Origin of the sequence: uncultured Erythrobacter sp. (assembly GCF_947502395.1) — a bacterium.
Taxonomy (GTDB): domain Bacteria; phylum Pseudomonadota; class Alphaproteobacteria; order Sphingomonadales; family Sphingomonadaceae; genus Erythrobacter.
Map to the genome: position 1 here is coordinate 394,919 of NZ_CANMZM010000002.1, position 455,057 is coordinate 849,975.

General features: G+C 57.2%; 449 protein-coding genes, 5 tRNA genes and 3 pseudogenes (1 of these 457 cut by a window edge). 238 read left to right on the forward strand and 219 right to left on the reverse strand.

Annotation, left to right across the window (positions count from 1 at the left end; all coding sequences use genetic code 11):
• Positions 1-95: 95 nt before the first annotated feature.
• Positions 96-170 (reverse strand) — tRNA-Gly (locus Q0778_RS08175).
• A gap of 242 nt (positions 171-412) precedes the next feature.
• Between Q0778_RS08175 and Q0778_RS08180 the strand changes: the two genes are divergently transcribed.
• From Q0778_RS08180 to Q0778_RS08195, 4 genes are all read left to right on the forward strand, one after another.
• Positions 413-1,339, forward strand: a complete 927-nt coding sequence (locus Q0778_RS08180; protein WP_298336134.1) for a tetratricopeptide repeat protein — start codon at positions 413-415, stop codon at positions 1,337-1,339.
• 9 nt (positions 1,340-1,348) lie between these two features.
• Positions 1,349-1,960, forward strand: a complete 612-nt coding sequence (locus tag Q0778_RS08185; protein WP_298335355.1) for an LON peptidase substrate-binding domain-containing protein — start codon at positions 1,349-1,351, stop codon at positions 1,958-1,960.
• A gap of 73 nt (positions 1,961-2,033) precedes the next feature.
• A complete protein-coding gene (locus tag Q0778_RS08190) occupies positions 2,034-2,678 on the forward strand; it encodes a TetR/AcrR family transcriptional regulator (protein ID WP_298335357.1) in 645 nt (214 codons plus the stop codon).
• Positions 2,675-3,100 (forward strand): MAPEG family protein, encoded by a 426-nt coding sequence (locus Q0778_RS08195; protein ID WP_298335359.1) that lies wholly within the window; start codon positions 2,675-2,677, stop codon positions 3,098-3,100. The genes Q0778_RS08190 and Q0778_RS08195 overlap by 4 nt, the downstream gene beginning before the upstream one ends.
• Here Q0778_RS08195 and Q0778_RS08200 read toward each other — a convergent pair.
• From Q0778_RS08200 to argB, 5 genes are all read right to left on the reverse strand, one after another.
• Positions 3,097-3,726 carry a MarC family protein gene (locus tag Q0778_RS08200; protein ID WP_298307297.1) on the reverse strand — a complete coding sequence of 210 codons (630 nt, stop codon included), beginning with the start codon at positions 3,724-3,726 and terminating at the stop codon, positions 3,097-3,099. The genes Q0778_RS08195 and Q0778_RS08200 overlap by 4 nt on opposite strands.
• Before the next feature lie 33 nt (positions 3,727-3,759).
• A complete protein-coding gene (locus Q0778_RS08205) occupies positions 3,760-4,527 on the reverse strand; it encodes a hypothetical protein (RefSeq protein ID WP_298335361.1) in 768 nt (255 codons plus the stop codon).
• 26 nt (positions 4,528-4,553) lie between these two features.
• Positions 4,554-5,447, reverse strand: a complete 894-nt coding sequence (gene folD / locus Q0778_RS08210; RefSeq protein WP_298335363.1) for a bifunctional methylenetetrahydrofolate dehydrogenase/methenyltetrahydrofolate cyclohydrolase FolD — start codon at positions 5,445-5,447, stop codon at positions 4,554-4,556.
• Positions 5,444-5,737: a YggT family protein gene (locus tag Q0778_RS08215; RefSeq protein ID WP_298307290.1), complete on the reverse strand. Its 294-nt coding sequence runs from the start codon at positions 5,735-5,737 to the stop codon at positions 5,444-5,446. The genes folD and Q0778_RS08215 overlap by 4 nt, the downstream gene beginning before the upstream one ends.
• 140 nt (positions 5,738-5,877) lie before the next feature.
• Positions 5,878-6,783, reverse strand: a complete 906-nt coding sequence (gene argB, locus Q0778_RS08220) for an acetylglutamate kinase (RefSeq protein ID WP_298308218.1) — start codon at positions 6,781-6,783, stop codon at positions 5,878-5,880.
• Positions 6,784-7,013: 230 nt separating this feature from the next.
• On the opposite strand from argB, the gene Q0778_RS08225 reads away from it, so the two are divergent.
• The 3 genes from Q0778_RS08225 (at position 7,014) to Q0778_RS08235 (ending at position 8,520) form a co-directional block, all read left to right on the forward strand.
• Complete coding sequence (locus Q0778_RS08225) at positions 7,014-7,355, forward strand: DUF2282 domain-containing protein (protein ID WP_298307287.1); 342 nt, start codon at positions 7,014-7,016, stop codon at positions 7,353-7,355.
• Between the two features lie 134 nt (positions 7,356-7,489).
• Positions 7,490-8,056, forward strand: a complete 567-nt coding sequence (locus Q0778_RS08230; RefSeq protein WP_298307285.1) for a hypothetical protein — start codon at positions 7,490-7,492, stop codon at positions 8,054-8,056.
• Between the two features lie 83 nt (positions 8,057-8,139).
• Positions 8,140-8,520 (forward strand): hypothetical protein, encoded by a 381-nt coding sequence (locus Q0778_RS08235; RefSeq protein ID WP_298307283.1) that lies wholly within the window; start codon positions 8,140-8,142, stop codon positions 8,518-8,520.
• Between the two features lie 234 nt (positions 8,521-8,754).
• On the opposite strand, the gene Q0778_RS08240 is transcribed toward Q0778_RS08235, so the two are convergent.
• A complete protein-coding gene (locus tag Q0778_RS08240) occupies positions 8,755-9,309 on the reverse strand; it encodes a DUF4440 domain-containing protein (protein ID WP_298335366.1) in 555 nt (184 codons plus the stop codon).
• A 155-nt stretch (positions 9,310-9,464) separates the two neighbouring features.
• Between Q0778_RS08240 and Q0778_RS08245 the strand changes: the two genes are divergently transcribed.
• Together Q0778_RS08245 and Q0778_RS08250 are read left to right on the forward strand one after the other, a co-directional pair.
• Positions 9,465-10,139, forward strand: a complete 675-nt coding sequence (locus Q0778_RS08245) for a hypothetical protein (RefSeq protein ID WP_298335368.1) — start codon at positions 9,465-9,467, stop codon at positions 10,137-10,139.
• 17 nt (positions 10,140-10,156) lie between these two features.
• Complete coding sequence (locus Q0778_RS08250) at positions 10,157-10,711, forward strand: hypothetical protein (RefSeq protein WP_298335370.1); 555 nt, start codon at positions 10,157-10,159, stop codon at positions 10,709-10,711.
• A 22-nt stretch (positions 10,712-10,733) separates the two neighbouring features.
• Here the strand turns inward: Q0778_RS08250 and Q0778_RS08255 are convergent, their stop codons facing one another.
• The 3 genes from Q0778_RS08255 to Q0778_RS08265 form a co-directional block, all read right to left on the reverse strand.
• On the reverse strand, positions 10,734-10,988 hold the full coding sequence (locus tag Q0778_RS08255) for a DUF465 domain-containing protein (RefSeq protein WP_298335372.1): 255 nt from the start codon (positions 10,986-10,988) through the stop codon (positions 10,734-10,736).
• A 281-nt stretch (positions 10,989-11,269) separates the two neighbouring features.
• A complete protein-coding gene (locus Q0778_RS08260) occupies positions 11,270-11,518 on the reverse strand; it encodes a DUF1294 domain-containing protein (protein WP_298335374.1) in 249 nt (82 codons plus the stop codon).
• Between the two features lie 70 nt (positions 11,519-11,588).
• Positions 11,589-11,762 (reverse strand): hypothetical protein, encoded by a 174-nt coding sequence (locus Q0778_RS08265; protein WP_298335376.1) that lies wholly within the window; start codon positions 11,760-11,762, stop codon positions 11,589-11,591.
• Between the two features lie 119 nt (positions 11,763-11,881).
• Here Q0778_RS08265 and Q0778_RS08270 point away from each other — a divergent pair, with 119 nt between their 5' ends.
• Positions 11,882-12,238 carry a DUF559 domain-containing protein gene (locus tag Q0778_RS08270; protein WP_298335378.1) on the forward strand — a complete coding sequence of 119 codons (357 nt, stop codon included), beginning with the start codon at positions 11,882-11,884 and terminating at the stop codon, positions 12,236-12,238.
• A gap of 472 nt (positions 12,239-12,710) precedes the next feature.
• Here the strand turns inward: Q0778_RS08270 and Q0778_RS08275 are convergent, their stop codons facing one another.
• The 4 genes from Q0778_RS08275 to Q0778_RS08290 all read right to left on the reverse strand — a co-directional run bounded on the left by Q0778_RS08275 (position 12,711) and on the right by Q0778_RS08290 (position 17,890).
• Entirely contained in the window at positions 12,711-13,892 is a 1,182-nt protein-coding gene (locus tag Q0778_RS08275; protein WP_298335380.1) for an XRE family transcriptional regulator, read from the reverse strand.
• Positions 13,893-13,898: 6 nt separating this feature from the next.
• On the reverse strand, positions 13,899-14,591 hold the full coding sequence (locus Q0778_RS08280) for a hypothetical protein (RefSeq protein WP_298335382.1): 693 nt from the start codon (positions 14,589-14,591) through the stop codon (positions 13,899-13,901).
• Between the two features lie 61 nt (positions 14,592-14,652).
• Complete coding sequence (locus Q0778_RS08285) at positions 14,653-15,693, reverse strand: ribonucleotide-diphosphate reductase subunit beta (protein WP_298335384.1); 1,041 nt, start codon at positions 15,691-15,693, stop codon at positions 14,653-14,655.
• Positions 15,694-15,877: 184 nt separating this feature from the next.
• Complete coding sequence (locus tag Q0778_RS08290) at positions 15,878-17,890, reverse strand: prolyl oligopeptidase family serine peptidase (protein ID WP_298335386.1); 2,013 nt, start codon at positions 17,888-17,890, stop codon at positions 15,878-15,880.
• 142 nt (positions 17,891-18,032) lie between these two features.
• Between Q0778_RS08290 and Q0778_RS08295 the strand changes: the two genes are divergently transcribed.
• Positions 18,033-18,764 carry an AraC family transcriptional regulator gene (locus tag Q0778_RS08295; RefSeq protein ID WP_298335388.1) on the forward strand — a complete coding sequence of 244 codons (732 nt, stop codon included), beginning with the start codon at positions 18,033-18,035 and terminating at the stop codon, positions 18,762-18,764.
• A 161-nt stretch (positions 18,765-18,925) separates the two neighbouring features.
• Here the strand turns inward: Q0778_RS08295 and Q0778_RS08300 are convergent, their stop codons facing one another.
• The 4 genes from Q0778_RS08300 to Q0778_RS08315 form a co-directional block, all read right to left on the reverse strand.
• Positions 18,926-19,213, reverse strand: coding sequence for a hypothetical protein (locus Q0778_RS08300; protein ID WP_298307243.1), 288 nt, complete (start codon positions 19,211-19,213; stop codon positions 18,926-18,928).
• Positions 19,214-19,235: 22 nt separating this feature from the next.
• Positions 19,236-19,421: a hypothetical protein gene (locus Q0778_RS08305; RefSeq protein WP_298307241.1), complete on the reverse strand. Its 186-nt coding sequence runs from the start codon at positions 19,419-19,421 to the stop codon at positions 19,236-19,238.
• Between the two features lie 61 nt (positions 19,422-19,482).
• Complete coding sequence (locus Q0778_RS08310; protein WP_298335390.1) at positions 19,483-19,842, reverse strand: PilZ domain-containing protein; 360 nt, start codon at positions 19,840-19,842, stop codon at positions 19,483-19,485.
• 527 nt (positions 19,843-20,369) lie between these two features.
• Positions 20,370-22,367: a ribonucleoside-diphosphate reductase subunit alpha gene (locus tag Q0778_RS08315; protein WP_298335392.1), complete on the reverse strand. Its 1,998-nt coding sequence runs from the start codon at positions 22,365-22,367 to the stop codon at positions 20,370-20,372.
• A gap of 603 nt (positions 22,368-22,970) precedes the next feature.
• Here Q0778_RS08315 and nrtS point away from each other — a divergent pair.
• Positions 22,971-23,231, forward strand: coding sequence for a nitrate/nitrite transporter NrtS (gene nrtS, locus Q0778_RS08320; RefSeq protein WP_298335394.1), 261 nt, complete (start codon positions 22,971-22,973; stop codon positions 23,229-23,231).
• Here the strand turns inward: nrtS and Q0778_RS08325 are convergent.
• Complete coding sequence (locus tag Q0778_RS08325) at positions 23,228-24,142, reverse strand: alpha/beta hydrolase (RefSeq protein ID WP_298335396.1); 915 nt, start codon at positions 24,140-24,142, stop codon at positions 23,228-23,230. The two genes, nrtS and Q0778_RS08325, sit on opposite strands and share 4 nt — an antisense overlap.
• A 257-nt stretch (positions 24,143-24,399) precedes the next feature.
• Here Q0778_RS08325 and Q0778_RS08330 point away from each other — a divergent pair, with 257 nt between their 5' ends.
• Entirely contained in the window at positions 24,400-24,558 is a 159-nt protein-coding gene (locus Q0778_RS08330) for a hypothetical protein (RefSeq protein ID WP_298307226.1), read from the forward strand.
• Between the two features lie 39 nt (positions 24,559-24,597).
• Here Q0778_RS08330 and Q0778_RS08335 read toward each other — a convergent pair whose 3' ends face one another.
• From Q0778_RS08335 to Q0778_RS08350, 4 genes are all read right to left on the reverse strand, one after another.
• On the reverse strand, positions 24,598-25,548 hold the full coding sequence (locus Q0778_RS08335) for a TraB/GumN family protein (RefSeq protein ID WP_298335398.1): 951 nt from the start codon (positions 25,546-25,548) through the stop codon (positions 24,598-24,600).
• A 183-nt stretch (positions 25,549-25,731) separates the two neighbouring features.
• Positions 25,732-27,345 carry an L-aspartate oxidase gene (nadB, locus tag Q0778_RS08340; RefSeq protein ID WP_298335400.1) on the reverse strand — a complete coding sequence of 538 codons (1,614 nt, stop codon included), beginning with the start codon at positions 27,343-27,345 and terminating at the stop codon, positions 25,732-25,734.
• A 74-nt stretch (positions 27,346-27,419) separates the two neighbouring features.
• Positions 27,420-28,421 carry an MBL fold metallo-hydrolase gene (locus Q0778_RS08345; protein ID WP_298335402.1) on the reverse strand — a complete coding sequence of 334 codons (1,002 nt, stop codon included), beginning with the start codon at positions 28,419-28,421 and terminating at the stop codon, positions 27,420-27,422.
• Between the two features lie 292 nt (positions 28,422-28,713).
• Positions 28,714-29,667 carry an ABC transporter ATP-binding protein gene (locus Q0778_RS08350; RefSeq protein WP_298335404.1) on the reverse strand — a complete coding sequence of 318 codons (954 nt, stop codon included), beginning with the start codon at positions 29,665-29,667 and terminating at the stop codon, positions 28,714-28,716.
• 154 nt (positions 29,668-29,821) lie between these two features.
• Between Q0778_RS08350 and Q0778_RS08355 the strand changes: the two genes are divergently transcribed.
• The 4 genes from Q0778_RS08355 (at position 29,822) to Q0778_RS08370 (ending at position 31,916) form a co-directional block, all read left to right on the forward strand.
• Positions 29,822-30,361: a DUF4402 domain-containing protein gene (locus Q0778_RS08355; RefSeq protein ID WP_298307209.1), complete on the forward strand. Its 540-nt coding sequence runs from the start codon at positions 29,822-29,824 to the stop codon at positions 30,359-30,361.
• 87 nt (positions 30,362-30,448) lie between these two features.
• A complete protein-coding gene (locus Q0778_RS08360) occupies positions 30,449-30,721 on the forward strand; it encodes a zinc-finger domain-containing protein (RefSeq protein WP_298308216.1) in 273 nt (90 codons plus the stop codon).
• Between the two features lie 66 nt (positions 30,722-30,787).
• Complete coding sequence (locus tag Q0778_RS08365; RefSeq protein ID WP_298307206.1) at positions 30,788-31,333, forward strand: DUF4402 domain-containing protein; 546 nt, start codon at positions 30,788-30,790, stop codon at positions 31,331-31,333.
• Between the two features lie 118 nt (positions 31,334-31,451).
• Positions 31,452-31,916, forward strand: coding sequence for a hypothetical protein (locus Q0778_RS08370; protein WP_298307203.1), 465 nt, complete (start codon positions 31,452-31,454; stop codon positions 31,914-31,916).
• Between the two features lie 9 nt (positions 31,917-31,925).
• Here Q0778_RS08370 and Q0778_RS08375 read toward each other — a convergent pair whose 3' ends face one another.
• Positions 31,926-32,438: a hypothetical protein gene (locus Q0778_RS08375; protein WP_298335406.1), complete on the reverse strand. Its 513-nt coding sequence runs from the start codon at positions 32,436-32,438 to the stop codon at positions 31,926-31,928.
• 161 nt (positions 32,439-32,599) lie between these two features.
• Positions 32,600-33,574 (reverse strand): nitronate monooxygenase family protein, encoded by a 975-nt coding sequence (locus Q0778_RS08380; protein WP_298307200.1) that lies wholly within the window; start codon positions 33,572-33,574, stop codon positions 32,600-32,602.
• Between the two features lie 175 nt (positions 33,575-33,749).
• On the opposite strand from Q0778_RS08380, the gene Q0778_RS08385 reads away from it, so the two are divergent.
• Together Q0778_RS08385 and gloA are read left to right on the forward strand one after the other, a co-directional pair.
• Positions 33,750-34,715 (forward strand): oxidoreductase, encoded by a 966-nt coding sequence (locus tag Q0778_RS08385; RefSeq protein ID WP_298335408.1) that lies wholly within the window; start codon positions 33,750-33,752, stop codon positions 34,713-34,715.
• Positions 34,716-34,752: 37 nt separating this feature from the next.
• Positions 34,753-35,241 carry a lactoylglutathione lyase gene (gene gloA, locus Q0778_RS08390; protein WP_298307194.1) on the forward strand — a complete coding sequence of 163 codons (489 nt, stop codon included), beginning with the start codon at positions 34,753-34,755 and terminating at the stop codon, positions 35,239-35,241.
• Here gloA and Q0778_RS08395 read toward each other — a convergent pair.
• The 5 genes from Q0778_RS08395 to Q0778_RS08415 form a co-directional block, all read right to left on the reverse strand.
• Complete coding sequence (locus tag Q0778_RS08395) at positions 35,238-35,963, reverse strand: endonuclease III (protein WP_298335410.1); 726 nt, start codon at positions 35,961-35,963, stop codon at positions 35,238-35,240. The two genes, gloA and Q0778_RS08395, sit on opposite strands and share 4 nt — an antisense overlap.
• Entirely contained in the window at positions 35,926-36,369 is a 444-nt protein-coding gene (locus Q0778_RS08400) for a hypothetical protein (protein ID WP_298335412.1), read from the reverse strand. Before Q0778_RS08400 ends, Q0778_RS08395 begins: the two co-directional genes overlap by 38 nt.
• 3 nt (positions 36,370-36,372) lie before the next feature.
• Positions 36,373-36,990, reverse strand: a complete 618-nt coding sequence (locus tag Q0778_RS08405; protein WP_298335413.1) for a YceI family protein — start codon at positions 36,988-36,990, stop codon at positions 36,373-36,375.
• A gap of 124 nt (positions 36,991-37,114) precedes the next feature.
• Positions 37,115-38,689, reverse strand: coding sequence for a glutamine-hydrolyzing GMP synthase (guaA, locus tag Q0778_RS08410; RefSeq protein ID WP_298307183.1), 1,575 nt, complete (start codon positions 38,687-38,689; stop codon positions 37,115-37,117).
• A 1,166-nt stretch (positions 38,690-39,855) separates the two neighbouring features.
• Positions 39,856-41,424, reverse strand: coding sequence for a class I adenylate-forming enzyme family protein (locus tag Q0778_RS08415; RefSeq protein WP_298335415.1), 1,569 nt, complete (start codon positions 41,422-41,424; stop codon positions 39,856-39,858).
• Positions 41,425-41,586: 162 nt separating this feature from the next.
• On the opposite strand from Q0778_RS08415, the gene gyrB reads away from it, so the two are divergent.
• The 4 genes from gyrB to Q0778_RS08435 all read left to right on the forward strand — a co-directional run bounded on the left by gyrB (position 41,587) and on the right by Q0778_RS08435 (position 47,085).
• Complete coding sequence (gyrB, locus tag Q0778_RS08420; RefSeq protein ID WP_298335417.1) at positions 41,587-44,133, forward strand: DNA topoisomerase (ATP-hydrolyzing) subunit B; 2,547 nt, start codon at positions 41,587-41,589, stop codon at positions 44,131-44,133.
• A gap of 55 nt (positions 44,134-44,188) precedes the next feature.
• Positions 44,189-45,013 (forward strand): FkbM family methyltransferase, encoded by an 825-nt coding sequence (locus Q0778_RS08425; protein ID WP_366519531.1) that lies wholly within the window; start codon positions 44,189-44,191, stop codon positions 45,011-45,013.
• 77 nt (positions 45,014-45,090) lie between these two features.
• Positions 45,091-46,290, forward strand: coding sequence for an AI-2E family transporter (locus Q0778_RS08430; RefSeq protein WP_298307169.1), 1,200 nt, complete (start codon positions 45,091-45,093; stop codon positions 46,288-46,290).
• A gap of 3 nt (positions 46,291-46,293) precedes the next feature.
• Positions 46,294-47,085, forward strand: a complete 792-nt coding sequence (locus Q0778_RS08435) for a M50 family metallopeptidase (protein WP_298307166.1) — start codon at positions 46,294-46,296, stop codon at positions 47,083-47,085.
• Positions 47,086-47,091: 6 nt separating this feature from the next.
• Here Q0778_RS08435 and Q0778_RS08440 read toward each other — a convergent pair whose 3' ends face one another.
• The 8 genes from Q0778_RS08440 to Q0778_RS08475 all read right to left on the reverse strand — a co-directional run bounded on the left by Q0778_RS08440 (position 47,092) and on the right by Q0778_RS08475 (position 53,053).
• Entirely contained in the window at positions 47,092-47,733 is a 642-nt protein-coding gene (locus tag Q0778_RS08440) for a hypothetical protein (protein ID WP_298307163.1), read from the reverse strand.
• Positions 47,734-47,844: 111 nt separating this feature from the next.
• The gene (locus tag Q0778_RS08445) at positions 47,845-48,474 is read right to left on the reverse strand and encodes a lysophospholipid acyltransferase family protein (protein ID WP_298307161.1); all 630 of its coding nucleotides are present in this window, start codon (positions 48,472-48,474) and stop codon (positions 47,845-47,847) included.
• A 410-nt stretch (positions 48,475-48,884) separates the two neighbouring features.
• The gene (locus Q0778_RS08450; RefSeq protein WP_298307159.1) at positions 48,885-50,492 is read right to left on the reverse strand and encodes a carboxyl transferase domain-containing protein; all 1,608 of its coding nucleotides are present in this window, start codon (positions 50,490-50,492) and stop codon (positions 48,885-48,887) included.
• Positions 50,489-50,851 carry a hypothetical protein gene (locus Q0778_RS08455; protein ID WP_298335421.1) on the reverse strand — a complete coding sequence of 121 codons (363 nt, stop codon included), beginning with the start codon at positions 50,849-50,851 and terminating at the stop codon, positions 50,489-50,491. Before Q0778_RS08455 ends, Q0778_RS08450 begins: the two co-directional genes overlap by 4 nt.
• Positions 50,851-51,210: a hypothetical protein gene (locus tag Q0778_RS08460; protein ID WP_298335424.1), complete on the reverse strand. Its 360-nt coding sequence runs from the start codon at positions 51,208-51,210 to the stop codon at positions 50,851-50,853. The genes Q0778_RS08455 and Q0778_RS08460 overlap by 1 nt, the downstream gene beginning before the upstream one ends.
• A 12-nt stretch (positions 51,211-51,222) precedes the next feature.
• Positions 51,223-51,534, reverse strand: a complete 312-nt coding sequence (locus tag Q0778_RS08465; RefSeq protein ID WP_298335425.1) for a DUF1330 domain-containing protein — start codon at positions 51,532-51,534, stop codon at positions 51,223-51,225.
• Entirely contained in the window at positions 51,534-51,887 is a 354-nt protein-coding gene (locus Q0778_RS08470) for a hypothetical protein (RefSeq protein WP_298335427.1), read from the reverse strand. The genes Q0778_RS08465 and Q0778_RS08470 overlap by 1 nt, the downstream gene beginning before the upstream one ends.
• Positions 51,884-53,053, reverse strand: a complete 1,170-nt coding sequence (locus Q0778_RS08475) for an isovaleryl-CoA dehydrogenase (protein WP_298335429.1) — start codon at positions 53,051-53,053, stop codon at positions 51,884-51,886. Before Q0778_RS08475 ends, Q0778_RS08470 begins: the two co-directional genes overlap by 4 nt.
• Before the next feature lie 141 nt (positions 53,054-53,194).
• On the opposite strand from Q0778_RS08475, the gene Q0778_RS08480 reads away from it, so the two are divergent.
• From Q0778_RS08480 to Q0778_RS08490, 3 genes are all read left to right on the forward strand, one after another.
• Positions 53,195-53,677, forward strand: a complete 483-nt coding sequence (locus Q0778_RS08480) for a hypothetical protein (protein ID WP_298335431.1) — start codon at positions 53,195-53,197, stop codon at positions 53,675-53,677.
• A gap of 107 nt (positions 53,678-53,784) precedes the next feature.
• On the forward strand, positions 53,785-54,510 hold the full coding sequence (locus tag Q0778_RS08485; protein ID WP_298307133.1) for an ATP-binding cassette domain-containing protein: 726 nt from the start codon (positions 53,785-53,787) through the stop codon (positions 54,508-54,510).
• On the forward strand, positions 54,507-56,045 hold the full coding sequence (locus Q0778_RS08490; RefSeq protein WP_298307129.1) for an ABC transporter permease/substrate-binding protein: 1,539 nt from the start codon (positions 54,507-54,509) through the stop codon (positions 56,043-56,045). The genes Q0778_RS08485 and Q0778_RS08490 overlap by 4 nt, the downstream gene beginning before the upstream one ends.
• On the opposite strand, the gene Q0778_RS08495 is transcribed toward Q0778_RS08490, so the two are convergent.
• Genes Q0778_RS08495 through lgt form a run of 3 tightly spaced genes read right to left on the reverse strand, consistent with a single transcriptional unit; the run spans position 56,042 to position 59,261 of the window.
• Entirely contained in the window at positions 56,042-56,473 is a 432-nt protein-coding gene (locus Q0778_RS08495) for a DUF2147 domain-containing protein (RefSeq protein ID WP_298335433.1), read from the reverse strand. The genes Q0778_RS08490 and Q0778_RS08495 overlap by 4 nt on opposite strands.
• A 56-nt stretch (positions 56,474-56,529) precedes the next feature.
• Positions 56,530-58,449: an SAM-dependent methyltransferase gene (locus Q0778_RS16345; RefSeq protein WP_366519532.1), complete on the reverse strand. Its 1,920-nt coding sequence runs from the start codon at positions 58,447-58,449 to the stop codon at positions 56,530-56,532.
• On the reverse strand, positions 58,350-59,261 hold the full coding sequence (lgt, locus tag Q0778_RS08505) for a prolipoprotein diacylglyceryl transferase (RefSeq protein ID WP_298336137.1): 912 nt from the start codon (positions 59,259-59,261) through the stop codon (positions 58,350-58,352). Before lgt ends, Q0778_RS16345 begins: the two co-directional genes overlap by 100 nt.
• A gap of 245 nt (positions 59,262-59,506) precedes the next feature.
• Between lgt and Q0778_RS08510 the strand changes: the two genes are divergently transcribed.
• The 3 genes from Q0778_RS08510 (at position 59,507) to Q0778_RS08520 (ending at position 66,880) form a co-directional block, all read left to right on the forward strand.
• On the forward strand, positions 59,507-61,225 hold the full coding sequence (locus Q0778_RS08510; protein WP_298335435.1) for a class I adenylate-forming enzyme family protein: 1,719 nt from the start codon (positions 59,507-59,509) through the stop codon (positions 61,223-61,225).
• Positions 61,226-61,258: 33 nt separating this feature from the next.
• Positions 61,259-64,033, forward strand: a complete 2,775-nt coding sequence (locus Q0778_RS08515) for a [protein-PII] uridylyltransferase (protein WP_298335437.1) — start codon at positions 61,259-61,261, stop codon at positions 64,031-64,033.
• Positions 64,034-64,159: 126 nt separating this feature from the next.
• The gene (locus tag Q0778_RS08520; protein WP_298335439.1) at positions 64,160-66,880 is read left to right on the forward strand and encodes a TonB-dependent receptor; all 2,721 of its coding nucleotides are present in this window, start codon (positions 64,160-64,162) and stop codon (positions 66,878-66,880) included.
• Between the two features lie 62 nt (positions 66,881-66,942).
• Here the strand turns inward: Q0778_RS08520 and Q0778_RS08525 are convergent, their stop codons facing one another.
• Complete coding sequence (locus Q0778_RS08525) at positions 66,943-67,398, reverse strand: hypothetical protein (protein WP_298335441.1); 456 nt, start codon at positions 67,396-67,398, stop codon at positions 66,943-66,945.
• Positions 67,395-68,060, reverse strand: a complete 666-nt coding sequence (locus tag Q0778_RS08530; RefSeq protein WP_298307105.1) for a YggS family pyridoxal phosphate-dependent enzyme — start codon at positions 68,058-68,060, stop codon at positions 67,395-67,397. The genes Q0778_RS08525 and Q0778_RS08530 overlap by 4 nt, the downstream gene beginning before the upstream one ends.
• A 23-nt stretch (positions 68,061-68,083) precedes the next feature.
• On the opposite strand from Q0778_RS08530, the gene Q0778_RS08535 reads away from it, so the two are divergent.
• From Q0778_RS08535 to Q0778_RS08555, 5 genes are all read left to right on the forward strand, one after another.
• Entirely contained in the window at positions 68,084-68,620 is a 537-nt protein-coding gene (locus tag Q0778_RS08535) for a thiamine phosphate synthase (protein ID WP_298335443.1), read from the forward strand.
• Between the two features lie 75 nt (positions 68,621-68,695).
• Entirely contained in the window at positions 68,696-71,101 is a 2,406-nt protein-coding gene (locus Q0778_RS08540) for a DNA translocase FtsK (protein ID WP_298335445.1), read from the forward strand.
• 12 nt (positions 71,102-71,113) lie between these two features.
• On the forward strand, positions 71,114-72,517 hold the full coding sequence (locus Q0778_RS08545; RefSeq protein ID WP_298335447.1) for an MmgE/PrpD family protein: 1,404 nt from the start codon (positions 71,114-71,116) through the stop codon (positions 72,515-72,517).
• 20 nt (positions 72,518-72,537) lie between these two features.
• Complete coding sequence (locus Q0778_RS08550; protein ID WP_298335449.1) at positions 72,538-73,356, forward strand: nucleotidyltransferase family protein; 819 nt, start codon at positions 72,538-72,540, stop codon at positions 73,354-73,356.
• 176 nt (positions 73,357-73,532) lie between these two features.
• The gene (locus Q0778_RS08555) at positions 73,533-75,311 is read left to right on the forward strand and encodes a diguanylate cyclase (protein WP_298335451.1); all 1,779 of its coding nucleotides are present in this window, start codon (positions 73,533-73,535) and stop codon (positions 75,309-75,311) included.
• A gap of 23 nt (positions 75,312-75,334) precedes the next feature.
• Here Q0778_RS08555 and Q0778_RS08560 read toward each other — a convergent pair whose 3' ends face one another.
• Together Q0778_RS08560 and Q0778_RS08565 are read right to left on the reverse strand one after the other, a co-directional pair.
• Positions 75,335-75,730, reverse strand: a complete 396-nt coding sequence (locus Q0778_RS08560) for an acyl-CoA thioesterase (protein WP_298307081.1) — start codon at positions 75,728-75,730, stop codon at positions 75,335-75,337.
• Complete coding sequence (locus tag Q0778_RS08565; protein WP_298335453.1) at positions 75,727-77,907, reverse strand: S9 family peptidase; 2,181 nt, start codon at positions 77,905-77,907, stop codon at positions 75,727-75,729. Before Q0778_RS08565 ends, Q0778_RS08560 begins: the two co-directional genes overlap by 4 nt.
• Positions 77,908-78,072: 165 nt before the next feature.
• Between Q0778_RS08565 and Q0778_RS08570 the strand changes: the two genes are divergently transcribed.
• From Q0778_RS08570 to Q0778_RS08595, 6 genes are all read left to right on the forward strand, one after another.
• Positions 78,073-79,887: an aminopeptidase P family protein gene (locus tag Q0778_RS08570; protein ID WP_298335455.1), complete on the forward strand. Its 1,815-nt coding sequence runs from the start codon at positions 78,073-78,075 to the stop codon at positions 79,885-79,887.
• An 87-nt stretch (positions 79,888-79,974) separates the two neighbouring features.
• Positions 79,975-80,361 (forward strand): VOC family protein, encoded by a 387-nt coding sequence (locus Q0778_RS08575; protein WP_298307072.1) that lies wholly within the window; start codon positions 79,975-79,977, stop codon positions 80,359-80,361.
• A gap of 10 nt (positions 80,362-80,371) precedes the next feature.
• Positions 80,372-80,767 carry a cupin gene (locus Q0778_RS08580; protein ID WP_298335457.1) on the forward strand — a complete coding sequence of 132 codons (396 nt, stop codon included), beginning with the start codon at positions 80,372-80,374 and terminating at the stop codon, positions 80,765-80,767.
• A gap of 287 nt (positions 80,768-81,054) precedes the next feature.
• The gene (locus Q0778_RS08585; protein WP_298335459.1) at positions 81,055-81,708 is read left to right on the forward strand and encodes an EF-hand domain-containing protein; all 654 of its coding nucleotides are present in this window, start codon (positions 81,055-81,057) and stop codon (positions 81,706-81,708) included.
• 146 nt (positions 81,709-81,854) lie between these two features.
• Positions 81,855-82,598 carry a response regulator transcription factor gene (locus Q0778_RS08590; protein ID WP_298335461.1) on the forward strand — a complete coding sequence of 248 codons (744 nt, stop codon included), beginning with the start codon at positions 81,855-81,857 and terminating at the stop codon, positions 82,596-82,598.
• The gene (locus tag Q0778_RS08595; RefSeq protein ID WP_298335463.1) at positions 82,595-84,046 is read left to right on the forward strand and encodes an ATP-binding protein; all 1,452 of its coding nucleotides are present in this window, start codon (positions 82,595-82,597) and stop codon (positions 84,044-84,046) included. The genes Q0778_RS08590 and Q0778_RS08595 overlap by 4 nt, the downstream gene beginning before the upstream one ends.
• On the opposite strand, the gene Q0778_RS08600 is transcribed toward Q0778_RS08595, so the two are convergent.
• The gene (locus Q0778_RS08600; RefSeq protein WP_298335465.1) at positions 84,029-85,216 is read right to left on the reverse strand and encodes a serine hydrolase; all 1,188 of its coding nucleotides are present in this window, start codon (positions 85,214-85,216) and stop codon (positions 84,029-84,031) included. The genes Q0778_RS08595 and Q0778_RS08600 overlap by 18 nt on opposite strands.
• 15 nt (positions 85,217-85,231) lie before the next feature.
• Positions 85,232-86,809 (reverse strand): helicase HerA-like domain-containing protein, encoded by a 1,578-nt coding sequence (locus tag Q0778_RS08605; protein ID WP_298307056.1) that lies wholly within the window; start codon positions 86,807-86,809, stop codon positions 85,232-85,234.
• A gap of 154 nt (positions 86,810-86,963) precedes the next feature.
• Here Q0778_RS08605 and pabB point away from each other — a divergent pair, with 154 nt between their 5' ends.
• The 8 genes from pabB (at position 86,964) to Q0778_RS08645 (ending at position 93,752) form a co-directional block, all read left to right on the forward strand.
• Positions 86,964-88,787 (forward strand): aminodeoxychorismate synthase component I, encoded by a 1,824-nt coding sequence (gene pabB, locus Q0778_RS08610; protein ID WP_298335467.1) that lies wholly within the window; start codon positions 86,964-86,966, stop codon positions 88,785-88,787.
• Between the two features lie 46 nt (positions 88,788-88,833).
• On the forward strand, positions 88,834-89,538 hold the full coding sequence (locus Q0778_RS08615) for an RluA family pseudouridine synthase (RefSeq protein ID WP_298335469.1): 705 nt from the start codon (positions 88,834-88,836) through the stop codon (positions 89,536-89,538).
• A complete protein-coding gene (gene arfB, locus Q0778_RS08620; RefSeq protein WP_298307047.1) occupies positions 89,531-89,947 on the forward strand; it encodes an alternative ribosome rescue aminoacyl-tRNA hydrolase ArfB in 417 nt (138 codons plus the stop codon). Before Q0778_RS08615 ends, arfB begins: the two co-directional genes overlap by 8 nt.
• 143 nt (positions 89,948-90,090) lie before the next feature.
• Complete coding sequence (rpmG, locus tag Q0778_RS08625) at positions 90,091-90,258, forward strand: 50S ribosomal protein L33 (protein WP_298307044.1); 168 nt, start codon at positions 90,091-90,093, stop codon at positions 90,256-90,258.
• An 85-nt stretch (positions 90,259-90,343) separates the two neighbouring features.
• Positions 90,344-91,024, forward strand: coding sequence for an outer membrane lipoprotein carrier protein LolA (locus Q0778_RS08630; protein WP_298335471.1), 681 nt, complete (start codon positions 90,344-90,346; stop codon positions 91,022-91,024).
• A 302-nt stretch (positions 91,025-91,326) separates the two neighbouring features.
• Positions 91,327-92,130 (forward strand): exodeoxyribonuclease III, encoded by an 804-nt coding sequence (locus Q0778_RS08635; protein WP_298335473.1) that lies wholly within the window; start codon positions 91,327-91,329, stop codon positions 92,128-92,130.
• A 9-nt stretch (positions 92,131-92,139) separates the two neighbouring features.
• The gene (gene ribA / locus Q0778_RS08640; protein WP_298335475.1) at positions 92,140-93,240 is read left to right on the forward strand and encodes a GTP cyclohydrolase II; all 1,101 of its coding nucleotides are present in this window, start codon (positions 92,140-92,142) and stop codon (positions 93,238-93,240) included.
• On the forward strand, positions 93,237-93,752 hold the full coding sequence (locus Q0778_RS08645) for an N-acetyltransferase (protein WP_298307034.1): 516 nt from the start codon (positions 93,237-93,239) through the stop codon (positions 93,750-93,752). Before ribA ends, Q0778_RS08645 begins: the two co-directional genes overlap by 4 nt.
• Here the strand turns inward: Q0778_RS08645 and Q0778_RS08650 are convergent.
• A complete protein-coding gene (locus Q0778_RS08650) occupies positions 93,749-94,669 on the reverse strand; it encodes a right-handed parallel beta-helix repeat-containing protein (protein ID WP_298308208.1) in 921 nt (306 codons plus the stop codon). The two genes, Q0778_RS08645 and Q0778_RS08650, sit on opposite strands and share 4 nt — an antisense overlap.
• 239 nt (positions 94,670-94,908) lie before the next feature.
• On the opposite strand from Q0778_RS08650, the gene Q0778_RS08655 reads away from it, so the two are divergent.
• From Q0778_RS08655 to Q0778_RS08680, 6 genes are all read left to right on the forward strand, one after another.
• On the forward strand, positions 94,909-95,256 hold the full coding sequence (locus tag Q0778_RS08655; RefSeq protein ID WP_298335477.1) for a hypothetical protein: 348 nt from the start codon (positions 94,909-94,911) through the stop codon (positions 95,254-95,256).
• 3 nt (positions 95,257-95,259) lie between these two features.
• Positions 95,260-95,484 carry a hypothetical protein gene (locus Q0778_RS08660; RefSeq protein ID WP_298307029.1) on the forward strand — a complete coding sequence of 75 codons (225 nt, stop codon included), beginning with the start codon at positions 95,260-95,262 and terminating at the stop codon, positions 95,482-95,484.
• Positions 95,481-96,680, forward strand: a complete 1,200-nt coding sequence (locus tag Q0778_RS08665; protein ID WP_298335480.1) for an acyl-CoA dehydrogenase family protein — start codon at positions 95,481-95,483, stop codon at positions 96,678-96,680. The genes Q0778_RS08660 and Q0778_RS08665 overlap by 4 nt, the downstream gene beginning before the upstream one ends.
• A gap of 106 nt (positions 96,681-96,786) precedes the next feature.
• Positions 96,787-98,049 (forward strand): CoA transferase, encoded by a 1,263-nt coding sequence (locus Q0778_RS08670; protein WP_298307024.1) that lies wholly within the window; start codon positions 96,787-96,789, stop codon positions 98,047-98,049.
• Positions 98,050-98,061: 12 nt separating this feature from the next.
• Positions 98,062-99,288, forward strand: coding sequence for an acetyl-CoA C-acetyltransferase (locus Q0778_RS08675; RefSeq protein ID WP_298335482.1), 1,227 nt, complete (start codon positions 98,062-98,064; stop codon positions 99,286-99,288).
• Complete coding sequence (locus tag Q0778_RS08680) at positions 99,285-100,133, forward strand: MaoC family dehydratase N-terminal domain-containing protein (protein ID WP_298335484.1); 849 nt, start codon at positions 99,285-99,287, stop codon at positions 100,131-100,133. The genes Q0778_RS08675 and Q0778_RS08680 overlap by 4 nt, the downstream gene beginning before the upstream one ends.
• On the opposite strand, the gene Q0778_RS08685 is transcribed toward Q0778_RS08680, so the two are convergent.
• Genes Q0778_RS08685 through ppk2 form a run of 3 tightly spaced genes read right to left on the reverse strand, consistent with a single transcriptional unit; the run spans position 100,130 to position 102,119 of the window.
• A complete protein-coding gene (locus Q0778_RS08685) occupies positions 100,130-100,342 on the reverse strand; it encodes a toxin-antitoxin system HicB family antitoxin (RefSeq protein WP_298307013.1) in 213 nt (70 codons plus the stop codon). The two genes, Q0778_RS08680 and Q0778_RS08685, sit on opposite strands and share 4 nt — an antisense overlap.
• A gap of 24 nt (positions 100,343-100,366) precedes the next feature.
• Entirely contained in the window at positions 100,367-101,284 is a 918-nt protein-coding gene (locus Q0778_RS08690; RefSeq protein WP_298335487.1) for an SPFH domain-containing protein, read from the reverse strand.
• A 58-nt stretch (positions 101,285-101,342) separates the two neighbouring features.
• Positions 101,343-102,119, reverse strand: a complete 777-nt coding sequence (gene ppk2 / locus Q0778_RS08695; protein WP_298335489.1) for a polyphosphate kinase 2 — start codon at positions 102,117-102,119, stop codon at positions 101,343-101,345.
• Positions 102,120-102,176: 57 nt separating this feature from the next.
• On the opposite strand from ppk2, the gene phhA reads away from it, so the two are divergent.
• Positions 102,177-103,115 carry a phenylalanine 4-monooxygenase gene (gene phhA / locus Q0778_RS08700; protein ID WP_298307004.1) on the forward strand — a complete coding sequence of 313 codons (939 nt, stop codon included), beginning with the start codon at positions 102,177-102,179 and terminating at the stop codon, positions 103,113-103,115.
• Here the strand turns inward: phhA and Q0778_RS08705 are convergent.
• The 4 genes from Q0778_RS08705 to Q0778_RS08720 all read right to left on the reverse strand — a co-directional run bounded on the left by Q0778_RS08705 (position 103,112) and on the right by Q0778_RS08720 (position 108,339).
• A complete protein-coding gene (locus tag Q0778_RS08705; protein WP_298307001.1) occupies positions 103,112-103,363 on the reverse strand; it encodes a hypothetical protein in 252 nt (83 codons plus the stop codon). The genes phhA and Q0778_RS08705 overlap by 4 nt on opposite strands.
• A gap of 2 nt (positions 103,364-103,365) precedes the next feature.
• Positions 103,366-104,223, reverse strand: coding sequence for an undecaprenyl-diphosphate phosphatase (locus tag Q0778_RS08710; RefSeq protein WP_298335491.1), 858 nt, complete (start codon positions 104,221-104,223; stop codon positions 103,366-103,368).
• Positions 104,224-104,287: 64 nt separating this feature from the next.
• Complete coding sequence (locus Q0778_RS08715; protein ID WP_298335493.1) at positions 104,288-106,477, reverse strand: M13 family metallopeptidase; 2,190 nt, start codon at positions 106,475-106,477, stop codon at positions 104,288-104,290.
• A gap of 131 nt (positions 106,478-106,608) precedes the next feature.
• The gene (locus tag Q0778_RS08720) at positions 106,609-108,339 is read right to left on the reverse strand and encodes an ABC transporter transmembrane domain-containing protein (protein WP_298336139.1); all 1,731 of its coding nucleotides are present in this window, start codon (positions 108,337-108,339) and stop codon (positions 106,609-106,611) included.
• Positions 108,340-108,654: 315 nt separating this feature from the next.
• Here Q0778_RS08720 and phaZ point away from each other — a divergent pair, with 315 nt between their 5' ends.
• From phaZ to Q0778_RS08735, 3 genes are all read left to right on the forward strand, one after another.
• Entirely contained in the window at positions 108,655-109,890 is a 1,236-nt protein-coding gene (gene phaZ / locus Q0778_RS08725) for a polyhydroxyalkanoate depolymerase (protein WP_298306992.1), read from the forward strand.
• Positions 109,887-110,894, forward strand: coding sequence for a nitronate monooxygenase (locus Q0778_RS08730; RefSeq protein ID WP_298335495.1), 1,008 nt, complete (start codon positions 109,887-109,889; stop codon positions 110,892-110,894). Before phaZ ends, Q0778_RS08730 begins: the two co-directional genes overlap by 4 nt.
• Positions 110,895-111,036: 142 nt before the next feature.
• Positions 111,037-111,423 carry a hypothetical protein gene (locus Q0778_RS08735; RefSeq protein WP_298335497.1) on the forward strand — a complete coding sequence of 129 codons (387 nt, stop codon included), beginning with the start codon at positions 111,037-111,039 and terminating at the stop codon, positions 111,421-111,423.
• Position 111,424: 1 nt separating this feature from the next.
• On the opposite strand, the gene sthA is transcribed toward Q0778_RS08735, so the two are convergent.
• From sthA to Q0778_RS08780, 9 genes are all read right to left on the reverse strand, one after another.
• Positions 111,425-112,879 (reverse strand): Si-specific NAD(P)(+) transhydrogenase, encoded by a 1,455-nt coding sequence (sthA, locus tag Q0778_RS08740; RefSeq protein ID WP_298335499.1) that lies wholly within the window; start codon positions 112,877-112,879, stop codon positions 111,425-111,427.
• A gap of 45 nt (positions 112,880-112,924) precedes the next feature.
• Positions 112,925-113,530, reverse strand: coding sequence for a DUF4126 domain-containing protein (locus Q0778_RS08745; RefSeq protein WP_298335501.1), 606 nt, complete (start codon positions 113,528-113,530; stop codon positions 112,925-112,927).
• A 63-nt stretch (positions 113,531-113,593) separates the two neighbouring features.
• Positions 113,594-114,133: a hypothetical protein gene (locus Q0778_RS08750; protein ID WP_298306975.1), complete on the reverse strand. Its 540-nt coding sequence runs from the start codon at positions 114,131-114,133 to the stop codon at positions 113,594-113,596.
• On the reverse strand, positions 114,130-114,666 hold the full coding sequence (locus Q0778_RS08755) for a hypothetical protein (RefSeq protein WP_298306972.1): 537 nt from the start codon (positions 114,664-114,666) through the stop codon (positions 114,130-114,132). Before Q0778_RS08755 ends, Q0778_RS08750 begins: the two co-directional genes overlap by 4 nt.
• Positions 114,663-115,268, reverse strand: coding sequence for a hypothetical protein (locus Q0778_RS08760; protein WP_298306970.1), 606 nt, complete (start codon positions 115,266-115,268; stop codon positions 114,663-114,665). Before Q0778_RS08760 ends, Q0778_RS08755 begins: the two co-directional genes overlap by 4 nt.
• Positions 115,269-115,412: 144 nt before the next feature.
• A complete protein-coding gene (locus tag Q0778_RS08765; RefSeq protein ID WP_298306967.1) occupies positions 115,413-116,594 on the reverse strand; it encodes an acetyl-CoA C-acyltransferase in 1,182 nt (393 codons plus the stop codon).
• A gap of 112 nt (positions 116,595-116,706) precedes the next feature.
• A complete protein-coding gene (locus Q0778_RS08770; RefSeq protein ID WP_298306964.1) occupies positions 116,707-117,156 on the reverse strand; it encodes a MaoC family dehydratase in 450 nt (149 codons plus the stop codon).
• 138 nt (positions 117,157-117,294) lie between these two features.
• The gene (locus Q0778_RS08775; RefSeq protein WP_298306961.1) at positions 117,295-118,713 is read right to left on the reverse strand and encodes a putative O-glycosylation ligase, exosortase A system-associated; all 1,419 of its coding nucleotides are present in this window, start codon (positions 118,711-118,713) and stop codon (positions 117,295-117,297) included.
• Positions 118,710-118,928, reverse strand: coding sequence for a hypothetical protein (locus tag Q0778_RS08780; RefSeq protein ID WP_298306959.1), 219 nt, complete (start codon positions 118,926-118,928; stop codon positions 118,710-118,712). Before Q0778_RS08780 ends, Q0778_RS08775 begins: the two co-directional genes overlap by 4 nt.
• A 65-nt stretch (positions 118,929-118,993) precedes the next feature.
• Between Q0778_RS08780 and Q0778_RS08785 the strand changes: the two genes are divergently transcribed.
• The 6 genes from Q0778_RS08785 (at position 118,994) to Q0778_RS08810 (ending at position 130,137) form a co-directional block, all read left to right on the forward strand.
• Complete coding sequence (locus Q0778_RS08785; protein WP_298335503.1) at positions 118,994-120,259, forward strand: TIGR04063 family PEP-CTERM/XrtA system glycosyltransferase; 1,266 nt, start codon at positions 118,994-118,996, stop codon at positions 120,257-120,259.
• A gap of 46 nt (positions 120,260-120,305) precedes the next feature.
• The gene (locus tag Q0778_RS08790; RefSeq protein ID WP_298335505.1) at positions 120,306-121,541 is read left to right on the forward strand and encodes a hypothetical protein; all 1,236 of its coding nucleotides are present in this window, start codon (positions 120,306-120,308) and stop codon (positions 121,539-121,541) included.
• A 245-nt stretch (positions 121,542-121,786) separates the two neighbouring features.
• Positions 121,787-126,439: a glutamate synthase large subunit gene (gene gltB, locus Q0778_RS08795; protein ID WP_298335507.1), complete on the forward strand. Its 4,653-nt coding sequence runs from the start codon at positions 121,787-121,789 to the stop codon at positions 126,437-126,439.
• Between the two features lie 26 nt (positions 126,440-126,465).
• The gene (locus tag Q0778_RS08800) at positions 126,466-127,917 is read left to right on the forward strand and encodes a glutamate synthase subunit beta (RefSeq protein ID WP_298306943.1); all 1,452 of its coding nucleotides are present in this window, start codon (positions 126,466-126,468) and stop codon (positions 127,915-127,917) included.
• Between the two features lie 245 nt (positions 127,918-128,162).
• Positions 128,163-129,398 carry a carbohydrate porin gene (locus tag Q0778_RS08805; RefSeq protein WP_298335509.1) on the forward strand — a complete coding sequence of 412 codons (1,236 nt, stop codon included), beginning with the start codon at positions 128,163-128,165 and terminating at the stop codon, positions 129,396-129,398.
• 43 nt (positions 129,399-129,441) lie between these two features.
• Positions 129,442-130,137: a hypothetical protein gene (locus Q0778_RS08810; protein WP_298335511.1), complete on the forward strand. Its 696-nt coding sequence runs from the start codon at positions 129,442-129,444 to the stop codon at positions 130,135-130,137.
• A 1-nt stretch (position 130,138) separates the two neighbouring features.
• Here the strand turns inward: Q0778_RS08810 and Q0778_RS08815 are convergent, their stop codons facing one another.
• Both Q0778_RS08815 and ung read right to left on the reverse strand, forming a co-directional pair.
• The gene (locus Q0778_RS08815) at positions 130,139-130,465 is read right to left on the reverse strand and encodes a TraR/DksA C4-type zinc finger protein (protein ID WP_298306935.1); all 327 of its coding nucleotides are present in this window, start codon (positions 130,463-130,465) and stop codon (positions 130,139-130,141) included.
• Positions 130,462-131,148, reverse strand: coding sequence for a uracil-DNA glycosylase (gene ung / locus Q0778_RS08820; protein WP_298335513.1), 687 nt, complete (start codon positions 131,146-131,148; stop codon positions 130,462-130,464). Before ung ends, Q0778_RS08815 begins: the two co-directional genes overlap by 4 nt.
• 102 nt (positions 131,149-131,250) lie before the next feature.
• On the opposite strand from ung, the gene Q0778_RS08825 reads away from it, so the two are divergent.
• Genes Q0778_RS08825 through Q0778_RS08835 form a run of 3 tightly spaced genes read left to right on the forward strand, consistent with a single transcriptional unit; the run spans position 131,251 to position 133,124 of the window.
• On the forward strand, positions 131,251-131,886 hold the full coding sequence (locus Q0778_RS08825) for a ribonuclease D (protein ID WP_298335514.1): 636 nt from the start codon (positions 131,251-131,253) through the stop codon (positions 131,884-131,886).
• Between the two features lie 12 nt (positions 131,887-131,898).
• A complete protein-coding gene (lptC, locus tag Q0778_RS08830) occupies positions 131,899-132,564 on the forward strand; it encodes an LPS export ABC transporter periplasmic protein LptC (protein ID WP_298335516.1) in 666 nt (221 codons plus the stop codon).
• Between the two features lie 11 nt (positions 132,565-132,575).
• Complete coding sequence (locus Q0778_RS08835) at positions 132,576-133,124, forward strand: LptA/OstA family protein (protein ID WP_366519533.1); 549 nt, start codon at positions 132,576-132,578, stop codon at positions 133,122-133,124.
• A gap of 35 nt (positions 133,125-133,159) precedes the next feature.
• Here Q0778_RS08835 and Q0778_RS08840 read toward each other — a convergent pair whose 3' ends face one another.
• The 5 genes from Q0778_RS08840 to Q0778_RS08860 all read right to left on the reverse strand — a co-directional run bounded on the left by Q0778_RS08840 (position 133,160) and on the right by Q0778_RS08860 (position 139,281).
• Complete coding sequence (locus tag Q0778_RS08840; protein WP_298335518.1) at positions 133,160-134,563, reverse strand: sugar transferase; 1,404 nt, start codon at positions 134,561-134,563, stop codon at positions 133,160-133,162.
• A gap of 118 nt (positions 134,564-134,681) precedes the next feature.
• The gene (gene holA / locus Q0778_RS08845; RefSeq protein WP_298335520.1) at positions 134,682-135,719 is read right to left on the reverse strand and encodes a DNA polymerase III subunit delta; all 1,038 of its coding nucleotides are present in this window, start codon (positions 135,717-135,719) and stop codon (positions 134,682-134,684) included.
• Positions 135,716-136,231 carry an LPS assembly lipoprotein LptE gene (gene lptE / locus Q0778_RS08850; protein WP_298306914.1) on the reverse strand — a complete coding sequence of 172 codons (516 nt, stop codon included), beginning with the start codon at positions 136,229-136,231 and terminating at the stop codon, positions 135,716-135,718. The genes holA and lptE overlap by 4 nt, the downstream gene beginning before the upstream one ends.
• Positions 136,231-138,738: a leucine--tRNA ligase gene (leuS, locus tag Q0778_RS08855; protein WP_298335522.1), complete on the reverse strand. Its 2,508-nt coding sequence runs from the start codon at positions 138,736-138,738 to the stop codon at positions 136,231-136,233. The genes lptE and leuS overlap by 1 nt, the downstream gene beginning before the upstream one ends.
• 102 nt (positions 138,739-138,840) lie before the next feature.
• Positions 138,841-139,281 (reverse strand): DUF3576 domain-containing protein, encoded by a 441-nt coding sequence (locus tag Q0778_RS08860; protein ID WP_298308202.1) that lies wholly within the window; start codon positions 139,279-139,281, stop codon positions 138,841-138,843.
• Positions 139,282-139,691: 410 nt separating this feature from the next.
• Between Q0778_RS08860 and Q0778_RS08865 the strand changes: the two genes are divergently transcribed.
• From Q0778_RS08865 to Q0778_RS08885, 5 genes are all read left to right on the forward strand, one after another.
• The gene (locus Q0778_RS08865) at positions 139,692-140,498 is read left to right on the forward strand and encodes a hypothetical protein (protein WP_298335524.1); all 807 of its coding nucleotides are present in this window, start codon (positions 139,692-139,694) and stop codon (positions 140,496-140,498) included.
• Positions 140,499-140,613: 115 nt separating this feature from the next.
• The gene (phbB, locus tag Q0778_RS08870) at positions 140,614-141,336 is read left to right on the forward strand and encodes an acetoacetyl-CoA reductase (protein ID WP_298306904.1); all 723 of its coding nucleotides are present in this window, start codon (positions 140,614-140,616) and stop codon (positions 141,334-141,336) included.
• 23 nt (positions 141,337-141,359) lie between these two features.
• Positions 141,360-141,755 (forward strand): RidA family protein, encoded by a 396-nt coding sequence (locus Q0778_RS08875; RefSeq protein ID WP_298306901.1) that lies wholly within the window; start codon positions 141,360-141,362, stop codon positions 141,753-141,755.
• Positions 141,756-141,825: 70 nt separating this feature from the next.
• Complete coding sequence (locus Q0778_RS08880; RefSeq protein WP_298335526.1) at positions 141,826-142,659, forward strand: EamA family transporter; 834 nt, start codon at positions 141,826-141,828, stop codon at positions 142,657-142,659.
• 142 nt (positions 142,660-142,801) lie between these two features.
• A complete protein-coding gene (locus tag Q0778_RS08885) occupies positions 142,802-143,446 on the forward strand; it encodes a PilZ domain-containing protein (RefSeq protein WP_298335527.1) in 645 nt (214 codons plus the stop codon).
• 27 nt (positions 143,447-143,473) lie between these two features.
• Here the strand turns inward: Q0778_RS08885 and Q0778_RS08890 are convergent, their stop codons facing one another.
• Complete coding sequence (locus Q0778_RS08890; RefSeq protein ID WP_298335528.1) at positions 143,474-144,235, reverse strand: DUF4019 domain-containing protein; 762 nt, start codon at positions 144,233-144,235, stop codon at positions 143,474-143,476.
• Positions 144,236-144,367: 132 nt separating this feature from the next.
• Here Q0778_RS08890 and Q0778_RS08895 point away from each other — a divergent pair, with 132 nt between their 5' ends.
• Genes Q0778_RS08895 through Q0778_RS08905 form a run of 3 tightly spaced genes read left to right on the forward strand, consistent with a single transcriptional unit; the run spans position 144,368 to position 145,226 of the window.
• Positions 144,368-144,577 carry a TIGR03643 family protein gene (locus Q0778_RS08895; protein ID WP_298335530.1) on the forward strand — a complete coding sequence of 70 codons (210 nt, stop codon included), beginning with the start codon at positions 144,368-144,370 and terminating at the stop codon, positions 144,575-144,577.
• Positions 144,574-144,813, forward strand: coding sequence for a ribbon-helix-helix domain-containing protein (locus Q0778_RS08900; RefSeq protein WP_298306883.1), 240 nt, complete (start codon positions 144,574-144,576; stop codon positions 144,811-144,813). Before Q0778_RS08895 ends, Q0778_RS08900 begins: the two co-directional genes overlap by 4 nt.
• Positions 144,813-145,226, forward strand: coding sequence for a GNAT family acetyltransferase (locus Q0778_RS08905; protein WP_298335532.1), 414 nt, complete (start codon positions 144,813-144,815; stop codon positions 145,224-145,226). Before Q0778_RS08900 ends, Q0778_RS08905 begins: the two co-directional genes overlap by 1 nt.
• A 9-nt stretch (positions 145,227-145,235) precedes the next feature.
• Here the strand turns inward: Q0778_RS08905 and murA are convergent, their stop codons facing one another.
• A complete protein-coding gene (gene murA / locus Q0778_RS08910) occupies positions 145,236-146,519 on the reverse strand; it encodes a UDP-N-acetylglucosamine 1-carboxyvinyltransferase (protein WP_298306877.1) in 1,284 nt (427 codons plus the stop codon).
• Positions 146,520-146,647: 128 nt separating this feature from the next.
• Between murA and galU the strand changes: the two genes are divergently transcribed.
• Positions 146,648-147,526: a UTP--glucose-1-phosphate uridylyltransferase GalU gene (gene galU / locus Q0778_RS08915; protein WP_298335535.1), complete on the forward strand. Its 879-nt coding sequence runs from the start codon at positions 146,648-146,650 to the stop codon at positions 147,524-147,526.
• A 103-nt stretch (positions 147,527-147,629) separates the two neighbouring features.
• On the opposite strand, the gene Q0778_RS16350 is transcribed toward galU, so the two are convergent.
• Positions 147,630-147,956: a winged helix-turn-helix transcriptional regulator gene (locus Q0778_RS16350; RefSeq protein WP_366519534.1), complete on the reverse strand. Its 327-nt coding sequence runs from the start codon at positions 147,954-147,956 to the stop codon at positions 147,630-147,632.
• Between the two features lie 212 nt (positions 147,957-148,168).
• On the opposite strand from Q0778_RS16350, the gene Q0778_RS08920 reads away from it, so the two are divergent.
• A complete protein-coding gene (locus tag Q0778_RS08920) occupies positions 148,169-148,579 on the forward strand; it encodes a carboxymuconolactone decarboxylase family protein (RefSeq protein ID WP_298335536.1) in 411 nt (136 codons plus the stop codon).
• 131 nt (positions 148,580-148,710) lie between these two features.
• Here Q0778_RS08920 and Q0778_RS08925 read toward each other — a convergent pair whose 3' ends face one another.
• From Q0778_RS08925 to glnE, 8 genes are all read right to left on the reverse strand, one after another.
• A complete protein-coding gene (locus Q0778_RS08925; RefSeq protein ID WP_298306868.1) occupies positions 148,711-150,450 on the reverse strand; it encodes a flotillin domain-containing protein in 1,740 nt (579 codons plus the stop codon).
• Positions 150,451-150,569: 119 nt separating this feature from the next.
• Entirely contained in the window at positions 150,570-151,214 is a 645-nt protein-coding gene (locus Q0778_RS08930) for an OB-fold-containig protein (protein WP_298335537.1), read from the reverse strand.
• 454 nt (positions 151,215-151,668) lie between these two features.
• Positions 151,669-152,958 (reverse strand): cytochrome P450, encoded by a 1,290-nt coding sequence (locus Q0778_RS08935; protein ID WP_298306862.1) that lies wholly within the window; start codon positions 152,956-152,958, stop codon positions 151,669-151,671.
• Positions 152,959-152,961: 3 nt separating this feature from the next.
• Positions 152,962-154,494, reverse strand: coding sequence for an acyl-CoA synthetase (locus tag Q0778_RS08940; RefSeq protein WP_298336143.1), 1,533 nt, complete (start codon positions 154,492-154,494; stop codon positions 152,962-152,964).
• Between the two features lie 282 nt (positions 154,495-154,776).
• Positions 154,777-155,511, reverse strand: a complete 735-nt coding sequence (locus Q0778_RS08945; RefSeq protein WP_298335539.1) for a M23 family metallopeptidase — start codon at positions 155,509-155,511, stop codon at positions 154,777-154,779.
• A 158-nt stretch (positions 155,512-155,669) separates the two neighbouring features.
• A complete protein-coding gene (locus Q0778_RS08950) occupies positions 155,670-156,461 on the reverse strand; it encodes a ferritin-like domain-containing protein (RefSeq protein ID WP_298335541.1) in 792 nt (263 codons plus the stop codon).
• A 6-nt stretch (positions 156,462-156,467) separates the two neighbouring features.
• On the reverse strand, positions 156,468-156,941 hold the full coding sequence (locus tag Q0778_RS08955) for a peroxiredoxin (protein ID WP_298335543.1): 474 nt from the start codon (positions 156,939-156,941) through the stop codon (positions 156,468-156,470).
• Between the two features lie 3 nt (positions 156,942-156,944).
• Entirely contained in the window at positions 156,945-159,668 is a 2,724-nt protein-coding gene (gene glnE / locus Q0778_RS08960; RefSeq protein ID WP_298335545.1) for a bifunctional [glutamate--ammonia ligase]-adenylyl-L-tyrosine phosphorylase/[glutamate--ammonia-ligase] adenylyltransferase, read from the reverse strand.
• A 110-nt stretch (positions 159,669-159,778) separates the two neighbouring features.
• On the opposite strand from glnE, the gene Q0778_RS08965 reads away from it, so the two are divergent.
• Positions 159,779-160,744 carry an agmatine deiminase family protein gene (locus Q0778_RS08965; protein WP_298335546.1) on the forward strand — a complete coding sequence of 322 codons (966 nt, stop codon included), beginning with the start codon at positions 159,779-159,781 and terminating at the stop codon, positions 160,742-160,744.
• Positions 160,745-161,009: 265 nt separating this feature from the next.
• Positions 161,010-161,756: a thioredoxin family protein gene (locus Q0778_RS08970; protein WP_298335547.1), complete on the forward strand. Its 747-nt coding sequence runs from the start codon at positions 161,010-161,012 to the stop codon at positions 161,754-161,756.
• Here the strand turns inward: Q0778_RS08970 and Q0778_RS08975 are convergent.
• Together Q0778_RS08975 and thrS are read right to left on the reverse strand one after the other, a co-directional pair.
• Positions 161,753-162,496, reverse strand: coding sequence for a sulfite exporter TauE/SafE family protein (locus Q0778_RS08975; RefSeq protein WP_298335549.1), 744 nt, complete (start codon positions 162,494-162,496; stop codon positions 161,753-161,755). The two genes, Q0778_RS08970 and Q0778_RS08975, sit on opposite strands and share 4 nt — an antisense overlap.
• Before the next feature lie 3 nt (positions 162,497-162,499).
• A complete protein-coding gene (gene thrS, locus Q0778_RS08980; protein WP_298335551.1) occupies positions 162,500-164,485 on the reverse strand; it encodes a threonine--tRNA ligase in 1,986 nt (661 codons plus the stop codon).
• Between the two features lie 307 nt (positions 164,486-164,792).
• Between thrS and Q0778_RS08985 the strand changes: the two genes are divergently transcribed.
• From Q0778_RS08985 to Q0778_RS08995, 3 genes are read left to right on the forward strand one after another with little or no spacing between them, the layout of a single operon-like run.
• Positions 164,793-164,969, forward strand: a complete 177-nt coding sequence (locus Q0778_RS08985) for a hypothetical protein (protein ID WP_298335553.1) — start codon at positions 164,793-164,795, stop codon at positions 164,967-164,969.
• Complete coding sequence (locus Q0778_RS08990) at positions 164,966-165,613, forward strand: hypothetical protein (protein WP_298306829.1); 648 nt, start codon at positions 164,966-164,968, stop codon at positions 165,611-165,613. The genes Q0778_RS08985 and Q0778_RS08990 overlap by 4 nt, the downstream gene beginning before the upstream one ends.
• On the forward strand, positions 165,610-165,801 hold the full coding sequence (locus Q0778_RS08995; RefSeq protein WP_298306826.1) for a helix-turn-helix transcriptional regulator: 192 nt from the start codon (positions 165,610-165,612) through the stop codon (positions 165,799-165,801). The genes Q0778_RS08990 and Q0778_RS08995 overlap by 4 nt, the downstream gene beginning before the upstream one ends.
• A 3-nt stretch (positions 165,802-165,804) precedes the next feature.
• Here the strand turns inward: Q0778_RS08995 and Q0778_RS09000 are convergent, their stop codons facing one another.
• The gene (locus Q0778_RS09000; protein WP_298335555.1) at positions 165,805-167,454 is read right to left on the reverse strand and encodes an alkaline phosphatase D family protein; all 1,650 of its coding nucleotides are present in this window, start codon (positions 167,452-167,454) and stop codon (positions 165,805-165,807) included.
• Between the two features lie 80 nt (positions 167,455-167,534).
• Here Q0778_RS09000 and Q0778_RS09005 point away from each other — a divergent pair, with 80 nt between their 5' ends.
• The 6 genes from Q0778_RS09005 to Q0778_RS09030 all read left to right on the forward strand — a co-directional run bounded on the left by Q0778_RS09005 (position 167,535) and on the right by Q0778_RS09030 (position 177,444).
• Positions 167,535-168,266, forward strand: coding sequence for an alpha/beta hydrolase (locus Q0778_RS09005; protein ID WP_298335557.1), 732 nt, complete (start codon positions 167,535-167,537; stop codon positions 168,264-168,266).
• A 15-nt stretch (positions 168,267-168,281) separates the two neighbouring features.
• A complete protein-coding gene (locus Q0778_RS09010; protein WP_298306818.1) occupies positions 168,282-169,121 on the forward strand; it encodes a hypothetical protein in 840 nt (279 codons plus the stop codon).
• Positions 169,122-169,136: 15 nt separating this feature from the next.
• Positions 169,137-170,129 carry an LLM class flavin-dependent oxidoreductase gene (locus Q0778_RS09015; protein WP_298306814.1) on the forward strand — a complete coding sequence of 331 codons (993 nt, stop codon included), beginning with the start codon at positions 169,137-169,139 and terminating at the stop codon, positions 170,127-170,129.
• A gap of 144 nt (positions 170,130-170,273) precedes the next feature.
• Positions 170,274-174,947, forward strand: coding sequence for an NAD-glutamate dehydrogenase domain-containing protein (locus tag Q0778_RS09020; protein ID WP_298335560.1), 4,674 nt, complete (start codon positions 170,274-170,276; stop codon positions 174,945-174,947).
• A 69-nt stretch (positions 174,948-175,016) separates the two neighbouring features.
• The gene (locus tag Q0778_RS09025; protein ID WP_298335562.1) at positions 175,017-176,267 is read left to right on the forward strand and encodes an FAD-dependent oxidoreductase; all 1,251 of its coding nucleotides are present in this window, start codon (positions 175,017-175,019) and stop codon (positions 176,265-176,267) included.
• A gap of 37 nt (positions 176,268-176,304) precedes the next feature.
• Positions 176,305-177,444, forward strand: coding sequence for a CoA transferase (locus Q0778_RS09030; protein WP_298335564.1), 1,140 nt, complete (start codon positions 176,305-176,307; stop codon positions 177,442-177,444).
• Here Q0778_RS09030 and queG read toward each other — a convergent pair.
• Positions 177,441-178,502: a tRNA epoxyqueuosine(34) reductase QueG gene (gene queG / locus Q0778_RS09035; RefSeq protein ID WP_298335566.1), complete on the reverse strand. Its 1,062-nt coding sequence runs from the start codon at positions 178,500-178,502 to the stop codon at positions 177,441-177,443. The two genes, Q0778_RS09030 and queG, sit on opposite strands and share 4 nt — an antisense overlap.
• A 70-nt stretch (positions 178,503-178,572) precedes the next feature.
• Here queG and Q0778_RS09040 point away from each other — a divergent pair, with 70 nt between their 5' ends.
• From Q0778_RS09040 to msrB, 4 genes are all read left to right on the forward strand, one after another.
• A complete protein-coding gene (locus Q0778_RS09040; RefSeq protein WP_298336146.1) occupies positions 178,573-179,559 on the forward strand; it encodes an ATP-binding cassette domain-containing protein in 987 nt (328 codons plus the stop codon).
• Positions 179,556-180,851 (forward strand): ABC transporter permease, encoded by a 1,296-nt coding sequence (locus Q0778_RS09045; protein ID WP_298335568.1) that lies wholly within the window; start codon positions 179,556-179,558, stop codon positions 180,849-180,851. Before Q0778_RS09040 ends, Q0778_RS09045 begins: the two co-directional genes overlap by 4 nt.
• 105 nt (positions 180,852-180,956) lie before the next feature.
• Complete coding sequence (locus Q0778_RS09050; RefSeq protein ID WP_298306789.1) at positions 180,957-182,306, forward strand: cytochrome P450; 1,350 nt, start codon at positions 180,957-180,959, stop codon at positions 182,304-182,306.
• A gap of 84 nt (positions 182,307-182,390) precedes the next feature.
• Positions 182,391-182,897 carry a peptide-methionine (R)-S-oxide reductase MsrB gene (msrB, locus tag Q0778_RS09055; protein ID WP_298335570.1) on the forward strand — a complete coding sequence of 169 codons (507 nt, stop codon included), beginning with the start codon at positions 182,391-182,393 and terminating at the stop codon, positions 182,895-182,897.
• Positions 182,898-182,909: 12 nt separating this feature from the next.
• Here msrB and Q0778_RS09060 read toward each other — a convergent pair whose 3' ends face one another.
• The 7 genes from Q0778_RS09060 to Q0778_RS09090 form a co-directional block, all read right to left on the reverse strand.
• Complete coding sequence (locus Q0778_RS09060; RefSeq protein ID WP_298335571.1) at positions 182,910-184,706, reverse strand: hypothetical protein; 1,797 nt, start codon at positions 184,704-184,706, stop codon at positions 182,910-182,912.
• Complete coding sequence (locus Q0778_RS09065; protein ID WP_298306780.1) at positions 184,703-185,140, reverse strand: GtrA family protein; 438 nt, start codon at positions 185,138-185,140, stop codon at positions 184,703-184,705. Before Q0778_RS09065 ends, Q0778_RS09060 begins: the two co-directional genes overlap by 4 nt.
• The gene (locus Q0778_RS09070; RefSeq protein WP_298306777.1) at positions 185,140-186,765 is read right to left on the reverse strand and encodes an NAD(P)/FAD-dependent oxidoreductase; all 1,626 of its coding nucleotides are present in this window, start codon (positions 186,763-186,765) and stop codon (positions 185,140-185,142) included. Before Q0778_RS09070 ends, Q0778_RS09065 begins: the two co-directional genes overlap by 1 nt.
• Positions 186,766-186,901: 136 nt before the next feature.
• A complete protein-coding gene (locus Q0778_RS09075; protein ID WP_298335573.1) occupies positions 186,902-187,597 on the reverse strand; it encodes a PilZ domain-containing protein in 696 nt (231 codons plus the stop codon).
• A gap of 169 nt (positions 187,598-187,766) precedes the next feature.
• Positions 187,767-187,853: transfer RNA gene (locus Q0778_RS09080), tRNA-Leu, on the reverse strand.
• Positions 187,854-187,939: 86 nt separating this feature from the next.
• Entirely contained in the window at positions 187,940-188,221 is a 282-nt protein-coding gene (locus tag Q0778_RS09085; protein ID WP_298306771.1) for an integration host factor subunit beta, read from the reverse strand.
• 217 nt (positions 188,222-188,438) lie between these two features.
• A complete protein-coding gene (locus Q0778_RS09090) occupies positions 188,439-188,777 on the reverse strand; it encodes a GntR family transcriptional regulator (RefSeq protein ID WP_298306768.1) in 339 nt (112 codons plus the stop codon).
• A gap of 193 nt (positions 188,778-188,970) precedes the next feature.
• On the opposite strand from Q0778_RS09090, the gene Q0778_RS09095 reads away from it, so the two are divergent.
• Entirely contained in the window at positions 188,971-190,614 is a 1,644-nt protein-coding gene (locus Q0778_RS09095; protein WP_298335575.1) for a peptide MFS transporter, read from the forward strand.
• 77 nt (positions 190,615-190,691) lie between these two features.
• On the forward strand, positions 190,692-191,225 hold the full coding sequence (locus tag Q0778_RS09100; protein ID WP_298335577.1) for an FKBP-type peptidyl-prolyl cis-trans isomerase: 534 nt from the start codon (positions 190,692-190,694) through the stop codon (positions 191,223-191,225).
• A gap of 3 nt (positions 191,226-191,228) precedes the next feature.
• On the opposite strand, the gene Q0778_RS09105 is transcribed toward Q0778_RS09100, so the two are convergent.
• Positions 191,229-191,576 (reverse strand): helix-turn-helix domain-containing protein, encoded by a 348-nt coding sequence (locus tag Q0778_RS09105; protein WP_298335579.1) that lies wholly within the window; start codon positions 191,574-191,576, stop codon positions 191,229-191,231.
• Between the two features lie 78 nt (positions 191,577-191,654).
• Here Q0778_RS09105 and Q0778_RS09110 point away from each other — a divergent pair, with 78 nt between their 5' ends.
• Both Q0778_RS09110 and Q0778_RS09115 read left to right on the forward strand, forming a co-directional pair.
• Complete coding sequence (locus Q0778_RS09110) at positions 191,655-192,104, forward strand: PaaI family thioesterase (RefSeq protein ID WP_298335581.1); 450 nt, start codon at positions 191,655-191,657, stop codon at positions 192,102-192,104.
• Positions 192,105-192,137: 33 nt separating this feature from the next.
• The gene (locus Q0778_RS09115) at positions 192,138-192,812 is read left to right on the forward strand and encodes an NnrU family protein (protein WP_298335583.1); all 675 of its coding nucleotides are present in this window, start codon (positions 192,138-192,140) and stop codon (positions 192,810-192,812) included.
• Between the two features lie 3 nt (positions 192,813-192,815).
• Here the strand turns inward: Q0778_RS09115 and Q0778_RS09120 are convergent, their stop codons facing one another.
• Complete coding sequence (locus Q0778_RS09120; protein ID WP_298335585.1) at positions 192,816-193,637, reverse strand: alpha/beta hydrolase; 822 nt, start codon at positions 193,635-193,637, stop codon at positions 192,816-192,818.
• 3 nt (positions 193,638-193,640) lie between these two features.
• Positions 193,641-194,438, reverse strand: a complete 798-nt coding sequence (locus tag Q0778_RS09125) for a crotonase/enoyl-CoA hydratase family protein (RefSeq protein WP_298335587.1) — start codon at positions 194,436-194,438, stop codon at positions 193,641-193,643.
• Between the two features lie 120 nt (positions 194,439-194,558).
• On the opposite strand from Q0778_RS09125, the gene Q0778_RS09130 reads away from it, so the two are divergent.
• Positions 194,559-195,644 (forward strand): VacJ family lipoprotein, encoded by a 1,086-nt coding sequence (locus tag Q0778_RS09130; protein WP_298335589.1) that lies wholly within the window; start codon positions 194,559-194,561, stop codon positions 195,642-195,644.
• A 31-nt stretch (positions 195,645-195,675) separates the two neighbouring features.
• On the opposite strand, the gene dxs is transcribed toward Q0778_RS09130, so the two are convergent.
• The 7 genes from dxs to rpe form a co-directional block, all read right to left on the reverse strand.
• Positions 195,676-197,601, reverse strand: coding sequence for a 1-deoxy-D-xylulose-5-phosphate synthase (dxs, locus tag Q0778_RS09135; protein WP_298306743.1), 1,926 nt, complete (start codon positions 197,599-197,601; stop codon positions 195,676-195,678).
• Positions 197,602-197,743: 142 nt separating this feature from the next.
• Positions 197,744-198,211, reverse strand: coding sequence for a transcriptional repressor (locus Q0778_RS09140; protein ID WP_298306740.1), 468 nt, complete (start codon positions 198,209-198,211; stop codon positions 197,744-197,746).
• A gap of 64 nt (positions 198,212-198,275) precedes the next feature.
• The gene (gene msrA / locus Q0778_RS09145) at positions 198,276-198,902 is read right to left on the reverse strand and encodes a peptide-methionine (S)-S-oxide reductase MsrA (RefSeq protein WP_298308197.1); all 627 of its coding nucleotides are present in this window, start codon (positions 198,900-198,902) and stop codon (positions 198,276-198,278) included.
• Positions 198,903-198,964: 62 nt separating this feature from the next.
• Positions 198,965-199,156, reverse strand: coding sequence for a hypothetical protein (locus tag Q0778_RS09150; protein WP_298306736.1), 192 nt, complete (start codon positions 199,154-199,156; stop codon positions 198,965-198,967).
• A 214-nt stretch (positions 199,157-199,370) separates the two neighbouring features.
• Positions 199,371-200,993 (reverse strand): bifunctional phosphoribosylaminoimidazolecarboxamide formyltransferase/IMP cyclohydrolase, encoded by a 1,623-nt coding sequence (gene purH / locus Q0778_RS09155; RefSeq protein ID WP_298335592.1) that lies wholly within the window; start codon positions 200,991-200,993, stop codon positions 199,371-199,373.
• A 21-nt stretch (positions 200,994-201,014) separates the two neighbouring features.
• Positions 201,015-202,970, reverse strand: a complete 1,956-nt coding sequence (locus tag Q0778_RS09160; protein WP_298335594.1) for a heparinase II/III family protein — start codon at positions 202,968-202,970, stop codon at positions 201,015-201,017.
• The gene (gene rpe / locus Q0778_RS09165) at positions 202,970-203,632 is read right to left on the reverse strand and encodes a ribulose-phosphate 3-epimerase (protein ID WP_298306727.1); all 663 of its coding nucleotides are present in this window, start codon (positions 203,630-203,632) and stop codon (positions 202,970-202,972) included. The genes Q0778_RS09160 and rpe overlap by 1 nt, the downstream gene beginning before the upstream one ends.
• 286 nt (positions 203,633-203,918) lie before the next feature.
• Here rpe and Q0778_RS09170 point away from each other — a divergent pair, with 286 nt between their 5' ends.
• A complete protein-coding gene (locus Q0778_RS09170) occupies positions 203,919-204,434 on the forward strand; it encodes a DUF2141 domain-containing protein (RefSeq protein ID WP_298335596.1) in 516 nt (171 codons plus the stop codon).
• On the opposite strand, the gene Q0778_RS09175 is transcribed toward Q0778_RS09170, so the two are convergent.
• On the reverse strand, positions 204,431-205,342 hold the full coding sequence (locus Q0778_RS09175; RefSeq protein ID WP_298335598.1) for a hypothetical protein: 912 nt from the start codon (positions 205,340-205,342) through the stop codon (positions 204,431-204,433). The genes Q0778_RS09170 and Q0778_RS09175 overlap by 4 nt on opposite strands.
• An 18-nt stretch (positions 205,343-205,360) precedes the next feature.
• Positions 205,361-206,503: an acylglycerol kinase family protein gene (locus tag Q0778_RS09180; RefSeq protein ID WP_298335600.1), complete on the reverse strand. Its 1,143-nt coding sequence runs from the start codon at positions 206,501-206,503 to the stop codon at positions 205,361-205,363.
• Between the two features lie 366 nt (positions 206,504-206,869).
• Between Q0778_RS09180 and Q0778_RS09185 the strand changes: the two genes are divergently transcribed.
• Together Q0778_RS09185 and Q0778_RS09190 are read left to right on the forward strand one after the other, a co-directional pair.
• On the forward strand, positions 206,870-208,138 hold the full coding sequence (locus tag Q0778_RS09185; RefSeq protein WP_298335602.1) for a tyrosine-type recombinase/integrase: 1,269 nt from the start codon (positions 206,870-206,872) through the stop codon (positions 208,136-208,138).
• 160 nt (positions 208,139-208,298) lie between these two features.
• Complete coding sequence (locus Q0778_RS09190; protein ID WP_298335604.1) at positions 208,299-209,219, forward strand: Abi family protein; 921 nt, start codon at positions 208,299-208,301, stop codon at positions 209,217-209,219.
• A gap of 49 nt (positions 209,220-209,268) precedes the next feature.
• Here the strand turns inward: Q0778_RS09190 and Q0778_RS09195 are convergent, their stop codons facing one another.
• A complete protein-coding gene (locus Q0778_RS09195; protein WP_298335606.1) occupies positions 209,269-212,742 on the reverse strand; it encodes a DNA methyltransferase in 3,474 nt (1,157 codons plus the stop codon).
• A gap of 49 nt (positions 212,743-212,791) precedes the next feature.
• Positions 212,792-213,685 carry a zincin-like metallopeptidase domain-containing protein gene (locus Q0778_RS09200; RefSeq protein ID WP_298335608.1) on the reverse strand — a complete coding sequence of 298 codons (894 nt, stop codon included), beginning with the start codon at positions 213,683-213,685 and terminating at the stop codon, positions 212,792-212,794.
• Between Q0778_RS09200 and Q0778_RS09205 the strand changes: the two genes are divergently transcribed.
• Positions 213,684-213,908 (forward strand): hypothetical protein, encoded by a 225-nt coding sequence (locus Q0778_RS09205; RefSeq protein ID WP_298335610.1) that lies wholly within the window; start codon positions 213,684-213,686, stop codon positions 213,906-213,908. The genes Q0778_RS09200 and Q0778_RS09205 overlap by 2 nt on opposite strands.
• Here the strand turns inward: Q0778_RS09205 and mobF are convergent, their stop codons facing one another.
• The 10 genes from mobF to Q0778_RS09255 form a co-directional block, all read right to left on the reverse strand.
• Positions 213,909-216,656, reverse strand: coding sequence for a MobF family relaxase (mobF, locus tag Q0778_RS09210; protein WP_298335612.1), 2,748 nt, complete (start codon positions 216,654-216,656; stop codon positions 213,909-213,911).
• Positions 216,656-218,509, reverse strand: a complete 1,854-nt coding sequence (locus tag Q0778_RS09215; protein WP_298335615.1) for a type IV secretion system DNA-binding domain-containing protein — start codon at positions 218,507-218,509, stop codon at positions 216,656-216,658. Before Q0778_RS09215 ends, mobF begins: the two co-directional genes overlap by 1 nt.
• A complete protein-coding gene (locus Q0778_RS09220) occupies positions 218,506-218,877 on the reverse strand; it encodes a hypothetical protein (RefSeq protein WP_298335617.1) in 372 nt (123 codons plus the stop codon). The genes Q0778_RS09215 and Q0778_RS09220 overlap by 4 nt, the downstream gene beginning before the upstream one ends.
• Before the next feature lie 207 nt (positions 218,878-219,084).
• Positions 219,085-219,597, reverse strand: coding sequence for a hypothetical protein (locus tag Q0778_RS09225; protein WP_298335619.1), 513 nt, complete (start codon positions 219,595-219,597; stop codon positions 219,085-219,087).
• A 42-nt stretch (positions 219,598-219,639) separates the two neighbouring features.
• On the reverse strand, positions 219,640-219,831 hold the full coding sequence (locus Q0778_RS09230) for an AlpA family phage regulatory protein (RefSeq protein ID WP_298335622.1): 192 nt from the start codon (positions 219,829-219,831) through the stop codon (positions 219,640-219,642).
• A gap of 431 nt (positions 219,832-220,262) precedes the next feature.
• Positions 220,263-220,640, reverse strand: a complete 378-nt coding sequence (locus Q0778_RS09235) for a hypothetical protein (protein WP_298335624.1) — start codon at positions 220,638-220,640, stop codon at positions 220,263-220,265.
• Positions 220,641-220,697: 57 nt separating this feature from the next.
• The gene (locus Q0778_RS09240; protein ID WP_298335626.1) at positions 220,698-221,411 is read right to left on the reverse strand and encodes a hypothetical protein; all 714 of its coding nucleotides are present in this window, start codon (positions 221,409-221,411) and stop codon (positions 220,698-220,700) included.
• Positions 221,412-221,487: 76 nt separating this feature from the next.
• Positions 221,488-226,266 carry an NACHT domain-containing protein gene (locus tag Q0778_RS09245; RefSeq protein ID WP_298335628.1) on the reverse strand — a complete coding sequence of 1,593 codons (4,779 nt, stop codon included), beginning with the start codon at positions 226,264-226,266 and terminating at the stop codon, positions 221,488-221,490.
• Positions 226,259-227,167, reverse strand: coding sequence for a nucleotidyl transferase AbiEii/AbiGii toxin family protein (locus tag Q0778_RS09250; RefSeq protein ID WP_298335630.1), 909 nt, complete (start codon positions 227,165-227,167; stop codon positions 226,259-226,261). The genes Q0778_RS09245 and Q0778_RS09250 overlap by 8 nt, the downstream gene beginning before the upstream one ends.
• A complete protein-coding gene (locus tag Q0778_RS09255) occupies positions 227,161-228,009 on the reverse strand; it encodes a type IV toxin-antitoxin system AbiEi family antitoxin (protein WP_298335632.1) in 849 nt (282 codons plus the stop codon). Before Q0778_RS09255 ends, Q0778_RS09250 begins: the two co-directional genes overlap by 7 nt.
• 256 nt (positions 228,010-228,265) lie before the next feature.
• Between Q0778_RS09255 and Q0778_RS09260 the strand changes: the two genes are divergently transcribed.
• Together Q0778_RS09260 and Q0778_RS09265 are read left to right on the forward strand one after the other, a co-directional pair.
• Positions 228,266-232,159 (forward strand): hypothetical protein, encoded by a 3,894-nt coding sequence (locus Q0778_RS09260; protein ID WP_298335634.1) that lies wholly within the window; start codon positions 228,266-228,268, stop codon positions 232,157-232,159.
• Positions 232,160-232,576: 417 nt separating this feature from the next.
• On the forward strand, positions 232,577-233,749 hold the full coding sequence (locus Q0778_RS09265; RefSeq protein WP_298335636.1) for a serine hydrolase: 1,173 nt from the start codon (positions 232,577-232,579) through the stop codon (positions 233,747-233,749).
• Positions 233,750-234,148: 399 nt separating this feature from the next.
• Here the strand turns inward: Q0778_RS09265 and Q0778_RS09270 are convergent.
• Positions 234,149-234,225 (reverse strand) — tRNA-Arg (locus tag Q0778_RS09270).
• Between the two features lie 233 nt (positions 234,226-234,458).
• Here Q0778_RS09270 and Q0778_RS09275 point away from each other — a divergent pair.
• The 16 genes and pseudogenes from Q0778_RS09275 to Q0778_RS09345 all read left to right on the forward strand — a co-directional run bounded on the left by Q0778_RS09275 (position 234,459) and on the right by Q0778_RS09345 (position 248,030).
• Complete coding sequence (locus tag Q0778_RS09275) at positions 234,459-234,836, forward strand: hypothetical protein (RefSeq protein ID WP_298306715.1); 378 nt, start codon at positions 234,459-234,461, stop codon at positions 234,834-234,836.
• A 47-nt stretch (positions 234,837-234,883) separates the two neighbouring features.
• Complete coding sequence (locus Q0778_RS09280; RefSeq protein WP_298335638.1) at positions 234,884-235,393, forward strand: MmcB family DNA repair protein; 510 nt, start codon at positions 234,884-234,886, stop codon at positions 235,391-235,393.
• Positions 235,394-235,459: 66 nt separating this feature from the next.
• Entirely contained in the window at positions 235,460-236,224 is a 765-nt protein-coding gene (locus Q0778_RS09285; protein WP_298335640.1) for a sterol desaturase family protein, read from the forward strand.
• Positions 236,225-236,244: 20 nt separating this feature from the next.
• Positions 236,245-236,658, forward strand: coding sequence for a DUF2141 domain-containing protein (locus Q0778_RS09290; protein ID WP_298306707.1), 414 nt, complete (start codon positions 236,245-236,247; stop codon positions 236,656-236,658).
• 133 nt (positions 236,659-236,791) lie between these two features.
• Positions 236,792-237,346, forward strand: a pseudogene (locus Q0778_RS09295) (PAS domain-containing protein); the annotation flags it as partial.
• 1,187 nt (positions 237,347-238,533) lie between these two features.
• Positions 238,534-238,614 (forward strand): annotated as a pseudogene (locus Q0778_RS16355) (hypothetical protein); the annotation flags it as partial.
• Positions 238,615-238,764: 150 nt separating this feature from the next.
• Positions 238,765-239,709 carry an alpha/beta hydrolase gene (locus Q0778_RS09300; protein ID WP_298335642.1) on the forward strand — a complete coding sequence of 315 codons (945 nt, stop codon included), beginning with the start codon at positions 238,765-238,767 and terminating at the stop codon, positions 239,707-239,709.
• 46 nt (positions 239,710-239,755) lie between these two features.
• Positions 239,756-241,123 (forward strand): M48 family metalloprotease, encoded by a 1,368-nt coding sequence (locus Q0778_RS09305; RefSeq protein ID WP_298306703.1) that lies wholly within the window; start codon positions 239,756-239,758, stop codon positions 241,121-241,123.
• A gap of 10 nt (positions 241,124-241,133) precedes the next feature.
• Positions 241,134-241,883: a DsbA family protein gene (locus Q0778_RS09310; RefSeq protein WP_298335644.1), complete on the forward strand. Its 750-nt coding sequence runs from the start codon at positions 241,134-241,136 to the stop codon at positions 241,881-241,883.
• Positions 241,884-242,906, forward strand: a complete 1,023-nt coding sequence (locus Q0778_RS09315; protein WP_298335645.1) for a hypothetical protein — start codon at positions 241,884-241,886, stop codon at positions 242,904-242,906.
• Positions 242,907-243,008: 102 nt separating this feature from the next.
• Positions 243,009-244,247 carry a histidine kinase gene (locus Q0778_RS09320; protein WP_298336147.1) on the forward strand — a complete coding sequence of 413 codons (1,239 nt, stop codon included), beginning with the start codon at positions 243,009-243,011 and terminating at the stop codon, positions 244,245-244,247.
• Between the two features lies 1 nt (position 244,248).
• Positions 244,249-245,049 (forward strand): LytTR family DNA-binding domain-containing protein, encoded by an 801-nt coding sequence (locus tag Q0778_RS09325; RefSeq protein WP_298306693.1) that lies wholly within the window; start codon positions 244,249-244,251, stop codon positions 245,047-245,049.
• Positions 245,050-245,167: 118 nt separating this feature from the next.
• Positions 245,168-246,034, forward strand: coding sequence for a carboxylating nicotinate-nucleotide diphosphorylase (nadC, locus tag Q0778_RS09330; RefSeq protein WP_298335647.1), 867 nt, complete (start codon positions 245,168-245,170; stop codon positions 246,032-246,034).
• Positions 246,031-246,474: a hypothetical protein gene (locus Q0778_RS09335; RefSeq protein WP_298306687.1), complete on the forward strand. Its 444-nt coding sequence runs from the start codon at positions 246,031-246,033 to the stop codon at positions 246,472-246,474. The genes nadC and Q0778_RS09335 overlap by 4 nt, the downstream gene beginning before the upstream one ends.
• A complete protein-coding gene (locus Q0778_RS09340; protein ID WP_298306684.1) occupies positions 246,461-247,177 on the forward strand; it encodes a ribonuclease T in 717 nt (238 codons plus the stop codon). Before Q0778_RS09335 ends, Q0778_RS09340 begins: the two co-directional genes overlap by 14 nt.
• A gap of 85 nt (positions 247,178-247,262) precedes the next feature.
• Positions 247,263-248,030: an STAS/SEC14 domain-containing protein gene (locus tag Q0778_RS09345; RefSeq protein WP_298335649.1), complete on the forward strand. Its 768-nt coding sequence runs from the start codon at positions 247,263-247,265 to the stop codon at positions 248,028-248,030.
• 38 nt (positions 248,031-248,068) lie between these two features.
• Here Q0778_RS09345 and Q0778_RS09350 read toward each other — a convergent pair whose 3' ends face one another.
• Positions 248,069-249,097 carry an SMP-30/gluconolactonase/LRE family protein gene (locus Q0778_RS09350; protein WP_298335651.1) on the reverse strand — a complete coding sequence of 343 codons (1,029 nt, stop codon included), beginning with the start codon at positions 249,095-249,097 and terminating at the stop codon, positions 248,069-248,071.
• A 3-nt stretch (positions 249,098-249,100) separates the two neighbouring features.
• A complete protein-coding gene (locus Q0778_RS09355) occupies positions 249,101-249,556 on the reverse strand; it encodes a nucleoside deaminase (protein WP_298335653.1) in 456 nt (151 codons plus the stop codon).
• 149 nt (positions 249,557-249,705) lie between these two features.
• Between Q0778_RS09355 and rpmB the strand changes: the two genes are divergently transcribed.
• The gene (gene rpmB, locus Q0778_RS09360) at positions 249,706-249,993 is read left to right on the forward strand and encodes a 50S ribosomal protein L28 (RefSeq protein WP_034960532.1); all 288 of its coding nucleotides are present in this window, start codon (positions 249,706-249,708) and stop codon (positions 249,991-249,993) included.
• 139 nt (positions 249,994-250,132) lie between these two features.
• On the opposite strand, the gene Q0778_RS09365 is transcribed toward rpmB, so the two are convergent.
• From Q0778_RS09365 to xseA, 4 genes are read right to left on the reverse strand one after another with little or no spacing between them, the layout of a single operon-like run.
• A complete protein-coding gene (locus tag Q0778_RS09365) occupies positions 250,133-251,128 on the reverse strand; it encodes an esterase-like activity of phytase family protein (RefSeq protein WP_298335655.1) in 996 nt (331 codons plus the stop codon).
• 1 nt (position 251,129) lies between these two features.
• Positions 251,130-252,065: a M23 family metallopeptidase gene (locus Q0778_RS09370; protein ID WP_298335657.1), complete on the reverse strand. Its 936-nt coding sequence runs from the start codon at positions 252,063-252,065 to the stop codon at positions 251,130-251,132.
• 21 nt (positions 252,066-252,086) lie between these two features.
• A complete protein-coding gene (locus tag Q0778_RS09375; RefSeq protein ID WP_298306653.1) occupies positions 252,087-252,290 on the reverse strand; it encodes a DUF2093 domain-containing protein in 204 nt (67 codons plus the stop codon).
• Between the two features lie 23 nt (positions 252,291-252,313).
• Positions 252,314-253,816, reverse strand: coding sequence for an exodeoxyribonuclease VII large subunit (gene xseA, locus Q0778_RS09380; protein ID WP_298335659.1), 1,503 nt, complete (start codon positions 253,814-253,816; stop codon positions 252,314-252,316).
• On the opposite strand from xseA, the gene purD reads away from it, so the two are divergent.
• The 3 genes from purD (at position 253,815) to Q0778_RS09395 (ending at position 256,623) form a co-directional block, all read left to right on the forward strand.
• Positions 253,815-255,089, forward strand: coding sequence for a phosphoribosylamine--glycine ligase (purD, locus tag Q0778_RS09385; protein WP_298335661.1), 1,275 nt, complete (start codon positions 253,815-253,817; stop codon positions 255,087-255,089). The genes xseA and purD overlap by 2 nt on opposite strands.
• Positions 255,090-255,157: 68 nt before the next feature.
• Positions 255,158-256,183, forward strand: a complete 1,026-nt coding sequence (gene rhuM, locus Q0778_RS09390) for a RhuM family protein (RefSeq protein WP_298335663.1) — start codon at positions 255,158-255,160, stop codon at positions 256,181-256,183.
• Positions 256,184-256,260: 77 nt separating this feature from the next.
• Entirely contained in the window at positions 256,261-256,623 is a 363-nt protein-coding gene (locus Q0778_RS09395) for a hypothetical protein (protein ID WP_298335665.1), read from the forward strand.
• A gap of 178 nt (positions 256,624-256,801) precedes the next feature.
• Here Q0778_RS09395 and Q0778_RS09400 read toward each other — a convergent pair whose 3' ends face one another.
• The gene (locus Q0778_RS09400; protein WP_298335667.1) at positions 256,802-257,815 is read right to left on the reverse strand and encodes an adenosine kinase; all 1,014 of its coding nucleotides are present in this window, start codon (positions 257,813-257,815) and stop codon (positions 256,802-256,804) included.
• 95 nt (positions 257,816-257,910) lie between these two features.
• Between Q0778_RS09400 and Q0778_RS09405 the strand changes: the two genes are divergently transcribed.
• From Q0778_RS09405 to Q0778_RS09415, 3 genes are all read left to right on the forward strand, one after another.
• Positions 257,911-258,648, forward strand: coding sequence for an EI24 domain-containing protein (locus Q0778_RS09405; protein WP_298335669.1), 738 nt, complete (start codon positions 257,911-257,913; stop codon positions 258,646-258,648).
• A 163-nt stretch (positions 258,649-258,811) separates the two neighbouring features.
• Positions 258,812-259,042: a hypothetical protein gene (locus tag Q0778_RS09410; protein WP_298306627.1), complete on the forward strand. Its 231-nt coding sequence runs from the start codon at positions 258,812-258,814 to the stop codon at positions 259,040-259,042.
• 70 nt (positions 259,043-259,112) lie between these two features.
• Positions 259,113-260,087 carry a hypothetical protein gene (locus Q0778_RS09415; RefSeq protein ID WP_298306624.1) on the forward strand — a complete coding sequence of 325 codons (975 nt, stop codon included), beginning with the start codon at positions 259,113-259,115 and terminating at the stop codon, positions 260,085-260,087.
• A gap of 46 nt (positions 260,088-260,133) precedes the next feature.
• Here the strand turns inward: Q0778_RS09415 and Q0778_RS09420 are convergent, their stop codons facing one another.
• From Q0778_RS09420 to Q0778_RS09475, 12 genes are all read right to left on the reverse strand, one after another.
• Positions 260,134-260,490 carry an iron-sulfur cluster assembly accessory protein gene (locus tag Q0778_RS09420; protein ID WP_298306621.1) on the reverse strand — a complete coding sequence of 119 codons (357 nt, stop codon included), beginning with the start codon at positions 260,488-260,490 and terminating at the stop codon, positions 260,134-260,136.
• A complete protein-coding gene (locus tag Q0778_RS09425; protein WP_298306618.1) occupies positions 260,490-260,951 on the reverse strand; it encodes an SUF system Fe-S cluster assembly protein in 462 nt (153 codons plus the stop codon). The genes Q0778_RS09420 and Q0778_RS09425 overlap by 1 nt, the downstream gene beginning before the upstream one ends.
• A 6-nt stretch (positions 260,952-260,957) precedes the next feature.
• A complete protein-coding gene (locus Q0778_RS09430) occupies positions 260,958-262,184 on the reverse strand; it encodes a cysteine desulfurase (protein WP_298335672.1) in 1,227 nt (408 codons plus the stop codon).
• The gene (locus tag Q0778_RS09435) at positions 262,181-262,939 is read right to left on the reverse strand and encodes a SufD family Fe-S cluster assembly protein (protein WP_298335674.1); all 759 of its coding nucleotides are present in this window, start codon (positions 262,937-262,939) and stop codon (positions 262,181-262,183) included. Before Q0778_RS09435 ends, Q0778_RS09430 begins: the two co-directional genes overlap by 4 nt.
• Positions 262,936-263,241 (reverse strand): hypothetical protein, encoded by a 306-nt coding sequence (locus tag Q0778_RS09440; RefSeq protein ID WP_298306610.1) that lies wholly within the window; start codon positions 263,239-263,241, stop codon positions 262,936-262,938. The genes Q0778_RS09435 and Q0778_RS09440 overlap by 4 nt, the downstream gene beginning before the upstream one ends.
• Entirely contained in the window at positions 263,238-264,002 is a 765-nt protein-coding gene (sufC, locus tag Q0778_RS09445) for a Fe-S cluster assembly ATPase SufC (RefSeq protein ID WP_298335677.1), read from the reverse strand. Before sufC ends, Q0778_RS09440 begins: the two co-directional genes overlap by 4 nt.
• A 138-nt stretch (positions 264,003-264,140) precedes the next feature.
• A complete protein-coding gene (locus Q0778_RS09450) occupies positions 264,141-264,701 on the reverse strand; it encodes a DUF559 domain-containing protein (RefSeq protein WP_298335679.1) in 561 nt (186 codons plus the stop codon).
• Position 264,702: 1 nt separating this feature from the next.
• Positions 264,703-264,969 carry a hypothetical protein gene (locus tag Q0778_RS09455; RefSeq protein ID WP_298335681.1) on the reverse strand — a complete coding sequence of 89 codons (267 nt, stop codon included), beginning with the start codon at positions 264,967-264,969 and terminating at the stop codon, positions 264,703-264,705.
• Positions 264,969-266,474, reverse strand: coding sequence for a Fe-S cluster assembly protein SufB (gene sufB, locus Q0778_RS09460; RefSeq protein ID WP_298335684.1), 1,506 nt, complete (start codon positions 266,472-266,474; stop codon positions 264,969-264,971). Before sufB ends, Q0778_RS09455 begins: the two co-directional genes overlap by 1 nt.
• Positions 266,471-266,905 carry an SUF system Fe-S cluster assembly regulator gene (locus Q0778_RS09465; RefSeq protein WP_298306596.1) on the reverse strand — a complete coding sequence of 145 codons (435 nt, stop codon included), beginning with the start codon at positions 266,903-266,905 and terminating at the stop codon, positions 266,471-266,473. The genes sufB and Q0778_RS09465 overlap by 4 nt, the downstream gene beginning before the upstream one ends.
• Before the next feature lie 146 nt (positions 266,906-267,051).
• Positions 267,052-268,092, reverse strand: coding sequence for a helix-turn-helix domain-containing protein (locus Q0778_RS09470; protein WP_298335687.1), 1,041 nt, complete (start codon positions 268,090-268,092; stop codon positions 267,052-267,054).
• A 143-nt stretch (positions 268,093-268,235) separates the two neighbouring features.
• Positions 268,236-269,162, reverse strand: coding sequence for a helix-turn-helix domain-containing protein (locus tag Q0778_RS09475; RefSeq protein ID WP_298306589.1), 927 nt, complete (start codon positions 269,160-269,162; stop codon positions 268,236-268,238).
• A gap of 294 nt (positions 269,163-269,456) precedes the next feature.
• Here Q0778_RS09475 and Q0778_RS09480 point away from each other — a divergent pair, with 294 nt between their 5' ends.
• The 4 genes from Q0778_RS09480 (at position 269,457) to Q0778_RS09495 (ending at position 274,665) form a co-directional block, all read left to right on the forward strand.
• Complete coding sequence (locus tag Q0778_RS09480) at positions 269,457-270,524, forward strand: quinone-dependent dihydroorotate dehydrogenase (RefSeq protein WP_298306586.1); 1,068 nt, start codon at positions 269,457-269,459, stop codon at positions 270,522-270,524.
• 11 nt (positions 270,525-270,535) lie between these two features.
• Entirely contained in the window at positions 270,536-272,293 is a 1,758-nt protein-coding gene (ggt, locus tag Q0778_RS09485; protein WP_298335689.1) for a gamma-glutamyltransferase, read from the forward strand.
• Positions 272,294-272,436: 143 nt separating this feature from the next.
• Entirely contained in the window at positions 272,437-274,266 is a 1,830-nt protein-coding gene (locus tag Q0778_RS09490; RefSeq protein WP_298336150.1) for a long-chain fatty acid--CoA ligase, read from the forward strand.
• Between the two features lie 24 nt (positions 274,267-274,290).
• A complete protein-coding gene (locus Q0778_RS09495) occupies positions 274,291-274,665 on the forward strand; it encodes a hypothetical protein (protein ID WP_298335691.1) in 375 nt (124 codons plus the stop codon).
• Between the two features lie 18 nt (positions 274,666-274,683).
• Here Q0778_RS09495 and Q0778_RS09500 read toward each other — a convergent pair whose 3' ends face one another.
• From Q0778_RS09500 to thiS, 4 genes are all read right to left on the reverse strand, one after another.
• Positions 274,684-274,818, reverse strand: a complete 135-nt coding sequence (locus Q0778_RS09500; protein WP_366519535.1) for a hypothetical protein — start codon at positions 274,816-274,818, stop codon at positions 274,684-274,686.
• A gap of 92 nt (positions 274,819-274,910) precedes the next feature.
• Entirely contained in the window at positions 274,911-276,851 is a 1,941-nt protein-coding gene (locus tag Q0778_RS09505) for a tetratricopeptide repeat protein (protein ID WP_298335693.1), read from the reverse strand.
• A 329-nt stretch (positions 276,852-277,180) separates the two neighbouring features.
• Positions 277,181-277,711 carry a hypothetical protein gene (locus Q0778_RS09510; protein WP_298306574.1) on the reverse strand — a complete coding sequence of 177 codons (531 nt, stop codon included), beginning with the start codon at positions 277,709-277,711 and terminating at the stop codon, positions 277,181-277,183.
• Between the two features lie 98 nt (positions 277,712-277,809).
• Entirely contained in the window at positions 277,810-278,790 is a 981-nt protein-coding gene (gene thiS / locus Q0778_RS09515; RefSeq protein ID WP_298335695.1) for a sulfur carrier protein ThiS, read from the reverse strand.
• 130 nt (positions 278,791-278,920) lie between these two features.
• On the opposite strand from thiS, the gene Q0778_RS09520 reads away from it, so the two are divergent.
• The 4 genes from Q0778_RS09520 (at position 278,921) to rpsI (ending at position 281,509) form a co-directional block, all read left to right on the forward strand.
• Positions 278,921-279,982: a COX15/CtaA family protein gene (locus tag Q0778_RS09520; protein ID WP_298335697.1), complete on the forward strand. Its 1,062-nt coding sequence runs from the start codon at positions 278,921-278,923 to the stop codon at positions 279,980-279,982.
• Positions 279,979-280,305, forward strand: coding sequence for a divalent-cation tolerance protein CutA (gene cutA, locus Q0778_RS09525; RefSeq protein ID WP_298335699.1), 327 nt, complete (start codon positions 279,979-279,981; stop codon positions 280,303-280,305). Before Q0778_RS09520 ends, cutA begins: the two co-directional genes overlap by 4 nt.
• Before the next feature lie 182 nt (positions 280,306-280,487).
• Positions 280,488-280,967, forward strand: coding sequence for a 50S ribosomal protein L13 (gene rplM, locus Q0778_RS09530; RefSeq protein ID WP_298306561.1), 480 nt, complete (start codon positions 280,488-280,490; stop codon positions 280,965-280,967).
• Positions 280,967-281,509 carry a 30S ribosomal protein S9 gene (rpsI, locus tag Q0778_RS09535; RefSeq protein ID WP_298335701.1) on the forward strand — a complete coding sequence of 181 codons (543 nt, stop codon included), beginning with the start codon at positions 280,967-280,969 and terminating at the stop codon, positions 281,507-281,509. Before rplM ends, rpsI begins: the two co-directional genes overlap by 1 nt.
• Before the next feature lie 82 nt (positions 281,510-281,591).
• Here rpsI and Q0778_RS09540 read toward each other — a convergent pair whose 3' ends face one another.
• The 3 genes from Q0778_RS09540 to Q0778_RS09550 all read right to left on the reverse strand — a co-directional run bounded on the left by Q0778_RS09540 (position 281,592) and on the right by Q0778_RS09550 (position 282,878).
• Positions 281,592-281,789 carry a hypothetical protein gene (locus tag Q0778_RS09540; protein WP_298306554.1) on the reverse strand — a complete coding sequence of 66 codons (198 nt, stop codon included), beginning with the start codon at positions 281,787-281,789 and terminating at the stop codon, positions 281,592-281,594.
• 128 nt (positions 281,790-281,917) lie between these two features.
• The gene (locus Q0778_RS09545; RefSeq protein WP_298306549.1) at positions 281,918-282,667 is read right to left on the reverse strand and encodes a metallophosphoesterase; all 750 of its coding nucleotides are present in this window, start codon (positions 282,665-282,667) and stop codon (positions 281,918-281,920) included.
• Between the two features lie 76 nt (positions 282,668-282,743).
• The gene (locus Q0778_RS09550; protein WP_298335703.1) at positions 282,744-282,878 is read right to left on the reverse strand and encodes a hypothetical protein; all 135 of its coding nucleotides are present in this window, start codon (positions 282,876-282,878) and stop codon (positions 282,744-282,746) included.
• Between the two features lie 365 nt (positions 282,879-283,243).
• On the opposite strand from Q0778_RS09550, the gene Q0778_RS09555 reads away from it, so the two are divergent.
• Positions 283,244-283,552 (forward strand): UrcA family protein, encoded by a 309-nt coding sequence (locus Q0778_RS09555; protein WP_298306546.1) that lies wholly within the window; start codon positions 283,244-283,246, stop codon positions 283,550-283,552.
• A gap of 105 nt (positions 283,553-283,657) precedes the next feature.
• Here the strand turns inward: Q0778_RS09555 and Q0778_RS09560 are convergent, their stop codons facing one another.
• The 3 genes from Q0778_RS09560 to fumC form a co-directional block, all read right to left on the reverse strand.
• Positions 283,658-284,431 (reverse strand): LytTR family DNA-binding domain-containing protein, encoded by a 774-nt coding sequence (locus Q0778_RS09560; protein ID WP_298306544.1) that lies wholly within the window; start codon positions 284,429-284,431, stop codon positions 283,658-283,660.
• A 3-nt stretch (positions 284,432-284,434) separates the two neighbouring features.
• Positions 284,435-285,682: a histidine kinase gene (locus Q0778_RS09565; RefSeq protein WP_298335705.1), complete on the reverse strand. Its 1,248-nt coding sequence runs from the start codon at positions 285,680-285,682 to the stop codon at positions 284,435-284,437.
• Positions 285,683-285,811: 129 nt separating this feature from the next.
• A complete protein-coding gene (gene fumC / locus Q0778_RS09570) occupies positions 285,812-287,272 on the reverse strand; it encodes a class II fumarate hydratase (protein ID WP_298335707.1) in 1,461 nt (486 codons plus the stop codon).
• Positions 287,273-287,489: 217 nt separating this feature from the next.
• Here fumC and Q0778_RS09575 point away from each other — a divergent pair, with 217 nt between their 5' ends.
• Genes Q0778_RS09575 through Q0778_RS09585 form a run of 3 tightly spaced genes read left to right on the forward strand, consistent with a single transcriptional unit; the run spans position 287,490 to position 290,091 of the window.
• On the forward strand, positions 287,490-288,089 hold the full coding sequence (locus Q0778_RS09575; RefSeq protein ID WP_298335709.1) for a protein-L-isoaspartate O-methyltransferase: 600 nt from the start codon (positions 287,490-287,492) through the stop codon (positions 288,087-288,089).
• Positions 288,090-288,115: 26 nt separating this feature from the next.
• Positions 288,116-289,576, forward strand: coding sequence for a TolC family outer membrane protein (locus Q0778_RS09580; RefSeq protein ID WP_298336152.1), 1,461 nt, complete (start codon positions 288,116-288,118; stop codon positions 289,574-289,576).
• Between the two features lie 41 nt (positions 289,577-289,617).
• Complete coding sequence (locus Q0778_RS09585; protein WP_298306529.1) at positions 289,618-290,091, forward strand: DUF2497 domain-containing protein; 474 nt, start codon at positions 289,618-289,620, stop codon at positions 290,089-290,091.
• A gap of 30 nt (positions 290,092-290,121) precedes the next feature.
• Here the strand turns inward: Q0778_RS09585 and Q0778_RS09590 are convergent, their stop codons facing one another.
• Entirely contained in the window at positions 290,122-290,436 is a 315-nt protein-coding gene (locus tag Q0778_RS09590; protein WP_298306526.1) for a hypothetical protein, read from the reverse strand.
• Positions 290,437-290,571: 135 nt separating this feature from the next.
• Here Q0778_RS09590 and Q0778_RS09595 point away from each other — a divergent pair, with 135 nt between their 5' ends.
• The 3 genes from Q0778_RS09595 to xth are packed head-to-tail and all read left to right on the forward strand — an operon-like array spanning position 290,572 to position 292,240.
• Positions 290,572-291,003, forward strand: coding sequence for a CBS domain-containing protein (locus tag Q0778_RS09595; RefSeq protein ID WP_298306523.1), 432 nt, complete (start codon positions 290,572-290,574; stop codon positions 291,001-291,003).
• A 50-nt stretch (positions 291,004-291,053) separates the two neighbouring features.
• Positions 291,054-291,383, forward strand: coding sequence for an iron-sulfur cluster insertion protein ErpA (gene erpA, locus Q0778_RS09600; RefSeq protein ID WP_298306520.1), 330 nt, complete (start codon positions 291,054-291,056; stop codon positions 291,381-291,383).
• A 50-nt stretch (positions 291,384-291,433) separates the two neighbouring features.
• Positions 291,434-292,240 carry an exodeoxyribonuclease III gene (gene xth / locus Q0778_RS09605; protein ID WP_298335711.1) on the forward strand — a complete coding sequence of 269 codons (807 nt, stop codon included), beginning with the start codon at positions 291,434-291,436 and terminating at the stop codon, positions 292,238-292,240.
• Positions 292,241-292,308: 68 nt separating this feature from the next.
• Here xth and Q0778_RS09610 read toward each other — a convergent pair whose 3' ends face one another.
• The 10 genes from Q0778_RS09610 to Q0778_RS09655 all read right to left on the reverse strand — a co-directional run bounded on the left by Q0778_RS09610 (position 292,309) and on the right by Q0778_RS09655 (position 298,873).
• Entirely contained in the window at positions 292,309-292,992 is a 684-nt protein-coding gene (locus Q0778_RS09610; RefSeq protein ID WP_298306514.1) for a cell wall hydrolase, read from the reverse strand.
• Between the two features lie 210 nt (positions 292,993-293,202).
• Positions 293,203-293,538: a DUF1491 family protein gene (locus tag Q0778_RS09615; protein ID WP_298306511.1), complete on the reverse strand. Its 336-nt coding sequence runs from the start codon at positions 293,536-293,538 to the stop codon at positions 293,203-293,205.
• Between the two features lie 9 nt (positions 293,539-293,547).
• Positions 293,548-294,003, reverse strand: coding sequence for a PaaI family thioesterase (locus tag Q0778_RS09620; protein ID WP_298306508.1), 456 nt, complete (start codon positions 294,001-294,003; stop codon positions 293,548-293,550).
• Positions 293,993-294,457: a PTS sugar transporter subunit IIA gene (locus tag Q0778_RS09625; RefSeq protein ID WP_298306503.1), complete on the reverse strand. Its 465-nt coding sequence runs from the start codon at positions 294,455-294,457 to the stop codon at positions 293,993-293,995. The genes Q0778_RS09620 and Q0778_RS09625 overlap by 11 nt, the downstream gene beginning before the upstream one ends.
• 165 nt (positions 294,458-294,622) lie before the next feature.
• Entirely contained in the window at positions 294,623-295,186 is a 564-nt protein-coding gene (gene raiA, locus Q0778_RS09630) for a ribosome-associated translation inhibitor RaiA (RefSeq protein WP_298306500.1), read from the reverse strand.
• Positions 295,187-295,248: 62 nt separating this feature from the next.
• Complete coding sequence (dnaQ, locus tag Q0778_RS09635; RefSeq protein ID WP_298306497.1) at positions 295,249-295,956, reverse strand: DNA polymerase III subunit epsilon; 708 nt, start codon at positions 295,954-295,956, stop codon at positions 295,249-295,251.
• 40 nt (positions 295,957-295,996) lie between these two features.
• Positions 295,997-296,593 (reverse strand): dephospho-CoA kinase, encoded by a 597-nt coding sequence (gene coaE / locus Q0778_RS09640; RefSeq protein WP_298335713.1) that lies wholly within the window; start codon positions 296,591-296,593, stop codon positions 295,997-295,999.
• The gene (locus Q0778_RS09645) at positions 296,590-297,444 is read right to left on the reverse strand and encodes a shikimate dehydrogenase (protein ID WP_298335715.1); all 855 of its coding nucleotides are present in this window, start codon (positions 297,442-297,444) and stop codon (positions 296,590-296,592) included. The genes coaE and Q0778_RS09645 overlap by 4 nt, the downstream gene beginning before the upstream one ends.
• The gene (locus Q0778_RS09650) at positions 297,441-298,031 is read right to left on the reverse strand and encodes a Maf family nucleotide pyrophosphatase (RefSeq protein ID WP_298306489.1); all 591 of its coding nucleotides are present in this window, start codon (positions 298,029-298,031) and stop codon (positions 297,441-297,443) included. The genes Q0778_RS09645 and Q0778_RS09650 overlap by 4 nt, the downstream gene beginning before the upstream one ends.
• Positions 298,028-298,873, reverse strand: coding sequence for a pyruvate, water dikinase regulatory protein (locus Q0778_RS09655; RefSeq protein ID WP_298306486.1), 846 nt, complete (start codon positions 298,871-298,873; stop codon positions 298,028-298,030). Before Q0778_RS09655 ends, Q0778_RS09650 begins: the two co-directional genes overlap by 4 nt.
• 332 nt (positions 298,874-299,205) lie before the next feature.
• On the opposite strand from Q0778_RS09655, the gene hemE reads away from it, so the two are divergent.
• The 4 genes from hemE (at position 299,206) to Q0778_RS09675 (ending at position 302,628) form a co-directional block, all read left to right on the forward strand.
• The gene (hemE, locus tag Q0778_RS09660; protein WP_298335718.1) at positions 299,206-300,222 is read left to right on the forward strand and encodes a uroporphyrinogen decarboxylase; all 1,017 of its coding nucleotides are present in this window, start codon (positions 299,206-299,208) and stop codon (positions 300,220-300,222) included.
• A 5-nt stretch (positions 300,223-300,227) separates the two neighbouring features.
• Complete coding sequence (locus Q0778_RS09665) at positions 300,228-300,680, forward strand: CopD family protein (RefSeq protein ID WP_298306479.1); 453 nt, start codon at positions 300,228-300,230, stop codon at positions 300,678-300,680.
• Between the two features lie 259 nt (positions 300,681-300,939).
• A complete protein-coding gene (rho, locus tag Q0778_RS09670; protein WP_298306476.1) occupies positions 300,940-302,205 on the forward strand; it encodes a transcription termination factor Rho in 1,266 nt (421 codons plus the stop codon).
• Positions 302,206-302,235: 30 nt separating this feature from the next.
• Positions 302,236-302,628 (forward strand): BLUF domain-containing protein, encoded by a 393-nt coding sequence (locus Q0778_RS09675; protein WP_298335720.1) that lies wholly within the window; start codon positions 302,236-302,238, stop codon positions 302,626-302,628.
• 22 nt (positions 302,629-302,650) lie between these two features.
• On the opposite strand, the gene Q0778_RS09680 is transcribed toward Q0778_RS09675, so the two are convergent.
• Positions 302,651-303,055, reverse strand: coding sequence for a nuclear transport factor 2 family protein (locus tag Q0778_RS09680; RefSeq protein WP_298335722.1), 405 nt, complete (start codon positions 303,053-303,055; stop codon positions 302,651-302,653).
• A 114-nt stretch (positions 303,056-303,169) separates the two neighbouring features.
• On the opposite strand from Q0778_RS09680, the gene Q0778_RS09685 reads away from it, so the two are divergent.
• The 9 genes from Q0778_RS09685 (at position 303,170) to Q0778_RS09725 (ending at position 313,827) form a co-directional block, all read left to right on the forward strand.
• Entirely contained in the window at positions 303,170-303,436 is a 267-nt protein-coding gene (locus Q0778_RS09685; RefSeq protein WP_298306467.1) for a DUF6489 family protein, read from the forward strand.
• A gap of 30 nt (positions 303,437-303,466) precedes the next feature.
• Positions 303,467-304,753 (forward strand): tRNA uridine-5-carboxymethylaminomethyl(34) synthesis GTPase MnmE, encoded by a 1,287-nt coding sequence (mnmE, locus tag Q0778_RS09690; protein WP_298335723.1) that lies wholly within the window; start codon positions 303,467-303,469, stop codon positions 304,751-304,753.
• Positions 304,754-304,832: 79 nt separating this feature from the next.
• The gene (mnmG, locus tag Q0778_RS09695) at positions 304,833-306,686 is read left to right on the forward strand and encodes a tRNA uridine-5-carboxymethylaminomethyl(34) synthesis enzyme MnmG (protein ID WP_298335725.1); all 1,854 of its coding nucleotides are present in this window, start codon (positions 304,833-304,835) and stop codon (positions 306,684-306,686) included.
• Entirely contained in the window at positions 306,683-307,324 is a 642-nt protein-coding gene (gene rsmG / locus Q0778_RS09700) for a 16S rRNA (guanine(527)-N(7))-methyltransferase RsmG (protein WP_298306458.1), read from the forward strand. The genes mnmG and rsmG overlap by 4 nt, the downstream gene beginning before the upstream one ends.
• A gap of 54 nt (positions 307,325-307,378) precedes the next feature.
• Positions 307,379-308,158 carry an AAA family ATPase gene (locus tag Q0778_RS09705; protein WP_298306456.1) on the forward strand — a complete coding sequence of 260 codons (780 nt, stop codon included), beginning with the start codon at positions 307,379-307,381 and terminating at the stop codon, positions 308,156-308,158.
• On the forward strand, positions 308,155-309,168 hold the full coding sequence (locus Q0778_RS09710; RefSeq protein ID WP_298306454.1) for a ParB/RepB/Spo0J family partition protein: 1,014 nt from the start codon (positions 308,155-308,157) through the stop codon (positions 309,166-309,168). Before Q0778_RS09705 ends, Q0778_RS09710 begins: the two co-directional genes overlap by 4 nt.
• Positions 309,169-309,423: 255 nt before the next feature.
• Complete coding sequence (locus Q0778_RS09715) at positions 309,424-309,972, forward strand: DUF4402 domain-containing protein (RefSeq protein ID WP_298306452.1); 549 nt, start codon at positions 309,424-309,426, stop codon at positions 309,970-309,972.
• 217 nt (positions 309,973-310,189) lie between these two features.
• Positions 310,190-311,026, forward strand: coding sequence for a molecular chaperone (locus Q0778_RS09720; RefSeq protein WP_298335727.1), 837 nt, complete (start codon positions 310,190-310,192; stop codon positions 311,024-311,026).
• Between the two features lie 41 nt (positions 311,027-311,067).
• Complete coding sequence (locus tag Q0778_RS09725; RefSeq protein WP_298306448.1) at positions 311,068-313,827, forward strand: carboxypeptidase-like regulatory domain-containing protein; 2,760 nt, start codon at positions 311,068-311,070, stop codon at positions 313,825-313,827.
• Between the two features lie 6 nt (positions 313,828-313,833).
• Here the strand turns inward: Q0778_RS09725 and Q0778_RS09730 are convergent, their stop codons facing one another.
• On the reverse strand, positions 313,834-314,799 hold the full coding sequence (locus Q0778_RS09730; protein ID WP_298335729.1) for a hypothetical protein: 966 nt from the start codon (positions 314,797-314,799) through the stop codon (positions 313,834-313,836).
• Positions 314,800-314,962: 163 nt separating this feature from the next.
• Positions 314,963-315,460, reverse strand: coding sequence for a GAF domain-containing protein (locus Q0778_RS09735; RefSeq protein ID WP_298335731.1), 498 nt, complete (start codon positions 315,458-315,460; stop codon positions 314,963-314,965).
• 83 nt (positions 315,461-315,543) lie between these two features.
• Here Q0778_RS09735 and Q0778_RS09740 point away from each other — a divergent pair, with 83 nt between their 5' ends.
• Positions 315,544-317,040 (forward strand): PQQ-dependent sugar dehydrogenase, encoded by a 1,497-nt coding sequence (locus Q0778_RS09740; RefSeq protein WP_298335733.1) that lies wholly within the window; start codon positions 315,544-315,546, stop codon positions 317,038-317,040.
• Between the two features lie 7 nt (positions 317,041-317,047).
• On the opposite strand, the gene Q0778_RS09745 is transcribed toward Q0778_RS09740, so the two are convergent.
• Together Q0778_RS09745 and Q0778_RS09750 are read right to left on the reverse strand one after the other, a co-directional pair.
• Positions 317,048-317,869: a DUF815 domain-containing protein gene (locus Q0778_RS09745; protein WP_298306434.1), complete on the reverse strand. Its 822-nt coding sequence runs from the start codon at positions 317,867-317,869 to the stop codon at positions 317,048-317,050.
• 10 nt (positions 317,870-317,879) lie between these two features.
• Positions 317,880-319,622 (reverse strand): acyl-CoA dehydrogenase, encoded by a 1,743-nt coding sequence (locus Q0778_RS09750; RefSeq protein WP_298335734.1) that lies wholly within the window; start codon positions 319,620-319,622, stop codon positions 317,880-317,882.
• An 84-nt stretch (positions 319,623-319,706) separates the two neighbouring features.
• Here Q0778_RS09750 and Q0778_RS09755 point away from each other — a divergent pair, with 84 nt between their 5' ends.
• Entirely contained in the window at positions 319,707-320,654 is a 948-nt protein-coding gene (locus tag Q0778_RS09755; RefSeq protein WP_298335736.1) for an L-threonylcarbamoyladenylate synthase, read from the forward strand.
• Between the two features lies 1 nt (position 320,655).
• Here Q0778_RS09755 and Q0778_RS09760 read toward each other — a convergent pair whose 3' ends face one another.
• From Q0778_RS09760 to Q0778_RS09785, 6 genes are all read right to left on the reverse strand, one after another.
• Positions 320,656-320,988 carry a hypothetical protein gene (locus Q0778_RS09760; RefSeq protein ID WP_298306425.1) on the reverse strand — a complete coding sequence of 111 codons (333 nt, stop codon included), beginning with the start codon at positions 320,986-320,988 and terminating at the stop codon, positions 320,656-320,658.
• Between the two features lie 85 nt (positions 320,989-321,073).
• Positions 321,074-321,868 carry a head GIN domain-containing protein gene (locus Q0778_RS09765; protein ID WP_298335738.1) on the reverse strand — a complete coding sequence of 265 codons (795 nt, stop codon included), beginning with the start codon at positions 321,866-321,868 and terminating at the stop codon, positions 321,074-321,076.
• Positions 321,869-322,012: 144 nt separating this feature from the next.
• A complete protein-coding gene (locus Q0778_RS09770) occupies positions 322,013-322,546 on the reverse strand; it encodes a CarD family transcriptional regulator (protein ID WP_298306419.1) in 534 nt (177 codons plus the stop codon).
• A gap of 301 nt (positions 322,547-322,847) precedes the next feature.
• The gene (gene fdxA, locus Q0778_RS09775; protein WP_298306417.1) at positions 322,848-323,186 is read right to left on the reverse strand and encodes a ferredoxin FdxA; all 339 of its coding nucleotides are present in this window, start codon (positions 323,184-323,186) and stop codon (positions 322,848-322,850) included.
• Between the two features lie 83 nt (positions 323,187-323,269).
• Positions 323,270-323,575 (reverse strand): S4 domain-containing protein, encoded by a 306-nt coding sequence (locus Q0778_RS09780; RefSeq protein WP_298306414.1) that lies wholly within the window; start codon positions 323,573-323,575, stop codon positions 323,270-323,272.
• A 7-nt stretch (positions 323,576-323,582) separates the two neighbouring features.
• Positions 323,583-326,321, reverse strand: a complete 2,739-nt coding sequence (locus tag Q0778_RS09785; protein ID WP_298335740.1) for a helicase-related protein — start codon at positions 326,319-326,321, stop codon at positions 323,583-323,585.
• A 354-nt stretch (positions 326,322-326,675) separates the two neighbouring features.
• Between Q0778_RS09785 and Q0778_RS09790 the strand changes: the two genes are divergently transcribed.
• From Q0778_RS09790 to Q0778_RS09815, 6 genes are all read left to right on the forward strand, one after another.
• Positions 326,676-328,406, forward strand: a complete 1,731-nt coding sequence (locus Q0778_RS09790) for a M23 family metallopeptidase (protein ID WP_298335742.1) — start codon at positions 326,676-326,678, stop codon at positions 328,404-328,406.
• Between the two features lie 75 nt (positions 328,407-328,481).
• The gene (gene hemB / locus Q0778_RS09795; protein WP_298335745.1) at positions 328,482-329,477 is read left to right on the forward strand and encodes a porphobilinogen synthase; all 996 of its coding nucleotides are present in this window, start codon (positions 328,482-328,484) and stop codon (positions 329,475-329,477) included.
• A complete protein-coding gene (locus tag Q0778_RS09800) occupies positions 329,470-330,039 on the forward strand; it encodes a GNAT family N-acetyltransferase (RefSeq protein WP_298335746.1) in 570 nt (189 codons plus the stop codon). The genes hemB and Q0778_RS09800 overlap by 8 nt, the downstream gene beginning before the upstream one ends.
• Before the next feature lie 4 nt (positions 330,040-330,043).
• Positions 330,044-330,598, forward strand: coding sequence for a GNAT family N-acetyltransferase (locus Q0778_RS09805; RefSeq protein ID WP_298335748.1), 555 nt, complete (start codon positions 330,044-330,046; stop codon positions 330,596-330,598).
• Positions 330,595-331,179, forward strand: coding sequence for a gamma carbonic anhydrase family protein (locus tag Q0778_RS09810; RefSeq protein WP_298306398.1), 585 nt, complete (start codon positions 330,595-330,597; stop codon positions 331,177-331,179). The genes Q0778_RS09805 and Q0778_RS09810 overlap by 4 nt, the downstream gene beginning before the upstream one ends.
• Positions 331,176-331,568 (forward strand): VOC family protein, encoded by a 393-nt coding sequence (locus Q0778_RS09815; RefSeq protein ID WP_298306395.1) that lies wholly within the window; start codon positions 331,176-331,178, stop codon positions 331,566-331,568. The genes Q0778_RS09810 and Q0778_RS09815 overlap by 4 nt, the downstream gene beginning before the upstream one ends.
• On the opposite strand, the gene Q0778_RS09820 is transcribed toward Q0778_RS09815, so the two are convergent.
• On the reverse strand, positions 331,565-332,092 hold the full coding sequence (locus Q0778_RS09820; protein ID WP_298306393.1) for a DUF1993 domain-containing protein: 528 nt from the start codon (positions 332,090-332,092) through the stop codon (positions 331,565-331,567). The genes Q0778_RS09815 and Q0778_RS09820 overlap by 4 nt on opposite strands.
• A gap of 53 nt (positions 332,093-332,145) precedes the next feature.
• Positions 332,146-333,741, reverse strand: coding sequence for a cisplatin damage response ATP-dependent DNA ligase (locus Q0778_RS09825; protein ID WP_298335750.1), 1,596 nt, complete (start codon positions 333,739-333,741; stop codon positions 332,146-332,148).
• A gap of 98 nt (positions 333,742-333,839) precedes the next feature.
• Between Q0778_RS09825 and Q0778_RS09830 the strand changes: the two genes are divergently transcribed.
• Positions 333,840-334,136 (forward strand): hypothetical protein, encoded by a 297-nt coding sequence (locus tag Q0778_RS09830; RefSeq protein WP_298306387.1) that lies wholly within the window; start codon positions 333,840-333,842, stop codon positions 334,134-334,136.
• Positions 334,137-334,161: 25 nt separating this feature from the next.
• Here Q0778_RS09830 and Q0778_RS09835 read toward each other — a convergent pair whose 3' ends face one another.
• The 4 genes from Q0778_RS09835 to Q0778_RS09850 form a co-directional block, all read right to left on the reverse strand.
• Positions 334,162-335,166, reverse strand: coding sequence for a ligase-associated DNA damage response exonuclease (locus Q0778_RS09835; RefSeq protein ID WP_298335752.1), 1,005 nt, complete (start codon positions 335,164-335,166; stop codon positions 334,162-334,164).
• 37 nt (positions 335,167-335,203) lie between these two features.
• A complete protein-coding gene (locus Q0778_RS09840) occupies positions 335,204-337,282 on the reverse strand; it encodes a S9 family peptidase (RefSeq protein WP_298335754.1) in 2,079 nt (692 codons plus the stop codon).
• Between the two features lie 70 nt (positions 337,283-337,352).
• Entirely contained in the window at positions 337,353-339,749 is a 2,397-nt protein-coding gene (clpA, locus tag Q0778_RS09845; protein ID WP_298306377.1) for an ATP-dependent Clp protease ATP-binding subunit ClpA, read from the reverse strand.
• A 119-nt stretch (positions 339,750-339,868) separates the two neighbouring features.
• The gene (locus Q0778_RS09850; protein WP_298306374.1) at positions 339,869-340,072 is read right to left on the reverse strand and encodes a DUF1192 family protein; all 204 of its coding nucleotides are present in this window, start codon (positions 340,070-340,072) and stop codon (positions 339,869-339,871) included.
• 142 nt (positions 340,073-340,214) lie between these two features.
• On the opposite strand from Q0778_RS09850, the gene Q0778_RS09855 reads away from it, so the two are divergent.
• The 4 genes from Q0778_RS09855 to Q0778_RS09870 all read left to right on the forward strand — a co-directional run bounded on the left by Q0778_RS09855 (position 340,215) and on the right by Q0778_RS09870 (position 344,927).
• Complete coding sequence (locus Q0778_RS09855) at positions 340,215-341,219, forward strand: NAD(P)H-quinone oxidoreductase (protein WP_298335756.1); 1,005 nt, start codon at positions 340,215-340,217, stop codon at positions 341,217-341,219.
• Entirely contained in the window at positions 341,216-342,178 is a 963-nt protein-coding gene (locus Q0778_RS09860) for a glutathione S-transferase (protein WP_366519536.1), read from the forward strand. The genes Q0778_RS09855 and Q0778_RS09860 overlap by 4 nt, the downstream gene beginning before the upstream one ends.
• A gap of 129 nt (positions 342,179-342,307) precedes the next feature.
• Positions 342,308-343,141 carry a DUF1013 domain-containing protein gene (locus Q0778_RS09865; RefSeq protein ID WP_298306369.1) on the forward strand — a complete coding sequence of 278 codons (834 nt, stop codon included), beginning with the start codon at positions 342,308-342,310 and terminating at the stop codon, positions 343,139-343,141.
• Positions 343,142-343,265: 124 nt separating this feature from the next.
• Positions 343,266-344,927 (forward strand): long-chain fatty acid--CoA ligase, encoded by a 1,662-nt coding sequence (locus Q0778_RS09870; RefSeq protein WP_298335758.1) that lies wholly within the window; start codon positions 343,266-343,268, stop codon positions 344,925-344,927.
• Positions 344,928-344,996: 69 nt separating this feature from the next.
• On the opposite strand, the gene Q0778_RS09875 is transcribed toward Q0778_RS09870, so the two are convergent.
• Both Q0778_RS09875 and Q0778_RS09880 read right to left on the reverse strand, forming a co-directional pair.
• On the reverse strand, positions 344,997-345,413 hold the full coding sequence (locus tag Q0778_RS09875) for a polymer-forming cytoskeletal protein (RefSeq protein ID WP_298306363.1): 417 nt from the start codon (positions 345,411-345,413) through the stop codon (positions 344,997-344,999).
• A gap of 22 nt (positions 345,414-345,435) precedes the next feature.
• Positions 345,436-346,623, reverse strand: coding sequence for a peptidoglycan DD-metalloendopeptidase family protein (locus Q0778_RS09880; RefSeq protein ID WP_366519537.1), 1,188 nt, complete (start codon positions 346,621-346,623; stop codon positions 345,436-345,438).
• Positions 346,624-346,995: 372 nt separating this feature from the next.
• On the opposite strand from Q0778_RS09880, the gene Q0778_RS09885 reads away from it, so the two are divergent.
• The 9 genes from Q0778_RS09885 (at position 346,996) to Q0778_RS09925 (ending at position 354,792) form a co-directional block, all read left to right on the forward strand.
• Positions 346,996-348,276 carry a glutamate-5-semialdehyde dehydrogenase gene (locus Q0778_RS09885; protein WP_298335760.1) on the forward strand — a complete coding sequence of 427 codons (1,281 nt, stop codon included), beginning with the start codon at positions 346,996-346,998 and terminating at the stop codon, positions 348,274-348,276.
• A gap of 1 nt (position 348,277) precedes the next feature.
• Positions 348,278-348,934, forward strand: a complete 657-nt coding sequence (locus tag Q0778_RS09890) for a nicotinate-nucleotide adenylyltransferase (protein WP_298335762.1) — start codon at positions 348,278-348,280, stop codon at positions 348,932-348,934.
• 162 nt (positions 348,935-349,096) lie between these two features.
• The gene (gene rsfS / locus Q0778_RS09895) at positions 349,097-349,471 is read left to right on the forward strand and encodes a ribosome silencing factor (protein WP_298336158.1); all 375 of its coding nucleotides are present in this window, start codon (positions 349,097-349,099) and stop codon (positions 349,469-349,471) included.
• A 294-nt stretch (positions 349,472-349,765) separates the two neighbouring features.
• On the forward strand, positions 349,766-350,188 hold the full coding sequence (locus tag Q0778_RS09900) for a 23S rRNA (pseudouridine(1915)-N(3))-methyltransferase RlmH (protein WP_298335764.1): 423 nt from the start codon (positions 349,766-349,768) through the stop codon (positions 350,186-350,188).
• Between the two features lie 5 nt (positions 350,189-350,193).
• On the forward strand, positions 350,194-351,423 hold the full coding sequence (locus tag Q0778_RS09905) for a peptidoglycan DD-metalloendopeptidase family protein (protein WP_298335765.1): 1,230 nt from the start codon (positions 350,194-350,196) through the stop codon (positions 351,421-351,423).
• Between the two features lie 138 nt (positions 351,424-351,561).
• Entirely contained in the window at positions 351,562-352,980 is a 1,419-nt protein-coding gene (locus Q0778_RS09910; protein WP_298335767.1) for a S41 family peptidase, read from the forward strand.
• Between the two features lie 32 nt (positions 352,981-353,012).
• On the forward strand, positions 353,013-353,465 hold the full coding sequence (locus Q0778_RS09915; protein ID WP_298306347.1) for a disulfide bond formation protein B: 453 nt from the start codon (positions 353,013-353,015) through the stop codon (positions 353,463-353,465).
• Between the two features lie 34 nt (positions 353,466-353,499).
• Positions 353,500-354,021 (forward strand): demethoxyubiquinone hydroxylase family protein, encoded by a 522-nt coding sequence (locus Q0778_RS09920; RefSeq protein ID WP_298335769.1) that lies wholly within the window; start codon positions 353,500-353,502, stop codon positions 354,019-354,021.
• Positions 354,022-354,201: 180 nt separating this feature from the next.
• Positions 354,202-354,792, forward strand: a complete 591-nt coding sequence (locus Q0778_RS09925; protein ID WP_298335771.1) for a hypothetical protein — start codon at positions 354,202-354,204, stop codon at positions 354,790-354,792.
• Here the strand turns inward: Q0778_RS09925 and Q0778_RS09930 are convergent.
• The 4 genes from Q0778_RS09930 to Q0778_RS09945 all read right to left on the reverse strand — a co-directional run bounded on the left by Q0778_RS09930 (position 354,789) and on the right by Q0778_RS09945 (position 358,703).
• Entirely contained in the window at positions 354,789-355,802 is a 1,014-nt protein-coding gene (locus Q0778_RS09930; protein WP_298335774.1) for an SDR family NAD(P)-dependent oxidoreductase, read from the reverse strand. The genes Q0778_RS09925 and Q0778_RS09930 overlap by 4 nt on opposite strands.
• Before the next feature lie 14 nt (positions 355,803-355,816).
• The gene (gene fabI / locus Q0778_RS09935) at positions 355,817-356,623 is read right to left on the reverse strand and encodes an enoyl-ACP reductase FabI (protein WP_298335776.1); all 807 of its coding nucleotides are present in this window, start codon (positions 356,621-356,623) and stop codon (positions 355,817-355,819) included.
• Positions 356,620-357,618: a YihY/virulence factor BrkB family protein gene (locus Q0778_RS09940; protein ID WP_298335778.1), complete on the reverse strand. Its 999-nt coding sequence runs from the start codon at positions 357,616-357,618 to the stop codon at positions 356,620-356,622. The genes fabI and Q0778_RS09940 overlap by 4 nt, the downstream gene beginning before the upstream one ends.
• A 92-nt stretch (positions 357,619-357,710) precedes the next feature.
• On the reverse strand, positions 357,711-358,703 hold the full coding sequence (locus tag Q0778_RS09945) for a DnaJ C-terminal domain-containing protein (protein ID WP_298306326.1): 993 nt from the start codon (positions 358,701-358,703) through the stop codon (positions 357,711-357,713).
• 229 nt (positions 358,704-358,932) lie between these two features.
• On the opposite strand from Q0778_RS09945, the gene pdxH reads away from it, so the two are divergent.
• Both pdxH and Q0778_RS09955 read left to right on the forward strand, forming a co-directional pair.
• Positions 358,933-359,589 (forward strand): pyridoxamine 5'-phosphate oxidase, encoded by a 657-nt coding sequence (gene pdxH / locus Q0778_RS09950; RefSeq protein WP_298335780.1) that lies wholly within the window; start codon positions 358,933-358,935, stop codon positions 359,587-359,589.
• Positions 359,586-360,407 (forward strand): PhzF family phenazine biosynthesis protein, encoded by an 822-nt coding sequence (locus Q0778_RS09955; RefSeq protein ID WP_298306318.1) that lies wholly within the window; start codon positions 359,586-359,588, stop codon positions 360,405-360,407. The genes pdxH and Q0778_RS09955 overlap by 4 nt, the downstream gene beginning before the upstream one ends.
• Here Q0778_RS09955 and Q0778_RS09960 read toward each other — a convergent pair whose 3' ends face one another.
• Entirely contained in the window at positions 360,408-361,544 is a 1,137-nt protein-coding gene (locus Q0778_RS09960) for a serine hydrolase (RefSeq protein ID WP_298306315.1), read from the reverse strand.
• Between the two features lie 34 nt (positions 361,545-361,578).
• Here Q0778_RS09960 and Q0778_RS09965 point away from each other — a divergent pair, with 34 nt between their 5' ends.
• Positions 361,579-361,929 carry a hypothetical protein gene (locus tag Q0778_RS09965; RefSeq protein ID WP_298335782.1) on the forward strand — a complete coding sequence of 117 codons (351 nt, stop codon included), beginning with the start codon at positions 361,579-361,581 and terminating at the stop codon, positions 361,927-361,929.
• Here Q0778_RS09965 and mnmA read toward each other — a convergent pair.
• Positions 361,926-363,098 carry a tRNA 2-thiouridine(34) synthase MnmA gene (mnmA, locus tag Q0778_RS09970; RefSeq protein ID WP_298306309.1) on the reverse strand — a complete coding sequence of 391 codons (1,173 nt, stop codon included), beginning with the start codon at positions 363,096-363,098 and terminating at the stop codon, positions 361,926-361,928. The two genes, Q0778_RS09965 and mnmA, sit on opposite strands and share 4 nt — an antisense overlap.
• Before the next feature lie 291 nt (positions 363,099-363,389).
• Between mnmA and Q0778_RS09975 the strand changes: the two genes are divergently transcribed.
• The 8 genes from Q0778_RS09975 to Q0778_RS10010 all read left to right on the forward strand — a co-directional run bounded on the left by Q0778_RS09975 (position 363,390) and on the right by Q0778_RS10010 (position 371,979).
• The gene (locus Q0778_RS09975) at positions 363,390-363,713 is read left to right on the forward strand and encodes a hypothetical protein (protein WP_298306305.1); all 324 of its coding nucleotides are present in this window, start codon (positions 363,390-363,392) and stop codon (positions 363,711-363,713) included.
• On the forward strand, positions 363,710-364,009 hold the full coding sequence (locus Q0778_RS09980) for a DUF1153 domain-containing protein (RefSeq protein ID WP_298335784.1): 300 nt from the start codon (positions 363,710-363,712) through the stop codon (positions 364,007-364,009). Before Q0778_RS09975 ends, Q0778_RS09980 begins: the two co-directional genes overlap by 4 nt.
• 146 nt (positions 364,010-364,155) lie before the next feature.
• On the forward strand, positions 364,156-364,425 hold the full coding sequence (locus Q0778_RS09985; protein WP_298335786.1) for a GlsB/YeaQ/YmgE family stress response membrane protein: 270 nt from the start codon (positions 364,156-364,158) through the stop codon (positions 364,423-364,425).
• A gap of 264 nt (positions 364,426-364,689) precedes the next feature.
• The gene (locus Q0778_RS09990; protein WP_298335788.1) at positions 364,690-365,883 is read left to right on the forward strand and encodes an efflux RND transporter periplasmic adaptor subunit; all 1,194 of its coding nucleotides are present in this window, start codon (positions 364,690-364,692) and stop codon (positions 365,881-365,883) included.
• Between the two features lie 84 nt (positions 365,884-365,967).
• Positions 365,968-369,468 (forward strand): efflux RND transporter permease subunit, encoded by a 3,501-nt coding sequence (locus tag Q0778_RS09995; RefSeq protein WP_298306292.1) that lies wholly within the window; start codon positions 365,968-365,970, stop codon positions 369,466-369,468.
• A 76-nt stretch (positions 369,469-369,544) separates the two neighbouring features.
• The gene (locus Q0778_RS10000; protein ID WP_298335790.1) at positions 369,545-370,837 is read left to right on the forward strand and encodes a DUF445 domain-containing protein; all 1,293 of its coding nucleotides are present in this window, start codon (positions 369,545-369,547) and stop codon (positions 370,835-370,837) included.
• Between the two features lie 102 nt (positions 370,838-370,939).
• Positions 370,940-371,581: a DUF433 domain-containing protein gene (locus Q0778_RS10005; RefSeq protein ID WP_298335792.1), complete on the forward strand. Its 642-nt coding sequence runs from the start codon at positions 370,940-370,942 to the stop codon at positions 371,579-371,581.
• 14 nt (positions 371,582-371,595) lie between these two features.
• Entirely contained in the window at positions 371,596-371,979 is a 384-nt protein-coding gene (locus Q0778_RS10010; protein WP_298336160.1) for a DUF5615 family PIN-like protein, read from the forward strand.
• A gap of 78 nt (positions 371,980-372,057) precedes the next feature.
• Here the strand turns inward: Q0778_RS10010 and Q0778_RS10015 are convergent, their stop codons facing one another.
• Together Q0778_RS10015 and Q0778_RS10020 are read right to left on the reverse strand one after the other, a co-directional pair.
• Positions 372,058-372,990 (reverse strand): electron transfer flavoprotein subunit alpha/FixB family protein, encoded by a 933-nt coding sequence (locus Q0778_RS10015; RefSeq protein ID WP_298306286.1) that lies wholly within the window; start codon positions 372,988-372,990, stop codon positions 372,058-372,060.
• Positions 372,991-373,022: 32 nt separating this feature from the next.
• Positions 373,023-373,769 carry an electron transfer flavoprotein subunit beta/FixA family protein gene (locus tag Q0778_RS10020; protein WP_298335794.1) on the reverse strand — a complete coding sequence of 249 codons (747 nt, stop codon included), beginning with the start codon at positions 373,767-373,769 and terminating at the stop codon, positions 373,023-373,025.
• 265 nt (positions 373,770-374,034) lie between these two features.
• On the opposite strand from Q0778_RS10020, the gene Q0778_RS10025 reads away from it, so the two are divergent.
• On the forward strand, positions 374,035-374,556 hold the full coding sequence (locus Q0778_RS10025; protein WP_298335796.1) for a DUF6265 family protein: 522 nt from the start codon (positions 374,035-374,037) through the stop codon (positions 374,554-374,556).
• Here the strand turns inward: Q0778_RS10025 and Q0778_RS10030 are convergent.
• Positions 374,553-374,930 (reverse strand): GFA family protein, encoded by a 378-nt coding sequence (locus Q0778_RS10030; protein ID WP_298336162.1) that lies wholly within the window; start codon positions 374,928-374,930, stop codon positions 374,553-374,555. The two genes, Q0778_RS10025 and Q0778_RS10030, sit on opposite strands and share 4 nt — an antisense overlap.
• 81 nt (positions 374,931-375,011) lie before the next feature.
• A complete protein-coding gene (gene sucC / locus Q0778_RS10035) occupies positions 375,012-376,226 on the reverse strand; it encodes an ADP-forming succinate--CoA ligase subunit beta (RefSeq protein WP_298335798.1) in 1,215 nt (404 codons plus the stop codon).
• Positions 376,227-376,354: 128 nt separating this feature from the next.
• On the opposite strand from sucC, the gene Q0778_RS10040 reads away from it, so the two are divergent.
• Positions 376,355-377,140, forward strand: a complete 786-nt coding sequence (locus Q0778_RS10040) for a 3'(2'),5'-bisphosphate nucleotidase CysQ (protein WP_298306274.1) — start codon at positions 376,355-376,357, stop codon at positions 377,138-377,140.
• A gap of 46 nt (positions 377,141-377,186) precedes the next feature.
• Here the strand turns inward: Q0778_RS10040 and Q0778_RS10045 are convergent, their stop codons facing one another.
• On the reverse strand, positions 377,187-377,882 hold the full coding sequence (locus Q0778_RS10045) for an OmpA family protein (protein WP_298335800.1): 696 nt from the start codon (positions 377,880-377,882) through the stop codon (positions 377,187-377,189).
• Positions 377,883-378,087: 205 nt separating this feature from the next.
• Here Q0778_RS10045 and Q0778_RS10050 point away from each other — a divergent pair, with 205 nt between their 5' ends.
• Positions 378,088-379,389, forward strand: coding sequence for a hemolysin family protein (locus tag Q0778_RS10050; RefSeq protein ID WP_298335804.1), 1,302 nt, complete (start codon positions 378,088-378,090; stop codon positions 379,387-379,389).
• Between the two features lie 36 nt (positions 379,390-379,425).
• Here the strand turns inward: Q0778_RS10050 and Q0778_RS10055 are convergent, their stop codons facing one another.
• The 10 genes from Q0778_RS10055 to Q0778_RS10100 form a co-directional block, all read right to left on the reverse strand.
• A complete protein-coding gene (locus Q0778_RS10055; RefSeq protein WP_298306264.1) occupies positions 379,426-379,836 on the reverse strand; it encodes a DUF3035 domain-containing protein in 411 nt (136 codons plus the stop codon).
• Positions 379,836-380,378, reverse strand: a complete 543-nt coding sequence (lspA, locus tag Q0778_RS10060) for a signal peptidase II (protein WP_298306261.1) — start codon at positions 380,376-380,378, stop codon at positions 379,836-379,838. The genes Q0778_RS10055 and lspA overlap by 1 nt, the downstream gene beginning before the upstream one ends.
• Positions 380,375-383,425: an isoleucine--tRNA ligase gene (gene ileS, locus Q0778_RS10065; RefSeq protein ID WP_298335806.1), complete on the reverse strand. Its 3,051-nt coding sequence runs from the start codon at positions 383,423-383,425 to the stop codon at positions 380,375-380,377. The genes lspA and ileS overlap by 4 nt, the downstream gene beginning before the upstream one ends.
• Before the next feature lie 41 nt (positions 383,426-383,466).
• Positions 383,467-384,519: a glycerophosphodiester phosphodiesterase family protein gene (locus Q0778_RS10070; RefSeq protein ID WP_298335808.1), complete on the reverse strand. Its 1,053-nt coding sequence runs from the start codon at positions 384,517-384,519 to the stop codon at positions 383,467-383,469.
• Positions 384,516-385,442, reverse strand: a complete 927-nt coding sequence (locus tag Q0778_RS10075; RefSeq protein ID WP_298335810.1) for a bifunctional riboflavin kinase/FAD synthetase — start codon at positions 385,440-385,442, stop codon at positions 384,516-384,518. The genes Q0778_RS10070 and Q0778_RS10075 overlap by 4 nt, the downstream gene beginning before the upstream one ends.
• Positions 385,442-385,951 carry a dihydrofolate reductase gene (locus Q0778_RS10080; RefSeq protein WP_298306252.1) on the reverse strand — a complete coding sequence of 170 codons (510 nt, stop codon included), beginning with the start codon at positions 385,949-385,951 and terminating at the stop codon, positions 385,442-385,444. Before Q0778_RS10080 ends, Q0778_RS10075 begins: the two co-directional genes overlap by 1 nt.
• A 5-nt stretch (positions 385,952-385,956) precedes the next feature.
• Positions 385,957-387,027, reverse strand: a complete 1,071-nt coding sequence (locus Q0778_RS10085; protein WP_298335812.1) for a 5-(carboxyamino)imidazole ribonucleotide synthase — start codon at positions 387,025-387,027, stop codon at positions 385,957-385,959.
• A 96-nt stretch (positions 387,028-387,123) separates the two neighbouring features.
• Positions 387,124-387,606 (reverse strand): 5-(carboxyamino)imidazole ribonucleotide mutase, encoded by a 483-nt coding sequence (purE, locus tag Q0778_RS10090; RefSeq protein WP_298335814.1) that lies wholly within the window; start codon positions 387,604-387,606, stop codon positions 387,124-387,126.
• Positions 387,606-388,292 (reverse strand): 2,3-diphosphoglycerate-dependent phosphoglycerate mutase, encoded by a 687-nt coding sequence (gene gpmA / locus Q0778_RS10095; RefSeq protein WP_298306242.1) that lies wholly within the window; start codon positions 388,290-388,292, stop codon positions 387,606-387,608. The genes purE and gpmA overlap by 1 nt, the downstream gene beginning before the upstream one ends.
• A 51-nt stretch (positions 388,293-388,343) precedes the next feature.
• Complete coding sequence (locus Q0778_RS10100) at positions 388,344-388,490, reverse strand: hypothetical protein (RefSeq protein WP_298306239.1); 147 nt, start codon at positions 388,488-388,490, stop codon at positions 388,344-388,346.
• A gap of 120 nt (positions 388,491-388,610) precedes the next feature.
• On the opposite strand from Q0778_RS10100, the gene Q0778_RS10105 reads away from it, so the two are divergent.
• The 3 genes and pseudogenes from Q0778_RS10105 (at position 388,611) to Q0778_RS10110 (ending at position 389,945) form a co-directional block, all read left to right on the forward strand.
• Positions 388,611-388,685 (forward strand) — tRNA-Thr (locus Q0778_RS10105).
• Between the two features lie 706 nt (positions 388,686-389,391).
• Positions 389,392-389,745: pseudogene (locus Q0778_RS16360) on the forward strand (alpha/beta fold hydrolase); the annotation flags it as partial.
• Between the two features lie 8 nt (positions 389,746-389,753).
• Positions 389,754-389,945, forward strand: a complete 192-nt coding sequence (locus tag Q0778_RS10110; RefSeq protein ID WP_298306232.1) for a hypothetical protein — start codon at positions 389,754-389,756, stop codon at positions 389,943-389,945.
• Positions 389,946-389,974: 29 nt separating this feature from the next.
• Here Q0778_RS10110 and Q0778_RS10115 read toward each other — a convergent pair.
• Positions 389,975-390,756 (reverse strand): IS5 family transposase gene (locus tag Q0778_RS10115; RefSeq protein ID WP_298335816.1). Its coding sequence is split into 2 segments (ribosomal slippage): positions 389,975-390,432 and positions 390,432-390,756, totalling 783 coding nucleotides; the frame shifts between segments, so codons are not numbered across the junction.
• Between the two features lie 136 nt (positions 390,757-390,892).
• Between Q0778_RS10115 and Q0778_RS10120 the strand changes: the two genes are divergently transcribed.
• The 4 genes from Q0778_RS10120 (at position 390,893) to Q0778_RS10135 (ending at position 395,749) form a co-directional block, all read left to right on the forward strand.
• Positions 390,893-391,447: a hypothetical protein gene (locus tag Q0778_RS10120; RefSeq protein WP_298306226.1), complete on the forward strand. Its 555-nt coding sequence runs from the start codon at positions 390,893-390,895 to the stop codon at positions 391,445-391,447.
• A 219-nt stretch (positions 391,448-391,666) separates the two neighbouring features.
• The gene (locus Q0778_RS10125; protein WP_298335818.1) at positions 391,667-392,317 is read left to right on the forward strand and encodes a fimbria/pilus periplasmic chaperone; all 651 of its coding nucleotides are present in this window, start codon (positions 391,667-391,669) and stop codon (positions 392,315-392,317) included.
• A gap of 76 nt (positions 392,318-392,393) precedes the next feature.
• On the forward strand, positions 392,394-394,853 hold the full coding sequence (locus Q0778_RS10130; protein ID WP_298306220.1) for a hypothetical protein: 2,460 nt from the start codon (positions 392,394-392,396) through the stop codon (positions 394,851-394,853).
• Complete coding sequence (locus tag Q0778_RS10135) at positions 394,850-395,749, forward strand: hypothetical protein (RefSeq protein WP_298335820.1); 900 nt, start codon at positions 394,850-394,852, stop codon at positions 395,747-395,749. The genes Q0778_RS10130 and Q0778_RS10135 overlap by 4 nt, the downstream gene beginning before the upstream one ends.
• On the opposite strand, the gene Q0778_RS10140 is transcribed toward Q0778_RS10135, so the two are convergent.
• Positions 395,746-396,150 carry a hypothetical protein gene (locus tag Q0778_RS10140; RefSeq protein WP_298335822.1) on the reverse strand — a complete coding sequence of 135 codons (405 nt, stop codon included), beginning with the start codon at positions 396,148-396,150 and terminating at the stop codon, positions 395,746-395,748. The genes Q0778_RS10135 and Q0778_RS10140 overlap by 4 nt on opposite strands.
• 506 nt (positions 396,151-396,656) lie before the next feature.
• On the opposite strand from Q0778_RS10140, the gene Q0778_RS10145 reads away from it, so the two are divergent.
• From Q0778_RS10145 to Q0778_RS10155, 3 genes are all read left to right on the forward strand, one after another.
• Positions 396,657-397,796 (forward strand): acyl-CoA dehydrogenase family protein, encoded by a 1,140-nt coding sequence (locus tag Q0778_RS10145; RefSeq protein ID WP_298306213.1) that lies wholly within the window; start codon positions 396,657-396,659, stop codon positions 397,794-397,796.
• A gap of 105 nt (positions 397,797-397,901) precedes the next feature.
• Positions 397,902-398,657: a PH domain-containing protein gene (locus Q0778_RS10150; protein WP_298335824.1), complete on the forward strand. Its 756-nt coding sequence runs from the start codon at positions 397,902-397,904 to the stop codon at positions 398,655-398,657.
• Entirely contained in the window at positions 398,654-400,237 is a 1,584-nt protein-coding gene (locus Q0778_RS10155; protein WP_298335826.1) for a PH domain-containing protein, read from the forward strand. Before Q0778_RS10150 ends, Q0778_RS10155 begins: the two co-directional genes overlap by 4 nt.
• On the opposite strand, the gene Q0778_RS10160 is transcribed toward Q0778_RS10155, so the two are convergent.
• Positions 400,234-400,527, reverse strand: a complete 294-nt coding sequence (locus Q0778_RS10160; protein ID WP_298306204.1) for a GNAT family N-acetyltransferase — start codon at positions 400,525-400,527, stop codon at positions 400,234-400,236. The two genes, Q0778_RS10155 and Q0778_RS10160, sit on opposite strands and share 4 nt — an antisense overlap.
• Positions 400,528-400,577: 50 nt before the next feature.
• Between Q0778_RS10160 and Q0778_RS10165 the strand changes: the two genes are divergently transcribed.
• Both Q0778_RS10165 and Q0778_RS10170 read left to right on the forward strand, forming a co-directional pair.
• Positions 400,578-401,585, forward strand: a complete 1,008-nt coding sequence (locus Q0778_RS10165; protein WP_298306201.1) for a beta-eliminating lyase-related protein — start codon at positions 400,578-400,580, stop codon at positions 401,583-401,585.
• Positions 401,586-401,595: 10 nt separating this feature from the next.
• Positions 401,596-402,516: a DMT family transporter gene (locus Q0778_RS10170; protein WP_298306198.1), complete on the forward strand. Its 921-nt coding sequence runs from the start codon at positions 401,596-401,598 to the stop codon at positions 402,514-402,516.
• Here Q0778_RS10170 and Q0778_RS10175 read toward each other — a convergent pair.
• On the reverse strand, positions 402,499-403,293 hold the full coding sequence (locus Q0778_RS10175; protein WP_298335828.1) for an SDR family NAD(P)-dependent oxidoreductase: 795 nt from the start codon (positions 403,291-403,293) through the stop codon (positions 402,499-402,501). The genes Q0778_RS10170 and Q0778_RS10175 overlap by 18 nt on opposite strands.
• Positions 403,294-403,346: 53 nt before the next feature.
• Here Q0778_RS10175 and pepN point away from each other — a divergent pair, with 53 nt between their 5' ends.
• The 8 genes from pepN to Q0778_RS10215 all read left to right on the forward strand — a co-directional run bounded on the left by pepN (position 403,347) and on the right by Q0778_RS10215 (position 412,969).
• Positions 403,347-405,989, forward strand: coding sequence for an aminopeptidase N (gene pepN, locus Q0778_RS10180; RefSeq protein WP_298335830.1), 2,643 nt, complete (start codon positions 403,347-403,349; stop codon positions 405,987-405,989).
• On the forward strand, positions 405,982-406,776 hold the full coding sequence (pgeF, locus tag Q0778_RS10185; protein ID WP_298335832.1) for a peptidoglycan editing factor PgeF: 795 nt from the start codon (positions 405,982-405,984) through the stop codon (positions 406,774-406,776). The genes pepN and pgeF overlap by 8 nt, the downstream gene beginning before the upstream one ends.
• 235 nt (positions 406,777-407,011) lie before the next feature.
• Positions 407,012-407,566: a ubiquinol-cytochrome c reductase iron-sulfur subunit gene (gene petA / locus Q0778_RS10190; protein ID WP_298335834.1), complete on the forward strand. Its 555-nt coding sequence runs from the start codon at positions 407,012-407,014 to the stop codon at positions 407,564-407,566.
• Positions 407,567-407,623: 57 nt separating this feature from the next.
• Positions 407,624-408,934 (forward strand): cytochrome b/b6, encoded by a 1,311-nt coding sequence (locus tag Q0778_RS10195; RefSeq protein WP_298306183.1) that lies wholly within the window; start codon positions 407,624-407,626, stop codon positions 408,932-408,934.
• A gap of 38 nt (positions 408,935-408,972) precedes the next feature.
• Positions 408,973-409,836, forward strand: a complete 864-nt coding sequence (locus Q0778_RS10200; RefSeq protein ID WP_298306179.1) for a cytochrome c1 — start codon at positions 408,973-408,975, stop codon at positions 409,834-409,836.
• Positions 409,837-409,951: 115 nt separating this feature from the next.
• A complete protein-coding gene (locus Q0778_RS10205; protein WP_298308159.1) occupies positions 409,952-410,488 on the forward strand; it encodes an adenine phosphoribosyltransferase in 537 nt (178 codons plus the stop codon).
• 46 nt (positions 410,489-410,534) lie between these two features.
• A complete protein-coding gene (locus Q0778_RS10210) occupies positions 410,535-412,358 on the forward strand; it encodes a sodium:proton antiporter (protein WP_298308155.1) in 1,824 nt (607 codons plus the stop codon).
• Positions 412,355-412,969, forward strand: a complete 615-nt coding sequence (locus Q0778_RS10215) for an OmpA family protein (protein ID WP_298306176.1) — start codon at positions 412,355-412,357, stop codon at positions 412,967-412,969. Before Q0778_RS10210 ends, Q0778_RS10215 begins: the two co-directional genes overlap by 4 nt.
• On the opposite strand, the gene Q0778_RS10220 is transcribed toward Q0778_RS10215, so the two are convergent.
• From Q0778_RS10220 to panC, 6 genes are all read right to left on the reverse strand, one after another.
• A complete protein-coding gene (locus Q0778_RS10220; protein WP_298306173.1) occupies positions 412,946-413,695 on the reverse strand; it encodes a 3'(2'),5'-bisphosphate nucleotidase CysQ in 750 nt (249 codons plus the stop codon). The genes Q0778_RS10215 and Q0778_RS10220 overlap by 24 nt on opposite strands.
• Positions 413,692-415,608 carry a sulfate adenylyltransferase subunit CysN gene (gene cysN, locus Q0778_RS10225; protein ID WP_298335836.1) on the reverse strand — a complete coding sequence of 639 codons (1,917 nt, stop codon included), beginning with the start codon at positions 415,606-415,608 and terminating at the stop codon, positions 413,692-413,694. The genes Q0778_RS10220 and cysN overlap by 4 nt, the downstream gene beginning before the upstream one ends.
• Positions 415,608-416,519, reverse strand: coding sequence for a sulfate adenylyltransferase subunit CysD (gene cysD, locus Q0778_RS10230; RefSeq protein ID WP_298335838.1), 912 nt, complete (start codon positions 416,517-416,519; stop codon positions 415,608-415,610). Before cysD ends, cysN begins: the two co-directional genes overlap by 1 nt.
• A gap of 65 nt (positions 416,520-416,584) precedes the next feature.
• Positions 416,585-416,658 (reverse strand) — tRNA-Gly (locus Q0778_RS10235).
• Positions 416,659-416,701: 43 nt separating this feature from the next.
• Positions 416,702-417,742 (reverse strand): DUF475 domain-containing protein, encoded by a 1,041-nt coding sequence (locus tag Q0778_RS10240; RefSeq protein ID WP_298306164.1) that lies wholly within the window; start codon positions 417,740-417,742, stop codon positions 416,702-416,704.
• 25 nt (positions 417,743-417,767) lie between these two features.
• The gene (gene panC / locus Q0778_RS10245) at positions 417,768-418,625 is read right to left on the reverse strand and encodes a pantoate--beta-alanine ligase (RefSeq protein ID WP_298336164.1); all 858 of its coding nucleotides are present in this window, start codon (positions 418,623-418,625) and stop codon (positions 417,768-417,770) included.
• Between the two features lie 143 nt (positions 418,626-418,768).
• On the opposite strand from panC, the gene Q0778_RS10250 reads away from it, so the two are divergent.
• The 5 genes from Q0778_RS10250 to Q0778_RS10270 all read left to right on the forward strand — a co-directional run bounded on the left by Q0778_RS10250 (position 418,769) and on the right by Q0778_RS10270 (position 424,846).
• Complete coding sequence (locus tag Q0778_RS10250) at positions 418,769-419,593, forward strand: division plane positioning ATPase MipZ (protein WP_298336166.1); 825 nt, start codon at positions 418,769-418,771, stop codon at positions 419,591-419,593.
• A 3-nt stretch (positions 419,594-419,596) separates the two neighbouring features.
• Positions 419,597-419,929, forward strand: a complete 333-nt coding sequence (locus Q0778_RS10255; RefSeq protein ID WP_298306153.1) for a molecular chaperone DnaJ — start codon at positions 419,597-419,599, stop codon at positions 419,927-419,929.
• 107 nt (positions 419,930-420,036) lie between these two features.
• Complete coding sequence (gene pgmG, locus Q0778_RS10260) at positions 420,037-421,473, forward strand: phosphoglucomutase/phosphomannomutase PgmG (RefSeq protein WP_298335840.1); 1,437 nt, start codon at positions 420,037-420,039, stop codon at positions 421,471-421,473.
• Positions 421,474-421,502: 29 nt separating this feature from the next.
• Positions 421,503-422,369, forward strand: coding sequence for a DUF2059 domain-containing protein (locus tag Q0778_RS10265; RefSeq protein WP_298335842.1), 867 nt, complete (start codon positions 421,503-421,505; stop codon positions 422,367-422,369).
• The gene (locus tag Q0778_RS10270; RefSeq protein ID WP_298335844.1) at positions 422,366-424,846 is read left to right on the forward strand and encodes a ligase-associated DNA damage response DEXH box helicase; all 2,481 of its coding nucleotides are present in this window, start codon (positions 422,366-422,368) and stop codon (positions 424,844-424,846) included. Before Q0778_RS10265 ends, Q0778_RS10270 begins: the two co-directional genes overlap by 4 nt.
• 6 nt (positions 424,847-424,852) lie before the next feature.
• On the opposite strand, the gene Q0778_RS10275 is transcribed toward Q0778_RS10270, so the two are convergent.
• The 5 genes from Q0778_RS10275 to Q0778_RS10295 all read right to left on the reverse strand — a co-directional run bounded on the left by Q0778_RS10275 (position 424,853) and on the right by Q0778_RS10295 (position 428,084).
• Positions 424,853-425,275, reverse strand: coding sequence for a biopolymer transporter ExbD (locus tag Q0778_RS10275; RefSeq protein WP_298335846.1), 423 nt, complete (start codon positions 425,273-425,275; stop codon positions 424,853-424,855).
• A 176-nt stretch (positions 425,276-425,451) separates the two neighbouring features.
• A complete protein-coding gene (locus tag Q0778_RS10280) occupies positions 425,452-425,889 on the reverse strand; it encodes a biopolymer transporter ExbD (protein ID WP_298306138.1) in 438 nt (145 codons plus the stop codon).
• Positions 425,890-425,914: 25 nt separating this feature from the next.
• Positions 425,915-426,448 (reverse strand): biopolymer transporter ExbD, encoded by a 534-nt coding sequence (locus tag Q0778_RS10285; RefSeq protein WP_298306135.1) that lies wholly within the window; start codon positions 426,446-426,448, stop codon positions 425,915-425,917.
• A 127-nt stretch (positions 426,449-426,575) separates the two neighbouring features.
• Positions 426,576-427,349: a MotA/TolQ/ExbB proton channel family protein gene (locus tag Q0778_RS10290; protein ID WP_298306131.1), complete on the reverse strand. Its 774-nt coding sequence runs from the start codon at positions 427,347-427,349 to the stop codon at positions 426,576-426,578.
• Between the two features lie 72 nt (positions 427,350-427,421).
• Positions 427,422-428,084, reverse strand: coding sequence for an energy transducer TonB (locus tag Q0778_RS10295; RefSeq protein WP_298306128.1), 663 nt, complete (start codon positions 428,082-428,084; stop codon positions 427,422-427,424).
• 432 nt (positions 428,085-428,516) lie between these two features.
• On the opposite strand from Q0778_RS10295, the gene Q0778_RS10300 reads away from it, so the two are divergent.
• Together Q0778_RS10300 and Q0778_RS10305 are read left to right on the forward strand one after the other, a co-directional pair.
• Entirely contained in the window at positions 428,517-429,416 is a 900-nt protein-coding gene (locus Q0778_RS10300; RefSeq protein ID WP_298306126.1) for a hypothetical protein, read from the forward strand.
• Positions 429,417-429,501: 85 nt separating this feature from the next.
• Positions 429,502-430,827 (forward strand): homoserine dehydrogenase, encoded by a 1,326-nt coding sequence (locus Q0778_RS10305; protein WP_298335848.1) that lies wholly within the window; start codon positions 429,502-429,504, stop codon positions 430,825-430,827.
• Here Q0778_RS10305 and Q0778_RS10310 read toward each other — a convergent pair.
• Both Q0778_RS10310 and Q0778_RS10315 read right to left on the reverse strand, forming a co-directional pair.
• Positions 430,787-431,275 carry a hypothetical protein gene (locus Q0778_RS10310; RefSeq protein ID WP_298335850.1) on the reverse strand — a complete coding sequence of 163 codons (489 nt, stop codon included), beginning with the start codon at positions 431,273-431,275 and terminating at the stop codon, positions 430,787-430,789. The genes Q0778_RS10305 and Q0778_RS10310 overlap by 41 nt on opposite strands.
• A gap of 40 nt (positions 431,276-431,315) precedes the next feature.
• Positions 431,316-431,948 (reverse strand): hypothetical protein, encoded by a 633-nt coding sequence (locus Q0778_RS10315; RefSeq protein ID WP_298335852.1) that lies wholly within the window; start codon positions 431,946-431,948, stop codon positions 431,316-431,318.
• A 94-nt stretch (positions 431,949-432,042) separates the two neighbouring features.
• On the opposite strand from Q0778_RS10315, the gene glpX reads away from it, so the two are divergent.
• The 19 genes from glpX (at position 432,043) to Q0778_RS10410 (ending at position 449,974) form a co-directional block, all read left to right on the forward strand.
• Complete coding sequence (gene glpX / locus Q0778_RS10320) at positions 432,043-433,119, forward strand: class II fructose-bisphosphatase (protein ID WP_298335854.1); 1,077 nt, start codon at positions 432,043-432,045, stop codon at positions 433,117-433,119.
• Positions 433,120-433,122: 3 nt separating this feature from the next.
• Positions 433,123-433,644: a hypothetical protein gene (locus Q0778_RS10325; RefSeq protein WP_298335856.1), complete on the forward strand. Its 522-nt coding sequence runs from the start codon at positions 433,123-433,125 to the stop codon at positions 433,642-433,644.
• Positions 433,645-433,732: 88 nt separating this feature from the next.
• Complete coding sequence (locus Q0778_RS10330) at positions 433,733-434,566, forward strand: hypothetical protein (RefSeq protein WP_298335857.1); 834 nt, start codon at positions 433,733-433,735, stop codon at positions 434,564-434,566.
• 90 nt (positions 434,567-434,656) lie between these two features.
• Positions 434,657-435,322, forward strand: a complete 666-nt coding sequence (locus Q0778_RS10335) for a hypothetical protein (protein WP_298335859.1) — start codon at positions 434,657-434,659, stop codon at positions 435,320-435,322.
• 140 nt (positions 435,323-435,462) lie between these two features.
• Positions 435,463-436,398 carry a ribose-phosphate pyrophosphokinase gene (locus Q0778_RS10340; protein WP_298306096.1) on the forward strand — a complete coding sequence of 312 codons (936 nt, stop codon included), beginning with the start codon at positions 435,463-435,465 and terminating at the stop codon, positions 436,396-436,398.
• Positions 436,399-436,518: 120 nt separating this feature from the next.
• Positions 436,519-436,914, forward strand: coding sequence for a ribose-phosphate pyrophosphokinase (locus Q0778_RS10345; protein WP_298306092.1), 396 nt, complete (start codon positions 436,519-436,521; stop codon positions 436,912-436,914).
• A gap of 81 nt (positions 436,915-436,995) precedes the next feature.
• Complete coding sequence (locus Q0778_RS10350; RefSeq protein ID WP_298335861.1) at positions 436,996-437,826, forward strand: inositol monophosphatase family protein; 831 nt, start codon at positions 436,996-436,998, stop codon at positions 437,824-437,826.
• A 19-nt stretch (positions 437,827-437,845) separates the two neighbouring features.
• The gene (locus Q0778_RS10355) at positions 437,846-438,625 is read left to right on the forward strand and encodes a hypothetical protein (RefSeq protein ID WP_298335863.1); all 780 of its coding nucleotides are present in this window, start codon (positions 437,846-437,848) and stop codon (positions 438,623-438,625) included.
• On the forward strand, positions 438,618-439,067 hold the full coding sequence (locus Q0778_RS10360; RefSeq protein ID WP_298306082.1) for a gamma-glutamylcyclotransferase family protein: 450 nt from the start codon (positions 438,618-438,620) through the stop codon (positions 439,065-439,067). The genes Q0778_RS10355 and Q0778_RS10360 overlap by 8 nt, the downstream gene beginning before the upstream one ends.
• A 293-nt stretch (positions 439,068-439,360) precedes the next feature.
• A complete protein-coding gene (gene rpmI, locus Q0778_RS10365) occupies positions 439,361-439,564 on the forward strand; it encodes a 50S ribosomal protein L35 (protein WP_298306078.1) in 204 nt (67 codons plus the stop codon).
• Positions 439,565-439,587: 23 nt separating this feature from the next.
• On the forward strand, positions 439,588-439,947 hold the full coding sequence (gene rplT, locus Q0778_RS10370; RefSeq protein ID WP_298306075.1) for a 50S ribosomal protein L20: 360 nt from the start codon (positions 439,588-439,590) through the stop codon (positions 439,945-439,947).
• A gap of 162 nt (positions 439,948-440,109) precedes the next feature.
• Positions 440,110-441,054: an AraC family transcriptional regulator gene (locus Q0778_RS10375; RefSeq protein WP_298335865.1), complete on the forward strand. Its 945-nt coding sequence runs from the start codon at positions 440,110-440,112 to the stop codon at positions 441,052-441,054.
• Positions 441,055-441,511: 457 nt separating this feature from the next.
• Positions 441,512-442,660: a phenylalanine--tRNA ligase subunit alpha gene (pheS, locus tag Q0778_RS10380; protein WP_298335867.1), complete on the forward strand. Its 1,149-nt coding sequence runs from the start codon at positions 441,512-441,514 to the stop codon at positions 442,658-442,660.
• Positions 442,657-445,035: a phenylalanine--tRNA ligase subunit beta gene (pheT, locus tag Q0778_RS10385; protein WP_298335869.1), complete on the forward strand. Its 2,379-nt coding sequence runs from the start codon at positions 442,657-442,659 to the stop codon at positions 445,033-445,035. The genes pheS and pheT overlap by 4 nt, the downstream gene beginning before the upstream one ends.
• A gap of 20 nt (positions 445,036-445,055) precedes the next feature.
• Positions 445,056-446,576, forward strand: a complete 1,521-nt coding sequence (locus Q0778_RS10390) for a peptide chain release factor 3 (protein ID WP_298306059.1) — start codon at positions 445,056-445,058, stop codon at positions 446,574-446,576.
• A gap of 36 nt (positions 446,577-446,612) precedes the next feature.
• Positions 446,613-447,482 carry an alpha/beta hydrolase gene (locus tag Q0778_RS10395; protein ID WP_298335871.1) on the forward strand — a complete coding sequence of 290 codons (870 nt, stop codon included), beginning with the start codon at positions 446,613-446,615 and terminating at the stop codon, positions 447,480-447,482.
• A gap of 18 nt (positions 447,483-447,500) precedes the next feature.
• A complete protein-coding gene (locus Q0778_RS10400) occupies positions 447,501-448,073 on the forward strand; it encodes a pyridoxamine 5'-phosphate oxidase family protein (protein WP_298335873.1) in 573 nt (190 codons plus the stop codon).
• Positions 448,074-448,294: 221 nt separating this feature from the next.
• Positions 448,295-448,633 carry a P-II family nitrogen regulator gene (locus Q0778_RS10405; RefSeq protein ID WP_298306045.1) on the forward strand — a complete coding sequence of 113 codons (339 nt, stop codon included), beginning with the start codon at positions 448,295-448,297 and terminating at the stop codon, positions 448,631-448,633.
• Positions 448,634-448,651: 18 nt separating this feature from the next.
• On the forward strand, positions 448,652-449,974 hold the full coding sequence (locus Q0778_RS10410; protein WP_298306037.1) for an ammonium transporter: 1,323 nt from the start codon (positions 448,652-448,654) through the stop codon (positions 449,972-449,974).
• 144 nt (positions 449,975-450,118) lie between these two features.
• Here Q0778_RS10410 and Q0778_RS10415 read toward each other — a convergent pair whose 3' ends face one another.
• The 4 genes from Q0778_RS10415 to Q0778_RS10430 are packed head-to-tail and all read right to left on the reverse strand — an operon-like array spanning position 450,119 to position 453,580.
• Positions 450,119-451,708 carry a GMC family oxidoreductase N-terminal domain-containing protein gene (locus tag Q0778_RS10415; protein WP_298335874.1) on the reverse strand — a complete coding sequence of 530 codons (1,590 nt, stop codon included), beginning with the start codon at positions 451,706-451,708 and terminating at the stop codon, positions 450,119-450,121.
• Between the two features lie 10 nt (positions 451,709-451,718).
• Positions 451,719-452,705: a sterol desaturase family protein gene (locus Q0778_RS10420; protein WP_298306030.1), complete on the reverse strand. Its 987-nt coding sequence runs from the start codon at positions 452,703-452,705 to the stop codon at positions 451,719-451,721.
• An 11-nt stretch (positions 452,706-452,716) separates the two neighbouring features.
• Positions 452,717-453,115 carry a hypothetical protein gene (locus Q0778_RS10425; RefSeq protein ID WP_298306027.1) on the reverse strand — a complete coding sequence of 133 codons (399 nt, stop codon included), beginning with the start codon at positions 453,113-453,115 and terminating at the stop codon, positions 452,717-452,719.
• 33 nt (positions 453,116-453,148) lie between these two features.
• Positions 453,149-453,580 carry a TIGR01244 family sulfur transferase gene (locus Q0778_RS10430; RefSeq protein ID WP_298306024.1) on the reverse strand — a complete coding sequence of 144 codons (432 nt, stop codon included), beginning with the start codon at positions 453,578-453,580 and terminating at the stop codon, positions 453,149-453,151.
• Between the two features lie 301 nt (positions 453,581-453,881).
• Between Q0778_RS10430 and Q0778_RS10435 the strand changes: the two genes are divergently transcribed.
• Both Q0778_RS10435 and Q0778_RS10440 read left to right on the forward strand, forming a co-directional pair.
• Positions 453,882-454,655, forward strand: coding sequence for a cold-shock protein (locus Q0778_RS10435; RefSeq protein ID WP_298335875.1), 774 nt, complete (start codon positions 453,882-453,884; stop codon positions 454,653-454,655).
• A 124-nt stretch (positions 454,656-454,779) separates the two neighbouring features.
• Positions 454,780-455,057: the start of an aspartate aminotransferase family protein gene (locus tag Q0778_RS10440; protein WP_298335877.1), read on the forward strand. It continues 922 nt past the right edge of the window; the window shows 278 of its 1,200 coding nt (coding positions 1-278); its start codon is at positions 454,780-454,782; the stop codon falls past the right edge of the window.

A 455,057-nucleotide genomic window follows, 5' to 3' on the forward strand; every position in this document is an offset into this window, starting at 1 on the left:
GGCGTCGCGGAACGTTTGGAGTATGCGGCATAAAAGACACGCTTTACGCCGCGAAACGGCGATGGCGCGAATCTCTGACAATTCTGGATGGATAATGGAGCGGGCGAGGCGATTCGAACGCCCGACCCCAACCTTGGCAAGGTTGTGCTCTACCCCTGAGCTACGCCCGCTCACTGACGCCTTCACAGAGCAGCTGAAACAGCACATCTCTGTCGGGGAGGCGGCGCGATTAGCAGCGAGTGAGAAACCCTGCAACCCTAAAAGACGCAAAAAAACATCTCTTATTCGCGCGCACCCGCTAGCCAGCAGGGATTGCAAGCTTCACAAGGCCGCAAAACGTCCCACATTAGGGGCAAGAACCATTTGGAGCCGCGCCGCGGCACAAGAAGACAGGAGCATACCTTTGGCCAGCATGGGTCTGAACATCGAAGAGCAAAAGGCAGTTGATCGTTTCCGCAAGGAGGTGGTTGAGCCAAGCATGACCAAGCTGGTCATAGTCGACTTCTGGGCGGAATGGTGCGGGCCGTGCAAGGCGCTGACCCCGGTGATCGAGAAAGTCGCTGCGGACTATGCGGAAAAAGGCGTGGTGCTCGCCAAAATCAATGTCGATGAAGAACAATTCATTGCTGGTCAGTTCCAGGTGAAGTCGATCCCGACGGTCTATGCTCTGTATCAGGGCCAGCCCGTGGCCGATCTCACCAGTGCGCGGACTGAAAGCCAGCTGAGCCAGATGCTCGACCAATTGCTGGAGAAATTGCCGATTGAGGCGGGTGCAACAAATGGCGAGGCTACAGGCCCCTCAACGGAAGAGCTCGCTCAGTTTCTTGCGATGGGTGAAGCCGCTTTGAACGAAGGTGATGCTCAGCGCGCCGCCAGCATCTTTGCGCAAGTCGCCGAGTTTGCTGGAGACAATGCGAACGCTCATGCAGGCCTTATCAAATCGATGATCGCGCTCGGGCAGACCGAGGAAGCGGGGCAGGTTCTGGCTGCGATAGAAGCTGATCCCAAACTTGCTACCGATCCCGCGATTGCGGCGGCGAAGAGCGCATTGGAGCTCGCGGCGAGTTCAGTCGATGATGGTGAGCTTGCAGGACTTCGTCAGACAGCCAGGGCCAATCCAGAGGATATGGACGCACTGCTCGCATTTGCCGATGCGGCCTTTGCCGCTGGCGCGCGCGACGATGCCGCAGACACTTTGCTCGCTATGGTCGAAAAGGACCGCGAGTGGAATGAGGGCGCAGCGCGAGAGAAGCTGCTCAAGATATTCGAAGCGACTGGCCTCGAAGACGAGTGGGTTGTGACTACACGCCGCCGCCTGTCCAAGATCCTCTTTGGATAACCCACTGCAATGTCCACCCGCCTATCGATTTTCCCCTTGAGCGGAGCGGTGCTGTTCCCCGGACTGCAATTGCCGCTGCACATATTTGAGCCGCGCTACCGCGCTCTGGTCGGCGATGCTCTTGTCCGGGACCGGCGCATTGGAATGATCCAGCCTCAGCGCGCCGTCGATGGCGCGCCGCTCTACTCGATTGGCTGTGTCGGACGGATCGGTGAGATTGAGGCAATGGATGACGGGCGTTACAATCTCATCCTTGAAGGTCAGTCGCGTTTCAAAGTCTTGCATGAGATGGACGTGGCGACAGCATTCCGTCAGGTGGAAGCCAAGATGATTGAAGACAATGAGAGCGAAACGCTGAGCTTTGCCCAGCGCGGCGGCTTCGAGCGTGAGGCTCGTGAGTTTGCCGATGCGCAAGGCTATAGCGTCGATTGGGATTCGGTAGAGCGGCTAGATGATATGTCGCTGATCAATGGGGTGTCGCAAATTGCGCCGTTTGACCCAGCTTCGAAACAGGCCCTGCTTGAAGCCAACTCATTGACCGAACGATGCGAGCTTCTGGTTCAGTTGATGCAGTTTTTCGGTCGGAGCGACGGCACAGACGAGATCACGACGCTGCAATAGTCCGTGGATTGTGCGACGAATTGTCGCAGGATGATCGTAGGCACTCAGGTCAAAAGTAACTATACGGTTACTTATGAACAGCCCTGCCACTCTTACCAAAGGCGAACGCACCCGCGCGCACATTGTCGCGACCGCTGCCAGCCTTTTCTGGCGGCGCAATTTTCATGGTGTCTCGGTTGATGAGGTCGCGCAGGCCGCCAAGGTCAACAAGGCGACCGTCTATCGCTATTTCGCAGACAAGAACGACATCGCCCTCGCGGTGGCGCGCTTTAACGGCGAGATGTCATTGGACCTCGTGTTTGCCGGGAGTTTCGCCGAGTTCAGTGCGCCGCAAGACCGGCTTGCAGCGATTTACCGGCAGGCGCACTGCGCACATGCTCAAACTGCAACTGAGAACGGCGACATATATGGCTGCCCAATAGTCGGACTGGCGTTGGAACTTGGCCAGGAGATCCCCAAGATTCGCGAAGAGGCTAACCGCATCTTTGCCCAAGTAGAAGAGATGCTGACCCGGATCGCGCGCGATGCATATGAACTACGAGGGACCAAAGCAGACCCGGCCTCGCTTGGGCGAACACTGACGCAATTGCTCCACGGTGCCTTTGCCTCAGCTCGCCTCGCATCAGACCCACAGCTCATTCTTGATGCAGGGAATGCCTCGCTTACGCTGATCGGGTTCCCAGACACACCCATCCTTGAAACGGAGCTAACGCAATGACTAATCTGCCACTCTACGCCGCTATGCTTGGCGCGTTTTTGATTGTCTTACAGGTGGCCTTGATGCTGAGAGTGGGGCTTCATCGATCCAAAGGGCAATTCATCGGCATTGGCGATGATCGTGACCTTGAGCGCAAAGTGCGCCGCCACGGCAATCTGGCGGAGAATTCCGGGCTGTTTCTGGTGGTGATCGCTCTGTTTGAGATGATCGTTGGCCAGACGACCTATGTTGCTGCGGTGTGTATTGTCTTTGCCATCGCACGCATTCTTCACGCGGCCGGCTTTTCATCGCTTGCAGGGTCACATGGCGATGATCTGACAGGCGCGCGTAAGGCCTTTGCTGGGATGCGAGCGATGGGGGCCTTTGGCACCCTAGGGGTGGCCTTTGCCCTAGCCTGGGGGATTGGCTCCAGCATCGCCTAAGCGATGCCGAAATTGCCCTTGATCCCGTCGATCACATACTGCGCGGCCAAAGCGGCTAGAAGCACGCCAAGAAGCCGTGTGATCACCGCCTCGACCTTGTCACCAAGCAGCCGGATCAAGGGGCCAGCCGCCACAAGAGCGAGCGCCGTGATAAAGAGCACTGAACCAAGAGCAGCAAACACTTCGATGGTTTCAGCCGTTGTCTCGGCCTCGTTCATAAGGAGCATGATGGCAGCAATCGCGCCAGGCCCTGCGAGCATAGGCATTGCCATTGGAAAGACCGATACGTCTTCAACCTCAGGGTCAGCATTGACCTTATCAGCGCGTTCTTCGCGGCGTTTGGTGCGCTTCTCAAACACCATTTCAAAGGCGATCCAAAAGAGCATTAATCCGCCTGCGATCCGGAAGCTGTCGAGCTGAATATGCAGCGCGCCAAGCAGTGCCTCGCCGAAGAAGGCGAATATGACGAGGATGACAGCTCCGATAAACGTCGCGCGTAGGGCCATATTGCGCGCTTGCGCCGGGCTAGCCTCTTTGGTGAGGCCAGCATAAATCGGCGCACAGCCGGGAGGATCAATCACCACAAACAGGGTGACAAAGGCAGAGATGAAAAGTTCGGGGAGCATACAGCGTCTTTTAAGAGATTTCTTTGGCCCTCATCACTCTTCAGGTGCAGATGCAAGCGTTTGTTCGATGGCCGTTACCCATTGGCCCTCGAAGTAATAGTCCGCCTTTACATATTTGAGATTGCCCTCAAGGTGCTCCCAACGCCAACGCAAAGTGCCATCTCGGGAGACTTGTATCGCTGATGCGCCACCGCCTCCAGCGGGAATCGCAGGCGCCGCCGGCACATTTTCTCCAGCGCGCGGGCACGTCGCAATAAGGCCTTCGACCAGGTCAAAGGCTGTCACCACGATATCACCATCTTCGAAGTCCGGTCGTGGTGGTGGCTGTGGATCATCGAGCCCGGCTGCGTCGTAGGTCCATTTATACGTGCCATCGGCCTGGCGCACCCATGTGGTGACATAGTTACCAACCTTGCCTTCACCATCGACAAAGCGCCCTTGACTTAGAGCCAGCGAACCGTCGCAGCTTTTCACAACCACGCGCGGGCCCCACTGCGTTTCTATGCCTGCCTCCGCAAGGCCCTGCGCAATCGCCTCGATTGGGACCACACCATCGCGAAGGTGCATCTGAGCGCCCGGCGCGGCAAAGGCCAAGGCAGCCTCAGCAAAACTCTGCTCCTGGGCAGCCCTCGCATAGGCAATCTCAGTCGAGACAATCGCGCTTGGCTGCGCTTTGCCGGGTGCCTTGGCGAGCACGCGCTCTATGACCTTATTTGAGGGGCCGCGCGGGGCACCGCTAGCGCACGCCGCGAGTGAAAGCGTCAGAGTGGAGACGAGGCCGATAGTAAGTGCACACTTCATGAAACCCTCTTTCGATCGACCTTGGCTTAGATGCCTTCTGGCACGGCAAGTCCGGCATTGCGATGCGCGGCCACCAAAGTGTTGCGCAAAAGGACCGCAATTGTCATCGGCCCAACCCCGCCCGGTACAGGCGTGATCGCGCCGGCGACTTCGCTTGCCTCATCAAAGGCGACATCGCCCACAAGCTTGCCCTTTTCCTTACCCGGTTCAGGCGGAAGGCGGTTGATACCCACATCGATGACGGTCGCGCCGGGCTTGAGCCAGTCCTTACCAATCATATTCGGCCGCCCGACTGCCGCAACCACGATGTCTGCGCGCTTAACAACGGCCGCCAAATCCTTGGTCCGGCTGTGTGCGATAGTGACGGTGGCGTTGGCATCTAGCAGCAATTGCGCCATTGGCTTGCCGACAATATTGGAGCGACCAATGACGACCGCTTCGAGGCCGGAGAGATCGCCGAGCCGGTCGGTCAGGAGCATCATGCAACCAAGGGGCGTACAAGGCACGAATCCCGATTGCCCGACGCTGAGGCGCCCCGCATTGATCACATGGAAGCCATCGACATCTTTGTCGGGGCTGATCGAGGCAATGATAGAGTGCTCGTCGAGATGATCTGGTAGCGGAAGCTGAACGAGAATACCGTCAATATTCTCGTCTGCGTTGAGTTTGTCGACCAGGGCGAGCAGAGCGTCTGCGCTGGTATCCGCGGGCAGGCGGTGTTCAAAGCTTTCCATACCGGCGGCGACAGTCGCCTTACCTTTGGAACCGACATATACTTGGCTCGCGGGATCCTCGCCCACAAGCACCACCGCCAATCCGGGTTTGCGGCCTGCCTTGCTCGCAAAGTCGAGCGCATGCGATCCGACGCGCTCGCGCAATGCCGCTGCAAACGCCTTGCCGTCTATCCTTGTCGCGGTCATGCGGCGACCAAGATGTTTCGCAGGACAATCAGCACGATCTGAGCACCAACGATCACCACAAGAGGCGAAAGGTCCAGAGCGCCCGTCTGCGGCATAATGTTCCTGATCGGCCTAAGAACCGGATCGAGCACACGATTGATCGATTCATACACCTGCATCAAAAACTGGTTCGACGTGTTCACCACGTTGAAGGCGAAAAGCAGCCCGATCACGAACTGAATGATGATGAGCATCACGAAGACGCTCACCAGCAGCTCGACGATTTGATAAATTGCAACAAGTCCTTGCATGATTTTTCTTGGTACCTTTTTCTAGGACTCACCGGCGAAGCAAGCGAAGCCCTGTTGAGTCCCTCTTTAGGCGTATTACCCGACTAATACGCCCTTTTCCAGTCTTGGATAATGTGTCGCCACAGTCCGTAGCCTGTGCATCACGCTCGCACCAGCGTGCCCGCACCACTCGCGGTGAAGAACTCAAGCAACATTGCATGGGGGACGCGACCATCGAGCACAACCGCAGCCTCACAGCCAGAATTGACAGCAGTAACGCAAGTCTCAAGCTTGGGCACCATACCACCCTTCACGACACCTTCCTCCTTGAGGCGGGCGATATCAGCGGGATTTAGGTCGGACATAAGCTCACCATCCGCGTCCATGACGCCCGGAACGTCTGTCAAAAGGAACAAGCGCGCTGCCCCCAGCGCCGCAGCAATGGCCCCTGCCATTGTGTCTGCGTTGATATTGTAAGTTGCGCCATCGGCTCCACCCGCAATGGGCGCGATGACGGGGATCATCCCTGCTGCAACTGCGGTATCGATCACAGAAGTGTCGACTTGGGCGGGCTCACCCACAAAACCCAAGTCCACAACGCGCTCTATCAGGCTTTCCGGGTCTTTGGTTGTGCGCGTGACTTTGCGCGCAGAAACAAGGCCGCCATCCTTACCTGAGAGGCCCAATGCCTTGCCCCCAGCATTACTAAGCCAGCCAACCAGTTCCTTGTTAATCGCACCGGATAGGACCATCTCTGCAATTTTGGCAGTCGCCTCATCCGTCACGCGAAGGCCGTCCACAAATGTACTCTCGACCCCAAGGCGTGACAGCATATCGCCAATTTGTGGTCCCCCACCATGAACAACCACCGGATTGATCCCGACAGCCTTCAAGAGCACGATATCCTCTGCAAAATCGCGCGCGGCCTGCGGTTCACCCATGGCATGCCCGCCATATTTCACCACAAAGGTGCGTCCTGCGTAGCGTTGAAAGTACGGAAGTGCCTCAATCAACACTTCAGCCTTGGCAAGAACCGGGGAAGAAGAGTCCTTGTGCAAATTCGCCATCGTCATTTCTCGCTGCTTTGCTGCGGCTTGAAGCCTGCTTTCAGGGGCGCTTAGCGGGTAAGATCGCACTAGGAAAGCAATCGATGAAGCGGTGGATTGAAACGGTCAACGCAAGCACATTGCAAACTTTGCTCTTTTCTTTGTAACCGAATGCTGTTTCCATCCGAATCGACGATAGACACGAGTTTACGTTTCGCACAAAGACTCTGCGAATTTGATGGAGGAAGACTATGAATACCGCACGTTTTAAAGGCTCAATCGCTCTGGCTGCAGCCGCTGGCCTTGCCGCTGCTTGCTCAGGTGGTGCCGAAGCACCTGCTGAAGAAGCCGCTGCAACCACAGAAGCAGAAGCTCTGGCTGATGCCGGTGCTGGCGAAAAAGAGAAGTGCTTTGGCATCTCGCTGGCGGGCCAGAATGACTGCGCCGCTGGCCCAGGTACAAGCTGTGCTGGTACCTCGACCATCGATTATCAGGGCAATGCGTGGACATATGTCGATGCCAACTCATGCGAATCGACAGAGCGTCCTGACGGCACTTTTGGATCGCTCGAAGAAACAACCAATGTAGGCTAATCGCCGGCATCTTTTGTTTTCAGAAGGCCGCTCGGTTTATGCCGGGCGGCCTTCTTTTTGACCGCAGCGGTCATGCGTCCGCGAACATGGCGGGCCCTTTCTTTGAATTCGAACCCTGCTAATCTGAGCACCCCATGCCCAGACCACCGGTTCGCCCCCGCTTTCGCCGTCCGCCCAGACGCCGCGCCTCAGCGCGCGCCGGGCTTTTCAATTGGTGGCTTATGTGGCGCGTGCCAGCGCTCGCGCTAGTGGTGATGCTGGTTTGGTGGATTGTGGCGCGGCCCATCGCGCAGGAGCAAGGCTGGGTCGAGGTCAACACCAGCTTTGCCCACTGCGGAGAGGGCCCTCGCCAATCAGGGTGTGTTATCGACGGCGACACTGTTCTGGTAAGTGACGGCGCTGCTCAGCGCCGCATCCGCTTCACCGGTTTTGATGCTCCTGAACTCGAAGGCGCGTGTGAAGGCGAGTACTCGCTCGCGCAGAGGGCGAAGGTCAGACTGCACGAATGGCTGGACGACGGCCCGTTTGAATGGAACGGGGCGGATAACCCTCCGCGCGATCAATATGGCCGCGAATTGCGCGCCGCCCGCCGCACCAAGTCTGATGGCACGCGCGAACTCCTTGCCGATGTGATGATTTCAAGCGGGCTCGCCTTTGAGCGTGGCTGGGGTGAGGCACCGCGCGATTGGTGCGAACAATAGGCCGTTCCCAACGAAGGGCTTGCTCACTAGCACGCAAAGCGTAGACTACGCCTAGAATTCACGGCCATCGAGGGGGATCAGACATGACCGAACCAGTTAAATCCGACACAGGACGTGAAGTAGGACCAAGCAATGGTTTCGACTTCAATCAGCCCACCATCATCTCGCTGTGCTTTCTTGCCAGCTTTATCACCGGCATCACCGGCCTTGTCGGCATCGTCCTTGCCCATGTTTGGCAGGGAGAAAGTCAGGAGAGCTGGGCGGCTTCGCATTTCACCTATCTTATCCGCACTTTCTGGTTCGGCTTCCTCGGCTTTCTCGTCGCGGGCGTCCTGTCGTTCGTTTTGATCGGTCTGCTCATCATGCCGCTTATCGCGGTATGGGTGGGTGTGCGCAGCGTTCTGAGCCTGATCAAGGCCCAGCGTAAGGAACCGATGCCTGACCCGAGCACTCTGCTGTTCTGATCATCGCCAATCGGTGAGAGCGAAAGCTTGCTCGCATTGACCTGGATCACGGTCACCACAACCGCCCAAGAAAAGAAATTTTGAGGCACTTGCGACACTGTCCAAAGGCAAAACCTTTGGACAGTTTTTCGGCGGTTAAAGCAGTTGAGCGGTCAGGGAATCCGCGGACGGCATAGCGGCGCTTTTAGCTTGCTCATTAAGATGTAGGAAAGCGCAGCGTCAGATCAAAAGATCCTAGCCCTCCGGCGGGTAGCTGCGCGCAGCGCCGTGGTCGATGCTAATCGTCTCTTGCATAATGAAGCGCTCGTTCGCACCATCCCAGCGCCAGACATTGATGAAAGCCGCGCCGCCAGTCATCACCCAGGTTGGCCCGCCCGGATCTCCCTCTCCGTAATGGCCCGCGGGTCTTTGGCGAAGTTCGTGGAATGTGTGCTCCCCTCGGTGCAGCATTCCCCAATCGCCCAACCGCGTGATTTCATCCGTGCCGGGCACCAGCATGCGGCGGTTGCTATAACCTGCATTGCGGCCGCCTTCCTCGCGCGCCTTGCAATCCTCCGCAATCATCGCAGTGAAGTCATCTCCATTGGTCGCTACCAATCCGCCCTGATCGTGCACCATGCGAAAATCGTCTGCGATCCGAGCGCGCACTTCGCCTGCATCACACCCTTCAAACGCGTACCAGAACATCTCCGCATCGCGCGCTGCGACGCGCTCCCTGGCCTCAGCTGGCTCAGGCATGGGAGCGGCTGTGACTGTTTGAGCAAGAAGCAGTACAATGGCGGTGAACATAATCGACCCTCTATATGTGTATTGCCGCCTTAATACACACAAGCACCAAGGTCGCAAACGAAAAACAAGAGTTGGCCGCCCTCAACGAAACAGCACGCGGGATTGCCGATCTGCGGTGCAGGACAGCGCTGCATTTTATCGCTAGTCTCCTCCGCATGACACGCACCCTCGCCCTTATCACGCTCGCCCCCATTGCCATCCTCACCGCCTGCGGGACGGAGCCCATTGTGCCGCCTGAGCCCGATCCGCAGGATATGTTCTGGGAGGCACTCTCGAGCCATTGCGGAAAGGCCTATGCTGGCACATTGGTGAGCTCGGACACGGCGGATGTCGATTTCCAAGGCGCTGAGATGGTTATGCATGTTTCCGAGTGTTCGGATGATCGCATTGCGGTGCCCTTCCATGTGTCGATGGACGGCGAGTGGGATCGCTCACGCACCTGGCTTATCACCCGCACCGCCGTACCGCATATGAGCGGTCAGGGAGAAACCCCGCTGGGCCTGCGGCTCAAACACGATCACCGGCATGAAGATGGCGAACCCGATGCGGTCACAATGTATGGTGGGGATACGGCCGATGAGGGGACAGGGCGCGAGCAGACCTTCCCGGTTGATGACTTCAGCGTGGAAATGTTTGAACGCGAAGGGCTCGGGGCGTCAGTCACCAATGTCTGGACCGTGGAGGTAGACACCGCAGGAAACGAAGGGGCGACATTCGCCTATCAGCTCCAGCGCAGGGTTGAAACCGGCGCGCCTGAGGATCGCTTTTTCCGGGTCGAGTTTGACCTGAGCGAGGAGGTGAAAGCGCCTCCGCCTGCTTGGGGTTGGTAGGAAGGCGAATAGCCGCAATGGCGCAAGTGAGCGAAGTCCCTGTTCGCGAAGTCCCTGTTCGCGAAGTCCTTGTGCCGAAGGACAGCCTGCTCGCTGGCTTTGGCAATGACAGCGATTATCGCGATTGCTTTATCCGCGACGTTTCCGGCGGCATGAACCTCGAGCGGTATCTCGAACGCTTCTATTGCAGCCGCGCCTTCTTGCCCGAGCGCCTGATCCTGAAGGCACTGGGCAAGCCAGCCTCAAGCGCTGATGCCCGCGCGTTGGCGGCAGGCGAGACGGATCGCTTTGGCGTGTGGCAGGTGGTCGAGCGGCGCGAAGCGCGCTCAAGCAGCGAAGCGGTAGTGCACTCAAGAAGCGAGGCTCTGTTGGAATCCAAGCCCACCGGCACCGCGAGCTGGTTCGCGATCGAGGCCATAGACGTTGGACAATCGTCCTCAAGCAGCGGAGCGATAGGACAAAAAACACGCCTCTACTTTGGATCATGGGTCGGCTCGATCAACGAGTCCGGCTGGAACGCCCTGCTAAGGCCGCACCTCTGGTATTCGCGAGAATTGCTCGCCGCAGTTTGAGGGGCGACCTTGCAGGCCAATATCAAACCGCCTCGCGCGCTTTGCTGACGATATCGGTGATTTGGTCGAGCAGCGAGAGGCGCTGTTTCTTAAGCGTTTCAAACCGCTCATCGCTCGCCGCTTCGGTTTCCGCCTCGATCCGGTGCACCTGCCGGTTCACCTCATGATACTCCTCCGCAAGGCGCGCAAAATGACCACCACTGCCCTTAAGGTGAGGGATAAGCTCACGGTCGCGCTTGAAGATGGCGGTGAGTGCGTTGGGTGTGTGCTGTGACATTAAGGCTAATCTCCCTTGAGGTTGTGACGAGGGATTATGACCGGTTTGCCGGTAGGAAATTGATCTGGATCAAAGCCATGAAAACAAGTGCGAAAAAGGAAATTTTGAGACACTTGAGACAGTGTCCAAGGGCAAAAACTTCTTTTGCGGCAAATTGGCCGTTTGAAAGGGACAAAAGGCAGGAGATAGAGGGGCGCGTCATGCCATAGAGTTTAGCGTCCGAGGCACGCTGTAGGAAAGGTGCAGGGCATGGGTCCAAGTCGGTGGAGTCAGGAGAAGGGTCAAAAACTCAAGAAAAGAAAAATGGCCACGAACACCGCAGCGCACAATTGAAACATCGCAATCATGTGGAGCTGGTTGCTGAATGGCTGTTTACGGGTTTTGTGCCTGAACAATGCCCGTCCGGCATAGGCACCCACAATGCCCCCCAAAAACGCTAGATTGAGCAAGGCCGCCTCGGAAATTCGCCGCGACTGATTCTCGGCAAGCATCTTGTCGATGCCGAAAGCGGCAAAGGCGGCAAAGTTCATGGCAATCAGAGCCACAGCGATATTGGCCGGTTCGAACAGCCATTGGGATGTGTTCATGACCAAGCGGCCCTCACCAGAAGAAAATCAGGATGAACGCCGCAAGTGGCAGTGTCGCCATTAAAGGCAAGAACCACCCGCTATCGATCAGTCGCTGGCTCTGCGGCAGTTTCAACCCGCCTTCGGTCCATTCAACCTCGGCAATCTTTCGCGGCCTGCTTGTGTCGAGCTTCTGACAGTCACCCATGCACAAGAGTTAGCCGAGAATGCTAAGCGAATGGTGAAGAGCGACGAACCTCTTCTATAAGCGCGCTCGCTAGTCGCAACGGGGTGGGCAAATCCAAACCATTGCGCCAATATCCGCCAATGCCCAATTGGCACCCCAGAAACACAAGCCGCGCCCGCATCTTACGCTGCGAAGCAACCCCTGCCGAGCGCACCTTGTGGGAGCACCTCTCCTGCAGCCAACAAGGCGCAAAGTTCAGCCGCCAGATGCCGGTCGGGCGTTATTATGCCGATTTCCTGTGCCGTGAGCTGAAACTCGTGATCGAACTCGACGGTCACAGCCACGATGTTGCGCCCGAAAGGGATGCGGTCCGCGAAAAGTGGATATGGACCGAAGGCTACACCGTGCTGCGCTTCACGAACGCCGAGGTGCATGAGAACATCGAAGGCGTAGTCACTGCCATCCGCCTGAAAATCGAAGAAATGCGCTCCCAATGAAAACCTTCCCGCTTGCGGGAGGGTCGGAAGACTTGGCAGCTTGCTGCTTAGTCGCACGGGGTGGGCCGTTCCTGTCGCAGCAGGGTACCCCCCTCACCCCTACCGCCCGCGGGAGGGGCAGCGAAGCTTAGCGAACGCAAGTGAGCTTAGCTGCAGCGGGGTGGGCACCCGCTACCGTTCGACACTTTCCCAAAGTCTCCGACCAAGCCAAGCCCACCCCTAACCCCTCCCGCTTGCGGGAGGGGGATTAGAGGGCACCAAACTTCTCACCTCCCGGGTGTTGTGGGGCGGGGTTTGAAATTGGGCTTTTCGCCAGAGGCAGCGATGCCCATGACCTCGCCAAACCCCTCAACAGTGGTCGCCTGCCTGACTTTGAGTTCCATTGATGTCCCCCCTTGTGGTGGGAAATGTAGCGTGCGGGGGAGCGGGCGGTCCAGTCTCGAGTATGGATGGGAGCGAGACGATTAGGGAATCAATCGTTCGCAGCTGATTTAACTGAATCCAAGTTCCTTACCAACTTCAACCGAGGTTTTGGCCTTGTCGCTAAAGCGAAAGTCCCTTCACTAACACCTGCTAGTGAGCTCAAATCATCAGGCAGCAGGCCGACGTCCCTTAGAAACTTCCGCAGTTCTGCCAGACCATCCTCAGCGATCATTGCGATCGCCGAAGCGAGATTTACAGGCTCCTCAAAATCTATTTGATTGTCATGCGGTTCGTTACCTCGCCATTTTCGGTAGCTGTAATACTTCCAGAGATTCTTGCTTTCCGTTTGGTCGATCAGGTTTAGTGACCGAAGACGCATAAGCATGGCCGCGATTGAAACCTTCCAAATCGGCTTCAGATTTGCCAGCGAATCCAATGATGTGTCCCTGACCGAGTGAGCGAAAGAGCTGGACGGCATAAGAAACGCAGCTGCAAACGCCATCGCTTGGTCCTCAATCAACTGCCAATCTTCAATCAACTGCCTATCCGAAACATTGCGGTGCAAAATGATATGGCCAAGCTCATGCGCGGCATCGAACCGACGCCGCACTCCGGTTTCCTTGTCCTTTGCAAGAAGAATAACTGGACGATCGTCGAACCACCTCGAAACGCCATCGAGCTTCTTTGAGACTAAATAGTCATCTGCGACGATAACCCCGGCGTTCTCGATAACCGTCAGGACATCGTCAATTGGTCCATCTCCAAGGCCCCAATAGTCGCGAACCTGATCGGCAATGCTGTCGATTCTGTCCATCGAGAGAGTCTTATAGCTATTACTCTCTTCGATTTGGGGAATGTCCACATATGGGAACTCGATATGCTGCGCTGCAGCTTCGTAAATATCGTGCGCAAAAACTAGCTTAGCCGCCGTTTTGTCTCGAGCACTTTTTAGCTCTGAGCGAAGTGAACGAAAAAAGGATGCGGAACCATCCGAGACTAAGCCCTTGAAAAACCAAGTAGGGTCCACACGCAGCGATTGAGACAATCGCGCCAAGTCTTCCTCGTCCGGCTTATGAGAATACTCCGCGCTTTCCCACTTCGTAATAATAGCTGGACTGCGGCCAATTTTCGCCGCCAATTCAACTTTCTTCAACCCCCTCGCACTTCTGGCTATGGAGAGGCGCAACGGATTAAAGCCGCTGCTGGCGACATTGGTCCCAATCTCTTGCATAGGTCGTTAACCTTCGCTGCCTGGCTTCTTTTTCCGGCGAAGCGGTTTTCTCTCGACAGTTTTCTTGGCTGGCCGCTTGGCGAGTGAAAGCCGCTCGCGCAACATCCCGATAATCTCATCGAAGCTACGCACGTAAAAGACGTCAGACAGGTCTGAGGAAGGCACCCAAAAACCCAAAAATGCTGGTTTAGTGGGCGTTGTCCAATCGTACTGAGCTACAACAAGGCCTCCAAGTGAGCCGTCCGGTATCAAAGCTTCTGGTTTGTCGTCGCGGGTAAATAGGTCATTCTGCGGATCAATCACTGCATTCCGACGACAGAGATCCTGTACATATTTGGACTTAGACCGAAGCGACTTTCCAGCCCCCCGATACTTGGCTTCCACCACACCAATTGTTGCGGAGAAGCCGCCTAGCCGAACAACTGGGAAGCTCCAAGTGGCAGGCTCAGTCCACCTTGTGACACAATCAATTCCTGCATCTGACGCAGCAGATTCTAGGGCTTTATGGTAATGATGACGACGAGACGTTCCGCGTGCCTGCTTGGCCGTTGGGTCTTTAGAATCCTCTAAAACCCGGGCGGCCTTCGGGAACGCATCAGTCATGCGCTCTTCGAGGCGCATAAAAAGCGTGAGTAGCCGCTCTAAATCTTCTGAGCGAACTACAAGGTCAAAAGGGTCAATATAGTGTCGATGCGGCATCAAAATCTCCAACTCGGAAACATCATATATTTCCAATTTGGAAATTTCAACACAAATTTTCCTACTCCGCCGCTTCGAACATATCCGGATCGCTGGTCTCAGGCGCTTCTTCGTTTGCTGCTTTCGCTTTCTGGCGGTTGTCAAATGACGACCACACGTCGTTCCAGTCGCCCTTGGTCGCGCCTTTCGAATACTCGGTTGCGCGCGCTTCGAAGAAGTTGGCGTGTTCTACACCGTTCAACAGCGGGCTGAGCCATGGGAGGGGGTGCTCGTCGATCATGTAAATCGGCTGAAGCTTCAATTGGCCCAGACGCCAGTCGGCGATGTAGCGGATGTATTTCTTGATGTCCTTCGCCGTCATGCCCTCAACCGGGCCCATCTCAAACGCCAGATCAATAAATGCATCTTCGAGGCGCACCGTCTTTTGACAGATGTCGATGATGTCTTCCTTCACCGCCTTGGTCAGGCAGTCACGCTCTTCGCAGAAGGTGTGGAACATCTTGATGATGCCTTCGCAGTGCAGCGTCTCATCGCGCACCGACCAGCTGACGATCTGGCCCATGCCCTTCATCTTGTTGAAGCGCGGGAAGTTCATCAGCATGGCGAAGCTCGCGAACAGCTGAAGCCCTTCGGTAAAGCCGCCGAACATGGCGAGCGTGCGGGCGATGTCCTCGTCGGTGTCGACGCTGAACTGGTGCATGTAATTGTGCTTGTCGGCCATTTCCTCATATTCGAGGAAGGCGCTGTATTCACTCTCAGGCATGCCGATGGTGTCAAGCAGGTGAGAATACGCCGCGATGTGCACCGTCTCCATATTGGAGAAGGCGGCGAGCATCATTTTGATCTCAGTGGGTTTAAACACGCGACCATATTTGTCGTGGTAGCAATCCTGCACCTCGACATCGGCCTGCGTGAAGAAACGGAAGATTTGCGTGAGCAGATTGCGCTCATGCTCAGTGATGTTCTGCGCCCAATCGCGGCAATCTTCGCCCAAAGGCACTTCTTCGGGCATCCAGTGGATCTGTTGCTGGCGTTTCCAGAACTCATAAGCCCAGGGATATTCGAACGGCTTGTAGGTGTTACGGGCTTCGAGCAACGACATCTTGTGGTTCCCTGTTTCTGAGTTGGCCAACCTATATAGGTGAACGAAGTACGAACTGACAGGCAAGCAGGTATGATTCGGTGGGGATAAACCGTGCAAATTCTGAGTCGGACCGAATCCCCTTTGGGCGCAGTATAGCAGAAACGAGTTCGCGTTAGGCTGGTAACACGTCAGCCTGTTCGCCTCACTCAAGAAGGTGTTTCTGATAAAAAAGGACGCGAGCCATAAAGTGGAAATCTCGATTTTCCTTCTTGGCGAAGCCATGGCCTTCGTTACCTGCAATGAGGTACCAAGGAGCACCGCCGTTTGCGCGAATGGCGTCTACGATCTGCGTGGCCTCGGAAGCGGGGACGCGGGGATCATTAGCTCCGGTCGAAACGAACATCGGGATTCCGATTTCGTCGGCGCGCGTTAGCGGGCTGATCTCGATGAGCTTGCGGCGCTGTTCCGGATCGCGCTCGTCGCCGAACTCGACGCGCCGCTCATCGCGTCGATAATCCTTCGTATTCTCCAGAAAGGTCACGAAGCTCGAGATGCCGACAAAGCAATCTGCCCCTCGCAATTTGTCGCCAAAGGCTATCGCCGCCGCGTAGCACATATAGCCACCATACGAACCGCCGGTAACGGCCATGCGGGTTCCATCGATATCCGGATCCTGCTCCAGCTTCTCGAAAAACACGCCCAGATCGCGAACTGCGTCTTCCCTCTTGAACGGACCATCGTCGAGAGCGGTGAACCTCTTGCCATAGCCCGTTGATCCGCGAACATTCGGGAACATCGCAGCGATCCCCATTTCATTGATCAAGTAGTTGTAACGCCCGAGAAACCCCGCAAACGCCTGATATTCAGGCCCGCCATGTACATCGACTATCACCGGTCGCGGGCCGGGGAAGCGTGACGGATCGGGACGGTAGATAAACCCCGACATTCTTTCGCCATCGAAGCTCTCGATCTCAATCAGATCCGGAAGCGCGTTTCGCTGCGGATCGAGCCCGCCCTGCTCGCTATATGTCCATCGCTTCACCTCCAACGTCTCGGGATCAACGCTGTAAACGTCCGTCGCGGACTGATTAGAGTTGAACGAGAACCCGATCTCTCCCCAAGGGGCGATCTCTATCCCACCTATAAGACCGGGAGGCAGATCCACCTCCCTGATCGCTGCGGTCGCGGTGTCATACAATTTGAGCTTGGTCTGGCCGCCAGCATTAATCACATATGCGATAAAGGAACCGTCCGGTGCGATACTAAAGTCGGCGATGTCCCATGGTTCGGCAATGATGGGGTCGAAGACTCCTCGATCGGGATCGAATACACCCAAGCGTTTGAATTGCGATCTCTCATCAGACGATGCCCACAGTCGGCCATCGGGCGCATAGGTCAACCCACTGAATGAAACCGGTTCACCCTCTCTCGAGATAAGGCGTTCTTCGCCCGTCGCAACATCGATGAGATACAGCTCCATGTCGGTGACCGAAATCTCGCGCCGAACAAGCGCATGCTTCCCGTCGGGAGTAAAATCTAGGACAAGCCAGCCTCCGCCTTCGCGCTCAGCGAGCATACGCGCGCTCTTTGGATTGCGCGGATCCATAATGTAGAGATCGGTGTCACGCCCGTTACGCTTGGTAGATCGAAACGCAACGTGACTGCCGTCATCTGTCCACGCGCTAAATCCGTTGCGGCTGACTCCGTCGGTAAGCAATCGCAATCGCCCATCGGCTAAACTGAAAATCTGGTAGTTCTCGTTTCCGCCAATATCCTTGTGAAGCAGCAGCACATTGCCCGTGCCTGGAGAATACGAGCCATTTCCGATCGGCTCTTCGGCGAAGCTGATCTGTCTCCGGGCGCCTCCCGGTCGATCAACGACGTGCAATTGTGTCGTGTTACCAAATCGTGTGGCGATCAGGATTGAACGATCGACGGGATGCCATCCTTGAAAACTGGCCGTTCGATATTCGCCATAAGGAGCAATGTTCGCTGCCAGCTCGGCAGGCACGATCGGAACCCCCTCAATCGATATCGCTGCGGGTTTGGCGACAGCATCGTTATCTGTATCGTCCTGTGCCATTGCAACGCCGGGAAGCGACATGAGGACCAAAGAGGCGATCGCCATCCTAAGAGGCATAAAGGGCCTTCCACCTGTGGCATTGCCGGTCTGATCACAGTAGGCACTGCTCGTCTCACAAAGCGATGCGGTCATTGAATTACCCCCTATTAACTTGTCACCTGGACCGACCGTTTGCAGGTGCAAAAAGCCGCAGTTTGCGAGCACGTTAGACATATTCCGCGAGACTCGCTTGAAGGTATTTGATCTTGTTCAATTGCCCACATTGCGGCAAAGAATGGCCAAGATGCATCGTTCGGTCTTTGATCTATCACCGCGAAAAACCCTGATACATGAGGCAGGCGAAAGGCATTCCCGCCATTCGCATGCGGACGGTTTTATGGCGCTTGTTCTGAGCGGATCCTACGAGGAGATTGGTGATACAGGGAGCTGGGCCGTCGCACCCGGGGACGTCATCGTTCACTCACCTTTCGAGGCACACTACAATGGCATTGGGACGCGCGGCGCAGAAGTGCTTCTGATGCCAATTCAGAGCTTCAGGAAACACGCCCTTCTTGCGCTTGACGATCCCGACGAGGCGGTCAGACTGTCCCAGAAGAGCCCAGAAGTGGCGGCCGCCTATGTGCTTAAGAACGCGAGGAATAGAGCATCAAATGTTCGAGACTGGCCAGATCTCTTGGCCCAAGCGATCCGCGAGGAACCTGATCTTCAGATTACCCAATGGGCATTGGGAATTGGTCTTGACCCCGCTGTCGTAAGCCGAGGCTTTCGCAGACATTTCGATTGCTCACCCTCGCAATACCGCCTCAAATCAAGGGTAAGAGCCGCCCTACCCGCCATTGCGAGCAATGAAGGCACCCTTGGCGATATCGCGCATGACTGCGGGTTCTCTGACCAAGCGCATTTCAGTCGCGCCATTCGATCAGCTACCGGATTGTCTCCAACCGGCCTGAGAGCATTCTTCGAAGAGCGCGCTCATAAATGCATGGGGACGACACACACAGCGTAGAGCCTTCGGCCTGCTCCTTTTCACTGATCGACGTCTCTACCGTGTAGCGGCAAACAGACTGCTCTCGGTAACAGGAAACCATGCTTCAGCGCGATCGACCGGGTTGGGTGGGCTTTTACGCGCTCTATTGGAGCGTCACGGGATTCTAGGGTCGGGGGCCGTTAGTCTCGGCGTTTCTTCGATCCGAAGAAGCTTCCGCCGCCCAAAACGGTTACTCCCAGGAAGAAGCCGAAATCATACCAGCCGCCATTATTGGGCACGGAATAGACAGCGATATCAGGGCTGAAGAGCGATCCGATAAAGCTCCAGGGAAAAATAAACCCGTGCCACAACCCCCAAAGGAAGCCGGGGGTTTCTGGGTCTGTACTGACCCCTGCATCGATCTGGCTCGCGCAGGCTGAAACGGCGAGGGCGAGAGTTACGGCGATAAGGATACGGCGGGTTTTCATAGAACTTACATTCGTTGGCAATTCACATACTGGCAGCAGCTATGACCGCGAGCCACATAAAGGGAAGCACAATCCCACCAACCACCATGTGAAGTCGCCCGGCGTTTGCGGCATGGCCCTCCGGTCCGCGCGAAAGGCGCGCACCATTGATGATGAAGCCCAGCAACATGATCGTGCCTACAATCCCAATCCAGATTTCTGGTGCCATCAGCCTCTCCTCTCCCGTCATGGGGAAGAGTGCCATATTTTGGTGGCGAGTGCGAGAGGCCTCAGCAGAAGCGCTGCGGCGTCATGTCCTTCACATCGTCAAAGGCATCGCTGGAACTCGCCAAAGGAGCATTGGGAATATGGCTGGTCTGGAAAGAATTGAACTGAGCCTCTGACAGCGGCTGTAGAAAGTTGACGCCCGCCTCGCCGTCCTTGATCCATTTCACGACAGCGCGATGTGGCCCAGTGCTTCCAACGAAAATCTGCAAGGGTGCACCAGGGGCCATTTTCTTCGACGAGAGTTCGAAGCGGCATCCACCTGGCGACAAATCACGCAAGGTCACATCCTGGGGCTCGCCCAAACCCGTGGAATACCTGCCGTGCAGAGTGATCAGTTTGCGGTTTATTTGCCGTGTGCGCATGGGCGAGTGTTTGACAGAACAAGCTTACAAAGGGGTAAACTATGTCTCGGCGCGCCTGCCTTTTAGGTCATCTCGTGGCGCGCAAAGAAAAACCCCCGCGCGGGCATAGGCTCGGCGGGGGTGTAGAAGCTTGGTGCGAAGTTAACCTAAGTTATTGTTTCGGGTTCTATCCGGGTTTGAGACAGGTGTCTTTATGCCCTTCACTTCGCGAACGTGATAGTTCGCATAATTGCCGAGCTCAATTTCCCGCACAAAACCTGCACGGGTCATTTCTTGGCCTGTGAAGTTATCGCGAAACCGGGTGTTTCGACCGCTCGCGGTTTCGTTAGTTGCAGATACTCGTTTTGGCATAGATCAATCCTTTAAATTTCTGAGGGATTGACTGACACCACGGTTTCTAACACTGTGGATTTTGCAAGGCAGCCGCCCCTCGGGTGGTTTGTCAGAGGCCCGGCCCCAGCTTCAATGGGTCCGGGCCTCAGCTTTTTCCGGCTAGTTTTTCCGGAAACTCATTGTTCTTTCTCCAATCACTGGCAGCTCAGGCATTCCTCATAGTCGGTCTGCTCGGCGCTAAGCTCAAACTTCGCTGCATCCGCGGTGTTGTCCGCTTCCACGCCGCCGGCAAAGCCAGCGCGCTGGACCGATTTTGAGCGGAGATAATAGAGCGACTTGATGCCTTTCTCCCACGCCTGGAAGTGGAGCATCATGAGGTCCCACTTATCGACATCCGCCGGGATGAAGAGGTTTAGCGACTGCGCCTGATCGATGTACGGGCTGCGATCGGCTGCGAATTCGAGCAGCCAACGCTGATCGATTTCGAAGCTGGTTTTGAAGCTCGCCTTTTCCTCTTCGCTGAGGAAATCGAGATGCTGAACGCTGCCGCCCTTCTCAAGGATCGAGTTCCACACATTGGTGGAATTCTTGCTCTTCTTATCGAGCAGTTTCTCCAAATATGGGTTCTTGACGATGAAGCTGCCTGAGAGCGTTTTGTGGGTGTAGATGTTTGCCGGGATCGGTTCGATACAGGCACTGGTCCCGCCACAAATGATCGAGATCGACGCGGTCGGCGCAATTGCCATCTTGCAAGAGAAGCGCTCCATCGCGCCCATGTCAGCCGCATCCGGGCAGGGGCCGCGCTCTTGCGCAAGCAGCATCGAGGCTTCCGAAGCCTTCGCTTGGATGTGCTTGAACATTTTGAGGTTCATGGCCTTGGCCATTGCGCTCTCAAATCCAAGACCCTTTTGCTGCAAGAATGAGTGGAAGCCCATGACGCCGAGGCCGACCGAACGCTCGCGCTCAGCTGAGTAGCGCGCGCGCTCCATTTCACTGGGAGCGCGGTCGATGTAGTCCTGAAGAACGTTGTCCAGGAAGCGCATCACGTCTTCGATAAACTGCTTGTCGCCGTTCCACTCATCCCACTTTTCAAGGTTGAGCGAGGAAAGGCAGCACACCGCCGTGCGGTCATTGCCAAGGTGGTCAACCCCGGTGGGCAAAGTGATTTCCGAACACAGGTTCGAAGTAGAAACCTTGAGGCCCAGATCGCGGTGGTGCTTGGGCATCATGCGGTTCACCGTGTCGTTGAACACGATGTACGGCTCGCCCGTTGCAAGGCGGGTTTCCACCAGCTTCTGGAACAGCGAACGCGCATCAACAGAACCGCGCACTTCGCCGGTCTTGGGCGATTTGAGCTCAAACTCAGCGCCCTCACGCACCGCTTCCATGAACTCATCGGTGAGCAGAACGCCGTGGTGGAGGTTCAGAGCCTTGCGGTTGAAGTCGCCCGAAGGCTTACGGATTTCGAGGAATTCCTCAATTTCCGGGTGTGAAATGTCGAGATAACAGGCCGCAGAGCCGCGACGCAGGGATCCTTGGGAGATTGCCAGAGTAAGCGAATCCATCACGCGCACGAACGGAATGATGCCACTGGTTTTGCCGTTCAGACCCACTGGCTCACCAATGCCGCGTACATTGCCCCAATAGGTGCCAATGCCGCCGCCTTTGGAAGCGAGCCAGACATTCTCATTCCAAGTTCCGACGATCCCGTCCAGACTGTCTGAAACCGAATTCAGATAGCAGGAGATCGGCAGGCCGCGGCTGGTGCCGCCGTTTGAAAGGACCGGCGTTGCGGGCATGAACCACAGGTTCGAGATATAGTCATAAAGACGCTGCGCATGCTCGCCGTCATCGGCGTAAGCATCAGCCACGCGCGCGAAGAGGTCCTGATACTTCTCGCCGGGAAGCAGGTAGCGGTCGGTCAACGTTTCTTTGCCGAACTCAGTGAGGTTGGCATCGCGGCTCTCATCAATCTGCACGTCGAAACGGCGATCGTTGACCTTCTTGCTGTCGTCAGCAGCGGACTTTGCAGCAGTCGCCATAGCATTGCCTAGCGCTTCAGCACTTTTCTCTGCGATCAGGGCATCACTGCCTTTATCGGCTTTTTCCATTGTCACAGCTTTTTGCGCCTTTTCTTCAGTGCCATCCACTTCTGCGTCGCTCAGCACTTCGTCACCCGATTTGAATTCCATTATCGCCCCATCTTCACTCACTTCGAATCGGGCGGATGCTTCTCATACAGGAAAAGCTCCAATGTTCCGATTCTGTTCCGCACCTATCCGTCGACAGCTTTTACCCAATCTATCCGCAAGGGATGCACAGGATTGCCCGCCGTTCAGTCCACACGGCCATGAAAATGCACCCTCATTTCAGCGAATCCCTTCCCCTATCGCCCTTCGACAGCCTGCCTGAGGGACGAGAAGTCACACTATAATTTGGGGGTCCACTCCGAACCGAACCACCAGATGATGAATCAACGGGTGGAATCGGTCAACGGTCAATTAACTATGAAATCGCACCAAAACCGATCAGAACCTTATGCTGCAGTGCAGCGACGCGTGCTCAAAGCTTGAGTCGTGAGTTGCGCAAGCCCCAAATTGAATCTGTGAAGAAAAATTTGGTGATTGAATCATGTGAATCAATCCTTGAATCTTTTGTAAAAGGGCTTGCAAGAATGTTGCGTGCTTTGACGGCGGATGATGGAGGGCTGATTGACCGGATTGATCGCGTTCGCAGACCCAGTATGGCAAGAAGTTGGAAGCGGAACGACAGCCAAAGCAAAGTGAGGAAACTTCGTGATCAACCGCGCAGCGCTCAGCCAATGTGTTGATGCACCCGTCCTGAAAAGATCGTTGGTCGTGTCCGCCATTGTTGGCACGATTCTATGCGCGATCAATCAGGGTGATGCGATCCTCGCAGGAGAAATGCCGGTGATCTGGAAGGTGATCCTCACCTATATCGTGCCTTTTTGCGTGGCGACCTATGGCGCTTACAGCGCCTGCGTTGCTCACTCAAAGATGATGCAAGGCAAACGCGAAGTCACACCAAGCGATTAAGCAGGCTCAGGAGCCTTTACGCTAACTGAGCGGGCGTGTTCCGCTACGTGCTGTGCCAATGGCTCGATCAGTTCGAGCGGCAAATCATGCCCCCATCCTGGGAAAGTGACCAGCTTCGCGCCTGGGATATGCTGGGCAGTGTCTTCACCTCCGGCAAGCTTCACCAGCGGATCATCCTCGCCATGGAGCACCAAGGTTGGAGCACTCACACCCGCAAGGCGCGAGCGACGACAGCCATCATCGATGATTGCGGCCAATTGGCGCGGCAGACCTGCGGGATAGATGCTGCGGCGGACCATTCTCAAGGTCCTCTCCCGATTGCGCTCAACATCGATCGGATAGCCCGGCGAGCCGATATTGCGCGCGATGTTAAGGCCGTGCGCGATCAGGTCCTCTTCTTCGAGCGATTTTGGCGGTGCAACCAGTGCTTCCATCGCGTTCTTGTCCGCCATCGGAAGCGAGCCATTGCCCGTTGTCGACATGATTGATGTCAGCGAGTGAAGGCGATCAGGATGATTGATGGCGACGAGTTGCGCAATCATCCCACCCATGCTCGCACCGACAATATGAGCCTTGTCAATCTTAAGTGCGCTCAAAAGGCCAACGGCATCATTCGCCATGGCCTCAAGCGAGTAGGGCACTTTGGCTGGCCAGCCGATTTTCTGCCTGATGATCTGCCACGCAGGTTTGGGTGCCTTTGCACCTTCAAACTTCTGGCTGAGGCCAATGTCGCGGTTGTCAAAGCGGACCACACGGAAGCTATGCCCCACCAACGCCTCAATCAGCTCATCAGGCCACAAAATCATCTGTGCGCCCAACCCCATAATCAACAGGATCGTCTCATGCGAGGGGTCGCCGTTGTCCTCGTAGAAAAGCTCGATCCCGGTGTTGGGAGTGGTGATTGTGGGCATAGAAGATTCAGTCCCTTGAATAGAATGAGGTGACCTAACAACCAGACAAGCTGTGGAAGAGCAAGTGTGGTTCTCACGCCATGGCGATTCAAACCGATTTCCGTCTCCGCGATCGACCGGTCTCAGAGCTCAACTGCTCGTGAAGAGGCTTGGAAGTAGTGCCCTTTGGCTAGCTCAGGAGGAGTATTCAAAAAACCTGATTTCGTCAGTTATTTGGGCTGCGGTGAATAGCTTGCACCACAAAGAGGAGAACTGAAATGAAAGACCTGACCAACAAGGAAACGAGCGAAGTATCCGGCGGTATCATCGGACTGGTTATTGCCTATATCGCTGAAAAAACCGGCGGGAACGAGCGTGCTAAGGAATTCCGCGAGAAGACCGGTGACAGCATGTTCGGCAGCGGTAATATGAAATAAACTCAACTTGGTGGGGCGCGCTTTTTGTGCGCCCCACCTTCATCCAGCAGGGCGCCAGTCGGGACCGCCTATAAGAAAATCCTGCGCTTCAAGCTGGTCGAGCACACCATCGGGCTCGGCCAGAACGCGCAAAGGCACAACCGCAAGCGTCACACCGGTTTGCTCAGACGCGTCAGAAATCATGCTGATCCATTGGCCGCGAATTTCATCGCCCAGTTCATCATCGGCCCACGGCCAACAACGGCTCAGAGCGATTTCAAGCGGATTGTCCATAACCGCCGGAATATCGAAGCTGCGCCAATCATCGCCGCGCTTTTCAATGATGGGTTGACCCGCCTCAGTCGCATCCATCGCCGCTTCGAGGCACGGGATGTGGCTTTCAGGCGGGGCCTCGGCGAGATTATCGAGCAAGTCTTCGCCACGGAACCGCTCTGGCCGGGTGATCGGCACATCGGCGCGGTTCGCCGCCTTCTTGACGATATCGGTTGCGTCTTTCGTAGTGTCATCATCGAAATCAAGTCGCCGCGCAAGCAGATCAAAGCTCGTCATCAGGAAGGAGCGGCGATCGTAGTCGATGTCATACTCGGCCTCGAGCGCCGCCAGCCGGGCGCGTTGGGCGGCGCTTAGATACTCCCCTGCCACGGTCTTGTCGGGCAGTTTGGTGAATCGCCCCCCGCGAAAAATCAGGCGGAAAAAATCACCAGGCGAGAATTTGGGCGCTGCGCGAATAATCACACGGTCCGCCTCTTTGGTCGCCTCTTCCAGTCGGTCGGGGAACCACGGGGTGGACTTGGGCACAGCGCGGATCTCTCCCACGAGGATGACGGTGCCGCTGTCTGTATCAATCGTCCACATAGGCGCGCCAGAACGCTGCGCGGTGACGACGATTGCATTTTGGGGCGTTGGCTCTTGGGCAAAGGCAGAAACCGCCGATAGGCCGAAGAGAACAGCGCACGCGAATTGCCAGGCAGGAAGCTGTCTGATCATCATCGGTTGAGCGCTACGGCACGCATCCTGACTGCCTCCTGTACGATCGGGCGGACTAGTGCATCTGTGCGATTTCTTGCCCGATTAAAAGTCCGTAACCCAAAGGCTCCGTGTTCCTGCATAGGGTCGCAGGAGAGCGGCAGCGGTGACGCGAAGACTGCTGCCGCTCTTCCCCCCAAATTTGACCTAAGGCACCAGCACCGTATCCCTGACCGAAGTTTTTAGTTCGGGGTAATCAAGTGTGTAATGCAGGCCCCGGCTCTCTTTGCGGCGTAGCGCGGATTGCACGATCAGCTCGGCTGATTGAAGCAGGTTTCTGAGTTCGATCAGGTCAGTCGTCACAACAAAGCTGCCGTAATACTCCTCCACCTCTTGGCGAAGGAGGGCAATACGATTGGCGGCGCGTTCCAGCCTTTTTGTGGTGCGCACAATGCCGACATAGTTCCACATAAAGCGGCGGATTTCGGTCCAGTTTTGCTTGATCACCACCTGCTCGTCCGAATCCGACACGCGGCTTTCATCCCATGGGAGGATGGTGGGTGGGTCCGGCAATTGGTCCCACATGGTGAGGATGTCAGAGGCGGCAGCCTCTCCAAACACAAAACACTCCAACAGCGAGTTTGAGGCCAAGCGGTTCGCGCCGTGAAGGCCGCTTTCGGTGCATTCGCCCGCTGCCCAAAGGCCCGGCAAGTCGGTGCGCGCAAACAGGTCCACCACAATGCCGCCGCAGGTATAGTGCTGCGCCGGAACGACCGGAATCGGCTCCTTGGTCATATCAATGCCAAGGCCCATCAGCTTGTCATGGATCGTCGGGAAATGCCCCTTCACAAATTCAGGCGGCTGGTGACTGATATCGAGATGGACGTAGTCCAGGCCAAAGCGCTTAATCTGATCATCGATCGCGCGCGCCACCACATCACGCGGAGCCAGCTCCATCCGCTCGGCATCATATTCGGTCATAAAGCGATGGCCGGACTCAGGGTGCTTGAGATGCCCACCCTCACCGCGGACCGCTTCTGTGATGAGGAAGTTCTTGACCTCCAGATTGTAGAGGCAGGTCGGGTGGAACTGCATCATCTCCATATTGGAAACGCGCGCACCGGCCCGCCAAGCCATGGCGATACCATCTCCGGTCGCGCCGCGCGGAGCGGTGGAGAATTGATAGACCCGGCCAGCGCCGCCAGCCGCCATAATCGTTGCCCGTGCCACATGGCGTTCTACCCGTCCGGTCTCTTCGTTGAGCGCATAAACGCCCCAGACATGGCCAGCGCCGGAGAAGTCCTCACGGTTGCGGTCGGTGATAAGGTCAATCGCGGTGCGCCCCCCGAGCATGGTGATGTTGGGGTTCGCCTCAGCCGCTTTGAGCAAGGCCGATTGCACCGCCCATCCGGTCGCATCATCGACATGGACGATCCGGCGGTGCGAATGTCCACCTTCTCGCGTGAGGTGAAGATCACCTGAGTCCTTGTTGAAAGGAACACCAAGCTCAACCAGTCGATCAATGCTTTCCGGGGCGCGCTCGATCACAAACTCAACCGCCTCACGGTCGTTGAGGCCTGCGCCCGCAACCATCGTATCGCGCACATGGTTCTCAAACGTATCGCCAGCATCGAGCACAGCGGCAATCCCGCCTTGTGCCCAGGCGGTCGACCCACCGGTAAGCGAACCCTTTGCCAGCACCAAGACGCGTTTGTTGGTTGCCAGCTCTAGCGCAGCTGTGAGGCCAGCGGCCCCTGATCCAATGATGATAACGTCATAGGCGCTGCCTTGCGCGCCGCTCATATCAGATTGATTGGCCATAGTGCGCTGCCATGGCGCGAAGGCTTTGCTGTGGCAAGACTTTGACCGTCGTTTCGCCTGTCTCGAAGCGCCGCCTAAAACGCGAAGCAATCGAGATCGTCAGCAACGCTGACCGGCCCTTCATAGTTCTCTGCAATGGCAGCCAGATTGTCATCAATACGGCTAAGGCTGCGCTCCATATTATGGGTCAGGACCAGGCGAAGCGGCGCAAGCTTTGCCGCGAGATCGCCAATTTCTGAGGGGGTGCGGTGCAATCCGCGCGGCTGCCCCTCCTCTCCATTGATGACATGGTGTGCAAACAGGATCGAAGGTGCCGTCCCAGCCAGAGCTTCTGCAAAACCCTCGCTCAGGAAACTCTGATCACCGGTAATGGTAATGCTCTTTCCATCCACCTCAATCACATATCCGAGCGCGGGCACCGGGCCATGATGGACCGGTAGAGCGCTGACTGAATAATCGGGAGATACGGCAACATCCTGAGCTGGACCCGCGCCTTCCGGAGACATGGCATCGCGCGCTTCAATAAGAGGTTTGTTCTCGGTCCCATCAAGGTAGCCACCATTGTAGGCAAAGGCACCGCTCTGTTTCGACAACAAACGCTCTAGGAAGGTCGAGGTCGCTGGGAAGCGCGGCGCCGCTCCCGGACCGAAAATGACAAGCGGCTCAGTCCGACCCTCAAACCCGCCCGAATTAAGCACATCGATCAAATCACCTGCGTGATCGGCGTGTAGGTGGGTTAGGAGGATTGCCTCGAGTGTCTCAATCTTCCCTCCAGCCTCAGCAAAGCGCAGGAAACTCCCCGAGCCGGCATCAATCAGCAGTCGCGGCTCGCCATCAATCCATAACAGATAGGAGGTCGCAGCGCGCCCCGGCACGCCGCCTTCCGCAATCGGGCCGCCACTTCCCAGAACTTGAAGCGCTGCCCCATCGGTGGGGCAGTCCATAGGCTGCTCTGCTCGGGGGTAGGCCTGTTCAGCGCCTGCATTTGTCACGTCCACCTCAGCTGTCTCGTGCGAACTGCAAGCTGAAGCTGTGAGCGCAACGGCAACGGCTAGGGAAACTCTCTTACTAAGCAATGCTCCCTCCCAGTGTTCCGGCTCGGCATTGCCAAGTTTTAATGCCGGTGCGCCCGTCTGGTTCGCTAAACCTACAGCTCCGGGTTTCAGAGAAGAAGAGCTGTTCCATGTCATTGATCTCATTTGTGCATTGCCAGTTTGGATTTCATACACCCAACCGGCGCCAGGTTCATTGGGACGGCCGCAGTTTTCATGGGACTTGCAAACACTGTGATGCAAGGCTTGAGCACGTTTCACGCCGCAATTGGCGTGAGCCAAAGGTCCAAGCGAGTCGCGGCCTGATGCGATAGAGCTAGGATCCGCCCGATCCTGTCAATTGTACAAAGACATCCTCCAAATCAGCTTCGCGCGTGGTCACATCTTCGACTGTGAGGCCCTGCCCCTGAAGTATACCGAGCACTTGGCCCGCGTTCATTTCATCCTTGTCATAGGTTATCTCAACCCCGCGCTCGCCTACTAGCTCAGCTTTGCGAAAAGCTGCGTGCGCAGGCGCGCTTTGCAAATCTTCGGACACTGTCACCGCGACAATTTTCTCGCGCGCCATATCGACAAGCTCACGCGTGGGTTTGTGGGCGATCAACTCACCATGGTTGATGATCGCGATTTGGTCGCACAGCTCCTCAGCCTCTTCGAGATAGTGTGTTGTCAGCACGATGGTGACGCCTTCCCGGTTCAGTTCGGTCACCAAGTCCCAGAGTTGGCGGCGCAGTTCGACATCGACCCCAGCCGTGGGCTCATCGAGGACAAGGATAGGTGGCGAATGCACCATGGCTTTCGCCACCAGAAGCCGCCGCTTCATGCCGCCCGACAGCGTGCGGGCATAGGCGTTGCGCTTGTCTGCAAGACGCACCGCTTCGAGCAATTCCTCGCTGCGTCGATCCTTGGGGCCGATACCGTAAAAGCCGCCTTGGTTTTCGAGCACTTCGAACGGGGTAAAGAAGGGATCAAACACGATCTCCTGGGGTACGATCCCAATTGCGCGGCTGGCGTTGCGGCGATGCTGATCGATATCAAAGCCCCAGATCTCCGCCGAGCCGGAAGTCTTGTTAACGAGGCCGGCAAGAATGTTGATCAAGGTCGATTTACCAGCGCCATTGGGCCCGAGTAGTCCGAAAATCGAACCCTCGGGCACATCAAAGCTCACACCTTTAAGCGCGAGTTTCCCCTCCGCATCACCGCCTGTTGCGCCTTTGGGCGGGGCATAGCGTTTTACGATATTGTCGATGCGAATGGCTGGCGCGGTCATGAGGATACGCCATAAAGATGGCGCGCATAGACGCAAGTGCGCCCAAATATGAAGAGCCCATTAAGTTTGTTTGATCAGCATCTGCACACATCCGCCATGTAGCGGGGAAAGCGTGGAACACTGCGCAAAACACTATTCATGGCACTCGGGTGCTATGGTCCGCTTCATGGTCATGGCGATGGTGGCTGCGCTATGGTTAGCCTCAGCAGCTGCATATGCTCAATCGACGACAAGCGTCGATGCGCGCACAACTCTCGTTGACCCGCTGTCTCTTGCGAAACTTTCAGATATGGACTTCGGAGATCTGATCGTGACGACCGGTGGGACGGTTGTGCTTTCTGCTGATCCCGTTCCCACATGCACTACGTCAGGGGGAGTAACCCACACCCAAGAATGTCAGCCTGCAACCTTTGCTGGATTGGGCCAGGCAGGGCAGCGGGTGCGCATTCGGCGCCCGATCGGACGGACCATCACGCTGACCGGTCCAGGCACAGACATGACTGTGACAGACATCACAATTGACGGCGGCGCGACACTCAACCCGGTCAATTCCAATCCCAATTTTGAGCGCTTCACGATCAATACGTTCGATGGCACTTTCATCTTTCGCGTGGGTGGCACGCTCAATGTCAATGCCAATCAGCAGCCCGGTGTTTATACTGGCACATTCGATATTCGACTGGACTATCAATAGCCGCTTGCCGAGCCACATAGCCATTCTCGAGCTTAACCTGGTTGAAATTGGCCCTCGCTCGGATTAACCGGTTGAGCCATGACCAATCTGGTACCTGAAATCATCAAAGTCGAAACCCGCCGCGTAAGCTGCGACGGGGCAAGCTCTATCCGCGGCGGCAAAGGGTATCGCCCGGCAGCCCTTGGTCATCCGCGCGTCTTTATGGAAATCGATGAGCATGGCTATGTCGATTGCGGCTATTGCGACCGGCGCTTTGTCTTGCGCGGCGGCGCTGCCGACACGCCCGGCATTGAATTGAAGCCCGATATTGCCGCTGGATCGGACCCCGGATTTGCCAAATCCAGCGGCTCAGACGCCTAAAAGTTCAACCTAATTTAAGTCTTTCGCCTTAATGGTCAGCCCCAAGAAACGGGTTAGCCATCATCCATGATTGAACTAAGAAAATTGGTCGCGCTGCTTGGCGCATTTCTCAGCATTTGGGCGGTGCCATCGACCGCGATTGCACAGCAGACTGAGCAAGCCGATGCACGGGTCTTCCTTGTCACGCCTCTCAGCTTTGTTAAGCAACTCGATCTCGATTTCGGCCAGATCATCCCGAGCGACACCGCGGGTGTTGTGGTGATGGATTCTGCGGGGAACATCTTTACCGGAGGCGGCGTCACCCAGGTTGAGGGGACCCAGCAGCCCGCGCGTTTCGCTGGTTTTGGCCAATTTAACCAAACCGTGCTGATCAACGTGAATGCCACCTCCTATATTCTGACTCGCAATGGCGGGACGGAGACCATGCTGATGGACACGCTCCTGATCGGTAGCCAGCCCCCGATCATCATCAACACCAATCCGCGTCGGTTCCGCATCGCTAATCCGGCCGGCTTCTTCTTCTTCACCATTGCGGGGCGCCTGCAGGTGCCCGCGAATGCCGTGCCGGGCGTTTACGAAGGTGAGTTTACAGTTACGCTCGAATACGAGTGATTGTGCGCCAGTTCGCCGTAAATCACGGCGAACCCCTCCTTGTGATATACAAGTCATCGGTCAGCTAAGGTTAAGCGAGACACTCGCACCTTGATCATTTGGCTTGAAGGAGATTGTTATGATTCGCACACCCAGCTTCACCCTTTCTTCGAAATTCACAGCCACAGGAGCCGCCGTGATTGCCGCGCTCGCTCTGCTTGGCGCTGCGCCAGCCACCGCTGAAGATAGCGAAGAGCCCGCGAAGGAACTGACAAAAGGCGAAGAGAAGCTTGCGCGTCTGCTTGAAGGCCGCGTTGCCGGAGAGCCGCAGGATTGCATTCGCGACTTCTCCAACAATCGCATCACGACGATTGACGACACCGCGTATGTGTATGGTCGCGGACGGACTATCTATGTTCAGCGCACCCGCGATCCAAATCACATCGATCGCGACGACATCCTTCTTGTCCGCCGATTTGGCGGGACACATTTGTGCCACACCGATTTCATTACCACCGTCGACCGGTATTCTGGCTTTTTCAGCGGCGGCGTCCAGTTTGACCGGTTTATCCCTTATACAAGGGCAGAAGAAGAAGACCTGTAATTAGTTAGGTCATTTGGCCAAAACTAAGCCCAAGCCTCCCGATTGAGTCGATACAATCGATGAAGTGGTTTGCGGTTGCTTCGTCGATTTGGCCGTAAGATCGTTGCCTTCCATCACTGGGTTCGCAGCGGCCGTTCGAGCGAGGGTGGTTGCACCTGATCTTAGCGCGAATTCCGCTTCTTGCCCGTGTCCATTTGCGATGAGCAAGTCTTCGAGTTCAATGAACACTTCGCAATCTTCCCAAAGCTTGGCTTGTTCGCGGATTGCATCTGCTTGGGCCCTGACAGCCTCCAATGGGGGCATGCCATCGAAAATGTGAGCGCGCGAATTCAGTTTCGTCTGCGAATTGAGGCGCTTTACTGCACCGGGCTCAGAGGAATGGGGTGGGTCAGCGGGCACAGATGCGATTGGATTGATACATGAATTCGCGGAGCCACGTGAGCGCCTCCCCGCAAACCAGCCGATGCAAGCCGTCACAACGAGCGAGATCAGCCAAGCGCTAACAATCGTGATAAGAGCCACAATCCAGCCTCCCACCCGGCCGATGTGTGGCTCAGGTGAAGGCGGCGTACCGTAAAATGGCCCAAGGCGAATCCGGGCTGCTACGTAGTAGCCCGCTACGGGCTGTGGCTAATTGTGGATAGCAGCGCGAAGTGCACTCATTCCTCGACGACTCGGCCAGGCTAGGCCGCTTGCATCCCATTCATGCGCGCCAGAATCGCCTCAGCATCGCTCATGATACCGTCGATTAACTCCTGGCAGGTCGGGATATCGTTGATGAGGCCGGCCACCATGCCGCAGCTCCACGCGCCTTTGTCCATGTCGCCTTCCTGCATGATCGATGGGTAAACCCCTGCGACCTCTGGCAGAATGTCTTGAATGGTAAGAGCATCACCTAGCTCTTTTTCCTTTTCGAGAAGACGCTCAACCCCAGCATTATTGAGCACACGCTCCGTGTTACGAAGCGGGCGCATCACAAGACGGGTGTCGAGTTCGGAGGCAGCGACGATCGCCTGCTTCACATTCTCGTGAACCGGTGCTTCTTTGGTTGCGATAAAGCGAGTGCCCATGTTCATGCCCTGTGCTCCCATGGCAAGCGATGCTACGAGGCTGCGCCCATCGGCCATTCCGCCTGAGGACACAAAGGGTATCTCCAACTCGTCCGCGGCCCGCGGCAACAGGATGAAGTTGGGCACGTCGTCTTCGCCCGGATGTCCACCGCATTCAAAGCCATCAACGCTCACCGCATCGCAGCCGATTGCCTGCGCTTTCAAGGAGTGGCGCACGCTGGTGCACTTGTGGATCACTTTGATCCCTGCATCCTTCAAAGGCGGGAGAAGCTCGGATGGATTGCGCCCGGCTGTCTCAACCACTTTGACACCGCCCTCGATCACGGCCTTCACAATGCCGGGATAATCGGGCGGAGTAAGGGTTGGTAGAATGGTGATATTCACACCAAAGGGCTTATCCGTCATATCCTTGCAACGCGCGATCTCATTGGCGAGGTCCTGCGGCGTTTTTTGAGTGAGGCCGGTGATGATGCCGAGGCCGCCAGCGTTCGAAACAGCCGCCGCCATTTCCGCGAAGCCGACATAGTGCATGCCGCCCTGAATAATCGGATGCTCAATGCCGAACATTTCGGTGATGGCGGTTTTCATGGGGCTTTTCCTCTCATCTGATTTCAATTTGAGAGGGAACCAAGCCTAATATGCGCGCGCGCGCAAGTGTGCGTTTCATGGCCAGTAATTCATTTGCACGAAGCCTCTGCGAGCCGTAGCGTCAGCCACAGAGCTGCGCGAATGTGTGCAGCTTTCCAAAAGTTGAAAGAGCCAAATGCCCTCACCCCAGACTCCAATCGATTCGCCCTTTGGCTATCGCTCAACCGCGCGCGACGTGGTCGCTAATATCGACCTGACAAGCAAAACCGTGCTTGTAACGGGCGGCTATTCGGGGATTGGGACAGAGACTGTGCGCGCTTTGGCGGGAGCCGGCGCAAATGTGATCGTCGGCGCGCGGCGTCCGGATCAGGCGAAAGAAATACTGGCCGAGGTAGAAGGCGCGACCACAGTTCTGCCAATGGATTTGTCGGAGCCTGCATCCATCGATGCCTTCGCCAAAACGGTGAATGAGCAGGTCGATGCTCTAGACATTCTCATCAACAATGCAGCCATCATGGCGAGCCCCTTGGCCCGCGATGCGCGCGGGTATGAGATGCAGTTTGCGACAAATCACCTGGGCCATTTCCAGCTAACCGCCCGTCTTTGGCCGATGCTGAAAGCGGCGGGTAAGGCGCGGGTTGTCTGCCTTTCTTCCATTGGCCACCGCTTGAACGGCCTCGATCTGGACGACCTCAATTGGGAGAGCCGCGAGTATGAAAAATGGCCTGCCTATGGCGCAGCCAAGAGCGCCAATGCGCTGTTTGCGCTCCAATTGGACAAGTTTGGAGAGCCCGATGGCATCCGCGCCTTCGCCGTTCACCCCGGCGGGATTGCCACCCCGCTCCAACGCCACCTAACGATGGATGAGCAAAAAGCGATGGGTTGGTATGATGACGAAGGAAACACCCATGAGACGTTCAAATCAACAGAGGAAGGCGCTTCAACCACCGTGTGGTGCGCTGTCTCTCCGCTGCTTGAAGGCGTGGGCGGAGTGTACTGCGAGAATTGCAATATCGCCGAAGCGGTAGGCGACAAACCGCACTTGGCATCAGGCGTCTATCCACACGTGCGTGATGAAGGCACTGCAGAGGCTCTCTGGCACAAGTCTGAAGAGTTAACAGGTGTGACCTTCAAGGGCTAAGCGCCGCTCCCCCTCCACAACGATCAAGGACTACAGAATGACCGCCAACCCCCACGGCTTTACCCTCAATCACACCATGCTGCGCATCAAGGACCCCGATGCAAGCCTTGCGTTTTACTGCGGTGTTCTGGGGATGACGCTGCTGCGCAAGGTCGACATCGAAATGGGCGAGTTTTCGCTCTACTTCCTTGGCTTTACGGACAATGAGGACGAAGTGCCGAGCGATCCCAAAGAGGCCATGCAATATGTCTTCTCTCGCCAAGGTGTGCTGGAACTCACCCACAATTGGGGCACCGAAGAAGAAGAAGGCACGGTCTATCACGACGGTAACGCAGAGCCGCGCGGCTTTGGGCATATCGCCTTGGACGTGCCAGACTTCGAGGCGGCGATAACCCATTTCGATACGCACAATGTCGAATACCAGAAACGCCCCGAAGACGGCGCGATGAAGCACATCGCCTTTATCAAGGACCCCGATGGCTATTGGGTCGAAATCTTGAGCGCCAATATGATGGCGGGGCTTTAGGCGAGCCCCGTCTGGCAATTGTCGCGAACAGGGCACCCATCGCACTGGGCCGCGCGTGGTCGACAAAACATCTGGCCCAGTTTTTTGAGCAGCAAGTGGTGTTCATCCATGTCTGCCGCTGACCACTCAGTTGGCAGGATCGGCATAAGCGCGTCATAGGTCTTCGCGGTATCAGCCTTAGCCGGCACCACACCCATGCGCTGCATGATCCTGCGGTGATGCCCGTCAATCACCATGGCTTTGCGGTCAAAAGTGCTCGCGTTCATCACTCCAGCTGAATTCTTGCGCGCCACACCGGGCAGGCGTTCGAGCCACGCCATCGCCTCTTCGGTGTCGCAATTGGAAAGGTGGCGAAGATCAACGCCTCCGCATTCGGCAATGACTGTCTGAAGGCACGCTTTGAGCCTTTTGGCCGCGACGGAAGGGAAGCTCTGGCGCTGAAGCCTATCTTCCAGTTCGCCTTCCGAAACCTCGGCAACCGCCTCCCATGAGCCGAACTCAGTAAGCAAACCATCGGTCGAGGCATTGGATGCAGCCGTTTTGGTTTGTGCCCCGATCACACCATGGACCAGCACCCATTCCGGGCTCCGGCGTTTGTCTGGCGGGCGGACAATCCGGCCAAATCGTGCAATCAAAGCCTTTTGCGTGCGCCGCAATATCCCCGTGCGTGGGTCAGTTCCAAGGTCAAGCTGCACGGCGGTGTGCTGGGAACCAGCCCGCATGTCCGAAATAGCCGCCGACTGCACCAGCAATAGCTAGCATGCCAAGCGATACGGGAGCGGATGACAAAGGTCCCGCTTCCTCAATCCCTATGAGCCCGATTCCCATCAAAACGAAACCGAAGACCAAGACGATCGCAACGCTGCCGAGGATTGAGAGGCTTCGTGCTCCGCTCCCTTTATGGACAAGAAATGCCCCCAAGAAGCAGAAGAGCAGCGCGAATACTGGGAGTGTGAAAAGAAGGAACGCCCCCTCAAACAAAAGCCATGCCCAGCCTTGCAAGCCTGTTGCGGAATCGAAGGTTGCAGCCACTCGCCACAAACCAAAAACCAGCGCTGTCGTGACGCAGGCAAGCGCGGAACCTGCGCCGACTCGTTTCGAAGGTGTGATGTCCTCAGGCTTGGCCAAGGCTTAGCGTTCGAAAGCGATGCTGAAAGTCACCGGCACAGCGGGCGTGATCGACTCGAGCCCGGCAAGCTCTTGTAATTGCGCCAATTCATCGCCCAGCTCAAACCGGCCTGCATCCAGAATGACGGGTTTGTCAGTCACGGCGATCACCCGATCAGCGCCGGCACGCGTAACGCTGACGTCGGCTTGGAAGGGCGCTTCCACACCGGTGAGCGACAAGGTGCCATCAAGCGTGGTGTCGAGGCTTTCGCCTACACCCAGAGCTTCAAAAGCGGCCGGATCGACTTGCGCGCTCACAGTTGCGATGGGATTGTTAGCGACGGCGAAGAAGATGTCGCGCATCCGCTCATCGCGAATGTCAACGCCGGTCGAGACTGACGCAAGGTCAATCTCAATCGTGGCTGAGCCTTCGGCGGTCACAGTGCCCGTGACGCTCTCAAACGTGTTGGCCTCTGCGATCTCACCCTGCTTGATCGAAACATAAGAGAGCTCAGATGCCTCGCTGTCGACGGTCCATAATCCACTGGTGAGCGCGGCTGGCTCTGCGGGGGCTTGGGAGCAAGCAGCAATTGCAAAGGTAGCGGCGGCGATGAAGCCAGCGTTTAGGTGTGAGCGAGGCATACAATGGTCCTTCATATCCGTTGATTCAAAGAATGAACTAGCAACAATTGGCTGGAGGCGGCAACGCAGTTTCAGACACAGTATGGCGAAGACATTCGAATGCAGCAGGCAAAGCGCTGACGGGTCACTCCCACTCAATCGTTCCGGGCGGCTTCGAAGTGTAGTCATAGACCACGCGGTTGATGCCCTGCACCTCATTGACGATACGAGTTGCAACTTGCGTCAGGAAGGCGGCGTCAAACGGATAGACATCCGCCGTCATGCCATCGGTGCTGGTCACGGCGCGAAGGCCGCAGACGCTGTCATAGGTGCGGCCATCACCCATCACGCCAACGGTCTTAACCGGGAGAAGGACCGCGAAAGCCTGCCAGATCGCATCGTAGAGACCGGCATTGCGGATCTCTTCGAGGTAGATCGCATCGGCCTTGCGCAGGATATCACAGCGTTCTTTGGTTACCTCGCCGGGGATACGGATTGCGAGACCCGGGCCGGGGAAGGGATGACGCCCAACAAACGCTTCGGGAAGGCCAAGCTCGCGACCCAGATCGCGCACCTCGTCTTTGAAGAGCTCGCGAAGGGGTTCGACCAGCTCCATATTCATGCGCTCTGGTAGACCGCCAACATTGTGGTGACTCTTGATCGTCACTGAAGGCCCCCCGGTGAAGCTGACACTCTCGATCACATCGGGATAGAGCGTTCCTTGGGCGAGGAAATCTGCCCCACCGACTTTCTTCGCTTCGGCTTCGAACAGGTCGATGAAGGCCCCACCAATGAACTTGCGCTTTTTCTCCGGGTCAGTGACACCAGAAAGCCCTGCCAAGAACGTCTCCTCGGCATCCACGGCGATAAGCGGGATGTTGTAGTGGTCGCGGAACAAGGTGACAACTTGCTCGGTCTCATTGAGGCGCATCAACCCATGGTCGACATAGACGCAGGTCAGTTGGTCGCCGATCGCTTCGTGGATTAGAACCGCAGCAACCGCTGAATCAACGCCGCCGGAGAGCCCGCAAATCACCCGGCCAGAGCCGACTTGTGCGCGAATCTCTTCGATCTTGGTCTTGCGGAACTCGGCCATGGTCCAATCGCCTTTGAGCCCGCAGACGTGGCGCACAAAATTGGCGAGTAGCTTACCTCCATCGGGCGTGTGGACCACTTCAGGGTGGAACTGGGTGCCATAGAATCTGCGCTCATCGTCCGCGATCACCGCGAATGGCGCGCCATCAGAAGTCGCAACAATCTCAAAGCCTGGCGCAAATTCAGTGACCTTATCACCATGGCTCATCCAGACTTGGTGGCGCTCCCCTTCTTGCCAGAGGCCGTCAAAAAGCGCGCAGTCTTTGGTGACCGTCAGGTATGCTCGGCCAAACTCGCCACCCTCACCGGTTTCGTGCCCGGGACGCACTTGCCCTCCCAACTGGTGGCTCATCACCTGTTGGCCATAACAAATGCCGAGGATTGGCACGCCAGCTTCGAATAGGCTCTGGGGCGCGCGCGGTGAGTTGTCGTCGCAGACGCTGGCGGGCCCGCCCGAGAGGATAATGCCTTTAGGCTTGAGCCGCCGGAATGCCTCTTCGGCCATACTGAAAGGGGCGATTTCTGAATAGACACCCGCTTCGCGCACGCGTCGCGCGATAAGCTGGGTCACTTGGCTGCCGAAATCGACGATCAGGATCGAATCTGGGTGTTGCTCTGCTTGCATGGCGCGGCGTTACGGCAGCGCGGCGCTGGCTGTCCAGCGGGCTGTGCGCGCAAGCCCCAGACTATCGACAATGCGGTTCTCAATCGCGCGTCAGCTGTCGCTTGCGCAAAAGGGCTTTAGGTGCCCCAAGAGTCTCGACGTTTTTTGCATACCTACATTGCAATTGTGCGGCGCGGCATAGCTCCAGGTGAAAGAGGCGGACTTCGCGAGGCAAAGTCTCTCTTACCGCCGCTAAACAGATGCTTTCCGAGCTTGGGACCAGCTGCCAATCAACTCTCCCTCCCGCCAGTGTGGAGAGCGTTCTCCACTCTGCTCCTGACCCGGAAGATGCATCAAGCACCTGAAATACAGAGATTTCGAGCAACTCAAGGCAGCTATCCCGAGCAGAATACTATTCCGCTTCGCGCAAGGAAGCATGACCAAGCGAGGTTTGTGTTGCATTTCTTGCAATATATTTGCGAAATTTGTCATTTGTGTTTCATGCTATCGAACCTCATTTGTTGTGCAGCGCAACAGAGCCAACCTCTTCTCTCTCCAAATTGGCTCTGTGCTGCTGATGGATCGATTGCCCCTCAATGCGGATCCATCAAACTGCTCGCCGCGAGGTGGCAGCCGACTATAGAGCGCGTCTTGCGACGGGCCCGGTGACTTCCAGCGCCCGGCTCATCAGGCCCAAGACCCTCTTGAAAGCGTTCCCCAACGCTGCGGCTGCTTCGTTCTCGGTCGATGGTGACTTGGTGGCGCCTCCCCCAAAGGTGCCGGGATCGCAGGTCAACCAGTCGACGAGCAATTCGCCTCGCTGCAGAGCAGCTAGCGAGACGCGGTCACCACTCTCTCCCTCTCCCAATGGTGGCCGCGTCTCAAAACCTGGCGCCCCGCCTCTAATGTCGCGCGCTCTGTTCGGAAAAGGCTATCACTGAGAATAGGTTTTACAATCGATGTCAGGGTTATAATGTTTCGTGTGACGCACTATATATTACTCAAAGGCGGGTCCCTCTCCCTAACCCCCGCCGAAGGAAAATGTCATGCGTAACTTCGCACAAAGCACGCTCGCAATGGTCTTCGCACTCGCCCTCAGCGGTGCGACTTTAAACGCACTAATCGTGTAATTCTCCAAATCGCCGGGTCGCTTGTCTCAAGAGAGTGCCCCGGCGCTTGGCGCATTATCACAAGGTCGCTCCAGCAATTTTTGCGGCAGCGATCTCGCGCAATTCACTCTTCAAGAGTTTGCCGATATGGCTCCGCGGCATTTCATCAATGGCATAAAGCGCCGACAGGCGCTGAGTCTTGCCCAGTCTCGCATTAACGCTTTCAAGGATCGCTTGCGGTTCGCGCGCATTCTCTCCCAAAACAACAAAGCCCACCGGGGTCTCGCCCCAAGCCCTTGAGGCAATCCCGACAACCGCGGCTTCGACCACGTCGTCCTCCTTCTCAAGCTCAGCTTCAAGGTCACTTGGATAGATATTGAAGCCGCCCGAGATGATCATGTCTTTAGCCCGGCCGACAAGCTCGACAAATCCGTCTTCATCAACTCGGCCGATGTCGCCCATACGCATCCAGGCGCCGCCTTCAGCGTCGACATATTGTGCTTCATTAGTCTTGTCAGGGCGGTTCTTATAGCCGCTCATCATGGTTTGAGAGCGACCGATGAGATTGCCCGGAGTGCCGGGGGGAACTTCATTGTCCTCGTCATCCAACACCTTCATCTCGCTTCCGGGAGCAGGCCGTCCAACGGTGTGAAGCTTATCGGGAAATTCGTGTGCTTGAAGCAGGCACACAACACCGCCTTCCGTCATGGAATAGATTTCAACCAATCCGCCCGGCATCCGGCTCAAAACCTCGCGCTTCAGCTCAGGTGAAAACGGCGCGGAGGTGCAATATTTGAGGATGAGGGACGACAGATCATACTCATCAAAACCGGGGTAATCCATCAATCTCTGATATTGGACCGGCACCAACATGGTAAGCGTGGTCTTGTCTTCTTGCGCATGTCCAAGCCAGCGTCCGCAATCAAACTTGCCCATAACCCGCATCGTGCCTCCGGCAAGAAGTGCAGGCAAGAAACCCACCATCGTCGTGTTTGAATAGAGCGGCGTTGAGGTAAGCGTGCGCACCGGCAAGCCGGCTTCGAGATAGGAAACCGCGGTGGAAGCAAACTGCAGCCAACGCATCTGGTGCGAATGGACGATGCCTTTGGGAATGCCTGTCGTGCCCGAGGAATAAATGATATTGAACGGATCGCTTGGGGCCGGCTCAAAAGCGGGGGCGAGGCTTCCGTGGGGAGCCATCCATGTGTCGATATCCTCCAACGGCACGCGGATCATTTCCGACATGAAGTCAGGGCCGAGCTCCGCCGCTTTGCCTGCATCTATAAACAAATGCCGGGCACCCGAATCCTTCGCCATGCCCTTAAGCTGCTCTGGAGAGGCGCTGGTGGTGAGCGGGGCTGCCACACCCCCAGCCCGTACAGTGGCGAGGAAGACGAGCGCATAATTGACCGTGCTCGTGCCAAGAATTGCGACCGCTTGTCCACGCTCAAGCCCTGTCTCCACCAGCCGCGCCGCAAGCCGTTCAACCTCTCCGATCAACTCGGCCCAAGCGACATCCCGCGTGTCGTCAATCATTGCAATCGCATCGGGTTGCGCCTGGGACCACATCCGCAAAATGTCTGCAAAGGAGCCAAAAGGCTTGGTGAGGGCAGCGGAAATTCCCGATTTGGCGTGATCTGAAATCATGAGGTCAGACCATAAGGCTCGACGGGAAATCGGCAAGAGAACTTAATCGGAGCACGGCCTCATAAGCATATGACTTAGGGTGCCCGCGCGAGGTCGTGGAAAAGCCCGCGTCAAAGGATGCCGCAGCTTGGGTTTCGTGGGGACAACGCCTATATATTTGGCATGGCAGAAAACTCAGAAAACGAGCCGCAAAATCCATCCCAACCCGAAAAGCAAAAGGGTGACTATGGCGCTGATTCTATTAAGGTTCTTAAGGGCCTTGATGCGGTGCGGAAACGCCCCGGCATGTATATCGGAGACACCGATGATGGCTCAGGCCTTCACCATATGGTTTTTGAGGTTTCCGATAACGCAATCGATGAGGCGCTAGCGGGTCACTGCGACCTCGTTCTGATTGAGCTCAACCCTGATGGGTCAGTTTCGGTGGAAGACAATGGCCGGGGCATTCCGGTGGGCATGCACAAGGAAGAGGGCGTGTCTGCAGCTGAGGTCATTATGACGCAGCTTCATGCTGGCGGTAAGTTCGAAAACACGTCCGATGACAACGCTTATAAGGTCTCTGGCGGCTTGCATGGGGTGGGTGTTTCGGTGGTGAATGCCCTTTCCGAATGGCTGGAGCTTATGATCTGGCGCGATGGCAAAGAGCATTGGATGCGTTTTGAGCACGGCGATGCGGTGGGTTCGCTTGAGATCAAGGGCGATGCGCCCAAGGTCGATCAAAACCCAGATGACAATGGCTTTAAAAAAGGCACACGGGTCACCTTCCACCACTCAAACGACACGTTCAAAAACGTGACCGAATACGATTTCGACAAGCTAGAGCATCGCTATCGCGAGCTGGCCTTCCTCAACTCGGGTGTGCGCATTCTCTTACGCGATCTCCGTCATGAAGAGCCGATCGAGCATGATCTCTATTATGAGGGCGGAATTGCCGCCTTCGTCAAATATCTTGACCGCAATAAAGACGCGCTGATCCCTGAACCGATCTCTGTCTCAGCGGAGAAAGAAGGCATCGGCATCGACGTCGCTCTGGAATGGAACGACAGCTATTACGAAAACGTCCTGTGCTTCACCAACAACATCCCTCAGCGCGATGGCGGCACACACCTAGCCGCCTTCCGTGCAGCCCTGACCAGCACGCTCAACAATTATGCAGAGCGCTCTGGCATGTTGGGTAAAGCGAAGGTTTCGCTTTCGGGTGAAGACATGCGTGAAGGGCTTACCGCGATTGTCAGCGTGAAGCTGCCTGACCCCAAATTCTCCTCACAAACCAAGGACAAACTGGTTTCTTCAGAGGTTCGCCAACCGCTCCAATCGCTGATGGGCGAGAAGATGAATGAATGGCTGGAAGAAAACCCCAATGAAGCCAAAGCCATAATCCAGAAAATTATCGATGCGGCTGCTGCGCGTGAAGCGGCAAAACGCGCCCGTGAGATGAGCCGCAAAGGTGCGATGAGTGTCGCTTCGCTGCCCGGCAAACTCTCCGATTGCCGTGAGCGTGATGCGACGAAAGCTGAAATCTTTCTGGTCGAGGGTGATTCTGCGGGCGGCTCAGCCAAAGGCGGGCGCGACAGCCAGTATCAGGCGATCCTTCCGCTCAAGGGTAAGATTTTGAATGTCGAGCGCGCGCGCTTTGACCGGATTATCTCCTCAAAGGAAGTCGGCACGCTGATCCAGGCTATGGGCACTGGCATTCGCGATGAATTCGACCTTGAAAAGCTCCGCTATCACAAGATCGTGATCATGACCGACGCTGACGTCGACGGGGCGCATATCCGCACGCTGCTGTTGACGTTCTTCCATCGTCAAATGCCTGAAATCATCAAAGCGGGGCACCTCTACATTGCTCAGCCGCCTTTGTTCAAAGTGGCAAAGGGCAAAAGTGAGGTTTATGTAAAGGATCAAGGCGCACTCGACCGCTATCTGGTGGATGCAGGCCTTCAGGGACGCCTGCTCGAAACCGCGGGTGGAGCGCGTTCTGGCGAGGACCTTCGCGCCCTCGTCGATGGATCTTTGCGCCTCAAGAACATGATGGCCTTTGTCCCGCGTCGCTATGACACCGCGATCATTGAACAAATGGCGCTGTCCGGTGCGCTTGATCCGAGCTTGAGCGATGCGGACCGGTCCGCAGCCCTCGAAAACACTGCCACCAAGCTTGAGGCCGGCGATCAGGACGCGCGTTGGAGTGTCCGGATCCTCGAAAGCGGCACAGTGCAGTTCTCGCGTCTGTGGCGAGGGGTCACCGATGTGCACGAAATTGAAGGGCGCTTCCTCACCAGCACTGAGGCGCATAAGCTCCATTCGATCGCCGCGGATCAGTCCGATGCTTACGAGCAGCCTGTTCGCCTCGTCAAAGCTGGCGATGCCTCCGAGCAAGAGGCCGCCACAGCCGGTGAAGAGGATACGGAAGAAGACACCGCAATTCTCGCCGAAGATGCCATCTCCCGACCTAGCCAATTGCTAGAAGCCGTGCTGGCAGCGGGTCGCAAAGGTCTCTCGATCAGCCGCTACAAGGGTCTTGGCGAGATGAACCCCGAACAGCTTTGGGAAACCACGCTCGATCCTGAAAATCGGGTGCTCTTGCAGGTCAAAGTCGAAGACGCTGATGTCACCGACGAGATCTTCACCAGACTGATGGGTGATGTCGTCGAACCACGCCGCGAATTCATTCAGGACAATGCTTTGAGCGTTGCCAATCTGGATGTCTGATTGATTCGGGCATAGCGTCGTTACGGCATAAGCAGGTGCAATCAAGGCACACTACATGAAGCACGCATTTAAACTTTCAAAGCTCGGAGCCTTGCGGCGCGGTCGTAATCAGTCGCAAATCCGCGCGGCATGCCAGAACGCTTATCTCGGAGATCACACGTCACTGGCGAGAGTTTTGGGGAGGTACAAAATGTACCTCGACACCCGAGATGTCGCCTTTACTCCCCACATGCTCTCCGACGGCTATTGGGAAATGGCCCACACCGAGGTGATGGCCAAGCTGCTAAAAGAAGGCATGAAAGCCGTCGATTTGGGCGCCAATTTGGGCTATTTTACGATGCTGATGTCAGACTGCGTTGGCCAGCGGGGAGCGGTGCATGCATTTGAGCCCAACCCCCATATCGCGAAACTTCTACGCAACTCGGCGGAAGTGAATGGCTTTGCTCAACGCACGACAGTTCATGAAATGGCTTTAAGCGATAAAGACGGCGAATTGGACTTTTACATCGACCCGACGCGGCCCATGAACGCAACCCTGACGCCAATGCAGGATCACGATATTGTCAAAGTTCCCACCTGCCGCTTCGATGATATCGTCGAGCTGGAGGATTGCGATTTTATCAAGATTGATGTCGAAGGAGCTGAGCAGGCTGTCTGGGCGGGCATGGCAAGGCGGCTTGCCAATCCGCGGCCCCTTACGGTGATTCTCGAATTTACTGGCGATCGGTATCCCGATGCCGGGGCCTTTCTTGATGTGATTGAACAGCAGGGATTCTCGCTGAGTTTTATCCATTCATGGCGCGGCATAGTGCCTACGACGAGAAGCGAGATTCTGGCCAGACCAGGCAACGTTGATCAGCTTTTGGTCCTCCGCAAATAGCGAAGATGCACAACATGTCCTAGCTTTGGCCTACCAGCCCTTGATGTTTGGCGCGTTTGCCCCGACATCTTGGTGATATGTCAGAAGCTGAACCCAACGATACAACTACGCTTGAGCATTGGAGCTTTCTCCTTGTCTTGGCCGCAGTTTCCATTCTGCTGGTGTGGGTCACCTGGCCGTTTGTAGGTCCATTGATGTGGGCCACCTTGGCCGCGATCATGTTCCAGCCGCTCTACAAATGGTCCGTAAAGAGAACGCGCGGAAGGCGGAACTGGGCCGCGGCCCTTTCGTTAGCCATCATCTTTGTTGCTGTGCTTCTGCCGGCGCTCTGGATCGGATCGATGGTTGCAAATGAGGCGATCAAGCTTGTCAACACATTGCAGGCAAACCCGCCCAATATCGGAGCCTGGGTTGACGAAACTTACGCCATGTTACCAGCAGATGTGCAGCGATTTGCGGCGGAGAATGGGTTTTCAGACTTCTCCGCCATACAGGAGCGCTTACAGGGAATTCTGGGCGAAAGCGCCGGGCTGATTGCTCAACAAGCGCTTTCAATTGGGAGTGGCGCACTCGGCTTCGTTTTAAGCTTCACAATCGGGCTCTATGTTCTCTTCTTTTTGCTCAGAGATGGGTCGCGCATCGGTGAGACGATCCTTCATTCGTCGCCGATTGAGCGCGAGATTGCAGACCGCCTCTCTGACCGTTTCCTGGGCGTAGTCCGCGCGGTGATCAAAGGCTCTGGCGTGGTCGGCATTGTCCAGGGAACACTGGGCGGGATCATGCTCGCGCTCGCTGGCGTTCCCTCCGCCCTGCTGCTCGGCGTGGTTATGGCTATCCTGGCCTTGATCCCCGCAGTGGGCACTGCCCTTGTCTGGGCACCAGCAGGGATCTGGCTGATCCTTGCAGGCGATGTATGGCAGGGCGTATTCGTGCTGGGCGCTGGCTTCATCATCATTTCGAGCGTCGACAATGTCCTGCGCCCAGTGCTCGTAGGCCGAGACACTGGCATCCCTGATTGGATCATCCTGGTCACGACTTTGGGCGGTATTTCGCTCGCAGGCTTTTCCGGCATCGTTCTGGGGCCATTGGTCGCCGGGCTGTTCCTTGCCAGTTGGTCGATCTTTCAAGAGCAGCGCGCCGAAGATGAGGAAGCCGCTGCGCGCTATCGCATGAAGGTCGGCCCTGACGGGAAAGCACGCTCGGATGAAGAGTTGGAGGCGATTGAGCGACTGTCGGACCCGAGCGATGAACGCGAGCCACAGTTGGCGAAAGGATAAGCCATGCGCTCGATGGTCACACCGGGGAGCCAGGCCGAGGAAGTCGGCCGCCTGATCCTTGCCGGGTTCATTGTCATCGCACTGCCCTCGCTGCCATTTGGTTCCTACCTAGTTTATCCCTTCGCCATCCTCACCACTTGGTTTCACGAGATGGGCCACGGCCTTACAGCCTTGGCGATGGGTCAGAGCTTTGATCGCCTGCTGATATACGCCAATGGATCTGGCCTTGCTGAGAGCCGTGTGGCTACCGATGCTTCCCCATTCTTGCGCGCAGCGATTGCTGCGGGTGGACCGCTTGCTCCCACTTTCTTCGGCGCCGGATTGATCGTCGCAAGCGCCCACCAGCGCGCATGGCGACCGGTCTTGTGGGGCACATCGATTGCCATATTTGCGTCTGTTATCCTCTATGTGCGGACAACTGTGGGGTTTGCGGTTTTACCGCTGATCGCACTGGCGCTTGCATTGATCGCATGGAAAGCGTCGCCGGGCATCAATCGCTTCACCCTCCAATTTCTGGGCGTTTTAGGCGCGATGAGTATGCTCAGCGACTATCGCTATTTCTTCACTGAGCAGGTGGTGATCGACGGCAAGCCCATTCTTTCCGACACCGGCCAAATCGAAGCGGCCCTGTGGTTTCCGCATTGGTTTTGGGCAGCGCTGATCCTACTGATCTCAGCTACAATGGTCGGCGCGAGCCTCAAATACGCACTTTCGGATCGGCGGCGAATTGGCGCGATTCCCAAACGCCCCGCCAATGTGTTGCAATTCAAGCGGACGTCTGACCGCGATCACTAACGAGTGTTAGGTGGCGGCAATGCGAATGGTGTTCACACCCTTTGCGCCATCGCCGACTTCCGCCGACAGACCAATGAAGATCGTATCGATGATCCGTGCCAACTTATCCTCGTTTAGCTTGTCACCAAGGTGGATCAAGGCATCGGGGATCATATAGTTGGATAGCATCTGATTGATGAGCGAAAGGGCCTCATCAATTTCGAGTCCAGCCAAATAGCCGTCCGCCTGTGCCTGAACGATAATCTCGCACAGATAGTGGTCGGCAAGGTCAACATAAGAGCGCACACGTTCAAAATTGGCCGCCCCCATCTCGCACAGCATGGTGAAATTCTCAGGGTCGTTGCGGAATCTCGCACGCGAGATCACAAAGCGGCGGCTGATAAACTCATAGAGCTTGCGGTTGGAAGGCAGGTCACTTGCGACAACCTCTTCCATGACCGTCATATGTTCAGCAAGCCAAACTGCGGCAATGGCATCGAACAGGTCGTCATAGTCTTCAAAGACCCACTCAAACCGGCTGCGCGAAAGGCCGCTTTCGGTGTGTGCCGTGTTGAAACTGATCTCAGTCCCGCGCTCTCGCACCAGATCAAGCACCATGCTCGCGATGCGGGTGCGTTCTTGGTTTCGGGTTTCTTCGCTCAAAGGCATGGCTAGCGGGGCCCTCCTGCTTTGGGCCTACATAGGAGCACCGAGGCCAGCCTTAAAGGGATTTCATCACAAAAATGGTGCGACGCAAAATCGCACTAAGGAACGCAGCTTCTAAAACTCGTTCTTGCCAGCGACGATATCTTTGGCCTGTTGTTCCAGCACTTTGTAGCGGTCGAGATCGGGAATCTTTGAGCGGAACCACTCGGCGATTTTGAGCAGATCCTCGCCATAATTGCCCGAAGGCATCATGGGCTGGCTAAATCCGATGGTGCGTTTTTCATTGTCCGCATAGGCAAGGACGATGGGGACACCCGCAGCCTTGGCGATGTTGTAGAATCCTGACTTCCACTTACCGTCTGAATTGCGTGTGCCTTCACAAGCGATGACGAGGTTGAGCTCTGACCGAGCCGCATACTCGTCTTTGAGTTGCTGGATGGTCCCACCCGCTGCGCGTCGATCAACCGAAATCCCGCCCATATCGAGCATGAAATTGCGCATCATGCCTTTGAACAGGGTGTGTTTGCCCATGAAGTTGGGTTGGACTTTCTCTTCCTTGGTCGCGCCTGCGAAGAAGACGAAGTCCCAGTTCGAGGTATGCGGCGCTCCGGCGATGACGCACTTCTTTACGTCCGTTGGAAAGCGCTCAACCACCCGCCAACGCATGAGGCGATAGAATATCAGAATGATCCGGTTCACGACGCGCGACAACAGCGTGACATTGCGGGTTTCGTTATGTTTCAAACGGGTTGTCCTCTTCTCTCTCGTAGAACTGACTAGCAGTTACGTGAGGGAATGCGAGAGGGATTTAGTCCGAGGGTGTGAGCGCTACCTCCCTCCACCCGTCATCCTGAACTTGTTTCAGGATCCATTTTACAATCAGACTCAGAGTTCTGCCGCTGGCATGGGCCCTGAACCAAGTTCAGGGTGACGATAATGGTATTAGCTGCCAGGGATGCACTGCGTATCAGGCCGTTTTGCTGGCCCATATATTATGCCCGGTGGTCCTGGCTTCTCACTCTCAATTCGATTCAGTTCGTCACGACATGCTTGCTCGCGATCAGCTTCTGATCTTGCTCTGAATCGGGAACGTCGCAAGCCGACGAGAACATCAAAATCGGTGCTATCAAGATGCCCTTCTTCATGTTCATCCCCTACATCCTAAACACACCAAACGCAGGCCGCTCCGCAATAGGAGCCTCCAGCGTCGTAGCAAAAGCCAGCCCAAGCACATCGCGTGTCTGCGCTGGGTCAATCACCCCATCATCCCACAGCCTTGCGGTGGCGTAGTAGGGGTTGCCTTCGTCCTCGTACTTCTGGCGGATTGGGGCTTTGAACTTTTCGGCCTCCTCCTCGCTCCATTTGTCGGCGTCGCGGTGGACGGTGGCCAGCACGGAAGCGGCTTGCTCTCCACCCATCACTGAGATGCGCGCATTGGGCCAGGTGAAGAGGAAGCGCGGGGAGTAGGCTCTGCCCGCCATGCCGTAATTGCCTGCACCAAAGCTGCCGCCGATGACCACGGTGATTTTGGGCACGGTGGCGGTGGCAACGGCGGTCACAAGCTTTGCGCCATGCTTGGCAATGCCCTCTGCCTCATACTTGCCGCCGACCATAAAGCCACTGATGTTTTGGAGGAAAAGGAGCGGGATGCGCCGCTGGCATGCGAGCTCGATAAAGTGCGCGCCTTTTTGTGCGCTTTCGGAGAACAGCACGCCATTGTTGGCGATAATGCCGACCGGCATCCCCCAGATATGCGCAAAGCCGCAAACCAGTGTCGAGCCGTAATGCGCCTTGAATTCGTGGAACTCGCTGCCATCCACCAGCCGCGCAATCACCTCCTTCACATCGTAAGGCGCGCGCACATCATCGGGCACAATCGCATAAAGATCGTCGGCATCAAACTTGGGCGGGCGGGGGTCTTTGAGGGCTATGTCCTTGGCAGCGCCCGTGTTCGCGCCCAAATGCGAGACGATATCGCGCACAATGGTGAGCGCGTGTTCGTCATTCTCAGCGAGGTGATCGACCACGCCGGATTTCTTCGCATGAAGGTCGCCGCCGCCAAGGTCCTCAGCGCTGATTTCCTCACCCGTTGCCGCCTTCACCAGTGGAGGGCCTGCGAGGAAGATCGTGCCTTGGTTGCGCACAATCACCGTCTCATCGGACATGGCTGGAACGTAAGCACCGCCAGCCGTGCAAGAGCCCATCACGCAAGCAATCTGCGGAATGCCAGCGGCGGACATATTCGCCTGATTGAAGAAGATGCGCCCAAAGTGATCACGGTCGGGGAAGACCTCGGCCTGATGGGGCAGGTTCGCCCCGCCTGAGTCCACCAGATAGATGCATGGCAAGCGGTTCTCCATCGCGATCTCTTGCGCGCGAAGGTGCTTCTTCACCGTCATCGGGTAGTAGGTGCCACCTTTAACCGTCGCATCATTGCAAACGATCATCACCTGACGCCCCGACACACGCCCGATGCCGCAAATGATAGAGGCCGCGTTTACATCGCCCTCATACATGCCATTGGCGGCAAGCTGGCCGATTTCGAGGAAGGGCGAACCCGGATCAAGCAGCCGCTCCACCCGTTCCCTTGGCAGCAATTTGCCCCGCGACACATGGCGATGACGGCTACGCTCTGGCCCGCCGAGCGACGCCTTGGCGACAGCTTTGCGTAGGTCGTTTGCTAGCGATTTGTTGTACTCAGCCCGCGCCTTTGCCTCAGGTGCTTCAGCGTCGAGTTTGGTGGTGAGAACAGGTGCGGTCATCGATAAGCCCCAATAATGGCGAGAACCCCCGTGATCCCCATTGGGATCCAGCCGGGATGTTTGAAATGCGAAGTTGCGATATCGGCGATGCCCAGTGCGATCCAGAACATTCCAACCAAAACTATCAACGCGCGCGGTGTATCAGGCCAAACCAAGACTGCAGCGGACAGAACCATGAATGCCGACAGAGCGTGCCACAAATAGCCAAGCAAAGCGGGCGCAATTTCCATGTCAGGATGCGGATTGCCCCGGGCAAGGATAGGGCCCAGCACCGAGCTTGCACCGCCCACCGAATGGGCGATCGCCACCAAGATCATAATTGCGGCCGACAGCCAAAGCCAAATCGAAGTGCCATACATCACCCTTCTCCCTCTGCTGCTCGGGAATGCTCCCAAGCGGCGAAGAAGACAAATGCAGCGAAGGCACATTGAAGGCTGAGCGAGAAGAGGAAATCCTCATAGCCGATCAGGTAGGTGTAGCCGTTTACTAGCACGTTCGATGCGATGATGGCGACGCCAAGCCACACCCCCAAGCGCTCGCGCGCCCAGATCAGGACAGCGGCAAGCGGATCAAGGAAGGTCAGAGAAGTCCAATAGATATTCCACGGCAACGGCCGGAAATCATAGGGTAGCCAGCCGCCATGAAACAGATCAAGGCAATGGGTGATCGTCCCGATGACAAAGCCCGCGGTCCAGATGATTTTAGCAATCGTTGGCATCAGGCCACCTGGCTAAGCCCCCGGTACATCGCCCGGTTCCAAGCCTTCGACGATAATCGCCTCAGCCGTGCTGCCCGCTTCGCGGAATTTGCTGATTTCCTGATATTCGGGCGAGGTTAGCCAGGCGAAAAGCTTTGGCTTGTCAGGGAATTCCATAAGGACGCTACGAGTGGCTTTCCACTCGCCCGCGACCACTTGCGGCTCTTCATCGACACTGAGCATTTTGCCTTCGAACTTTTCGAAGATGTCCATAAAGCGCTCTTCATATTTGTCATATTGCGAGCGGTCATGAATGGTCATGCGGCTGATCATGTAAACGGGCATTAAGGCGCTTCTCCCACGAGGATGAGTATTCCGATAAGTGACAATAGAAAGCCGCCCGGGTGCTTGGCCTTAAGCATCACGAGATTGGCGATTCCCAAGATAAGCCACAAACCGCCGGTCGCCCATATCAAGATCGCGGGCGTCTTTGGCAGTGCGACAATCAGCGCGGTCAGCAAAAAGAACCCGGTCGACGAATGCCAGCCAAAGCGGGTGATCCCTTGCGTCATGGGCTCTTGAATAAACGGATCATCCACCGCGAGCGTTGGAGTGATCAGCTTCTTCTCTCCCAAAACCGAGTGGAAGACGGAGGCAAATAGGATCAGCCCCACTGCAATGATGTGGAGCCAGCTCAACCGCCAGCCCCGATGAGCTCGCGCCCGATCAACATCCGGCGGATCTCATTGGTGCCTGCGCCAATATCGAGCAGTTTCGCATCGCGCATATAGCGTTCAACCGGCCAATCGGTGGTGTAGCCTGCGCCGCCCAATGCCTGCACGCTTTCCGCCGCAACCTTGAACGAGTTCTCGCTCGCGTAAAGGATTGCGCCTGCGGCATCGAAGCGGGTAGTTTGGTTCGCGTCACACGCCTTGGCCACGGCATAGACATAAGCACGCGCGGTTTGCAGCGCGACATACATGTCGGCGATTTTGCCCTGCATCAGCTGGAATGAGCCGATGGGTTTGCCAAATTGCTTACGCTCGCGAACGTAAGGAATGACCGTGTCGAGGCATGCCTGCATGATGCCGATGGAAAGCCCAGCGAGCACAACGCGCTCGTAATCAAGCCCGCTCATCAACACGCCCACGCCGCCATTGACCGGGCCCATGATGTTTTCCTCGGGCACTTCGCAATTGTCGAAGACAAGCTCTGCGGTGGGGCTGCCGCGCATGCCGACTTTCTCGATCTTTTGGCCGATGGAGAAACCGGGCATGTCTTTCTCAATCAGGAACGCCGTGATCCCGCGCGAACCTGCGTGGCCGTCGGTTTTGGCATAGACAACCAAAGTGTCGGCCTCGCTCGCATTGGTGATCCAGAACTTGGTCCCGTTGAGGATATATCCGCCTTGGACGGCATCGGCCTTCAACTTCATCGAAACCACGTCCGAGCCCGCGCCTGCCTCCGACATGGCGAGACTCCCCACATGCTCACCGCTGATGAGTTTGGGCAGGTATTTTGCCTTCTGCTCAGGATTGGCCCAGCGACGGATTTGGTTGATGCAAAGGTTGGAGTGCGCACCGTAAGAAAGCGACAAAGAGGCGCTCGCCCGCGCCACTTCTTCAACCGCGATCACATGCTCGATATAGCCAAGGCCAAGCCCGCCATCTTCTTCATCGACGGTGATGCCGTGCATGCCAAGGTCGCCCATCGCCCTCCACACTTCCTCGCGCGGGAAATGGTCTTCGCGGTCAATCTTGTCGCCCAGCGGCATCAGCTGTTCGTCGACAAAACGCCCGACACTTTCGCGGATCATTTCGGCGCTTTCGCCCAGCTGGAAATCGAAATCAGGGGTGGCTCGCATCAGTGCTCTCTCAAAAGCTCATGTTCATTTGTTGCGCGCCTTAGCAATCTTATTGGGAAAGGCCAATCATCGGGGCGCCATCGAGGCGGGTCTAGCACAGCGCTTGGCCTGAGGCGATTTGCGCTCTAGGCTGCAAGCGACATGGAATTACGCTCTCCCCCCCTTCGCCTCCTCGCTCCGCTTGGAATTCTGGTGATCTCCGCTTGCGCGCCAGCCGAAGAAGGCTCGAGCAATTCGGGCGAAGTGCAAGCGAATGAGGCGGCAGGCGACGCTGCTACCAATGAACCCCCTGCAGAACCGATGCTGATGGCAGACACCGGCTGGCTTAGCGTTGGCAGTGATGGTTCGGTGCAAACGACATTCCTCGATACCGGCGGGCGCTACCGCGATTTCCGCAATGGCGTGGCAATGGACATGGGTGATTGGGAACAGCGCCCCGATGGCTCTGTGTGCTTTTCGCCCGATGCAGGACAAGGCGGGTGCTGGTCCGCTGACCAGCCAGAGAAGGATGGGTCAATCATCGTGACCAGCGCCGATGGCAAGCGGGTGGAAATCAAGCCCATTACCTACACCGCCCCTCCAGCCATCAAAGACACCGAAGAAGACACGCAAGTGAGCAGCTAAGCTCAGCCAAGGTTAGGGGCAAAACCATTTCCGCAAACGCATCCGATAACAGCGCCGCCCAAGCGCTTGTCCGCTTTGAAGCGGCAGAGCGGCGCTATGGTGAAGTTGTGGCTGTTGCCGGGGCGACCTGCGAGATAGCGGCGGGCAGTTTTGTCGCTCTGGTGGGATCGTCGGGCTCTGGAAAATCAACGCTGCTTAAGATGGTCAACACTCTCGTCGAACCCAGTGGTGGGCGGGTCCTGTTTGGCGAGGATGATGTAACAACCCTGCCTCAAGCCCAATTGCGACGCAGGGTGGGCTATGTATTCCAAGGGATTGGCCTCTTCCCCCATTTCACCGTGAGCGAGAATATCGCCATCGGCCCGCGCCTGGCAGGGGAGACGCTCCCCGCATCGCGCATTGCCGATCTTCTCAACCTCGTCGAGCTTGATATCGAGATGGCTAGCCGTATGCCCGACGAGCTTTCCGGCGGACAACGTCAACGTGTGGGCGTGGCGCGTGCACTTGCGAACGCCCCTGAGCTTTTGATTATGGACGAACCGTTCGGCGCGCTGGATCCCATCACTCGGGATGCCTTGGGCGAGAAGGTGCGCGAATTGCACACGAAGCTGGGCCTCACCACGATCATGGTGACCCATGATATGGCCGAAGCGCTGCTTCTCGCCGACCGCGTTCTGGTTATGGATAAGGGCGCCTTGGTCACGGATGAGACCCCGCGCGCGCTTCTGAAAGGCGAAGGCGGCGAGATTGCGCAAGGGCTTGTCGCTGTGCCGCGCGAACAGGCAGAGCGCTTGGCTCATATGGAAGACATGCCAGAAGGTGGCCCAGCATGAGCGAGATTATCGAGATCCTTCTGGGTCTAGGCGACAAATTCGCCGCGCATATTGTGCTGGCCGCCTCGGCGATTGGACTTGGCATATTGGTCGCATTGCCGCTCGCCATTTGGGCCAGTCGTTCGCCCACCGTGTCGCGAGTTGCTCTCGGGTTCGCGAGCCTCGTGCAAACCATCCCGGCCTTGGCGTTATTGGCGCTGTTCTTCCCAATCCTGCTCAGCCTTAGGGTGGTGTTTGGAGAGAATTTGCCGACGCTGGGCTTTCTCCCGGCGCTTTTGGCGCTTGCGCTCTATGCCTTGCTGCCCATCCTCCGAAACGCTGTCACGGCGCAGGCCAATCTCGACCCGCAAGTCTTGGAAGCCGCAGACGGCGTTGGCATGACGAGCCTTCAAAAACTGAGGCTTGTGGAGGCTCCTTTGGCCGCGCCCTTTGTGATGGCGGGAATTCGCACCGCAAGCGTGTGGACAATAGGCGCAGCGACGCTCTCCACCACTATTGGCCAACCCAGCCTTGGCGACCCGATCTTTGCCGGGCTTCAGACCCAGAACTGGGCGTTGGTTGTAGCGGGGTGTATTGCAAGTGCGGGGCTTGCATTAGTGGTCGATGCGCTTTTGGGGATGATCGAAAGCGGCTTTGCCAAGCGGCGCAAATGGCAATGGGGCGCAGGGCTTGCGGCAGTTGCCTTTGGCCTCGGCGCAGCCTTGTTTGCGCAAGGCGACGGGGAGGATGACGACACAATCATCATCGCCTCCAAACAGTTTTCTGAGCAATATATCCTCGCCCAATTGATCGGCGCTCAGTTGGAGAAAGCGGGCTATTCGGTCGCCTACCGTGATGGCTTGGGCTCCGCCGTAGTGCACAGCGCAGTCGCATCCTCAAACATCGACATTTCGGTCGATTACACCGGCACGATCTGGACCAACGAGCTGGAGCGGACCGACAATCCGGGCCGCGAGGCGATGTATGAAACCATCGTCGAATGGGAGCGCGAGAACACCGGTGTGCGAGTGCTCGGGCGGCTTGGATTTGAGAACGCCTATGCCTTTGCGATGCGTGCCGACCGTTCGGCGGAATTGGGCATCACCAGCCTTGAAGACATGGTCGCGGTCGCCCCGCAACTTACTCTTGGCGGAGACCCTGAGTTTTTCGAGCGGCCAGAGTGGATTGCCGTTCGCGAGGCTTATGGATTGCGCGTTGGTGAGACCCGCAATTTCTCGCCGACCTTCATGTACAACGCTCTCCAATCGGGCGAGGCTGACGCGATCAGCGCTTACACGTCGGATGGGCGGATTGCGGCGGACAAGCTTGTGGTCCTCGAGGACCCGCGCGAAGCTCTGCCCAGCTATGATGCGATGCTGATGATGAGCCCGCGCATTGCAGAGGATGAGGATATTGCCGCAGCGCTTCAACCCCTAATTGGGGCCATCTCCGTAGAGGTTATGCGCGAGGCAAACTATGCCGTGGACCGCAAGGGCGAAGGCAAACTTAGCCCTAAGGATGCAGCGGAGCAGTTGGCTGATCAAATCGGGCTTTAGCGTGCGCGCCGCCAGGTTTGAGCCTGGCAAAACGGGCCAATACAACCGCGCACCTCAATCGTGTTGGTACCCATACGGCGAATCACCGAGCGATAGCTCTTCCCCGAGTTGGGATCATAGATTCGTCCGCGCCAAAGATCATCATCCTCACGAAATTGAGTAAGGATAGGAAGGCCCAACAGCTTGCGTGTGCGCAGGCGCGCCTCCGGATTATTAATGTCGCGTTGATCCGCGCCGTCTGGGGGCTCGACCAGAAACTGCGCAATACGACCACAGGTCACGCTACCACAGCGCTTTATCTCAACCACGGCGTCGCGGTCTTCAGTCACCCATCGGCCCGTAATGGGTTCAGCGGCAAAGGCCGCTGTGGCATTCAAAACGAGGCAGGCGACAGTCATCACAAAGGTCATAAGCAGGCGCGGGATCATGGAGCTCTCCTTAGGCTACCTTGGAGATACGGGCAATTTTATGCCGGGGTTACACCTCATTCAAAACCCACACCGTCCGGCCAGCGACGTCCACAAACACCCAAAACTTTGAACAATGTTCCCATCTGCGCGTCATCGACCAGTCGGCCATACTGACGCTTGATTGTGTCGGCCTCCTTGGGGTTCTGTCGTGTGAGCGCTTCCATGCGAACATCAATGCCCATTTGCCTTAGCCATTCGCCTTGCATTTGCACGCCCATAACGTCCGCGCCCTGCTGTTTGGCAATATTTGTGAGCAGTTCGAAATCGACATGCGTGGTAAGGTCCGCTTGACCAGGGAAGTCGAACACATCGACCTTTGTGTGCGATTTGAGCGCCTGTAGGGTTGAGCCGGAGCGCAATTCGAACGGGCCATAATCGATGATCAGCGCCGCGCCGCCCTGATTCATCAGGCGCGAGGTGATCTCTCCCATAAGCGCCGAAGCCGCCGCGCTGGTTTCAATCATTGTGCCTTGGCTTGCGCTCCTCCAGCTCTTGGGCACGATCGCGTCCATTGGCTTGTCACCAGCGACAAACACAAAGTCATCGCCATCGAGGCCCACCATCCGCTCGTGCCACCCATTTGCCGAGCGCACCAGCTGGTGCACGGGAAGCGCGTCGAAGAACTCATTGGCGACGATCAACAGCGGCGCGTCTTCGGGCAAGGTCGAAAGGTCATCGTGGTGGACGACGTCCGGAAATGCCTCTTTCTGGATTTTGCGGAGCGCCGGTGACGTCTCTACAAAATGCAAAATGGGCTCAAACTCGTAGCGGCTTGCGGTGCGTAGCGCGTCTTTGGAGAGCGTGCCTCGACCCGGCCCAAGCTCGACAAAGTGGATGCGTTTGCGCGCACCCATTTTGACCCAGAGATCGGCAAACCAAAGGCCGATGAGCTCCCCGAACATCTGGCTGATTTCGGGCGAGGTGATGAAGTCACCCTCTTCGCCAAGGGGATCGCGGCTGGTGTAGTAGCGGGCGTTGCTCTCCGCCATATAATGGGCAAGGCTTATCGGACCGGTCTCTCGGATGAGACGACGGAAGGTTTGGCCCAAGTTCTTGGCCTTCTCTGCCGCGTTTTCAAGGGCCTCAACCTCCGCCTTCTCGAGCGCTTTCTGCTCGGCCAATGCCTTTTTCTTGGCATCAGCTTCAGCCTTCTTCTTGGCTTCGGCCTTGGCCTTCTCTTCCTCTTTGGCTTTGCGCTCGGCCTTGGCTGCGGCCTCGCGTTTGGCCTTTTCTTCCGCTTCGCGTTTAGCTTTTGCAGCAGCCTCTGCCTTGGCCTTCTGCTCCGCTTCGGCTTTCGCTTTTTGCTCGGCTTCGCGCTTGGCCTCTGCTTCCGCTTTCGCCTTTGCTTCAGCCTTGGCCTTTCTCTCGGCCTCTTTGCGTGCCTTTTCTTCCGCTTCGCGTTTTGCCTTTGCCTCAGCTTCGGCCTTTGCCTTGCGAGCAGCTTCCTCCTTGGCTTTCTTCTCCGCGGCTATGCGCTTTTTCTCTTCCGCCTCACGCTTTGCTTTGGCTTCAGCGTCGGCGCGGGCCTTGGCCTCAGCCTCTTCCCTCGCTTTGCGCTCCGCCTCCGCTTTAGCCTTTGCCGCTGCTGCAGCCTTGGCCTCGGCTTCGCGTTTTGCCTTCGCCTCGGCCTCCGCTTTCGCGGCAAGCGCTGCCTCTTCCTCTACGAGCTTTTTGGCGAGTGCGACCGCCTCTGCAGCGGCTGCAGCTTTCTCTTGCGCCGCTTGGCGAGCGGTCTCGTCAACTGCCAAATCCTCGAACGGAACCTCCGTCTCGGTCCCGTCCGGTTCGATCAATCGGAGTGTTGCAACACGCGTGGTGCGCAGCGTGATTGCGCTTAGGCCGCCCGAGCTCCCGCGCCTGTCCCCACGTCCTTGCGGGTCATCGCGTAGATCACGACAATCAATCCAGTCAGTATCAGCGGTACGCTCAGCCATTGGCCCATTGATAGACCGGTTTGCACGACCAAGTCAGCCAATTGTTCGTCTGGTTCGCGGAAAAATTCGTTGAAGAAGCGCGCACAGCCCATGCCAATGGTGAAAACACCGACCAATAGGCCCGGACGGAAACGCGCGCGGGTCTTCCAGAACAACAACAACAGGATGACGAGCAAAAGCAACCCTTCGAGCCCAGCTTGATAGAGCTGGCTAGGGTGACGCGCAATTTCACCTGCACGCGGATCAGGGAACACCATGGCCCATGGCACATCGCTTACGCGCCCCCACAGTTCGCCATTGTTGAAGTTGGCAAGGCGACCCAGCAGCATTCCCATCGGAACGCTTGGAGCGATGTAGTCACACACGCGCAGGAAATTCAGTTTGTTGCGGAGAGTGACGAAGAGAATCGCCACAACAACGCCAACAAGGCCACCATGAAAGCTCATGCCCCCGTCCCACATGCGCAGCAGCTTCCAACTGATCAGACCCTCACCGGAAAAATCGGTGAAGGCGCTCGGAATACCGGTATCACCACCCGTGTAGAAGGCCGCATATCCCAGCCTGCCACCCAGGATGACACCTAGTGTACAGTAGAAGAAAAGGTCATCTGCGTGACGCTGTGCCATGGGTGCGCCCGGTGTCTTCAGCGCCTTGGACGTATGCCAATAGGCGAACATCACGCCGATCAGATAGGCGAGGGAATAATAGCGCAACTGAAACGAGCCGATTTCGAACAAATAGGGACTCATACCCAGATCGGACCAATAAACCGGATCAACAGCGCCGCTGCTGGCCGCAGCAAGATTCAAAATGCCGCTCGCAGCAAGTAGTGACAGCACGAAGGGAACCTCTTACATGAGTTGGCGCGTCGTTACGACGCGCGGTGTTTCAACGGCTTGTGGCACAGCATAGGCCCTTCGAAAAGGGTCTGAGTCAAAACCTGCGGGACACATCACAGCAGTTTTTCAAATTGCCTATTGCCGGTTCCCCGATGAGGCGCAAATAGGAAACATCAAAATACGCTTCTGAGCGAAGCGAAATGAGGAGAGAAGACCGCATGGCCACCGAGCTGGACAATGCCCTTGAAGCGATCATTGGTGAACTGACCAAGGAAGGTCAGCCGTTTCATACAACTCCATTTGAGCGGGACGGCACTTCTATGCCGAACTTCACCGTCTCTCCGCCGAGCCTCGCGCATTACTTCGCCCACTTCTGCAATGAGCATAAAGACGTGCCATTCATCGTGGATGGCGAATTGCGGCTGACCTTTGGGCAAGCCTATCAGGCGGCCATCTGTGTGACCGAAAGCCTGGTGAACGACCACGGCGTTGAAGTCGGCGATCGGATCGGGATCGCGGCACGCAACTCCGCCAATTGGATGATCGCCTATATGGGCATCGCGATGGCGGGTGGCTGTGTGACTTTGCTCAACGGTTTCTGGTCAGGCGATGAGCTTGCGTATGGCATCCGCCTCGCCGAGTGCAAAATTGTGCTTGCGGACGCAGGCCGCGCAAAACGGCTAGAGGGCACTGATCATTCAGCCAAGCTGGTAATGATGGATCACAACGCCCCACATGAAGGGCTCGCCAATGTCTGGAGAGCACCGGAGAGCTTCGAAACATCCGCGGCGATGGCGATGCTAGGCAAGCTTGGCCCGGATGATCTTGCCACCATCCTCTACACCTCGGGTTCTACCGGCAACTCAAAAGGTGCCTATTCGGACCATCGCGGAGTCGTTGCCGGAGTCATGAACTATGTTGCCCAAAGCGCGATGGCCAAGGTGTTGTTGGAGAGCAGGGGCGAAGATCTCAGCGCACAACCTTGTGCATTGGTGGCCGTTCCCCTTTTCCACGTAACGGGCGCCATTCCACTCTTCCTTCAGTCCTATGCGATTGGACGCAAACTTGTGCTTATGCCCAAATGGGACGCGCTCAACGCGATCAAGCTGATGGATGCTGAGAAGGTCACTTATTTCGTTGGCGTTCCGCTGATGAGTTATGAAATCGCCATGCACTCTGACCTAAAGGACTACGACCTTTCGGCGTGTAAGAGCTTTGCAGCAGGCGGCGCGCCTCGTCCGGTTGAACACGTCACGCGCATTAAAGAAGCCTTCCCGGGCGGTTTCCCGCTATTGGGATATGGCCTTACCGAAACCAACGCAGTGGGCTGCGGCAACTTTAACGAGAACTACATCGCCAAGCCCGGCTCTACCGGACGGGCATCGCAGCCCATGGTGGAAGTTGCGATCCTTGATGATGACGGCAACCATGTTGCGCAGGGCGATGTGGCAGAGGTTTGCATTCGATCGATCGCGAATTTCAGAGGCTATTGGCGCAATGAGGAGGCAACCACAGAAGCCTTCACAGATGATCAATTCTTCCGCACGGGCGATCTTGGCTATCTCGACGAAGACGACTATCTCTACATCGTCGATCGCAAGAAAGACATTATCATCCGCGGCGGTGAGAACATCAGCTGTATCGAAGTCGAAGACGCCGTTTACGCGCACAGCGAAGTGGCGGAATGCTCGGTCTTTGGCCTGCCCGATGATCGTATGGGCGAAGTCCCTGCGGCGGTTTTCAATGTAAAGGAAGGTCGCGATGCAATGACTGCGGGTCAGCTTCGCGCATTTCTGCTTGAGCATATTGCACCCTTCAAGGTCCCACTCGAAGAACATATCTTCGTCGTCAATGACCCACTCCCACGCCTTGGAACGCAGAAGATCGACAAGAAGACTCTGCGCGCAGAATACACAGAGCAGCTCACCGCTGCTTAACGTTCGCAGTTTTTGCGATCGGCAGGGGATGCTATGACTCAAAGAAGAACTCAAAGTCACCGCGTCCCCCGCCAGCGTGCGATCATTGATCGTCGAAGACTCACGAGTGTGGTCAACCGACGTGTTGATGAAAATGGCGAGGCCGCCCGTCCGCACGTATTAGTCGAACTCAAGGCCGCTTTAGAAAGAGGGCACGCTGAACTCGAACAGCGACTCAAAGACAAACCGTCGGCGGGTCACGAAATCACGCTAGGCTATTCCTTTCTAACGGATCAGCTCATTCGCGTAATCTATGACTATGTGATTGAGCATGTCTTCCCCGTCGCCAATCGCACCACAGCTGAGCGGCTCGCTGTGCTTGCTGTCGGAGGCTATGGCCGCGCCGAGATGGCACCACAGTCCGATGTGGACATTGCCTTCATCACCCCGATGAAACGCTCGCCCTGGTGCGAGCAGGTGATCGAAGCGATGCTGTATCTGCTTTGGGATCTGGGCCTCAAGGTAGGCCATTCCAGCCGTACCATTGGCGATACAATGCGCATGGCGAAAGAGGATCTTACGATCCGTACCGCGCTCTTGGAATCACGTCTGATCTGGGGTGACGCGCCATTGTACGAGGAACTGCGCCAGCGATTTTGGGCCGAAGTTGTACGCGGCAATGAGCAGCAGTTTCACAGCGCGAAGCTCGAAGAACGCAATGCCCGTCACAAACGCATGGGTGACAGCCGCTATGTGGTGGAGCCCAATGTCAAAGAAGGCAAAGGCGGGCTGCGAGATCTCCAAACGCTCTATTGGATCGGCAAATTCATGCATCGCGTCGAGACCGCAGCTGATCTGGTCGATGTGGGCCTCTTCTCCAAGAACGAGTACCGCAGCTTTCGTCGTGCCGAAGGGTTTCTACTTGCCGTCAGATGCCACATGCACTCGATTACGGGGCGGGCTGAAGACAGATTGACTTTCGACCTGCAGCGACAGGTTGCAGAAGCCATGAATTTCGCCGACCGCCCCGGCAAGAGCGCGGTCGAGCGCTTCATGCAATACTATTTCTTGCAAGCGAAACGCGTGGGCAACCTCACGGGCGTGTTCCTGTCGCAATTGGATGCCAAGCTGGCCAGGAAACGGGTTGGCAGTGGCTTTTTCGCAGGTTGGTCGTCCAAACCTCGCAAACTCAAAGGATACTGCATCGAAGCAGGCAGGATCAGCGCACCTGGCGATACTTGGTTTGCCGACGATCCGGTGCGCTTGATTGAGATATTCCAGATCGCAGAGGCCGAAGGCGTAGAGGTGCATCCTGCGACAATGCGACAGGCGAACCGAGACGCGAGACTAATAGATAGGGCGATCAAATCCAGCCCGCGCGCCAATGCACTTTTCCTCGATTTGTTGGGTGGACGGCGGGATCCTGAGAGCGCTCTTCGCTGGATGAATGAAGCTGGGGTATTTGGCCGCTTTGTTCCCGACTTTGGCCGAGTGAATGCTCAGATGCAGTTCGACATGTATCACCACTACACCGTCGACGAACACACTATCAGGGCCATCGGACTCCTTAACCAGATTGAGCGTGGACTTCTTGAAGCTGATCACCCTCGGGCCACTCGCCAGATCCATAAAATTTCTTCGCGACGAGCACTTTATGTTGCGGTGCTGCTCCACGATATTGGCAAGGGTCGTGGCGGCGATCATTCGGTGATCGGCGCGGAAATAGCTCATAAGCTGTGCCCGCGTTTCGGCCTAGATGAAAAAGAGACCAAGCTTGTTGCGTGGTTGATCTTGCAGCATCTGCTCATGAGCTCGACCGCGCAGAAACGCGATCTCACCGATCCCAAAACAATCGAGGACTTTGTCACCGAGGTGAAGTCGGTGGAGCGCCTTCGCAATCTGGCGATTCTCACCGCAGTCGATATCCGTGCGGTTGGGCCTGGCACGTGGAACAGCTGGAAAGGACAGCTCTTGGGCGAGCTATATGATGCAGCTCAGGAGCGTCTGCGCCTTGGCCACAAGCGCACCGGCCGCGCTCAGCGTGTTGCCGCACGCAAGGGGGCAGTCAGCGAGATTTTGGGCGAGAAAGCCTATCTTACCGAGCAAGTCGGTGACCTTTTGGCAGATGCTTATTGGATTGCAGAGCCCGAAGATATCATCGCCAAAAACCTTATCCAATATGAAGAGGCAAGAAGGATTGAGGAGCATCTTTCGATCCATTGCGAGGTCGATGAAGAGCGTGGTGCTACTCTAGTCAGCGTCATCGCGGGGGATCACCCCGGCCTTTTCTATCGCATCGCAGGCGGCATACACTTGGCCGGCGCAAACATCATCGATGCGCGCATCCATACGGCGATGAACGGCTATGCCATCGACAATTTTCTGGTGCAGGACTCCCATAACGGACCGTTCCGAGAGGCAAGTCAGATTGCAAGGCTTGAGAAAGCCATTCGCGACGCGCTGCTTGCGCAGGTTGAATTGGTGCCAAAACTTGCCGCGCGGCCACTTCCCCATTCGCGGGCCAAAGCCTTTGCCGTCGCACCAACGGTCAACTTTGATAACAAAGCCTCGAACCACTTCACCGTTATTGAGGTCACGGCCCGCGATAGACCGGCTCTGCTCAACCGGCTTGCTCACGCGCTCTACCGATGCAATTTGATTGTCCAATCGGCGCATGTCACCGCCTACGGAGCGAGTGCGGCAGACACATTCTATGTGACTGACCTTACCAGAAGCAAAGTCACCCAGCCCGAGCGATTGGCCGAGATCGAGGCTGTGTTGCTCGAAGCTGCGAGCGATGAACGTCAGCTGGAATTGGAGCGCGCTTAGTGGCGCATTTGTCGCTCTTCGAAGTATTTTGTCGCCTGCAGGATATTTTTCGTCGGTGATGGGTTTGGAAAAACAGCAGTTTCGTATAATGGGTTTCATTGAGAGAACCTAATTTAGGGAGAGAGAATGATGCGTTCCTTCACTTCGCTTCGCGCGTTGGCACTTTTGGGTGCCGGCATGATATTGGCCCCGCAGGCGGCTTCCGCTCAGGACAATGAGGCAGACACCTCAGCTTCTGAAGGCGAAGGCAACGCCATCCTTGTGACGGGCTCGCGCATTCGTCGCCAGTCTCAGGCGGACCTTGCGTCGCCTCTTGCGACCCTAGGTAGCGAAAACATCTCTGACATCGGTGCGCAGAATATTGGTGAGATCACCCAGACGCTTACCATCAACAGCGGCGCGCAGAACAACCCAGACGCATTCACCCAGGGCGGCACTACGGGTACGTCCAACATCAACCTGCGCGGTCTTGGTGTTGCCTCGACCCTGATCCTTTTGAATGGAAAGCGTCAAACGCTATCGGCCGCCCCCACCAATGACGGCATCAACTTTGTTGACACGTCTTCGCTAATCCCTCTGATCGCAGTCGACCGGGTTGAGATCCTCAAGGACGGCGCGTCTTCCCTTTATGGTTCTGATGCAGTTGCAGGCGTTGTAAACTTCATCACCCGGGAAAACTACGAAGGATTCACCGTATCCGGCGAGTACACGACGCACACCAGCGAAGGCGATTACTCCGAATATAACCTTCAAGCACTCGGCGGGATCAACATTGGCGATCTCAACTTGCTGGCTGCCGTCAGTTATGTCGACCGAACGGCACTCACCACTGCAGAGCGTCGCCTCTCGGAACCGGCAGACGATACTTCGTCCCTTGGTAATCCCGGCTCATTCTTCGGTGTTCCCGGCTTCCCGGCGGGCGCACCTGTAATCGATCCCGGCTGCGCTGATGCAGGCGGCTTCCCCAATGTGCTCTCAGCAACTCCGGCGGGCGTTCCTGATGTCGGCTTCTGCGGCTTTGACTTTGGTGAGTTTTTCAATCTCGTGCCCGATGAAGAGCGCCTCACCATCTTCGTCTCCGCAGATCTGGATATCTCTGACTCTGTGCGTTGGAGCGCGGAAGTGGGATATGCGGATAACGAGGCAACTCGTGGAAACTCGCCGACCTTCCCGTTCTTGCAATTAGGACAAGCGGTTGTTCCCGACTTCAACCCGAACAACCCGTTTGGCGCCAACGTCGTGTTCTTCGGCCGTGCGATCGGGAATGGCGGCGACGTTTCGCCCGCGACGTTCGAATCCGAGACCTTCCGCGTCTCAAGCACGCTCGAAGGGGACTTTGACGGTCTTCTCCAAAACGGTCTTTGGAATATCAGCGCGACGTACGCTGAAAACAACTTTGATTCGGCTACCGAAGACACTGTGACTGATCGCTTCGCTTGCGCGCTACGAGGTTTCAACGCGAGCCCAGCCTTCAACGCCGCAACAGGCCTCGATTGCACCGCTGCCAATCCGTTCCTGACAGCGAATGGTGCGTCCATTCCCACTGATGGGACCTTCTTCAATCCGTTCTCAAGTGCTCTGCTCGGTGGCGCTGCCAACAGCGCGGCTTTGCTCGATTACATCACTGAGTTTGCGGTCTCTGACCGCGGGGCTGAACTGTTCGTAGTCGAAGGATTTGTGTCTGGCGAACTGTTTGAATTACCATCGGGTCCGGTTGGTATTGCGGTCGGTGCTCAGTATCGTGAGCAGCAAATTTCTGCAGACTTCGATTCGATCTCAGTCGGTGACGGCTTTGCCTTCCTTATTGGTGAGCAACCGTTTGCAGGGACGCAGGATGTCTACGCGATCTTCGGTGAAGCCAATGTCCCTCTGGCGGAATGGGCTGACCTTCAGCTTGCGCTTCGTTTTGAAGACTATGGTGCCGATGGTGGAGACACACTTGATCCCAAATTCGCATTGCTTGTGCGTCCGACAGACACTCTGTCACTTCGTGGATCATTCTCAACATCGTTCCGCGCGCCTTCGACTTTCCAGTTGCAAGGTCAGTCGACCACGCTTCAGCAGGTTTCTGACCCCCTCAATGGCGGGGCTAACGCCTTTGTCGCGGTCCGTGCAGTAGGCAACGCCGCTCTTACGCCTGAGACATCAGATGCCTTCAACTTCGGCTTCACATATGAACCCATCTTTGGGCTCGAAATCAGCGCGGATTATTACAACTTCGAATTTGACGATGCGATCGTGCAAACCGCACCACAGTCCATCGTCGATGCCGATCCAGATGGTCCTAACGTCATTCGCAGCCCGGCTGGCACCATCATTCAGGTCAACAACTCCTATGTGAACGCTGCAAGCGTTGAGACATCAGGTATCGACTTCTCGATCCGCTACCGGATTGAAGCGGACTTTGGTACGATCACGCCTAGCTTCGAGGGCAACTACGTCTTCGACTACGACCTTCAGACCGCAATAGATGGACCGGTGATCAACGGTGCTGGCAATCGTAACTTCACCAATTTCGGTTCGCCAACGCCAGAGCTGCGCTTCAATGCTGGCCTCCAGTTTGAAACCGGGGCGCATGCGTTCAACATCTTTGGCCGCTTCATCGACAGCTATGACGATGATCAGAATGGTGGCGCTAACATCGAAAGCGACTTCCGTGTCGACGCGCAATATTCGATCGACGTCGCTGACTTCCTTGAGCTCGACAACCAGGTCCAGCTTACCGCTGGCGTGCGCAACCTCTTCGGTGTGACCGCACCAAGTGTTGCGACCAATGGCGGCTTCGACAGCCGGGTCCACGATCCGCGCGGCACGCTTGTGACCGTTGGCCTTGTGGCTGGCTTCTAAGCGAGAGCTATCTGACACCAAGAAAGGGCGCCTCTGGAAACGGAGGCGCCCTTTTTGTCGGTTTACGTCTCTCTCGCCAGCAAGAGGAGTGCGACCTGGTCGTGATCGTAGCCCAAAAAGCCCCACTCAACCGCACCGCCCGCAATCGGGTTCCAAAGCCCATCAAAGCGGTTTGAGACCAGAGTTAGATTGGCCAAGTCGAATAGGCTGAAAAAAGCCTTTGCACAGTCACGCGCTTGCTCGATCGGCAACCAGGCATGGCTTGGATTTGCGAGGTCGTGAGTGAGCGCATTTACTAGCTCTCCGATACCGGACCGTCGCTCACCTTCAGGTGCACCAGCGTCCAAAAGCTCCCAATTGAACCCAATTGGCTTCATCCCTTGGCCCGTCACAAATCCATCGGCGATTTGGCAGTGATTACCGGTGTGCTCACGGCGCGGACCATGTGAAAAATGCACCAAGGCACCTTTCTCGAGAGTATCACGCCATTGCGAAATAAACTCCTCGGCCTGGTTCATGACCCCCGCGCACCGAATAGAGCAGTCCCCACCCGCACATGGGTAGAGCCCAATTGAACGGCGGTTTCATAGTCCCCGCTCATTCCCATCGATAGGCCTTCTGCACCGTTATCCTGAGCAAGCTTCGCCAGCAACGCGAAGAATGGGGCTGGCTCAATGCCAGAGGGGGGTAGGCACATCAGGCCTGCTAACGGTATATTTGCCTCTCGAACTTTGGCCAAGAACGCGGGAACTTCAGCAATCGGGCAGCCACCCTTTTGCTCTTCATCGCCAATATTGACCTGCACAAAGCAAGGCACCCGGCGACCCGCCTTGTCCATCGCCTTGGCAAGCGCTTTCAAAAGGCTTGGCCGGTCGAGAGAATGTATGACATCGAAAAGCTCGACGGCTTCCTCTGCTTTATTGGATTGGAGTTGTCCGATGAGGTGCAGCTCGACGTCGGGATGCGCCTCGAGCAATTGAAACCATTTGCCTTGCGCCTCCTGCACCCGATTCTCACCAAAGACGCGGTGGCCCGCTTCCAGCAGCGGAATGATCCGCTCGGCGGGATGGGTCTTGCTCACCGCAATGAGCTTCACATCCTCGGGTTCACGCCGCGCGGGTTTGCACATGCGTGCGATGTTCGATTGGACTTCCGCAAGTTTATCGGCTGCACTTTCCATGCGCGCGGCGCTATAGCGACATTGTGCAAAACTCAATCTCCCTTCCCAAAATTTGGCTGATCTCAGATGCTCGCAATGACAGCGTGCTGGAAAAAGCTCTGGCCGAATTGCCGCGCGGAAGTGGCTTTATCTATCGCCACTCCCATTTGGGTGACCCCGAGCGGTGGGAACGATTTCGCGCGCTACGCTGTGTCGCTAGGGCCTATGAGCACAAAGTGGTCATCTCCGACAGTGCCATCACCGCCAAAGAATGGGGCGCGGACGGAGTCTATGGGGCCCCGCGCAGCCTTTGGCCCCGGCGTGCGGGACTTTTGCACCTGGCGACAGCCCACAATCTGGCCGAACTGGGTTTGGCGAACAGGTTTGGGGTGGACGCTGTGCTGCTTTCCCCGGTCTTCTCCACGCGATCCCACCCCGAGGGCAAAACGCTTGGGGCGGCACGCTTCAGGCTGCTCGCGCGACACTCTCGCACACCTGTTATCGCGCTGGGCGGGATGAATGCACAGCGTGCACACGCCCTTGGTTGGCCTTGCTGGGCAGCAATCGATGGCCTCAGCTAACCGCTCTTTGCTTGACCAGAGTCCGCCGAGGATTCATGATGTGTTCTCATACACCTCCAATCTAGGAAGCGCCCCATGGCGACCAGAGCAGTGAACACCCGCAAGCCCCCTACCGCAGATTGGCGCGTCGGCCTTCGCCGTAGCATTCGTCGTGCCGCGCAAATGACGGGTGCTGGCGTACTTGTGCTCGCCACGGTTTTCTTGGGGCTTGCGCTTGCTAGCTATACCCAAACCGACCCTAGCCCATCGACGGCAGCTGACCCTACTCAGGTAAGCAATTGGATGGGTGTTTGGGGCGCATGGGCATCGGATCGCGTACTGTTTGCCTTTGGCATCCCCGGCGTACTGTTGCTGCCGCTGCTTTACATCTCAGCGCGAAGGCTTTGGCGTTCGGTGGAACTGGATACTGAGGAAGGTGAACGGACACGCTGGTGGTTTCCGACGGGCCTTTTGCTCATCGCGATGGTCCTTTTGGGGACTGTCCTGTCATTGGCTTTCGACACCAGCACCGGATCGCTGCCCGCGCAACTCGGCGGCGTATCCGGCCTTTTAGGTGCGACCAGCATCGAAGCGGCCGCTGCGCGCTTCGGAGAGGGAGCATCAGGATGGATCACCCTTGCCGCAGCTCTCATCTGCCTTGCAGGGGGCACCACATTACTCACGCGCGTCTTTGCGATTGATTGGCGCGTGCTTCTGACCCTCCCCAATTTCGTGCGCAATTCCAGCATCGGCGGAGCCATTCTGTCGCGATTGCCGTTCGTAGGCTCAAAAGAGTCTGCGCTTGCCTTTGTAGATGAGGGCGACGAAGCCGCCGCTCCGGCCGCCAAAGCACGCCGCAAGAGCAAAGCGCAGGTCGAAAACAAGGAAGAGCCAACCCCACGGCGTTCGCCTGAGATTTCCGATCCATCAGCGCCGCCGAAGCGCGCCAATCCGGCGACAAAAAAGAACCAGCGCGATATGTTCGCGGCTTTCGAATTGCCGAGTTTGGACCTCCTTGGCGATCCACCGGAGGACACTGCGCCCAAGCTCGATAAGCTTGCGTTGGAACGCAATGCACGCCTGCTTGAAAACGTGCTCGACGATTTCAATGTCAAAGGTGAGATCACTGCGGTGCGCACTGGTCCGGTCGTCACCATGTATGAGTTGGAACCGGCGCCGGGGATCAAGGCAAGCCGCGTCGTAGGTCTCGCAGAAGACATCGCGCGCAATATGAGCGCAATCTCAGCCCGCGTTTCCCCTATTCCTGGCAAGACCGTAATGGGGATCGAGCTGCCCAATAAGGACCGCCAGATGGTCGCCTTGAAAGAGCTCGCCGCCTGTGCAGACTTTGCCGAGAGCAAAGGCGCGCTACCGATCATTTTGGGCAAGGATATCGCGGGCGAACCGATCGTCGCAGACCTTGCCGCCATGCCTCACCTCTTGGTCGCAGGGACCACCGGTTCAGGTAAGTCGGTCGGACTAAACTGCATCCTGATGTCGCTCCTCTACCGCTTTACGCCGGAAGAGTGCCGCCTGATCCTGATCGATCCCAAGGTGCTTGAGCTGAAGACCTATGACGATATTCCGCACCTCTTGAGCCCAGTGGTGACCGAACCGCACAAGTCAGTGCGCGCATTGAAATGGGCGGTGGAAGAGATGGAACGGCGTTACCGCATGATGAGCTCCATCAATTCGAGGAACCTCAGCGGCTTTAACGAAAAGGTCCGCAGCGCGATTGCCAAGGGCAAGCCGCTGGGCAGGCGCGTACAGACGGGCTTTGACCCGGATACGGGCGAGCAGCTGTATGAAGAAGAACAGCTCGATTATGCGCCGCTGCCCCAGATCGTGCTGATCGTCGATGAGCTTGCCGATTTGATGGTGACCGTGGGCAAGGAAATCGAAATCCTCATCCAGCGCCTGTCGCAAAAATCACGGGCGGCGGGTATTCACTTGATCATGGCAACGCAGCGTCCATCGGTCGACGTGATCACCGGCGTGATCAAAGCAAACTTGCCCACCAGGATCAGCTTTAAAGTCACCAGCCGGATCGACAGCCGCACCATTTTGGGTGAGCAAGGGTCTGAGCAGCTGCTGGGGAAAGGCGATATGCTCTACAAACCCAACACCGGCGCGACCGTTCGTGTCCACGGCCCGTTTGTCAGCGATGACGAGGTCGAAGCGGTGGCTGATTTCTGGCGAGCCCAAGGCGCGCCGGAGTATGTCGATGCCGTCACCGAAGAGCCCGAGGACGGCGGCGGCCTGAACTTTGAGGATGATCTCACCGCATCCGACAATCCAGAAGAGCGCAAGTATCGCCAAGCCTGCCAGATCGTGATCGAAAACCAGAAAGCCTCCGGCTCGTGGCTCCAGCGTCAGATGGGTGTGGGCTACAACACAGCCGCTAAATGGATTGAACGCATGGAGAGCGAGGGACTGGTTGGCCCGGCCAACCATGTCGGGCGGCGTGAGATTTTCCGCGACCAGGACGGCAATCCGATCTAAGAGGTTTCGGATATGCCCGATTCCGTTACGTCATCCGCGCTTGAAGCATATGCAACGTGGGTTGCTGAAAGCCCTCGTGTTTGGCCTGAAGAGGCAATGCACGTCGCTCGCCGCTCGCTGATTGACACAATTGCCTGCATGGTACCGGGCGCTTTCGATAGCGCGCCAAGCAAGCTTTGGCCGGTGGTGCAAACATGGGGTAGAGGAAGCGCTAGAGCCGTCGCACGCAGAGATTGCCTGTCTGCTCCAGGTGCTGCTCTCTTCAATGGGACCTGCGCTCACGCACTCGACTTTGATGACAATTTTGATCCGGCAAAGGCACACGCTTCGGCGGTGCTGGTTCCTGCCCTGCTGGCGCTTGCGGACGATGAGGACGCAAACATTGGCGATGTGCTCGATGGGTACATTGTCGGCCTGCAAATCATGGGCCTTGTGGGTCAGGCGGTAAACCCGTTCCACCGCAGTCGGGGGTGGCACGCAACGGGAACGCTAGGCGCAATAGGAGCGGCGGCAGGTAGTGCGCGGCTCTTGCGATTGCCCAGTGCAGAGGCTGCGCATGCTATCTCGCTTTCAACCAGCGTCGCGGGTGGCTTCATGAGCCAGTTCGGCTCTGACACCAAACCTATCCATGCAGGGCTCGCTGCGAGTGGCGGGGTGCAGGCTGCACTTATGGCGAGGGGCGGCATTACAGCCGGCCGCGACACGTTTGAGGGGCCAACCGGGTTACGCGTTCTTATGGTGGGGCCAGACGTGGATGAGCTTGCCGAAGGGATGGAGGGCAAGGCGGAGCATGGTCAAACTATGCTCTTCAACACTTCTTCGATCGGAGAACCGCTTCATGTCACCGCCCACGGCCTAAAGGTCAAACGCTTCCCCAATTGCGGGAGCTTGCACCGCTCGCTCGATGGATTGTTGGCACTGCTCGATGAGTATGACGTCGACACCGCAGCGGTTGAACGCGTTCATGTGCGCGCTCCAGCCGCCCATTTGCGCAATCTGATGCACGAAAACCCTCGGACACCAGCTGAAGCCAAATTCAGTCTGGAATACAGCATGGCAGCGGCGCTCCTTGCCGGCGAGATTGGCCTTGGCGATTACGAACCAGACGCCATTCATCGGCCAGAGGTGCGGGCATTGATGCCACTGATTACGAAGGATTATATCGAGAAGCTCGAAAGCGAGTTTCCAACTGAAGTCCATTTACACTTCAAGGATGGCCGCACAGTCTCAACCTCGATTGCCATGCCAGTCGGAAGTAAGGCGCACCCCATGTCGGATGAGCAATTGTGGCAGAAGCTCAAAACCTGTCTTGCGGCTGCGGGCGAGTTCTCAAGCAGCGAAACTCTTCTTGCCGAGCTCGCAGACCTTGACCCATCCAAGCCCAGCCGCCAGTTGACGGCAGCGCTCCAAACATAAAACCAAGCAGCAGGAACTCCATGGCTTCCCAATCGACCTCCGCAAAAGTGACCGTTTTGGTGCTCGCCGCGAGCCGGGCTGGGCCGCAGGATGCGGTCGCCCAGCTGCAAAGTGTCAGCCACAAATGTCTGGTTGAGATTGATGGCGAAGTGATGCTTCAGCGCGTGGTGCGGGAAATCGCCGAGAGCGATCATGCTGGCGATATCTACGTCTCGATTGAGAGCGAAGATCTGATGCGCGGAGTGCCTTTTCTCGCAGACATGATGGATGGAGGGCGTCTCAAATTCGTGGCTGCAGGCGAAAACCTGTTTGCGAGCATTGAGCAAGCGGCAAACACCATTCCCGATGCCTATCCCATGGTGGTCTCAACTGGCGATAATGCGCTCCACACGTCGGAAATGTTCGACCACTTCTGCTCAAAAACACTGGCAAGCGGAGCTGAGGTTGCCGTGGCAATGACCCCGGCGTCCACCATTCTTGAAGCTTATCCCGACGGTAAACGCGCTTTTCACGAGCTTAAAGACGGGGGCTGGTCAAGCTGCAACCTTTACGCCGTCACATCACCTGCCGCGATCCGCGCCGCCAAGGTGTTTGAGACCGGCGGACAATTCGGCAAGCAACCTCGGCGCATCCTCAAGGCTTTCGGCTTACGGTTCATGCTGATGTACAAATTCAGTCTCGCCACGATTGACGGAATGGCGAACTATCTCGCCAAACGCTGGAACGTCAGTGTCAAAGTTGTGCGAATGCCCTTTGCTGATGCACCGATTGATGTCGACAATCCAGGCGACTTCACCCGCACTGAAGCCATTCTGAAGAAGCGTCGGGAAACCGTCTGATTCCTGCGATTTACTTTCGCCAGTGCTGCCAATACATCTTTCATCCATGCATCATTAGGTGCGGCCCAGCCGCGCCGTGCCTCAAATTCGGTAACTCTATTATTCTCACAACTCCCTTCATTTTGAAGCGGTTATACTTAAGCGAGTGGTAACGACTTGTCCGCTACACAGTGCAGATGCACTGGGGACGTCTTTCCATACTGCTTGCAATTGCTTCCGCTATTCTGGCCTTTGCAACGCCACCAGCCCTGGCCGCGGCGGGTCAGGATCGTCCTGCCAGCATTGCGCCTTCGGGCCATGCAGCAACAGGATTGGATGTGTCGTTCGAGGAGATGGCTCGGCCTCTTGGTCCCGGGGCGGGTGGCCCATTGGATCAAAGCTCTTCATGGCGTTGTGACAATCAATTCTGGCGCGCCGACTATCCCGCCTCCTGGATCCTGTTCGATGCTGCGAGTTGGGAAGGCCAGAGCCCTCCGCGCTTTTTCTTCAGCCGCATCGCCCAGTTCAACGCCATCACCTTTGCGACTGTCGACGCAGACGGGAGCATTCGCACTGCTCGCTTTGCGCAAAGTAAGGCACGCGCCTTCGCAGCTGGCCCAGTATTCCAACTGCCCTTACCGCGCGTCACCTCGGAAACGCAGGCGCTGATGGTGCGCGTAGAGCGAGCCCATATTGTACCCTTGCTCACCGAAGCGCGGCTTACACAGGAAAGTGACGCGGCGGATTGGTCGGAGCTCGAAGTGGCTTTCCTCGCCTTCGTTGTCGGCATGCTCGTCCTGCCGCTGATTATCGACATCACATTCTATGCGGTCCTGCGTGAGCGATACGTCATATTTCACGCGATCATCGTGACTGCGATGATTGGCTTCGTCCTTTTCGCAGGGGGTCTCATTTCGCTTATTGTGGCATTGCCAGTTGGCTTGTTGGCGGTCGCGGCACCGCTTTGTTGGACAACAGGGTGCGGCTTTACCGCGCTCTTTCTTGCGGAGTTTCTGGAAAAGAAAAGGCAGTCGCTTCTTATGCAGCAGCTTACCCGGGCAGCAGGCATTTGGACGTTGTTCGTTCCTGCTTTCTTCGCTCTACAACTGGAAGCGACGCAATCCTTTGATATTCACGCCTATTACGTGACCGTGGTACCTGTTGTTGCCTTCATAACTTTCGCAACGTTTCGGGCAACCTGGAGAGGCAGCGTGTTGGCCCGCTATATCGCGATTGGCTGGACCGCGATCACGCTTGCATCGGTTGAACGCATGATGCGCGGTATCGGCCTGTACATCGGTCCATCCAACCTGGATCAGCTGCTTTACCTTGCTGCCGGTGTTCACGTTGTCATGATGAGCCTTGCTATCGCTCAGCGCTTTGTCGCGATCCGGTCGCAACGTGATGTAGCCTTGCGTGAGGCGCGTGTGCTTGAAACGCTTTCCGAACGTGATCCGCTTACCGGCCTTATGAATCGCCGCGTTATGGAAGAGCGTTTTGCTGCCTTACGCCAACAGGGATTTGACACTTTCGCTGTGATCGACCTTGACCATTTCAAGCAGATCAATGACCGCTTTGGCCATCAGGTCGGCGACCAGGCTCTGATCGCCTGTGCCAATGCGATCCGCGGCGACGAGGAGCGCGATCTGCTCGCGGTCAGGCTGGGGGGTGAAGAATTTGTCATGCTTTTGCGAGGGCCTGACGCCTACGATCGCGCTGAGGCTCTACGCCAGTCGATCCCAATGCGAATTGCCCATGAAGTCGAGGGTTTGAATCAGCCCGTTACTGCCAGCATGGGCCTTATTGAGTTGCCGCGTTCCAGCCATCATATTCTGAGCTTTGCCGAGCTGTATTCGCGCGCCGACCAACTGCTTTACAACGCAAAATCCTTGGGGCGGAATCGAACCTGCTTTGAACGTCTGACTGTGTTCAAAAAGGCGCCACCAAAGCGTGGTCAGACCAAGACCGCAGCCTGAGTCAGCTTTCAGGCCTGGAGCCGCTAGTCGCGAAAGGGCGCGAGCACTTCCGGGCGCACGCGGGCAAGCCTGCCGCTTTCCCGATCGAGCATCGCCCATGTGGTGCAGGCTGAAACAAGCGATTTGCCTTCTTCGTTGACAAACTCAGCCATGCGCAGCGTCTTCGCGCCTTTAGCGCCATCAGCCACATAAGTGGTTCCAACCGCGCTTTCGCCCGCTGCAATATTGGCGCGATAGTCAATCTCGTGCCGGATCACGACCCAGAAGAACTGCTCTTGATGCTGAGGATCGGCGGCCGCAGACCAGTGCGAGGTCGCCAAGTCCTGAATCCACTGCACCCAGACCGAATTGTTGACATGGCCAAGCTCGTCGATGTGGAGGGGCTCGGCTGTGAAAGTCTTGGTAAAGCGGGTGATCACTCCGCTTCCTCGACCATCTCCATTTGCCACAGGATAAAGGCGAATTCCTCGGCGGTTTCTTTCAGGGAATTCCAGCGCCCCGACTGGCCACCGTGCCCTGCGCCCATATTGGTTTTGAGGAGCAGCAGATTGTCGTCCGTCTTCACATCGCGCAATTTGGCGACCCATTTGGCGGGCTCCCAATAGGTGACTCGTGGATCATTCAATCCCGCCGTAACCAACATTGGTGGGTAGTCCTGCGCGGTGACTTGATCATATGGCGAATAGGAGAGGATGTAGGCAAAAGACGCCTTGCTGGTGATTGGATTACCCCATTCCTGCCATTCGCCCGGCGTCAGCGGGAGCTTATCGTTGAGCATGGTGTTGAGCACATCGACAAAGGGCACGTGACTCACAATCGCGCCATATTGCGTGGGGTCTTCATTGATGATCGCCCCCATCAACTCGCCGCCTGCTGAACCACCGGATGCTGTCACCATCCCTTCATCGGTGTATCCGCGCTCGATAAGGCCGCGCCCTGCATCGACGAAATCGTTGAAGGTGTTGGTGCGCTCAAACATCTTGCCCTGGAGATACCAGCGGCGGCCAAGGTCATCCCCGCCACGGATATGCGCAATCGCATAGGCAAAACCACGATCCACTAGGCTGAGCCGCGTAGTCGAAAAGCCCGGAGGCACGGCATAGCCATAAGCACCATAGGCATAGAGGTGCAGGGGCCCCGGCCCCTCAATCCCGGATTTGGCGAGGATTTCCGCGCGGTCCTTTCGCATCACAATGCTGACCGGAACCATGGTCCCATCGCGCGCTTCAATTTCGACACGCTCTGAAGTGTAGAGCGAGGGGTCATATCCGCTCGGGATTTCCTGCGTCTTCAGCGTCGTGAGCGTCTTACCCGCCACGTCATAGTCATAGACCGTATCGGGCGTTACCATGCTCTCATAGGAGAGGCGCAGCACGGTTTGATCGTACTCGGGGTTATAGGTCAGCCCAGCGTCATAGCTCGCTTCAGGAAAGGCGACCGGCTCTACTGTCAGCGGTTCATCGTAACGGCGGATTTGCACTTGATCGAGGCCATTGAGTCGCCCTTCGGTGACAAAGAACGTCTCGAACAGGTCAAAACCGGTGAGATAGAAATCATTGGAACCAGCAATAACGGTTTGCCAATCACCAGGCGTTTTGATCGAAGCCTTGGCGAGGCGGAAGTTGATGTGATCATCATTGGTCCAGATCCAGATCTCATCACTATCGGTAGGGTCCTTGCGCACATCAACGCTATATTCGACGCCCTTTTGGCGTGGTTTGATGAGGATCGGTTCCGCAGTCGGATCGCTCGCCGGGACCAGCCGCACCTCGCTGGTTTCATTGTCACCTGCTGCAATTATCAGCCAATCGTCTTGGGCGGAAAGCCCTGCGCCAACGCTAAAGCTCTGATCGTCTTCAAGATAAAGCGTTACGTCGCTGTCATTGGGCTGACCGATTGTATGCAGCTTGATCTCAAGGGATCGCCATTCCTCGGTCGAAGGGGTGTACACCAGCGCCGTGTCATTCGCGACCCAGGTGAGGCCACCGCGAAGGCCGGTGAGTTCGTCATTGAGCAGTTCGCCGGTCTCCAAATCCTTGATCCGTGCGGTGTAGCGTTCTGACCCATTGGTATCGGTTGAATAGGCGATATAGCGCCCGCTCTTGCTGACCGTCAGAGCGCCCAAGCGAAAGTATTCTAAACCCTTTGCAAGCTCATTTTCGTCAAGCACAAGTTGGGCCTCAACATTGTCAGCCGCACCGACAGGTTTGCGATAATGCTTGCGATACTGCGCACCCTCTTCGAATTCGGACCAGTACATGTAGTTGCCGTTGCGCTGAGGCACGGTTGAGTCGTCCTCTTTGATCCGCGCACGCATTTCCTTAAAGAGGCTTTCAGTCAACGCCTCCTGTGGTGCCATCTTCGCCTCGAAATAGGCGTTCTCCGCCTTCACATAATCGAGCACGTCCTTGTCGTCGATTTCAGGGTAAGACTTGTCATAAAGCCAATCATACGGGTCGCTGATCGTGATGCCGTGATGGGTGTAGGTGTGCTCGCGCTTTTCAGCGATTGGGGGGGCGATATTGGCACTGTCTAACACGTGTGCGTTGTCCTCTTGTGTATTCGCGGAAGCGGCGCTGGCTGTGAGTGCTGCCATGCAAGCAGCGCATGTAAGAATAGTCGATCGCAATTGCGACATGCTAAATTCTCCTTGGTATCCGAAAGCCTGCGCTGGAAAGCTTGAGGGCATGGGTCTATGTGGTGAGCTTGTAAAGAGAGACATCGGCGCGGCAAGTCCCCGCGCGAATAAGGAGCCGACAAAATGCTAATGCAAACCCACGAAGCGCGATTAAAGGCTCTGCGCGAAGAACTGAAACGTCGAGGTTTACACGGTTTCGTGATACCGATCTCGGATGAGCATATGAGCGAATATGTCGGCGACTATGCGCAGCGCCTTCACTGGCTGACCGGCTTTGGTGGGTCTGCCGGATTTGCGGCGGTCACGCTCACTCACGCAGCGATCTTTGTCGATGGCCGCTACACGGTTCAAGTCCGCGATCAGGTGGATGAGAAACTCTTCGAGTATCGCTCGATACCGGGTGACACCCTCGGCGCGTGGCTCAAAGAGGTGAACGAAGAGGGCGCGAAGATTGCCTATGATCCGTGGCTTCACACCTGGGACTGGGTCGAGGCGCTGGAAAAACAGGTTGGGCCTGCCGGGATCACCATGGCACCCGCTGACAGCAATCCTTTAGATGCTGTGTGGTCAGATCAACCTGCGCCTTCGGCCGCAGAGGCATTCGTCCATGAAGAGGAACTCGCCGGGCAATCTTCGGCTGAAAAGCGTGCCGAGATCGCCGATTGGCTGACTGACAACGGGCTTGATGCGGTGGTCGTGCCTGCCCTCGATTCCATAGCTTGGCTCCTCAACATTCGCGGGAAGGATGTGGATCACACGCCAGTCGCGCTCTCCTATGTGATCGTCCATTCCGATGCGACGGCAGAGCTGTTCATCGCGCCAGAGAAGGTGACGCCTGAGCTCACCAAGCATCTGGGCAATGCAGTAACGGTACGAGACCGCGGCGCTTTCACGGGTGGGCTTGGCGAGTTCTCTGACAAAAAGGTCAGCATCGATCCCAATTACGGCGTGGTTGGGATTGCCCAAGCGCTCAGAGCAGGCGGTGCAAATTTCTCCTTCCGCCAAGACCCCACAATCCTGTCAAAAGCGAAGAAGAACCCTGCCGAGGTTCAAGGTCACAAGGACGCGCAAGCGCGCGACGGCGCTGCAGTGAGCCGTTTTCTGCGCTGGCTCGAAGTCACGGCGCCTGCCGGTGAGATCGACGAGCTAGCAGCCGCTGCCAAGCTTCTGGAATTCCGCCGCGAGCATGGTGACCTGCGCGACACGTCATTCGACACGATTTCGGCGGCCGCGGGGCATGCAGCCCTCCCGCATTATAAAGTCGATGAGGAGAGCAATATTCTCATTCCGCCGGCCTCAATCTATCTGGTCGATTCGGGTGGGCAATACCCGGCTGGAACCACTGACATCACCCGAACCGTGTGGATCGACACGCCTGATGGCAGCGCCCCGACGGCGGAGATGAAGGACCGCTTCACTCGCGTCCTCAAGGGCCATATCCAGATCGACCAAGCGATCTTCCCGCAAGGAACCTGCGGCGGTCAGATTGACGCGCTCGCGCGCCAGTACCTTTGGGAAGCAGGCGTCGATTATGCGCACGGCACAGGCCACGGTGTCGGCAGTTTCCTTGCCGTTCACGAAGGCCCCCAACGCATCGCCAAGCCCACTGGTGGTCAGGCCGGTACAAGCGCCGAACTGCACGCCGGCATGATTCTTTCCAACGAGCCTGGCTATTACAAGCCAGACGCGTTCGGCATTCGGATTGAGAACCTTGTGCTGACAGTTGAGAAGACAATTGAGGGCGCGGAAGGCCGCTATCTTGGCTTTGATTGCCTTACATGGGTGCCAATTGACCGCCGCCTGATAGAGAAAAGCCTTCTTACACCCCGCGAGATTGCGTGGCTCAATGATTACCACGCGAAGGTGCGCGCGCTTCTTGTACCGCAGCTTGAAGATGAGGATCGCGCATGGGTGGAACGCGAGACTAAACCGCTCTGAACCTATTTGCACAGATCCATTTGTTCTACTAATGTTCTCTTTAATCCGAGTCGCAAAGGGGCGACTCGCAGTTGACGGAGAACAATCATGATCGGTTATGTAACTCTGGGTACCAATGACTTGCCGCGCGCGGCCGCCTTCTATGACAAAGTCGCAGGCGCTATGGGCTATGGCCGGATGATGGAAGAGGGCGAGTTTATCGCCTGGGGCAGCTTCGAAGATGGTACTGCAGGTATTGCAGCGACCAAGCCTTTCGATGGCGAAACAGCCAGCGTTGGCAATGGCACAATGGTCGCGCTTATGGTCGATAGTCCTGAGAAAGTGAAAGCCGTTTACGATGTCGCCATGGCCAATGGAGCAAGCGATGAAGGTGAACCTGGCCCACGTGGAGATGACGGATTCTACGCGGGCTATTTCCGGGACATGGACGGCAACAAGCTCAACGTCTTTTGCATGACGCCTCCTTCATCATGAGGGGGGCATCATGAGCGCGGCTAAGCTCAGCGACACTTTCTTGCATCTGGGGCTCGGCGCAACCGCCGTGCCCCAACCGCCATTCAATGGTATGGAATGGTACGCAGGGTACGGGGCGCGTCATGGCAGCGATGGTGCAGAGGGACGGCTGGTTTCTCAGCATACCTTTACTGAGAGCTGGGAGAGCTGGGAAATGCACCCCAAGGGTGAGGAAGTCGTAATCTGCATCGACGGCCATATGGTCCTCACTCAGGAGTTTCCTGACGGCAAGCGCAAGACCACCGCGCTTGACGTAGGCGAATTTGCGATCAATCCGCGCGGCGTGTGGCATATTGCCGATGTCGAAGAGAGCGCCACCGCCATTTTCATCACCGCCGGGGAAGGCACCGAGCACCGACCACGCTAAGGGTCAGACCAACGGCGAGCGTCTCGCCCAAACTTGCCCACAAATGAACATCGCACGCCACCTGATACAAAGTGCGACACTTTAGCTGTATTCCGGGATAATCCTGCGACACGGCCGCCCTAGAAGGGCAATCGTGAGTTGCGGTGAGGACGCGAAAAGCAGGCCCTCAACCCTTTGTACCCCCAATGACCCTCTGGGTCGGCCTGCTCTTTATTGTCTTGGCATCGAGTCAAGGTGCCTTGTCGCAGCTCACTCGAAAACAATAAGACCTTCGAAAGGAGCGCCCAATGCGCAAACTAACCCTCTCTTTGACAGCCGCCGCTTTGGCACTGGGCGGCACAGGCCTCGCACTCGCTCAAGCCGCTGGCTCTGGCGATCGCAGCTTGGAGCGTATCGACACCAATGGTGACGGTCTCATCACTCTGGCTGAAGCGCAAGCTGATGCCGACGAACGCTTCGCGCGACTGGATGCCAATGGTGATGGAGAATTAAGCCGCGATGACCGGGGAGCACTAGCACGGGCTCGCTTTGCTGAAGCGGATCGCAATGGAGATGGCGAAGTAACCCCTGCAGAAATGACCGCCGCGCGTCAGACCCGCGCCGCAGAGCGGCAGGCTCGCATGTTTGAACGGCTCGACACCGATGGCAGTGGCGGCCTCAGCCAGACTGAAATGCTCGCCGGCCGCGAAGCACGCGCTGAACGGCGGGCAGAGCGCGGTGAAATGCGCCGTGGTGGTGGCCGACGCGGAGACCGCACCATGCGGATGCTCCGCCGCGCCGACACCGATGGCGACGGACGCGTGAGCAAAGCTGAATTCGATGCCCGCGTGGAAGCGCGCTTTGCCCGCTTCGACTCCGATGGATCAGGAACGGTAACCGCCGAAGAACGTGAGGCCGCCCGCGCTAAGAGGCAAGAGCGTCAAGGCCGTCGCTTCCAGTAAGCCATCAAGACTGATTGGCAGGCACGGGAATGCTTACCCCCTCCCTGGTCTCTCGTGCTCTTGCCAATAGATCGGCCCGGTGTTGCAACCAACTCTCCAAAAGGTTGCACGCCGGGCCGACACCCCTATGACTTGGCGCCATTCCTATGACTCAAGACACCCCCAAAATCCTGCTGGTCGATGATGAAGCCACCTTGCGTGAGCCCTTGGCCGAGTATCTGAAAGGACAAGGATTCGCTGTGATCGAGGCTGAGAGCGCCGCTGTTGCCCGCTCAGAACTCACCGCTCAGCGGCCTGATCTTGTCCTGCTCGATATCATGATGCCGGGAGAAGACGGTCTCTCTTTGTGCCGACATCTCGTTGAGACCCAAGGCTTGCCAGTGATCTTCCTCACAGCGCGCGGTGAAGCGATGGACCGTATCCTTGGGCTTGAGCTTGGCGCAGACGATTATGTCGTCAAACCGTTCGAACCGCGCGAACTGGTGGCGCGCATCCGCACTGTGCTGCGCCGAGTGGGTCGCGCTGCGGTTCCTGAATCGGATATGGAGGATTGGCACTATCAGTTTGATGGCTGGGTGCTTGATCCTTTGAAGCGCAAGCTGACCGATCCAGAAGGGGTCACCGTGCCCATTTCGACGGCCGAATTTCGCCTGTTGCGCGCCTTCCTCGATAGCCCTCGTCAAGTGATGGACCGCGATCTGCTGCTCGACCTCGTGCAAGGGCGCGCGGCACATCTTTTTGACCGCGCTGTCGACAACCAAGTGAGTCGCCTACGCCGCAAGATCGAAGCCAACAGCAGCGATCCGCAACTGATCCTGACTGTGCGTGGAGGCGGCTATCGCCTGGCCGCGGGTGTTAAGCGATTGGCACCGGGAACGGAGCGTTCGTGAAGCGAATCCTCCCCTCGAGCCTATTGGGTCAAGTGATGGTGAGCGTTGCCCTCGCTCTGCTAATCTCGCAAGTGGTGTCTGCAACCCTGCTGTTCCGGGCAAGCGAGGATCGGCGCGAGAACGCAGCGGTCACAACTGCCGCCTTTCGTCTGATCAACGGGGCAGAACGGGCCAAGAGCAATGGTGGACCCATCGACCGCGAAAGGCTGCGTGCACAACGACAGCGACTGCGCGAAGCTGGCGGACCGCAGGCAGATCAAATTGCACGCGATCGCCTGCCTCTGCCACTGCGCTACAATGTGACTGAGGAACAACCGCTAGCAGGGCAATCCATCCTGCAGCGAGACGATCTCTCGGATCGGCTCAGGGTTGTGCTTGAGAGGGAGGGTGTGACGCCGCATGCTCTTGCCGTGAAAATTATTCCCGCAGGCGATGATCTCTGGCTTCAAAGTCTGGCAGAGCGTCGCCCGAGACTTGCTGCAAGCCAAGAGTGGCGCGATCGCCAGCTTGTGGTGGCGGCGATCCAACGCAAGCCGGATGGTCAGTGGGAAGCTGCAAGATTGCTCGCCCCGCCCAGACCGAAAGGCGCATTCGGCGTTGTGCTGCTTCAGACGCTCGTCACCTTTGTCATTCTGATTTTGATCCTGTTCTTTGTGATACGCCGCATCACCCAACCCCTCGCCACGCTCACGAAACGCGTCGCCGAATTCTCGCGCGATCCCGACACTGTGGTTGAGCTTGAAGAGCAAGGCCCCACTGACACCCGCAGGCTCATCGCTGCACACAATACGATGGAGGCACGCATTGCCGCATTGCTTGATGAGAAAGACGTAATGCTGGGTGCCATAGGGCACGACCTCAAAACCCCGCTAGCTGCTCTGCGAGTGCGGATTGAGAGCGTGGGGAATGAGGAAGAGCGCGGCAAGATGGCGGCGTCGATAGAAGACATCACTGCAACGCTCGACGATATCCTCATGCTTGCGCGGATGGGCCGCAAAGGTTCACTCGACACAGAAGCCGTGGATCTTGGCGCTTTGGCGATTGGCGTGGTTGAAGAATTCGAAGACCTCGGCGAACAAGTCATCATGCTCGATCCTCAGCGTTTGGTTGCGCAAGTGCAGGTCACTTGGATCAAGCGAGCTCTGCGCAATCTGACATCCAATGCTCTGCGCTATGGTGGCGGTGCTGTGGTCTCGATGGTCCGCGGTGAATCTCACGCTATTCTGCGTGTCGAGGATAGCGGCCCCGGCATTCCAGAAGGCGCTCTCACTCAGATGCTTGAGCCATTTACGCGAGGTGAAGCTTCACGCAACCGGGCGACCGGTGGTACAGGCTTGGGTCTGACTTTGGCGCGCGCAATCGCCGAAGCGCATGGCGGTACGGTGGTGCTCGCAAACCGCGCAGAAGGCGGGCTTCGCGCAGAAATTCGGCTACCGCTCAACGAGTAGCTTCTGCGCTCGAGCGATCAATGCGAGCTCGCTATCATCAAATCCGCCTTCATCCTCGGCACTCTGGCGTGGAGGAATGGCGGAGATGAAATAGGCGATGCCCGTCCCGCTTACCGGATCGAACCAAAGACCTGAACGCAAGCCATACGCTTCGCCCGCGTGACCATAGCGCTTGATACCGTCGTTGAAGAGTGGGTCCATGCACTCCCGCTCCGGTGTCTCAAGCGCCTGCACGTGATAACCATAGCCGCAGAAGAACTCTTGCCCTTCGATTGGCGGGTCGGCTGAGCCGAGCATCGCGGTCAATGATTTTTCGGTGAGAAGGCCATCACCCTCTTGCACCAGCGCCTGGCCGATCCTCGCAAGATCCACCATGCCGATCCTTACGCCCCCTTGCGGACTGAACACCGAAGCATTGCTGCCGGGCACATAGTCGTCGAGTGTACATTCGACCCCGTCCGCCACGGGCAAGGTGCAACTGGGCGGCAAGCTCGCCGGATCGTCGCGGGCGATTTCGCCGGTGTCGCGATAAAGCGTCACGGCCTGCGCCGCCATCTCGGGCGAGCAGCCGATCCAATTGGCACAGGCCTCCACCTCCAACGGACCGAAAACCAGCCGCTCAAGCAGGGCATTGTAACGTTCGCCGCTGGCCGCTTCGAGCACACTCGCGACCACGGGCGAACCGATATTGGCGTATTCAAACGGTGCTTCACCCGGCGGGGTATCGGCGTACCAGCTCTCTGGATCTTTCAGCCTATCCTCAAGGCTCTCACCAAGAGGGATCACATACCCGGCGGCATCGCGCAGGCCAGCACGGTGCGAAAGCAATTGGGCAAGTGTCACTGGTGCATCCGGAAAACCGGGGCTTCGCAGTTTATACCCGAGATATTCCGATACATCCGCCTCGAGATCGACCACGCCATCTTCTGCCAAACGTATTGCAGCGAGCGCCATTATCAACTTCGAAATACTCGCAATACGCACCGGGTCATTGGCCTCGACAAAGCGGCCTGATGTACGGTCTGCAATTCCTTCTACGATCAGCGGTTCGATAGTCTCACGGTCGAACGCAACCACCACGATTGCAGGGGCCGTTGGTGACTCTTCAGCAGGCGAGCACGACCCAAGTAAAAGACCAAGAGCAAACCCAGAAACAAGGCGTTTAAACATGGGTGGAGTCCCCTTTTACCGCATCAATCCACCAATCAGATTGCGCACAAAGCGCCCGGCGATAGGGCCCGCCAGATCCGTCGCGATCGAGCCAGCCGCCGAGGTAAGCCCCGAGCGCATCGGGTTGGCTCGAGATTTCTTGCCCAACACCGCCGCAGCAGCCACGCCCGCTACGCTGCCAGCGGCAACTTTCGCACCGCGTGACATCGCCTTTTCCCAAATGGACTTGGACTTGCGCGAGCGCTTTCCGACTTCGACCTCGCCCTTTTCCTCGACCTCTTTTGCCGTCTCAACCGCATCCACAGCCTTTTGCGCGAGCACTTCTTCAGCGCTTTGACGGTCAACAATCTCGTCATATTTGCCGTCAAACGGGCTCACCGATTGGATGATCGCGCGCTCTTTTGCGTTGACCGGCCCCAGACGGGAGCGTGGCGGCTTGATGAGCGTGCGCTGCACGATTGTCGGCGCGCCTTCTTCGTCCAGTGTTGAGACCAAGGCCTCGCCCACTTTCAGCTCAGTGATCGCCTCTTCGACATCCAAATCAGGGTTGATGCGGAAGGTCTCTGCCGCTGCCTTAATCGCACGCTGGTCGCGCTTGGTGAAGGCGCGCAGGGCGTGCTGCACGCGGTTGCCCAATTGACCGGCGACTTCTTCCGGAATGTCGATCGGGTTTTGCGTGACGAAATAGACACCCACACCCTTCGAACGGATCAGGCGAACGACCTGCTCGATCTTCTCTTGCAGCGCCTTGGGGGCATCATCAAAAAGAAGGTGAGCTTCATCGAAAAAGAAGACGAGAGTTGGTTTTTCCGGGTCACCCACTTCCGGAAGGCTCTCGAACAGCTCAGCGAGAAGCCATAAAAGGAAAGTCGCATAAAGCTTTGGCGAGCGCATAAGCTGGTCCGCAGCCAATACATTAACATAGCCGCGCCCCTCTTCGTCTTTCTTCAAAAAGTCATCAATCTCCAAGGCCGGTTCGCCAAAGAAATGGTCTGCGCCTTGCGATTCAAACGACAGGAGCTGACGCTGGATCGCGCCTACCGATTGCTTGGACACATTACCGTAACCCGCGCCTGAGAGCTCTTTGGCATTCTCATTCGCCCATTGCAGGAGCGATTGCAGGTCACCGAAGTCGAGCAGCAAGAGTCCGTTGTCATCGGCATAGCGGAAGACAATTTGCAACACGCCTTCTTGTGTGTCGTTGAGATCGAGCAGACGCGCCAGAAGCAATGGACCCATCTCAGTAATCGTGGTGCGGATCGGGTGGCCTTGTTCGCCATACAGGTCCCAGAAAATCACTGGATTATCGGAATAGCCATAGTCGTCCATGCCCAGCTCTTTGGCGCGGCCTTCGAGCTTGTCTGCATGTTTGAATTTGGGGCTACCCGGCATGGCGATACCGGACAAATCGCCTTTCACATCGGCCACAAACACCGGGACACCGTCTGCCGAGAAACTCTCCGCCAATCCCTGCAATGTGACCGTCTTACCAGTGCCGGTTGCACCTGCGATCAGGCCGTGTCGGTTGGCGCGCGAAAGAGCCAAGCTCTGATTCTCGCCATTGCCCCCAAGCCCCAGGAATATCTCGCTCATTGCCGTGTCAGTCCTTCCCGAAAAATCTTCGCCCAAGATGTGACGGCGCAAGGCCGTGCGGTCAACCACCCCCATGGCGTTACCAACCCGACTTACATAAGCTTACAAAAAGGCGCTATCGACTTGGGTGATGGAGCAGCCTAAGGCAGAGGGGATGGGTCAGGCACCGAATAAAGAGTGTTTCGTATTGCTCGACGATGCCCGCGCGCCAAGTCACGGTGGCGCGAGCGCTGCAGCAGATGCGCTGTACTATTCGGCGCCATACGAGATCTTTGTCGCTTTTCGCCCTGAAGATGTGGTCCCCACTCTTGAAGCTGCCGAAGCGTCCCGCGCAAAGGGTGGAGCGCTTGCTGGGCTGATTGCCTATGAGGCGGGACTGGCGCTTGAAGACCGGATCGTACCGCTCGCTAATGCAAGAAGTGGCGCTCATGGCCCGCTTGTGTGGCTTGGTCTGTTCGAGGAGCCGGAGCGCATACCGGCCGCCGATGTACCGGCTTGGTTGGCAGCGCGGAGCGAAGGAACAGCAAGCCTAAGCCCAATGGAGCCCCAGCTTTCGCCTGCTGGCTATGAGGCCGCCTTTGGGCGATTGAGCAAACGCATTAGCGATGGCGACATCTATCAGGCGAACCTCACCTACCCGCTCGCAGGATCATATCGCGGTGACCCCATGGCTCTCTATGCGCAACTGCGCAGCTCAGCCAACGCGGGCTATGGCGGCATGGTGTTCGATGGTTCGGACTGGCTCTTGAGCTTCTCACCGGAGCTGTTTGTCGCGCTCGACCCAGAAGGTAAGGCCAAGGCCAAGCCGATGAAGGGCACGCGACCTCGAGGAACTGATACGGAGACCGATGCCGCCCTCGCCAAAGAGCTATCGGAGTCGGTCAAGGACAAGGCCGAAAACTTGATGATCGTCGACCTTATTCGCAATGATCTCTCCCGCGTGGCTATTCCGGGGAGCGTGCGGGTTGACGCGCCTTTTGCGATTGAGAGCTACCCAACGGTTCATCAGATGGTTTCCAGCGTGCGTGCCCAACTGGCCGAGGGTATGGGAGCAAGCGATCTGGTGCGGGCGATGTTCCCGTGCGGCTCGATCACCGGCGCGCCCAAGATCCGCGCTATGGAATTGATCCAAGAAGTCGAACGCGATGCACGAGGAGCCTATTGCGGAGCGATTGGGCGGATCGGTGCTGATGGCTCGGCCGCGTTTAATGTAGCGATCCGTACGCTAAAGCTCACCCCTATTGAGAATGACCAAGGGAGCGCCATTCTCGGCGTGGGATCAGCGATTGTCGCGGACAGTGATCCGCTAGCGGAGCGCCGCGAGTGCGAAGTGAAAGCGGGTTTCGCGCGCGGGGGATCATCGGGCGGCGCAGACCTCATCGAGACCATGGCTTTTGACCCAGAAACGGGGATCGCCCTCCTAGAACTGCACTTAGCGCGCATGAAAAGAAGCGCAGCTGCGCTAGGCTTTGAATTCGACCGCCATGCTCTGCGTAATCAGATACAAGCGCTGGTCTTCGAGCTTTCCGCGCCCACAAAAGTGCGCCTACTCACGTCCAAAGGCGGAGCCAGTGCGATTGAAACTGGCTCTATGCCACAAGCTTTCGATGGGCCAGCTCCGGCGGTCGCCTTGCCCAATCCGCTTGATCCATCGGACTGGCGTCTCTCTCACAAGACGAGTGATCGAGGGTTCTATGTGGACGCATTGCGTGCAGCGAAAGCTCATGGAGGCGAAGAGGCCTTGCTCGTGCGCGAGGATGGATTGGTCACCGAAGGAAGCTTCACCAATGTCTTTGTCGAGCGCGATGGAGTGCTGCTAACTCCGCCCGCCTCGCTTGGATTGCTGCCAGGCGTCTTGCGTGAGTATCTGATCGAGAAAGGTCAGGCGCGTGAGGCGGAGTTGACGCTCGATGACTTGATTGACGGGTTTCAGCTAGGCAATGCCGTGCGCGGATTGTTTGCAGCAAAGCTCGTCTAGAGAAACATCCTTCGACAAGCTCATGGCTAAGGGATAGGGCGCGCATATGACCTCTATCCCCATTCTTTACGAAGACGGCGAAGCACTCGTTATTGATATGCCAGCTGGTCTTCCCGTGGATCGGCCCAAACGTGGGGGAGCGTGTCTCGAAGACCATCTCGACGATCTGAAACTCGGATTTCAGCGTCGCCCTGTCGCCGTGCACCGACTTGATACCGATACATCGGGTTGCTTGCTTTTGGCCCGTAATCCCAAGGCATTGAAACGTTTCAACAAGGCGTTTGAGGATCGCTTGGTGAGCAAAACCTATCTGGCCGTGCTGGATCTCGCGCCGGCTGAAGCCTCGGGCACGATTGCGCTATCGCTCTCGAAGATAAGTTCAGCCGAAAAAGGCTGGCGAATGATTGCCGCCAAAAAGGGAAAGCCCGCCGTCTCACACTGGGAACTTATAGAGACCATCGGAGACGGCGATAAGGTACGTTCGCTTATCCGCTTTCGCCCGGAAACAGGGCGGACCCACCAATTGCGTGTCCATGCACTGCAAGGTCTGGGAGCACCGCTCTTGGGCGATCCGGTTTACGGCCCGGTTCGCGGCCAGAACAAAGGTGCTCCTCGCACGATGCTGCATGCCGAATCCATTGCGGTGGAGCGTGTCGGCAAGCCACCCATTTCTGCTCATGCGCCCTTCCCGGAGGATTTTCTGCGCGCCGGCCTTAGTCCGCCGCAATCATCTCAGCCCCAAGATGGATGACACCCTCCTCGACCGCGCCCATGCATTGGCTGAGGAAAGCTTCCTCGCAGGTTCCGGCCCCGGCGGTCAGAACGCCAACAAGGTCGCAACTGAGGTTCAACTGCGGGTCAACATCTACTCCCTGCGTCTGCCACCCCCCGTTTTTGCAAGGCTACGCGATCTCGCAGGCTCCAAACTCACCGCCTCAGGCGACCTATTGATCACCGCCCGCCAGCACCGGACGCAAGAAGCGAATCGGGTTTTGGCTCGTGAGCGGATGGAGGAAATGCTGGAAGCCGCTCACCGCGCTCCCAAGAAACGCGCAAAGTCCCGCGTTAACCGCGTGGGAAAAACGCAGCGCCTAAAAGCCAAGAAAGCGCGCAGTGATGTGAAATCCAAGCGCGGTAAAGTCAGCCGATCCGAATGGTGACTCCGCTTGACTTTTCCCCGTGAATCGCTCAGAGGCGCGCGTCTGTAAGGCGGCGTGCCCGAAACCTGGTTCAGGCAACAGGCAAGAGCCGCCCTTTATTTTTTGGCCATCTGGCCTCACCGACTATCTTGTAGGAATTTGCAATGGCGAAGCCAGCAACCGTGAAAATCCGTCTTGTGTCGACTGCCGACACCGGCTTTTTCTACGTGACCAAAAAGAACCCGCGTAACATCACCGAGAAGATGACGTTCCGCAAATACGATCCGGTCGTGAAAAAGCATGTCGAGTTCAAGGAAGCCAAGATCAAGTAAGGTCTGGCGCGCAGCTTCGCGGCTGAACCGTGAAGCGCTCCAAAATTCATCGACAGTTCAACGCGGCCTGCGTAAATCTGATTACATGAGAAAAATGAAACTCCTCCGTCCGCTCGGCATCACGCTTGCCGCTGCGGGTACGTGTGCTTTGGGTCTATCGCTTGGGAGCACGAGCGCTTCCTCCACATTTGCGCCACCCGCGGTCGCTCAAGCCAACAGCCCTGATCTTGACCGGGCGGTCACGGCACTGCGCGCCATCTCAACGATGAAGGCCGATTTCAATCAGATCGACCGCGCGGGCAACGTCGTGAACGGCACCATGACCTTAAAGCGGCCAGGCAAGATTCGCTTTGACTATGGCGAGGACGCGGATCTGCTCGTCGTCTCCAATGGCCGATCGCTCTACATGATCGACTATGAGGTCAATCAGGTTGAGCGCTGGCCGATCAGAAATTCACCATTGGGCGCTCTTCTCGACCCCAATCGCGATGTGAAACAATTCGGAACTTTGCTCTCGCTGGGCGGCTCTGAAGTGGTGAGCGTCGACGTTAGAGATCCCAATCGCCCTGAATATGGGCGGATCATCATGAACTTTGTGCGCAATCGAAGCGCACCAGGCGGCTTGCAGCTAATGAACTGGGTGGCGGTCGATGCGCAGAATTATCGCACCACTGTGCGACTCAGTAACCACCGGTATGGCATATCTGTACCCGATTCGACGTTCAGGTTCCGCGATCCGCGCCGTTCCTCTCGTCGACCACGCTGAACGTTTCGACCTCAAAAGGTTGTAATTCTGCGACAAAGCCAACGAGACGTTCATTTACCTGAAAGCTCAGAACCATTAATAATGGTTCTCAAGGCGGATGAGGTAGGGTTTCCCCCCTGTTGCCCTTCCCTCTCTAAATGCCGTCTTGACCAAGCGTGACGAACGCTAACATTGAACCCCAGTGCCAACGCCCCCCGGCACTGGGGTTTTTTCTTGCCCTTTGTCGATTTTCAGGCCCTCGAGACCGACAAGTGTTTCCCCAAAGCTTGTGACCCTTGGCACTTATCCCTAGTTGACCTTGCATGCTTAGTGTCGCGACTTGGAACATAAACTCAGCGCGTTTGCGCCTCCCTATCATCGAAAAGTATCTCCAAATGCAGGGGCCTGACATTTTGTGCCTGCAAGAGATCAAGTGTCAGGAGCACCAATTCCCAGCAGAAGCTCTCGTAGCTCTTGGCTATGAGCATCAGGCGATTTGCGGGCAAAAAGGCTATCACGGTGTGGCGACAGTCAGTCGGGTGCCGATCCGCGAAGACTCGCGCCACGACTGGCAAGCCAATGGCGAAGCACGCCATGTTGGTGTCGAAGTTGTCGGCCGGGAAGTGGATGGCAAGACCATTCGCATCGACAATGTTTATGTCCCTGCAGGCGGCGATGAGCCGGACCGCAAGAAGAACCCCAAATTCGGCCAGAAGCTCGATTTTCTTGGCCGCATGACCGATTGGGCCAAATCCATTGAAAAACCAACGCTGATCGTCGGAGACTTCAACATCGCACCGCTGGAAAGCGATGTGTGGAACCACAAACAACTGCTCAAAGTCGTCAGCCACACGCCGATTGAGGTTGAAACCTTAGGTCGTTTTCAAGAGGCGCATGACTGGGTTGATATTGGTCGCGAGCACATTCGTGATCCCGGGCGCTATTTCAGCTGGTGGTCATACCGATCGAAAGATTGGCGCGTAAACGATCGTGGGCGCAGGCTCGATCATATGTGGGCTTCACCTGAGCTTGCTGCGAAAGCGACTGGGCACAGCCTGCTCGAAGAGGCGCGCGACTGGGAGAAGCCTTCCGACCACATTCCGCTTGTGACCGAGTTTGAGCTATAAGCTCACTAAATGTGTGACAAGCACCCTCCAAAGCTCAAAGGAGCAAGCCCAGAACGGCGAGCGGCACAGGCGGTGGATGCTCTACGTCATGGTTGGGCCTTGGATTTCGCCGGAGGGCCGGTGCTGCTGCCAATTGAGACAGCCATCGCGAGCGGAGCCAAATCCGGCCATTTGCTGATTTCGGCCGCGCGTGCTGCGACACTCAAGCTCACCAATCAGCGTGAGGCCGCGCGTGGAGATTTGCCTCATACTCCAATCCTTATTCGTGGCGGCGAAGCGATCACTTTAGATGTGGCAAGGCCCATTGCGGACCCCTCACTTGATCTGAACAATCCATTCAAAGGGCCGTTCAAGGCTGAAATGGTCGAATGGGCCGATGAAGCGGTAGCCGCCATGGAATATGCACGCATCGCCGGGATCCTACCCGCCTTCATGGTGGATCCTGTCGAAGGAGGAGAACCCCACCCGCTGATCGCGAGTGACTTGGCCGCATACACCGATGCCGGCAGGCTCGACATCATCACCCGTGCACGGCTTCCAGTGAAAGCTAATGAAGACGCTGAGATCATCGCCTTCCGTTCAACCGCCGACACGCGCGAACATGTGGCACTGATCATTGGAGAGCAATCGGGCGACCATGAACCTCTGGTCCGCCTCCACTCGGAGTGTCTCACCGGCGACGTGCTGGGTAGCCTCAAATGCGACTGCGGGCCACAATTGGACGCCGCGCTTGAGGCGATGTCTGCGCACGCTCGTCAAAATGGCGGCTGGGGCATCTTGCTCTATATGCGCCAAGAGGGGCGCGGCATCGGCCTCATCAACAAGCTGCGCGCCTACCGCTTGCAGGATCAGGGGTTTGATACGGTCGAGGCCAATGAACGTCTTGGCCTTCCGGACGAGGCGCGGGATTTTCCTGTAGCAGCGCGTATGCTGGAATTGATCGGCGTTCGTTCGATTCGCCTCCTCACCAACAATCCGGCAAAGGTCAAAAGCCTTGAAGCAACCGGGATCACGGTGAGCGCACGGGTTCACCACCAACTGCCTGACAACCCTCACAATGCCAAATACCTCGCCACCAAACGCGATAAATCTGGGCATTTGCTCACATGAGAGGACCCGAAGTAGCCATCACAATCCGTCCCGAAGCGCCCGGCGATGAAGACACCATATTTGCTCTCACCGAAGCAGCATTCAAAGAGATGCCGTTTAGCGATGGCGATGAGCAACATCTCGTCAATCGCCTACGTGCCGATGGTGATCTGACGTTGTCGTTAGTGGCCGAAGATGAGACGCGGATTGTTGGTCATATCGCCTTTTCACCCGTAACAATCGCCGATGGTTCGAAGGACTGGTATGGGCTTGGCCCGGTTTCAGTCTGGCCTGAGCAGCACCATCGCGGGATCGGCGGTGCACTGATCAAACGTGGCATTGCAGACATGCGGGACCGCGGTGCGAAGGGCATCATTCTTCTCGGAAGCAATATCTATTACCCGCGCTTTGGCTTCGCACATCACCCACAACTGACCTACCCCGGCCCGCCGCCTGAGTACTTCCAAGCGCTGCTTTTGGACGGCGAATTGCCGAGCGGTGAAGTCACTTACGCGCCAGCGTTCTCGGCTTAGCGCAGCTCATACTTCGTAAGACCCCGAGCCAGACTATTGCCGCTCATCACCACGCGTGAATTGGTCCAGTCGGCAAGGAACACACTTGCTCGGTTGAGGCCCGGCACAAAACGCGCGGTGTTGTCTTTCACCACCAACCCGTCTGGGTCGTGCAGCAAGTCTTCCGCACCCAGAGCGATAAAGGCAGAATAGTTCTCTTTATCGCGCCCCTGCACAAACCAATTGTTGGCGATGCTGCCCGTACTGCCTGCGGGGAGGTCAATCATGTAGTTGGTGCCGGAGCCGTTGGCATCGTCGAAGCTGTTGTCTTCAAGGATGACGTTGGCCGAACGCGCTTTGACATAGTGGCCACCACGGCCCTTTTCAAAACGACTCTCGCGCACCGTCAGCTCGCCATAATTGCCGATATAGATCGAATGGGCACAGCCCGCCGAATGCTCGCAAGTGCCAAGCCCGCTAAAGGTGGAGCGCAAAATATAGATGCGGCCGGTGGGATTGTCTGCCGTGAGAATGCCCTGCTGACTATTGAGAAAGCGCGAATAGGCTACGTTGAGCGCGCCAGTTTCGAGCCGAATGCCCGCACCATTGCCATCGCCGACCGCCATATTGGTAAAAGTGAGCCCGCGCACTTCTGCGCCAAGCCCGCGCAGAACAAGCGCGGCTTTGCCTTCGCAAGCGCGGCGGTCAAAGGTCACGGTGCCAGCCTCGCGAGCCGCATAGACGACAACACCCGCAGTCTGCACCGCGCATTGGCGATAGGTGCCTGGAGCGATCTCAATCGTCCCACGCCGGTCACCAATCGCATCGACTGCGGCCTGGAGCGTTGAATAGCTGCGCCCGTTTTCCTTGATCGTAAACGGCTGGCCGCCACTTTGGGCATAGGCTGCCGTTCCCGTGAACAAAAACGCGGCAAGCATCAACACCGCAAGGAAAAATGCATGGTCAAATGCATTGGCTATGCGAACAGACAAAGGGCGAGTGGGAGCGGTCAGATACTGTCTCATGGGCACAATAGTATCTGTTGGTGGCCTTGAGCGGGAGCGCCTCTTCGCCTGTGTGCCGTTTCGGTCCATCAATTGGGGCTTGGCTTAACGCTGCCGAGACCGCTACACCGGAGCCCATAACGGGTTCGAACTTAAGAGGAGGACACCCCCCAATGAAAAAGCTAGCTGTAATCGCAGCCCTCGGCAGCCTTGGTTTGGTCGCTTGCGGCAGCACTGACGACGCATCAACCGAAGCGATGCCCGACACAGTTGAAATGCCAGCTGACGAAGCCTTGGAACCAATTGTCGAAGAGCCCGTGGAAGACACCCAAGCGCTCGAAGCACTTGACCCAGCGGACACTGCGCCCAGCCTTGAAAGCACAGAAGCGGCCGCCGATGCGGCAGCTGACGTGGCTGCCGAAGCAGCGGCTGCCGCAGAAGCAGCTGCGGCCGCGGCTGCAGCAGATGTTGGCGATGCCGCCGAAGCTGCTGCTGCCGAAGTTGCCGAGGAAATCGACTAAACCATGGCGGCAAAGCGAGTAGGCATCGCTACGATTTTCGTGCCGGGTTTGCTGCTCGCCGCCTGCGACGGATCAGGCGGCGCAGAGGGACCTGGCTCGGTTAGTGTAGACGAGGCAAAAGCGCTTGATGAAGCTGCCGAAATGCTAGAGGAGCGCCGCCTTCCCGAGGGGGCGCTACCTCCTGTTTCCACTCCTCAGCAAGAGGTCGGAGAGGAAGAGGTCGAATGAACGCACCGCAAGCGCAGGACACTCTTAATCCAGGAATGGATAAAGAGACCTTCGAGCAATTTGCCGAACAGTTGGAACGCTACGTTCGTGAAAAGCTGATCCCGGCAGAGCAACAAGTGATTGCCGATGACGCAGTTCCAGCAGATATCATCCAAGAGATGCGCGACATGGGTCTGTTTGGCCTGACGGTTCCAGAAGAATACGGCGGCGCGGGCCTCAATATGACGCAATATGCGCGTACCGTGAACATCATGGCCTATGCAGCGCCCGCTTACCGCTCGATCTTCTCGATCAATGTCGGAATGTTTGCGAGCGCTCTTAAAAACGGCGCGACCGAAGCGCAACGCGCCGAGTGGTTCCCTAAGCTTGCGGAAGGCAAAATCGCGTGCTTTGGCCTCACCGAGCCGGGTTCGGGTTCGGATAGCGCTGGCCTGCAAACCACGGCCAAACCGAGTGCTGATGGCAATGGCTGGGTGCTCAATGGCTCCAAACGCTATATCACCAATGCGCCGCATGCTGATGTTGCGCTGATTATGGCGCGTACTTCGAGCGAAAACCTTCCCAAAAATGCACATGTGAGCGCGTTTCTGGTGCCTATGAATGCGAAAGGTGTTTCAACCGGTTCGCCGGATAAGAAAATGGGACAATCGGGCAGCCATATCTCGGACATCATGCTTGATGATGTCGAGGTGGCGGGCGAAGCATTGCTCGGCGGGGAGACCGGCAAAGGTTTCCGCTTTGCCATGCAGAGCCTTGATAACGGGCGCATTTCCGTGGGTGCAACGGCAGCGGGTTATGCACGGCGTGCGCTCGATAGCGCAATCCGTTACGCGAATGAGCGCAAGGCCTTTGGCGAACCCATCGCCAATTTTCAGCTGATCCAGCAGATGCTCGCTGATAGTGAGATTGAGATCTACGCCGCCGAAGCGATGATGAAGGATGTGACCGAGCGTGCGGATCGAGGCGAGAATATCCTCATCAAAGCGGCCGCGTTTAAAGTGTTCTCTTCGGAAATGTGTGGCCGCGTGGTGGACCGGGTGGTTCAGGTTTATGGCGGCGCGGGATATCTTGCCGAATACGATGCCGAACGCTTCTATCGCGATGCGCGCATTTACCGCATTTACGAAGGCACAACGCAAATCCTCCAGCTTCAGATCGCCAAGCATATGCTGCGCGAATGGGAAGCGTTGAACTAAACTAGGGAAGGGCAATGCCCACCCGCTGCGACTAAGCGCGCCTTTGGCTTGCTAAGTCTCGCTCCCCTCCCGCTTGTGGGAGGGGCTGGGGGTGGGCCATGAACGTATGTATAATCTCCTGAATGACCTCTCGATTGTAGAAGTGTCGAGCTTCGTCGCCTCCCCCACCGCTGGGCTATACTGCGCGCAGATGGGTGCAGAGGTCATCCGCGTCGATCACAAGGCAGGCGGGCTTGATTACGACCGCTATATGCTAACCAAAGAGGGGCGTTCGCTTTCGTGGGAGAATTTGAACCGCGCGAAGAAATCGGTCGCTTTGGACCTGCGCAGCGCAGAGGGCCGCGAGCTATGCGTCGAGCTTGCCGCGAAGACCGGGCAGTGCATCACCAATCTGCCGGAGAAAAGCTTCCTTTCGCACGGAGCTATGCAGGCCCAAAGGATCAAACAAGGGGCGCGTGACGATATGGTGAGCGTGCGGATCATGGGCTGGCACGATGGGCGTCAGGCGATGGACTTCACCGTCAATGCCGCTGCCGGATATCCGCTGATGACAGGGCCTGAAGAGTGGGACCCGGAATCTGCGCCGCCAGTGAGTCAGCCGCTTCCGGCTTGGGACTTCATTACTGGCGCATACTCGGCCTTTGCGCTCATGACAGCGCTGCACAACCGCTCAGCTACGGGCCAAGGCACAGAGGTCCGTGTCCCATTGGGCGATGTGGCGATTGGGACGCTGGCGAATTCAGGGACGATGGCCGAGATGCTCTATCGCGGCTCTGATCGTGAGCGATTGGGCAATGCCATCTGGGGCGCGTTTGGTCGCGATTTTCAGACCAAATGCGGTACCCGCTTTATGGTGGCTGCGCTTACTCCCAAGCAGTGGACAGGGCTGGTTGCCGCTTTCGGTGTCGCTGAGGGTATTGCTGCGCTCGAGGGTGAGCTTGGTATCGATTTCAATGGCGGGGACCGCCCGCGCTTTGAAAACCGTCACCGCCTGTTCGACCTCTTCCAATCAGCGGCCGAGGGCTTCGACTACGACACGCTCTCGGCGCGTATGCGTGCGGAAGGCTGCACATTTGAAAAGTACCGTTCGCATCATGAGGCCTCGGTTGATCCGGACCTTGTCGACAACAACCCGCTTTTCGGACCATCACCCTCGAACCCATCAGGCTTCGAATATCCAGCGACGCGCAGCTTCGCCAATATGCCAGCACACGAAGCCGAAGACCCAGCACCCGCGCCCTTCCTCGGGCAGCATTCCGAAGAAGTGCTCGCCGATAAGCTGGGCCTTTCTTCGGGCGCGATCGCCAAGCTGGTGGACGCAGGCACGGTCGCCCTCTCCGATCAAAACGCCGATTACACACACCGATAAAAGAGACCACCTATGACCCGCAGAGCAGCCATTGTCTCACCCCTCCGCACGCCCGTTGGCAAGTTCCTCGGTGGCCTCTCCAGCCTCAATGCAGGCGAGCTTGGCGCGATCATCTTGAAAGCGCTGGTTGAGCGCTCCGGCATCGACCCTCAGCGCGTGGACGATGTCGTCTTCTCACAAGGGTACGGCAATGCAGAGGCCCCCGCGATTGGTCACTGGTCATGGCTTGCAGCTGGACTGCCCTTGGAAGTGCCCGGCTATCAGCTCGACCGCCGCTGTGGCTCTGGGCTTCAGGCTGTCGCTAATGCAGCGATGATGGTTGAAACCGGCATGGCGGACATTGTGGTCGCTGGTGGGTGTGAGAGCATGTCCAATGTTGAGCACTACACGCTGCAGGGGCGCGGAGGTGCTCGTATGGGCGATATTACCCTGCATGACCGCCTCTCTCGGGGCCGCTTGATGAGCCAGCCGATTGAACGCTTTGGCATTATCACAGGCATGATCGAAACGGCTGAGAACTTGGCTAAAGATTACAACATTACCCGTGAAGAGGCCGATGCCTATGCGGTTCGCTCGCACCAGAACGCGGCCGCCGCTTGGGAAGCGGGCAAGTTCGATGATCACCTTGTGAGTGTGGACGTACCCCAACGCCGGGGCGATCCCGTGACCTTTGCCAAGGACGAGGGCTACCGTGCAGATGCATCGATGGAGACGCTGGGCAAACTTCGCGCCATCGACGGCAAGCGCGATCCAGACGCCATCGTCACCGCCGGCAATGCGAGCCAGCAAAACGATGCCGCGGCTGCATGTTTGGTGGTAGCAGAAGACAAGCTCGAAGAACTGGGTCTCACACCTTCGCTTTGGTTCGGTGGATGGGCAGCGGCAGGCTGTGACCCATCGCGCATGGGCATCGGCCCTGTGCCAGCGACTGAGCGGTTGTTTGAACGGCGTGGATACAGCTGGGATGATATAGACCTTGTCGAACTCAACGAAGCTTTCGCGCCGCAAGTGCTCGCCGTCCTCAAAGGCTGGGGCTGGAGCGAGGATGACAGCCGCTGCGAGATTCTCAACGTCAACGGCTCCGGCATCTCTCTAGGCCACCCAATTGGTGCGACCGGCGGGCGCATCCTTGCCGATCTGGCCGCAGAAATGCACCGCCGCAAAAGCCGCTACGCACTGGAGACCATGTGCATCGGCGGTGGACAAGGCATCGCCGCCGTATTCGAAAGGGCGAAATGAGCTTCGAGGCTTGGATTGGCCGTGAGCAGGAAAGCCACGACACTCTAACGCCTCAGCATGCCGCGCAGTGGTGCGCGACATTTGACCTTCCGGTGCCCGAGTGTTGGATCATGCCACAGGGTATCCACTTGGCACTGTGCACGCCGGATGCTCCCACAGGAGCGCTTGGCGAAGATGGACACCCGGCGCGCGATGATAGCCTGGGCAGCTTCCTGCCACCGCTCCCTATGTCGCGCCGTATGTGGGCCTCCAGCGATATCCGCTTTATCGCGCCCATCGCTATTGGAGCCGTGGTGAAGCGCACCAGCCGCGTTGCATCCATCAGCGAGAAAGACGGCGGCTCTGGCAAGCTTGCCTTCGTCAATGTCGAGCATGAGACGGTTGCCAACGGCACGCTAAGCGTGCGGGAGACGCAGACGCTGGTCTACCGCGATGCAGCGGCAAGTGATGCACCGCTCAGTCCGCCAGAATCGGGCGACGGGGAGTTTGATGCGGGCGCGTGGGATGTCACTCGCACTCTCACCCCCGATCCGCGGCTTTTATTCCGCTATTCGGCGCTGACCTTCAACACCCACCGCATCCACTATGACGCGCCTTATGCTGAGGCGGTGGAACGGTATCGCGGGCTGGTCGTGCACGGGCCGCTTACCGCATCGCTCTTGCTACAACTGGCAGCGAGTGAGCTTGGCGACAACCGTCTACGCAAATTCGCCTTCCGGGGTCTGTCGCCCGCCATTGCTGGCGAACAGCTCAACCTGGTGATGCACAAATGCGAGGAAGGGTATGAGCTGGGCGCTTTTGCGAGTGACGGGCGGCAAGTGACCAAAGCGAGCGCCAGCCTTTAAGCTTTGGGTGGCCGCCCGCGCCTAGGCGTTTTCGTTCTCTCCACCGCAATCCCGCGCGCTTCCAACGCCTCTCTTAATAGCATTTCGATCTGCGCATTGGCAGAGCGCAATTCCGCGCCCGCAAGCCGCTCGACCGCAGCGTGAACCGCCGGATCGAGCCGCAATGCATATGCCTTTTTAGCGGGCGGTTTGTTTGAGGGTGCAGCCATAGCTGCCTCCTTCGGGTTTGCAGGTTACTGGTAAAGCGTGCCTGTGTTCACGACTGGATGGGCCTCGCGGTCTCCGCAGAGCACTACCATGAGGTTGGAAACCATGGCGGCTTTGCGTTCATCATCCAGTTCGATGATGCCATCAGCGGACAGTTTGCCCAGCGCGTCTTCGACCATGGAAACGGCGCCAATGACCACCTTCTTACGCGCAGCGATCACGGCATCTGCCTGTTGGCGGCGCAGCATGGCTCCGGCAATTTCGGGCGCATAGGCGAGGTGGGTAAGACCCGCTTCATCGACGACGATACCAGCCACCTTGAGCCTGTCATTCAATTCCTCGCGCAGCTCGTTCGCAATGACATCGGCGCTCCCGCGAAGCGTTGTTTCGTCCTCATCCGACATATCGTCGTAAGGGTGGCGCGCCCCCACGGTGCGAAGGCCGGCTTCGATTTGAATGTTCACAAACTCTTTGTACTCATCAACATCGAACACTGCCTGAGCAGTATCGGAAACACGCCAAACCACGTTGCAGGCGACCTCAATTGGGTTACCGCGCAAATCGTTGATCTTGACCACATCAGAGTGAATGTTGTGGGCACGTACGCTGACCTTTTGCTTGATCATCCAAGGCCATACCCATTGCAGGCCCTCCTTACGCACTGTCCCGCGGTATTCACCAAACAAAGTGATCACGGCAGCCTGGTTAGGCTGGATCATGAAGAACCCGATAATACCAAACAGGACGACCAATGCGCCGGTCAAAAGCGTGCCGACAAAGGCCAATTTGACTGACTTGGCAGCGCCTTCAGGTGGAATAGCGCCAATGATCATGTAGATAATAACAAGTGTGATGACGCTAAAGACCGCCAACATAAGATAGCCATTATAGGCAGAGCCGGTCTCCTCCCGGCTTGATGTCATTGGCACAGCCTGATCTGACATGGACGAGTCTCCTTCGATATAATTATGATATTATTTTTATATCGAAGCGAACAGATTGTCAATCTATGGGGTAATCCTTGAGCGGCTTCATGACGCTGTAGCTCTCTTCATATGGCTCATGACCAAGGTCCGGAAAATCAATTGCGGGTGGCTCAATATGCATGTCGGGCAGTCGGTCGAGGAGATCGCGGATCAGGGTGAGCCGACCGCGCTTCTGATCATTGAAATCAACCAAGGTCCACGGCGCATTATCCGTGTGTGTCGCCTTCAGCATTGCCGCGCGAGCCTCGGTGTAGGCCTCATACTTTTCGCGCGCCGCAAGATCGACTGGTGAGAGCTTCCAGCGCTTGAGTGGGTCTTCGCCACGTTCCTTCAACCGCTCCTCCTGCTTGTCCTGATCAGTGGTGAGCCAGTATTTGAACAGCAATATGCCGTCATCGATAAGCATCTTTTCAAAGGTTGGCGTCGCTTTAAGGAAGGCTTCTGCTTGCTCTTCGGAGCAATAGCCCATCACCCGCTCTACCCCGGCCCGGTTGTACCAAGAACGATCGAACAGCACAATTTCGCCAGCATGTGGCAAGTGCTTCACATAACGCTGGAAATACCACTGAGTTTGCTCCTCCTCGCTCGGCTTGGACAGCGCAACGGTGCGACACTGGCGGGGATTGAGCTTGTCGCGCACCGCCCGGATCGCGCCGCCCTTTCCAGCGGTATCGCGCCCCTCAAAGATCACCACAATCCGTGCGCCTGTCGTCTTTGCCCAACGTGCCATTCCGACCAATTCCTCGGTCATCGGCTCCAAGAGTCTGCGGTAGTCCTTGCTTTTAAGCGCCATCGAGCACCCCCTTTATTGTGCTTGCGTTCACCCGCCAGTGGTATCATGTGATACTATATGGAAACGCTCGCAAACACTGACACCGATTACACGGCACTTCCAGAGCTGAGCGAGGATATCTTCACCGCCCCGCTCGCTAAGCCTGCGCACGTAGGTGAAGACTGGATAGAGCCTTCGCAGACCCAATATTCCAGCGATGACGACGGCGTGTGGAACGATCTGTTTGCGCGCCAGATGGAGGTTCTTCCCGGACGTGCGGCGAGTGCCTTTATGGCGGGCCTCGACAAGCTCGACCTATCGCGTGGCGGCATCCCCGAATTCCAGGAGCTTTCAGAGGAGTTGGGCAAGCTTACCGGCTGGAGCGTTATTCCGGTCCCGATGCTGATCCCCGATCACGTATTCTTTTGGCACCTTGCGAACAGGCGTTTTCCCGCAGGCAATTTTATCCGAACGCGTGAGACGTTCGACTACATCCAGGAGCCCGATGTCTTCCACGACGTCTTTGGCCATGTGCCCATGCTGACCGATCCAGTGTTTGCCGATTACATGCAGGAATATGGCCGCGCAGGTTGGAAAGCGATGCGGTACAATCGCCTGAAGGCCTTAGGCGCGCTTTACTGGTATACAGTCGAGTTCGGCCTGATTGAGGAACCTGAGGGCATTCGTGCCTATGGCGCTGGCATCCTTTCTGGGCCGACGGAGGCCAAATTTGCAGTGGAGGCCAAGAGCCCTAATCGCATTATGCTCAATGTCGACCGGGTCATGCGCACCGATTACGTGATCAGCGATCTGCAGCCGACCTATTTTGTGATCGAGAGTTTCGATGATCTCTTCCGCCAGACCGTGGAGCGCGATTTTGACCGGCTCTATCGCAATCTCGCCCCCGGATTCACCTATGCCAACTCGGCGGTAATCGATGTTGATTATGTGGTGAACCGCGGCACGCAGGAATATCACTTGCGCGGCGGACGCGGGTCGGACGCGAAGCCGGTCTAAGCTTCGCGAGTGGCGAAGGCGTAGTAGCCAACAATGGCAGGCAATGTGACACCCACTGCCGCGCCTAGCCCAAGCCAACTGAGTGATCCCAAGAATGTGCCGCCGTTTGCGATCAACCCAGCGGTCAAGCTGGTAACAATGCCAACGAACATCATCCGCAAAACTGCGCCTGGCAATTCAAGACGCAGAGCGATTGATCCTAGCCAGCCAAGCAGCGCACCAAGAAAAATGAGAAGAATGAGTGCCATGGCTAAAAGAAATAGAGCAGGGCCGCGCCCATAGCTACCCGGTAGAGCACAAAAACCATCATTGATGCGCGTTTCAGGAAGTTCATAAGGAACGCCATGGTCGCAAAGGCCGCCACGAAGGTAAGCGCACCTGCAATCAGCGCATCTAGCGCAAGTTCCGTCCCCGCCTCGAATATCTCCGGCACAATCAGCACGCCAGCGCCCGCCACCGCCGGGATCGAGAGGAGGAAGGAGAACCGCGCGGCTTCCACCCTTTTGTACCCTAGGAAACGCGCCGCCGTCATAGTGACGCCCGAGCGCGACGTACCTGGAATGATCGCCAAGGCCTGCGCGATCCCGACGATTAGGCCATCGCGCCAACTCATGTCCTCAAACTCTTTTACCTCTTGGCCCACCTTGTCGGCGAGCCCCAGCAGGATGCCGTAGAAGATCAGGTTGAATGCGATCAGGTCGGTAAAGCGGATTGAGGCCATCAGATCGTCATCAATTATCTCGACCCCAAAAACGCCGCTCGCAATGCCATTGAACAGCCCCATCTTGATTGAGAGGCCAAAGGCGACCGCCGGAATGGTGCCGAGCACAATCCACCAGAAGAGACGTCTTTCTTGCGGAGCCTTGGGTGCCGTCGTTCCCACACCAATACTGGCAAAACCGCCGCGCGCCAGAACCAGCACGTCTTTGAAGAAATAGACAATGATCGCCAGCAAGGACCCGACATGAACCGCAACATCAATCAGCGGGCCTTGATCAGGATAGCCGGTAAAAAACTGGATCAGGATGAGATGCCCTGACGACGAGATCGGCAGGAACTCTGTGATCCCTTGCACCACGGAAATAATGAGAAGCTGCAAAAACGTCATGGCCCGCACTTCATGGATGAAGCGCGGGCCATGTCAATTTCGAAGAGCGCTCTTCACGCTTAAATCACCAGATCTTCACGCGCTTCTCTGGCGGAAGATACAGTTCGTGCTCCTCGGTCACGTTGAATGCTTCGTACCAAACGTCGATGTGACGCACTGCATTGTTGAGGCGGAATTCACCCGGAGGATGGTTCGCGGTCATCACCCGGTTACGCAGGCTCTCTTCGCGTTCCATCCCGCGCCAAATCTGCGCAAAGCCAAGGAAGAAGCGCTGATCACCGGTCAGACCGTCGATAACAGGAGCTTCCTCTCCATTAAGGCTCAATCGATAGGCTCGATAAGCCATTTGCAGTCCTACGACATCGCCGAGCGTTTCACCCATGGATTGTCCAGGGCGGAGGCATTCGGGACCGTTGGACCCTTCGACCGGGCAATATGCGGCGATGAATTCACCCATCTGATCAGTGAACTCAACAAAACCGGCGCGGTCTTCATCCTGCCACCAATTGCGCAGTGTTCCCGTCGCATCGAATTGAGAGCCCTGGTCGTCATAACCATGGCCGATTTCGTGACCAATCACCGCTCCGATACCGCCATAATTGACCGCTGGATCAGCGCTCGCGTTAAAGAAGGGGGGCTGAAGGATTGCAGCCGGAAAAACGATGCGATTCGTTAGCGGTGAATAATAGGCATTCACCGTCTGGGGGGTCATGCCCCACTCGCCTGGATCGACCTTCTCATTCAGACGAGACAGCATTTCGTCCCGCCACCAGGTGTTGACCGAGATAGTGTTCGCGACCGGAGTATCAGGCGTGATCGTCATGCCATCATAAGTTTTGAACTCGTCAGGATAGCCGACCATCGGCACAAACCCTTCAAGCTTGGCACGCGCCTGTTCGATCGTCGCTTCAGTCATCCACTCGTTCTCATTGAGCGCGAGGTTCATCGCTTTGGTCAGGTTGGCAACAAGATTGTCCATCCGCGCCTTGCTCTCCGGCGGGAAGTACTCCGCCACATAAAGCGCTCCAAGTTGCTCGCCGACAGCTGATTCAACTGCGGAGATACCGCGCTTCCAGCGCGCCTGCTGTTCTTCGCGGCCATTGATGGCACGGCCGTAAAACTCGAAGTTGGCTTCATCGAGATCGCTCGAAAGTACAGACGCAAAGTTCCCCAGCATGCTCTTGGCCATATAGGCCTTGATCGTAGCTAGCGGCGTTTCGGTGAGCAGCCGCATCATAGCAGGCAGACCGCCACCGATCATCGCAAGTTGGGCTTCAGTGATGCCTAGTGCTTCGACTTCCTCCTCAGTTGGCGGAAGCTGACGAGCGAGGAAACGCCCCTGACCGGCGAGCTTCGACGCTTCGAGAATGCCTTCGATCGGGAAACCACCCGCAAGGTCATTGAGCTCTGCTGGGGTCAGCTCATTATAAGTAAGCTGCGGCATACGCAGGACTTGCCGCGCCCATTCGAGCTCCGCGACTTTATGCTCAAAAGCATAAACTGCTTCAGCAGCACCAGCCGCGTCTTGATAACCAGCAGCGCCCAGCATTGTTGCAAGGAAGGCTTTATACTTCTCTCGGATCTCAGTGTTGCTGTCGCTATCGACCAGATAATAGTCGCGGTCAGGAAGGCCCATGCCGTTAAACCCGATGCCGACCGCGTAGTCGGTTGGATTGCGAGCATCAATGGTCACATTTGCGCTGACCAGTGATGGGAACCCGGGCTGCGCCGAGACGCGCATCAGAGTGTCGAGATCGGCCGCCCCGTAAATCTGGGCGAGATAGGGTTGAGCGGGAGCAAGGCCGCTCGCATCGATCGCTTCGACATCCATAAAGGAAGCGTACGCATCGACGATCCGGCGAGCCTGTGTACCTGGCGCGGGATCAGAGGCGACTAGACCCTCAACCAGCGCTTTCACGTCTTGTGTGGCACCTTCGCGCAGCATGTCGAACGCGCCATAGCGCTGACGATCGGCTGGGATTTCATTGGCGGCAATCCATTTGCCGTTGGCATAGGCGTTGAAGTCATCGCCCGGTTCGATGGCTGGATCGATGGTGTCGAGCCCAACGCCCCAAGTGCCAAAGTCCATGGTCGGAGCGGTGGATTCACTGCCAGTTTCAGTGTCTGCTTCGAGATGGTCAGCGATGCCATGCGGTCCGCCGGCGTGGTCGTGATGAGTGTCCTGTGCGAAAGCGCTTGCCGAAAGCGCAAACGCAGCAGTCCCTGCGAGCAGGAGTTTTGTTGTCCGGATCATGCGATTAGTCCCCGATTTGTTTAAGTGAGGCGTTCCTCTGAAGAGTTACCTAGCGCACTCGCAGAAACAAGGATGCAATTTGTCGCGCGCAGGGCGCAGTTCGTCGAAACAAACCCTATGCGAGCACCGAGTCAGGCGGCTTCGTTGGCGGCGAATTGCAGCTTTGCAAGGCGCGAATATAGGCCTCCCGCCGCGCTTAGCTCTGCGTGCGTGCCTTGTTCGGCGATCTCACCATTATCGAGCACAATGATCCGATCTGCCGCGCGCACCGTCGCCAAGCGGTGAGCGATAACCAGAGTGGTGCGATCCTTCATCAGCTCATCGAGCGCTTGCTGAACCCATTGTTCGCTCTGGGCATCCAAGGCACTGGTTGCTTCATCGAGGAGCAGAATGGGGGCATCGCGAAGAAGGGCACGCGCAATCGCAACACGTTGGCGCTGACCACCCGATAGTTGCGTGCCGCCTTCACCCAGATAGGTATCGAGCCCCTGCGGCAGTGCCTTCAAGAAGTCCTCAGCATTTGCAGCGCGCGCCGCTTCCCAAATGGCTTCGTCGCTGGCTTCCCAATGGCCATAACGAAGGTTGTCGCGTGCATTTGCGCTGAACAGCACGCCTTCCTGTGGGACAAAGGCAAGGCGTTCGCGGATGTCTGCAGGGTCTGCTTTAGTGAGCGGCACGCCGTCCAAACGGATGGTGCCGCCTTGGGGGTCGTAAAAGCGCTCAACCAGCTGGAAGATGGTCGATTTGCCCGCTCCGGAAGGTCCCACAATCGCGATTGTCTCTCCCGGCTCGATCTCCAGATTAAAGTCTTTGAGCGCAGTGTCTTCAGGCCTTGCAGGATAGCGAAAGGTGACGTTGCGGAAAGAGAGCGAGCCGCGTGCCGGGTTCGGCAACTGCTCTGGCCGCTCTGGCGGCGCAATCACGGGCTCTGTTTCAAGAAGTTCCGCCAGACGGCTCGCCGCGCCAGCCCCACGCAGAAGGTCCCCATACACTTCGGTCAATGCACCAAAAGCGCCAGCCACAAGCATCGCGCCCACAAGGAACGCCAGCAATGTGCCGGAAGTGATGCTCCCCACCGACACAGCTTCAGCACCGCGCCAGAGTAAAAATACGATCGATCCAAACAGCGCGAAGATCACGACCGAAGTCATAATCGCGCGCAGGATGATGCGCTTGCGAGCGGTGTCAAAGGTGCGTTCAGCCGCATCGCCGAAACGATCGGCCTCGCGGCGCTCTTGGCCAAAGCTTTGCACGATCTTCATCGCCGAAAGGACCTCTGTCACCATCGCGCCGACATCGGCGACCCGATCTTGGCTATCGCGGGAGATGCTGCGGATGCGCCGGCCAAAGATGACGATCGGCAGGATCATCACAGGGATGCCGACCACTAACCAGACGGTGAAACCGGGAAGGAGATAGAAGAGGTAAATGGTTCCACCGATCCCCAGAAACACATTGCGCAGCGCGACAGAGACTGTGGTACCCACAACAGTCTCGATAATCGCCGTGTCGGAGGTCATCCGGCTCGAAATCTCTTTGGGCGAATTTTCTTCGTAGAAAGCTGGCGACAAGCGCATCAGATTGCGGTGAACCTTGCGGCGGATATCGGCGACGACTCGCTCCCCAATCCAGCTGACGAAATAGAACCGCGCCGCTGTTCCAATCGCGATCACCACGACGATCATTCCCAGATAACGGAACCAGCGGGCAATCTCTGTACCCTCTTCCACCGTGCCAAAGCCCCGGTCGACAATCAACTGGACCGCCGCCGGAATAGCGAGTGTACCGGCCGCAGTAACCGTTAGGGCAATAAGCGCAAATATGACTTCACGTGGGTACTTTGCCGCCTCACGGTATACCATTTTTAATGGGGCGAGCGAGCGCGATTTGGGAGCCTCTGCCAGAAGCTCTTGCGCGTCCTTCTCATCGATGCTTGCCGCTTCGCCGTCGTGCAAAACTGCCCCCTTTGGCGGCGTTTCAGTTGTCATATCCCCACTCATACTTGCGTTCACCTAGGCGCGATGGTCACGAATTTCACCTCCAAAAGCGCCAAAAGTGACGCATAACTTCGATAACGAGCGATTGTGCATTGCACAAAACTCTGCCAATGCCCATCTGCAAGAAAGCAAAAGACATTGCGCGTCGGGATCGCACGGCTGATAAGGAACCAGGCCAGGATGCTTTACAAAGCCTATGAACTCCAACGCAGTTGGCTCAATTCAGTGAGCACAATCGCCTCACTGAGCTCAGAATTTCTAACCAGTCCGGCCAATCCGTGGAGCCGAATTGGTTTTGGCGCGATGACCGCCAACGCGCTCGACGTATTCGCCCACGCAACAGCGCCGTATAGCAAGCCCGCCTTTGGCATCACCGAAGTCGATGTGGATGGAACAATCTATCCCGTAATCGAAGCGACGGTTATCAATCGCCCCTTCGGCGATCTTAAGCGCTTCCGCCTTGATGGTGTGGACGACAATCGCCCCAAGATGCTGATCGTTGCACCGATGAGCGGGCACTTCGCCACGCTGCTTCGCGGAACAGTTGAGCGGATGCTTCAGAAGTTTGAGGTCTACATCACCGATTGGGCCGACGCGAAGACCGTGCCTGTGCACGAAGGCTCCTTCGACCTTGACGATTACATCGACTATATCATGGATTTCCTTGAGTATATCGAGCAGCTAAACCCCGGTCAGCGCCCGCATATGCTGGCCGTATGTCAGCCATCTGTACCCGCTTTTGCCGCAACAGCGCTGCTTAACCAGCACAAATCGCCTGCCGCTCCGGCCACGCTCACCATGATGGGTGGGCCAATCGACACGCGCGAAAGCCCGACAACGGTCAACGACCACGCGATGAACCGGCCGATTGAGTGGTTCCGCAAATCCGTCATCGCCTCCGTCCCGATGCAATATCGCGGTGCAGGGCGGAAGGTTTATCCCGGCTTCATGCAGCTTTCGGCGTTCATGAGCATGAACCTTCAAAGCCACATGATGAGCCATTATGAGATGTTCAAACACCTCACCACAGGCGATGAGGCATCGGCGCAGGCGACAAAAGACTTCTACGACGAGTACCGCGCAGTGTGCGATATGACCGCGGAATTCTACCTCCAGACGGTCGAGGAAGTGTTCCAGAAACATTCGATCCCCAATGGTGAGTTCCGTCACAAGGGAGAGGTCGTCGACCTCACGCAAATCACCGAAACCGCGCTTCTGGCGGTGGAAGGTGAACGTGATGATATCTCTGGGCTTGGTCAGACCAAAGCAGCTTTGAAGCTGGCCACAAGCCTAGTCGAAGGCAAGAAGCGCTACTTCATGGCAGAAGGCGCGGGTCACTACGGCATCTTCAATGGCAGTCGCTGGCGCACAAAGGTCGCGCCCGTGGTCGAGGAATTTGTCGAAGCGCATTCGTGAGCATTAAGCTCTACAGCAGCCGGTTTTCTGAGCGATTTGGCCTTACAACTCCTATCGCTCTAGCACCGATGGCCTTTGGCACAGGTGGCAGCCTTGCGGCCGCTGGCGCCAAGGCGGGAGCGTTGGCGCTAATAGGCGGTGCCTATGGTGATCTTGAGTTCACATCGCGCGAATATTTGGCGGCGGAAGAAGCTTTGGAAGATGATCCCGTAGCCTTTGCAAGGCTGGGCTGTGGATTCATCACATGGAAGCTCGAAGAAGACGCCTCCGCGCTCGATTGGGTCCTGGACCGTCCGCAAAGGCCCGCAGCTTTGATGCTCTCCTTCGGCGATCCCACCACAATCTCCAGGCGCATTATCGATGCTGGCATACCGCTCATGTGTCAGGTGCAGACCATGGCGCAAGTGCCCGAAGCGATCGCAGCAGGCGCAAATGTCATCGTTGCCCAAGGAGCAGAGGCGGGCGGTCATGGCATGAATGCGCTCGACGGACGCAGCACGTTTACGTTGGTGCCTGAGATAGCCGATTATCTTGCCGCGCAGGCTCCCGATGTTCAGCTGCTGGCAGCTGGTGGCATCGCGGACGGGCGGGGGCTTGCTGCTGCGCTTATACTCGGCGCAGATGGTGCGCTCGTTGGATCACGGCTTTGGGCCTGCGCAGAATCGCTCGCTCCCGAAGCCGCGATTGCCGAAGCGATTGCAGCCAACGGAGACGGGACTGCCCGTTCCAAGGTCTTCGACATTCTGCGCGAGAAGAACTGGCCTGCCCATTTCGATTTCAGAGCGATTCGCAACGCAATCCACCGCGAATGGGAAGGCCGGATCGGCGAGCTTACGGCTGACCCGCATGATGCGATCGAAGACTATAAAGCCGGTGTTGCGACATGTGACTATTCCCGGGCCCATGTGACCGTTGGCGAAGGCACTGGGCTTATCAAAGACGCACCCAAAGCCGCTGACATTATCGAAGCAATGTCAGCGCAAGCCCGCCAATTGCTCGGGTAGATCCGGTTACCCCACCTTAAGCATAAGGCCAAAGCCTAGGGTAAACCCTTAGAGCTATACTGGTGGTTCAATCTGATATTGAGCCATGGGGGCAATGATGATCCAGATTTCCAAAGCACTCTGCATTGCGGCAGCCTTTTGCATGGGCAGCACGGCCTTGGCGGAGAACTCAGGCTGGCGCATTTCCGAGGCCGATGGCCAGGTGTCTGTCATCCGCGGAGACAAATCGCTTTACGGCGCCAGAGGTACCGACCTTCAAGTTGGCGACATGGTTAAGACCAGCGGCGCTGCCAATGCTGTCCTGGTGCGTGGCGATGAATTTGTGGTGGTAGACAGCGGCAAGACTGTCCGGATCAAGCCCGCTGAAGAACAAGGCGTGCTCGGACAAATGGTGGAATTTGTGACTGGCCTTCTTGGCCCATCTGAAGATCACTCCAAGCTCAATCGCCCGATGCAAGCTGCGGTCGTAAAGGGTCTCGATGGCAATATGGTGACAAGCCAAAGCGAAGACGACGGCTCAGGCGAGTAACCTAGGCCGCCTTCTTTTTGCGTTTCGCAACGCTTTTGGCCTCTGACTTTGCGGGCGACACCTGCAGTCGATTCCATAGGTCGAGCGCAGCCACTTTGTACCCTTCTGCCAAAGTCGGATAGTTGAAGCTGTTCTCAACAAAATAGTCGATTGTGCCGCCCAGAATGAGCACAGCCTGGCCGATGTGGACCAGCTCTGAGGCACCCTCACCTACGACATGAACGCCTATAAGTTTGCGCGTCTCGCGGTGGCAGATGAGCTTTAGGATACCTGCCTCAAGTCCCATAATATGCCCGCGCGATGTCTCCTTGAACCGCGCAATGCCGCATTCGTAAGGGATGCCTGCTTGTTGCGCATCGGCCTCTGTCATGCCCACGGACGACAGTTCAGGGACCGCATAGACACCATAGGGTGGCTTTTGATCATCCGCCGCAATCGCCTTGCCAAACGCATGACAGGCAACCGCGCGCCCCTGCTCCATTGAGGTGGAGGCAAGGCTCGGGAAACCGATCACATCACCGGCAGCATAGATGTTGGGCACGTTGGTTTGGAAGGTCGTGCGATCGACCTCCAATCGACCACGACTGTCTGCTTCCAGACCACAGGCTTTTAGATTGAGGCTGGAGGTTGCGCCTTCGCGACCAGCGGCGAATAGAACCATCTTCGAGCCGATCAAACGACCATCGGCAAGCTGACAGATTGGATCGCCACTCTCACTGAAGTGGATGTAGGAGAGTGAACATCCCAGGCGCAATGACATCCCCCGTTCACGCATGGATTGGACGAGGTGGTCGACGATCTCTTTGTCCATAAACGGCAGGAGCTGCTCGTTTGGTTCGATCAGCGTCACGGGAATGTCGAGCGCGCTAAAGATCGTTGCATACTCAAGGCCAATCACACCTCCGCCGACAACCGTCAGGCTGCTGGGCATCTGCGGCTGGAGGATGAAGTTGTCGCTATCGAAGACGTTGGTTTTGTTGAACGGGATATGCGCCGGGCGAAAAGGCCGCGTGCCGACTGAGATCAGGATCTTGTCGGCCTTGATAACCTCCTCAACGAAGGAACCGTCAAGCTCGCGCCGGACCGCGATCTCATGGGGGCTCACAAAGGAACCACGGCCGTTGATCGTCTGCACACCGTTGCGCGCAAATTGGTGTTCGAGCACGGCGACTTCGTAATCGAAGGTCTTGCCGATGCGCTGGTCTAGATCATCAGAGCAAATGGTGGTGCGCGTGCGATAGCCCTGCCCATAGAAGGCCCGCTCGCGCCAGCCGGAAAGGTTCAGTGCTGTCTCGCGCAGGGTTTTGGAGGGGATGGTGCCGGTGTGGACCGAAACCCCGCCTACTTTTGCGCGGTCATCCACGACCACCACTGACTTACCAAGCTTTGCCGCCTGAATGGCTGCCCGACGGCCTGCGGGGCCTGCTCCTAGAACGATGAAATCATAATGCGCCATAAATGCTCCCGTGTGAGGGGCAAAACGGCCATTGGGAGGCGGTGTTTAACCCTCGGGAATTTCCTTAGGGCTTCGGAAAAAGAGACGGCTGATGACCCGCTTGGCCATCCAGAGAAGGCCGATGACCAAGACGAGCAAAACTGCCGCGACGCCAGCTGCGGCGAAGGGGTATTCATAGGCGAACCACAAGAGGCCAACCGTGGCGACATCCTCTGCCGTCGATACAGCGACATTGCTGACAGGCTCTGGCGAGGTGTTCACCACCGCCCGAGCACTTGCTTTGCCACCATGCGCGAGGAAACTTGCCCCACCGCCAAGCAGGAAGGCGATAACTTGTGTCGCAGGGTCGGATGGATCGACAATCGCCAGCGCCAGCAATGCGCCGCCAACGGGCCGGACCAGCGTGTGAATAGTGTCCCAAGCGCTATCGAGCCACATGACTTTGTCGGCAAAAAACTCGGCTAATGCTCCGATAGCGGCGATGCTCATGACCCACGGGTTTTCAAGTACGCCAAGGCTGGCGAGATGCTCTGGCACAGGCAGCGCTTCCAATCGCATCGCAAGCCCGGTTGCAAAGATGCACAGGTACAGCCGCCAACCTGAAAGCAGGCTCACGCTGCCCGCGATGCCGATGATCTCGATGATGCCCATTGGCCTACGCCGCTATTTGGTGAATTCGGGTGAGGCGAGAAGTGCAGCATGGGTTTCCGAAGGTCATGATTTGCGCCCCTCGCTCTTGGCTCTCAACGGTTCGCTAGGGGAATGGGGCGTTTGCCATGTTCCGGTCACATCGCTCGGATCGCGCGCGTCCAGCTTGCCTTGAAAATAGTCGCGGAAGCGTGGGGTGAAGAGCGCCTTTCGATGCTCCCAAATCTCATCAGCCAACGAGCGGAAGGTGAGCACGTTTGCATAAGCATCCCAGAACTCCCAACGACTATCATCAAGTGACCCGTCAACCCACTTTGCGTGCGCCTCTTGCATGTTCATTAGAAGCGGCATGGAGATGGCAAAAAAGGAGTAGCGTTCTGCATCGGTTAACTCTGTATCGGGCTGAGCCACCTTCGCCATAATGGCAGCGTTTTCCGGACTCTGGTGATAGTACCACTCAATCATAGCGCGGTGCGAGGCTTCGGCCGCTTCTGCCTTAGACTGCACAGTATTCTGCCGGATTTGCAGGCCCACAAAGATCAGCGACAGCATAATCCCAAGCGCCGCCGCGATTTGGCTGATGAAGTAGAAATCCTCGAGGGTCATGGCGTGACTTTCGCTTTTTGGGGCCCCGCTGCGCCTTGGTTTTCTACCCAAGGCCGCGCGCCTTCGGGTAAAGGCGTATTCAGAAGATTTGCCTCTACATAGTCCACAAACTCAGGCGTGAACGCGTAAGTGCGCAGCGCCCAGAGCTCTTTGCCGCCCTTGGTGTCGAGATAGGATAACGAGGACCGCTCCCAGCTCCTCCAAAGCTCATCGTCCAAGTCGCCCTCGCGCCATTTATAGAACGCGCTCTGGGTGTAGGATAAGACGGCGAGTATACTCGTGATGAAGTGCATCGTTTCTTGTGGCGTCAAATTGTCGAGACCGGCCAAGCCTTTGATCCCTATCTCCGAAAGATGCGGGTGTTCAGAGAAGGAGAGATACCACTTCGCGAAATTGTCGTGCACCGCCTGCGCGGCATCGGCCTTGGCTTGCCGGGTGCTCTGACGAACTTGCAGGCCGACAAAGATCAGCGAGGCCATAATCCCAAGCGCCGCCAAAATCTGGCTGATGAAGTAGAAATCCTCAAGGGTCATTGCTCGCTCCCCGTTTCTGCCTCTTCGGCAATGGCTGCGGGTGCGTAATCGCTGAGACGCGGCGTGTCTTCGCCGATCAGCGCATCAAGTCGTTCGATTTCAGCGATGTACTCTGCATCGTACAAGCCTGCAGCGATGGTGCTGTCGTAATAGAGTTTCACGAGAGGCAAGCGGCGGAAGCGCGCGGCCCATTTGCCGTGCACCTCCCAATCCCGCCGCAACAGGCTTCCTTCCTGAAAAAGACGAAACGCCGCAAGATGCCCTTGGACTGTGCCCTGTATCACCAACTCAGCGCGGGCTCGTTCCTCTTCGTCAAAATCGTCGACCATGTTTGAAGGATCAAGCAATTTGCGCGTCAACAGCGCGGTGCTCGGATCCTCTGCGAGCCCGAAACTGTTTCGTGCCCACATGCGATTGACTTCAAACGCCGATGCCGCGCGAGTGGCCTGTGTGTTCTGCTGGACTTGCATGCCGACAAAGATCAGCGAGATGACGATGGCGAGCGCGCCGATGATCTCCGCTAACAACGCTGCGGATTGCAAGCGCGTGGACAAGCCCTTTGGTGCCTTCGCTTGAATCGTCGCTTCGGTTCCGTTGGTCATTCTCTTGCTCCCACTGCGCAGCCTAACAGAGGCGAAGAGCGCGCTAAAGGCAAGAAAAGTCGCTCCATTCTCTGGCCACACAACAAAAAAGGCGCCGAGGTGGTGATACCGCGGCGCCTCTTTCTGATTTGGTTTGATGAAGCTTTAGAAGACCTCGAACAGGCCCGCTGCGCCCATGCCGCCGCCGACACACATCGTGACGACCACGTATTTCGCGCCGCGACGCTTGCCCTCGATAAGGGCGTGACCGGTGCAACGTGCGCCTGTCATGCCGTAAGGGTGACCGATCGAGATCGAGCCGCCATTGACGTTGAGGATATCGTTATCGATGCCCAGACGGTCACGGCAGTAGAGAACCTGCACGGCGAAGGCTTCGTTCAGTTCCCACAGGCCGATATCGTCCATTGTGAGGCCGGTTTGCTTGAGCAGCTTGGGAATGGCGAAAACAGGACCAATGCCCATTTCATCAGGCTCGGTACCGGCAACCGCCATGCCGACATAACGGCCCAGCGGCTGGAGACCTTTTTGCTCTGCAAGCTTGGCTTCCATCAGAACCGATGCCGAAGAACCGTCTGACAGCTGCGATGCGTTGCCAGCCGTGATGGTCATGTTCGGACCCATTACCGGCTGAAGCCCTTGGAGACCTTCGAGCGTGGTTGAAGGACGGTTGCCTTCGTCCTTGCTGAATGTGTGCTCAACCTGGCTGACTTCGCCTGTTGCCTTGTCTTTCACCATCATGGTTGTGGTGACAGGCACGATCTCAGCGTCAAAATGGCCAGCTTCCTGGCCAGCAGCCGTACGCTGCTGCGATTGCAGAGCGTATTCGTCCATAGCCTCGCGACTCACTTGATAGCGCGCTGCAACCGTCTCTGCGGTGCCGAGCATTGGCATATAGACATCTTTGTGCATCGCGATGAGAGAGGGATCGGGAGCGACGCGCATCTCAGGGGTCTGGACCATTGAGATCGAATCCTGACCGCCGCCAACGACCACGTCCATATTGTCGACAATGATCTGCTTGGCGGCCGTTGCGATTGCCATAAGGCCTGATGAACACTGACGGTCGATAGTTTGCGCCGCAACCGAAGTAGGCGCGCCGCCGCGAAGCGCGACTTGGCGACCAATATTGCCAGCTTGCGTGCCCTGGGTCAGAACCGCTCCCCAAACGACATCATCGATTTCAGCAGCGTCAATTCCGGAACGCTCGACAGCAGCCGCAAAAGAAAATGAGCCGAGCGTTGCGCCGGGTGTTGCGTTGAAGCCGCCTTTATACGCACGGCCAATTGGGGTGCGGGCGGTGGAGACGATGACTGCGTCACGTGACATGTTCGGGGTGTCCTTTCAAACAGGGTTGCTCGTCCCCCCTATGACGTAAGGTCGGGACTGGAGAGGGTAAATGGGCGCGGGGAAATCTATGCGCCCTGAAAGTCTTGTTCGTTCAAACGAAAAGCATGGTGATCCATTCGCAGATCAGAGCAGGCTTGTCTTCGCCTTCGATCTCAATGGTGATTTCCGCTGTTTGCTGCCACTGACCAGGACGCTTTTCGACCATTTCGAGCAGCTTCCAGTGACCGCGGATACGCTTGCCAACGCGAACCGGCGAGATGAAACGGGTTTTATTGCCGCCATAGTTCACGCCCATCTTCACACCGTCGATCTTTGGCGTGTCGCTGTTGGCGCCAAGATAAGGCAACATCGACAAGGTCATGTAGCCATGCACGATGGTGCCGCCAAATGGGGTCAGTTTGGCTTTTTCTTCATCAATGTGGATGAACTGATGATCGCCGGTCGCATCGGCGAACATGTTGACCTTTTCCTGAGTCATTTCGACCCATTCGGATGTGCCGATGTTTTCGCCTACCTTGGCGGCCAATTCCTGCGGTGTCATATCCGTTGCTCCTCTGCCTTTATTGCTGCCCTCCATGAACGGCGCAGCCAGGTTTACGTTTACGTTAACTTAGCCCTTCATTGGCAGGAGCCAGCTGCAAACGCAACGATAAAGCATAAGGTTGTACGGTGACTGGACCTATATCGTTACGGCACCCGCAGCTTTACTGGCATTTTCTCGTCCACGAGGAGCTCTACGGGTGCGATTTGAGGCACGGTCGGCGACCAAATCCCGCCCTGCTAGCTCCTGCGCCGAATCAAGCCTTGTGACATAGGAATAAAGCCCAATTTGCAGGCCGACGATCATCAGCATGACCGGCTGATATGCGATCCCCTGGAACGTCGCGCCGACAAGATAAATGAGGCTAGCAATCTGCAATGCAGCGGCCAGTGGCGAGATCCACGCCTCGCTTTCTTCGGTCTTGCCGCGCCATCGACGATACGTCTTCTCCATCTGATAAATGCCCAGCCCATGGAGCAGCAACCAGATGATCAGACCGGGATAGCCTTGCTCGCCCAGAAGTTCGAAGAAGGCTGAGTGGAAGGCGCGTGCCTCGTCAGTCACTTCGCGATATTCGGTTGTAGTGGTGTTCCCCACCTCTTCGCGCACCGGCAGCTTGTAGGTGAAGGAGTTCGAACGGTAACTGTCGAACCCACCACCAAGCGGCCTTTCCGACGCATAATCGATGGTCCAAGCCCAGACCTGCATCCGTGTTGAGGCGCTTTCATCACCGCCCGGCTGCGCGATAGTCGCCATCCTCTCATAATAGCTTTGAGGCAGAAACGGCAGCGCGATCAATCCAAGGACGCCGGCCGCTGCGACAAAGATCAGGCGCTTTTCTGTGTAGCGCAGCAGAAAAACGCCGAGCGCGGCAATACAGACAAGCCCTGTGCGTGCCTCGGTCCCGATGGGAATCATGAGACAGGCAAAGCACAGGAGCACAGCAAAGGTGGTCACCGTCCAATGCGGCTTGATGATGGTGCCGAAGCGGGTGAACCAAGCGATTACCGGGATGAGCGCAATCGCCACCGTTGCAAGGGTAGAGCTTTCATAAATCCCACTGTTGTCTTTGACGAAGAACTTGAGGCTGCCATAGCCGCCTCCACCCAGAACGGTCTTCATTCCCGTAGAGATCACGATCATACCAACGGCCAGCACCATGGTAAGCGCCAACGCCTCAATCCGAGCCCTTGTCGTGATCGTGAGCGGCAGGAAGATTGCGAAGACCAGCGCCTTCCACACCCAATCCCATTTGGTTGCCGCGTTCTCAGGGAAATCGGCGAATTGCAATGTGAATGCACAATAAAGGAGCAGCGCCAGCATCAGGAACTGGCGAAAGGTAAAGCGCGCGCCTTCCTTGCGGTCGAACAAGACCCAGCCGGTGAACGCGGCACCAAAGGCGACAAGCGAAACTGGCACGCTTTGGATTACACCGTAGCCGATCAGCTGCGGGGCCAGAATGTCGATGTAGACATAGAGCAGCACCCACAGGTACGGCCGCCTCAAACCCAACGCCAAAACGAAGCCGATAAAGCCAAGAAAGACAAAATCGATCATGCTTCGGAAGCATCGCTATGCGAGGATCGAGTGGATAGCACCGCTTTCTGTCCGCGAACGCGTCTCCTTGCTTTTCTGCTGCCGCGATTTGCGTCAGCCTCTTGTTTGAGTTCAGAGATCGCAGGATCGACATCCAGGCTGTCGCGCATGACAAGCCGGATGAACACAAGCACAAGCAAGCCGTGTCCCAAAGCAAGAGCGAAATAGTCGATCATGTCTTCGCGCTTTACGGCAATGCGGTTGACGCGGCGTTAAGCACAATCGGTTTATGCAGCAGCGCATGACACGAGTTCTCCACGTTCTTGACCACTCGCTCCCGCTCCACAGCGGCTACACCTTCCGCACGCGTGCCATTCTGAAAGCACAGGAAGCAGCTGGGCTAGAGGTGCGCGGCATCACGTCGCAGCGCCATAATAATGAGGCGAAGTGGACGAAGGCCCAAGAGACCTTTGACGGGCTCACCTTCCACCGCACCGCTGGCACACCCAGGGGGCCCGTCGGCATTTCCGAGTTCCGCGAGATGGCGGCGCTCAATGACGCAATCCTTGAGCTTGCCGAAGAATGGCGTCCGGACGTGATCCATGCCCACTCACCAGCGCTTTGTGGCGGCGGCGCGATGCGGTCTGCGCGAAAGTTAGGTGTACCATTCGTCTATGAAATCCGCGCCTTTTGGGAGGATGCGGCGGTGGGCAACCTATCCGGTACAGAAGGGTCGCTTAAATATCGCCTAACCCGCGGCCTTGAGACACAAATCGCCCAAGGTGCCGATGCGGTTTTCACGATTTGCAACGGCCTACGTGAAGATCTGATCGAACGTGGTATTCCCGGCGGCAAGATCGGCGTGATGCCGAATGGCGTCGACCTCACCCTTTTTGGCGAGCCTTGCGCGCGTGACGAGGCGCTTGCCAGCGAGCTAGGCCTAGACCGCGGTGCACCAGTGATCGGCTACATCGGGAGCTTCTACGATTACGAAGGCGTGGACGATCTAATCCAAGCCATGCCAATCCTACGTCAGTTGAATCCAGACGCACGGCTCCTACTCGTCGGCGCAGGCAATATGGACCAAGCATGGCGAGCTGCCGCGGCGGCTCTTCCCGAGCCAGAAGCTGTGATCTTCACTGGCCGCGTGCCCCATGATGAAGTTGAACGTTATTACTCGCTCATCGACGTGCTCGCCTATCCGCGCAAAGCCTCTCGTCTCACCGATCTGGTCACGCCCTTAAAGCCGCTCGAAGCGATGGCTCAGCAGCGGCTGGTGGCGGCGTCCAACGTGGGTGGCCACCGTGAGCTTATCACCCATGGCCAAACCGGCGTTCTTTTTGAACCCGATGATCCCGTAGCCTGCGCCGATGCATTGAACGAACTCATTGAAAGACGGTCGGAATGGGAGGCCTTCCGCAGCAATGGCCTGAACCACGTCAAAGAACACCACGACTGGCATTTGAACGCGCGGCGTTATCTCGATGTTTACCATATCCTCTTAACTCAAGCCTTGAACGCAGGTTCATCCCCTCGGGTGGACCGCGAACAGGGATTACAAGCCTGAGGCGAACAAGACTTGCCGGATGGCTCGGTAAAGGCGGTTAGGCGCAATGCAATTGAGTACTCTCAAAAGGAAAACCGCTCGGCAACACGCAGATGCGGTGGGAATAGACGAAGCTGACACCAGCAGTCATGAGGCCAAGGCAACCGGCTTTGCCGCCTATATTGCCCTGCCCAAGCACAGCGCCTTCTTGCCTGTGATGACGATCTGGAGTGGTCTGGTTCTTGCCCTGGTCGTGCTGGTTCTTCCCGACCAAGCGATCGCGCGCATATCCTCGCTCACCGGGGTTTACCTGCCCCTTATGACTGCACGTCTGATCCTTGCGCTTGGCATGGGAATCTTCGGTGGTGTGCTCGGTTTTATCATCTCCCGAGCCCTAGCTCACCGATTACTGGTCAAGCAAAGTGACGGCATTCTCACTTCAGACTTAGAACGGCTCGACGTAGAGCCGATCGATCCGACTGCGGATTTGGGCAGCGACAGCCTGGATGCTCCAATCGAAACAGCCGATACTCACGACGAGGGCGAACTTGCTGACTTCAGCGAGATTCAAGAGGACGAGGAGCAGGCCGAACCGAGCCTTGGAGATCTGGCGCGGCGCGGCTTCAGAATCGAAGCAACCGAGGTTTTCGAAGGGCAACCTCAAGACCAACACAAAGGCGGGCGGGCCTTGAGCGGCGAAGAATCAGGGCAGACTCTTGTCGAATCGCACGAAATTTCAACCTGCGAAGAGGTGACAACCCCAGCTGTTCAAGCGGCCGTCGATGACCCTCAGGTCATACCCGAGCCTCAACTTACTGAGCTAGAGCAAGCCGATTTTGCACCGCTCAATGCGGACACAATCTCGCAAAAGAGTGATAAACCTCGCGCGCTTGATTTGAGCGAATTTGCGGCAATGCCCGGCCGCGATGCGGTTTGGGTGGAAAAGCCTGCTGCAACCACTCCTGAAGAGATAAATGCAAAGCCGCCACACGCGCAGGTCCCTGAAAGCGCTATTGAAAAGCTGCGCCAGACGCCAACCCAGGAACTTAGTCTCGTTGAAATGATCGAGCGTTTTGCTGCTGCTCTACACGATCGCCAGTCTAAAGAACGCACGTCGACTTCCAGCGAAGAAGTTGCGCGCGAAGCCGCACTCGCCGAGGCCCTCAAGGCACTCGCGCTGTTTACCGACGCCGGCTTCGACAAAGGCAATTCAGCAGCAGTAGCAAATTGCCAGATCGACCAAACCGAAGATGAATTGAAGAACGCTCTGGCCAGATTGCAGGAAGTGCGCGGCGCCGCCTGACGGGCCGGTTTTGACTGAGACAGCGCGTTTCTTGCAAAAGGTCTTGCGTAAAAGAAGCGAGGCTTAACCCATGGTGAAATTAAATTTCACTGTTCGCGGTTGCAATATAGATATTCCATCTGCAATAGAGGTCCCAAGCGGAGCCCACTCACCTTGAGGTGCGCGGGCCCGATGTTTTTCGCCATTGCCGCGCCCTGAGCGCGCGAGCCTTCGAGCAGTGGCATCTGACAGATTGGAACCTCGCCATGGGACACCCAGATTCCCAGGGTCTCTACGACCCGTTAAATGAACATGACGCCTGCGGAGTGGGCATGGTCGCCCATATCAAGGGCGAGAAAAGTCATGCCATTATCGAGCAAGCGCTGCAGATTCTTGAACGGATCGACCATCGCGGTGCTGTTGGCGCTGACCCTTTGCTTGGCGACGGTGCAGGCCTGCTTATGCAGATCCCTGATCCAATTTTCCGCAAATGGGCGGGCGAGCATAGTGTCGACCTGCCCAAAGCGGGCGAATATGGCGTTGCCATGTGCTTTATGCCTCAAGATGAGGCAGCTCGCAGCTTTGTCACAGAACAATTTGAAAAGTTCATCGCGAAAGAAGGCCAGGTCCTTCTGGGATGGCGCGATGTTCCGGTCACGCTCGATGGTCTTGGCAAGGCGGTGATTGATTCCATGCCCGTGATCCAACAAGCGATCATCGGTAAATGCGAAAACTGCGAAGATCAGGACGCATTTGAGCGTAAGCTTCTGGTGATCCGCAAACAGGTCCAAAACCCGCTCGCGAAGCTTCAGGAAAAGCACGGCCTCCCGGGTCTCACCGACCTTTACGTACCGAGCTTTTCTAGCCGGACGATTGTCTACAAAGGCCTCTTGCTTTGTGAGCAGGTGCGCAGTTTCTATGACGATCTGCGCGATCCCGATTGCGTTTCGGCGCTGGGTCTTGTGCACCAGCGTTTCTCGACCAACACTTTCCCCAGCTGGCGTTTGGCTCACCCCTTCCGCCTGATTGCGCACAATGGTGAGATCAACACCAATCGCGGCAATGTGAACTGGATGAATGCGCGTCGTCGTACAATGGAAAGTGACCTTCTGGGGCCAGACCTTGATAAGATGTGGCCGATCATCCCGCACGGGCAATCGGATACGGCGTGCCTCGATAACGCTTTGGAATTGCTGCTCGCAGGCGGATATAGCCTCGCGCACGCCATGATGATGCTCATCCCGGAAGCCTGGGGCGGCAACGATCAAATGGACCCGGAACGCCGCGCGTTTTACGAATATCACGCAGCATTGATGGAGCCGTGGGATGGCCCAGCCGCTGTGTGCTTCACCGATGGTCGTCAAATCGGCGCGACATTGGACCGCAATGGCCTTCGCCCCGCGCGTTTCTGCGTCACCAAAGACGATATCGTGTGCCTGGCTTCCGAAAGCGGTGTTCTGCCGTTTGCTGAAGAAGACATCACCCGAAAATGGCGTTTGCAGCCCGGAAAAATGCTTTTGATCGACCTTGAAGAAGGCCGGATCATTGAAGACGCAGAGCTCAAGGCTGACCTTGCTGAGGCCAAGCCTTACAAGAAGTGGCTTGAGCAGGCGCAGTATAAGCTTGCCGATATCAGCGAGATTGAGCCTGAACTTTCTGAGCTTCCCGTTTCAGAAACGACACTTCTCCAACGCCAGCAAGCCTTTGGTTACACTCAGGAAGATGTGACCAAATTCTTGGAACCTATGGCGGTCAAGGCTGACGATCCGATCGGTTCCATGGGCACCGACACGCCAATTGCGGTGCTGTCGAACAAGGCGCGCCTGCTCTACGACTATTTCAAACAGAACTTCGCGCAGGTGACGAACCCGCCGATTGATCCGATCCGTGAAGAGCTGGTGATGAGCCTTCTCTCCATGATCGGTCCGCGCCCGAACCTGCTTGGTCAGGATGCGGGCACGCACAAACGGCTTGAGGTGGAACAGCCCATCCTTACCAACGATGATTTGGCGAAAATCCGCTCGGTCGAGGCGGTTTTGGACGGCGCGTTCCGTTGTGAAACCATCGACATGACTTGGGATGCCAGCACCGGGGCCGAGGGCCTCGAGATGGCGATCAAGGAAATGTGCTGGGCGGCAACTGAAGCGGTGCTTCAAGACCAGAACATCCTTGTGATCTCTGATCGTGCACAAAGCGAGGACCGCGTTCCGATGCCCGCGCTTTTGGCGACAGCGGCGGTGCATCACCACCTCGTGCGCCAGGGTCTGCGGATGCAAACCGGGCTTGTCGTAGAAACCGGCGAAGCGCGCGAAGTGCATCATTTCTGCGTTCTCGCAGGCTACGGCGCCGAGGCGATCAATCCTTACGTCGCTTTCGAAACGCTCGAAGATATCCGCGCGAAAAAGCACGCCGATCTCACCGCAGACGAAGTTCAGCAGAACTACATCAAGGCGGTCGGTAAAGGCATTCGCAAGGTTATGTCCAAAATGGGCATCTCGACCTACCAGAGCTATTGCGGCGCGCAAATCTTCGACGCGGTTGGTCTCTCGAGCGAGTTCATCGCCAAATACTTCACCGGCACTGCGACCACCATCGAAGGCGTGGGTCTTGAGCAAGTCGCAGAAGAGAGCATTCGCCGCCATGCGCAAGCTTACGGCGACAATCCGATCTATGCGGGAATGCTCGATGTGGGCGGTATCTACCAATACCGTCTGCGCGGTGAAGAGCACGCTTGGACACCGGACAATGTCGCGCAATTGCAGCATGCGGTGCGCGGCAATGCTCAAGCAAGTTATGAAGAGTTTGCGAAGTCGGTGAACGAGCAAAGCGAACGTCTGCTTTCGATCCGTGGTCTCATGGAGTTCAAGAAAGCCGATACACCGCTCGACATTGACGAGGTCGAACCCGCGAGCGAAATCGTGAAACGCTTTTCTACTGGCGCAATGAGCTTTGGCTCGATCAGTCATGAAGCGCACTCGACGCTCGCGATTGCGATGAACCGGATTGGTGGGCGCTCAAACACCGGCGAAGGCGGCGAAGAACCGTTCCGCTTCACCCCGCTCGAAAACGGCGACACCATGCGCAGCCGGATCAAGCAGGTGGCATCGGGCCGGTTTGGCGTTACGGCAGAATATCTCGCAAATTCCGACGATATTCAGATCAAGATGGCGCAGGGCGCAAAGCCGGGTGAAGGCGGTCAGCTGCCGGGTCACAAGGTCGATAAGCGTATCGGCGCGGTGCGTCACTCGACGCCGGGCGTGGGTCTTATCTCCCCGCCGCCGCACCACGATATTTACTCGATTGAGGATTTGGCTCAGCTGATCCACGATCTCAAAAACGTGCAGCCGTCGGCGCGGATTTCCGTTAAGCTCGTCTCCGAAGTGGGCGTGGGTACGGTTGCCGCCGGTGTGTCGAAGTCGAAGGCCGATCACCTGACGATCTCTGGCTATGACGGCGGGACCGGTGCATCGCCGCTAACCTCGCTGACGCACGCCGGGTCTCCATGGGAAATCGGTCTTGCTGAGACACAGCAAACGCTGCTTCTCAACGACCTGCGCAGCCGCATTGCGGTGCAGGTCGATGGTGGCCTCCGCACTGGCCGCGATGTGGCTATCGGCGCGCTTCTAGGCGCGGATGAGTTTGGTTTTGCGACTGCTCCTCTGATCGCTGCGGGCTGTATCATGATGAGGAAATGCCACCTCAACACCTGCCCAGTGGGCGTCGCGACCCAGGACCCTGTGCTGCGCAAGCGCTTCACCGGTCAGCCTGAGCATGTGGTCAATTACATGTTCTTCGTTGCTGAAGAACTGCGCCAAATCATGGCCGAAATGGGCTTCCGCACGGTTGAGGAAATGGTGGGCCGGGTCGACCGTCTCGACATGACCCACATGCACCGGCACTGGAAAGCGCAAGGGATCAATTTGGATCGCCTGCTCCACGCACCAGAGCTTCCCGAAGGCGCGGCGCTCAACCACACTGAGACGCAGGACCACGGTCTCGATGCGGCGCTCGACAATCACTTCATCAAGGATGCGAGTGAGGCGATCAGCGCGAAAACGCCGGTGGAGCTCAATTACGAAATCCGCAACGTCAACCGCACCGCTGGCACCATGCTGTCTGGCACAATCGCCAAGATGCACGGGCACGAGGGGCTTCCTGTCGATACAGTTCGCATCAATCTGACCGGTGTGGCTGGCCAGAGCTTCGGCGCATGGCTTGCGCACGGCGTCACGCTTGATCTGGTCGGCGATGCCAATGACTATGTCGGCAAGGGTATTTCAGGTGGACGCATCATCGTGCGGCCACCCGAGAATGCGCCTCGCGCCGCGAACGAAAACATCATCGTTGGCAACACAGTGCTTTATGGCGCGATTTCGGGCGAGGCATACTTCTCAGGCGTCGGCGGAGAGCGCTTTGCTGTTCGCAACTCTGGCGCGATTGCCGTTGTCGAAGGCACTGGCGATCACACCTGCGAATACATGACCGGCGGCGTTGTCGTTGTGCTTGGCAAAACCGGCCGCAACTTTGCAGCCGGCATGAGCGGCGGTGTCGCTTACGTTTATGACGAAGACGGCAGTTTCTCCGATCTCGTCAACCACGCGCAGGTCGAGTTGGAAGCCATCTCAGCCGAAGCGGACGAGGATGAGGGCGCCAATGATTCTTGGGGCCGTCCAAACCAGCGCACCCGCTCGGTCAATGACCTTGGCATGGGCGATATGCTGCGTCACGACGCAGAGCGCCTGCGTATCTTGGTTGAGCGTCATCAGCTCCACACCGGCAGCACAGTCGCCGCCGACTTGTTGGGCGATTGGGACAATGCGTTGACCAAATTCGTGAAGGTCATGCCAACCGACTACAAACGCGCGCTCGAAGCCATAGAGGCCGAACGCCTTGAAGCGGCTAGCGTAGCAGCTGAGTAAGGGTTGGGGAATAAAGAGACAGTACAATGGGTAAAGACACAGGCTTCCTCGAACTCGACCGCCGTGAACGCGATTATATCGATCCGGAAAAGCGGCTTGAGAACTATCGCGAATTCGTGGTGCAGCCATCCGATGAGACGCTAAGCTCACAGGCATCGCGCTGCATGGATTGCGGAATTCCATATTGTCACAACGGGTGTCCGGTGAACAATATGATCCCGGATTGGAACCACCTCGTTTATGAAAACGACTGGAAGAATGCGCTCGACGTGCTGCATTCAACCAACAACTTCCCAGAATTTACGGGCCGCATTTGTCCCGCGCCTTGTGAGGCGTCGTGCACGCTCAACATCGTTGATCAGCCCGTTACGATCAAATCCATCGAATGCGCGATTGTCGATCGCGGATGGAAAGAAGGATGGGTTACCCCGCAGGTTCCCGAAAAGAAGACCGGAAAGTCGGTCGCCGTCGTGGGCTCTGGCCCTGCTGGCATGGCAGCAGCCCAGCAATTGGCGCGCGCGGGCCACTCGGTCACTTTGTTTGAGAAGAACGACCGGATCGGTGGGCTTCTTCGTTACGGCATTCCAGACTTTAAGATGGAAAAGCACCTCATCAACCGCCGCTGCGTCCAAATGGAAGCGGAAGGTGTGACGTTCAAAACCAGCAAGGAAGTGGGCGTTGATGTCTCCTTCCAGTCTTTGCAGGAAAATTACGACGCGGTTGTCTTGTCTGGCGGCGCGGAAAACGCACGTCAGCTGCAAATTCCGGGCGCTGAACTCAACGGCGTTCGTTTGGCGATGGAATTTCTGACCCAGCAGAACAAGCGTAACGCAGGCGACGAAGAATCGCGTGCGGCACCGCGTGGAACGCTCAAAGCAACCGGCAAGCATGTCGTCGTCATCGGCGGCGGTGACACGGGCTCTGACTGCGTGGGCACATCCAACCGTCAAGGCGCAGCTTCCGTTACTCAGCTTGAGATCATGCCCAAGCCTCCTGAAAAGGAAGACAAGGCAATGACATGGCCCAACTGGCCATTGAAACTGCGCACTTCGTCTAGCCACGAAGAAGGCGTGGAGCGCGATTGGGCTGTCCTTACAAAACGTGTTGTGGGCGATGGTGAGAAAGTCACCGGCCTTGAGTGCGCGCGTGTCGAATGGGTGCAGGACGACGAAGGCCGGCACCAAATGCGCGAGATTGTGGGGAGCGAGTTCACTATCCCCGCTGACCTGATCTTCCTTGCCATGGGCTTTGTCGGCCCGGTGAAGGCAGGCCTCCTCGACCAATCTGGCGTAGAGCTTTCGGATCGCGGCAATGTTGCAGCGAATGAAGAAAACTACGCCACCAGCGTTGAGAACGTCTTTGCCTGCGGCGATATGCGCCGGGGTCAAAGTCTTGTGGTCTGGGCCATTCGCGAAGGGCGCCAATGCGCACGGGCGGTTGATGAAGCGCTTATGGGCGTGTCAGAACTTCCGCGCTGATTTCCCCAAAGCCCAGGTGGCATTATTGACACAAAGCTAAACAAAGACGCCGCGGCGAACGGTCAGTCTGGCGCAAATTCTTGATTTCCTTTTCTTATGGGGCCATTCCGGATCCTGGAGAGAGTTGGCGCAGTGCAGTGTGCCCCGTGAGAGAGGGTCGATAGGCAATGTCATTGTGCATTAGCCGCACAATTGCGTGCTGTTTGTTGTTGAGCATCGGTGTGCTGGTGGTTTCAAGACCTGTTATGGCGCATGATGCGTATGGCCCGGAACGCGGCCTCGTGGAGACACCGGACCCACAGCAAACTGGGTCTGCATCTTCTGAAAATGCCTCTCTGCCTCTTGTCTCCGAACAAGAGTCATCTCCCGCTCCAACTCGGCCAGATCCGTTTGATATCGAAATAGTTGCCTCGCAATTCCTCGATGCTCCAGTCGCAGGCGATGCCGCGAATACGCTGCGATATGGTGGCCGTGTCGACGGTTATGTGCGCGTTAACGGAAGCGCTATCGGCGCGTCTTCCAAACTGACACTAAACCTGCGCCCAGAGTTTCGCTGGGGAGAAGATTCGAACGGCGTTATCGGTCTGATTCCTAGCAATACCGCTCTTTTCCGTGGTGAGGGCCGAGGTCGGGTCGATCTTTCGGCCAGCCTTGAATACAAATGGGACAGCGGAGCCACATTTGAGCTGGGCAAACTCAACCTGCTCGATGTGGCTAGAAAAACGCCCCTCAAGGCGAGCAATGGGCATTTTGGCTTCCAAAACCTCGGTATTGCCTTTCCCCCTTCAGCCATCGCTCCCAACACAATTACAGGCGCAGCATTAACCGTGCCCACCCAAAAGGTGATTTACCGCCTTTGGGTTTTTGATGTGGACTCGCAGTATCGGCGCAGCGGCTTGGAAGATCCGTTTGAAAATGGAGTTGGATTTCTTGCCGCGGCTACGCGCATCGCCAATATTGGCGGCAACCCGGGATTTTACACTTTTGCGCTTGTTGGTTCGAACAGAGATGATTTTGCGCGCGACATACTACCTTCCCCGCTCTTCCCACCGCCACCGCCTGTTGGAACATTTGGGGACGAAAGCGGCGAGCTTGCTTTGCAGCTTTCGGGTTATCAGTATGTCAAGCGCTACCCTGAAGCAAAGGGCAAGGGCTGGGGCATCATTGCGCGTTTCCATGCGACCATGGGTGATCCGACCTTCCTCGATTTTTCAGGTTACTTCGGAGTTACTGGGAACCCGCGTTTCCGTCCGCAAGACCGGTTTGGCCTCGCCTACTTTCAATACTCGCTCACCAATGAATTGATCGACGATATCGCGTTCCGGCTGACGCTGGAGGATGAGCGAGGAGTGGAGGCCTTCTATACCTATCAGTTCGACGACCGGTTTGGCCTGACTGCCAATATACAGGTGGTCGACAGCACCATCGCCGCTCGCAGCACCGGCGTACTCGCTGGATTGCGATTGACGAGCGTCTTCTGAACCGGCTTTCGCTTTTGCGAAGACCGCGTGTTAGAATTGAAAAATGCCTCTCAAACCCCTCATATCGCTTTTCGCCTTGGCGCTGCCTCTCACCGCTGTTGCTCAAGAGCAGGCGCACGAACCGAGCGAAGAGAACGCCGAGCAATCCCAATTCGTCGGACGCTATGATGGCAGCAGCATGGAAACGGCCATGGGCATGGTTGTACGCCCGGACGGGTCCTTCCAGTGGGGTTTGTCAGTGGGCTCCCTTGATCTGCGCGCAAAAGGGACTTGGTATGAACAAGGAGGCATGATCGCCTTCACAAGCGATCCGAAGCCGGTTGCTCCAGAATTCGTTTGGTCGGGGATCGAGGAAACGGGCGACGGGCCGTTCTTGCGGATCAATTGGGCGGGAACTGAAGATCCCTTCACCTATGCTGACGTGCGAGGCCTGTGTGCCAATGGCGATCTGATCAACACAGCGTTGTCCAAAGGTGTTTGGTCCCCGGATGAGAGCTGCGACAAGGTGGTGGCGATCGAGTTTTATCTCAGCAGCTATCAAGTGCTCTCGGCACCTTTCGAACTTGTCGGCGAACGCAAAGTGAACGAAAGACAAACCATTCAAATTGAGTTTCATCGCAACGATCTTGGCTTGGCTGATTTCGATGGCGTCACGGGTGTTTTGCAAGAAGGCAAACTCCGCCTTGAAAGCAGCCTTGGGGCGATGACATTGCGCAAGTTACCGCCTCCGGCCGAGTAACTCATGCCGCGCATTTGATGCAAGTGGGAATACTCGGATCGTGGTGCAGGCGCGCTTCGGCGATTTCTTCACCGCAACCAAGGCAATAGCCCCATTCGCCTTCGTCAAGCCGTTCGAGCGCCGCCTTGATCCTCAAGCCCTCCGCTGCGCGACGTCGCTCGGTCGCCTGAGCCATGGCCTGTTGCTGGAGTGCATCCATCCGACTGAGGCGGCCCACACTATCCTGTTGCAGCTCCACCGTATCGCGCGAATCGGCATTGGCTGCGTCTTCCTTTGTGAGTTCGGCTCTGCGTGCGAGCAAAACCTGGCGGGCTTCATCCTCGGTCATAGCGCCCAGTCTATACTGCCGCGCCCTTGAGCTTCCAAAAAAGCATTCGCCTGACTGAACGGCTTCGAACCAAAAAATCCACGGTGCGCGGACAAAGGAGAGGGATGAGGAGAGGTGAGCACCAGATGGTGGCTCGCTTCCCCTAGTCCCTTGACCCGAGCGGCCTTTTTCGCCGCGTGACTGCCCCACAATACAAAGACGGTCGCCTGCCCGCCCGCAACAACCGCTTCGACACAGGCATCGGTGATCGCGTCCCAGCCCCTCCCCGCATGGCTGCCCGCCTGTCCTGCTTCGACCGTCAACGTGTTGTTGAGCAGCAGAACTCCCTGCCTTGCCCAAGGTGTCAGATTGCCCGTTTCCGGGCGAGGAATGCCAAGGTCATTCTCCAACTCTTTGAAGATATTGACCAAAGACGGCGGCTGCTTGACCCCGTCTTGAACCGAAAAACTCAGCCCATGCGCCTGACCGGGCCCATGGTAGGGGTCTTGCCCAAGGATCACGACTTTCACTTTTTCAAGGGACGTCGCCTCCAGCGCCGCAAGCCGCGTGCCGCGAGGGGGATAAATCTCTTTGCCGGCTTTCTCTTCGGCGACAAGCCAACCGCCCAACTTCCGCGCTTCGGCACTGCCGAGCGCCGGTTCGAGCGCCACGCGCCAGCTATTGGGGATTTGATCGCTTGCCATGGGACCCAGGCTACACTTGGGGAGGCCCAACTAGCGAGCCGCCAGCTGCGCGCTATCCCCCTCTTTCCCTTCATATCAATGTGGCGTAATGGCCTGTCTCATATGACAGTTCATTTTCACGAAGAAGACCTGCCCGATGGCGTGCTTGAGGGCACCAGCGATCTGGCCGTCGACACAGAGACCATGGGTCTCATCACCCACCGCGACCGGCTTTGCGTCGTCCAGATCTCTGATGGATCGGGCGATGAGCATCTCGTGCGCTTCTCGCCGGGGAGCGATTATGAAGCCCCCAATCTGACCCGCATCCTGGCTGATGAAACCCGCGTCAAGCTCTACCATTTCGGACGCTTCGATCTGGCGGCGATCCAGTACTATCTGGGGGTAACAGCAGGTCCGGTATTCTGCACCAAGATTGCGAGCAAGATGGTACGCACCTACACTGACCGCCACGGCCTCAAGAACCTCACGGAGGAATTGCTCGGAGAGAGCCTCTCCAAACAGCAACAATCCTCCGATTGGGGCGGCCCGGTACTAAACGATGCGCAGCGCGATTATGCCGCATCTGACGTGCGGTTCCTTCACCGACTTCGAGACGAACTGGTAGTGCGCTTGGAGCGCGAAGGACGGATGGACATCGCACAAGCCTGTTTTGACTTTCTCCCGACCAGAGCCGCGCTCGACATCGCCGGATGGGATGGGCGTGACATATTCAGCCACAATGAAGGTTACTATAAGTAAGCCTAACCCATCATGGTGATCAAACGCCGCATCGAAACCCAGCGCGCCAAGGCGCTGCGCAGCAAGAGACAGGATTTTGCAGCCCCCGGCGGCAGTCACGACCAGCTCGTTGGCTTTCTTGCACGCGCCTTGCCGATGGGTGTGGGCGTGCTCGCGGCACTAATGATAATCACGCCCTTGTCGCCGCGCGGGGAGGTCAGCTTTCTGCTCGACCGTACGCAAGTATCGGTGATTGATGAGCGTCTTAGCGTAGACAACGCCATGTATCGCGGACGTGATGACAGTGGTCGTCCTTTCTCGATCACGGCAGGCGAAGCGGTCCAACGATCAAGCGCAGAGGGCAAAGTGCGGATGGACGATCTGCTCGCTCAGATCTTGCTCGAAGATGGTCCGGCGCGCCTCTCTGCCAAAGGTGGGATTTATGACATCAACGAAGAAGTGGTGGATGTGACGGGCACCATGCGCGTTCGCACTGCCGATGGTTATGCGATCAGCGCAAGCGGTGTCTCCTTCGATCTTGAGACCCGCACAATGACGGGATCCAATGGGGTCGAAGGCACAGTTCCAGCGGGCGATTTTTCTGCCGATTCGATGCGCGGCGATCTGGATGCACGCACAATCTCGCTTGATGGCAATGCCAGGCTCACTATGGTGCCTGGCAAATTGAGGGTGCCGTGATGGAGCGCAAATTGTCCAAGAAATTCGGTAAGATCGCTTTGAGTTGGGCCGCGGGTGGCATGGCTTTGGGCGCAGTGCTCGCAGGCGGCATGGCACTGCACGCGCAGACCATCGCCTCGCACAATACGCGTGCACCGGTTTCCTTTGACGCAGGCACCATCGATTTCGACGACCGCGCCAATCGCGTGGTGCTAAGCGGAGGGGTTATCGTCAATCAGGCAGGGCTTACTGTGCGCTCCAACCGCATGCTCGCGACTTACACCGATGACGGCTCACTCGATGTGCAACGCATCACTGCTAATGGCGGGGTTGTAGTGACCAGAGGCAATGAACGGGCCTCAGGCGATGTTGCGGTCTATGACTTTGGACGCCGGATTATCACCATGGCGGGTGACGTTTCCTTGAGCCGTGGCGGCGATACCCTCAATGGAGGTCGCTTGGTGATCGATTTGACCAGCGGGCTATCGACAATCGATGGCCGCGGAACTGGAAGAAACACCCCCGGTGAAGAAAACTCTGAAGGCCGTGTCACCGGTACCTTCACTGTCCCGCAAGACTAACGCTCAACCGAAAACCGGCCTCACCGTCGTCCTGGCTAGTAGGCATTCACATGGCGCAGAACCAAGACGGTCTTTAGGACGATCTCGATATCGCGGCGCAGTGACCAGCCTGAGATATACTCAAGGTCCGACTGCAAACGCTCGGTAAGATCCGATTCTCTCTCTGTTGCACCACGGTGCCCACGCACCTGTGCAAGGCCCGTGAGGCCCGGTTTCAGGCAATGCCTGCGCCAATATTGCGCGTCGACTTCCCAGAAAAACTTGTTGTTGGCCCGGCTCCCCAATGCGTGCGGCCGCGGACCCACAATCGACATATCGCCTTTGAGCACATTGATCAGCTGGGGCAGCTCATCGATGCTGGTCTTCCGAATTAAGTCACCAATGCGGGTGACCCGATTGTCCTCACGGCACGTGGAGCACGCGCCCTCTGAGTCGCCTTTCTCGGCCTTCATCGAGCGGAATTTGAGCATGTTGAAGAACGTGTTGCCCCGACCCATGCGACGCTGGACGAAAAGCACCGGCCCACCGTCATCGAGCTTTATAAGCAGCGCGATCAAGAGCAGTAGTGGCGACAATATCAGCACTGCGCCTCCTGCCACGGTCATATCAAACATGCGCTTCAAAATGCGCGAACGCAGTTTCAGCGGTCCAATGGACACGATCTGAGTTGTACGATCCTGCGTCTCATAGCGACGTATACCAAGAGCGCCCAATTCATGCGAAGGCCGACTGACTATCTCTCCATGGACGCCAGCGGATTTGAGCAGAAACGCCCACTGCGCTCGCCGCTCTCTTGGGGTGCTGACCACAACTTTGTCTTGATTTTGCAGAAGTTTGCCGAGGCGGTCGAACATGAAAGGATCGTGGCTGGTCGGGTCAAGACCATAATCCGCTGCTAAGATGGTTTCGCCATTTCCGGCGCTGAAGCTCGGCCCACCGTCATCGATCACCAACTCATTCGTGGTCCGCCCATCCCAGAAATGGTCGATAAAGGTCGCCATCACGCGGCGGAACAAGAACAAGCCAAGAACTGCCGAAAGGAGGCCCAAGGTCACCGACACCCGCGAGAACTCTGCGTTCGACTTAGTGTAGAATGCCAGAAAGTTTACAAGCGCGGTCGACACAGCAAGCGCCATCAACACGCGTTTGGAAGCGAATATCCAATCCCCCAAGGACCGTCCGCTGTAGCTTCCATTGTAAAGAGCAATGGTAAAGAAAACCGGCAACAGCGCCTGCACGGCGAGCATATTGCGCGGCCCCCACCATGACCCTTCGTAAATCAATCCGGCAAACGCGAAAGCCAATTGCAGAAGGGCTGCGTCAATAATCATCATCACCAGAATCGCGCGCAAACGGCGCGTTTCCAGCGATGGCGCGATTGGCCTCGCCAGCTTTTCCGATTGCACTGCATCAAGCAGTACACTGGTCTGTTCATTCATGTCCCAGCGTTTGCCCCCACAAACATCCCAGATACGACACCGTTAACAAACGATACCAAGTTTCGCGAAAAAGGGAATTTTTGCGGGTTCGCAAAAGGACGTCTGTCAAAGAGTGCTACTATTTCGCCGCAAATCTGGCGATTTGAGACAGGTCCTGAGCCAGCAACAGCTCCGCGGCCTGCGAGTTGGCGAGCAGGCTCTGGTGCAGCGCGGTCAGGCGCGGGATTAGGCGATCGAGCTTGGCGCGAGGCCAACGGTTAAGCTGTTGACGAATCTCACGTTCTTCTTTCCAAAAAATACCGAGCTGAGCCTTTTCACCTTTGCCCAGATTGTCAAATGAACCCCGTGTTCCCAGTTTTGCGGTGATCTGCGTCAATTGAGCCGCGCGCCGCTCAATTGCCAATAAGAGGCCCACCGGATTGAGCCCCAGCTCCTTCATCCGCTTGAGTTCACCCGGTAATCTCCCAAGCTCCCCGCCAAGGACGGTGTTCACCACGGGGCCAAAGCCGTCATCCTCGGTAGGAGCGCCTATTTCGGCATATTCTTGCGGCGTAGCGGTCTTGGGCGTTTGCAAGGATGCGTCCAGATAGAGCGCCAGTTTGTCGACTTCGGACTGCGCCAGACGCACATCGAGGCCTGCCGCGCGAGCGATTCGTTCGGCCATATCGCCCCCGAGTCGCAGCCCTGCCGCATCCGCCATCGCCCTCACAGCGCCAGCGACGCTGGGCAAGTCAGGGGGATAGAACATGGTGATGAGAGCATCCGGGCGCTTCTCGAGCAGCTTGGCGGTGCGCGATTTGTCGGTGGCCGATGTAGCAACGACGAGAACCGGCGCGGCATCACCCGCCCCCGCATCGCCCGTTTCAATCAGAGCTTTGAGTGCATCGTGAGCCTCATCACCTGTGACGCGGGCGAGGATATGGCGCTTGTCGCCGAAAAGCGATCCTGAGCGCGCCTCGTCACCGAGGAGTGCCGGATCGCGTTTGAGATCGCCGCCGGATAGTTCGATCCTCTCGCCAGCGTCAGGGAGAGCGGCGATCACTTTGTTGGCGGCTGCCGAAGCGCCTGCCTCATCGGGACCGCAGAAAAAAAAGATCGAGGCTTGGGTTGCCGAACGGGGGAGCCCCCTTGCGAACTCGGAGTGCTTTGCCTTCATTGGGCGCTAGCGCGCTCACGCTCCCGGAGCGTCAACGCAACCTGCGTCACCATCCGGCTCGCGACTTCCTGCGCGAGATTTTCGAGCGCGCGCTGTTCAGCAGCGATCGTGGCGTATTCAGAAGACACCACATCAATACCCGCATCCGAACCAGCGGTGGCATCAAGCAGGATCTCGCCAGTGGTGAGATCGACAAGCTGATAGCGTGACCGGAGAATCCGCAGCTCGCGGCTGATCGTATCATCGTTGAGCACACCCAGCGCCTCAAGCGCATCGTCGAGCCTTACATCGAGACGATACCGGTACCCGCCGACGTCACCAGCGGCCCCCAACCGTTCTTGCAGGGCATTGCGCACCAGCCAACCGTCGCGCCCCGGAATGGCGGGAACGTCAATAGCCGCCAAACCCTGTGCAACGCCGCTCGATGCTCCGCCTGAATAGAGCGGCTGCAATCCGCACCCCGAAAGGGGGAGCCCAAGAGCAAGAGCGATAAAGAGAGAGCGAAGCAGCATCAGGTGACGATATTAACCAGCCTATCGGGCACGACAATGACTTTGCGAACTTCTGCACCGTCGAGTGAACGCTGCACCTTCTCGCTTGCGAGCGCCATCGCCTCCAAATCCTCTTTGGATGCGCCTTTTGGGGCGGTCAAAGTGTCGCGCAATTTGCCCTTGTGCTGAACCGCGATGGTGACCTCGTCTTCGACCAGCATCGCCTTGTCGTGTTCAGGCCAAGCCGCATCGGCGAGCAGAGCGTCTGCGCCCATTTTGGCGTGCGCTTCTTCAGCAAGGTGAGGCATCATGGGGCTCACCATGTGAAGCAAAGCGCGAATGGCGAAATTGCGAGACTCACTTGGGGCCGCTTTCTCGGTGGCGGCAGTGAGTTCATAAATGCGGGCCACGGCTTTGTTGAAGCTGAGTGCTTCAATATCCTCGGCCACTGCAACGATGGCTTGGTGAGCACGGCGCGCGAGCGGTTTGTCTTCGCCGGCCGCGCTGTCGTCGAACTGATCGAACAGCCGCCACAGACGTTGGACAAAGCGGTAGCAGCCCTCAATGCCAGCCTCTGACCATGGCAGATCGCGCTCAGGCGGAGAGTCTGACAGCATAAACCAGCGCACAGCGTCCGCGCCGTATTGTTCAATGATATTGTCAGGGTCGACGACGTTCTTCTTCGACTTCGACATTTTGATGACGCGGCCACGTTCAACCTCTTCCCCGCCCTCAAGAGCAAAGGCCTTTTCGCCATCGATCCGAACTTCAGAGGGAGAGAGCCAACCCCGTTCACCTAAACGGTAAGTTTCATGTGTGACCATGCCTTGGGTGAAGAGCGAGGCGAAGGGTTCTTTCACATCGAACTTGCCGATGTGTGCAAGCGCGCGGGTCCAGAAACGTGCGTAGAGCAGGTGCAAAATCGCGTGCTCGATCCCGCCGATATAGTGCTCAACTGGCATCCATTTGGCGATTTCATCTGCATCAAACGGCGCATCATCGGGCTGCGAGGCGAAGCGCAGGAAGTACCACGAGGAGTTGGTGAAGGTGTCGAGCGTGTCGGTTTCCCGGCGCGCTTCGCCGCCGCATTTCGGGCAAGCGCAATGCTTCCACGTCGCATGACGCTCGAGCGGATTACCGGGCGTCTCGAAGTCGACATCCTCGGGCAGAGTGACCGGCAATTGATCCTTGGGAACAGGCACGATGCCACAAGCATCGCAGTGGATGAATGGGATGGGCGTGCCCCAATAGCGCTGGCGCGAGATGCCCCAATCGCGCAGCCGCCAAACGGTCGTACCCTCGCCCCAACCGCCATCCTCAGCCCGCTTGATGATCTCGGCTTTGCCATCCTCAACGCTCATGCCATCAAGGAAATCAGAGTTGACGCAGACACCGTCGCCGGGTTCCGCCTCGTCGCCCATCGGGGCGGAGGCTTCGGAGAAATCCCTGGCGATAACCCGGGTGATCGGCAGCTCGTATTTGGTCGCAAATTCGAAGTCGCGTTGGTCGTGCCCCGGCACGCCCATTATCGCGCCAGTGCCGTAATCCATCAGAACAAAGTTCGCGATGAGCAAGGGCATGGGTTCGCCTGTGAACGGGTGCTTAGCGGTGATGCTAGTGCGGTAGCCAAGCTTCTCTGCCGTCTCCAACGCAGCCGCCGTGGTGCCGCCTTTCTTGCATTCCTCAATGAACGCAGCGACTTCAGGTTCACCCGCAAGTGCTTGCGCGACCGGATGGTCAGCCGCAACCGCCACAAAGCTTGCGCCGAAAATCGTGTCAGGCCGCGTGGTGTAAACCGGCAAAGTACCCCCGTTCGAAAGGGAGAACCCAAATTCGAGCCCTTGGCTCTTGCCGATCCAGTTTTCCTGCATCAGCTTCACCTTGTCAGGCCAGTCTTTCAGGTCACCCAGACCATCCAGCAGGTCTTCGGCAAAGTCAGTGATCTTCAAGAACCACTGGTCAAGCTTGCGCTTTTCAACCTCTGCACCTGAACGCCAGCCTTTGCCGTCGATCACCTGCTCATTGGCAAGCACGGTCATATCAACCGGGTCCCAATTGACCTCTGACGAACGCCGATCAATCAGGCCAGCCTCATACATATCAAGGAAAAGCGCCTGCTCATGACCGTAATACTCTGGGTCACAGGTTGCGAACTCTCGCGTCCAATCGAGCGCAAAGCCGATGCGCTTCAACTGCGCTTTCATCGCCTCGATGTTGGATCTGGTCCAGGCGCCAGGGTGGACCTTCTTTTCCATCGCCGCGTTTTCTGCTGGCATACCGAACGCGTCCCAGCCCATGGGATGAAGCACTTCAAACCCGCGCATCTTCTTATAACGCGCCAGCACATCGCCCATGGTGTAATTGCGCACGTGACCCATATGGATGCGGCCCGAAGGATAGGGAAACATCTCAAGCACGTAGGACTTGGGTTTCTCGTTGTTGGAATCAGCGGTGAACGTACCTGCCTTATCCCAAGCGCGTTGCCAGCGCCCGTCAGCTTTGGACGGATCGAATCGTGTGTCGGTCATGGGAATCTCGCTAACGCGCTTCATGGCAAGCGCAAGGGGGCGCACAATGCCGCCCCCGGTTTCCGTGTTTTCTGAAAACCCGCTCCGAAGAGCCGTAGCGGATTACGCGCCGGAAAGAGCCTTGCGCCGTAGGTCGCGCGCCTTGGTGAGAATGATGTCCTCAAGCTTCTGAACGGTCGCCGCCTGAACCGGCGCATCCACCCAGTTTCCGCCCTGTGAAACTTGGCGGTTGGCGGTCACCCGCAGAGCATCGGCGCGCAAATCCTGATCGAGAATGGCGACGAAGACCTTGACCCGCTCTTCGGGATTCGAAGGGTTCGCATACCAATCAGTTACAATCACGCCGCCATCGCTGTCTGCCGAAGCGAGCGGCGCAAAGCTCAAGGTTTCCAAAGCCCCGCGCCACAGGAAGGCATTCACACCAATCGTGTTGATCTGAGCGGCCGCGAGCTGCGTACGAGGACGATCCGAGCCGCCGCACGCCGCAAGGCCTGCAATAGCAGCAGCGCCCAGCGCCAATTTGGTGGCGCCCGAAAGTGTAATTGGCGAAAATGCATGTTTTGCGCGTGTCACAGCGAAATGAATCCCTCTTTGCGTCGTGGCTCACGCTCTATACCGGGCATGAGGCTCGCGGCAAGCTCGCTTTCTCGAACGGCACGCCTCCATCCACGCATTGTGCGCTAGTTTGCGCTGCCTTTCTGAGCGCTGAATTGGTCTATTAAGCGTTGAGCGGTGATCCCCAGACTTCCGTTTACGTCACCTTTCTGTGTGCTGCGCGCAACAGGTCTATGGTTAACACTGGCCTAAGGAGAAGAAGGGATTGCGTGGAACTCTGTCATACTTCTACCATTTTTTGATCGTAATCGCATCGAGTCGCTTGAGATCGCTTGAATTTGTCAGCGCAGGTTCAGGCAAAATCTGGTCAAATATCGGCGTAGGATTTTGGAAGAGTAGTGAAACAGTCGCAAATCAAGACAGCAGGCAAGGGGAGTGAGCACAAGCGCGCTCCAAGGCCGCTGCTTGGGTTGGCAGCTGCACTGACTTTCGGCCTTCCTTCTGCTGGTCTCGCGGTTGTGGATCTGACTGAGAGCAATCTCGACTCAAATGCTTCGGCCTTTGAACTGTTCACGCCTGCATCGGTTGATCCTGAATTGGCCGCACGGGTTGCTGAGAAAGCACGAGAGCGCGGCATTCGGTTCACTCCCAGCGGATCAAGCATTTCACGCAGCGAACGGACAGTGACGGTTGCCGTCCGGATTGACGAAGATATCGCTCAGGCGATTTCTGTTCGCTCCGCAATCGATACATCATCTGGCCTCGGCAATGAGATCGCTGGCGTTCAAGCGAACCGCTTCAACCTTGGCACATCACGCGGCTATCAGACATTTGCTCGGGCGCAGACCCCTCCAACGGCACCGTCGGGTCGGACTGTTGCTCTCGATAATGTTCGTGATATCGGAATGCCCGATCTTGCTGACTTTGAACCGGCTCAACCCACCCGCGTTGACAAGCCAAGTCGGCTACAGCCTCGCATTGAACTCGGCGATGAACGCATTGCCGGGCGGTCTCAGAACACTCTAGATGCACTTTCCGCACAAACCGTCGACCTTGGTGGCAGCTTCCGTGTTTCGCGCAATCTTGACGTGACCGCTGGTGTTCGGCTGAGCCAAGAGCGTGATCGTTTGGACAGTATCGATCCATTGACCAATTCGGTGAAAGACAATCAGGCAGTCTATGTCGGAACCCAAATCCGCTTCTAATTGAAGACAGTCTCTTAGACATTGGTATGCATAGCCCCGCTCCGGCGGGGTTTTTTGTTGCCCGACGCTACGGCATGGCTAATCTCGCGACTCAAAGCAATCAAGGGAATCAGTTGTGAGCAAAGTAGCGATAGTCACCGGAGGAACACGCGGAATTGGCGAGGCAATTTGCCAACGTCTCAAACGCCAAGGCCACACTGTCATTGCCAATTACGGCGGCAATGACGAAGCGGCCGCCGCCTTCACCAAGGAGACCGGCATACCCTCCTACAAATGGGATGTGGGCGATCATGAGGCTTGCCTTAAAGGCTGCGCCAAGGTCGCCGAAGATCATGGGCCCGTCGATATCGTCGTCAACAACGCCGGGATCACCCGCGACGGAACTTTGCATAGGATGAGTTATGACGATTGGCACGATGTCATGCGCGTCAACCTGGGTGGATGCTTCAACATGGCGAAAGCCACCTTCCCCGGTATGCGCGAGAGGAAGTGGGGACGCATCGTCAACATAGGCTCGATCAATGGGCAAGCGGGCCAATATGGTCAGGTTAACTACGCGGCGGCGAAATCCGGCATCCACGGCTTCACCAAAGCCCTCGCGCAAGAAGGCGCGAAGTTTGGCGTAACCGTCAACGCAATCGCTCCCGGCTATATCGACACCGATATGGTTGCCGCTGTGCCAGAGCCCGTGCTTGAGAAAATCGTCGCGAAAATCCCCGTGGGACGACTGGGCCATGCCGAGGAAATCGCGCGAGGCGTTGCCTTCCTCACATCCGACAATGGCGCATTTATGACCGGCTCAACCATGAGTATCAATGGCGGCCAGCACATGTATTGATCGCGAGGCTTCGGGAGGATCCCATGCAGAAAACAACACACAATCCGACCCCTTGGCTGCAGGGCTTCGGGCTGAACCACGGCGTCGAAGTGAAAGGTGGAGAGCGCACGCTCTATCTCTCAGGCCAGACCGCGAGCGATGCCGAAGGCGCGCCGCTACACCCGGGCGATATGGTCGCTCAGTACAAAGTCGCTTGGCAGTGCCTGATGGATGCGCTTGCGTCTGCCGGGATGGATGCAAGCAATCTGGTGCGGCTCAATTTCTACGTCACCGATGTGCCAACCTTTATGGCAGCCGCTGAAGAAATCATGCCGATCCATGGCGAGGCAGGGGCCGAAATCGTCTCTACCTTGCTGGGTGTGAAAGAGCTGTATCACCCTGACATTATGATCGAAATCGAGGGCACAGCTGTCGCGTAAGGCGGCGAACCCGAATAACCATCACATGCCGGTTGTGGTGCCCAAGTGGCTTCGATAGGGCGCCTGGTACGTGTCAAATCTTGCCCTCATCCTCCTGCTTGCCGCCGCCGCGATCCATGCTGGCTGGAACGCACTGGTCAAAAGCGACATGGACCGCTTCCGCTCCATTGCCATCATCGCAATCTTTGGAGCGATTGGGGCAATTGCCCTGCTGCCGTTCTTCCCGGCACCGGCACCTGCAAGTTGGCCCTTCCTGATCGGCTCTGCTGCTATCCAGGTCGGCTATTGTTTTGCTTTGGTGCGCGCCTATGACCATGGGGACTTAGCCAGCGTCTACCCGATCGCGCGTGGCAGTGCTCCGGTCTTCGTAACCGTCGGCGCCGCTTTGTTCGCGCGCGAGATTCCGACCACACCCGGCCTGATTGGCATCGCGCTGGTATCGCTGGGTATAATCACACTTTCGCTCGGTGCAGGACGGCCAAGCGCCAAAGCCATCCGCGCAGCCCTCATTACCGGTCTCTTCATCGCGGGCTACGCGCTGGTTGACGGGATTGGAGTGCGCCGCGCAGGCAGCGCGATGGGATACATCGTTTGGCAAGCGGCACTCGCTTCGACCCTCATAGCTCTGTCTTACGTGGTCACGCGCAGGGCCGCACCCAAGATGCCCGGCGGCAAAGCCTCTGTTGCGCTTGGCGTTGCCGGAGTCCTGTCCGCTGTGGCCTATGGGATTTCGGTATGGGCGATGAACCTTGCCGCCATGGGAGCGGTGTCCGCGGTGCGCGAAACCAGCATTCTCTTCGCCGCGCTTTTCGGAGCAGTGCTGCTCAAGGAAAGGCTCACGGTGCCAAAGATTCTTGGTATTGTTGTCGTGACCGCCGGAGTGATCACCCTCTCGCAAGCATGATCTACGTGGGCGAGAACCGCGCAAATTAGGAGTTTCTTAACTCTCTTCGCCTAAATTCTCTTAAGACAGGTTACGAAGGTGTAAATGCGCTGGGGCACTTCCCATGCACGCTGCCTTCACCAGCGCTTGAGGAGCGAGGACGGTGGAACAGTCTAGCCCAAAAGAAACCGGTGCCGAACAGCGCCAATCACACCGCGCGGCCCTCATGCTGCGCCGTGCAAAGCTGGTGTGTCAGAGTGGGGAATATCTCTGCCTGATTCGTGACGTATCCGAAAAAGGCATCGGCCTTGGCTTCCTTCACGATGTGCCGCCCGAACCTCGTGCTCTCCTGCAACTGGCCAATGGCATGACCTATCCGGTCGAGCGCGTTTGGGCTCAGTCGCGCCAGGCTGGCTACCGCTTTGGCTGCACGATTACATTGGAAGAGTTCCTGCGCGAAGAAGGCCCACACCCAATCAGGCCGCTGCGTCTTAACATAGAGGGCCCGGTCCGCATTCAGGACGGCCGGGCCGCTATGGAAGCGACCCTTGTCGATCTTTCTTGCGAAGGCGCCAAGATTATCTGCGAAGACGATCTTCGTTCGAAGGGCTTGATTAGCTTTGAGCTTCCCGGCCTTGCGCCGCAATTGGCATCGATCCGTTGGAATGAGCGAAATCATTTCGGCCTGCAATTCCAGCACCCTCTTTCAAGTGAGGAGTTGGCCGAATGCGCCCATATGCTCCAGCCTTTTGGCGATGCGAAAAAGAGCCGCTTTGCAAAACTTCTGGCGAAGGCACGAGCGGCATAGCCACCGCAGCTTCGAATTCACAGCAGTCTATTCGATCAGATAACCAACAACTCTCAGACCATCTGCTTCACGCTCCAGCGTGACAGTTTCGATCGCCGTACCTCCGTTCTCAAACTTGGTTAGAAAGCGCACAAGCGTGAAGCCATACGGCGGTGCGTTAACGAACTCGGTCTTGATCGCCTCACGCGCGGTAACCGAACCAAGCGGTGTTCGAACTTCTTGCGACGCAGCCTGCCACCCTTCAACCGTATTGGGCGTCCGAAAAGCCGCACCAGCCGCCTCATAACTTGCTTGCCAATCAGAATCATCGACCAGAGCAAGCCATGCGCGCGCAGCCTCTTCAGGTGCAGCATCAACCTGAGCCAATTGAGCGGTTGGCCCCTGAACGTTCGGAGCTTCTAAATTCGGCGCACCCAAAAGGGTCACAACAACAGCGAGTGCAATAGCAGACATGACGGCAATACCTCCAATCCATAGAGCCCTGTCAGAGCCCTTTTTGACGATGGCGGCAGGATCACTGGCAGCGGTCGGATTTGCATCCCCTATTTCCTCGCATACAATATTTTCACCTGCTCTCTGGGCTGCTTGAGCCTCAAGATGGACCAGCTTGCGGGCGGCTTCGCGACTGCTCGTAACACCCAACTTCCTGCGAGAATTGCGCAGACGTTCATTGATCGTGTGAACAGAAAGACCGAGTTCGCGCGCCGCAGATTTTGCATCATGCCCGCGCGCAATCAGGCGCAGCGTTTCATTCTCTTTGTCGGTCAATCTGTCCAGCGAAGTGGTCATGAAAGAACCCTACAAAAAGCCCGACTGGAGAGACCACCCCAAATTTCTTGTAGGTGCCAATCCCCGCTATTGCTAATCGCGGCCAAGCGATGGGATGGTGGGTTAGAATAAACCCTGCAAAGGAATATCCCGATGTCTCTCAACCTCTCTAATGCTGACATTAGTGCCATCATCGAAATGGCGTTGAGTGATCATATGCCGTTTGCTGTGATCGAAGCCGAGTTCGGGCTTAAGGCAGGCCAGGTCAAAGAGCTGATGCGCGATAATCTCAAACCCGGCAGTTATAGAGCGTGGCGCAAGCGCGTGCGCACATTTGCTGACCGGCGCGAGAATTACAAATGAGCGCAGATGTGCCTTACCACCCGCCGGTCAAACGCTCGATTGCGATTGAAGGCCATCGCACTAGCATAAGCCTTGAGCCGGTGTTCTGGGACATGCTGAAAGCTGCGGCGCAGGAAGCGGAGATACCAGTAAGCGCGCTGGTCGCCAAAATCGACGCTGAGCGCATCCAATCCAACACCCCCCCGGGATTAGCGAGCGCGATCCGGGTGTGGTTGGTGGTTAAGGAAATCGAATAGTGCAGATCATCCCATATGAAGATCGCCATTTTGCGGAAGTCGACCGATTGTGGCACGCAGAGTTTCCCAATGACCCGGAACGCAATCGCGCTCCGCAAGCCATCCCTAAGAAGCTGGCCCAGGCTGACGGCCTTTTCTGGGTCGCCCTTGATGAGAACGGCGATGTGATCGGGACTATTATGGCGGGATGGGACGGGCACCGAGGCTGGCTCTACAGCGTCGCCGTCGCACCCAGTCACAGAAACGCAGGGATCGGCACGGCGCTTGTGAACACTGCTCTCGATGAGTTGAGAGACCGCGGTTGCATCAAGGTCAACTTGCAGGTTCGCAGCAGCAACAAGGCAGTTGTCGAGTTCTATAGGACGCTTGGCTTTGTGACTGAACCCATGGTGAGCATGGGGCGTACGCTCTAGATATTCAGCCTAGTCGTCCACCCGCTCAATGTCCGCACCGAGCAATTGGAGCTTTTCCTCCAACCGCTCATACCCGCGATCTAGATGATAGATACGGCGCACGGTTGTCTCGCCCTCTGCGGCAAGCGCTGCAATGATGAGGCTCATCGAGGCGCGCAGATCAGTTGCCATGACCTCTGCGCCAGTGAGGTCTGCTGGGCCCTTCACGATGGCCGTTCGCCCTTCGGTCGCGATGTCTGCGCCCATCCGGGCAAGCTCTGGAACGTGCATAAAGCGGTTTTCGAAGATCGTCTCTTTAAGGACGCTGGTGCCTTCCGCCTTGCAAAGGAGGCTCATCAGCTGAGCCTGCATGTCGGTGGCGAGACCCGGGAAAGGCGCTGTCGTAAGATCGACCGGCTTCAAGGATCCATTGGCGCGCACTGTCACGCCTTTCTTGTCTGCCTCAACCTCAACACCAATCGTGCGAAGGGCAGAGAGGGTGGAGATCATATCCTCTTCGCTCGCGCCTTCGAGCCGCACCTCACCGCCCGTAATGGCTGCGGCACATGCGTAGGAGCCCGCCTCGATCCGGTCAGGCATGACCTTATAGGTCGCACCGTTCAGACGCTTGACCCCGTGGATGGTGAGGTCGGAAGAGCCGATCCCTTCGATCTCAGCGCCCATCGCGACGAGCAGATTGCACAGGTCGACAATTTCAGGTTCGCGCGCAGCACCTGTCAGGCGACTGGTTCCATTGGCAAGCACCGCTGCCATAAGCGCATTCTCGGTCGCACCCACAGACACGACGGGAAAATCAAAATCGCCGCCCGGAAGTCCGCCATCGGGCGCAATCGCTTTCACATATCCTGCGGTAAGTTCAATCTCCGCGCCAAAGGCTTCAAGCGCCTTCAAGTGGAGGTCAATCGGCCGGTTCCCGATAGCGCATCCGCCCGGCATCGAGACCGTCGCCTCACCCATCCGTGCCAGCATCGGGCCAAGCACGAGGATCGAAGCGCGCATTTTGCGGACAAGATCGTACGGCGCGACCGTCGAGGTAACGCGGGCGGCTTGATAGGTGACAATCCGCCCGAAATCCTCAGGTCGATTGTTGCCCTGAATGCTGACCGTCACACCGAACTGGCCCATCAAATGCTGGAAACCGTCAATGTCTGCCAGTCGAGGCAGGTTGCGCAATGTCAGCGGCTCTTCGGTCAAAAGCGCGCATGGGATAAGCGTCAGCGCTGCGTTCTTCGCACCCGATACTGGGATAGTGCCCGAAAGGCGGTTGCCGCCCTTGATGATCAATTTGTCCATATGGCGTGCCTTAACGAAACTGCGCTATCGCGCAACTGAACGAAAACGAACCATTCGCATGATTGACGCAAGTGCCATGGCAAGGCACGGGGTTCCCAACGATTGTGATCGATCTAGGGGCACCACTCATGAGCCGAAAACCCATCAAGAAGGCCGTATTTCCCGTCGCGGGGCTCGGCACGCGCTTCCTCCCCGCCACCAAAGCGATTCCCAAAGAACTCCTGCCGATCGTAGACAGGCCGCTAATCCAATATGCGGTGGACGAGGCGCGCGAGGCGGGGATCGAGCAAATGATCTTCGTCACTGGACGCGGGAAGACCGCCATCGTCGAGCATTTTGATGTCGCTTATGAGCTCGAGGACACGATGAGTGCGCGGGGAAAGGACATGACCGTACTTGAACCCACTCGCGCGACCCCTGGCGATATCATTACCGTGCGCCAACAGGTGCCAATGGGCCTTGGCCACGCAATCTGGTGCGCGCGCGCGATTGTGGGGGATGAGCCCTTCGCGATCTTCCTCCCCGATGAGCTGATGATCGGGAAGAAGGGCGGCACCGGCTGTATGAAACAGATGGTCGATGCCTACGAACAAACCGGCGGCAATCTGATCAGCGTGCTCGAAGTTCCGATGGAGGAGGTCTCCAGCTACGGCGTGATTGCGCCGGGGACCGAGAACGGCGCTTTGACTGAGGTCACCGGATTGGTCGAGAAGCCGCCAGTGGCAGAGGCGCCGTCAAACAAGATCGTCTCAGGCCGCTATATCCTGCAACCCGAAGTCATGCGCACACTCGAGACACAGGAGAAGGGTGCAGGCGGCGAGATCCAACTTACCGATGCCATGGCCAAGATGATTGGCGACCAGCCCTTCCACGCGGTGACCTTTGACGGGAATCGCTATGACTGCGGCAGCAAGTTGGGTTTCGTTGAGGCGACTTTGGCGCTGGCGCTGGAGCGTGAAGATTTGGGCGTGGATGTAAGGGCGATGGCGATGCGGTTGCTTGGCTGACTCCCCAATGATTGAGAGCGTTTTCTCTGCCTCTGCGCTTAGCTGAATGTCAATTGAGGACTCTGGAAGCATAGCCGACAGTCCAACCCTGGGCTGTTTGTTCTTAGGCGAGCCAATCTGCCCAATCATTGGCCCATCGATCAAGCGGCAGCAGCAAATCAGAGAGCGATCGACCATAGTTGGTAAGGGCATATCCATGACTCGTGAGCTCAACTAGGCCGAGCTGCCGAAGATCCTTTAGACGATTATTGAGAGAAGTCGGGGAGACTTCTTCGCAGAGACTTTGCAGCTCCCGAAAGGTGCAAGGGTTATTATTACTCAGCTCCCAGATCACTCTAAGGGCCCAGCGCTTGCCCAAAGCTTCGAGCAATACCATCACAGGACGACCGCTCGCCGAACTCTTCGTCGCTTGACCCGGACGCTTAACCATACAAACCCTCTTGACGCTACGTAAATTGTAGCACAATAACCGCTACACTCTTTGTAGCAGTGAGGTGACACATGTCCAATCGGCTAATTCCGCTCGAACCCCCATTTTCCGCAGATGTCGCAAGAATCCTAGCGAAGTTTCCCCAGCAAGATGGCTATCTTCTGTCCCTTTTTCGCACTTTTGCGAACAGCCCTCGCTTCCTTGCAAAGGCTGTGCCCAATCTTCTGGACAAGGACAGTCCTCTTGATTTGCGTAGTCGAGAGATCGTTATTCTCAGAACCACTGCGAACCGGGGATGTGAGTACGAATGGGGGGTTCATGTTGCGATCTTCGGTGAAGCGGCCAAACTAACCAAAGAGCAAGTGCACGCAACCGTTGTCGACAATCCGACTTGTTGGACGTCTTCAGAACTTCGTCTGATTCAAGCGGTGGACCAGCTTTGCAAACAAGCCGTGCTCCATGATAACGTCCAAGAGCAATTCATCACAGACTGGGATACCAAAGAGCAGCTCGAAATTCTCGCGCTGGTTGGAAACTACACCACCATTAGCCTCGTTGCCAATGTGGCGGGCTTGCCATCAGAGCCATTCGCTACACGTTTCCCTCTAAAAGGTAGTGGTTGAAGTCGTTACGTCCCGTTCCACACCCAATTTCAGCTCAATAACTCATACGTTTACCAACGATATGAACGCCAACGAAAACCCCGCCGAACCCAAGGGCACGGCGGGGTCTTTGTTTGGGTGAGAAGCTGGCCTTATTCAGCGGCTTCGCCATGGCTGTCATCGCCAAGGCGCTCTTCGGCTTCCTGAACCTGTTCAGCAACGTCCGACATAATCTCCACAAGCGACTTGTCATTTGCAGGGGCAATCTCGTCCGCTGCCCCAGCTGCAAGACTGCCAAGCGATGAGCCATCAAGGCCAAGCTCTTTCATCAGCCCGTCAAGCACAGGGGCCTGCGCGCGGTAAGCAAGAGCTGCGGACACCGCGTCACTCGCCAAGTTTCCCGAGCCACCTCCGGCTCCCGCAGGGGCACCCGATGAACCGCCACCGTTTTGGGTAAGCCCATCGACCTGAACGATCTTGATCGAGTCGATTGCCTCCATCGGCTTGGCGCTTTCCTTGATGACTTCAGGCAGCACTTTGAGAAGAGCAAGCTTCGTTTGCAGGCTGATCTGATCCATCGATAGGATGTTCGCCGCCTCGTTGACCGCTTGTTGACCAGCGGCCTCAACCTCGAAGCGAACACGGTCGGCTTCGGCGCGCAGGACTTCGGCATCGGCCTCACCCTTGGCCTCAAGCCTTGAGGCTTCCGCGCGGTTCGTGGCTGCGTCTTTTTCCGCTTCCGCCTCGACCTTGATCGAGATCGCATCGCGCTCGGCAACTTTCGCCGCTTCGATCAGCTCGATCTTCTTCTGACGCTCGGCAACCTCGCTTTCCCGGCTCGTCACAACCTGTTCTTCAGCGGCCACGGCCAGAGCCCTTGCGGCGTCCGCCTCGGCTTTCGCCTGGCTTTCTTCGCGAGACTTGTTCTGGACCTCGATTTGCTGCTCTTGGCGAGCAATTTCGAGAGCGCGCGTTTGATCGATCCGGGCCTCCTCAACGAGACGATCAGCCTCGATCTGCTGCGCGTCGACTTGCTTTTTGGCCTCAATCTTGGCGGCGTCCGCTTCGCGCTGACGTTCGGCCTGTTCACGGGCGATTTCAGAGGTTTGTGCTGCACGCCTCACTTCAACTTCGCGCTCCTGCTGGAGGCGGGCGTATTCGGTGTCACGGCCAATCTCGAACGAGCGTTGATCGGCCTCCAAGTTCTTGCTCTCCATCTGGACACGAGTGTCCTGCTCAATATCGTTGCGCAGTTTTTTGCGCGCCTCGATTTGTTCGGTGAGCTTGGTGAGACCTTCGGCGTCAAACGCGTTGTTGGCGTTGAAGTGCTCGATGCTGGTTTGGTCGAGACCGGTCAGCGAGACCGATTCCAGCTCCAGACCGTTCATCGCAAGGTCGTTGGACGACACTTGCTGCACCTTCTGGACGAAGTCTGCGCGTTGTTCGTGCAGCTCGTTCATGCTCATGCCCGCGGCCACCGAACGCAGCGCGTCGACGAACTTACCTTCGACAAGGTCTTTGAGCATTTCGGGTTGCATCGTGCGTTGACCCAGCGTTTGGGCGGCCATCGCAATGGCTCCTCCATCGGGGCGCACGCGGACGTAGAATTCTGCCTTCACGTCGATCCGCAGGCGGTCGAGCGTGATCAATGCTTCGGTATCTTTGCGTACAACGGGAAGCACAAGCGTGTTCATGTTCACGGGCATAGTTTCGTGGAAGACCGGGAGCACAAGCGCGCCTCCGTTCATCACGACTTTCTCACCGCCGACGCCAGTTCGCACGAATGCGATTTCCTTGGACGCCCGGCGATAGAGCGAGGTGAGGACTACAAAGATGATCAGTAGGACGAGGAAGCCCAGGCCGACCATTATGGCAAGATCAAGAATATTCATTTTCCCTCCGTTTGTATGTGGCGCGCGCTGGTCTGCATTTCGGGGTGCTGACTACGGCGCGCGCGGTCTTGATTGATTTGTGACTCAGGGGGTTCCCAGAGTCCACCAGCGTCTTGAGACTATCTCAGAGACAGCATTGGGTTTTCATACTGGACGCCAAAGAAGGTTTGTCCCTCGCGGCGGACCAGCATGACGGTTTCGCCTTGTTTAAGCGTCGCTTCTGGATCGTTGGGCTCAACCATCACGAAGTGTGGATGGCCATGCCGATCGATCACTTTGGAGCGCGCAGGCGAACCTGCTGTCGCTTGTCCCAGTTGGATTTCTGCATCGCGGCGCACGAGGCTATCAAGCCCCACCGCACTGGATTCATCCTGCGGCAAAAGCCGGGCAAGCGGCCGGGTGAGCGCGCCCGTCACGGGAAGCGCCGCGGCCCCAGCACCGATGGCAGCGAGCCATGCGGGGAATGGTGCCCCCAGAGTGCTGACAAGCACCTGCTGACCCACGACGCCGATCACCGTGAAGGTGAACAAGAGCACAGAGAGCCAGATCAGAAACGGCACTCGGCCAATGCCAAACACGGTTTGCAGCGCATCAAAAAAGCCGCCAGCCGCCGTCGGATCAGCCTCTATATCGACATCAAGGTCAATATCCGCATCCGCGCCTTCGAACATATCGCCCATGCCAATGACCTGAGCGAGCGCGATAAAGACCAGTAATATAGCCGCAGCTGCGAAAGGCAGATTGTAGGCTTCTAGCAAAGTCATAAACTCACCTCCTTTTCATAAAGGGAGGCGGTTTTCACGAATTGTGCTCCGAAGAGTTCTTGGCTCGTAAAAACGCCTCCACCTTCACAAAAAGCGGCGCGCTTCCAATTGCATCCCATGAATGCGGTGTTAACAGATGTTGCCTGTAAAGAACAGTAAAATCGGATATGTTGTTTCAATAATTCGTATTCGGATAAGATATTTCGCATGAGGCCTTGAATTGTTGCGGATGCATCCCCACATGTAAAGCTTGATTGCGCAGGACCTTCTTCTGACGGGTCGTTTTCCTACACACAGGACTGGCGCTAAAGCCTTCTTATGGCGCGCTACATCATTCCCACCCCTCTGCCTCATATCTGGGCCAGAGTGAGGTCAGCACTTTTCTTCCCTTAGACAGTGTCTCAAGTGTCTCAAACGCAGCGTACAGGCGCCCACTCGCGTGTAAGTTTTTCTCTCAAGCCGGGTTGATTCGCAGAGGTAGAGTTTTCAAACCACCAACGAAGGTGCTGTTCGAGCGCTTGGCCTCGCCCGCAGGCTCCACCGTTTCGATCCGATCAAGCAGCGTCTCAAAGAGGATGCGCATCTCAAGCCGCGCCAGATGCAGGCCGAGACATTGGTGCGCGCCTGCCCCAAAGGCGAGGTGGCGATTGGGGGTGCGGGCCGCGTCAAACTTGCGCGGGTTTTCGAACTGCGCGGGGTCATGATTGGCGGCAACATAGTTGATCATCATCCAGTCGCCCGCCTTGATCTGTTGCCCGCCGACCTCGACGTCCTCAGCAGCGGTGCGCATGAAATGTTGCACGGGAGAGGTCCAACGGATCGCCTCTTCGACGATACCGGGCAGGAGCGAACGGTCCGCCTTGACCCGTGCAAACTGCTCTGGGTCATTGGCCAAGGCCATCATTGCGCCCGCTGTAGAAGCGCTGGTGGTGTCGTGGCCTGCGGTTGCAACAATGATGTAATAGCCGGCCAAATCGCGCGGCGGCAGCGGTTTGCCATCGACCAACGCATTGGCGATAACGCTCGCCACATCATCGGTGGGGTTTGCCCGGCGGTCCTCAGCGAGAGCAGCGAAGTAGTCTTCAAAGCTCTTCACCGCGCCAGAGACAAGCTGGAGCACTTGCTCAGGCGACATATTGTCCATGCCAGTGCCTGAAAGGTCTGCATCCTGTCCGCCGAACATCTGCTGGGTCAGCATCATCATGCGCGGCTCATCCGCCTCGGGAACCCCAAGGATCTGCATCACCACATGGAGCGGATATGGACCCGACACCTCTTTGACGAAGTCCACTTCGGGGCCAGCTTCAAGCATCCGATCCACGGTGCGATGCGCGAGATCGCGGATCTCGGCCTCAATCTTGGCCAGATTGCGCGGCATAAACCAATCCATGGTAAGCTTGCGATACTTCGGGTGGATCGGCGCATCGAAGACCACAAGGCTATCGACCAGCATGTTCGATCCCGTCGCAGCCTGCGAGAACGCGGTTGCCTCACGCGTTGAGAAAACCACGGGCTTCGGATTGTTGAGGAAGGTTGTATTGTCCTTCGAGACCCGCATCACATCTTCGTAGCGCGTGATTAGCCAGAAGGGTTCGAACACGTCGTCTTCTGCGACAACTTTGGCGACCGGCATCTCTTCGCGAAGGCGATCAAAGGTGTCGAGCACGCCGTTCCATTCGGCGTAGCTTTCAGGAGCGATAACCTCGCGCGCGATGTCCTCTGGCAGGATTGCCGGATGGCTCATGGCTTACCCTTCCGCTTTCGCCGCATACTCATCACGAAGCTCGCGTTTATAGAGCTTGCCATTGGCCTCACGGGGAAGCTCCGGGCGGAAATCGAACTGTTTGGGCATCTTGATGCGCGCAAGGTTTGGGGCAAGGAAGTCGCGAAGCTCAGCCTCAAGCGCATCGCCCGCATCAGCCATATCCATGGGTTGAACCACCGCGACAACTTTCTCACCCAGCTCAGGGCACGGCGCTCCGATTACGGCTGCGTCCATGATCTTCTCATGGGTGACGAGCAGGTTCTCAATCTCCTGCGGATAGATGTTCACCCCGCCAGAAATGATCATGTGGCTCTTGCGATCGGTGAGGAAGAGATAGCCCGCCTCATTCACATGGCCGATATCGCCAAGCGTCATCCAGCCCTTTGGATGCATCGCTTCTTTCGTCTTCTCCGGGTCCTTATGATAACTCGGCAGAAGGTCATTCTCGAAATATATGAGCCCGTCTGTGTTGGCGGGAACCTCTTCGCCATCCGGGCCGCAGATATGGAGCTTGCCATAGATTGCTGCCCCAACAGTGCCGGGGTGCTCCAACCACTGCTCGGACTTGACCAAAGTCATGCCGATCCCTTCGGACCCGGCATAATACTCATTGATGATTGGGCCCCACCATTCGATCATTTCGTGCTTGATCGGCACCGGGCATGGAGCAGCTGCGTGCAAAGCGCGCTGGTGCGAGGACAGATCATAGCGAGCGCGCGCTTCGGGATCGAGTTTTAGGAAACGCACAAAGTGGGTAGGCACCCATTGGCTGTCCGTGATCTTATACTTCTCGATCGCCGCCAAAGCATCTTCGGGGTCGAACTTTTCCATCACCACAATCGTACCGCCCAATCGTTGAGCAGTTGAGGCCCAACCAATCGGGGCCGCGTGGTAGAGCGGTGCGGGGCAAAGATAGACCATCGAACCATCCGCCGGCATACCAGCGCCCATGATCGCAAGCCCCATCAATGGAACTGCAGCCTGAATGTCCGGGTCGGCCGGGGGAGCGGGACGAACGCCTTTCGGGCGACCGGTCGTTCCAGAGGAATAGAGCATCACTTGGCCGGGCGCTGGATCTTCCACTGGCTTTGGCGAATGCTCATCAAGCGCCGCTGCAAAGTCGTCGTCGCCCCCGCCATCAGTCAAAAGGACTTCAAGGTCTGGCAATTCGGTGCGAATACCCTCAAGTACGTCAGCATAGGCTGGTGAGGTGATCAGAAGCTTGGCTTCCGCATCACGCAGAATGTAGGAGATTTCAGGAGCCGTCAGCCGGGTCGAGATCGGCACAAGCATCGCGCCGCAGCGCTGCGAACCCCAAATGAGCGGGAAATACTCCATCCGATTTTCCAGCAAAACTCCAAACGCCTCACTGCCTTCAAACCCGCGCGCGCGCAGCAAATGTGCAAAGCGATTGGAAGCCTCGTCCATTTCCTTGAAAGTCATTTGCGCACCGCTGCCCGCCATGATTACGGCAGGATGATCAGGGCGCGCCGCCGCGTGGGCGATCGGGTGCATACTCATCTCTATCTCTCTCCAACGCAGTCGCTCGATTTAGGCGAGCCGACTGAAAACAGTCCCTTGCGGCAACCTAACGAAGCGCTTGCTGCGCTCAAGCGATTTCGTGACGGAACATGCGCTAGCGCTTGATTGGATGAGGCCAAGGCTTGAAACTGGCACAAAAAAAGGCGGCGGGAAAACCCGCCGCCCAATCTCGGACACCCTCTCCAATGTCCGACCCGCTTCCAGGCGGGCATCTTTTACCCACTCGAAAGTGGGCCATAATTCAAATTACGAGACTTACTCTCCGCCAGCACCAACCCGACGACGTCCTGGAAGGATTTTGCTCTCCGCTTCCACAACCCGGGTCTCTTGTCTGTCGGCTACCATATAGTGAACGGGATTAACTGCAACCCCGTCAACGCGCACTTCATAATGAAGGTGCGGGCCAGTCGACCAGCCAGTCGATCCCACATAACCAATGACTTCGCCTTTCTCTACGCGATCGCCTGCGGCAACAGCGAGACGCGAAAGGTGCGCGTAGCGGGTTTCCAGCTCTGCGCCATGGTCGAGCTTGATATAAAGGCCATAACCGCGGCCCCAGCGCGCCAGTTCAACAATGCCATTTGCGGTGGCATAAACCGGTGTTCCTGTCGGTGCCGCGAGATCAACGCCCTTGTGCATACGGCGTCCACCCCGAACAGGGTGGTTGCGCATGCCAAAGTTGCTGGTCATCCGTGCACCATTGACGGGCGTCAGAGAAGGTACGGAAACAGTAGGACGCTCAAACACAGGGACGGGTTCGCTTTGCGGTGTTGACTTCGCGCCTTCAATCGAAGTCCAGCTGGCAAACAACTCGCGGAAGCGCTCATCGCCATTGGCGAGTGTTTCGGCCTGCGCTTCACGCACTGGTGCCGTCACATCGGCAGCCGTATTGGCAGAAGAATTGGCATGTGCGGCCGGGCTGAAAAGAAGCGTCGTCGCAGCGCACACGGCAGCGATTGCTTTCGAAATGGGACGCAATAGCGTGCTCATGTAAACCCGATCCTATCCGGCGGTTAGCGCCACTCACAATTTCCCCGCGCCAATGTTTTGTTCTTTAAGTGAGGGTGCAAACCTCAAACAGCTTGGGGAGAATCCAAGTCCCTCTCAATGGCCTTGAACTCGTACGAGCTTGTTATCGGTGTGATTCGTTAAACTGCAATGTCTTCGTAAAAGTCCCGCGACAAACCGGCTGCAAGGCGCGCTGAGTCGTTGAACGGAGGTTTTACGGGGCCTCTGAAATGCTTGCGCACGAGGGATTTCCAAGCAGATTCGGGTGACTCGCCTGAATCTGCGACGACCCGTAAAAAGTGTTTGGTGCCAAAACCAACATGGCGAATCTCGTCGTCAAGTATACGTGCCAGAATGCGCGCACCGTGCTCATCCCCTACGGCCTTGACCCGCTCAAGCGTAGCCGGAGTAACATCCAAACCACGTGCTTCGAGGACCATTGGGACCACCGCCAACCGCGCCGCAACATCATGCCGCGTTTCATGCGCCGCCTCCCACAACCCACCATGCGCCGGCAGTGCGCCATAGTGGCTGCCTAGGCTCTCAAGCTTGCGCGCAAGCAGCGCAAAATGCATCGCCTCATCGGCCGCGACGGAGAGGAAATCAGAAACAAATTCCTCGCCCATCTCACCACCGAAACGCCCTGCCATATCGAGGGCGAGATCAATTGCTACAAATTCGATGTGGGCGAGCGAATGCCAAAGTGCAATGCGGGCCCGTTCGGACCCAAACTTCCCGCGCTTGGGCATTTTGTTGGGCGGGAGGAGCTCCGGATGCTTCGGCCTTGCTGGCTCATCCGGCATCGAGGCATCAAAGGAAAAGGCAAGCGAACCCTGCCGCCAACGCCGCGCCACATCGCGGGTTGCAAAACACTTGGTGCGCGGATCGCCCGTCAAGAGCGCATCGCGAATGGCAGAGGCGACCGATTGCATAAGAAGTTAAAGCGCCTTTGCCGCTGCCAATACTTCCTCAGCGTGCCCTTTGACCTTCACCTTGTTCCAAATCTGCGCAATCTTACCATCCGCGCCGATAAGATAGGTGGTGCGGACCATGCCCATATAGGTTTTGCCGTACATCTTCTTTTCCGTCCAAATGCCCAACGTGTCAGAAAGTCCGCCTTCCTCTGCATCGGTTGCAAGCGGCGTGGTCAGATCATGCTTTGCGATGAAGTTCTGGTGCTTTTTCGCGCTGTCCTTGGAAATGCCGAGCAGTTCTACGCCCGCTCCATCGAACGCGCCTTTCAGGGCGGTGAAGTCTTTCGCCTCGGTAGTGCAGCCGGGCGTGTTGTCCTTGGGATAAAAGAACAGCACCAATTTCTTTCCTGCAAAATCGGATGGTTTCACCGTGCCTCCGTCGGGGGATTCCATCGCGATATCTGGGAGCGTATCGCCGGCGGCAGGAAAATCGGTCATCGTTCAAATCTCCAAGGTCTCTTCAAATGTCTGTGTCCAGCAGCGGTCAACGCACCTCCGTGCAGAAGCCACATTGGCGAGAAGCTCAGCGTAGCTAGTGCACCTACAGGCACGTGCAAGAGCTTTCGCGGCGGCAGGTGGGGGTTCTTTGCCTTCGGGGGCAAGCAGCCGTCCTGCGACGAGCACATCAGTCATAAGGTCGTAAGCGGGCCAAAGTTCCCTCTCAAGGAGGTCTAGATCGATCATCGCGGGGATGGCCAACGCAAAATCCGGAGATAGCATCGCCGGGTGATCGCTCGCGCGGCTTGCTGCGTGCCGCAGCTGGAGAAAGTGGATGAGGAATTCCACATCAACCAGCCCGCCGCGCAGGAGCTTCACATCGAGCTCTCCTTTGGGATGCTTGTGCTCGGCCATATCGCTTCGCATTTTTAGCACGTCGGCCTTGAGCTTTGCCGGATCACGGGTTTTGCATTGGGTGTCGGCAATCACCTCCTCCACTTTAGCCCGCGCCGCGTCAGAGCCCGCCAGCACGCGTGCCCGGTTGAGCGCCATATGCTCCCAAGTCCAAGCGCTTTCGCACTGATATTTTGCGAAGGCTTCAACTGAAACCGCAAGCGGCCCCTGCTTGCCTTGCGGCCTCAGCCTTGTGTCCACGTCGTAGAGCGCGCCTTGGGCGGTTGGCACCGAAAGCGCCGCGCTTACTCTGGTGGCCAGCCGATTGTAGTATAACGTCGCGCCAAGCGGCCTTGCGCCATCCGATTCGGCCGAAAAATCGCCAGAAAAGAGGTAGATCATATCAAGATCGGAGGCTGGCGACAGAGCGCCCCCGCCAAGCCTGCCAAGCCCAACAACAATCAGCTCGCTATCGGCCAGATAGCCGTGCGCCCTTGCGAACTCAGCCTGCGCGCCTTCAAGCCCGGCTGTGATTGCTGCCTCAGCGATCTGCGAAAGTGCAGCGGCAATGCGCGATGGTTTGTGTTCCGCCTCAAGCAGGCTAATCGCGAGAGTAAAGCGTGCCTCGGTGATGACCTGGCGGATGCAATCCAGCTTAGCTTCATAGTCTTCGCGTTCCGCGCCATCATGTATCTGCTGAAGCGTGCGCGCATAGGTATCGCTGAAATCAATCGGCTCGCGCTCAAGCAGAACATCGATCGTTTCGGGCCGTTGTGCAAGCGTGTCCGCCAGGATCGACGAAAGGGTAAGCGCTGAAACCAATCGCTCCAACAACGTCGGTTCGGCGCGAAGCAATCGGAACAGTGTAATTGCGCTCTGCGTGCGCTCAATAATGCACTGGAAACGCGAAATCGCGCGCGGCGGATCATCGCTTTTAGCTACGGCCTCAAGAAAGAGCGGAAGCAGACGATCAAACGCTTCGAGCGCTTGGGGAGAACGGATTGAGGCATAACGTCCGTCGCGCCAACCCTCGATCCGCTCGGCCAGTGTTTCAGGCTCAGCGAACCCCATTTGAGCGAGAGCACGCGCGCGCTCATCAGGCTGCGGGGCTGGAGGTGCTGGTTCGGGATCTTGTCCGATAAGCTCATCATAAATCGCACCGGTTTGGGTGGTCAGCTGAGCCAGTTCCTCAATAAGATCCGCACCGCTGCCCAGGCCATCAAGCCACGCGACCTGGTCCAGCTTTTCTCCGTCTGGAAGGATATGGGTCTGCCGATCTTCGACCATTTGCAAGCGGTGCTCGATCACGCGCAGGCGGTCATAGCCCTCGCCAAGAATATGCGCATGAGAACTCTCGATCCGCCCCGCTGCAGCAAGCGCATCGAGCGCATCGCGCGTGCCGCGGACTCGTAAGGATGGGTCGCGTCCACCATGAATAAGCTGATGGGTTTGAGCGAAGAATTCGATCTCACGGATTCCCCCACGCCCGCGCTTGACATCGTAGGCGGGGCCGGGGCGTTCAGGTCCAAGATAGTCTGCACGAATGCGCAGAGTCAGTTCGCGAATTTCTTCAACCGCGCCAAAGTCGAGCTTCTGACGCCATACGAAGGGAGCGATTTCGGTAAGGAATGCCTCGCCAGATGCAATATCTCCAGCGGCTGCGCGCGCCCGAATGAAAGCAGCGCGCTCCCATGCGAGCGCTTGGCCTTGATAATGGGTGATCGCCGAGGCCAGAGGCACCGCCAATGGGCTGATTTCACTCGCGGGGCGAAGCCGCAGATCGACCCGCTGCACATACCCTTCGACCGTGTTTTCTGAGAGCAACTTCACGATTGCCCTCGCGTACCGCTGCGCCACTTCACCTGGCTCATCCCTAGAGCGGCGGGGAAGGGTTTCCGGGTCGTAGAGCAGGATGGGATCAATGTCGGAGGAGTAATTGAGTTCGCTTGCGCCTTGCTTCCCCAAAGCCAGCCCGATCATGCCGTCACAGCGATCCTCGCCTGTGCGCTCCGCAATGACCGTCCGGATAGCTTTGTCGAGCGCAAAATCGGCAAAGCTGCTCAATTCCCCCAGAACGCGGGAAAGCGAGAAAGCTCTGGCAAGGTCAGCAATCGCGAGCGCGGTTGCGAGGCCCAATCGATGGCGACGCAGGCCAATGCCTGCGTTCTCATGATTCCCACGGGCTCGCGACCACGCAAGCGCGTCTTCGCCCTTGCCCGAGGCGAGCAGCTCTTCCAACGCAGGCTGTCGATCCAGTGAGCGCGCCAGAAAAGGCGCATGAGCGCGGGCCCTTTCCAACGCTCCTTTCCAATCCATCTCACCCGAACTCGTCATAAGTGGCACACTTGGCCAAGCTGCTTGCGACCCGCAAGGCCATCTGCAAGAGAAAGGTATTAGTTTCTGCGAGAATTATTGCCGTGAAACCTGGACAAAAGGCCTGTTTGATGCCGCCTGAATGGGCAAGCCAGGATTGGCTTTGGATCGGTTTCCCGCATTTGGCCGAGGAATGGCCCGGGTTTCTCGAACTTGCGCAGAAGCAGATTGCTGCCTTCGCCAATGCAGTCGCGGAAAGCGGGCAAGAAGTGCGCCTTTTGGTTCGCGATGGCGCAAACGCAGCGCGTGCACGGACGCTTGTAAGCGGGGCCGTAAGGATTGAACCACGCGCCCATGGGGATATCTGGCTGCGCGATACTGGGCCCTTGATTGTGAGCGGGCTCGAAGGACGCGAAGCGCGACGCTTCGGTTTCAACGGCTGGGGCGGAAAATTCCAAATCGAGGGCGACCAGGAAATCGGAGAGGAGCTTGCGCACGATGCTGGCTTGCCGCTCACGACATCACCGATGATCCTTGAAGGTGGTGCGGTCGACGGAGACGGTACTGGACTTGCCGCAACGACGGAGCAGTGCCTCCTGAACCCAAATCGCAATCCGAGTATGAGCCGTGAGACCATAGAAGCAGAACTTCAACGCGCCCTTGGTTTTAGCCTAGTACTTTGGCTCGGCGATGGGCTTATCAACGATCACACAGACGGCCATGTCGACAACCTTGCACGTTTTGTTGGCCCGAACCGACTGGTTGTGCCCGAGGCGACCGGGGCGGGCGATCCCAACGCTTCGATCTACGCTGATGCAAAGGCTCGCGCGGAAGACTTCGGTGTGGAGGTCGTCACTATCCCTTCTCCCGGTCTTGTTATCCGCGACGGTGCAATTGAGCCCGCGAGCTACGTCAATTTTTCGGTAACCACGCATTTGGTGGTGGTCCCAACCTTCGGATCACCGAATGATAAGGCGGGCGTGAAAGCCATCGCAGCGCTTTTTCCGGATAGGGAGACGATTGGTCTACCTGCCGATGCAGTCCTCGCAGGCGGCGGCGGGTTTCACTGTGCAAGCCAGCAAATGCCCTCGGCTTAGGGGTTAAATTAACACTTCGTTAGAGAATTGCCGCGAAACTGCCCGACATGGCTCAGGCAATCGCACTTTCACGCAAGACAGTTGGCGCAGTCCAAGCGCGTCAAATAGAATTGCTGAGCAGCGTAGGAGTGCTGGCATGTGCCGCCGCGCTCATATTTGCCGGCCAACCCTTTCCCATTTGAGTTAGCCGAACGGCGAAAGCGTAACCTTCTGACAATTCAACGCGAAGTCCTCTTTGACGATGTGTTAGAGGGAAAACGAGGCCGTGCGTTCTTGTGTTCAAGGCATTTTGATAGTTGGCGCTGCTATTTGCGCTGGGTTGGTGTTGCTACCCGGAAGCAGCGGCGCCCAAACTTTTGACGACCTGTCAGAACCCGTCCTGATCGAGCTTTTCACCAGTCAAGGATGCTCATCCTGCCCTCCTGCGGATCGATTAGCGGAGCGCCTCAACCAAGAAGAGGGGCTGGTCGTTATTTCGCGGCCTGTCACCTATTGGGACCGTCTCGGCTGGAAAGACACCTTGGCCAGCCAGGAAAACACTGACCTTCAGTATGCTTATGCCGAGCGCGGCCTAGTCGGGTACAGTGGCGTTTACACCCCGCAGTCTGTTGTATCTGGCCGGTTCGGAGAGATCGGGTCGCGGGAGCGCGCGCTCCGCCGCAAGATCGCACAAGGTGCGAGCATAAGGGAGGCGGTCATTCGGGTGCGCGGCGATACTGACAAAGGCTTCGGAATTGGCCTCGCTGGAGAAACTCAAGGGCAAGCCGAACTCGTGCTGATCGGGGTGGATAGACAAGCTGCGATTGACATAGGCCGTGGCGAAAACCGTGGTCGACGGATTGCCTACACCAATGTCTTGAAGAACGAACGCCGACTGGCGCTTTGGCAAGGCGGCCAAGCAAGCCATGTGCTGGAAGCCAATGCGCTCGATATTCGCGGGGCAGACCGCTATGCTCTCATCCTTCGCGAAGTGAACGCTGGACCCGTTCTGGCCGCGCGTTGGCTGAACTAAGTCAATTTTATCAAAGCCGCGATCGCGGCTGCGAACAGCACCACTCCAACGCATGCCCGCCACACAGGGTCGCTAACTTTGCCAAAGGCAAGGCTCCCCAACCAATTGCCGAAGAGTACCAGTGGGAAAAGCGCGAGGCCCAGCACGACGATGCGCCATTTGAGGACACCGATTGCCGCTCCCGATCCGATCCCTGCCATGGCCGCAATTCCAAATATGCCGATCATCGATGCCTTGGCAGTGAGGCGCGGGATGTCACGGCCAACATAGTAAGGCACCACCGGAGGTCCGGGCATCGCGGCGAAGCCAGTGAGCACGCCTGCCGAGAGACCCACTGCTCCGGTGGTTATGGGCCCCGGTTGTGCCGCGCCGCGCTTTGGCAAGAGGATCGCGAAGAACGCCGAAAGCGCGATGAGAGCGATAAGCAATCTCGCCAATCCTTGCGGCGTCGCATCTAGCAAGATCAGCCCCGGAGCCGTTGCCAGCATCACTAGCGCGCCGATCACAAAAGCGCTTCTCTCAGCCTCTCGCAGGATCATGCGGATCTCCGTCAGAGCCAGAAGCCCCGCCATAATGTTGATCGCTAGCACCGCCTCAACCGGGGTCAGCGCCAGCGCGAGGATCGGCACCAGCAAGATGCCAAAGCCAAACCCCGTCAGTCCGCGAATGAACGCTGCGCCAAGGGTGGCCGCAACCGCAACCGCGATTTGCACCGCGCTAAACCCAGCGAGGAACTCCAAAGCTTAGGTGACCAAATCCGGCGCCGTCGCCGCTTTGGTCAGCATCGCAATCGCCTCATCAAGCGAGAGAACCTTCTGATCCTTTTCACCCAGAGTGCGGATTGCAACCGTACCCTCTTCCTCTTCGCGCTTACCCACGATCAAGAGGTGCGGGACTTTAGCCAGTGAGTGCTCGCGGATCTTGTAGTTGATTTTCTCATTGCGAAGATCGCTGGAAGCGCGAATGCCAGCCGCTTCCAGCTTGGTCAGCACACGGTTCGCATAGCCATCTACGTCTGAGACAATCGGCGCCACGACTGCCTGCATCGGCGCAAGCCATACGGGCAGACGGCCTGCAAAATGCTCGATCAATATGCCGATGAAGCGCTCATATGACCCGAAGATCGCGCGGTGCAGCATGACGGGGCGGTGCTTCTCACCATCCTCGCCAATGTAGGTCGCATCCAAGCGATCCGGCAGCACGCGGTCCGATTGGATCGTGCCCACCTGCCACGTGCGCCCAATCGCATCCGTGAGGTGCCATTCCAGCTTTGGCGCATAAAACGCGCCCTCGCCGGGGAGCTCCTCCCATTCGAGGCCATTGGCGGTTAGCGCATCGCGCAGTTCTTGCTCCGCCTTGTCCCAATCCGCGTCCGAGCCAAAGCGTTGCTCAGGCCGCAGAGCGAGCTTGATTTTATACTCAAAGCCAAAGTCGCGGTAGACCTCGTCAGCAAGCGTGATGAAGGCTTGGACCTCTTCGACAACTTGATCTTCGGTGCAGAAGATATGGGCATCGTCCTGCGTAAACTGGCGCACGCGCATCAATCCGTGGAGCGCGCCGTGCGGCTCGTTGCGGTGACAGCAACCCATCTCACCCAGCCGGATCGGCAGATCGCGGTAGGACGTGATGCCCTGCTTAAAAACCAGAACGTGCGCGGGGCAGTTCATCGGTTTTAGAGCCATCCAATCGGCATCCTTGGAGATGATGTCGCCTTCATCCTCGGTGTTGGGCACCTCATCAGGGATGACGAACATATTCTCGCGGTACTTGCCCCAGTGGCCCGACTGTTCCCATTGGCGCGCGTCCATCACCTGCGGCGTCTTGATCTCGCGGTAGCCAGCGCCGTCCATCTTGCGGCGCATGTACGCCTCAAGCTCACGCCAGATGCGATAGCCCTTGGGGTGCCAGAACACGGACCCATGCGCCTCTTCCTGAAGGTGGAACAGGTCCATCTCGCGGCCAAGCTTGCGGTGGTCGCGTTTGCCTGCTTCCTCAAGATTATGAAGGTGCTGCTTAAGCTGCTTCTTGTTCAGCCACGCGGTGCCGTAGATGCGCGTGAGCTGCGCATTGCGTTGGTCGCCGCGCCAATAAGCGCCAGCGGTCCGCATAAGCTTGAAGGCTTGCGGGTCAAGTTTCCCGGTGCTCGCCAAGTGCGGCCCGCGGCACATATCGAGCCAGTCATCGCCCGACCAATAGACCGTCAAATCCTCGCCCTCTGGCAGTTCCTTGGCCCACTCAGCCTTAAACGCTTCGCCCTCGGTTTCCCACTTGGCGATGAGGTCATTGCGCGACCAAACTTCGCGACGCAGCGGTTTGTCCGCTTTGATGATCTCGCGCATCTTCTCTTCGATGGCCGGCAAGTCTTCGAGGCCAAAGGGCTCACGCGTGGCCGGCGCCATCACGTCGTAATAGAAGCCATCATCGGTGGCAGGACCAAAGGTGATCTGCGTGCCGGGCCAAAGCGCCTGAACTGCCTCTGCCAGAATATGCGCAAAGTCATGGCGCACCAGTTCAAGCGCGTCCGCCTCATCCTTGGAGGTGATCAGCGCCAGCTCGCTATCTCCCTCGAAAGGACGGCCAATATCGCGCACTTCGCCGTTCACGCGCGCGGCAAGAGCGGCCTTGGCAAGGCCCGGGCCGATAGCGGCAGCGACATCATACGGCGTGCTACCCGCTTCCATCTCGCGCACAGAGCCATCGGGAAGGCTGATCTTAAGCAGTTCGGTCATCACAAGTATCCGTCTCGTTTGACGCGCGCCTTAGGACATGATGGCGCACACCGGAAGAGCGGTGTTTGAGTGTTTAACCGATTTCAAGGAGGACACCGCGCCACCCTGAAACCGGGTGGCGGATGGTCTGGCTCAACCCAGCAACAACCGCCCCCGGAGATCCGAGGTGGTAGTTGTTGTTGTCGTGGTCAGCAGCTTGGCCATATGCGCCAAATAGGGGCCCCGAGTTAACAAGTCACCCCCTTAGTTGATGAAACACAGCACAGAGAGCAAATCTACTTTCCACTATGGAAAGGACACTTGACCAATGACCATGATATTCAAAGCGCTCATCTGGGCCGGGATAATCATTGCCACCGCGTTTTATCTGAACGGCATTGGCATGAGCCAAGGCGCAAGCTGGGGCATCACGTCGGGGCTCGCAGGCGCTGCCTGGGGTTCGATCTATGGCGGGCATAGGCCTTGCGCGGGCGAGTGCGCATGATGACCGATCAAGCCGCACAAAACACCGGCAAAGCGGCTGGCTTCCTCGGGCGAGGGCCCATGTTCTGGATCGGCCTCACTTTCGGGACGTCAGGAGCAGTTATCGGGCTGATCTTATCCGGCGCTATTGAGGGTAAGGGGATTGCCTTTGCTCTCATGGCCATTCCCCTCGCCTGCATGGCCGCAGCCTTTGTCTCCATGCTCAACAAAAACAAGTCGGGTACTGGTGACTGCGTCACCAAAGGCGAGGCGCAGAGGCGCTATATCAAGCGCGTAGCGGTGTTCACCTCGCTCTATCTCGCCTCATTCGCGATGCTCACATTTATCGATGAATTGGGGACGCTGCCAACCGCCATCCGCATAGGAATTGGCGTTTTGCCGGGCCTTGCTCTGGTTGGCTTTTTCTGGGCGATTGCTCGGCTGATCATTGAGGAAACCGACGAGTTTATGCGCATGCTGACCGTGCGTCAGACCCTAGTGGCTTCGGCACTGGCGATGAGCGCAGCCTCTGTCTGGGGCATGCTCGAAAGCGCCGATCTTGTGCCGCATGTGGACGCCTATTGGTACGCTGTGATCTGGTTCGCAGGGCTTGCTCTGGGCTCAGTGGTCAACCGCATCACCTATGGGACATGGGGGCACGTGTGAAGAACCGCCTCAAAGTGCTGCGCGCAGAACGCGATTGGTCGCAGCAGGACCTCGCCGATCGCTTGGGCGTCTCGCGCCAGAGCGTCAACGCGATCGAAAAGGGCCGCTATGACCCCTCGCTGCCACTGGCCTTTAGCATCTCGGAGGTGTTTGACCTCGCGATAGAGGAGATTTTCAGCCGAGACTGACGGCTAGACCTTGGGCGCAACAATGGCCGTTCGCGTCTCGGCAAGCTCGGTTGAGCGGGTCTTGATCCCTTTGAGGAACCGCCATTCGCTGGTGGCGGCTTCAGGGGTCAAATCCACCACCATATAGCCGCGCTGCGACGTGTCCGCCCATGTGAGCTCCTCATTGGCATTGACCAGAGCATCTGCGAGCAACTTGGGAGGGAGCCCAGAGAGATAACCCTCAAATCCCGGTGAACTGACCGAGGATGTGGCAAACTCAACTCCGACTTTCTCACCGTTGTGCGTAAGATCAAACTGCCAGGCGTTATGCGTGTCACCCGCCAGCACCACTAAGTTCGAACCCGCTTCAAGAGCGCCTTCGAACACCCGGTCACGTGCGGCGGGATAACCGTCCCACGCATCCATATTGAGCGGCAGGCCGACTTCGGCCGCGAGAGTAGCAGCGGTCAGGCGCGCGCGAGCGAACTCAGGCACATTGTCGCCCAAGAGGCTCGTGATGCCCTTGGGTGAAGACAGCTTGCCGATCAGGACTTGCTGAATAAGCACCTCCCAAACCGCGCCGCGCTGCTTCGAGGCGGAAAGGCTCTCGACCAGCCATTTCTCTTGAGCTTCACCCAGCAGTTGGCGCTTGGGATCGGCCCAAGGCCCATCGCGAAGCGCGCGGAAAATCTCAAGCACCTCCTCCGGACTGCCAGCGTCCCTGATCATCGCGGTAAGGTCGAACTGCTCCTCGCGCCCCTCAAGCCTTGTGTCGATCCGGAAGAGCGTTGCCAAATCGCCCACGTCATAGGCAGCATAGGGCTCATCGGAGACCGGCATCCATTCGCGGTACACCTGCTTGGCGATGGCCTTACGCACCTGCCAATCGCCCTCGGTGTCAGGCTGATGGTTTTGTGCGCCGTCTTTCCAGCTGTCATTGGTGCTCTCATGATCGTCCCACACGGCAATCATGGGCAGCACTTGATGCATGCGCTGAAGGTCTGGGTCCGCGCGGTAGGAAGCATAGCGCAGGCGATAATCGGCAAGGGCCACGATTTCACCGCCCGGCGCAACACTGCGGTCAGGGTGGCGCTGGTCCTCAGAAGGATAAGTGTCGCCACCATATTCGTAAATATAATCGCCCAAATGCACCGCGAGATCGACATCATTGGCCTCTGCTGCGTGGGCATAGGCATTGAAGTAACCAAACCCGAAATTGGCGCAGGAAAACACCGCCAGTCTGAAGTTGGACGTGGGTCCTATTGGTAAAGTTCGCGTGCGACCGATGGGCGATTTGGTGCCACCTGGTGAGACAAAGCGGTAGAAGTACCAGCGATCTGGCGTAAGCCCGGTTACGATCGCCTTTGCGCAATAGTCGCGTTTCACTGAGGCTGTGACCTCACCTTGTGCCACCAGCTCTGCAAAATCTTCGCTCTCACTCATCTGCCATTTGAGCGCCGTTTCTTGCTCGCCAACGTAGCGCGTCCAAAGAAGAACGCTTGAGGCCTGGGGCTCTCCGCTCGCAACGCTATGGGTGAAGCCCGAACCATAGGATTGTGCCGCTGAGGGTGTCGCCGCAACCGCAGCCGATGCACCAGCGAGGGCAAAGATGCCGCGGCGCGTGAGACCTTTTGAAGGAGTCTTAGAATGCGGAGCAGAATCGGTTTTCTTCATGGAGGTCCTTTTACATCACGCGCCTTGCATCGCCATGACAGGACTTGCACCAGAGCCACGGTTGAAGGCAAGGACAGCCAATGACCGATACACGATTTCACGAAATGTCCGACGGGCGGCGTATTGCCTTTAGGCTGGTTCAGGGTTCTGGCCCAACGCTTGTTTTCTTGCCCGGCTATATGTCGGACATGTCGGGTGGCAAGGCGACTGCTATTTTCGAAAATGCCAAGGCGAAAGAGCGTGGTTGTCTCCTCCTCGATTATTCGGGGTGCGGAGAGAGCTCGGGAGATTTTGCCGATGGCACACTTTCGCGCTGGCGCGAGGAAGTCTTGACGCTGATCGAGGGCTACGTTGAAGGCCCAGTGCTTGTGACTGGCTCATCCATGGGAGGATGGTTGATGCTGCTGGTCGGAGAGGCCTTGGAGGATCGGCTTGCCGGAATCATCGGAATCGCATCAGCCCCCGATTTCACCTGGTGGGGTTACTCCGAAGAACAACGCGCGCAATTGGCTTGCGGCGAAGTCGTCCTCGAAGACAACCCCTACGGCCCAGAACCTACACCCACGCACCCCGGCTTTTTCACTGACGCTGAAGCGCAGTATCGACTGGTCGACGAGAGCCCCATCGACGCGCCGATCCGATTGATCCACGGTCAGCGCGATGCCGACGTGCCATGGGAGGTCAGTCTCAAACTCTCCGCCGCCCTTCGTTCGGACGACGTACAGGTCACACTGATAAAGGATGGCGATCATCGCCTCTCACGAGAAAGCGATATCGCGCAGCTTTTGGCTGTGGTGGACAGCTTTTATTGACGGAAAAATACGCCTGTGGCTCTAATCTCATCGCTCTTGGTCGCCGCTCTTCAGGTTGGGCCAAACCCTTCCGCCAACAGCGTTCTCGGGACGCCCGATGAATTGCTCAATCGGCCTCCACGGCCAGAGCAAGAGCAGAGCATTGAACGGGATCCGGATGCGCTTTGGCTTGCTGAATGCCTTGGGATGCTGCCGGAACAAGCAGCGCGTGCGCACACATTGGCTCAGGTACGGCGCAATGACAGTTCCGGGCGCCCACGCATTCTCGCAAACCATTGTTTGGGGCTTGCCGCGACTGAGCTCGGGCTCTGGGAAGATGCCATCGCAGCCTTCACTGCCGCCCGCGATGAAACACCGGCGGAAGAATTGCGAGCCAGGGCACGCTTTGGCGCCATGGCTGGCAATGCTGCATTGGCAGCGCAGGATCTTGAGCGTTCGCAAACTATTCTGAAATTGGCCAAAGACAATGCTGCAGCCGCTGCTTCAGCCCCAATGCAAGCCATTATCGCCAGTGATTTGGCCCGCGTCTATGTCGCTCTGCAACGGCAAGAAGATGCGCTTGCAGAGCTCGAGTTATCGACCCAATTGGTGCCGGAACAGGCAGGCTCGTGGCTTTTGAAGGCAACTCTCTTGCGACGATTGGACCGGCTGGCAGAAGCTCAGACAGCGATTGAGCGGGCAAGCTCGCTCGCGCCTGCCGATGCCTCAATTGGGCTCGAGGCGGGAGTGATTGCCGTGCTTTCCGGCCGTGAACAGGCTGCGCGCGAAAGCTGGCAGTCGGTGATCGATCTCGCGCCGGAGAGCCCAGAGGCCTTGACCGCCCAAGAGTACCTGGCGCAGATTGGGGCGGCATAAAGAGAGGCTTCCCCAATGACCGACTTTTCAGTGCTTGACCTTGTCCCCGTCCGTGAAGGCGGGTCCGTCGCCGAGGCGCTGGGGAACGCGGCGCAGCTGGCCGTTCAAGCAGAAAAACTCAGGTGCAAAAGGTTTTGGGTCGCTGAACACCACACCATGGAGGGTATCGCGGGCGGAGCGACCTCGGTTGTGCTTGCCCATATTGGCAATGCGACAAGCAGCATCCGTATCGGCTCTGGCGGGATCATGTTGCCCAACCACACGCCTTTTCAGATCGCTGAGCAATTCGGGACTCTCGACGCCTTGTTTCCGGGTCGCATCGATCTGGGTCTCGGTCGTGCACCCGGAGCTGGTCCTGAGTTGCAACGCGCGCTGCGCAAGGATCTGCACAAGGCCTCGGAATATTTCCCTCAGGACGTGCTCGAACTGCGTGCATTGATGACGGGCGACGTCGATCTGCCGATCAAAGCAACACCGGGCCTAGGCGCGAATGTCGAATTTTGGATGCTTGGCTCCAGCCTTTTTGGTGCGCGACTCGCGGCGAAACTCGGCATGCCTTATGCCTTCGCGGCGCATTTTGCCCCCGACCATCTCGATAGCGCCCTGGAAGTCTACCGCCGCGATTTCCAGCCTTCTGATGCGCTCGACAAACCACATGTCATGGTGGCCATGAATGTATTTGCGGCTGAAACCGACGAGGAAGCCCGCATTCTCGCTTCAAGCCAGCAGCAGAGCTTCGTCGCCTTGCGAAGCGGTACGCCGGGCAAACTCCCGCCTCCGATCGCAAACTACACCGAGACTCTTCCCGCCCCCGCCCGCGCCATGCTCGATCATCTTAGCCAAGCGGCAGCGGTCGGCACGCCTGAAAAAGTGCGCGCGGACATTGAAGCCTTTGTCAGGCGGACGGGCGCAGATGAGATCATTCTTTGCGGCGCGACCTTCGATCCCGAAGCGCGACTTCGCTCAATCGAGCTCACTTTGGAAACCTGCCAATCAGTCGCAGCGTAAGGCAGATGAATTTGTGAGCTAATCGTGCTTGCCTAAGCCCCCCAAAGACCTGTATTGCACAGCACGATAAGAACAACTCGGCACAACATAATTACGCGAAGTCCAAGCCGAGGTACACCAAAGCCAGGAGAGGAGCCCTCGGCTATGAGTGCGAAGACCGATTCCGCCCAGACCAAGTCCTTGTTGAAAGCGCTTAAACAGCACCTTTCGGCCTCAATCCTCCCTGGTGAAACACCGCTCGACAAATCCGCATTGGAGAGCGCGGCGCAGTTCTTGCTTGCCGCCGCGCAGAAGCGAGCGCCTAAGCGTTCGGTCATCACGCATGAATCGGATACGAGCGAGCGGCGTTTGCGTATCGCTATCGTCAATGATGACATGCCGTTTCTGGTGGACTCGATTGCGGCAACAATCACCGCTTCAGGCATCGGCATTGACCAATTGCTCCACCCGATTGTTCCGGTTGCCCGAAACGCACAGGGCGTTCTCACAAGCGTTGGTGGTAAGGCCAAAGACGACTCTAAAGAATCGCTCATCTATATCGAAACGCCCCGCGTGGACGCAAAGCAACGGCGAACTTTGTTGAGCGCATTGCGCGCCACCTTGGGTGATGTGCGGGCAGCTGTTACCGACTGGCCAAAAATGCGCTCTATCATGGCGCGCGATACAGATGCACTGGGTGAATGCGAAAGCGCCAAGCTCCTCGAGTGGCTCAACAGCGGCTTGCTGACACAGTTGGGTCATTTGACGCGAATCCGCGATGGCGAGGTCAAGCAAAGCCTCGGCATTTGTCGCAAGAGCGCCAAGGCGATCCTTGCCGATGCGTCTTATGAGCGCGCCTTTGCGTGGTTCGAAAAGGGTGGCGATGGGCGCGATCTCCTGGTCGTCAAAGCCAATCAACTTGCCAATGTTCACAGGCGCGTGCCGCTCGATGTGCTCCTTGTGCCTGTGCGCGAAGGCGGCAAAGTCACTGCACTTTCCGTCCATGCCGGGGTTTGGACGAGCGCTGGCCTGACCGCGCCCCCTGAAAAAGTGCCGGTCGTGCGCAAAGCGCTTGCCAATATGACCCAGGAATTGGGCTTTGATCCCGCAGGCCACGCCGGCAAAGCGCTCGCTCATGCCTTCAGCGCTTTGCCACGTGATTTGCTTGTCAGCATCCACGAAAACGACATCACCCGGCTAGCAACCACCATGATGAGCCTTGTCGACCGCCCGCGCCCGCGGATCATCTTGGTGAAATCACCTCTTGGTCGCCACGTCTTTGCCTTCGTCTGGCTGCCCCGTGACTATCTCTCAACCGAGTTGCGCCTACAGATTCAGGATCTTTTGACCGAGACAACCGGGCTCGACCTATTGAGCTGGAGCCTTGAGGTCGAAGGCGGCTCGCTTGCCATGCTGCAATTCCTGCTCGACTCGCGCAGCATCGCGAAAATGCCCGATGCAGATGCAATTGAGGAGCAGCTTGAGGACCTTCTCAAAGGCTGGACCGAGGCGGTTGAGACCCATCTTGCCAAGACCGATGACAGCTCGCGTGTCGCCGCCATTGCGCAGCGCTATGCCGAAGGGTTCCCTGCCGGATATCGCCTCCGCTATGGCCCGGCCGAAGCCGCGCTCGACATTGCTGAAATCCACGGAATTGCGACCAGCGATGCTCCTGATACGCGCACATGCCGCTTGTACCGGCTGGAGAATGACACGCGCGGTGATCTGCGCCTGAAAATCTATCATGTTACGGGCAGAGTCGCGCTGTCCGATGCCGTACCGGTGCTCGAGAACTTCGGCTTCCGTGTACTGTCAGAAGTCCCCACCCGCCTGGATGAAGGCAGGCTGGGAACGATCCATGAATACACTCTGGTTGCGCCCCAAGGCAGCAACATTGACGCGTTGCAAGACCGCGCCGAACCAATCGAAACCGCCATTGCCGAAGTGCTCAACGGCCAGTCGGAGAATGATCCCTTCAACCGGCTGGTGGTGGCCAATGGATTGGGTGCAAAGCAGACGGTGTGGCTGCGTGCAATCTATCGCTATTTGCGTCAGACAGGCGCGAACTTCACAATCTATCCGGTAGTCGAAGCGCTCGAGCGCGCAGGTGACGTGACCAGAGCCATGATCGACCTGTTCGCAGGTCGTCACGACCCCAGCTTTTCTGGCGACAGAGAGGCCGCGATTGAAGCAGCAATCAGCGCCTTTGGTCGAGGCCTCGCCAAGGTCAGCGCGATCAATGACGACCGCCTCCTGCGTCTCTACCGTGCAGTGATCGATGCGATTTTGCGGACCAATGCGTTCTCGCCGGCTGCTGAAGAAGCGCTGGCGTTTAAGATCGATTCTGCCCAGGTTCCCGGCCTCCCTAAACCGGTGCCATGGCGCGAGATTTTCGTCTATTCCAGGCGAGTGGAGGGCATTCACTTGCGCTCTGGCGCGGTCGCGCGCGGCGGGCTTCGCTGGTCCGACAGGCGTGACGATTTCCGGACCGAAATTCTTGGGCTTATGAAGGCACAGAAGGTGAAAAACGCCGTTATTGTGCCGAGCGGAGCCAAGGGCGGATTCTATCCCAAACAGCTTCCTTCACCGGCTATCGATCGCGATGCATGGGCAGCTGAAGGCCGGGCGAGCTACGAAGTTTTCATCCGCACTCTGCTGTCAGTCACCGACAATATCGTCGACGGCAAAGCGGTGCCCCCCAAGGCTGTGCGCGTGCACGACGGCGAAGACCCGTATTTCGTGGTCGCCGCCGACAAGGGCACCGCCACCTTCTCCGATGTCGCCAACGGCATTGCGGAAGACGCTGGCTTCTGGCTCGACGATGCTTTTGCGAGCGGTGGCTCCAATGGCTATGACCACAAGGCCATGGGCATCACCGCGCGCGGCGCGTGGGTAAGCGTTCAGCGCCACTTCCTCGAAATGGGGATCGACATACAGAAGGACAGCGTTCGGGTCGCGGGTTGCGGCGATATGTCGGGCGACGTGTTCGGCAATGGCATGCTTTTGTCCAAAGCGATCAAGCTGGTCGCAGCGTTTGATCACCGCCACATATTTATCGATCCGGATCCTGACCCCGCGACCAGTTGGAAAGAGCGCAAGCGCATTTTTGAGCTCCCACGTTCAAGTTGGGAGGACTACAATCAGGACCTCATTTCTAAGGGCGGCGGGGTTTATTCGCGCTCATCCAAGAGCATCAAGCTTTCCAAGAAAGCGCGGGATACACTGGGAATTGAGGACAAGGAGATACAGCCCGATGCCCTGATCACCGCAATCCTCGAGGCCGAAGTCGATCTCCTCTGGTTTGGCGGGATCGGTACTTACATCAAGGCCGAGGATGAAAACCACATTGAAGTGGGCGATCCATCGAACGATTCCCTGCGGGTGAATGCACGCGAAGTTGGTGCCAAGGTGATTGGCGAGGGTGCAAACCTCGGGATCACACAAGCAGGCCGGATCGCGTTCTCACTAGCTGGCGGGCGGATCAACACTGACTTCATCGACAATTCAGCCGGCGTTGATTGCTCGGACAATGAGGTGAACATCAAAATCGCCCTCGCCGCAGCAACGCGCGATGGCGCCATCAGCGGTCGCAAGCGCAACACATTGCTCGCTGAGATGACTGATGAAGTTGGCGAGATTGTGCTGGAGGACAACCGTCTGCAAGCACTCGCCTTGTCAATTGCAGAAGCTGGCGGTGCAGGTGCGAGCGCCTCTTACACCCGCCTGATCGAGAGTCTTGAGGAAACGGGCGCGCTTGATAGGCGAACTGAAGGGCTGGCAGACAGCGAACACTATTCGCGCCGCGCTGCCGATGGACAGGGTCTGACAAGGCCTGAGTTGGCGGTGATCCTTTCCTCGACCAAACTCGCGCTACAAGATGCAATCGAAGCAAGCGGACTTCCTGACGATCCAGTGCTGGAAAGCAATCTGATCGCGCTTTTCCCCAAGCCGATGCAGAGCAAATACCTTTCCTTCATCCGCGATCACCAGCTGCGACGCGAGCTTATTGCGACTGACCTTTCCAACCGCATCGTCAACCGTCTGGGCTTGATCCATGCGTTCGAATTGCCGGAGGAAGAGGGCGTTACCTTGAGCGACGTCGCCGCCGCCTTCGTGGTTGCTGAGCGCCTCTACAATTTGAAGGAGTTGTGGCAGGATATCGACGCGTCAAAGATGCCTGAAACCGCCCGAATTGCCCTGCTCGACCGCCAGGCGGCAGCGGTGGGCAATCTTATGTCAGATGTGCTGCGCACAACCGGTGGGCGGGTCGAAGCAGGTGTTATGGTTGAAAGTCTGCAAGACGGCGTGGCCGTGCTCTGTAAACAGCGTGCGGACCTACTCGTTGGCGAAACGCAAGAACGCTCACAAAACCTACGCACCGACTTCATTGGCAAGGGAGCACCCGCCGATCTGGCCAACCGCGTGTCGGACCTGTTCGATTACGATGGCTCGGTTGGCCTTGCCAATCTGGCGATTAACACCGGAATAGACCCGGCCAAGCTCACGCTTGCCTTTGGCGATATAGGGCACCGCATTGGTATAGACTGGGCGCAAGGGACAGCGGCGCATATGTCGCCAAGCGATGTATGGGAGCGCCTGCTTGTCGATGGCCTCGCGCGCGATTTCCAGCATATGCGGATTGAGTTCCTGCGTCGCCTGACCCGGCGCAAATCGGGCAAACATGATCCGCAAGCTGCGATTGCAAAATGGGCCGATGCCAATGGGCCAGCGATTGCGCAGTTCCGCTCAATGATAGGACGTGCGCAAAGCTCACCTCCGGTGGCACCGGCTGCTCTGGCGCAAATTGCGGCACAAGCGCGCAACCTCCTGGGGCGTTGAGCGCGTGGTAGAGAGACCTCAACTGTTCGGTCTTGACGAAAGCACACTTTTTGGGCGAACGGCGTGGGCATGAGCGAAGCGGGACCATCTGCAACATCGGCTGATGTCGTAATCGTAGGCACGGGCCATGGCGGTGCCCAAGCGGCCATCGCACTGCGCCAACAGGGGCATGAAGGCTCGATCCTGATGATCGGGCGTGAGGCGCATCCGCCTTATGAACGCCCGCCCTTGTCAAAAGAATATCTCGCCGGCGACAAGATTTGGGAACGGATCATGATCCGACCCGAGAAATTCTGGGCAGACAAGGGTATCGAACTGCGGCTGGGCAGCGGTGTTACCTCAATCGATTGGATGCGGCACTCGCTCACGCTCTCTGATGGGTCCGAAATCGGCTATCGCAAGCTGATCTGGTCGGCCGGCGCAGACCCGCGGCGGCTGGGCATTCCAGGGGCTAACCTCAAAGGCATTTACTACGTGCGCGACCGGCGTGATGCCGATGGCATGATGGCGGCACTTGAGGACGGCGCAAAGCGGGCCGTGGTTATCGGTGGCGGTTATATCGGCCTCGAAGCCGCCGCTGTCCTGCGCAAACTTAAATGCGATGTGACCGTGGTTGAGATGCAGGATCGCTTGCTCGCCCGCGTCGCTGGCACAGCGATTTCGGATTTCTACGCGGAGGAACACAAGCGGCAAGGCGTGGATATCCGCCTGTCGCATGGCGTTTCTGAAGTGCTTGGCCAGGGTGGGCAGGTCGCCGGCGTACTCCTCGATAATGATGAGACCTTGCCCTGCGATATGGTCATTGTCGGGATCGGTATTGTACCAGCGGTTGCGCCCTTGATCGCAGCAGGGGCGGCGGGTTCGAACGGGGTGGATGTCGATGTCTTCTGCCGGACAACGCTCGATGATATTTTCGCTATCGGAGACTGCGCGGCGCACGCCAATCCATTTGCCAACAGTGCGGTAATCCGGTTGGAATCGGTGCAGAACGCGAATGACATGGCCAATACCGTCGCCAAGGCGATTATGGGCGACAAACAGCCTTATCACGCGCTGCCATGGTTTTGGTCCAACCAGTATGATCTCAAGCTCCAAACCGCGGGGCTCAACATTGGCTATGACGACACGATTGTTCGCGGCGACCCAGCGACACGCAAGTTCACGGTGGTCTATATGAAGGAAGGTCGGCCAATCGCCTTCGACTGTGTGGGCACGATGAAGGACTATGTTCAAGCACGCAAACTCTTGGAAAGCGGGCCAGAAAAGATCGATCCTGCGCTGCTGGCCGATGCCGATGTCCCGCTCAAAGAGATGATTTGAGATAGCTTTGCCGGCGGAGCCTCGTGACAACCAGCCGATGCTTGAGGGCATCAAAGTGGTCGACCTCACCAGCGTGGTCTTTGGCCCATATGCCACGCAGATTCTCTCCGACTATGGCGCGGAAGTCACTAAGATAGAAGCACCAGGCGGCGACGTTTATCGCTATGGCGCAAAGCCTGCTGTGACGCCAGGGATGGGTCCGGGCTTTATCGCCCTCAATCGCGGCAAGAAGTCACTCATGCTCGACCTCAAGCAAGAGAGTGACGTGGAGCGGCTGCGTGGCCTTCTCAAAGAAGCGGATGTGTTCGTGCACAATGTGCGGACCAAGGCGATCGGGCGGCTTGGTTTCGATTACGAAGCAGTCAAGGCGCTCAACCCGGAGATCATCTATGTCCATTGCGTCGGCTTTGGGTCCAACGGCCCTTACAGCGGGCTGCAAGCCTATGATGACGTCATTCAGGCAGCGAGCGGCACGACGTCGCTGCTGTCACGCGTCGATGGAGAGGGGCGTCCGCGCTACCTACCATCACTGATCGCTGACAAAGTTGCGGGACTTCACGCCGCCTATGCTACGCTCGCGGCGATCACACATCGCTTGCGCACGGGGCGCGGGCAAATGATCGAAGTGCCCATGTTTGAGGCCTTCGCAAGCTTCATGATGAAGGAACATCTGGACGGTCACACTTTCGATCCGCCCAATTCGGGTGCCGGCTACAAACGCCAGGTTGACCCCGACCGCCAGCCCTTCCCCACGAAAGACGGCTGGGTCAGTATCGTGCCTTACGTGCTCCCGCATTTTCCGCTCGTTATTAAACTGTTGGGTGATGTTGAATTTGCGCGAGAGGAACGCTGGAAGGACCCGGCAACTTTGGTGCGCTCCGCGCCCGAACTCTACACCCGCATTGGCGAATTGACAGCGACCAAGACCACCGATGAGTGCGTTGCAATCATGCGGGGAGCCAACATCCCCTGTATGCCCGCAATAGATCTCGATGATGTGATCCACGATCCGCATCTTCGCGAGTCCGGCTTTTTCGTGCGAACCGAGCATCCAAGTGAAGGTCCGCTCTACCAAATGCGCGACCCCAATCGTTTCAGCGATTGGGAACAGGACAAGCTGGGCCATGCTCCGCGCCTTGGAGAACATAATGAGCGCGAGCAAGATGACGAGGGTTAAACGGATTCGCTAAGTCGCGCTTTGGCCCATTTGGCTGCATCGGCAACCACCGGATCGGGATCATTCAGCAACGGTTCTACATAGGCACGCAATTGCGGCTCCCCGCTGTTACCCGCTGCATAGAGACAATTGCGCACGAACCGGTCCCTTCCAATCCGCTTGATCGGAGAGCCGGAAAAGAGCGCCCGGAACCCTGCATCATCGAGCGCCAACAGGTCGGCCAGGCGCGGCGCGGTCAGCTCAGCACGGGGCAGGAATTCGGCCGCAGCATAGGCTTCGCTCGCAAATTTGTTCCACGGGCACACCGCCAGACAATCATCGCAGCCATAGATTCGGTTGCCCAAAGGCACGCGGAACTCCTCCGCAATTGGTCCCTTGTGCTCGATGGTAAGGTAGGAAATGCAACGCCTTGCATCGAGTGTGTAAGCATTCGGGAAGGCATCCGTTGGACAGCTATCAAGACACGCCCGGCAGGAGCCACATTGGTCACGGTGAGGCTGTGATGGCTCCAACTCGAGCGTTGTGTAGACCGCCCCCAGAAACAGCCATGAGCCGTGATCCGGGCTCACCAAATTGGTGTGCTTGCCCTGCCAACCGATCCCGGACGCTTCGCCCAAAGGTTTTTCCATAACCGGGGCCGTATCGACGAAGACCTTAAGCTCGCTCTCCGGCTCCTGCTCAACCAGCCAGCGCGCGAGCGCTTTCAGACGTTTCTTGACCACGTCGTGATAGTCCTTGCCTTGAGCATAGATCGAGATGCGAGCGCGCTCTCCAACATCGTCCAAAGCCATCGGATCGAATGCAGGGGCGTAGCTCATACCAAGCGCAATAACTGACTTGGCCTCTGGCCAAAGCCCTTGCGGAGAGCGGCGGTGGTGGAGGCGGGTTTCCATCCATTCCATGGAGCCGTGACGTCCTTCCCCCAACCATTCTTCGAGGCGCTGCGCCCGCAAGGGATCTTCGTCCGCACCGGTGAAACCAACACTGGCGAAACCAAGCTCCCGCGCTTGCGCCTCGATGCGGTGTTCCAGGTTAAGTCTTGTGCGCGTGTTAACCATGCTTGGGGTTGCTCCCATTCAGTTTCACGCGTTAACTGTCGCTTCCATGCACATGCAGGTAAATGATCACATGACGCCAGACAATGGGTCGCTTCTTCACAACTCTGTTCAGCCCGACAGTCGCCCGTTAGCAATCGAAGCGCGGGGCCTCGTCAAGAGCTTTGACGGCACGCGAGCCGTTGACGGTGTGGATTTGTCAGTGCCCGAAGGCGCTATCTACGGCGTGCTTGGCCCTAATGGCGCAGGCAAGACGACAACCTTGCGCATGCTGCTTGGCATTATCGATCCCGATGACGGGGTACGCATGATCTTTGGCCATGATCGGCCGCACGATATTGGTCGGTTGATTGGTTACCTCCCTGAAGAACGCGGGCTCTACCCTGCGATGAAATCGATCGAGGCGATTGCCTTTATGGGAGCACTTCGCGGGCTTCCGCTCGCCGAGGGGCGCAAGCGCGGCTTGGAGTTGCTCGAGCGGCACGATCTCGCGCACGCCGCCAACCGGACCATTCGTCAGCTTTCCAAAGGTATGGCGCAGACAGTCCAGCTGCTCGGCACCCTGGTCCACCGCCCACGCCTGGTAGTGCTGGATGAGCCCTTCTCGGGCCTGGATGCGATCAATCAAGGCAAGCTTGAAAGCATGATCCGTGCACTGGCTGACGACGGCGTGACGGTGATCTTCTCGACCCACGTGATTCACCATGCTGAGCGACTGTGCGAAGGCGTTGCGATCATTGCAGGAGGTAAAGTCCCTTATGCGGGAAGCGTCGAATCCGCACGCGACCGCATCCCGGCACAAGTCCGCCTCGAGACGCGCGCGCGCGAAGGAGGGTGGACAGCTGCTCTTCCTGACGCGGCTCGGCGCGAAGGCGATTTCTTCTACTTCCCGCTTCCCGAAACAGGTGTGGAGCCTCTGCTCAAAACCCTGATCGAAGGCGAGGCAGGCATTCTCTCACTCTCAATCGAGCGTGCCGGGCTTCATGATGCCTTTGTCGCGATTGCTGGTGAGGCGGCTGCCAAGCAACTTGAGGCAGACCAACAGGGAGATGCCAAATGAGCGCTCACGATCAAGCCGCCATTGACGCATCACCGCGACTGTCAAAACTCGAAGCGGCATGGGTCATTGCCCGCCGCGATTTCGTCGCTGTGCTTTTCAGCCGCGCCTTTCTGTTCTTCCTGATCGGTCCACTTTTCCCAGTTCTGGTAGGCGGTCTTGCCGGTAGCATCGGTGGCCAAGTGTCGCGTCAAGCGGTCACGATTGAGGTCGGCCTCGCGATGAGCGCGGAGGACAACGCCGCCATTATAGCCGCAAGCGATAGGCTGCGCCCGCAATTGGGCGGCGCGATACCGGCATTGCGCGAAGTCACTGAGGCACAAGATGATCCCAAATTTGACGCACAAGCCTTTATGGAAGAGCGCAGAGGCAATTACGCCGCTATTGTCACTGGATCGCTGGCTGCACCCGAAGTTGTCGGGACCGAACCTCACGTGAACCGTTGGAAAGGGCCAGTTGAGCTTATGGCCGCTGACGCGATGGCAGCGAGCCCGCTAGCTTTCCCTTCCTCACGAACGACGACAGTGGCCTCAAGCGCGGCCTCGGAGCGCACCAATCGCATTCGCACCGCACAAGCCGCGCAGATGGTGATGTTCCTTTTGACCATGCTTCTGGCGGGAATGGTTCTTTCCAATCTGGCCGAGGAAAAGGGCAATAAGGTCATCGAAATCCTTGCCGCCGCCATCCCGATGGATTCTGTCTTTATGGGCAAGCTCTTCGCCATGCTTGGCGTTTCCTTCGTCGGCATTGCCGTTTGGGGAACACTGGGATGGGGTTTCTGGGCCATTGCCGAAGACGCGATTGTGACCGTTACACAAACCAACTTCCGTGAACTTCCTGGCCCGGCTGTTGGCTGGGGCATGTTCCTGTTCCTTGGCGTGCTCTATTTCTCGATGGCTTATCTGCTGCTCGGAGCTTTGTTCCTCACGATCGGTGCAATGGCGAGCACGGTGCGCGAGGTGCAGACCATGTCCATGCCGGTCACTATGATGCAGTTAATGGTGTTCTTCCTTGCCGCCTACACCATCACTCAGCCGGGTTCCGCGTTGGAGATGGGTGCGATAGCTTTTCCGCTATCCTCACCCTTCGCGATGTTGGCGCGCGCCGCGCTTGAGGAAACGCTTTGGATCCATATCGGAGCCCTCGCTTGGCAAGTGCTTTGGGTCGGCCTCCTCGTAAAAGGCGGCTCTTTGCTCTTCCGCAAAAAGGTTATGAAGTCTGGGAGCGCTGGCACCAAGAAGAAGCGTGGTTGGTCATTCCGCCGCAATTCCTCGGAAATGGAACCCGCCGAATAAGTGGCGGATCAAAACTCATATTGACATTGCTGTCAGTTAAGGCAGGATGACAGCAGATGGGAGAGTGTAGTGAACTGAGTCTCGCACCTCCTACAGGAGAGAGACATGGCCACCGTAGCACCGCAGAACCCAATGACGCGTCCAGAGGTTCGCACTTCGCCGACCGCTTACAAAGCGCTGACAGAGCACTTCGCAAAGCACCCTGAGGATGTCCCAACACACAGCCACAAATGGGATTTGAGCCGCTCGGACATTTACTACGAAGATAAGTGGCAGCCGATCGTCGCTGAAATGCAGGCGGCTGGCCCTTTGCATTGGATCGACGATAGCCCCTTTGGCCCCTATTGGTCGGTGGTCGGCCACAAGGCGATCCAGCATATCGAAGCCCTGCCCGAGACGTTCTCATCAAGCTGGGAACAAGGCGGGATCACCATCCTCGATAGGCTGAGTAAAGAAGAGTTGGCTGAACGCGGAATAGATAGACGCGAGCTTCCGATGTTTATTGCGATGGATCGCCCGCAGCACACCGGCCAGCGCCGCACTGTGGCTCCCAAATTCACGCCTTCGGGTATGAAGGAAATGGAGCCGGAAATCCGTCAGCGGACCGGCGAACTCCTAGACACACTGCCGCGCGGTGAGGTGTTCGATTGGGTCGATAAAGTCTCGATTGAACTCACAACCGGCATGCTTGCGATACTTTTCGGCTTCCCTTGGGAAGACCGCCGCTTGCTCACCTTCTGGTCGGATTGGTCAGGCGATACTGAGCTTGCCACTGTGCGTGAGCTCGATGAAATGCGCTGGGGCTTTTTGCATGAAATGGCCGCCTATTTCCAATCGCTTTGGATTGAGCGCACGCAGGATAAAGAGCCCGGCAATGATCTCATCTCTATGATGATCCACTCCGAGGCGATGAACCAGATGCGCCCGGAAGAATTCATGGGCAATCTGATCCTTCTGATTGTGGGCGGCAATGACACCACCCGCAATTCGATGAGCGGCTTTGTCCATGCGCTCGACAAGTTCCCGGACCAGCGCAAGAAGTTCGAAGAAAACCCAGACACCATCCCGAATGCGGTTCAGGAAATGCTGCGGATGCAGACCCCGCTTGCGCATATGCGCCGCACCTGCACCGAAGACACCGAAGTGTTTGGCAAAACGATCAAGAAGGGTGAAAAAGTCATCCTTTGGTATCTGGCAGCCAATCACGAAGAAGAGATCTTCCCTGAGCCTCATAAGCTCGACCTCACTCGTGAAAACGCCAAGCGCCACATCGCCTTTGGCTATGGCATTCACCGCTGTGTGGGTGCACGTCTGGCGGAGCTGCAATTGCGCGTTCTGCTGGAAGAAATGCACAAGCGTCGCATGCGGGTCCATGTGGCTGGCGATGTGGAACGCGTACGCGCCAATTTCGTCCACGGCTTCCGCAAGCTTGAGGTCGAAATCACCGAGTTTTGATTTTTTCAGGGATTGATGTGTAACTTTTTGGGCTCAGCCAACGTATTCACTGAGTGAAACCAGTGATCATAAAGAGTACAACCAATGCCAACGACAAAGACCAACCGAAGGTCATTCCTGGCGACGAGCGGGATCGTCGCTGTTTTGCCATTCCTTAGCGGGTGCGGCTCGGAGGTGCAGGCACGCACCGCGAGCGGCGACTTCCGAATCACAAGAAGTGAGGCCGAATGGCGTCGCAAGCTCACGCGCTCCGAATATTATGTGATGCGCGACGCAGGTACGGAGCGCGCCTATTCTTCGGCCTTGGACCGCGAAGAGCGCAAAGGTAACTTTGTGTGCAAAGGCTGCAACAATAAAGTCTATTCCTCGGCGCACAAATACGACAGCGGCACCGGCTGGCCCAGCTTCTGGCAAGCAATCGACAGGGGCGCAGTTGGCACCTCGGTTGACTTCAAGATCGGATTCCCTCGCACCGAAGTGCACTGTGCAGATTGTGGGAGCCACTTGGGTCACATTTTTGGTGACGGCCCTGAGCCCACCGGCAAGCGTCATTGCATCAACGGCATCGCCATGAAATTTGTGCCGGCATAGCCAGACAAGCACCTATTCCGACTTGATCTTCCAGAGTTTAAGACCGTTGCTGTCAGGAACGGCAACCGGCTCAAGCCAGTCGGGCACCTTGTCTTGAGCCAATTGTGGCACAAATCCCTGCGGATTGATCTTCGCATAGGTGCGCGATTCATGGAGAGTGGGGCACATCGCGACATAGCGTGTGCCGCGCGCCACAAGAGTTTCGCGCGCCTCATCCGGGGTGCCGATAGCCGTTTCGATTAGCACTTTCATCGCTTGGTGCCCCCTATGGTGCCCCGTCGCGAAAACGCTATGATCGCTTGCAAGTAGCAATTCAGGGGCGATATCCAGAAGGGCGTAAATCTCGCCTTTGGGGAGCTCTGACAAGGTATCGCTCGCATCTTGGACGCGGCAATCAGCGACACGGATCGGCACATCGGCTGCGCCCCCTACCGAGGCTCGAACTGGCATAGCGCTGGTGAGCAGCAAGGCGGGTAGGGCAGGAAGCAGCGCACAGGCGACGCCAACCATTGCAGCCATGCGCGGGAGCGGGTTTTCCATCAATCGAATAGCCTTCAACCAACGCCGCAATTGCCAGGCCACCAGCGGGCTGGCGAGAACGCATGCGACCGCGCCAGTGCGCGCAACGAAAACCGAGATCGCCAAGGCACCGCCAAGAACAAGCGCGTAGTCCCTCCAAAAAGGCCTCAACCCGTCATGAGACCTCGCCGCCAGCTGGAGTGCGGCGCAAATTCCGATCAACGGTGCGGCGAGATATTGGAGCGCGATGGCGAGCACCTGTTCCCACAAAGGGCGGCCCTCCAGCACATTGGACAACCAAATGTCGGCCACCACAGGATCGACTTGGGCAAATCCTCCGCCACTCGCGCATTGAGGCGCGGTGTTCAACATCATGGCCAACGCACCACCTCCCGCCAAGGCGAAACCTACCATAATTGTGAGCAGTGTCGGCCGCTTTATCCGGGCGAGCAGAGTCAGAATGACCGCTCCCGAACCGAACATGGCGAGGTGAACCGGGCTGATCGCATCGCAATACTGTGCCAGATCGCCAAAACCCCGCGTCAAAGCGAAAAGCGCTGCGCTCACCATGGCAAGTGATTGAATCGCGCCTACAAGCCAGGCTTTGGCGGCAGGATCGCGCAGCCAGCGAAGAGCCAGAATTGCAAATGTTATCGCCGCCAAGGGAAGGCCTTCGATCGAAATAGACAGCCAGATCGCGAACCCAGCGCCGATGATCCAGCCGCCCAGCCGGGCTGAACGAGCGAGCAATCCGTTTATAGCAACAAGCGCACAGGCCAATTGCCAGCCGTGGTGGTCGATCCGCAAGGGCGAAAGCTGGAAGAGAACTGGGATCGAGATCACGATCACGAGAGCAGTGAGAATAGCCTCCTCATCGCCCCACATCTTCCATGCGATGCGGGATGCAAGCAACATGACGCAGCCCAATGTCAGGAGCGGAACAGCAACGAGCGCGATAGCTTCAGCCAAGGCGCTGCCGAAAATTGGGGTCATCACCCAGATGGAGAACGCCAGCGGTATGTCGACAAGGCGTGACCAATGCATGGCAACGCCTCCACCAGCGGCATCCACGCGATATTGCGTGACGTCAAACCAGCTTTGTCCGCCCAAAAGATCGCGTACCTGGATAAGGCGCAAGACGTCGTCCGGGTCGGAAAGATGCATACTCGTGATAGAGCCCCAACTGGTGGCAACCAGAAAGGCACTGACAAAGACCCAAGCCAGCCCAGCCTTCGCAAGGAAGGAGAGAGGAAAGGCTGCTCTGCGGCGTTCCTCCAACATGGTGCTCACACGCTCTCTGCAGTTGCTGAGTCCTCGCGAAAGACCACTTTTGCGCGGAGTAGCCAGGTGGCGAAGAAGCTGACACCGATCGCAACAAGCTTGGCTGCGCGCGGATCAATGCCGCCCCAATCGCCAAGGCCCACGATGGTTGTCGTAAGCGCGAGACCCGCCAGCGCAGAAATCACAAACAGGGCCTTTTGCCGCGAACGGGCAGCGCCAGAGGCGGCTACACGATCCTGAAAGACCGCACGGCTCGACATCAACCAGTGTGCAAGAATGCCTAGCGAGTAGCCTATTGCTGAGGCCGGCGCTGCCATTACTCCAAGCGCAAGAAATGCGAGAAAGCTCCCGACGTCCACCGCCAGCGCGCCAACGCTGGCGAGCAGGTAGCGGATGAATCGCACATCGCTCAACCTGGTAAGAAAAGGCGCGAGGAAACCCATCAGGCGCTCTTGCGGACCTCTTCTTGAGGCGCATCTTCAGAGGCAATCCGTTCCGGCACACCGCGAAGCGAGGTAAGCGCTGCCACCTGATCTTTGTTGAGAGGCTTGGTCTCGGATTCGCGAGCGGGAAGAGCATTCTCTGCGCCCTCATCGCCAGCTTCGTGATACTCAGCATCTTCATTGACGCACCAAGTGTCATAGATGCGCTTGCCAGCCACGATGTTCTCAACCGTCAACATGGCGGTCATCATCGCGTGATCCTGGTTGTTGTAGCGGTGCATGCCGTTGCGGCCGGCCAGGTGCAAGCTTGGGTGCTTCTCTTCGAGCTCCAAACGCATCGCATCGACATTGGCTTCGTAATCATCGTCGTAAACAGGGTATGCCTTTTCCTGACGAACGACCGCGCCGCTGACAACTTTCTTGGGGTCACAAAGGCCGAGGATTTCCATCTCGCGTGTGGCTTGTGCGACCAGATCTTCGTCAGAAGACAACCACAGACCATCCCCTTCGAAGCAGAAGTATTCTAGGCCAACGCATGCCATGTCGTCATCCGGCACCATTTCAGGCGACCAACTGCGGAAGTTCTGAACCCGGCCGACCTGCACCCGGTCATCATGGATGTAGATCCAATTGTCGGGGAAGAGATCTTCGGATTTCACCATGAGAGCCACGGTAAGGAAGTCGCGGTAGCGAAGGTTGTCCGCCTTAAGCGTGGATTCTGGCAGCGGGTGAATACGCTTGGAAAGCTCGCGCATGGGTGCAGAGCTGATGACATGTTGGGCGCGGATTTGTGCGGTTCCTTCAGCGGATTTCGCGGTCATCGTCCAGCCATTGCCATCGTCTGACACACGATCAAGCGCATGGCCCATCAAAACCTCGCCTTTGCCGGTTGCCAGGATGTGATCGCGCGCAGCATCCCACATCATACCCGGGCCAAGGCGTGGATAGCGGAAGGTTTCAAGCAAGGTTTTGACCTCTTGCCCGTCATTGGGTTTCTTATTGAGGCCAAGCGAACGTTTAAGCCCATCAACAACCGCGCCCCAGAGCGAGAGGCCCTTAATACGCTGCGCTGCCCAATCGGCGCTCATTTCATCGCAAGGCATGCCCCATACCTTCTCCGTGTAAGTCTTGAAGAAGATCGAATAGAGTTTCTTGCCGAACTGATTGGTGGTCCAGTCCTCAAAGCTCTTTACGTCTTTGATCGGGAACAGCTTATATTTGAGATAGCTCGCCATGCAGATGGTCGAGCGCCAAATGCCCAGGTTCCACAGCGCTTCGAATGCGCGAAGCGGGTAGGAATAGAACTTACCCTCATAATAGATCCGGCTCATGCGCGGCCGTTGAATGAAATCGTCAGGCAAGATCTCATTCCACAGATCGACGACCTCTTGGCTTTTTGAGAAAAAGCGGTGCCCGCCAATATCAAAGCGGTAGCCTTCATGCTCAACCGTGCGGCTGATCCCGCCGACATAGGTCTCATCTTTCTCGATGATAACAACCGACTTGCCCTGTTTGGTGAGCAGGTATCCCGCTGTCAGACCCGCCGGTCCTGCGCCGATAATGGCAACATCGCAGTCCAAAACCCCCGGTTGTCCAGAAGGTGTTTGTTCCCGAGTTCGCGTCATGAATGGCCCCCAATTGAACCTCTAGCCAGCACGGTTGCGGCCAGTTCAAAATCGGAAGTGAAGGAAATTGGTTAGCGAGGCGTAAACGTGAATGCGAAAACCCGTAAAATCTGCGAGAAACTCCCTGATGGCGCTCCTAGGGGTTTGCGCTTAGCAGTTCGGGTTTCTGCAGTTTCGCCGCAAGCTTTGCGAATTCTTCAAGCGAGAGCGTGTTTTCAAACACCACGCCATATTCGCTGTCTCTTCTCCAACGAACCTTGGCACTCACCGCGCCGAAGCCTACCTCTTGCTCGGTACATTCGACGCGCAAGGCCTGATCAATCGCGTACATTCCCTTGCAAGAGAAGCGCGCGCCTTGCTGCGAGAGATTGACGATCGTGCCGTCGTCTCTGAGTCCACTCAGCGAGACAATGTTGATCGGAAAGCATAGGCTCAGCCTGAGACCGCGCTTGGGGTACGCATTCTCTTCAGTGAGAAACCTTGGAAGGTCGATGCGCTCAATGAACTCGCAACCCACTTCATTCCCGTCTTGCCTAACCTGACGCAGCGAATAGACATCGCCGCCTACCATATGGAGCTCGATCGGCTCGCCCGTAGGTGGGTCGTGAAAGAGGCGCAGGCGGACGCCGGTTTCGGAGACGTCTCTGACCACACAGATAAATTCTCCATGGTCGGTCACTAGCTTTGCTGCGCGAATCAAGAGGGTGTATCGTGGGGATCTTAGACGCTGAGCAGGCCGTCCATTGTCCTCTTTGGAGATGCCCAAGATAGAAGCATCGCGGGGATGGCCAAGATCGACCGTCAATTGAGGATCGCGTGCAGTGCTTTTCATTGTTTAAACTGCCCAAACGTCGTTTCACCGCGACATTGGGCGAAGCGGGTTAACAGCCGCACAAATGGTTCACGCGCAGTCACACTTAGATGACAGTGAGGCGCCGTGAGCCACACTGCACAGCTGGGGTTGAACCACAGCATGGCTCTCAACAGAGGATTTGTGAAAGTGGTGCGGGTGGTGGGACTCGAACCCACACGATCTATAGGATCAGGGGATTTTAAGTCCCCGGCGTCTACCATTCCGCCACACCCGCATCATGTGCTTGCCAGCGACAGCTCAGCAATCAGATGGGCGCGATAGCAGACATCGCGTCAAGGGCAACTCGAGAAACGAGCGATGTTAATCGTCGTTGAGGCGCTGTTTGATCTCTTTACCCGCTTTGAAATAAGGCACGCGCTTGGCCGGTACGTTTACTGCTTCGCCTGTCCGAGGGTTGCGGCCGACGCGGGCTTCGCGCTCACGGGTCGAAAAAGCCCCGAAACCACGAAGTTCAACCCTGCCACCCTCCGCGAGACGTTGAGCGATCTCGTCAAAGAAAACGTCGACAACCTGTTCGACTTCCTCAGCACGAAGCTCTGGATTATCCTTGTGCAGTTCAGTGAGCAATTCGGATCGTATCATGTTGTCCTCCGAGCATTCGGTTCGGCACCTGTCCGTGCAATATTTGCGCAGCAGCATTGGCCTGCGTTGGTTTAGTCTTAGCCCAGAACCGGAAAGCCAAACCGTCCTTTAGACGTGCCAGAAAACACAGGAAACTGCAAGGATTGAAGGGCCTAAGGCCCCGTAAAGCTAACCCGGATTGGACAAACACGCCCGGCTCTGGTCATACGATGCGAATTCAGCTTCGTTCGACCAACTCCTCGAGCTTGATCCCAAGGCGCGCCATGCGCTTGCGAATCTCGGGCCATTCTTGCGCCAAAAAATGCTCGCGCTCGCGCTGTCGCAGGGCTTTGGCCGCGCCTTTGACGACATACATGCCGACACCGCGGCGCACTTCGACCAGACCGTCATTCTGAAACTGCTGATAGGCTTTGGCCACCGTAAGCGGGTTCGCCCCTTCTTTGGCCGCCAAGGTCCGCACCGACGGAAGCATCGCTCCTTCGGGATAGTCGCCCTCAATAATGCCGGCGGCAATCTGATCGCGCAGCTTAAGGTAAACGGGTCGTGCCTGGGTCATAATCGAGTCTCTTTTATGTGGCCCCTTATAGGTGCATCAGTGCCATAATACACCCATGCGCGTCAAGCGAGGTTCAGCTGGGCAAGATTATGTGGCTACCGCGAAACAAAAGCTTCACACGAGGGAATTGCTCGCTAGGGTGGCGCGATCTGCGGCCCGGCAAAGCGGGCGCTATTCGGGATAATGAGACAATATGGTCGAGGGATTGTTTTTCACATTCGATAGTGCATTCGAAATGTGGGCTTTTCGCGGTGCGTCTGTCGCGCTTGCCGCCTTCTTGCTTGGAGGGCTCTATCTCATAACGCGGCCCACGCCCGAAGTGGTTGGGCACCCAAAGGGCCTATTCGTGCTCTTCCTCGCAGAGATGTGGGAACGCTTCTCATACTACGGTATGCGCGCGCTGCTGATCTTTTACCTCATTCAACACTGGTTGTTTGAAGAGAGCAAGGCCTATGTGATCTACGGCGCTTACACGGCGCTGGTGTACATCGCTCCGGTGGTTGGCGGTTATCTTGCAGACCGTTACCTTGGTCAGCGCAAGGCCGTACTGTTCGGCGCGATCCTGCTCACTCTTGGTCACTTTTTCATGGCGTTTGAAGGGTCGGGCGGTCAGTCTGATCCGATGATAAACGTCTTCTGGCTGGCGCTGGCGCTGATCATTGTCGGCTCGGGCTTCCTCAAAGCCAACATCTCGGTTCTCGTGGGTCAGCTGTATCCACGCACCGATATGCGCCGCGATCCCGCCTACACGATCTTCTACATGGGGATTAACGTTGGTGCAGCAACGGCATCGATCATCTGCGGTTTCCTTGGCCAAACTTACGGTTGGGAATATGGCTTTGGTCTTGCCGGTATCGGCATGCTCATTGGTCTCATCTTCTTTATCATCGGTAAGCCGCTGCTCCTGGGCAAAGGCGAGCCTAAGGATCCGGCGAAGATCGCCGGCGGTAAGGAATTTGGCATTTATGGTGCGGGCCTTGCGATGGTCGCTTTGTGCTGGGCCGCAATCCAGTACCAAGACCTTGTCGGCTATGTCCTTGGCATCTTTGGCGGTGGTCTTGTGCTCTACGTCCTTTGGACAGCAGTTGCGAAACTGAAGCCGCAAGAACGCGATCGTATCTTTGCCGCAATGTTCCTCATCCTTGTTTCGATCGTCTTCTGGGCGCTGTTCGAGCAAGCGGGCTCATCGCTCAACGTCTTCACCGACCGTTATGTCGATACGCAAGGCGTGAACGCCTCGATGTTCCAGTCGATCAACGCGATCTACATCGTGCTCCTCGCACCATTCTTCGCCATGCTGTGGCAGGGCCTGGGCGCGCGCGGGGCGGAACCATCTACACCGATGAAGTTCGGTCTGGGAGTTGTGCAGGTTGGACTGGGCTTTCTGGTCTTGGTCTGGGGCGCAGGCACAGTTGGCGTCAGCGTCCCGACACCAGTGATCTTCATCTTCCTGATCTACCTGTTGCACACTACCGGTGAGCTTTGCCTGTCACCGGTTGGGCTTTCGGCGATGAACCGCTTGAGCCCGGCGCATATGGCCTCGCTGGTCATGGGCACCTGGTTCTTTGCATCAGCGCTGGGCAATTTCGCCGCTGGTCTGATCGCATCGGCCACAGGCGGTGACGGCGTGACCGAAGAGGCAGGCAAGCAGGTTGTGCTCGAGGTTTACAGCACGGTGGGCTGGTATGCAGTCGGCATCGGTGTCGCCGTGATGGTGGTTAGTCCGCTGATCAAGAAGCTTATGCATCTCGATACGCTCACCGATGAAGGCGGGCATATCGAAGGCGAGGCCGAGGCCGGTCCCGAAGCTGGCGAACCTGGTTTCAGCAAAAGCTAATACAACTGTCTGGGTAGGCCCCGCCCCTCTCGTTAAAGCGAGGGATCGGGCCCCCCAAATCAACAGGACACTCCATAATGTCTGGCAATACAAGCAAATGGATCGCTCTGGCGTGCGCTACAACTCTTGGGCTGTCCACCGGTGCCACTGCTCTGGATGAAGAAACGTCTGCTCCGGCGCAGGGCCCCTCAAGCGAGCAAGAGCTGGCTGAGCGCGCCTATCACAATGCGCAGCAGACCCATCTCTCGGGGCTTCAAGCGGCGGATGGCTGGTACACGATGGAGGGCGGCCTCCGCTGGCGTTACGTCACCTATCTGGGGCTCGGAGAGAGCCCAACGCCCGCCGACACCGTCACCGTGCATTATGAGGGCAGCTTCATCGATGGCAATGTATTCGACAGCTCGTATAGCCGCGGACAGCCCGCAACATTCCCGCTGAGCGGCCTTATCCCAGCTTGGGAATTGGCGATCCCGCAAATGCGCGTTGGTGAGACAATCGAACTCGCGGCTCCTTCAAACCTTGCCTATGGCCCGCGCGGTCGCGGCGGACGCATTCCAGGCGGTGCAACCCTGCTGTTCAAGGTTGAGCTGATCGGAATCGAAGGGCGCTAAGCCTCAGGCAGAGGGCCATTCAGTGGGTTTCTCACCCTCGGCAAACAAGTGCTCTTCGCCCCAGACGGCCATCTCTTGAAAGACAGGCGTGAGCGCCTTTGCGCTGTCGGTCAGGACATACCGCGCGCGCTTCCCTTCAGGTGGTTCGCGGGTGAGCAGACCGGCTTCTTGCATCATCTTGAGCCGTGAGGTGAGCGCCGCGCGGTTAATCCCCAGCGGTTCGATAAAGTCCTCAAACCGCTGCGCTCCGAGATACAGCTCGCGGATAATCAAAATAACCCAGCGATCGCCAAGGACGCGCGCGGCGCGGCCAATCGGGCATGGAGAGCGGGAGGGCTGATAGGTCTTCATCTAGTCTGTCTATCAGACTTGTCAGAGCCACTGGCAAGAGCTAATAAGTCTGTATTACAGACTTAAAGGATCTCTCTCATGCAACATTCGCGTTTCGATAGCCCTGAAGCCTCAATCAAATACATGAAGCGCGTGGCTGTTGGTCGGTCGGGCTTTTCTAACTGGCTTGAGGTTGAGCCCATTGTTGTGTGGGAGGGTCAAAGCGAATTGCTCCTCAAACTGCGCCCGGAAATGACCCAGCACCACGGCTTTGCCCATGGCGGCATTGTGGGCCTGATGGCCGATAATGCCTGCGCGTGGGCAGGCGCCTCGGTGCTCGGCGATGTGGTGACCGGTGGCTACTCCATCAACTTTCTGCGCCCCGCCAAGGGAGAGCGTCTGCGCTCCAAAGGTGAAGTCATCAAAGCGGGCAAGCGCCAAGCAGTGGTGCGCGCAGAGGTCTTTGCCGAGTCCAGCGGCGAAGATCCGATCCTCGTCGCAGCCGCGCAAGCTACTATCATACCCACCGGTATCCCCGGCCAGCCCTAGGTGATTTGTAAAATCGGTGTTAGTTTTGTGGGTATGGACACCGCACTCATATTACTGATCTTCGCGAACATCGCCTTTGTCGGAACCCACTTCCTAATGTCACATCCTTTGCGCAAACCCATGGTGGACCTGCTTGGCGATATGGGTTTTCAGGTCGGCTATTCGGTGGTGATCCTTGCGTCACTCGCGGCGATCTACTTTGCTTTCATAGAATCCCCCGCAGCTGATCTTCCGGGATCAGGGCAAATCGGCTGGGCCATTGCAACCTTCATTGCCCTTCCAGCGATGGTGCTTTTTGCAGGATCGATGGTTGGCAATCCAGCGATGGCCGTGCCAGGCGCAGAAGAAAGCGCCCGCGCCGCGCCCAAAGGGGTTTTCACCATCACGCGTCACCCAATGATGTGGGGATTTGCGCTTTGGGCGCTCTCCCACATCGTGCTGTACTGGAGCTGGCGCACTACGGTTACTGCCGCATCTGTCGGGATACTCGCGCTTATCGGTTCACGGTTGCAGGATCGAAAGAAGCGAGCCCTGATGGGTGAAGCATGGGTCGAGTGGGAATCCAAGACCAGCTACTGGCCGCGACTTTCCGGTTTTGCCAAAGCCGGTGCACTCCCTTGGAGCGCGGGCCTTATTCTCTTCGTCTTCCTGACCTGGCTGCACGTTCCCATTGGGGGCATTCCGGCCGGGATCTGGCGCTGGTTCTAGCCATCATCGGGTGTCACTCACCCGCAAAGCGAGGATCCAGTCTCGCCGTGCCTCTTGAGAGCGCTGTTCGAATGAGAGAGCGTGTCCCGAACCATCAAATGACTGAAATTCGGCGACCTGCGGAATACGAGCCAGTGCCTTCCCGTGGCTATCCTCAATCACATTGTCGATAGTGCCATGTTGTATGAGCACTGGAACCTGCGCCAGCCCTCCTAAACGCTCTCGGTTAGGGAAAGTTTCATTTAGAAAGACTCGGACCGGCAACCACCAGAATGTCTGTGAAGCCACGTCAGGCAAGGAGGTAAAGGGCGCAATCAGGATCAACGCAGCTGGAGGGGTTCCCCTGTCCACGAGGGCTTGCACCGCAAAAGTCGCGACCCCACCGCCAATCGAGTTGCCCGTGACTACAGTTTGCGAGGGTGCAATCCCCTCGTCACTCAACCACCGCAAGGCCGCTTCTGCGTCAAGGTAGAACCCGTCTTCCGAAGGTTCTCCCGGATTGCCGCCATAGCCACGGTACTCAACCAGCAACACGCCAAGCCCAGCCTGCGCCACCGCTCCGTTCGAAACGCTAGCGCCCGCCAAAGTACCGCCGTTACCATGGAAGTAGAGGACGGTCGGCTTGCCATGATCGGCCCTTTGATGGAACGCTCGCAAGCTCAGCCCATCGTCGGTTTCGAGCCGGACCTCAGAATAACCCGGCGTCAACGGGGGCACATCCTGAGGCGCAGGGTAGATCAGGGACGATTGCAGCGCGAACAAAATCGCCAATACCGCCAGGTAGGCGACACCAAGAACAGCCAAAATCCGAACGGTGGTCGCCAAATCCTATTGTCCTTTGAATTCCGCCGTGCGTTTCTCAATTAATGCCGCGACACCTTCGGCGTGATCCTCAGTTGTGTGCATCATTGCCTGCGTGTTTGCGGCCATCTCAAGCGCAGTGTCGTAATTGATCTGCTGACCCTGACGCAGGAGCATCTTTGACTGGCGCAAAGAGTGCGGTGGCATAGAAGCGATCTTCTGCGCCTTGGCCTTTGCCTCATCGAGCAGGTTTTCGTGCGGCACCACCTTGCTCACGAGGCCCCAATCCTGCGCCGTAGCGGCATCGATCACATCTCCGGTGTAGAAAAGGTCCGCCGCCCGGCTCATCCCAATCACGCGGGGCAAAATCCAGGTGCCACCATCGCCAGGAATGATACCCAGCTTAAGGAAGGTCACGCCGAACTTGGCTTTCTCACTCGCAATCCGAATGTCAGCGAGGCAAGCGACATCGCAGCCCAGACCTATCGCCGGACCGTTGACCGCTGCGATGACGGGCACACGGATCGAGTGAAGCGCACGTAGCATCATATGGATGTTGTCGCGGTATCCATCGGAGATCGCTGGCGTGCTTCCGCCAAAAGTCCCGGTCTTCTCGCGCATCGCCTTGATATCGCCACCTGCTGAAAACGCTCGTCCTGCTCCGGTCAAGACCACGCAAGCCACGCCCATATCGCGGTTTATCTCTGTACACACACGGGCAAACTCATCGCCATCGCCCGGGCTGCCGAGCGGGTTCATCGTCTCGGCCCGGTCAATTGTGAGGGTGGTCACCGCGCCATCGCGCTCAATTTTCAATAAAGACATGGATTGGGTCTAACTTTCTTGTGCTTAGTGATTATTTGCCAAGTCATAGCAAGTTCATTCACGGCATGGGACTCGTCTGAGGCTGTGATAGCACCGCTCTAGCAATAAAGGAGTACTGGATTGCCAAGCGCTTCGTTTCTCATGATGGCAAGCCCGCTATTGGTTGGCCCAGCACCGGTCAATGTCGCATTGGAAGTGTCAGCTGCCGCGCCGGTCGAAGCAGTGACTGCTCGCGTAGAGCAGCTTCCCTGGGAAACCCAAGCCTCTGATATTCTTCAGCTTGACTGGTCTTTAACACCGGCTCAGGAAAACGAAGGGCCTCCTGGAGAAGGCGATACTCAGCCCGATGGCAGCGAGATCGTCGTCGAAGGCGACATGGGCCCCGTTGAGCGTGACCCGATGGCCGCTGTGAATGAAACGAGCTTTCGTATCACTCAGGAAGTGGATCAACTTCTCGTAGAGCCGCTGGCAGATGGTTATCGCGATGGATTGCCAGGGCCATTGCGCGATGGGCTTGGCAATGTCGTGCGCAATTTACGTGAGCCAGCCAACTTTCTCAATTTCTTGCTTCAGGGCAAAATTGGCAAGGCAGCAGAGACACTGGTGCGCTTTACAATCAATTCCACGTTTGGCCTTGGCGGGCTGATTGATCTGGCTGAGAAACCAGGCATTGGCTTGCCGTATCGCCGCAACGGCTTTGGAAATACGCTCGGCTTTTACGGAGTGGGCGGCGGTCCTTATCTGTATGTGCCTATTGCCGGAGCCACCAATGTACGTGACCTTATCGGCAACACGCTTGACCAGGCGCTATTGCCAGTTGTGGTGGGATCGCCTTTTGACACGCCAGAATATGGCATCCCTCTATTCGTTGTGACCAATCTGGACTCGCGTGTGGCACTTGATGAAGAGATCGAGCGATTGAACGATACGGTTGATCCCTATGGGGCACGACGCGACATCTATCTCTACCGCCGCGCGCGCGATATCGCGCTTCTCAAAGGGGAGGAGCCACCTGAGCCCCCAGCCATTTTGCGTGAGATCGAGATGGGCCTTGATGCAATCGAGGCAGAGGCAGACGCGGAAATTGACGGTCAATCAGAACCCTCAGTTCAACCGAGCGATGCCCCGCCGATTGCAGGCGAGTCAGATGACGAGCAAGCGCCGCCTCCGGTTGCGGTGCTGATTACGCAGCCTCGGACCCGCTAACAGTTCTGTTCAGGGCGGTAAGCGGCAAGCCTCAGGCCCGCGCTTCTTCCTCGACAGCGGCCGTGTTGTGCTTGAGCGCCTTGAGCACTGTCTCAACAATGTGCGGGGCATTGAGGCCGGCCTCGTCATATTGTTTGGCTGGCGAATCCTGATCCTGGAACGTGTCAGGCAGGCGCATCGTGCGCACTTTCAGTCCGTTATCCGTGAGACCTTCGTCCGAGGCATAGGTCAGCACATGCGCACCAAGCCCTCCAATCGCGCCCTCTTCCACAGTGATCACCACTTCGTGCTCGCGCATTAAGCGCGCGATGAGGTCCTCATCGAGAGGCTTGGCAAAGCGCATATCGGCAACCGTGGTCGAAAGCCCTTTGGCCTCCAACTGATCAGCCGCCTTCTTGGCTTCCTCAAGTCGCGATCCCAAGGAAAGGATCGCCACTTTCGAGCCTTCGCGCACGACCCGACCTTTGCCGATCTCGAGCTTTTCGAGCGTGTCAGGCATAGGCACGCCGATGCCTGCGCCGCGTGGATAGCGGAAGGCAATCGGCCCTTCGTCATATTCCGCAGCGGTGTATGTCATATGTGCAAGCTCTGCCTCATCGGCGGCGGCCATCACCACCATGTTGGGTAGGGTTGCGAGATATGTGATGTCAAAAGAGCCTGCGTGCGTGCAACCATCCGCGCCCACTAGCCCCGCTCGGTCAATTGCAAAGCGCACTGGCAGGTTTTGGATCGCCACATCGTGGACCACTTGGTCGTAGGCGCGTTGCAGGAATGTCGAGTAAATCGCTGCAAACGGACGCATGCCTTGTGCGGCAAGGCCAGCGGCGAATGTCACACCGTGTTGTTCCGCAATGCCCACATCGAAGCTGCGGTCCGGATGTCGCTGCGCAAAGCGGTCTACCCCGGTACCCGAAGGCATCGCAGCCGTGATTGCGCAAATGCGCTTATCTTTGTCCGCAAGATCCGCCAGCGTATCGCCAAAGACGTTCTGATAATTGGGTGGGCCCGCCGGACCCTTTTTCTTTTCACCCGTAATCACGTCGAACATGGGCACGCCGTGGTACTTATCTGCGCTTTCTTCAGCGGGCTTATAGCCCTTGCCTTTCTCAGTCACGACATGGATCAGGACCGGGCCTTCGGACGTGTCGCGCACATTCTCCAGCACCGGGATCAAGTGATCGAGGTTATGGCCATCGATTGGCCCTACATAGTAAAAACCCAGCTCTTCAAACAGAGTGCCGCCGGTCACCATGCCACGCGAATATTCTTCCGCCTTGCGAAGACCTTCGTGCATGCGGCGGCTCATCTTCTTGATCGCGCGACTGGCAAGGCTGCGCAGCCCGAGATACTCGCTCGAAGAAACCATACGCGCCAGATAGGCTGAAAGGCCGCCGACTGGTGGTGCAATCGACATATCGTTGTCGTTGAGGATCACGACCAGACGATTGCCAGCCTGGGCTGCGTTATTCATCGCTTCATAAGCCATGCCGGCGCTCATCGCGCCGTCACCGATCACAGCGATCCCACGGCCGGGCTGGTCATTGAGCTTATTGGCTACGGCAAAGCCGAGCGCCGCTGAAATCGAAGTCGAGGAGTGAGCTGCGCCAAACGGATCATATTCGCTTTCCGCACGCTTAGTGAAGCCCGAAAGTCCACCACCCTGACGGATCGTGCGAATGCGATCGCGCCTGCCGGTAATGATCTTATGCGGATAGCATTGGTGCCCTACATCCCAGATCAGACGATCTTCGGGCGTATTGAAGACATAGTGGATTGCGACAGTCAGTTCGACAACGCCAAGGCCAGAGCCAAGGTGTCCGCCCGATACACTGACTGCGTCAATCATTTCCGCGCGCAGTTCATCAGACAATTGGCGCAGTTGCTCAGGCTTCAGCTGACGCAGCTCATCGGGTGTTGGAACCGTGTCTAGAAGAGGAGTGTTTAGCGGTGAACTCATAATGTCTTGCCCTACACCCAAAGAAAGAGCCTGTCGATTAACGCCTAATCGCAGGGAATGCACCCTTGGGTCATTAAGTGTCAAGTTTAGTGGAATTTTATTGCGTCAATTGCAACTGACACAACGATTTGATGAAGTTTGTTTACGGACAGTCAGAACACTTGCCCCGAATCTCCAGAACAGGGCGCTCTGCCCGGAACTTCTGCGAGTCGGCAATATTGCGCAAACTCTGACCGACTTCGGCGCTATCAACATGCGAGGCACCGCCGCAGTTGTCGCAGACCAAAAATACGCAATCGTGCTCCTCGCCCGGATGCGCATTAGCGAGAAAAGCATTGGCGCTTTCAATCTTCACAGCCAGACTGTTGGCAACAAAGAGATCGAGAATGCGATAAACACTGTTTGGTGCAACACGCTTACCGCGCGCAGCTGAGAGATCATCGGCGATCTGATAAGCGGAGGTCGGTCCGTCATGGCGCGCGAGCTCAAGGAACACGTCTTCACGCATCTTGGTCCATTGCTCACCGGATGCGGTCAACGCCTCTCGTGCCTGAGCTTTAAGAGTGTCGACATTGTCGTGAGAATGATCGTGCTTATGAGCGCTATCCATGGACGCGATATAGTGCCTCTTTTGAGCGAGCACCAGACTGATCGGCGCGCGCGCGCGATTCAGCTCAATTATCGCGCAGGAAAGTCCGCGTGAAATCACGTGGGAACATCTGTTTCAGCGCCGCCACCTTCGGCTTGTCCCATCGCGCAATGTAGCGGTGATCAGGGTTTTTCGCCATGAAATCTTGATGATAACCTTCGGCGCGGTAGAAGGTGCGCTCGTTTTCAATCTTGGTCACGATGGGACGATCCCACACACCTGACGCCTGCATTTGCGCAAGGTAGGCTTCGGCAACAGCACGCTGCTCATCACTTGTGGGCACCAGAGCGGAACGATAATGGGAACCCACATCGGGGCCTTGGCGGTTTTTCAACGTCGGATCGGCGACGACAGAGAAGAATATCCGCAGAAGCTCGTCATAGCGAACAACATAGGGATCATAGGTGATGCGCACCGCCTCCGCGTGCGCTGTCCCGCCGGCGATGATGCGGTTGTAGGTAGCGGTGCCCGCAGAGCCACCGTGATATCCCACAGTAGCGGTTTTAACGCCTTTGACGTGACTAAAGACCCCTTCAACACCCCAGAAACAGCCACCTGCGAAGATTGCAGTCTTCAAACCCGCCCCTTCGCGAGCGACCCGTTTTGGTGCTGGTGCATTTACAGGCTCGTCGAGGGCTTGGCTGGGAGAAATCGGGACGAAAACGCTCAGCCCGGTGAGCGTCACAGCCGCGGCAGCAAAAAACCCGAGGGCTTTCACTCAGCCTCTTCCAGTGGCTCGATCAGAAAGACATCGCTCGGCTGCGGCGCCTCAATAGGCTGAGCTGCATTCACAGGAGCATCAAGCGTGTTGCCCACGATATCGAAGTTATAAAGCCCAAGAAACAAACCGCCCACGGCGAAGCCAAGGGCGAAACTGCGGAAGAGGTCTGGCGCAAACAGGTTCATTGTTTTCTCATCGGGGCGTGTGCCTAAGGGATTTCGCTCATAAGAGCTGCTCTCTTGCACCGGAGTGAACAGGCAACTCAGTAAGCATTTACGTTGCGCGCAAGGATTTAGTTACTCACCCACCTGAGAGAAGTGGCGAGATAGCCAAGCCTTTTTTGCGCAGACCCAAGGAAAAGTTCAGATCACACGCGCAGGACGGAGCGCTGCGGACAGGTTAATGCCTAAAGTGGCGCATTCCGGTGAAGACCATCGCAAGGCCCGCTTCGTCCGCCGCGGCGATCACCTCTTCATCGCGGATGGAGCCGCCCGGTTGGATTACCGCACTTGCTCCCGCCTCCGCAGCCGAGATCAGGCCATCGGCGAAGGGGAAGAACGCATCAGAGGCAACCGCACTGCCTTTGGTGCGAGGCTCACCCCACTCGTAAGTCTCGGCCGCTTCTGCCGCTTTGGTTGCCGCGATGCGCGCCGAATCACGTCGATTCATCTGTCCCGCACCGATGCCAGCGGTCATCCCGTCCTTGGCATAGACAATCGCATTGGATTTGACGTGCCGCGCAACGGTCCAGGCAAACAGACAGTCTTTGAGCTCTTGCTCGGTTGGTTCGCGTTTCGTGACGACCTTGAGGTCGTCGAGCGACACCGCGCCATTGTCACGCCCTTGGATCAGCATGCCGCCTGCAATGGTCTTCATAAAGAAGCCGCCACGGCGCGGGTTTGGCATTGTGCCGCATTCCAGTAGCCGCAGGTTCTTCTTCTTGGCGAAGATGTCGCGCGCCTCTGCGCTGACCTTAGGCGCAATCACAACCTCGGTGAAGATGCTTGCGATCGCCTCTGCCGTTTCACCATCAAGTTCGGTGTTGACCGCAACAATCCCGCCAAAGGCCGATACGCTGTCGCATTCCAGCGCACCGTTCCATGCCTCCAGCAGGCTGCCCGATTGCGCCACACCGCAGGGGTTGGCGTGCTTGACGATGACGACGGCGGGGTCTTGCCCGTCAAACTCTGCCGCCAGCTCAAGCGCTGCATCAGCATCATTGAGGTTGTTGTAAGAGAGCGCCTTACCCTGAAGCTGCTCAGCCTGAGGCACGCCATTGGTGCCGGTCACTTGGGGCACATAGATCGCCGCGGACTGATGCGGGTTCTCGCCATAACGCAGCGTGTCCGAACGCTTGAAGGCCAGTGGCATGGTGTCGGTGAACGGCGTGGCCTTCAGAGCTTCCATCCCAAGCGGATTGGTGAAGGCATCGCCAAAGGCAAACCAATTGGCAATCGCTGCGTCATAGGCCGCCGTGCGAGCGTAAGCTTTGCCCGCCATCCGGATGCGGAAAGCATCGGATGTCGCTCCATCATTGGCGTCCAATTCCTCAAGCAATTCAGCGTAGTCAGCCGCATCCGTCATGATTGTCACAAAACCATGGTTCTTGGCTGCCGAGCGCACCATCGAAGGTCCGCCAATATCGATATTCTCAATGATTTCATGACGTTCCGCGCCTTTGGCAACGGTTGCCTCGAACGGATAGAGATTGACCACCACCAGATCGATCGCGCCGATATCGTGCTCTTTCATCGAAGCCATGTGATCATCGTTATCCCGAAGCGCGAGCAGCCCGCCGTGGACCGTAGGGTGGAGGGTTTTGACCCGTCCATCCATCATCTCTGGAAAGCCGGTGAGGTCGGAGACGTCCTTCACCTCAAGCCCGGCCTCGCGCAACATGCGCGCCGTGCCGCCGGTGCTCACCAGCTCCACGCCCCGCGCAACCAATGCCTTGCCCAGGTCCGCCAAGCCGCTTTTGTCGGACACTGAGAGGAGTGCCCGCTTGATCACTGTATTCGTCATTTTGGAGATGCCACCTTTGGTCTATCCCATTTTCTTGAGGAGCCAGGAGAATTGGCCGCCGCCACGTGAAGTGAGCCCCTGTATCACCAATTGATCGGTAGCGTGAGGGCGTCCTTCCCCATCAACCCAAATGCTATCATCTCGCGAGAGCTTGACGTCTTTTCCGCCAGGTGCCTCACTGCGAAGGCGCAGCTGCCACAGCTTTCCGTCCGGCGTGAGCAGGCTTGCACCCAGGCCATCCTCGGCAAGGTGTGCCTCTACCCCTTTGCCGAGGTGGAAACGGATCGCGAAGGCGATCTTACCGCGCTTACCCTTGCGCGATGCAGGCACGAGAATGTCTTCGCCCGCGATTTTATTGCCATCATTGGCAATGGTGAGAACACGTTCATGGATAAGGCCAAAACGCGCAGCATATCCGTCATGGCTGGCCTCGATACGAGTACCTTCACGCCGTTGGGAGCCCGATCCGTGACCCACAACACGCCGTTCAACCTCAACTGTTTCTGCACCCCGCCCAAGCTTGCCATGAAGGAGTACAGCCGTTGAGTTTGCATCATCGAGAACGAGAGTGGAGTGCGCCGCTGTCGCGCGAAGACCCTGCCCGATATGCGCTGGCACCAAACCGCCTGCCAGTGCGGCTCCACCGCAGTTGACGATCACGCGCGAAGTGCCGTCTGACATCTCAAATGCGAGGGTCGAGGCACAGCCGCAGCGCGTGTGGCGCGCCCTTGGCGGAGGACCTGCGTCAAATTGCACAGTCGTTTGTGCCGCGCGAATACGCTGATAACCCCAATGCTTTGGCTCGTTCAGCGGACGGGTTCGCACTCCGCTCGCCGTGATCAGCGCTGAGACTTCATCTGCCGAAGTCGCACCCTGACCCTGCCAATTGCCGAGTGCGCCATCCCCATGCCGCAATGCTAGCAATGGCGGCACCAAAAGCTCTCGCATCACCAAAATTGCCTCGGGTGGGTCGCGTTCAACCGCTTCATAGCAAGCAACCAGATCGGTAAGCACTCGAATCGCGTCCATCTGTGCTTGCGGACAGCGAGCCAGCCCGCCCCCATCTTCTGCGACAAGTTCGCCAAGCGCCTTTATAAGACCCGCTTCGCCATAAAGTCTGCGCGGACGTCCTTCGGGGAGGAGAAGTCCCGCCGCTGTGACGCCAGCCCACCCGGCGACCTGGCCCAGCCCGGCTCCACTGCGCAAAGCCTTGCGGTCGAGCCAATTTGCCGTGTCCTCAATCGCGTCAAGCAAACGCGGTCGAAGCTCACCGCCCAACACCAAAGGCGCATGGGTGAGCAAAGCGAGGAGTCTCAGGCCGGCGTTCTCTACATCCCAAGCGGCGCTTCGGGCCGATACTTTTGAGCGGGTCTCATGCGCATCAAGCCAGCCCTTGGTGATCCGCTCAGCAATGCCTCTGCAATCCTCTGGCGGGGCGCAGCTCGCCAAGTCCGCCAGCCAAGCGAAGGAATGGACTGCTCGCTCAAGGCCGGGCGCAAGCCGTGTGCCAGCGGTGAAATCGAGCGTGCCGATCGGCTGCTTGACGCCGTGCACCTGAAAATGGCCCGCTCGAAGAGCAATGCCTGATGCACGGTTGCCGGTGACCGGGCTCTCTACGGTTGCCAAAAGGCGTTTGGCGGGCGGGCGGCGGAAAGGCGCCGCCAATGTGTGCCCGGGCACTCCCATGCGATAAGCGAGGCGGATCAGCGCTTCGCCAGGATTGGAGCGCGGCGCAATCACATCGCTCAATGCTAGTGCTCGCGAGCTGTCTATCGGCTCTGCAGCAAAGGCGGGTGTTTCTGGCGTAACTTGCTCAGAAAGCTCAGTAGTAGCCTCTTTGCGCAAGGCTTCCTCTTCCTCGCCCAGTTTTATCGCCGGAACATCGCCCGCAGTTCGACCTTCGGCGACATCAAAGTCGGCAAGGCTGGCTGAGCCACCTGAGCTGTCTGGACTTCGCCCGCTGAACAGCGTCTCCATCAATTACCCCCTTTGAGCGCCCTGATATTGGCGGCGTATTGCTCGGGGCCACCTTTGAATGTGGCGGAGCCCGCCACCAGCACATCGGCCCCTGCTTCGATGCACAATTTGGCGGTGTCCGCGTTCACACCGCCATCAACTTCCAAATGAATATCTCGCCCTGTTGCCTCGATCATTGCGCGGATGCGCGTGATCTTCTCGAGCTGTGAATGGATAAAGCTCTGTCCGCCAAATCCGGGATTGACGCTCATCACCAGGATAAGGTCGACAAGGTCCATAAGGTTATCCAACACCTCCACTGGCGTGCCCGGATTGAGCACCACGCCCGCTTTCTTGCCAAGCTTACGGATGGCCTGAAGCGTTCGGTGCACATGGGGGCCTGCTTCCGGGTGGACAGTGATGATATCCGCGCCAGCCTCGGCGAAGGCCTCAATGTAGGGATCGACCGGCGAAATCATCAAATGAACGTCGAAGACCTTGTCGGTATGCGATCGAAGCGCCTTCACCACATCGGGCCCAATGGTGATGTTGGGCACGTAGTGACCGTCCATCACATCAATATGAATCCAGTCCGCGCCAGCCTGATCGACGCGGCGCACTTCTTCGCCCAATTGAGCGAAGTCTGCGGAAAGGATACTCGGCGAGATTAATGGTGCTGACATGCGCCACGCTTTCAAAAGGTCCGGCCAGCTTGGTTGCGGCGCGTAAACTTAGTTAAAATTTGCCATAGGCTGGCCGCGAATCGTGCAGCAAGCTGTCAGCCAGCGCTTTTCCCCGCCCTTTTGTAGAGGGATTCCCTCGGAAATCCGCCAAAAACTCCCAATTCAGCGACAATTCAGCCCGCAAATGGCATTAAGCGCACACATTTCGTGTCTATGTGTTTGGTGCACATCGGCAATGAGCTCAGCGAAAAGCTGAGATGAAGGGTTTGAATTGATGGCAAGATCTATGAGCACTGCCGCAATGGCGGGCGCTGCGATGCTGGCGAGTCTGGGCGCTTTGGCGCCTGCTGCGCCACTGGCCGCCCAGGCAACAGCCAGCAGCGACTATCGCAATATCATCGCCAACAATATGCGATCCTGCGCACCCGGAGGCGGTCCTGCAATCCGCGTGACAATCAATGGCATCAAAGAGGCTAGCGGCATGGTTCGTGCGCAAGTCTACAACGGCACAAGCGCTGATTGGCTAGAGCGCGGACGCTGGCTTAACCGCGTGGAATTGCCTGCCCGGAGGGGCCGGATGACGGTCTGCCTGCCAGTCCCCGAAAGCGGCACCTATGCCGTCGCGGTGCGACATGACATCAATGGGAATGGCAAGACTGATATCCGCACTGATGGCGGCGCAATGTCCAACAACCCCTCGATCAGCATCTTCAATCTCGGCAAGCCGAGCGTCGACAAAACCCGCTTCAGTGTCGGCCGCGGGGTCCAATCCATTGCGATTACGATGAAGTATTTCACCTAAGGCTTGTTCTGTTTGCGGTGCTTTCTAAGCGCCCACAGCACGCTGGGCGCTGCCAGAATGGGAAGTTTCTCGCGAAGCGGGGTGACTTCCACAGGCATCCCGGTGTGCCTCTCGATCTTCCAAGCCGCATAGCGAGCTGCTCCTTCGAAGGTAGTGCTCGCCTTGAGCAAGCGAGTAAAGTTCAGGGGTTTGCCCATACGCTCGCGTCGCTTCCACCAGCCAAGCGTCGCGCTCCGCTCTCTTGCGGTGAGACTGGGCGTAATCCGCTCGTCATTCACGGTATGAGCGATGCCAGCGGCTTTGAGGGCGATAGGCAAAAGACCGGCGAAATGCTCTTCATTGACGCTCAGAATATCGTTCTCTCGCCCAGCCTTTTCGACCCGAAATTCGGCCTTGTATGTCGCACGAAAGAGCGCACGCCAGTAATCTTCCGAAGTACCAGAAGGCGGGCCAAGTGTTACGGCCAGCCGCGCTGCAGTCTGAGCCGCTGCCCCTATCGCTGCAATCACTTCAGTGCGCGCCGTGTCATCCGCGTGCCAGACCAAAGTAGCGGGTTGGACGAAGCGCGCCCAGATCGTTGTGTCGAGCAGCTCACCCGTGGCGGCCTTGGCAAACGTAGACAGCGCCATCGTTGCAACCTTTGCACGCAAAACCGTGCCATTCGGCTCTTCGCGCTCCTGATAGCTGACGCGTGGCCAAATACGTTCACGCTGTTCTCCGGGCAACAGGATGTAGAAATCAAGTACTCCGTCGAGCGAGCGGGTGCGCAGATTAGAGCCATAGAACAGCACAGCAGATGCGCCCGCCTCTTTGGCCAAGTCCTGCGCAAAGCGCGCAACGGCGGGATCGATGCTTGCACCAAGGCGCGATTCAATGCGGTCTGCCAAAGTGGGAGAGCTGCTCGTCATAGGAGCCCTGTTACCGCCTTAAGGTGCTACAAATTCGAGCTCAGGGCCCTGTCCGATACGATATTCACCGGGCGGGAAGGCCTCGCCATCAAGAATGAAACTATCGTCAATCCGCAACGAGAACTGGTTTGTTGAAAGTTGGTGAAAGCCCTTCTCCCGAATTCCATCAGGGGTTTCGCCGCGCATCATCTTAATCAAGGTCAATGCCGAACGACGCGAAATCTGATCGGTCACCGCAAGCTTCAATCCTTCAAGGATCTTGCCAAAGGGCTTCATGCCTGCTGGCAATTCTTGCAACGTGGAGGCGAACAGCAGTTGACGCCATTCGGGATCGCCAACGCCGGAATGCTCCATTGGCACGTCTTTGACACCCAGCCCGATCGTCATTTTGGAACCGCGCCGCCAGGCATTCTCACGCGAGGCAAAAAACCACTGCGCAACGCCCATTACAATGGCAGCTGCGACCGCCATTGAATTGAACGCACCCAGCTTGTGCGCACTCTGCCCTGCTGTGGTCGCAGTGGTGAATGCGCCTGCGCCGAGAATGAAGCCGAGTACGCGCGCCTCTGGACGGCTACCAATGGGTGTTATCTCGATCGGACGACGACGCACGCGGCTCCCAGCCTCAAAAGCGTCAATCGCCTCTTGCAGCGACCAGCCTTTGGGAACACCCAAATCAACGGTAAGCGCATTTGTCTTGCCCTTGGGCAGAACCGCAAGCGCTGGCCAATTGTCGCCAAAGATCGAAGCGCCGCTCGTGAGCACGTCGCGCACGGTTCCATCACCTCCATTGATCACCAGCAAATCTATGCCCTGACTGGCAAATTCGGCCAGCGCCTCAGGCAATTGCGAGCGATCCCCAGGCTTTGCGATAAAGACCTGCGGGGACATGCCGCAATCGAAGTCTGCGCCCTTATTGCCATGGCTGCGCGGGTTGTAGATCACCCCTACCCGAGGCGTATCGCCCGGCTCTCGCTCGATACCAACTTCCACCGGGTCAAGAACCGGGGTCGCCATTTGTGGCAACTTGGCAAATTGGAAGATACGCGAGGCCATGCGCGCTTCTATAGGTATGAGTGGCCAATAATTCCACTCCTGCTTGCAGATCACCCGCACATAGTCATAGCAAAGCAACACATTGGTCGCGCCGTGAGAGTGCACCTTTCCGTAGCGTTTATCGCCTTAACATGCATCGTGCAGGGGCTAAATCTGAGCGCGCACCCAGCAGGCAAGGAAACAAAGGAGCAGCCAAACGAGCTCCAGCAAGTTGATTGGCGTCACCAAATTGATTCTGAGATTGGACCAGTCATTGAAAAATGGCGCACCCGAGAGGATTCGAACCTCTGGCCTCTGCCTTCGGAGCTGGAAAAATAGCGCATTTTGTTGCAACGCAGCAGAACGCAAATGAACCATAAATAATTATTTTTATTGCTTTATTTCTGTATCGCAAAGTTGCGAATCGTTCGCAGTTGCTGCACTGCGTTCACCCCTCCTGCACTTACATTTCACTTACGGATTCGCTACTTTGTGATCGAAGGACAGATCGCAATGCATGTCGCGCTAAACAATTCTGTAGCATTAAAAGCAGCCGCGAAGGCAAAGCCCTATGAGCTGCGTGACCCTAAATTCGGCGGGCTTCTGCTGCGGGTCCAGCCCTCCGGTGTAAAGACATGGTATCTCGAATTCGAGCGCGGAAAGCGCATCCGGCTCGGTCGCCTCACGGGTATGGGATATGGTGAAGCAGTCGAGGCATCGAAGAGCGCACTTGGCCCTTACTGGGCCGGTGTCGATCCGCGCATCGAGCGCCAGAAGCGCAAGCAGGTTTCGACTTTTGGCGAGTTTATTGACGAACATTACGCTGACTGGGCGCGGGTTCACCAGAAAACCGCAGAGGCCAATCTCAAGCGCCTCAAGGTTGCCTTCAAGAAGTTTCTCAAGATGCCGATGGCGACCATCTCGCCACTCGATATGGAGCGCTGGCGCGCCCAGCGCATGAAAGACGGCGTCAAGCCAAACACCGTCAATCGCGACATCACAGCGATCAAGGCGGCGCTCAACCGGGCTGTCGAATGGGAACTGATTGCAGTGAACCCGATCGCCAAGGTCAAGAAAGCGCGCGAGAACAAGGAAGTCCGTGTTCGATACCTAGACGAAGCCGAAGAATATCGCCTGCGCGCCCAACTGAAGAATCGCGAAGACAGAATGAGGTATGAGCGCGACACAGCCAATCAATGGCGTCGCGAGCGCGGCAGAGAGATTTTGCCCAGCCTACGCGCCGTTCCTTTCAGCGATCACCTAATGCCGATGGTCCTTCTATCGCTCAATACGGGTATGCGGCGCGGCGAACTGTTCGACCTCAAATGGTCGCATGTAAATTTTGACCGGCGCATCGTGACTGTGTCGGCGGAGACGGCGAAGTCGCGCAAGACACGGCATATCCCGCTTAACGCAGAGGCCTATGAGACTCTTAAGTTCTGGCGCTCACAATGCGACCTCGGCAACAGCCGCGTGTTTGAAAGCGAAGACGGTGCACGCTTCGACAACGTCAACTCATCGTGGAAGAAGCTGCTCACTGACGCGAAGATCGTGGATTTTCGCTGGCACGACATGCGTCACCACTTTGCTTCACGCCTCGCCATGGGCGCTGTTGACCTCAACACCATTCGCGAACTGCTAGGACATAGCGATTACGGTATGACGCTGCGCTATGCCCACCTTGCGCCCGAGCATCGGCGCGAAGCGGTCGAAGTGCTCGACAAGGCAAAACCTCACCTAAAGATTGTGGCAACAAACTGATGTTTGCTGCCCTGATTCATTGGACGGGAGCGCAAGTTCTGATTGACTTTTTCACCTCTCGCGCATACACATCAGGTAACAGAACCCGCCACGCCTCTCAACGATGCGCACCAGGCGGGTCATTTTTTGCCCAAAATCCGTATGGCAGGAGGCCCGATTGATGCCGCCTAAGCCTCTCTACAACAAGCCCTCACTTTCGTTGGCTGATCAAATCGCGAAGCTTGAAGCCAATGGCATGGTGATCGACGATCATGCCATTGCAGAACACTGTTTGCAGCACATCAGCTACTACAGGCTAAGCGCCTACTGGCTTCCGTTCGAGCATCCAAAGGGCCAAGCGGGCCCAAGATTTCAGACAGGCACCAACTTCCAGACCGTACTCGAGCTCTACGAATTCGATCGCAAATTGCGCCTGCTCGTTCTCGACGCGGTCGAGCGGGTTGAAGTCGCGGCTCGTGGTGCCTGGGCGTACGAAATGGCGATGCTGGGAGATGGCTTCTCCTACCTCGATCAAGCGATCTATGCCGATCAGAACAAGTTCAATCGCAACTGCGCTCGACTTGATAAGGAAGTTGCCCGATCAAAAGACACGTTTGTCCGTCACTACAAACGAGAATATTCTGGTCCGGCGAGGCCACCGGTTTGGATGTCATCGGAACTGCTATCGTTCGGACTGTTGTCGCAATGGTATGCGGCGCTCAAGGAACCGAGTCTCCGGCAAAAAGTCGCGGATCCCTTCGATCTCGACGAAGTGATCTTCGTGACGTTCCTCCACCAATTGGCGATTGTCCGGAACATCTGCGCCCATCACGGGCGGTTGTGGAACAGAACTCTCGACGTTTCCCTTAAATTGCCAAAGAAATCGCCACCGGACTTGGCGACGGCGTTAAACCGGGCCGCACCAAAGAAGGTCTACAACACATTGGCGATGATCCAGCATTGTTTGGACCGGGCGGAACTCGGCAATACATGGCGCGACAGGCTTTATGCACTCGTTGACGAAATGCCATTTGGCAATCCGCAAATGATGGGTTTTCCAGCCGACTGGGCTGACTACAAACTTTGGGGCGGGGCGCAGTAACCTTCGAGAATGCGAATGGAAGAGCTGACTTCGCGCTGACAGAGCTTTCTTACGCAGCGTAGCGACCATCCTTCAAACGCCTCGCTTGACCAATAGCTGTTAGGGAATCGAGGATCGGGCGCACGGTAGCGGCGCGTTTTCCTTTGAATGTGCGCGCGACATCTTGCGGGGCGAGCGGCAAAGTCGATGAAGAGAGAACAGCGGCAACGGCGCTGACCTGCTCGGGCAGTTTGTTGGGCCAGGGCAGGATGTTGTCGGGTGCAGGCGCAGAGACTTCGCCAAGGTCGAGCGTTTGCGACACTGGTGCTTGATAGTCTGGCGCTTGATAGTCAGGGCGCAGCCAGCGGATTAGGCCCTTGGCCTCTTCACCGGCGCGTTTCTTGTTGAGGGCAACTAGACGGGTGAGAATGTCCTCGTCAGACAGGTCAGCGGGCCAGTCATAGGCTTCGGCGACTTGGCGGTCGATTGTATCGTGATGTTGTTGGATCAAAGTGACGAGCCCGCGATCGTGAATGTCACGCTCATCATCGGTCAGCGCGCGGCCCTTGCCACCATTCGCTCGCAAGGCTTCGAGCACATTGTAAAGCTTGGTCAGAGTTAGGTCTTCATGTTCCGCAAGCACCTTTTTGCGCAGCGCGTCGAGAGCTTCAGCTTCCTCGCGGATTTTGTTTTTCAGGGGTTCGGGTACGTCGTCGGGAAAAGGGAAAGAGTCGAAGCAGCGGCCTTTATTATATCGTGGATGGTTACCGATTCCTCGTCGAGTGCCCGCTTGGATCGACCAAAGCGCATGGATGTTCGATGACAACACTCCAAGAAGATATTCATCGTCGGTCGCTATCATGACTACGTTGCTATCACCACCGACTGGCGCATCTAAGAAAGTAAACACACGGTGCTTGGAGGTTATTGGCGTCGCAATGTAGCGCTTCAAACCTTCAATCGCGGGACGAAAGGTGCTGAGCGCTTCGCCAAAAATCCACCAATTGCGCCGTCGCACGTCTCTAGGGTTCACATCCCTCTCCGGCTTCACGTGTAATAAGAGGTGCTGATATGCTTCAGGATAAGAGACGGAGAGCTCGGTTTCCTTAAGCCCCCAAAAATCGAACATCCATAGATTGCGGGGCTTCTGTGTAATGTCGTTGCCATTCACAAATGGCTTTAGATGCTTTGAAATCGTTTTGTACTTTTTGATGTATTTCTGGGCTTCATCCGCGTCGACAGCAAAACCTCTGCCATTGAATTGATAGCCCACTGCCGATAGCAATTTGTTTGCAGATAGTTTTTGGCAACCCCTCACATTGGGCCCAATCATCAAGTTGGAGAGGATATAGCCCTTGGTAGACTCAAACTCGGCGGAATCTTTATGATCTCCATCGCCACGGACGTGCTCCAGACGCCTCAGCACGCCCTCGCGATTACCTTTACCGACTGACGTCATGGCGATCCGCACAGACGCGCCGTCATTGTTGTCCACCCAAGGATGATCAGGAACGGCATACAGTATCGAAACAGGTTGCTCGTCGAGGAGATGATCGGATACGATGCTCGAATTGAAAGACCCTGTTATTTGCGAAGTCGTGATCAACCCAAAACGCTGGCTTTTCCCTTTTTTCACTAACTCTGCTGACAAATGCCACCAGTACATTACGAAGTCGCAGTTATCTGGGAGACCAAACGAGCATCTTACAGCGTCTACGTATTTTTCGCCGAGTTGAGTTTTCATCTCCCGCTTACCAATGAACGGCGGATTTCCGACGATAAAGTCCGCGGTTGGCCATTTGGTCGCGTGGGGCTTGATGTAGCGGTAGAGCTCTTTGCGGCCTGTATCATCAGGCACCAGCTTTCCCGTCACGGGGTGCTCTTTGAAGCTCACCCCATCCCAAATTGTCAGCGCATTGCCCTGCTCGTCAAGCTCAAGCACGCGGGCATCATAATCGATCAGCGCATCGCGGTTCTCGATCGTGCGGATGTCCTTCAAGATCGGCTCTGGCGGCGCGCGGTCTTTGCCGTTCACCCGGAAATGCCATTGCAGATAGCCAATCCACAAAACCAGCTGCGCAATGGCGGCGGCGCGCGGGTTGATCTCAATCCCGAGGAAGTTTTCCGGCGTGATAGTGTGCCCGGTGATCTCGGCCACATATTGGTCGTCGCCAAGCTCGGCCAGCAGATCGAGCACTTCGCCCTCCAACTCCTTCATCCGCGCCATGGCAACATAAAGGAAGTTTCCTGTTCCGCATGCCGGGTCCAGCACGCGAGTCTGAGCGAGCTTGGAGTGGAACCCCTCAACTAGATCTTTCGCCTCCGCCGCTTTGTCTGCGCCGATAAGCTCGGAAGCAGCGGCGCGAACCCCGTTCCAGTCAGCGCGCAGCGGCTCCATAATGGTGGGGCCAATCAACCGTTCAACATAGGCGCGCGGCGTGTAATGCGCGCCAAGCTTAGCCCGCTCTTTGGAGTTGAGTGCGCGTTCGAGCAGAGTGCCGAAAATCGCCGGTTCAACCTCGGTCCAATCTTTGTTTGCAGCCTCGATGAGGACCTGAAGCTCTTCGGCATCCAGGGCCAGTGCTTCGGTATTCTTGAAAAGATATCCGTTGAACTTGCGCACCTGCAATGCGAGCGCAGGTGAAAACTCGCCAGAATCCATGGCCTTCCACAGGGCGGTTAGCGACATCGGCAGATTGTCGAGATTGTCTTGATGCGCGGCAAGGAGGTTCTTGAAACTGTCTTTTGGCAGAAGGACTTCGGTGTCTTCTGCGAACATGGTGAACAGCACGCGCATCAGAAATCCGCTAACTGTTTCAGCATCGTGATTGCGCTCTAAACGCTTGGAGAGGGTTGCCAAGAGATCGGCAATCTCTCGCGTGACCACCGCGGAACGCGACGCTGGGTCGAGGCTTTGCGGATCGGTCCAAATGCTGGCGAGGCGCTCGCGCACTTCCTCCTCGCGCAAATCCTCCAACATGATGCGATAACCGGCGCGGTCGGGGAATTGGGAATAGGCTTTGCCAGTGCCGGTGAAATCGGCGTAGACCTCCATGCAATAGCCGATGTCCGTGACGAGCAGGAAAGGCGGCCAGCCATGCTCCGTAGGCAGCGCTTTGGCGTAGCGTTCGGCCTGCCCCTTGGCCTCTTGCATCGCCTTTGCCCAAGACGGCGTACCCCGACGCGCCGTGCCTCGCGCAACGCGGGCCTTGGCCGTTTGACCGAAAAGATCGAGATCTTCATCACCGCCTTCAGCAGCGGCGCGGTCCGCTTCGCTGCCTTGTTTGGCCTCAAGAACGAAACAATCGCGCTTGTAGCAATCTATCCGGCCAAAGCTTTGGGTTCCATCGCCATTGTCTTGGAAAACTCGCCGCTCGAACACATAATCATTGGTCGTGTCGTCGGCCTTTGCCCCGCGAGGCGTATCGACGCCGAGAAGTTGAGTCAGGCCATTGATAAACAGTTGGGTGTTCGCGAGTTCGCTGCCGCCCGTTTCGCGCCAATCGGCAATGAATTGTTCGATTTGTTCTTCGGAGGCAGTCATCAAGTCCTTGTAGTCAAAAGATAGACTGCGCGGCAATTGCAATGTGGGTTCAACTCCCGCTTCGCTTTACCGATTGTAAGTAGTCGGCAGCCTTGGCTGCCGCACTCGCGGCGGTAAAGATCGCGCGGTTGTCAGCCTTGAGCACCTTGTGCCAACTGGCGAGATAGCTGGCGTGATCCGGACGTGGGCTCGTGGAAAGGCCAAGATCGCCGCATAGGAACGCTGAACCAAGCTCGGCGACCAGTTCCTCCATTGCATAGGCCTCGTCACCGAACCGCTTGCCGAACTTGCGTGCGAGCCGGTGGTCTGCCCCAGACCAATGGACAAGCTCGTGGAGCAAGGTCGCGTACCAATTCTCGCCCGCGCTTCCGCTGGCGGTGGTAAAGAACCGCTCGCGGTCGGGCATGGTGATCGTATCGGTCGAAGGGGTATAGTGAGCGCTTTCACCTTGGGCGCGGACTTTCGCACCCGTTCCTTCGACAAAGGCCTGCGCTTGCGGGATGGGGTCAAACCCTTCCCCTTCCGGCGTATCCGGGATCTCATATCCTTCGACCTGGCTGACGTTGAATACATGAGAGGCCCGCGCGAAGATGTGGCCAGGGCTCTTGTCTTCCTCGATCTTTTGATCCTCGCGCTTGTCCAGAACCTTATAGAACACGATCGGTGAGGCTTTCTCGTCTTTTCGGACTTGTGCTCCGAGTGACTGCCACTGGCGATAGGTTGCCCAAAGCCCATGGCCGAAGTCTTGCGCCTCGGCGCTGGCCCAAAGGGCAAGGACGTTAACGCCGCGATAGGCGTTTTTGCTTACAGCGTTCATCGGCCGTGAGAGCGGCGCAGTGCTGCGATGCCAAGGGAGCGAGAATTTCTCAGTGCCATATTCTAGGGCTTCGATAATCTGGTTGGTGATGGTGTCGTAAATGTTGGTGGTTTTGGTGCGAGCCATGTTGAAAATCCTTCGTCCAATCGTTGGGAACGCGGACAAAGGGACGGGCCGGATTGGCCAGGTGGGTCAGCGGTTACGCGGCACAGCCAACACGGGAGGGCGCGAGCCCGAATGGAGCGGGCAGGCTGTTGATCCCATCAGGCTCGGCCTGTCGAAAGAGAGCAGTTCATTCCATCGGGAGGACGAAGGACGTCATGGCTTGGCAGTGCCAAGAGCTATTTAATCACCCCAAGCCAGCTCCCATCGCCTTGGATTTGCTGGCCTCAGGAGTGCTCGATGCCATGGCCATCTGCTTCTCGCCTGCACGTTCGCAGATCGCACGGACAAGCCTTTCCTTATCGTCGGTGACAATCACTGCCTGGGTTTTGGCGCGCGAGAGCGCGACATAGAGCATTTTCTGGTCGACCAGATTGGTGGAGCGGCTGTCGGCGTGGATTAGGACACGTTCGGCGGTTTGGCCCTGCGCGGTGTGAGCGGTCTGGACATAGGCATGACGCAAGTGGGCATCGCGAGGGTCGGAGAGGTCGAGCTTCTGCTCGCGACCGTTGGCGAGTTTCAGCGTTGCCAGGCCACGGTCGGAATCGATGCTGGTGACGGACCCGCCAAGGCCATTGACCCGCCCCGCTTCCCGGTCGTTGCGGGTGAACTGCACGCGGTCGCCGGTGCGCAGTTCCATCGGCCTCGGTTCGAACACCTCAGTCTTGCCAGCACCCCATTGCCGGGGATGCCAGTCCAGCGAACGGCCATCGCGTCCTTCGAGGGCAATGCGTCCGCGCTCGGGATCGATAGCTACAATTGCTAAGCTCTCGCCCCAGCGCACGCCTTTGGCGGCATAGTCGCGGCTGAACCGGACGACATCGCCGATGGCATAGCTTACTGGCTCTCGCGCTTCGGCACGGGTCAAGCCTTTCGCTTCAAGAGCATCGAACCGGACTGCCTCTGGTGATAGTTCGCCACGCTCGGTCAACTTCGCGCGGATCATGCCGGTGAGCCGGTCGCGGCCCTCGCGCGATGGCTCGATCACTAGGGTTCGTGTGCGCTCTGAGACCGGCAACGCCAGGTAGTGCCGCGCCATGGCTCCAAGGCGCTCATCCGGCGTTGCGCCCTCGATCACCTTGCCCCCGCCACGTTCCAATGCGGCCAGCGCCTTGCCCGCATGGCCTTCGATCGAAGCCATGACGGCTTCCCGGGTCCCGGCATTTGTCTGCCGGACTACCTCGGCAAGCTTCGCGGTCGCCATGCCCGCCTGCTGCAACTGCGCGAAGGCAGCGCCTGCACCGACCGATCCCAGCTGCTTGACGTCACCGACCAGAACAAGCCGGGCCCCGGCCTTGTCGGCGCGGGTCGTGAGTTTCGCCATGTCGTGGGCTGAAAGCATCGAGGCCTCATCGACGATCCAGACGGCCTCCTTGCCTGGCTTCTTCGCCTCTGGCGCAAGCAAATGCCGCGCCACGGTGTCAGCGCGTAGGCCGAGTGCTTCCCCAAGCACGGTCGCCGCCGATGCGGTTGGCGCAAGGCCTGTAACCACAACCCCATGTCGCCGTGCCTCGCGCGCATAGGTTGCCAGAACTGTGGTAGTCTTGGCCGTCCCAGCATAGCCCTGGACAGCGGCTACGCGATCCCGCGAGGTGAGCAATTCGGCGGTCGCCCGTTTCTGGCCTTCGGTCCAGGCATAGCCGGATCGTGCCGATTGCCGCGCGGCGCGTTCGATGCTCCGTGCTGCCGTCACCGGACTGGCGAGCGCTTGCGCCATGCCGCGTCCGGCTTGTTCGAGCCGCAGCATGGTTCGCTCGGTCTCGATAGCCTGCGGCGTTGTGAACCCGGCAAACTCTGCACCGCGCCGGTCGAGGAAGGTGCGCGGGACAAGCTCGCCGCGTTCTCCGGCTTCGGCAATCGCCGCGCTGATTGCACCGTGCCCGGCCTTGCCAAAGGCAAAGTCTCCGGCTTCGCGTGCGAGGGTGCTGGCCGAAAAGACTGCTTCGCGTTCGGAGAGCTTGGCAGTGGCCCAGGCCACTGCCTGCTGCGCTAACAGTTCGGGACTGGCTAAGGCTTCGCTGCTTCTGACCCTCTCTCTCGCGACACCGATCAGCCTGTCTCGCGCAGCCTTGTCGAACCCGTTGGCATCGGCGGTTGCCCGCCAGTCGCTGCGCAAGGTGCGATGATCGGCACTGGTCTTGGCCTCGCGCGTATCGAGTGCGGCGATCTGCTTTTCGGCGGCGCTGGCTTGCTCGCGGTTCGTGCCGCGCTCGGCAAGCCGGGCATCGATTGCTGCGGTGCGCTGGCTGAGCGCTTCGATGGCATTTTCCGGCACGCCCGCAATCTCAAAGAGCGCATCTTTCCCAGCATCAATCCGATAACCCAGCTCGGTAACACCATGGGCTAGCTCCTGCCGGTAGATCGCGCCGATCTCCTTTTGCAGCTGATAGAAGGCACGCGGCTCAAGACTGCGCCAATTACCATCCTTGTCCTGCGTCGCGTTGAGGATGACGCCGTGGGTGTGTAGCTGCGGGTCCTGCGCCCGGCTTGTTGCATGACGGAAAGTGGCGATGGCGAGATTGCCGGTTGCCTCGCGCCGGACCTCGCCGCCCTGCCTGATCCGGGTTGCCGCCATGTGCTTCTCGACATGGGCGAGCGCCACTTTCACCGCTGCACCATGCGCCTTGATCAGCCGCTTGTCTCCGGCAACCTCGGCCATGATCGAGACGGACTTGGGCGCAGAAAAGGTAATGTCCCAGCCTGGCCGGTGCTCGACCTTGCCATCGCGGGTAGTGCCAAGCTGCTGCCCGGCAATCCGGCCTTCAAGCATCTCGCCGAATTGTTTGCGGTCGACCTCTCCAGAAAGGCCAAGCTTCTCAGCAGCCTCACCAAACCACTCTGAGGGAGCCATGCCGCCTTCGGCATAGTAGTCGTCGGCCTCATAGTAGCTCGCAGCCTGAGCTGCGCTTGACAGGGCAGAGACAGTGGCGACCATTACACCGGCCCTTGGTGTTTAGCCCGGCCATTCTCGCTTTCAGCCTTGCCCTCGTCGACCTGTGAGCCTTTGGCGATCTCACTCACCTTGCTCCAAAGCGTGTCCGCAGGATCGCCAGGGATGTAGCCAGGCTGGCGCGCTTCTCCGCGCTGCGTGATGTGGTCAGCGGTAAGACTGATCTTGGCGACCGGCAGGCCATCTGGCAGCAGCAAATAGCCTTTGTAGGGACTAAGCCGCAGATCACTTTCAAGCACCGCTGCACGAAATTGGCGCTGCGTTGCCATGGTTGTTCGCGGACCCTGATTGTTGATTGCCAGCGTATCGGTTGCAACACGCATTTCGATCTCGCACTGGCCGATGGTGGCGCTCGCCCACTTGCGGGTTTCCTGATCGACCGTTTGCAAAAAGAGCTTGGTGTTGCAGCAGGCAAGCATGGCTTCGGCAATGTTCGCACCGTAGCGATTGCGCATCTGGCCGAGCGCCTGGAAGGTCAGCACAATCGCTGCGCCAAACTTGCGGCCCTCTGGCAAAAGACGCGCAAGGTTCTCGACACGGGGCAGGTCAGCCAGCTCGTCGAGCACGAACCAAATGCGCCTGTCAGAGGATGGCGAAAGCCCTAGCACCGCGCTCGCTGCGCATTCGAGCCAGCAGGCCATAAGCGGCTTGGAAGCCTCGAAATAGTCTTCCTTGCGCGGCACAAATATCCAGGGCTTTGCGCCCTTGCATTTGTCCAGATCGACAATGAAATCGCGGAAGGCAAAAGGGTCGCCCTCATCCTGCTTGATCTTCAAAAACTGGATAAGGTTGGCAGCCTTGGCCAACATAAACAGCACGCTGCCGGTGGCCCGATCTGCATCATCAGCAAAGGTGCGGGCTGACGATGTGTTACCCAGCCATTCCTTCAACTGCTCTTTGCTTTTGACCTGTAGGGCTTCCAGCAAGGCTTCGAGGCTGCAGTTCTTTTCCGCCCATAAGGAGCGCATCATATTGGCGACAAGAATACGGCTTGTCTCAAGCCAGACATCATCATCCTCGCTGCCTGTTTCTGCCACCAATTGGCGTGCGATACGGTCCGCATCAGCCGGGTGCGAGATCTCGTCAAAAGGGGACCAATAGGTGCAGCGCGCATCAAAGGGATTGAGGATGATGTCACCGCGCGCAGGGTTGTAATAGTGGGCGATGAACTCGCCGCTTGTGTCATAGACAAGAGCGGCTTCGCCGCGCGCTTCTATGCCATCCAGCATTTGCCGCAAGACAGTCGTCTTCCCGCTTCCGGTCGTGCCCAGAAAAGCAAAGTGACGGGTCTCCATGCGCTGCGGGATCGGGACTGGACCGATGCGAAGAGCATCCCTTCCACTAAGCAAAGTGGTCTGAGCAGCCACATCCGCTTCATCCGCCACACGGGTACCACCAATGACCCTGTCGGCGAGCGTATCTTTGCCTTGCTCGGACATGGTGCGCTTGATGAAGTGGGACACCAAAAAGCCCGCGCCGATCCCAGCAAGCGCTCCGCCCATGACCAGTTTTATCGCCTTGCTAAAGGTCGCGGCGACAAGTGGCTCGCTGGCAAAAGCCGATGCGGATACAGTCCAGCTTTGGCCGTCCATCGACACCTTCATCATCATGTCTTTGCCAGACAGATCACCCAAAAGGGTGAGCAAGTTTGCGCCCACGTATTGAGCGGCGACGGCAAGCTCTTCGGGCATCAGACGGAGCTGAGGGACAACTATCGCCCCAGCCAATGCCGAGATGAGAATAAGCTTGGCAAAGAAGCCAAAGCGCTGCTGCCAGTGCGCCATACGCACCCGCCAAAGGGCATGGGCGCGGGTGACAAAATCGGTCCCAAAACTCATGACTCGGCCTCCAGCGCAAGGGAGCGTTGCCGCTCAAAAGCAGCCCGTGCTTCAGCGGCAATAGCCTCATCAGACTGCTTCTTTCCAAGCGCTGCACTTCGCGCATAGGCATAGGCAGCGCAGGAGGTGAACAGAGCGCGGTCAAGCACCCTTTCGGTCTCTGCCAGGCGCTCCGATATCGAACCGATCTCGCCTGCCAGCTCAGCCAGATCGGTCTCTTTGTCGGTGCCGTGCAGCAGCGAAAGCAAGCCCGCTTCCACCACTCTTGCGAGCATAGCATATTGGGTCAGGCCGCGCCGTTTCGCAAAGTCCGCAAGCAGCCTGTGTTGTGACGGATTGAGGCGCACCGTCTGCGCCCGCGCACTCATCGGTTCGCCTCGATGGAGATGCTATCCGCCATCGCGAAGAATGGCGGAATTGCGAAGGTCTGCAACAAGCTATCGTCGCGAGGTGCTATCAGCATCTCACTAAACCCGCAGAAATCCTCGATGCACCCGTGCGTGGGGTGTGTATCCACTTTCTGGGCTCGATGCGTAGCATCGCGGCCCTCTCTCCCTCCTGTCTTTGTGAGGCCATTAGTCATGACGCTCATCCTCCTGATTTGCTTTTGGAGGCGTCGCAGACCGGATCAGATTGCGGGCGACATCGTCGTCGAAATAACGCTCGCGGGACTGGCGGGAAGGCAACTGGCGATCCGCCATATCGGTACACGTGAACCAGCGAAGCAATGCGTGGTCGATCGCCGTTCGAACTTCATCTGCGAGCAGGTTGGTCTCTTCTGGCGTGAGGTCGAGCCACCCGAATTCGGTGCGAAGCTGGCTACCAAGCGGATACCCGGTTCCATCTCTGCTTTGGTAGATTGGTCCCTCGACAGTGAGGCCGCAATCGTGGCCCTCAAACCGATCTAAGACGGGACGCTCATACCAGAGCCAAGGCCTTAGTGTATGCCTCCGGGAGCGCCCATCAGCGTTTTCTTCAACAAGCAGCTCAACAAGTTTGGCAGTGCGCTCCTTGTCATCAATTGGAGCGCGGACGATGATCCAGCCCTGCTTCAGCAAGGCCGTCTTGATCCATGATTGGATAGACATTTGGGAGTATCTTTCTGCGGACCATTGCCCGCATTAGCGGGGTCAATAGCGGCGCAGAGGGAGGGCCTCGATCCAATCGTCGATATCCGTCGACCGCCAGCGGATACGTCCGCCGCCTATGTCTATCGGATGAGGAAAGGCACCCTTGCGAATGCGTCTCCAAATTGTGGTTCGGCTGCGAATGCCCGTGAGGCGCATGACCTCATGGCAAGTGAGTAGTTCGATATTCGACATGACAGATTCCTTTTCTTGAAGGGCCTGTCACCGTTGCCGCACTCCCCTGCGACGTTGGGTTGGTTCTCAAATTGCTGTTGCGGACCTTGCGATCAGATACTCAACTCAGCGCCACCCTTGGCTTAGGTGACGTTAGGCAAACTAGGCGAATCGCAAAGGTGTAGGAAAGAACAAAAAGAGACCAAGTGCCGTTCCAACTATGCCAGGAGACGAGTTTGGATGCGTTTAGATGCTGTGAGACGCGAAATAAATTGCCTCTTGCTCTCAATATCCAGAGAGCAGGTTAGCTTTGCGCCCCAAAAGCCGTCATTCAGCGCTCAGATGACTTTTTCTGGAAGCAGTCGTACGTTGTTGGCTCGTCCGCTCTCGCATTCGCTGTGATCCTCATGTCGAATTGAAGCCCCCTCTTGCGAGATGAAGCGGCAATTCCTCTAAGGTTTGGTTTTGTAGTTTCCTTTGTAGAGGTCGGGCAATTCAAGGATCGAGAGGATCTTACGAGCGGTGCTCAGGACTTGATTGACCTCTTCGATCGAGGGTCGGTGGCCCCTATGCACTACTTGGTTCCGGACTAAGCGAGCTCTGTTAGCGATCTGCACCATGTCGCCCACGGACCCGTCATATGCCTTTAACAGTAGCGGCAGAATCTTGTTCACGACGTCTTTGAGTGTCAGCTGATCGGGATCCTTGCGGATCGCCCATGGAGCATCGCCCTGCTGTGATGCGCGCAACCGTGCTGCGAGAATGCCTGCTTCCAGGACTGAGATGGACTCAACGACCGCTGCACGTAAACGACCAGTACGGAAGGCCAAGTCGGCGAGCCGCTCTATTTCGGCGAGATTTTCCGACAGCTTGAAGCCGCTTAAAAGTCATGAGCCGAGCTGTTCGGAGCGGGTTTCGAGGTTTGCAGGATCATGGTCTTGAAGAGCTTTTGCCGCAGTCTTGTAGCTCATGATGGACAGGCTCAGCGAAGAAGGAAGCGCGTTCTGTATGCGTTCAGTGAAGGGCAGGAGACGTTCCCGGTCGCGATACCGATAAAAGCCAACCCGCAGTGGAGTCGTATCGGCGGGGGTCTCGTCTGCCATCGCCAATCGCGGATCCGGTGTCAGATAGCGGTACGTACCAATTAAACGTTCGAGCAGCCGCGCATGCCCTTGTAGACCTGCGCTTTCCTTGGTGTCGGCGGTCTCAGTGCACGTCTGGAGTTCGGTATATATGTCTTGATAGAAGATCCGTCCGGTCACCGGTTTTTCGATAGCGAAAATCGGACCCAATCGACCTTCACGCCCAGTTGCCATTGCAGATAGCGAGTCGTCAGCAACGTTAGTGATGGGACGGGCGATCCTAGTCATCTCGCCGGCGTCTTCGGAAACCGTGACGAGCCGATTTTCAAAGTCAGTTACAACCAGCGGCCTAACGTGTGAGATGATCTGAACACTGCCCCGCAGATCGGGAGCGTCAACGACGAATTGGGAGTTTGGTACGACGTCGATAAAGCCCGGGAAATACTGGTGAACAATGCTGACACCGAGCGGCTGTTCGACCCATCCGGTTCGCGGCTCTGACTCTACTTCCGGTTTCATAGGACGCCCCCTTTCTGCCCGCTCGGCAGAGCGACCCCATTGCGCCGCTTGGTCAACCGTTCACAACATCTTCGGGTCACTGAACAGAGACCGGCCAAGGCTCCTGGCTTTCAACCATCGGGTGATAGGGCTCGACCAGCGGCTTGCCATAGTGATCACGCAAATGATCGATTGCCACGAGACTGGCTCTTGCGCACTCGGCATTATAGCCTTGTGCAAGAAAAGCATTGAATGCGTGCCGCCTGAAACTCGTCAAAGGTTCTGCTTCCAACTCATAGAGGTTGGAGGCTCCGTCAACCGGATTTCTTTTCACGGCGGCGTTTTCGAGGCGGCTGACCAAGCTGCGCGCGATGGGAGCCTTGTCGGGCCCGGATACCAGGTCGAGCATTCTTTTGGCTTCGTCTTCATTCAGGCTCTCAGAAAACGCATCAGAGAGGAGCGCCAGTATTTGCGGATCGTCAACCTCTCGCAACAGATCGTAAACGCGCTGACGGACCTTCCAATGCTTGGCGATGAGCGGGACCAGGGCCTCGCGCAGCCTGTGGCCATCTACTCGCTGCCCCTCGCCGGATTGCCTGGCAGTGATGCCCTCCAACAAGACATTTGCGGCTTCTACGGTCCCGATTTGACTCAAAGCGGCGGCCCAACGACCGCTTGTCGATATGGTAGAGTCGGCAGCGGCGAGATCCGACAATGCATCTACTGCTGTTTTCGAACGCGAATAGCCAAGAGCGAAAACCAGATCGCCAATCTGATGTGGTCGTTTGGATAAGTCCGGCAAGTCCGCGATATCGGGCAGCGCGGCGCGTGCATCATCAGCAAACGCCACCAGACGCAGCCAAGCATTGATCTTCCAATGGTCATTCTCCGAAGCCCAGCCCAATGCCGCGACCTCGGCAACGCTATCGTCGATCCCTTGGCGGACAATGTCGGCCGGTAAGGCTTCGCCATTTTCACCAAGCGCCTTACATAAATCGACCAATGACCTGTTTTCTCTCCCCTGTTCGACCAATTTGAACAGGGATCCTACGCGATCGCCATAGTTCATCACTGTTGCTGGACCCGCCAGTTGAAAGGCTCGCGCGATCGTTGAGGAATCGCCAATTTTCACCAGCCGATCAATGCGATCCAGGATCGCTGCCGCTTCAGGGCTGGGTGGAGACGAACGCCTCTCTTCCAGACTCGCACACCGAGCAGCATAGTCGTTCCAGGCCGGACCGATGGCGTGATGCACAGGCGCGCTTACTTTTAGAAGCTGCCCGAGCACAATTGCTGCGTCATGTTCGCATTCATCATCCGAGAGCCGCGTCATCATTTCGGCGATAACCGCGTTGCCGCCGATGGAAATCAACGCATCGCGATATGCATTATTATAATACATGTGGGCTTCGCTGTGACTTCCCCCGATCAGGTCTTCCGACAATGCGGCTCTCTGCACTGCTTGACGTTGCCTGTTCTCGTCCCACAAGCGCAGTGCATCCGGCAAAAGACTATCCGAGCCGATCCTGCCAATGAGCGATACCAGCGCGGCGAGCTCTCCGCGTGATAACGCAGATTCGCGGATCATGGGGTCAAGCAGCTGATGTGTCCATACAGCAAGGCGGTCGCGAACCTTGGTACTGACCGGAAAGCGGTTTCTGCGATCCTCATCGTCGCGCCAACTCGACAGGATCGAAGCCAGAGCCGCTGCCTCGAAAGCATTATATGAAGTACGGCGCACGACTTCATCGATCAGGAGTTCGAGCCGTACATGAAGCAAAATATCGCGGTAGAGCTGCATGGCTTGTTGCCAGCCATCAGAGCGATCATTCGCAATTGCCATCGCCTCGTCGACAAGACTGGCAATCGAATTGGAAACCAGCAGAACGGCGATCAGTTCGCGGCGGTGATAGTTGCCATTCTCCTCCTTCGCCAACGCCAGAAACTGGTCCTGCCTATCGGTTTCCACATTCTTCAGATGAGACTTTGCATCGTAAGGCAGCCTTGCGCCTCGCTCCAACCTCTCAACAATAGTCGCACCGAATTCGGCCGGATATCGCTCGGACAATTGTTTGTGCAGCTCACTGTTTGCCCAGGCGCTGTCCATTTCCACATCCAACGCCGCATCAACGATGTCCCCGGGCGGCGGGCCGCCAAATTCCAAGGCCAGGTTGACCCATTCGATCCCTGTTGCAGATGCAAAGCGCTTCTTTTTCGCACTTATCCATTGGGCGCTGTGCTTTTCGCTGAGGCTGTCCGGTGTTCGCCGGCGGACAATCTCGATCCACATCTTTCGATCCAGTCCGTCCAGCAGCTGGTCGAGATGCTGTCTTTCACCGCGGAAGTCCAGATAATCGATGACACCGGATACGACCTCGGAATCCGGGTCCTTCATTGCAGCCTGAGTTGCAAGATCGAGACTGGCGATATCGCCCTGCTCGACAAGATCGATCAACAAGACCCGCCGGGTCTGTGCATTGAGTTTTGGAAAGTTCGTCTGCCAGTTTGGTTCAAGTGCCGTGGTGGGAAACTGATGATCGGATCGCCTGATATCGAACACATGATCCCCGCCCGTTTCGAGCGCCTGCCAGAGCCGCACACCGAATTGCGGCCTGCCGGTGGCAAGCATGAACCGAATGGCGCGCTTTTCATCCGTCAGCGCCCAATTCTCGGCAAACTCTGAAATGCGAGCATCCAGACTGTCGCCTATAAACTCGGATGCGCGGTGCAAAATTTCTGCGGCAAGAAAAGGCTCGATCCCAGTCATGGTTACGACAAGCGAAGACAACGCGTCGCATGGCGGGTCTTGCTTTCGCGCCAGCCGATCGGCGGCAAACATTACCGCGACACTCCAGAAGGGGGAATCGAGTATTCTGACCAAATCGGTATCTTGCAGGCCACCGCGATGCGCTTCGATCATCTTGCCTATCCGGTGGGACGCGAACCATTCCTGCAAGAGCTGGTGCTGCAGTCCGATAGTCCGTTGATCAGGCGTCCCATGTCTGACCAGCAAGTGATGTGAGATCAAATGATCAAGCACATCTTGCGGAGACACCGGCTGAACCAACAGGCCCTTTTCTTTTAGAATGGCGCTTGTGTTAGCAATGACCGGCAAAAGGTCTTGTTCGTCGACGATGACTGTTCCCGCTTCCATCAGCGTCCAAGCAATCGCTTCAAGATAGACCTGCTGTTGACCGTCGAGAACAGCGCGCAATTTGTCCCGGCGTTGCTGAGAACCGCCCGCTGTTGCCACTGCCGCAGCAATTGCGGATTCACGGTCGCTCGGGAGAGCGCCGTCGGTCCCTTGCTGCAGAATTGCGGTAAGAAATATCGGCGTCTTCAGCAACGGTCGAAGCGGACCGACTGCGCGCGCGCGGATCAGGATATCTCGTCCGTCAGAGCCGTACAACTGCTCTGCAACAGCAAGTTGACGGTCGCGAGCGAAAGGACGAATCTCAAGTATATTATCGTCGTCGAGTGGCCCCGCCGTGCCAATCCGGCTTGTAAGGATCAGCAGGATCGAAGGATGGCTGCGTTTCAGCTCTTCGAGTTGATGCCAAGCCCATTCCCTTTGACCGGCATTGAGTTCGTTCCAACCATCCAGCAGAAGGACTAGGCGTCCGGCACGGGCAAGCTCCGAAAAGCCATCCAAGGTCACCGCATCGAACGGACCGCCCCCACAGATATTCGCGTCGATAGATATTTCTTTTGCTGCCAAGGCAGGCAAGCTGCGAACGACCGGTATCATGTCGCTGGTTTCAAGCAGAGCAAGCGCGATCTGACTCAAAGCATGCGACTTGCCGCTACCCGGATCGCCGATAATCGTGACCATCCGCGCCGAGCGCAAGTATGCCTCTACAGCCGCTAATTCGATACTGGCTTCCTGCTCGGGGCTTTCGGAGCTTTGGGTTTTGACGGCGTGAAACAATGGCTCGATAATTTTGGGCTCGCTCACCGTCTGAAAATGCGTAAGCTCCGTTTCGGCCGCTTTGCGGGCAGCATCCACAGTCGCGTCGAATTTCGGTGTGCGGCCCTCAATCCCGATGCCGTATCGTTCGTCCAGAATCTTGACGAGCTGATCGCGGTCTATGGGGGTCGACCGCACGTTCAAGCTTTTGGCGAGCGACTCCAGCAAACGGAACAGGTGATCGGGTCTGGTGTCTGGTTCAGCGGATGTTATGCCGCGCAACTGATCGATCGCCCTGAGCCGATCTGGGCTGCGTTCACTGGTCGTCTCCAAACGCACAATGATAAAATGACGCCAGAACCTGTGCAGCTGGTCTGGACCAGGCCGGTGCCCCAAGTGGGCTTCAAGTACGGTTGCCACGGAGGCACGAACGGCTTTCGCATCCTTGCCGATCTGACCGGGCATATCCAGTGCTTCGGCAAAGGTTTTGCCATCACTCGACAGGCGCGCGATATCACCCAGTTTCTCGCAGGCATAATACCTATCAACGCTTATGATTTCAGCGGCACCGCCCGCACGATCTCGTCCTTCGGTGAATGATGGCAACTCCATAGTATCCCAGGCGCCGCTGACGATTTCTGCAAAGTTTGGATTGCTGGCGGCAGCCGAGATCGTAAGTCGGCGTTTGAGCTGCAGATCCATCATTGCAATTTCGCCTGCATCGCTTTGCGAACGGACAAGCAGATCATCGAGTGGCCTGCCATTGGAACCTTGCTGGGCGGCAAGACCGACAATGACGCCCACAGCTCCGGGAGCGCCCGATTGGGCAAGCATTGCAGCCAGATAGATTGCGATTGCGTCGCCCTCGTAGTTCGTACCGATCCCCCCGGTTGATTCGGCCGATATACTCGCCTTTCGACTCAATTCTTCATTGCCCCGCTCATTATCCGCTCCAACATTCTCAGCCATCGTCTTTTGGCGTCTGCAGCCGTTCCTGAAGGTGTGCAGCCTCTCTGCGTAATTGGCGTCTGGTATCTTCAACCAGGATCGCTTCTTCCTCGCCCAGGTTCTGCAGAAAGCGAAACCTATCAGTGACATTCTTTACAAGATCCGGGGGCGAAGGGCTCTCATCTTTGCGTAACAACATGCGCAAATCTTCTACATCATAGTCGGCGTCGTTTATTCGCTCGCAAAAACTCTCGAAGTGAAGCCGATCGCCAACTGCCCACAGTTTGAGGACGGCAAGCGCACGAACGGTATCCTGATCAATCGGGCGTTTCGCTATCTCGGACAAGTCGTGCAGATCGCGAATCTTGGTTCGCTGGCTTGCCGCTCTGACCTTTTCCGAAGTGATCTCTTCATAGGCCAGGCAGGGAATATCTACGGGGTCGAATGGAAGCAGTTTGAAATAGTCTTGCGGCAATTGCGGGATTGGGATGACAGGCAATATCGGCTGTTCTCGTGTGCTGATCTGGACCTTTATCCGCACGCCGTTCTTGTTCGCGTCATGGGTGCAGAGGGGGTTGGCCGACAGACCATCTTCAATATGATACCAGTCCTTATCCCGGTCGAAGGCGAAGGTGATCCCGTGATAGGGCGCCTCCACCAGGACTTCAGCAATCTCTAGCAGCAGGTCATCGCCATCAATATCGCTGTTGCGGGTGAAATCCAGATCGGTCGACAAGCGCCCGCGCGGGCCGAACACCATCTTTCTGAGCATCGTGCCGCCTTTGAAAGCCAGATGTTTGAGCAGGTCGCGTTCGTGAAAAAGCTGCAATATATGTGTCAGCAGAATGTCGATCTCGACATTGCCGATGTCGCGGGCACCCGATCGGCGGGCGACATTGCGAAGCTCGTCGACGGTCAGCACTTGCCGGGTTCCCGTGTAATCCGGGGGACGTCTGCCAGCAGGTCTTCTTTGGATGCATGAACCAAAAGACCCCAGTCATTGACATAGCCAATATCGCCTTCGCGGCGCGCCTTTCGCCCGAACTTCGATCGCGTAGAGGGCGCGATCGCTGCGCGCAGTTGCTCGCGGATTGGACCGGGTATCGGCCATCCCACCAGATCGGACAAAAAGCCCAAGCGCTGCAGTAATGATTGCGATTCCATGCGTATCGCATCATCCACCACGTCATTGAATTCAAGACTGCGAGACGCTCCGAACACAATACGGGCCACCTCTCCCGGCCCGCCAGCCAGAGCGGGTCGGTCAAGACAGTCAATGACCGTTTTGATCGGCGTGGATATTGTTGCTTGGCGCCCGTAGATTTCCACCTGCTCAAAACCAAAGAACTTGCGTTCGGCCATTTGGATGAACCGCACGCTATGGCCTTCTATGGTTACCGGAGCGCGCTGCTTGAGCACGGCTATGGTCACCCTATGCGGACGCTGCGTTGTAAATCCGTGAAAAGAGGCTGCTGACCACCAGCCGACATAAGACGGATTGACCGCCGCCGAAGCCAATGCCAGCAGATTATTCTCGCCCAGATTTTCCGGACCATGAGAGGGCGGCAGCAGCATATAGCGACCGCCCACCAGTCTGGTGAGCCAGCCTTTGCGGATCAGGTTCTGAATGACCTTTCGGGCTCGGCTTTCCGATCCCAGCAAGGCAATGACTTCGGAGGCCTGTACGATTTCCTGGCCCTGCTCGGTGAGCGACAATACGAGCTTCGTTTCGTTCGGACCCAATGTGCGCAAGTTAGTTTGCATGACACTTTATGCCTCTGAGGGTTATTTTGGCATATCATCTAACCAAAAGAAGTTAGTTTGTATAGCATTTTTGCCCTATGAGGCGCAAAATGCTATAAAGAATAACAAATTTGATCGCAGATTCGTCGGTGAAGAAGAGGGCAATATGAAACGCAGGATTATCGAAAGGGGCACTTTGTTCTGTGAATAGCATCGGCCATCCGACTTCGCACTGCAAACGCCGGCGTCTCTCCCTGATGGCAAGGGGCTAATGGTCGTGGCGAAATCAAGCCAAAAACGCCGCAACCGCAAAGCAGGTCGAACACGATCAGCTCCAAAGTCGCCCAAGCCTGCAAGCCGCGCGGGTTCACATGCCGGACGCGGTTTTCGCTATCAGGACGCTGTTGCGGCAAATCTTGCAGTGATGATCTGGGCTGATTTGCGAACGCCTGCCATCGTCATTCCGGAAGGAGGCGATGACATTGAGCTGCGAGGGTCCGATTCTGTTTTCGTACAAGTAAAAAGCCGCCGAGAACATCTCGGCGAATATCAAACCGGCAAAACGCTTTCGGATATAAGCGATCTATGGAATCGGCGCGACGGCACGGTTCCACATCCTGACCGGCTGGAGCTCATACTCGAACGGGGCGTCGAGGGTCTGACCAATCAAAGCGATCCTGCCATCGCAACCGCAATTGACGGCAAGCTAAGTAAAGAGCTCCAAGATCTGCCAAATGCGGCAAGTCTGCTGAAGAAGACCAAATTGTACATCATGGCCTCACCCAGAGAGGCTGCGATACAGGCGATTTGCGACAAGACCGGCTGTCGCCCGATAGCTGCACAGATTTGCTTTGCCGATCTGCTAAAGCGCGTCGGCGATCTGGCCGATGCGAACGGTCTCCTGCAAGCGGAAGACTATCAGGGCTTATCGGTTAGCGACACGGAGCACGCCATCACTGAGCTCCTGCACGTCCTTGATGTCGAAGCGATCGAGCAGGCCATCCAGCAAGGCCTGTGCGAAGCAGTGGACTTTTCGACACCTCTTGACGATCCGAACTTCTACCTCGGCGTCGATGTGGAGCCGGGGCACGTCACTGCAGGTTTGGTGTCGGAGCGTCCCGATGCGCGACGCACCGTATCGCAGGGGCTCGAAACACAGCGTGCCGCGTTGATTGTGGGGCCATCCGGTTCCGGAAAATCCGCGCTGATGTGGGAAACCGCATATATAATGCGGCATACGGTGCGCTGGTTTCGCGTAAGAAGACCAGCAGTCCAAGACATCCCCGCATTGCGCCAGCTGATCCGGGCCATGCGGCCATCCGAGACCAGCCCGATCGGATTTGTCATCGATGATGTGGGGCGTCAGGGTCCTGAGGCCTGGACTGCTTTTCTGAAGGAAATTGGATCTTTGCCGGGTGTACTTTTGCTCGGGTCCATTCGCGAAGAAGACATATTTTTGGTTGCGGAACGCGCACGAGCAACAGAAATCCGCGCCGATGCAGATGATGCACTGGCCGAGCGTCTCTGGTGCGAACTGAAAACGTCCCAGGATACCGAGTGGCCCGGCTGGCGCGAGCCATGGAAGCTCAGCAACGGGTTGCTCCTCGAATATGTTCATATCCTCACTCGGGGAAAGCGCCTGCACGACGTGCTTGCCGATCAAGTGCAAGCCAGAATTGCCGACGCAGCCCGCGACTTGGAACTGGATACTCTGCGCTTAAGTGCTTGGGCTGGCTCTGCCGGAGCCCGGGTCGATACAGGAAAAGTCACCGATATTCTTGGCTGCTCGGACGCCGAGCTTTCGCGCGCCCTTCAACGCCTGGTCGACGAACACCTGATCCGCGCACCGGAAGCCGGATTGTTTGGCGGCCTCCACCAATTGCGGTCCGAAGAGCTGTTGCAGCTGTCGCATCAGACCCTGCCACCAACATATTCGGCAACATTTGAGCGCACATTATCCGCAGTTCCGCGTGAGGATGTTGAATTGCTCGTTGAAGATGCTGTTTCCAAACGCCGGATTCCGGTCGCTTCGGTCCTCGACGCTATTGCAGCGCGGTTACGTGCCGATCCCGAAGCGGAGGTTCTGGCATCGGCCTTGCGCGGGCTGGGAGGCGGACGAATATCGGCAGTCATCGAGGAGTGGTTCGCAACATCGGAAGCCGAAGCCCTGCCGCGAACACAAATAGGAACGGCGGCCATGTTTGGGGTCGCTGACCTGGACCTGGGCGAGTTGGATATCATTCCCGAGATACGGGCCGCGGCAAACCGTCTGGCACAACTGAAAGGCGATGCCGAGGACGATCCCAGAAGCCAGCTATTCGACCGACTGTCCGAGGAGGATCTTCGCACAATCGCCGCGAATAGCAGTATAGCCGAACTGAACGCTATAACCTCGGCGCTTGTCGGAATAGCCCTGCCGACTGACCTTCGCGCGACTTTGGTCTCAATCGTGCCGGAACTCGACGATGACAATTTCAACGCGTTCGCAGAGCTTTTAGGTGCCGTTGGTGCGGTCGATCGTAGCGTAGCGAATATCTGGGTTGACGCGATCGGACAGGCTGAACTGTTTTCGAGGTTGGAGGCGGAGAGGGCATGGGTTGCAACGCCGACGATCAGCACGGAGGATGACGGCGCGATCGTCAGCTGCGATTACTGGCATGTCGTCGTATCGCAGCAGCCTTCGCCGCATGACGATGTAGTCAAACTGTGCGAGATTCTGCTGTCGATATGTCCATCGGCCGATATCGCCGCATCCCGCGCGATCTATGCCGATGGCAGCGTAGCGGGACTTCCGGAATATCCGACCGCCACCAAGCGCATAGCTCGGGAAAATATCCTTGTTGAATCGGTTCCGGCATGGAATCGGCGATGGATTGATCAGATCGCCCGGCGAGTGGCGGCGCCCAGCTACAGCGATTACCTCGAACGCGGGATAGCCATACTGGATGAACTGGTCCCGACGCTGGATCGCGCATTCGATATGCATTTGCGGGGACGTGATGTTCCGCAGCAGGTGGTTGATACGCTGAATCGTCTCAACGGATTGACAACGGCGTTAACCCCTCCATCGATTTCGCCGGAGGAGGCAAAGGGCGACGCGGCTGGCGACCCCAACAACGCGGTTACGAAGTTCCAGAATGTGCTGTTTTGCGGCACCGTGAATCTCGTGAAGCGCTTTGCTCGCTTGCCCGAACAAGCAGGTGCCTACATCGCTTGGCTCAACGATCTCAGCGAACAGATAGACCATGTGGCGGCGGAAGAACCATGGGAGCTGGTTGCCGATGAGGTGCCGCCGATGCTCTCGCGCCTTCAACAATTGTTCGTTTCAGTGCGCGTTCTTGCCGAGCGCGCGCACGAGCGTGATATGCCTCCCGCCGAGACATGGCGCAAAGTCGGGCGTGCGGCCCGTAAGGGTAACGCTTTGGGAAAAGTCACGGCCATGGCGCGTGCCGCAACCGATAAGGCTGTCGCAGATCAAAAGGCTGAGATTGAATCAGCGATTTCGGCTTTGGGGGCGCCGGTGACGGTTCAATTTCGTGACCGAACAAGCGCCGTCCTACCCTTGGTCGGTTTTGAAATCCTGGTTTTACTCGAATCTGATACGGTGGTCGAAGCGGCCCAAGGCGTTGACGCCTGGGCAGAACCTTTGCGTGCCTCGGTCGACCATTTGATCGGCATGACAATCACTCCGGTTGCCAACAGATATTCGGTCAATCGCTTCACAAAATCCGGCCACCAGACGCTTTATCCCAATCCCGATGCAGGTGCTGAGTGGCTTGGAGCTTTGGGAATTTTACCGCTCCAATCGGACACGCTGGATGCGCTCGATAAGACTATCAATGCTGCCAGTGAACTCGCTTCGCTGGATCGATGTGCATTGGCTACGCCCTCGCGCGCTCCACAGGAGACAGCAGCGCGCACTTCCGTACAGGAAGAGTTCGACGTCGGGTTGCCAGCACTTAGCCAGTCGCTCGACGACACCGCACCGGAAATCAAAGACGAGATCGTAGCCCTTGTCCAAGATGTAAGGAGCGGCGAGATCGACTTTGTCGCCGCCTCGCAGGCGCTGATGGCTGGAGAGCAGTTGGCGGTGATGTCGGAATTGACCGGCGTGATAGTTTACCTGCTTGAACGCCAGCTAGAGCGGAATTCCACCGTATCTGAAACATGAGCGTAAGAACCTCACTTGGTCGAAGAAGTCAGCATCAATTTGCATCGTTCGGATCAATGCCCTGACGATTGATTGATCCGCCTGCTAAGTCACCAGTTGCTTGGGTTCTCATGCTTCAGTTGCAGAAGGACGGCATTCTATATCTGTTTGGAAAATATCGGACAGTCTGCTTCCGGCCCATATTGCGCCAAAACTCAATGACTGCAATTGGGGGTGAAAGCAGAATGTCTTCTCTTTCGATGGAGGGCCGTAAAGGCGGTCATGAATTTCGAGCAGGTCTGATGGCGCCCACCGACCTAAAAAGTGAACACGAGATTTGCTTGGCACAAGGAAACAAGTTGCACTTGATCTGAGCTATTCGCGAAGGCAATGCTTCGCTGCAATGTGAACTTGCAAAGCTCGCTTCGGGAAGTGGTCATGGGTCTAAAACTGATTGCAGTGCTTGTCTCTGGCTTGGCGTTGGCGTCATGCGCAAATGGGCCACGGACAGCAGAAATCCCGCCAGTCCAGAGCGAGATGATCGAAAGCCTGCATGCGCAGTTGAAGGACGACGTTGTTGGGTATGCATTCGCACTCGGGACAGACGCGCAGTTCGTTGGTGCTGGTGGTCTTGCACGGTCCGCCGCAGATGGTGGCCCCTTGCCGTTCTCAGCCGATACACCGATGGTTATCGCAAGCGCTTCCAAACTGATCAGCGCAATCGCGACGATGAAACTGCTCCAAGATCAGGGGCTCAAGATCGAGGAGCCCATCGGGCCATATTTTCCAAGCGATTGGCGCGTCGATCCATATCTGCAGTCGATCACGTTCAAGCAATTGCTCAATCAGACGAGCGGCATCAAGGATTTCGGAAATGGCCCGATGCCTTATGATCGCCTGAAGGCATTTTTCGAACAATCGACAAGCCCACAATCAAACATCGCCTGCAAAGACCCGATCGATGAAACGCAGCCTGTCAGAGTTACGCCAAGTGACCTGGGCTTTTGCTATTCTAACTTTAATGCTGGCATACTCGTCGTTTTGCTGCCGAAATTGGCCGGATTTGAGGGAGAAGCGAACACCGCGGCTCGGCCTAAAGTCCTAGCCGCGCAGTATGAACTGCTTGTTCAAACCAAAGTGTTCGCACCTGTTGGAGTGTCAGATGCAGCGTGTGCGCCAGATGGCGACGATCATGCTCTATCGTACATCTACGGCGTTGATGCGCCTGGAAAAGACTGGGGTGAACAGTATGACAGGTGTGCAGAAGGCGGTTGGTATGTCTCGGTCCGCAGCCTTGCAAAGGTGCTGGCCAGCATTGTGAACAAAGACGAGCGCATTCTTATAGAGACCCGAGCCTACTCTTCTTTCGGAGAGATGCGAGAGTTTGGGTTGGGCCTCGACAGAAATTGGCCGGACTTAATGGAGAAGGGCGGCGTTCTCGGCGACGAACCAGGCGTTCTCGCCACATCGGCTATGATTTTCGCGCCCGATAGCGATAACCCCTTGCCTGCGGTACTTTTCACCAATTCCACAAACGCAGCGGGTCGAATTGCGCATCCGCGCCACTATCTGCAAAAGGCCTATGAGGACGCTCAGGTTGTAAGAGACTAAGGGGCCAATGTATTGCGATAGTGAAAGTTCTGTCCGTTTTCGGGGACTTCAACCAAGCGTCAGAGCGTCGGCAATTGGGTCGTAAGCGGAGCGTCGGCTTTTGAGGCTCTGCCTGCCTAAACCAGACATTCTGCAATCGGCCCAGAAGTTGCCATTTGAAGCCATGTCGATGGACGAGACCGAAACGACTGAAAGTGAGTCTTTTGCCGAAGGTCTGGAAGTCATCGCACAGGGCAGAGAAGAGCTGATCCGCACAATTTTGGACAGCTGCGAACCTTTATGCACGTACGAACTCGCAAAACCTCCTGATTTTCTGGGGAAAAATAACGGTTTGCACTTATATTTCACTTACGGGCCTCCCCGACGAAATTGTGCAGCGCGGCAAGTGTTTGAAAAAACTGGCGCACCCGAGAGGATTCGAACCTCTGGCCTCTGCCTTCGGAGGGCAGCGCTCTATCCAGCTGAGCTACGGGTGCCTGTGCCATGGCGCTTGTCGTCCATCGAAACAATTCGCGCAAGGGCGTTCATCGCGCCGGGCGCGCCGCTTAGCAAGGGTCTGGCGGGCGCGCCAGTTCTAAATGGTTCGCCCAGCTCTCTCCAAGCCGCTTCCTCCGCGCTTTAAGGTAAATTCTCAACTCTCGGTCCGTCGCGCTGCGTCGGGGGAGTGAGTTTAACCAATCGGCAAGAGTCTTGGGCCTAGGCCCTTCACATGGCGGCAGAGAAACCCATCCCATTTATCGCAACGAACGACCGCGAAGCGCAACCGCTCAAGACGCTGGGCCACTGTTGGACTGCGGTGCATGAGAAGGCTGGGCAGATCGCAGCAATGGCCGATCTCGCCCCTGAGCCGATGGACACTGTCACCTCGCGTCTTGATCAGGCTTTGGCAGTCTCGGGCACTCACTCCTACGGCGCAGCTTTGCGCGGGTTGGAGGACGTGGACATGCTCGTGACCATGGGGTTGACTGCTTTGCGCGAAGTCAAGGCACGTGGACGGGATGCCAATGCTCCCGCGCTTGCCCTGTGGCGCGAGTTCTATCACGCACGAGAAGCGGTTCTCACTGTCCTGGAGCCTGCCGCAGCCTAAGCGCTCAAGCGCTTGACCGTGTTCGCTTTATGTTCCATTCTGGCGGTATGGACACCTCAGTTAATACGATTCTCGAAAGCTCCCGCGCCGAGCCATCGGCGCCTTGCGCCAAAGATGTGGCGCGTGGGATCAAGCGGCTGTTTGCCCGCAACGATATCTGGTGCGTGGAGGAGATGGCGCTTAAGAACAATCGGCGCGCTGATCTGATGGGGATCGATGCACGTGGGCGGATTATCATTGTCGAGATCAAGGTCGCTCGCGGAGATCTGTTGGGCGACAACAAGTGGCCCGATTATCTCGACTTTTGCGATAGATTTTTCTGGGGCGTTCCTCCGGGACTTGATCGCAGCCCGTTAGACAGCGAAGGGTATAGCCCTGAGCGATGCGGCGTGATTGTGGCCGACGCCTATGATGCTGAAATCCTGCGGCAGGCTCCGTTAGAGCCGCTTGCTCCCACCAGGCGAAAGGCTCAGGTCGAGAAACTTGCCCGGATAGCGATGCGCCGCAACACCACCTTGCTCGACCCTGACTGTTCGAACGTGGACAGCGCTGGCTAAATCCCGCCGAGAAGATTGCGCACATTGCCCTGTGCGAAGCCTGATTTATGAGTCATAGGGACAGACATGGTCCCTGCTGACACACCCGTTTGGCTCGCATTTCTGATCGTCGGCGCTGCAATGAGCGTGATGGTTGCACTACGCTATTTCATGAGCAGTGGGATGTTCGCCTGGATCACCAACCGCGCAAAACCCGGCCTTTATTCTGATCAGCGAAATCAAATTTTGAGCGAGATACGCTATTCGCTCATCGCAGCCGTCATTTATGGCGTCCCGGCAGGAGCGATCTTCTGGTTGTGGCGACACCATGATTTCGCGCTGATCTACACCGGTTGGACAACATACCCGCTTTGGTATCTGCCCCTTTCGGTGTTCCTCTATCTCATTGCGCAAGACACGTGGTTTTATTGGACACACCGCGCGATGCACCATTGGCCAAGCCTCTTTCGCTTGGCGCACAAAGTGCATCACGATAGCAAACCACCGACTGCCTGGAGCGCCATGAGCTTTCATCCGATTGAGAGTGTGAGCGGCGCAATTGTGATCCCTGTGCTGGTGTTTGTCGTCCCGATCCATCTCGCTATGCTCGGCGTGGTGCTGACGATTGCGACGGTCATGGGAGTGGTCAATCACATGGGTTGGGAGATATTCCCCCGGCGGCTTGTTAATTCTGCGTTTGGGGCGAGCGTGATAACTGCTAGTCATCATGAGAGGCATCACGAGGGATATCGATGCAATTTCGGGCTATATTTCCGTTTCTGGGACAAAATCTGCGGGACCGATCGAGGTCTTTCGCACCGGTTTGGGCGGCACGTGGAAACCAACCACTGACGCGGAGTTTCCTGACTGTAATGGGCGGTGCATTGGTCGCCGCCTCCGCTCCGGCGGCGGCGGGCAATGTCACAATTACCATTACTGATTTGCGCAACACCAAAGGCGTGGTGCGCGCCTGTATGACCACGGTGGAGAATGTCTTCCCGCGTTGTCGCCGTGATCCCAATTCTCACCGCACGGTGGTTGAGGCGGCCGAGACAATCACCATAACTTTCGACAATGTTGAGCCGGGCGAATATGCGATCGCGCTGCTGCATGACGAGAATGAGGACGGCAAGGCCAACCGGGTGCTCGGCATGGCGCCCAAGGAAGGGTATGGCTTTTCGCGCGACGCGCCGGTGCGCATGGCTCCGCCTGATTGGGACGATGCAGTCTTCACGGTCAGCTCTGCCTCGCAGGACCTGACGATCAAGATGCGGTACTTTCTGTAATTCTGGTAAAGCCCGCGAGCCGAGCGCCCAAAAACGCGACTTAAAGTTTTGCCAGCCCCCTTAACGGGATGTTTACCACGTAGGGCCACAACCTCTCCAAGCTTGTTTTGATTTGGGGGCACTTGGCCTGATCATGGATACTCTGCGCGGACCTTTTGACACCGGCACTTCGGCCGACGACACTCCCGATTGGAGTGTGGAAGATGGCGTGCGCGACGAAGGCACCGTGCGTGAATTGCCGCCCGAGGCGATCGGTCAGGATGAACGTCGCATGCAGGTCCGCGCCTATAACCACTGGGCAAGCCTCTTGGGCGATGCAACCTTCCCATCGATCGAAGATCTTGATCCGGAAAACCTCACCGATTTCGGACCCAACAGCGTCCTTCTTGATTTCTCGCAAGGGATTGAAGACCCGGCGGTCCAGTTCCTCGGCAAGAAGCTCGCAACAGAATGCGGAACACCAGGTCAGTCGATCCAACAATTGTCCGATGTCCCGCCCCGCTCACTGCTGAGCCGGATCACTGATCACTACATGCAAATCCTTGCCAATCAGGCGCCGATTGGATTTGAGGCGGAGTTTGTGAATGAGCGCGGCGCGTCCGTACTCTATCGCGGAATATTGCTGCCATTCTCAAGCGATGATGAGACTATCGATTTCATCTATGGCGTGATCAATTGGAAAGAAATGGCTGACGCAGCGGCGGCAGATGAGCTCCTTCTTGCGATCGATCAAGCGATTGACGAGAAGCTCGCCGAGGGTCCTCAGGATGATGAGGACCAGCCCCACAAGCACAACACTGGCCCGCTCACCGAATGGGCTGATTCCCCTTTGCATGACAATGTCGATGAGTCCGCTGAAACATATGAACCAAGCCAAGCCGGTCTTTGGGACGAAGATGAGGCTGAGCAAGACTTCGGTGCACTAGAAGACGGCAGCAATGACAATGTCGCAAGCTTTGGCGATCCTTCGCCCGCCTCCGACGGCCTAAGCTCGGGCCTGCCGGAACCAGACTTTGGCCATTTTGAACTCGACGACCCTGAGGTTGATGAGTTTGGCGAGGAGATCGATGAGGAAGAAGGCGACGACTCCCCAGGCTACAGCTTTGCATCGCTTGCCGATTACATCGAGGCACCAACGAAGAAGGTGGTCGACCTGGAAGCAGAGCGCTTCGATCCGGAAGACTACAAGGTCGAAGAGCCCGCGAACGAACGCGAGGACGTTGTCGAAGGCACGTCTGAGAACGAAAGCGCCATGAACGACCAAGGCTCGAGCGTGGCCAATAGCGATGTTGCCGCGAACGATGTGGTCGAATTCCCCACGTCCGCAAAAGAAGCTTGGGATGCAGAAGCGTCAGAGGAAGAATTCGCCTTTAATCCCGATGCAACGCTGCATGATTGCCTCGCTTCTGCCCGTGAACTCGCGCAAAGTGCGAGCGTTTCCGAAGATCGCAGCCGCCAAGCGCTCTACGCAGCAGTTGGCCGGGCCTATGATGTCTCGCTTGCTGCCAAGGATGAGCCCGAAGCGTTTAACGAGCTAATCGAAGACAGCGGCCTCACGGTTCAGGACCGCGCGCCGATGACACCGGTGGTGAAGCTCGTATTTGGGCACGATTACGACAAGACGCGCCTGACCGAATACGCAGCCGTTCTCACCCACGCGCATCGCCTCAATCTTGAGCGCGGTAGCCTTGCTGATTTCCTTGCCGAAGCGGAAGGCGGTCTTAAATCGGTGGTCGCCAGCGAACGTCGCTTGCGCCGCGAAGAATCGGGTCAAGTGGTCGAAGATGAAGGCGATGTACGCGCCAAGCTTGCCAAGAAGCTGCGCGAACTCGATGCGCTGCTGTTCGATGCCATTTCTTCGGAAGGCCCCGAGTTCTCGCTCGTCATGGTCCGCCGCGATGGCGAGGGCAATGTGGCAATGATCGGCGAGATTGCGGACGATGTTGCTCTGATTGAGCGCGCAGGCAAGAAGCTCGTCGGCTAAGCCAGCCACGCTTCCCATAACGGTTCAATGTTTGATGGTGAGCGTCAATTCGGCGCTCGCCCCAACCCTTTATTGTCCGTGCACTTTACGATCGTTGCAATGCATCCCAATAGGGGTGGTGTATGGCCGAAGAATTGAATCGCAAAACCAAAGGACCCTTTCGGATCATGGTATGGACCCTAGGCGTTCTTATACCCTTCATCATTGTTGCCGCGATTGGTCTGCAAGTGGCTATTGCCCGCAATGGCCCGGCCGTTTTGAGCGCGGTTGATCGCCTCTCTGGCGGCACGGGCGAAGCCGAGCTCAAGGCCAAGATCGCGACCGGCGACCATCCTGATCAAAAGCTATTCGTTTGGGGACCACAGGAGCAGAAGGCGAAGACCTTGCTTCGACCGGTCCTCCTGTTTGTGCATGGAGGCAGTTGGAATTCAGGCGATCCGGAAGACTACAGCTTCGTCGCGCGCAGCTTCGTCGAACAGGGCTTTGTGGTGGTCTTGAGCGGGTATCGCCTCGGCGAAGCAGGCAAATATCCCGGCATGATCGAGGACACAGCCCGCGCCTTTGCCTGGGCGCACGAGGAAATCACCCAATATGGCGGAGACCCAGATCATATTGTTATCGCAGGGCATTCTGCGGGGGCTTACAATATGATGATGGTTGCCTTGGAGAAAAAATGGCTCGGAGCCCATTCACTCCAGCCCAAAGACATAGCGGGGGTAGTTGGCTTATCGGGCCCCTATGATTTCCTTCCGCTTGATAGCGACAGTACCATTGCAAGTTTCGGTCACGCCAAGGATCTGGATGCCACCCAGCCGATCAACCATGTCAGTGAGGCAGCGCCGCCAATGCTGTTGATCCATGGCGAGACGGACACCACCGTGGGCGTGTTTCATTCGCGCAACCTTGCTGAGTTGCTGATTGATCAAGGCCGCGATCCCACCCTCGCGCTATATCCAGAGATGGATCACGCCGACCCGCTGGTCTCCATTGCTGCTCCTTGGCGCTCTCGCCGCGATATTGTGCCCAAGATTGCCGCTTTTGTGCGTCAACGGGCCTCACCCGAGTAAAACTTCAGTTCCCGTTCAGGCCCAAAAGCGTTAGCACGGGTCCACGATGCCTTTTCTTCGCTCCCTTGCCGCTTCGCTTCTGGCGCTGCTCGCTACATTTGCGCTGACACTTCAGCCGGTCGCAGCCCAGTCCATCCTCCGCGATGCCGAGACAGAGGCACTGCTTCGCGATATGTCTTATCCGTTGATCGAAGCATCCGAGCTTGAACCGGAAAATGTCGAGATCGTCCTGATCAACGACCCTTCCATCAACGCCTTCGTCGCTGGCGGGCAGGTCGTATACGTCCACGCAGGGCTTTTGAACGCCGCCGACACCGCCAATGAAGTGCAGGGCGTGATCGCGCATGAGTTGGGTCACATCACCGCTGGTCACGTGGTGCGCTTTGGAGAGCGGACACGCGGCGCACAGGGGATTACGATCCTGTCGCTTCTGCTGGGCGTAGGCGCAGCGCTCGCAGGCGCAGGCGATGCCGCATTGGGCGCAGTTCTGGCGGGCCAGCAAGCCGCAGCCGGAAACTTCCTTGCTTTCAACCGCAATCAGGAAGCCGCAACCGACCAGGCTGGTGCGCGCTATCTTTCCGGTGCCGGTATTTCTGGGCGCGGAATGATTTCTTTCTTCGAGAAGCTCCGCAATTTTGAAATCCGCCGCGGCTATAGTCAATCTGATGATGCAGCTTACGGTCGGACCCACCCGCTTTCCGGCGACCGTGTCCAATTCCTTCGTGCGCAGCTTTCAGAAGATGCGGCTTGGGATGCGCCGGATGATCAGGAATTGCAGGCGCGCTTTCTTGCGGTGCGAGCCAAGCTTTTCGGCTATCTTGCTGAGCCCAAGCGCACCTTGCAGCAATATCCCGAAAGCGATCAAAGCACCCCTGCTCGCTATGCAAGGGCCTATGCCTTCCACAAGGATGCGCAGGTTGAAAAGGCGCTTGCTGAAGCGGACAAGCTTCTCGCGCTCGATGCACAAAACCCCTATTTCCTTGAGCTAAAGGGTCAAATCCTGCTCGAATCCGGCCGCCCGAAAGAAGCGCTTGTGCCTCTACGTCGAGCCACGGAACTCACACTCAATCAACCTCTTATCGCAGGGATGTTCGGCCACGCGCTGATTGCAACCGAAGAGACGGACAATTACGAGGAAGCAGAGCAAGTCCTGCGCGCAGCGGTTGCCAAGGACCGTTTCAATCCCTTCGCCTGGTATCAATTGGGCGTGGTCTACGCGCACCGAGGTGACATTCCGCGCGCCAAGCTTGCTAGTGCAGAACAACAAGTGCTGAGGCGGAACTACCCCCAAGCGCTTAATAACGCCCAAGAAGCCGAGGCTGGCCTTCCAGTTGGCTCACCCGACTGGATTCGTGCACAAGATGTCGGGCTGCAAGCGCGCGCAGAACTGGAAGCCTTGCGCGACAGCCGCTAAGCCTCCAGCTATGACTGAAACCGCATCGAATCCGTCGCCTTTTCGCCAATCGCTGCTGACCGCGTTGTTGGCGTTGACCTTTGGCTTCTTGGGAGCGGCGATTTGGTCCTACGCAGGCCTCGCTGACAATCGCACGCGAGCCTATTTGATGGACAATCCCAGTGTGCTTCAAGATGTGGCGGAGGCCCTCGCCGCAGAAGGTGCGCGCAAGCGATTGGCTTCAGTCAAAGAAGAGCTCTACACTCCCTTTCCCGGTGCGGTGATGGGCAATCCGCAAGGTTCCAAGGTTCTGGTCGAGTTCACCGATTACAACTGCCCCTATTGTGCGGGAAGCTTTCAGGATGTGATGCAGCTGGTCTCGGAGGACCCTGAGCTCAAAGTCATCATGCGTGAATGGCCGATCTTTGAGGGCAGCGAAGTAGCGGCGCGCATGGCACTCGCCGCCGCCAAGCAAGATCGTTACCAAGCCTTCCACACCGCTTTGTTCGAGCGCGGCGATACCAGCCCAGCAGGGGTGGAAGCCGCAGCCGAGGCCGTGGGTCTCGATATGGAGCGCGCTCGCACAGATGCGATAAGCGAAGAGGTTTCAGTCGAGCTCGTCCGCAACCTTACCTTCGCGCAATCGCTCGGCTTTAGTGGCACGCCCGCCTTCGTCACCGGAGACACGCTGTTGCCCGGCGCGGTGGGTGCAGATCGATTGAGAGAAGCGGTTACTGAGGCCGCATCTGGGGCCGCATCTGGGGCCAGCACCGCTTCCTAAATGGATCGAGCAGGCGGCCTTCGCTTCCTGACAGTCTTAGCTGCTCTTTTCTTCAGCGCAGCGGCCACTGCTGACCGCGATACTATCAACTGGGATGAGGTCGATCTGGCAGCTGAACGCCGAGCGATCGAGAATTTTCAAAGATATGACCAACTTTTGCAGAACGTCGGTTGGAAGCTGGCTCAGGCGAATTGGGAATTTTGTGACCGCGTGATGCCGGCAACTGGCCTGCACTTGCAGGACATGGCAAGCTATGGCTCACCTCAGATTGCGCGCCGCGCGCTTGGGCTTTCGGGCGATTTTGCAGTGCAGACGGTAGCGGAAGGCTCCCCCGCAGACCTTTCCAATAGCCTTCCCTCCAACCGGGAAATTGTGGGTCTGGCCGGGATCAATCCGAATGAGTGGGAGAGCCAGGGCCCTTTCGATTGGCGGCGCCTTGCCCGTGTGCATGACCTGATTGATGAGGCAGTTGAAGGCTACGATAGCATCACGCTCGATTTCAAAGACAACAACGTCGCAGTGATCGCTTCCGTCCCGGTTTGTGCCACGCGTTTTGAGCTTATGGGCAAGGGGAAGAAAGCGTTGGCCGATGGTCGCCGCGTTGTGATCGGCATCGAGTTTCCTGCCTTTCAGTACGACGAGGATGAATTTGCAGCTCTGCTCGCGCATGAGTTGGCGCATAACCTCCTCAGCCACACCGCATGGCTGGACCGCAATAAGAGAAAGCGCCGCAATGTTCGCATGACTGAGCGCGAGGCTGATCGGCTGATTCCATGGCTTCTCGCCAATGCTGGCTATGACCCGCGCGCAGGCAAGCGCTTTTTCGAAAAATGGGGGCCAAATGCCGACGGTGGTCTGTTCCGCAATCGAAGCCATGATGGCTGGGATGAGCGGGCAGAGTTTGTCGAAGCCGAGATCCACCAAATAGAGGCACTTATTGTGCAGCATGACAAAGCCGACTGGCGCACCCATTTCCAGCGCGAGATTGACCCTCACCAAGGGCTTGAGAACGGGCAGCGCTAAGTTGGGCAAGTGTTGCGGCAGGCGGTTTTCCCTTTGCGTTCATCTGCCCATGCAAAAGCCTTAATTTGTGCGACGAACCGAATTTTGCGCTACAACACCCCAATGTCGATGGTGAATTTCCGTCCTGCGCCTTTCTTTGCGAGCAAGAATCGCGCCTTCTGGAATCTGCAATTTGCGGGTTGGGGAGGCTATTTCCTTATGCGGACGGTAATCGCGATCAACAATGGGCAGCCCCTAAGTCAAATGGTTGTTCTGCTGGTCACAACCATTGTCGGGTTTTCGATAACGCTCGTCTTATCAGTGGTATACCGTCAGTTGATCGACAGGCAACCGATAGTGACATGGGGCGGCACGGCCATCGTTCTCGCGCTTGCTGTGCTCATCCATGTGACGATCGAAGCTTGGCTGCAGGGCGTATATCAGGGCTCGTTAGCCGAGATAAGCTTTGCCCAGCGTCTCGTCGGTTTCAGCTTCATTCCGCTTGCCATTATTGGCGGATGGAGCGCTCTGTATTTCGCGATCAATTTCTTTTTGCGAGTCGAAGAACAAACCGACAGGGCTGACCGATTGGAAGCCCAAGCCACCTCCGCCCAGCTCGCCATGCTGCGTTATCAACTGAACCCGCACTTCCTGTTTAACACCTTGAATTCCATCAGCACTTTGGTGCTTTTGAAACAAACCGAGCCCGCCAATGCAATGCTCACGCGCCTCTCCGGGTTCTTGCGCCACACTCTTATCGCAGAGCCGGGAAGCAAGGTTGCTCTTGCACAAGAGATTGAGACGCTGCAGCTCTATCTCGACATTGAGCGGATGCGGTTTGAAGAGCGGCTCCGCACCCATTTCGACCTTGAAGATGCGGCTATGGGCGCGCTTTTGCCAGCCATGCTGTTGCAACCACTGGTCGAAAACGCGATCAAATATGCGGTCAGCCCGCAAGAGGAAGGCGCGCGAATCTCACTAACGGGCCGCGTCGTTGGGCAGCGCCTTCGCATAACTGTTGAGGATACCGGACCCGGCGCTAGCTCAAGAGAAGGCCACGGCGCGCAACTCTCAACACAGGATCAGGCGTTTGCCACAATCCCAGGAGCGCCCGTTTCCACCGGCGTGGGCCTCGTCAACATCCAGAACCGGCTTGCGCAGGGCTATGGCGATAACCATCTATTCGAAACGCGTTCCCAGCCGGGCGGCGGCTTCACGGTTCTGATCGAGATCCCCTACGAGCCCTCTGCCAGCGCCACCGATACACCCCCGCACACATTCGACTCCGCCTCACCCCCCGATACAGAGGCGGCCGACAATGTGATTAACTTAAACTCACAGCGCGTGATTGGAAAATCATAACATGACCATTCGCACCATCCTTGTCGACGATGAAAAGCTTGCCATTCAAGGCCTGCAATTGCGGCTCCAGCCGTTTGAAGATGTCGAGATTATCGACACCTGCTCCAACGGACGCGAAGCCATCCGCAAGATCAAGACTGAGAAGCCCGACCTCGTGTTTCTCGACATTCAAATGCCCGGATTTGACGGCTTCAGCGTCGTCAAAGGCGTGATGGAGATCGAACCTCCGCTGTTTGTTTTCGTCACCGCTTATGAAGAGCACGCGATCCGCGCGTTCGATGCCAACGCGGTCAACTATCTGATGAAACCGGTCGATGAGGACAAGCTCGCGGACACAATTGAGCGCGTGCGTCAGCGGCTTTCTGAGAAAAAGTCAGCCGATGATGCCGAACACTTGATGGGCGTCCTTTCCGAAATTGCACCCGACCGCGCAGCCGATTTCAGTTGCGAAGCAACGGCAGAGAGCACGGATCGATTTGAGAAGCTCATCAACGTCAAAGACCGCGGTCAGATTTTCCGCGTGGAAGTCGAATCTATCGAGCATATCGAAGCCGCGGGCGACTATATGTGCATCTATACCGGCGATAACTCGCTGATTTTGCGCGAGACGATGAAAGACCTTGAGCGCCGCCTGGACCCGCGCAAGTTCCAGCGCGTCCACCGTTCAACCATCGTGAACTTGGACCAAGTGCGTCAAGTCAAGCCGCACACCAATGGCGAATGCTTCTTGGTGCTGGATTCGGGCGCAGAGGTGAAGGTTTCGCGCAGCTATCGGGATGTGGTCGCGCGTTTCGTGCATTGATACCTGGGAGTGCGCATCCACGCACTCCTCCTCGCTAGATGTCCTCCACTGCGTTGCGGACCCGCTGCGGGCGCCCACTTGGGCTTGCGGTCGCCGTGCGACCGTTTAGACACGCTACATGACCTTCACGCTTCCCGGCTTCGACCTCGATACATTTGTCCGCGAAACGCTTGCTGAAGACCTAGGCGTTGGCCTTCCCGGTGGTGGTAAGGACGTGACTTCTGAGAGCGTGATCCCGGCCGATGCCCGCTTTTCGGGCGTCATGGACTCGCGCGATGCAATCGTGGTGGCGGGGCTTCCGCTCGCTGAGGCGTTCTTCCGCCATTTGGATCCATCTTGCGTGATTGAGACGCTGGTAAGCGACGGCGATGCGGTGGCTGCGGACGCGGACCTTATGCGCCTCGAGGGCAATGCCCGCGCGCTTCTGACGGCAGAACGCAGCGCTTTGAACATTGTCCAGCACCTCTCTGGCATCGCCACGATGGCGGCAGAGTATGTCACGGCAATGCGGGCAGGCAGCGCAACCTGTACTCTTCTTGACACGCGCAAGACGCTTCCCGGCCTTCGCGTGCTGGAGAAATACGCAACCGTCCAAGGCGGGGCGCAGAACCACCGAATGGGGCTCTATGACGCCGCCATGATCAAGGACAACCACGTCGCGGTCGCGGGCTCGGTAGGAGAGGCGGTGCGGCGCGCGCGCGATGCAGGGGTGAGCCCGATCATTTGTGAGGTTGACCGGCTGGACCAGATCGAGCCCGCTTTGGAAGCGGGGGCAGATCACCTCCTCCTCGACAATATGCCACCAGAGGTTTTGAAGGAGGCAGTCGCAATGGTCGCAGGCCGCGCCAAGACCGAGGCGAGCGGCGGGATCAACCTCGACACCATCGCAGCCAAGGCTGCGAGCGGGGTGGATTATTGCTCGGTGGGCAGGCTCACCCAAAGCGCGCCGGCGGCAGATGTAGGACTGGACTTTAAGCCGTTGTGATTGAACAGCTGAAGGCGCGTCCTTGGTCCATTCACGCTTTCGCGATCCTACTGCTTACAGTTGGGTTGCACGCGCTCATTGGCGGCCTCACAAATCTTGATGAGTGGCTTTTGGTGTTCGAGGGCATCGTCCCGGAATTCCCATGGAGCCGCGATTGGACCATCGTTGCCCATTGCGCCCGCTTTTCTATCGTATGCATTCCCGTGGCGGTCGTGTGGATATGGGGGCGGCGTTTTGCCAGAACACTCGTCACATTTTTCACAGTGTTGACTTTGCTTGCCCTTATCCGGGCGCTGGCGGATGGCAACGCTCCGATTGATGCTGAAGGGATCGTCAAAACCGCACTTATTGCCCTTGCTTGTGCCTTGTTGTTCACCCCGTCGGCGAGCCGTTGGCTGGAACCTGCTAAGGAGGCAAATGATGCCGATGTTTTCGATTAAACACATCGCCCTTGGGGCTGCGGCACTGGCACTAACAACGCCTGCGACACTCCATGCTCAGGCTTACCAATGCCGCGCGCCGCAGGTGTCCTCGGTGCCGCAAATCTCGCCCGATCAGCGCCCGCGCGTCGTGCCTATCACCGGATACACCCTCGCGCTTAGCTGGTCCCCAGCCTTTTGCCGGACACGTCAGGACAGCCGCTCTCACCGGGTCCAATGTTCGGGCGACAATGGCCGCTTTGGCTTTGTCGTGCACGGTCTCTGGCCGCAAGGGTCGCGCACTTGGCCGCAGTGGTGTGGGAGCCCCAACCGCCTGACCCCGAGGGAGGTGCGCCAGAACATGTGCATGATGCCCTCTGCCCGTCTGATCGCACGCCAATGGGCAAAGCACGGATCTTGCATGGTCAAGAAGCCCGAGACCTACCTCGCCGTCACCAATGTCCTATGGGAGAGCCTTCGCATCCCCGACTACGACAGGATCAGCCGCGAAGAGGGGCTAACGGCGGGCCGCATTCGCCAAGCGTTCGCCGATGCCAATGGCCGCATGTGGCAGGCCAGCCATGTGGGCGTAAAACTCAACCGCGACGGTTGGCTCGAAGAACTGCGCCTTTGCTACAACAAGCGCTTCCGCCCCACGCGCTGCGATGATCGGCGTTACGGCGCGAGGGATAACGTACAAGCCAAAATCTGGCGCGGGCTCTAGGCTACGCATCCTCGGCCAAATTTGATCCTGGTCAATGATTGCAAGGCGACTCGCGGCGTAAAAGGGGAATTATGGAGGCCCCCTTATGATCAATATCGAAACCCTGTCGCCCAAAGCCCACCGCGTGACCGTGATGGGCCCGTTTCACTTTGACGATGCCGAAGCGCTCGTCGCCTTCGCCAAAGAGCGCCTCGCCAGCAGGGAACGCGGCAATCTGCTGATAGATGTCACGTCGCTTGCCGACTTTAGTTTCTCGGCGATAAGCGACCAGCTGATGCACATCCCCTCGATGCTGCAATTCGTCTATTCGCTCGACCGTATCGCGTTCATTTCAGACGAGGAATGGATGCGCAGCGCAGCGCGGCTCGAAAGCATGCTGCTGCCCGGTGTCACCTATCAGGTCTATGACGATGATGAGAAAGACGCAGCGCTCGCTTGGATACTCGAAGAAGAGGAGGCCCCGCACAAAGGCGCCTTCCGTGAGCTTGACGTTGGTAGAGCCGATGTGGCCGCGTTTGAGGTTGTCGGACGGCTTGACGGGCCCGAATCCGATCGCGGCATTGCTATGGTCGAGGAGCGGCTGAACGATCCGCAATGCTCGAAGCTGATGATGGTAATCCGCCACTGGCATGGCTTTGAAGCAGAACTGCTCTTCACCCCCAAACTGATGGCATCCAAACTGAGGCTGATCGACAAGATAGACCGTTACGCGGTTGTCGGCGGTCCGAGCTGGGTTGGCAGTGTCGCGCAGACCATCGGCATGCTGATCAAGCCAGAGATCAAGGCGTTCAAATTGGACGAGCAGGACGAAGCGCTTGAGTGGCTGAGTGAGGCTCTGGTAGAGGCTGTCTAAGCGCCCCTTTCCGCCACAGAAAAACCCGGCCAAGCTCTCTAAAGGGAACAGCGCATGATCTGCGGATCGTGAACGTTTCCCAAGAGCAAATTGCCTTCCCAAAATGCGCCCACGGATGAACCGTTGAACTCGCCATCGATCGACATAAAGACCGTTTCTTGGGCGTGTGTTGAGGGATTGATGCGAATGATCTGAGATGGTGAGGTAGCGTTCTCATTTTCCGCATGCGCCGCAAATGCCAAGAGGTTGGGATGCGTTGCAATGTAGAGGTCCCCATCCGACCCCACATCGATGTTATCGGCCGCGGTTCCAATCGAGAAACGCTGCCGCTTGCCTAACTTCCCAGTGGCAGGATCACGCTGAAAAGTATTCATTTTTTGCGCAAGAAGCTCTGCCACATAGAGTTCGGATCCGTCTTTTGAAATGTTCACCCCATTGGCGGAAACCAGCCCATCTACCGCGATGCTGGCCTGCCCATCTGCGAACTGCACAATATTCGTGACCGGCAGCCCAAGATACCGCTCCACCGTAAGTCCAATGCCATCCCGCGCGTTCTGAAAGTTGGACACGTAAAACGTATCAGGTTTGAAGGCGACGATGTCATTGGGTTCGATGAAAAGCTCCGACGTGATTGTTCTCAAGTGAGCGAGGCGATTTTCCTCGATCTTGAACACCTCGACCGTGTGCCCAGTGCTTGGATGGCTGATCACAAACAACAGCTGCTCTTCTTCCAAGAGGCTGATCCCATGCGGAACAAAATCCGATGGACCGTCCCTTTCCATCAGCCGTGGCTTTGCATCGGGGTCATTCAGGTCAAGGGTGTACATGCCATCCAAATGACCATCTGTACGCCCACGCCTTTGCGCGGCCGAAATATACGCAATGCCCGTCGAATGGTCGATCTGAATATCTTCGGGACCCGGCGCCGACTCAATAGCCCTGCACTGATCAACAGCTACCGTCGAAAAGTCACTCAGAACGCCCGTAGCTGGCACGACCATGTAGAGAAATCGGCCAAGTGGGACGAGGATGAGAAGCGCAATTGCAGAGAAGACAACAACTCGCATTCTTTACCGCCTCGCCTTGAAGAAATCGCGCAAGAGCTGCGCCGCGTCTGCCTCGCCCATGCCGGTATAGACCTCGGGCGCATGCATACATTGCTCTTGTTCAAAGACGCGGGCGCCATGTTCGACGCCGCCGCCTTTGGGATCGCTTGCGCCGTAATAGAGCCGCGCAATCCGAGCATGAGAAATCGCGCCTGCGCACATAACGCAGGGCTCCAAGGTCACATACATGTCGCAGCCCGTTAGCCGATCATCGCCCAAAGCTTGCGACGCCAGACGGATAGCGCGCATCTCTGCATGGCCGGTGGGATCAGGAGGGGAGCGGGTGGCATTGGCCGCGACCGCCACAACCTTGCCATCCTTGACGATCACCACCCCAACGGGCACTTCGCCTGCGTCGCTCGCCCTACGAGCGGCCTCAAGCGCGGTTTGCATTGCAGGAGGAAGCGGCCAAGTGTTCATTGTCCTGCACGCGCTAACCCTCACCGGCACACGAATCAATTGACGATTCGCATGAGGGCAGCTATGCGCCGCGCTTTCCGGGACACCCTTTGCATAAGGGCCGCCTTAAAGGCGCTGTTCCTGTCACTTGAAACGAGACGAGATTTATCATGTCGCGCATTTGCGAACTCACTGGCAAGGGCCGCCAGGTTGGCAACAACGTCAGCCACGCTAACAACAAAACCAAGCGCGTTTTTCTGCCGAACTTGCAGAACGTGACCCTGATGAGCGAAAAGCTTGAGCGCAGCTTCAAGTTCCGCGTGTCGACCAACGGCTTGCGATCGGTTGAGCACAATGGCGGGCTCGACAACTGGCTGCTCAAGACCAAGGATGAGAAGCTTTCTACTCGCGCACAAAAAGTGAAGCGTGAGCTTAAGAAAGCTGTGGCAGCAGCCTAAACTGGCTAGCGATTTTGCGAATGAGGCGTGGCGCAACGGCGCTCACGCCTTTTTTGCGTCTTTGTTGCCCTATCGCTTCGCTACTTGAGGGCACGCTTTTCGCCCTACCGCTTTGCTACTTGAGGGCGAGTCTACCGTCCTACCGCTTCACTGTGTCAGGGATCGCGCTCGGATCATACACCAACTTCACCAGCAAGGTGCGTTGCATCGCGGCGAGATTGTCGTCCGAAATCATCCACACGACCACCCTTCCGTCTTTCTGCTCGCTCACCGCAAGCCCCTCGTAATTCTCTGGCGGCAATACGCCTTCAAAGCGGAAGAGCACTTTGGGCGCGAGTGGCTTAACTGAGCCAACCTCAGGCACATCGACAATCGCCAGAAGCCCGGCAAAGGGCGGATAATTCCCCCAGTCCACATCGCGCATCACCGTCAGAACACGCCCATCGGGCAATTGCGCAAGATCGGTAACGGCAAAGCCCTCTGCGGCACTTTCGTATGGGATGATTTGAGGATCCCAAGCCTCAACCGGATCACTTTCCAGGATCAAGGCCTCATCGCGCCGCTCTGGGATGATCAGAAAGCGTCCGTCAGACAGCCGCTCCATCGCCTCAAGTCCACCATTGTCATACCAATCGACGTCATCGCGGATGATGCGCACGTCCTCAGGCTCGGTCTTGTAGGAATAGCGGTGGATCGCATGGGTGTTCTCAAATCCGACCCAATAGTCGCCCTCCGGACTTGAGTCGTGAGTGACCGATTCGATATCCCATAGGATCGGATAGAGCGAAGGGTCATTGAACGGCATGTCCGCGATCTGGCGCCGATCAGGTAACTCCTCCTCGCGGTCAGGTTCTACGAAAGTGAAGAGAAATCCTCGATCAGAAAAAGCGCGCAAGCGCCCAGCGCCGGCCGGCAGCAGGGCAGAGAAGCCACCAAAGCGTAGTGAAGGCCCGGCCGAATAGTGCCACACACTCTCGACACTCCAACCGGGTGCGCCTGTCTCACTACGCCCAGAAATCTGCTCCAGAGCAATGCTCTTAGGGTTTTCCGTCGAGATCGGCGTGCGCAGCCAGGTGCCGGGCGCACACATCGTTGCAACGACAAGCGCTGCGATGAGCCGGACCGGCCCACGCATCTTAGTTCATGGGCCCTGCGAGAAGGATCGGATCAAAGCGCGCGTCGTGCCATTTGAGACCCCAATGAAGGTGTGGCCCTGTTGAGCGTCCGGTAGAGCCGATATCGCCAATATGCTGACCCTGACGCACAGTATCGCCTTCATTCACATGGATGCGGTGGCAGTGCAGGAATGCGCTGTTGAGACCGTTGCCGTGGTCAATCATCAGAAGGCCGCCCTCAAGGCTAAAGCCCGTCCGTGCGAGGATCACCACCCCGTCAGCCGGAGCCACGAAAGGTGTTCCCGTGGGCTTTGCGATATCGATTCCCGAGTGATAGCTGCCTGGCTCACCGCGATAGATGCGCTGGCGGCCGAAGCGCCCAGAGATACGGCCCGATACCGGCCATATAAAGTCCTGTTTCCACCCTTGGGCGCCAGTCTTCTTGGCGCGAGCTGCGACAATGGCATTGTGCTCGGGCTCACGCTGGCGCCAATAGGCTTCGGGATCGCGAAGCTTGCGGCGGGCAACATTGACCCGTTCGATCTGCCAATCGCGCGAAGAAACCTTGAGTGTTTCGCCATGAAGCTGCCCGCTGTCGAGCCGCGCCGTGAGGCTTAGGCTGGCCGGGCTATCGCGATCGAACGCAGCGAAGAACGACCCGTCTTCGGCAATATCGAGCGCTTGATCGCCGATTGTCGCGCTCACTGTACTGTCGGGAACCAATCCCCGGATAAAACCGCCTTGCGTAAGTTCACCAGAGTAAGAAAAGCGGGTGTTTTGCCCGGTATATTGAGGGGCGGGAGCAGCCTCTTCCTCCGTCTTGGGCAAAGCCGCTGGCTCCGCAACGGCTTCTGCGACCAACTCGGGTGCGGTGGGAGTAGCAGCCTCAGTTCCGGTGCAACTCACCAGCGACAACAAACCCAGTCCTGCAATAAGGCCAATCGTACGGCTCATCATGCGCATGGCCTATTCTTTGGCCTATTCTTGGTCAAGCAGGCGTCGCGTCGCAATCTCAGGAGAAGCATAGGCCTCCTGATGTTCAGCGCTCCAATAGCGCAATTCTTCGAGCGGTATCACCTCGCCCGAAACCGCGCAGATAACATGGTGCCCCGGTCGAAGAACGCGGAAGCCGGAGGGGCCATAGTGGAGTTTGGCGGTCTTATCGCCCGATGACATCAACATGAAAGCTCCCATAGCATGGACCGCTAACCGAACAAATCATCTTGCGCCGGATTGGGCGCAGTTGGACGGGTTTTGCGCTTGGGAGGTGCGGGTGGCGGCGCTTTGGGCTGGGCTTTGGCTTGGGCAGGCGGAGGGGCATCACCAACGCCCACCGAAAGCTCTCCATCCTTGAACTCAAGGTTGAGGGCCGGCTTTGAAGCGGCCTCTTCGAAGGTAGTCACAACCCTTCGGTCGCCATCCCGCACCATGGCATATCCACGCTCAAGCGGCTTTTTCGGGTGAAGCTGCTCTGCCAATCTTGCAAGCGCATCGAGGCGGTTTTGCCCTTGCGCAATCGGGCGCGTCACAAGCTCAGGCGAAAGCTTAGCCCGGACCAACCGATCTTTGCGGGTATCAAGCGCTTGGTGAAGGAGGCGCGGGCTTAGCCTTGCCGCCGTCCCAGCGAGTTTTTCGCGGCCCTGTCCGGCACGGTCACGTAGGCCCCGGCGCAGGCGCTCTGACAGGTCGTCCAGCTTCTGCGCCTGTGGTTGAAGCAGCGCCTCGATCTTCGGCATCCGGCGCACGCGCGCGTCCAATCGTTCGCGGCCAAGCTCCAATGGGCGGTGCACTGCGCGGCGTTGGCGGGCGGCGAAATCGGCAACCGTCGCATCAAGATCCACTCGCACAGGGACCGCCATTTCAGCCGCAGCTGTGGGCGTTGGCGCACGCTGGTCTGCGGCATAGTCAGCAAGTGTCGTATCAGTTTCGTGGCCTACCGCCGAGATAACCGAAATGGTACATTCTGCGATTGCGCGAACCACAACCTCTTCGTTGAAGCTCCACAAATCCTCTATCGAACCGCCCCCGCGCGCCACAATAACCACATCAGGCCGCGCTATGGCTCCACCTGGAGCGATCTCGGAAAACCCCCTGATAGCGCCCGCTACTTGCTCGGCTGCACCCTGCCCTTGCACCAGCACCGGCCAGACGAGCACATGGCTGGGGAAGCGGTCAGCCAGGCGATGCAGAATATCGCGGATCACCGATCCCGTGGGCGAAGTCACCACGCCAATTGTGCGCGGAAGGAACGGCAGTCGCCGCTTGCGTTCCCTCGCGAACAGCCCTTCTGCCTCAAGCCTCGCGCGGGTTTTCTCAAGAAGCGCCAACAAAGCGCCCTCGCCCGCAATCTCCAGGCTGTCCATCACGATCTGATATTTAGAGCGCCCGGGGTATGTGGTCAGCTTACCGGTTGCGATCACCTCAAGCCCGTCTTCAGGGACAAAGGCCAGCCGCCCGGTGTTCCCGCGCCACATGACTCCGTCGAGCACCGCCTTATCGTCTTTCAGCGCACAATACATATGGCCAGAGGCCGCGCGTTTGACCCCCGATAGCTCACCGCGCAGCCGAACATAACCAAAGCGATCCTCCACGGTGCGCTTCAAGCTTTGGGAAATCTCACTGATCGTCAGCGGTTCGGCGTTGTCGCCGTCTCTGCTGCGCGCTAGCAGGCCAGAACTGTCAGAAGGTAAAGAGGGGCTGCGAGCCATGAATATCCTGCTAATCGGGTCGGGTGGCCGCGAACATGCGCTAGCCTGGAAGCTCGCGCAATCCCCCTCTCTTACCAAGCTTTACGCCGCCCCCGGAAATCCTGGGATCGCCGAGGAAGCGGAATGCGTGACGCTGGATGTCAGCAATCACGGCGCGGTGGTGGAATTCTGCCAGGCCAAGAAGATCGGCCTTGTGGTGATCGGCCCGGAAGCCCCTCTGGTTGATGGCCTTGCTGATAGTCTCTCTGCCGCAAGCATCCCCGCTTTCGGACCCAGCGCGAAAGCCGCGCAATTGGAAGGCTCCAAGGGCTTCACCAAAGACCTTTGCGCGCGCGCTAATATCCCCACCGGTGGATATGTCCGCGCGCATTCATTGGCGGAGGCGACTGCAGCGCTCGCCAAATTCACTGCGCCTTACGTGCTTAAAGCAGACGGTCTGGCGGCAGGTAAGGGCGTGGTGATCGCTCCCGATAAAGACGAGGCCAAAGCAGCACTTGCCGATATGTTCGACGGAGCGTTCGGAGAGGCGGGGGCGCAGGTCGTGATCGAAGAGTTTCTCGAGGGCGAAGAGGCCAGCTTCTTTGCGATCACCGACGGTGTGAGCGTGCTGCCCTTTGGCACAGCGCAAGACCACAAGCAGGTTGGCGAAGGGGACGTTGGCCCCAACACCGGCGGCATGGGCGCATATTCACCCGCGCCTGTCCTGACAGGGGAATTGCAGACCCGCGTGATCAAAGAGATCATCCAGCCGACCGTCGACACGATGCGCGCTGAAGGAATGCCCTATTCCGGCGTCCTTTACGCTGGCCTTATGCTGACCGCGACCGGGCCCCAGTTGATCGAATACAACTGCCGCTTTGGCGATCCTGAATGCCAAGTGCTCATGACGCGGTTCGAGGGCGACTTGGCAGCGGTGATGCTCGCCTGTGCCAAGGGTGAGCTTGCCGGGGTGGAAGCAGGTTTCGACGCAAAAACCGCGCTCACCGTGGTGATGTGCGCAAAAGGCTACCCCGGAACACCCGAAAAAGGTGGAGCGATTGATCTGGGCGCGTCGGAAGAGGACGGCGCAAAGGTCTTCCACGCAGGAACGAAGCTGGTGGATGGCCAGCTGGTCGCGAACGGCGGCCGCGTGCTCAACGTAACAGCCAGCGGTGGAAACGTGACCGAGGCGAAAGCGGCAGCCTACGAAGCGGTGGCGAAAGTAGACTTTGCCAGCGGCTTTTGCCGCAGCGATATCGGCTGGAAAGAAGTCGCGCGGGAGGGTCGTGCATAAAGAACGCCTTGGGCCTTCTTTCGAGTCAGTAAAAGAGCTACTGTTCTTTTTTTGTTCGCGAGAGAATCATGACTGATCAAGAACCCGTCCACCTCCAAGAAGATGAAGACACTGGCGACCGTTTCTTGGTGTATTCAGACGGAACCGGGACTCACGTTGAAGTGAGCTACGCAGGTGAGCAGTTATGGATGACACAAGCTCAGATTTCAGAGCTTTTTGGTAGAGACATCTCGACAATATCACGCCATATCAACAACATATTGGACGAAGGCGAACTTGATCCGACTTCTTTGCAGAAAATGCAAAGAAGTCATGGGCGCCCTGCGGTTCTCTACAGTCTAGATATGGTGATTGCCGTAGGTTACCGGGTTTCAACCAAGCAGGGAACTCTCTTCCGCAAATGGGCCACTGACAAGCTCGTCCAGTTTGCGGTTAAAGGCTTTGTGATCGATGCTCCAAGGCTCAAGAATCCTGAGAATCGCGATAGGGTAGCCGAACTTCGCGAAATCATTCGAGATATTCGGTCAGATGAAGCCAACCTTTATCGTGAACTCCGAGCAATTTGCGCTATGTGCCAAGATTATGATGGCAGTTCAGAGGCTTCGCGCAAATTCTATCAAGAGACCCAGGCCAAGCTAGTTTACGCCGTAACCAGCCAAACGCCTGCTGAGGTAATCTCTTCGCGTGCAAGTATCGCATCGGAGAACATGGGGCTGCAAACTTGGCCGAACGAGAATATTCGAAAGAAAGATGTGGCGGTATCAAAAAACTACCTCGCTGAATCTGAAATCAAAGAACTGAACAGACTGACGACGATCCTCTTGGATATCTTTGAAGACCAATTGGATCTTGGGCGCCTGACGATGATGAGCAAAGCTCAGGCTGTGCTCGACAAGCAACTCCGTGATCTAGGAAGGGTTGTTCTGCAAGGCGGCGGCCGAGTCAAAACATCTGAGGCACGGCGCGCTGCTGAAAGGGTTTACCAATCCTACAAGGCGAAGCAGAAGCTCAAACGTCATGAGGAAGCTGACAAAGCGATCTCCGAAGTCAAAGGCGTTCAGAAATCCTTGCCACGCGCTAGTAAAAAGCGTTGAGCTTGCGACGCTTATACCCATCCCCAAACTTGATCTGGATCAAAGACCCTTTGTTCTGCTGCGCTCATACATCAACCATGACCCATCGCCTCATCATTCTCGCCAATGCAAGTCTGGCTCTGGCCGCTTGTCAGTCCGCTTACCCAGCTGAGCCTCAGGTGGGAGCAGCCTCGTCTGCGCCTGCACCCGCGTTTATCGAGGCGGCGTGCGGGGGGTGTCATGCGGTGGAGCCGCCGTTTCTCTCACCCAACCCGCGTGCTCCCGATTTTGAGGCGATTGCCAATCGGCGAGGTGTGACCGCGTCGACGATCAAGGCATGGCTAAGAAACGCGCACAATTATCCCGAGATCATGGATTTCGACCTGACGAGGGAGCATGTGGACGAGGTTTCGGACTACATGATCACGCTCAGGCGCAGGGACTATGTGCCGGTGGAGTGAGGCCTTGTCACAGAATTTTCCTACATGCTTCCAGCGCGCTAATGTGAAGCATGGTCCTGAAACACTCCACTATCCGGGTCGCGCTCTTCATCGGTAAAACCGATCAAAATCCACTCTATTAATCGAAAGGATTTAAACGCTTAGACAGTGTCTCAAGTGTCTCAAACCGGCGCGGCACTTACAAACTCTTTTCCATTAGCGCTTTCATATCCGCCTCGGGGCGAGGGCCATAGTGGCTGATCACTTCGGCAGCTGCGATGGCGCCGCGTTTGAGGCAAGTCTCGAGCTTCTCGCCCCGCGCAAAGCCAGCGAGGAATCCTGCAGCGAACTGATCACCGGCGCCGGTCGTGTCGACCACTTTGGCAACCGGAGCTGCGGCGACAACGGCGCGTTCACCGTATGCACTGGCCACCGCGCCCTTGGCGCTGCGGGTTGCGACGAGAACAGGGACATTGGGAGCAATCATGTCGAAGCCGGTTTCGAAGTCTTCCTCGCCGGTCAGTGTCGCAAGCTCACTCTCATTGACGAAGAGGATGTCAATCAACCCTTCCTCGATCATGGCGCGGAAGTCATCGCCGTGACGGTCGATGACAAAGCTCTCGCTGGCCGTGAACGCGACCTTGCGGCCCGCGGCACGGGCGACGCCCATAGCGCGGCGCATGGCATTGCGGGGTTCTTCGGGGTCCCACAGATAGCCTTCGAGGTAGAGGATCGCCGCGCTCGCAATGAGGTCCTCGTCCAATGCGGAGGCAGGAAGGAACTGGCTCGACCCAAGGTCGGTGTTCATCGTACGCTCGCCGTCGGGCGTAACAAAGATGAGGCAGCGACCAGTTGGCGGATTCTCAGACGTGCCATCAGTGGGACGCGGCGCGGTGTCGAAGTCAATGCCGGTGGCCCGCATATCGTGGGCAAAGACCTTGCCGAACTGGTCCTCGGCAACCTGGCCAACGAAGGCACACTGGATGTCAAGCGCCGCAAGGCCAGCAAGCGTGTTTGCCGCCGATCCGCCCGACTTCTCGGTCGCCGGGCCCATTGCGTCATAAAGGCGATCAGCGCCCGCTGCGTCGACGAGGGTCATGCCGCCGCGGTTGAGCTCAAGCTCATTGATATCGTCTTCGCTGCAAGAGGCGATGATATCAACGATGGCGTTACCGATGGCGATCACGTCATAGCGTGTAGGTGTGTCTGACACGAGGAAAGGTCCTTGGATGGGAAGTCGGGAATAGGTTTCGAGCGCGCCTAGCGGCAAGCGGGGCTGAGGCCAAGTGGAAAGGAGTATTGCGCGGTTTGACTCAGATTGCCCAAGCCCGCACAGCGTGGGCCATGAATGCAGTGCTATCAGCTCTGGTGAGTGGATTTGGCCAACTCACTGACCGCGCGGTGGTCAGACTACTGGCCAAGACGGCCGCGCTCACGCTGCTCGTGTTCGTCCTGTTTGGGGCGGGACTGTACTATGGTGTCTCGACAGCCATTGAAGCGTACGGCTTTGAGGGCGGCGGCTGGGCTGGAGCGGCATTGGCGGTCGTGATTGCCGGTCTCGCCTTCTGGTTCCTGTTTCGGGTGGTGGCGCTCGCGGTCTTGCAGTTCTTTGCTGATGAGATCATCATCGCAGTAGAACAACAACACTATCCCGATGCCGCGTTGCAAGCGCGAAAATTGCCCTTTCGCCGTGATCTTGCGAACAGCGTGCGAGGCGTTGGAAGGGCGTTGCTATTCAACGCATTGGCGCTTCCTGTGGCCCTGGTTCTGGTGTTCACGGCGATCGGCCCTGCCGTCGTTTTCCTACTCGTGAACGCGGTGCTATTGGGGCGCGAACTAACCGATATGGCGTGGCTTCGCCATTGCGGAGAGCCCGCGGAAACCAATCCTGTGCCTTCGTTTCAGCGCGTATTGCTCGGCGGGGTCATTGCCGCGATTATGGTGGTGCCAATTGCCAACTTCTTCGCGCCAATCTTGGGGGCAGCGGCAGGCACTCATCTGACGCATCGCGCCCTCGCAAATGGAAGGAGCGAAGATGAAGTCTAAGCACCTGACCCTCCTCAGCATAAGCTCAGCATGCCTCGCGGCCTGCTCGCCAAGCCTTAGATCACCACCGGTATCAGCGAGCGCCGCTCCGGCTGCTTCGAGTGTCCCTGCTCCACAGATTCAACGGGGGGAAGGGCTCGAAAGCGTGATTGGCGAAAGTACGATGTCGTTAACCAGACGCTTTGGCCGAGCCCGGATTGATCTTTCGGAAGGCGATGCGCGTAAACTCCAGTTCATCTCCCAAAACTGCGTCCTTGATATCTTTTTCTACCCGCTTGAGCGAGGTTCAACGCCGGTAGCGACGCACGTTGAGGCGCGCCAGAGAAAAGGTGGCGGGGATGCGGATCGGGCAGGATGTATCGAAGAGGTCGAGCGGTCTGTCGCAGGCGGATAAGCTCGCTGGTAACGCGGCCTTAAGCACATTGTGTCATGCAAGAGCCCGTATCAAAGGGGTTTATACCAAGATGACCACGCATTTTACTGAGCTTGCAAAAGCCGCTGCCGCAGACGGAACCGTCGATCCGCAGGAAGTTCTTGCTCTTCGCCGTCAAGGATGGGGCGATGGGGTGATCCATCAGGATGAAGCAGAGGCCCTGTTCGCATTGAACGATGCGCTGGATCAGCGCGACTCCGAATGGTGCGATTTCTTCGTCGAAGCTATAGGCGAGTATGTGCTAAACGGCACCCCACCCCGCTTGCAATGCGACGATGCAGAAGCGCGCTGGCTGATCGCTCAGATCGATCATGACGGCGTTGTGGACAGCGTGGTTGAGCTCGAAACGATCGTGCGAATCATCGAGCGGGCGGAAAACGTGCCGACGCTTCTCAAAGACTATGTGGTCAAACAGATTGAGCAGGAAGTTCTCACTGGCACTGGCCCCACACGCTGTGGCGGCGAACTGTCAGACACGCATATTACCGGTACAGAAGCCAAGATCCTTCGACGGGTGATCTTTGCAAGCGGGGGCTGTGGTCCTGCTGCTGTAAGCAGGTTTGAAGCTGAGATGTTGTTCCGCCTGAAAGATGCGACGCTGGCCTCTGCAAATTCTCCGGAATGGGAGCAATTGTTCCTTGATGGTGTCGAGAATTATCTCAAAGGCTTCACCGTGGCCAATGCCCAGCTTGATCATGATCGCAGGCTTGAGCTGCAGCGTTTCGTTGCGGACAATGAGCCCAATGTCGGCCGATTCATGAGCCGGATGGTTCGCGAAGCACCCAATGTGTCTCAAAACTTTGCAAACGCAATGGGCGTTGTCTTCGGCAAGCGTAAAGACGGCGCAGTGTCAGAGCACGCTGGCGAAAAAATTGTCGCGGCTTCAATCGAAGGCGCAAAAGTCACGCAGGCAGAGAAAGACTGGGTGAACACGATGGTCGAGGCCGACGGCGAGCTTGACGATCTGGAGCGTCGGTTGATCGCGCGGATTGCTGCGGCCGGGTGAATGGTCGCTGGTAATGGAGCGCACTCTCCCGGGCGCGGCACCCGGACTAGACCATAAAGCTCTCGCCGCAGCCGCAGGCGCCTTTGGCGTTGGGATTCTCGAATGTGAAGCCCGCAGTGAAATCGTCCTCAACCCAATCCATGGTTGAGCCAACCAGATAAAGCACGCTTGCGCCATCAATGTAGAATGTGCCGCCCGGCGTTTCGATTTTCTCGTCGAACTTGGCCTCTTCGTCCACATAGTCGACAGAGTAAGCAAGCCCAGAACACCCACGTCGCGGGGTTGAAAGCTTAACTCCGATCGCATCTTCTGGGGCTTGGCTCATAAGATGCGCGATGCGGTCTTCCGCCCCCTTGGTGAGGATCACGGCCGCTGGCATTTTGCGTGTCTTCGTATCAGCCATCACAACATCCCCAATTCAAGCCGCGCCTCGTCGGACATTTTCTCTGGACTCCATGGCGGATCCCATACCAAATCTACCTCCGCATCACGAATGCCGGGCACAGATGCCGCGCGCAGTTCAACTTCGCCGGGCATAGTCTCAGCAACCGGGCAATGCGGCGTGGTCAGAGTCATAGTGATCGTCGCATCGCACTCGTCATCCACGTCAACACCGTAGATCAGTCCAAGATCATAGATATTGACGGGGATTTCCGGGTCGTAAATCTCTTTCAGCGCGTCGACCACGGCTTGCTGCAAGTCACCGCCCGGCCCGCCAGCACTATCACTTGCTGGCTTCTGGTGCAGAAACCCCTCAAGATAATCGCGCTCACGCGGCGCCTCAGTTGACACCGCATCAGGGTCGATAGCGTCTTCTACCCGAGCGCGTGGCGGCTTTGTGGATGCGTCGTTTGGCGTGGTCATAATGTCCTAACCTTTTCCAAAAATACGGCGGGTGCGGGCGATGCCTTCGAGAAGCGCTGTGATGTCCTCATCGGTCGAGTAGAGCCCGAAACTGGCGCGGGCTGTGGCTGGCACGCCGAGATAGTCCATCAATGGCTGTGCGCAATGGTGCCCTGCGCGAATGGCGATATTCGCCTCATCCAAAATGGTGCCGAGGTCATGCGGGTGGATATCATCGATAGTGAAGCTAACGATGCCGGCGCTGTCAGCCGGGCCATAGACAGTCACATCGTTCATTGCGGTCAGTTCGCGGCGTAGACGTACCACCAAATTGCTCTCGGCCTCATGCATCGTCACAAGGCCGACCTCCCGAACGTAGTCCGCAGCAGCTGCGAAAGCGATGGCTTCGGTGATGGCCGGTGTTCCTGCCTCAAAGCGCTGGGGCCCGTGTCCGTAGGTGGTCTTTTCAAACGTTACGCGGTCGATCATCGCCCCGCCGCCTTCCCAAGCCGGCATATCGAGGAGAATTTCGGAACGGGCCCACAAGGCTCCGATGCCGGTGGGGCCATAGAGTTTGTGGGCAGAAAAGACGTAAAAGTCACAACCGAGCGCAGCCACGTCCACCGGCATATGCGGGACCGCCTGACAGCCATCAAGCAAGAGCTTCGCGCCAACTTTGTGTGCCATCGCCGCTGCGCGTGACGCATTCAGCACGCCGCCTAACACATTGGAAACATGAGCGAACGCAACAATCCTATGCTGCTGCGTCAGCATCGCCTCTGCCGCATCAAGATCGATCTGGTGATCGTCAGTTAGCGGCACAACGTCGATGCTCGCGCCCACTTCCTCGGCCAGCATTTGCCAAGGCACGATGTTTGAATGGTGCTCTAGCTGTGACAGCAGAATGCGGTCGCCCGCTTTGAGGTTCGCACGGCCCCAAGTTTTCGCCACCAGATTGATGGCTTCGGTCGCGCCGCGCGTAAAGACAATCTCATCTTCTCGGCCGCCGATAAAGGTCGCGATCCGCCGCCTCGCCGATTCGTATGCCAACGTCATATCCGCTGACCGAGAATACACGCCGCGATGGACTGTTGCGTAGTCTTCTCCCAATGCGCGGGTCATCGCCTCGATCACTTGGCGCGGCTTTTGCGCAGTTGCAGCTGTGTCGAGATAATGCCACGGATCACCATCCTTGGTCACAAGGCCAGGAAAGTCAGCACGCACATCGCGGTCAGGGAAGGTGGGCGCGTTCACAGCTTAGCGCTCTCCAGCGCCGACAAAGCAACATTGAGTAGTCTCTCTCGTTCCACCTCGTCGTCCAATCCTACAAAGGCATCGCCAATAAATGCCTGCACTAAAAGGCGCTGTGCCAATTCAGGTGAGAGGCCGCGCGCGGCCATATAGAAACGAGCGGCTTCGTCGAGCTGACCCACGGTCGCACCGTGCGCGCATTTCACATCATCGGCGAAAATCTCAAGCTGCGGAACAGCATTGGCGCTCGCGCCCGCTTCGAGCAGCAAGCCTTTGAAATCTTGTGCTGCATCGGTCTTTTGTGCATCGCGTGCAACCTTGATCTCGCCAAGGAAATTGCCCGTTGCCTGCCCCCAGTGAACACTGCGCACCGTCTGATTGCTGGTCGCGTCAGCCTCACCATGGACAGTGGTTGTGACGAATTCGCGCACGGCATCGCCACCGCCAATGGTAACGCCGCCAAACTCAAAGTGTGCGCCCTTGCCCAGCCGTACTTCGATTTCGAGGCGGGTGTAGTCATCGCCAGCACTGGTCGCGAAGACTTCACCAGTTGCGCCGTCACCCACGATTAGGCGAATACGCGTGACGTCAGGAACCTCTCCGCCAACGATCAGGCAAATGCGCTTGGTTTCTCCAACAGCGACGGTGATGTCCTGCCGCTCGGCAATGCCAGCCGTGCCAAGCTTTGCGATCGCCCCCAGGTCGGCATAGCGCCATGCTTCGTCCCGGCGGGTGGGCAGTGTTGCGGTGTCGCTCATTTCGAATCTCGATTCATCGCGCGCTCAACTTCTCTGACAAGCCGCGCACGGCTATCGCTAATGCACTCGCGAACTTCCTCTTCATTGCTCGCGCCTTTGCGCACGCATTTGGTCACCGCCCGGCAGAACCGATCATCAAGCCTTGGTCGACCAGTTGAGCGATTGAGCGAGCAATGCCATTTCCCTTCGCTGTCTTGGCCAACCGATGCTTGCATTGAGCGCAGGTTTCCAAGCACAACGATCTCAGGCACCTCCTCTACTGGAGCTGCCTGAAGGGCGAGCAAGAGAGACGCGATAATCATGCTGCAACTTCAGCCATGACAGCGTCATAGCCTTCGTCCTCGAGGCGTAGGGCTAGGTCTGGCCCGCCGGTTTGGACAATGCGACCATCGGCAAGCACGCTTACCCGGTCAGGTTTTACGACGTCGAGTAGGCGTTGATAGTGGGTGATGAGCAGCACGCCTTTGCCGCTATCGCGCATAATCGAATTGATGCCCTCGCCCACGATGCGCAGCGCGTCGATGTCGAGGCCTGAATCGGTCTCATCCAGCACGGCAAATTTGGGATCGAGAATGCCCATCTGGACCATTTCGGCGCGCTTTTTCTCGCCGCCGGAAAAGCCGACATTCACCTGCCGCTTGAGCATTTCCATGTCCATTTTGAGCAGGCCAGCCTTCTCTTTGGCAAGTTTCAGGAACTCCCCGCCAGAAAGCGCTTCTTCCCCGCGATATTTGCGCTGAGCGTTCAAGGCCTCGCGCAGGAATTGGACGTTGGAGACGCCGGGGATTTCAACCGGATATTGAAAGCCAAGGAACAGGCCGGTGGCCGCACGCTCATGCGGGTCGAGGTCGAACAGGTCTTCGCCCATAAATTCGACCGAGCCGCTGGTCACGTCATAGCCGGGCTTCCCTCCAAGGACATTGGCAAGCGTCGATTTGCCCGCGCCATTGGGGCCCATGATCGCGTGGACTTCGCCTGCCGCGACTTCGAGGGAAAGGCCCTTGAGGATCGGCTTGGGATTGTCTTCGCCAACGGTGGCGTGAAGGTCGGTGATTTTAAGCATTTGCGTTGTTTCCATGGCATTTTTCGTCATTGCGACCCCGGGCTTGATCCGGGGGAAGCAATCCAGGGCGGGGTGCGGTGCGGCTCTGGATTGCCGCGTCGCCTTCGGCTCCTCGCAATGACGGGAGGGGGAGGTCGGTCATCGGCGGCCACCATCGTCGCGGCCATATCCGCCGCGCTCATCCGAACGGTTATCCCGCCGATCAGGCCGCGAATAGTCTTGGTTGGGATTGGCCTCGCGGTGGGCGCGGGCTGCGTCTTTCCGGTCGCCAATGCGGATGCGCATTCCGGCGGTGATGCGTTGGAGCACGGCGTCCATATCGTCGAGGATATCGGTCGCCTTGATCCGCATTACGCGGATGCCAACGCTCTCAAGACTTTTGTCGCGGCGTTTGGCCAGCGTTTCGTCCTGATCCTCTTCGTCGATCATGATCGCCATGCCGAGATTGTGGCAGTTGAAGTCGACAATGGCCGAGCCAACAACGGCAAAGCGCTTGAAGGTGTAGCGGCCAAGGTCGGCGTCAGCGAACTTCTTGGCGAGCGCCTTGTTCGCAGGCGAGGCAAAGCGCCGCATTTCGCGCGCGCGGTCGTGGAGCGCATCGAGACGCTTATCCGAGATCTTCCAGCCCCGACCCTTCTTGGGCAGCTCGGGGGCTTCACCGGATGTGTCTTTGATACCAAGGGTTTTGCGGTCAGTCATTCTATTCTTCTTCAACAATCGGTCGCCCTCGGACGAGCCGCTTGATCGTATGCATCAGGAGCGCGCCGACCATAATGATGCCGTAAGTCCCGCCTGCGAGGATCGCTGCACCCCATGCTATCGCGAATCCGGAACTGCTTTTTTCCACGCCGAACAACATGACGATCGTAGCTGCCAACATAAGAAACACAACGGACCACAGCATCCCGCCGAACACCCAAGCACGCCAAAGGCGCGTTCGCGCAGCCTTGATGCGCTCAGCTTCCATCACCCGACACTCCCCTCAAGCGAGATCGCCAGCAGCTTCTGCGCTTCCACGGCAAACTCCATCGGCAGCTCTTTGAGCACATCCTTGGCAAAGCCGTTGACGATCAGCGCCACCGCTTCCTCTTCGTCGAGGCCGCGTTGCATGGCGTAGAAGAGCTGCTCGTCGGAGATTTTAGAAGTCGTCGCCTCGTGCTCGATCTGAGCGCCGGGGTTCTTCACCTCGATATAGGGCACGGTGTGCGCGCCGCATTCATCGCCGAGCAGCAGACTGTCGCACTGAGTGAAATTGCGCACCCCTTCCGCCTTTGGCCCCACACGGACTAGGCCCCGGTACGTGTTGTTCGATTTGCCAGCGCTGATCCCCTTTGAGATAATGGTTGAGCGCGAGCCCTTGCCGTTGTGGATCATCTTGGTGCCGGTGTCGGCCTGCTGGTAATTGTTGGTGACCGCGACCGAGTAGAACTCGCCCACGCTGTCCTCGCCATTGAGGACGCACGACGGATACTTCCACGTCACCGCACTGCCGGTTTCAACCTGTGTCCAGCTGATCTTGGAGCGGTCGCCCTGGCAAAGGCCGCGCTTGGTCACGAAATTGTAGATCCCGCCCTTGCCCTCGGCATCGCCCGGATACCAGTTCTGGACGGTCGAATATTTGATTTCGGCATCTTCCATCGCGACCAATTCCACGACGGCTGCGTGGAGCTGGTTTTCATCGCGCATCGGAGCGGTGCAGCCTTCGAGATAGGAGACGTAAGCGCCCTTCTCTGCGATGATCAAAGTGCGCTCAAACTGCCCCGTATTCTCCGCATTGATGCGGAAATAGGTGGAGAGCTCCATCGGGCAACGCACGCCTTCGGGGATGTAGACAAAGGTGCCATCCGAAAAAACAGCTGCATTGAGGCAAGCAAAGTAATTGTCGCGCGTGGGCACAACGCGGCCCAGCCACTTTTTGACGAGTTCCGGGTATTCCTTGATCGCCTCAGAGATCGATCGGAAGATAACGCCAGCGCGCATCAACTCCTCGCGGAAGGAGGTCGCAACGGAGACAGAGTCGAACACCGCGTCCACAGCGACTTTCTTCGCGCCTTTGACCCCGGCGAGCACTTCTTGTTCGCCCAAAGGAATGCCAAGCTTGTCGTAAACGCGCTTAATCTCAGGATCGAGATCGTCGAGCGAATCGAGTTCAATCTTCTTTGTGGGCGCGGCGTAGTAATAGGCGTCTTGGTAGTCGATCTTGGGATAGCCGACCTTGGCCCAATCGGGCTCTTCCATTTCCTGCCACATGCGGAAGGCTTTGAGACGCCAATCGAGCATCCATTCCGGCTCACCCTTTTTGCCAGAGATAAAGCGCACCGTGTCTTCGGTAAGGCCCTTCTCGGCAAATTCGGTCTCAATATCCGAAGACCAGCCATGTTCGTACTCAGTCACAGCGGCGGCTGCGTCCTTCGCATCCTGGTCAATTTCAGGCCGGTCCAATTGGATGTCTTGATCGACGTTATCGGTCATGCCGTAAGCTCTTTTTGTGGGATCGTTTGAGAGGGGTCTGCACGAAGATCGTCCAGAGTAATTTCTGCGAGCGCACCGCGCAGCTTGGCGTTGATCATCGGCCAATGCGGCTTCATGTTGCAGCCCGCTTCGTAGTCGCAATCGCCGTTGTCGAGACAAGCGGTGAGAGCAATCGGCCCCTCCACCGCTTCGACAATATCAGCCACCGTGATCGCAGCCGCCGGGCGACCCAATTGCAGGCCTCCGCCCGCTCCGCGTACGGAACGCAGGAGGCTGGCCGCTGTCAGCTTGGACACCAATCGTTGAACCGTAGGAACGGGCAGCCCAGTCTCATTCGCGAGCTCAGCCGCGCTCACCCGGCCATCCCCACAATGGGTGGCCGCCTGAACCATCGTGATAATGGCATAATCGGTGAGATTGGAGAGGCGCATGAGAGAGGAGTAGCCCGCTTGTTGCGAATGGTTCTTAAATCGGAGTAAATCAGTCGTATTTCAAATACGCGCAGATCGCTCTGATTTCAAGCACAAGTGCTATCCCGAACGTAACAAAGGCACAGTGCGCCCAGGATTCAGAAGACTCATAGCGGCGGACCGTCCGGCTTCTGTCCATTGTCGAGTCCTCGATATGGCCGAAATCGATCTAAATTTTGCATGTTGGTTAGCCGGACAAACAAAGGATCTTGAGATCCCCCCAGCCGCGAAGGTGTGTATCCGCAGAACCGGCGGATCTCGCGGATCATATGGGGCTGATCTGTAAAGGCCATTGCAATTTCAGATTCGCCTTCATCGGTCAAATCGGGTTGGGCCAGCAAGTTGGCGGCGCGAATCGCTCGAAATTTTCGGGCAAGGCCTCGTGGGGCAAACCCGAAGTACCTCTTCACCAATCGCTCGATTTGCCGGCGAGAATAAGGTTGTGTGCCGAACAACTCATCCACTTGCGGGTTGAGTGAAGAGCCAAGCCAAGCCAATACCTCCTCAATCACATCTTCATGTGTTGGCGGAATGGGGCTCAGGCGAGGGCGGATCCACTCGGCGACCTCAATACATGCTTGTTCGCTCGACACTTCTCCCGAACGACAGCGTCCGACCAGATCATCGGAGAAAAAATCAATGTCCTCACCCAAGAGCTCGCTTGCCGGAATGAAACGGTTTCGGCAATTGTCAACAGGAGCGTGAGTGAGTGAGGCCCACCCAAAGGGCGAAAGCGATGCACCAAGGCATCGCCATGGCCCATCGACGTGATAGGGTGCCGCCACATCGAAAGCATTGAAGAGAACAGGGCCGCCATCGACCCGGTCAACCCTATCTCCGAAGTATGCGTACGCTCGGCCTTGGATAGTGAAAAACAACTGGCCCAACGCCCCAGGGTGCCGGTCATCCCATGCTTCCTCGTAGTGCTGCAGGTCAAACAGCGCCAAAATATGGCGCTCCAAACCCGCAGGGGGATCGAAGTAAGTGAGGCTAAAGTGTTCGTTGCTTTTGTCGATCGGGCGAAGTTGGGACGATTCAGAGCGCAAAGTGCGACCCGCAGGCTGAATCGTCCCCAGTGCCCGAAGATCAGGCTCCGACAAGCCGCTCGTGTTGGGCTCGTTGTCGTTTGAATATGCGTATTTGGTCACTATGGCTTGTATCTGAACGACATCGACGGTTTAGCCATTGTATCCTAGCGACATTGACCCCGAGGGGTTTCCCCTTATGCGAAGAAAATGGCATGAAAGCTAAATCGCAGTTCCAGTGCGTCGTATGAAAGTCTTCGATGCGCTCAAAGATTGAGTTCGCGTAGGTTTTGCGGGGCGATCATCTCACTTAGGAATGGAGTGTCCGGATCGCGCAATCGCGCAGGAGTGCGGCCAACAAACAGATTGATCTCACGGATCATGTGAGACTGATCGAAAAAAGCTTCCGCCAACTGCGCTTCGAATTCTTCGGTCAGCATCGGGAAGGAAAGCAATGCAGCGGCGCGCAGAGCGCGATACTTGCGTGCTAAAGCTTGAGGCGGGAGGCCAAAGTACCTTTCAGTCAGGCGCTGAACCTGACGCTTGGAATAGGCCGCTGCCTCCATCAAATCTTCTAAGCTAGGGTTGAGCGATGCACCCAGCCATGTGTTCACGACCTTGATAAGCTCGGCATGGCGGGGATTGATCGCTTTGACACGGACACCGACGAACTCGCCCATCGCGAGTGCGCATGCCCGCCCACTCATCGTACCCGCACGGTATTCGGTATTGAGCTTTTCGCCAAGTTGCGCGGCTTCTCCGCCAAGTACCTCACTTGCCTCTTTCATTTGATCGCGATTGTCGCCTGCGTGAAGTCCGGTCAACGCCGCCCAACCAAGCGGGGTGAGTGCGGCTCCCACACAGTGCATAGGCCCTGCGACATGGATCGGATGCGACGTGGACAGGGGAGTCATCACTACCGTCTCATGGTTGGGAACCTGCCTGCCATCCCTAAAGTGCATTTCACCTTTTCCATGAGGAAAGATCGCGAAATGACCAACCGAGGCAGGCTGAATATCGCAAATCTCGGGCTCATCGCAGCGGAAGTGGTACAGTGTAGTGACATAGTCGCTAATGGCGGCCTGAGGCGCGATGTAGTCGACCTGGATGAGATCGCTGGCGGTCAGCTCAAGCTTGGCATCTTCGGACTCGGTTTCCGAAAGACCGGGAAATCCGTCTAAACCCTCAACCATTCGCGCCCCTGTCTTTCGTCGCGCCGACGCTAACAGACGGAATCGACAAAAAAAGGGCGGCCGTCAATTGAGGACAGCCGCCCATATGAGTTGAGGAACTCTTTGCATCGCTGCTTGGAGCCCTTCGGGTCGCGGTGTCTTATTAGCCGCGGTGCACACAGAATAATTGTATTGAAGCGACAAGCTTCGGAACCGGCGATTTTTTAGCTTTTACCGAAGCTTGCTAGGCTCCTAGAAAAGCACAAATCGCTTTCTGCTCGACACAAGGTTGGTTTTGAGGCTTAGCGATTGACGATGCTTAGCCAATTCAAACTGTTTGATCTTGCTCGCCCGGCCATTTTCGCGCTCGATTCGGAGACAGGTCACAAACTTGCGATCAAAGCTCTCAAAGCGATCCCGATTGGCACGTCGCTCTCGCGACGATCTGAATCCTCTGGGCTCGGCGTGACAGTTGCCGGGCTTGATTTTCCCAATCCTGTGGGAGTTGCTGCAGGATTCGATAAGGATGCCGAGGTGCCAGATGCCCTGCTAGCGCTCGGATTTGGTTTTACAGAAGTGGGATCGATTACGCCGCGCCCACAAGCCGGCAATCCGAAGCCGCGCCTATTCCGACTGACCGAAGACCAAGCCGTCATCAACCGTATGGGATTTAACAATGCAGGGGCAGCAGCAGCGCTAGAGCGGCTTAAGGCTCGGCAGGCACGCGGAGGTATCGTTGGTATAAACATTGGCGCCAACAAGGACTCTGAAGATCGGATCGCAGACTACGCTGAGATGGCGCGGGTAATGACCCCATACGCCAGCTATCTTGCAGTCAATGTTTCAAGCCCAAATACGCCGGGCCTTCGGGCGCTTCAGGATGAAGGGGCGCTATCCGCCCTTATTGATGGCGTTATCGCCGCACGCGCCGAGGCTGGAGGCAAGGCAATGCCACCTATTTTCCTCAAGGTTGCTCCCGACCTCGAACCGCAGGATGTTGATGCCATCTCTCGGATTGCACTCGATAAGGGCCTCGGTGCTCTTATAGTTTCAAACACGACCATCTCTCGCGAAGGGCTCACCTCAAGATATGCGAGCGAAATGGGCGGCTTGTCGGGCAAGCCTTTGCGCATGCTCGCTCTTCAACGCTTGCGCGACTTCCGAAAGGCAACCGGAGGGGAGCTGCCCCTTATCGGCGTGGGGGGAATTGCCAATGCAGAGCACGCTTGGGAGCGCATCCGTGCCGGGGCCAGCCTCATCCAACTCTACTCCGCTATGGTCTACCATGGGCCCTCTCTAGGTGCCCAAATAGTTCAAGGCCTGCAAAGAATTATGGATCGCGAAGGAATTTCGAGCATTGCGGAGGCGGTAGGAAGCGAATAGCTACGCACTCCATGCTAAGATACGTCGCACTTCTCGCACCGTCCGCGCTGATACTCGCCGGATGCACAGCTGATTCCAGCCAGCTCAACAGCACCCCCGCCCCAGTTGAAGCACCAAGCTCTGGCGCAGTCAGCAGCGCTGATCCTCGCGCAACGGCGGCGGGGGAAGCAATCTTGGCGAAAGGTGGGTCGGCCACCGATGCCGCCATCGCAATCATGCTCGCCCTCACCGTGGTCGAACCGCAAAGCTCTGGCATTGGCGGGGGCGGCTTTATGGTTCGCGCAGGCGATGGTGATCTCGTTACCTTCGATGGTCGAGAAACAGCGCCTGCTGCAGCGACGACCACCCGCTTTCTGGACGAAGAGGGCAAGCGCCTTCCCTTCGAAACCCGCGTAATCTCAGGCCTTAGCGTCGGTGTTCCCGGCAATCTCGCGCTCGCTGCCAAAGCGCATGAGCGTTATGGCAAATTGCCATGGGCAGACTTGTTTGCACCCGCCATTGCCCTGGCGCGCGATGGCTTTGTGGTGAACCGCCGACTTCATGCCTCGCTCAGCGGGCGGCAAGACCGGGCCGGCAAAACAGCAGCTGCACGTGCGATCTTCTACGGAGCCAGTGGCGAAGCCCTACCCGTAGGCGCAACGGTCAAAGTGCCCGAGCTGGCCGACACTTTTGAGCGGCTAGCCAGCGAAGGTATTTCAGCCTTTTATGAGGCGAGCGCACAGGGATTTGCGGGCTATGTCGCCGGAGAGACCTCGCAAGATGGCGCCCTGACTGCCAGCGATGTGTCGAGCTATCGAGCGAAAGAGCGCGATCCCGTCTGCGTTAGCTACCGCAGTTATAACGTCTGCGGCATGGGGCCGCCATCTTCAGGCGGCGTAGCCGTTGGACAGATGCTGGGCCAGCTTGAGCGTTTCGATGTGGCAGCCATGGGTCCTGAAAGCCCGGAGTTTTGGCACCTCTTCCTCGATTCCCAGCGCCTCGCTTATGCCGATCGCGAACTCTACATTGGGGATGAGGACTTCGTCTCGGTTCCCGTCGCAGGGCTGGTTGATCCGGCGTATATCGCCAGCCGCGGCTCCTTGCTTGATCCCGGCAAAGCGCTTGCAGAAGTCACGCCCGGCACACCTCCGGGGGCTCCCCTCGCCCGCGCTGACGGCGATGAACCGATGGAGAACGGCACCACCCATTTTTCCGTGGTTGATGCTGAAGGCAATGCGGTAAGCTACACTTCCACGATTGAGGGCGCATGGGGCTCTGGCCTGCATTGGGGTGGCTTCTATCTTAACAATGAACTCACCGATTTCAGCACCAACCCCGAAATGGACGGCAAACCCGTTGCGAACCGTGTTGAGGGCGGGAAACGTCCGCGGTCGTCCATGGCACCAACGATCGTCTTCGATGACCAGGGTGAGGTTGTGTTGGTGATCGGAGCGGCAGGGGGCCCGACCATCCCGGTTCAAGTCGCTCGTTCGATCATTGGTGTGATCGATTTCGGCATGACCGCTGAGGAAGCGATCGCATTGCCACTCTTCATGTCTTTTGGCCCGGTTGCCTTCACCGAAGAGGGCAATGTGGTCGCCGATATGGTCGATGAGCTCAAAGCACTGGGTCACGAACAAATCCGGGTGATTGGACCTCGTGGCAAGACCAATGCTCTGCGCCGGATCGATGGCGGTTGGGAGGCGGCAGGAGACCCGCGTATTGCTCCCCTGCTCTCCTATGAGCCGGATCTCGAAGCCGATCAGGAAAATGCAGCCAACGCGCCTTGAGCGAGCGAAGCGCGGCTTGCCGCCCCGGCGATCATCGCTTAACTCACAGTCAGAGAGATCAAAAATAAGACCGCTTGCCCAGCTTTGAAATGGCGATTGGCGGGCGGATTGAGGAGCCCAAACCCGTGAATGCCCCTTATGCGATGCCTGCCGTCGATCCCAATGACGACCCTATCCTGCAGGACATTGACGCTGCGCAAAACTTGGTTGCGCTTTTCCTGAAGCGTGCCAATGCGAAGGGCGACAAGCCATTTTTGGGTCGAAAGGCGGGCGGCGAATGGACGACCCAAAGCTGGAACGAGGTCGCTGACACCGTGTGCTTGCTGGCAGAGGGCCTGCGACGGATTGGACTGAAGGATGGAGACCGGGTCGCTTTGGTTTCCGAAAACCGGCCCGAATGGTGCATCGCCGACATCGCGATCATGGCCGCCGGGTGCATTTCGGTCCCCACCTACATCACCAACACCGAACGCGACCATGCGCATATCCTCGACAATTCCGGTGCGCGCGCTGTGATTGTGTCAAATGAGAAGCTGCTGGGACCGCTCGTCGGGGCCATCGGACGCACTGGAATCGCAGATTTCGTGATCGGAATCGACGACCTCAAGCGCCAGCAGGCGAGCAGCTTTGAGTATCATAAGTGGGAGGACATGATCGCCGGAGACGCAGCTGCCGCGCGCGCCGCTGTTGATTCGCGGATCGCGGATATTGGCCGCAATGACACCGCCTGCCTTATCTACACCAGTGGCACGGGCGGGGCCCCACGCGGGGTGATGCAGCACCATGGCGCGATCCTGTGCAACATTTCTGGCGCGGCAGAGATCCTGCTGACTGACTTTGGAATCACCGAAGAGCGATTTTTGTCGTTCTTGCCACTGAGCCACGCCTATGAGCACTCCGCTGGGCAGTATCTGCCGATCGGGGTTGGGGCAGAGATCTACTATGCCGAAGGTCTGGAGAAGCTGGCCTCAAACATTGAAGAGACTCAGCCGACGATCATGGTGGTGGTCCCGCGCCTGTTCGAAGTTCTGCGCACGCGGATCATGAAGCAGGTCGAGAAACAGGGCCGCGTCGCCAACATGATGATGGAGGCCGCGCTCAAAATCAGCGGAAATTCTCGCGAGGGCAAGAAACGCCTGCGCGACCGTCCAATGGATTTGCTTGTTGAGAAGACGCTTCGCCCCAAAATCCGGGCGAAATTTGGCGGACGATTGAAGGCTATGGTGTCGGGCGGAGCGCCGCTTAACCCCGAAGTCGGCAATTTCTTTGAAGCCATGGGTCTCACCATGCTGCAAGGCTACGGTCAGACCGAAGCCGGGCCGATCATGAGCTGCAACCGGCCCAAAGTCGGGCTCAAGATGGACACGGTTGGCCCGCCGATGCGCGCAGTGGAGATCAAAATCGCCGAGGATGGCGAAATCCTGTGCGCGGGCGAACTCGTCATGCACGGCTATTGGCGCAATGATGCCGAGACCGCGCGCACCATCCAGGATGGCTGGCTGCACACAGGCGATATTGGTCTGATTGACGAGGCGGGCCGGATCAAGATCACCGACCGCAAGAAGGACATGATCGTCAACGATAAGGGCGATAATGTTGCCCCGCAAAAGGTGGAGGGCATGCTGACCCTGCAACCTGAAATTGCTCAGGCCATGGTAAGCGGCGACAACCGCCCCTATGTCGTCGGGCTAATCGTACCGGATGCCGAATGGGCATTAGAATGGGCAAGCGCCAATGACGAAAAGTTTGACCTTGCCGCCCTGCAAGACTTGCCCGCGTTCAAGAATGCGGTGCGCGCAGCAGTGGATCGGACGAACAAGGACCTCTCCGTAGTCGAAAAGGTCAAGAGCTTCGCCTTTGCCGATGAAGCCTTCACCATCGAGAACGAAGAAATGACCCCGAGCATGAAGATCCGGCGGCATAAGATACGGGATCGCTATCAAGAGCGGATCGATGGGATGTATCGGCGGTAGGATCCCGAATGCGAGCGTGGACAAATGGAACTGAGCGACCTCGCTAGTGACGACGGAGAACACCTAGTCCCGGCGACTTGGCGAAGCGTATTCGAAGATATCGTCCGGGCATTTTCCGCAGGCGATTTTCAACTAAAGGAGTCCACAATTGATTTTGTGGCACCCATAGACGAGGAAACGGCCAAGCACTTTGAATATTGCGTTGCTTCCTACGGTGACATCATTGTTGAGCTCGATCCCAAAGTCTGGGATCAATCAATTTATGCGCGCACTTTTGATGGATGGCAGTTCCTTATCGACCTGACCACAAGGAGCGAGCAAGTGAGCGACTTGGTCCTGCATGCCAAGTTTGACCAGGCGACCAGACTTCTAGAATTGCAATCAGTACATGTGCCCTGAACAAAGAGCAACACGGTCTCAAGCCGCCTCAACATCCTCTACATATTCCAGCAGGAAGCTCGGCTGACGCTCTGACCATGCAGGTGCTGTCGCGGCGGCTTCGCTCAAACTCTGCAACAGAACCTTGCGGTGATCCGGGCGGATGATCGGCATGGCCGCTGCTGCGCAGAGTATACTTGGCAGGTAGGGGCGGACTTCGACCCCAAGCAGCAGCTGAATTTCAAATATACTAACGGGAACTCAAACTAAAAGCTGAACAAGGTTGCCGATCCGACGGGCGTTGTCGGCTTGATTTCGCAAACCTTTATGCAGGTATGCCCGTCAATGCGTTCGCGGACAAGCTTACCCCCCAGTTGCGTGGCAAGGTCGTCCATCAGCTCAACGCCAATACCTCCGGTGCCCTGCGGCGGCTCCGACGGATCGGGCAATCCAACTCCGTCGTCGCAAATCTCAATACTGATCTCACCTTCGTGCTGCTTGAGTGCAACTGCAATCTGCCCGCCTTGGTCTGGGAATGCGTGTTTGTAGGCGTTGGTAACAGCTTCGCAAATTATCAAACCCAAAGGCGTCATCGTATCGCCCTCCAGCGTCATCATGCCAATGTCAGCCTTTAACTCGATATCATCGCGCCCGATGCTCCCGCGTAACAGCGCGAGGAGGTCGTCTATGAATGCTGGAGCTTCGATCGATGTGGTGGGTTCCAATCCATAGAGCCTGTCATGCACCATCGCCATCGTGCGAGCCCGGTTGACTGCATTGGTCGGGACTTCACCACTCTCTCCATGACGCTTGCTGCGGGCCTCAATTGAAAGCAGACTAACCAACACCTGAAGATTGTTCTTAATTCTGTGGTGCATTTCCGCGAGATAGGTTTCGCGCGTTCGAGTGAGTTCACGCTGTGATCGATACAACCGCCAAAGCACTGTGGCGACCAACCCTATGAGCAAGACAATGAGTATGGCAGCGATGAGGAATGTTCGCGATCGGCTCAACGAGAGTTCAGCGATCTGGGTTGATTGACGTGCTTGCGTCAACTCATCATCGCGCTGTTTCAAATCAAACAACAGATCCGCATTGGCAGCAGCCTTGGTCTTCTCTGCTTCAAACCGGTCTTCACTCAGATCCAGCGCGACAATCGCATAGGTCAATGCCTCTTCACGACGACCCAAAGTCGACAAAACACGGGCCACGGTTCGAGCGTACTCAAGCGTCCAGAAAATATTGTCATTGCGGGCCCGTAGACCATCGGCGCCCACACCCCCCGGATCAACGATATCGCGTCCCCGTTGAAGTGTTTCGGCCGCTTTCTCGGGATCGCCTTGCTCCAAATATCGCGCCGCGAGCCAATTGAGCGCAGTCGCAGCCTCAACCGGATCACGATATGTCAACGATTCTTCAATTGAACGTTCGGCCATTGCAATGGCGTCATCCGTCTGCCCCAGTGCCTCAAGAGACTGCGCCTGGAAGAAATGAAGGAGACCATCAAGATCGCGGCGAGAGGCCTTGCTCACGATCGGCGTAGCGCGCTCATAGATTTCCAACGCCTTTTCATGCCGCCCTTCGATCGTGTGAATCGAACCAATATTGGTCAGCAGCCCAGCCGTTAAGATGGGGTCATCCACTTTCACATTTTCTGCGAGCTGCAATGCTCGGTCGTAATATTTGAGAGCGGCTTCGCCATCGCCCAGATCGGAGAAGATATTTCCAATGTTGGCGGTTGCATTGGCGACTCTATAATCATCGCCGATTTTCTGCGCGGCTGTGATTGCGCCATCATACAGGTCGATCGCGCGCTTATAGTCGCCTTGCAAAGTGGCGCTGACGGCGAGGCTATTGATCACTTTCGGCAACAGGCGGTCCATCCCACCGGCTTCCGCCAGATCAAGTGCCGACCGGGCGCGGGCGCTCATATCGTCCATGTCGCCTTTCATGAGCGCGAGCGTGCTGAGACCGAAATCCAGTGCCACTTGCGCTGCATCATCGTTGCTTTCTGCCGCCTGATCAGAGAATTGTGCGATCTCATCATAAGAAAGATCGACGTCTGGGCGCCGCGCATATTGCGCCTCGATGGCACGAAGTCTCAGCGCAGTTGGGCCGGTACGACGTTCTGCAAGTGGGCCAAGTGCAGTCGGATCCAGAAACTGGCCATCGGAAAGCAGATATTGTTCAAGCAGTGCGCTTGACACATCATCTTCCGCGACTTCGATTTCTGAAAGGCAACTGGCCGAGGCAAGAGAAGAGTCTGCATCGCCAACAGGAATTGAGCCAATCCACTCAGAACAGCTCTGGGCCGTTGCTGGAGCCGGCGTATGAATCAGCAGAACAAACAACGCGAACAGCGCATTTCTGACAAGGTGCCCCGGTTTCCGACAATGCGAAACTGCTCCGTTCCAAACGGAATTTCGGGATTCCGGTACCACAGCAATTACCTCGTTGACGCCGAATTACTGATCTGGCGTCAGTGTGGCAAGCACTTTGGCGAGTGGGTAATTGTGGTTCTGCTCAAAAGCGCCATTCAGGCTGCTTCAACGTCCTCGACATACTCGGGTAGAAAGTTCGGCTGACGCTCTGACCAAGCTGGCGCGGTGGCTGCGGCTTCGCTCAAGGACTGCAATAGGACTTTGCGGTGGTCTGGGCGGATGATCGGCAGGGCTGCTGCGGCACAGAATACGCTAGGCAGATAGGGCCTTACTTCGGCACCCAAGAGCCGCTCATAAAGGAAACGGAAGGCGGAGAAACTTTCGATCCGCTCTTGGCCAAGGTCAAAGGCTGCGATGCGAATGCACTTGCTAACAAAACGTTCAATCTCGCCGATGCCACCTTCTTGTGGTACCAGATCGCGCAAGGAGCGCAGATCCTGATAGGCGACATATTGCCGGCGGATCGCGACATTCTCATCCTCAGTGCGTCCCCACAGGCGAAACGCATCACAGCGCGAGAGGCCGATATCGAGGCTCCGCTTGATGTAGCGCTGCTCGCCCGGAGTGAATCCCGCGAATTCGCGCATTTCGCCAATGGTCAAGGTAGAGGTGCTGGCAAGTGTCATTCATCGTCTCCTGACTTCAGAAGACGGGTTTGCCCACACATGGTTAATACGTAGTAACCAGAGCGACTAATTTACAAATTGCTTAGAATTGAAGGTGCTCAGATAAGCCCAGCAAGCGGGCTAGAGGGGTCTGCATATTTGCGCCGTCCCATACGGCCAGCGAGATACGCTTCGCGCCCACATTCGACCGCCAACTTCATCGCGCGGGCCATGCGGATGGGGTCTTTCGCCTCGGCAATGGCGGTGTTCATCAAGATGCCATCACAGCCAAGCTCCATGCCCACCGCAGCATCGGACGCAGTGCCCACGCCTGCGTCGACTAGGACAGGAACCGAGGCCCCTTCAACGATCAGGCGAATGGTGACTTGGTTTTGAATACCAAGGCCGGAGCCAATCGGCGCGCCCAATGGCATGATCGCGACCGCACCTGCGTCTTCCAATTGCTTAGCCGCAATAGGATCATCGACGCAGTAAACCATCGGCTTGAAACCCTCTTTCGCAAGCACTTCGGTCGCCTCGAGCGTTTCTTTCATATTGGGATAGAGCGTGCGCGCTTCACCCAATACTTCGAGCTTCACAAGGTCCCAGCCCCCAGCCTCACGCGCTAAACGCAATGTGCGAATAGCATCGTCTGCATTGAAGCACCCGGCGGTGTTCGGGAGGTAAGTGATCTTCTTAGGATCGATAAAATCGGTGAGCATAGGCGCTTTGGGATCGGTCACGTTGACGCGACGCACGGCCACTGTGACGATTTCGGCACCGCTTGCCTCAACGGCGGCGGCATTTTGTTCAAAGTCTTTGTACTTGCCGGTGCCCACGATCAGGCGGGAGGTGAAGGTGTGGCCTGCAACAGACCAAGTGTCCTCGTGATCGCCCCCGCCGACAAAGTGGACAATCTCAAGCGTGTCACCTTCACCGAGGGTCGCATCCTCAAGTGTTGAGCGCGGGACTATCTCGCGGTTGCGCTCCACCGCGACCTTCTCGGGCGCTAGATCGAGCTCGCGAACAAGCGCTGCAATCGTGGGGGCAGAAGTCTGGCGGGCTTCGCCGTTGAGGGTGATGGAGATGGTGTCGCTCATGGCTCATCAAATAGAGGGCTGACGAAGCGGCGCAAGTGCTGCGTACGGTCGGGGTTTGCATGAGATGCGGTGCACTTTTCCGTAATTGCACTTGCTTGCGAGGCACAGCGCGCACATTTACGCTCGCGTAATGGCCACCACCGCCCCCCTATCAAACGCCGAAACTGCGCCCGATGCCGGTGCGCGGCCGCTTGCGCTTGCCCGGTGGCTCGACGCTGTGGCGTGCCTGGTTGTTCTGATTGTGCTGGTGGGCGGCATCACTCGGCTCACTGAAAGCGGCCTCTCGATAACGCACTGGAGCGTTGTAACTGGCATCCTGCCCCCGCTCACTGATGCAGCATGGCAGGCGGAATATGCACTCTACCAGCAGACGGGCGAGTACAAGTTCGAAAGCGGCCCAGCAGGCATGGATTTGGACAAGTTCAAGTTCATATATTTCTGGGAGTGGTTCCACCGAATCCTGGGCCGGGTGATTGGGCTGGCATTCCTGCTTCCCATGGTTTGGTTCTGGGCGAAACAAGCCGTTCCTCAGGGCTATAAACCGCGCCTCCTCGCACTGTTTGCGCTGATCTGCGGCCAAGGCGCACTTGGTTGGTATATGGTGAATTCTGGCGTTGGCACCGACCTCACCGATGTCAGCCATTTCCGCCTGTCTGCGCATTTGTTGACCGCGCTGTTCCTACTTGGCGGGCTGGTGTGGACCGCAAAGGATCTGCGGAATCAGGCAGGCAATGCTGGCGCAGCGCCGGCAAAGCTCACTAAATCGTCTGCAATTGTAGCAGGCGTGCTGTTTATCCAACTGCTTCTTGGCGCATGGGTCGCCGGGCTTAATGCAGGCCATGCCGCATATGACTGGCCGCTTATGAACGGGCGTTTCATCCCAGAAGTCGACTTCTCAAGCGGCGTCATCGCGACGCTCACCAATGACCCCTTCCTACTGCACTTTCTCCACCGCTGGTGGGCATGGGTAGCCGTTGCTGCGCTCATCTATCTCGCCCGCCGCGTGCGAAAGAGCGATCGTGCCGCTTCGATTGCAGTGCACAGCGCCTTTGGCTTTATGGTGATCCTCGGAATCGCCACAGTCATGACCCAGGTCGAATTGTGGGTCGCCGCTGCGCACCAGTTCACCGGGGCCCTGCTTGTAGCGAGCGTCGCCTGGGCGATGCACTCCGACGGCAAGGCAAGGGCATGAGCAACAAGGTGAAAGCCGCTTTGGTCTGGTGCCTCTTCCCAGATGCTGGGACCGCCCGCGTGGTGGCTGGGACATTGCTCGAAGAGAAGCGGATCGCCTGCGCCAATATCCTTCCCACCGTTGAGTCGGTCTTCACATGGAAGGGTGTGGTTTCGAGCGAGACTGAGAGCGCTGTGCTCTATAAGACCACCGCCGAGCATTTAGAGCCCCTCACCAAGCGCCTTGAAGAGCTTCATCCCTATGAAACACCGGCCATCGTCGGGTGGTTAGTTGATGAGACATCTCCACAGACCTTGGAGTGGTTGATCGGTTCCCTGAGCTAGCTCCTGTACCATGTGGTATTATTTTACCGCCTTTGAAACCCCCGGATTTGCTTGACTTAAAGGACCCAAAGCGACAAATGCGCCCAACTTCGTTGGACAGGGAGACCTGTACACACCCGTGATTCGTATTCGCGCATCACAATTAGTTTTCGATAAACCCTTGTTTTAAGGATGCATCAGCCATGAAGGCTCTCAGCAAACAGACCGCGTCGGTGAAACCGGCAGAGGTCGAGAAGAAATGGCACATCATCGATGCCGACGGCCTTGTGGTCGGTCGCCTCGCTTCGATCGTTGCCAATATCCTGCGCGGTAAGCACAAGCCGAGCTACACCCCGCATGTCGATTGCGGTGATCACGTGATTATCATCAATGCCGGCAAGGTGAAATTCACCGGCAAGAAAAACACCGACAAGATTTATTACAAGCACACCGGTCACCCCGGTGGTATCAAGGAAACCACGCCTGAGAAGATTCTCGAAGGCCGTTTTCCTGAGCGTGTGATTGAGAAGGCTGTTGAGCGCATGATTCCACGCGGTCCACTGGGCCGCGATCAAATGCGCGCGCTGCACCTCTACGCTGGCACCGAGCACCCGCATGACGGCCAAAAGCCGACTGTGCTCGATGTTGCTTCGATGAACCGCAAGAATAAGGTCTCCGCATAATGGCTCAGGAAGACACTGGCTCAAACAACACCGTCTCCGATCTCGCAGATCTCAAAGACATCGCTGCTGATGCGCCTGCTGCTGACGCTGCCGAAATCGCCCAAACCACTGCGAACAACCCAGCCGCGCCTCTGCGTGAGCAAGAGCTCGACGCACAAGGCCGCGCCTACGCAACCGGTCGTCGTAAGGACGCAACCTCACGCGTTTGGTTGAAGCCAGGCACCGGCAAAGTCACCGTCAACGGCAAGGACCAAGAAGTATACTTCGCACGTCCAACGCTGCGCCTCATCATCAATCAGCCTTTCGCCATCACTGAGCGCGAAGGTCAGTACGATGTTGTCGCGACCGTCAAAGGCGGCGGCCTTTCTGGTCAAGCTGGCGCGGTGAAGCACGGCATCAGCCAAGCTCTTTCCAAGTATGAGCCAGAGCTGCGCAGCACTGTGAAAGCTGCTGGCTTCCTCACGCGCGACAGCCGTGTGGTCGAGCGTAAGAAATACGGCCGCGCGAAAGCACGTCGTAGCTTCCAGTTCTCGAAGCGTTAAGTTTCGCATACGGCCATCACTGGCTGACAAAAAAGGCGGCTCCCAACCGGGGCCGCCTTTTTTTCATCTTGGATCAAGGCACTTAACGCTGGAGCAGCATCAAGCCCCAGCCCAGCCCGCTTCCGCAGAAGAACAGGGGCCACGACCAGAAGAAGCGAAATCCCTCGTGACTGATGGCATAGATCGCGAGGGCTCCCCCCGTCGTGCCCTGAGAACCGATCACCAGAGCCACGCAGGCGGTCAACAGCGCGCTTGCGCCCATCGCCTTCAACATTTCCATTGCTCGCACTCCATCGGGTGTTCGCTTGCCAGCAAAACCAATAACCTAAGACCTACCGCATTATCGGTAGGAAGGTGTTAAGTACGAATCTCCAATGACGGTTAAAATTGGTGAGCGCGAGGTTAATGTCAGCTCAGGGGAAACTCCCGAACTTCTACGGCGATCCCTTTGCCCTTCACACAGGTAAGCACATTATAAGACGGCGGATTTCCCCCGCGAAGCCGGGTGGAAAGCGTGCCAGCTCCGATCACGTGGGTACTCCAACCCGTGCCTGAGCGATGCTCGTCAAATGGCCTATGTATATGGCCAGTGAGCACCGCATTCATCCCACCTTGCGCGAGAGCAGCGATAGCCTCATTTCCATAGATCGTGTCGCTTGGTCCGTGGATCTTGGGGCCATGCAGTGGGTGATGCGCGGTCACAATCAGATGTCGCGGATCGCCGTCATATTCCTTGAGCGTAGCCTCGGTGCGGGCTTGTGAGCTCGGAGTGACATAGCCATCTGACCACGGCCAGCGGTTTTGCGATCGCACTGTCGTCTTCAGCGGTAAAAGCACCACATCGTCGGTTTCGAAGTGATCGACCGCCACTGCCTGACGCAAAGCGTTGTAGCGCGCGTAGGGCGAGGTGAAGCGTTCCCACAGATTGTAATAGGGCATGTCGTGATTGCCCGGATCAATCCAGATCGGCACATCGAACTGAGCAAACCAATCGGCTGCAGCCTTGTACTGCTTTTTCGTTGCGCGCTGCGTCAGGTCGCCCGTGCACACAAGAGCATCGGGACATTCTTCGTGCACAGCCTTTGCCACACTCTCAAGCGCGGCGCGGTCTTCAACCCCAAAGTGCACGTCACTGATATGAAACAAGCGCGTCGTCATGGCCTAACGGCCCAAGCGCGATCACCGCTCCAATGCAAGCTGGGATTGACGCAATTAGGGCGAGAAGACCAGAGAATCATATCTTCCGCGAAAGGATCAGCCACGCTGAAATGCCATTGAGTGTGCTGTATCCAGCGTAGACCCAAGCCAGTGCGCCCCACCCATTGGCTACCAAAAGCATCGCGACAACAAGAACAAGGAACTCCGCCACGAGAGACAATCGCCCTCCTAAAAGGTGAATGAAACCTGACATTTGCTGAAGCAGAGGGTGCCCGCTCTTGAGCACCGCGCTGTGCAGGGCAAAGTTCCCGATTCCCAGCAGGAAGGTTATGGAAAGGCCAACAATCACAAATGCCAGTATGGCGCATACGCTCGTCCATTGAAATATGCCGTTTGTCCAACAAACAGCGCATTCCGTCATTTCTGATGCCGCCAATCGACGACTACAGATGGTTTCGTCGAGCACCAAATGACGTGCCAAGACCCATTTGCTACTTAAGGATCACAGCGAGACGGTTGGCATCCCCGGTTCGGCCCCTTTCGAACTCCGCCGTCGCTGCCTGATGGAGAGTAGATATGAAGACCCTTGCAATCGCGTCCGCCACCCTTGCGCTCGCATTCACCGCCAGCCCCGCTCTGGCATCCAGCTCTGATTTGCCCACCAAAGACGTTAGCTACGCTGATCTCAACCTAAATACACCGCAAGGCCAAGCCCGCCTTGAAACGCGCCTTGAATCTGCCGCTCGCAGCGTGTGCCGCAGTCACGAAAGGCGCTCTGGCACTCGCATCCGTTCACCGCATCTGGATGCTTGCCTCGCCAATGCCCGCGCCAGCGCGAAGAAGCAAATGGCAGCCGTTATGGCTGATCAACGACGCGGCGGTTAACCCCAGCGTCCCATTCCTGCGCTCCCCGAAGCGCAGACTTTGCGGCTCGAACCCTATTCAGTCCCGGGGTTCGGGCCGCTTCTTTCCGCAGAGGTGACAGCTATTTTAACGACCCGCCATTGCTTTCACTTTGGAAAGGTAGGTCCGGCCTATCCGCAATGCGTCACCATTTTGCAATTCCGCTGACCATACCCCCAGGCCATCGTGCCGCAGTCCGCGTATGTTATCGCGGCGCAAAATCGTTGAGCGGTGGATACGAATGAACTGTTCCGGGTCGAGCCGCTCTTCAAGACCAGCAATCGTCTGGAGCAAGAGGTAAGAACGCCTCGCTTCCGCGCTTTCCTCCGGATCGCCCACGTGAAGCCGGACATAATCTCGCTCCGCGTCGATTTGATGCACTTCGCTTACAGCAATCCGCAGCAGCTCAGAACGGTGGGGGACCCACAATTCATCGAGCCATTTGCTCGGTGACGCCTTGCGTTCGCCTTTCCTCGCCACCGCTCGCTCAATCGCTCGGTCGAGCCGTTCGGAAGAGACAGGCTTCAGAACATAGTCGATGGCTTCGAGATCGAAGGCCTCCACCGCAAAATGATCGTGTGCGGTTACAAAGATCACAGCAGGAGGATTGTCATCCTCGGCAAACTTGCGCGCCACACCTAGCCCATCAAGCTCTGGCATGGTCATATCGAGCAACACCAAATCCGGCTCAAGCTTTTCAGAAAGGCGCAAAGCCGCTGCACCATCGCTTGCGGTGCCAACCACGTTGATTGCGGGCAGTTCAGCGCAAATCACCTGGATGCGCTCAACTGCCAAAGGCTCATCGTCGACGATTAAAGTGCGAAGTTGGATTGGGGTGTCTTCGCTTTCAGCCTTTGCCAAAAGTCACCTCTTTCTTGGTTTGGTAAGGGGAATACGAATCTCCGTTCGATATCCACCCGGGATAGGGGTTGAGGTAAATCCAATATCCGAACCAAAGCGGGCTTCCAACCGGTCACTTACATTTGCAAGACCAATTCCAAATCCATGCGGCGATCCCTCTGGAACGCCGGGACCATCATCGCTGATTGTGATGACCAGCCGATCAAACTCTTCGTGGGCAGCCACATTGATCGTGATGGGTCGCGTCACTGTTGAGACTGCATATTTGACTGAGTTTTCAACCAGGGGCTGAAGGATCATGCCTGGGACGCGCGCTTCTTCTAAATCTTCGGGAAGGTCAAATACTGGCTTCAACCGCTCGGGAAAACGCACCGCCTCGATATCGAGGTAGAGTTTCTGAAGATCAAACTCATCTTTAAGCGTCACATCGCTGGTGGGTTCGTCTGCAAGGCTGTGGCGGTAGAAGCGACTGATGGTCTGAATCATTCGCTCAGCTTGCTCTGCCTTACCTGTCATCACCAGCGCCGAGAGTGAGTTTAGCGTGTTAAACAGGAAATGCGGGTTCACTTGATAACGCAAGCTGCGCAATTCGGCCGCTTTTGCGGCTGAGCGAAACTTTTGCTCGCGCCGCTCCGCCGTGCGTGCCTGCGTGCCAGCAAGCAGCGCAAAATAAGTCGATGCCCAGGCAAGCAGGAGGAAGTAACGCCCAAGCGCAATCTCTAGCACCGAACGCCAAGTGCCCCTTGTAAGATCGGCCGACGCGATCAGCAGTGATTCAGTCTGATTGATTGAGCCCGAACCATCAGGCCCAGGTGCCGGAACGGCGGTACCTTCGGGAAGATCAAATAGAAGGTTGCCCTCGTCATCGAAACGAAAACCGCGTTCTTCGGCAAACTTCTGTTCCAGTTTGACCTGAACATCCTTGAACGCAAAATGGTTGATCTGACCAATGGCAATCGCAACCGGGATCGCGAACAGGCTCGCAGCGCCGATTTTGATCCAAAGGGCCTGCCGATCGACGAGGCGCAGGAACGCCCACAAAACCATTGTGAGGCCAATGCCTGCCAGAGTGACAAGGAAGCGCCGCCCCGCCATCTCAACCTGCATATCAAGTTCAAAAACATAGCTGCGCAGAGTGATTAGGAGGAAGTATGCCCCCCACAAAATCAGCATCGACAGCAGAACCGATCGAAACGGAACGCTAATCATGCCCTCTTTATCGGGCGCTTCGGGAGTTCGACTTAAATCCATATTGGCTGTGCGGAATAGCCGCTTGAGCATGAAAGAGCCAACCGGTGGTCGGGCTCAGAAGTCACTTGGTCGAATGCAGCGATGCGTTCAACGAGGGTTCAACTGCTTGTATCTTAACTGGTGGGTCGATCAATCCCTTGGTTTGATCATATCGACCGGCACCACCCACTGAGCAAACTGCTCTTCGGTAAGCAGCTCCAACTCCAATGCGGCTTCCTTCAAAGTGGATCCGTCGGCATGCGCTTTCTTGGCGATCTTGGCTGCATTGTCATAGCCGATGTGAGGGTTCAGCGCGGTCACCAGCATGAGGCTTTCGTTCATCAGCTGGTCGATGCGCCCCATATTGGCTTCGACCCCGACCACACAATTGTCCGCGAAGCTGCGCGAAGCATCAGACAAGAGACGCACCGATTGCAGCACATTGTAGATCATCACAGGCTTGAAGACATTAAGCTCCAAATGCCCGTGTGAGCCTGCAACGCTAACCGTCGTTGCATTCCCCATCACCTGAGCGCAAACCATAGTGAGCGCCTCGCATTGGGTGGGGTTCACCTTGCCCGGCATGATCGAAGATCCAGGCTCATTGGCGGGAAGAGCAATCTCACCAAGACCCGAGCGCGGACCGGAGCCAAGAAGGCGAATATCATTGGCGACTTTCATCAGACTCACTGCGGTAGAATTGAGCGCGCCAGCCAGCTCCACCAATGCATCATGCGCTGCCAAGGCCTCAAACTTATTGGGAGCCGTAACAAAGGCGTGGCCCGTTGCATCGGCAACTTGAGCGGCAAATTTCTCCGCAAAGCCAGCTTTGGAATTGATCCCTGTGCCCACTGCCGTCCCGCCCTGAGCAAGCTCAAGCACTCGAGGCAAAGCGTTTTCAAGCCGCGCGATCGAATATTCGACCTGCTTCGCATAACCTGAAAACTCCTGGCCCAATGTCAGCGGGGTCGCATCCTGCAAGTGCGTGCGTCCAATCTTGACGATATCGGCGTAAGCCTTTGCCTTTTCATCCAGCGCGCCGTGAAGATGCTGAAGCGCCGGGATCAGCTGCTCAATAGTCTCACAACCGGCCGCAATATGCATCGCTGTTGGGAAGGTGTCATTCGAGCTTTGCCCCATATTGCAGTGATCGTTGGGGTGCACCGGCTCCTTGCCACCATGAACGCCGGTAAGGATTTGGTTCGCGCGGCTCGCAATCACCTCATTGGCATTCATATTGGATTGTGTGCCTGAACCCGTCTGCCATACGCTGAGTGGAAATTGGTCGGCAAGCGTGCCGTCGATCACCTCGCCAGCTGCTGCGACGATTGCATTGCCCAACTCCGCAGAAAGCACGCCCAGCTCCATATTGGCCTTGGCAGAGGACTGTTTCTGGATGCCAAGAGCCCTCACCAGCGGTGCGGGCATGGTCTCGGTACCGATGGCAAAGTTGTAGAGACTGCGTTGCGATTGCGCGCCCCAATGTGCGTCAATTGGGACCGCCACTTCACCCAGCGAGTCCGTCTCGATCCGCACTTCGCCGGTTGCCCCGAAGATTGATCCATTATTGTGAACGGCGCGCTCATCGCCAGATTTGCCCATGTCACTCATCGAAAGCCTCCATTCTTCGGTCGATCCGGTGTCTCGGTGTCCGAAACCCCATTGCTAAGAAGCGCTCCATATGACGCGAAACTGCGACAGGTCAAAGGGAAGCTAGTGTCGTTTGTCCTATTGACTTGGAAGTCTCACCTGCGAGGTCTAGGAAGGGTTGACGAACTGTATTACAAGAATAATACAGTACCCCAAGGGCATAATGAGCGATAGGACAATGACTCTCAACGAGACCACCACCACCCAAACCGCGCGCAAAGCCATGATCGACAGCCAGTTGCGCACAAGCGGAGTGAATGAAGAATTTGTGCTGGCGCGGATGAATGTCGTTCCGCGCGAGGCGTTCCTGCCCGAAGATAAGGCGAGCCTTGCCTACATTGACCGCGCGATTGCTATCGATGCGGGCGCGCACCTTGCTTCACCATTGTTTTACGGCAAGCTCTTGCTCGAAGCCGCACCCAGCGCATCGGACCGTGCTTTGGTCGTCGAAGGCGGCACGGGTTATCTCGCTGAATTGCTGCGACCGCTTGTCTCCGACCTAACTGTGATCTCCGCAGAAGATGCCGTCGAAGGGTCGAAGCTCAAGGGCACTTATTCACTGATCGTTGTCGATGGTGCAATCGAAGAGCTTTCTCAATCCCTCACCGATGCTCTGGAGGAAGAGGGAAAGATTGTCTCTGGACTGCTTTTGCGCGGGGTCACGCGGTTGGCTTCGGGACGCAAGATCGCCGGACACCTTTCACTTGAGCCGGTTGAGGATCTTGGAATCCCTATCTTGCACGCCTTCGACCAACCCACAGAATGGACTTTTTCGTGAAATTTCTCCCGCGCTCCTATTGGGCTCTGAGGGCTGTCACCTGCACAAGCGTCGCAGCTTTAGCTTTGAGTGCGGGCACTGCGCAGGCTGAAACCCTGCGCGACGCTCTGGTTTCGGTTTACAACACCAACCCGACAATTGAAGGCGCGCGCGCCAACCAGCGGGCGGTTGACGAAGACGTTCCGATCCAGCGCGCGCCAGGCCTTCCAAGCGCGACGGTCACAGCGACTCACATCGAGTTTCTTCGGCAATCCGCGAACTCCTTTAATGCTCCAGAGCGCAATCTTGGCGTAAATGGCCTGCTTCAGGTGCCCGTCTATTCTGGCGGTGCAGTGCGCAATGGCATTCGTGCTGCAAAAGAACGTGTGTCGGCTGGTCAAGCCGACTTGCGCGGGACGGAAAGTGCAATTTTCAGCCAGGCAGTCGCTGCTTATATGGATGTTCTGCGCACTGAGGCGTTGACGGAGCTCGCTGCCAACCAGGTCGAGGTTCTCGAAGTCACCTTTCAATCGACCAGCGACCGGTTCGAGATTGGCGATTTGACGCGCACCGATGTGGCACAGGCCGGCTCAAGACTGGCCGTGGCACAAGGCGATTTGCGCACCGCCTATGCAAACCAGGTTGGCGCGCGTGAAGCGTATATTGAGCTCGTTGGCCGTGCACCGATGGATCTGCAAGCTCCCCCCCCATTGCCAGGGCTTCCAGAGACAGTCGGCATGGCCGTCGTGACTGCGCTGCAGAACAATCCCGATTTGATCGCTGCCAAGGAGCGTGCCGAAGCGGCTGGATATGACACCGAAGTCGCAGGCGCTGGTCGACTCCCAACAATTGGCCTGTTTGCCAATGGGGACTACAGCAACTTCTTTGGCACTCTGGGCGGTCCGGTTGCCGCACAGTTTGCACAAAGCGAAACCACGGCCAATGCGGGTGTACGGCTCACCATTCCGATCTTTCAGGGCGGCCTGACGGCAGCGCGGCAGCGCCAAGCAGGCGCGCGTGAGACCGCGGCTCTGGAGCAGGTGATTGCCGCTGAACGCGATGTGATTCAGCAGACCCGCACCGCCTATGAAAACTGGCAAGCCTCAAATGCAGTGATCGAAAGCTCAAAAGCCGCCGTGGATGCGGCGGAGGTCAGCCTCGAAGGTGTTCGGGCCGAGAATTCCATCGGCAATCGCACAATAATTGATGTACTCAACGCGGAGCAAGAGCTCCTCTCAGCAAGAGCCAATCTCGTGACCGCGCGACGCAATGCCTATGTTGCAGGGTTCACTCTGCTTGCTGCAATGGGCCGCGCAGAAGCGCGCGACCTCAATCTGGACACCGGCGGTCCACTCTACGATCCTCAACTCAACTACGAACGGGTGCGTGGAAAGACCTGGGATTGGGACCGCGATCCAGAACCTGAACCAAAATCAACCAGAACCGTTGACATTGAAGCCGCTGAAGCCTTCATTGGTCCGGTCTTGGGACCTAGCGAAGCACCCTGAGACGCGATTCGTAATAGTTAACGTGTGAATGGGGCAATTCCTTGGCTAAGAGCGGCGAACCTTCGGTCGAAGAGATTCTTGAGTCGATCAAGAATGTGATGGAACGCGACAGCCGGGCGATGGCAGCTGATGCCAAGCGCCGCAAACGCGCTGGAAGTGAAGAACCTGCCACCAGCGCCGCCGAATCAAATGCCGGTGAGGCATCCGAAGAAGAGATTCTGGATCTTTCAGAACTTGAGCTGGCTGATGTTATTGAGGAACCAGCGAACGCAGATGAACCGCTGATCGCGGAAGAAACTCGAGGGGCGATGCAGGAAAACCTCGCAGCCCTCGCGATGCTCGCAGAACCCGGAGCGAAGCCGCAAATTGTGCGTTCGGGTGAAACCTCGCTGGAAGGACTCACCCGCGAATTGATGCGCCCAATGCTCGCAGAATGGCTCGACAAGAACCTGCCCGGCATGGTCGAAAAAATGGTGCAGGCCGAAATTGCGCGGATCGCCGGCAAGCGCGACTAAGCACCTACCCCAAGAAGATAGGCGAGATTGTTAGTCCTCGTCTTTTGGTGTCCAAAACTCATCGCGGCTGGGCAGGCGATTGTCGACTGATTCGTCATGACCTGTGCCGTTTGAGAGGAAAACAAGGCCCATCAATCCGCCGCCAAGCAGCATTGTGAAACTAATCCCCAACGCGACAGCGATGTAGAAGTGCACTGAAATCGCACCGTTATAGGCGTACAATAGGCCCACAGCGATCGCGACGGTCAATACTGTAACAGTCAGCAAAATCCGCATGATTTGCCGAAACCGTGCCCAGGCGTGAGCAGCATTCTCGGGATCATCGAGGGGCGATTTCTTGACCATTGGGGCTCCATGCGGCGCGGGGGTACAGTTTGCAATGGGGAAGATACGAGCTGTTGGCGGTTTAGGTTTTAACCCTGACGGACTCGCATTTTGGGGCAATTGATGGCATTTTGCTCTTCTCGAGAGGAAATGGCTATGACAATTGCGAAAATCATTGGCGAACGGAGATCATCAGACATTATCTCTTGCGATGTAAACACGCCCGTCAAACAGGTGATCACAATGCTCGCTGGCAAGCGGATTGGTGCCCTCCCCGTCTTGCGCGATGGCAAGGTTGTAGGGATCGTTTCTGAGCGCGATATCGTCTATCACCTTGCTGATGAGGGAAAAGGCTGTCTCGATGGGCCAGTCGAGGGGATCATGACGTCCCCGGCGGTCACCATCGAACCTTCGACCAAGATTGACGACGCGCTAGCCTTGATGACTAAGCGGCGCTTTCGCCATTTCCCAGTGGTCGAGAATGAGGCTCTGGTTGCGTTTGTGTCGATCGGAGATCTGGTGAAAGACAAGATCGACTCAATCGAACACGAGGCAGCGGCGCTGCGAGATTATATTCAGACGGCCTAAGGCAAATACGCGCCCTTGAGGAATGCCTGCGCCAGACTTAGATATGTGTCATGGCTGAAACACTGACTCTCACCCCTACTGCCGCAAAGCGCGTCGCTTGGATCGCGGAAAAGCAGACCAAGCCTGCTATCTTGCGGCTTTCCGTCGAGGGGGGTGGATGCTCCGGTTTCCAGTATAAGTTTGATCTCGCTGACGGTGCTGATGGCGATGACACTGTTAGCGAAACCGACGGGGTTAAGTTGGTTGTCGATCCAGTCAGCCTGGATCTGGTTGGCGGAAGCGTGGTGGATTTCGTCGAGTCCTTGGGTGGTGCGGCATTCCGTGTCGAAAACCCCAATGCAGCGGCTGGTTGCGGCTGCGGCTCAAGCTTCGGCATATAATCCTGAGCAGGCGATAGACGTGGGGGCGGCGATCCTTCATTGGTAACGCCATGAAAATCGCCACTTACAACATCAATGGTGTCAAAGCGCGCCTCCCCCGCCTGAAAGAATGGCTTGAAGAGACGCGGCCAGCGGTTGCTTGCCTTCAGGAAATCAAGAGCCAAGACAAAGACTTCCCCGCCAGCGAGTTTGAAGCGCTTGGCTATCATTTGATCTGGCACGGGCAAAAGAGCTTTAACGGCGTCGCAATCCTTGTGGATGCCAAGGCGGGCTATTCACTGAGCGAAGTGCAGCGGGGGCTGGGGATCGATGGACCCAAAGAGGGAGAAGGTGAACAGTCCCGCTATCTCGAAGCTGATGTCACTAAAGACGGTTCCACCGTCCGAATTGTTTGCATCTACCTTCCGAACGGCAACCCGCAACCGGGCCTCAAATTCGATTACAAACTCGCCTGGATGGAGAAGCTGCGCGCGCGCATGAACGCAATCTGGACTGAGGAAGTGCCCGCAGCAGTGCTGGGTGACTACAATGTTATTCCAGAAGACGACGATGTTTACGCTGTCAAAGCCATGGCCTCAGACGCGCTCATGCAACCCGAATCGCGGGCCGCTTACAACCGGCTACTCGCCGATGGTTGGACCGACGCGGTGCGTACATTGAACCCGAGGGGCGGTGTGTGGACCTATTGGGATTATCAGGCAGGCGCATGGCAGCGCGATCACGGCTTTCGCATTGATCACGTTCTGCTGACACCCGAGCTGGCAGATCGGCTCGAGGCAGTGGGCGTAGATCGCGATCATCGCGGGCGCGAGAAAGCGAGCGATCACGCTCCAACCTGGGCGATTCTCCGCGATTGAGCCGCAAACAAAAGGACCCCGCCCTCGGGGGAGAGGGCAGCGCCTTAAGCCATCAACATGAGCGAAACTCAGCGATAGAAAACGTGTGTGTCAATCGTGGCCACGCGGGTTTTTTTCCGGCTCCATGACGGGCGGACATAGTTCGCATGAAAGTAAACCGCGTTGCTGGCTTCTGACTGCCAGAGGTTGTCATGGGCTATCTGCGCGACCGCTTTTGCGCGCCGCCAGGTCGCTTTCGACGTGTTGATGGAAGGCATGCGGCCCCCGCGGACAAAAGAGAATTGGGCACGCTGATAAACAACGCCGCAATAGCTGGCCGGCCAACGCGAATCTTGTGAGCGGTTGATCACAACCTCCGCCACGGCAAGCTGACCGGCAAGGGGTTCACCGCGTGCCTCAAAATAGACGGCGCCTGCCAGGCAACGCATTTGCTCTGTCAGGTCAGTATCCTTGTCCATGCTTGAGACGAGCTCACCCAAGGATGCGGAATCACCCGGGGTCGGGGACGCTGGTCCAGCGACCGGCTGAACCACTTCGTTGGTGACAAAAGTGATTTCTTTTTCGGAGGCGGCTTGAGGGACGATTTCCACCGTTTCAACCTCAACAGGCTCGGCCCCGCTCTCGGCAACTTCACCTTCAGCGATAAGGTCCTGAGCAAAAGCCTGAGCGCCATCGGCGCTCGAGAAACTCAATCCGGCAATCGCGGCAACGGCGACTGCACTGTATGAATAAGTCTTGCGACTCACTGTCATCTACTTTTTGTGCGGTGAGCGAGCACAGACACAGGCACGAACCATGGAGGTGCGATTTTGTCGCGGGTTTGAGAGGTGGTTCAAAAAGCCTGCCGGCTGCCCCCCGTCTGCGTGCCATTCACTAAGCCGAATTGCTCTGCGGATGGCCTCCGCATCTGGAAGCTGTGCGCCAAATAGTCTCAAACGAAACTATGTCAAGCTAACGGGTGATCACTTGGGCAAAAGCGCGATGAACCGTTCTGGATCATCGATATCCACCTCCAGAACCCAGATGTCGGGATCTTGGGAATGGCGACGAGCAATATACTCGTCGAATTCTGATGGTTTTTCAGAGCCTTGTGACTTCGTGAGCACGAAAGGCCGGGTTCCGTCCAACTGCGGCATTCGTTCGTAAAGCCGTATATCGGCCCCGCGAAACATACTTACAATAAGGATAGTGCCTGCATCGCGCTCGCCTTTGGCTAACACCATAGCGAAGCCACCGTTTGCTTCGGCAAGGCGAATCATGCTTGAGATTTCGAGATGTGCCGGAAGCCGCTCGCTCATCGAGCGCCCTTAGCTTACATAGCCAGGCAGGCTGGAGAGCGGAATGCGCGAACGCATGAAAGTACCCGTACCTCGACCGATTTCATCGCCTTCCGCATCGACCAACCGCGATTCAGCCACCATAACGCGCCGGCGACCGCTGACCCATTTACCCTCTGCCACCACTTCGCCTCCGCGCACAGGTTTGGTGAAGTGGAGGTTGAAACTGGTGGTGAGCAAGAACGTGTCTGTGGCCAGAGTGTTTGCGGCATAGAAGGCCGCATCGTCGAGCATCTTAAAATAGATCGTGCCATGCGCGGCGCCCGCTGCGTGATAGACATCTTCAGATATCGTGAATGTCAGGCGCGAGACACCCTCACCCGTGATGGCAAGTGTGGAATCGAACAGCGAGTTTACCGGCGCGGAGGCATAGAGTCGCTCAAGCGCGCGATAATGCTGGTCTGCCCCGGTCTGCTCAGGCGGCATCGCGGCTCAGGAATTGATTGGTCAGCAAAGCAAAAATTGCTTCTGAATCAGGCGCATCAGCCAGCGCATGGAGCATATTCTCATCGCGCATCAGACGAGAGATCGCCGCCAGCGCATGGAGATGCGTAGCACCTGCATTTTCTGGCGAAACCAACCCAAAGACAAGCGATACTGGAACGGCATCAGCGGCCTTGAAATCGACTGGCTGATCAAGCTTGAGCACCGCAAGGGTAGGGCGCGTAATGGTGGCGAGGCGACAATGTGGAATGGCAACGCCACGCCCAAAGCCGGTGCTGCCAAGCGCTTCGCGCTGCTCCAGCCCTTCGAGCACCTCATGGGCATCCTGACCATATTCTGAGGCGAAAATGACAGAGAGACGGCTCAAAATCTGGTGGCTGGATTCGACGCGAGCAAGCTCTATCGCTTCCGGAACAAGTGCAATATTAACGTCCATGTAAATCCCGAAATCTTGAAGATCCCTATCCCAAGGGGGTGTTCTGAGAAGTCACTAATAGGAAATAGTGCCGCAATTATGGCGCGGTTCCTATTTTCTCTCCGTTGTGAATTGGACCATTCTGACAGCTTCGTGGCTCTCTACCGCCTCCAGATTTTCACGGTCCTAATTGGGTTCAACCCATCCGATCGAGCCATCGGCGCGGCGGTAAACCATATTATGCCTTCCAGTTCCAGCGTTTTTGAAAAATAGTGCGGGCGTGTCGCGCAAATCGAGCATCATGACAGCGTCGGCAACACTGCTCTCGGGCACATCGACGCTGGTCTCGGCTATCACCGGGGGTGCTTCTGCGACCACCTCTTCGACTGCATCTTCGGAAGCGAAAATGGTGTAAGCTGCCTCCTCCTCAGCGCGTACATGTAGAGCGCGTTCGTGGTGATCTTTGAGTCGGCGTTTGTATCGGCGCAGCTGTTTTTCGATTTTGGTCGCTGCGTCATCGAGAGCCTGATGTGCATCGTGCGCCTGACCTTGCGCCTTTAATACAAGACCTTGCATCACATGCATTACGATATCACAGCGGAAAGCCCCAGCAGGGGCTTTGCCAAAGGTCACGTGCGAGGACAGAGCGCGCTCGAAGTGCTTCTCGACAATTCCACCCAGCCGGTCGGTTGCGTGTTCCTGGAGCGCAGCACCGGTTTCCACCTGATGCCCGGAAATTCGCATATCCATACTCGCCCATCCTCCTGTTTATTTTCTTCCGGTGGCCGCACTGGATTGATCGAAGCATGCAATCATCTCGTCCAGATTGCCTCTTTTATTCCAGCGACAAATTTTTCGTGACGCGCCAATTCTTCGGCGCTTGCCGAATGTGGTCGAGGCTCTCTTCGAGCCAATTTGGTTTTCGGTGCTGATGCTGATTCGAAACGAGCGGAGGGATCGACTTGTGAATCGGTCGATTCGGGCTCCGCTGCAAGCTCAAGGCCAATCTGCCGCCCGCCTTTAAGCTCAACATACACCTGCGCGAGCAACTCTGCGTCGAGCAAAGCTCCATGCTTCACCCGATGGCTTCGATCCACACCATAACGGGTACATAGAGCATCGAGCGAAAGCTTGGCACCAGGATGCTTCTTGCGTGCAATCGCGACCGTATCGACCATGCGATCCATCGAAATCGGCTCGCGGCCGACTCGCTGAAGTTCGGCGTTCAAAAAGCCGAAATCGAACCCGGCATTATGCGCAACCAAAGGCGCATCGCCCAGAAAATCAAGCAGTTCGCTTGCGGTTTCGGAGAACAGCGGTTTGCCAGAGAGAAAGTCTATCGAAAGGCCATGCACCGCTTCAGCGGCAGTAGGCATATCGCGCTCCGGATTGTAATAGGCGTGGTAAGTCTCACCAGTTTCGACCCGGTCGACCATTTCAACACAGCCAATTTCGACCATCCGATCCCCGGTTTTGGGGTCCAATCCTGTCGTCTCTGTATCGAAAATTACTTCGCGCATTTGGGTGACTATCGGCGCATGTGCCAGAATGCGCAAGAGGCTAGAGCGGTGCGATTAGCGTCTCGACGAGCGCACGCACCTGTTCCTCGGTTTCTTCAAGGCTCACGCCGGTATCGATAATGTAATCTGCGAGTTCGCGCTTTTCTGCATCGGGTGTTTGCAGCCCCAAAACATGTTCAAATTTCTCGGGTGCCATGCCCGGACGAGCGAGCACCCTTTGGCGTTGAACCTCGGCGGGAGCAGAGACGACTACAACATGGTCGACCTGCGCATGACCGCCGCCTTCAAACAGGAGCGGAATATCGAATAGGATCAGCGGCGCATTAGCGTGTTTCTCAAGGAACTGCGCGCGTTTGCGGCCAACTGCGGGGTGCACAATCGCCTCAAGCCTCGCGAGTTTCTCTTTGTCGGCAAACACAAGCTTGCCCAGCGCCTCACGATTCACACCCTTTTCGCCGGTTGAGCCGGGAAAAGCCGCTTCGATAGCGGGAATCAACTCACCTCGAGGTCCCTGCATTGCTCGAACCTCTGCATCGGCATCGAAAATCGGGATCCCCGCGCGTTCAAACATGGCGGCAACGGTCGATTTACCCATGCCAATGGAGCCGGTCAGGCCAATGATCTTAGGGCGACTCATTGGGTAAGCATCTCCATAAGTTCGACATCATGCTCGCGGGGAGGGGCAACGCCGAAGAACTTCTCAAACGCAAAGGCAGCTTGGCCGATCAGCATGGCAAATCCGTTGATGGTCTCATGCCCCGCCGCACGCGCCGCTTGTAGGAAAGGCGTGTCCGCTGGGCTGGTCACAATATCATAAGCAATGGAGCCAGGCGGTGCATGACTCCAATCGAATTTGAGCGAAGGGTTGCCTGTCATTCCCAATGGCGAGGCATTCACGACCAGATCAAGGCACCCTTCGCGATCATCAAAGGCAAAATCAGTTGGCTCAGCGAAATGATCGAGATGAATCACATGGTGTTCGCCATCGGGAGCTAGCCCATCAAGGATTGCTTGTGCCTTATCAGGGTTTCGACCCGCCAAGACGAGGGTGAAACCTTCTTCCGCCAAAGCCCAAACAATCGCTCTGGCAGCGCCACCGGTCCCAATAATGCGGGCCATACGAAAATAATGCTGCTTCTTCAACTCTTCACGAAGCGGTTCGAGAAATCCATCGATATCAGTGTTGGTGCCAAGAAGTGTCCCGTCTTCCTGCGAAAGAACAGTGTTTACCGCTCCAGCCGCCTCGGCTTTATGATCCACGTCGTACATCTCGTACATGACTGCGCGCTTGTGCGGCATAGTGACATTGCAACCGACCCAGTCAGGATTTTCGCGCATTTCGAGGAGATAATCAGACAAATTCTCACGGGTGACATGCCGCGTTTCGTAAACTCCTGGAATGCCCAGCTTATCGAGCCAGAACCCGTGGATCAGCGGTGATTTAGACTGAGCAATGGGATCACCAATTACATGGGCTGTCGGCGTCACTTGGGAAGCACACCTTGTTCACGCAGTCCCCCCAAGACGGGCAAAAGCGGCATACCAAGAACGGTAAACTGATCACCTTTAATGCTCTCAAACAGCTGCACACCCATCGCCTCAATCCTGAAACAGCCCACTGTGAAGCCAATCTCTGGCCATTCTTGCTCAAGATAATGTTCGATAAACTCAGACGAAAGATCGCGGACTTTCAGCCTCGCACAATCAGTGTGACTCCATTCGCACCCACCATCGCGAACCAAAGCGGCGGCGCTGTGGAGTTCGATCACCTTGCCTGAGAAGAAGGTGAGATGCTCGACGGCATTTTCGCGCGATGTCGGCTTATCAAAGCGACTACCTTGCACAACGACGAGAGAATCGCTTCCCAAAACCAGTGCCCCGGGGTGGGCCGTGGCCACTTCAGCGGCCTTTGCCACGCTCAGCGCCTCGGCGATATCGGCTGGTTCAGTGCCTTCGAGGCTCTTCTCGATAGATCGCTCGTCTACATCAGCAGGAACCGCCTTATAGCTAACACCGGCCGCATCGAGCATCGCCCGGCGCGAGGCCGATTTTGAAGCGAGTATCAGATTGGTCATATGGGTTTGCTCACACCATCAACTTGCCGCTCTTTACGATGGCGCTCTTGCACCAGCCGAATAATCGCCGCGGCGCTTTCCTCAATCGAACGGCGAGTGACATCAATCACCGGCCAGCCGTTGTCAGCAAACATCCGGCGGGCAAATTGCAGTTCGTCCTTCACCGTGTCATTGTCGACGTAGGAGGTCGCCGTGCCTTCGTTCAACGACAAAAGGCGATTACGACGGATCTGCACCAGCCGTTCGGGCGCAGTGGTAAGCCCGACAACCAAAGGGTGGCGAAGTCCAAAGAGAGCCTTTGGTGGCGGACTTTCGGGCACAAGCGGGATATTTGCGACCTTATATCCGCGGTTAGCAAGGTAGATGCTGGTCGGTGTTTTGGAGCTGCGCGATACGCCTGCAAGCACGATATCGGCTTGCTCCCAGTTTTCGTGTCCGATGCCGTCATCGTGTGCAATAGTGTATTGTATCGCATCGACGCGTTTGAAATAGTCGTCATCCATCGAGTGCTGTCGACCAGGCCGACCGTGCGCTTCCTGACCAAATTGCGATTCAAGCGCTGCCGTGACTTGATCGAGTACAGGCACAGCTGGCAGACCCAGATGCCTGCAATGCTCCTCCAACCTCTTGCGCGTCTCCGGATTGACGAGCGTAAAAAGCACGAGACCTGGGTTCTCAGCCAAATCAGGAACGATGCGATCCAGATGCTGGCGCGAGCGCACCATCGGCCAGAAATGTCTGCTGACATCAGGATCATCAAACTGAGCGATGGCAGCCTTGGCTATCATCTCGAGCGTTTCACCGGTGGAATCCGAGACAAGGTGCAGATTCAAACGGCTCATGAGATGATTCGCTGGAGGCTCATTTGGCTTGTGGACAGACATGCGCATAAACCACGGGAGAGAAGCGTCGACAAGCATGGGACAAAGATTCCTGCCCATTAACTGGCAATTCCTCTTTCTATTTATAGACATCGCAGAGCCAATCTCGACAGGCTGGGAAGATTGGGGATAGTTCTCGCTTGACCCAGCGGGCTTGCGGAGTCGCACCAATGCAAAACTCATCAGGCCTCAACCAACGGACCGGGGAAACACCGGTAATTCCCGCTTTCCACAGGGCCAACAGACTCCATCAATCCTTTTAAATTTATAATTTATTTGTTTAGAGAAGAGCCATGCCTGGTCCATTGCTCGAAACCCTGAAGGGTCACCGCCAAGAAACCGCTCCTATTTGGCTTATGCGCCAAGCGGGTCGATATCTTCCAGAATATCGCGAGCTTCGTGCTGAGAAAGGCGGCTTTCTAGAGCTTGTCTATGATAGCGAGGCGGCGGCTGAAATTACGGTGCAGCCGATAAAACGGTTCGGCTTTGACGGAGCCATTCTCTTTTCGGATATTCTGATAGTCCCTCATGCCATGGGGCAGGGGTTGGAATTTCTTGCAGGCGAAGGTCCGAAGCTCAGCCCAACTCTGCTCGAGACAGAGCTTCATAGCTTTACGCCAACCTTTGAAAGGTTCGATCCGGTTTACGAAACCGTGCGCCGGACCAGAGCTCAGATTTCTGATCAGGTAACGATGCTGGGCTTTGTGGGCTCACCTTGGACAGTCGCGACTTACATGATTGCCGGGGAAGGCTCCAAGGATCAGGGAAAAGCACGGCTGTTGGCGTATCAAGACCCTCAACGGATGCAGGCGATCTGCGATGCGATTATCGAAGTGTCGGTTGAGTATCTGCGCGGGCAGATCGATGCAGGTGCTGAGGCGGTGCAGCTGTTTGACAGCTGGGCAGGCAGCCTTGCTCCGGATCAGTTTGAACGCTGGGTGATTGCTCCCAATGCCAAGATTACAGCAGCGATCAAGCAAAGCCACCCCGACACGCCCGTAATCGGCTTTCCAAAGGGGGCTGGTGAAAAGCTACCATCCTATGCACGCGAGACGGGTGTGGACGCAGTGGGGCTTGATGAATCGCTTGATCCCGCTTGGGCAAACGCGGCTTTGCCTGAGGGAATGCCGGTTCAAGGCAATCTCGATCCGCTCCTCGTTGAAGCTGGCGGTGATGCGCTGCCAAAACGAATACAGACCGTGCTCGAGGCATTCGAAGATCGTCCTCATGTCTTCAATCTTGGCCACGGCATCGGCCAGTTCACCCCAATTGAGCATGTTGAAACGCTCTTGAAAGCTCTGAGAGGCTGACCGGGATGCGAGACGTGCTAATGACAATCTATCCTTGGCTCACCGCCGGCCATGTGATCTTCATGGTGTTCTGGCTCGCCGGCCTTTTCATGCTTCCGCGCCAATGCATTTACATTCTCGATGCAGCGCCCGGGTCCGAGGAAGAGGCCAAGTGGTCGCACCGGATGGGCCTTTTGCGAAAAATCATCCTGTCACCGAGCATGATCGTGGTTTGGGTATTGGGTCTGACGCAGGCAGTTGCGATGGACATGTTCTCGCAAGGATGGCTCCACATCAAAATCACACTTGTGGTCATTCTGACAGCCTATCACGGTTGGTTAGTCGGACAGACGAAGAGGATGGCTCGTGGGGAACGTCCCTTGGATGAGAAGACACTGCGTTTGGTGGGGGAAATTCCCGGAATTCTGCTCATTCTCATCATCGTCACCCTTTATGTGGGTCGCCTCTATCTGGTCTGAGCAGGTAACTGTTTTTCCGTGAGGTTCAGGGATTGATCATTCATGGATTGACCAAGGCATGTTCGGACCCTATTTTGCGCGCCAACCAACCGGAAGGTCACCTGCAATCGGCAGGAGGCCAATCTGCTTTCTCCAAGCCCTGCCTTTGCCCGCTGTAATGCGGCGAGGCGCCTCTTTCACAAAGAGGTACTGATGTCCGGTTCTCCCCTGGCGCGAAAGCAGTGCCTTCGCGTCCTTTGAACTTGGAATTTGATTAGTCATGCATCTCAAAGACTTAAAAGAACGCACCCCCGCTGATCTCGTCGCCATGGCGGAAGAGCTTGGCGTTGAAGGCGCGTCAACTATGCGCCGTCAGGACCTTATGTTCTCGATCCTGCGCGAGCTTGCTGAGGATGAGGAATATGAAGAGAAGATCATGGGCATCGGCACTATTGAAGTGTTGCAAGATGGCTTTGGTTTTCTGCGCTCACCAGAGGCGAATTACCTTGCTGGGCCCGACGATATCTATGTTTCACCCAACCAGATCCGCAAATGGGGCCTTCGTACAGGTGACACGGTTGAAGGTGAAATCCGCGCGCCGAAAGACGGTGAACGCTATTTTGCGCTAACCGGCCTGAGCACGGTAAACTTTGAGGAGCCTGACGCGGTTCGCATGCGGACCAACTTTGATAACCTCACTGCGCTCTATCCAACCGAGAAATTGAGTCTCGATACGCTTGATCCGACGGTTAAAGACAAGTCAGCTCGCGTCATCGACATCATTTCTCCGCAAGGGAAGGGCCAGCGTGCCCTAATTGTGGCTCCACCGCGCACGGGTAAGACGGTTCTTCTACAGAACATCGCAAAGGCGATCACGGACAACCACCCAGAGGTGTTTCTGCTTGTTCTTTTGGTCGATGAACGCCCGGAAGAAGTCACCGATATGCAGCGCAGCGTGAAAGGTGAGGTGATCTCTTCAACCTTTGACGAGCCTGCAACGCGTCACGTTCAAGTCGCTGAAATGGTTATTGAAAAGGCCAAACGCCTGGTTGAGCACAAGAATGACGTGGTCATTCTACTCGATTCTATCACCCGCCTTGGTCGCGCCTATAACACGGTTGTGCCATCCTCGGGTAAGGTGCTTACAGGCGGTGTGGATGCCAATGCGCTCCAACGGCCGAAGCGCTTCTTTGGTGCGGCACGTAACATTGAGGAGGGCGGTTCGCTTTCGATTATCGCCACCGCTCTGATCGATACGGGAAGCCGTATGGATGAAGTTATCTTTGAAGAGTTCAAAGGCACGGGTAATTCTGAAATCGTTCTTGATCGCAAGGTCTCTGACAAACGTATCTTCCCCGCGCTCGATGTGGGCAAGTCGGGCACCCGTAAGGAAGAGCTGCTGGTCGAGAAGGACAAGCTGTCCAAGATGTGGGTGCTGCGCCGTATCCTTATGCAGATGGGCACCGTAGATGCGATGGAGTTCCTCCTTGATAAGATGAAGGATTCCAAGACAAATGAAGATTTCTTCGATACGATGAATCAATAAAAGCCATACGGCTCGGGGAGGGGTCAAAGCTTGATAAGTCAGTACGTCTATATCAGCACCGCGCAGGGCCTTTCCCGCGAGGAGGTTGAAGCTATCCTTGCCGTTTGCGCGCGAAACAACGTTGCGCAGAAAGTAACAGGGCTTTTGCTCTATAACGGCCGGAATTTCCTCCAGCTCTTGGAAGGCGCTAAAGATACGCTTGATCGCCTTATGCAGAATATAGAAGCAGATCCCCGCCATGCCGGCGTTGCGATCCTGCACAAGGGCGAGGTTGACGACCGTGTTTGTCCTGATTGGGCCATGAAGCGCATTGCGATCACCGAAGCGATTGAACAGCGCCAACAAAGGCTTGAAGAGGAATTGCCTAGCCTGATCAATCCGGCGATCCGCAAGATCGTGCTGAATTTTGCGATGCTCAATTGAACTTGGGCTCCTACTCTCGAGCTCACTCTTTCTTAAGCTGAGCTCCCATCATCTCCCAGACCTTGTTTACAGCTTTCAATGGTCGAACCATCACTTTGAAATCAATGATCTTTCCATCACTATCGAACGTGATCATGTCGACTCCATTGACTTGAATTCCTTCCATCTCGGTCTGGAATTCAAGTACGGCGGTCTGATCGCTCACAACCTCACGCAAATACTCAAAGCTGTCGTTTCCAAGCGTCTTGCCCGCGGCTGAAAGATAGGCGGTGGTGATTGCGCGTCCAATTTGAGGGGTGTGGACGACGGGGGAGTGAAACACCACGTCTTCATGCAAAATTTCGGAGAGCGCTTCCACTGAGCTCCCGCTTGAAATCACCGCGTGCCAGTGTTCAAGGCCCAAATGCGCTGAGGAAGGTTGAGTCATACTGAACATTCATCCGATCGTTGTCTGAAGAATCAAGCCTAGCCATTGCCTGGAGTTTGATGCAAACCAAAATTCAGGCGGTTAACGAAGCGCTTTGAAAAGAGGGAGATGGCGATGAAGATTAATGTGGAAGTCGATTGCACACCCCAGGAAGCGCGCGAGTTTCTCGGTCTCCCAGACGTTAGCGAAGCGAACAACCTCTACGTCGACAACATCACCAAGGCGATGCAAGGGGTCCAGAATCCTGCGCAACTACAAGAATACGCTCAAGCACTCGCTCCGATGGGACAGATGGGACTGAAGATGTTCCAGAGCTTTGTCGAAGGCGGAATGCGCGCCGCGGGGGGGTCATCACGCTCAAAATCCAAGTCTGACGATTGATTTCTCGGCCCGGATAAGAGCGAATTGAGCATGAATACGGGCACCCAGACCATTTTTGCTGTCTCAAGCGGTTCGCCCCCCGCTGCCATTGGTGTTATCCGCATAAGCGGCCCACAGGCTGGACATGCGTTACAAACCCTGTCCCGCCGTGAAATCCCGGCCCGCCGGGCCTCCTTGGGACGGCTTTATGGCGCCTCCGGCGATATTCTCGACGAGGCGCTGCTGTTGTGGTTTCCTGGCCCCGCTACGGCGACGGGTGAAGATCTGGCTGAACTCCATTGTCACGGGGGCAGGGCGGTTTTGGCGGCGGTTTGCGCTGAACTGGACAGCATGGACGGCGTGCGTCCGGCCCAAGAGGGTGAATTCACCCGTCGAAGTTTTGCCAATGGTCGGATTGACCTCGCGGAGGCAGAGGGACTTGCCGATCTTCTTGAAGCGGAAACTGAGCTTCAGCGGGCTGCGGCAATCAGCAATGCGAGCGGGAATCTGTCGGGGAAGGTCGAAAGATGGCGTGACACTGTCTTGCAACTCTCGGCACAGGTAGAAGCGGCGCTTGATTTCTCGGATGAGGATGATGTCAGTGAACTGCCCGAGGGATTGGCCTTAAGCATCTCCGCCCTGGCTGAAACGTTGATTGAATGGCTATCCCGGCCTCGCTCCGAGCGTCTCAAAGACGGATTCCGCGTTGTTCTTGCCGGACCTCCAAATTCCGGGAAATCCACCCTGTTCAATGCTCTGGTGGAGAGTGAAGCGGCCATCACATCGCCAATCGCTGGCACAACCCGCGATGTAATCGAACGCAGCGTGGCGATCATGGGTGTGCCCTTCGTTTTTGTCGACACGGCGGGCCTTCGGGAGGAAGGTGCTGAGGAAATCGAGACAATCGGTATTGAGCGAGCTCGCAGTGAGCTGGCAAAGGGTGATTGCATCTTGTGGCTCGGTCCTGAAGGTGAAGGGCCTGAGAGGGCTTGGGAAGTGGCCGCGCGTATGGATAGCCCTGATTTCACACCAAAAAACGCTGCCCGACATACGGTCTCGGCAACCACTGGTGCAGGTATTTTTGATCTGAAAGATGCTTTGGTCCAACTTGCGCGGGATATTCTGCCAAAACCGGGTGAGGCGGCGCTCAACGCACGCCAGCACGAACGATTGAGCGAGGCGCGAGAGGCTCTGGTTTCCGCAACGAACCAAAGCGACTTGCTTCTTATCGGTGAGGATCTGAGGAGCGCACGGGTCGCTTTCGACCATTTGATTGGGCGTTCTACCACGGAAGATATGCTTGACGCACTGTTTGGCCGCTTTTGTATCGGGAAGTAGCGTCTTTTGACCGTATCAAGTGCATGTTTCACGTGAAACAGCTTTGACGCAGCAACGGTGAGAGCCTATTTGGCGCCCTATGCAAAACTTCGATGTTCTTGTGATAGGCGGCGGCCACGCCGGTGTGGAGGCGGCTTGCGCAGCTGCTCGCATGGGTGCTCGTACAGGGCTGATCAGTTTCGATCTTGAAGCGATTGGAGCGATGAGTTGCAATCCAGCAATAGGTGGCCTCGGGAAGGGCCATTTGGTTTGCGAGGTCGATGCGCTCGACGGTATTATCGGGCGGGCTGCCGATGCCGGTGCCATCCACTACCGCATGCTTAACCGCTCAAAGGGTAGCGCAGTATGGGGGCCGCGGGTCCAGGCGGACCGCAAACTATTCAAGGCGGAGGTTCAGCGGCTTGTCAAAGCACAGGGGAACCTGGCTCTTATCGAGGGAGAGGCCGCAGCACTTTCGCTTGTTGGCGGGCGTGTTGCGGGTCTTGAACTTGCCGATGGCACAATTGTTGAGGCTGGCCGGGTTATCCTGTGCACCGGGACTTTTCTTGGTGGCGTGTTGTTTCGCGGTGAAGAACGGTTTGAAGGCGGGCGCATCGGAGAGAACGCAGCTAGTCGCCTGGCCGAGCAATTGCGCGGTGCAGAGCTTCCCATGGCGCGCCTAAAGACGGGTACGCCGCCGCGCCTTGATGGCCGGACAATTGATTGGTCTCAGCTGGATGAGCAACATTCCGACAACGAGCGTTGGACCATGTCGGCGATTTCTAGGGGGCGCTGCAATCAGCAGATATGCTGTGGGATCACACGCACCACGCAGGCTTCTCACGATATCATCCGTGAGAATCTGCATCGTTCTCCGCTCTTCTCTGGTGCCATAGGTGCCGCCGGGCCACGCTATTGCCCTTCGATCGAGGATAAGATCCACCGCTTTGGCGACCGGGATGGGCATCAGATCTTCTTGGAGCCCGAGGGGCTCGACACTCATTTCATCTATCCCAATGGGATTAGCACCTCACTCCCAGTTGATGTTCAGCACGAAATGCTGCGTGCGATGCCTGGTCTTGGTGAAGTTGAGATGGAAGTGCCGGGTTATGCGGTGGAGTATGATCATATCGATCCACGGGCGCTGACCCCCGATCTCCAGCTTAGAGCTATTCCTGGCCTCTACTGTGCTGGTCAGATCAACGGCACGACTGGTTACGAAGAGGCCGCTGCACAGGGCCTTGTGGCAGGACTTGAGGCCGCTGCTGCGGCGTTGGGTAAGGATGCACCCAGTCTTGACCGGGCAAACTCCTACATAGCGGTCATGATCGATGATTTGACGCTTCAAGGTGTTAGCGAGCCGTATCGCATGCTCACATCGCGAGCGGAGTATCGCCTACGTTTACGTGCGAACAATGCCTCCACACGGTTGACTGAGCTAGGTCTGGAGGCGGGCTGTGTCGGCGAGGAGCGGGCAAATTGGTTCAGGGCACGCAGTGTTTCACGTGGAACAGTTGGGCAGGGCTTTGCCAAGCGTGTGCATTCACGCGAGTTGGCAGATGCTGGTCTGAATGTTCGCAGGGATGGTGGAGACAAGCCAGTCGAAGAGTGGCTTCGTCACGGTGGAGTCACCCTTGAAACACTAGCCCCGTGGCTCGGCGAACTCTCAGACATCGAACCCAGCCTCATCGAAGAAATGGCTGAAGATGCGACTTATGCTCCCTACCTTGCGCGTCAAGAGGCTGAACTTCGCGATTTGAGGGCGAGCGAAGAACTCGCTCTGGCCCCGGATTTTCCATATGAACAGGTTCCGGGTCTCTCGAATGAGATGGTAGAGCGACTCAGTCAGGCGGCTCCGGTGAGTCTGGCGGCGGCAGGCCGTGTTTCAGGGGTCACTCCTGCGGCGTTGTCTGCACTCCTTGTTCATGCACGGCGGTGGCAAAGCGCAGCGTGACTGGACAGGAAATCCTAACAACGGAAACTGATGCACGGGATTATGTGCACGGCCTTGCCGATCAAGAGGCTCAAGAGCGCCTTGGGCGCTACACCGAGTTACTTCTCGATGAGAACCAGCGGCAAAACCTTATCAGCAAACCGAGCGAGACTAATCTATGGGTGCGGCATATAGCCGACAGCGCTCAGTTGCTTGAGCATGTCGGTGCCCCAGAAGACTGGAGTCACGCCCCTGGTCCATGGCTTGACCTTGGTTCTGGGCCCGGTTTGCCCGGCCTTGTGATTGCGATCTTACGCCCGCAACTTCCTGTAGTATTGGTGGAATCGCGGGGACGCCGGGTTGAGTTTCTCCAGAGATGTGTGTCCGAACTTGCGCTCGATCACTGTGAGGTTCTTGGGGATCGATTGGAGCGCGTCCGGCCCTTTCAAGCATGGGTCATTTCGGCACGCGCCTTTGCTCCATTACCAAAGCTCCTTCGTTTATCCGCACCCTTCTCCACAAAGGCGACACGCTACCTCTTGCCTAAAGGGCGATCGGCAGCGCACGAACTGAAAGAGGCTAAAGCGTCGACTCGGAACATGTTTCACGTGAAACATTCGTTGACCGATGCAGAAGCAGGGATCATCGTGAGCAAATAGGTATCGGAAGCGCCAAGTGCGCTTGTCGATGCCCTTCAGCAACGGGAGTAGGCAGTGCTAACAATTGCCATTGCAAATCAGAAGGGCGGGGTAGGGAAGACCACGACCGCTATCAATATGGCGACCGCTATGGCGGCTACGGGTTGGCGCACGTTGCTGGTTGATCTTGACCCCCAGGGCAATGCTTCAACGGGACTTGGGATTGAGGCCTCAATGCGTGAGCTTTCGAGCTATGATCTGCTCGTGGAAAATCTCCCGATCTCTGATGTGACCTACGAAACTAGCATTCCTGGTCTCGATATTGTGCCGGCCACCGTCGATTTGAGCGGAGCTGAGGTTGAATTGGTCTCGGTTGAGGAGCGTGCAGAACGCTTGCGTGCAGCTCTTTCCCAACACACTGATCACGATATCTGTTTCATCGATTGTCCACCCTCGCTGGGGCTTTTGACGCTAAATGCGCTTTGTGCAGCAGACTCTATCCTTGTGCCGCTTCAATGCGAATTTTTTGCTTTGGAGGGCCTTAGTCAGCTCTTGCAAACCGTTGAAAGGGTTCAGCAAATGTTCAACCCATCGCTTAGTATCATCGGCGTCGCGTTGACCATGTTTGATCGGCGCAATCGCCTGACAGATCAGGTGTCGGACGATGTGCGCGATTGTCTGGGTGATCTTGTGTTCGAAACAGTTATTCCGCGCAATGTGCGTCTGTCTGAGGCGCCAAGCCATGGCCTTCCCGCTTTGGTGTACGATCACAGCTGTGTTGGAAGTCGCGCTTACATTGCGCTTGCGCGCGAACTTATTGGACGTTTTCCTCCTGAAAGGCAGGCAGCAGCATGAGCGGCAAGACCACAGACCCCATCCGTTTCTCCGTGCCTCAGCGTGGCCCTGCTGATCGTAAGAAGAAGCTTGGCAAAGGTCTCGGTGCACTTTTGGGCGAGACCAAGCGAGAAGAGCCCCTTGTTGCGCAGGATGGTGTTGCGCAGGATGGTGGATTGAAGGCCACGCATGCCGGCCAATCGGTTGAAAGTCCCGAAATTACGTCCGATTCTCCTTTGAAGTCATTACCGATTGCGTCAATCGAACCGCTGCCAGGGAACCCGCGCAAGCACTTCGATGAAGCAGCTCTCGAAGAATTGGCGGCATCGATCGCCTCGCGCGGAGTGATTCAGCCGATTATCGTGCGTCCTAAAGGGAAAGGACGCTACCAGCTGGTCGCGGGTGAGCGACGCTGGCGCGCCGCGCAGAAAGCGAGACTGCACCAAATTCCGGCGCTTGTTCGCGAATTGAGCGAACGCGAAGTCATGGCCCTGGCGCTTATCGAAAACCTCCAACGCGAGGATCTCAACCCTGTCGAAGAGGCACGGGCATATCAGCGCCTCTCAGACGATGAGGGCATGACTCAGGCCGAGATAGCCCGCATGGTGGAAAAATCCCGGAGCCATGTTGCTAATATTCAACGCCTTTTGGGCCTGCCAGAGCCAGTTCTTGATCTTGTAGAGGGTGGGAAACTCTCGATGGGTCACGCGCGCGCACTCGTTGGGCACGAAGAGGCCACAAAGCTCGCAAAGCTGGCGGTCAATGATAACCTCTCGGTACGCGAGATCGAGAAATTGGTTCGTAAAGCCGGCAAGGCGGTGAGTGAAGGCGCGGCGACACCAAAGGCCATCGCCATTTCAGGCGATGACGCTGATATCATTGCGGTCCAGCGGCATCTGGAAGAGTTCCTGGGTCTCACAGTTCGGATCAAGGCGGATGCCGACCCTCGAACTGGTGCAATTACCATTAAGTATGGCTCGCTCGATCAGCTCGATTTGGTCTGTCAGCGCCTTACAGGTGGTGATTTTTAAGAAGAATTTTCGCGACACCTGAAAGTAAAAATCCAAAAATTTCAGTGTTCTAATGCGCTTCAGTGCAAAACCTTACGCGATTGTTAACCACACCTAAAAACGAAAGCGGAACCCCGGACTTCTACTTAGGTCTGACGAACGAGGAAAAATACGTTCGGTTAGGGTGATCTAGGCGCAGTGATTCGCGACGGGTTGCGAGAGTGCTTTCGCGGTCATCCTGGCAATAAGGAAAAGAACTTTCGGAAGGACCACTTAATGACCAAGATCATCCGCTCAGCAGCAGCAGGCGTAGCGCTCTTTGCCGCTATGGGCCTCGGCTCAGCTGCTCACGCACAAGTTTCTGAAAGCGCAGATGCACGAGCAGAAGTTCTCGCTGCGCTCCAACTCACCAACGATGCCGACCTGGACTTTGGCGCTCTCGTACTGAACGCGGGCTCAGCCGGCGGTAGCGTGACTGTCGACTCAACCGGCTTCCGCGACTGCTTTGGTGACGTAATTTGCGGCCCAGGTGGAACCGAGCAAGCATCGACCTTCACTGTAACTGGTGCTGCAAACACCAACGTTCTTGTGTCGGTACAGGATCTTTTCACGAACCCAGTGTCCCTGACGCACACCGGTTTTGCGGGTTCACCGAATGCTGAGCACAATATCGAGTTGACCGGCCTAGATGACGGGTCATTCGGTGGCTTTTTCGGCTTCAGCGGCAGCGAAAGCTTCAATGTTGGCGGCACGATCGACCTCGATGGTAGCGAAGTTGCTGGCACCTATGTTGGTTCATTCGACGTAACCGTCGAGTACCAGTAAACTCCTCGCTTTGGGCGCCAAGACAGCTTGGCGTCACTCGAGAAGAGCACGAAAGCCGCACCCTTACTAAAGGGCTGCGGCTTTTTGCTTGGGTGAACCCTTCAAAACACCCGCACATCTTTAACCAATCTTAACCCTGATTGCTTACCAAACCCACGTGAAACTACGTGGAAGTCCGGGCGAATAAGGGCTTCCAACACGGGGAGCCAATCGAATCATGTTCTTGAAGTCTTTGCGAAAATTCTCACTTGTAGCGGCCGGCCTTGCCGCGTTTGGTGCTCTAGGGCTCACCACGCCCGCACAAGCCCAAGGCGATTTGCTCGTGGCTCCGACGCGGGTGGTGCTCGATGGGTCGCGCGGCACCGAAGTGATCCTCAGCAATATCGGTTCTGAAGAAGCAACGTATCGTATCAGCCTCGAGCTGCGCCGCATGACCGAAGCAGGGCGCTTGGTCCCGGTCGAGAAGACCGAAGCCAATGGTGTTGAAGAAGCATCGCTTGGGATGATCCGTTATGCACCGCGCCGGATCTCACTTCCGCCAGGGCAACCGCAGGCGGTGCGCCTGGCAGCGCGTCCGGGTGCTGAGCTTCCGGACGGCGAATACCGCGTGCATATGTCCTTCAAAGCGATTCCGCGTCCACGCGAGGTTACGGAGGAACAAACGCAAACTGATGCGGTCTCTTTCAAGCTTATCCCGATCTACGGGATTACCATTCCCATTATCGTTCGCCACGGCCGCGTTGAAGCGCAGGTCGCGTTAACGCAGCCCAGTATTGTGCAGGGGGAAAATGGTCCCGAGCTTGCGATGTCGATCGAGCGTTCGGGTGAAAGCTCAACCTATGGGGTGCTCAGCGTCGTCAAGGACGGCCTGGACGAACCGATGATCCTGGCCGGAGGGATCGCTGTTTATCCTGAGGTTGGCTCACGCCAAGTGCGCGTCAATCTGACGCCCGAGCAGGTCGAGCAAATCAAAGGTCCTGCGCGGATCGAGTACCGCGAGCTGCCAGAGCTGGGCGGGGGCCTGATCGCGGCCGTTGACGGAATGATCGGCTAGGTCCTGCCCCTAGGGATCGGGTCACTCCCGGAACTCATCTGATGACTGTCTTACGCAAACGAGTACTGAGCGCCGCTGCGGGTTTCGCAGTGGCGCTTGGCTCGTTTGCGTCTGCCGATCCCGTTGCCGCTCAAACGAGCGGATCCACTGATAGCGGATGGCAGGCGAATGAAGACGACTATCTTCTGCTTCAGTTGACCATCAAGAATTTCAGATTATCCTACGATGTACGCGGCTACCAGACCGACCGCGGGGTGTGCCTCGACCTTGCCGATGTGGTGCAATCGCTCGACCTGCCGATCCGCATCGACAAGAAGTCGCGCCGCGCAACTGGCTGGTTGTTCGCGGAGGACCAGGAAATAACCATTGATCGTTCCTCTGATACAGTACAAAACGTGAACACTGGTCCCGTCCCACTTGCTAACGATATTTACGACACGCCAGAAGGGTGGTGTGTGGATACCGATGCGCTATCGCTGTGGTTTGGGGTCGAGTTCAAGCCTGATCTGTTTAACGCTGCTGTTCGCCTCGAATCTGAGACCGATCTGCCCTTCATGCAGGCGATTGAGCGGCGAAAGCGTGCTGAGAAGATTAGACCTCGCAATGTAACCTTTGACCTGTCTCAATACCCGTCGGCTGAGATGGAATATCGCGCCTGGCGCACCCCATCGGTTGATGTGGTTGCCGATGTGGAGGCCCGAAAGAATAGCGGTGTAGCTGGTCGGATTGAGCTTTTCGCCGCAGGAGAAGCTTTGGGCGCGAGCTACACGGCGCGCCTGAGCACGGATAATCAGCTGACCCCCCAGTCCGTGCGGGTTCGGGCCTATCGCAGCAATGCGGACGGCGGGCTCTTGGGGCCTCTTGACGCAACCGACGTCGCAATTGGTGATGTCGAGACTGTTCCTGGACGGCTGGTGGGCCCAACGGGGGTTGGCCGTGGTGCTTTCATCACAAATCGCCCACTCAACCAGACGTCGCGCTTTTCGACGACTGTTCTGAGGGGAACATTGCCATCTGGCTGGGATGCCGAGCTTTATCGCAATGGCCAATTGATCGAATTTCAAAGCTCGCGTGACGATGGTCGATATGAATTCATCGATATTGAGTTGTTCTTTGGCCGAAACGACTTCGAAGTTGTCCTCTATGGCCCTCAGGGTCAGATCCGCCGTGAACGATCCTCGATCCCCGTCGGCGTCAATCAAATTGAGCCAGGTCAGACCTACTATTGGGCAGGTATTCTGCAAGAGAATCGCGACCTGATACAGCTCCAAGCCTTTGATGTTCGACGCTTTGAGCAACCTCAGGAGTGGCGCTGGGGGACTGGAGTTGAGCGAGGGTTGAACAAGCACACCAGTGTAGGTTTGGGTGTTCACAATCTGGTCCGAAATGATGTTCGCCGAACCTATACTGAGGCAACGCTCACGCACTCATTGTCCTTCGCCCAGCTCGAGCTGGCAGCGGCCCATGAATTCGGCGGAGGGGTTGTGACCAATCTCAACACCCTTGGCAGGGTTGGAAACGTCAATTTTGGCGCGAACGCTCGCGTGTTCTTTGGGGAATTCACCGGAGAGTTCGCAGAGAACGACATCGACTACCTCGGTGGGGTCAATTTCTCGACCGCCCTGCGTGCTGGCCGATTGTCCATTCCCATTCAGGGCGCGCTGAGTCACGCAAAACGCAACAATGGTGAGACCATCAACACCTTAAGCCTGCTTACTTCAGTGACCGCGGGCAGGTTGTCACTATCCGGTCTCATCGCGCATGAAAAAGACAGCGGCAGGCCGCAAAATGACCGAACCGAACTCACATTGATCGCAAACCGGCGATGGCGCGACTTTAGATTGCGTGGAAATGCAACATTCCTAGCAAATGGGCCCAATCAAGGGCTGGAATCGGCACTCGTTCGCCTTGAAGCCGATATCGGAGACGATGGAGCGCTCCAAGGTGACCTTGAATACACCTCAAGCAACGATGAATTCCGTCTGACCGCTGGATACACGCGTCGATTCAAGGAGTTCTCGCTCCGTGGTGATGCATTCGTGACCTCAAATGGTGGTGTTGGCGCTGGGATTCAGGCCGCCTTTAGCCTGGGTCCCAACCCAGTTTCAGGTGGTGTACGCGTATCGCAGGCCAAACTGGCAAGGAATGGTCAGGCAGCAGTCACCGTGTTCCGCGATGATAATGGCAACGATCGCCGTGACGCTGGTGAACCCTTGCTTGAAAACGTGCTGGTTGAAGCAGGATTGCGAAGCACGGATGCCGTAACCGGTGAGAATGGCACAGCGATCGTTGATGAGCTGCGTCCGTTCTTCCCCGTTCTCGTTGGAATCGATGAAAGCTCGCTCGAAGATCCGTTCCTTGCACCTTCGACAAAAGGGATTGTGGTAACTCCGCGCCCCGGTGTCGCGGCGCAGATCGAATTGGCCGTCTCTCCTACGGGCGAGGTCGAGGGTTCGCTGCGCAATGCCTCAGGCCTTGAGCAATCCGGGGTGAGATTGCAGCTGATTGATGAGAGAGGCGCGGTCGCGGCCGAAACCGTCAGCGAGTTCGATGGATTCTTTCTGTTCCAGCGAGTGCCCTACGGCAAATACAGCCTCAAGGTCTCGGATGAAGCGGCACAGGCGCTAGAGATTAAGCCCGCGCTCTCGCTCAAGGACGGGAGAGATACATTCACCCTAGACCGCGATGAGGATGTTATCCGCTTCGGGACAATCAAGCTCACGCCCGACGATGTCCCCAGTCAGCCGAATCACCGACCAACTGGCCCCGTTATTGCCGCGGCCAGCACCGGATCAAACTAGACGGTCTTAGTTGCCCTTGATCATACGTGGCTCGCCCTTGATTGGACGAGGTGCTGGCATGGGACGAGGAGGAGGCGGTGCGGGGATTTCCCGGCGCGCGCCTGGGATAACCTCTTCGCGAACCGTTTCGCGCACGATCACTCGCTGGCGTTGCTGATAATCGATCGGTACGTAGGTGATCTGCTGCGGTGGTGCGTAGTAATACTGCGGCGCGGCATAGCCATAACCATAGGCGGGCGGAGCGTACACAGGTGGCGCCGCATAGACGGGAGCGGGTGCTGGAATGGTCCTGGCAGCAATACGCGGAGCACCATGGGAATATTGTGAGAGATAGGCATCGAGTGCCGCCTCACAGTCATATTCACCGCGATCATTGCGGCCACCGCCAATCAGGCCGCCCAGCAGAGCCCCGCCAATCCCGCCTGCACCAACGCCAATCAGTGTTCCAGCAAGGCGTTCGCTGTCCCACAGTCGATTGCCAATAATCCCACCGGCGATCGCGCCTAGAAGGCCACCGATGATTCCACCTTTCTTGCGACCTCTATGTCCATCAGTGCGGCGTTCGCATTCGGCGATCCACTGTTCGCGCTGAAACACTTGAGCACCTGGGGCATAAGCGGCTGGCGCATACGCATGTGAGTAATGGCGAGTGTGAACCGGTGTGGCATATTCCTCACGCTCGACCCATGCGTTCGCCGAGTCGGCAGCAGGAACAGCGCGAGTAATCCGCCGTGTGCGGGTGATCGTTTCAACCCCATCTGCCCCAATGCTGACCTCGCCGTCCATCGCCGATCGCGTGGGCGCGGTCTGAAGATCAACTGGAAGCGTACGGGTCTCGGCCTCGCTCAACACCTCGACCTGAGGCATATCGGGCATAATGTCCTGCGCGAACGCGGTTGATGGGAGCGCCATGGCAGCGCTCGCCAGACCAATGCCGGTGAAAGTCGTGCGAGTACGGGCAGTGAGTGTCATTCTGGGTCCCCTCTTGCGCCAGGAATCGCAGACGAACGACTCGTATTCAGCGCATCAGAAATATGCTTAGTAAATCATTACCATGCGCCCACAGGCACCCACAAATGCCCTCGAGCGACCTGTCTCGAAACGGGGCGAAAACAGCGAAGAAGGTAAGCGGGGGCTAGATCCGATCGACAAGCATTCTGGCGAGGGCCTCAAGACCATCGGCATCTTCTTGGGTGAAGCGAGCGGGCCTGGGGCTGTCGAGATCAATTACCGCGATGACTTTGCCATCGCGCATGACCGGGACAACCACTTCCGACCGGCTGGCTGTGTCACAGGCAATGTGCCCGGGGAAAGCGTGAACATCTTCGACCAGCTGGGTTTCGCCCGTTTTGGCAGCTGCACCGCAAACGCCAACGCCAATCGGGATACGAATACAGGCAGGCCGACCGTTGAACGGGCCAAGCACCAGCTCATCACCGCCAGATGCATTCCCGCCCATACGATAAAAGCCGGCCCAATTGAGCTCAGGCACGAATTCCCAGATGAGCGCCGCAACATTCGCCATATTGGCAACCGCATCGGGCTCCGCGCTTGTTAAAGCGTCGGCAGCTTCGTTCAATTGACGATAAAGCTCCGGTTTGCCGAGTGCCTCGTCGGGTTTGAAATCAAACATTGTATCGGTTTCCTCGCTCGCGCGCGCTCCATGCGGCCACTGGGTGCTTGTGGCAAGCACAAGGCTGCCGTATCGCGCCTCACATGGGTATCATTCGCAAGCTCGCAATCGCTCTCGTCGTATTTCTGATCGTCGCTGGGGCTGGACTGTTTTATCTCTCACTTGGCCAGACGGCCGAACTCAGCGTTGATGACGCGACAGGGACCGATCCTGTTTTGGCAGCGCCATCGGCGGAAAACTTCCCAACGGTTCAGATCGCGGAGCCTGTCGGTTGGGAAGACGGACAAGCGCCTGCGACGGCGGATGGCTTTGCGGTTAACCGCTTCGCCGAAGGCCTCGATCATCCCCGAGTGCTTTACGCATTGCCCAATGGTGATGTGCTGGTCACGCTCACGAGAGCCCCCGCGCGTGAAGAGGGCGCTGACGATGATCATGGAGTGTTCGACACTGTTCGCGGCTGGATTGGGGGAATCCTCTTTAGCCGAGCAGGTGCTGCAGGTGCCTCTGCCAATGAGCTGGTGCTGTTGCGAGATGCAGACGGTGATGGCGAGGCCGAAGTTCAAGAGGTTCTTCTCAATGCCGACGATGGGCTCGATTCCCCGTCTGGAATCAGCTGGCATGATGGCACGCTCTACGTCGCCAACCACAATGCGGTCTTGGCTTTCGACTATGAGCTGGGTGCAGAAACCGCGAGCAGCGAAGCGCGCAGTATTATGGACCTCCCGCCCGGTGGGGGCCACTGGATGCGCAATATCGAAGTGCATCCCGACGGCGACCGGATGTATATTGCGGTCGGCTCCGTCAGCAATATTGGTGAGCAGGGCATGGCGGTCGAGGAAGGCCGCGCCATGATCTGGGAGCTAAACCTCGAAAGCGGGAGCACTCGGCCTTTCGCTGTGGGCCTTCGCAATCCCAACGGCCTCGACTTCAGCCCTTGGTCGGGCGAGCTTTGGACCACGGTCAATGAGCGCGATATGCTCGGCTCTGACCTTGTTCCAGACTATCTCACCAATGTGCCGGTTGGGGCGCAATACGGTTGGCCTTGGGTGTACTTCAAAGACAATATCGATCGCCGGGTGAAGATCCGGATGCCCAATTATCTGACTGAATACACGCGCTATCCCGAGTTTGCGCTTGGCCCGCATGTTGCCGCGCTCGGACTGGTTTTCACCGCTGAAGGTCACCGAATGGGCGACGAATTTGCGAGCGGTGCGTTCATTGCGCGTCACGGGTCGTGGAACCGTAAACCGCCATCAGGCTATGATGTTGTTTATGTTGCGTTTGATGAACTCGGAAATCCGATTGGAAAGCCGGTTCCGGTGCTCACTGGTTTTCTTAACGAAGACGGCAGCACCAAGGGCCGTCCAACCTGGGTCGAATGGGCCAGTGATGGCTCCTTGTTGGTTTCGGACGATACGGCTGGCATTATCTGGCGCACGCTCGCGCCGGAAAGCGAACCTGGTGAGGGCATTGCAGAACTGACCGGCGAACCACTTCCGCCGCTTCGCGAATTGATTGATCCGCGTCAGGCATTTGAGGAAGATTATCTGCGCGAGCAGGCTGGGCAGGTCGTCGAGTAAAGCTGGTTTAGAGAGCGAGGCCAGCGCGGCCTGCAACCTCGCAGGCGAATTGATACGCCGTGCGCCCTGAACGATTGCCGCGTGCAATAGCCCAGCTCTGCGCTTCGGTTTCGTCGATTTCCAGCCCGAGCGGATCGGTGTAGGCGCGCACAATCTCCAGATAGGTCGCCTGATCGCATGGGTGAAAGGCGAGCGTCAGTCCGAACCGATCCGCCAGCGCTAGTGCATTGTCGCGCTCATCGCGTTCGTGGAGAGCGGTCGGCGAATCTGCCTCACGCTGAACAATGGCACGCCGGTTGGAGGTGACAACAACCTTGATGTGCGCCGGCCTGCCTAATGCCCCGCCATCAAGAAGGCTGCGAAGCGCCAAGTTTCCTTGCAAATCCCCTTCGTCAAAGCCGAGATCATCGATGAAGAGGAGGAAGGCGCGCGGTTGCGGCATCAGTGCTTCGATCAGCTGGGGAATTGAGGCGAAGCCAGGCGGTGTCACCTGCACCAATGCGATGTGCGCGCCCGCATTCTGCAAATCACGCACCGCCGAGCGCACCAGCGCGGACTTCCCCATGCCTCGCGCACCCCAAAGCAACATATCGTGCGCCGCGGCACCTTCCGCCAAGCGCTTGAGGTTCTCGTACAGGGTTGTCTTCTGCGTATCGATCCTGCGCAACTGGGTTAGGGGAAGCGCGTCCAAGGCCCCCAACGCGCGCGGTTCTTCGCCCAACCACAGATAGGCGGGATGGCCAGCCCAATCGGTCGGACTCTTTGGCTCAGGAGCTAACCGTTCGAGCGCGGCAGCAATCCGCTCCAAGGCTTGGTCGCGCTCGCTCATCCTTTGCGGGTCAGCCTGCCAATGCTTCGGGCGAAAGCGTATAGAGATCGTCCGCCCCAGCGGTTGCTCCCGCCTTGAGGCCGATTGCCTCAGGGACAATCCTGTCTAGAAAGAAGCGCGCCGTTACAGGCTTGGTTTTTGCCAAGGCGGGCGCTGCACCATTTGCGATAGCTTCGGCCTGCTTCATCAGTTGCCAGCCAGCAACAGCTACTGCTGTCATGGTGCAGAACGGCACGCTTCCGGCAAGACGGTCATCAAGGCTCGCTTCATCACGCATCCAGCGGGCGATTCCAGCGCAATCTTGTGCGAGCGCTGCGAGATTGGGTTCGCTGCCAGCGTCACGGGCAATTTCGTCGAGAAGCGTAAGCATCGCCTCGCCGCCTTCCAGACCAAGCTTGCGGGTCACAAGGTCGGCGGCCTGAATGCCATTTGTGCCTTCATAAATCGGAGCAATACGCGAATCGCGCCAATGCTGTGCTGCACCGGTTTCCTCGACAAAGCCCATGCCTCCATGGATTTGCACTCCAATGCCTGCAACTTCGACACCGACGTCTGTGCCCCAAGCTTTCAGCAGAGGGACGAGGATTTCCGAGCGCATGCCGGACGCGCTGTCATCCAGTGTCCCGCGATCAACTTGACCCGCGCAATAGTAAAGGAGCGCACGCGCGCCTTCGGTCAGAGATTTCATCCGCAGAATCATTCGCCGCACATCAGGGTGTTCGATAATCGCAACCGGGGTCTTGTCGGGAGAGCCCGCGCGCGCCGACTGCACCCGCTCCATGGCGTAGGCAATCGCCTGCTGCGTTGCGCGTTCGCCTATCTGAACGCCCTGGTTGCCAACATTGATCCGCGCATTGTTCATCATCGTGAACATTGCCATCAACCCACGGTTCTCCGCGCCGACGAGTTCGCCAATGCAATTGTCATTGTCGCCATAGGACATGACGCAAGTGGGCGAGGCGTTGATGCCAAGCTTGTGCTCGAGGCTCACGGGACGACAGTCGTTGTGTGGCCCGAGCGACCCGTCGGCGTTCACATGATATTTTGGCACCACAAACAGCGAGATTCCGCGCGAGCCTTCAGGTGCACCGGGTAGGCGAGCAAGCACGAGGTGGATGATGTTTTCAGCAAGAGTGTGATCACCCCAGGTGATGTAGATCTTCTGACCCTTGATCTTGTATTTACCCGCATGTTCGCCGTCGGTGATCGGCTCGGCCGTTGAGCGCAGTGCGCCTACGTCGCTCCCAGCAGCCGGCTCGGTCAGGTTCATGGTGCCCGACCATTTCCCGCTGATGAGATCAGGAAGATACATCGCCTGCTGTGCGTCGCTGCCGTGATGCTCTAATGCCTCAACCGCACCGACCGAAAGCATCGGAAGCAAACAGAACGCCATATTGGCAGCACCCAGATTTTCGAGCACATTACAAGAGAGCGTGAAGGGGAGTCCTTGCCCGCCATGGTCGATCGAGCTCGCAATCGAGTTCCAACCCTGCTCTACATAGGTGTCATAGGATTCTTTGAATCCATCGGGCAGGCGCACAACGCCATTCTCAAGCTTCGCACCTTCAAGATCACCCACTCGATTGAGCGGGGCGAACTCACCGGAGGCGAACTGTCCAACCCCTTCGACTATCGCTTCGACCAGATCGCTTTCTGCATGAGAAAACTTCTTTGATTTCGCGAGTTCTTCGATGCCGGCATTCACGCGGATGGCCAGCAATTGGTCTTGGGTGGGCGGAGTGTAAGGGGTCACTGGGATTTTCCTCTTGGGGCTAGGGCAAGGAATCCAAGAAAGAGTTCACTTGGAAAATTGAACTATCAGATATAGCGCGAAGACATGCCCCGCAAGAACGTTACGGAACAGTTGTCGGCCAAGGATGAGGGTCTTGCGCGCGCAGCGGAGATTTTGGCCGACGGTGGCCTGGTCGCCGTGCCAACGGAGACGGTCTATGGCCTTGCTGCGCGTGCCGATTCGGCTGAAGCAGTTGCACGGATTTACGACGCCAAAGGTCGCCCCAGTTTCAATCCGTTGATCGTTCATGTGAAAAGCATTGAGCAGGCTGAAGCTCTTGCCTATTTTGATGAAAGTGCACGCGGTTTGGCCGCGCGATATTGGCCCGGGCCACTGACTCTTGTCCTGCCGATGCGCGAGAGAGCTGGATTGGCCGCCGCAGTGAGTGCGGGCCTCCCGACAATTGCGCTTCGGCACCCGGGACACCCTGTTATGAGTGCCTTGTTGGACAGGCTGGATTTTCCCTTGGCCGCCCCCTCAGCCAATCGCAGCGAAGGAGTAAGTCCAACCAAGCCTGAGCATGTCATGGCTTCGCTGGGTGTTTCGTGCCCTGCGGTTATCTTGGGAGGGCCAACGCAAGCCGGGCTCGAGTCCACGATCGTGGCTCTGCGCAAAGAAGGCGAATGGAGCCTTTTGCGCCCCGGTCCAATTACGAAAGAAACGCTTGAGCAAACCCTTGGGCCCGAATCTCCGAAAAGCGCCGTGAAAATCGAAGCTCCCGGTCAACTCGCGCGTCACTACTCTCCTGGCAAGCCAGTGCGCCTCGAAGCCACAGAAGTTGCGCCAGACGAGTTTTGGATCGGCTTCGGGCCTCTCGATGGCGATTGCAATCTCAGCGAAAGCGGTGATCTCAATTTGGCGGCTGCACAGCTCTACGAAAACCTTCACCGTGCTGCAGCGTCAAGCAAGCCCCGGATTGCCGTCGCGCCCATTCCCGAGTCTGGAGTGGGTCGTGCGATCAATGACCGGTTACGGCGCGCAGCGACTCAATAAATCAGCGCGGCTCGAGCGGAACTTGTGGCACAAGCTCTTCGATTTCCTCACGGGTTTTTTCCGCGTCTTTGCAGGCCCCCCGATCGCCATCTTCGCAATCTTCGACCTCTTCGCGATACTGCTTTTCAAGTCGTGCCAACCGCGCTTCGCGCCTGCGTATTTCGCGCCCTCGGTTTTCGTCGGCTTCAGATTGGCTGGTGGTAGCAAGATCAACTGCCTTGCTTCCCATGCGCACTGGTGCCGTGACCACATCAGCAGCGGCTTTTACAAGACAACCTGAAAGCGTGAGCGGAAAGGTTGCTAGGGCAATGGCGAGCAAAGGAGTGATGCGCATGCTGTTGAGTTTGCGCTTGCCGATCGTCGAAAGCAAGTGAGGGATTACCACTTGCTACAACGATTCACCATTCTGTTGGCTCGGATCAGCCCGAACAGTTCAGGGATCCTGATCCTGAGGCGCGCTCAGTACATTTTGCCGTGCCCGTCACACGAACACTGCCGGACCCCGAAAGATCTGCTGTTACTGTGCCGTCAGACTGGAGATTGACACTGCCCGATCCGCTTACGGAGAGGCGGGCGTCGTCTGCCTTCAGCTTTGCGAAGTCGATTCCGCTTGATCCAGAAAGACTGGCATTTAGGCGCTCGGTGTTTCCCTCGCCATAAACGCTTCCCGAGCCAGACAGGCTGAGTTCGAGAGCCTCCGCAGTAATTTTGCCAAATTTCGCACTGCCAGAGCCACTGACATGAACTTCAATGCTCTGAACCTCAACGTCTCCACTGGCAAAGCTGCCAGAACCGGAAAGCGCGACTTCCGCATTTTGAGCCAGAGCATTGGCTTCTACGCTGCCGCTCCCTGAAACTGCGATATCTCTGGGTGCTGGCATTGTAACACGGATAGTAGCGGGGGACGCATAGTCCCAGGATCCTTGTTCGCGTGTGATTCCAAGAAAGTCCTCATCAATAACGAAACGTACAGCGGCGACCGCGTCGTCACCCCCTTCGACATCAATGCTCAGCGTATCACCCTCGGTCAGAATGACATCGTCTGGCCCTTGGACGATGAGCTCAAGCGGAGTTGAACCGGCTGTATCCAGCTCGGATAAAGGCACGCCCGCCTCCCCATTGATTGTACCATCCATGCTGAAACAGCCGGCAAGGCCAAGAGCTAAGGGAAGCGATGCGAACGCAAGGATGCGAGTGCGGGGTGATGATGACATGAGGTTCCTCCACCAAAGACTGTGCGTATTACTTATATAATACACCAACAGGATCAGTTCAAGCCTATGGGGTTTTGCTGAGGGGGCAATGAAAAAGGGCCACCCTTTCGGGCAGCCCCTTTGTTCGCAGATCGGAAGAGAGCCTTAGCTCTCGTCGGTGTTTTCATAATACTGCGGAGCGTGCTCACGAAGCACCTCAAGGATCTTCTCAAGGGCTGTCGCTTCGTCGGTTTCTTCCATCGCGGCAAGCTCGCGTGCCAGACGGCTTGAGGCGGCTTCGAAGATCTGACGCTCAGAATAGCTTTGCTCTGGCTGATCGTCTGGACGGAACAGATCGCGCGTGACTTCTGCAATCAGAACAATCTCGCCTGAATTGATTTTCGCTTCATATTCCTGGGCCCGGCGAGACCACATGGTGCGCTTGACCTTCGGTTTGCCTTTGAGAGTTTCCATCGCCTCTTTGAGAGTCTTGTCGCTGGAAAGCTTGCGCATTCCGATCGATTCGACCTTGTTGGTCGGCACGCGGAGGGTCATGCGCTCTTTTTCGAACCGGAGCACGTACAACTCAAGCTGCATTCCGGCGATTTCTTCGTTTTGCAGTTCGATCACACGGCCAACGCCGTGCTTGGGGTAAACAACATAATCGCCTACAGTGAAGGCGGGCGCATTGCTTGCCATGCGAATTCCTTTCTAGCGGCGGCCTCCAGCGGGTCCTAACCGACGAAACAGTGATCGAAAAATCCCGCATTCGACCTCCACTTCGGGCGAAGTGTGAGTCTGGCAGAACCCGTCGCGAATTGTCGTTGCTGGTACTTGGCCTTCCTAATTCTAACTGCCGAGACTGGGACCAACCAGTCCGGTTGATGCATTATATAGCACATTCGCAACAAAATTGCGAGTCGCAGTCAGGTGAGGTCTGTTCGGAGGGCGAAAAGCCTGCGCAAATCATCAATGCGAATCAGTGAGTCGGTCGCTCGAGTTAGTCACCTTCACCGGGGGCTTCGCTGAAGTACTTCTCAAACTTGCCTTTTTCACCCTTGTGATCATCAGCGTCTGCGGGCGGTTCTTTCTGGCTGGTAATATTGGGCCACTCGGCCGAAAACTTGGTGTTCAACTCAAGCCACTTTTCAAGACCGTCCTCGGTGTCTGGCAGGATCGCTTCCGCTGGGCATTCAGGCTCACACACGCCGCAATCAATGCACTCAGCTGGATTGATGACCAGCATGTTCTCGCCTTCGTAAAAGCAATCCACCGGACACACTTCCACGCAATCGGTGTATTTGCATTTGATGCAGTCATCAGTGACGACATAGGTCATTAGAGCATCTTTCTCTTCGTCGAGCACAGCTGATGCAGGCTTGACAGGAATTTCAAGTTTCGCGCTGCTAGTGGCAAGTGGGCCTAATGGTCAAGGCTCTGGTCAGAGCCACGATCAAGCTCGCTGTAGAAGGACTTTGCCAAAGCGGGCGATGCGCGCCTCTTCGGCAAAGCTGTGATCTCGATAATGCGCACATCATCGCCCACAACCAATGTCAGCACATCGCCAATAGCGACCATCTCGCTGGTCCGCCGCACATGATTTCTATTGCGACGCAAAGCGCGCTTCTCAATCATCTTTTGCGCTGCCGAGCGTGTACGAGCAAATCGCAAGTAAACCAGCAACCGGTCGAGCCTCAGAGTGTCTGCCCCAGCGCCGCCGTCTGCCATTAGCGAATCATCCGCCTAGCAGGTCCGCCAATTTATCGAAGGCACCGCCAGCGCGGGCCGGGCCAAAATCAGGTTTGGGCCGGTTGGGCTTTCCGCCGCGCTTAGGCTTGATACCATGGGGTTTGCCTTTCCCCTTGGCTTTGTGACCCTGCCGATCGTTGGGCTTGCCCTTTCCTTTGCGACCTTGCTTGCGCGGATCGCCGCGTCTGTCCGATCGCTGCTCACCCGCGCGACGAGGCCGCCAGGTCCAGCTGTCTGGCAAAACGGGACCTTGAGCGCCTTCCGCAAGCGCCTTTGCGCGTTGAACCCGGAACCCCGCACTGCCTAAGAGCCGGCGCGCATTGTCTTCTTCAAGGCCGATGGAAACAGGCAAGGACAAATCGAGCGCAAACTTCGCATTGCGTGGATTCGCGGCCTTGGCCTTCGGTTTGGGCTTGGCTTTCGCTTCGGGTGCAGCCGCAGCTTTTTGAGGAATGGGCTCCGCAGTTGCTACTTCTGGAGCCGCTTCCTTTCTGGCATCCGCGGTAGGTTGCCCCGTGGGCGTTTCCGTCTCCACAGCCTTAACCGGTGCAGTTTTCTCGCTCATTTTTGCACGCGTATCGAAAGCCGAGCGGAGAATTTTCTCAGCGAGATCGACCCTGATCACCTGACTTCCTGCAAGCCGGTAACCCGCAGGGATTACCTTGCTGTCCGAAAGAACCGGCAACATCGCTTCTTGCAGGGGGCGGTCATCCAGACCCAGTGCGTGGAGCAATTGTCGCGGCGCGGGCTTCAAAAGATCGCGCGCAAAGATGTCCAGCGCGCCAAAAGTCACGCCAAGCTTGCGCAAGAACGGGCGCATTTCTTTCGGGAGGTGCTCCAGGCCAGCCTTTTCGCGCGCCACCACTCCGCGGGCATCAATCAGAGTAACCAACAAGGCCCGCGCTTGGCTCCCTGCACTCGGATCGCGTGCGGCTTCTGATAATTTGCGAAGCGGTTCAAGCGGCGTAAGCTTGGTTTCGAGCCAACCGACAAGACCAGATTCGAGCTTCTCGCGCGCCGCATCCGGAATCGCGGTGATCTCTCGTGGGAAGATCAGGCGAGACGTTCCAAAATCATCCGGAATCTCGATCTTGGCCAGTTCTCGTCCCTGCCACTGGATCGCGCCGCCTTCGATTATCAGGTCATCAAGCCCTGCTGCCAGCAACTGCTCGGCACGCTGCGACAAGAGGCTGGGCAGAGCCCTTTCGCCTGCCGCCAGCAACATCTTGCGGTCAGCCAATCCGGCTTGCGGGTCAACCGAGAATCGGAAGCCATCCAGTCGACCGATGGTCTCTCCTTCCACACTGACGCGGCCATCGGCCTCCAGAGTGACTGGCAGTGATGCTCCATCTTGTCCGAGCGATTTCATCAGTATTGTAGTCCTTCGATTCACAAAGCGTTCTGTTAGCCGAGCATGCAGCGCATCGGAAAGCCGCGCTTCCACACCTCTGGCGCGCGCCGCCATTTCGTCTCGGGCAAGCACCCAATCGGGCCGTTGACAGATATAGGCCCAGGATCGGATCGCGGCTATCCTTCCTTGCAGGGTGTCGATATCGCCGCCTGTACGGTCTAGCTCTGCGATGCGAGCGGCCACGAAATCAGCCCCAAGATAGCCTTCGCGCAAATCCTGCCAGAGCCTTGCGACAAAGCGCGAATGGGGGTCCACCCCAAGTTGGCGGAAATCAGGGAGCGAACATGCCTCCCAAAACCGGCGTACGCTGCCGTGGCCTTTGACGGTGTCGGCAAGCGGCTCGCCGGAAAGTCGTTTGAGCACAGCGAGATCAATCGCTTCGGGAGCGGGCTGCAAAACCTCATTTTGGGGCTTGGATTCCAGGTCGCCGATCAGCACAGCAAGCGTATCAAATCGCGGTTCGGCCTCGCGCCAATACAGCTTGGTGAGTGGCGCGAACTGGTGTTCCTCTATGGCGTAGATCTCTTCTTCGGCAAATTCGAGCGGTGCACCCGAGCGGCTGCCACCACCCGTGAGCACGCCAAAGCTGCCATCGGTCTGGTGCCGCCCTGCGCGCCCCGCAATCTGCGCCATCTCGGACGGAGTGAGGCGGCGCTTGCGCTTCCCATCAAACTTGGTGAGGGCCGCAAAGGCGACATGGTGCAGGTCGAGATTGAGGCCCATCCCAATCGCATCGGTGGCGACGATGTAATCAACCTCGCCATTCTGGAAGAGTTCGACCTGCTTGTTACGCGTCTCCGGCGAAAGTGCTCCCATGACGACAGCGGCTCCGCCCCGAAAACGTCTTAGAGCTTCGGCCATGGCGTACACTTGCTCGGTTGAAAAGGCGACCACCGCGCTACGTGGCGGCAGCCGAGACAGTTTGCATTCGCCAGCGTGGCTCAGCGTCGAGAAGCGCGGGCGCTCGACCATCTCGGCGCGGGGGATCAGCTTTCTGACAATCGGCTCGAGCGTTGCCGAGCCAAGGATCATCGTCTCTTCGCGGCCCCGTGCATGCATCAACCGGTCCGTAAAGATGTGCCCGCGTTCAGGATCCGCGCCGATCTGCGCTTCGTCTATCGCAATGAAGGCGTGGGGGCCGTTCGCACCCATTCCCAGCCGATCCATTGCTTCCATCGTGCAGCAGAAATACCGCGCTTCGGGCGGTTCAATTCGTTGCTCGCCCGTGATCAGGGCGACCGCTTTATCCCCTTTGATCGCACGCACGCGGTCATAGACCTCACGCGCGAGCAATCGCAAGGGAAAGCCCATCATGCCACTCGAATGCGCGCACATCCTCTCTATCGCAAGATGCGTCTTGCCAGTGTTGGTAGGCCCAAGAACAGCGCGCACACGGCTATCGCTGACAGGGCGATGAGGGATCTGAGACGTCACGTTGGGTGCTGTGTCAAACAGAGTCGGCCTGGGCAATGGCTTATTCGTGCGAAACACCCGATTGAATGCTTACCTTATAAGGAAAACACCTTATCGCGCCTTCGACTCTTTTGGCCGCGTGTTAAGTTTACATTTACCATGTTTCGCCATGAAAGGAGTGCGGCAGTTCGACCATTCGAAAGACAACGAAGGCGAACTGGATGCAGTGGGTAGACTGGATTGGGACAAACGGGTTTGGAAAACACTGGTGAAATTTCCCCCAGCCCTTTGGGCGAAGAACCGCGCTTTGACGAGCTGCGAGCCCCTGACGCTGCGCTGATCCCTGCTGACGATGTCGCTGAAGGCGAGATGGATGGAGAGACCGTGCGCAGTTTTGCTCCCATCCTAGCCAATTCAATGAAAGTCGCACCGCCAACCGGCAGTCGCAAAGTCAAGCGGCAGGTGCTCGCTCGGGTTCAAGGCTGGCGCGCGCGCTGTGACGAATGGAAGCTGGGCGTTAGTGAGAGACTCTCTGGCCTGGACCTCGCTCCTGACCTTGCAGAGAACATCGGCAGCCGCCGTTGGTTTCGCGGGCTTGGCACCATGGTCGCATTGGGAGCCATCGCGTTCGCCTTTTGGCCAAGCCTTACGCCATTGGAAGCGCGCGCTGCGATTCCCGAAGGCGAAGACATTCGCGATGAATTTCGTAGCCAGATGATCATGCCCTTGGCCCTTGGTGCCGACAGCGGCAGGCGCATGGGGCCGACTGCAGCGGTTATCCCGCTCGCCAGCGCACCAGAGCGCCCGCAGATCGAACTGGTGGTGACGTTGGCCAAGGGTGACAGTTTCTCCACTATGTTGCGCCGCGCCGGAGTGTCGGCAACTGATATTGGCCGCGTGAGCGCTTTGATCGGTGATGCCATGCCTCTGTCAGAGATCGAACCCGGTACCAAGATGGACATTGTGCTCGGCAGACGGACCGAAGAGGGCGCACCACGCCCCCTAGATGCACTGGCATTTCGTGCGCGCTTTGACCTTGAGTTAGAAATTGAGCGTAACAGCGCGGAAATCGAAACCGGAGAGCCCGGAACGCTTTCACTCGCGCGCAATGTAATCCGTGTCGATGACACGCCTTTGCGTGTCCGTGGACCAGTTGGCTCGAGCCTCTATCGTTCCATGCGGGCCGCAGGCGTGCCAGCGAGTGCGGTACAGGATTATCTGCGCACTCTGGATGACCAGATCGAGCTTGATCGCGAAGTTCGCTCGTCGGACGAGTTTGATATCATTATCGCCTATCGCCGCGCGGCGACAGGAGAACGCCAAGCAGGCAATTTACTCTATGCGGGTATTGATCGTGAGGGTGAGCCCAAGACTCAATTGATGCGCTGGGGCGAAGATGGCCAATTCTTCGAAGCATCTGGCGTCGGTGAGCAACGCAAAGGGCTGGTTGCACCCGTGCCGGGGCCAGTTTCCTCGGTCTATGGCATGCGTCGCCACCCGATCCTCGGAATTAGGCGAATGCACCCAGGGCTCGACTTCCGCGCTCGTCACGGCACACCAATTGCCGCGGTGACTGACGGGCAAGTGGTCTCCGCCGGTCGCGCTGGCGGCTGCGGAATCGCTGTTCGCCTGCGACATGGGGGCGGGCTCGACACGCGCTATTGTCATATGAGCCGCATGGCAGTCCGCCGCGGACAACAGGTTAAGCGTGGGCAGGTCATCGGCTATGTCGGTTCAACCGGCCTCTCGACGGGGCCGCACCTGCACTATGAGATGTACCGCAATGGTCGTCACATCAATCCGTCGAGCGTAAACTATGTCACACGGGCGGTCCTTGAGGGGACTGAGCTTATTGATTTTCGCCGTCGCCTGATCGAACTGCGGCAAATCGAACCTGGTGCCGCCCTTGAAGATCTCGAGCAGCTGCCGAGCGAAGTCGAAGAACCCTCACGCGAGATCGAAAGAATCGCTGCAACTTCGATGTAGAGCCGTTTCTGGTTGACATAAGGCCCTGGCAACATGCGTTGATTGCGCTGGCAATTTCGGGCAACAAACTGGCCTATGACAGCCAGCTATCCCAACACCCGCCTTCGTCGGACCCGCGCCTCCGGCTGGAGCCGCGCGCTTTACCGCGAGAACTTGGTCACACCTGCTGACCTTATCTGGCCGATGTTTGTGACCGAAGGAGAGGGTGTCGAAGAGCCCATCGGCTCGCTTCCCGGTGTCTCACGTTGGTCGGTCGATGGCATAGTTAAACAGGCGAACGAGGCGGTCGCGCTGGGAATTCCAGTGGTCGCACTCTTTCCAAACACCCAGTCTGATCGCCGATCTGAAGACGGGGCCGAAGCGCACAATCCAGACAATCTCATGTGCCGCGCCATCCGCGCCATCAAAGACGCATGCGGCGACGACCTTGGTATACTGACCGACGTCGCGCTCGATCCCTACACCAGCCATGGGCAGGATGGGCTGCTCGATAAGAATGGGTATGTCACCAATGATGACACGGTTGCGGTGCTGGTAGATCAAGCGCTGAACCAGGCCGAGGCCGGAGCGGACATCATTGCGCCCTCTGACATGATGGATGGCCGTGTGCACGCCATTCGGATGGCCTTGGAAATGAATGGGCACCCGAACATCCAGATTATGAGCTACGCCGCGAAATATGCCTCCGCCTTCTACGGTCCGTTCCGCGATGCCGTGGGCTCGGGCGGCCTGCTCAAAGGTGACAAGAAGACCTATCAGATGGACCCGGCCAATGGTGATGAGGCCTTGCGCGAAGTTGAGCTTGATATCGCAGAGGGCGCAGACAGTGTGATGGTGAAACCCGGTCTTGCCTATCTTGATATCGTCCGCCTTGTGAAAGAATCTCTCGGCGTGCCGACCTTCGCCTACCAAGTGTCTGGCGAGTACGCGATGATCGAGGCCGCCGCTGCGGCGGGTGCTGGCGATCGCGACGCATTGGTGCTCGAGACACTGCTGGCATTCAAGCGCGCAGGTGCATCGGGCGTGCTGACCTATCATGCGCCGCTCGCGGCACGCCTCCTCAATGGCTGAATTCCATCACGAAACCGAACGGCTTATCCTTCGCGATTGGCGCGAAGAGGACTGGGCGCCGTTTTGGGAGGGCACCAACACACCGGTTGTCATGAAATGGCTGGGCGGGCTTGCGGATGAAGAAACGCGGAAAGGCGCACAAGCCCGGCTCGAAAGTTATCATCGCGACTACGGCCACACCTTTTGGCCGATTGAGCGCAAAGAGGATGGCGCGATCCTCGGCTTTTGCGGTCTCAAGCGCTGCACCGATAAGAATGGTCCCTTTGGCATGATGGAGGCTGGATGGAGGCTTCGCGAAGACGCATGGGGCAAGGGCTATGCAAAGGAAGCGGCCATCGCGACGCTGGACCTTTCCTTCGATCGATTTGGCGCGGAGGAAACCATTGCAATGACGGTCGAGGGTAACACCGGGAGCTGGGGCCTAATGCATCGTTTGGGTATGGAGCGCAGGCCAGATCTCGATTTTCCCGAGACTTTTTGGGCGCAAGATTACGGCATGGTCATCGTTTATTCTATCACGCGCGAGGCTTGGGAAGCGCACCGCGCGACCCTCGCAGGCTGAGAACATGGGCGACATTGTCCTTGAGACAGAGCGGCTGATCTTGCGAACCGTCGTTGAAAGCGATGCGGCGCTTCAGCACCGCGTGCTGAACACACCCATCGTTATGGAGCATCTTGGCGGGGTGAAAGAACTGCATGAGATCGAGGCAAAGCACGCGAAAGTGATGCAGCTGCATGCACGCGAGGGATATTCGTTTCTCATGCTGATCGAAAAAGCGACCGGCGACCTTGTCGGCCATTCGGGGATCAAGCAGGTTGATAATCCCAATGCCCCCAATCAGGGCGACCACGAAATAGGCTGGCTTATCCGTGAAGATCGCTGGCGCCGAGGATATGCGCATGAGGCGATGGTCACGGTGCTCAAATGGGCCTTTGGCCCTGAAAATAAGAAGGGGGTGGATGCACAGCATGTTGTTGCGATCACTAACCCGCCCAATATCGGCAGTTGGAAGCTGATGGAGAAGCTGGGTATGGAGAGGCGAGAGGATCTCGATTTCGTGGACGGTGAGCCATTGATCCAATACTCGCTCACAAAAGCCAAATGGGAGAGTGCGCAATGACCAACTACCCCGGTGTAAACATCGTGCCGATCCACGGCAAAACGCCCAAAATCCACGAAACCGCCTTTATAGCTCCGGGATGCACGATCATTGGCGATGTTGAGATCGGAGCAGGTTCTTCGATCTGGTACAATTGCGTCCTTCGCGCTGACGTCTACAAAATCCGGATTGGTGAGCGCACCAATGTCCAAGATGGCTCCGTTCTGCACTGCGATCCGCCGCGGCCCGGGGATGAGGAAGGCTCCCCGCTTATCATCGGCGATGATGTGCTGATTGGGCACATGGCGATGGTCCACGGTTGCACCATTCACGACCGAGGCTTTGTCGGGCTTGGCGCGATTGCTATGAACAAGTCGGTGATTGGGTCAGATGCCATGCTGGGTGCGGGTGCTATGTTGACCGAACGCAAAGTGATGGGCGAGCGTGAGCTTTGGGCAGGCCGCCCGGCAAAGAAGCTGAAAGAGCTCAACGACGCAGCAATTGCCGGTATGCGCATCGGGGTTGCCCATTATGCAGAGAACGCCAAGCATCACGCCCAAGCCGTGAATGAGGCGATAGGCCGAAAGGGAGATCAAGGATGACGTTCAACTACATCACATTGGGTTCCAACGATCTGCAGACATCGCGCAGTTATTATGACCCAGTCATGGATGCGCTGGGGGCGAAGCTTGAAGCCGAGTACGAGGGCATGACCTTCGCGTACAAATTCCCCGATGGCTTTATGGTATGGGTGACAAAGCCGCAAAATGGCGAAGCGGCGGCGTGCGGCAATGGCCACACCGCCGGCTTCTTCGCAGCGACACCCGAAGCGGTGGACGCGGCGCATGCGTCAGCGCTTGCCAACGGGGGCAGCGATGAAGGCGCACCAGGGCCGCGGCCGATGTATGGCCCCGAATTCTACGGAGGCTACGCCCGCGATCCTGATGGCAACAAGATGAGCTTTGTGACGTCTGTGAAGCCCAACGATTAAGCGGCCTGACTGGGCCCGCGCGTCACATAGGGCATCATATGCGGCATAAAGTCGATCTTGCCGATTTCGAGACCCTCTGAGCGCAGAATCGCATAGGCTGTCGTCAGGTGGAAATAGAAGTTCACCAGCGACCAATCACGGACGTAGTTTTCTGCGCTCATGGTAAACTGCATCCCGTTGGGGATCTCTATCATGAGCATCTCTTCGGGCGCGACCAGCTCATCGGCGCTGATCTCGTCGAGCAGCGCGGCTGTCTCCGCAATCATCGCCTTGGCATCGGCAAGCGTCTTTGGATCGTCTTCTTCTTCCCGCGAAGTGAAGCTGCGGTCCGTCAGTCGGGGCAGAGCTTCTCCCGGCAAATTGGCGACAAAGCGGACTTGCGTGGCTAGCGGAAGCATGTCTTCGCTCAGTCTCACACCAAGCAGAGCATCGCCCTTGGGATGGTTTTCAGCCTTGGCCAAAAGGCCCGACATGATGTTGAGGCGTGCACGATAAACTGCGATGGAAGCGTCGTGTAATGTCATTGGAATTCCTCCTCTTTGAGGGGATAGGTAGCGATTAAGTTTTCAGTTGCAACTTATTCTCGCACGAGCGAGCGCAGCGCCTCGATCCGATCTGCCTCATGCACCGGTTTATCCCAGCGGATTCGGTGAATGCGTGGGAAACGCATGGCGAGGCCAGACTTGTGCCGCTTGGAGGAATGCACGCTGTCGAATGCGACCTCGAACACCAGCGTGCGCTCGACCTCGCGCACGGGGCCAAACCGGTTGAGAGTGGTCTGGCGCACCAGCTTATCGAGCTTTCTGAGTTCTGCATCGGTGAAGCCGGAATAGGCTTTGCCCACCGGGAGAAGCTCGGCCCCATCGTCCGGGTCGCCATCCCAACATCCAAAAGTGTAGTCGGAATAGAAGCTTGATCGCTTTCCGGACCCGCGCTGGGCGTACATCAGCACGCAATCGATCAGCAGCGGATCGCGCTTCCATTTGTACCAAAGGCCCACCTTACGCCCCGCGATATAGGGTGCGTCGCGCCGCTTCAGCATCAGGCCTTCGATCGCGTCATCGCGCGCGCCTTCGCGGATCTCAGCCAGATGATCAAAATCGCGCGCTTCGACGAGCGCCGAAATGTCGAAATGTGATGACGGCAGATCGGGAACGAGTGCTTCCAATGATTCCCGCCGTGCCTCCCACGCGCTTTCACGAAGGTCTTCGCCCTTGAGGATCAGCGTATCATAAAGCCGGACAAAGGCTGGTGATTCGGCCAGCATCTTTTTCGACACCGTCTTGCGGCCCAATCGCTGCTGGAGCGCGTTGAAGCTTGCAGCCCCGCCCGCCTCTCCGCCCTGAGTTTCGCCCCGTACCAAAAGCTCCCCATCGAGCACGGCGTCTATCGGCAACACATCGAGCAGTTCCGGAAAAGTTGCCGAGATATCATCCCCGGACCGCGAATAGAGGCGTGTTTCGCCAGCGACCCGCACCAACTGCACGCGAATGCCGTCCCATTTCCATTCTGCCGCATAGTCCCTGAGGTCGACTTTGGTTTCCTCGAGCGGATGGGCCAACATAAAGGGGCGGAACATCGGACGATTGGATACATCGGGCGGGTCCGCGCCATCTGCAGCCCATGCAAAGAGCTCCGCATAGGGCGGCTCAAGCGCATGCCAGTATTCTTCGACTTCATCGACGCTGACGTCGAAGGTCTGCGCAAAGGCAGTCTTCGCCAGCCGTGCCGAAACCCCGATACGCATGCCCCCTGTGGCAAGCTTGATCAGCGCAAAGCGACCGTTTGCATCAAGGCGATTGAGCAGCTTGGGCAATTCTTTCAACGCTGTACTTCGATTAAGGTGTGCGAGAAACTCAACCGCTTCGCTGACGCTGGGCGGGTCTTCGTCAGGGACGCCATCCCCGGGCCACAAGAGGCTGGCGGTTTCGGCGGTGTCGCCGACAAAGTCCCGACTCAGACTCCATAAAAGTGGGTCAATCCGGTCCTTCATCAGATTGCGAATGGTAGAGGATTTCACTCCGGGAAAATCAAGCTCGCCCGTCAACGCGCCCAAAGCCCAGCCGCGATCCGGGTCAGGGGTCGTGCGCAAATACTCCGCGATCAAAGCAAGCTTGCGGTTGCGGCTGGTCGTGTAGACCAGCGTGTCGAGAAGGGTCGCGAAGGCCTTCACACCGTAGAACGCCCCGCTTCATCGTGAGGAAAGGTGCAAATCCTAAAGGATTGTGCCAAGTCACCTTTCTGCATCCACTTTTTGAGGAACCCACCACGATGAAAATGCTTCACGCCGCCGCCTTGGCGATTGCCCCTGTTTTGGCCCTTTCTGCGACCCCTGCCCTTGCTGAGGAAGGCGAGAAGGCCTCTTTGACGATCGACAGCTCGATTGAAGCATTGATGGCCAACGAAGCAACCAAAGCGATCGTTATCAAGCATTTGGGTCCACTGGATCAGCACCCATTCTATGGCCAGTTCAAGGGCATGACCCTTGCGCAAGTTCAACCGATGTCGAACGGGCAAATCACAGACGAAACGATCGAGAAGATCAAAACTGAGCTTTCGGCTCTTTAAGGGTATTGGGCAGGAAGAGGAGCGATCAATCATCCTCTTCCTCCCGCCCCACCAGCGCCAATGCTCGCGCGCGGCGTTGGTTAAGCTCGCACCATCGCAGCAGCGCTTCCTCGCGCCCGTGGGTGATCCATGTTTCGGCCGGGTTCACATCTGCGATCGTCTCGGTGAGCTCATTCCAATCAGCATGGTCTGAAATGATCAACGGCAGTTCGACTCCCCGCTGACGCGCTCTGCCGCGCACGCGCATCCATCCGCTGGCCATAGCTGTGATCGGCGAAGGCAGGCGGCGCGACCACCTATCATTAAGTGCCGAGGGGGGTGCGATAATGATCGCGCCTTGCATCTCCTCCTTGGTATGGTCTGCGACGAGGCGAAGCTCACCCAGATGCACGCCGTGCTCCTCATAAAGCCTGCACATTTTCTCCATAGCGCCGTGCAGATAGATCGGGGCTTCATGCCCTGCCGCTCGCAGCTCTGCGATAACACGCTGCGCTTTGCCTAGCGCATAGGCGCCCACCAGCACGCTGGCCTCGGGAGTCGAATCGAGTGCAGAGAGCAGCTTTGCCATCTCATCCTCAATCGGTGGATGGGTAAAGACAGGTAGTCCAAACGTCGCCTCCGTAATGAAGACATCGCAAGGTATGACTTCAAAGGGCGTGCATGTTGGGTCTGGGCGGCGTTTATAGTCGCCGGTGATCACCACCCGCTCGCCTGCATGCTCGAGCAGGATTTGCGCGGAGCCCAAGACATGGCCAGCAGGCACAAATGTCGCATCTACGTCGCCAGGAAGCCTGACCGTCTCGCCATAGGCCACGGGAGCCGCGCCCGCGCGTGTATTGTAGCGCAGTTCCATAATCGCAAGCGTTTCGGGCGTGGCGATTGTCTCGCCATGCCCCCCTCGCGCATGATCAGCGTGTCCATGGGTGACCAGCGCCTTGTCGACGGCGCGCGAAGGGTCAATCCAGACACCCGCTGGGACGACTTCAACGCCCCAAGGGTGCGGATTAATCCAGGAAAAGGGCGCGCTCATAGGATGTTATACCACCAAGAGCACCCCGAGGTTCCGATTACTCAGCCTCTTTGTCCGTCCGATATTTATCGAACCACGCAATCACACTCGCCGTGCGTGCAGCCTGCTGGCTGGGGCTTTGGCTGAGGTTGTTGTGGCTGGAATCGGGCGTCACCACGAGCGCGGTGTCCACGCCCACCAGCTTGAGGGCGGCGTAGAATTGTTCGGCTTCGCTTCGAGGAGTGCGATAATCATCCGCGCCGACAAGAACCAGCGTTGGCGTGGTCACATTGGCCATATTGCTCAACGGGCCACGCTCCCAATATTCCTCAGGCTTCTCCCACGGGAGGCCGCCCAGCCAATAGCGCGGGATAAGGGTGGGAAGGTCGGACATGAGGCCCTGGCTCACCCAGTTGATGACGGGTTTGTGCACGGCGGCTGCATTGAACCGGTCAGTCTTGCCGACCACGTAAGCGGTGAGGATACCGCCGCCAGACCCGCCCGTGACAAACAGGTTCTCCTGATCGGCGAAGCCTTGCGCGACCGCTGCATCGACGACGGCCATCAACTCAGGGACGTTGCTGATTGGGTAATTGTCTTCAATCCGGTCCGCAAATGCCTCGCCATAGCCGGTCGAACCGCCCGGATTGGCAAAGACAACAGCGTAGCCCGCCGCGCCATAGAGTTGATAATCGACCGAGAATTCAGGGCCATAGGCTGCATAGGGACCCCCGTGCATCTCGAGGATGGCAGGGACTGTGTCGCCGGCCTCATATCCTGGCGGGAGCATGATCCATGCAGGGATCACCGTGCCATCATCCATGGTGACAGAGAGCTCGCGCGTTTCACCCATTTCCTTGCCTGCAAGGCTGACGGCGTTGAGCGATGTCAGAGTGCGGATGCCGCGGCGCGTTTGGACCCCAACATCAGGCGGCGCGACCGAACTCTGTGTGGTAAAGGCGAGCGAGCCGTTGTCGCTCACTGACCATTGGCCGCCGGTGTAAGGAAGCGCGTAATACCCGCTGCCGACGCGCGCATCCAAGGGATCGGGCGCGGCCGCATTTAGACCAATCCGCGCAACGCGATGCTCTCCGTCATCCTCATAACTCGCAAAGAGTCCCGCATCATTCCATTCGATCCCGTCAAAGCCGCGGTCAAAACCGGGCACCAGCTGGCGCGAACCGCTGCCATCGGAGTTCATAACGTAGAGATTGGTCTGATCGAAGGCATTGCCTAGATCGTCGAAACCCAAATAGGCGATTTGGGAACCATCAGGGGAGACCTGTGCGCCGCCGTCGGGGCCATCGCGCGTGGTCAGGGCTGTGATATCGCCGCTTGCGATATTAAGCGCGTAAATCTCGCTGCCGAAGATTTCGAGCTCCCAATCCTCTTTGCGATTGGCGGAGAAATAGAGCTTTGAGCCATCCGGAGACCACTCGACCGCGCCGCCGTTGGAATATTCGCCAAAGGTGAGCTGACGCGGTGCGCCGCCCTTTGCGCTAACGACGAATAGTTGTGTCGTGCCCGGCTTCACATAAGACCCGCCATCGCGGCGATAGACCAGTCGGTCGATCACTTGGATAGGCTTGCCCCACTCCGCGCCTTCAGGCTTCGCGGGAGCTGCGCCAAGGGTCAGACCTTTGCCGGGAACACGCGCCGTGTAGGCGATCTGCGTGCCATCAGGTGACCACTGAATGCCGCCCGGCCCTTCTGCCAATGCGGTGATATTGGCGCTTTCACCCGTGCCCATCCAGCGTACGTGCAGTTCCGGGCCGCCGCCGCTTTCGGTTGAAACATAGGCGAGACGACCCCCGTCCGGCGACCAGCGCGGGCTCACATGCGTGCCTTCACCCGTCACTAGCGGGGTTTCTTCGCCGCTGCGCACATCGATGAGCCAGATCGACGAGACCGCTCGGTCTGTCATGATGTCGTTGGTACGCCTGACATAGGCGATCTTGCTGCCATCCGGGCTAATCTGCGGGTCCGCTGCAACGGACAGGCCGAAGATATCATCTCCGGTGAAGTGCTGCTCAGGAGCCGAAACACCATCGCTGCTGTCATCCGCTGCTAGCGGTGTGGTCAGCGCAAGGGCGCTCGCGGAGAGAATAGCCTTAAGGGCAAAACTGCGTGCAAACATAAACGGCTCCAGAGATGGAAATCTGGAGCCGATCAATGCCGATATTTCGGGTCTTGTCTAGCGCTGTAGACTAGCTTTCTTTGTCGCTATCAGTGTCAGAGTCCGATGCTTCCGGCTTCGGATCATCCTTCTTGGGTGGAGGCGCCTTTTTCGCGGCCGGTTTGCGCTTGGGCTTCGGTTTTGCCTTGGGTGCAGCAGGGGTGAGTTCAAAGGCGGGTTTGCCGTCCTTCATCGTCACCGAAACCTCGCCACCATCAGCTAGCTTACCAAACAGAAGCTCCTCGGCGAGCGGTTGTTTGATCTTATCCTGAATGAGACGCCCCATTGGACGCGCACCATAGAGGCGATCATAGCCTTTATCGGCCAGCCAGGCGCGGGCATCGCTATCAAACTGGATGTGGACGTTCTGCTCAGCCAGCTGCAGTTCGAGCTCGAGGATGAATTTGTCGACCACGCGGGCAACTGTGCTCTTGCCGAGGTAGGCGAACGGCACAATTGCATCCAGGCGGTTGCGAAATTCGGGGGTGAACATTTTGTTCACGGCCTCGGTCCCTGCGTCTTCCTTTGACACATCGCCAAAGCCAATGCCGCTCTTCGCCATGTCAGCCGCGCCCGCATTGGTGGTCATGATGAGCACCACATTGCGGAAGTCGACGGTCTTGCCGTGGTGATCGGTGAGGCGACCATTATCCATGACCTGAAGCAGGATATTGAAGAGGTCTGGGTGCGCTTTTTCAATCTCATCGAGGAGGAGCACGCAGTGCGGGTTCTGATCCACCGCATCGGTGAGCAGACCGCCTTGATCATAGCCGACGTAGCCCGGAGGCGCACCGATCAGGCGGCTGACCGAGTGGCGCTCCATATATTCTGACATGTCGAAGCGCTTAAGCTCGATACCCATGATGGACGAGAGCTGGCGTGCAACCTCGGTCTTACCAACCCCGGTTGGGCCGGAGAACAGGAACGAACCAATGGGTTTGTCCGGATCGCGAAGGCCAGCACGCGACAGCTTCATCGCGGTCGCGAGGCGCGAAATCGCCTCATCCTGGCCAAAGACAACGTGCTTCAGATCGCGGTCGAGGTTTTCGAGCGCTTTCTTATCGTCCTTGCTGACCGATTTCGGCGGTATGCGGGCCATGGTTGCAATGACTTGTTCAATCTCACGCGCGGTGATTTTCTTCTTCCGACGGCTGGGCGGGACCAGCATCTGCATCGCACCGACTTCGTCGATCACGTCGATGGCCTTATCGGGCAATTTGCGGTCGTTGATATAGCGTGCCGAAAGCTCAACGGCAGTTTTCAACGCGTCGGGCGTGTATTTCACCTTGTGGTGATCTTCGAACGCCGTGCGCAGACCTTTGAGGATTTTGATTGTGTCCTCAATCGTCGGCTCATTCACGTCGATCTTCTGGAAGCGGCGCAGCAGCGCACGGTCTTTCTCGAAGTGATTGCGGAATTCTTTGTATGTGGTCGAACCGACGCAGCGGATCGTCCCGCCAGAAAGCGCAGGTTTGAGCAAATTGGAGGCATCCATCGCCCCGCCACTGGTCGCGCCAGCGCCGATAACGGTGTGAATTTCGTCGATAAAGAGGATCGCATGCGGCATCGCTTCAAGCTCGGTTACGACCTGCTTCAAGCGCTCTTCAAAATCGCCGCGATAGCGCGTGCCTGCAAGCAATGCGCCCATATCGAGCGAGTAAATCACCGCAGGCTCAAGTACCTCAGGCACATCACCTTCGACAATCTTGCGCGCAAGACCTTCGGCGATGGCGGTCTTACCAACGCCGGGGTCACCGACATAAAGCGGATTGTTTTTCGAACGGCGGCACAGGATTTGAACCGTACGGTCTACTTCTGGTCCGCGACCAATCAGCGGATCGACTTTGCCGTCTTCCGCCTTCTTGTTGAGGTTGACCGTAAACTGGTCGAGCGCGGTTTCTTTCTTATTGCCGCCATCCTTGGCCGCTTCGGTATCGTTTGGCGCGCTTTCTTCGCCGCCACCCGCATTGCTCGATTCGATCTGGCGTCCACCTTTGCCAATGCCATGGCTGATGTAGCTAACCGCATCGAGACGGCTCATATCCTGCTGTTGGAGGAAATAGACCGCATAAGAATCGCGCTCAGAAAACAACGCGACCAGCACATTCGCGCCCGTAACCGTATCTTTGCCGGAAGATTGCACGTGCAAAATGGCGCGCTGGATCACCCGTTGGAAACCGGCGGTTGGCTGCGGATCGGCGTCTTCCTCGGTTTTGAGCGACTGATACTCTTGATCGAGATATTGCTTCACCACCTCGCCAAGTTCAGCCAAGTCCACCCCGCAAGCGCCCATCACCGCCGCGCCATCTTCATCATCGATCAGCGCGAGCAGCAAATGCTCCAAGGTCGCATATTCATGCCGACGCTCTGACGCGTGTGTGAGCGCGTTGTGAAGGGTGCGTTCTAAATTCTGAGCAAAGCTAGGCATTTACAGTCCCTATTGGGGTGAAAGCGGGGTGGGGCAAATAGTGTTTAACGCAATATGGGGGGCATTTTGGTAAATGCGACTCCAATTATGTGCGAAACCCGACGCGGGCATAACTGTGATCATGAGCCCGAACTCTTAAAAAGTGCATCTGCCGCAGCTCGGTGTTTTGCGGCTTTGTCGCTATGCTCCTGAACGCGGGCAATTTCTGCTTGGAGAAGGGCGATGCGCGCAGCCAGCTCGTCTTGGCTATAAGGTGCGAGATCCTCCGCTGCCAGCTTGTGTGCAGCGTCTCCTTTGGCCCGGGGAAGGTCTTCTTCATCCATTGAAAGCGATCATCGCTTCTGCATCGGCTTGCTGTCAATGCGGATGCTGGGTATTTGCGCTGTTTGATTGAAGGTGGCGCATTTGTACCATGGGGTGGTGCAACCATGGCGACCTTCAGATTTGCAAAGGGTGGGGGCACATATGCCGGAATTGCCAGAGACGATGCAGGCCATTGGTTTTGAGCAACCGGGAGGGCCTGATGTGTTGCGCGTCGAGGAGGCCCCGCTCCCTCAGATTGGTTCTGGCGACGTTCTCATCAAGGTCGCCTATGCGGGGGTTAATCGTCCCGATTGCATTCAACGCGCCGGCAATTATCCAGCCCCTCCGGGCGCTTCGCCCATTCTGGGTCTCGAAGTGGCCGGCGAAGTGGTTGGAGTAGGCGGCGATGTCCCTCGTGAAATGCTGGGAAGTGTGGTTGCGGCTCTCACACCTGGCGGAGGCTATGCCGAATATTGCACCGCCCCCTGGCAACATTGCTTGCCCGTTCCTGATGGCATGGATTTGAAGCATGCGGCGGCATTGCCTGAGACGCTGTTCACCGTGTGGCACAATGTGTTTGAGCGTGGCTGCGCGCGCGATGGCGAGACGTTGCTCGTTCACGGCGGCACCAGCGGTATTGGCACGATGGCGATCATGCTGGCGAAAGCCTTTGACCTCAATGTGATCACGACTTGCGGTGATGAGGCCAAGTGTGAGGCGGCTCGCGGACTGGGTGCAGATATTGCGATCAATTACCGCGAGGCGGATTTCGTCGAAGCCGTTCGAGAGCACACCGGGGGCAAGGGCGTCGACATCGTGCTCGATATGGTCTCGGGTGATTATGTTCCGCGAAATCTCCAGTGCCTTGCCGAAGATGGTCGCCATGTGACTATCGCCGTGCTTGGCGGTGCCAAGGCGGAAATATTCATTCCTATGGTGATGATGCGGCGCCTGACGTTAACAGGATCAACTCTGCGTCCGCGCTCTGACGCCTTCAAGGCTGCCTTGGCTGACGAGATCGCAGACAATGCCTGGCCGCTGTTCACAAGCGGCGAGCTGTCCCCAGTCATGGACCAGACATTCCCGCTTGCTGGGGCCGCCGAGGCGCATGCAAGGATGGAATCGAGCGCGCATATCGGCAAGATCATGCTGGAGGTCGCGCCTTGAGCTACCCGGTCCTGCAAATCACGGGCGACTATGCTTTTGTCGAAATCCGTAAGGGACGTGCGGCCGAGCGTTGGGAGGACATGGCGCTCGTCTATCGCGGATCCGCCTCGCGCGGCGATGAATGGAAGGGCGCGGAGGGCGAGAAGCTTTGGGGTTGCCACTGCCTCTGGCCGAGCGATCCCAATTCCACCCTCTCGCAGCCCTATGATGTGTCATCGCGTGCTGGTCTCGCCGTTGGACAGCCGCGGCTTCTTCGCTTTCCCACCCGCGTTGGCAGCTTCCGCTCCTTCGCCGCATTTGAGTCGCTTGCCGATGAGGTGCAGGAGGACGCTTTGCCTCGTCTCTTGCTGCACGAAGACCCAAAGAGCGGCAATTGCTACAAGATCAAGCTGACCACAGCCTTATTGGGCCTGCCGCTCGAGACGCGACAATACGACATTCTCAATGGCGAGACGCGCACGCCTGAATTCCTCGAAAACGTCAATTCAAACGGTCGGATTCCGGTATTGCAAATTGGAGAGAGCGAGAACGCGCGCTTCCTGCCCGAAAGCAACGCCGCTTGCTGGTATCTCGCGTCCGGCTCAGACTTGATCCCAGACGATCGCTTCGCCCAGGCCGATATGCTGCGCTGGATGTTCTTCGAGCAATATCAGCACGAGCCCAACGTTGCGACGTTGCGGTTCTGGTTGCGCTTTGTGGGGGAGGCCAATCTCTCGGATGAGCAACAGGCCCAAATCCCGGCTAGACGCGTAGCGGGACAAGCGGCATTGGAGTTGCTCGACGGCGAGCTTGCAGATCGGCCATTCCTTTGCGGCGAGGCGCTAACTCTCGCGGATATAACCCTGTTTGCCTATTCGCACCTAGCGGGTGACGCAGGGTTTGAACTTGGTGTCCTTGGCAATCTCAGCGCGTGGATTGAGCGCGTTAAACAGGTGCCCGGCTTTGCGCCGATGGATTGATCCTGCGACCTCCCAGCAGACAAAGCAAAGCATTTCCTTGCCCCGCCGACCGACTTCGCCTATCTAACGTCGTGCAATGGCCGCTCCGCAAGGGGCGGCCCTTATTATTTCTAACGGAGATTTCCCCCAATGGCACAAAAGGAACAGCCAAAGCCGCTGATGCCGCATGCCACGGCCACTTGGCTGGTCGATCACACCGGTCTGGCGTTTGAACAGATCGCCGAGTTCTGCGGGCTGCACATCCTTGAAGTGCAGGCCATGGCCGATGATCTTGCTGGCAGCAAATACACCGGCCGTGATCCGGTGCACGCTGGCGAATTGACGCTGCAAGAGATCAAGCTGGGCGAAGAAGACGCGGAATATGCGCTGAAAATGCATAAGGCTCCGGTTGAGGTGACCCGCACCAAAGGGCCGCGCTATACGCCTGTGTCCAAGCGTCAGGATAAGCCTGATGGCATTGCCTGGCTCTTGCGCAACCACCCTGAGGTATCCGATGCCCAAATCGGCAAGCTGATTGGTACGACGCGCAACACCATCGGTGCCATTCGTGAGCGGTCGCACTGGAACATTCAGAACATTCAGCCCAAAGACCCAGTGACCCTTGGCCTTTGTGCACAGCGCGAATTGGACGCTGTGGTTGCCAAGGCGGCCAAGCGCGCAGGCGTCACTGAAGAAGCGCCCGTTGTTGATGAAGCGGCGATCGATACGCGGTCTGACAAGGATAAGCTGATCGAAGAACTGCGCGCTGAACGTGCGGCAAACGAAAAAGCCGCCGCCGAAGCTGCGCAAGAGGCCGAAGCTGAAGCATGGCTCGCTGAAAAGCGTGCAGCCGAAGAAGCGAGTGCAGAAGAGACAGTGGATGTCGAGGCCGCTTTTGCCGCTCCTGAAGCCGCGCCAGCCGAAGAGGCTGCTCCGGTTGAAGAGGCGAGTGAAGACGACTCGGAAACAGACAGCGGCAGCTAAATCAGACGGTCAATGGAACCAAAGGGCGGCTCGTTTTTTCGCGAAGCCGCCCTTTTTTGTCTGATTGGCCAGCAAGTCGCCAATATGCCTTGCGCTACGCTGAGGTATCGCGCATGCAATTGACATGGTTGTAAATAGTGCCGGCTATCATCACCCCACCGCGTGGGACACTGCGTTTGAACCCCTGACACTGCCCGCCATGCTCGAGCGCACTGTCACGCACGACCCGGACGCGCCGTTTCTGCACTTTATGGGCCGCACCTTTTCCTATGGCGCGATCCATGCAGAAGCGCTGAAATTTGCCGCTGGTTTGATCGAAATGGGTGTCAAGCCGGGGGATCGGGTGGGCCTGTTTCTCCCCAATGTCCCGATCTATGCCTCTGCCTATTACGGCGCGATGATGGCGGGCGCGATCGTGGTCAATTTCTCGCCGCTGTATTCGGTTGAGGAGCTGAGTTGGCAGGTGGCCGACAGTGGCTCCCGCATCTTGGTGACGGTCGATGTGCCTGAGCTTTACGGCACTGCAGCCAGGGTGCTTCAGTCGTCCGAGCTTGAGACATTGGTTGTCGGTTCCCTTGGCTCGATGTTGCCGCTTGCAAAGAGTATTGCCTTCAATCTGTTCAAGCGAAGCCAGATTGCGAAGGTGAGCTGGAGCAATGAGGTGCGCCGCTGGAGCGATGTACTCAGCGATAAGCCCGTAGAGCTGCCCGTTGTCACTCCGGAAGATCTGGCGCTTCTGCAATACACCGGCGGCACCACCGGAAGGCCTAAGGGCGCTATGCTGGGGCACAGCCAGCTTTCCCAAAACGCCCAGCAAGTCGCAGCGATCAACCCCTTTGGTGATCCGCGCGGCGAGGTCTTTATGGGGGCGCTACCGTTTTTCCATGTCTTCGCGAACACATCGCTGTTGAACCATGCCATGGTGACAGGCGCGTCGATTGCGATGCTGCCGCGCTTTGATGCGAAACAGGTGCTTGAGACGATTGAGAAATATGGCGCAACGGGCTTTCCTGGGGTGCCCACCATGTTTCAGGCGCTGCTCGATCATCCCGATTTAACAAAGACCAATCTGTCATCCCTAAAGGTCTGCATCTCGGGCGGCGCGCCCATGCCCGCGCCAGTGCATACCCGTTTTGAAGAAGTGACCGGCGTGCGCGTGTGTGAGGGTTATGGTCTCACCGAAAGCTCGGGGGTTGTCTCAGCGAATCCCTACGCCGGGACCCGCAAGAAAGGCACCATCGGCCAGCTGATCGCTGGCACTGAGGTGATCTTCCTCGACAAAGAAGACCCCAGCAAGCTCGCCCCTGAGGGGGAGCCCGGAGAGCTGGCTGTCCATGGCCCGCAGATCATGCGCGGATATTGGGAGCGGCCAGAGACCGATGCCGATGTCTTTGTCGAGCGAGACGGCAAGCGCTACCTTCGCACAGGCGATGTGGCGGTTATGGATGAAGACGGATTCCTTGCAATTGTCGACCGGATTAAGGACATGATCGCAGTCGCGGGCTTCAAGGTCTTTCCTAGCGTTGTCGAAGATGCAGTGCTCAAGCACGAAGCGGTTAAAGAGGTGCTCGTGATCGGCGTGCCTGATGAGTATCGCGGCGAAGCTCCGCGCGCCTATGTGGTTTTGGAAGAGGGTTCCGACGCGAACGGCGACGCTATCAAAGACTGGCTGAATAAGCGCATCGGCAAGCACGAGCGGGTAGACCAGGTGGTGGTTCGTGAGGACCTACCCAAGACCATTATCGGCAAACTCGACCGCAAAGCCTTGCGCGCAGAAGTTCTATAAGGCCCCGAAACAAAAAACGCCGCCACCCGAGCGGGGGTGCGGCGTTCAGTGTACCCAAAATGGGAGGCGTCAACTCGCGAGGAGTGACTCCTGATCGGCCTTGGTCGGCTCGACCCGCTTAACGGGCTTCGCGTCAGCGACAGGCTTCGCAGCTGCGGCGCGGCTCGCGTTCGGAGCGAAGCGCCCGTCAACTTGCGCGCCTTGTTCGATGGTGAGCGCATCATAATGCACGTCGCCATTGATTCTGGCAGATTTAAGGATCACCAGCTCTTTCGCCGTAATCGAACCTGACACTTTGCCCGACATGCGCGCAGTGTCTGCAACGACTGCCCCGCTGATCGAACTGGATTCGCCTTGAACGACGCTGGCGCATTGGATGTCACCTTCGATTGTTCCGTCGACGTGCAGGTCTGCGGAAGCGGTGACATCACCCTTGATCGTTACGTCTGATCCGATCACTGAGAAGGTGGAATTGGAACTAGCCATGCTTCGTCCTTTAGACTTTCCGTTAGCGCTGGGGGCTGGCGTTGGCGGAGCGACTGGGCTCGGTTGTTCCGCGGGCTTCTTTGAGAACATCGGGGGCACTCTCCAGGAAAGGACGCGGATTGACCGCGCGGCCATTGATACGAACTTCGAAATGCAAGTGGGGTCCTGTAGACCGGCCAGAGCTGCCTAGGCCACCTAATGTGGAACCGGCATCGATAGTTTGACCGGTTTTTACGCCAATACGCGCCAAATGCGCGTAACGTGTCATGATACCGTTGGCATGGGTGATCTCAACGGTGCGACCGTAGCCGCCTCGCCAACCTGCAAAGGTCACCTGCCCATCGGCCGCCGCGAACACCGGTGAGCCATAGGCCCCCTTAAAGTCGATACCCGGATGCATTGACGGACGGCGACTAAAGGGATCGCTGCGATAACCAAAGGGCGAGGTAACGCGCTGGTCACCAGTAGGAATCAGGCGCGGCACGCCCTCAAGTGCAAGCTCGAGTGCTGACATCCGCTCGAGGCTCATCCCCAAACGCTCAAAACGTGGGTCGAGCGAGCCATCGGCCGATGTGGCGAGCAATTGCAGCGGTCCACCCATCGCCTGACGCGCTTCAGCGCGGGCCGCGCGTTCCATGGCACGCGGATCAAGGTTCAGCTTGCGCAAAGCCGCTTCTGCCCGGCGTGCACGCCAGTCAGCAAAACGCGTCATGTTCTCCACATAGGCGAGCTGGCGCGCTTCGATTTCGGCGAGACCTCTTGCCTGGGGGAAGAAGGACCCGACCTGCTCGACTGTCTTGGACGTCTCATCAGAACTGTCGGTCACATTGGTGTCGACCGTTTTGATATCGTCGGGCAGCATTTCCGACATGGCTTCGAGAGCTTCCTGGCGCGCTTCGAGGTCGGTCACGACAGATTCAATATTGCCGCTGTAGGCATCAAGCCGCTGCTGCGCCTTGGCTACTTGCGCTTTTTCCGTTTGGAAAGAGGCGAGCGTGGCTTCGGCGGAATATTTGTTCCATGCCATTACGCTCATCGAACCAGCCCACCCCAAGGCCAAGATGATAGCCGCGGTCGCCGCGCCTTTTTGCAGGCGCGATGAGATTTTTATGAAGCGAACCTGCCCCTGGGAACGCATAAAAAACTCGCGGTCAGGAAACCATTCCTTGAGCCTTTCAGCGAAGCTGCGCTTGGTGTTTTTATCTGACAAAATGCGTTTACCCGAACATTTTTATGTTGTGTTTGAGCGGTACGCTAGCGCGACAAATGTAAAGAATCGAATCCGGAAACCTGCCGAAAGGTTGAATCGAAGCCTTATCGCGGTGAATCGTTCATCCAAGAGAAATCCCCTACAAACGAAATCATATCATGCTCATTGGCAATACGGGGAAGCTCCTCAGGATTTTCCCGTGGAATCACAGTTTCGCCCTGTGCGAGAGCCCTTTTGAGACTCCGATTCGATACCGATTCGCTTATTGAGGCCTCCCCGATTCGCCCCTAAATGCCTATCCGAATTGGGCCAGTAACGCGGCGTTCTCCATGCTGCCTGACACAGCTGCAACCGGCTGCTATCGCGGCACACATGAATAAGATGACTCCCATGCCTCAGACTGAAACTCCCGAGCAGTTGATTGCCGAACTCGCAGGGTCAGGGCGCGCGGCACAAACAATGCTGGCGCAGATGACCAGTGATGCGCGTGCTAAGGCACTGAAATGTGCAGCAAAACATATGCGCGCAGATGCACCAGCCATCCTCACCGCCAATGCGAAAGACATCGAAGCGGGCCGCGCAAATGGTCTGTCCAAGGCGATGCTCGACCGGCTGATACTCGATCAGGCGCGGCTTGAAGGCGTGGCGGCTGCCGTGGAGGCGGTCGCAGATCTGCCTGACCCGGTGGGCGAGATAATCGATGAAAGCACGCGCCCCAATGGCCTTAAAATGTCGCGGGTGCGTGTGCCCATCGGGACGATCGGCATCATTTATGAAAGCCGGCCCAACGTGACCGCCGATGCCGCTGCTCTCTGCGTTCGAGCGGGCAATGCAGCCTTACTCCGCGGCGGAAGCGAAGCGGTTCATTCCAACCGCGCCATTCTCAAAGCCTTCTCTGCCGGTCTTGCCGAAGGCGGTGTTCCGGCAGAAGCGGTGCAGCTTGTGCCCACTCAGGACAGAGCCGCAGTAGGTGCTATGCTGACGGCGAGCGGGTTGATCGATATGATTGTACCGCGTGGGGGCAAGAGCCTTGTCGCGAGGGTCCAAGCCGATGCGCGGGTACCCGTTCTGGCGCACCTCGATGGGGTCAATCACACCTACGTCCACGCCGCTGCTGATTCGGCGATGGCCTGCGAAATTGCGGTCAATGCCAAGATGCGGCGCACTGGCATTTGCGGAGCTATGGAGACGCTCCTGATCGACACCAGATTCGTCGATACTAAGGCGCTTCTGGACGCGCTCCTTCAAGCGGGAGTCGAGCTTCGCGGCGATGGCCGCATTCAGGCGCTCGAGCCCCGCGCAACGATAGCTAGCCAAGAGGACTGGGATACCGAGTATCTAGATAGCATCCTTTCTGTCGCGATGGTCGATGGGCTCGATAAAGCACTTGCGCACATCGCCGCACATTCCTCCAATCACACCGATGCGATCATCACTGATGATGGAGTCGCTGCTGAAAAATTCCTGAACGCGGTCGACAGCGCGATCGTCATGCACAATGCCTCATCGCAATTTGCCGATGGCGGCGAGTTTGGGCTGGGCGCAGAGATTGGCATTGCCACCGGCAGGCTCCACGCAAGGGGGCCGGTCGCGCTGGAAGGGCTCACCACATACAAATGGCTGGTGCGCGGAACCGGGCAGGCGCGTCCATAAAATGCTGACTGGATTGTTAGGCGGGAGCTTCAACCCTGCCCATGGTGGGCATCGGCGCATCACGCGTTTCACCATCGACGCGCTGGGTCTGGACGAGGTGTGGTGGCTGGTTTCGCCCGGTAATCCGCTCAAACCCAAGGCCGGAATGGCACCATTGGCGGCGCGGCTTCGTTCTGCTGAGGAGCAAGCCAGGCGCGCACCCATCACTCCCACCACAATAGAGCGAGACCTCGGCACACGCTACACTGTGGATACTCTGCGAGCGCTTCAGCGTCGCTATAAATCGCGGCAATTTGTGTGGCTGATGGGATCAGACAACCTGGCGCAATTCCACCGGTGGAAAGACTGGCGGACCATCGCACGCACCATGCCGATTGCAGTCATTGCACGTCCGGGTTATAACCAATCCGCTATGACGAGCCCCGCCATGGCCTGGCTCAGGCGCTATTCGGTGTCTGTGCCGGTCTTCCGCAAAATGGGGCGAGAACGCTTGGGGAGAGCGCCGGCACTGGTGTTGTTGCGTTTTGATCCGGACCACAGATCGGCCACGGCTATTCGCCGCGGTAATGCCGATTGGGCTGAGAGATACAACAAGACAAATACGAGCGCGCTTCGCGACAGGCTGACCTTCCGGCAAATCATAGGATCTGATGAATGAGGCCGCTTTTCGGCACCTCGCATCTTTCTTCATTTGGCTTTGGCCCACTTGCACTTCGTTTGGCCCAACCCCACGTTTCACCCTCAATCAGGAGACAAACCGTAGCCTATGACACAGGCAGATACCGCCCCTTTGACAGGAGCAAATTCGCCCGACTTGAAAATGGTGCCCACTATGGCTGACAACGACGGCGTTGATGCGCTTTATGCGCTCGTGATGCAGCAATTGGATGACGATCAAGCGCAAGAGATCGTCTCAATCCCGCTTGAGGGCAAAAGCTCGGTCGCCGATCATATGGTCGTCGCCAGTGGCCGCTCGACTCGGCAAGTGGCAGCGATGGCGCAAAAACTTGCCGAAAAGATCAAGCAGGCAGGCTTTGGCCCGGCGCGCGTCGAAGGTCTGCCTCAGGCCGATTGGGTGCTGATCGATGCAGGCGATATTGTGGTGCACTTGTTCCGGCCCGAAGTGCGCAGCTTCTACAATCTTGAACGCATGTGGTCGTTCGAGGGCGGTGAATTGAAGCAGGGGCGCAGTTAGAGTTTTTGTTCTGCGAAGACGCATCCGCGCCTTCGTCCTCGGTGCAGTTCCCTCTTTTCGCTCCGCTCAATGCGGGGCACCTGCGGGCGCCCGGTCGGGCTTGCGGCCTCACCGAGGCCGTGGTCGCCGAGAACTCGGCGAGGATGCGCTGGTTCGACGCTCTAAGCGTTGCAAGGGCGACTGCCCGCCCGCAGCGGGTCCTAAGCAAAGCGCAGGACGTCTAGCGAGGACGCGCCCGCGGATACGGGTGCGAAAACCAAAAAACCGCTCTCTCTAAGCGAAAGGGTATTTTCTTTGCTCCTACACATCATCGCTCGAGGGAAAATTGCTCGGTCGCCTGAGGCGGAGCTGGTTGCGCGTTATGAAAAGCGGTTGACTTGGCCGGTGAAGCTTACCGAATTGCCCGAAACCGGGGGAAAAGTGCCGCTTCCGCAAAGCCCGCACAAAACCGTTCTCTTGGATGAGCGCGGCAAGGCGCTTGCTTCTGAGAAGCTCGCCTCCACTCTTGAGAATTGGCGGGATACGGGCACGCGCGAAGTCCGGTTTGTGCTGGGTGCCGCCGATGGCCATTCGCAGACTGAGCGTGCTGGGGCAGATCTTCTCTACGCCTTTGGGCCAGCAACGTGGCCACATCTTATGGCGCGCGCGATGCTGATGGAGCAGCTTTATCGCGCCACGAGTATCCTTGCAGGTCATCCCTATCATCGGGCAGGGTAGGATCCATGCGCACAACACACATCCTTGTGGGCCTGACCGGAGCCGCTGCCACCGCACTGCTGTTTGCGGTGCCGCAAGGATGGGCGCAGCGCGACGTGCTCCTACTCGAACCCGAGGAAGCACAGGCCGAACTGACAAGGGCCACTCGCGAAAGCCAGCGCGCAGAGGCGCGAGCAGATCGTTTTAGTGCCGAAGCGGAATCGGCAAGTGATGCGGCAGACAAAACTGCTCGTCAGGCTGCGGCTATCGCTGCGCAGATTCAGGCGGCTGAGGCCAATATCGTGGCCGCCCGAGCGCGGTATTCACTGCTCCAGAACGATCGCGAGGAGCTTTCAAAGCGCCTTTCGGACCGACAAGAGCCTCTGGTTCGTTTGACGGGCGCGCTGCAGACCAGTGCGCGGCGCCCACTGGCCTTGTCTGCACTCCAGCCTGGATCGCTAAAAGACCTGGTCTATGTGCGTGCCGTGCTCGATTCGGCCATCCCCGAGATCCGCAAGCGCACCGCAGCCTTGCGGGCAGAGCTTGACGAAGGTCGTCGGTTGGAGCGCCGAGCGGCGCGGGCTCTCGAATCCCTGAGTGCTTCGGAAGAGGATTTGCAAACGCGTCGCACCGCGCTTGCCGCCCTGGAGGCCCAGCAAAGGCTCGCTTCCACCGAGGCCCGCAGCAACGCCGTGCGAGAAAGCGAACGTGCGCTCGCTTTGGCAGAAGAGGCACGCGACCTTGATGGCTTGGTCGACACTCTTGGTGAAGCCGCAAAGTTGCGCGCGGAACTGGCCGCTCTTCCAGGACCGATCGCGCGGCCCAAAGACCTTTCTGCAAGGGTTGTCGAAGCCGGGCCCACACCAGCGACCACGCCGACCTCAGCCGCGCGCCCGCCGGGCTTTCAGCTTCCCGTTCAGGGCCGTACACTCGCCGGCTTCGGGGAACTTCGTGACAGCGGACTGCGCTCCAAAGGGCTGACGCTTTCGCCTGCGCCAAGCGCGCAAGTGGTCGCACCGAGTGCAGGTCGGGTGGCCTTCGCCGGACCCTATCGCGGTTTCGGGCGAATCGTCATAATTGAGCACCCCGGCGGCTGGACCAGCCTGGTTACGGGCCTTGCCCGGACCAAGGTTGCGGTGGGCGATGAAGTGATTGGCGGTTCGCCTTTGGGCGTTGCCAGCGGTGGCGAAGAGCCTATCAGTCTTGAACTTAGGCGCGATGGAGAGCCAGTTAACCCTCTCAATTACCTGGGTTAATCACGTTGGCGCGTTAACAACTTCGCCAGTCTCCTGCCCCGTGAGGGGACGACGAAACCCCTGGGCTGCCTCTCATCTGGCGTTCAGGCCCGTATTTCTATACACCTTGGACCTCAGACAAGGAGCACATCGCCCATCATGAAAATTGCCGGTCTTCCCATCCCATCACTGTTGCGCGGCGCTGCTTTGGTAACCGCTGTCGCGCTCATTCCCGCCACCACTGCCACCATGGCGCAGGTTGATGGCCGCGCTGGCCCGGAACTCGCCAAGATCTTCGCTATTATGCAGCGTGTTCAGGCCAGTTATGTGGAACCGGTTGAGAATGAGGTGTTGGTACGCGGCGCGATTGACGGCATGTTGGGTGCGCTCGATCCGCACAGTGCTTATCTTGATGGGAGCGATCTTGAGCGTTTGAACACGCTGATTGACGGCAATTACTCCGGTCTTGGCCTTTCGGTTATTCAGGAAGACGGTGCGGTCAAAGTGATCTCCCCCTTCAAAGGCAGCCCTGCTGACAAGATGGGCATCAAGGCTGGCGATTATATCACTCACCTCGAAGGCAAGCTGATCGTTGGCGGTGAACTGGATGATGCGGTTGCGCAAATGCGCGGGCCAGCGGGCACCTCGATCAACCTTACGATTTTCCGCCCTGGGCGCGATGAGCCGCTTGAGCTTAATGTGACGCGCGGTGTGATCGAGCTTGAGCCGGTCACCTACGAGCTTAAGTCGGGCAATATCGGTCATATTTCGATCAATGAATTCTCCGCCGATGTGGGCAGCGATGTTCACAAGGCTTGGCAGGCGCTCCAGAGCGAGGCGACCGGTCGGATGAGCGGGCTCGTGCTTGATCTGCGCTCCAACCCCGGCGGCAGCCTTGATGAGGCCGTCGCGCTGACCGATCTCTTCCTCGAAAAGGGCGAAATTGTTTCGCAGCGCGGGCGTTCTTGGGGAGAAACCTTTGAGTTTCAGGCCGATGATCTGGATTATTATCTACGTCGCCGGGTCAGCCGCAGCGAAGCCCAGATTTTCATGGGTGAGATTGCCAAGAACGTGCCGATGATTGTTCTGATCGATGCAGGCTCCGCTTCTGCCTCTGAGATCGTCGCTGGTGCTCTGCAAGATCATGGTCGTGCTTTGATCATGGGTCAGCGCAGCTTTGGTAAGGGCTCGGTCCAATCGCTTCTGCCTCTGGGCCCGGACTCTGCCCTCAAGCTGACCACCGCGCGCTACTACACGCCGAAAGGAAAATCGGTGCAGGAAGGCGGGATCGCGCCGGACATTCGCGTGCCGCAGCTCTCCGATCCAGACTTCGCCTTGCGCGAGAAGTATCGCACGCGTGAGAGCGATCTTCGCGGCCACTTGGTCAACGAAATCGGCATTTCGGACGAAGACATGGTCGAAGACACCGTTGCCGATCCCCGCTTTCAGCTCACTGCTGAGCAATTGGAAGAGCAGGGCGTTGAGGACTTCCAACTGCATTATGCTCTGGAAACGCTTCGTCGCACGACGGCAAGCTCGGTCGCTCTGCGCACGCGCGGCTCCAATTCTGGCGGCTAGTCAAAACAAACTTCGGTTTTTAAATGAGCATCATGGACGGACTTAACCAAGCGCGCACCCTTGCCGTGCTCATACCGGCTGGTCTTTTGGGCGGCGCATATATCTCTGAGTATGGCTTTGGTCTCTACCCATGTGAGATGTGCTGGTGGCAGCGCTATCCGCATTTTGCCGCTGTCGCTTTGGGCCTCATATCTTTCGCAGCTCAGCCTGCGCGGGTTTGGGCAGCGCTCGCCGGGCTCGCTATCATTACGTCGGGCCTGATTGGCGGATTTCATGCGGGTGTCGAATATGGTTGGTGGGAAGGCATCACGGGATGCTCAACTTTACCATCGGCAATCGACGTTATGGACGTGAACGCGGCTCCAATAGTGCGCTGTGATGTTGCGCCATGGGATTTGTTTGGCATCTCACTTGCGGGTTGGAATTTCCTGATTTCTTGCACTGGTGGTGCGGCTGTTGTGGCGCTGGCCGCGTATAAGAAGTAGGACTGGCTTCAGGCGATTTTTGAAAGGCCACTCAATGGACCGTGATGAACTCCACCGTATGATCCGCGTCGATCAAGCCGGCGAATTTGGTGCAACGCGCATCTATGAAGGGCAGCTGGCCGTAATGGGTGACCGTGGCCCACATTCGGCGGAAATCCGCCATATGGCCGATCAGGAAAAGGTTCACCGCGCCAAGTTTGATGAGCTTATGGCAGAGCGTGGCGTTCGTCCGACCGCTTTACAGCCATTCTGGCATATCGCTGGCTATGCGCTTGGTGCTGGCACGGCTTTGCTTGGGCCTGAAGCCGCCATGGCGTGTACGGCTGCGGTCGAAGAGGAAATCGACAAGCATTATTCCGAGCAACTTGACCGGCTTGCCGAAACCGATTCGGAGCCAGAACTGGCAGAAATGATCGAACAATTCCGCGAGGAAGAACGCGAGCACCGCGATGCCGCATTGGAACACGGCGCCGAGAAGGCGCCTGCCTATCCCTTGCTTTCGGGCGCAATCCGTTTGGGCTGTAAAATCGCGATCAAGGTTAGCGAGCGGGTATAGCCAGCCCTGAAAAGGTGCTGGGCTAAGCAATTGTTTGAGGCTTGGTGTATCGATCCGTTCGCCAAGGCCGTAGATACATTTGTGATCTTCGATTGAGCGAAGGCCACAAAACCCTTCAGTAGTCGTTCACTCGGCGCTATCTAAGGGGCAGAAATGCTCCCTTTCCGAATAGGAAACACCATGACGAAGCTCTCGCGCCTTGCCCTTATCGCCCCCTTCGCAGCGCTTGCCGCTGTTCCCGCTGCCGCGCAGGATCAGGCTGGCGATCGGGTAAATCTGGTTATCGCCTATAGCGAAGACGAATGTCCCGAGCAGACCGCCGAGAATGAGATCGTGGTTTGTCAGATCGTGGTCGAGGCTGATCGCTATCGCATCCCATCGAACCTGCGCACCAGCAATTCGCCGGAAAACATCACCCAGTCTCAGCAATTTGAGAAGGTTCGCTACATCGGTGAGTTTGGCGCCTTCTCTTGCAGTCCCGCAGGAGCAGGCGGGTTCACGGGCTGTACGCAGCAATTCATTGAAGCGGCATTTGATGAGCGTCGAAGGGGTGAAGGTGTACGCTTTGGCCAATTGATCGAGGAGGAACGTCGCAAGCGTCTCGAAACGATCGATGATGATGCCGCCGCTGAGCAAAGCCGCGTCGAGCAGATCGAACGCGAATATCTTGAGCGGCTTGAGCGCGAACGCAGTGCCCCTCTTGCGGGTGAGCAAGAGCTGCCTGCCACTGTGCAGGGCGAAGTTGATGTGCCTGATGAGGGGCCGAACTAAACCTGATAGTAGTCGCGATACCACGCCACGAATTGGCGAATACCCTCGCGAACGTCGGTTTTGGGCGTGTAGCCAGTCAGCTCTTTGAGCAGCGTCGCATCGGCCCATGTCGCGGTCACATCACCCTTTTGCATGGGCATGAAATTGCGGATCGCCTCGCGCCCGCATTCTTCCTCGATTGCATCGACGAAATCGGTGAGCTTCACCGTGTTGTTATTGCCGATATTGACGACGCGATAGGGCGCGGCGGGTGAGAGCGAGTCCCACTCAGGAATATCCTCTGGAGTGTCGGGCCGCACAGGCGCTGCGTCGATCAGCAGACAAATTCCGCGTGCTAGATCAGTTACATAGGTAAAGTCGCGATGCATCTCACCATGGTTGTAAATGTCGATGGGCGATCCTTCGAGGATTCCGCGCGTGAATTTGAAAGGAGCCATATCGGGCCGCCCCCATGGGCCGTAGACCGTGAAGAAGCGGAACATGGTCGTGGGCAGGTTCCAGAGGTGGGCATAGGAATGCCCCATCGCCTCGTTCGCTTTCTTGGTCGCAGCATAGAGAGTAAGCTGGTGGTCGGTCTTCTCATGCTCGTCAAACGGCATATCAGTGTTCGCACCGTAGACTGAACTGGTCGAAGCCATCAGCAAGTGGTCGACTTCCAACGCGCGCGCGCATTCCATCACATTGAACGTACCGACAAGATTTGCATCGACATAGGCCCTTGGGTTTTCGAGCGAGTAACGCACGCCGGCCTGTGCGGCGAGGTGCACGATCACATCGGGTTTATGCTCCATCGCAAACTCGTGGAGCGCATCAAAGTCCTCGAGCATCCCGACTTTGCAGGAGAAATTTGCATTCTGGAGAAGCATCTGATGCCGTCGCTCCTTGAGCGCGACCTCATAATAATCGGTCAGCCCATCATAGCCGACTACGCGAAACCCTTGATCGAGAAGAGTCTGCGCCAAGTGGTAGCCGATAAACCCGGCGGACCCCGTGATAAGGACGGTGCGCATCGACCGAGCGTGGCCTAGCTAACCGTGATGTCCGGCGCGTCCACCTGCTTCATGCCGACGGTGTGATAGCCGCTATCGACATGGTGGACCTCACCCGTGACACCGGAGGAAAGCTCGGAAAGCATGTACAGGGCTGCGCCCCCGACATCCTCGAGAGTTGTGGTCCGCCTAAGGGGCGAGTTGTATTCATTCCATTTGAGGATGTAGCGGAAGTCGCCGATCCCGCTCGCTGCCAGAGTCTTCACTGGCCCTGCGCTGATCGCGTTGACGCGGATATTGGCCGGTCCAAGGTCATTGGCGAGATAGCGCACACTGGTCTCAAGCGCGGCCTTGGCAACGCCCATGACGTTGTAATGCGGCATGACCTTTTCAGCACCGTAATAGGTAAGGGTCAGGATGCTCCCGCCTTCTTCCGGCATCAGTGCCGCAGCGCGCTTGGCCACCGCGACAAGCGAATAGGCCGAGATGTTCATCGTCAGCAGGAAATTATCGAGGCTGGTGTCGACATATTTGCCGCGCAACTCATTCTTGTCGGAAAAGCCGATTGCGTGGACCACAAAATCGATCGTGCCCCAGCGCTCTTTGATCGCATCAAAACCAGAGTCCAGCGATGCCATGTCTGACACATCGCATTCGAAGGTGAAATCGCTCCCAAGCTTTTCGGCCAAAGGCTTCACACGCTTGGCCAGAGCATCGCCCTGATAGGAAAAAGCCAGCTCAGCGCCGTGCTCTGACAGCTGCTTTGCAATTCCCCAGGCAAGGGACTTGTCATTGGCAAGCCCCATGATCAGACCCTTTTTGCCTTCCATGAGTTTGGTCATGCCGTCTCTTCCCCTTCGATGTCTTGCGCACCCCCGAAATCGTCTTCCGGTTCGGCGAGCGCCGCGTTCAGTTCTGCTCCGATAACGAGCCCGAGGCCAACGAGCCAGAAAAAGAACAATGCGATGATGATCCCGGCCATGCTGCCATAGATCAGGTCATAGGTAAAAACGCTGCGCAGAATGGGCGGCATTGCCGCTGTTACACTCAGCCACCAGACAGCTGTAAAGGTTGGCCCCGGCCACTTTGGGTAGATCTTGCGCCGATACTGAGCCGGGGTCAGCGTGAAAAACAGGAGATAGAGCGAAACGCCAAGCCCCAGTGCTGGCACAATGCGGGAAATCCGCAGATCCATCACAACTTCGGAAAATTCAGGCAGATAGCTCAGGATCATCTGCTGGATGGTCCCAATCAGTACGCTTGCAAAGAGCGACACCATCAAGAGCACCACCGCTGCTATGATAAATGCTGCTGAAAGCAAACGTGCCTTCCAGAAGGCGAGGAGCGGCTGCGTTCCATAGGCGCGGCGCAGGATATCGCGGATCGTCTCCACCAGGTTGGAGACCGTCCACAGCGCCACGCCTGCACACAGCCACAAGAGCCAACCCTGAGGGGCATCGACGATCTCCTCAGCCACCGAGCCGATCACGCCGCCAACCGTGGGCGGCATGGCAGCGATCACGGTATTGACGATTTCGAGCGCCCGACTCCGGCCGCCCACGATTTCGAACAGGGCAGCGCCAATGATGAAGAACGGGAAGATTGCCAGCATTGAGAGATAGGCAAGGTTGCCCGCGTGGATAAAACCGTCTTGCCAAGTCCCCACAGCGGTGCGCCGGATCACTTCGAACACCCTTGTGCCAGGGCCAATATGATGCGCGACCCTGATGAAAAGGCCGGGCTGGGCCCCTGCATCAGCGAAATCTGACGAAAAACGCACCGGCTGCGAAAGTGCTCTCAATCGACGCGCTTCGGGCGAAAGCGAGCGAATTTCCATCCGCACATGGGAATGGTCTCTCAGGCTGTGATCAGCCGTATCGTTGAAAGGCGATGAGTGTCCCACGTCTGAGCTTGCTCTGGCTTTTGCGCTTATAGCCCGAACTTCGAACGGGGCTTTGCTGGGTCTTTCCAATCTCCCAGCTTGTCTTTGAGCGCGTCCAAATCCTCCGGCATCTGTATCTCAAGCGTCACCAGCTGATCCCCGCGAGCAGGCTTGTCGCCCGTGCCCGATTTCTTGGTCCATCCTTTGCCGGTGAGGCGCATAACTGTGCCGCCATTTGCGCCGGGTTTCAGTGTAAGCATGACCGGGCCGTCCACGGTCGGGCACTTGACCTTGCCACCAATGACCGCCTCATCGAGCGTGATCGGCAGATCCATCCGAATATTATCGCCATCGCGGCGGAAGAAGGGGTGTGGGGCGACTTCGACCATAACGATTCCATCGCCATTGCCGCCAGGTCCCGAGTGTCCTTTGCCCTTAAGCCGCATTTGCGTGCCGTCTTCGACTCCGGCTGGGAGCTTTAAGCTGATCGCCTTGCCGTCGGCCAATGTGATCCGCTGATCTTCGCCAGCCGCCGCTGCGACGAAGGGCACGGCGAGCCGATACTGAATGTCAGCGCCTTTCTTGGGCGGAGGAGGGCGATTGCCGCTAAATCCACGCCCGCCAAAGCCGCCTCTGGGAGGAGGCTGAGCCGTCCGGTTGCGACCGCCGCCAAACAGGCCCTCGAACAGATCGCCCAAATCCATGTCTTCGGTGCCAAAGCCTTGGAATTCCTGGTCACGAAAACCGCCGCCGCGCGCGCCTGCACCACTATAACCACCTGGGCGACCACCACCCATGCCTGCAAAGGGGTTCAGCGGATTGCCATCGGCATCGATCTCACCCCGGTCAAATTGTGCGCGCTTGTCCTTATCTGACAGCAGGTCATAGGCCTTTGTCGCATCAGAGAATTTCTCTGCCGCCTTGGGATTGTCCTTATTGCGGTCAGGGTGCAGCTCTTTGGCGAGCTTGCGATAAGCGCTCTTGATCTCCTTTTCGGAGGCCGTGCGTTGAACGCCAAGGGTGGAATAAGGATCGCGCATGGTGTCTTAGCTAGGTGAGACGCTCCTGAGGTGCAAGCACCGACTGGCATGCTTTGCTAGGGAATATCTTTCCTACCGCGCTTCCACACTCTATCTCGCGGCATATGAGTTGTCTGAGCTGCCCAATTGGACGCATTATGCCGCGATTTTGGGGCAGGAAGGTTTTTCTCCTTTAGACAGTGTCTCAAGTGTCTCAAAAGGCACCGCCCAATTGCAAAAGGTTTTTTAGATGAGTGACGCGCCCAAACTAAACGAAGCTCAGTTGGCCGACAGCGTTATTCCTTCTGGCGCAGACCCTTATGCGCTGTTTAATGCATGGTTCGCCGAGGCGAAAGAGAGTGAGCCCAACGATCCAAATGCGATGGCATTGGCGACCGCAAACACAGATGGGATGCCTTCGGTACGCATGGTGCTTTTGAAAGGACATGGGGCAACGGAAAGCGGCGAGGGTGGCTTTACCTTCTTCACCAATGCTCACAGCCGCAAGGGCGGTGAGATCCGCTTAAATATGCAAGCAAGTCTGTTATTCCATTGGAAGAGCCTGCGCCGTCAAATTCGCATCGAGGGTCCCTTGGAAGAGGTCACACCCGAGCGCGCCGACGAATACTTCCATTCGCGGCCCTTTAAGAGCCAAGTCGGTAGTGCAGCGAGTGAACAGTCTCGCCCGATGGAGCAGCGGCAGGACTATCTCGACCTGGTGGAGGCGTTATGGGCTGAGTATGAGGCTGCCGGTAAGGTTCCACGGCCCAAGCATTGGACCGGTTTTACCCTAAGGCCGCAGCGGATCGAATTCTGGATCGACCGCGATAATCGCCTTCATGATCGCCGCCAGTTCGATCGGCCACACAGTGGCGGCGATTGGGTGGACACCCTGCTTTACCCGTGACGCAAGAACTCACAATCGGCCCTATTCCCTACTGGCACATTGATGCCTTCAGCGCCGCGCCTTTTGGCGGCAATCAGGCGGCAGTGATGGTTCTGGACGAATGGCTGCCGGATGAGACCCTGATCAACATTGGGGCCGAGAACAACTTTGCTGAAACCGCCTTTCTTGTGCGTGATAAGACTGGCGAGGCTGATTGGGAGCTGCGCTGGTTCACTCCCACTAGCGAAATTCGCCTGTGCGGTCACGCGACCTTGGCCAGCGGGCATATGCTTCTGACGCGCGATGCACATGACAAAAGTCGCGAGCGGGTGACTTTTCGAACGCGCCAATCCGGCATTTTGGAAGTGCGGTGTGCCGGTGAGGGCTACGAAGTTGCGCTTCCGGCAATTGCGACAGAGCAGGGCGAATGGGATGAGGCGGCGCGGCTTTTGGGTGGTGAACCACAAAAGATGCAACGAAATGCGCTTGGCTACAATCTCTTCCTATACGAGAATGAGGCGGCAATCCGCGCGCTCGAACCGGATTTCCGTGGCCTGGACGCTCTGGGCGATGAGCTGTTCGTCTGCACCGCTCCTGGCCGCGACACCGATATTGTGAGCCGCGTGTTCGTGCCTGCCTATGGGATTGACGAAGACCCCGTGACCGGCGGGGCGCATGCGGTTCTAACGCCGTTTTGGGCGGCGAAGCTCGGACGCGAGAGCTTCACTGCATTCCAGGCGAGTAAGCGCGGTGGCTCACTCAGCTGCCGGATTGATGGTGAGCGGGTTTGGCTCGCTGGGCCGTGTGTGACGGTGGTGAAAGGCGAATTCTACCTCTGACTATTCGCTTGGATAAAGCGCCAGCACATCGGCTGCCTCGCCCAGCATGGCGACACGCTCTTCGCGGTTCGAGTGACCGAGCCGCACTAATGTCAGCTTCTGATCGGGAGAGACGAGAACATATTGCCCCATATGACCGATAAGCGAGAACAGGCTCTGCGGCGCACGGTCCGGAAATAGGGGGTGGGGCCATTTGAGATCGGGATTGGGCCGATTGAGCCAGATTTGATAGCCATAATGCGAAGACGCAGGACTAGGCGTGAGCATCTTTTCGACCCAGCCGCTGGGCACCAATTGCTCCCCACTCGGCGCTTGGCCACCGGCGCGAAGAAACTCACCGAACTTGGCATAGTCGCGCGCCGATGCGTGCATCAGGCTTCCGCCGATCAAAGTGCCCGATGCGTCGAACTCGGGGAGCATCGAAGTCATGCCAAGCGGGCCGAACAATCGCTCTTCAAGGTAACTCGCCACAGCCAAGCGCCGCGCATCTGGGTCATCGCTGTCGGTCAAAGTGCTGGCTGCAATGTCGGCCAAGATCACGGTCGTGTTAGAAGAGTATTCGAACATCTCACCGGGCTCCGCCTCAAGCGGCTGTTCTTTCGCCCACTTGGCCATATCATCGCGGCCATCAAGGAAGAGCATGCGCACCTCGGACGATTCATAGGGCGGATCACCGGCCTCTGTGTGTCTCAATCCAGCCCGCATCTGAAGAAGGTGCTCCAAGGTGATATCGGCACGCGGATCGCCGCTTCGCTGCCATTCTGGGACAGGGGCGGGGGCCTCTTCGCTAAGCAGACCATCTGCCACCAACATGCCGACCAGAACGGCGGTGACAGTCTTTGCCATCGACCAGCTGATGTGGCGGGTCTCCGCATCATAGCCTTCGGCATATCTCTCAGCTGCGACCTTGCCATCGGCGAGCAAAAGCACCGCACGAGTTTCACCAAGACCTTCCTTGGTGAACAGCTCGTCCACTGCACGAGCCAACTGATCCTTTGGAGCGCCCGCATCCTGGCTGACAGAGTCAAGCGCCTCCTGGGTCAAAGGCGGCAGAGCGTCGGGCGAGCCCGCACCACATGAAGCAAGGGCTGGAAGACAAGTGAGGACAGCGATAGAAGCTTTGAAACGAGCAGTCATGGCCTCTCAATCGAACAAGGACACATCCAAAGCAATGGCAAATTCAGCGGGCCGACAAGGCTCATCCAAATCAAGCATCGCCTTGATAGTCATTCTAATGTTGGCCATAGGGATCGCCGCGTTGGCCTGGTTCAACCGCGAACCGATCCAAGGCTATGCCGGCGTGAGCACCAGCTATGCCGCGAGGGTTGCGTGTTCGTGCCGCTTTGTGGCGGGACGCGATCTGGTCGATTGCGCGAAGGACAAGCTTGCCGGCATGGAAATGGTGTCGCTCAGCGAGAACCCGGAGGCGCAGAGCGTGACCGCGAGCATTCCCTTTGTGAACGCAACCACTGCGACCAATCGCGCAGGTTATGGTTGCGTGCTGGAAAGCTGGGACAGCTAGGACGCGACAGAAGTCGTCGCATCGATCCATCCGCCACCGATAACGCGCTCATCGGCATAGATTACCGCGGCCTGCCCGGGGGCGACACCGAATTCGGGCGTTGCAAAGCGGATACGGGTTGCGGCTCCATCGCCAAATGGTCCCTCGAGAGTGATCGGTACCGGCTTAGCGAGACTGCGCACCTTGGCTGTGAGCTCCGCGCCTTCAGGAACATCGCCAATGCAATTGGTTTCGATCACTTCAGCGCTTTCGACCGCCAGCATGCGCTTTGGACCCACGCGCACTTCGCGGGTATCAGCGTCCATGCTGATGACATAGAGCGGCTCGGGCTGGCCGCCTATTTCGAGACCTTTGCGTTGGCCCACTGTGAAGTGGATGATACCTTTGTGTTCGCCCAGTGGCTCACCGGTGGCAGCATGGACGATTGCACCCGGCACACCGCCTTCGGGGCGCATCTTGGTGACAATCTTGGCGTAATTGCCATCGGGCACAAAGCAGATGTCCTGACTGTCGGGCTTCATCGCGTTCCGAAGGCCTGCAGCCTCAGCAAGCTCACGAACTTGTGTCTTGGGCAAGCCGCCGAGCGGGAAGCGAATGTAGTCCAGCTGCTCCTGCGTCGTGGCATAGAGGAAATAGGATTGATCGCGCGTAGGATCATTGGCGCGGTAGAGATGTGGTCCACCTTCGGCCTCGACCCGGCGTACATAATGCCCGGTCGCCAGGCAATCTGCACCCAGCTCGCGCGCCATGCGGAAAAGGTCGGTGAATTTGGGCCCCATGTTACAGCGAATGCACGGCACTGGCGTGCGCCCGGCAAGATATTCGTCGGCAAACTGCTCGACTACATCTTCGCGAAAGGCGCTCTCGTGGTCGAAGACATAATGCGCAATGCCCAGCCGGTCCGAAACCGCGCGCGCATCGGCAATGTCATCGCCCGCGCAGCACGCACCCTTGCGGCCCGTTGCTGCACCATAGTCGTAGAGCTGCAGGGTAATCCCGATCACCTCTGCGCCAGTGTCTGCGGCAAGTGCAGCGACCACGGACGAATCGACACCGCCGCTCATCGCCACCACGATTCGGCACTCAGATGCCGGACGCGGCAGGTCGAACAAAGCGGCCGTATCAAGCCCAAAATGGGAGCTTTTTGTAAGGGTCTCAGCGCTATTCATGATCGAAGCGGCATATAGAGATGACTAGGCCGAATGACTAGTCGCACGCGACTTTCCGCCTGAGGTAATTGATATCACAGGATTTTTCACCATTGGCCCGGTGCAACCCTGGCTTGCCATCTGCCCCGGGACTAATCCTAAGCAGTGGTAAAGCCCAGTTTTACCACATCTTGACATCCGCCCCCTATACCTTGGCCCATGTTCGAAAACGCTAAGCCCCCAGCGATTCTTTCTGAGACGTCTAACTCGCACCGAGAAACGGTGCGGAGCGACGCTGTGGGAGCGCCTCCTTTGCGTGAATTGGAATGGGGCGAGCTGACCGCACGGTTGAGTGCGGCTCGCGATCTGCGTCAGGTTCTGCAGGCGGATATGGGGGCCGAAAATGGCACGAAACATCTGGGCTTCACGGACGCGGCGGCGCAATTTTTTCGAGCAAACTCAGAAGACGAACGGTGCGTTAACCCTAATGCTTTAGAGGCCCGAAAAGCCTCGTCGGGCATGAAAGACAAACCAAATCGCGAAGCGGATATTGATGGCTCCTTTGCGGAAAATGACAGTGCGGATGGCGTCGCGAGCGAGCGATGCGAGCCGGGCGATGCGAGAGAAGAGCAATGATTGAGAATCAGGATATCAGACCGGCACAAGTGATCGGCCCATTAGGGGAGCCGCTGACGGTTAATGATTTGCCTTCGCCATCCACCAAGCGGTGGGTCGTGCGTCGCAAGGCCGAAGTCGTGGCTGCGGTCAATGGCGGCCTGCTTACGATCGACGAAGTGCTCGAGCGCTATGGCCTAACTCTCGAGGAGTTTGCTTCATGGCAGCGCGCAGTGGATCGTTCCGGTATGCAGGGCCTGCGCGTCACGCGCATCCAACACTACCGTGACCTGTATGAGCGCCAGCTCAAATACTAACTGCGACGCAGTTCGGAGCCAGTCGCGACCACCGTTTTTGCAAAATCACATTTCTCTCTGACGCAATTTTGCGCTAATCCTCTTGAACACCCGGTTTGGAATCACGCCGATTGAGCGTGATGCAGGGTCGAATAAGGGGAAGCAAAATGGGATGGATTGTCGCACTTGTCGTTGGTGGTGTTGCTGGTTGGCTTGCTAGCCTTGTGATGAACCGCGATGCATCGATGGGCATTTTCTGGAATATTGTTGTTGGTTGCGTGGGTTCGGTCATCGGCAACATGATTGTTGGGCCGTTGCTTGGAATCACCGGCAGCGTGCAAGAATTCTCGCTAACCGGTCTCGTGGTAGCGGTTGTAGGCGCGGTTGTGCTACTTGGCATCTTGAACCTGATCCAGCGTGGACGCGTGCAGGGATAAGGCTTCGCTTCTCACAGAAGGCTAAGCATAAGAATTTTCGAGGCGGTGCAGCGCAATTGCCTGCATCGCCTTTGGTTTATTTGCAGGACATACGCCTTTGCCATTCGTCTAGGCTCAAAGTCATCGGTCGAGGGGTGGATTGCCCTTTTTTGTGCTATGGCTAAGAGGGATTGTATAAGGTGACTTATGTCTATAATACACCAGGGCAGGTTCATCGGGCCATGCCCATCGGACGAAGGGTGTCACCGTTAAAAGGCAGGCGGAATGAATTACGCAACGACTATTACAGCTGAAGCGCAGGATGACATTCCTGCAGATGCGCTGACGCGGTATCAGCAGCAGCAAGGCTCGTCCTTAGGGAAGAAGCTGCTCATTGTCGGTGGCGGGCTGATTGCGCTTTTGCTTGCAATTGGCGCCTACTTTGCACTCGCGGGTGGGGATCCGGTTGGTGCCGGTGACGACAATTCTCAGGCGCCGGTTGTGACAGTGATCGCTCCAGGTCGCACCAGCGTGAGCGGCACGATTGAGGCACCCGGTACGATTGCCGCGCGTCGCCCTATGCCGGTTGGTGTTGTGGGTGAGGGTGGTCAGGTGCTTTCGGTTAGAGCCGATGCGGGTGATTGGGTCGGCCAGGGTCAAGTGCTCGCCGTTATCGATCGTTCGGTTCAGACCCAACAGGCAGCTGCGCAAGAAGCGCAAATTGGTGTCGCTCGTGCCGATGCTGAGCTGGCTCAGTCCAACCTGGATCGTGCTCTTCAATTGGTTGAACGTGGTTTTATCTCAAAGGCAGAAATTGATCGGCTGACGGCAACGCGCGATTCGGCCATTGCTCGCATCCGGGTCGCCGAGGCACAGCTTGGAGAATTGCGTGCACGCGCTGCACGATTGAGCGTCGTCGCTCCTGCCGCTGGATACATTTTGGAGCGCAATGTTGAGCCCGGCCAAACTGTGGGTGGGGGGTCTGGTGCCCTGTTCACAATCGCGCGCGGTGGTGAATTTGAGATGCTTGCGGACCTCGGTGAGACGCAGCTTGCATCGCTTTCTGTTGGCGTTTCGGCCGATGTTGTTCCGGCAGGTTCGGACAAAAGTTTCTCGGGTCAGGTGTGGCAATTGTCGCCGATCGTGAATGAGCGCACCCGTCAGGGCACCGCCCGTATCGCTCTGTCCTACCAACCTGAATTGCGTCCCGGTGGCTTTGCCACTGCTACTATTGATAGCGGCACGGTGACCGCCACGGTTCTTCCTGAAAGCGCCGTTCTGGCGGACCCTAAAGGTAGCTATGTCTATGTAGTTAACGAAGACAACGAAGCGATCCGTACACCCGTTACCACAGGGATGGTCACGCCGCAGGGCATTGCGATCACTGGAGGATTGAATGGAGACGAGGCGATTGTGCTCAGAGCTGGCGGGTTCCTCAATCCTGGTGAGACCGTGAGCCCCAGGCGAGAAGAGGACTGATCGGCATCTTATGGCGCGATCAAACCGTATGCTTTTTGACGCACCTTTTAGTCGCCGCAGAAGACAAAGGCAGACAGGAAACTCATGAACTTCCGTAATCTTTCAGCCTGGTCGATCCGCAACCCGGTGATCCCTCTCGTCCTTTTCACCGCCGTGCTGTTTGCCGGGCTGGTGAGTTTCACTCGCATGGACATCACCAATAACCCGGATGTCGAATTTCCTGCGGTCACTGTTGGCATTTCCCAGCCCGGCGCCGCGCCAAGCGAGATTGAAAACCAGATCACTCAGCAGGTCGAAAGCGCAGTGCGTTCGATCAATGGAGTGAAGCAAATCTCTTCCACGGCGAGTGAGGGCTTTTCCAACACCTTTGTGGAATTTGAGGTTGGCACCGACGCGAATATCGTCGTCGCAGAGGTCAAGAACGCCGTAGACCGCATCCGAGGCAGCCTGCCGGACGGAATTCAGGAGCCTCGTGTAAACAAGATTGAGGCGGCTGGCGGTTTCCTTGGCATTTATGCCGTGCAGGCAAGTGACCTTACTATTGAACAACTAAGCTGGTTCATTGACGACACTGTCTCGAAGCAGTTGCTCGATATTACCGGCATGGCCGAAGCGGGCCGATTTGGTGGTGTAGACCGCGCAATCGAAGTGATCCTTGATCCTGCAAAGATGCAAGCGTTTGGCGTAACTGCTTCGCAGATCAATAACGTCCTGCGTCAATCGAACGTCGACGCGGCGGGTGGTCTCGCCGAAGTCGGCGGCACGCGCCAATCGCTCAGGGTCCTGGGCAATAACGACACCGCTTATGAGCTTTCTCAGCGCCAGCTCCAATTGGGCGGCGGTCGCACGGTTCGCCTCGCAGACGTGGCGACGGTTCGCGATGGCTTTTCGGAGCGCACCTCGATCAGCGAAGTGCGCGACAAGGAGGTCGTCAATTTCTTCATGAGCCGTGCTAAAGGCGCTTCAGATGTCACCGTTTTTGAGCAAGCCCAAGCCAAAATCGCGGAGATTCAGGCGGCAAATCCTGACCTAGAATTCATTCCGCTCTTCAACACGGTGAAATATACCAAGAGTCAATATGCAAGCTCGATGCAGGCCCTGATCGAGGGCGCTGTGCTTGCGGTTGTCGTGGTGTTCTTGTTCTTGCGTGACTGGCGCGCGACATTCATCAGCGCGGTCGCCATTCCACTGTCCGCTATCCCAACATTCTTCTTCATGGACCTGCTTGGGTTCAATCTGAACTTCCTGTCTTTGCTCGCGCTTGGTCTCGTGGCTGGAGTGTTGGTCGATGACGCGATCGTGGAGATCGAGAACATCGTCAGGCACATGCGAATGGGCAAGACCGCCTATCAGGCCAGTATTGATGCCGCCGATGAGATCGGACTGCCCGTGGTGGCGACCAGCTTCTGTATTGTTGCAGTCTTCCTACCAGTGGGTCTGATGCCCGGTATTTCGGGACAGTTCTTCCAGAACTTTGGCCTCACTGTCGTGGTTGCGGTGCTTATGTCGCTCGCAGTTGCGCGGATGATCACCCCACTGATGGCGGCTTACTTCCTTTCCGCAAAGGGTCACGCGGACCATGGCGGCGGCAAGTGGATGGAGTGGTATCTTCGCATCCTCGAATGGACGCTCAGCACTGAAACCATGAACCGCTTGCGTGAAGGAGTTGAGGGGCCACGCTCACGTTGGCTTTACACGCTTGGGCTGCTTGTCACCTCAATTCTAATGTTGGCTGTGCCCGCATTTGTTGTCTTCGCGCTTTGGGGCGTGGTCGGCGAAGTCGGTCTTCACGGCAAGATCGCAGGCCTAGTTTCAAGCGACCAATATGGCTTTGTATTCAAGACCGTTGCCAAGATCTTTGAGGTTGTACAGTTGCTGTGTGTGACCTTCATTGGAGGGATTGCGACGTGGCTTACGCTCAAGTTTCTCGAGCTGTTTGCAGGTTTTGGATCACGCTTCCGCGAGTCCATGCGCTATCTCACCGCGCGCTTCCATGACCATCGCGTGTGGATGCTTGGAATGGGCTGGATGTCACTCTTGGTGACCTTGGTGCTATTTGGCTCGGTCCCTGGCCAGTTCCAACCCGACATTAACGATTCGAATGCCGAAATTGCCGTTGAAATGGTGCCCGGCACCACGCTTGCCGGAACAAAGCGAGTGGTCGATCAGGTGGCTGACGTCCTCTACGCGGAGCAAGAAGTTGAAGTTGTGCTTGAGCGCATTCGTATTGGCGAAGCGACCATGTACATCACCTTGAAAGAGGATCGCGAGCGGTCTTCGATCGTCTTTCAGCGTGAAATGACACCCATCCTCAACCAAATTCCCGACGCACGCATCCGCTTTGTCGCCGAAAACTTCGGTGGTGGCGGGTCAGGGCGTGACTTGACGGTAATGCTCGCCGGCTCTGATCCCGTGCTGCTCAATGAGACCGCGACCCAAGTCATCGAAGAGATGAAAGGGCTCAACTCGATTGTCGCTCCCCGCATCGGAGCTGATCTGCGTCGACCTGAGATCATCATAACTCCCAATGAGCAATTGGCAGCTGAATTAGGCGTCTCGACGCTTGCTCTCAGCCAAGCAATCCGCATCGCGACTCTGGGCGAAATCGAGCAGAATGCCGCCAAATTCTCGCTTTCGGATCGTCAGATCCCGATCGAGGTCAAACTTGGCGAAGATGCTCGTGGCCGCATGACCACGATCCAAAACCTGCCCGTGCAGACGATTGATGGCGGAACGGTTCCGCTGTCTCGTGTGGCTGATATCGAGTTCGGCTCTGGCCCGACTACGATCCAACGCTTCAATCAGAATCGCCGTGTGTTCATCGGTGCTGACCTTGCGAGCGGCGTGCTCAGAGGCAATGCGCAAGAACAGATTGATGCGCTTCCCACTTTGCAAAACCTGCCTCAAGGCGTGATCCGCGATGCGGTTGGCCAAGATGAGATTCAGGAAGAATTGATGGCAAACCTTACGGTTGCGATCATCTCAGGTGTGCTTCTGGTATTTGCCTGCCTTGTGCTTCTCTACAAACGTTTGATGAGTCCACTGGTCAACATGACCTCGCTCGCCCTCGCGCCGCTGGGTGGTATCATGCTGATTTGGCTGGTCGGGATGCCGCAATCTATGCCGGTGTACATCGGTATTCTGCTGCTCCTTGGGATTGTTTCCAAGAACTCGATCCTGCTTATCGACTTTGCAATTGAGGAGATGGAGAAGGGCACAGAAAAGCTCGAAGCCATTATGGAAGCGGGTCATAAGCGGGCTCAGCCGATTGTGATGACGACGGTCGCGATGACCGCTGGAATGATCCCTACCTCGATTTCGCTTACCGGCGACGGCGCTTGGCGCCAGCCAATGGGCATTGTCGTGATTGGCGGCTTGATCCTTTCGACGGTGCTCACATTGCTGATTGTGCCTGCGGGCTTCAGCCTTGCTGACGGCGTTGAGAAGCGCATTGGCCCATGGATGCGCCGCACGCTCCTCACGTACAAGCCCGGCGATGATGTCAGACCGATCGCGCCTGAACAGGTCCCAGGCGGTGCGGTTCCTGCTACGCGGCTACCGCCCGGAGCCGAGCCTGCCGAATAAGGCAGCCATCTTGCCTAGAAGTGCGGTGCCTTGGGTCTTTCCCAATCGCCGTCTTTGGGGCAGATAGCGCGACGTCATGGCAAGTACGGCTCAATCCATACCTTTGAAGTTCGGCGGAGAACCGCTCACGCCTGATCGTGCGCGGCGGATGCGTTGGACGGCGACCGGCCTGCTCGCTGCCATGGGCGTGCTGTTCTTCACAACGCATGGCCTGGTCCCAGCGCACCCTGCATGGGGCTATGTCAATGCCTTTGCCGAAGCGGCGATGGTGGGCGGGCTTGCCGATTGGTTTGCGGTGACCGCTTTGTTCCGCCACCCGCTTGGACTCCCCATCCCGCACACGGCGATCGTGCCTTCGAACAAGGACCGTATCGCCGATACCATGGGGCAATTCCTCAGGGAAAACTTCCTCACACCCGCAGTTGTTGCACGGCGCATGTCGAACATGAATGTCGCGCGGGCGATTGGTGATTTTCTCGCCGTGCAGCCCGATGAGGCGGATGGGGAAACTCGTTCGCGGATCACTGGCGGTGCGGCTGAGCTGCTCGCCGAAGTGCTCGAATCGCTCGATCCAGACAGGCTAGGCAATCAGGTGCGCGCCGGTCTCGGTAATCAATTAGCGAAGATCGATGTATCGCCACTTGCAGGGCGAATGCTTGAGAACACAATGGTGGATCAGCGCCACTTACCGCTCATCAATGGCTTTGTTCGTTGGGCCGGGCTGACGCTTGAGGACAATGAGGAGACCGTACGCAACATCATTCACGACCGCGTGAACGGCGTTTTGCGTTGGGCCGGGCTTGATAAGACCATATCCTCCAACGTGCTCGACGGCCTCTACAAATTGCTTGCCGAGGTGCTGGTTGATCCCGAACACCCCTTGCGCGGCAAGGTTGAGGAAGGGCTGCAGAAACTCGCCTCTGACCTGCGCAATGATCCGGAGACCCGCGAGCGCGTAGAAGAGATGAAGCGCGACCTTCTCGAAAACCCGGCGGTTGCTGAATGGTGGATGGGAGTGTGGGAGCGTATTCGTCAATCGTTGATCCGCCGTGCGCGCGATCCGGAGAGCGAACTTGGAACAGACTTGCGCAACAGCTTGGCGGATCTCGGCGAAGCACTGAAGCAAGATGAGCGTCTCCAGACCCAAATCAACCGTTTCGCCCGCCGCACTGCCGCCGGGATTGCCACCCGCTATGGCACGGAGATTGTGACCCTGGTGTCAGAGACTGTGAAGCGCTGGGACGCAACGACCATTACGGGCCGGATCGAGACGGCAGTGGGGCGTGACCTTCAGTTTATCCGCATCAACGGCACGATTGTCGGCGGCCTTGTCGGCATGACACTGCACTTCATTGTGAGTTTTATGTGAGGGCCGGGCAACGGATACGCATTAAGTGAGTATCCATATTCGCAATCTATCTTGTGAGTTGAAGCGCATCAGCTTACTGAACTTTATCTAAGGGGAACCAACGTGACAATCGACGATTCAGTCGTACTGATGGCGTTCAGCGTGGATCACGCTGCGAGGGTTGCGAAATTGTCCAAATCTCGCTTGACGCGCTGGGATAAACTTGGATTTTTCTCGCCGGAATACTCGGACGAAAGTGATCGTGGTAAACCATATGCGCGAGTCTATTCGTTCAATGATCTTGTCGGTCTCCGAACTCTTGCGCTGCTTACTGACAAATATGGTGTCACACTGAGTGAACTTAAGAAGGTCGCTCCAGAGTTAGAGAAGCGCGCTACAAGACCTTGGTCTGAACTTCAGCTCGCGGTCGTCAAACGTAAAGTAGTCTTTGATCTCGATACAGCACCGCGCGACGGCGATGGACAGCTTATTGGAAGGTTCATCCCCCTCGGTCCAATAGCTGCAGAAGTTGCTGCTGACGCGGGAGACCTTCGTAGTAGAGATTCGACCAAGGTAGGAATGATTGAGCGAACGCCATTCGTGTCGCACAAACGACCTGTGCTGGCAGGCACTCGCATTCCAGCTGCGGCTATCGAGAGCTTCTTGATCGAGGGTTACAGCGATGACGACATTATAGCTGAGTATCCTTCGCTGAACCGCGAGGATATCGGAGCCGTGCGTAATTACATGAAGGTGGCTGCCTGAAAACTACACGCATCCTGACTTTTCTCTCGGACGAATGCGTAAACGAGTCTGCGTGCAGGTTCCTCGAGGGGCGAGGGCACACCGTGTTGCGCGCACGGGAGAAGGTTCCAGAAGGGACGCCCGATCCGATTGTCGCCAAAGTTTCTCAAGATCTAGAAGCGATCCTGCTGACCGACGATACTGACTTTGATAGCTTCGTTGCGAAACGGCAAGATGGGCAAAAGATGCGTTTCCGTAAGCTCAGTCGAATTCGTCTCGGGTGCAAACATTCTCAAATTGTAAATCGGTTGGAGGCCACAATCGAGTTGATCGAATTTGAATATGAGCTCGCTCAAGGTCGAAAAGACAAACGCATAATCATTGATATAAAGCCAACTCTTATCCGTCTGCTTCGTTGAGGGCGCACAAAAAACCTCCGGCAAGTCCGAAGCTTGCCGGAGGTAACTAACGATTTCAGACCCTCGAAAACAGTTGCGTTAAAGCGCTCCGGTCATCTCCGGCACTGCGTTAAACAGGTCTGCGACCAGACCGATGTCAGCGACTTGGAAAATCGGTGCGTCTTCGTCTTTGTTGATCGCGATGATGACTTTGGAGTCCTTCATCCCGGCCAGGTGCTGAATCGCGCCTGAGATGCCGATAGCGATGTAAACTTCTGGTGCCACGATCTTGCCGGTTTGGCCAACTTGGTAATCGTTGGGCACATAGCCAGCGTCAACCGCTGCACGCGATGCACCGATCGCTGCACCCAGCTTGTCAGCCAGCGGGTTGATGACCTGTTCGAAGGTTTCGCTGTCTTTAAGGGCACGTCCGCCAGAAACGATGACCTTAGCAGCAGTCAGTTCTGGACGATCGCCGCCGTCGGCGACTTCGCGGCTTACGAAGGTTGAGATGCCGGCATCGCCTGCGCCGCTTGCGTCTTCAACAGAAGCCGAACCACCTTCGGTTGCCGCCTTTTCAAAGGCGGTGCCGCGAACGGTGATGACGAGTTTTGCGTCCGAGCTTTCTACCGTAGCAATCGCGTTGCCTGCGTAAATCGGACGGGTGAAGGCCTTTGGACCCTCGACCGAGAGAATGTCCGAGATCTGCATCACGTCGAGCATAGCTGCGACGCGCGGTGCAATGTTTTTGCCCGAGGTCGTCGCAGGTGCGAGCAGTGCGTCGTAGTCAGCCATAAGGCCAGCCACCAGCGGAGCAACGTTCTCAGCGAGGCCTTCGCCGTAAGCTGCGTCGTCCGCTTTGAGCACTTTCGAAACGCCAGCGATTTTCGCTGCCGCATCTGCTGCGCCGCCGCAGTTTGAGCCTGCAACCAGAGCGGTTACGTCGCCAAGCTTGGCAGCGGCAGTGACCACTGCGAGTGTCGCATCGTTGACGGATGCATTGTCGTGTTCGACCAGAACCAGAGTGTTCATATCTGTTTGTCCTTTTCCTTTAGCCGGGCCGCTTAAGCGATCCCCAGCTCCTTGATCTTGGCGACTAGAGCGGCGACGTCCTCGACCTTCTCACCCGCTTGGCGAACGGGGGGTTCGGCCACATTGGTGGTGGTGAGGCGCGGCGTGATATCTACACCGAAATCGCCAGGTGCTTTCGTGTCGAGGGGCTTCTTCTTCGCCTTCATGATGTTGGGAAGCGAGGCATAGCGCGGCTCGTTCAAGCGAAGGTCAGTGGTGACAATCGCTGGCATGGTGAGCTTGACCGTTTCAAGGCCGCCATCAATCTCGCGCTTCACACTGACGCTGTCGCCGTCAACTTCGACGGTGTTGGCAAAGGTGCCTTGCGGACGGCCCATAAGAGCAGCGAGCATTTGGCCGGTCTGATTGCTGTCGTCAGAGATCGACTGCTTACCGAGCACCACGAGGCCGGGCTGCTCTTCGTCAGCGATAGCCTTGAGGATCTTGGCGACTGCCAGCGGCTCAACCTCTTCATCCGTTTCAACCAGGATCGCGCGGTCCGCGCCCATGGCAAGGGCTGTACGCAGGGTTTCTTGAGCCTTTGCTGGACCAACCGAAACCGCGATGATCTCTTCTGCCTTGCCTGCTTCCTTGATGCGGATCGCTTCTTCCACCGCGATCTCATCGAAGGGGTTCATGCTCATCTTGACATTGGCGAGGTCAACGCCGGTGCCATCGGCTTTGACCCGCGGCTTGACGTTGTAGTCGATCACCCGCTTGACGGGGACGAGGATTTTCATGGCGGTTCCTTTCCCATTGCGCAGCCCGCAGACAATTGCGGGAGCGAATAAACTTGTGCCGGCGCCCTAGCTTGCGTTTACGTAAACGTCAACCTTGGAGAGCAGCTCTCATAGGGGACCAGCAAATGGCTTGCATTGGTCCAGCCCACTCGTCAATTCATTCTGTCATTTATGGCTAATTCCCGCAGAAAACGAACAAAATCTGGACTCACGTCGCTGCCGTGATTGCGCTGTGCTATATGGAGTTGGGTTGGGAGGAATTGGAATGATCCGGCGTCTTGTAAATTTTGCTGCAGCGCTTGTTTTGGGCGCAAGTTGTGCGCTTCCCTTGGCCGCACAAGAAACACGGATGGCCGAGGCTGGTGCCGAGCCGCCCACTGCCACCCTGGCCGAAATGGACTGGCTGGTTGGGCAATGGTCGGGCGAAGGAATAGGGCGCGCGCCGGCCATGGAAAGTTGGCTGCCAGCAACAGGCGGAATGATGGTCGGAACCTTCGTCCAGCAGACGGTTGATGGCGGTATCATGTTTACCGAGCACCTCTATCTGATGGAGGAAGAAGGCACGCTGGTGCTCCGCTTGAAGCACTTCAATGCAGACCTTACCGGCTGGGAGGAGAAGGACGATATGCTCAGCTTCCGCCTCGTCGCGATTGAGCCATGCTTGGCATATTTCAACGCGCTGACCTTGCGCTGTGCTGATGCGGAGAAACCCGGTGAAGGCTTAGTCGCGGCGGTGCGGATGCAGAGCGGCAACGAGCTGATCTTCAAGTTTGAGGCGATGGACTAGTCGCTCCGCCCGGCAAATGATCTCGCAAGCGCTGGGTAATCTTCCGGCGGTGGAAATCCGGCGTATTGGTGCGCAGAACCAAGAAGCGCCCAATCCTGCGCTTCGTTGGTATACATTTCGACATGTGGCCGTCCGCGGGGAGGGTCATCGAGCAGTGTGAGGCGGACATTCACAACCGGCGTCTCCCCCGGCGGGACCGTGTAGATCCAACTCTTACAACTGTCGCAATACCAATGCTCTACCTCGCCGCGCAGCGCACCGATGACGGGTTGCCCCGCCGTCAGTTCAAATGCTTCACGAGCGAAAACGCCGCTCACCGAATATGCACTTGAGGTAAGCCGCTGACAGCCTCTGCAGTGGCAGGCCAGCGTCATCAATGGAGGGCTTGAAATCGAGAAAGTGACGCTGCCGCAACGGCAGCGCCCCGTTTCGATAGATTTCTTGCCTACGTCCAATCAGGCCGCCTTTTTCACTTCGGCGACAATCTTCTTCGCTGCGTCACCAAGATCATCGGCCGGCACAATCGCGAGGCCGGAGTTTGCGAGGATTTCCTTGCCTGCCTCAACATTGGTGCCTTCAAGACGGACGACCAGCGGCACCTGAAGGTTCACGTCTTTCGCCGCCTGCACAACCCCGTTGGCGATGATGTCGCATTTCATAATGCCGCCAAAGATGTTGACGAGGATGCCTTCGACCGCAGGGTCTTTGAGGATGATCTTGAACGCCGCAGTCACTTTCTCAGTGGTCGCGCCGCCGCCTACGTCGAGGAAGTTGGCTGGGAATGCGCCGTTCAGCTTGATGATATCCATCGTCGCCATCGCAAGGCCAGCGCCGTTCACCATGCAGCCGATGTTTCCATCAAGCTTGATGTAGGCAAGATCGTATTCGGACGCTTCGACTTCTGCCGGGTCTTCCTCAGTCTCGTCGCGCATCTCTTCGATCGCCGGGTGACGATAGAGCGCGTTGGAATCAAAGCTCATTTTCGTGTCGAGCACGAGGAGAGAAGCGTTGCCATCCGCGTCGGGCTTGGTTTCAACCAGCGGGTTGATCTCCAGCATATCGCAATCGCTTGCGGTGAATGCGCCGTAGAGTTGCTTGGCGAGTTTCTGACATTGCTTGTTGAGGTCGCCGGTAAGGCCAAGCGCAAAGGCAACTGAGCGCGCGTGGTGCGGCATAAAGCCTTGTGCAGGATCAATCGTGATCGTGGTGATCTTTTCAGGCGTTTCATGGGCCACATCTTCAATGTCCATCCCGCCTTCGGTCGATGCAACCATGGCGACGCGGCCCGTCGCGCGGTCCACCAGCATAGCAAGGTAATACTCGCTCTCAATGTCGACACCATCGGTCACATAGAGGCGATTGACCTGCTTGCCTTCAGCGCCGGTCTGGATCGTCACCAGTGTATTCCCGAGCATTTCCTTGGCGTGCGATTCCACTTCATCAAGCGAGAAGGCGAGGCGTACGCCGCCCTTGGCGTCTTCCGGAAGTTCCTTGAACTTGCCTTTGCCCCGGCCCCCTGCGTGAATCTGTGCTTTCACCACATAAAGCGGCCCTGGCAGCTGCTTCGCGCCTTCGACGGCTTCTGCGACTGTCAGCGCAGCGTGGCCATCAGGAACCGCGATCCCGTGTTCTTTAAGCAGTTCTTTGGCCTGATATTCGTGGACATTCATGAGAGGATGATCCCTTTTGGTATTGTTCCGTCGAGAAAAGCTGTTCGCAGCGCGCCTAAGCACGGATTGGAGCCCTTGAAAAGTGTCCAAAGGTCGCACACGAGAGTTGGACCTAAGAAAGCCGCTCAATGATCGACCAAAACCAGTTTCAAGAGATCGTCCGCGAAGCGGGGCGGATGGCCTATGCGCGCTGGCCCGGGGCTGGGCACGCGCTTGAGTCGTGGGAGAAAAAACCGGGTGACCCGGTGAGCGAAGCTGACCTTGCGGTCGATAACTTCTTGCGCCGAGAGCTTGGGCGGTTGTTGCCAGCTGCGGCGTGGCTTTCGGAGGAATCGACCGATGACCATGTCCGCGTTGGTCAGGATCTCATCTGGCTCGTTGATCCGATTGATGGCACGCGCGATTTTGTGCGTGGTCGCAACGGTTGGTCGATTTCGGTCGCTCTGGTTAGCGCGGGCAAGCCGCTTATCGGAATGCTAAGCGCCCCGGCGCGCGCGGAGGAGTGGATTTCGGTGGCCGGACGTGGTGCCACCCTTAATGGCGAGCCGCTCAAAGCCAGCACTCGCCAAGAGCTTTCTGGTGCGCGCGTACCGGTGGATCAGCTTCCGCCAGCAGATTCCGACCTTGTCGCGGTTGAAAAGCCCAACTCGATTGCGCTGAGAATCGCGATGGTTGCCGATGACAGAGCCGACTTGGTGGCGACCCTGCGCTGGGGCTTTGAATGGGATATCGCTGCCGCCACCCTCATAGCCCGTGAGGCAGGCGCACGTGTGACGGACGCGTTTGGTAAACCGCTCGCTTACAATAAGCGCGATCCGCGCGATTTTGGGGTGTTGGTGAGCTCGCCAGAGATTCATTCTGAAGCTGTGGCTCGCATTGCTGAGCGTGCTGAGTCGCTCAGAAAGAACAAGTGACAGAGGTTTTCTGAGGGCTGCACAAAAGCGCAGCCCTCAAAAAATGCTATTGTGCGCGTGCCTCTTCAACTTGTTCCTGGCTGATCGGGATGATCTTGATCTCTACTCGGCGATTCAAGGGCTCATCCACGCCATCTGCCGTTTTCACGCGCAGGAAGTCATAGCTTTCGCCATAACCGCGTGTGGCAAACCGGCTGCGTGCTACACCGCGGCTTGCAAGATAATCCGCCACAGCTTGAGCCCGTTGTTCGGACAGCCGTTGATTGAGCGCATCAGAACCAGTGGTGTCGGTATAGCCGTACACATCGATAAGGCTGTTCGGATACTGGATAAGGCTTTCCGAAATGGAATTCAGCGAATCGTAGAAGCCGGGATTGATGTCTGCCGAACCACGCGCGAAAGTCACGCCATCGGGCAGGCGCACAAGGATGGCATCCTGGTCGCCCACTTCCTCGACATCTACGCCAGTGCCTTCAAGCTCTTCATCAAGCTCGCGAATTTGGTCGTCAAACTGCTTCCCGATTATAGCGCCGGCCGATCCGCCAATCCCCGCGCCAATAATTCGCCCGGTTCCGCCACCGATTGCGCCGCCGAGCACCGTGCCAAGCAAACCGCCCGCCACCGCGCCAATCGCGGTCCGTGAGGCCTTTTTCTCGCCCGTATTCGGGTCCGTCACACATGCACTTGTGCCAAGCAAGGCAATCGCGGCGGTGCTCGAGAGCATTATCCGTGAAACTTTCATACCGTCCTCCCATCGTGGTTCGAAACGCAGTATACGCTCGCAGAGGGGAAGCGCCAGCCGTGCGTTTCGGGAATTTACAATGCTGATCGCATCTTAGCCTCGACATGGCTCTGTTGGAATTGCGACAGGCTGAACAACGGCGCCTTCCTGCGGTGCGTCAAAGCGAGGACTGGCAAGCGTCAAAAATTGTGCTAGCGATTGCGGTGTGACACCGTTTCCTTGGACCGAACTCTTCATCATCGTTGGGCTGATCTTGCTCAATGGCGTCTTTGCTATGTCTGAGCTTGCGATTGTTTCTGCCAAGACGAGCAGGCTCAATGCCAAGGCTGAGGGCGGATCGGCATCGGCTCACACTGCTCTGGCTCTGGCTGCTGAGCCGGGCAAGTTTCTCTCGACGGTCCAGATCGGTATAACGCTGATAGCGATCATCACGGGCGCTTACTCCGGGGCGAGCCTTGAGGCCCCGGTTGGTGAGCGGCTCGCCTTGTTGGGCGTCCCCGAAGATATGTCTGGCGAAGTTGCCTTTGTGACGGTGATTGCGCTCACGACATATTTGAGCGTGGTTGTGGGTGAGCTCGTGCCCAAACAGCTGGCATTGAGAGCGGCTGTGCCGGTTGCGCTTGTCATGGCGCGGCCCATGGCCACTTTGGCGGCCATCGCTGCCCCGCTTGTATGGCTGCTTGATCGTTCCTCTGCCGGGATAATTCGTATATTCGGCATCCGATCCAAAGGGCAATCCTCAGTGACGGCTGAAGAGCTTCAGATGATTTTTGCCGATGCGACCCGTTCTGGCGTGATTGAGCATGATCAGCACCAGATCCTGACCGGAGTGGTCCGCTTGGCGGAGCGGCCCGTGCGCGAGATGATGACGCCGCGCACCGAGCTCGATTGGCTTGATGCCGATGCCGATGAAAAACAGATCCACAAGACCCTCAAGGAAAGCCCGCATTCGCTTTTGCCCGTCGCTGAGGGATCGCCCGATAGCATTTTGGGTGTGGTCAAGGTGCGTGAATTGCTGAGCCGGATGGTGACAGGAAGGTCCGTCTCGGTCCGTAATATGATGCACAAGGCTGAGGTCGTTCCCGATCAATTGGACGCCATGGATGCGCTGCGCGTGCTGCAATCGGCTGAGATCGCCATGGCTTTGGTGCACGATGAGTACGGCCATTTTGAAGGGATCGTGACCCCGGTGGATCTGCTAACAGCGATTGCTGGCAATTTCCTGAGTGATCAGGACGCAGGCGATAGCCCGGACATCATCGAGTGCTCGGATGGCTCCCTGCTCATTTCGGGAGCGCTTTCGGCGAACGGTCTGTCTGATCGTTTGGGGCTGGCCTATGGCGAAGATCGCGAGTTTGGCACTGCCGCGGGTTATGCGCTTTATGTGCTCAAGCGGCTCCCGGCGGCTGGTGACAAATTCACCGATCAAGGCTGGGAATTCACCGTAACGGAGATGGACAATCGCCGGATCGACAAAATCCTCGTGCGCAAACTGCAAGAGACTTAGAGTTTTACGCGCCCGGATGGGCGTGCGGAAAACAAGCTATCCAGGTATCACAGTGCTCGCGTTTTGGCCGTCGCCTTCTGGCGCTGCGATAATGTCGCGCGTTACTCGGCCTTTTGCCACCGTGTTGGTCGCTTCATCGCCGATCTGCGAGCGAATGCTCGGCGCAGCCGGTCCTGCGCGGTCAAGCGCACTGGTCTCAATATCGCTGCGTGGAGCTGGCCCGCCAAAGAGAGCGTCGAGCGCCTGCTGTTGCGCCGTTCCATCAGCAGGGCGCGGTGCGCCGGGGGCTGGCGGTGTCAGGGTGAAATCTGGCGGAATCACCAGCGGTGCCTGACGCTGCACTGCAAATTCATCAGGGCGGTCGCGATTAAAAATTCCGCCGCCTCCGCAAGCGGCAAGCATCGCGCTGCCGGACACAAGAAGAATGGCGGTCTTAACGTTACGCATTATGAATTCTCCGCAGGGGCGTTTTCTGGGGCGGTATCCGCGCCCGAATCTTCATCCTTTTCGCGCACGAAGAGGCTGCGCGCAAGGATGATCACAACACCGATGGTGATAGCTGCATCGGCGATATTGAATATAAGAAAGGGTCGAAAGGTGCCGATATGAAGATCGGCATAGTCGATCACATAACCAAAAACATAGCGATCATATATGTTGCCAATCGCGCCCCCAAGGATGAGCGAGAGGCCAAGGATATCGCCCAGGATCTTCTCGCGCATCATCCAGACGAGCACCACGAGAGCGATCAGCGCGGTCATCGCGACCAGCAGCCAGCGCATCTCCATATTGGTCGCCTCTAACATGCCGAGCGAGATGCCGCGATTCTCGGTGTAGGTGAGGTCAAAGAAGGGCACGAGCTCAATATTGCGTACATTGCGCAGGTTCAGGGGCCCGGTCACATACCACTTCACCAATTGGTCGGTGGCTGCGATGAACGCGGCAAAGCCCAAACCGATCAAGCGGTTTCGAGTGAAAAAACTACTCATGCGGCGTCCATCTGCGCAACAGCATCATCGCAGCGACCACACAGATCGCCATCTTCCGCCACATCGGGCAGCAGGCGCCAGCAACGGCCGCATTTGTTGTCGGATGATTTGGTGACGGTCACTTCGTCGCTTTGACCGCGAGTCACTGTCCCGGTGATGAACAATTCCGCGAGTTGTTCGTCGGAAACGCCCCGGGGAACTGCCGAGGCGGGCACGACTACCGTCGCTTCATTGCTGGAACGGATGACTTTCTCACGGCGCAGTGGCTCAATAGCCTCGTTCACGCGCTCTCGAAGGGCGCGCAGTGCGTCCCATTTGGCGCGGTCGGCTGGCACAGTCGGAACGCTCGGCCATTCAAGGAGGTGAACGCTTCCTTCCTGTGCGCCATCCTCGGGATAGCGGGTCTGCCACACTTCCTCGGCGGTAAAGACCAGCACTGGCGCGGCATAACGGACAAGCGCGTGGAACAAGAGGTCCAGCACCGTGCGATAGGCGTTGCGCATGGTTGAATCCGGCCCGTCGCAATAAAGCGTATCCTTGCGAATATCGAAGAAGAAGGCGCTCAAATCTTCATTGCAGAAGTCGACCAGAAGACGCGTGTAGGTGTTGAAGTCGTACTCTTCCGCGGCTTTCCTGAGCTTGCCGTCCAACTCACTCAAAAGCGAGAGGATATAGAGCTCCAGCTCAGGGATTTCGCCCGCATCCGACATATCGCCGACAAAGCCGTCAAGCGCGCCCAGCAAATAGCGGAACGTGTTGCGAAGGCGGCGATATTGGTCGCCCACGCCCTTGAGGATTTCATCGCCAATGCGGTGATCCTCGGTGAAATCGACGCTGAGTGCCCACAGCCGGATAATGTCCGCGCCGGTCTGCTCCATCACCTTTAGCGGGTCGATGGTATTGCCGAGCGATTTCGACATTTTCTTGCCCTTGGCATCCATGGTGAAGCCGTGGGTGAGAACCTGATCGTAAGGCGCGCGGCCCCGCGTTGAGCAACTTTGCAAAAGTGAGGATTGAAACCAACCGCGGTGTTGGTCTGAGCCTTCGAGATAGAGGTTGGCAGGCCATTGCAGGTCCGGCCAGCGATCCGATTCCAGCACAAAGGCATGGGTGCAGCCCGAATCAAACCAGACGTCGAGGATGTCTTTGACCATCTCGAACTCATCAGGATTGTGGGCGTCCCCAAGGAATTCGGCCTTGCGCGCCTCATCCCATGCATCGACGCCTTCTTCTTCAATCGCTGCAACGACGCGCGCGTTGACCTCGGGGTCTTGCAGGTAAGTACCGTCGGGCCGGACGAAGAGCGTGATCGGCACGCCCCATGCGCGTTGGCGTGAGAGCACCCAATCGGGCCGTCCTTCGACCATAGAGCCAAGCCGGTTTTCGCCTTTGGGCGGGATAAATTCGACCCGGTCAATTTCAGACATGGCGCGCGTCCTGAGCGTATCACTCTCACCCGATTGCGCCAGTGAGCCACCAGCTGCTGCCTCGATGTCTTCAAGGCTGGCCGAATGCAGCGAGGAAGGCGCACCTTTGCCGCCCAGCTCTTTGTCCATTGGAACAAACCATTGCGGCGTGCAGCGGTAGATCACCTTGGCTTTGGAGCGCCATGAGTGCGGGTAGGAGTGCGCGTAATCGGCGGAAGCGCTGAGCAGCGCACCTGCTTCGCGGAGGTCCGAGCAGATTGGGCCTTCGGGCGCGTTGAACGGCTTGTTGATCACCGAGCGGCGGCGTTCTTTGCCCTCTTCGTCTGTGTCATCTGCGCCCAGCCACAGCCAATCGTCGCGATAACGGCCATCGTCCATCACCGCGAAAACAGGGTTGATGCCGTTAGCCTTGCACAGGTCGAAGTCGTCCTCGCCGTGATCGGGCGACATATGGACGAGGCCTGTGCCTGAATCGGTGGTGACAAAGTCGCCTTCTAGGAAGGGGCGGGGTTTGGCGAAGAATTTGAGTGCTTTTTCCCATTCTTCGTCACCCCGGCGCAGGCCGGGGTCTAGGGCCTCTTCGGCCACACTTTGCCGCTCTGGATTCCGGCCTTCGCCGGAATGACGGGATTTAAGAAGGTTGTAGATCGGATGGCGGGCTTTGGTTCCGGCTAGTTTGGCACCGATGTAAGACCGATCCAGTTTCCACTTTAGTAGCGCATCACCGCCTTCTGGCATACCCGGTTCGTCAACGAGGGTCAGGCCGGACCGTGAGAGAAAATTGTCGACGAGATCGTGGGCAACAAGGTAGCGCCTCCCATCACTTAGGCTGAGAAGTTCATATGCCACCCTCGCCCCATAGGCCAAAGCCTGGTTTACCGGGATCGTCCAAGGCGTCGTCGTCCAGATCACCGCATGCGCACCGACCAACTCCGGCACCGCGCTCTCGGTGATCTCAAACGCCACATCGATCTGCGGGCTGTCGGTCAGGTCCTCATACTCAACCTCAGCCTCTGCCAGAGCGGTCTTCTCAACCGGCGACCACATGATCGGCTTTGATCCGCGGTAAAGATTGCCGCTCTCCGCAAACTTGCAAAGCTCAGCAACAATTGTCGCCTCAGCCTGAAAATCCATAGTGAGGTATGGGTTGTCCCAATCACCCAAGATGCCAAGGCGCTTCAGCTGCTCGCGCTGGGTGTCGACCCATTTCTGAGCATAGGCGCGGCATTCGGCGCGGAATTCCTTTGCTGGAACCTCGTCCTTGTTCTTCTTCTTCTTGCGATATTGCTCCTCGACCTTCCACTCGATCGGAAGCCCGTGGCAATCCCAGCCGGGCACATAGGGCGCGTCTTTGCCCATGAGGTTCTGCGTGCGGCACACCATGTCCTTGAGGATATGGTTCAGCGCATGGCCGATATGCATATCGCCATTGGCGTAAGGCGGACCATCGTGGAGGATGAACTTCTCGCGCCCAGCGCGCGCCTCGCGCAGTTTGCCGTACAGATCAATCTCGCGCCAGCGCGCCTCAATGCCCGGCTCCTTCTGCGGAAGACCGGCTTTCATCGGGAACGCAGTCTTCGGCAGGAAGACGGTGTCTTTATAATCGCGCTTTTCAGACATAGGCCGAGCCCGTTAGGACATCTGAGCCGCCGGTGGAAGCCTCATTGACGCGCTCTTCGCGCATCAAGGGCAACTTCGCCGGCATCGATTTCTTCCTGGGTCCGGTCATCAAGGCGCTGAATAAGCGCCGGTGTGATTGTGAAAGCATCCTCGATCCAGACATAGCCGTTGAAACTGTTAGGTATTTCGGTGAGCTGTTCGGGAAGGGTGAGGCCGCGCGGAAGGTTTTCGCCAATTGGACCGATCACGATGACCTGCCCGCCGTATTTCTCCATCCGAGCGATCAGGCGATTGGGCCAACCCCAGAACGCCCATTGGTAGTTGAGCGGGACAAGCAAGGTCTCACCCCGACAGCTTTGCGGGAGATAACCGCTCCATCCAAACAGCACATAATCCTTTGAGCATAGGCGGGCACCGTCTGTGTTCCAACTCCACGCCTCGGGGAAGATCTCGCGAATACGATTGATGGGCCCGCTATGGCCGTAAAATGCATCGCCCGCTTGGACCGGGTCACGGCCGATTGCAGCGAACTTCTCCGCGATCAGATCTGCTTCGTCGGGGTCCTTGGACTTGAAATTGATCATCAAGCGACCGCGCCGAGGCATGGCTTCTCCTAGCTCCTCAAAAGTGGGCATCGCTCCCACAAACTCTCCGCTGCGGAACGGGAAACTCTGGCCGCCATCGGGGGTATAACCATAACCGATATCGAGCGCCTTAAGCTCTTCGAGCGTTGCCTCGCGAACAGGTCCCGAGCCTTCGGTGCGGCAATCAAGGGTCCAATCGTGCCATACGACGACCTCTCGGTCCTTGGTGGGAGCGATGTCGACCTCAACCATCCATGCGCCCATTTTGAGCGTGCGCAGAACGCTGGGTACGGTGTTCTCAAGATAACGGTGATAGGGCTCGTGAATTCGGTCGGCGGTGCAAGTGTCTCGCTCGACCCCGGCCTTGTCGTAAAGCTGATGTAGGCCGCGATGGGCGATCAGCTTGGGCGCACCCTTGGGCTCGGGCGCGAGCCAACTTGCATTGACAAATGTGAGGGTGAGAAAGGCGAGGGCAAGGCCAAGACCGGCCCATCGAAGCCGGCGCTTCACCCGAGCAATTCCTTGGCCCGCGCGCAATCCTTCTCCATCTGGACCATCAAATCATCTAGCCGCGCGAACTTGGCTTCACCGCGCAGGAAGTGATGGAAAGCGACTTCGATCTCTTGACCATAAAGGTCGCCATCGAAGTCGAAGAAATAGGGTTCGAGCAGCTCTTTGGACGGCTCAAACTGAGGGCGGATGCCGATATTGGCCGCGCCTTTGAGCGTTTCTCCAGACGAAAGGATCGTGCCCGTCACCGCATAGACCCCGTATTTGGGGCGCAGATAGGTGTCGATGGCAAGGTTCGCAGTGGGGTAACCCAGCTTGCGACCGTTCTTATCGCCATGCTCGACAATACCGCGGATGGCGAAGGGGCGGGTGAGCAACTCTGCGGCCAATTGCGGGTCGCCTGCGCGCAAAGCTTCGCGCACGCGGCTCGATGACACGACATCGCCCTTTCCCTCGACCGCTTCGACTACGCGCGACTTGAGGCCACGCGCCCCGCCAAAATCGCGCAGGAGCTCGACATTGCCCTTGGCGCCCTTGCCGAAGGAGAAGTCTCCCCCGGTCACGACACCAAAGGCACCAAAGCGCTCGATCAGGATTTCGGTGATAAAGTCTTCGGCGCTTGTGCCCGCCAGGTCTCCATCGAAGTGAAACACCAGCATCGCTGTGGCACCCGCTTCGAGATACAGCTCTTGGCGCTGCTCCAGAGTGGTCAGGCGAAAGGGTGGCACATCGGGCCTGAAGTGCCGCACCGGATGCGGGTCGAAGGTCGCGATGATCGAGGGACGGCCCTCTTCATGTCCCCATTTGATCGCTTCGCCAGCGACCTCTTGGTGGCCGCGATGGAAACCGTCAAAATTGCCAAGCGCAATGATGGCACCGCGCAGCGCCTGTGTGACGGGTTCTCTGTGATCAAGCCAGCGCATCAGGCGGATTGCTCAGCACGGGTGTACGTTACAAAGGAGAAAGCTGGCGCACCGCCTTCGGCTTCGTGATCTTCACGTGCGGCCTCAACCCACTCATTTTCAAGTGGCTTCATAAAGACATCGCCTTCATAGTCCGCATGGATTTCGGTGACTTCCACTCGTTTGGCGAGAGGGCGGAAAACATCGTAAATTGCAGAGCCGCCGACCACCGCGATTTCACCTGTCGCATTGGCTTGGCGTGCGATGCTTAAGGCTTCCGCGACACCGTGTACAACCTCCGCGCCCTCGCTCGACCATGCATCATGGCGGGTGAGTACGATGTGACGGCGGCCAGGAAGAAGGCCGGGCAGGCTCTCAAAAGTCTTTCGACCCATAATCATGGGTATGCCCATAGTCATTGCTTTGAAGCGCCTGAAATCCTTCGGGATATGCCATGGCAGCCGATTCTCAAATCCAATCGTGCCATTGGCTGCACGGGCGTAGATCAGGAAAATCTCGTGAGAGTCCATTGGGCTCAGGCGACCTTGTTCGAGACCCGGGTGACATGACCCATCTTGCGGCCCTCGCGCGCCTTACGCTTGCCATAAAGGTGGAGGTGCGGCTCGCCTTCCTCGGCCAGAATCTGGTGTGCGGTGAGAGCATCTTCGCCGACAATATTGCGCATTTCGATCTCAGCAAAGCGCGTCTCGGTCCCCCCAAGAGGCAGGCCGCAAACTGCGCGAATGTGGTTTTCAAACTGGCTTGTGGCGGCACCTTCGATCGTCCAGTGGCCCGAATTGTGAACCCGGGGAGCCATCTCATTGAAGATGGGCCCCTGTTTGGTCGCAAAGAACTCAAGCGTCAGCACACCGACATAGCCAAGCGCATTTGCGGTTTTCCGGGCAATTTCGCGTGCCTCCTCAACCTGCTGCTCGACCAGGGGTCCTGCGGGAAGGGCAGAGCGGACAAGCATACCGCCCTCATGTTTGTTGGTGCCAGAATCCCAGAAACGGATCATACCGTCCTGACCTCGGACCAGGATGACGGAAAACTCGGTCTCAAAATCGACGAGTCCTTCGTAAATGCAGGTGCGGCCTGGGAATCGCACGCCTTCTGTTTCATGCGCCGATCCGATGCGCCATTGGCCTTTGCCATCGTAGCCATCTCGAGCGGTCTTCAGAATACCCGGAGTGCCGACAGTCTCGGTAGCACGCGTAAGATCATCTTCGCTTTCAACGCGCTTGTACGGGGCGCATCGGCCGCCAAGCTGTTCGACAAAGCCTTTTTCGGAGAGGCGGTTCTGAGCCACTTCAAGCGCACGTTCACCAGGAACCACCAGCTCTTGTGGAATGGCCTCGATCGCTGAAACGGGTACGTTCTCAAACTCCCAAGTGACGACATCGCATTTGGTCGCGAATGCCGCGAGAGCGGCCTTGTCGCCCCAGCCATTTTCGAAGAAATCGGCACACACATCGGCAGCAACGCTGTCGCCAGGAGGCGAATAGCAAATCACGCGGTAGCCCAATTGGGCAGCCGCCATGGCCAGCATGCGCCCCAGTTGGCCTGCGCCAAGAATGCCGATGGTTGATCCCGGTTTGAGAGCCAATGTGTCCTGTCCCGTTTGCTCACCCTAGTCGGTGGAGAGCTGATGTCTGTTTCGCCCCGTTCAATATGGAAAGGGCATGGCTTCTACAAGCGTGTCTTAGCCCTGAGGGGCCTCAGCCACATCTCCGGTCCGTGCTGCGCGCCAATCTTGAAGCCGCTCGGACAGTTCTTCGTCACTCAAAGCAAGGATCGCGGCGGCCATTAGACCAGCGTTCTTTGCACCTGCATCGCCGATGGCCAGCGTCCCGACCGGTACACCTGCCGGCATCTGAACAATCGACAGGAGGCTATCCATTCCCGAAAGCGCCTTTGACTGCACTGGCACGCCCAGAACGGGGAGATGCGTCATCGCCGCGATCATTCCAGGCAAATGCGCCGCTCCGCCTGCGCCTGCGATAATCACCTCGAAACCTTCGCCTTCTGCACCTTTGGCAAATGCGCTCATCCGGTCAGGGGTGCGGTGAGCAGAGACAATCCGTGCCTCATGCTCAACTTCGAGCTCTTCCAACACTTCGCTTGCGAGCTTCATGGTCGGCCAGTCGGACTGGCTTCCCATGACGATTGCCACCTTGCCTGCCATTATGAGTCCTTCAGATAATAGCGCTCGCCCGGGACCATATCGTCATCAAAATCATAGACAATCGGCTGACCGGTCGGGATTTCGAGACCCGTGATGTCTTCATCGGAGATCTGCGAGAGGTGCTTCACCAGTGCGCGCAGCGAATTGCCGTGCGCAGAGATGATTACCGTTTCACCGCTAGCGAGCACTGGGAGAATATCGCTCTCCCAATAGGGAAGCACCCGCTCGATCGTGAGCTTCAGGCTTTCGGTGTTGGGAACATCGATCCCTTCATAGCGCGGGTCTGCACCCGGATCGTATTCGCTGCCCGGTTCCATCGCCGGAGGCGGTGTGTCGAAACTGCGGCGCCAGATGTGGACCTGTTCATCGCCATGCTTGTCGCGCGTCTCTTGCTTATTGAGCCCGGTCAGGCCGCCATAATGCCGCTCATTCAAACGCCAATCCTTGGTGACGGGAAGCCACAGGCGGCCCGCCTCTTCCAATGCCAGATTAAGTGTCTTGATCGCGCGGGTTTGAAAGCTGGTGAAGCAGGCCGTGGGCAATACGCCCTTTTCCTTCATCAGCGTGCCCGCAGCCTTGGCCTCGGCAACGCCTTTTTCGGTAAGGTCGACATCCCACCAACCGGTAAAACGGTTCTCGAGATTCCACTGGCTCTGACCGTGGCGGACTAGAATGAGTTTAGGCATCTTCGCTCCGAGTTAGCGGGTGGTTCTGGCCCCTTAAGAAAGAAGCGCGGGTTAGCTTGACTTGCCCGATTTGGGAAGGTCACTTTCGTCCGAATCGCGCATTTCGCGGCTTTGCGCCTTCCTCCGGCGCAAATTCTCGCGTAATTTTGCCGCTAGCCGCTCTTCGCGCGACATTTCAGTGTCTTTGTCTTCACTCATGGTTAGGGCTCTGCCGCTAGAGCGCGTTTTGCTCAAGAGGGAAGCTGCATGGGTGTAAAGAAACGCCGCACACACCGCTTGACATTCCGGGCGGCTCTGACGATAGGCGCGCCTCGGTTAGCTGCTGTAGCTCAGTGGTAGAGCGCACCCTTGGTAAGGGTGAGGCCGAGAGTTCAATTCTCTCCAGCAGCACCATTTCCCAAAACTGGCAAAAAATTGACCCGATTTCGGGCCAAAAACCCTGTAAGTACAGGACGTTTCAGGAATTCTATAACCTGTTCCGCGGTCATACTTTGGCGGCTGTGAAAACACCAATTTCAGTACCAAACGGCGCAATTCAAAGATACGAGAACTGCATATGTTATAAGGGTTTGCGAAGAATCTGAGTGGGAGTTCTCGAGACTCTTTGAAGCTCGGCTGCGGTAGCGTCGCTTTTGATGCCTGTTCAGCCAGAACCAGCTTCTGCTCTTCAAGGCTGGCAATCTTGGGTTCGAGCGCATTGGTTGCTTGCGAGTTGCTTATCTCGACGATCTTATCGACCATCTGGTCAATTTTGCGTCGATGCGCCCAATTTCGTTTTTGATCGCCTCGCTATTTGCTTTCGCCTGACCTTTCTTCTGCTCCCAATAGACGCGTGCGATGGCGACGGTTGCTTTGATCAGGTCACGGCTCGGTTGGAGGTTTCTAAGCAGCGTTGCAAAATCGTCTTCGATTTTGACGCGAGGAATTGGTCTGCCGTAGTGTTTGCACTTGTCTCCCATGCCGTTGATAATTTTGTTCTGATATAGGTAGTACGGATAGCTTTTGGTGTTGCCCCTCGGCCAACTTGCAGTGAGACAGTTTCCGCAAGAGGCACACGTGACACCACCGCGCAGTACAAAACTGCGGTTAAGGTCTTTACGTGCAGGGGCGTTGGCGTGGCCTGCACCTGCACGGCAATCCGACCTCTTCCTATTTGTGGCGCAATGTCATCCCGCACGTAATTGCAGCGCGACGCCGCGCAATTCCGCCAGACCTCATCGGTATGGGGGACAGCGGCAAGCCTGCCATTGGCTACACATTCGCAGAGCACGCACGTTATCTCGACGCTTTGCTCGCGGAACTCGACTTGTCGCCTGCAACTTTCGTGATCCACGACTGGGGCAGCGCTTTTGACATGCGCTACACCCGCCTCAGTCCGGCGCGCGTCGAGCGCCTCGCCTACATGGAAGCGATCGTCGCGCCCGGAATACCGTTCCGTCGCTTGAGGCGATGGGGCCTCAAATGGGTGAGCTCTTCTCGACCTTTCGTTCGCCGGCTGGCGAAGAGATGGTGTTCGGCAACAACTTCTTTGTCGAAACCGTGTTCCCACAGTTCTATGTGGCGCGGACGCTGACGGACGCAGAAATGGCGGCATATCGCGCGCCTTATCCAACGTCTGAAAGCCGCCTGCCCACGCTTGTCTGGACGCACTAGACTCCGATCGCAGCGTTGCCTTCTGGTCTCTAGGCGACGTGGACAAGTTTGAGCCAGTATCTGGCTGAAGCGATATGCACCATGGAGAGGAAGCTTTCGGCGAGTTGGTCGTATCGGGTTGCGATAGCGCGGTTGATTTTCAGACGACCAAAGAATCGCTCGATCTGGTTGCGCTCCTTGTAGAGCGTCCGGTCGTGCTGGATTTTTAGTTTGCGGTTTGACCTTCCCGGAATGACGGCTTCGATGTTCCGGTTTGCAAGATCGGCACGGATGGCATCGGCATCGTATCCCTTATCAGCCAGGAACGCCTGCGGTGCCCGCTCTGGCAGGGTAATCAGCGTGTCATACGCCTTGCAATCTGCCGCTTCGCCGACTGTCAAGTGGAAGGCGAGTGGTCGTCCTCGCCTGTCAGCCAGACAGTGAAGCTTACTGGTGAACCCGCCCCGCGAGCGGCCAAGAGCTCTTCGACGAGTCCCCCTTTTCCGCCCGCTGCCGAGACATGGGCGCGAACCGTGGTGCTATCGATGCTGTAGTGGCCGCTATCCGCCATGATCTCAGCCAGTGTGACGGACACTGCCCCCCAGACCCCGGCTTTGCTCCATCGCCTGAACCGTCGGTAGATCGTGTTCCAGTTGCCATACTTGGGCGGAACGTCGCGCCACGGTGTGCCGCAGCGAAGCCGCCAGAGTATGCCATTGATGATGGCCCGGTTCTGTTCAGGACGTCTGCCACGCCCCCTGTTTGCCGCCTCAATCGGCAACAAGTCCCTCAAAACACGCCATTCTGCTTCTGTGAGATCACCTCGGCTCAAGCCTGCCTCCAAAAGGCAGCCTTGAATCAACCAGACAACGCAACGTCAATCAATTTGTCCACGCCGCCTAGTCTTTGCGGCGCTCAAGCTTTGTGCTGCGTACCAACTTACTGACTAAGGCCTTGGAGATTAACGAATGAAAAAGCTTATTGTAGCATTTGGCGCAGCGGCGCTTATTGGCACACCAGCGATTGCAGGTCCTAGTGACAGTGACGAGGTAACGGTCAATGCCACTGTTGAGAAAGAGTGCAGCATTGAAGACGTTACTGTCCTCAACCTCGGCGCTCTTCCTATCGTGGAAACACCGGGATTGGATGCTCTTCAGCTGACCGACACTGAAACGCGTGCGGAACAGCTTGCTTGGGTTAGCTGCAACTTCACCAACCGTATGACGCTAAGTGCACCGACACCACTGACTTCAGCATCGGGTGCAGCTCTGCTTGGCACGACGGAAGTTGGTAGTCAGCCTTTCGTGAACGAGATCGATTACCGTTTCCGTGCGAACAACTATCGTCGCTCGCCAGAGTCGCGTTCAGATGGTGGTCCTAGCCGTACGTTCGATGAAACCGGTCCGATCCATAAGAACATCCGTTTCCGTGCATATGTTCTGGGTAGCGACAACTCGGGCGTTCGTCCGGTAGCCGCCGATGATTACACCGCAACGGCTACGATCGAAATCACCACTTTGTGATTTGATTTTGAAATGATTTGGGGCGAGACGGGAAACCTTCTCGCCCCTCGTCATAACTGAAGAGCACTCCTGTCGGATTCGGGCTCGGCTCGCGAGAAGCGAGACGCTCTCTGACATTCGGGGTCGAAGGGAAACCGCCTTGCATATGTTTAACCGGTTCATCCTTGGGATCGCCGCCGCAATGCTGGCTTGCGCAGCTCCAGTCTCCGCGTCCCGCGCATGGCTGTCGATCTCGACACTTTCGGCCGAGGCTCTGTGGCGCGCATTCAATTCACCAACACCGCCGACCGCGAATTCCCTGTCGAAGTCCGCGTTTACCTCGGCGAGATCTCCGAAGATGGTGAACTCGAACTCACGCCCGCAGAAGATGACTTCCTGATCTTTCCGCCGCAAACCGTGATCGACCCGCTTGGAGAGCAGGTTATTCGGGTGCAGTATGTAGGCGAACCGGCTCTAGAGCAGGCAAAGGTCTATTATGTTTCTCTTTCGGAATTGCCTGTTCCGCTTGAGGCCGGTGGTGGCCCAAAGGTTCAGGTCACCGTTCGCTTCAACGTGTTTGTAAATGTCCAGCCTGAAGGCGCCGAAGCCCTACCTCGTGTGGACACTATCGAAAGTGCCGAAGTTGAAGAGGAAAAGGGCATACGGGTTCGGCTCGCTAACGATGGGAATGGCATGCTGCTTGCTGGTCAACGCGCGTGGCGGATTACGGGCAACACCACCTCCGGCGAAGCCTTTGAACGCGAATTCACAACGGCCCAGATGGGTGTGATTGTGGGTGCGGGCGTTGTTGCACCATCAAAGGCCCGGAATTTCTTCATCCCCCTCAGCATCGATGTCGATGCTGCGAGTGTTGCCGTCGATATCGAGTAACCCAATGGTGACGGGGGCTAAAACAAAGAGGAGCACAAGCAGCACGGCGCGCATTGCGAAGGCGACTCTGGGATCGTTGACCTTACTGCTCTTCACAGCGCTTATCTCTAGCCCGGCCCTGGCGCTCAACGCGGCGGGTGCGCAGGGGAATTTATCTGCTGAACAGCCCGCCCGGTCCGACCCACGCAGTGTCACGATACTTTCCTTGCCGTTACTGCGCGAGGAAGATGTGCTGGGTGAAATCGAGGTGGAAATAGACGCGGCAGGTGCCGCGCGTTTCGAACGTTTCACACTGCTGCGTACACTTGGCCCGATCCTTTCAGACGAAGGCCGCGCCAAGCTCTCCGAAGATTTGGTCGATACCGACTACATTTCTGCTCGAGCGCTCAGCGAACTCGGCATTGAAATGCGGTTCGACATGTCTCGCCTCGAGGTCGTGATTGGGCGCTTGGACACTAACCTTTTGCCGGTCGTCGATCTCGAATCGCGCAATCGCAGGCTCGAAGATCGTGAGCCGACGATCCAACCAAGCGGGTTCTCAACCTTTCTGAATGTCGCAGGAAACTTCGAATATGTCGATAATGACGGGTTCGGAACGTCAACGCCGGACCCCGATATTATCGCTTTCGGAGCAACACGCATCGGTGACTTTGCGCTTCAATATGAAGGCGGGCTTACGTCGCTGGATGATGGGGAATACGGCCCTTACCGACGCTTCGTGCGCGGCATCTATGATATCGAAAACCGGTACATGCGTATCAGCGCCGGTGAGGTTCAGACCATGTCGCTTCCGCTGCTCGGTACGCAATTGATTGGCGGGGTCGGAGTAGAACGTCGTCGCCGGATATTCGACCCGTTCGAGCCGGTTTTTCAGCTCGGGGGCAGACGGCTGCGGATCAACAGTCCTTCCACGATCGAGATCATCAACAACGGCAATCTGGTCAGCACCATTCCAGTTGAGCAGGGAATCTACGACCTTGATCAACTTCCTTTGGCGTTTGGAGCCAACGACGTACAGGTCGTTATCCGTGATGCTGCAGGGCGGACGACAACCACTGACTTCAACTACTTCTTTGACCCGGTCGATCTTGAAGTGGGTGACTATGAATTTGGAGCGTTCGCGGGGTTTGTCTCAGATCTCACTGGCCTCCAGCCCAGCTATGGTGGCAAGGTGGGTGCCTCGGCGTTCTATCGCCGCGCCATAAGTCCCTCTCTCTTGCTTGGTGGCGCATTCCAGCTTTCTGAGGATGTCCAGGCTGCAGCAGCTGAGATCCGATTGGTCCCACAGATCTTCCCTGGGGTGATTGAAACCCAACTGGCCATGTCCAATGGGGACAACGGTATCGGGTTCGCAACGCGTACCGGCTATCGCTGGTCGCAAGCCATCCCGCAGGGATCGCGGCAAATCTCAATCTTGTTTGACTATGAGAGCAACGGTTTTGAGTTACCGGGTCAGCCGGACCTCTTTCGACAGGAGCGATTGTCGATCAACGCGACCTATGGACAAAGCCTGTCGCCCTCAACATTTCTGAATGCAGGGATCAGCCAGATCATTCGGGACACGAATCCTGGGCAAACCACGGCCTTCGCCGATATCGTCCACCAGTTTACCGACCGCCTGCGGGCGACTGGTGGCGTTCAATATGGGCGCAATGATGGGTTCGACACCGAATGGGGCGTACGTGTTGGTATCACCTTCCTGTTTGATCGAAACAGCCGCGTAAACGCAGATGCGCAAACACGGCGGTCGCTCTATCGGGTAGGCGCCAATCGAGGAGCTGAAAACCGTGTTGGTGCGTGGGGCTACGATGTCGGAATTGAACGGAACAGCGGTTCAACTTTGGCTGACGCTTCGCTGCAGTATCGCGGTAACCGTTTCGACGCGCGCCTCTTGGCCCAAACTTCGGGCGACGGCTTCGGCAGTGTCACTGACAACCGCCGTGCCCAGTTACAACTGTCGACAGCATTTGCCTATGCAGACGGCGCGTTTGGTATCGGGCGCAGTATCACGGACGGTTTTGCTCTGGTCCAACCGGTCGATGGCATAGGCGGAGAAGCGATTGTCGGAAACAACCTGAACGAAGGCGAATATCTTGGACGCAGTGGTACGTTTGGTGCGGCCGTGGTGCCCGACATCTTAGGCTATCAAACGCGCGAGATTGTGTATGATATCGACGCCGACGGAACAGTGTTCGATGTTGGCGACGGCAATGACCGGGTCCGTGTCGCCACGGGAGGCGGCACGAAGATACTAATCGGCAACACCCGCTTCGTTAGCGCAGTTGGCACCCTTATGATCGATCAGGAACCAGGAGTTCTGCTTGTTGGTGAAGTCACATCACGGGACGACGAAGGATTCGAGCCGTTAGCATTTTATACGAATTCGGCGGGACGTTTCTCCATCCTAGGCTTAGCGCCAGACAAAATTTATCTCATAACATTGCGCGATGGGCGCGAGTTCGCGATAACCGTCCCCGATACCGACCAAGGCCTGCTTCGTCTCGGCACGGTCACTCTTGAAAGGAGTGAAGAATGACCACGTTCAACCGGATAATTGCGTTGATTGGCGCTTTGCTTCTTATGAGCCCGGCCGCCGCCTCCGCTCAAAGCGGCACAGATTGCGACGTGCGTTTCACACAGGAAAGCGCAACAATCACCATGGTTGCCCCCGATATCGGCCGGGGGCAGCAGGCTTTCGGCGAGCAGGTCATTCGGCTGACTACTGTTGATGATGATCAGAACAGAGCTTGCCGAGCGGACTTACGCATATCACGGCTTAACACTGCCCCCTCATTTCCCAGCTATCGAATTTTCGCGCTTGGTCGACCGATTGTCCCTTCGATCAGTGAGACAGTAGCAAATGCGCAAAATCAAATTATCGTCGCGATTCCGCGAAATCGCTCGGGTAGGAGCATCAATCTTAGAGCCGTAGCTCCGGCAAATTGGGGCATTCACGCTGGTAGACACAACGAACAATTGCAACTTTCATTGGTCGGGCAAGCTGGAGAGGTCCTCGATAAGCTAGCTCTCAATCTGGTGCTGGACGTGCCTAAGGCCGTAGATGTTATGTTTGTCGGAGCGACTGGAATTGGGCGCGCCAATCGTATCAATTTGGGCCGATTGTCAGCGGCACAGTCCACGCGGTCCGAACCCTTCGGGCTTAGGGTCTGGAGCAGTTCTGGTTACCGCATTGGGTTGAGCTCGGAAAACCAAGGGAAACTGGTGCACCGACAGGGAATGGATGAAATTCCATATAAACTTCAATTGGAAGGTCGTGAAGTGCCTCTAGAAAGTGGCATTGCTCCTTACACAAGTCCTGAAGCGACCGGGCGGTCTGGCGACATCTATAGTCTTGGTATCTTGGTTCCCGCACGGCGTAGCGTCGCAGGCCGATATCAGGATCGGATATTGGTCACGGTCAGCGCAATCTAGATTGCCGTCATTGAAACGCTCAAAACGAGAGGACGATTAAGGTCCTTTGCATTAAGCGACATCGGCACCTGCTTAAAAATCGGCCCTGAACGGTTGACTAAGTCGGTTTGTCCAACAGCATTCAGCTCGCGAATGAGATTGCCATAGCGTAGCACTATGGTCTCACTTGAATCCAATGCTCGGGTTAATGCCGCAATGCGATATCCGCGACCCGAATTGCACATTTCCCAAGCGACGCCGGTCGCCGCTTCTGAGCCTTCGTTGAGACTGAGGTTCGGGGCATCGAGGCGGCAGCTTTCAGGCACCGACGCTGTGACACGGGAGGACGAGACCTCTGCATGTGCGGCATGCGGTAACACGGCAAGACCCGCAATAATTGTCAGAGTAATGCGATGAAGCACGGCGTTTTCCTTTTCTTTTCACCATGCATTGTCGCAAACAACCGTTACCAAAGGTTTCAGATAACCTTTCCAGGTGCTTTCACAGATTGGTTAACAACCGGACTGAATAAGTATACGTTTTGCTCTTGCGCATCTGAACGTCAGGCAAGCGAACAAGCCTGCCCGGATGTCGGGCGCATTCTCATATTGTGTTGATCGCCCGGTCTTACGTAAGATAAATATCACGCTTGTTCTGATACTTGGTCTGTTTCAGCACGGTATAGACTTCGCCGTGATGATCGATAACCACAAAGCCGAGTTGGTTCCCGCGAGCGAGCCAAAACCCGCGCTCTTTAACGCATGCTCGAACGAGCTGCGATTGTCCGAGATCGCCCAGGCATCCAGCTTTGAGAGCCTGCCGTACCTGAGAATTGAAGGTTTGCAGATCGGTTTCTTGCCGATACCAAGCGTTTTCAATTCACTCACGAGGTGCCGCTATCAATTTCGAACTCCCCGAAGAGTATCAGATGCTCGAAGACCTTGTGCAAAGGTTCGTGCGTGATGAGTTGATGCCCTTGGAAGCAGGCGTCTTGGAGCGCGATGCTCGGGGCCAAGGCGGATACATCACCGCTGACGAAAAAGCGCGGCTGGATGCGGTTTCGAAGGATATGGGGCTCTGGGCTCTCGATGCGCCAGAGGAAGTGGGTGGCATGGGGCTGCCTCATATGGCGCTGGTCGGCGTGAACATTGCGATGGGCAGCACTGTTGCGAAGTACAATCTGCCGCCTGACAGCCCGAACCTCAAAATGCTTGCTGGTTATTGCGATGAGCAGCAGCGCAAAGCCTATCTTGAGCCTCATGTGAGCGAAGGAACGCTATCGGCCATCGGGATTTCGGAACCGGGTGCGGGCGCTGATCCATCAGGGATGACAACCAAGGCTGTTCTCAAAGGTGACAAGTGGATCATCAATGGGCGCAAGATCTGGATCACTTCTGCGAAAGAGGCCGATTTCACGATCCTTCTGGCACGCACAAATCCCGAAGCGAAGGGTTCGGGCGGCATGTCCTGCTTCCTCGTTGACCGCGATGCACCCGGCTTTAACGTCGTGAAGCAAGTCCCGATGCTTGGCGGCGAGTACACCTATGAGATCGCTCTCGAAGACTGCGAGGTCGAGGATTGGAAGCTGCTTGGCACCGAAGGTGAAGGCTTTGCCCCTATGCAGCTGCGCCTTGGTACTCGCCGAATGCAGATGGCGGCCTGGTGTATTGGTGCGGCAGAACGCGCGCTTTCCATCATGACTGAGCACGCACCCCAGCGTGTAACCTTTGGCCAGCCATTGTCGGCGCGTCAGGCGGTGCAGTGGTGGGTGGCCGATGCCAAGATGAAGATCCATGCGGCCCGCCTGATGGCCTATGACTGCGCATGGAAACTGGATGAGGGCCGCGATGTGCGCTCTGAGATTTCAATGATCAAAGTCTATTGCAGCGAAATGGCGCAAGAAGTCATCGACAACGCCATGCAATGCCTTGGCGGGATGGGCGTAACCAAGGAAATGCCGCTTCATATGCTTGCCGGCCGCGTTCGCAACATGCGCATCTATGACGGCCCTTCAGAGGTGCACCGCATGGTGATTGCACGCAATTCCATGGATGTGCCCCGCAAGTGATCGGGTCGCCAAAAGCGCCAACCACAAAAAATCCAGAAAGAAATCACCCACTCTCTGCGAGTTTACACTTGCGCGGGTGCGCCGCTCTAGCGCAAGAATTGCCGCATGAGTGATCGGGATCAGTCTGGTAAAGGTGATACAGACAACGGGCAGCCAGCCCCGAAGCTTGATCCTGCACGCCAATTGTTTGGTCACAAGGGCGGGGCGAAACCGTGGGAGCCGGGGCAACGCACATCCCAAGCCGCTGCTACCCCATCTCGCCCAGCACAAGCCGCTTCTGCGCCTTATCCGCGCGATGCCCAATATGCGCCGCGTCCATTTGAAGAAAATGCAGAAGCAGACCCCGATGTGAGGCTGGCTTCAGCGATCTTCACTGAGGTGGATGACGAAGCGGAACTCACTTTGCTGCACCCCAATTACAAGCTGCTCATGCGGATTGCGGCGATATTTATTGGCTTTCTTGTTCTGGTCGTGGGTCTTGCGATTGACGGGGCTTTGCAAGCCGAGGAAGTGCCCATCCCCTTCGGCATCATTACAGGCTTAGCTGTTCTGATGGCTTTGTTCATCGTGATCCGAATTCCGCTCGCCCGGTATAATGCGCGCGGTTATCAAATTAGTCCTGATCGGTTGCGTGTTGTGCGCGGTATTATGTGGCGCTCCGATACGATTGTGCCTTTTGGCCGCATCCAGCACATCGACGTTGATCAAGGCCCGATCGAGCGCGCTCTCGATATCGCGACCATGACGTTGCACACTGCGGGCAGCCACAATGCCTCGGTCAGCCTACCCGGCCTTGGCCATGAACTTGCAGTTCAGATGCGCGAGGAGATCCGCGCCCACATCAAGCGCGAGAGCATGTGAGCAAGGCTGCTTCTCCAGTCTCGCCTTCGGGAATTCCTCAAGTGGAAGGGGCCAACAACGCGTTTGAACCGCGCAACACTGACCCCAAAACGGTGCTGGTTGGCCTGCTCCAAAGCGCGCAGAACGCGATCATTCCCGCCCTTGCCATCGCCTTTAGCACCGCAGGGATGGGCCTTCTTATTGCGCTTCCCGTTGCCGCCGCGATTGTCGCTATCGGTACGCTGTTTTCCTACATCGCCTGGAAGCGCCTTACATACACGATCGGTGCGGCTGATATTCGTGTTGAAAGTGGGGTGTTGAGCCGCTCTGCGCGCTCTGTTCCCTATGAACGTATTCAGGATGTCAGCCTTGAGCAGAAATTGCTTCCTCGGCTGTTAGGGCTTGTTGCGGTCAAGTTTGAGACCGGGGCTGGCGGGGGAGAGGATCTCAGCCTTTCCTATCTTACCGAGGAACGCGGCGAAGAGATGCGTCAGCTGGTTCGAGAGCGCAAAGACGGCCAGGCTTCTGGCGCATTGGTTGAGGACTGTGCGGCGTCCCCAATAGGAAAGATAGATGAAGAGGCGGTGGCTCTCTTTACTATGACACCGAAGAGGCTTCTCACTTTTGGCCTTTTTTCATTTTCTCTCGCGGTGTTCGCGGTGCTGGCTGGTCTGTTGCAATATGTCGACAGCTTCCTCGACTTCGACTTTTGGGAGCTCGAAGTCTGGCAGGGTTTGATTGAAGACTACGGTTTCGATCTGAGTGCGCTTGATCGTACCGTTCAAATTGTGGGCATAATATCCAGCATTGGCGTGTTAGTCGCTATTGGTTTGCTGACAGGAGTGGTGCGGGTCTTCCTGCGCGAATGGGGTTTTTTGCTCGAGCGTACCGCAAGGGGGTTCCGCCGCCGCCGAGGTTTGCTGACAAAGACCGATGTGGTGATGCCGATCCATCGGGTACAGGGTGTCAAAATTGGGACGCGCTTTATCCGCTATCGCTTTGGGTGGCATTCATTGAGCTTTGTTAGTCTCGCGCAAGATTCAGGAGCCTCGAGTCATGTGGTTGCGCCCTTTGCCAAGATCGACGAGATTTCGCCCATCGCGGAGGTCGCTGGTTTCACTCTGCCGGGCGAAAGTTCCGACTGGCGGAGAGCCAGCGAGAAATTCCTGTTTGATAGCGCAGTGCGCGACGCGCTGTTCTTTTTGATACCGGCTGTTGTCGCAGGAATTGCATCGAGCATTTATTCGCCCGAATGGACGTCCTTTGTGGTGGGCGCTTTGTTCGTTCTCGCCGGGATTTCCGCAGCCCTCAACGTGCTGGCTTGGCGGTATCAACGCCATGCGCTCGATACCACGCAGATTGTATCGGCCCGAGGGGTTCTTTCCCCGCGGAGCCAGATCGCGACTCGGCTTAAACTGCATTCTGTAGAGATCGCTCAAGGCCCCATTGCGAGGTGGCGTGGCTACGCAACGCTTCATTTGGGGCAGGCCGGCGGAGTGTTCGCAATTCCCGGTGTGTCGCTTGAGCGAGCGCAAGAAGTGCGACGCAAGGTCATGGAGACAATCGCCGCGACCGATTTCTCTCAGCTCGATACGGCTTAGGCGCGTAAATCGGCCCAATCGGGATTCTGGTCGAATTTCTTGGCGACATACCAGCATTGCGGCACGACTTTGAAACCGTGCTCGCGCGCATCGGCGATAAGTTCTTCGACCAATTGAGCGGCAATGCCACGCCCACCGATTTCCGAAGGGACGATTGTGTGGGTGGCCACCCGAACGCCTTCCCCGTCCGGCTCCCATTCGAGATGGCCCGTCGCAGTCTCTCCCGACACTTTGGCGATGTACTTTCCGCCATCACCATGGGCTTGATGGGTAATGGTAACCTCGCCCAAACGATCTCTCCTTCTTGCCATGTGCGCCCAGAGCACTAGAGGCTTGGCGCATGACTGACCTCATGCCCTTCCTCTCCGACAATGCCGCTCCGGTCCACCCCAAAGTGTGGGAAGCAATGCGTGCGGCCGACAGTGCAGACAGCCCATATGATGGCGATGCACTCTCAGCCCAGCTTGATGAGCGGTTCAGTGATCTTTTCGGACGCGAATGCGCCGGGCTTTGGACGGCGACCGGGACCTCTGCCAATTGCTTGGCGCTTGCGACTATGGTGCAGCCGCATGGAGGCGTGGTGTGCCACGAGGAAGCACATATCGAGGTCGACGAGGGTGGCGCACCGGGGTTTTACCTTCATGGTGCCAAATTGATGTTGTGCGAAGGTGAGGGTGCAAAGCTCACACCCGAAGGGATCGCCGCTCTGATTGATCCGATCCGCGATGATGTTCACCAGGTGCAGCCGCATGCAATCGCGATCACTCAGGCGAGCGAATATGGGCGCAGCTATTCGCGTGGCGAGCTTGAGACTCTGCATGATTTCGCAAAGGACCGTGGCCTCGGCATTCATATGGATGGCGCGCGTTTTGCCAATGCTGCTGCCTTCCTTGGAGGTTCAGCGGCTGATGCGGCGCGAGGGGTAGACAGCCTTGCCTTCGGTTTCATCAAGAACGGCGCCATGAGCGCCGAAGCTGTGGTGCTTTTCGACCCGGAACAAGCCGGTATGGTCAAATATCGCCGCAAGCGCGCCGGACACCTTCAGTGCAAAGGTCGCTATCTTGCCGCGCAGATCCTTGCGATGCTTGTTGGCGATCTGTGGCTCGCCAACGCCCGCCATGCCAATGCGGCGGCGGGCGAGGTGGCAAGCGGCTGTGAGGGGCGTTTGATGCACCCGGTCGAAGCCAATGAGTTGTTTGTGCGGATTTCTCCGGAAGAGCGAGAGACATTGAGATTGCAGAATTTCGCTTTCTATGATTGGGGCGCGGATGCGGCTCGATTTGTCACTGCTTGGGACACTCGCGAGGATCACGCCAAGGCGCTCGGCCAGGCGATAGCTGCACTTTGATCGCTGCCATATGAGTTCCGAAAACCCATCCATGTTGAACCTGCGGGTAATCCTCCCATTTGTGCTGACCGGCACGATCTGGGGGTCCACCTGGTTTGTGATCACCGGACAGATTGACGGTGTGCCTGCCGCCTGGTCGGTGTTCTATCGCTTCGCGTTGGCGACACCGGCGCTGTTTCTGGTGGCATTCTTGATGAAGCGGCGGTTGCTCCTCAATCGGCCTGAACACAGACTCGCAGTCCTTGTCGGCCTGTTCCAGTTCAGCGGAAATTTCCTCTTCGTCTATCACGCAGAGCTCTATGTGACGTCTGGCATTGTGGCCTTGATGTTCGGGTTGATGATGGTGCCCAATGCCATGCTGGGTCGCTTTTTCCTTGGAGAGCGGGTGCCGACCGGATTTATGCTCGGCAGCTGCGTCGCGATTGTTGGCGTGTCTTCTCTTCTCTTCCACGAATGGAATGCCAATCCCGATGCGGGAGTGATTGGCGGGAATGTCGGGCTGGGCATTGCGCTGGCAATGCTGGGCATTCTTTCTGCCTCGGTCGCCAACGTCATTCAGGCCAACCCTACTGGCCGCGCGGTTCCAATGGTGAGTCTGCTTGCGTGGGCGATGCTCTATGGCACGATCTTCGACCTTGGCTTTGCATGGCTAACTGCTGGCCCACCACCTGTGCCCACGGAGACGGCTTATTGGGGCGGGATTGTCTATCTCGCGCTGATTGGATCGGTGATCACCTTCCCGCTCCATTACAATCTCGTGCGTGAGATTGGCGCGGGCAAGACGGCCTATAATGCGATCCTGACTATCTCGGTGGCGATGGTGATCTCGACCGTCTTTGAGGGTTACCGCTGGACTGGGCTGACGGTTGGAGGAATGGCTCTGGCCGTGCTGGGAATGGTTATTGCGCTCAGATCAAAGCAAGTCCGCTAGACCTTCGATGTAAGTTGGGAGTTTCGGCCGCCAATCAAGCACACGCTTGGCCTTGCCATTCGCTACGCGGCGGTTCTCAGAATAGAAGCCGCGCGCCATCTCTGAGAGACTGGCCTCTTCGAGCGTCTCGAGCTTGGGCGGCTCCAAGCCGAGAAGCGCGCAGGCATGTTCAGTCACCGCATTGCCGCTGGCCGGCAAGTCGTCGCCCAGATTGTAAGCCCCCGAAGGCGCGTCGCGCGTCAACGCGGCGACAACCCCGCTTGCTATATCGTCGACATGAACACGGCTGAACACCTGGCCTGGTAGATCAATCCGCCGCGCCTTTCCTGTTTTCACCCGGTCAAGCGTGCTGCGTCCCGGCCCATAAATGCCCGGCAGTCGAAAAACTCGCGCACCAAGCTCGATCCAAGCGGCATCCGCCTCTGCTCTTGCATTGCGGCGACCCGCGCCAGTTTCGACCACAGTGGGCGTTGCTTCATCAACCCATGCCCCCTGCTGGTCGCCATAAACTCCGGTGGAGGAGAGGTAGAACAGCGCTCGGTCTCTGAGCGCCTCGCCATACGCTGACAAAACCGGATCATCGCCCGAAGCTCGGTCTGGCGGTACCGAGGAGAGCACATGGGTGGCTCGCTCAAGTGCGGCGTGGACAGCTTGTGCATCGGCAAAATCCACCGCACCAGCACTGCCCGTCGCCTCCACGCTCCACCCTAGCGTCTTCAGCGAAGCGGCGATGCGTTTGGCGGTGTAGCCAAGGCCAAAGATCAATAAATGCGCCATGTCAGGGCTAGTGCCGCTGGACGCGGGCGCAAATCAACCTAAATCTTGTTGCCATGGATATTGCACACGACTCGATCACCGTCGCCCCACCAACTCCCGCAGAGCCCCCTCTGATAAGACGCGAGGATTATACGCCCTTCGCATGGATAGTGCCTGAGACACAGCTTCACTTCGATCTTGGTATTGAAAGGACTACGGTGACAGCGACGCTCACCGTCCGGCGCAACGCAAAAGCGGTCGCATCCCAAGTCTTACGGCTGAACGGCGATGGCCTCACCGCGAAAAGTGTGATGGTTGATGGCACCGTATCTGACGATTGGGTGATGGAGGGGCCGGACCTTCTTTTGACGCTTCAGGGTGAAGATCATCAGGTGACAATCACAACAGAGATTACGCCTGATCAAAACACGACACTTATGGGCCTCTATGCGTCAAACGGTATGCTGTGCACACAGTGCGAAGCGGAAGGCTTTAGGCGGATCACCTTCTTCCCGGACCGTCCCGATGTGCTCTCGACTTACCGCGTGCGGATGGAAGGCGAAAGGTCCGCCTTTCCGATCCTTTTGTGCAATGGCAATAAAGAGGCGACAGGCGAACTTGAAGGAGGGCGACATTTTGCCGAGTGGTTCGATCCGTGGCCCAAGCCCTCGTATTTGTTCGCCCTTGTTGCTGGCGATCTTGCCGCTAAATCTGGACCCTTCACCACCATGTCTGGCCGGGAGGTGGAGTGCAATATCTGGGTGCGTGCAGAGGATCTGGACCGCACGGACCATGCGCTCGAATCGCTCCATCGGTCGATGAAATGGGATGAGGACGTGTTTGGGCGTGAATACGATCTTGATCTCTACAACATTGTAGCCGTTTCAGATTTTAACATGGGGGCGATGGAGAACAAAGGTCTCAACGTCTTCAACACGAAATTTGTGCTCGCCGATAGCGACACCGCGACCGATGCGGATTTTGACGGCGTGGAAGGGGTGATCGCGCACGAATACTTCCACAATTGGTCTGGCAATCGCATCACTTGTCGCGATTGGTTTCAATTGAGCCTCAAAGAGGGCTTTACCGTCCTGCGCGATCAACTGTTCAGTCAGGATATGCGCGGAGAGGCGGTAAAGCGGATTGAGGATGTGCGCATCCTCCGCGCAGCGCAATTCCCTGAGGATGCAGGGCCTTTAGCACACCCGATCCGTCCGGACAGCTACCGCGAAATCTCGAACTTCTACACCGCGACCGTCTACAATAAGGGCGCAGAAGTCATCCGCATGATGCGGTCGATGGCTGGCGTGCAAGCCTTCCGCAAAGGCACCGACCTTTATTTTGACCGCCACGATGGCGAAGCGGCGACCTGCGAGGATTTCGTCAAGGCGATCGAGGATGGCGCGGGGCTGGATCTTGAGCAATTCCGCCTGTGGTATTCGCAAGCAGGCACACCACGCATCGAAGTGAGCGAGCGCGTGGATGGTGAGGAACTGGTGCTTTCGCTGAAACAAGTGCTCCCGGCGACACCTGGCCAGACCGAGAAGAGCGCGATGCCTATTCCATTGCGGGTAGCAGTGCACGACTGTGAAAGCGGCGCATTGGGCGCTGAGCAGACTATTGTTCTCACCGAGGAGCATGGCGAATTCCGTCTCCCCTTGGTTGGCTCAAGACCGGTGGTCTCAATCAATCGCGGCTACACAGCGCCTGTTGTAATCAAGCGGTCGCTTGACCGTGACGCGCTGCTGTTTCTTGCCGCCAAGGATGATGACTCCTTCGCCCGCTACGAAGCGATGCAGGAGCTCGCGGTTGGGGCACTTGTCGCCGAGGCCAGCGGCGAGGCCGACGCGGCGCAGATTCTCGCAGGGCGCGAGGCTGTGGTTGAAGCGATGCAGGCGGTTATCACCGATGCGTCGCTCGATGATTCGATGCGCAGTGAGCTGATGATGTTGCCGAGCGGAAGCTATCTGTTTGAAGCCATGGCCACGGGTGAACGCAAAGCTGATCCCGGTGCGATCCACGACGCCCGCGAGGCAATGAAAAAGGCGATTGGGGCGGGGCAATCATCCGAGCTGCATGCCGCTTATGAGCGCTGCGCCAAAGTTGCGTTTGACGATCCTGCTGGAGTGGGCGCACGCAAGGTTAAGACATTAGTGCTCGGCTATCTTGCGGCATCGGATCCTGACAAGGCCGCTGAGCTTGCTTCACGTCAATTTGATAGCGCCGACAATATGACCGATCGCCAAGGCGCCTTGATGGTTCTCTCCGGACTTGAACACCCTGCGCGCGAGGAACGGCTTGCCTCTTTTTATCAGCGCTACAGCGGCAATGATCTGGTGATTGACAAATGGTTCACTTTCCAGGCGCTTTCGCTTCATCCCAATGTGCTCGCCCATGTTGAGGCGTTGGCGGGGCATCCGGATTTCACCATGACCAATCCCAACCGCGTGCGTTCGCTCTATATGGCGCTCGCAGGCAACCCTGCGGCGTTTCATGAGGCGAATGGCGCCGGTTACCGAATGATCGCCGATGTCATCATCGCACTCGACCCCATCAACCCCCAAACTGCGGCGCGCTTTGTACCAGCTCTCGGCCGCTGGCGGCGGATTGAACCGGGTCGTGCAGCGCTGATGAAAGCCGAGTTGGAGCGGGTCGCAGCACAAGACAATCTGTCGCGCGACACATTCGAGCAGGTGAATAGGAGCCTTGATGGCTGACCCTGCGCCTACCTCGCCTTCTGAGGTGCCTTTTGCGATTGAGCGCTCGCCGCTCCTCGAAGACGTGTCCCACGGCTTTTTCGGGTCGGCGCGCGGGGCGCACCAGTTTGGTTTTGGCGGTCCCGGCGATCCGGAGGAGATTCGTGCGCTCAGAAATGCCGCGGCGGGGGCGATTCTGCCCGGTGCCCCTATCCAAACACCGCATCAAGTGCATTCGCCAGAAGTGATCACGATCAGCAAGGTGACAGACAAGAAATGGCCTGACCACGCCAAAGATCGCCCAGTCGCTGACGCAGTGGTGACCGATCGTACCGACATTGTTGTCGGGATTGTGACCGCGGATTGTGGCCCTGTGCTCTTTGCCGACCGCGAGGCTGGTGTCGTGGGTGCAGCTCATGCGGGGTGGCGCGGTGCACATAATGGCGTGCTGGAGAACACAGTGTCTGCAATGGAGGCGTTGGGCGCAACTCGTCCGAACATCGTCGCTGTCCTCGGCCCCACGATCGCGCAGCCTAGCTATGAAGTGGATGCCAAGTTTTACGAGAATTTCGCTCGAGAAGAAGCTATGCATTTCGCTGCCGCTGGCGTGCGTGATGGCAAAGAGCGTTGGCAATTTGATTTGCCCGGTTACATTTTGGCGCGGCTCCGTCATGCGGGGCTGAGCACAATCAGTATCCTTGGTCGCGATACCTGTACCGAATCGGAAGCCTACTATTCCTATCGTCGCGCAGTGCAGAGCAGTGAACCCGACTATGGGCGACAATTGACTGCAATTTCACCGGGATAGAGGCGGTTTGGCCTCGCGGCTTGCACGTAGTGGAACCATAAGTGATTAAAACACCATTGGCATTATCTTCAAACGGACTATACGGGCGCCATCCGTGGAACTGAAAATGAGGCTCCAACATTATGGTGGCGCGGATAACAGGGATAATTAGCGCAGCTTGCGCTGTCCGTTAGATTAACATGATCGCCGCAATGGGCCTCGCCTATCTGCGGTTAAAAGAGCAGGGTATCGATAAATGGCTACGACTGCAGACAATATGAACACTGAAGACGGTGTTCGTCGTCGCGATTGGATCCACATTGCCGCTGTAAGCTTTGCAGGCGTTGGCGGCGCGTCAGTTTTGTATCCGCTGGTCAGCCAGATGGCACCAACCGCAGACGTTCTTGCGGCTTCGACCACCGATGTGGATGTGTCCGCGCTTGAGCCGGGTCAGTCGATCAAAGGCGTTTTCCGTGATCAGCCGCTTTTCGTGAAGCGCATGACCCCCGAAGAAATCGCCGAAATGCAAGAGGTCGACCTTGGCGGCCTGCGCGATGCGGAATCGCTTGAGCAACGGCTTGGCGAAGGCAATGCAGACATTCTGGTCCAGCTTGGCGTGTGCACGCACCTTGGTTGCGTTCCGCTTGGCGCTGGTGAGGGTGAAGACAAGGGCGAATTTGATGGGTATTTCTGCCCATGTCACGGTTCGCACTACGATGCGGCTGGCCGCATCCGCAAAGGTCCGGCACCGACCAATCTGGCGGTGCCTGAATTCGCATTCCAGAATGAGAACGTCATCCGCATCGGTTGACGTATAGAATTTTCCTTCAGCAAACTGTTTAACAGCTGAGAAGAGCAAGAGAGCATTATGAGCTTCGCCTGGGCAAACTCTTACGAGCCGAAAAATCCATTCATGGTGTGGATGGATGAGAAACTGCCGCTACCGCGCTTGGTCTATAACGCGATTGGCGCAGGTTATCCGGTTCCGCGTAACTTGAACTACATGTGGAACTTCGGCGTTCTTGCTGGCTTCTTCCTCGTGTTCCAGATTGTCACCGGCATCATCCTTGCGATGCACTATGCGGCGAACACCGATGTGGCCTTTGGTCAGATCGAGCACATCATGCGCAATGTGAATTACGGCTGGTTGATGAAGTATGCACACGCCAACGGCGCGAGCTTCTTTTTCATGGTGATCTACCTCCATATCTTCCGCGGCTTCTATTACTCATCGTATAAAGCACCGCGTGAGATGATCTGGCTCTTGGGCGTGGTTATCTTCCTCCTGATGATGGCAACCGCGTTCATGGGTTACGTTCTCCCATGGGGCCAAATGAGCTTCTGGGGTGCGAAAGTGATCACTGGCCTGTTTGGCGCTATCCCGTTCATCGGTGAGCCGCTTCAGGTTTGGCTGGTTGGCGGCTATGCGCCGAACAACTCGACCCTCAACCGCTTCTTCTCGCTGCACTTCCTGTTGCCATTCGTCATTCTCGGCGCGGTAATCCTGCACGTTTGGGCGCTCCATATCCCGGGCTCGTCAAACCCAACCGGCGTTGAAGTGAAGAAAGAAAGCGACACCGTTCCTTTCCACCCATACTACACCGCCAAAGATGGTTGGTTCTTGGGTCTGGTGCTGACGCTCTTCGCCTTCGTGGTGTTCTTTGCACCAAACGCATTGGGTCACGCCGAAAACTGGATCGAAGCCAACCCGCTTTCGACACCGGCGCTGATTGTTCCAGAGTGGTACTTCTATCCGTTCTACGCGATCCTTCGTGCCTTCACCGGCGATCTCACCATTCCGTTCACCGGAATTGTTCTGATCGAAGCGAAGCTGCTCGGTGTTATCGCGATGTTTGGCTCTATCCTGCTGTGGTTCTTCCTGCCATGGCTCGACAAGAGCCCGGTTCGCTCCGGCTCCTATCGTCCGATGTTCCGGATCTTCTTCTGGATCTTCGTGATCGACATGGCTGCACTGTTCTATCTTGGCGGTGCCAAGGCTGAAGAGCCTTACATCGTGATGAGCCAAATCGCGACGGCATGGTACTTCCTGCACTTCCTGGTGATCTTGCCGATCGTCAGCCAAATCGAAGTGCCAAAGGCGTTGCCGTTTTCGATTACCGAGGCTGTCCTGGGGAAAGATGAGCCAGCAGCCCAAACCGCGGCCGAGCCGGCTGAGTAAGCCGTTTCACTGACCCGATAACGAGAAAGAGTTAGGTCATGACTATTCGTCTTGGAGGCATCCTTTTCGGTCTAGGGATTACGGGGGTTCTGCTCTTGTGGTCGCTTCTGCCCGGAGCCCTCAACTTCGCGTTTCCTACGAAACCCGACTATTACGCCTTCCAGGAGAAGAATATCGCGCCTGAAGGCGGCTTCTCTTTCGATGGACCATTGGGCACGTGGGACACCCAGCAGCTGCAGCGTGGCTATCAGGTCTACAAAGAGGTTTGCTCGGCCTGTCACAGCCTGAAGTTCGTCGCTTTCCGCAACCTTCAGGAAATCGGCTACACCGAAGCGGAAGTTCGTGCTGAAGCGGCAAGCTGGGAAGTTCCGGGTATCGATCCAAAGGACGGCTCGGTGGTCAAGCGTCCGGGTCTTCCAACCGACATGTTCCCGTCGCCATATGCGAACGAAGTCGAAGCACGTGCGTTCAACAACAACGCTCTTCCGCCTGATCTCACGCTTATCACCAAAGCGCGTAACGACGGCGTGCACTATGTTTACTCGTTGATGCAGGGGTACAACGAGGTCGATCCAGAAGATCAGGCTAAGTCACCCGACTTTGAGACGCCTGCGGGCCTCTATTTCAACGAGTATTTCTACAACATCAACATCGCCATGCCTCCGCAGCTTCTTGACGGGATTGTCACTTACTCAGACGGCACCGAAGCCACTGAAGAACAAATGGCACAGGACATCACGGCGTTCCTGACATGGGCAGGCGAACCTACGCTGATCAAGCGCAAGCAGACCGGCTGGTTCGTGATTGGCTTCCTGCTCTTTGCGACTTTCTTTGGCTTTATGTCATACAAGACAGTCTGGGCTGGGAAGAAGAAAAAGAAAGGCGATGTTGAGCTCGTCTGATCGTTTTTCAATCGACTAAAAAATGCCCCGTCATCCGCGCTTGGATGGTGGGGCGTTTTCGTTCCAGAGCCTCAAATTCCATTCTTTTCCGGAGATATTGATGAGCAATCTGACCTTGTCGCCTGATGCGCTCAAAGCGCTTGTGCGCACAGTGCCGGATTTCCCGGAACCTGGCATACAGTTTCGCGATATCACCACGCTGATTGGCCACGGCAAGGGGCTCGCTGCGAGTGTCCATTATCTGTCTGAGCTGGCGAAGGCCAACGGTGCGCAGAAGATCGCTGGGATGGAGGCACGTGGGTTTATCTTCGGTGCCGCCGTAGCCGTTCACATGGGCATTGGCTTTCTCCCTGTGCGCAAGCCCGGCAAGCTCCCAATCACGACTATCGGCGTGGACTACGCGCTCGAGTACGGCACCGACCGGCTTGAGATCGACCCAAGCGCCATCTCTGATGGGGAGCGAGTGGTCATTGTCGACGACTTGATCGCAACCGGCGGCACGGCCCTCGCCAGCGCGCAACTGCTGCGTCAAGCGGGAGCGCGTGTTGACCACGCGATTTTTGTGATCGACCTCCCAGATTTGGGCGGAGCAGAGCGTTTGCGCGAAGCAAATGTTGACGTTTGCGCTCTGATGTCGTTCGAAGGCGAGTAAGGCACCCTCGAGCCTCGTCGCAAATGAATCCCGAAAGGCCCCAAGCATCTCACTAGAAAGCCAAGCTATTACTATCGCCGCTGTCGGTGCACTTGGCATTGGCGCGCAATGGGCTGCGTGGCGTACCGGTTGGCCAGCGATCGTGCTGATGCTGGCGGCGGGTTTCATCGCCGGGCCCATCACGGGAATGATCGACCCCGAGGCCGCTTTTGGGGAGTTGCTAGACCCCATGATCAGTATCGGGGTGGCACTCATTCTGTTTGAGGGCGGGCTCAGCCTCGATCTTCGCGAACTCAGACATTCGGGGAGGGCTGTCTGGCGTCTTGCCACCGTTGGTGTGTTGGTTGGTTGGACCCTTGGGGCGCTCGCAGGCTATTATATTGCTGGCCTGGTTTTGCCTGTCGCGGTTTTGTTTGGTGGCATTCTGATCGTGACAGGACCCACCGTGGTGATCCCGCTCCTGCGCCAAGCGAACATCCAAGCCCGGCCCAATTCGATCCTCAAATGGGAAGGCATCGTCAACGACCCGACCGGCGCGTTGTGCGCGGTGATCGCATATGAGTATTTCCGCCGGGTCAATGAATTCCCCGATGCTAGTGTTTTCGATGTCGCCCCGCCATTGATTATAGCTGCAGTCCTTGCAGGACTTATTGGATATGCAGCCGCGCGGATAATTTCATGGCTCTTCACCCGTGGAGCCGTCCCCGAATTCCTGAAGGTCCCGGTGCTGTTTATCACCGTGATCGCTGTCTTCGTGCTCACTAATCAGATCGAACATGAGGCGGGATTGGTCGCGGTCACCGTAATGGGCGTGACTCTCGCCAACCGGGATATCTCCAGTCTTCGCTCGATCCACCCGTTCAAAGAGAACATAGCGGTTCTCCTTGTTTCGGGCATCTTTATCTTGCTTGCGGCTTCGCTCAAATGGGAAGAGCTCACCTATCTCCAGACCAGCTGGCGGCCTTGGGCCTTTCTTTTGGCACTTCTGTTTGTGGTGCGACCCGTCACGGTTTTGGTCAGTCTCTGGGGCACGACCATTCCATGGAATGAGCGTCTGTTCGTTGCCTGGATCGCGCCGCGTGGGATTGTCCTGGTGGCGATCTCCGGCCTGTTTGCCCTCCGCCTCGGTGATCTTGGGATTGCCGGTGGACAGATCCTAATCGGTCTTAGCTTTGCAGTGGTGGTCGCCACCGTTATCGCGCACGGTTTCAGCGTCAACTTGGTCGCCCGGCTGCTCAAGGTGAAGGGTGACAGTCGCCCGGGTCTCTTGTTGGTCGGCTCCACGCCGTGGACCGTTGCCCTTGCCAAGGAAATGGAGGCGGTTGGCGCACCCGTCATGATCGTCGATCAAAGCTGGCAGAGGTTGGCCAAAGCGCGCCTTGAGGGCCTTCCCCATTATCACGGCGAAATCCTCAATGAGGCGACCGAACATAACCTTGATCTGACGCCATTTCAGGTGATCGTCGCTGCTACTGAGAATGAGGCCTACAACGCGCTCGTGTGTGCCGAATTTGCGCATGAAGTGGGCCAGGATATGGTCTATCAGCTTGGCGAGAATGAGGGTGAAGAAAGTCGGACTGCATTGCCTGAAAGCATCAGGGGCCGCGCCTTGTTCGAAGACGGGTTTGACGCGAGCGAAGTGCATGAGCGCACGCGTGATGGTTGGGTGTTCAAGAAGACCAAGCTGTCGGATGAATTTGACTTCTCGGATGCTCAGAAGAAGCTCTCATCAGAGGCGAGCCTGCTGCTGATCGTTCGCGAAAGCGGCACTTTGCGCTTTTTCACTCACGCCGTGCGCCCGAACCCGCGCAGCGGCGATATCGTAATTTCCTTTGTGCCGCCCAAAAAACGTGAAAAGGTAAGTGTATGAGCCCTAATACAGTCTCGCTCGCTACCATCCCAGTTCTGCTGTTACTCAGCGCTTGCAATCAGGAACCGGAACCGACGGACACCCCCGATGCCGCAACCACCGAGACTGAGCCTGCGCCAGACGAGACAGAACCTGTGTCGATTTTGCGGCCCGATGTGGAAGCGGAAACGATCAAACCTATGGACCCAGAGCCGCAAAGCTATGCGACCACGGTCGGATTTCCTGATGGCGGGAAAGAGCTTGATGCCGATGCGATGGCGGTTCTGGAGCAGGTGCGACAGAGCGATCAGTTCGCGGGGAATGGCGCTATCGTTCTTTACGCGCATAGCGATAGCGCGGGCACCGATGCCGACAATGCGAGTATGTCTGAAGAACGGGGGCTTGCGGTTGCCGAATGGTTGATCGCGGCCGGGGCGGAGCCGCGAAGGATCGACGTGATAGTTTTCGGCGAACAAAACCCCGTTCAACCCAACGCTTTGCCCGATGGTACCCCCAATGAAACGGGCCGGGCAGCCAACCGGCGCGTTGAGATTGAAATCCTCGCTTCGTCGAGCGATGCGCCTGAAAATGCGATTTTAGAAGCCGCCTCAGAGGTCGGCGACGAGGGCTAGAACGTCCTCGGCGTATTCCCGGCGGCAGATGAGCAGGTCCGGCAAATAGGTGTCTGACTGGTTGTAGCGCAGCGGCGATCCATCGATGCGCGAGCAATGCAGGCCATGCGCCCTCGCGACAGCCACCGGCGCACAGCTGTCCCATTCATATTGCCCACCTGAGTGCAAATAGATCTCCGCTTCGCCGCGCACGACCGCCATCGCTTTGCCGCCAGCGCTGCCCATGCCCACAAGCTCGCCACCCATGGCTTCAGCCACGGCAACGGCTTCTTTGGCGGGCCGAGTGCGGCTGACGAGAAAGCGGGGTTTGGCGGCGGGTTCGGGCAAAGCGCTGACCTCATCGGTGCGAATTACAATCCCGCCATTCAGATCGGGCAATGCCACCGCGCCAGTTGTCGCTACGCCATCAATTGCAAGGCCTACGTGTACCGCCCAATCGCTTCGCTCCTCCCCATATTCTCGGGTGCCATCGACGGGATCGACAATCCAAACTCTGGATTTCTCAAGCCGGTCCTTGCTGTCTTTCTCTTCTTCCGAGAGAAGCCCATCTTCCGGGCGATTGCTGCGAATGGCGCTGCACAGAAATTCATTGGCGGTGGCATCCCCCGCGTTGCCAAGCGCCTTGCCTTCAAGCAAGCCGCTGGCCCGCACGTTGAGCGCGATACGGCCCGCCACTTCGGCAAGGTGCGCGGCAAGCTGCGCGTCGGACAGTTCAGGCTGGCTCATTTGAGCGGCAATATCTGCGCGATGATATAATCGGCAGCCTCTTCGACGCTCATATCCACGGTGTTTACGCGGATCTCGGCCAGCTCGGGCTCTTCATAAGGACTGTCGATCCCGGTAAAGTTCTTGAGCTCTCCCGAACGTGCCTTTTTGTAGAGCCCCTTCACATCGCGCGCCTCGGCCACGTCCAGCGGGGTGTCGACAAAGATCTCGATAAACTCGCCCTCAGGCAGCATTTCGCGAACCATGCGTCGCTCGGCCCGGAAGGGTGAGATGAAGGCAGTGAGAACGATCAGACCAGCATCTGCCATTAGCTTGGCAACCTCGCCAATCCGGCGGATGTTTTCGATTCGATCAGCCTCAGTAAAGCCCAAATCCTTGTTGAGGCCGTGGCGCACATTGTCTCCATCAAGGAGGAAAGTGTGCCTGTTCATCAACGCAAGCTTCTTCTCAACCTCATTGGCGATGGTGCTTTTTCCAGAGCCCGAGAGACCGGTGAACCAAAGCACGCGGGGTTTCTGGTTTTTCAGGATCGCGTGGTCCTCGCGCGCGACCGTAGTCGGTTGCCAATGGACGTTTTGTGCGCGGCGAAGGCTGAAATTGAGCATTCCCGCACCAACCGTCGCATTGGTGAATTTGTCGATCAGGATAAAGCCGCCGAGCGTACGTGAGGCATCGTAGGGCTCAAAAACAATCGGCTTGTCGGTTGCGAGCTCGACCTCGCCGATCCCGTTCAACCCAAGGGTCTTCGCCGCAAGGTGATCGAGGCTGTTAACGTCGATCTCAAACTTGGGGCTCTGCACTGTCGCAGTGACGGTTTGCGAGCCGAGTTTCAGCCAATAGCCACGACCCGGTTTGAGCGCTGTTTCGTCAAGCCAGACGAGCTTGGCGCAGAATTGGTCTGAAACCTCAGGCGGATCGTCGGCCGCCGCGATCACATCGCCTCGGCTGCAATCGACCTCGTCTTCTAGGGTAAGCGTCACCGACTGGCCTGCAACCGCCTCGTCGAGATCGCCGTCGAAGGTGGTGATGGTCTCCACCTTGGATGTCTTACCGGAAGGCACCACGCGCACGGTGTCGCCCGGCTTGATGGTTCCCGTCGCGATCTGTCCGGCAAAGCCGCGGAAATCGAGATTAGGGCGGTTCACCCATTGGACGGGCATGCGGAAGGGTCCGCGCTGAGCGGTCGTCGTGGCGACTTCAACGCTCTCAAGATGCTCGATCAGAGCCGGGCCTTGATACCAAGGTGTATTTGAGGATGGCGCTGCGGTGATATTGTCGCCCTTGAAGCCTGAAATCGGAATGGCGGTGAAATCCTCAATCCCGACTTCCTTGGCGAACTCTGCATAATCTGCCAGGATCTCCTCAAATGTGCTCTGGCTGTAGTCGACCAGATCCATCTTGTTCACTGCTAACACAACCTGCTTGATGCCAAGAAGGTGGACGAGGAAGGAGTGCCGCCGCGTTTGTGCAAGCACGCCTTTGCGCGCATCGACAAGGATCACCGCAAGATTGGCGGTTGAGGCACCGGTGACCATATTGCGTGTGTACTGCTCGTGCCCTGGCGTATCGGCGACGATGAACTTGCGCTTCTCAGTCGTGAAAAAGCGATAGGCGACATCAATCGTGATGCCCTGCTCGCGTTCGGCAGCGAGGCCATCGACCAGAAGCGCGAAGTCAATCTCTTCGCCCTGCGTTCCATGCTTGGCGCTGTCCGCTTCAAGGCTTGCCAGCTGATCTTCGAAGATCATCTTTGAGTCGTAAAGCAGCCGTCCGATCAGGGTCGATTTTCCGTCATCCACGCTGCCGCAAGTGATGAAGCGGAGCAGGCTCTTATGTTGGTGCGTGTCGAGATATGCGTCGATGTCTTCCGCAATCAGAGCATCGGTTTCATAAGCTGGGTGGCTCTTTTCCATCAGAAATACCCCTCCTGCTTCTTCTTCTCCATGCCGGCCCCGCCCGCATCCTTGTCGATCACACGGCCTTGGCGCTCGCTGGTGGAGGTCAGCAGGGTTTCCTGCACCACTTCCGAAAGGGTGGAGGCTGTGCTCTCGACCGCCCCAGTAAGCGGGAAGCAGCCAAGCGTGCGGAAGCGGACTGACTTCATGGTGATCTCGGGCTTTTTGCCCATGACCTTTTCAAGCCGGTCGATATCGTCGGCCATAAACAGGCCACCTTCCCACTCAAACGTTGGACGCTCGGCAGCGAAATAGAGCGGGACAATCTCTATGCTCTCACTCATTATGTACTGCCAGATGTCGAGTTCGGTCCAATTGGACAGAGGGAAGACACGGATGCTCTCACCCTTGTTCTTCTTGGCGTTGTAGAGATTCCACAGCTCAGGGCGTTGATCCTTGGGGTTCCAGCTGTGTGAGGCGGTGCGGAAGGAGAAGACGCGTTCCTTGGCGCGGCTTTTCTCTTCATCACGGCGAGCGCCGCCAAAGGCTGCGTCAAAACCATAATGGTCGAGCGCCTGCTTCAACCCTTGGGTCTTCCACATATCGGTGTGCAGTGGCCCGTGGTCGAACGGGTTGATCCCGCGTTCTGCCGCCTCTTCATTCTGCCACACCAACAGCTTCATGCCGGTCTTTTCCGTGACCGCATCACGTAGCGCATACATGTCCTGAAACTTCCACGTCGTATCAACATGGAGCAACGGGAACGGTGGGGTAGCCGGGTAAAAGGCCTTGCGGGCCAAGTGCAGCATCACTGCGCTATCCTTGCCGACCGAATACATCATGACCGGGTTTTGAGCCTCAGCCACAACTTCGCGCAGGATGTGAATACTCTCGGCCTCAAGCCGTTGGAGGTGCGTAAGCGTCGTCATGCAGGGGCAGCTAAGCCTTAGCTGCTCCCAAGCAAAACTAGAAAAGCTACTGCAAAGGAAATTTTTGGAGCGGGTAAGGGGAATCGAACCCCTCTAGCCAGCTTGGAAGGCTGGAGCATTACCACTATGCTATACCCGCCCGCTCTTGGAGGCGCGCCTTTGCCACTAAAGCGGCGCGCTCGTCAAGCGGCCTGTGGTGCCTGATTGGCCCTGTTGGCACGTACTGATGACCAGAATGCCAGGCCGATCAGAACTGCACCAATCAGCCCGGTGATGACCTCGGGGATATGCGCGAATGTGTTGATGTACATGATCACCGCCAGCGCGAGGATCGCGTAAAAAGCGCCGTGCTCCAGATAGCGATATTCCGACATCGTGCCTTTGCGCACGAGGAAGATTGTCATCGAACGCACAAACATCGCGCCAATGCCAAGGCCAATGGCGATGATGATCAGATTGTTGGTAAGCGCGAAGGCTCCGATCACTCCATCGAAGGAGAAGCTTGCATCCAGCACTTCGAGATAGAGGAACGCGCCGAAGCCAGCCTTCGCCACATCACCTGAGGAAGGGGTCGGCGGTTCGAGTACGTGGTTGACCACCTCTACGACCAGATAGGTCAGCAGCCCCCCGATGGCGGCGGTGATGAAAGTGAGTGCGTCCTCGTCCGCGAGCATGGTCGAAGTTGCCCAAGTGCCCAGCAGCACAAGACCGATGGAAATCGCTTCGATATCTGCCACCTTGGCCAAAGGGCGCTCGATCATATCGATCCAATCATGCTCTTTGTCGGAATCGAAGAAGAATTTGAGACCCACCATGCCAAGAAACGCGCCGCCAAAGCCCATCAGGCCAATATGCGCATCGCTCACGATTCGCTGATATTCAGCCGGATCGCTTAATGCCAAACGCACTGCGTCCACCGGACCAAGCGAGGCAGCGACCATCACAATCACAATGGGGAAGACGATCCGCATTCCGAAGACTGCGATGGCGATCCCCCAGGTGAGGAAACGTTGCTGCCAGACCGGGTCCATATCCTTCAGGATCGAGGCGTTGACCGCGGCATTGTCGAAGGAAAGCGATACCTCAAGAACCGCCAGAACCGCACAGATCCATAGGATAGAAAGCGTGCCCTCAACCGTGCCGTGCAGCGCCCAGCCATACCATCCGCCCAGCGCCATGCAGATGGCGGTAAAGAGGAGCGAACCCCAAAAATGCTTCAACATCGCTGTGTGGTTCCTTCGTGGCCGCTCATGCAGAGACGGCCATATTGTCGATTAGGCGGGTGCCGCCGATCCGGGCCGCGACCAAAAGCCGAGCCGAGGAGCCCGTTAGGCGGTCAATAGCTCGAAGGGAAGTGGCATCCGCAAGCACCGCATAGTCGACGCTTTCAAAGCCCGCTTCGAGAAGGGCCTTTTCAAGCGAGGCCAGAGCGGGAACAGCATCGCTGCACGCCTCAATCTCCGCAATCGCTTGCTTCATTGCCTTTGGGAGCGTGGCCGCCGCCGCCCGATCCGCAGCCGACAAGTACCGATTGCGGCTCGACATCGCGAGACCATCCGCCTCACGCACTGTGGGAACACCAATGATCGAATGCGCATGGGGAAGCGTAAGATCGAGATCACGCGCCATCGCCCGGATCACGGCAAGCTGTTGAAAATCCTTCTCCCCAAAGAATGCCATGTCAGGGAGAACCTGATTGAAAAGCTTGTTCACCACCGTGGCAACGCCATCGAAATGGCCAGGGCGCGAAGCCCCGCACAGACCCTCGCTGACTTCGCTCACGGAGACATTAGTGACGAAGCCATCCGGGTACATCTCGCGCGCCTCAGGTGCCCAAAGCAGCGCGCATCCTTCCGCCTCAAGCATGGCCGCATCTTCAGCCAGTTGGCGGGGATAGGCGTCCAGATCTTCGTTTGGGCCAAATTGAGTCGGGTTCACAAAAATCGATGCCACAACTGCGTCACAATTTTCCAAAGCTTTTCGAACAAGCGTCAAATGCCCCTCGTGCAGCGCACCCATGGTCGGCACGAGGCCAATCCGCGCGCCGCTGCTGCGCAGCTTGGTTACGCTCGTTCTCAACACATCGAGTGTGTGCACCGTTTGCACGTGGGTGTCCCCTCGGATAAAGTTCACTTGGTTCGATAGACCGGGGTGTAGGGCTCTCACAAGATGTGCCGTTCCGCTGGTCACCGGTAAAGCGCAATCAGCCCACCGAAGCTGACCCGCTTGTTCACGAGGAAATAGAATACATGGTCGCCGCTCCAGCAAAACACCGAACGCACCGGATTGTTTTTGCAAATGAAAAAGGTGGAACCGGCAAATCGACCACGGCGGTGCATGTTGCGGTCGCCATGTCCTATCTAGGTCATCGGGTGACGATGCTCGATCTCGACCCGCGCCAGCGTACCTCGCATCGCTATATGGAGAACCGCTTTCATACGATGCAGCGGCGCGATCTCCACTTGCCGACACCCGCTTGTGAAGTGTTCAAAGGCCGAAGCCCGCAAGCCCTATTGGTCAAGATCGACAAGCTAGAGAAAGACTGCGATTTCTTGATCATTGACAATCCGGGGCGCGATGATGAGTTCGCGCGGACCGCAGTCGAACAGGCGGACACTCTGGTCACGCCGATGAACGACAGCTTCGTGGATTTCGACCTCATCGGTCAGGTTGACCCAGAGAATTTCAATGTGAAGAAACTGTCTTTCTTCGCCGAATTGATCTGGGAAGCGCGAATGAAACGCAGCCGCGCAACCGCCGCTGGAGAGCGACCGGAAATGGACTGGATCGTGGTGCGCAACCGCACGGGCCATACTGAAGCGCGAAACATGACGCGCATCAATAAGGCGCTCACCGAAATGTCGAAGCGCGTGGGCTTCCGTGTCACCCATGGCCTATCGGAACGCGTGATTTTCCGTGAGCTCTTTCCCTCGGGTCTGACCTTGCTCGACAAGGGGCACTTGGGTGATCTTGGCACAAGCCATCTGGTCGCCCGCCAGGAACTGCGTGCTCTTGTTATGGCGTTGAACCTACCCCAGATGAACAAGCCAAAAGCCCCGATGGAGCCCGCGTAAGCCATGCTGAAGATTGCCGTACTTCTTATCGTGATCACATTGCTGTGCCGCTGGGCCATGGGGAAATGGCCGTGGGAGCTCCTCGCTGGGCCGCCTTCGCGCGGGCAAAAGCTGGCTGAGGCGCGTAAAGCTCTGGGCGTTGACCGTTCGGCCAGCCGCGAAGATATTCTAAGCGCTCATAAGAAGATCATTGCCAAGGTGCATCCCGATCGTGGCGGCTCGACTGCCGAAGTTCACGAGGCCAATGATGCGCGGGACTTTTTGCTGGCGAACCTTCCTCCCTCCGTTGCCGATGCCAAACATGACGATCCTCCCGATGGTTCGTCTTCGGACTGACGCGATTGTCGTGGAAGGTTGAGCGAAGGGCGTTTATGACCTTGGCTATATTACAACGCATCCATGCGTGCACTTAGAACTCAAGATCAAAAGGCCCCTAAAGACCGATGCACCACACTTTCGATTCTACAATCCTTCGCGAATACGATATTCGCGGGATCATCGGCGAAACGCTTGGCGCGGAAGATGCGCGTGCGATTGGTCGATCCTTCGGCACCATGCTTCGTCGCGCAGAAGAGGCCGATGGAGCGGTGAGCGCTCCCAAGGTGGCAGTCGGATATGATGGCCGGGTGAGCTCACCCATGCTTGAGCATGCATTGGTCGAGGGAATCTCAGCCAGTGGCTGTGATGTGGTGCGCGTCGGCATGGGGGCCACGCCCATGCTCTATTACGCGGAGGCTTCAGCCGAAGACGTGAAGGGCGGCATTCAGATAACTGGCAGTCACAATCCCCCCAATTATAACGGCTTCAAAATGGTATTTCAGGGGCGACCGTTTTTTGGGGCTGATATTCAGGCGCTCGGGACCATGGCCGCTGCCGGGAACTGGGCCGACGGAGCGGGGGAAGTCACCTCGCGCGACATCCTTGGCGAATATGTCGAGCGCATGCTCGAAGGACTGGCCGGCATAGACGGTTCTCAACTGAACGACCTCAAGGTCGGCTGGGATGCTGGAAACGGCGCGGCCGGACCGGCCCTCGAAGCGCTGGCGGCGCGATTGCCGGGTGAACACCATTTGCTGTTTACTGACGTTGATGGACATTTTCCCAATCACCACCCTGATCCAACGGTTGAGGAGAACCTGACCGATCTGCGCGCGCTCGTCGCGGAGAAGAGCCTCGATTTTGGAGTTGCCTTTGACGGCGATGGCGACCGGATTGGTGCGATTGATGGCCAAGGTCGGATTATCTGGGGCGACCAACTCTTGATGATCTACGCTGAGGACGTTCTAAAATCCCATCAAGGTCAAACGATTATCGCCGATGTAAAAGCCAGCCGCGCGCTGTTCGATCATGTGGTAGAACACGGCGGTGAGCCACTGATGTGGAAGACGGGCCACTCGCTGATTAAATCCAAAATGAAGGAAACGGGGTCTCCTCTCGCGGGTGAAATGAGTGGTCACATCTTCTTTGCTGACACGTATTATGGCTTTGACGATGCGCTTTATGCTGGGATTCGTTTGCTGGCGGCTTCGGCACGGCTAGGCAAATCGGTGACCGAGCTGCGCGGTGCAATCCCAGATATGCTCAACACGCCGGAGATGCGTTTCCAGGTGGACGAGGCGCGCAAATTCCCTGCTATGGCCGAGATCACTGAGCGGCTTACCACCAACCCTGGCGATGGCGTAGACGAGGTCAATGCAACCGATGGTGTGCGGGTGAATACGGCTGATGGCTGGTGGCTCCTTCGCGCGTCCAACACGCAGGATGTGCTCGTGGCCCGCGCCGAGAGCGACACCGAAGAAGGCCTCGAACGCCTGATCGCTCAGATCGATGAGCAATTGACACTTTCCGGCCTCGAGCGTGGGGAGAGCGTTGGGCACTGACCCCGCGCTCGAGGCCCACAAGGAGAAACATGATGAAGCACAATGCTCTGGTTGCCGCAGCGGTTCTCTCACTCGCCACAAACACGTCTCCATTGGTGGCGCAGGGTCAGGCCGTACCGGAGCTACCTGTGACCATATCAGACGATCCCACGGCCGCTCAGGCCGAAGAACTCGGGGCAATCAGCTCGCTGTTCGGGGATATGTTCGGTGGGGCGGAACCCCTCTCACCAGAGGAAGAGGCGCGTGTAGGGGCGGCCATGCAAGTCGTGACCAAGCTCTTTCCCGAAGGCACCTATGCCAAGATGATGGAAGAGAGCATGGCACCCATGCTTGAGGGTATGATGGGGGGATTGGGTGGGTCGCCTGCGTTTGCGCTCGTGTCACTAACCGGCCTGGACCTCGTCTCGCTTCAATCGATTGACGAAGACAGACTTGCAGCGGCGGTGGCATTGCTCGACCCGGCAGCAGCGGAGCGCAATGCTGCCATGGGTGAGGCAATGTTCGCGCTGATCAGCGAAGTCGTAGTTGAGATCGAGCCCGCTTATCGCGCTGGCCTTGCTCGCGCCTACGCTGTGCGATTCAGCGAAGACGAACTCACCGACCTTGCTGCCTATTTCAAAACGCCTGTCGGAGAGAAATACGCCGCCGAGAGCTTTTTGATCTTTGCAGATCCGCAAGTGATGGCTTCGATGAACGAGGTGATGCCCGTTATGATGCAACGCATGCCGGCCCTGTTCGAGACGATGGGTGAGGTTGGCTCGGAGTTCCCTGAGGGACGCACGTTTTCGGCGCTGGGCGGGGATGAACGCGCAGAACTGGCAGTGCTTCTGGGTGTTAGCGAGGAAGAGCTTGCTCAGGCAGAGCCCGCCGTCCGGACTACCAACCCGATCGAATGATTTCAGACACGCCGACGGTCCCATCTGAAATCCAGAGTTGGTTTGACGCGCGGGGGTGGCGCATCCGTCGGCATCAGATCGATATGCTCGCCAAGGCGCGGGAGGGCCGCGATGCGCTGCTGGTGGCGGACACCGGTGCGGGCAAGACGCTGGCTGGGTTTTTACCGACCTTGTGCGACTTTGCGCCCTCGGTTGGCGAGCTGCCTGAAGATGGGCTCCATACGCTCTATGTCTCGCCGCTCAAGGCGCTTGCGCACGATGTGAAGCGCAATCTGCTCACGCCGGTAGAGGAGATTGGACTGCCGATCCGGGTGGAGACGCGTTCAGGAGACACCTCATCTGACCGCAAGAAGCGACAGCGCACAAAGCCGCCCCATGTTTTGCTGACAACGCCGGAAAGTCTGTCTCTGCTGCTGTCCTATCCTGAAAGCATGGAGCTGTTCGGCACCCTTAAGCGGGTCGTCATTGACGAGGTGCACGCCTTTGCAACTGGAAAGCGCGGTGACCTTTTGGCGCTCGCTTTGGCGCGACTTCAACAGCTAGCACCCGATTTACAGCGGGTGGCTTTGTCGGCGACGCTGGCAAATCCTTTGAGCTTTCAGGAATGGCTCAGCCCGCAAACCGTTGATGACATAGGCGAGATCCATGCGGCGGACCTTGTGCTGGGCGAGAAAGGGGCCTCGGCCGAAGTCGATATTCTTTTGCCGATCGAAGAGCGCGTTCCCTGGGGCGGACATGCGGGACGCTGGGCGGTTGATCAGCTGATGGAGGCGATCAAGGACAATCGCACAACTCTGATTTTCACCAATACACGCTTCCTCGCCGAGTTCATTTTCCAATGTTTGTGGGAGGTGAATGAGGACAATCTGCCCATTGGGGTGCACCACGGGAGCCTTTCCAAAGAGGCGCGCCGCAAGGTTGAGGACGCTATGGCGGCGGGTGAATTGCGGGCGCTGGTGTGCACCGCTTCCCTCGATTTGGGAGTTGATTGGGGCGATATTGATCTGGTGGTGCAAATGGGCGCGCCGAAGGGCTCCTCCCGACTGCTCCAACGGATTGGGCGCGCGGGCCACAGGCTCGATACGGCAAGTCGCGCGATGTTGGTGCCGGGCAATCGGTTTGAGTTTTTGGAGGCGATGGCGGCCAAGGACGCTGTCGATGAAGGCATGCGCGATGGTGAGGGTTTTCGCGCAGGCGGACTAGATGTGCTCGCACAGCATGTGATGGCCTGCGCATGTGCGGGGCCTTTCCACGAGGACGACCTGCTGGCTGAAGTGCGTAGCTCCATGGCTTATGCTTGGGTCGACCGCGAGGCTTTTGATCGGGTGCTTCATTTCGTCGAAAGCGGAGGATACGCGCTCAAGGCCTATGACAAGTTCAAGCGGATCACACGCGACAAGACCGGCGTGTGGCGGCTCACCCACCCCAATCAGGCACAGCGTCACCGGATGAATGCTGGGATCATTGTTGACTCCGAAATGCTCATGGTCCGTTTCAAGAATGGGCGGCAGCTGGGCAAGGTGGAGGAGCGGTTTGCAGCGCAACTCTCTTCCGGAGACACCTTCTTCTTTGCGGGCATGAGCCTTGAGGTCGAAAGCGTCAAAGACATGGATGTGATTGTGCGCGCGGCGAAAAAGTCAGCGACCATCCCGAGTTATGGTGGCTTGCGCTTACCGCTCACCACCCACCTTGCGACGCGGGTACAGGCGATGCTCGATGACCGCGCGGGCTGGGGGCGCTTTCCCGATGATGTGCGCGAATGGCTTGAGGTGCAGGATTATCGCAGCCGCTTGCCGAAACCGGGCGAACTGCTGGTCGAAAGCTTTCCGCATGCAAGGAAGCACTACACCGCCTACTACACTTTCGAAGGGTGGAACGCGAACCAGTCGCTCGGGATGTTGATCACTCGGCGGATGGAAAGCCTTGGCCTCATGCCGGGGGGATTTGTAGCGAATGATTACACGCTGGCGGTGTGGGGTTTGAAGCCGGTGGAGGACCCCAAGCCGCTCTTGTCGCCCGACATTCTGACCGAGGAGTTCACCGAATGGGTGACCGAAAGCCACCTTTTGCGCCGGGCTTTTAGGGAAGTCGCAGTCATCAGCGGTCTGATCGAGCGCCAGCATCCAGGTAAGCGCAAGACGGGAAAACAAGTCACTTTCTCAACCGACCTCATCTACGATGTACTCAAGAAGTATGAGCCGGATCATGTGTTGTTAGAGGCCGCATGGGCGGATGCGCGCGCGCGGATGACTGATGTGGGGCGGCTTGCTGACCTGCTGGAGCGTTCGCAATCAGAGTTGGTCCATGTCGAACTCGAGCGGGTGAGTCCCCTTGCTGTGCCCGTCATGACCATGATTGGCCGCGAAGCCGTGCCTCAGGGAGCGGTCGATGAAGAGCTGCTAATCGAAGCTGCGAGCCTTGCGGGCGAAGCTATGCGGATCGATCCTCAGGACATGGAGGCGTTGGAGGGGGGGTAGGCGTGCTCAATCGAACCGCCGGTACTTCTCATTGCCGACAAAGCCGAAGTTGGTGACGCCTGAGACTTTAATCTCGCGCAGGACTTCGGCGGAAGTCTGGTAGCTTGCTTGCGCCTCGGGTTCGAAATGGAGGGCTGGCTCTGGTGTCATGAGGGTGGAGGCCTTCAGGAGCCCGGCAAGCTCTATCTTCGTGATCAGCTCGTCATTCCACAAAATGGCATCTGATTGCGAGATGACGACTTTGTTGATCACAGGGTCGGGTGCCTTAGTGATTTCATCAGTTCCGCCGAGGCCGACTTCCACCAAATGTGAGGCAATCGGAATGGTGATAATAAACATCACCAACAATACCAAAAACACATCAATCAGCGGGGTCATGTTCATGGAACTGACGGGGGTATCGCCATTGGGGGTATGCGAAACAGCCATGTATTCTCTCCTCTTGTGATCAGGACAGAACTCAAGTCTAAAGCAAAACCAATAGGTTGCCTAATGCACACGGGTATGCGCGCAGCAACCGATGCAACTCTAGGCCAACAAAAAAGGCGCCGCGGTTTCCCGCGGCGCCCTCTTGTCGGAGCCGAAACTCCGATATTTGCTATGCCTTATTCGCCTTTACCGAAAACGCGATACTTCTCGTTTCCGACAAATCCGAATTTGGTCACGCCTGAGTTTTTGATCGTCTGCAGCACCTTGGCTGAGATGTCATAGCTTGCCAGCGCTTCCGGCTCGAATTGCAATTCTGGTTCAACCGCCATTTGAGTGGTTTCTGCCAGAATGGTGCGCAATTGACCGCCATTGACGGTCTCACCATTCCACAGGATCTGATCAGCGGCGGTGAGAACAAGTTTGTTCTTCACCGGGTCGATCACAATGTCCTGCGGGGGCGGATTGCCTTGCGGCAGATCGATGTCGACCGAGTGTGTCGCCACCGGAATGGTGATGATGAACATAATCAGCAGAACGAGCAAAACGTCGATCAGCGGCGTCATGTTCATATCCATCATCGGTTCGCCGTCGAGTTTACCTCCAGCCATACCCATGTCAGTTACTCCTTAAATTCGCCGATCAGCCGTTGGGATCAACCGGGTTGGAGATGAATCCAACCGTCGGATAGCCGGCAGCCTGAATGTTGTAGATCGCGCCTGCAACGCAGCGCCACGGAGCGTTCTTGTCGGCGCGGATATGCACCTGTGGGATCGCATCAGGATCTTCCATGATCGCTTCGACACCGCCAGCGCGCTGGACAATGTTGTCGAGGCGCTCAAACGCCTGATTGTAGAGTTCTTCAGACGTCACCGGAGTGATGTTGTTGAAGTACACCCGGCATTCACCGCTACGCGTCGCACCGGTAAATCCGCTGCGGATTGTGCTCGCAGTGGAACCGGCAGCATCGGTCGTGCTGACGGTCAGCTGGAGGTTCTCCACCTTGTTCTTCGACTCAATCGATTCAAACACGGGGATTTCAAGCTGCTCGATCGTTTGGATCGCCACCGGAACCGCGATGAGGAAGATGATGAGGAGAACCAGCATCACGTCCACGAGCGGCGTGGTGTTGATGTCGGACATGGGGGTATCCCCGCCTCCCATCGAAATCGCCATTGTGAATTCCTTATCTGCTCAAAAAAGAGCGTTTCTCAAAAGAGACATCTCGCAAAAGATGCCGTTTGCGAAGGGGGTAAGCCCGGCCGGGGGACGAAGACCATTCGCGCGCCCCGGCCGATGAAACTTACTTCTTCGCTGGTGCAGCAGCCGGCTTCGCAGCAGGCTTCTTAGCAGCTGGTGCGGCAGACACCGCAGGCTTAACCGCGCCGTTTGAGCCGATGTAGGCCACGATGTTGTTCGAGAAATCGGTCATGAGAGCGTCGATGCGACGGTTGCGCGACTGGAGCCAGTTAAACGCAAGCACAGCAGGCACAGCCACAAGCAGACCAATCGCGGTCATGATCAGTGCTTCACCAACCGGGCCAGCAACCTTATCGATCGAAGCAGAACCTTCGATGCCGATGTTGATCAGAGCGCGGTAGATGCCGATCACTGTACCGAGCAGACCAATAAACGGTGCGGTAGCGCCGACCGATGCGAGGAAGGAAAGACCACCAGACAGAGCCTGGTTAATGGTGTTCTGCGAGTGAGCGAGCTCTTCTTCGACGAAGTGGATCTCGTTCGCTGCGCCTTCCATCTTGGCGTGGTGGTCCTGAGCGGTGACAGCATCGTCAGCCAGCTGACGCCATGCGCTGTTCTTCTCAAGCTTTGTTGCACCTTCTTTAAGCGAAGCAGCACGCCAGAATGCGGTTTGAACGCCTTTGTACTGACGCATCACTTTGTTCTGCTCAAAGTACTTGGTGAACAGGATGTAGAACGATCCAACTGACATGATGACCATGACGGCAAGGATCGACCAAGCGACAGGGCCGCCTTCTTCCATGGCTTTCCAGAAGCCAAATTCGTTCACAGGTGCTTCAGTGTCGGCAGCGGCCGCAGCAAGATAATAAAGGTTCATTGCGAGTAGTCCTCTTGAAATTGTGTCCCGGGAGAAGCGGCTTCTTCCAATCCGCTAGCTCCATTCATTCGATTAATTCAGTCGGTAGGTGATCCGCGTGGAATACCGACCGGTTGTCTCATTCCCTTGAGCGTCAAGCGCCGGATTGAAGCGTGCGTAACGCTCCATCCCGCGGCATGCTGCCTGATCGAGGATGCTGGAGCCGCTTGATGCGGTGACCGAGCATCCGGTGGCACGGCCATTGGGAGTGACAGTCACACTCACACCAACAGTGCCTTCGATCTCTTCACGCAAAGCGCGTGAGGGATAGTTTTCCTGAATTCGCGCAGCCCAACGGCGCTCATTGCGTGTGGTAGCCCCACGAGCAAGCGACGGCGGCGGCGGCGCTGGAGGCGCCACAGGTGCCGGCGGCGGAATCACAAGCGCCGGTGGAGACGGCGGAGGGATTGTCGGCTGCGTTTGAATCGGCGGCGGAGCCGGCGCGATATTAATCGGCGGAGGCGGTGCTACCGGCGGCGGAGGAGCAGTTTCCTCCGGCGGGGGTGGTGGCTCATCCGGCTCTTCAGGGGGCGGGGGCTCTTCAATGTCGACCGTAGTAACCCGCTCAACGACCTGTTTCACTGCCGAAATGGCAAGGCCGGAAATGAGCAGATACCCAATCGCTACATGGATTACCCCAACGATGATAATGGAAGTAACCCTACTCCCACCCATTTGTTGATCAGCGTAAGCCATCCAGTCGCTTTCACTCCATTTTATTGGTCGAACGGGACCGTCCGACACATATTTTCACAACTCGAGGCAATTCAAGCAGCGACGATTCGCACCTTTAATAGGCACCTGTCGTGCTCAATTTGTCCCGGGTAGTGACTCCCAGAAACTTGAACTTCCGATTGGTCAGATATTTAACCACGACACCCGTCAACCCGTTAGGCGCTCGTCTAAAAATTCATCCCAATCGACCGCACGCAAATGATCCATTCCAGATTAAAAACGCAGCGGTGCTTTTCGTGCTGACTTTGTCCCCAACCTCAACACGAGTTTCCCGCTTTAACGGTCAACACTTAGGCAATCAAACGCTTTATCCATTCAGCGGCGATTCATTGCGATGGACTTGCAATAGAATACGCACGATTATGTTGTGCGCTCGCAAATTAGGATTCGAAGATGAAGACAGGCGTTCACAGAAATTTAACCAATCGATTCAGAGGCCTAATTGCTGCCGCTATTGGGGGTTTAACGCTGCTGATCGGCAGCTCGCCCGCGCTATCGCAAGGCCCTGTCCCGGAATTGGGCACTGCTGCTGATCGGGCAACTTACGTCGATCTTGTCGATCTCGCGGAGCGAAGCGACATGGTTATCCGTGCAGAGATTCGCCGCCAAGTCACAGTCGAGCCCGAGCGTGCGCCGGGGCTCGAGCCCGGATTTGCCCGGCTTTACATAGAGGCGCGCACTCTGGCGCTTATTGCCGGATCTTCGGCTGTCGGCGAATCACTGGTCTTTCTGGTCGACGTGCCGCTCAATGAGAAGGGCAAGCCGGACAAGTATAAGAAGCGCCAAGTGCTACTGTTTGCGGATCAGGTTCCCGGACGGCGCGGTTCGATCCGTCTGACGGGTAAGCAGGCCATGCTCGACTACACGCCAGAGTTTGAGGTGCGCCTGCGTCCAATACTTACAGACCTGGCGAGCGCCGATGTTCCTCCTCTTGTTACGGGAATTGGGGATGCGCTTGCGGTGCAGGGCACGCTTGCAGGCGAATCGGAAACGCAGATATTTGTTCGAACTGAAGATCGTTCGCCGGTGTCGATTACCGTGTTGAGGCGTCCAGGACAGCCCGCCGCCTGGGGTGTTTCCTGGGGTGAGATTATCGATTCGGCCGCGAGTGCGCCTTCGCCGGGCACTTTGCGTTGGTATCGCCTTGCCTGCTCGCTCCCCGAACGTCTGCCATCGAGCGCCAATCTTGCACGCGACCCGCAAGCTCGGCGCTTGGCGGAGGCGGATTACCGCTTTGTCATCGAGAAACTTGGTCCATGCACGCGGGAAATTACTGAGGCAGATGAGGTATAAGCGCCCATTCCCTGCTTGACGTGAGGATGCGGGGTCTTAAGCGGAGCGCTTCTTTCCGCAATCCTGCAACCGGAGCGCTCCTCTCTTGAGTACCAACTCGTCGACAACCGCACCCCTTCGCATCGGTATTGCCGGCCTTGGCACTGTGGGCGTTGGGGTCATCCGCCTGCTTGAGACCAATCACGGTTTGATTGCCGCTCGCGCAGGCCGCGCGATTGAAGTCACAGCCGTGAGCGCGCGCGAGCGCGGCAAGGACCGCGGTGTCGATATCAGCGGCTTCGCCTGGGAAGACGATATGACCGCTCTCGCATCACGCGAGGATGTGGACGTTGTGGTGGAGCTTGTCGGAGGTTCCGATGGTCCGGCTCTTACTCTGTCGCGCGCCGCATTCGGCGGAGGCAAGGGTCTTGTCACTGCCAACAAAGCGATGATTGCGCACCATGGGCTAGAGCTCGCTAAGGCGGCTGAAGCAGGCAATCTTTCTCTCAAATTCGAAGCTGCGGTTGCGGGCGGCATTCCGGTGGTCAAAGGTCTTCGCGAAGGCACCAGCGCCAATGAGCTAACGAAGGTTTATGGCATCCTCAACGGCACCTGCAATTACATCCTCACAACTATGGAGGCGACAGGAGCCGACTTTGGAGAGACCCTGAGTGAGGCGCAGACATTGGGTTATGCCGAGGCCGATCCGACCTTCGATATCGAAGGGGTTGATGCCGCTCATAAGCTCGCAATCCTCGCCACGATCGGCTTTGGTGTAGAGCTCGATTTTGCCAGCGTAAACACCACCGGCATTGTGGCGGTGCGCGCGGCAGATATTGCTCAGGCAGATGCCCTGGGCTTTGTGATCCGCCTGATCGCGGAGGCAGATATTCAAAACGATCCCGATGGGCCCAAATTGCTCCAGCGTGTGCGGCCCTGCCTGGTGGCAAAGGATCACCCGCTTGCCCCCGTCGATGGCCCGACCAATGCTGTTGTCGCTGAAGGGAATTTTTCAGGCCGCCTGCTGTTCCAGGGCGCGGGTGCTGGTGACGGCCCGACAGCAAGTGCCGTCGTCGCAGACCTGATCGACATTGCCCGCGGTGAAGTGGGTGCACCTTTCTCAATGCCAGTCGCGCAGCTTGCAGCCCTTGGCCCTGCCGAGCCCGGCGGCCGGACGGAGCGCACCTATTTGCGCTTCACCGTCAACGATCGCCCCGGCGTGCTGGCGGAAATCACCGCTGCCATGCGCGATGCCGATGTCTCGATCGAGAGCTTGATCCAACAAGGACGCGCTGGTGAAGATAGCGAAGTTCTGGTTGCGATGGTCACCCATGAGGGACCTGAGGCCAATGTAGGCCGTGCCATGAAATTGCTCGAAGGCTCTGACAGCCTCACTGGCGACCCGTTGGTGCTGCCCATCTTGCCAAGTTAGGCATTGCCTCAGGGGCGATATCTATCGCTGGCAGACCTTCAGCAACGCGATCAGCGTCTGATCCCTCCGGCGACTCGGGCAATGCTTCAATGTCGATGATGCGCAATGGGGGCGGCGGGCCACCGAATTCGGCCGTGAAGGTGATTCCGACCATTGCAGGCGTTGGGTCTGAATAAAGCTCAGGGGCTGTAATGCCCTCGCTCCGTTCGGCGTAGCGCCGCTGAAAACCTTGCTGGTCCCAAAGCCCATCTGTAGTTTTGCCCAGGGATCGGCACACCACAATCTCACCGGTAATTCGAGCGGCGTCTGCCTCGTCGGCGCAGCGTTCGTGTGCAAGCGTATCAGGCTCTTGCGCCTCATCCCGATCCAGAATGTCTATTATCAACCGCCCTTCGTCAGACTCCTTCGCTATGGCTGGAACTTGGGCGGCGGCGAGGGACCCAACCACCGTTAGGCCAAAGAAAGCTCGTGAGCTGCCTTGCAACACCCTATTGACCTGGAAGGTCTGGTGCATCCAGGCCCGCGGCGCGTCGCCGCCGCTGGATTTCTTCAGGGCTCAAATTTTCGTCCCGGCCAAGCGGCGGGAGCCCCCGTGCAATCCGATCTGCATCGGAGCCTTCGGGTGCTTCGGGCAGGGCCTCAACATCGATCAGCAGCGCCGCTTCGGGAGGACAAGGCGGGATAAGACAAAGCCCGCCAACGGTGGCCGGCCCCCGAAAAATCCCTTCACCCGCCACATCAACGGGCTGCTCGCCTTGGGTGCGCTGAGCCAGCCTGCGCTCATAGTCTTCTTTGTTCCACGACCCGTCGGTCCCCTCGCCAAGCTGACGGCACACCACAATTTCATTGGCAATACGCCCTGCATCCGCCTCTTCTTCACAGTCTTGTTCGAGCAGTTGGTCTGATTCGCTTTTCGGCACGGTAATCATCAAATCGAGCACGCGGCGACGCGGCGGTGGTGTTGTGGAAGCCGGCGGTGTATTTCCCTCAGTCTCAACACTTTCCGCCGCAACACCATTGTCATCCTGCGCCGCCAAAGGTGTGGCTAGAGCGGCAAGACATAAACCCAGGCCAATCGTGCTTGAGCGATGCCAAAAACCGACTTCTGGTGAGTTATGCATAGGAATGCTCGACAAGCCTCTATCCTCATGGCTAAGCGCTCGGGAAGCAAAAAGGCCCCACACCCTTCTTGGGCGCATAAGGACTGAATTCCTGATGAACACTCCGAATGACAACGCTGCTCTTGGCACAGATATATTGGCCGCAAAAGAGGGAGCCAACAATCCCGGGGACGAAAACGCGATTGACCGCGTGCTTGTGCTTGAGATGGTGCGCGTGACCGAAGCGGCTGCAGTTGCTGCTGCGCAATTGATCGGACGCGGGGATGAGAAAGCGGCGGATGCAGCAGCCGTTGAAGCCATGCGTCGCGCGTTCGACACGCTCTACATGGATGGAACCGTGGTAATCGGGGAGGGTGAGCGCGACGAAGCGCCTATGCTTTATATCGGGGAGAAAGTTGGTGGCGCGCCGGGCACCCCTGACAAAAAGGGCGGCCCCAAGATCGACATCGCATTGGACCCGCTCGAAGGAACCACCATCACTGCAAAAGCAGGCCCCAATGCGCTCGCCGTTTTAGCAGCGTCTGAAGAGGGCGGACTTCTCAACGCGCCTGACGTTTACATGGACAAGCTTGCCGTGGGTCCGGGCCTTCCAGCCGATGTGATCGACCTTGCCAAAACACCTACGCAGAACGTCGAGGCTGTCGCAGCAGCCAAGGGCGTAAAGCCATCAGAGATCAATGTCTGCGTCCTCGACCGCCCGCGCCATGCTGACCTTATTGCGGAGCTGCGCGCGATTGGATGCGGGGTGCACCTTATTGGCGATGGCGATGTGGCGGGCGTGATCGCGGTGACCGATCAGGACACCACCATCGACATCTATATGGGCCAAGGCGGCGCGCCCGAAGGTGTGCTGGCAGCCGCCGCGCTGCGCTGCGTCGGGGGCCAGTTCAACGGACGGCTGGTGTTCCGCAATGACGATGAAAAGGCGCGCGCCAAGAAATGGGGCATCACCGACCTCAATAAGATCTACAAGCTGGAAGAGCTTGCGAAATCGGACTGCATCTTTGCTGCGACCGGCGTGACCGACGGCTCACTTCTCGAAGGTGTGAAGAAGCGCAAGAAATCAACCGGCGCGACCATTATGACCACAGACAGCGTGGTCATGCGCGCAAGCTCTGGCACGGTCCGCTGGATCAGAGGCGAGCACAGGATAGCGCCGCATCGGGGGTGATTCGTGACCGAAGACTTCGAAGCAATGCTCACCGGCGGCCACCCGAATTCACTCGGCCGCACGATCGAGGTGGTCGAGACGGTCTTCGCCAGTCCAGAACGCTTCGACGAACTCTACCTTTGCTACCGCAGTCAAGACGAAGTCGTACGCCTTCGTGTCTCCAACGCCATGCGCCGGGTAGAGGCCGAGCGGCACGACTTGCTAGTGCCCTATATCGATCGGTTCATCGAAGAGATCGGCGTTCTCGATCAACCTTCGGCGCAATGGACGCTTGCCAAACTGTTTGAAGCTCTGCGGCCCGATATGACACCCGCGCAAGAAGCCGGCGCATTGGCCATCATGCGGCGAAATCTTGCCGAGCATGATGACTGGATCGCGCTGAACAACACGATGGAGGCACTGTCCAATTGGTCGAAGAATGACGCGGACCTTCGCGCATGGCTGGTCCCGCATCTGGAGCGCCTTGCCAATGACAGCCGCAAATCGGTCTCCGGTCGCGCCAGGAAGCTGATCGCGAAGATATAGACGTGCGCCTTCGAGGCGGTGCACATGGTCTCTAAAGGGTTGGCAGGGCGGACAGAACCGGGCATTTCTCGACCGGAGGAGAGCCCCTATGCCTTTGTTTTCCAGCCTCATGGTTCTGGCTGCGAGCACCACGCTTGAGCCGCCGAGCCCGCCAGAAAGCCTGCCTGAAACCTTGGGCGAAGGCACTGTCTCGCTTCCCGATCGCTACGAATATTGCTCCAGCTTCACGCGCGACCGAAGCACGCTCTACATCGGGATTGAGCATGGGAACTGGCAGTCGATTGAGGCCTATGATTGGAATGGCAAGGGCTGGACCAATCGCCGCCACATCGTCGGCAGCCCCGATTTCAACGCGCATGACCCCTATCTCTCGGCTGACGAACAAAGGCTCTATTTCATCACAGCAAATCGGGGCAGCGCAGACATAGCATACCTTCCGCGCCAAGAGGATGGATCTTGGGGGGAACCCAAATATCTGGGCGATGAAGTCAATGGCGAGGCCAATGACTATTATTCCTCATTCACCGCAGGAGGAGATCTCTACTTCTCCTCCAATCGAGCGGGCGAAAACTACGATATCTATGTCGCCCGCGCCGGAGAGGCCCCTCAACGCCTCAACTCCCCGGTCAACACAGAAGCTTATGAGGGCGACCCCTATATCGACCCCGATGGTCGATACCTCATCTTCGCCTCGACCCGCAGGCGAGGGCTTGGGCGCGGTGACCTTTATCTGAGCTTGCCCAATGGGGAAGGTGGCTGGTCCATGCCCATCGCCTTTGACGAGCGCGTCAACACAAGCGGTCATGAGCTGTGCCCATTGGTGTCGCTCGATGGGAGCGCGTTCATGTTCACCAGCGATCAGGAAATCCGTTGGGTCTCGACCGCGCTCATCGAGGAAATGATTGCTGAGCATTCGCAGTAGTTCGTCCAACTGCTCAGCGCGCGTTCATGACAGAGCTCCAATGACTACAAGCTCGACCTGACATTGGCTCAACTGGACCGAAGAATGATCGTGGCCCGCCCCATCCTCGCATTGCTGCTTCTTGTGCAGGCGAGCGCAACCGGCGCAGAGGCTGCCGAAATGCTTCCCGAGCTGCCAATTGAGGAGCAATTGGCCCAGTTGGTTGAGCACGACGCGCCGCTCCTGTCAGCTGTCGAGGGCTCTCCAGACTGCGAGATTGGATGCATCCTCCCGAGCGAAGCGGCAAAGCTCGCCTTCGATGCTGGCGAGGGTGAGGCCAGAGCAGGGAGATTCCTTCTCGACATCAATGGTGGTGGGCAAAGTATCAGCGGATCGCTCGAGCAGCTGTTCTTCGTGAGCTCGCGCCAGGACTACGCCCGTTTCGGCACTCTCACCATCGCGATTGCGCCCGACGCGCTTTTCAACCTTCTTCGCCGGGCTCGTGTGTGTAAAGCGCGTGATTTCACTCCTGGTCGGATCAACGTGAAGGGGTGTAGGCAGGACGCGAATTTCGACCTCAATATGTTCACCATGATCCAGCGGCTTGGCGGTAGGCGAATTGCGGTCGATGGCGAGGCCAAGCTGCAATGGATCGATGCTCGCACTGGGCTCCCGCGACCTGAGGCCAACAAACGCGGAGAGCATGAGGCGGGATATTATCAAGTCTGGGTACGAGTTGATGACGCGGATCAGGTGATCTTCGTATACGATGAGTAATCTGCACGAAAATTCGTGTCCAAGAATGGCGTTTTCGCCGCACTTCACACGCGATTGACGACAAGCCTTCATCCGCATGTTGCAATTCAATGACGCTGCATTAGGCGGGTCAAAAGCACAAGATACGGGGATTCGCATACATGAAGATCATGTCCGGCAATTCGAACCTGCCGCTCGCCCGGGCCATCGCGGCCTATCTCGAAATCCCTTTGACCGATGCGAGCGTGCGCCGCTTTGCCGACGAAGAGATCTTTGTCGAGATTCATGAGAATGTGCGCGGGCAGGATATGTTTCTGGTCCAGCCGACCGGCTATCCGGCGAACGACAACCTTATGGAACTGCTCATCTGTATCGATGCGCTGCGCCGTGCGTCGGCTAAGCGGATCACGGCGGTCGTCCCGTACTTCGGCTATGCACGTCAGGACCGGAAGCCGGGTCCCCGCACCCCGATTTCGGCCAAGCTGGTCGCCAACCTCATCACCGAGGCGGGTGCAGACCGCGTGCTTGCAGTGGATTTGCACGCAGGACAGATTCAGGGATTCTTCGATATCCCGACCGACAACCTGTATGCTGCGCCCGTTATGGCTGCGGATATTCAGGCGCGATACGGCGACCGAAATCTGATGGTCGTCTCGCCCGATGTTGGCGGCGTGGTGCGCGCAAGGGCTCTTGCCAAGCGCCTCGACAATGCGCCTCTCGCCATTGTCGACAAACGCCGTGATCGTCCTGGAGAATCCGAGGTCATGAACATCATCGGTGATGTCTCTGGCCGGCACTGCATCCTGATTGATGATATTGTCGATTCAGGCGGCACGCTTTGCAACGCTGCCGAGGCGCTGCTGGAGAACGGTGCCAAATCAGTCGCTGCCTACATCACCCACGGAGTGCTCTCAGGCGGGGCAGTGGCGCGTATCGATGGCTCGAAGCTCAAGGAGCTGGTTATCTCCGATTCAATCCAGCTGACTGAAGCTGCGGAGGCCTGCGCCAAGATCCGCGCGCTGCCTATCGCCCCGTTAGTGGGTGAAGCGATCCGCCGGATTGCTGATGAAAGCTCGGTGTCGAGTCTGTTTGATTGAGGCTTTGTTTTGCGTATCCGCATCCGCGGGTGCGTCCTCGCTAGACGGCAGGCAAGCTGCCCGCGCTGCGGGCGGGCGGTCGCCCTTGCGGCTTGAAAAGCCGTTTGGCACTGTGGAGGTATGTTCGATCCAGCCGAAGTCCGGGACATCCTCATTGGTGCAGCGCGCGCTGGAAATGCGCTCACCTATTCTCAAATGCTCAAAATGCTCGGCTACCGCTTCACGCGGCCCAAGATGCGTGCGCTTTGCACAGTGCTAGACAAGTTGGACGAGGACGGACGGGCTTCGGGGGAGCCGGGTCTCGCTGTCTTAGTTGTACGCCAATCAGACGGCTTGCCGGGGCAGGGCTGGTTTGTAAGCCGCTCGCATCTTAACGGGGATCTGCCCGGAGAGTGGCCGCTCGATTGGGAAAGCGCAGAGGCAAAGGCCTATGTGGCGCTGCATCAAGAGCAGGCTTTCGATTATTGGCAGGAGTCTTCGTTTCCGCACCCGCATCCGCGGGCACGTCCTCGCTAAATGTCCTTCGCTGCACTGCGGACCCGCTGCGGGCGGGCACTTGCCCTTGCGGTCTTGGAGACCGTTTCGTAACGCGGTTCCATGACCCCAGCCGATCTAGATTTCGCCAACCGCCTTGCTGATGCAGCGGGTTCCGTAATCCGCCCGCTTTTCCGAGGGGATTGGGAGGCGGAGACCAAAGAGGACTCCTCTGCCGTGACCGAGGCCGATCGCGGCGCAGAGGCGGTCATGCGCAAGATGATCGAAGAAGAGCGCCCCGGCGATGGCATCATTGGCGAGGAATATGGTCGTACGAATGAGGGGGCAGGGCGCCAGTGGGTGCTCGACCCCATTGATGGAACTGCGAGTTTTGTCGCAGGACGTCCGATCTTTGGCACTTTGATCGCATTGATGCAGGACGGCTGGCCTGTACTTGGCATTATCGATCAACCGATCCAGCGCGAACGCTGGGCAGGCCGCGTGGGTGAGGGCACGACCCTCAACGGGAAAGAAGTCAAAACGAGGCCCTGTCGCGCGGTTGAAGGCATGAGCATGGCGACCACCAGCCCCCATTGCTTTAGCGCGGATGAGGCAGATGCCTGGCTAAACGTGGTCACCAACGCTTATCCTAAAATGCCGTGGCCACTCTATGGCGGAGATTGCTACAATTATGGCCTCGTTGCGAGCGGTCATATCGATTGCGTTATGGAAACCGGACTCAAGCTCCACGACTACGCGGCGCTGGTTCCGGTGGTTGAGGGCGCTGGCGGCATGATGTCCGATTGGCAAGGCAACCCGCTAGATGCCGATAGCGACGGGACGGTGATTGCCCTTGGCGATCCGGCCAGGCTTGAAGATGTGCTGGCGGCGATGGGATCGTCGGAGATGCCAACGAATGTGAAGCTGTCGCCTGATACTTTCAAGATACCTTGAGCGAGAGGGTTTGCTGAACATGGCCCGCATTGCCTCCCTTATCGCCTTTGTCTTTTTGGCGCTCACCCTGTCGAGCGGCGCGAGCGCCCAAACCCCTACCCCCCGATATGACTTCGTTTTTGAAGCGGATCTTGATCACCTGAACTGCCAATCTGAGGTCGATCCGGCTTGTGTCGAGGTGATGAGCGACAGTCTCGACAGCGTTGGGCTGCGGCTGGATGCGATTGGAGGGCTTGCCTACCAATTGGACTATTATGGCGGGAGCCAAATTCGCCTCATCCTGATCGATAACAATGCACCGCAAATTGCTCGCGATGTGTTTGGCATCACCGGTGATGTGTCGCTCCGATTGGTCGAAAAAGAGATATCCGATGTTGTGCCCTACGAAGGTGAGCTCGAAGGCACCGAAGTCCTTCGCATGGCGGATGAAATGCGTGCCTTTCTGGTGCGAAAAGATGGCGGTGTGACCGCGAAGCATATTGCCCAAGCGAAGCGTTCAGTTGATGAGACGAATGGCGAGGTCTCTTTGGTGATGCAATTCGATGATGAGGGCCGCGCGAGGCTTGCACGCATGTCCCGCGACAATGTGGGCAAGGCCATCGCGATTGTGGTGGACGGCGCAGTTGTTTCAGCGCCGATCATTCACGAAACGATCGTAGATGGAAATGCGCAGCTGAACCTCGGTTTCGGCGCGGATGAAACACTTCGCTTGGCAATCGTGCTGAGCACTATGCTGCCCTTGGAATTCACGCTTGTAGACGAACGGCGCGTTTCGCCTGAGGGTGCTCCGAATGAATAGTGCAGCTGGCTTGGGACAACCCACCCACCTCTTCTTCTACGGCGTCCTTCAAGAAGGGCTCGGCCCAGACGGCGGCGATTGGCCGTTCTTGAAAGGTCTCGGCATGGGTGCACCGGCCACCACGCAAGGGGCGCTTTATGCTATTCCGACAGAGCACGGCTGGCATCCGGCGTTAATCCTGACACAGGCGCGCTATTCTATCGTCGTTCACGGTGCGATCCATGAAGCCAGCCACGTGGACATCGCAGCGGTCGATGAGTTCGAGGGTGCGAGCTACACCCGTGAGGTCGTGCCGATCGATGGGTGGGATGGGTACGGGGACACTCAAGCGGACGCCTACATCTGGACTGACGATCTACCCGAAGGCGCAGAGCTTATTGCAGGCGGCAACTTTGCCGAGTGGCTGGAGGCGACAGGGCGTAAAGCCTATTCGGTTGGATAGGGGCGAGCGCGTTTTCCTACTCGGGTGTTCTGCATTAAATCTGCACGCATGAACCACTCAAAGAGCCTTCATCTACCCCTCAATTCTTGGCCGCATTCCCAAGGAAGAGTTTTTTGCTCTTGGACAGTGTCTCAAGTGTCTCAAACTTTTTCCTTCCGCACCGCTTTCGAATCGCTTGCACTTTGCAGCATTTTCTTTATGTGCCGCCGCTTCCGACACGTATTTGAGCGTTCGGCCTGGCGACATAGGGCTGCCAGGGCTGAGCCAATGTGTCTCTCAGTAAGGAGATGAAAATGCCCAAGCTTAAGACCAAAAGCGGTGTGAAGAAGCGCTTCAAAATCACCGCAACTGGCAAGGTTAAGCATGGTGTTGCTGGTAAGCGCCACCGCCTGATCAGCCACAATGCAAAGTATATCCGTCAAAACCGCGGCACATCGGTTGCCTGTGACGCTGACACCAAAACGATCAAAAAATGGGCCCCATACGGGCTCGATTGATCGAATAGTCAGGAGATAGAGATATGCCACGCATTAAACGCGGCGTTACTACGCGCCAGAAACACAAGCGTCTTCTTGACCAGGCCAAGGGTTACCGCGGCCGCCGCAAGAACACGATCCGTATTGCTCGCCAAGCCGTTGAGAAGGCTGGCCAATACGCCTACCGCGACCGCAAGGTTAAGAAGCGCAACTTCCGCGCGCTGTGGATCCAGCGCATCAACGCAGCAGTGCGCGCTGAAGGTCTGACCTACTCACAATTTATGCACGGCGTGAAACTTGCCGGGATCGAGCTTGACCGCAAAGTCATGGCCGATCTTGCCATGAACGAAGAAGCGGCGTTCAAAACGATCATCGCTCAGGCGAAAGACGCTCTGCCTGCATAAGGTGAGCGTGCATTTTCAGCCAAGCGGCTGAAGGCGCTAGCAAAAAGACAAAGGGGCCCAACGCTTGTAACAGCGTTGCGGCCCTTTGCTTATTTCGGTGGCAAATTGTATAAGTCCGACGCTAATCTTGTAGTTTTCCGACATTTGGGCCAAGGAGCGCGAATGGGTAGGGAGCAACATCTAGGCAATGCTGCAAAGGTCTTGGCAGAGGCTCTAGCGAAATCGCGGCACTCGATCCGTTCGGAATTTCATGCTCCCGACAGACAATTTGAAGGCTGCTTCACCACCTATTACCAGTTGGAGTTGGATGTAGCAGGTGACGGGGTGGTCGAGGATTTCCTCCAACCCGAATGGGCTAATCTGCGGTTCTTTGGTGGCTCTCGCCCGGCCTGCGAGCTCGAAGACTACAGCCTTTCGGATACTCGCTTTGTCGTGAGCGGGCCGAGTTCCAGAGCCTGCCAATTCAGTGTTGGCAGCTGCCGTATGTGGGGCATCGGCCTCCTGCCCTTGGGCTGGGCTCGCCTCATTGACCAAGATGCATACGACTACAGCAACACTCTAATCGATGGAGCGCGCCATCAGGCTTTTGCCAAGTTCGACCAGCTATCCGATCTTTTGTGCAACCCAGATGCAGCGCAAGATGAGCAATTGGAGGCGATCAACCGGACGATGGAAAAGCTGATGCGGCCGAACCGGGACGAAGACAAGATCGTTCGGGTGCATCATGAGCTGGTGAATGGGGATCATCTGGCGGTTGGCACGATGGCCGATGCTTGCGCTATGAGCATCCGCACGCTTGAGCGGGTTTGCCGCCGCTATTTCGGATTTACGCCAAAGCGCCTGATGCGCCGTCAGCGGTTTACGCGAAGCCTCACGACCTACATGCTACATCGCGGCGCGCTTTGGACTGAGGCGATGGACGAGGAGTACCATGATCAAGCTCAGTTCACCCGTGAATTCACCGAGTTCATGACGATGACACCGAGCAAATACGCCAGACTTGAGCACCCCTTTTTGGCTTCGTTCATTGAGGCACGTGCGAGGATTTGGGGAAGCGCGGCACAAGCACTGGATCAGCCGCTTCAAGGCGATCCAGCTGCCGATTAGAGGCAACCGCTAGGGCATCTTGCCGCGCGCTGGGGCCATAGTGACCGAGTTTATTGGCCATGTCGCAATAAGAAAGAGCCAACTTGAGTGACTATCCAACCGAACCTTCGGTATTTCACACAAGCTTTTGCTGCGGCGGCGGCCTTCCTTACAGAACCTCTTCCAATCAGTGCTTGATCGTTCGCTCAAATGGCTGAGCGCCTTTGGCTAGCTGAACCACAGGAAAGCCTACTTTATATGTGACTCCAGATGTTTAACTGGCAAAGGCCCAGGTGAATGCGCCAAGTTGGACGAGCCGATCCTTATGGCTTTGGCGAAGGCACGCATGGCGATTGCAGGGGAGGCGGTGCAAGCTCTCTATGATCCGAATGCTGTGTAATCACGCCAGATTGTGAAACGCGCTTTGCATGTGGGCGCGATTCTCGCTAGCGGACCGGCCAATTGGAAAGCGGATTTAATGACCGATTTGATTGATCAGAAGCAGGCGGCCCTTGCCGCCATTGATGCGAGCACCAGCATTGACGCGCTCGAAGAGCAGCGCGTGGCAGCGCTTGGCAAAAAGGGCTGGGTGAGCTTGGCGCTCAAGACGCTCGGCCAAATGAGCCCTGAAGAGCGCAAAGAAGCGGCGCCTGCTATTCAGGCCGTGCGCGGTGAGGTTGCCGGCGCAATCGATGCGAAAAAAGCTGAGCTTGAAGCTGCCGCTCTTGAAGCGCAGCTTGCCAGTGAAACTATTGATCTGACGCTTCCCGCGCCTGATCAACCCAAGGGATCGATCCATCCCGTCAGCCAAGTGATGGACGAACTGGCGGAGATTTTTGCAGACCTTGGTTTTTCTGTCGCCACTGGGCCAGAGATCGAGGACGATTGGCATAATTTCACCGCGCTCAACATGGATGAAAGCCACCCAGCGCGCGCGATGCACGACACCTTCTACTTCCCTGATAAGGCGGCGGATGGGGCGGCCTCAAGTAGCGAAGCGGTAGGCCAACAAAAACGCATGCTCCTGCGCACGCACACATCTCCAGTGCAGATCCGATCGATGAAGGATGAAGGCGCGCCCGTCCGCTTGATCGCTCCGGGCCGTGTTTATCGCTCTGACAGCGACGCGACGCATACGCCGATGTTCCACCAGGTCGAAGGCCTGGTGGTCGATGAGGATATCCACCTTGGCCACCTGAAATGGACGTTGGAGACCTTCTTCAAAGCCTTCTTTGAACGCGAGGACATCGTGCTGCGCCTTCGCCCATCCTACTTTCCCTTCACTGAGCCATCGGTCGAAGTGGACGTGGGTTACTCCAACGAAGGTGCCGGGAAAGAAGGGGGGCGCCGGGTTGTTGGCGGTCACGGCGATGCGCCGGGCCACGATTGGATGGAGCTGGGCGGCTCCGGCATGGTCAATCGCCGCGTGCTCGAATTCGCTGGCATTGACGCTGACAAGTACCAAGGGTTCGCCTTTGGTCTCGGCATCGACCGGATTGCCATGCTCAAATATGGGATGAACGATCTGCGCGCCTTCTTCGACGGCGATCCGCGCTGGCTTAATCACTATGGCTTCTCGCCATACGATCAGCCGACGCTTTCTGCAGGTGTAGGAGTGCGCCCATGAAGTTCTCACTCACATGGCTGAAAGATCACCTCCAAACCGAGGCAAGTCTCCAAGAGATCACCGATGCGCTGAACGCTATTGGCCTCGAGGTCGAAGGTGTTGAAGACCCGTCTGAGCTGCTCGCAGGCTTCCGCGTTGCGCATGTCCTCACCGCTGAAAAGCACCCGGATGCCGACAAGCTTCAAGTGCTTAGCGTCGACACAGGCGAAGGCGATCCGGTACAGGTTGTCTGCGGCGCTCCCAACGCGCGCGCTGGCATGAAGGGGGTTCTGGGTCTTCCCGGCGCCGTGGTTCCATCCAACGGTATGGAGCTTCGCAAGGCAGCCATACGCGGGGTCGAGAGCACCGGCATGATGTGTTCCGCGCGCGAGCTGGACCTTGGTGAAGATCACGACGGCATTATCGAATTGCCAGAGGATGCCAGCGTCGGTCACAGCTTTGCCGACTATCAAGGCTCATCGCCGATTATTGATGTTGCGATCACGCCCAACCGCCCCGATTGCATGGGTGTTTACGGCATTGCACGCGACTTGGCGGCGGCTGGATTGGGCACTTTGAAACCAATCGCGGTGCCGACATTCGAAGCGTCGGGCGCGTGCCCGATCCAGATCAGCACTGATGATGCTGAGGGCTGTCCTGCCTTCTATGGCCGCGTTATCAAAGGCGTTAAAAACGGCCCATCGCCTGATTGGATGCAGCAGCGATTGAAGTCGGCTGGTCAAAAACCGATTTCGCTTTTGGTCGACCTCACCAACTATCTGATGCTTGCCTTTGGCCGTCCAAGCCATGTCTACGACCTTGCCAAGCTTCAAGGTTCGATCACCGCTCGCCGCGCAAAGGCGGGCGAAGAACTGGCGGCTCTCAATGAGAAGACTTACAACCTCGATGAGACCATGACCGCGATTGCCGATGAGGCAAAGGTCCTTGGGATCGGCGGCATCATGGGCGGCGCGGAGACGGGCGTCTCGGATGAAACCACCGATGTGCTGCTCGAAATCGCCTATTTTGACCCCGCTGCCACCGGCATCACAGGCCGCAAGCTTGGCCTTGCAACCGATGCACGCACGCGGTTCGAGCGCGGCGTTGATCCTGAATTCCTCGGCCAAGGCCTCGATCTCCTGACGGGCCTCATCACCGAGCTTGCTGGCGGCACGCCGAGCGAAGTGGTGCAGGCGGGCTCTCCCCCAAGCGAGGCAAAAGTCGTGGCCTTCGACACTGGCCTGACCAAGCGGCTCGGCGGCGTGGACGTATCGGATGAGGAGCAGCGCGCTATCCTCACGAAGCTCGGCTTCGAAGTGGCCAGCGATTGGCAAGTCACATGCCCGCTTCGCCGCAATGATATCGAAGGTCCAGCCGACCTCGTCGAAGAGGTCGTGCGCATTCACGGCCTTGATAAAGTCGAAAGTGTACCTTTGCCGCGCCTTGATGGCGTTGCTCGCCCCACGGCCACTCCCATGCAGAAAATGGAGCGTAAGCTTCGCCGGGCTGCTGCAGGCGCTGGCCTCAACGAAGCGATCACTTGGTCGTTTATCAGCGAGGAAGAGGCGGCTCTTGTTGGCGGCGGCGAGTGGTCGCTCGACAACCCGATCAGCGAAGACATGAAGGTCATGCGTCCTTCGCTTTTGCCGGGGCTTTTGTCTTCCGCACAGCGCAGCTTCGACCGCGGTCTTTCGAGCGTGCGCCTGTTTGAACTTGGCCGCCGCTATTTGAAAGACGGTGAGCATCCCTCGCTTGTCGCAGTGCTTGCAGGTGATAAGACGCCGCGCGGCTGGGCCAATGGCAAGGCGCAGAGCTTTGATGCGTATGATGCGAAGGCCATGTGTCTGACCCTGCTAGAGGCTGCTGGCGCGCCGGTTGGAAAGCTTCAAGTGATGGGCGACGCTGGTGATCTCTATCACCCAGGGCAGTCCGCCACTTTGCGCCTTGGTCCAAAGAACCAGCTGGCAAGCTTTGGTATGATCCACCCAACTCTGCTCAAGCAATTTGGGATTGACGTGCCAGTGGCAGCGCTCGGCATTCACCTTGATGCGATCCCTGCGAAGAAAACCGGTAAGGGCGCGGTGAGTTTTGCCCGCCCAAGCTTCACCCCGCCTGCACTCCAAGCGGTAACACGCGATTTTGCGTTTCTGGTGCCTGCCGATCTGGCGGCGGAGGAATTGCTCAAATCGGTGCGCGGGTCAGACAAGGTGAACATCACCGCCGCGCGCGTCTTTGACGTGTTCACCGGCGAGGGGGTCCCCGAGGGGCAAAAATCGATCGCGATCGAAGTGACGCTTCAGCCCCAAGAGAAGAGCTTTAAGGACAAAGACCTCAAAGCGATTGCCGATACCGTTGTGGCGGCTGCGGCCAAATTGGGGGCAGAGCTTCGGGGTTAAACCGTAAGCGCTGAGATCCTATGTCAAACCGCCGCACCTTCGCGATCATCTCGCACCCTGACGCTGGTAAAACCACGCTTACCGAAAAGCTCCTCCTGCAAGGCGGTGCGATCCACTTGGCGGGCGAGGTTAAGGCACGCGGGGACCAGCGCCGCGCTCGCTCGGACTGGATGAAGATCGAGCAGCAGCGCGGGATTTCGGTCACATCCTCGGTCATGACCTTTGAACGAGAAGGCGTGACCTTCAACCTGCTTGATACGCCGGGACACGAGGATTTCTCGGAAGACACCTACCGCACGCTGACTGCGGTGGATTCTGCCGTGATGGTGATTGATGCGGCAAAGGGTATCGAGCCGCAGACGCGCAAGCTCTTCGAGGTTTGCCGATTGCGGAATGTTCCGATCATCACCTTCGTCAACAAAGTGGACCGCGAGGGTCGCGATCCGTTTGAGACCCTGGACGAAGTGGCCGATATGCTTGCACTCGATGTCAGCCCACAAGGTTGGCCGATCGGCATGGGCGGGCAATTCGAGGGCATCCTTGATTTTGCCACTGGCGAAGTAAGCCGCCCGGAAGGCCCGTCCAAGGAATTCCTCGGCAAGCGTGACAGTGATCCGGCTATTCCCGATGAGTTTGCCGAAGAGGCGGAACTCGCACAGGTCGGCTACCCCGAATTTGATCTTGAAGCCTATCGCAGCGGCGATTTGACGCCGGTCTACTTTGGATCAGCGCTGAAGAACTTCGGTGTCACCGAATTGATCGAAGCGATTGCGCGCATTGCGCCTCCGCCTAGGGCTCAGCCGGCGGGCGGTGAGCAGATTGAACCTGATCACGATGAAGTCACCGGCTTTATCTTCAAGGTTCAGGCAAACATGGACCCCAATCACCGCGACCGCATTGCCTTTATGCGGCAGGTGTCGGGTACGTTTAAGCGCGGCATGAAGCTCACGCCGTCTGGTCTGGGCAAACCGATTGCGATCCACTCACCCATCCTGTTCTTTGCGCAGGACCGAGAGATTGCAGATACGGCAAAAGCGGGCGATATCATCGGTATTCCCAATCACGGAACTTTACGGGTCGGTGATACGCTGTCCGAAAAGAACCAGCTGCGTTTCACGGGCCTGCCCAACTTTGCGCCGGAAATTCTGCGCCGTGTTCAGTTGAAAGATCCTACGAAAACCAAACAGCTTCGAAAAGCGCTCGACGATCTTTCCGAAGAAGGCGTCATTCAGGTCTTTTATCCTGAGATCGGCGCTCAGCACATTGTGGGCGTTGTCGGACAGCTCCAATTGGACGTGCTCATCTCGCGCCTTTCGGCAGAGTATAAGGTTGAAGCAGCGCTTGAAGCCTCGCCCTTTGCCACCGCTCGCTGGCTCAAAGGTGATGCAAAGGCTCTGAACGAGTTCGAAGGGTTCAATCGTGCGAACCTTGCGCGAGACCGCGATGGGGACCTTGTGTTTATGGCAAAGTCTCCCTGGGACGTGAACTATCAGGTTGAGAAGAATCCTGAACTGACCTTCTCGGCAACGAAAGAAAGGTAGCTTGCGGCCTAGCCCTCTTCGCGGCATTGGGAGCGCATGACCCACTCAGGCCCAACTTCACAAAGCTTCATTTCGCAGCGCCTCAAATTGAATTACGTCGATTGGGGCAATCACGATGCGCCGCCATTGGTGTTGGTGCATGGTGGACGTGACCACGCGCGCAGCTGGGACTGGACGGCCGAGGAGTTGGCTAAAGACTACCATGTCGTTGCCATGGATCACCGCGGTCACGGTGACAGCGATTGGGTGTCCGACGGAAACTACAACTCGAACGACATGGTCTATGACCTTGCGCAATTGGTGCATCAGCTTGGTCGAGGACCAGTCGCAATCGTATCTCATTCGATGGGCGGCAATGTCGCGCTTCGCTACACGGGCATGTTTCCGGACATGGTGACCAAGCTTGTTGCGATCGAAGGACTGGGTCCATCGCCAGAATGGAAGGCAGAACAGCGCAAGACACCTTACCCGGAACGGATGCGTGGGTGGATCGAGAAGAAACGCAAAGCTGCTGGTCGAACTCCGCGAAAGTACGAGAGCATCGAAGCTGCTTTCGCCCGAATGATCGAAGAAAACTCCTATCTTACTGAGGCGCAAGCACGCCATCTCACCATTCACGGTGTCAATCGCAATGAAGATGGCACTTACAGTTGGAAGTTTGATCCGCACCTCAACGTCTGGGGTGTAGAGGACGTAGCCGATGAATTCATGGAAGCGATCTGGGGCGCGATTTCTTGTCCGACGCTTCTACTCTATGGTGAGAAGAGCTGGGCCTCTAACCCTGAAAAGGACGGGCGCCTAGAACATTTCAATACCGCCAGTGTGATCGAGTTTGAAAACGCGGGCCACTGGCTCCATCACGATCAATTCGATAGGTTTATGTACGTCCTTCGCGATTTTCTCTAACGATTCAGAGGTTTCATCATGGCTGAGTTTTTCGATGCATTGAGTGAGAAGCACACAGCCATGATTGAGGCGCAGGCCGTGTTCTTCGTCGCAACCGCTGCAAGCGATGGTCGGGTGAATTTGAGCCCCAAGGGCTACGATGCGTTTCGGGTGCTGTCGCCAACCCGGGTTGCTTACCTAGACCTTGGCGGCTCTGGCAATGAAACGCACGCCCATGTGATGGCCGATCAGCCCGACAAAGGGCGCATCACCATCATGTTCTGTAATTTTCAGCGACCGGCTCTCATACTGCGCATTTATGGCAAGGGCCGCCCTATCCTTCCCCAGGATGAAGAATGGGAGGCTCTGGCAGCCAACTTCGATCTTTTACCCGGTACGAGGCAAGTCTTCGTGATTGATGTCGAGAGTGTGCAGACATCTTGCGGATGGGGTGTCCCATTTATGAGCCTCGAAGGCGAACGCGAGACGCTCCAGAAAGCACATCGCCAGTCGGATCCAGCTGAGTGGGAAGCGAAGATGGCTGGCCGGATTTCAAGTATTGATGGCCTACCCGTGCGACCGACAGATCGATATATTGCGGGTGATTCCTGAACGCAGCTAGATTATTGCCCAGAGCGGGTCATCTTGATGTAGATCAACTCTTGATGCCCAATATGTGACCAAATGATTAAATTTTAGACATACGTTATTGTGCAAGTGCGAAGGAATCGTTGGATTCCGCTGCGTAACCTTTCCTATGCGAATGTGGCACGCTCCTTGCTGCTCCAGTGGTGAGCCGGATTGGCCGGCTGGAACCTAAGAAGGGGGCAAGGATGAAGTTCATCATCGCCATCATAAAACCATTCAAGCTCGATGAGGTGCGCGAAGCTCTCGGTGCCATCGGGGTCGCCGGAATGACCGTTTCAGAGGTCAAGGGTTTTGGCCGGCAAAAAGGCCAGACCGAGATTTATCGCGGAGCCGAATACTCCACCAACATGCTGCCGAAAGTGAAGCTCGAAATCGCCGTGAGCGATGAGGTCACTGAGCAAGTGGTCGAGACAATCCAGCAAACCGCCAACACCGAGGCCATCGGCGATGGCAAGATTTTTGTACTCGATCTCGCTTCAGCCACGCGCATCCGCACCGGCGAAGCTGGCGAAACCGCACTTTAAGTTTTGGAGACAAGACTGATGAAAAAATCCCTTTCCAAATTGGCTGCGATGGCAACCGGAGCAGTGCTTTTGGCACAGCCAGCCCTCGCAGCTCCAGCAGCCGTGCCAAACCCAGGCAACAACGCCTGGATGATGACGGCCACAATCCTTGTGCTCTTGATGATTATCCCTGGACTGACGCTGTTCTACGGTGGTCTTACCCGTTCAAAGAACATGCTTTCGACGATGACTCAGATCGGTGCGACCGCCTCGCTTGCGATGATCATTTGGGTGATGTGGGGCTATTCGCTCGCTTTCGGCGACACCACCTATGAAGGCACTTTGGGCCTTTTCATCAGTGGTGGAAGCTACTTCCTGGCTGGCACAGATATGAGCAGCACGGCAGCGACCTTCACTGATGAAGTGATTAGCAAATACGTCTTCATCAGCTTCCAAATGACCTTCGCTGCCATCACGGCCGCCCTCATTCTTGGCGCGACCGCAGAGCGTATGAAGTTCAGCGCGGTAATGATGTTCGTGCCGATCTGGCTCACCATTGTTTACTTCCCGATTGCACACATGGTTTGGGCAGGCGGCGGTCTTCTGTTTGAAGCAGGTGCGCTCGATTTTGCTGGTGGGACTGTGGTTCACATCAACGCCGGTATCTCAGGCCTCGTCCTGGCCTACCTTCTGGGCAAGCGCCGTGGATACCCGCAAGAGCCAATGCCTCCTCACAGCCTAACGCTGACCATGGTCGGTACTGGCCTTCTTTGGGTGGGTTGGTTCGGCTTTAACGCGGGCTCTGCTCTTGAAGCTGATGGTTCTGCTGGTCTTGCCATGATCAACACCTTTGTTGCTACCGCCGCTGGCGCGCTTACATGGATGGTGATCGAGCGCCTGGCCGGCCATAAAGGTTCAGCGCTTGGCTTTTGTTCAGGCGTGATTGCTGGCCTTGTCGCTGTGACACCAGCTGCCGGTAACTCGGGTCCATTTGGCGCTATCTTGCTCGGTATTGTCTCGTCGGCAGTCTGCTACTTCGCTGTTGCCAAGCTCAAAACCAAGTTCGGTTATGACGACAGCCTTGATGCATTCGGCATTCACGGCGTTGGCGGTATTGTCGGCGCGATTGGCACAGGCATCGTCTACCAGCCGTTCATTGGTGGCCCTGGCGATGGTTCAACAGCGCTGCTCACCCAGCTCTGGATCCAAACCGAAGGCGTTCTGGTGACGCTGGCTTGGGCGGGCATCGGCACACTGATCGCTGGCTACATTGTTAAGCTCACAATCGGACTTCGTGTTGACGAAGAAACCGAAGTGGATGGTCTCGACATCGCTGAACATGGCGAGCGGGCATACAATTGATCACCCAGTTTGGCGGGGGAAGAGTCTCTAATTCTCCCTCTCTTTCCCCGCCAACCGACGTTCCTCCTGCGAACGAACAGACTAGTGAAGGCCGGAGTGCAAATCGCACTCCGGCCTCTTTTTTGTTCCTTTTCGTGGTCGGTTTCAGGCGGTTTCAGCTGCCTTGATAAAGTCCGCGCAACGTTCGCCGATCATAATGCTAGGGGCGTTGGTGTTGCCGCTCACGAGCTTGGGCATGACGCTCGCATCGGCAATCCACAAACCGTCGAGTCCGCGCATCTTGAGCGTTGGATCAACTACAGCATCACTATCGGCGCCCATGCGGCAAGTGCCGACAGGATGGTATACCGAATCCGACCGTTCGCGAATGAGATGGTCGAGTGCGTCGTCATCATCCAAATCCACCGGGTGGCGGTCGGTTGGCCCATAGGCTTGCATGGCAGGGGCATCGACAATGCGGTGAGACAAACGAACTCCCTTGCGCATAATGGCTATATCACGGTCATCATCGAGGAAGTTGGGATCAATGACGGGCGCAGCAGCAGCGTCGTTCGAACCGAGCCGCACTGTGCCATGACTTTCAGGACGCAGAACACAGGCGTGCAGCGAGAAGCCATGCGCTTTCACGCGCTCACGGCCATGGTCTTCGAGGACTGCAGGCACAAAGTGCCATTGCACATCAGGCGCGGGCGCTCCGTCTGAGACAGTCCAGAAGCCACCGCCTTCGGCATAGGGCGTGGTCATTCGCCCTGTGCGTTTGCGACGGTGCTCAACTACAGCGGCCGCCATCTGGAGAGTGCCCTTGAGGGTGCCCCCAATGGGCACATCGCTCTCGGTTTCCCAGCCAGAGACGTAATCAATGTGGTCCTGAAGGTTGGAGCCGACCGCAGACTTGTTTAGCACGACTTCGATTCCGTGTTCTTTCAGGTGATCGGCCGGCCCTATCCCTGACAGCATGAGGATCTGCGGTGAGTTAAAGGCTCCGGCTGAAAGGACCACGCCCCGTCGCGCGTGGAGCGTTTCTGATTCTTTGCCTCGCCGGATTTGAACGCCTGTCACCCGGCCATCTTCGACGACGAGTTTCTCGACCAGAGTGTTGGTCCGAATGTCGATGTTGCCCTGTTCGCGGATTGGCTCAACGTAGGCCCGTGAGGCAGACCAGCGCTCGCCATCACGCTGTGTCACTTGATAGAGACCGAACCCGTCCTGTGTTTCGCCGTTGAAGTCTTCGTTTCGCCGCAGCTGAAGCTCGCTTGTCGCTTCAACAAAGGCGTGGCTCGTGGGGTTGGTTCCACGTTGGTTGGACACGAAAAGCGGGCCACCGCCACCGTGATATGTGTCGGCGCCTCTCTCGTTGCTCTCGGCCTTTCGGAAGTATGGGAGCACATCATCGTAGGACCAACCGGTGCATCCCATTGCGTCCCAATTGTCATAGTCCCAACGATTACCGCGAATATAAACCATCGCATTGATCGCAGAAGAGCCACCCAGGCCGCGCCCGCGCGGTTGGTACCCGATCCGGCCGTTCAGGCCTTTTTGCGGGACGGTTTCGAACTTGTAGTTTGACGAATTGCGGATGAAGGGCATGAAGCCCGGAGTCTTGATCAGCACATTATCGTTGCGGCCACCTGCCTCAAGCAAGCAGATGCGCCGTGTGCCATCAACGCCTAATCTCCCGGCAACCGCACTGCCCCCGCTGCCACCACCAATGACGATGTAGTCAAAACTCTCCATGATCTCTCCTTCAAGAAGGAGAGTTAGCAGCTTCGCCGTGTCCTGCAATCAGGTTTCGATCTGCCACTGGCACCGCGTCCTTTTCAGCACCGCTCGCTTGCCGCTCAAGCCAGCGTTTGCGAATTGTGTCAGAGGTCTCTCGACTGGCGTCATGCGTCCAGCCCGGCTCTCGAAGCAGATAGGAAAGTTTGTGCTTCCAAGGGCTTCGCCAAATGTCGCTCAACATACTGATCCACTCATGGAAAACGGCATAGAGAAGATTAAAGCTGCCTAACTGTCTGACGATTCCATAGCGGATGGGATCGGCACCTTCTTCGGGAGTACTCTCAGCCTGAAAGGTGCCGAACATCTTATCCCAGATGATGAGAACACCGGCGTAATTGCGGTCAAGATAGCGGGGATTGGTGGCATGGTGGACGCGGTGGTGGCTTGGCGTGTTCATCACGGACTCAAACCAGCGCGGCATGCGATCAATCGCCTCGGTATGAATCCAGAATTGGTAGATCAGATTAAACCCACCGCAGATCGCTATCATCACAGGGTGAAAGCCAAGGAGCACGAGTGGCAAAGCGAAGAGAAGTCCGAACGTGAAAGATCCGGTCCACGTTTGCCGCAATGCTGTCGACAGATTGTAGTGTTGAGAAGAGTGATGGTTCACATGCGCTGCCCACATCCATCGGATGCGGTGTCCAGCACGGTGAACCCAGTAATATTTGAGATCGTCGAGGGCGAAGCAAAGCGGCCATGCCCACCAAAGGTTCCACCATTCGGGGCCCATGTCGAATAGCCGGTAATCATAGGCTTCGATAAAGATGAAAGCGGCAAACCCACCGAAGAGTGCTCCCGCTATTGTAGATCCAAGCCCGAAAGAGAGGCTAATAAGGGTGTCCATCGGCTCATAAGCTTCCGGGTTGCGCAACCGTGCCCAAACCATCTCCGCAAGGACGGCAACCACGAAGAACGGGACGGCGTATTGAGTAGGTGAGAAATCAGGCATGTCTGGCTGCGCTATAGCCGGTTGATCGCATCAACCCAAATGCCAGGCTGTTCAATTGAGAGCCTGACTTTGCCAAAACGCTTGTCTCCGCAATCGACGACAATGGAGTCTACTTCCTCATGCACGTGGGCCCGCGAAGTTAGAACGCGGCCCGCAAATTGATTGCCATGGCGCTTGATCAGCATGATCTTACCATCGGTGTCAGAAGTAAGGGCTGCGTTGCCTTCCCTGGCGACAGCAACGCGCTCCGCAATAAAACCATCCTCGACCTCGCCAGCCGCGAATCTTACAGATTCTTCACTTTCAAACTTAGGGCGTCCGCCCAACTTGAGTGTCCGCGCGAGCGTGTAAAGTGCGAAGATGGCGATCAACGATCCACCAAACTGAAGCAGAAGCGGTGGAATGCTCACTGTGCTGAATCTCTGATTTCCTGCCGAGCCGAATCAGCGAGCGGCCAGCATGTCCATCATGGGACGGATCGGGCTCAGATCGTAACCTGCCGCCATGGCATCACGCGTAATTGCATCGGGATCGGCACCCATCTTTGCACTCGCGAGTGCCCAAAGAAATGTCGAACGCGTGCCAGACCGACAGTAAGCAAGGACACTGCCCTGTGCGCTCTGTAGTGCCTCGATCATGGCATCGATCTGCGCTTCGCTAAAGCCAGAATGTCCAATGGGAATAGACACATAGCTCATGCCCGCTACCAATGCCTCAGCTTCAATTGATGCGCTTTGAGGCGCACTCGGGTCTTCGCCATCGGGGCGATTATTGATGATCGTAGTGACCCCTTCGGTCTTTGCCACCGCGATAGCATCAAGTGTGATTTGTTCGCTGGCAAAGACGCTATCCGAAAGTGGCTTAAAGTCTGGCAAAGTAACTTAGTTCCCTTTTTGCGCGGCTTTATTGAGTCGTCGGCCTTTCGCCTTATGGGTGCCGAACAACAACATAGCGGCGTTCTAGAAAATTGCGTTGATGGTCGAATTTGTCACATTTTTACGACATTGCTGCTAAACAGCTTAAATCGTTCGCATAGCAGGCTTATGTGCGCTATGTAGCAGTTTGAAAAGGGTGGGGTCAGATTCTTTCATGGCTCGCTCAGCGCTTGATGCGGCCCGTTGCCGCCGTATTCAGCGTTCGTGAATTTGGGCAGCGTGATAAGGTAATTGCTCAGTTATGGGTTACGACAGAGGACGTCGACGCGGTCGGGACAAGCGTGACGGTTTCGGCGAGGACGGATTCGATCCATTTGGTGGCGGTGACGGATTCCCGCCCCCTCGCGACTTCGGAAATGATCGCGGTGGTGACCGCTTTGGTGGCGGTGGTGATCGTGGTGGCGGCTTCGGCGGCGGACCACGCGGCGGAGGCGCCCCTCGTGGCGGCGGCTTTGGCGGCGGCCCGCGCGGCGGAGGCGGCCCCCGTGGTGGTGGAGCTGGTGGTGGTGGCGTTGACCGCATGCCTGCTCAAGTAGTCGGAACCGGCAAAGGCACGGTCAAGTTCTTCAACGGCCAGAAAGGCTTTGGCTTTATCCAGCAGGAAACTGGTGGTGAGGACGTGTTCGTCCATATCAGCGCTGTAGAGCGTGCCGGATTGGAAGGGCTCGCCGAAGGACAAGAGCTCGAATTCAACCTGGTTGATCGTGGCGGAAAAGTCTCTGCGCAAGATTTGCAGGTTGTCGGTGATGTCATCGAAGTTCAGCAAGCAGGCGGCCCACCCAAGCGCGAGCTGACCGGCGAAAAAGCGACTGGCACAGTCAAGTTTTTCAATTCAATGAAGGGCTTTGGCTTTCTTGTTCGCGATGATGGTCAGCCGGATGCCTTCGTTCACATCAGTGCGGTAGAGCGCTCCGGGCTTTCGGAGATCAATGAGGGCGAACGTTTTGAATTCGACCTCGAAGTTGATCGACGAGGAAAGCATTCTGCGGTCAATCTGGTGCCAGTGCAGGGATAGTATCCCAAAGCACCACGGCCGTTTGACCAATCGATTGGGCGGCCTTATCTGACTTTGAAAGGCGGCTCATTTATGGGCCGCCTTTTGCTTTCAGGTCCGTCACAAAAATCCAGGAAAAGAGATAATGACAATTTCACCGCTCATGCCTGTTTACCCGCGCTGCGGAGTTCGGCCGGTTAAAGGGGAGCACTGCCATCTGATCGATGAGGACGGCACACGCTATTTGGATTTCGCGAGCGGTATTGCAGTGAACCTTCTAGGTCATTCGCACGAGGGGCTGATCAAGGCGATCCAGAACCAAGCTTCACAGCTCATGCATGTCTCCAACCTCTACGGCAGCCCGCAAGGTGAGAAGCTGGCACAACAGCTAGTCGATGCGACCTTCGCTGATACGGTTTTCTT

Bases quoted from the DNA above. Each gene is read 5' to 3' on its own strand.
- Q0778_RS08180 (WP_298336134.1), top strand. From the start codon at position 413: ATGGGTCTGAACATCGAAGAGCAAAAGGCAGTTGATCGTTTCCGCAAG.
- Q0778_RS08185 (WP_298335355.1), top strand. From the start codon at position 1,349: ATGTCCACCCGCCTATCGATTTTCCCCTTGAGCGGAGCGGTGCTGTTC.
- Q0778_RS08190 (WP_298335357.1), top strand. From the start codon at position 2,034: ATGAACAGCCCTGCCACTCTTACCAAAGGCGAACGCACCCGCGCGCAC.
- Q0778_RS08195 (WP_298335359.1), top strand. From the start codon at position 2,675: ATGACTAATCTGCCACTCTACGCCGCTATGCTTGGCGCGTTTTTGATT.
- Q0778_RS08200 (WP_298307297.1), bottom strand. From the start codon at position 3,726: ATGCTCCCCGAACTTTTCATCTCTGCCTTTGTCACCCTGTTTGTGGTG.
- Q0778_RS08205 (WP_298335361.1), bottom strand. From the start codon at position 4,527: ATGAAGTGTGCACTTACTATCGGCCTCGTCTCCACTCTGACGCTTTCA.
- folD (WP_298335363.1), bottom strand. From the start codon at position 5,447: ATGACCGCGACAAGGATAGACGGCAAGGCGTTTGCAGCGGCATTGCGC.
- Q0778_RS08215 (WP_298307290.1), bottom strand. From the start codon at position 5,737: ATGCAAGGACTTGTTGCAATTTATCAAATCGTCGAGCTGCTGGTGAGC.
- argB (WP_298308218.1), bottom strand. From the start codon at position 6,783: ATGGCGAATTTGCACAAGGACTCTTCTTCCCCGGTTCTTGCCAAGGCT.
- Q0778_RS08225 (WP_298307287.1), top strand. From the start codon at position 7,014: ATGAATACCGCACGTTTTAAAGGCTCAATCGCTCTGGCTGCAGCCGCT.
- Q0778_RS08230 (WP_298307285.1), top strand. From the start codon at position 7,490: ATGCCCAGACCACCGGTTCGCCCCCGCTTTCGCCGTCCGCCCAGACGC.
- Q0778_RS08235 (WP_298307283.1), top strand. From the start codon at position 8,140: ATGACCGAACCAGTTAAATCCGACACAGGACGTGAAGTAGGACCAAGC.
- Q0778_RS08240 (WP_298335366.1), bottom strand. From the start codon at position 9,309: ATGTTCACCGCCATTGTACTGCTTCTTGCTCAAACAGTCACAGCCGCT.
- Q0778_RS08245 (WP_298335368.1), top strand. From the start codon at position 9,465: ATGACACGCACCCTCGCCCTTATCACGCTCGCCCCCATTGCCATCCTC.
- Q0778_RS08250 (WP_298335370.1), top strand. From the start codon at position 10,157: ATGGCGCAAGTGAGCGAAGTCCCTGTTCGCGAAGTCCCTGTTCGCGAA.
- Q0778_RS08255 (WP_298335372.1), bottom strand. From the start codon at position 10,988: ATGTCACAGCACACACCCAACGCACTCACCGCCATCTTCAAGCGCGAC.
- Q0778_RS08260 (WP_298335374.1), bottom strand. From the start codon at position 11,518: ATGAACTTTGCCGCCTTTGCCGCTTTCGGCATCGACAAGATGCTTGCC.
- Q0778_RS08265 (WP_298335376.1), bottom strand. From the start codon at position 11,762: ATGGGTGACTGTCAGAAGCTCGACACAAGCAGGCCGCGAAAGATTGCC.
- Q0778_RS08270 (WP_298335378.1), top strand. From the start codon at position 11,882: ATGCCCAATTGGCACCCCAGAAACACAAGCCGCGCCCGCATCTTACGC.
- Q0778_RS08275 (WP_298335380.1), bottom strand. From the start codon at position 13,892: ATGCAAGAGATTGGGACCAATGTCGCCAGCAGCGGCTTTAATCCGTTG.
- Q0778_RS08280 (WP_298335382.1), bottom strand. From the start codon at position 14,591: ATGCCGCATCGACACTATATTGACCCTTTTGACCTTGTAGTTCGCTCA.
- Q0778_RS08285 (WP_298335384.1), bottom strand. From the start codon at position 15,693: ATGTCGTTGCTCGAAGCCCGTAACACCTACAAGCCGTTCGAATATCCC.
- Q0778_RS08290 (WP_298335386.1), bottom strand. From the start codon at position 17,890: ATGACCGCATCGCTTTGTGAGACGAGCAGTGCCTACTGTGATCAGACC.
- Q0778_RS08295 (WP_298335388.1), top strand. From the start codon at position 18,033: ATGGCCAAGATGCATCGTTCGGTCTTTGATCTATCACCGCGAAAAACC.
- Q0778_RS08300 (WP_298307243.1), bottom strand. From the start codon at position 19,213: ATGAAAACCCGCCGTATCCTTATCGCCGTAACTCTCGCCCTCGCCGTT.
- Q0778_RS08305 (WP_298307241.1), bottom strand. From the start codon at position 19,421: ATGGCACCAGAAATCTGGATTGGGATTGTAGGCACGATCATGTTGCTG.
- Q0778_RS08310 (WP_298335390.1), bottom strand. From the start codon at position 19,842: ATGCGCACACGGCAAATAAACCGCAAACTGATCACTCTGCACGGCAGG.
- Q0778_RS08315 (WP_298335392.1), bottom strand. From the start codon at position 22,367: ATGGAATTCAAATCGGGTGACGAAGTGCTGAGCGACGCAGAAGTGGAT.
- Q0778_RS08325 (WP_298335396.1), bottom strand. From the start codon at position 24,142: ATGCCCACAATCACCACTCCCAACACCGGGATCGAGCTTTTCTACGAG.
- Q0778_RS08330 (WP_298307226.1), top strand. From the start codon at position 24,400: ATGAAAGACCTGACCAACAAGGAAACGAGCGAAGTATCCGGCGGTATC.
- Q0778_RS08335 (WP_298335398.1), bottom strand. From the start codon at position 25,548: ATGATGATCAGACAGCTTCCTGCCTGGCAATTCGCGTGCGCTGTTCTC.
- nadB (WP_298335400.1), bottom strand. From the start codon at position 27,345: ATGGCCAATCAATCTGATATGAGCGGCGCGCAAGGCAGCGCCTATGAC.
- Q0778_RS08350 (WP_298335404.1), bottom strand. From the start codon at position 29,667: ATGACCGCGCCAGCCATTCGCATCGACAATATCGTAAAACGCTATGCC.
- Q0778_RS08355 (WP_298307209.1), top strand. From the start codon at position 29,822: ATGGTCCGCTTCATGGTCATGGCGATGGTGGCTGCGCTATGGTTAGCC.
- Q0778_RS08365 (WP_298307206.1), top strand. From the start codon at position 30,788: ATGATTGAACTAAGAAAATTGGTCGCGCTGCTTGGCGCATTTCTCAGC.
- Q0778_RS08370 (WP_298307203.1), top strand. From the start codon at position 31,452: ATGATTCGCACACCCAGCTTCACCCTTTCTTCGAAATTCACAGCCACA.
- Q0778_RS08380 (WP_298307200.1), bottom strand. From the start codon at position 33,574: ATGAAAACCGCCATCACCGAAATGTTCGGCATTGAGCATCCGATTATT.
- Q0778_RS08385 (WP_298335408.1), top strand. From the start codon at position 33,750: ATGCCCTCACCCCAGACTCCAATCGATTCGCCCTTTGGCTATCGCTCA.
- gloA (WP_298307194.1), top strand. From the start codon at position 34,753: ATGACCGCCAACCCCCACGGCTTTACCCTCAATCACACCATGCTGCGC.
- Q0778_RS08395 (WP_298335410.1), bottom strand. From the start codon at position 35,963: ATGCGGGCTGGTTCCCAGCACACCGCCGTGCAGCTTGACCTTGGAACT.
- Q0778_RS08405 (WP_298335413.1), bottom strand. From the start codon at position 36,990: ATGCCTCGCTCACACCTAAACGCTGGCTTCATCGCCGCCGCTACCTTT.
- guaA (WP_298307183.1), bottom strand. From the start codon at position 38,689: ATGCAAGCAGAGCAACACCCAGATTCGATCCTGATCGTCGATTTCGGC.
- Q0778_RS08415 (WP_298335415.1), bottom strand. From the start codon at position 41,424: ATGATTTCAGATCACGCCAAATCGGGAATTTCCGCTGCCCTCACCAAG.
- gyrB (WP_298335417.1), top strand. From the start codon at position 41,587: ATGGCAGAAAACTCAGAAAACGAGCCGCAAAATCCATCCCAACCCGAA.
- Q0778_RS08425 (WP_366519531.1), top strand. From the start codon at position 44,189: ATGAAGCACGCATTTAAACTTTCAAAGCTCGGAGCCTTGCGGCGCGGT.
- Q0778_RS08430 (WP_298307169.1), top strand. From the start codon at position 45,091: ATGTCAGAAGCTGAACCCAACGATACAACTACGCTTGAGCATTGGAGC.
- Q0778_RS08435 (WP_298307166.1), top strand. From the start codon at position 46,294: ATGCGCTCGATGGTCACACCGGGGAGCCAGGCCGAGGAAGTCGGCCGC.
- Q0778_RS08440 (WP_298307163.1), bottom strand. From the start codon at position 47,733: ATGCCTTTGAGCGAAGAAACCCGAAACCAAGAACGCACCCGCATCGCG.
- Q0778_RS08450 (WP_298307159.1), bottom strand. From the start codon at position 50,492: ATGACCGCACCTGTTCTCACCACCAAACTCGACGCTGAAGCACCTGAG.
- Q0778_RS08455 (WP_298335421.1), bottom strand. From the start codon at position 50,851: ATGTATGGCACTTCGATTTGGCTTTGGCTGTCGGCCGCAATTATGATC.
- Q0778_RS08460 (WP_298335424.1), bottom strand. From the start codon at position 51,210: ATGCCAACGATTGCTAAAATCATCTGGACCGCGGGCTTTGTCATCGGG.
- Q0778_RS08465 (WP_298335425.1), bottom strand. From the start codon at position 51,534: ATGCCCGTTTACATGATCAGCCGCATGACCATTCATGACCGCTCGCAA.
- Q0778_RS08475 (WP_298335429.1), bottom strand. From the start codon at position 53,053: ATGCGAGCCACCCCTGATTTCGATTTCCAGCTGGGCGAAAGCGCCGAA.
- Q0778_RS08480 (WP_298335431.1), top strand. From the start codon at position 53,195: ATGGAATTACGCTCTCCCCCCCTTCGCCTCCTCGCTCCGCTTGGAATT.
- Q0778_RS08490 (WP_298307129.1), top strand. From the start codon at position 54,507: ATGAGCGAGATTATCGAGATCCTTCTGGGTCTAGGCGACAAATTCGCC.
- Q0778_RS08495 (WP_298335433.1), bottom strand. From the start codon at position 56,473: ATGATCCCGCGCCTGCTTATGACCTTTGTGATGACTGTCGCCTGCCTC.
- Q0778_RS16345 (WP_366519532.1), bottom strand. From the start codon at position 58,449: ATGGCTGAGCGTACCGCTGATACTGACTGGATTGATTGTCGTGATCTA.
- Q0778_RS08510 (WP_298335435.1), top strand. From the start codon at position 59,507: ATGGCCACCGAGCTGGACAATGCCCTTGAAGCGATCATTGGTGAACTG.
- Q0778_RS08515 (WP_298335437.1), top strand. From the start codon at position 61,259: ATGACTCAAAGAAGAACTCAAAGTCACCGCGTCCCCCGCCAGCGTGCG.
- Q0778_RS08520 (WP_298335439.1), top strand. From the start codon at position 64,160: ATGATGCGTTCCTTCACTTCGCTTCGCGCGTTGGCACTTTTGGGTGCC.
- Q0778_RS08525 (WP_298335441.1), bottom strand. From the start codon at position 67,398: ATGAACCAGGCCGAGGAGTTTATTTCGCAATGGCGTGATACTCTCGAG.
- Q0778_RS08530 (WP_298307105.1), bottom strand. From the start codon at position 68,060: ATGGAAAGTGCAGCCGATAAACTTGCGGAAGTCCAATCGAACATCGCA.
- Q0778_RS08540 (WP_298335445.1), top strand. From the start codon at position 68,696: ATGGCGACCAGAGCAGTGAACACCCGCAAGCCCCCTACCGCAGATTGG.
- Q0778_RS08545 (WP_298335447.1), top strand. From the start codon at position 71,114: ATGCCCGATTCCGTTACGTCATCCGCGCTTGAAGCATATGCAACGTGG.
- Q0778_RS08550 (WP_298335449.1), top strand. From the start codon at position 72,538: ATGGCTTCCCAATCGACCTCCGCAAAAGTGACCGTTTTGGTGCTCGCC.
- Q0778_RS08555 (WP_298335451.1), top strand. From the start codon at position 73,533: ATGCACTGGGGACGTCTTTCCATACTGCTTGCAATTGCTTCCGCTATT.
- Q0778_RS08565 (WP_298335453.1), bottom strand. From the start codon at position 77,907: ATGGCAGCACTCACAGCCAGCGCCGCTTCCGCGAATACACAAGAGGAC.
- Q0778_RS08570 (WP_298335455.1), top strand. From the start codon at position 78,073: ATGCTAATGCAAACCCACGAAGCGCGATTAAAGGCTCTGCGCGAAGAA.
- Q0778_RS08575 (WP_298307072.1), top strand. From the start codon at position 79,975: ATGATCGGTTATGTAACTCTGGGTACCAATGACTTGCCGCGCGCGGCC.
- Q0778_RS08580 (WP_298335457.1), top strand. From the start codon at position 80,372: ATGAGCGCGGCTAAGCTCAGCGACACTTTCTTGCATCTGGGGCTCGGC.
- Q0778_RS08585 (WP_298335459.1), top strand. From the start codon at position 81,055: ATGCGCAAACTAACCCTCTCTTTGACAGCCGCCGCTTTGGCACTGGGC.
- Q0778_RS08590 (WP_298335461.1), top strand. From the start codon at position 81,855: ATGACTCAAGACACCCCCAAAATCCTGCTGGTCGATGATGAAGCCACC.
- Q0778_RS08600 (WP_298335465.1), bottom strand. From the start codon at position 85,216: ATGTTTAAACGCCTTGTTTCTGGGTTTGCTCTTGGTCTTTTACTTGGG.
- Q0778_RS08605 (WP_298307056.1), bottom strand. From the start codon at position 86,809: ATGAGCGAGATATTCCTGGGGCTTGGGGGCAATGGCGAGAATCAGAGC.
- pabB (WP_298335467.1), top strand. From the start codon at position 86,964: ATGGGTCAGGCACCGAATAAAGAGTGTTTCGTATTGCTCGACGATGCC.
- Q0778_RS08615 (WP_298335469.1), top strand. From the start codon at position 88,834: ATGACCTCTATCCCCATTCTTTACGAAGACGGCGAAGCACTCGTTATT.
- arfB (WP_298307047.1), top strand. From the start codon at position 89,531: ATGGATGACACCCTCCTCGACCGCGCCCATGCATTGGCTGAGGAAAGC.
- rpmG (WP_298307044.1), top strand. From the start codon at position 90,091: ATGGCGAAGCCAGCAACCGTGAAAATCCGTCTTGTGTCGACTGCCGAC.
- Q0778_RS08630 (WP_298335471.1), top strand. From the start codon at position 90,344: ATGAGAAAAATGAAACTCCTCCGTCCGCTCGGCATCACGCTTGCCGCT.
- Q0778_RS08635 (WP_298335473.1), top strand. From the start codon at position 91,327: ATGCTTAGTGTCGCGACTTGGAACATAAACTCAGCGCGTTTGCGCCTC.
- ribA (WP_298335475.1), top strand. From the start codon at position 92,140: ATGTGTGACAAGCACCCTCCAAAGCTCAAAGGAGCAAGCCCAGAACGG.
- Q0778_RS08645 (WP_298307034.1), top strand. From the start codon at position 93,237: ATGAGAGGACCCGAAGTAGCCATCACAATCCGTCCCGAAGCGCCCGGC.
- Q0778_RS08650 (WP_298308208.1), bottom strand. From the start codon at position 94,669: ATGCTTGCCGCGTTTTTGTTCACGGGAACGGCAGCCTATGCCCAAAGT.
- Q0778_RS08655 (WP_298335477.1), top strand. From the start codon at position 94,909: ATGAAAAAGCTAGCTGTAATCGCAGCCCTCGGCAGCCTTGGTTTGGTC.
- Q0778_RS08660 (WP_298307029.1), top strand. From the start codon at position 95,260: ATGGCGGCAAAGCGAGTAGGCATCGCTACGATTTTCGTGCCGGGTTTG.
- Q0778_RS08665 (WP_298335480.1), top strand. From the start codon at position 95,481: ATGAACGCACCGCAAGCGCAGGACACTCTTAATCCAGGAATGGATAAA.
- Q0778_RS08670 (WP_298307024.1), top strand. From the start codon at position 96,787: ATGTATAATCTCCTGAATGACCTCTCGATTGTAGAAGTGTCGAGCTTC.
- Q0778_RS08675 (WP_298335482.1), top strand. From the start codon at position 98,062: ATGACCCGCAGAGCAGCCATTGTCTCACCCCTCCGCACGCCCGTTGGC.
- Q0778_RS08680 (WP_298335484.1), top strand. From the start codon at position 99,285: ATGAGCTTCGAGGCTTGGATTGGCCGTGAGCAGGAAAGCCACGACACT.
- Q0778_RS08685 (WP_298307013.1), bottom strand. From the start codon at position 100,342: ATGGCTGCACCCTCAAACAAACCGCCCGCTAAAAAGGCATATGCATTG.
- Q0778_RS08690 (WP_298335487.1), bottom strand. From the start codon at position 101,284: ATGTCAGATCAGGCTGTGCCAATGACATCAAGCCGGGAGGAGACCGGC.
- ppk2 (WP_298335489.1), bottom strand. From the start codon at position 102,119: ATGGCGCTTAAAAGCAAGGACTACCGCAGACTCTTGGAGCCGATGACC.
- phhA (WP_298307004.1), top strand. From the start codon at position 102,177: ATGGAAACGCTCGCAAACACTGACACCGATTACACGGCACTTCCAGAG.
- Q0778_RS08705 (WP_298307001.1), bottom strand. From the start codon at position 103,363: ATGGCACTCATTCTTCTCATTTTTCTTGGTGCGCTGCTTGGCTGGCTA.
- Q0778_RS08710 (WP_298335491.1), bottom strand. From the start codon at position 104,223: ATGACGTTTTTGCAGCTTCTCATTATTTCCGTGGTGCAAGGGATCACA.
- Q0778_RS08715 (WP_298335493.1), bottom strand. From the start codon at position 106,477: ATGATCCGGACAACAAAACTCCTGCTCGCAGGGACTGCTGCGTTTGCG.
- Q0778_RS08720 (WP_298336139.1), bottom strand. From the start codon at position 108,339: ATGGTATACCGTGAGGCGGCAAAGTACCCACGTGAAGTCATATTTGCG.
- phaZ (WP_298306992.1), top strand. From the start codon at position 108,655: ATGCTTTACAAAGCCTATGAACTCCAACGCAGTTGGCTCAATTCAGTG.
- Q0778_RS08735 (WP_298335497.1), top strand. From the start codon at position 111,037: ATGGGCAGCACGGCCTTGGCGGAGAACTCAGGCTGGCGCATTTCCGAG.
- sthA (WP_298335499.1), bottom strand. From the start codon at position 112,879: ATGGCGCATTATGATTTCATCGTTCTAGGAGCAGGCCCCGCAGGCCGT.
- Q0778_RS08745 (WP_298335501.1), bottom strand. From the start codon at position 113,530: ATGGGCATCATCGAGATCATCGGCATCGCGGGCAGCGTGAGCCTGCTT.
- Q0778_RS08750 (WP_298306975.1), bottom strand. From the start codon at position 114,133: ATGACCCTCGAGGATTTCTACTTCATCAGCCAAATCGCGGCGGCGCTT.
- Q0778_RS08755 (WP_298306972.1), bottom strand. From the start codon at position 114,666: ATGACCCTTGAGGATTTCTACTTCATCAGCCAGATTTTGGCGGCGCTT.
- Q0778_RS08760 (WP_298306970.1), bottom strand. From the start codon at position 115,268: ATGACCAACGGAACCGAAGCGACGATTCAAGCGAAGGCACCAAAGGGC.
- Q0778_RS08765 (WP_298306967.1), bottom strand. From the start codon at position 116,594: ATGTCACGTGACGCAGTCATCGTCTCCACCGCCCGCACCCCAATTGGC.
- Q0778_RS08770 (WP_298306964.1), bottom strand. From the start codon at position 117,156: ATGACACCGCAGGAATTGGCCGCCAAGGTAGGCGAAAACATCGGCACA.
- Q0778_RS08775 (WP_298306961.1), bottom strand. From the start codon at position 118,713: ATGATCGATTTTGTCTTTCTTGGCTTTATCGGCTTCGTTTTGGCGTTG.
- Q0778_RS08780 (WP_298306959.1), bottom strand. From the start codon at position 118,928: ATGATCGACTATTTCGCTCTTGCTTTGGGACACGGCTTGCTTGTGCTT.
- Q0778_RS08785 (WP_298335503.1), top strand. From the start codon at position 118,994: ATGACACGAGTTCTCCACGTTCTTGACCACTCGCTCCCGCTCCACAGC.
- Q0778_RS08790 (WP_298335505.1), top strand. From the start codon at position 120,306: ATGCAATTGAGTACTCTCAAAAGGAAAACCGCTCGGCAACACGCAGAT.
- gltB (WP_298335507.1), top strand. From the start codon at position 121,787: ATGGGACACCCAGATTCCCAGGGTCTCTACGACCCGTTAAATGAACAT.
- Q0778_RS08800 (WP_298306943.1), top strand. From the start codon at position 126,466: ATGGGTAAAGACACAGGCTTCCTCGAACTCGACCGCCGTGAACGCGAT.
- Q0778_RS08805 (WP_298335509.1), top strand. From the start codon at position 128,163: ATGGCGCATGATGCGTATGGCCCGGAACGCGGCCTCGTGGAGACACCG.
- Q0778_RS08810 (WP_298335511.1), top strand. From the start codon at position 129,442: ATGCCTCTCAAACCCCTCATATCGCTTTTCGCCTTGGCGCTGCCTCTC.
- Q0778_RS08815 (WP_298306935.1), bottom strand. From the start codon at position 130,465: ATGACCGAGGATGAAGCCCGCCAGGTTTTGCTCGCACGCAGAGCCGAA.
- ung (WP_298335513.1), bottom strand. From the start codon at position 131,148: ATGGCAAGCGATCAAATCCCCAATAGCTGGCGCGTGGCGCTCGAACCG.
- Q0778_RS08825 (WP_298335514.1), top strand. From the start codon at position 131,251: ATGACAGTTCATTTTCACGAAGAAGACCTGCCCGATGGCGTGCTTGAG.
- lptC (WP_298335516.1), top strand. From the start codon at position 131,899: ATGGTGATCAAACGCCGCATCGAAACCCAGCGCGCCAAGGCGCTGCGC.
- Q0778_RS08840 (WP_298335518.1), bottom strand. From the start codon at position 134,563: ATGAATGAACAGACCAGTGTACTGCTTGATGCAGTGCAATCGGAAAAG.
- holA (WP_298335520.1), bottom strand. From the start codon at position 135,719: ATGAAGGCAAAGCACTCCGAGTTCGCAAGGGGGCTCCCCCGTTCGGCA.
- lptE (WP_298306914.1), bottom strand. From the start codon at position 136,231: ATGCTGCTTCGCTCTCTCTTTATCGCTCTTGCTCTTGGGCTCCCCCTT.
- leuS (WP_298335522.1), bottom strand. From the start codon at position 138,738: ATGACCGACACACGATTCGATCCGTCCAAAGCTGACGGGCGCTGGCAA.
- Q0778_RS08875 (WP_298306901.1), top strand. From the start codon at position 141,360: ATGCAGAAAACAACACACAATCCGACCCCTTGGCTGCAGGGCTTCGGG.
- Q0778_RS08890 (WP_298335528.1), bottom strand. From the start codon at position 144,235: ATGACCACTTCGCTGGACAGATTGACCGACAAAGAGAATGAAACGCTG.
- Q0778_RS08895 (WP_298335530.1), top strand. From the start codon at position 144,368: ATGTCTCTCAACCTCTCTAATGCTGACATTAGTGCCATCATCGAAATG.
- Q0778_RS08900 (WP_298306883.1), top strand. From the start codon at position 144,574: ATGAGCGCAGATGTGCCTTACCACCCGCCGGTCAAACGCTCGATTGCG.
- murA (WP_298306877.1), bottom strand. From the start codon at position 146,519: ATGGACAAATTGATCATCAAGGGCGGCAACCGCCTTTCGGGCACTATC.
- galU (WP_298335535.1), top strand. From the start codon at position 146,648: ATGAGCCGAAAACCCATCAAGAAGGCCGTATTTCCCGTCGCGGGGCTC.
- Q0778_RS16350 (WP_366519534.1), bottom strand. From the start codon at position 147,956: ATGGTTAAGCGTCCGGGTCAAGCGACGAAGAGTTCGGCGAGCGGTCGT.
- Q0778_RS08925 (WP_298306868.1), bottom strand. From the start codon at position 150,450: ATGAATATTCTTGATCTTGCCATAATGGTCGGCCTGGGCTTCCTCGTC.
- Q0778_RS08930 (WP_298335537.1), bottom strand. From the start codon at position 151,214: ATGACTTTGCTAGAAGCCTACAATCTGCCTTTCGCAGCTGCGGCTATA.
- Q0778_RS08935 (WP_298306862.1), bottom strand. From the start codon at position 152,958: ATGAGCCATCCGGCAATCCTGCCAGAGGACATCGCGCGCGAGGTTATC.
- Q0778_RS08940 (WP_298336143.1), bottom strand. From the start codon at position 154,494: ATGCACCCGATCGCCCACGCGGCGGCGCGCCCTGATCATCCTGCCGTA.
- Q0778_RS08945 (WP_298335539.1), bottom strand. From the start codon at position 155,511: ATGAGCACGCTATTGCGTCCCATTTCGAAAGCAATCGCTGCCGTGTGC.
- Q0778_RS08950 (WP_298335541.1), bottom strand. From the start codon at position 156,461: ATGCAATCGGTCGCCTCTGCCATTCGCGATGCGCTCTTGACGGGCGAT.
- Q0778_RS08955 (WP_298335543.1), bottom strand. From the start codon at position 156,941: ATGACCGATTTTCCTGCCGCCGGCGATACGCTCCCAGATATCGCGATG.
- glnE (WP_298335545.1), bottom strand. From the start codon at position 159,668: ATGACGAGTTCGGGTGAGATGGATTGGAAAGGAGCGTTGGAAAGGGCC.
- Q0778_RS08965 (WP_298335546.1), top strand. From the start codon at position 159,779: ATGCCGCCTGAATGGGCAAGCCAGGATTGGCTTTGGATCGGTTTCCCG.
- thrS (WP_298335551.1), bottom strand. From the start codon at position 164,485: ATGACCGAACTGCTTAAGATCAGCCTTCCCGATGGCTCTGTGCGCGAG.
- Q0778_RS08985 (WP_298335553.1), top strand. From the start codon at position 164,793: ATGACCATGATATTCAAAGCGCTCATCTGGGCCGGGATAATCATTGCC.
- Q0778_RS08990 (WP_298306829.1), top strand. From the start codon at position 164,966: ATGATGACCGATCAAGCCGCACAAAACACCGGCAAAGCGGCTGGCTTC.
- Q0778_RS09000 (WP_298335555.1), bottom strand. From the start codon at position 167,454: ATGAAGAAAACCGATTCTGCTCCGCATTCTAAGACTCCTTCAAAAGGT.
- Q0778_RS09005 (WP_298335557.1), top strand. From the start codon at position 167,535: ATGACCGATACACGATTTCACGAAATGTCCGACGGGCGGCGTATTGCC.
- Q0778_RS09015 (WP_298306814.1), top strand. From the start codon at position 169,137: ATGACCGACTTTTCAGTGCTTGACCTTGTCCCCGTCCGTGAAGGCGGG.
- Q0778_RS09020 (WP_298335560.1), top strand. From the start codon at position 170,274: ATGAGTGCGAAGACCGATTCCGCCCAGACCAAGTCCTTGTTGAAAGCG.
- Q0778_RS09025 (WP_298335562.1), top strand. From the start codon at position 175,017: ATGAGCGAAGCGGGACCATCTGCAACATCGGCTGATGTCGTAATCGTA.
- Q0778_RS09030 (WP_298335564.1), top strand. From the start codon at position 176,305: ATGCTTGAGGGCATCAAAGTGGTCGACCTCACCAGCGTGGTCTTTGGC.
- queG (WP_298335566.1), bottom strand. From the start codon at position 178,502: ATGGTTAACACGCGCACAAGACTTAACCTGGAACACCGCATCGAGGCG.
- Q0778_RS09040 (WP_298336146.1), top strand. From the start codon at position 178,573: ATGACGCCAGACAATGGGTCGCTTCTTCACAACTCTGTTCAGCCCGAC.
- Q0778_RS09045 (WP_298335568.1), top strand. From the start codon at position 179,556: ATGAGCGCTCACGATCAAGCCGCCATTGACGCATCACCGCGACTGTCA.
- Q0778_RS09050 (WP_298306789.1), top strand. From the start codon at position 180,957: ATGGCCACCGTAGCACCGCAGAACCCAATGACGCGTCCAGAGGTTCGC.
- msrB (WP_298335570.1), top strand. From the start codon at position 182,391: ATGCCAACGACAAAGACCAACCGAAGGTCATTCCTGGCGACGAGCGGG.
- Q0778_RS09065 (WP_298306780.1), bottom strand. From the start codon at position 185,140: ATGGGTTTCCTCGCGCCTTTTCTTACCAGGTTGAGCGATGTGCGATTC.
- Q0778_RS09070 (WP_298306777.1), bottom strand. From the start codon at position 186,765: ATGACGCGAACTCGGGAACAAACACCTTCTGGACAACCGGGGGTTTTG.
- Q0778_RS09075 (WP_298335573.1), bottom strand. From the start codon at position 187,597: ATGAAAAGCACTGCACGCGATCCTCAATTGACGGTCGATCTTGGCCAT.
- Q0778_RS09085 (WP_298306771.1), bottom strand. From the start codon at position 188,221: ATGATACGATCCGAATTGCTCACTGAACTGCACAAGGATAATCCAGAG.
- Q0778_RS09090 (WP_298306768.1), bottom strand. From the start codon at position 188,777: ATGACCCAGGCACGACCCGTTTACCTTAAGCTGCGCGATCAGATTGCC.
- Q0778_RS09095 (WP_298335575.1), top strand. From the start codon at position 188,971: ATGGTCGAGGGATTGTTTTTCACATTCGATAGTGCATTCGAAATGTGG.
- Q0778_RS09100 (WP_298335577.1), top strand. From the start codon at position 190,692: ATGTCTGGCAATACAAGCAAATGGATCGCTCTGGCGTGCGCTACAACT.
- Q0778_RS09105 (WP_298335579.1), bottom strand. From the start codon at position 191,576: ATGAAGACCTATCAGCCCTCCCGCTCTCCATGCCCGATTGGCCGCGCC.
- Q0778_RS09110 (WP_298335581.1), top strand. From the start codon at position 191,655: ATGCAACATTCGCGTTTCGATAGCCCTGAAGCCTCAATCAAATACATG.
- Q0778_RS09115 (WP_298335583.1), top strand. From the start codon at position 192,138: ATGGACACCGCACTCATATTACTGATCTTCGCGAACATCGCCTTTGTC.
- Q0778_RS09125 (WP_298335587.1), bottom strand. From the start codon at position 194,438: ATGTCTTTATTGAAAATTGAGCGCGATGGCGCGGTGACCACCCTCACA.
- dxs (WP_298306743.1), bottom strand. From the start codon at position 197,601: ATGAGTTCACCGCTAAACACTCCTCTTCTAGACACGGTTCCAACACCC.
- Q0778_RS09140 (WP_298306740.1), bottom strand. From the start codon at position 198,211: ATGGATAGCGCTCATAAGCACGATCATTCTCACGACAATGTCGACACT.
- Q0778_RS09150 (WP_298306736.1), bottom strand. From the start codon at position 199,156: ATGAACCTGTTTGCGCCAGACCTCTTCCGCAGTTTCGCCCTTGGCTTC.
- purH (WP_298335592.1), bottom strand. From the start codon at position 200,993: ATGACGAATACAGTGATCAAGCGGGCACTCCTCTCAGTGTCCGACAAA.
- Q0778_RS09160 (WP_298335594.1), bottom strand. From the start codon at position 202,970: ATGGAGACGCTGTTCAGCGGGCGAAGTCCAGACAGCTCAGGTGGCTCA.
- rpe (WP_298306727.1), bottom strand. From the start codon at position 203,632: ATGTCAGCACCATTAATCTCGCCGAGTATCCTTTCCGCAGACTTCGCT.
- Q0778_RS09170 (WP_298335596.1), top strand. From the start codon at position 203,919: ATGAGCACTGCCGCAATGGCGGGCGCTGCGATGCTGGCGAGTCTGGGC.
- Q0778_RS09175 (WP_298335598.1), bottom strand. From the start codon at position 205,342: ATGACGAGCAGCTCTCCCACTTTGGCAGACCGCATTGAATCGCGCCTT.
- Q0778_RS09190 (WP_298335604.1), top strand. From the start codon at position 208,299: ATGCCGCCTAAGCCTCTCTACAACAAGCCCTCACTTTCGTTGGCTGAT.
- Q0778_RS09195 (WP_298335606.1), bottom strand. From the start codon at position 212,742: ATGACTGCCTCCGAAGAACAAATCGAACAATTCATTGCCGATTGGCGC.
- Q0778_RS09205 (WP_298335610.1), top strand. From the start codon at position 213,684: ATGTTGAAAATCCTTCGTCCAATCGTTGGGAACGCGGACAAAGGGACG.
- Q0778_RS09200 (WP_298335608.1), bottom strand. From the start codon at position 213,685: ATGGCTCGCACCAAAACCACCAACATTTACGACACCATCACCAACCAG.
- mobF (WP_298335612.1), bottom strand. From the start codon at position 216,656: ATGGTCGCCACTGTCTCTGCCCTGTCAAGCGCAGCTCAGGCTGCGAGC.
- Q0778_RS09215 (WP_298335615.1), bottom strand. From the start codon at position 218,509: ATGAGTTTTGGGACCGATTTTGTCACCCGCGCCCATGCCCTTTGGCGG.
- Q0778_RS09220 (WP_298335617.1), bottom strand. From the start codon at position 218,877: ATGAGTGCGCGGGCGCAGACGGTGCGCCTCAATCCGTCACAACACAGG.
- Q0778_RS09225 (WP_298335619.1), bottom strand. From the start codon at position 219,597: ATGTCTATCCAATCATGGATCAAGACGGCCTTGCTGAAGCAGGGCTGG.
- Q0778_RS09230 (WP_298335622.1), bottom strand. From the start codon at position 219,831: ATGTCGAATATCGAACTACTCACTTGCCATGAGGTCATGCGCCTCACG.
- Q0778_RS09240 (WP_298335626.1), bottom strand. From the start codon at position 221,411: ATGAAACCGGAAGTAGAGTCAGAGCCGCGAACCGGATGGGTCGAACAG.
- Q0778_RS09245 (WP_298335628.1), bottom strand. From the start codon at position 226,266: ATGGCTGAGAATGTTGGAGCGGATAATGAGCGGGGCAATGAAGAATTG.
- Q0778_RS09255 (WP_298335632.1), bottom strand. From the start codon at position 228,009: ATGCAAACTAACTTGCGCACATTGGGTCCGAACGAAACGAAGCTCGTA.
- Q0778_RS09265 (WP_298335636.1), top strand. From the start codon at position 232,577: ATGGGTCTAAAACTGATTGCAGTGCTTGTCTCTGGCTTGGCGTTGGCG.
- Q0778_RS09275 (WP_298306715.1), top strand. From the start codon at position 234,459: ATGGCGGCAGAGAAACCCATCCCATTTATCGCAACGAACGACCGCGAA.
- Q0778_RS09280 (WP_298335638.1), top strand. From the start codon at position 234,884: ATGGACACCTCAGTTAATACGATTCTCGAAAGCTCCCGCGCCGAGCCA.
- Q0778_RS09285 (WP_298335640.1), top strand. From the start codon at position 235,460: ATGGTCCCTGCTGACACACCCGTTTGGCTCGCATTTCTGATCGTCGGC.
- Q0778_RS09290 (WP_298306707.1), top strand. From the start codon at position 236,245: ATGGGCGGTGCATTGGTCGCCGCCTCCGCTCCGGCGGCGGCGGGCAAT.
- Q0778_RS09300 (WP_298335642.1), top strand. From the start codon at position 238,765: ATGGCCGAAGAATTGAATCGCAAAACCAAAGGACCCTTTCGGATCATG.
- Q0778_RS09305 (WP_298306703.1), top strand. From the start codon at position 239,756: ATGCCTTTTCTTCGCTCCCTTGCCGCTTCGCTTCTGGCGCTGCTCGCT.
- Q0778_RS09310 (WP_298335644.1), top strand. From the start codon at position 241,134: ATGACTGAAACCGCATCGAATCCGTCGCCTTTTCGCCAATCGCTGCTG.
- Q0778_RS09315 (WP_298335645.1), top strand. From the start codon at position 241,884: ATGGATCGAGCAGGCGGCCTTCGCTTCCTGACAGTCTTAGCTGCTCTT.
- Q0778_RS09320 (WP_298336147.1), top strand. From the start codon at position 243,009: ATGTCGATGGTGAATTTCCGTCCTGCGCCTTTCTTTGCGAGCAAGAAT.
- Q0778_RS09325 (WP_298306693.1), top strand. From the start codon at position 244,249: ATGACCATTCGCACCATCCTTGTCGACGATGAAAAGCTTGCCATTCAA.
- nadC (WP_298335647.1), top strand. From the start codon at position 245,168: ATGACCTTCACGCTTCCCGGCTTCGACCTCGATACATTTGTCCGCGAA.
- Q0778_RS09340 (WP_298306684.1), top strand. From the start codon at position 246,461: ATGTTTTCGATTAAACACATCGCCCTTGGGGCTGCGGCACTGGCACTA.
- Q0778_RS09345 (WP_298335649.1), top strand. From the start codon at position 247,263: ATGATCAATATCGAAACCCTGTCGCCCAAAGCCCACCGCGTGACCGTG.
- Q0778_RS09350 (WP_298335651.1), bottom strand. From the start codon at position 249,097: ATGCGAGTTGTTGTCTTCTCTGCAATTGCGCTTCTCATCCTCGTCCCA.
- Q0778_RS09355 (WP_298335653.1), bottom strand. From the start codon at position 249,556: ATGAACACTTGGCCGCTTCCTCCTGCAATGCAAACCGCGCTTGAGGCC.
- rpmB (WP_034960532.1), top strand. From the start codon at position 249,706: ATGTCGCGCATTTGCGAACTCACTGGCAAGGGCCGCCAGGTTGGCAAC.
- Q0778_RS09365 (WP_298335655.1), bottom strand. From the start codon at position 251,128: ATGCGTGGGCCGGTCCGGCTCATCGCAGCGCTTGTCGTTGCAACGATG.
- Q0778_RS09370 (WP_298335657.1), bottom strand. From the start codon at position 252,065: ATGATGAGCCGTACGATTGGCCTTATTGCAGGACTGGGTTTGTTGTCG.
- Q0778_RS09375 (WP_298306653.1), bottom strand. From the start codon at position 252,290: ATGTTGATGTCATCGGGCGATAAGACCGCCAAACTCCACTATGGCCCC.
- purD (WP_298335661.1), top strand. From the start codon at position 253,815: ATGAATATCCTGCTAATCGGGTCGGGTGGCCGCGAACATGCGCTAGCC.
- xseA (WP_298335659.1), bottom strand. From the start codon at position 253,816: ATGGCTCGCAGCCCCTCTTTACCTTCTGACAGTTCTGGCCTGCTAGCG.
- rhuM (WP_298335663.1), top strand. From the start codon at position 255,158: ATGACTGATCAAGAACCCGTCCACCTCCAAGAAGATGAAGACACTGGC.
- Q0778_RS09395 (WP_298335665.1), top strand. From the start codon at position 256,261: ATGACCCATCGCCTCATCATTCTCGCCAATGCAAGTCTGGCTCTGGCC.
- Q0778_RS09410 (WP_298306627.1), top strand. From the start codon at position 258,812: ATGTCGTTAACCAGACGCTTTGGCCGAGCCCGGATTGATCTTTCGGAA.
- Q0778_RS09415 (WP_298306624.1), top strand. From the start codon at position 259,113: ATGACCACGCATTTTACTGAGCTTGCAAAAGCCGCTGCCGCAGACGGA.
- Q0778_RS09420 (WP_298306621.1), bottom strand. From the start codon at position 260,490: ATGGCTGATACGAAGACACGCAAAATGCCAGCGGCCGTGATCCTCACC.
- Q0778_RS09425 (WP_298306618.1), bottom strand. From the start codon at position 260,951: ATGACCACGCCAAACGACGCATCCACAAAGCCGCCACGCGCTCGGGTA.
- Q0778_RS09435 (WP_298335674.1), bottom strand. From the start codon at position 262,939: ATGAGCGACACCGCAACACTGCCCACCCGCCGGGACGAAGCATGGCGC.
- Q0778_RS09440 (WP_298306610.1), bottom strand. From the start codon at position 263,241: ATGATTATCGCGTCTCTCTTGCTCGCCCTTCAGGCAGCTCCAGTAGAG.
- sufC (WP_298335677.1), bottom strand. From the start codon at position 264,002: ATGCTTAAAATCACCGACCTTCACGCCACCGTTGGCGAAGACAATCCC.
- Q0778_RS09450 (WP_298335679.1), bottom strand. From the start codon at position 264,701: ATGACTGACCGCAAAACCCTTGGTATCAAAGACACATCCGGTGAAGCC.
- Q0778_RS09455 (WP_298335681.1), bottom strand. From the start codon at position 264,969: ATGGAAGCTGAGCGCATCAAGGCTGCGCGAACGCGCCTTTGGCGTGCT.
- sufB (WP_298335684.1), bottom strand. From the start codon at position 266,474: ATGACCGATAACGTCGATCAAGACATCCAATTGGACCGGCCTGAAATT.
- Q0778_RS09465 (WP_298306596.1), bottom strand. From the start codon at position 266,905: ATGCGCCTCTCCAATCTCACCGATTATGCCATTATCACGATGGTTCAG.
- Q0778_RS09475 (WP_298306589.1), bottom strand. From the start codon at position 269,162: ATGGTTGAGGGTTTAGACGGATTTCCCGGTCTTTCGGAAACCGAGTCC.
- Q0778_RS09480 (WP_298306586.1), top strand. From the start codon at position 269,457: ATGCTTAGCCAATTCAAACTGTTTGATCTTGCTCGCCCGGCCATTTTC.
- ggt (WP_298335689.1), top strand. From the start codon at position 270,536: ATGCTAAGATACGTCGCACTTCTCGCACCGTCCGCGCTGATACTCGCC.
- Q0778_RS09490 (WP_298336150.1), top strand. From the start codon at position 272,437: ATGCCTGCCGTCGATCCCAATGACGACCCTATCCTGCAGGACATTGAC.
- Q0778_RS09495 (WP_298335691.1), top strand. From the start codon at position 274,291: ATGGAACTGAGCGACCTCGCTAGTGACGACGGAGAACACCTAGTCCCG.
- Q0778_RS09500 (WP_366519535.1), bottom strand. From the start codon at position 274,818: ATGCCGATCATCCGCCCGGATCACCGCAAGGTTCTGTTGCAGAGTTTG.
- Q0778_RS09510 (WP_298306574.1), bottom strand. From the start codon at position 277,711: ATGACACTTGCCAGCACCTCTACCTTGACCATTGGCGAAATGCGCGAA.
- thiS (WP_298335695.1), bottom strand. From the start codon at position 278,790: ATGAGCGACACCATCTCCATCACCCTCAACGGCGAAGCCCGCCAGACT.
- Q0778_RS09520 (WP_298335697.1), top strand. From the start codon at position 278,921: ATGGCCACCACCGCCCCCCTATCAAACGCCGAAACTGCGCCCGATGCC.
- cutA (WP_298335699.1), top strand. From the start codon at position 279,979: ATGAGCAACAAGGTGAAAGCCGCTTTGGTCTGGTGCCTCTTCCCAGAT.
- rplM (WP_298306561.1), top strand. From the start codon at position 280,488: ATGAAGGCTCTCAGCAAACAGACCGCGTCGGTGAAACCGGCAGAGGTC.
- rpsI (WP_298335701.1), top strand. From the start codon at position 280,967: ATGGCTCAGGAAGACACTGGCTCAAACAACACCGTCTCCGATCTCGCA.
- Q0778_RS09540 (WP_298306554.1), bottom strand. From the start codon at position 281,789: ATGGAAATGTTGAAGGCGATGGGCGCAAGCGCGCTGTTGACCGCCTGC.
- Q0778_RS09545 (WP_298306549.1), bottom strand. From the start codon at position 282,667: ATGACGACGCGCTTGTTTCATATCAGTGACGTGCACTTTGGGGTTGAA.
- Q0778_RS09555 (WP_298306546.1), top strand. From the start codon at position 283,244: ATGAAGACCCTTGCAATCGCGTCCGCCACCCTTGCGCTCGCATTCACC.
- Q0778_RS09565 (WP_298335705.1), bottom strand. From the start codon at position 285,682: ATGGATTTAAGTCGAACTCCCGAAGCGCCCGATAAAGAGGGCATGATT.
- fumC (WP_298335707.1), bottom strand. From the start codon at position 287,272: ATGAGTGACATGGGCAAATCTGGCGATGAGCGCGCCGTTCACAATAAT.
- Q0778_RS09575 (WP_298335709.1), top strand. From the start codon at position 287,490: ATGACTCTCAACGAGACCACCACCACCCAAACCGCGCGCAAAGCCATG.
- Q0778_RS09590 (WP_298306526.1), bottom strand. From the start codon at position 290,436: ATGGTCAAGAAATCGCCCCTCGATGATCCCGAGAATGCTGCTCACGCC.
- Q0778_RS09595 (WP_298306523.1), top strand. From the start codon at position 290,572: ATGACAATTGCGAAAATCATTGGCGAACGGAGATCATCAGACATTATC.
- erpA (WP_298306520.1), top strand. From the start codon at position 291,054: ATGGCTGAAACACTGACTCTCACCCCTACTGCCGCAAAGCGCGTCGCT.
- xth (WP_298335711.1), top strand. From the start codon at position 291,434: ATGAAAATCGCCACTTACAACATCAATGGTGTCAAAGCGCGCCTCCCC.
- Q0778_RS09610 (WP_298306514.1), bottom strand. From the start codon at position 292,992: ATGACAGTGAGTCGCAAGACTTATTCATACAGTGCAGTCGCCGTTGCC.
- Q0778_RS09615 (WP_298306511.1), bottom strand. From the start codon at position 293,538: ATGAGCGAGCGGCTTCCGGCACATCTCGAAATCTCAAGCATGATTCGC.
- Q0778_RS09620 (WP_298306508.1), bottom strand. From the start codon at position 294,003: ATGCCGCCTGAGCAGACCGGGGCAGACCAGCATTATCGCGCGCTTGAG.
- Q0778_RS09625 (WP_298306503.1), bottom strand. From the start codon at position 294,457: ATGGACGTTAATATTGCACTTGTTCCGGAAGCGATAGAGCTTGCTCGC.
- raiA (WP_298306500.1), bottom strand. From the start codon at position 295,186: ATGGATATGCGAATTTCCGGGCATCAGGTGGAAACCGGTGCTGCGCTC.
- dnaQ (WP_298306497.1), bottom strand. From the start codon at position 295,956: ATGCGCGAAGTAATTTTCGATACAGAGACGACAGGATTGGACCCCAAA.
- coaE (WP_298335713.1), bottom strand. From the start codon at position 296,593: ATGAGTCGCCCTAAGATCATTGGCCTGACCGGCTCCATTGGCATGGGT.
- Q0778_RS09650 (WP_298306489.1), bottom strand. From the start codon at position 298,031: ATGACCAATCTGATACTCGCTTCAAAATCGGCCTCGCGCCGGGCGATG.
- Q0778_RS09655 (WP_298306486.1), bottom strand. From the start codon at position 298,873: ATGAGCCGTTTGAATCTGCACCTTGTCTCGGATTCCACCGGTGAAACG.
- hemE (WP_298335718.1), top strand. From the start codon at position 299,206: ATGCCTGGTCCATTGCTCGAAACCCTGAAGGGTCACCGCCAAGAAACC.
- Q0778_RS09665 (WP_298306479.1), top strand. From the start codon at position 300,228: ATGCGAGACGTGCTAATGACAATCTATCCTTGGCTCACCGCCGGCCAT.
- rho (WP_298306476.1), top strand. From the start codon at position 300,940: ATGCATCTCAAAGACTTAAAAGAACGCACCCCCGCTGATCTCGTCGCC.
- Q0778_RS09680 (WP_298335722.1), bottom strand. From the start codon at position 303,055: ATGACTCAACCTTCCTCAGCGCATTTGGGCCTTGAACACTGGCACGCG.
- Q0778_RS09685 (WP_298306467.1), top strand. From the start codon at position 303,170: ATGAAGATTAATGTGGAAGTCGATTGCACACCCCAGGAAGCGCGCGAG.
- mnmE (WP_298335723.1), top strand. From the start codon at position 303,467: ATGAATACGGGCACCCAGACCATTTTTGCTGTCTCAAGCGGTTCGCCC.
- mnmG (WP_298335725.1), top strand. From the start codon at position 304,833: ATGCAAAACTTCGATGTTCTTGTGATAGGCGGCGGCCACGCCGGTGTG.
- Q0778_RS09710 (WP_298306454.1), top strand. From the start codon at position 308,155: ATGAGCGGCAAGACCACAGACCCCATCCGTTTCTCCGTGCCTCAGCGT.
- Q0778_RS09715 (WP_298306452.1), top strand. From the start codon at position 309,424: ATGACCAAGATCATCCGCTCAGCAGCAGCAGGCGTAGCGCTCTTTGCC.
- Q0778_RS09720 (WP_298335727.1), top strand. From the start codon at position 310,190: ATGTTCTTGAAGTCTTTGCGAAAATTCTCACTTGTAGCGGCCGGCCTT.
- Q0778_RS09725 (WP_298306448.1), top strand. From the start codon at position 311,068: ATGACTGTCTTACGCAAACGAGTACTGAGCGCCGCTGCGGGTTTCGCA.
- Q0778_RS09730 (WP_298335729.1), bottom strand. From the start codon at position 314,799: ATGACACTCACTGCCCGTACTCGCACGACTTTCACCGGCATTGGTCTG.
- Q0778_RS09735 (WP_298335731.1), bottom strand. From the start codon at position 315,460: ATGTTTGATTTCAAACCCGACGAGGCACTCGGCAAACCGGAGCTTTAT.
- Q0778_RS09740 (WP_298335733.1), top strand. From the start codon at position 315,544: ATGGGTATCATTCGCAAGCTCGCAATCGCTCTCGTCGTATTTCTGATC.
- Q0778_RS09745 (WP_298306434.1), bottom strand. From the start codon at position 317,869: ATGAGCGAGCGCGACCAAGCCTTGGAGCGGATTGCTGCCGCGCTCGAA.
- Q0778_RS09755 (WP_298335736.1), top strand. From the start codon at position 319,707: ATGCCCCGCAAGAACGTTACGGAACAGTTGTCGGCCAAGGATGAGGGT.
- Q0778_RS09760 (WP_298306425.1), bottom strand. From the start codon at position 320,988: ATGCGCATCACTCCTTTGCTCGCCATTGCCCTAGCAACCTTTCCGCTC.
- Q0778_RS09765 (WP_298335738.1), bottom strand. From the start codon at position 321,868: ATGTCATCATCACCCCGCACTCGCATCCTTGCGTTCGCATCGCTTCCC.
- Q0778_RS09770 (WP_298306419.1), bottom strand. From the start codon at position 322,546: ATGGCAAGCAATGCGCCCGCCTTCACTGTAGGCGATTATGTTGTTTAC.
- fdxA (WP_298306417.1), bottom strand. From the start codon at position 323,186: ATGACCTATGTCGTCACTGATGACTGCATCAAATGCAAATACACCGAT.
- Q0778_RS09780 (WP_298306414.1), bottom strand. From the start codon at position 323,575: ATGGCAGACGGCGGCGCTGGGGCAGACACTCTGAGGCTCGACCGGTTG.
- Q0778_RS09785 (WP_298335740.1), bottom strand. From the start codon at position 326,321: ATGATGGGCTTTCCCTTGCGATTGCTCGCGCGTGAGGTCTATGACCGC.
- hemB (WP_298335745.1), top strand. From the start codon at position 328,482: ATGACAGCCAGCTATCCCAACACCCGCCTTCGTCGGACCCGCGCCTCC.
- Q0778_RS09800 (WP_298335746.1), top strand. From the start codon at position 329,470: ATGGCTGAATTCCATCACGAAACCGAACGGCTTATCCTTCGCGATTGG.
- Q0778_RS09805 (WP_298335748.1), top strand. From the start codon at position 330,044: ATGGGCGACATTGTCCTTGAGACAGAGCGGCTGATCTTGCGAACCGTC.
- Q0778_RS09810 (WP_298306398.1), top strand. From the start codon at position 330,595: ATGACCAACTACCCCGGTGTAAACATCGTGCCGATCCACGGCAAAACG.
- Q0778_RS09815 (WP_298306395.1), top strand. From the start codon at position 331,176: ATGACGTTCAACTACATCACATTGGGTTCCAACGATCTGCAGACATCG.
- Q0778_RS09820 (WP_298306393.1), bottom strand. From the start codon at position 332,092: ATGACATTACACGACGCTTCCATCGCAGTTTATCGTGCACGCCTCAAC.
- Q0778_RS09830 (WP_298306387.1), top strand. From the start codon at position 333,840: ATGAAAATGCTTCACGCCGCCGCCTTGGCGATTGCCCCTGTTTTGGCC.
- Q0778_RS09835 (WP_298335752.1), bottom strand. From the start codon at position 335,166: ATGAGCGCGCCCTTTTCCTGGATTAATCCGCACCCTTGGGGCGTTGAA.
- Q0778_RS09840 (WP_298335754.1), bottom strand. From the start codon at position 337,282: ATGTTTGCACGCAGTTTTGCCCTTAAGGCTATTCTCTCCGCGAGCGCC.
- clpA (WP_298306377.1), bottom strand. From the start codon at position 339,749: ATGCCTAGCTTTGCTCAGAATTTAGAACGCACCCTTCACAACGCGCTC.
- Q0778_RS09850 (WP_298306374.1), bottom strand. From the start codon at position 340,072: ATGGATGAAGAAGACCTTCCCCGGGCCAAAGGAGACGCTGCACACAAG.
- Q0778_RS09855 (WP_298335756.1), top strand. From the start codon at position 340,215: ATGCCGGAATTGCCAGAGACGATGCAGGCCATTGGTTTTGAGCAACCG.
- Q0778_RS09865 (WP_298306369.1), top strand. From the start codon at position 342,308: ATGGCACAAAAGGAACAGCCAAAGCCGCTGATGCCGCATGCCACGGCC.
- Q0778_RS09870 (WP_298335758.1), top strand. From the start codon at position 343,266: ATGGTTGTAAATAGTGCCGGCTATCATCACCCCACCGCGTGGGACACT.
- Q0778_RS09875 (WP_298306363.1), bottom strand. From the start codon at position 345,413: ATGGCTAGTTCCAATTCCACCTTCTCAGTGATCGGATCAGACGTAACG.
- Q0778_RS09885 (WP_298335760.1), top strand. From the start codon at position 346,996: ATGAATAAGATGACTCCCATGCCTCAGACTGAAACTCCCGAGCAGTTG.
- Q0778_RS09890 (WP_298335762.1), top strand. From the start codon at position 348,278: ATGCTGACTGGATTGTTAGGCGGGAGCTTCAACCCTGCCCATGGTGGG.
- rsfS (WP_298336158.1), top strand. From the start codon at position 349,097: ATGGTGCCCACTATGGCTGACAACGACGGCGTTGATGCGCTTTATGCG.
- Q0778_RS09905 (WP_298335765.1), top strand. From the start codon at position 350,194: ATGCGCACAACACACATCCTTGTGGGCCTGACCGGAGCCGCTGCCACC.
- Q0778_RS09910 (WP_298335767.1), top strand. From the start codon at position 351,562: ATGAAAATTGCCGGTCTTCCCATCCCATCACTGTTGCGCGGCGCTGCT.
- Q0778_RS09915 (WP_298306347.1), top strand. From the start codon at position 353,013: ATGGACGGACTTAACCAAGCGCGCACCCTTGCCGTGCTCATACCGGCT.
- Q0778_RS09920 (WP_298335769.1), top strand. From the start codon at position 353,500: ATGGACCGTGATGAACTCCACCGTATGATCCGCGTCGATCAAGCCGGC.
- Q0778_RS09925 (WP_298335771.1), top strand. From the start codon at position 354,202: ATGACGAAGCTCTCGCGCCTTGCCCTTATCGCCCCCTTCGCAGCGCTT.
- Q0778_RS09930 (WP_298335774.1), bottom strand. From the start codon at position 355,802: ATGCGCACCGTCCTTATCACGGGGTCCGCCGGGTTTATCGGCTACCAC.
- fabI (WP_298335776.1), bottom strand. From the start codon at position 356,623: ATGACCAAACTCATGGAAGGCAAAAAGGGTCTGATCATGGGGCTTGCC.
- Q0778_RS09940 (WP_298335778.1), bottom strand. From the start codon at position 357,618: ATGGAAATTCGCTCGCTTTCGCCCGAAGCGCGTCGATTGAGAGCACTT.
- Q0778_RS09945 (WP_298306326.1), bottom strand. From the start codon at position 358,703: ATGCGCGATCCTTATTCCACCCTTGGCGTTCAACGCACGGCCTCCGAA.
- pdxH (WP_298335780.1), top strand. From the start codon at position 358,933: ATGAGTGACGCGCCCAAACTAAACGAAGCTCAGTTGGCCGACAGCGTT.
- Q0778_RS09960 (WP_298306315.1), bottom strand. From the start codon at position 361,544: ATGACTGCTCGTTTCAAAGCTTCTATCGCTGTCCTCACTTGTCTTCCA.
- Q0778_RS09965 (WP_298335782.1), top strand. From the start codon at position 361,579: ATGGCAAATTCAGCGGGCCGACAAGGCTCATCCAAATCAAGCATCGCC.
- mnmA (WP_298306309.1), bottom strand. From the start codon at position 363,098: ATGAATAGCGCTGAGACCCTTACAAAAAGCTCCCATTTTGGGCTTGAT.
- Q0778_RS09980 (WP_298335784.1), top strand. From the start codon at position 363,710: ATGATTGAGAATCAGGATATCAGACCGGCACAAGTGATCGGCCCATTA.
- Q0778_RS09985 (WP_298335786.1), top strand. From the start codon at position 364,156: ATGGGATGGATTGTCGCACTTGTCGTTGGTGGTGTTGCTGGTTGGCTT.
- Q0778_RS09990 (WP_298335788.1), top strand. From the start codon at position 364,690: ATGAATTACGCAACGACTATTACAGCTGAAGCGCAGGATGACATTCCT.
- Q0778_RS09995 (WP_298306292.1), top strand. From the start codon at position 365,968: ATGAACTTCCGTAATCTTTCAGCCTGGTCGATCCGCAACCCGGTGATC.
- Q0778_RS10000 (WP_298335790.1), top strand. From the start codon at position 369,545: ATGGCAAGTACGGCTCAATCCATACCTTTGAAGTTCGGCGGAGAACCG.
- Q0778_RS10015 (WP_298306286.1), bottom strand. From the start codon at position 372,990: ATGAACACTCTGGTTCTGGTCGAACACGACAATGCATCCGTCAACGAT.
- Q0778_RS10020 (WP_298335794.1), bottom strand. From the start codon at position 373,769: ATGAAAATCCTCGTCCCCGTCAAGCGGGTGATCGACTACAACGTCAAG.
- Q0778_RS10025 (WP_298335796.1), top strand. From the start codon at position 374,035: ATGATCCGGCGTCTTGTAAATTTTGCTGCAGCGCTTGTTTTGGGCGCA.
- Q0778_RS10030 (WP_298336162.1), bottom strand. From the start codon at position 374,930: ATGACGCTGGCCTGCCACTGCAGAGGCTGTCAGCGGCTTACCTCAAGT.
- sucC (WP_298335798.1), bottom strand. From the start codon at position 376,226: ATGAATGTCCACGAATATCAGGCCAAAGAACTGCTTAAAGAACACGGG.
- Q0778_RS10040 (WP_298306274.1), top strand. From the start codon at position 376,355: ATGATCGACCAAAACCAGTTTCAAGAGATCGTCCGCGAAGCGGGGCGG.
- Q0778_RS10045 (WP_298335800.1), bottom strand. From the start codon at position 377,882: ATGAAAGTTTCACGGATAATGCTCTCGAGCACCGCCGCGATTGCCTTG.
- Q0778_RS10055 (WP_298306264.1), bottom strand. From the start codon at position 379,836: ATGCGTAACGTTAAGACCGCCATTCTTCTTGTGTCCGGCAGCGCGATG.
- lspA (WP_298306261.1), bottom strand. From the start codon at position 380,378: ATGAGTAGTTTTTTCACTCGAAACCGCTTGATCGGTTTGGGCTTTGCC.
- ileS (WP_298335806.1), bottom strand. From the start codon at position 383,425: ATGTCTGAAAAGCGCGATTATAAAGACACCGTCTTCCTGCCGAAGACT.
- Q0778_RS10075 (WP_298335810.1), bottom strand. From the start codon at position 385,442: ATGCGCTGGCTTGATCACAGAGAACCCGTCACACAGGCGCTGCGCGGT.
- Q0778_RS10080 (WP_298306252.1), bottom strand. From the start codon at position 385,951: ATGGACTCTCACGAGATTTTCCTGATCTACGCCCGTGCAGCCAATGGC.
- purE (WP_298335814.1), bottom strand. From the start codon at position 387,606: ATGGCAGGCAAGGTGGCAATCGTCATGGGAAGCCAGTCCGACTGGCCG.
- gpmA (WP_298306242.1), bottom strand. From the start codon at position 388,292: ATGCCTAAACTCATTCTAGTCCGCCACGGTCAGAGCCAGTGGAATCTC.
- Q0778_RS10100 (WP_298306239.1), bottom strand. From the start codon at position 388,490: ATGAGTGAAGACAAAGACACTGAAATGTCGCGCGAAGAGCGGCTAGCG.
- Q0778_RS10110 (WP_298306232.1), top strand. From the start codon at position 389,754: ATGGGTGAGCTCTTCTCGACCTTTCGTTCGCCGGCTGGCGAAGAGATG.
- Q0778_RS10120 (WP_298306226.1), top strand. From the start codon at position 390,893: ATGAAAAAGCTTATTGTAGCATTTGGCGCAGCGGCGCTTATTGGCACA.
- Q0778_RS10125 (WP_298335818.1), top strand. From the start codon at position 391,667: ATGGCTGTCGATCTCGACACTTTCGGCCGAGGCTCTGTGGCGCGCATT.
- Q0778_RS10135 (WP_298335820.1), top strand. From the start codon at position 394,850: ATGACCACGTTCAACCGGATAATTGCGTTGATTGGCGCTTTGCTTCTT.
- Q0778_RS10145 (WP_298306213.1), top strand. From the start codon at position 396,657: ATGCTCGAAGACCTTGTGCAAAGGTTCGTGCGTGATGAGTTGATGCCC.
- Q0778_RS10150 (WP_298335824.1), top strand. From the start codon at position 397,902: ATGAGTGATCGGGATCAGTCTGGTAAAGGTGATACAGACAACGGGCAG.
- Q0778_RS10165 (WP_298306201.1), top strand. From the start codon at position 400,578: ATGACTGACCTCATGCCCTTCCTCTCCGACAATGCCGCTCCGGTCCAC.
- Q0778_RS10170 (WP_298306198.1), top strand. From the start codon at position 401,596: ATGAGTTCCGAAAACCCATCCATGTTGAACCTGCGGGTAATCCTCCCA.
- Q0778_RS10175 (WP_298335828.1), bottom strand. From the start codon at position 403,293: ATGGCGCATTTATTGATCTTTGGCCTTGGCTACACCGCCAAACGCATC.
- pepN (WP_298335830.1), top strand. From the start codon at position 403,347: ATGGATATTGCACACGACTCGATCACCGTCGCCCCACCAACTCCCGCA.
- pgeF (WP_298335832.1), top strand. From the start codon at position 405,982: ATGGCTGACCCTGCGCCTACCTCGCCTTCTGAGGTGCCTTTTGCGATT.
- petA (WP_298335834.1), top strand. From the start codon at position 407,012: ATGGCTACGACTGCAGACAATATGAACACTGAAGACGGTGTTCGTCGT.
- Q0778_RS10195 (WP_298306183.1), top strand. From the start codon at position 407,624: ATGAGCTTCGCCTGGGCAAACTCTTACGAGCCGAAAAATCCATTCATG.
- Q0778_RS10200 (WP_298306179.1), top strand. From the start codon at position 408,973: ATGACTATTCGTCTTGGAGGCATCCTTTTCGGTCTAGGGATTACGGGG.
- Q0778_RS10215 (WP_298306176.1), top strand. From the start codon at position 412,355: ATGAGCCCTAATACAGTCTCGCTCGCTACCATCCCAGTTCTGCTGTTA.
- Q0778_RS10220 (WP_298306173.1), bottom strand. From the start codon at position 413,695: ATGAGCCAGCCTGAACTGTCCGACGCGCAGCTTGCCGCGCACCTTGCC.
- cysN (WP_298335836.1), bottom strand. From the start codon at position 415,608: ATGGAAAAGAGCCACCCAGCTTATGAAACCGATGCTCTGATTGCGGAA.
- cysD (WP_298335838.1), bottom strand. From the start codon at position 416,519: ATGACGACGCTTACGCACCTCCAACGGCTTGAGGCCGAGAGTATTCAC.
- Q0778_RS10240 (WP_298306164.1), bottom strand. From the start codon at position 417,742: ATGTTGAAGCATTTTTGGGGTTCGCTCCTCTTTACCGCCATCTGCATG.
- Q0778_RS10250 (WP_298336166.1), top strand. From the start codon at position 418,769: ATGGTCGCCGCTCCAGCAAAACACCGAACGCACCGGATTGTTTTTGCA.
- Q0778_RS10255 (WP_298306153.1), top strand. From the start codon at position 419,597: ATGCTGAAGATTGCCGTACTTCTTATCGTGATCACATTGCTGTGCCGC.
- pgmG (WP_298335840.1), top strand. From the start codon at position 420,037: ATGCACCACACTTTCGATTCTACAATCCTTCGCGAATACGATATTCGC.
- Q0778_RS10265 (WP_298335842.1), top strand. From the start codon at position 421,503: ATGATGAAGCACAATGCTCTGGTTGCCGCAGCGGTTCTCTCACTCGCC.
- Q0778_RS10270 (WP_298335844.1), top strand. From the start codon at position 422,366: ATGATTTCAGACACGCCGACGGTCCCATCTGAAATCCAGAGTTGGTTT.
- Q0778_RS10275 (WP_298335846.1), bottom strand. From the start codon at position 425,275: ATGGCTGTTTCGCATACCCCCAATGGCGATACCCCCGTCAGTTCCATG.
- Q0778_RS10280 (WP_298306138.1), bottom strand. From the start codon at position 425,889: ATGGGTATGGCTGGAGGTAAACTCGACGGCGAACCGATGATGGATATG.
- Q0778_RS10285 (WP_298306135.1), bottom strand. From the start codon at position 426,448: ATGGCGATTTCGATGGGAGGCGGGGATACCCCCATGTCCGACATCAAC.
- Q0778_RS10290 (WP_298306131.1), bottom strand. From the start codon at position 427,349: ATGAACCTTTATTATCTTGCTGCGGCCGCTGCCGACACTGAAGCACCT.
- Q0778_RS10295 (WP_298306128.1), bottom strand. From the start codon at position 428,084: ATGGCTTACGCTGATCAACAAATGGGTGGGAGTAGGGTTACTTCCATT.
- Q0778_RS10300 (WP_298306126.1), top strand. From the start codon at position 428,517: ATGAAGACAGGCGTTCACAGAAATTTAACCAATCGATTCAGAGGCCTA.
- Q0778_RS10315 (WP_298335852.1), bottom strand. From the start codon at position 431,948: ATGCATAACTCACCAGAAGTCGGTTTTTGGCATCGCTCAAGCACGATT.
- glpX (WP_298335854.1), top strand. From the start codon at position 432,043: ATGAACACTCCGAATGACAACGCTGCTCTTGGCACAGATATATTGGCC.
- Q0778_RS10330 (WP_298335857.1), top strand. From the start codon at position 433,733: ATGCCTTTGTTTTCCAGCCTCATGGTTCTGGCTGCGAGCACCACGCTT.
- Q0778_RS10340 (WP_298306096.1), top strand. From the start codon at position 435,463: ATGAAGATCATGTCCGGCAATTCGAACCTGCCGCTCGCCCGGGCCATC.
- Q0778_RS10345 (WP_298306092.1), top strand. From the start codon at position 436,519: ATGTTCGATCCAGCCGAAGTCCGGGACATCCTCATTGGTGCAGCGCGC.
- Q0778_RS10350 (WP_298335861.1), top strand. From the start codon at position 436,996: ATGACCCCAGCCGATCTAGATTTCGCCAACCGCCTTGCTGATGCAGCG.
- Q0778_RS10355 (WP_298335863.1), top strand. From the start codon at position 437,846: ATGGCCCGCATTGCCTCCCTTATCGCCTTTGTCTTTTTGGCGCTCACC.
- Q0778_RS10360 (WP_298306082.1), top strand. From the start codon at position 438,618: ATGAATAGTGCAGCTGGCTTGGGACAACCCACCCACCTCTTCTTCTAC.
- rpmI (WP_298306078.1), top strand. From the start codon at position 439,361: ATGCCCAAGCTTAAGACCAAAAGCGGTGTGAAGAAGCGCTTCAAAATC.
- rplT (WP_298306075.1), top strand. From the start codon at position 439,588: ATGCCACGCATTAAACGCGGCGTTACTACGCGCCAGAAACACAAGCGT.
- Q0778_RS10375 (WP_298335865.1), top strand. From the start codon at position 440,110: ATGGGTAGGGAGCAACATCTAGGCAATGCTGCAAAGGTCTTGGCAGAG.
- pheS (WP_298335867.1), top strand. From the start codon at position 441,512: ATGACCGATTTGATTGATCAGAAGCAGGCGGCCCTTGCCGCCATTGAT.
- pheT (WP_298335869.1), top strand. From the start codon at position 442,657: ATGAAGTTCTCACTCACATGGCTGAAAGATCACCTCCAAACCGAGGCA.
- Q0778_RS10390 (WP_298306059.1), top strand. From the start codon at position 445,056: ATGTCAAACCGCCGCACCTTCGCGATCATCTCGCACCCTGACGCTGGT.
- Q0778_RS10395 (WP_298335871.1), top strand. From the start codon at position 446,613: ATGACCCACTCAGGCCCAACTTCACAAAGCTTCATTTCGCAGCGCCTC.
- Q0778_RS10400 (WP_298335873.1), top strand. From the start codon at position 447,501: ATGGCTGAGTTTTTCGATGCATTGAGTGAGAAGCACACAGCCATGATT.
- Q0778_RS10405 (WP_298306045.1), top strand. From the start codon at position 448,295: ATGAAGTTCATCATCGCCATCATAAAACCATTCAAGCTCGATGAGGTG.
- Q0778_RS10410 (WP_298306037.1), top strand. From the start codon at position 448,652: ATGAAAAAATCCCTTTCCAAATTGGCTGCGATGGCAACCGGAGCAGTG.
- Q0778_RS10415 (WP_298335874.1), bottom strand. From the start codon at position 451,708: ATGGAGAGTTTTGACTACATCGTCATTGGTGGTGGCAGCGGGGGCAGT.
- Q0778_RS10420 (WP_298306030.1), bottom strand. From the start codon at position 452,705: ATGCCTGATTTCTCACCTACTCAATACGCCGTCCCGTTCTTCGTGGTT.
- Q0778_RS10435 (WP_298335875.1), top strand. From the start codon at position 453,882: ATGGGTTACGACAGAGGACGTCGACGCGGTCGGGACAAGCGTGACGGT.